This is a genomic window from Vibrio sp. K4 (assembly GCF_051122595.1).
Taxonomy (GTDB): domain Bacteria; phylum Pseudomonadota; class Gammaproteobacteria; order Enterobacterales; family Vibrionaceae; genus Vibrio; species Vibrio owensii.
In genome coordinates this window covers 2,651,965-3,113,337 of the sequence record NZ_CP178577.1, presented here as the reverse complement: position 1 = coordinate 3,113,337, position 461,373 = coordinate 2,651,965, and the positions used below count along the sequence as shown (strand labels likewise).

The window sequence follows — 461,373 nt, the reverse complement described above, 5'->3', positions numbered from 1 at the left end:
TCTGCATTTGTTGTCCCTTTGATTTACCTTCTTGCAAGAAACATATTGTTTGGCTTTTATGATAGAGATTCTTTAAACCTATCGATTCTCTTCGCTAGTTGGCGTCTTTCTGATTCTCTTCTGATAGGAATAGGAGCCTTGTCATCTATCTATATAATACCTGAATTAAATAGGAATCAGTCTATAAATAACTTTCTATATCGCATGTCTCTGTTTATTGCTTTAGTTTTGCTCTTAGCATTGATTCTTTTAGTGTACTTTCCTGATTTTATAGTTAGCTCACTCTTAGATAAGAAATATACAGCGAATTTTGAGATAATATTAATTGTTTTTCTATCATTCTTTCTTAGGGCAATATCTTATGTTTTGGGGTTAAAATTAGTTTATCTTAAAAAAACAAAATCTTTTGTATCTATCGAAATAGGACATGCAGTGACCTTTCTTGTATGTGTCCTTTTTTTTAGTCTTATTAATGCATCTGTATTTTTAGTGCATTATGCCTTCTTGTTCCAAGGTATTGTTTGTTTAACTCTTACTTATAAAGAATTTTACTTAAGTGGTAATGATGAAATATAGTTATATAGTTCCAACTTATAATAGAAAAGAGAAGCTAATAGATACGCTAAATAGCGTATTGACTCAAAGTCGAAATGATTATGAAATAATAGTTATAGATGATGGAAGTACCGATGAAACAGAACTTGTCGATTTTCAAGGGATGTCTGATAAAGTTAGATATTTTAAGCGTTTAAATTCTGGTGTGTCATCCGCTCGCAATCATGGGGCTAGTTTGGCTAAAGGCTCTTATTTAATCTTTCTTGACTCTGATGATCTAGTTTCGGGGGAACAATTAAAAGTTTTCGATAGTCTTATTAAAGAAAATGAAAGCAATGACATATTTTTTACAAGTTACTCTTTTTGGGAAAGTAATTCAGGACATCTTGTTAAAAGGGAAGAGTTGAAAGATGGAAAGTATAATGATTTTTTAGTAGATTGTACGCGGTCAATTCAACCGTTTTTTCCAGGTTGCTTGTGTCTTTCAAAAATGCTGTTTGAACAAAGTAATAAATTTAAAGAAGGCTGTAATTTTGGTGAGGACCAAGCGTTATGGGTAGAGCTATTGTCTTCTCATGAGGCGGTATCGAACAATACTTCAACCCTTTGGTATCGAGTTGATTCTGTTGGTTCATTATCAAAAGCGAAAATTAAAAAACTACCCCCAGATATATATGTGGCAATAGCAAGGAGTAAAGACCTTGAGGATAATAGAAAAGTCAATAAGTATATTAAGCACCGGCTTAAATCTTTCACTAAAATTGCAATAAAGGATGTAAATGTCCGATTGTTGGGTGAGGTTTTTATTTCTTACTTAAAATATCTTAAGGTCTAATTATGAAAATACTTTTTGTTTGTAATGAATATCCACCATATCCAGCTGGTGGTATCGGTGTATTTACAAAAGAACTTGCAGAATCTTTATCTGGACAATGTGAAGTCTATGTGGTCGGGTTATATAATGTTGATGAAATAACAAAAGAGTCAATTAATGGCGTAAATATAGTTCGTATCCCTGGAAGAAAAAGTGGCCTTTTCAATAAGTTACTTGACCGTATCAAACTATATCGAAATGTAACTCAGATCATAGATGAAAGAAAAGTTGATATTGTTGAGTGTCAAGACTTTAATGGTTTTTTTGCATTTTTCCCTAAAATAAAAACAAAGCTCATAGTTAGACTTCATGGGTCAGTGTCATACTTTTATAAAGAGTTAAAGCAATCTGGCTTTAAAAGTATGTTGTGGAGATTAATTGAAAAAAACCACTTACTTAAAGCTGATCATATTGTCTCTGTTAGCGATTATACTGCCTATACAACGAATGAACTATTCCGCTTAAAATCTCAAAAATTTTCTACAATATATAATGGTGTTAAAGTAGATAACTTATATCGCAAGGTTGACTCACTTGAAGTTAAAAAATATATATTTGCTGGTTCAATAATTAAAAAGAAAGGCATTTGTGAGCTTATTGATGCATGGATAATCTTTTCAAAAGGAAAAGATAACGTAACTTTAGATGTTTATGGTAAAGATATTGAAGGTTTATCCGATGTTTTAATTAAAAAACTTGAATCAGTAGGAGTTAATAATTGTACATTCCACTCTCCGTTAACAAAAGAAAAATTAGTGCATCAGATTTGTAATAGTTCATTTTTTATTTCTCCTACGAAAGCTGAGGCATTTTCTTTAGCTCCGTTGGAAGCAATGGCTTGCTCAACTTTAGTTTTATACTCAAATCAAACTAGTGCTAAAGAGCTTATTAAACATTCTGAAAATGGTATACTTATTCCAAGCAGTAATGTTGAGGATATCATTGAATCGCTTGAAATCTCTTATAGTTTAGATGTTGATACTTATAATGAAATGACTTTGAATGCGTATAATGATATTGTAGGTAAGTTCAATGTCGAAGATAAGTGTATCGAAAATATAGATTTCTATCAATCAATAGTTGATGTTAAGTAGTTGGAATAGCATTCTTGGTAGAGCAGTTTATACTTGGAATTATCTTTATTAAGTTATTTTTTTGAAATGTATTTAGTAAAATAGTGACATATTTTATTTTTGATTTTACATATATTTAAGAGGTTGGCTTTGATAAGTAAGCTTATATATTATATTGGGGTTGCGATACGAAATCCTTCGTTTAAAAAAGTGAATAAAGAGCTTGATGCTTCATATTACTTTGACAAAAAACACCTTGAAGAAATTCAAAATGAAAGGCTTAATATAATCTTGAGGTTTGCATACCAGAACTCACCCTATTATAAAAAACTGCTGGACTCTTATTCTTATTCACCGAATCATACATATGATAAGAAGTTTTTAGCAGAGCTGCCTATTTTAAGTAAAGATACACTGATAAAGCACAATAACGATATTCACACAATACATAATTACAAGTTCAAAAAGTTGTTTTTTTCTGAAACTTCTGGGTCTACGGGGCAAGCGTTAACATTTTATAAAGATGAATTATGGGATTCTTATAATCGTGCTTCTATTTCAAGGGGAATGAAACTTTTTGGAGTTAATGTTTGGGATCGAAATGGATACTTTTGGGGATTTAATCATAACGGTCTGTCTCTTTTTAAGGTTAGATTCTTTGATTACCTTATGAATAGGTTTCGTGTATTTTCCTACTCGGAAAAACCCTTAGAGAAGTTTCTGAATAAATGTAATAAGGCTGAATACTTATCAGGTTATAGCTCTATGATTTATGAAGTGGCTAAGCTTGCAAATAAAAAGAATATTCAGTTTTCTAATATTAAATTTATCAAAGGTACCTCCGAGAAAATTTATGATTTTTATCAAGATGAAGTTGAGAAGGCTTTCGGAAGAAAAATTGTTAGTGAGTACGGTTCTGCTGAGTCTGGAATTATAGCGTTTGAATGTCCTTATGGAAATATGCACATAAACGAAGAGTGTTGTATTTTAGAGGAAGTTGATGGTCGAGCTGTCGTTACTAATCTTGTAGCTAAATCTTTTCCGACAATAAGGTATGATTTAGGTGATTATGTTTCACTTAAAGATGTGGAGTGTGCTTGTGGTAGAAAAAGCAAGATTGTTTCTGAGATAACGGGACGAGTTGGTAAGAATATTATCGGTATTAGTCAGAGTTACCCTTCTCTCACACTATATTATGTATTTAAGAATATGGCTGTAAATCATAAAGTAAATATAGCTTATCGTTGTGAGCAACACTTAAAAGGTCAACTTGTTGTTTATTACGAAAATGTATTAACGCGTGAAGAAATGAATTTGTTGAAATCGGAGTTCTTAAAGTACTTTAATGATGACTTACATATTGAATATAATTACGTCAAGAACATACGACCTTCGAATAGAAAATTAAAAGATTTTGAAAGCTATTTGTGAATTAATTTCTTGTTGTGTTTGATAAATATAACCTAATGAGTTATGTAGCAATGGAACAGTTTAGTAACTTAGTCTCAATAATTATGCCAACATACAACTCAGAACGTACTGTTGTTGAGAGCATACAGAGTGTATTAGCCCAAACATATAAAAATTGGGAACTGATAATAGTAGATGATCGATCATCGGATAAGACTTGGGAAGTTGTTACAGGCTTTGCAGGACAATACGATAATATCCATGTTTATCAGAATGAAAAAAATCAAGGGGCAGGCGTAAGTCGTAATGTTGCGATAGAAAAAGCAAAAGGCCGCTTTATTGCCTTTTTGGATTCGGATGACCTCTGGACAGAAGACAAACTGTCAGAGCAAATCGCGTTCATGCTCGAAAATGACTATCCGCTGACCTACACGCACTATAGTCGTTTTAATAGTGACGAAGAATTGAATGTCGTCACTGCGCCTGAGTACACGACCTATAAGAAGTTGATGTACAGTAATGTCATTGGCTGCCTGACGGCGGTTTATGATACTAAGGTATTAGGTAAGCGTTATATGCCCTTGATTCGAAAGCGTCAGGATATGGGGCTATGGCTGGAAATCTTAAAAGATACTCCGAAAGCTTACTGTTTACCTAAGACATTAGCGAAGTACCGTATGGATACTGGCATGACGTCAAATAAATTCAGTGTGTTGTCATATCAGTGGCGCTTCTACAGAGACGTTGTGGGGCTGAACATACCGAGAAGCATGTTTACCTTTTCAGTCTATGCCGTAAAAGGCACGATGAAACATCGCTCGAAAAGAAAGTCATAGTAACCTATATAACGAGTAGGTTGCCGATAACCATAAAGATGACAAATAAAAAAGAGCCATCACTCAGTGATGGCTCTTTTTTTGTCTTTGTATTCTTGGCTAAAGGCTTTATTAGCTGGGCTCTAGCGGCCCATACCGAACAGAACTGTTTTCACGGTAAGAAGTAATATCTTCACTTCCATTTTCCAGTTCTGATGCTTGATGTAGTAAATATCGTATTTATGCTTCCACACCGCATCTTCAACAGAGGCTCCGTATGGATATTTTACTTGAGCTAAGCCCGTCACACCTGGTTTAACTGCGTGACGAAAGCGATAGTAAGGAATCTCTTTTTCCAGCTCTGCGATAAACACTTCACGTTCTGGTCGAGGGCCTACCATAGACATCTCGTTTCTCCAGACATTGATAAGCTGTGGCAGTTCATCAATACGAGTCTTACGGATAAACTTACCTATGCGGGTAACACGAGCATCGTTCTTGGTCGCCCATTTCGCACCGTCTTTCTCGGCATCGTTTCGCATTGAGCGGAATTTAATAACATCGAACTCTTCATTGTATTGGCCAGTTCGGCGCTGTTTAAAGAAAACCGGGCCTGGTGACTCTAACTTAATAAGAAGAGCAGTAATCAAACCTACTGGTATAGCAACCCATGCCAACATAAAGACGAAAAGAAGGTCGATAGCGCGTTTTTGCCAGCTGTTCTTGCGGTTAGATAGAATCGAGAACGCCTTTTGATGTAGGAAATAGCCGCTATGCAGTAGTTCTGTCTCTGTGTAACCAAGGCGACGGTCAAAGTAGCTAACCAATGGCTCTACCCAAGCGCCAAGCTCTGTCGCAGCAACGAGATAAGCTTGCTGTTCGCTGTCTAGGTGTGAGCTTCTAAAATGGCAAAGTGTCTTATTCTTAAAGTCACGAATTGCATAGTTATTGATCTGAGCATTGATCTCTGGGTGTCTTTCTAACACTAAAGAGATCTTCTCTTCATCTGAAGCCGGACAGTAAATGTAAAGGCAAGCATCTTGTGTGCCTGCGGCTAACTCGTCCAACGTTGATGCAATGCTAATTGAATTATTCTTAGATAATTCAGTGGCTTCTCGTTCTTGAAGCGTGTTACTGATACTGTCTGTCATAGAATGGGATATTTTAATGTTCGACTAGCCAATTACTAACAAGTCGAGGATTATAATTTATTTCGTACTGAAATTATATCCCCATATTCACAACATGCTCGTAACTTCGTTAAATTTTTTGAATAATATAAGAACTTAAAGTTAGAACTATACAGAAAATTTGTGGTTAATCTGATAGAAATAGCGTGCCATATGCTGCATTTATAAAATGCTTTTCAAAGGTGTGTAACAACATCAAGAGCAGAAAGGGCGACTAAAAATGGACATGATGACCTAGTGCAATTAGATGGGTATTTAACCCCTGTTTAGCTTTATCTTCCCCGTGAATAAGATGTATCTGTTTTGGTGCTACTGGTATTCCTTCTACAAAATTCAATAGATCCCCTTGGTCTGCATGCGCAGAGTAACCAGACATCGTATGTACCTGAGCTTGCACAGTAATTCTCTCATCATCAATCACCACTTCTTTAGCTCCGCTCTGTATATCCCGACCTAACGTGCCGTCTGCTTGATAGCCTGCAAACAACACATCATTACCTTTATCCGGTAACAAAGCTTTGAGGTAATTAACCACTCGGCCACCTTCACACATCCCAGACGCCGCGACTACAATAGCAGGCTCCGCCGTACTAGCTAGGCGATTTACCAAGCGCAAATGTTCCGCGTGACCTTCAATAGTAATACACTGTTCAAATGCCAAAGGATGACGATGGTTATCCAAGCGCTGTTTTGCTTCTTTTCCCCAAAGCTTCTTAAATCGACGATAAGTCTTAGTGACCTTCTTTGCTAAAGGAGAGTCGAGAATAATCGGAAGTGAATCTTGTAAATCGTGCTGATGAATAAGCTGTTCAATATCAAACAGCAGTTCTTGCGTTCTACCTACACTGAATGCTGGAATTATTATGACGCCACTGTCCTCAAGCGCATGGTTGATTATAGAGAGTAACCTTTGGCTTCGGCTTTCAACGCTTTCATGCTTTTTATTACCGTAAGTGGATTCGATAAAAAGATAATCTGCACGAGTAGGGGAGATTGGATCAGGAAGAAGCGGCGTATTACTTGGCCCCAAGTCACCAGAAAACACCACCACCTCATTATTAGGAAGTTTAAACTCGACATAAGCAGAACCAAGAATGTGCCCCGCAGGCTGAAAGCGAAGATAAGCAAGTTCCTTAAGCGGTAGCCATGTCTTGTAATCACAGGGTACTAACCGCTTTTTAATCACATTAAGAACTTGTTCTCTTTGTATTTTGTTTAGCCCTAATTGAAGCTTCAACCCATCTTCCAGCATAAGCGGCACAAGCTCTGCCGTTGCATGAGTGCAGTAGATTTTGCCTTTATAACCCGCCGCCAATAACCAAGGTAAACGGCCAATGTGATCGATATGAGCGTGAGTAAGCACCAAGGCCTTTATTCTGTATACGGAAAACTCGATCTCTAATGGCCGATTTCGCCCGCTGGTTAATGCATCCTTTCCTTGAAAAAGCCCACAATCAATCAAAACGCTGCCTTTAGGTAGCCTGAGTTCATGGCATGAGCCTGTGACAGTGTCTTTTCCTCCGTGGTGAATGACTTCCAATGTCTACTCCCTAAATATGCGGCTTTGGCTGGTTTTAATATATGCAAAAGTTATGAAACTAGATTGGCCAAATTGAGTGTGTTTACAGGTCTGAAATTTGCGCCTCATAACGTAAGAGATCTTATCGATTTGTTAAACAGAAAAGAGTGAGATTGATACGATGGAGTTAGAGGTGTGTCATAAAATTGACATATAGAGCTTACAATATAATGAAATAAAACTCATATTTATGCACTTGTGTGCGCTTTGATGTTTTGGCTCAATCTCACGTAATTGATTGTCTTTAGATATAATACGTTGGTTGATTTATAAGATTGATAGTTATTTATCTAGGCTTTGTGGAAATTTGATTGTCATTGTCAAAAAAAAGCCAATTTAGAGTAAAATTGCGGCTTTTCGTTGCAACTGGTTTGCTATACAATTTAGCGCGTTGGTTTTTAGAACAAAACCATAGACATTTTGGATGGAATGATTGCCTTTAGGAGCCAGACCTAAGGGCGGTAGCGTACAAAAATCGTCATTAAATGGGTAAACTTCGTGGTCACCATACTTCTATCTTTATTTCAGCAATAGCTGATGTGACATCACATACATGTGATGTGGATTGGTCACACCCAAAATTTAGCTGCTTACAAACCATCTTATGCGGGAAGGCTTAAATGTCGCGGCTTGTTAAGTACTCTCTAACCTGTGATGCAATACAGCCCAGTAGGGAAAGCGGTCGGATGCATTATAGATTAACTTCAAATTAGTGAATAACACAGTTGGCTAACATGAATAGTGCATATCTATTTGTCTTTATCTTATCTTTTGTTTTGCTCTTTATTTTACGTAAAGTCGCAAAGCGTGTCGGTTTAGTGGATAAACCTAATGCGCGCAAGCTCCATCAGGGCGTAGTGCCATTGGTTGGGGGGATTTCAATTTACCTTACCTTACTCGTAGGGTTTATCTTCTTTATCCCGATGAACGATAACTTGGCACTTTACCTTGTGTGCTCAGCGATACTCATCGTATTAGGAGCGTTGGACGATTATTACGACGTCAGCTTCAAAATTCGTCTAGCCATTCAAGCCGGTATTTCTCTTGCGATGATCCACATAGGTGGCCACAGTTTGCATGATCTTGGCTATTTAATGGGGAGTGAGACTATCGCCCTTAGTGAATTCGCCGGTACCGTGATTACCGTTATTGCAGTGATTGGTGCGATTAACGCCTTTAATATGGTTGATGGTATCGACGGATTACTCGGTGGGCTTGCCTCAGTAACCTTTACCGCGCTTGGAATTGTATTCGCGTACAGTGGTAACGAATACCTAGCCACCATTTGTTTGCTCATTGTAACGGCGATGGCGCCATACATCCTTCTTAATCTAGGCTTTCCGCTTGGTCGCCGATTCAAAATCTTTATGGGTGATGCCGGCAGTATGTTTATCGGCTTCTCTGTGGTGTGGATGCTTATTCGTGGAACGCAAGAGCCAGAAACCATAGCCTTCAAACCAGTGACAGCACTTTGGTTGATCGCAGTTCCTTTAATGGATATGGCCACCATCATGATCCGCCGTATTCGCAAAGGGCAATCACCATTCCAACCAGACAGAGAACACTTACATCATATTTGTCAGCGTTTGGGGCTTTCTCCTGTTGTTACGCTGATCTTCATATGCTCGATGGCTTCGATTTGTGCTGCTATCGGTTTATGGGCTGATCTTTTTGGTGTTAGCGAATCGATTATGTTTGTAGCATTCCTGGTTTTGTTTGTGTGTTATTTTTCGGCAATCAGCCATATTTGGCGTATTTCGTCTTGGTTCAATAAGCTATTCCGTACTTTAGCATTGCAGTCTGCGCCTAAATAAGCTTAGAAACCTATTGAGGTAGGTTGGGGCAAAATGGCAAAAACAATTAATTGCAATGAGACAGGTGGATTAGGCTGTCTCAAAATGGAAAATAAGCGTCTCAGGCCGACGTGAATATCTGAGATGAAGTATTAAAAGTTCAGCAGCTTTTGGGCTGCTGTAAATATATGCAAAAAAAAAAGGCTTAATCAAGTGAAGATTTTAGTTACTGGTGGGGCAGGGTTTATCGGCTCTGCAGTTGTCCGTCATATTATTGAAAACACCACTGACAGTGTAGTAAATGTCGATTGTTTAACCTATGCAGGTAATCTTGAGTCTCTTATCCGAGTAGATTCCAATCCTCGTTATACTTTCGAGCAAGTAAACATTTGTGATCGCGCAGAACTTGATCGTGTATTTAAAATCCATCAGCCAGATGCGGTCATGCATCTAGCAGCTGAATCTCATGTTGATCGTTCAATTACAGGCCCATCCGCATTTATTGAAACCAATGTCATCGGTACTTACACATTATTAGAGGCGGCACGCGAATACTGGAATACGCTTGGTGAAAGTGAGAAAAAAACCTTTCGTTTTCATCATATCTCAACCGATGAAGTATATGGTGACCTTCCACATCCAGATGAAGTTCCTGAAGGTGCTGAGCTTCCGATGTTTTTGGAAACAACGGCGTATGCACCATCAAGTCCATATTCCGCATCAAAAGCATCCAGTGACCATTTAGTTCGTGCATGGCTAAGAACTTATGGCCTACCAACCATCGTGACCAACTGCTCAAACAACTACGGTCCATATCACTTCCCCGAAAAACTCATTCCACTTGTTATTCTAAATGCCCTCGAAGGTATAGATTTGCCTATTTACGGCAAAGGCGATCAAATTCGTGATTGGTTGTTTGTCGAAGATCATGCTCGTGCGCTTTATAAAGTTGTGACTGAAGGTAAGGTTGGTGAGACTTACAATATCGGCGGTCACAACGAGAAGAAAAACATCGAAGTGGTGAATACGATTTGTGAAATTTTGGATGCCTTAGTGCCAAAAGACACAAAGTACGCTGATCAAATAATCTATGTTCAAGACCGTCCAGGTCATGACCGCCGTTATGCGATTGATTCAAGCAAAATGCAGAAAGAACTCGGTTGGACACCAGAAGAGACTTTCGAAACCGGTCTTAAAAAAACGGTGTTGTGGTATCTAGAAAATTCGGAGTGGTGCCAAAACGTGCAAGATGGCAGTTATCAGCGTGAGCGCTTAGGCGTCATGACAGAAGAGGTGAAATAATGAAAGGGATTGTACTAGCGGGCGGCTCAGGGACACGCCTTTACCCCATCACTCGCGGAGTGTCTAAACAGCTACTACCTGTTTATGATAAGCCAATGATTTATTATCCACTTTCCGTGCTTATGCTAGCAGGGATTCGTGAAATCCTCATTATTACAACAGCTGAGGATCAAGACAGCTTTCAACGTTTGTTAGGGGATGGCACTGATTTTGGTATTGAGTTGGAATATGCAATTCAGCCGAGTCCGGATGGTTTAGCTCAAGCATTTATTATCGGTGAAGAATTTATCGGTGATGATAGTGTCTGCTTGGTATTAGGTGATAACATTTTTTATGGTCAAGGATTTACACCTATTTTACAAAATGCAGCAAATAGGAAGTTGGGGGCGACGGTTTTCGGTTATCAAGTAAAAGACCCTGAGCGCTTCGGCGTCGTGGAGTTTGATGACAATATGAAAGCAATATCAATTGAAGAAAAACCATTTTCGCCAAAGTCAAACTATGCGGTAACAGGTCTGTATTTCTATGACAATCAAGCTGTCGAAATGGCAAAACAAGTAAAACCATCAAATCGTGGTGAGTTAGAAATTACCACGCTTAATGAGATGTATCTTAATGATGGATTACTAAATGTTGAGTTGTTAGGACGAGGTTTCGCTTGGTTAGATACGGGGACACATGCAAGTTTGCATGAAGCATCCTCGTTTGTAGAAACTATTGAAAATGTACAGGGTTTGAAAGTGGCGTGTTTAGAAGAGATTGCATGGCGTCAAGGATGGTTAAGCCGAGAGCAGATCCGTGTTGCGGGTGAAGAACTATCGAAGAATGATTACGGTCGCTATCTTCTTGAATTATTGGATGAATAAGTGTCGAATTTACAACTCATAAACCTTAACGTAATCGGCGATGAACGTGGCTCGCTCATAACTCTAGAACAAAACAAGAATATTCCGTTTGATATTAAACGTGTTTATTATATTTTTGGCACAAAAAATGGTGCCGCTCGGGGGTTTCATGCTCACTACGATTTAGAACAAGTTGCTATTTGTATGAAAGGTAGCGTCACATTCCTAATCGATGATGGACTAGTCCGAGAGCAAGTTACGCTGTCTTCTCCTGATGTAGGTTTACATATTAAAGGGCTGAAATGGCGGGAGATGCATGATTTTTCGGATGATTGTATCTTAATGGTATTAGCAAGCGACTTATATAAAGAGAGTGATTATATTCGCAGCTATGATGAATTTTTGAGAGAAATAAAATGAGTATACATCCTACAGCAATTGTTTCAGATAAAGCGGTTCTAGGAAAAAATGTTCATGTAGGTGCTTTCACTACTATCCATGACAATGTAGTCATCGGTGATAACACTATTATCGAGACCTATTGTGAGTTGGGTTTATCTAACCATCTTTCTGAAGGTAAGAATCTTGTCATTGGAAATGATTCTCACATTCGCTCGCGAAGCACCTTCTATGAGGGATCTACATTTGGAGAAAAGCTTGTTACGGGTCATAACGTGACCGTGCGAGAAAAAGCAGTTGTAGGCAAGAACTTTCAGCTAGGTACACTTAGTGATATCCAAGGACATTGTACAATTGGAGATTATGTTCGTACGCACAGTAATGTGCATATCGGTCAGTATAGCCAAGTAGGTAGCTTTGTTTGGATCTTTCCATATGTGGTTTTAACTAATGATCCTCACCCACCAAGTAGTGTGATGCAAGGTGTTACAGTAGAGGATTTTGCTGTTATTGCGACCATGTCAGTGATACTACCAGGAGCAAGAATTTCAGAAGGAGTTTTTGTTGGTGCACATTCATGTATTGGTGGGCGAACTCAGAAGGATATGCTCTACTCTGGGTCTCCAGCAAAGAAAATTGGTCCAGCTTCGAAAATTAAATTGAAAGATGGCTCAAGGCAACCAGCCTATCCTTGGCGTAAGCACTTTCATAGAGGTTATCCGGAAGACATTATCGCGCTGTGGAATGAGGAGCAAGTCAAAGATGTATGATATTGATGATTTGCAAGTTGGAATGAGTGCCTCATATTCTCAAACAATATCTGAAGCGGATATAAAACAGTTCGCTGGTTTTTCAGGGGACCGCAATCCAGTACATTTAGATGAGGAATATGCTCAAGCTTCTCGTTTCAAACAACGAATTGCCCATGGAATGATTAGCTCTAGTTTTTTTTCGGCAATATTTGGCACGAAGTTGCCCGGAGAAGGCTGTGTTTATGTGTCACAGTCATTGAAGTTTAGAAAACCTGTTTATATTGATGACACTGTTACGGCTAAAGTGGTTATCAAAAGAATTGAAAAAGATAAAAGAAGAGTCTTTTTTGACACTTATTGCAAAGTCGGACGCCAGAAAGTTATTACTGGTGAAGCTGAAATTTATATTCCAGAGAAAGAAAAATGATTCCATTTCTTGACCTTAAGTCAATTAACCAAACTTATCAAGACGAACTAATCAACGCATGTGCCCGTGTAATTGATTCTGGTTGGTATATTATGGGCAAGGAACTTTCTGCATTTGAACAGGAGTTTGCTCATTACTGTGGTACGAAATACAGCATTGGTGTAGCAAACGGACTTGATGCACTCACTCTAACATTGCGTGCATGGAAAGAAATGGGGAAACTGCGAGATGGTGATGAGGTCATTGTACAAGCCAATACTTATATTGCTTCTATTCTAGCAATAACGGAAAATAACCTTACTCCAGTTCTAGTTGAGCCCGATATCAATACCTTTAACCTCTCTCCTGAAGGTATCAAAAGTGCAATAACACACAAGACCAAAGTGATTCTTCCTGTACACCTATATGGATTGATCTCACCAATGGTCGAGATTATGCAAATAGCCAAAGAACATAACTTATTAGTTCTAGAGGACTGTGCTCAGTCTCATGGTGCAATACTCGATGGTAAGAAGTGTGGAGATTGGGGGGATGCTGGAGGATTTAGTTTTTATCCAGGGAAAAATTTAGGAGCATTGGGTGATGCTGGGGCTATCACAACTAATGATACTGAGTTATTTAATGTCATCAGTGCATTGCGCAATTATGGTTCTCATGAAAAATATAAGCATCTGTACAAGGGTGTTAATTCAAGGTTAGATGAAATTCAAGCAGCAATGCTCCGCATTAAGCTAAAGTATTTAGATAGTGAGGTTGAAAAAAGAAGAACTATTGCAGCATATTATAATTCTAATATTAACAATAATCTTATAACTATAAAGAAATACAAATCTGAGTCCGAGCATGCATACCATCTATTTGTAGTTGAGACACAAGATAGAGATAGATTGCAAGAATACCTATTATCAAATGGAATCCAAACTTTAATTCACTACCCCACAGCACCTCATCAACAAGAAGCATACTCGGAAATGAATAAACGTAGTTACCCGATATCAGAACGTATACACGCAACAATTTTAAGTCTTCCTATTAGTTCTGCTATGAGCTCGAGTGATGTAGAAAAAGTTGTTAATGCATTAAATGAGTTTGTATGAATTTAGCTAAAACTTCTTTTTTGAGTTTTATTTCTTCGGCTATAAAAATTATCTCCGGTTTGGTTATCAATAAAGCTATATCAGTACTTATTGGTCCTACTGGGCTAGCTACGATCGCTCAATTTCAAAATTTCATACAGTTGTCAATGACCTTTGCAAAGGGAGGGATTAATAGTGGTGTAACAAAGCTGCTTGCTCAGTTTAATGATGACAACCCAAAATGTGAGAAGGTCGTTAGTACTGCTTTGTTAATAACCTTACTCTGCTCAATTATTACCGGGATTTTTATTGTGCTATTTCGTCAGGAAATTGCATCAAACATATTTAATTCCGATGACAAGGAATACTTATTTATACTTTTGGGCTGTACAATCACATTGTTTTCTACTAATCAGCTTATTTTGTCAATAATAAACGGATATAGGAAAATAAAGCTATTTATCGGGGTGGATATTACACAAAGTATTTATGGCCTGATATTTACGACATTGCTGATTTATTTTTTCGCTATCGATGGTGCATTGATAGCTTTAGCAACTAATCAATCTGTCGTTTTGGTTATTGTTATAGTTTATATAAAGAAGAATAGAGTCTTTTCTAATTTATCAATCTCACGCAGATTTGATAGAAAAATTGGCAAAGTATTACTTTCTTTTTCAATCATGTCGATTACTACATTGGTTTGTGCACCTTTATCACAAATGGCTATTAGGGATATCATTGTATCTAAATCTGGTTGGATAGATGCGGGTTACTGGCAAGGTGTTTGGTTGTTATCTAATACTTACTTGACTGTTGTGACTACAGCGTTGACTACGTATTTACTTCCACAAATATCTTCTTTGAAAGATAAAGTAGATATTAAGCTTGAAATATTTAGTTGCTTAAAACTGATTATTCCATTTGTGTCGTTGTTATCATTGGTGGTTTTCTTTTTAAGAGATTTTATAGTAATTGTATTATATTCAAGGGAGTTTCTTCCTATGTCTGAACTTTTTGCATTTCAAATGATTGGGAATGTGATTAAAATGACAGCATGGATATTTTCTTTTGTAATAATATCAAAGGCAATGACAAAGAAACACGTTATATCAGAAGTTGTTGCAACAACAGTTTTTATATTTTCTACATATGTTCTAGTGGATATTTACGGTGTTGTAGGAGCTACGTATTCGTACGTAATAACATATATCGTATATCTTGTCCTTGTATTCTTTTTTGTTAAAAATGAAATTTTCAGTGTTTAAAAGATATGTTTACATTTACTTCGATAAGCTATAATCATAGCGACTATATAATACAGCACTTAGAAAGTATAAAATTTCAGATCGAGTCTTATGGAGCTGGGATGAAATTTGACTATGTATTATGTGATGATAATTCTAAGGATGATACAGTAGAGCTAGCCAATCGTTGGCTTTCTAATAACCAAGGTTTGTTTAGAAAAGTTACTGTTGTTAAAAATAATAAAAATGAAGGCACGGTAAGAAATTATCTAAAAGCTATATCTTTATTGGAAACATCTGAGGGAAAAATTTTAGCTAGTGACGATCTATATGGAACAAGAAATATTTTTGATGTGTACCGAAGCGATAAGATAGTCCTTAACTTCTCATACCCATTTTTTTTAGATGATAAAGAGGTTAAGACATTTTCTGTAAATTCAAAGTACTTCGATAAAGCAAAATTGTTTATGTTAATAAACAATAGTTATTTTTTAAAATTATTTATATCAAATAATGGTTCCTTGAGTGGGCCCGCTACTTATTATCCTACAGTATATTTGCAGGATGAAGGACTTCCCAAAAGCATGTCCAAATATAAGCTTGTTGAAGATAGGCCTCTATGGAAGCACCTGTTTGTTAAGAGAAAGTTGGCAGGTCAAGTTGTTTATAATTACAATCCTTTGATCTATTATCGTACCTCTGTTGGTGTGACATCCTCAGAAAGTCCAGTGCATGACCTATTTAAGAGAGATTGTGATCTTTTGGCTAAAGAGAGTGGTTTAATCGGTAAGCTTCCGAAGTTAATTAACCCATTCAATTATGTTATCAAAGCGCTAATTTTTTACTCAAAGATACTAAGTGTAACTCAAGAAAAATTACATGTTGGTAGATATTACTCTTTAAGTCGCACAATTGAATCTGAAAGATCTATTGCGATTAAACATATTGAAATGCTCAACTCAAAGGCTTTATTTTTTAAGTGTCAAAAATAAACGGCATGATAATGTTCATCAATATTATATACATTTTTGCATTCTACCTTTTTATCATGTCACCATATTTTATTTTTGGTGGCGTCAGCATTCATGGAGGAATGTTAGGGTTGTTTGTATTATCTTTAGTTTTAATTTTTAAACAAGGTAAAATTTCAGTACCCAGACCAATAGTTAATTACTCATTTGTGTTGTTATTGATTTCATCTTACATTGCCTTCATGTCTGTTTTTATTAACGGAAAATTGGCAAGTGCCTCGGTTAGTTATTTCATAAACATTGTCTTTTATATTTTCTTAGGGGCTTTTTTTTACTGCGCAAACTCGAATAAGTATGATTTAGAGTCACAGATAAACACTATTATTAATTTTCTGATAATTAGTGTTGTTTTCAATGGCATTGTCATATTGTTAGAGTTTCAATTCCCTTCTTTTAGATCAGCTGTAGAGTCAATTTTACAATCAAATAATTCCAACATTGATTATTTGGAGAGAAGCAATCGATTTCGTGGATTAGCATCGGGGGGCGCAGCAAACTTGTCGTTGTTATATGGTTTTACATTGGTAGCGTTATACTACCAATTTCTTCTTAATAAGATTAGAATTTACACTTTCATATTTTCTTTTTCGGTTGCGTTTTTTTCTTGCTTGTTAATTGGCAGAACTGGTTTAGTTGTTGCTGGTGCTGGAATATTTGTGATAAGTATCGTTTCTTTCTTTGATAGACACTTGAGTTCTTATAAATCCATCGTATTTATAGCTCTTATGTTCTTTATTTTACCTGTATTACCTATTTTTCTTTCTCAGTTCATGACAAATTATATGCTTGATTATGCACTAATGTTTTTCTATCGTGGCTTAGATGGAATAAAAAATGAAGGAACAGTAGATGTATTGTCAGCTATGACTACATATCCTAATTCTTTTATAGATGCACTTTTTGGGGTAGGAACAGACTCTGGTGGATTTTTTACTCATACAAGAAGCGATAGCGGATATTTGAAGATGTTTACTACAATGGGGTATCCTCTTGCAATAATGTTGTATATATCCATTGGTTTAATATTTATTAGACATGCCCAAGGGATAATAAAATACAGGTGGCTTTTATTGACTTTTGTTGGCGCTTGGTTTTTTTCTGAGATTAAAGAACCATTTGTTTTCAAAGGTTATACGGCCAGACTACTTTGGTTCTTATTGGCGATGTTAATAGTGGATAGATATTTTAAAGCGAAATTGATTAGGAAGTAATATGAACATTATTTTAAAAAAAATCTTGAATTCACTACCCTTTCCTATATTTGTGAAAGTCAAATCAATATTTAAACTTGGATATTTGGTAAATATAAAGTCCCCTAAAACATTTAACGAAAAAGTAAATAGCCGGAAGTATTTTTGGGCCGAAGAAGCATTCTCTTTATGTTCTGATAAATTATTGGTTAAAGATTATGTAGCCTCAAAGATTGGACAAGAGTACATAATAAAAACTCTATTTAAATGCGAGTATATAACAAAGGAGGATATAGAGTTTTTATTGTCTGAACATAAACAGATTGTCCTTAAAGCGAACCATAACTCGGGGCAAGTGTTTATATTGAAGGATACTCCATCGGGAGAAAAGTTAGATTTTATTGTAAGCTCTTTGAATTCACAAATGTCTGAAGATTATGGGAAAATAAAGCACGAGCCTTGGTATAGTAATATTAAGCCCATGATACTGGCAGAAGAGGTTCTTATTGATAAATCATACAATGATATATTGGATTTCAAATTTCATGTTTTTACAGACTTAAAAACTGGTAGTCAAGAAGTGGTGTTACAAGTAGATTTTGATAGGCATAATAATCATACACGCACTATTTATGATGAAAATTTTAACATTTTGCCATTTTCTTGGGCAAAAGCTACCGTTCGACTTGACCTGCCAAAACCGAATAATTTCCATGTAATGGTGGATATTGCAAAAAAACTTGGAAAAGATTTTTCTTATGTCCGAGTGGATTTATATAATGTAAATGAAGAAATTTATTTTGGTGAGATGACATTTGCTCATGGCTCTGGATTTGAACGATTTTCACCTGTGTTTTACGACACTTGGCTAGGGAAGAAGTGGGTATCGTAGTTTAGATGATATTATGAAAAAACATATATTGATAAATAGCTTATCAGGTGGTGGTGCTGAAAGGGTAGTTTCTTCGATTGTGAATAGCCAACCAGAGAAATTTACATTGGTCTCTATTTGGAATATAAATGAATATGATCTTAACTCGGAAGTTCAGTATACTGCTTTATTAAATAAAAAGAGATTTCTTTTGTTGGATTTGATTTTAGCTTTTTTTAAATTACTTTTTTTTGTTAAAGCTGAGAATGTCAAATATATAAATAGCCATTTATTTTGGGCTAATTATTTGAATGTTGTAGTTTCTTTTTTTACTAAACATAAAACTTACTGTACACATTGTGTAGCATTTGAAAGTAAGTTTAAAAAAGGAACTTTTAGTTATTTTTTCCATTATTTACTATGCTGCAAGTTATTAACTAGGGCTTATGGTCATACATTCAAATGTAATGATCTTATGGTGTCTTATCGAAAGATATTCAAGTTTAGACATTGTTCGGTGATCTATAACCCTGTGGTAAAAAAAATAGATGATGATAGTAATAGAATTCAGTTTCCATTTATAGAGAACTGTAAATATATTTTATGTGTAGGTAGATTTCATGAAACTAAAAATCAAAAGGAAATAATAAAAGCTTTAAAACTATTACCTGAAAACATACATGTAATTTTTCTTGGCGATGGACCAAAATTAGAAGAATGTAAGAATCTTTCTATAAGATTAAATGTAAGTAATAGAGTTCACTTTCTAGGGCATTGCAATAACCCTAGTTATTTCTATCAGCGCGTTTCATATTTAATTTCCGGATCTTTATCCGAAGGATTTCCAAATGTAATGATAGAGGCAATTTTTCACAAGTGTTTTCCAATTACATATGACTGTGAAACTGGTCCGAGAGAAGTTTCCTCTGTTTTATATACAGCTCCTCACGTCAGTTATGATAAATATGATGTTTATCCGCTGGGGGTTGTATTTAAGTCATCTGATTATTTGACGATATCCGAGGCTATCAGCTTTACGCTAGAAGCGAACTTAGAGGTTAATGAGGTTAGTTCTAAATTTGTTTTAGATGCTCTTAACTTGGGGAAAATTACAAATTCTTATTTTTCTTTATATTAGATTTGCTTTTAATCTGATGATATATACGTGCTGTTTATTATGGTGATTTTCTTGTGTTTTGCTATATTTAGCAAGCCAATTATCACCATAAATAAATGGTTCTTTTTATTAATATGATTATGTTTGATTTGATTTTTAATAATCATGAGAAGTTCAATTGGGTAAAAAATGGCTACCATTGTAATTACATCTAATACTAGTTGGTATCTTTATAACTTTCGCAAGAACACTATATTAGCTTTGATTGATTCTGGATATAGAGTTATTGCACTTGCTCCGCAAGATGACTATTCAAAGAAAATAGCTATGCTTGGAGCAGAGCATTACAATATAAATATCGATCAAGGCGGTTCAAATCCTGTAAAAGACATACTAACCTTATTGAGTTTTTTTCATATTTATATGAAGATCAGGCCTGAGGTAGTGTTAAATTTCACTCCAAAGAACAACATATATAGTACCTTGGCATCAAATCTATTAGGTTCTAAGTCCGTTAACAATATTGCCGGTTTAGGCATGGTGTTTATTAATGATAACTTGACCGCTAAACTAGTTCGATTTCTTTATAAATTTAGTCAACCCAAAGCCCATTTGATTTTTTTCCAAAATGAAGATGATAGATCACTATTTGTGAATCATAATCTTGTTCCATTGGATATTACAGACCGACTGCCAGGGTCTGGTGTGGATTTAACTCGCTTTGCGGTGTCTCCTAGTCAAGACGATGGAATTGTACGATTTTTGTTAATCGCACGAATGCTCTATGACAAGGGCATAGGCCATTATATAGAAGCGGCCCGTGAGTTAAAAGCCAAGTATGGTTGTATGGTTGAGTTTCGGCTATTGGGTTTTCTTGATGTGAATAACCCTTCTGCTGTATCCAAGCAAGATATGCAATCTTGGGTGGATGAAGGGATAGTCAACTATTTAGGGACATCTGATTCTGTTGAACAAGAAATTGCTCAGGTTGATTGTATGGTATTACCGTCTTTCTATCGAGAGGGTGTTCCTAAATCCCTGCTAGAAGCATGTGCGATGGGAAAGCCTATTGTGACTACAGACAATGTAGGTTGTAGAGAGACGGTAGATGAAGGCATAAATGGCTATTTATGTGAGCCTCGTAGTACTGCAAGTCTTGTTGAAAAACTTGACTTGATGATTACTAAATCTCATGAGCAGCGTTTACAAATGGGTTTGAAGAGTCGCGCTAAAGTTGAAAATGAGTTTGATGAAAATATTGTCATCAAGAAATATCTCGAAGCAGTGAAATCTGCATTGAATTAATTATTAGTAATAATCATATCTCGGAGTATAAGGCGTCGGTATTAAACAACAAGTTGGTTAAAATGATGCCGATACCGACTATGTAGGCATTATAAAATGCGATGCTATTGGTTGAGCGTCATAAAGTTGCAGTGGTTGATATTATCCAAGAAAAAGTTCAATTACGTAACGAAAAATCATCTCCAATCGTCGATGTGGAAATAGAAAAATCTCTGGCGAATAAACCATTGAACTTTGCCGTAACCCTCGATAAAGAGTTTACTGATACTGAGTTCGTTATTATCTCAACCCTGACAGATTACGATTTAGAGAACAATAGCTTCACACATCTTCTGTCGAGTCGGTAATTAAAGACGTAATATCGAATAACCCTCATGCGCTCACGGTGATTAAGTCCACCACTTCTGTGGGTTACACTACACGTATAAAAGCGGTCCTTGGTTGCGAAAACATCATATTTTCCCCCTGAGTCGTAAAGCCTATTGTAGTAAGCGCGCCTTCTGAGCGCGCTCAAGTGTTTGCTAATCTACTTTAGAATGGGCAGTGAGAATGACGTTGAAATTTTGTACACTGACTCAACTAAAGAGGAAGCGATATAACTTTTCTCAAACAGCTACTTGGCATTACGCGCCGCTTACTTCAATGAACTATACACCTATGCAGAATAACACGGCTAAGATACGCGCCAAATTATAGAGTGCGTCTGCCTTGACTCGTGCATTAGTTCACATATTACAACAACCCTTTATTTGGTTATGGTGGTACTGCTTATCAAAAGACACCAAACAATTGCGCGCCAGCTATTCAGATGTGCAGAATAACATTATTAGTGCGATTGTGGATTCGAACCCCACGCGTAAAGATTTTATCGTGGACCCGATTATCAAACGCAATCTAACGCGTATCGGAATTTACCGTTTAGTGACGAAATCGGGTTCAGATAATCTCCGCACTTCGAGTATCCAAGACATCGAAGTTGTGGTGTTTGAGCTTTAGCTGAAACAAAAAGAGCTCTTCCCTTCATTAGTATTAACGGATTTAGATAAGTTTAAGTCAAGCTGTAGCATTATTGTTTCAAATCGCATGGCACAAGACTTAGCGGATGTAAGAGACAAAGTGTACACGAACCGATCTATTCGGTTCAGATTAAGGGTAAAAGAATTACGTATTCGGTAACATGCTCAGCGGGTTTTATTGGGAATGAAGTGATAGAACAGCTAATGGTCAGTAGTTGGAATTGACAATCTTAACGACGGCTAACACGTTAACCTTAAGTTTGCTCGTCTCGAGCGAATCAAGCACGAAAACTTTACACCGGTAGAGCTTGATATTGCGGATAGACACGCAGTTGCAAGTTTGTTCGAAACCGAACAATTTGACCATGTCATCCACTTAGCGGCCCAAATTGGCGCTCGCTACTCAATACATAATCCACATGCTTATGCAGATTCAAACTTAGTGGGTCACTTAAACATTCTTGAAGGGGGGCGTCATAACAAAGTGAAACACTTGGTCTATGCCTCTTCGAACTCGGCTTGTGGATTAAATGCTCAGTCATTTTCACGCTTAGGGGAGACTTTAATAAACTGCATGCGCGAGTGCAGTTTAGCTTCTTTCTTCCTAAATTGGTCGGACTCTACTTGTCCCCGTTTACTAAGTAGACAAATATGTCCCTTCAGAAGCTATTTGTGTGAAAATTTCTATATAAAGGTTGGCGCTAGCTTTGGTCGGAGTACACATAACTTAGAGTGAAACTTGATGCAACCGTGAGGTTAATTGAACATAATATTTGATATGGGGCGGGCTTAGGTGCCGTGTGACCTATTTTAAACTTCAGCAGTGGCCATTAACAATGATAAAAAAAATTATAACGGTAGGGGGAATAGCATGTTCATTGTCTCTCTCTGCATTCGCAACCCAGATAACCCTGCCAGTAAAGAGCTTGCCTTCTAATCAGAGTTTTTCTGGTCTTAGCTACACTCCAAATGCGCAGGTAATGGAGTTTGGTGATTTCTCGTTTACTTATTCTCACGGCCTCCCTTGGAGAGATCAAATTCAAAACTTGGACTCCCTTAAAGTGTCATTTGGTTTAATTGAAGGCTTGGAGGCACACGGTAGAGTTGTAACTTATGACTATAATTCAAATTGTTTTGAGACGGGATGTGGAGGTATACGTGACCTTTCGATGTCATTTAAATATCAAATCCCAAACTTTTGGAATTACGAGCGCTTCAATATTGCCCTCGGAGTACAAGATTTAGGGGGGGCGGGTAACAAGTTAAATGCTAACTATATCGTTGCTGATTATAGCTTTTTAGACTTCCCTATCCGAGTCTCCGGAGGTTATAGTCAGTCTGACTGGTTGGCTGGAACTATGGATGGCACTTTTGCTGGGATCGAATATCAACCTTTCGAATTTTTCCAGTTTGTAGGTGAATATGATGCTGTAGATTTTAACTCTGCAGTGAAGTTTTTTACTCCAGATAACCAATTACCTTTTAATATAAAAGCGGCTCTTAGTTACCAATTCTATTCTGGTCACGAAAAGGAAGAGATAGATGTTTGGAGTGCTTCTTTATCGATTCCACTAGTTACTGATTATACCCGCTCTCGTGAGTATGCTCGTAGCAATGTATCACTGACGGAAAAGCTCTCTCTAGAGCAAAGCAAAGCGGATAATGCGTCAATATCTGCCTTGGTACGTGCGTTGCGTAACGAAGGCTTTGTAAATATTCAAGTTGGCACCTTAAATCAATCTGTTGTCGTGGCACTAGAGAACCGCCGCTACAATCACAATCAGATGGATGGTTTGGGAGTGGCGATGGGGATCATTTCAAGTCATTTTGGCATAAACTCCGCGCAAGAAATGGACTCAAGTTCTGACCGCGTTGAATTGGTGTTATTGGCAAACCAAAAACCGCTGGTGAGTGTGCAAACGGATGCGACTTGCTACCAGAGTTTTGTGAACAGTTCTGCGGTATGTGATGACATTCAATTCAGTACCAAAAATTTATCCGACAAGCTTGAGTTGGTGGAGTGGAAAACAGAGCGAGTAAACAGTGGAACGTTAGATTCACAATTGGTGCTATCGCCAATGGTGCGTCATGGCTTTGCGACAGAGTATGGTGTTTACGATTATTCTTTTGCTATGTCGAGCAACCTATATACCTTCTTGTGGTCTGGTGCAGCTGTGGACATTCGCCATATCCTGCCTTTAGCGGAAAGCGATGATTTTGAAGAGGGTGGTTATTTTGAAGATAGTGCCTATAAAAATGAAATTGACCGCGCGATGGTGCATCAATTCTTCCGCTTGCCGTATGTAGATGTTGCTAACCAAGTGTCGTTAGGTCTGGTGAAAACTGATTATGTCGGTGCTCGTAGTGAATCTGCTTGGTTCTCTCCATCAGGTGCTCATGCTCTTGGTCTTGAGGTGAGCTATTTCCAGCACATGGATGAGAAAGATAAAAACGGCTATGTGAACCCGGATCGTCAAACTTTCCTAACTCGTTATACCTTCAGTATGCCTGAGTGGGATTGGCAGTTTAATGCGACCGCGGGGGAGTTTTGGAAAGGGGATCTCGGCGCGAAGTTCACTACCTCACATTGGTTTGAGGATGTTGAAGTCTCTGCCAGTTACCAAATGACAAAGTTTAATGATACCGATGAAGAGCAGTTCGTTACTGTTGCGGTAAAACTACCTCTGACGCCTTGGCGTGATATGTCTCCTGGTTTACTTCAGGTTCGTGGTAACGAGGCTTATAACTTTAACGTTACTACGCGAGTTGGTAACGATGCAAACTATCTAAGCACAGGACAAGGTGATGAACTGGTGATGGATAACAGCATGTTACGTCGTTACTTTAACCGTGGCCGTTATGGTAGCGATTACTTCGAAGAAAACAAAATTCGTATGCGTAATGCTTACCTTCGTTATTTGACTACTCAGCTAGATTAGCAAAACGTATTTTAAATTAAAGTAAGATCGAAGAGTACCTTCTACCTTGAGTGAGAAGAATTTGGTATTCTCTCGTCAGTTTGAAAGTTAGGACATAAAAATGAAAATTGCTGTTGCAGGTACAGGCTACGTAGGCCTATCCAATGCTATGTTGTTAGCTCAAAACCATGAAGTGGTTGCAGTAGACATCATCGAAGAAAAAGTGGCAATGTTAAACAATAAGCAATCACCAATTGTGGATGCTGAAATTGAACATTTTCTTGCGACGAAAACATTAAACTTTGTTGCTACGTTAGATAAAGAACAAGCATACCAAGGTGCGGAATATGTGGTGATTGCAACACCTACGGATTACGACCCGCAAACCAACTACTTTAATACTTCTTCAGTTGAGGCGGTGATTAAAGATGTGATGGCGATTAACCCGGAAGCGGTAATGGTAATCAAGTCTACCGTGCCAGTGGGTTATACCGCACGTATTAAAGAAGAGTTGGGTTGTGAGAATGTTATGTTCTCTCCAGAGTTCCTGCGTGAAGGTAAAGCGCTTTACGATAACCTTCACCCATCTCGTATTATCGTCGGTGAGCGTAGCGAACGTGCAGAAATGTTTGCAGGCTTATTAGTAGAGGGTGCAGTAAAAGAAGAGATTCAAGTACTCTTTACTGACTCGACAGAAGCTGAAGCAGTTAAGCTGTTCTCGAACACTTATCTTGCAATGCGCGTAGCGTATTTTAACGAGTTAGACTCTTATGCCGAAGCGCACGGTTTAGATGCTCGTCAGATCATTGAGGGCGTAGGTCTAGACCCGCGTATTGGCAACCACTACAACAACCCGTCCTTTGGTTACGGCGGTTACTGTCTTCCAAAAGATACCAAGCAGTTGCTTGCGAACTATCAGGAAGTACCAAACAACATCATTGGTGCCATTGTGGATGCAAACCGCACTCGTAAAGACTTCATCGCAGACTCTATTATAAAGCGTCAGCCAAAAGTCGTTGGTGTGTACCGTCTTATAATGAAAGCTGGCTCAGATAATTTCCGAGCATCTTCTATTCAAGGCATTATGAAGCGCATCAAAGCGAAAGGTATTGAGGTCGTGGTATACGAACCGGTACTTCAAGAAGAAGAGTTTTTCCATTCACGTGTAATCAAAGATCTCGCTGAATTTAAGAAAGAAGCGGATGTGATAGTCTCTAACCGTATGGTAGAAGAACTCGCTGATGTTGCAGATAAAGTATACACTCGAGATCTTTTTGGTAGTGATTGATAAGTTTTTAATCCTGAGGGCCAGTCGTCATTGACTGGCTTTTTCTTTCATTAGGACTTTCGAATATGAAATATTTAGTGACTGGCGCTGCAGGTTTCATTGGCAGCGCGACGGCAGAAAAACTTAATGCAGCAGGGCATGAGGTCGTCGGGATCGACAACCTAAATGACTACTACGATGTAAACTTGAAACATGCTCGATTAGAACGCATTGAAAACCCACTGTTTAAGTTTGTTAATGTAGACATTGCTGATCGTGCAGCAATGGAGCAGCTGTTCGCAGCGGAGAAATTCGATCGAGTTATTCACCTAGCTGCCCAAGCTGGTGTTCGCTACTCATTAGAGAACCCACATGCTTATGCAGATTCAAACTTAGTTGGACACTTAAACATCCTTGAGGGTTGTCGCCAAAATAAGGTAGGCCATTTGGTTTATGCCTCTTCGAGCTCCGTTTATGGTTTGAACGCCAAGGTGCCATTTGCGACTTCTGACAGTGTTGATCATCCAGTATCGCTATATGCAGCGACTAAAAAGTCTAACGAGTTGATGGCTCATAGCTACTCTCACTTATACGATATTCCAACGACAGGTCTTCGTTTCTTTACTGTCTATGGCTCTTGGGGCCGACCTGATATGGCACCATTTATTTTCACGAAGAAGATTCTTGATGGTGACACTATTGATATCAACAATAATGGCGATATGTGGCGTGATTTCACCCACGTCGACGACATTGTTGAAGGTGTAGTTCGTATTGCCGACGTACTTCCAGTTCGCAATGATGACTGGACGGTTGAGGGGGGGACTCCGGCAAACAGTTCTGCGCCTTACGCGGTTTACAACATTGGTCACGGCTCTCCAATCAATCTTATGGACTTTGTTAAAGCGATTGAAGATGAGCTTGGCATCGAAGCGAAGAAAAACTTCCGTGAGATGCAACCAGGTGATGTTTATCAAACCTACGCAGAAACAGAAGATCTTTTTGCTGCAACAGGTTACAAGCCACAGGTAACGGTCAAAGAGGGCGTTGCTGAGTTCGTGTCTTGGTATAAAGATTTCTACAACAAATAAATACCAAACGAGGCGAAAGCCTCGTTTTTTATGATAGCTAGGTTAATGCTCAAATGATTAAAAAATGTCTATTTCCTGCAGCAGGTTATGGTACCCGCTTCCTACCTGCAACTAAGTCCATGCCGAAAGAAATGATGCCAGTGGTGAACAAGCCATTGATCGAATATGGTGTTGAAGAAGCCATTGAAGCAGGCATGGATGGGATGTGTATTGTCACAGGCCGTGGCAAACACTCCCTGATGGATCACTTCGACAAAAACTACGAACTAGAACATCAAATTTCAGGCACAAGCAAAGAAGCACTGTTAGATGACATTCGCTCTTTGATTGATTCAGCGAGTTACACATACATCCGTCAACGTGAGATGAAAGGCTTAGGCCACGCTATTCTAACGGGGCGTGAGTTGGTTGGGGATGAGCCATTTGCTGTTGTTCTAGCAGACGATCTCTGTGTGAATGAAGAGCAGGGTGTCTTGGCGCAGATGGTTGAACTGTACAAGCAGTTCCGTTGTTCTATTGTAGCCGTTCAAGAAGTTCCAGAAACTGAAACTCATAAATACGGCGTGATTGCTGGTGAGATGATCAAAGACGACATCTTCCGTATTGATTATATGGTAGAAAAACCAGAGCCGGGCACGGCACCAAGTAACCTTGCGATTATTGGTCGCTACATTTTGACTCCAGACATTTTTGAACTGATCGAAAACACTGAACCAGGCAAAGGTGGCGAAATTCAAATTACTGATGCGTTAATGAAACAAGCACAGTCCGGGTGCGTGCTAGCGTACAAATTTAAAGGTCATCGTTTTGATTGCGGTAGCGTAGAAGGTTACATCGAGGCGACTAACTACTGCTACGAGAACCTATACAAGAAGGCCTCTAGTGCAGAGTTGGCAAAAGAGCCAACGGTGAAAGTGGCAGAGCCTGCTTAAGATCAGTTGGGTTTTGCTATCGTTACAAGTAGATTCCTGATGTCGCCTAGGCTCCTCGGAATGACGGGATGCTTGTGAGTATGTTTGTCGTTTGACGAGTTTAAGTTTGGCGTGAGTGGAAAGCAGGTTACAGATGTCGTTTGGGCTCCTCGGAATAGCGGGATGCTTGTGGGTATGCCTGCTGTTTGATGGTTTTAAGTTTGGCGTGAGTGATGGGCAGATTCCTGATGTCGCTTAGGCTCCTCGGAATGACAAAACTCATTAGATCGTAAAAACAAAAAGGGATGCGTGATGCATCCCTTTGTTATTTCTGCTTAATAAAAGCGAAATTAAGCTTTAGCTGCTGCCGCTGCTTTAGCGATAGCTACGAAGCTCTTAGCGTCTAGAGAAGCGCCGCCAACTAGAGCACCGTCGATGTCTGGTTGTGAGAAGTAAGCTTCTGCGTTTTCTGGTTTAACAGAACCGCCGTATTGGATGATTACTTGTGCTGCAACTGCTTCGTCTTTCGCTGCGATTAGTGCGCGGATAGAAGCGTGGATGCGTTGTGCATCTTCAGCTGTTGCTGCTTTACCAGTACCGATAGCCCAGATTGGTTCGTAAGCGATGATAGCGCCGTTTAGAGCTTCAACACCGTAAGTGTCGATAACTGCGTTGATTTGACGTGCACATACTGCTTCAGTTTCACCAGCTTCGTTTTGAGCTTCAGATTCACCGATACAGAAAACAGGAGTTAGACCGTTTTCTTTTAGGAAGTTGAATTTCTTCGCGATGAACTCGTCAGATTCGTTGTGGTATTCACGACGCTCTGAGTGACCGATGATGATGTGAGAAGCACCGAAGTCTTTCAGCATTTCTGGAGACATGTCGCCAGTGAAAGCACCGCTGTTGTTTAGGTCAGTGTTTTGTGCACCTAGGATAACTTTGTTACCGCCTTCAGCGATTACGCGCTCAGCTAGATCGATGTAAAGAGCTGGTGGAGCTACTGCTACGTCTACACCTTCAACGCCTTCAAGCTCAGCGTTAATACCTGTTAGTAGCTCAGTTACCATTGCTTTGCTACCGTTTAGTTTCCAGTTACCCATCACTACAGGACGACGCATAGGAATATCTCCCTTATCTTTAATGTAAATAGTCTATTAATGTAAAAAATCTACGTAGGAATATAACAGAATAATGTGAACAGATCATGATTGGCGTCATGTCTTATTCGGCTTTCTTCATCTGGTCGGTGCTGCATTTGTTCTGTTATTTTTGTCAAAAGCAATCGATTGGTGATCGCGTAGACAGAATGATAGTCCATTCCTCGGAAATTGCCGCTTAGATTGGTATTACTACGGGTTAAAAGTTAGCCGTAATAAGAAAGGAATCAAAATGCCAAACTTAGTTTTAGAATATTCCAACTCGGTTGATGAGCGCGTGAATGTTCAAGGCCTATTAGAAGACTTACACAAAGTGACTTTAGACAGTGGTTTGTTTGAGCTGGCGTCAGTTAAGTCTCGTGCACTTCGTTGCCACAACTGGTTGGTCGGGGAAGAGGGCGATAGTGTGGATTTTATTCATATCAACTTTGATTTACTAACGGGAAGAAGCCCAAAACAGAAGCGGGAATTATCAAGAGCCCTAATGGTAGTACTGCAAGAACAAGCGAGCCATGTTCGCAGTTTGACGGTGAATGTTCGAGATATGGATATTGATTGCTTCCAGAAGGTGGTAAATTAGACACACTAGATTTACTAAGTGCGGCCAAGGAGTTGTCGCACTTTCAATATGTTGAGTGTTTCGATGTCGATTAAAGAATTACTGTTTTCTTTCCAAGGTCGTATAGGCCGTAAAACTTACTGGATGTGGAATATCATCTACTACATCATGATCTTGGGCTTCGGTGCGGGCATCAGTAAGTTGTTCCCTTCGTTTTCTTATATTCTTCTGCCTATCTTCCTGCTAATTCTTCTTATCCCAGACTTGGCGATCACCACTAAGCGCTGGCATGACCGTAATAAGTCGATTTACTGGTTGGCGTTAAACATCCCGTTGATCATTGGCCGAGTTGCAACGCCAATGACGAACCCAGCAGCACAAGACCCATCGACACCGCAAATGATGATTGCTTCTATTTCTCTGATATGTGGCCTGTGGATTTTGGTGGAGTGTGGTTTCTTGAAAGGTACGGCAGGTCAAAACAACTACGGCCCTGAGCCGAAGTAAGTAGAGCCCTCTGAGTTTTAAATAAGGTTCTAGGATTCTAGAGCCTTATTCCTATCCCTTAGTAAAAATCATCTCTATCTTTAAACGCTCTCAGCTCAACCACATCGGCTTTTTGAGTTGGTGCAGACTCCCCTTGTAATGCTTCTCTAAATTTCACCACCTGTTTCTGTAGCTCATTCATCAGTACGACATTGGTGTGGTTTGGGTTTTTGCAGTTGTGGATGACCCTATCTATGTGGCTTTGTTGCGCCCATAACCTTGGCTGCATTTGCTCTGAGGCACCTTCGATCATCTCTTTTGCCATATCATGACGAAACTGTTCAAAGGCTTCGGGGTCGCGTTCCGCCATTTTTACCATTTCATCGAATGAGGGCAAAGCTTGTGGTTTGTGGGGGCTTGGCATGGCTATCTCCAAATCCATTGGATGTTGCTCCTAACTAATAAAAGCTTAATCCATTCAGAAACGGAGATAGAAAGAATTACAACATCGTCTCATTAATAAGAGCGTATGTTCATAGTGAAGTGAAAGAGAGTCGAGATATTAGGCTTGAATGCGGTACACGCAGCGGCGTTGACCACTGATGATATGCTCAGCTCGCTCTATTTTTGTGTCACTGCCGAGAAGTGACTGGAAGACGTTGAGCTCAGATTGGCACAAGCTTGGGCAGCGAGTTGCGGCTTTGCAAATAGGGCAGTGGTTTTCGATGAGAATAAACCCATGCTCATATTTCTCTAATTCTGCCATGTAGCCTTCTTGCTCACGCAGAGTAACCAGTGTCTTTAGTTTGCTCTCTAGAGAGTCACACTGCTCAAGATGCTGTTGGTAGTTTTGTAAGGTGAGTTTCTCGCGCTCGGACGTGACTTTCTCTAATCCATCTTTACCGAAGATATGCTCTACGGCCTCAATAAATTGAATGGTCAGTTCACCGTGGCGATCGGCAAATTGCTCATGACCTTTTTGTGTCAGAGACCAATGGCGAGTTGGGCGACCAACTTTGACTTTTACATCATGAATCGACAGGACGCCGTCATCTTCCAAACCTTGCAGATGCTGGCGCGCACCCATGGTTGTCATACCCAGTTCAGAAGAGAGTTGTTTCGCGGTGACAGAGCCATCACGCTTAACGATTTGCAAAATCCTATCTACGGTCTTCATATACCCACCATTTATACGTCAGTACATATTATGCGCGATAGGGTTAGTAAAGAAAAGTGTTGACTTAGTTTGTGTGTGGATTTGTTGAATCCCAAACAAAAAGGGTTGGCACTTAGCCAACCCTTGGGAATCAATCTACGTCGAGGTTAAAGAATAATATCGCGCACTTCTGGATCTTTACGCTCTAGGTAGTGCGTAGACTTGATGCGGCGGATAGTACGACAACGACCGCGAATCAATAGGGTTTCTGTTGTCGCGATATTGCCTTGGCGAGAGATGCCTTCTAGCAGGTCACCTTTAGTAATCCCCGTTGCAGAGAAGACTACGTTGTCGCTGCGCGCCATGTCTTCCATCTTCAATACAACATTCGCTTTTACACCCATCTCTTCACAGCGTTGTAGCTCAGCTGAGCCATGGATGCGGTTTTCTTCCGTATCGCCTTTTACTTCGTGACGAGGAAGAAGACGACCATGCATGTCACCGTCTAGCGCACGAATCACTGCTGCAGATACTACGCCTTCTGGTGCGCCGCCTATGCAGTACATCATGTCTACTTCGCTATCTGGCATACAAGTTAGGATGGAAGCAGCTACGTCACCGTCTGGCACTGCGAATACGCGAACGCCCATGGCTTGCATCTCTGCGATCACTTTATCGTGACGAGGCTTCGCAAGCGTAATGACGACTAGCGTATCAAGAGGCTTGTTCAGCGCTTTTGCTACGTTTTCTAGGTTTTCTTTTAGTGGCTTACCTAGATCGATAACGCCTTTTGCACCTGGGCCAACAACCAGTTTTTCCATGTACATGTCTGGCGCTTTAAGGAAGCTGCCTTTTTCACCCGCTGCCAATACTGCTAGGGCGTTAGATTGACCCATTGCGGTCATGCGTGTGCCTTCGATTGGGTCTACCGCGATATCGACTTCATCGCCACCAATACCCACTTGCTCACCGATGTACAGCATTGGCGCATCATCGATTTCACCTTCACCAATAACGATTTCACCACTGATGTCTGTTTTGTTCAGCAGGGTGCGCATCACTTCAACTGCAGCGCCGTCCGCTGCGTTTTTGTCGCCACGGCCAAGCCATTTGTAACCAGCCAAAGCGGCACCTTCAGTAACACGGGAAAATGCCATTGCTAAATCGCGTTTCATGATGTCTCCAAGTAACAAGAGGGAAGAATAATTTGCGCGGCGATTTTATCACATCGTCAGTTAAACGTTTGCCTTTTTGCTGAGCTTTTACTTTAACTAAGTTGAATTTGATCAATACTTGGGTGAGTTTATGGGGTAGCGATGGGAAAATACATTGCTCAAAAATGCTTCGAGGATAAGAAAAGTCAGCGTTTAGTGAGATTGCGCTGATTTTTTAACCGAATGATGCAAAATATCGAATATAGTAAGTGTTTCTCATCGCTACGCTGAGTAGAATGAACCTCATAGGTAAGGTGCAAGCGAACGCTCGCGCATCGTCCCACGGAATAACAATAGGTAGGCCAAGATGTCTTTTGAAGTACTAGAACAACTAGAAGCGAAAATTCAAACTGCAGTTGACACAATCACTCTTCTTCAGATGGAAGTTGAAGAGCTGAAAGAAGACAAAGTGAAATTAGAAGCTGAAGCTAACGAAATGCGTTCTCAACGTGAAGAGCTTGAGCAAAAATCTCAGCAAGCTCAACAAGAGCATGCTCAGTGGCAAGAGCGCATCCGTGCACTACTTGGCAAGATGGACGAAGTGGAATAATCCACTTAAGTATCCAGAATCAAAAACACCCGCTTCGGCGGGTGTTTGCGTATTTGGCGATGTTTTTTTAGCGCTGGAGTTAGTCGCTACTCATGGAGTAAGGTTAGTTTAAACCTTCCTCACCGTCGTCGTCTTCTTCATCGAGCTCTAAGTCGACATTCAATGGCTCAGGAGAGAGAATGATGCCAGTGCTGTCTGCATAGATGTAATCTTCGGGTAGGAAGCTAACACCGCCGAAGTTAACCGGGACGTCGATTTCACCGATACCTTGGTTTGCTGCCCCTACAGGGATAGACGCGAGTGCTTGAATTCCAAGGTTCATGTCTTCTAGTTCGTCCACTTCACGGACGCACCCGTAAACCACAATCCCTTCCCATTCGTTTTCTTCTGCAAGCGTTGCGATTTCTGCATCGATTAAGGCTCTGCGTAGGGAACCGCCACCATCAATCAACAATACTCGTCCGATACCATCTTGTTCTAACGTTTCGCGGATCAGTGCGTTGTCTTCAAAGCACTTAACTGTCGTCACTTGCCCGGCAAACGACGCTCGGCCGCCAAAGTTACTGAACATTGGTTCAACTACATCTACCTGATCAAGATAGATATCACAGAGTGCTGAGGTATTGTATTCCATAGCGTACCTTTCTAAACAGAAACTGTTGTCTTTGAGTATATCTAGGCATTAAGTCAATGCAATGACAATCCTTTTTTAACTCATCAGAGTTTGAGCTACCACAATTGTTGCAAATAAAACGTTAGTCACCAGTGAGCATTTCACAACAACAGGCATCATAGGTGCGATTTGTGCTGGCTTCTCGGTATCCCAAACCGCTTTACCGTGATGAGCCACAACGTAAATGCTGATCAAGAAGGGCAGGCTGATCCACACTGGCTTGTCTTGAATAAGCAGGTAAGCCGCGAAAGCCAATAGGGCACCACCGAGTAAAATGAAGTGGTATTGCTTTGCTTTACGTTGGCCAAGTCGAACGGCCATGGTGCGCTTACCGCATTCGCTGTCGTTCTCGATGTCACGCATGTTGTTGATGTTCAGCACTGCCACGGCTAATAAACCACAGCCCAATGCAGGTAAGAACAATGTCGCATCCACATGACCGGTATGCAGGAAGTAGGTACCAGACACGCCAAGTAAACCAAAGAAGATGAAAACGGACAGGTCGCCTAAGCCGACGTAGCCGTATGGTTTGCTACCCATGGTGTAAGCAATTGCCGCGATAATGGCCAGAATGCCTAGGCCGATAAAGGTAATGATGCTTTCAAAAGAACTCAGTGCGTAAAACACCAGGGTTAAGCCAGCAATTGCCGTCAGAATGATGTTGAAGATGATCGCGACTTTCATTTGCTGTGCTGTGACCGCGCCAGACTGCATTGCGCGCTGAGGACCTAAGCGGTTGTCGTTGTCTGTGCCTTGCACTGCATCGCCGTAGTCGTTCGCAAGGTTCGACAAAATTTGCAGTAGGGTTGCCGTGACAAACGCCATAATAGCAATCGTCAGCGAGAAGTGTCCCGCAGAGTAGGCGAGTACGCTACCGGTCAAAATAGACACCAGTGCAAGGGGTAATGTTTTTGGGCGAGCGGCTTCAAGCCAGATCTGCAATGATTGTTTCATGGATATTTCGTGCTAGTAACCAATGTGCCCAGTATAAGCACAAAGCGCTCAATACGCTATTGACCTGAAGCAAGTCAATTAAGAGTCAAAGGGTTACGGAGAAGGAACACAGTTTCCATATTTGAGGCAATAAAAATGCGCTTTTTGGGGAAGGGTATGGCGCACGTTGTTAGTAGATCCTTAGTCTCGCTTGAGCTCGCTAGGATGACGAACTCTTTTGGTTTAGAGCTTGCTAAAGTAACTGTCATTCTGAACAGCGAGGAACGAGGTGATTCAGAATCTACTGTCCGTTTGTACTTTAGGTTGAAGTGAAAGACGAAGAGTTGGAGTGCGTTGCTACTCGATCCATAGTCTCGCTTGAGCTCGTTAGGATGACGAACTCTTTTGGTTTAGAACCTCTTAAAGTCACCGTTATTCTGAACGAAAAAGCCCAGAAGCATAGTTCTGGGCTTTTGGTATCTATACGTTATTAAAGAATAAAGCGGCTTAGATCTTCATCTTCAATCGTATCGCCTAGGCGGTCTTTCACGTAAGCTGCGTTGATGACGAACTTCTCACCGGCTTTTTCAGTCGCGTCGTAAGAAATCTCATCCATCAGACGCTCCATCACAGTGTGTAGACGACGCGCACCGATGTTCTCAGTGGTTTCGTTTACTGTCCATGCCGCTTCCGCGATTTGCGTGATGCCGTCTTCCGTGAACTCAACATCTACGCTCTCTGTTTTCATCAGTGCAATGTACTGTTCTGTCAGAGATGCTTTTGGCTCGGTTAGGATGCGTTTGAAATCGTTGCTGCTTAGCGCTTCAAGTTCTACGCGGATTGGTAGACGACCTTGTAGTTCTGGGATCAGATCAGAAGGTTTCGCTACTTGGAATGCGCCAGATGCCACAAACAAGATGTGGTCTGTTTTTACCATGCCGTGCTTCGTTGATACCGTGCTACCTTCGATTAGCGGCAGTAGGTCACGCTGAACACCTTCACGAGAAACATCAGGACCAGAGCTTTCACCGCGCTTACAAATCTTGTCGATTTCGTCGATGAATACGATGCCGTTGTTCTCTACGTTGAAGATTGCAGACTCTTTCAGCTCTTCTTGGTTAACCAGTTTCGCCGCTTCTTCTTCTGCCAACGCTTTCATTGCGTCTTTGATTTTCAGCTTACGTTTCTTCTTGGTGTCACCGGCTAGGTTTTGGAACATGCCTTGTAGCTGGTTGGTCATTTCTTCCATACCAGGAGGCGCCATGATCTCTACACCCATTTGCGGTGCAGCTACGTCGATGTCGATTTCTTTGTCATCTAGCTGACCTTCACGTAGTTTCTTGCGGAAGATTTGACGAGTGTTCGATGTGTCTTCTTTTTGCTCAGATTGGCCCCAAGCATCGCGAGCTGGTGGCAGTAGGGCATCAAGAATACGCTCTTCAGCTTGTTCTTCGGCGCGGAATTTTACTTTTTCCATCGCTTGTTGGTGAGTCATCTTCACTGCAACATCGGTAAGGTCGCGGATGATGGTTTCCACTTCTTTACCTACATAACCCACTTCCGTGAATTTAGTTGCTTCTACTTTAATGAATGGTGCATTTGCCAGTTTAGCAAGACGACGAGCGATTTCAGTTTTACCAACACCAGTAGGACCAATCATTAGAATGTTCTTTGGTGTTACTTCAACACGCAAGCTTTCTTCAAGCTGCATGCGGCGCCAGCGGTTACGTAATGCAATCGCAACCGAACGTTTTGCTTTGTCTTGACCAATAATGTGGCGGTTCAGTTCATGAACGATTTCGCGAGGAGTCATTTCAGACATATTCTTTCCTTACTTCGTTACGGTTGCTTTTAAGCCGTTGGCTTAGGAAGCTCTACTGTAGATTCTAGTTCTTCTACAGTGTGGTGATGGTTGGTGAATACACAGATGTCGCCAGCAATGTTCAGTGCTTTTTCCGAAATTTCACGCGCGTCTAGGTCTGTGTTTTCCAATAGGGCTGTTGCTGCAGCTTGTGCGTACGCGCCGCCAGAGCCAATCGCGATCAGGTCGTTTTCTGGCTGCACCACATCACCGTTACCCGTGATGATCAAAGAAGCGGTTTCGTCTGCTACTGCTAGTAAGGCTTCGAGTTTGCGAAGTGCGCGGTCGCTACGCCAATCTTTTGCTAGCTCCACCGCTGCCTTTGTTAAATGGCCTTGGTGCATTTGCAGCTTGCTTTCGAAGCGCTCGAATAAGGTGAAGGCATCTGCTGTACCGCCAGCGAAGCCTGCAAGGACTTGGTTGTTGTATAGGCGGCGAACTTTGCGCGCGTTGCCTTTCATTACGGTATTGCCTAGCGACACTTGGCCATCACCCGCGATGACGACTTTATTGTTTCGACGTACAGATACAATGGTAGTCACAGTCGACCTCTTAATTATTTCTCTTTGGATTTAATTAAGTATATGGGGCAAATGAATTGTGGATTCAAGGGGAAGTTGTTTTTCGATGATAGACAGAGTGTTTTGTCTTTCTGAACAAGAATGAGAGCGATGGCGTTGGGGGAGATAAGGTGTGCTGGTGACGTGTTATCTGTGTCACTCCCTACAGTGAAGCTAAACGAGTAGGGGATCTCGCTTTTCTGCCCTTTAGCTAAAAGAAAAGACCAATCGATCGCTCGGTTGGTCTCCGTATTTCATCGAACTGTGAGAATTATAGATTCTCTTTCCAAATAGCACATGGCTCGATCTTCGCGCGTTGCAGTTTGTGACGATCTTTTTCTGCATCTCGTTTGAACTTGTATGGACCAAGAACAACGCGATACCAAGAGCTGCCTTCTTTCTTAATGACTCGGCTCGTCATGCCTTGGAAGGCAATTGCTAGCTTACGCTCTTCGGCTTGGCTTTGCTTTTTGTAAGCGCCACACTGCATCACGTAAGGTACTTTGGATACTTGAATTTCTTTCGCAACGACTTCCACTTCACGCTGCGGTAAAGACTCCACGTACTCCCACTTTTCTTCTGGTGGAGGTGGGATGTCTTTCTTCGTTTTTGGTTTGCTGGTGGTGTTCGTTACGGGCTTTTCAACCACAACAGTTTGCTCAGGTTCTGGATCTGAGCTTAACAAATACAGTCCATAGCCAAAGCCGCCCACGAGCAAGATTGCCAGTAGACCACTACGCCAAGGTTTTTTTCTTGAAGGTTGTTTTTTTGTAGACTTTTTCGGAGCGCCGCGTCCGCGTCTTACATAATCTCTATTTGCCACGGTTACTTCAGGTCATCAAGGATTCTGGCAAATATGTTAATCCAGAACGCAATGAGAAAACACCCTATTCGAACATTCTTGTTAGCTACGTACAGGAAAGTAGGCATAAAAAAGCGATGCCGGAAGCATCGCTTTGATGTTTATTTGCGGATTAACGCAATGGCGGTGGCGCTGCGCTGCCACGAACAACCAACTTAGTCTCTAGTAAACGAGAGCCGGAATGAACGTCATGGCCTTTCAATAGTTCAAGCATCATTAACATTGCTTGACGGCCGATTTCATAACGAGGTTGGGAGATAGTCGTTAACGGTGGATCACAGTATTGTGCGAACTGAATGTCATCAAAGCCCACGATCGATAAATCTTGAGGAATACGTAAGCCTAGACGTTTCGCTTCTTGAATCGCACCAATTGCCATGGTGTCACAGTGGCAGAAGAGTGCGGTTGGCGGTTCCGGTAACTCAAGAAGTTTACGGACTGCTTGCACGCCACCTTCAAAAGAGAAGTCAGCGATTACGCTGTATTGCTCTTCTTTATTAATGCCTGCGCGACGAAGTGCTTGCTGGTAACCCTGTTGGCGGAACTGACAAAGTACCGCAGTGTCTGGACCAGAAATTTGAGCAATACGCTTATGGCCAAGTTGAGTCAGGTAATTTACAGCCTCGAACGCAGAAGTAAGGTTATCGATGTGCACCGTTGGCAGTTCAAGCTCTGGTGCGAACTCACACGCCATCACCATAGGTGGTAGGTTTTTCTGTTCCGGCTTGCTGACATCAAAAGGCAGATCGGTTCCGAGAAGCAGCATGCCATCAGCTTGTTTGGTGAAGACTAAGTTTACAAATGAGCTTTCACGCTTTTTCTGCTGACCGCTATCACCAAGTAAAACAAGATAACCGTGTTCCATTGCTGCGTCTTCAATGCCGCGAATAATCTCAGAGAAGTACGGGTCGCAAATGTCTGGGACGATAGTGACAATGGTCTTTGATTCATTTCTGCGTAAGTTACGAGCTAATGAATTCGGTGAATAACCAGCTTCTAGTACGGCATCTTCCACTCTCTTTCTTGTCGATGAAGAGACTTTTTCTGGATTCATCAATGCTCGCGATACCGTAGCAGTAGATACCCCTGCAAGCTGGGCAACATCCTTCATTGTCGCCATAGTTTTTACCCTCTTAAAATAATTGCCAAGATGACGTTCATCATTTTCCTAATTGAAGTCTATGTGGCTGATCCACTTTAGACTTTACTAATTTGAATAGTCTATTCATTTCTAAAGGGAAAGTTACGGTCTGTTTAACAAAAATTGCAATCCTAATGAGAACTCCATCACATTAAAAGGTAATTCATTACATAGTTAAACGTTTGCTAGCTGAGATCCTGTGGTTCTATGTCTAAATTCCAGCGGACTTTCTTGGCATTTGGCAACAACTCAATAGCAGGTTTGGCACTGGTTAATAACTTTTGCATCAATGAGCGATGTTGAGTTTGCAGTAAAAGCTGCCAACGATACTTACCGGCACGTTTAGCCAAAGGTGATGGTGTTGGGCCTAACACCATGCAAGAGTCATCGAATAGCGGATGTGATTCCAGAGTAAAACGAACCTGACGTAAAAAGTCTTCAACTACTTCGCTTTGGTTGGCTTCTGCCTTAAACAGCGTTAAGAAACTATAGGGTGGAAGCTGAGCCAGTTTGCGCTCTTCCAACGCTGTCATAGCAAAGTGACGATAGTCTTTCTGAAGCAGGGCTTGCAGTAAGCTGTGTTCAGGATGGTGAGTTTGAAGAATCACTTCACCGGGTTTGCTTGCGCGGCCTGCACGGCCCGCAACTTGAATAAATAGCTGAGCGAGCCTTTCGGAGGCGCGGAAGTCGCTACTATATAGAGAGCCATCGACATCCAATAGTGCAACAAGGGTGACATTAGGGAAGTGGTGGCCTTTCGCCAGCATCTGGGTCCCTATCAGAATTTGGTATTCACCTTTACGAATGGACTCGAGCGCATCTTCCAAGCTGCCTTTACGGCGAGTGCTGTCTCTATCAATACGAATTGCTTTGTATTCAGGGAACAGATCTGCCAATTGCAGTTCAAGCTGTTCAGTACCTACGCCAACCGTCACTAGCTGAGTAGAACCGCAGCCCTGACATTGATGAATTACCGGTTGTTGTGAGCCACAGTGATGGCAGCGAATCTCATTGCTGTATTGATGGAACGTATAATAAGCATCGCAACGTTTACATTCCGCAATCCAACCACATTCATGGCACATTAAGGCCGGGGAAAAGCCGCGACGGTTTAGGAACAACATTACTTGGTTGCCAGCTTTAAGGTGTTTACGCATTTCAGCAATTAAAGGTGCGGACAAGCCACTGTCTAAATAAAGCCCTTTAACATCGAGTACTTTGTTGGTGGTAGGTACCGCAGAGCCAGCACGCTGAGTCAATGTTAAGTGGTGGTATTTGCCCGATAGCGCATTATGCAGCGTTTCTAAAGCAGGGGTCGCTGAGCCAAGAACAATAGGCACTTGCTCTTTGTGCGCACGCATGACCGCGACATCACGAGCATGGTAACGCAGGCTATCTTGTTGTTTATAAGACGAGTCATGTTCTTCATCAACAATGATAATGCCAAGATCAGCAAAAGGCGTCAGTAGGGCAGAGCGCGTACCAATAATGATGCCGGCGGCTTTGTCTCGCGCAGAAAGCCAAGCGTTGAGTCGCTCGGTATCATTTAACCCAGAGTGAATGACATCCACAGGCACATTGAAGCGACGCTTGAAGCGGTTAATGGTTTGGGGCGTCAGGCCTATCTCAGGGACGAGCACCAAAGCTTGCTTACCTTGTTCAAGTACTGGCTTAATGAGGTTAAGGTAAACTTCGGTTTTACCGGAACCTGTAACGCCCTCTAATAAATAGCAGGCAAAGCCGGTTTGGCTGTTTACACTAGCAATCGCCAGAGCTTGTTCGTGGTTGAGCTTTGGTTTTTCAACATCAAACTCAACTTGTTGGCCCCATTTAGTGATCGTCGGCTTTTTCTCTATGCGTTCAACCCAGCCTTTCTCTTCCAAAGACTTAAGTACCGCAGAGCCTATCTCCTGATCAATAAACTCTTGGTGTGGGACGGCACCGTTGACCAACATCTGCAAAGCGCGTTGTTGTTTGACCGCCCGCCCAAGTCCCTGCATTAACTTGTCTTTGCCCGATGCGGTGATTTGCCACTCTTGTAATGTGGCGAAATCCGCGGGCTTACCCTTTCGCAGAGCGGCTGGCATAGCATTGTGCAAAGTGTCCCCAAGAGGGTACTGATAAAATTGGCTACACCACATTAATAAAGAATAAAGTTTCTCTGGCCAAACAGGTTGGGCATCCAAGACGGCTTTAATTGGTTTTAGTTGTTCTTTAGGAAAGTCTGAATGATTAACCATCGCTGTGACAACGCCAACCAAGGTTTGTCGGCCGAAAGGAACAGAAACACGCCCTCCAATCACCGGAAACAGGTGCCCAGGAATGACATAGTCAAACTGCTTGTCTAGAGGGACCGGTAGTGCCACTCGGGCGATGGATGGACGCATAGAATCTTTACTATATAAAAGAGGGAAGAGAGGTATAGTCTATTAAAACGCAGTGAAAAATTCGAGCGCTGCGCATTTTTGGGGAAGTGATTACTCTCAGTACTAAAGTACTGGTGAAAAAAGTGGCGAAAAAGTTGCCAAATGTGTTGATCCCAGCTTAGCGATTCATTAGTATACTGCGCCTTGAGATATGGCTTCGGCAAATGGTCGATGCGGTATCGCATTTTATTATTAATTACGTGTGGTGTGCGGCTTAGATTCGTATAGCGACACGGCCTACAATTGAGGTTATCCCATGAAAGCTGGTATCCACCCAGAATACAAAGCAGTAACTGCTACTTGTTCTTGCGGCAACTCTTTCGAGTTCAACTCTACTCTAGGTAAAGATTCTATCCACCTAGACGTATGTGACAAGTGTCACCCATTCTACACTGGTAAGCAACGTATCGTTGATACAGGCGGCCGTGTTGATCGCTTCAACAAGCGTTTCGGTGCACTATCAAGCGGTAAGAAATAATAGCAGACGCTATTACGATTACAGTTTAAAAAAGGACGCTTCGGCGTCCTTTTTGTTTATGGCTCAATGAAGAATTTGAATGGTTAATTTTTGTTCGATTATTTTTCATCCAGGTATTGCATCCTAAAGTGTGATCTGTATAATGCAGCGCACTGGTTAAGCCAGTTGTGAACCAATGAGCAGTGAGGAGCGAGTAAATCTTCGGATTTGCGAGGTAATGTAGACTCAGCTTATGTTCGCGGTTAATACAATTAGCTATCTTTTCTTCGGAAAAACTATCCCCAGAGGTGACTCTGGCATATAGGGATAGTTAATCGAAAATTAACTGACAATGTGTCCTAATCTTGGACGCTACGGTTTCACATAAATCAATCGGCATTCTCTCGTCTTGACGAGTCTGAGTGGCGATATTGTTTGTGTAATTTTTAATATTGGAGCTCTGTCTCATGCAGAACCAACGTATCCGTATCCGCCTAAAAGCTTTCGATTACAAACTAATCGATGCTTCTACAGCGGAAATCGTTGAAACAGCTAAGCGCACTGGCGCACAGGTTCGTGGTCCAATCCCACTACCTACTCGTAAAGAGCGTTTCACAGTTCTTATCTCTCCACACGTTAACAAGAAAGCACGTGACCAGTACGAAATTCGTACTCACAAGCGTCTAATCGACATCGTTGAGCCAACAGACAAAACTGTTGATGCTCTAATGCGTCTAGACCTTGCTGCGGGCGTTGACGTTCAAATTAGCCTAGGTTAAGGGAGATTAGAAGAATGATTGGTCTAATCGGTCGTAAAGTGGGCATGACCCGCGTATTTACTGAAGACGGCGTTTCTATCCCAGTAACAGTTGTTGAAGTTGAAGCAAACCGTGTATCTCAAGTTAAAACTCTTGAGACAGATGGCTACGCTGCAATCCAGGTAACTGCTGGTTCTAAGAAAGCTAACCGCGTAAACAAAGCTGAAGCAGGTCACTTTGCTAAAGCTGGCGTTGAAGCTGGTCGTGGTCTTTGGGAATTCCGTTTGGAAAACGGTGAAGAGTTTGCAGTTGGCGCTGAGCTAACAGTTGAACTATTCAACGAAACTAAGAAAGTAGACGTTACTGGTACATCTAAAGGTAAAGGTTTCCAAGGCGCTGTTAAGCGTTGGAACTTCCGTACTCAAGATATGACTCACGGTAACTCATTGTCTCACCGTGCACCGGGTTCAATTGGCCAATGTCAAACTCCAGGTCGCGTATTTAAAGGCAAGAAAATGGCAGGTCACATGGGTGCTGAGCGTGTAACGACTCAAAACCTAGAGATCGTACGTGTTGACGCTGAGCGCAATCTGCTTCTTATCAAAGGTGCAGTACCAGGCTCAACAGGTGGCAACGTGATCGTTAAACCAGCTGTTAAAGCATAACGTCTCAGGAGTAAGTAATGGAACTAATGGTTAAAGGTGCTGATGCACTAACTGTTTCCGAAACTACTTTCGGACGTGAGTTTAACGAAGCTCTTGTACACCAAGTAGTTGTTGCATTTGCAGCAGGTGCTCGTCAAGGTACTCGTGCTCAAAAAACACGTTCAGAAGTTTCTGGCGGTGGCGCTAAGCCATGGCGTCAAAAAGGTACTGGCCGTGCGCGTGCTGGTACAATCCGTAGCCCAATCTGGCGTACAGGTGGTGTTACTTTTGCTGCGAAACCACAAGATCACAGCCAAAAAGTAAACAAAAAAATGTACCGCGGTGCTATGAAGAGCATTCTTTCTGAGCTAGTTCGTCAAGAGCGTCTAATCGTTGTTGATAACTTCTCAGTTGAAGCGCCAAAGACTAAAGAGCTAGTTGCTAAGCTTAAAGAGCTTGAGCTAACTGACGCTCTAATCGTGACTAGCGAAGTAGATGAGAATCTATTCCTAGCTGCTCGTAACCTATACAAAGTTGACGCACGTGACGTTGCTGGTATCGATCCAGTTTCACTAATCGCGTTCGACAAAGTTGTAATGACTGCAGAAGCAGTTAAGCAAGTTGAGGAGATGCTAGCATGATCACTGAAGAGCGTATCCTAAAAGTTCTACGTGCTCCGCACATCTCTGAAAAAGCAACTATGGCAGCTGAGAAAGCGAACACTATCGTTTTCAAAGTAGCTAAAGATGCAACTAAAAAAGAGATCAAAGCAGCTGTAGAAAAGCTTTTTGAAGTTGAAGTTAAGTCTGTAAATACTCTTATCACTAAGGGTAAGACCAAACGTCAAGGTCTACGCCAAGGTCGCCGCAGCGACGTTAAGAAAGCGTACGTTACTTTGAAAGAAGGTCAAGATCTTGACTTCGTTGGCGGCGCGGAATAACAGGAGTAGTTAAGAATGGCTATTGTTAAATGTAAGCCGACTTCCCCTGGTCGTCGTCACGTTGTTAAAGTTGTTAACGCTGACCTACACAAGGGCAAGCCATACGCACCTCTTCTAGAGAAAAACTCTAAGAACGGTGGTCGTAATAACAACGGTCGTATCACAGTACGTCACATCGGCGGTGGTCACAAGCACCACTACCGTGTAGTTGACTTCAAACGTACTAAAGATGGCATTCCAGCGAAAGTTGAGCGTCTAGAATACGATCCAAACCGTAGCGCAAACATTGCTCTAGTTCTTTACAAAGACGGTGAGCGTCGCTACATCCTAGCACCTAAAGGTGTTAACGCGGGTGATGTTATCCAATCTGGTGTTGATGCACCGATTAAAGCGGGTAACACTCTACCAATGCGTAACATCCCAGTAGGTTCAACTGTACACAACGTTGAACTAAAACCTGGTAAAGGTGGTCAGCTAGCTCGTTCGGCTGGTGCTTACGCTCAAATCGTTGCTCGCGACGGTGCGTACGTAACTATCCGTCTACGTTCTGGCGAAATGCGCAAAGTTCTTTCTGAAGGCCGTGCAACAATCGGTGAAGTTGGTAACTCTGAGCACATGCTACGTGAACTTGGTAAAGCTGGTGCTTCACGCTGGCGCGGCGTACGTCCAACCGTACGTGGTGTAGTAATGAACCCGGTTGACCACCCACACGGTGGTGGTGAAGGTCGTACTTCTGGTGGCCGTCACCCAGTATCTCCTTGGGGTATGCCTACTAAAGGCTTCAAGACTCGTAAGAACAAACGCACTGACAAGTACATCGTACGTCGTCGTAACAAGTAATCTATATAAAGAGGAATCGCCATGCCACGTTCTCTCAAGAAAGGTCCTTTTATTGACCTACACTTGCTGAAGAAGGTAGAGAAAGCGGTGGAAAGCGGAGACAAAAAGCCTATTAAGACTTGGTCCCGTCGTTCAATGATCATCCCTACGATGATCGGTTTGACCATCGCTGTCCATAATGGTCGTCAGCACGTACCAGTTTTCGTTACCGAAGAAATGATCGGTCACAAACTAGGTGAATTCGCACCAACACGTACTTACCGCGGTCACGCTGCGGATAAGAAAGCTAAGAAGCGTTAAGGAGTAAATAATGGAAGCTATTGCTAAACATAACTTTGCTCGCATTTCGCCTCAGAAAGCTCGCTTAGTTGCGGATCTAATTCGTGGTAAATCTGTTGACCAAGCTCTAGAAATTCTAACGTTCAGCAACAAAAAAGCTGCTGCTCTAGTTAAGAAAGTTCTAGAGTCTGCTATCGCTAACGCGGAGCACAACGAAGGTGCAGATATTGACGATCTGAATGTCGCAAAAATCTTTGTAGATGAAGGCCCAACCATGAAGCGTATTATGCCTCGTGCTAAAGGTCGTGCGGATCGTATCTTGAAGCGTTCAAGCCACATCACTGTTGTTGTAGCAGATCGCTAGAGACTAGGAGAGTAAGCAATGGGTCAAAAAGTACATCCTAATGGTATTCGTCTTGGCATCGTTAAGCCTTGGAATGCTACATGGTTTGCTAACACCAAAGATTTCGCTGACAACCTAGACGGCGACTTCAAGGTACGTCAGTTCCTAACTAAGGAACTACAAAAAGCATCTCTTTCACGTATCGTTATCGAGCGTCCTGCTAAGAGCATCCGTGTGACTATTCACACTGCTCGTCCAGGCGTTGTAATCGGTAAGAAAGGTGAAGACGTTGAGAAACTACGTGCAGCTGTAGCTAAAATTGCAGGTGTACCAGCTCAAATTAACATCGCTGAAGTACGCAAGCCTGAGCTTGATGCACAGCTTGTTGGTGACAGCATCGCGTCTCAACTAGAGCGTCGTGTTATGTTCCGTCGTGCTATGAAGCGCGCGGTACAAAACGCAATGCGTCTAGGTGCTAAAGGCATCAAAGTGGAAGTAAGCGGTCGTCTAGGCGGCGCTGAAATCGCACGTTCTGAGTGGTACCGTGAAGGTCGTGTACCTCTACACACTCTACGTGCAGACATTGATTACGCAACTTCTTCGGCTCACACTCAATACGGTGTGATCGGCATTAAAACTTGGATCTTCAAAGGTGAGATCCTAGGTGGTATGCCAGCAGCTAACGCTGTAGAGCCTAAAGGCGACAAGCCTAAGAAGCAGCGTAAAGGCCGTAAGTAAGGAGTCGACAGATGCTACAACCTAAACGTACTAAGTTCCGTAAGGTTCAGACAGGTCGTAACCGTGGTCTAGCTAAAGGTACTGATGTAAGCTTCGGCGAATTCGGTCTTAAAGCTGTTGGCCGTGGTCGTCTAACTGCTCGTCAAATTGAAGCGGCACGTCGTGCAATGACACGTCACGTTAAGCGTCAAGGTAAAATCTGGATCCGTGTGTTCCCAGACAAACCAATCACAGAAAAACCACTTGAAGTTCGTCAAGGTAAGGGTAAAGGTAACGTTGAGTACTGGGTAGCCCAAATCCAACCTGGTAAGGTTATGTACGAAATGGGTGGTGTACCTGAAGAATTGGCTCGTGAAGCGTTCCGCCTAGCGGCTCGTAAACTGCCATTCAAAACTACATTTGTAACTAAGCAGGTGATGTGATGAAAGCACAAGATCTACGCGAGAAAAGCGTTGAAGAGCTTAACGCTGAGCTATTGAATTTGCTACGCGAACAGTTCAACTTGCGCATGCAAGCTGCAACTGGTCAGCTACAGCAAACTCATACTCTGAAAGCTGTACGCCGTGATATCGCACGTGTGAAAACTGTTTTGACTGAGAAGGCAGGCGCATAATGAGCGAAGTAAAACGTACTCAACAAGGTCGTGTTGTTAGCGACAAGATGGACAAGTCTATCGTAGTTGCTATCGAGCGCATGGTTAAACACCCAATTTACGGTAAATTCGTAAAGCGCACGACTAAAGTACACGCACATGACGAGAACAACGAGTGTGGCCTAGGCGACACAGTTGAAATCGCTGAGTGTCGTCCACTGTCTAAGACTAAGTCTTGGACACTGGTAAAAGTCCTAGAAAAAGCGAAGATCTAATCTTCTTTATTCTATGATTAAAAACGGCTCCAAAAATAATTTTTGGAGCCGTTTATTTTTTGACTACCCAATCTGAAAAAAGGGTGGTACAATTCGCGTCCCTTTTAAAGAGGCAGCCCGACCCGAGAGGGTCTAGTTTTTTTATTATTTAGCGGAGCACTAACATGATCCAAATGCAAAGTATGCTGGACGCAGCTGATAACTCAGGCGCACGCAGCGTAATGTGTATTAAGGTTCTGGGTGGCTCTCACCGCCGTTATGCACATATCGGTGACGTTATCAAAGTTACTGTTAAGGAAGCAATTCCTCGCGGTAAAGTTAAAAAAGGTGACGTTCTGAAGGCGGTGGTAGTGCGCACCCGTAAAGGCGTACGTCGTCCTGACGGTTCTGTCATTCGCTTCGACCGAAATGCTTGTGTATTGTTGAACGACAACACTGAGCAACCAATCGGTACACGTATCTTTGGTCCTGTGACACGCGAACTTCGTGGCGATAAGTTCATGAAGATCGTTTCACTGGCTCCAGAAGTTCTGTAAGGAGCACGTAGAAATGGCAGCTAAAATCCGTCGTAATGACGAAGTAATCGTTCTTGCTGGTAAAGACAAAGGCAAGAAAGGTAAAGTAACTAAGGTCCTAGCAACTGGTAAAGTTATCGTTGAAGGTATCAACCTTGTTAAGAAACACCAGAAACCTGTTCCTGCACTAGGTATCCAAGGCGGTATCGTAGAGCAAGAAGCAGCTATCGATGTTTCTAACGTGGCGATCTTTAACGCAGCTACTGGTAAAGCTGACCGTATCGGTTTCCGTTTTGAAGATGGTAAGAAAGTTCGTTTCTTTAAGTCTAACAACGAAATCGTTTCTAACTAATAGAAGTAATTTGGAGTTCTACTATGGCGAAACTGCATGATTACTACAAGTCGTCTGTAGTCGCTGAACTGACCAAACAGTTTAGCTACACAAGCGTCATGCAAGTCCCTAGAATCGAGAAAATCACCCTAAACATGGGTGTTGGTGAAGCAATCAACGATAAGAAACTGCTAGAAAACGCAGCTGCTGATATGGCAACGATCTCTGGTCAAAAGCCACTTATCACTAAAGCTCGTAAATCTGTTGCAGGTTTCAAAATCCGTGAAGGCTACCCTATCGGTTGTAAAGTAACCTTGCGTGGCGAACGTATGTGGGATTTTCTTGAGCGTTTGATTAACATCGCTCTTCCACGAGTACGTGACTTCCGTGGTGTTAGCGCTAAGTCTTTTGACGGTCGCGGTAACTACAGCATGGGCGTTCGCGAGCAAATCATCTTCCCGGAAATCGACTTTGATAAAGTTGATCGAGTACGCGGTCTAGACATCACTATTACGACGTCTGCTGGTACTGATGAGGAAGGCCGTGCTCTGCTGGCTGCCTTTAACTTCCCATTCCGTAAGTAAGGTGAAGGGTTACTGTTATGGCTAAAAATTCAATGAAAGCACGTGAAGCAAAGCGTGCGAAGCTAGTAGCTAAGTTCGCTGAAAAGCGTGCAGCGCTAAAAGCTATCATCAGCGATGTAAACGCATCTGAAGAAGATCGTTGGAATGCGGTTCTTACACTGCAATCTCTTCCACGTGATTCAAGTGCATCACGTCAGCGCAACCGTTGTAACCAAACTGGTCGTCCACACGGTTACCTACGTAAGTTCGGTCTAAGCCGTATTAAGGTTCGTGAAGCTTGCATGAAAGGCGAGATTCCGGGTCTTCGTAAGGCTAGCTGGTAATTGCCACTTAATCATTTGGAGTAAATCATATGAGCATGCAAGATCCGATTTCGGATATGCTGACCCGTGTTCGTAACGGTCAGGCAGCAAACAAAGTTGCTGTTAAAATGCCTTCTTCAAAGCTTAAAGTTGCAATTGCTGCACTACTAAAAGCTGAAGGTTACATCGTTGACTTCGCTGTTGAAGGCGAAGCAAAACCTGAGCTAGAAGTTACACTTAAGTACTTCCAAGCTAAACCAGTAATCGAGCAACTTAAACGTGTTTCTCGTCCAGGTCTACGCGTTTACAAGAAGAAAGATGATCTTCCTTCTGTAATGGGTGGTCTTGGTATTGCTATCGTTTCTACTTCCAAGGGTCTTATGTCAGACCGCGCTGCACGTAAAGCAGGTCTTGGTGGTGAAATCATCTGCTACGTAGCTTAATAGGAGTAGAATATGTCTCGTGTTGCTAAAGCACCTGTCGCTATTCCAGCTGGCGTAGAGGTGAAACTAAACGGCCAAGAAATCACTGTAAAAGGTGCTAAGGGCGAACTATCACGCGTTCTTAACAGCGCTGTGGTTATCGCTCAGGAAGAAAACAACCTAACCTTCGGTCCTAAAGAAGGTGCTGCTAACGCATGGGCACAAGCTGGTACAGCTCGCGCTCTAGTTAACAACATGGTTGTTGGTGTTACTGAAGGCTTTACTAAGAAGCTAACTCTTAAAGGTGTTGGTTACCGTGCTGCTATCAAAGGCAACGCTGTAGGTCTAACACTAGGCTTCTCTCACCCAGTTGAGCACGAGTTGCCAGCGGGTATTAAAGCTGAATGTCCAAGCCAAACTGAAATCATCATCACTGGTTGTGATAAGCAACTAGTTGGTCAAGTTGCGGCTGACATTCGTTCTTACCGTCAACCTGAGCCTTACAAAGGTAAAGGTGTTCGTTACGCAGATGAAAATGTGCGTACTAAAGAAGCTAAGAAGAAGTAAGGTAACACTATGGATAAGAAAGCATCTCGCATCCGTCGTGCTACACGCGCACGTCGTAAGATTGCAGAACTGGGTGCGACTCGCCTAGTTGTACACCGTACTCCTCGTCACGTGTACGCACAGGTTATCGCGGCTAATGGCTCTGAGGTTATCGCAGCAGCTTCTACTGTAGAAAAAGCGATCCGTGAGCAAGTGAAATACACTGGTAACGTTGATGCAGCTAAAGCAGTAGGTAAAGCTGTTGCTGAGCGCGCTCTTGAAAAAGGCGTAACTGCAGTTGCATTTGATCGTTCTGGTTTCCAATACCACGGTCGAGTAGCGGCGCTAGCAGAATCTGCTCGCGAAGCTGGTCTGAAATTCTAAGGTAGGGTTGGAAGATGGCTAAAGAACAACAAGTTCAAGCGAATGATTTGCAAGAAAAGCTAATCGCAGTTAACCGTGTTTCTAAAACGGTTAAAGGCGGTCGAATCATGAGCTTCACTGCACTAACAGTAGTTGGTGACGGTAACGGTCGTGTAGGTTTCGGTTACGGCAAAGCTCGTGAAGTACCTGCAGCGATTCAAAAAGCAATGGAAAAAGCGCGTCGTAACATGACTACTATCGCGCTAAACGAAGGCACTCTTCACCACCCAGTGAAAGGTCGCCATTCGGGCTCTAAAGTTTACATGCAGCCTGCTGCAGAAGGTACTGGTGTTATCGCAGGTGGTGCGATGCGTGCAGTACTAGAAGTTGCTGGCGTACACAACGTACTATCTAAAGCATACGGTTCTACGAACCCTATCAACATCGTTCGTGCAACGATCGATGCACTAGGTAGCATGAAGTCGCCAGAAATGGTTGCTGCTAAACGTGGTCTAACTGTTGAAGCTATTTCGGAGTAAGAACACCATGGCAACTATTAAAGTAACTCAAACTAAAAGCTCAATTGGCCGCCTACCAAAGCACAAAGCTACTTTGCGTGGTCTAGGTCTTCGTAAAATCAACCACACAGTAGAACTTGAAGATACTCCGTGCGTACGCGGTATGATCAACAAGGTTTACTACATGGTTAAAGTTGAGGAGTAATCAGAAATGCGTTTGAATACTCTTGCACCGGCTGCTGGCTCTAAGCATGCTCCTAAGCGTGTAGGTCGTGGTATCGGTTCTGGCCTAGGTAAAACTGGTGGCCGTGGTCACAAAGGTCAAAAATCACGTTCTGGCGGTAAAGTTCGTCCAGGTTTCGAAGGCGGTCAGATGCCTCTGAAACAACGTCTACCAAAATTCGGTTTCACTTCTCGTAAGAGCCTAGTGTCTGCTGAAGTTCGTCTAGGTGAACTAGCGAAAGTTTCTGGTGACGTGGTTGATCTAAACAGCCTTAAAGCTGCTAACATCATCACTAAGAACATCGAATTCGTAAAAGTTGTTCTATCTGGTGAAATCGATAAAGCAGTGACTGTTAAAGGTCTACGTGTGACTAAAGGCGCTAAAGCTGCAATCGAAGCTGCAGGCGGTAAAATCGAGGAATAATCTCGAGGAACGAGGTACAGATGGCTAAGAAACCAGGACAAGATTTTCGTAGTGCTCAGAGCGGCTTAAGTGAACTAAAGTCGCGCTTGTTATTCGTAATTGGTGCACTTTTAGTATTCCGAGCCGGCTCATTTGTGCCGATTCCTGGTATTGACGCTGCTGTACTTGCCGATTTGTTCGAACAGCAAAAAGGTACCATCGTTGAAATGTTTAACATGTTCTCCGGTGGTGCTCTTGAGCGTGCATCTATATTAGCATTGGGCATCATGCCGTATATTTCGGCATCTATTGTTGTCCAATTGCTAACTGTAGTTCATCCAGCGTTAGCGGAACTCAAGAAAGAGGGTGAAGCAGGCCGTCGTAAGATCAGCCAATATACACGCTACGGCACGCTTGTACTTGCAACATTCCAAGCTATTGGTATTGCAACTGGCTTACCAAACATGGTCGACAATCTGGTTGTAATGAACCAAACCATGTTTACGCTAATTGCTACCGTAAGTTTAGTAACCGGTACCATGTTCCTAATGTGGTTAGGTGAACAAATTACAGAGCGAGGAATCGGTAATGGTATTTCCATTCTGATTTTTGCAGGTATTGTTGCTGGATTGCCTTCTGCAATCGGTCAAACAATCGAGCAAGCGCGTCAAGGTGAATTGCATGTACTTCTTCTACTGTTAATCGCGGTATTAGCTTTCGCAGTAATTTACTTCGTTGTTTTCATGGAACGTGGTCAACGCCGAATCGTCGTTAACTACGCTAAGCGTCAACAAGGTCGTAAAGTATTTGCTGCACAAAGCTCGCATCTGCCACTTAAAATTAATATGGCAGGTGTTATTCCAGCGATTTTTGCATCAAGTATTATCCTGTTCCCAGGAACACTGGCTCAGTGGTTTGGTCAGAACGGTGAGAGCAGCGCGTTCGGTTGGTTAACTGACGTGTCTTTGGCTCTTAGCCCAGGTCAGCCTCTGTATGTAATGCTTTATGCAGCAGCGATTATCTTCTTCTGTTTCTTTTACACGGCGTTGGTTTTCAACCCGCGTGAAACAGCGGATAACTTGAAGAAGTCCGGTGCATTCGTACCCGGTATCCGCCCAGGTGAGCAGACAGCGAAGTACATCGATAAAGTAATGACACGTTTAACCCTAGCGGGCGCACTGTACATTACCTTTATCTGTCTGATTCCCGAGTTCATGATGGTCGCGTGGAACGTACGTTTCTACTTCGGCGGTACATCACTACTTATCGTAGTTGTTGTTATCATGGACTTTATGGCACAGGTACAGACTCATCTGATGTCTCAACAGTATGATTCTGTGTTGAAGAAAGCGAATCTGAAAGGCTACGGTCGTTAATACGGCGGTAGACTCAGTTTCAATTACGGAGTTTAGCAATGAAAGTTCGTGCTTCCGTTAAAAAAATCTGCCGTAACTGTAAAGTAATCAAGCGTAACGGTGTCGTTCGCGTGATTTGCAGTGAGCCAAAGCACAAACAGCGCCAAGGCTAATTAGCAGAAATTTTTACTTGAAAACGAAGGTTAGGTCGAGTATATTCCTCGGCCTACCTTTTGCGTGCAAAAGAAGTAGTACTCCGCAGCGTATCCATAACGGGCTTTGCTGCGGCTAATTCTTTTATAGAAACACTTAGGAGTGAATAATGGCCCGTATAGCAGGCATTAACATTCCTGATCAAAAACATGCTGTGATTGCACTTACGTCAATCTACGGCATCGGTAAAACTCGCTCTCAAGCTATCCTAGCTGAAGTGGGTATTGCTGAAGATGTTAAGATCAGTGAACTAACTGAAGAGCAGATCGATCAACTGCGTGATGGTGTAGCTAAGTACACTGTAGAAGGTGATCTACGTCGTGAAGTATCTATGAACATCAAGCGTCTTATGGACCTTGGCTGTTACCGTGGTCTTCGTCATCGTCGCAGTCTACCACTACGTGGACAGCGTACTAAAACCAATGCTCGCACCCGTAAGGGTCCGCGTAAGCCGATCAAGAAATAATCGGGAAGGTAGAGTACAATGGCTAAACAACCAACTCGCGCTCGTAAGCGCGTACGCAAGCAAGTTGCAGATGGCGTTGCGCACATCCATGCTTCTTTCAATAACACAATCGTAACCATTACTGACCGTCAAGGTAATGCTCTAGCTTGGGCTACTGCAGGTGGTTCTGGTTTCCGTGGTTCTCGTAAGTCTACTCCGTTCGCTGCACAGGTTGCTGCTGAGCGTTGTGCTGAAATGGCTAAAGAATACGGTCTAAAGAACTTGGAAGTTATGGTTAAGGGTCCAGGTCCAGGTCGTGAATCTACTGTTCGCGCACTGAACGCTGCTGGTTTCCGCATCACAAACATCGTTGATGCTACACCAATCCCTCATAACGGTTGTCGTCCACCTAAGAAACGTCGCGTATAACGTTTTTTAGATTACTGGAGAAAGATCATGGCAAGATATTTGGGTCCTAAGCTGAAGCTTAGCCGTCGTGAAGGCACTGACTTATTCCTTAAGTCTGGTGTTCGCGCGATCGATACCAAGTGTAAAATTGATAACGCACCAGGTGTACACGGCGCTCGTCGCGGTCGTCTATCTGAGTATGGCGTTCAGCTTCGTGAGAAGCAAAAAGTTCGTCGTATGTACGGCGTTCTAGAAAAACAATTCCGTAACTACTACAAAGAAGCTGCACGTCTTAAAGGCAACACAGGTGAGAACCTGCTTCAGCTTCTTGAAGGTCGTCTTGATAACGTAGTTTACCGCATGGGCTTTGGCGCAACTCGCGCAGAAGCACGTCAGCTAGTTAGCCACAAAGCTATCCTAGTTAACGGTAAAGTTGTAAACGTTCCTTCTTTCAAAGTAGCGGCTAATGACGTTGTTTCTATCCGCGAGAAAGCTAAACAGCAAGCTCGTATCAAAGCAGCTCTAGAAGTTGCTGAACAACGTGAAAAACCAACTTGGATTGAAGTAGATGGTGGCAAGATGGAAGGTACATTCAAGCGTATGCCTGAGCGTTCTGATCTATCAGCTGACATCAACGAACAATTGATCGTCGAGCTTTACTCTAAGTAAGGTTTAAACTAAAGAGAGGACACAATGCAGGGTTCTGTAACAGAATTTCTTAAGCCACGTCTAGTTGACATCGAACAAATCAGCTCGACTCACGCAAAAGTAACTCTTGAGCCATTAGAGCGTGGCTTTGGTCATACTCTGGGTAATGCACTTCGCCGCATCCTTCTATCTTCTATGCCAGGTTGTGCTGTAACAGAAGTAGAAATTGAAGGCGTACTTCATGAGTACAGCACGAAAGAAGGCGTTCAAGAAGATATTCTTGAAATTCTTCTAAACCTTAAAGGTTTGGCTGTGCGCGTTGCCGAAGGCAAAGATGAAGTGTTCATTACTTTGAACAAATCAGGCTCGGGCCCTGTGGTTGCAGGTGACATCACCCATGATGGTGATGTAGAGATCGCTAACCCTGAACACGTAATTTGTCACCTAACGGATGACAACGCTGAGATCGCAATGCGTATCAAAGTTGAACGTGGTCGTGGTTATGTTCCAGCTTCTGCGCGTATCCATAACGAAGAAGACGAGCGTCCAATCGGTCGCCTACTAGTAGATGCTACTTACAGCCCTGTAGACAAAATTGCCTACGCTGTAGAAGCAGCTCGTGTAGAACAGCGCACTGATCTAGACAAGCTTGTTATCGATATGGAAACGAACGGTACTCTAGAACCTGAGGAAGCAATCCGTCGTGCAGCTACTATCCTAGCTGAACAATTGGATGCGTTCGTAGATCTTCGTGATGTACGTGTACCTGAGGAGAAGGAAGAGAAGCCAGAATTCGATCCGATCCTACTGCGTCCTGTAGACGATCTTGAACTAACAGTTCGCTCTGCTAACTGTCTGAAAGCAGAAGCGATTCACTACATCGGTGATCTAGTACAACGTACTGAGGTTGAGCTACTTAAAACGCCTAACCTTGGTAAAAAATCTCTTACTGAGATTAAAGACGTACTTGCGTCACGTGGTCTGTCTCTGGGCATGCGCCTAGAAAACTGGCCACCTGCATCAATCGCTGAAGATTAATCGATACTAGTTAGAAGGATTAGGTCATGCGCCATCGTAAGAGTGGTCGTCAACTCAACCGCAACAGCTCACATCGTAAAGCGATGTTCAGCAACATGGCTAGCTCTCTAGTACGTCATGAAGTTATCAAGACTACTTTGCCAAAAGCAAAAGAGCTACGTCGCGTAGTTGAGCCTTTGATTACACTAGCTAAGACTGACAGTGTTGCTAACCGTCGTCTAGCATTTGCACGTACTCGTGATAACGAAGTAGTTGCAAAACTGTTTAACGAACTAGGTCCACGTTTTGCTGCTCGTCAGGGCGGTTACACTCGTATCCTAAAAGCTGGCTTCCGTGCTGGTGATAAAGCTCCAATGGCTTACATTGAGCTTGTAGATCGCCCAGCTGCTGAAGAAGCTGCTGAGTAATCTCAGTTCGTAAGAACAAAAAAAGCCGAGCATTAGCTCGGCTTTTTTGTACCTGTCGTATTTGAAAGGGAAAACACATTCAGTTTTCCGTCTCCCCTCTCCAAGCTAATCTTCGATAATCGAATATTGAGTCTTAATTTATGTTTAGGCGAAACGTCTAGCTGCCTGAACCCCACAATCCGCTTAACGAATTCAGCAAGCCTTCACTTGCGCCTTGGTCACCTAGATAGCCAAGTATCACTGGCGCAAACTGACTGATCATCGATGGGTCTAGTCCTAATTTATCAAAAGTACTTTGTACCGCACTTAAACTTTCAATATTACCTAATAAGCTTTGTGCGCCATCTAGACTCGACATGCCTGGAATTAGGGATTTCAGTTCGCTGCTGTTTTGGTCTGACAATTGACTTTGTGCAAGTGCTAACAAGGCACCCGTACCACCTGCAGCTTGCTCGGTTGACACGGGCAATTGGCTAGTGAGTAAATCGGTGAGCGGAGATGATTCCGCATTCATGCCTTGGCTGACCATGTCCATTAAACCTTCTTGGCTTTCCTTATCGGTTACTGCATCAAGAAAAGCGTGGGCTGTACCAATGCTCATTGAAAGCAGCGTTAAGGTGAGGAGTGTTTTACGCATAATACCTCCGTGTGGCTTGCGATTATTATTGTTTATTCACTACTTAAGATAACAGAGACATTAAGGTTGTTGAGCTTAAGTCTGTTTATTTTAGACAAAAAAAGCGGCGCTAGTGAGCGCCGCTTCGAATTTGTATTGAGGAGAGTCTCAATTACAGGATGTCTAGTAGTTCTACTTCGAATACTAGAGCAGCAAATGGAGGGATAGCAGCGCCTGCGCCACGCTCACCGTATGCTAGATCTTGTGGGATGTATAGTTTCCACTTAGAACCAACAGGCATTAGTTGAAGAGCTTCAACCCAACCTTTGATTACGCCAGTTACTGGGAACTCAGCAGGTTGACCGCGAGATACAGAGCTGTCGAATACAGTGCCGTCAGTTAGCTCACCGTGGTAGTGAACACGTACTTGAGATGCAGCAGTTGGGATTTCACCAGTACCTTCAGTGATGATTTCGTACTGAAGACCAGACTCAAGAACGTTTACTTCTGGACGTAGAGCGTTGTCTTTTAGGAACGCTTCGCCGTCAGCCGCTGCAGCTTTAGCTGCTTCTTGACGAACTGCTTCTGCACGAGTGTGTAGCTCTTGCAGTGCGTTGTTGATTTCGTCGATTTCGATAGAAGGCATGTCACCAGTTAGTGCAGTTGCAATACCAGCAGCGATAGCGTCAACGCTAAGACCTTCTAGACCAGAACCAGCAAGTTGCTGACCCATTTGCAGACCAATACCGTAGCTTGCTTTTTGTTCTGCAGTTTCAAATTTAATTTCAGACATGAATGTCGCTCTTATTAGGAGTGATAAAGGCACAGGATATCAGGTTCGAGGCTAGGTTTAAATGATTGCGCTCGAATGTCTCTGTGAGGAGTAGAGGGTGTGACTTATCTCTTACTCCAAGTGAAATTTCTGCTAATTTACGCCAAATTACATTTTACTTTGGTGAAAAACATATACTCTCCGCGCTGGTATTTTTATACTGACATCAGAAGTATTAAGGGACTCATCAGAATGAATCGTCGCAGAAAGAAAAAGCAGCAAGTCGACCATGTCGAATTGATGAAACAAAAGTTCGCTGCTATCGATTGGAAGCAGCCATTCAATAAAGAGAAGTGGCAGGAAAGATTACAGCCTGTGACTCAGTTTTGGCATCGTCTTCCAAAACTACATCAACGTGCACTGATGGTATTGGTGCCAGTGGTGTTGGTGCTTTTGATCATCCCAGTACCAAAAGATACAGAAGTACTGCTTGAAGACACCCAAGTAGAGAATCAACGTGTTGCGATTCAGTTGAACGCGCAAAGCTTAAGTGAGCAGCGCTCTGCACAAAACTCAGAGCCTAAGTCTGAGCAGTGGAAAGAATACACGGTGAAGAACGGCGATACGCTAGCCCAAGTATTCCGCAGTAACCAATTGCCGATGGCGGATTTAAACGCCTTAGTCAAAATTGAAGGCAGCGACAAGCCTTTGAGTCGAATTAAGCAAGGTCAATTGGTTCGCTTTAAGCTTGCTGACGATGGTAAATTAGATATGCTTCAGTTAGAGAAAAGTGGCGAGTCGGTGATGTTCTTCCGTCTATCTGATGGCACATTTGGTCGCAACAAATAACGTTAGATAACCATTATTCTTAAGGCGCGATGATTCGCGCCTTTTTTATGGCTGTTGATCTGTTAACGTCTAATTTGTTTTCTAGCGAGTGTTCTTCTTTTATTCCATGGTAAGAGCGGTAATACGATCATTATTATCCCTACAGCTGTCAGCCAATCTGGAATTTCATTAAACCACCATACCCCAAAGAGCGTGACAAACACTAAGCCTGAGTATTCAGCCAATGCAATCTCTCCCGCCGGCGCTTTTTGATAAGCCAATACTGCTAAACCGTTATAACCTAAGATGCAAACCGCGCTCGCGACAACCAATGCCAGTTCTTGCCACGTTATAGGTTGCCAGTAAAACCCAGCCAGTACTGCAGAGATTGGTAACGAGAACAGCGTAGTCCACCAAAGTGTGGTGACGACCGATTGTTCGCTCGGTAGTTTTCTTACCAATATATTAAACATCGCCAGTGTGCTCGCCGTACCGAGTGCAAACAGTGCTGCCCAATGAAAGTGATCCGGCCGTAATACCACTAAGACACCAAGGAACCCGAAGCAAGTGAGCAAGATTTTACTTAGTGGAGGATGCTCGTTAAGAAACAATATCGATATTGGCAGCATTAGAATAGGGGCGGCGTAAAAAACCGCGTTGGCAGTTGCCAGAGGGAGGTGAGTCACCGCAACCATCATACAACCACTGCCAATCAATATTAGGTGCGCACGTAAAATCGTTATAGGCGCTTGCTTTAGGCTACGTTTATTTGGTTGTTGTTTGAAGTAAAAAGGTAAGATGAGCAGCAGTGAAGCCAACTGGCGCACAAACATATATTGAAACGGGCTAATGCCGCCTTCAATCAGTTTGACGGCGACATCGGAGAGTGATGCCGCCAAATTTCCGATCACCAGTAAGAATAGTGCCAGGTGGTGAGGCGACATTTAGCTTACTCGGCGCATATCGACATGAGGGATGCCATCTTCAAGGTAGCTTTCAGAAATGACTTCAAAGCCATGGCTCGCATAGAAAGCCATCAGGTGTTCTTGTGCTCCGATATCGATCGTTTGGCCTGTCCAAAACTGTTGGCAATGTTGTAAAGCTTGCTCAAGCAGTTCATGCCCAAGACCACCACCGCGAGCGCTTTGTTTGGTTACCACACGACCGATGCTCACATTGTCGTAAGTGGTTCCAGCAGGCAATAATCGTGCGCAGGCAATCAGCTCATCGCCCTGATAGCCCAATAGGTGATACACGCCTTCTAACGTATCTTTGCCGTCCAGTTCTGGATAAGGACAGGTTTGCTCCACCACAAAGACATCAACGCGCAGGCGCAGCATCTCGTAGAGTTGTGTCGTTGTCAGTTGAGAGAAAGGTAGGGCAGTCCAGTTGATCATTTCCAATATCCATTAATAAGCGAATGCAGCTGACTTTACGTCGTTTTCTGCTATTACTCATTAACAATGGTTAATTTTCACTGGTCTTCGTGACAAATCTGGCGATAATGTGCCCTCTTTTTCATCCCACCTGAGGATATTTCCCTGTGAGCAAACAAACTTTTGACCAAGTAGGGCTTACCCCAGCGCTACTAGAGACGCTTGAATCATTGAACTACACCCATATGACGCCAATTCAAGCGTTGAGCTTACCTGCGATTTTGAATCAGCGTGATGTGATTGGTCAGGGTAAAACCGGCTCAGGTAAAACAGCAGCGTTTGGTCTTGGCGTACTATCCAACCTGAACGTAAAGCGCTTTCGCGTGCAATCTTTGGTGCTTTGCCCGACGCGTGAACTGGCTGATCAGGTGGCAAAAGAAATTCGTACTTTGGGCCGTAGTATTCACAACATCAAAGTGCTTACGCTCTGTGGTGGCATGCCAATGGGACCGCAAATCGGTTCACTAGAACATGGCGCTCATATTCTGGTAGGTACGCCAGGTCGTATCCTTGATCACCTAGAGAAAGGTCGCATTAACCTAGAAGAGCTAAACACACTAGTTCTGGATGAAGCAGACCGTATGCTAGATATGGGCTTCCAAGATGCACTGGATGCGATCATTGAAGCCGCGCCAAAGCAGCGTCAAACTTTGCTATTCAGTGCAACGTTCCCTGAAAAGATCGAACAGATCGCTCAACGTATTATGCAATCGCCAGAGATGATCAAAGTAGAATCCACTCACGATACGTCGAGCATTGCGCAGTACTTTTACAACGTAGAAGGTTCAGAAGCGCGCGATGAAGCTCTGGCAAACCTACTACTGACTCACCAGCCAGAGTCGGCAGTGGTGTTCTGTAATACCAAGAAAGAAGTACAGAATGTAGCAGATGAACTGCATCACAAAGGGTTCAGTGTTATCGATCTTCATGGTGATCTAGAGCAACGCGAACGTGACCAAGCCTTGGTTCAGTTTGCTAACAAGAGTGTGTCTATCCTTGTTGCAACAGATGTGGCGGCACGCGGTTTGGACGTTGACAACCTAGATGCGGTATTTAACTTCGAATTGTCTCGTGACCCAGAGGTCCACGTTCACCGTATTGGTCGTACCGGTCGTGCTGGCAGCAAAGGCTTAGCATTCAGCTTCTTTGGTGAAAAAGACGGCCTGCGTGTGGCTCGTATCGAAGAGTATCTAGACATGGACGTGGTTCCAGCAATACTGCCAGCGAAATCAACTCAGCAGCCATATCAAGCTAAGATGGTGACGATTAACATCGATGGCGGTAAGAAGCAGAAAGTACGTGCAGGCGACATTCTAGGTTGCTTAACGGGTAAAAACGGCATCACAGGTGCGCAAGTGGGCAAGATTCACCTGTTCCCAATGCGTGCTTATGTTGCGGTAGAAAAGTCAGTGGCGAAGAAAGCGCTACAAACTATCAGTAACGGTAAGATGAAAGGTCGTCAATTCCGTGCCCGTTTATTGAAGTAATATCAGCAATACAGCAAAAAACGGCTAACGATTTAGCCGTTTTTTTGTTTTTGTACACCGCTATAGCTTTAAGCCTTCCATAACAGCTGTAGGTAGCTGCTGTTTGAAGTCGTCGATCAGTGCGACTTTATCTTCTGATAGTTCGAGCAGTTCGCCACGAAGGTGGAACATGCAGGCGCTAAATTTCTCATTAAAGTTTGGCAGCATTGAGGTCACGCCTGACGAAGCCGCTTGAAGTGCAACGAGCGTCGGCTCAATAACTTGGCTCTGGTAGGTCTCATCTACCATGATAACTGCCGGAGAGTAGCCTTGGATTTCTTCCATTACGGGTTCTACGTGTGTCGTTATGAGTGTTGCTGCTTTATTGTTTGCGGCATCACCGGCGGCGGCTTTCAGTTTTCCAAACATAATCTTTTCCCTTAACTCATGATGAAACACTCGCCCGCAATGTGAGGCGAGTGATATGAAATTTGGCTATGCAGGGTGTGGTATATCCTTATGCATATCCAGATGGGATTTGAGATTTTTGCTTATACTTCAAACAAATAGCGTTAGTTAATAATAAGAGTGTGACTACTGAAAGTGATTGTTTTTTGTCAACATTATTTTAGTTTTACTTTTCGTGATGTTGCCTCAAACGGTTTTTTATTCGACTTAAACTGATCGCGGTAATCCCTAAGTAAGCGGCAATCTGGCTATCGGTAATACGCTGTTCTAAGTCTGGATAATGCTGACAAAACAGTTGGTAACGCTCTTCTGGTGAGTAGAGCAACATAAAGCGTTCTTTGTTTTCTTTATGCATTAATTGCGCTTCGAGCAGCTTTAAGTAGATAGGATGCTTTTCTTCACGCCATTGGTGTAGCACTTCAATCGGCAAGCAAAACAGATGACAAGGTGTCAGCGTTTCTAATAAGTACGGCAAGGGCTGATTCTTGATAAGCCCTTCAAAGCCAATCACCCAATCCTTTTCCCAGTAGAACTCTTTACTGAATTCCTTCCCTTTGTCGGTCAGATAACTGGCATGGCATAAACCCTCTAACACAAAGTAGATGTGCGAACTGGATTCACCTTGATGATTGAGAATATGGCGCGTTGGCAACTCTAGCTGTTGCCCATGTTCAATAAGCTGGTTCGCTTCATCTTCGAGGAAGCCATGATTGATTAAGTCAGAAAAAAGATCGCTGTGCATGTGATAACTCAGAAACGGTTTTTCTCATTCTAACGGTTTTTACTGACAACAAAAAAGCGGCTCATGAGAGCCGCTTAGAATCACTGCCAAACTCACCTTATTTATTCAGGTCGATTTGGTAAATCGCGAAACCAACTTCGTCGGTTGCGACACGTTTCATCGGGTATTGCCCTTTCTCTTTGATGAACTGCGCAGCTTTATCACTTGGTGAGGTTTCAAAACGAACATCAAGTTTGTTATCCGATTTGATTGGTGCGAATGACCAGTTGTTATCCGCGCTTGGTGTCACTTCGCCTTGCTCTTTACTGATGCGAGAGATGTAAGCGGCAACTACTGAGCGGTTCTCATCTGGAGAATCAAACGCGATGAAGTCCGGACCAGTGCCTGGGAAGGTTGCGCTGTAAGCACGGTAGTTGTTAGTTGCGATGATGAAGTCTTGTTTTGGATCAACTGGCTTACCGTTGTAAGTCAGGTTCACGATACGCTGTGAATCTGGGTTGATCACTTTACAATCCGCATCGTACTTCGGTGGTTGAGTAACATCGATTTGGTAGTTCACACCATCAATCACGTCGAAGTTGTAAGTACGGAAGCTATCCCAGTTGATCAAAGACTGAGGTTGGGTGCTGTTAACATCAATATGATTGAACTGACCTGCACTACACTCTAGCCATTCATGAACTTCTTTGCCTTTAACCTTCATCGCTACAAGCGTATTCGGGTAGAGGTAAAGGTCTGCGGCATTACGGAAAGTCAGCTGACCTGACTCGACTTCGGTGAAACCATTTGGATCGTCTTTACGTCCGCCCACTTTAAATGGTGCAGCTGCGCTTAATACTGGAATGCCTTCAAGGTCTGGGTCGCCTTGGATAAAGCGTTCCACGTAATCTTTCTGCGCTAGGTTTACGATTTGAATCGTTGGATCATCTTGTACAAGCGCTAGGAAGCTGTACATCACATCATTTGCTTGACCAATTGGCTGGTTGACGAATTCACGTGTGCCTTTATGGTCATCAACAAGTGCATCTACGATGCCTTTATCGGCTTCTGCCAAAGATTTCTTGTTAGCTTTATCGAAGATAGGGCGCGCTTCAGATTGACCTTCAACCACTTGCCACTTGCCATCTTTTTCTTTCAGCATCAAGTCCATTACGCCAACGTGGCTACCCCAACGACCTGGCATTACTGCGGTTACGCCATTGATTGTGCCTTTTGCGTTGTCGACGCCTTGTAGCTTGGCAAAGTCCTTACCTGGGAACACGGCGTGAGAGTGACCAAATGCAATCGCATCAATGCCTTCAACTTCTGTGAGGTAGTAAACCGAGTTTTCGGCGCCTAGCTTGTATGGGTCAGTCGAAATACCAGAGTGTGGAATCGCCACAATCACGTCTGCGCCTTCTTTTTTCATCTGAGGAACCAGCTTTTTCGCTGTCTCAGTGATGTCTTCAGCGAAGACTTTACCTTCTAGATTCTTCTTATCCCATACCATGATTTGTGGCGGGACGAAGCCGATGTAACCCACTTTGATTTCGTGGCTTTGACCATCAGTGTCTTTGAACGTGTGCGTTTTAATTAGATAAGGTTTGAAGTAGTGCTCGCCTGTCTTTTTGTCGAAAACGTTAGCACTAACATAAGGGAAGTTCGCACCGTCGATAGAGTTTTTCAGGAACTCAAGGCCGTAGTTGAATTCGTGGTTACCAATGTTACCCACATCGTAATCCAACTGGTTCATCGCTTTGTATACCGGGTGGATTTCTTCAGCGTTAATCCCTTTCGCTGCCATGTAATCGCCCATCGGGCTGCCTTGAATCAAGTCGCCATTGTCGACCAAAACACTGTTCACTGCTTCTTCACGAGCTTGCTTAACCAGTGTCGCCGCGCGGCTAAGACCGATTTGCTGAGAAGGCTGATCTTTGTAGTAGTCGTAATCCATCACATTGGTGTGAATGTCGGTGGTTTCGATAATACGTAGCTTGATGGTGTCCGCCATCGCTGGGCCAGCAAGCGTCAACATACCGCTTAAAACTGCGACGGATACGGGATTAACTGCCATTTTCATGAGGTGCTCCAATTAAATGGGATAGAGGGGTCGTACAGCGTAATGTAACAAATATTAGTGCAAGCTCAGGCTAAGATGCAGAAAACTGTGAACATTAGGCAATTAAATGCGGAGGAAAGTGTCAAATTGATGCCTTTTTCACCATTTTGAATGAGACCTAACAAAAGCTTCTTAGCAGTTTTTTGAATAAAAAATGAAATTTTAGAATTTCCGGTAATATAAACCCACCGCCATAATGCCATCCATAACGATATCAATGGATGATGAGCAAGCACATGGCAGTTAACGATTCAGTAACGAATTTCCCAATCAACAAGCCTCGGCTGGTTTCGGATAACCAAGCTGCCGATCTTCCGCATTTCAGCAAGCACTCTCTTCAACCGGGTGAAGTTGCCCTTGTTGGTGCTGGTCCGGGTGACCCTGAGCTATTAACGCTGAAAGCACTCAACTGCCTACAACAAGCTGACGTCGTGCTTTACGACTACCTAGTGTCTGACGAGATCATGGCGTTAATCCCAAGCGAAACCATTTTGGTGTGCGTGGGTAAACGTGCCGGGCACCACAGTGTACCGCAAGAGAAGACCAACCAATTGCTGGTGGACTTTGCTAAGCAAGGTTACAAAGTGGTGCGCATTAAAGGTGGCGATCCATTTGTGTTTGGCCGCGGTGGTGAAGAGCTGGAAGTTTTGGCTGATGCTGGTGTGCGTTTCCAAGTGGTTCCGGGCATTACTGCTGCTGCGGGGGCGACCGCTTATGCAGGTATCCCGCTGACGCATCGAGATTACGCCCAGTCAGCACTGTTTGTTACGGGTCATCTGAAAGAAGAAAGTGACGACATGGACTGGTCGACGCTCGCGCGTGGGAATCAGACTTTAGTGATCTACATGGGACTGATGAAATCACACTATATTCAGAATCAGCTCATCAAACATGGTAGGGCAGCCTCAACCCCTATCGCCATCATCGAGCGCGGTACGCAAATCCAGCAAAAAGTTTTCACCGGAGAACTTTCTCAACTATCTGAATTATCTAAAGAAGCTCAAGCTCCGTCTTTGATTGTTGTCGGCGAAGTTGTGCGTCTGTCTCAAAAGTTGGACTGGTTTTTGTCTAGTACTGAATTCAACAAAAGTGCTATTGCCAGCTCCATATAATTTCAGACCAAAGATTAGGGACGTAATGAGCCTTCAAGCTTAAAAAGGAAAGACAAAACATGGACCAACAACGTTTAACTCACCTTAAACAACTCGAAGCGGAGAGTATTCATATCATCCGCGAAGTTGCTGCTGAGTTCGATAACCCAGTCATGATGTATTCGATTGGTAAAGATTCATCAGTCATGTTGCATCTTGCGCGCAAAGCCTTCTACCCAGGCAAAATTCCATTCCCACTACTGCACGTAGACACGGATTGGAAATTCCGCGAGATGATCGAGTTTCGTGATCGTACCGCTGAGAAATACGGCTTTGAGCTTTTGGTTCATAAGAACCCAGAAGGTCTAGCAATGGGTTGTAGCCCATTTGTGCACGGCTCTTCAAAGCATACTGACATCATGAAGACTCAAGGTTTGAAGCAGGCTCTGAACAAGTACGGTTTTGATGCGGCATTCGGTGGTGCGCGTCGTGATGAAGAGAAGTCACGTGCAAAAGAGCGCGTTTACTCATTCCGCGATAAGAACCATACCTGGGATCCGAAAAACCAACGTCCGGAGCTTTGGAAAACATACAACGGTCAAGTAAACAAAGGGGAGAGCATTCGTGTGTTCCCACTTTCAAACTGGACTGAGCTGGATATCTGGCAATACATCTACCTAGAAAACATCGAGATCGTGCCTCTGTACCTTGCAGACAAGCGACCTGTTGTTGAGCGTGATGGCATGCTGATCATGGTCGATGACGACCGCATGAAGCTAGAACCAGGTGAAGTGATTGAAGAGAAGAGTGTGCGTTTCCGTACTTTGGGTTGTTACCCACTGACTGGCGCGATTGAGTCTGAAGCCAACACGCTAACAGGCATCATCGAAGAAATGCTGGTGGCAACCTCAAGTGAGCGCCAAGGTCGTGCGATCGACCACGATCAGTCAGGATCGATGGAGCTAAAGAAACGTCAAGGTTACTTCTAAAGGATCTAAGGAAAGATAATGAACAGTGCAGTTGAAGCTCAATTAGCCGAGCTTGGTATTGAAGGCTATTTAAAACAACACCAGTACAAGTCGTTACTTAGATTCCTGACTTGTGGTTCGGTAGATGACGGTAAAAGTACCCTAATCGGTCGCTTGCTCCATGACTCAAAACAAATTTATGAAGATCAGCTAGCAGCAGTTCACTCGGATAGCCAACGCGTGGGCACCACGGGTGAAAAGCCAGATTTGGCATTGCTGGTAGATGGTCTGCAAGCAGAACGCGAGCAAGGCATCACCATTGATGTGGCTTACCGTTACTTCTCGACGCAGAAACGTAAGTTCATCATTGCTGACACGCCAGGACATGAGCAGTACACACGTAACATGGCAACAGGTGCATCGACCTGTGATTTGGCTGTGATTCTGGTTGATGCACGTAAAGGTGTACTAGACCAAACGCGTCGTCACTCATTCATTTCTAACCTACTAGGTTTGAAACACTTCGTTGTTGCTATCAACAAAATGGACTTGGTGGATTACTCACAAGAACGTTTTGAAGAGATTCGCGATGAGTACCTGCAGTTCTCAGAAAACCTAGCGGGTGAGACGGATATCCAAATCATTCCGTTGTCAGCGCTAGAAGGCGACAACGTGGTAGAGAAAGGACAGAACCTAAGCTGGTTTGAAGGTCCGTCTCTGCTTGAGCTACTTGAGACAGTGGATGTTGACCACGAGAAAGGCGAAGGTGACTTTCGTTTCCCTGTTCAGTATGTAAACCGTCCTAACCTCGACTTCCGCGGCTTTGCTGGCACGATTTCATCGGGTTCGGTGAAAGTAGGCGATGCGATTAAGGCGCTGCCATCAGGCAAAACCTCAACTGTTGCACGTATCGTGACTTTTGATGGCGATGTACAGGAAGCACAAGCAGGTCTGGCTGTGACGTTGACGCTGAATGACGAAATCGACATTAGTCGTGGTGATTTGCTGGTGCTAGAAAATGCGCAAGTGGAATCAACTAACCACTTGTTGGCTGACGTAGTGTGGATGACAGAGCAACCGCTGCAACCTGGTCGTGATTACGACATTAAGATTGCTGGTAAGAAGACGGTTGGTCATGTTGAAGCGATTCGTCACCAATACGACATCAATAACCTTTCGACTCACGGTGCAGCTGAATTGCCGCTCAATGGCATTGGTTTGTGTGAGTGGTCGCTGAACGAATCTGTCGCGCTGGATAACTATCAAGACTGTGCAGATACCGGCGGCTTCATCATCATCGATCGTCTAACCAATGTAACGGTTGGTGCGGGCATGGTGAAAGAAAGCCTAGCGGCTGTTGAGCGTGGTCTTGCGGATGTTTCAGCGTTCGAGCTTGAACTCAATGCTTTGGTTCGTAAGCACTTCCCGCATTGGGAAGCTAAAGACCTGAGCCAGTTATTGAAGAAGTAATTGGCTCACCTAGCCTGACGGGATTGCGAAACCCGTCAGGTTGATTTCCCCCGAATCCAGAATGCTCCGGAAGCCCAAGAAACCAAGCATTCTGGCGTTCTTTTTCGCTTGCTTTGCTTTTTTGTCTGGTTACTCGTTTGTCACTCCGTGCAGCTAAGTTTGCACGAGTCGTTGTTGTGCCCGTATTGGGTTTATTGGTAAGGATTGGCTATGTGGGAACAAGGATTTGTATTAGCGATTTTGCTTGGCATTATCACTTGTTTACTCGTAACCAAAATTAAACCAAGTTACGTATTTGCAGGAGCTGCTTTCATCGCCTTTATGGCGGGGATGATTGAGCTCAATACCATTGCGGCAAACTTTACTAATTCTTCACTTCTGACCCTAGTGCTGCTGATCCTCGCATCGAGCGCATTAGAAAAAACCTTATTGATCAGCTGGGTCAGTCGCAGTATTTCTGAAGGTCACCTTGGTAGTGTGGTTGCCAAGTTGGGCTTTTCTACCGCTTTACTTTCCTCTTTCACTAATAACACGGCGGTTGTGGTGTCATTGATTGGTGCGATTAAACGCAACCAACAACATGCGCCTTCTAAGCTTTTGATTCCGCTTTCTTATGCCGCGATTTTTGGTGGCACGCTGACTCTGATTGGAACCTCGACCAACTTAATTATCAACAGCTTTGTTGAAGATGCCGGCCTACCAAGCTTGAGCTTCTTTACTCCAACTATGATTGGCTTAGCGGTGTTGGTGGGCGGTGTGCTTATCCTCATCCCGCTGAGCTATCTATTACCCAATTACGATGACCAAAACCAAGAGGACTTACCTTACTTCTTAGAGTCTCGTGTTGAGCCCGGTTCACCTTTGGTCGGTCGTACCATTACCGAAAATAACCTACGTGCCCTGAGAAAATTGTTCCTTGCTGAAGTGATTCGCGATGGTGTGACGGTTTCTTCTGTTGGTCCTGATTTTGTTCTGAATGCCAAAGACCGATTGCTGTTTTGTGGTGATGTGGAAAGCGTGGCGACATTACAAGAGATTCCCGGGTTAACGCTGTTTGGTCATCAACATCTCAATGGTCAGAATTTTATTGAAGTGGTAGTCAGTTCATCGGCGACCTTCTGTCATAAAACCCTTAAAGAAAGCCGTTTCCGTGACCGGTTTGATGCGGTAGTCGTAGCGATTCGTCGTGGTCATGAACGCCTTGAAGGTGGCTTAGGCAATATCACTTTAGCGGCGGGTGATACATTGGTCTTGGTTCCCGGCAAACGATTTGAGGCAGAGCGACGTGCGCACCGAAAAGAGTTTGTTTTAGTCAACGATCTGGATTCCAGCGCGCGCTTGGATTCGAATAAATCCGCTTTAGTTCTGTTTGGTTTTGCGGCAGTGATTGGCTGTGCGTTGTTGGAGCTTGTCCCTATCATCAAAGGTTTGGCGGCTTATTTGATAGCACTGCTAGCCTTTGGCGTGATTCAACTGTCTGAGCTTCGTCGTCGTTTCCCAATTGATATTGTGGTGATTGTCGGCTCAGCGTTATCTATTGCACAGTTGATGATCTCATCCGGTTTATCGGTGCGAATGGGCGATATGTTTATTGAAGCCTTTAATGGGTGGGGTGTGTTTGGTGCGTTGGTTGCCACTTACATCATGACTCTGGTGTTAACCGAGCTTGTTACTAACAACGCTGCGGCAGCGCTGTCTTTCCCTATTGGCTATAGCATGGCGGTAGGTTATGGCGTTGACCCAATGCCTTTCATTATGGCGGTGCTGTTTGGCGCCAGTGCCAGTTTTATTTCTCCTTACGGATACCAAACAAACTTATTGGTATACAGCGTAGGGAATTACAAATTGACCGATTATGTGCGAATTGGCGTGCCGATTTCTATCGTGTATTCAGTGCTAGTACTGACGCTGATTCCGGTCTTCTTTCCGTTTTAATCTGTAAATTTACAAGGATACGTTATGACTGCCGAAACTCCGGTAAAAGATGAAAACATCGTTTGGCATCAGCACTCGGTTGATAAACAGTTTCGTGCTGGATTAAAAAAACAGAAACCAGCAGTACTTTGGTTTACTGGGCTGTCTGGCGCAGGCAAATCAACGGTGGCTGGTGCATTGGAAAATCGCTTAGCAGAACTGGGTTACCACACTTATTTGCTCGATGGCGACAATGTGCGTCATGGCTTGTGCAGCGACTTAGGCTTTTCAGAGCAAGACCGTCGCGAGAACATTCGTCGCATTGGTGAACTGGCGAAGCTGATGGCAGACGCGGGTTTGATTGTTCTGTCGGCATTTATTTCTCCTCATCGCGCAGAGCGTCAATTGGTGCGTGATCTACTGCCTGAGGGGGAGTTTATTGAAGTGTTCGTCAATGCATCTTTAGAAGTGTGTGAAAACCGTGACCCGAAAGGCTTGTACAAGAAAGCACGCGCAGGAGAAATCCCGAATTTCACCGGTATTGACTCTGAATACCAAGCTCCAGCAAACCCAGAAATTGATTTGCCAGCGGGCGAAAAGAGTGTCGAAGAGCTGGTGGAGTTGTGTTTAATCGACCTTAAACAACGTGGTGTGATCCGATAAAAAAGCATTTGGATCATGGGTGGCCAAAAAGTCACTGAGCAGTTAAAAGAGCTTTTGGATCATAGGTGACCAAAAGCTCTTTTTTATGTACTAAACGGTGTGGTTTACTGTGGTTTTTGCTTCACTATGAACGCTAAATCTTTGATTTAGAAGCGCTAGCATCTGGTCATAGTATTGATTGTTAGGCTTGTTACCAAGCAGCTTACACAACTCATTACCTGTCGGAGTAAAGCGGTAGTAAAGCAGACGCACACCTTTTGTATTCACCTGTAAGGACAAATTCTTACCTTGGTAGCTGAGCATCAGAGGCGTTTCAATACCAATTTCGCCAGACTCTAATTCAGTACTGTGTAGCAGCCCCAATTCAATCAACACTAACAAACTTGAATAAGGAAGCTGGAAGCTACCCATGTTGAGATTGCTGGTGGTATCGCGTTTGCCAAAACTGAATATCCCCCCATGCGCTTTGTAGCCAATCAACAGTTTTCTACTTGAATCACCACCAAAACTGCACGCTAACGTCGCGGCACGTTGCAGAGTTTGGGCTTCTCTCGGCGACATGTCTTTCAACACTTTAAGCGCTTTCATCGAAGTTGAACCGGGGTTGGTGACTTCGCGCTTCATAACTTGCGCCCAGAGTTTTTGCATCGAGCTGTTGTGGATGTCCTGAGCCATATCGAAAAAGCGATACAGCCAGTCTTGGTCAGGTTCACCTGCGGTCTCATCTCGACATGAACTGTGCGCCAGTTTGAGGATCTGCTCTAAGTTCTTCTGTCTTTGTTCTTGGCGGCGTTGTTCTCTTAATTGAGCTCGCTCAAGTGCGGTTTTGGCTGGAGGATCACTTTGCAACAATGCGTCTAGCCCGTAGATTTGGGCAATGCTTTGAACACGGCTTGCACTGTCTTTAATGTAGCCAGACTTCTTTTCATGGTGAGTATGTTTTTGTTGTGTGGGTTCGTGTTCGATAACAACAGGTTGCTTTGTTGGTTCTGCCATTTCATTTCCTACCAAGACTGGCGATTAGCGCTTGCTTAAATTTACACCTTTCCTGTTTTCTCGACCAGAGAGGCATGTCTTGAAATTGACAGAATAAAGGCTATTCAAAATGATAATGAGTTGTTAAAATTGTTATCGTTATTTTTGGAGGGGTGATGAAATATTCAGACGTAAGCAAACTGAGAAAGCACCTGTCGATAGCGCTACTTTTGGTTTTATATGTTGGTGTATTAGCGTATTTGTCGCGCTACATTGTTTAACTAACAGAAAGAAAAAAGGCGCCGAATCGACGCCTTAGTGTATTTACTTAATCAGCTATACGAGCTCATTGAGCTACAAACTACATGTCATCGTAGGCTTCAATTGCTGAGCCATCAATCACGTAGGCCGTTTCTGCCAGTTCATGTTCTATGGTCTCGGTCTTTAATGTCCCCACGACATAAATGACATCCCACAACTCTTGTACTGGCGCTCCTTTCGGAAACTTCACGTAGATGATCTGGTTTGGTGGCGGCGGTGGAACGTGGATACAAGCGCCAAAATATGGCACCAGCAAAAATTCCGTCACTGTATTCGCGTCACCCTCTAATGGGATCACGAAGCCAGGGATTTTTACCTTGCTGCCGTTCAGTTCTGGACGAACATTACCAATCTTTGACTGTAATGCCGCGCCACCGGTGTGGTCAGTCGCAGGCATGCCTACGCTGTCGAACATCTTGCGCTCATTCTCAGGGACTAGATCAATCCAGTCGAGTTTCAACGGTTCATCACTTGCCAATACTGGTGCAGTGAACGAAATCAGTAGCAAGCAGCTAGCGAGTATCTTTTTCCACATCTTTACTAAATCCTAATTGTCATTCCATCACTGAGCGATTGTCGGTAAGCACGGAATGCAGGGATGAAGCCAATCACAATGCCTGCGCACTGCACAAAGCCAAGCAACATCCATTCATACGGCGACAGTGCCGTTAATGTTAGGTGTATACCATAACTTTGTTGGATTATCGGTTGCAAGAGGGCAAGCATAGAATACAAACCCGCGACCCCAACAATGATACCTGCAAATGTCAGTAAGCTTGCTTCGCTGATCAGCAAAGAGAACACGTGTTTTGGTCTTGCCCCCATTGCTCGTAGGATGGCCATTTCTCGGCGACGTTCTTGTAAGCTAGTGAGTAGACTGCTCAGCATCCCCAATAAACCTGCGACCACGACAAACCCTGATACCGCCATTAGCGCTTGCTCAGCAATAGACATCATTCCCCACAATTCGTGTAGGGCGACACCCGGCATGATGGCGCTAAGCGGCTCTTGCGGATAGGTGTTAATTTGTCGCTGTAAGGCGAAGGTTTGAATGCGCGATTTCAAGCCGATCAACATCGCAGTAATTTGCTTAGGCTGGAAGTCTCTTGCCTTGAGCTCTTCTGCGCTCGGTGTTGGACCAAGACGAGCGCCACTTTCCCAACCGACATGTATCGCTTCAATTGCTTCCAATGAGACGTGGACGGTTTTGTCAACGGGTGTGCCTGTTGGTGCAAGAATACCGACGACTTTAAACGGCAAATTGTCATGGCGGCTAAAGCCAACATCGCTGATGCCATGGGCAATGATGATCTCACTACCGATTTTATAGCCCAGCTTTTTGGCGACATCAGAACCTAGAATCGTTTCGAATAAACCGTTGAATTCTCGACCTTCAGAGAAAGTTAGTGGTTGCTTACTTCCGTACTTGTAATGTTCGAAATAGCTGTGATTGGTCCCCATGACTCGGAAGCCTTTATGGGAATCACCCAATGAAATAGGAATCGCCCAGTCAACGGCTCGGTGATTGGCAAATTCTTCATAGCTTTTCCAGTCAATGTTGTTGGTTGCGTTGCCGATTCTGAACACCGAGTACAACAGCAGGTTTACCTGCCCTGAACGCCCGCCGACAATTAAATCAGTACCAGAAATGGTGTTGGCAAAACTGTCTTTGGCTTGAGTGCGAATTCGCTCTACGCCTAACAGAAGGACAACAGAAATCGCGACGGTCATGATGGTAAGAATCGCCGTCGCTTTGCGGTTCATCAGGCTTTTCCAAGCGAGCTTTACTACGGCACTCATGATGCGGCTCCTAGGGTTTGCGCTTGATTGATTTCAGGCAAGTTGAGTGTTCTGTGGAAGAGAGATTCCAGAGTTGGATCATGGCTAACAAAAACCAATGTAGCGTTGGCAAGATTGGCTTGTTCCATCAATAACTCAATAAACGCTTTGCGGTTGTCATGATCCAAGGCTGAAGTTGGCTCGTCAGCAATCACCAGTTCAGGTTGGCCGATCAGTGCGCGGGCAGCTGCAACGCGTTGTTGCTGGCCAATACTCAGCTCAGAGGCTGGCTTATTGTGCAGTGCTTTCGGAAGATGCAAACGTTCTAGCAGTGATGTTGCTTGCTCTTCAAGTGTTGTTGTCGAAGCGCTTGGTGCAACGCGATCTCGGCGAATTTTGCTGAATTGGCATGGGATTAGGACGTTTTCGATCACATTCAAGTAAGGCAACAAATTGAATTGTTGGAAGATATAGCCAATGTGATCGGCACGAAATTTGTCTCTTTGACTTGCTCTTAAGCTTGCAAGATCGGTATCAAGTACAGACAGAGAACCCGATGTAAGAGTATTGATTCCAGTTAGTAGGGCAAGCAGAGTCGATTTACCACAGCCGCTAGGGCCTTTGATAAAGACATGCTCACCTTGAGCGATGTGTAAGTGTGGAATATTAATGGTCGCGTTTTCAGAGCCGGGCCAGACAAACTGGGCGTTAGCAAGCTCAACAACGTTTGACGTGGTTTCAGTCATAATAAATTACCAAAGCAATGGCGTGTGAGTAAGTACTCACACGTCATGTGAGTTATTTAATTGCGATCTTTGTGTTGCCTTTGTTCAACGTTGTCGCTGACTGAGTAGTGTCAGTGAATAGATTTGCGCTGATTGATTCTGTCGCTGGGAACTGCTTGAACCAAGTTGTATCAATGCTGTTTAGGTCTGCGACTGAATCACAGTGGTAACGGTACTCAACAGTAAACTCACCGTGGCCGCCGTGTTCATGATCGTGGCCTTCATGATCGTGGTGCTCATGGCCTTCATGGCCTTCATGGCCTTCATGGTTATCATGTGCATGCTCATCATGACCTTTGTGCTCGTGATCATGGTCGTGGTCATGTTTGTCATGATCGTGACCTTCGTGGTCATGCTTATCGTGGTCGTGGCCTTCATGATCATGGTGGTCATGACCCTCGTGAGAATCTTGGCCTAGTGTGTGAGATACATGAACATCGTCAATCACACATTTTGCTTGTTGGTTGATAGCAAATAGCTTGTCTGTATCTTTTAGCGCAGCAATCGCTTGTTTAAGTGCTTGCTCTTGCTCTGCATTTTCTGGTGCGTGTTCAAAGCCCACTACGTCAGCGCCTGGAGAAGTGATTTCAATCAATAGGTCTTTACCGTCTTGAGCAATATTGAATTCTACGTGACCGTGAACGTGCGCTTCGTGTTGACGGTATTCTTCTGCGTTAGCAGTTGCTGCTAGTGATAGGCCGATAACAAGAGCTAGAGCGTGTTTAGATGGCATTTTCTTTTTCCTAATTTGCTTAATTATTTTGCTGTGGTTGCTGAATTAAATCATGAGGTTAGCAACCCGTTTTGTTTCTAGTATGGGGACTTCTTAAGTTTAAGCAAATATCGGCGGCGCACGTGCTGTGTAGCGCACATCACTGACATTTAAGTGCTTTTCGATAACGTCAGAATGCGTTGAACGTTGATACGTTGGAGCGAGAATTTCTGGTAGAGCCTTAACCAGACCATGATGAGCTCCTGCAAACATTTGGCAGTGATGGTGGCTGTGATGTTCTGGAATTAGGTCAAGTTCATGGGCAATGGTAGCGAAATTCCATACGATCAGTAACGCAACACTGAGCAAGACAACAGTGCGACGCCAATGATGTGTGGTTGCTAGCCAGCGATAGTGCATCTTAAAGCCCGAAATGATACTTGGTGTTATAATATAACATCCATTTTCGCTAAAAGTTCACTCTTTTGTTAGTGCCGAGCAAATTATCTTTGGTGAAAGAAGTGCTTATGAGAAGAGTAATCTGGGAGAGATAAGGAAGTGGCTCCCTGCCAAGTGTGGCAAGGAGCGGAAAACAGCTAGATGTTTTGTTTGATAAGTCCAAGTACTTGCGTGATTTCATCAGGAGTTAGCGCGCCTTCTTTGATAAACAACACTTTACCTTGTTTATCTTGCACAATGATTGCAGAGCTTTCTTCTTTTAGGGCCCAAGAGCTTGCCACTACACCGTTTTCATCCAGAACCATAGAAGACCAAGGAAATTCTTGTTTGCTGTCTTGTGCTGAAGATTTCACAAACGAGCCTGTTCCCCAAACTGCATCATCTTGATTGATGATGGTTGTGGTTTGGTAAGCGTCTGCTGGGAATTTTGCGTCAGTAAGTGCGACCATCAATGGTGCATTCATTTCTTTTGAGCTGCTGCGTCCTGCAATAGCCTGAATAACTCGGACCTTACCTAGCATCTGTTGAGTTGCCCAAGGTTGGTAAGCCACACCTTCACCTTGCAGTACGATTTCACCGTAAGCATCAACTTTTGCTGCGGGTACACTCTCTCCTAGAGACAGGTTGTGAGCAAGCGCTAGACCCGGAGTAAGAGCAAGGAAAAGAGGGAGGAGAGTCTTAGTTTTCATATTGTTATGTTCCATATGGGTTGTGAGACTTCCCAAGTATATACTTACAGTGCATAAAAATGTAGAACCGTTTATAACAATTCTTTAACGTATGATGTCTAATATTGTTGCGTTAACGTTGAAATTTGATAGAATGAACCACGTCGCAAATTGCGCATAAAAGGTTGCCAAGGAAAGAGCAATCAGTGTTTTCTCAAAAGGATGTTGAGGTTGGTTATGCTACGTGAGTTTGCTGTTTACCGTCCACGTCAGGTGGCGCGTTTCGTAAAGACTTTATTCAAAGGTCAGTTTTCAATTGCAGGTGTGGGTGAGTTCCGTTTTGATAATGGAAAAGTACTATTACCTGACGTAAAAAATCCCAAACAACTCTCTGTATTTAGAGAAGTAAACCAAGCGATATTATCGCTCCCGGTATAATGACAAGATTTGTAAAAGAGCGACTTTCGTCGCTCTTTTTCGTTTCGGATTAACCTTGAAGGCTCGGTGGGAAGCAAACGCCTGTGCCGCCCAATCCACAATAACCGTTTGGATTTTTTGCTAGATATTGCTGATGGTAGGTTTCTGCAAAGTAATAAGGGCCTGCTGCTTGGATCTCCGTCGTGATTGCCGCTCGCTGATCTTCTTGCAATGCTTGTTGATATTGGATTTTTGACTTTTCTGCCGCATCTTGCTGTTCTGGCGAGTAGGTATAAATTGCAGAACGGTACTGAGTTCCTAAATCGTTACCTTGGCGCATCCCTTGCGTAGGGTCGTGTCTTTCCCAAAATGTTGCCAGTAATTGCTCCAGAGAAATAATGCGCTCGTCGAATACGACGCGAACCACTTCGGTATGGCCAGTTTTGCCTGTACAAACTTCATCGTAAGTGGGATTTTGCGTGTAGCCACCTGCGTAGCCGACGGATGTTGATACGACGCCTTCAAGTTGCCAAAACAGGCGTTCAGCGCCCCAAAAGCAGCCCATTCCGAATAAAATTTGTTGTTGGTGAGATTGTGGCTGAGCCGTTAAACTCGATTGATTTACAAAATGAGTGTCATCGATTTGCATTGATGCCTCTCGACCAGGCAGTGCATCTTCTATACTGATCATTGTCTGTTTGTTGAGCATGGTATTTGTCCTTCAATACGTGTCTTAATTTTGCGAATTATTTTATTCAGTCTGAATATGATGTTGTGATGACATAGACCGTAGTAAACCTATTAATATTACAGACTTAGCCTTTAATTGGCGTTATTATTGTTTACGTTTATTTAACCTCGTCCAGCTAAAAAGCATGATAAGAAAAGCTACCCCGATAATTGCTAGCCTCCTTGCCTTTTCTCATAGCGCTTACGCCGATGTTTCCTTGACGATCAAGGGCATCGATGGCGCGCTAGAAGATAATGTGAACGCTTATTTGTCTTCAATTCCTGAAGACGACTACTCTACGTCTTTGCGCTTTCAGGCGCGATTGGAACAAAGTATCACTGAAGCGTTGAATGCGCTCGGCTATTATCATGCGAAAATTTCATACACTATTACGAAAGATAATGATGAACTGATCGTCAACGTCAAACCTGGCGAGCCGGTCAGAATAAAAAAGATGGACGTGGTGATTTCCGGTGAAGCCGAGAAAGATGAGGAGTTCACGAATCTCATCAACAAATCACGATTGAAAGAAGGTCGTATCCTCAATCAAGGGGAATACGACGCTCTGAAATCAGGAATTCGCAACTTAGCGCTGCAACGCGGTTACTTCAATGGCGACTTTAAGCTGAGCCGTCTAGAAATTGTACCAGAGCTAAACGAAGCGAATGTCCGTCTGCACTATGACAGTGGTATTCGCTATCACTTTGGTACGGTTGAAATTCTGGGCAGTCAGATCTGGGAAGATCGCGTAGACTCTCTGCGTCCCTTTAAAACTGGTGAGCCTTACTTGGTTTCCGAAGTGGGTGAATACAACCAAAACCTATCGAACACCGATTGGTTCTCTTCGGTTTTTGTCGAGCCGGATCTGAGTAAGTTGGATGACGGTCGTGACTTGCCAATCAAAGTCTCTCTTGCTCCTGCAGCGAAAAACCAATTGGAGACGGGTATTGGTTACTCTACCGATACCGGTGTGCGCGGTACGCTGAAATGGAAAAAACCATGGGTAAGCGCTCGTGGCCACAGTTTTGATACCGCCCTTTCTCTATCGAAACCTGAACAAACCATTACCGCGGGCTACAAAATCCCACTCGATGATGTATTGCATGAGTATTACCAACTTCAGTTCGGTTTGAAGCACCTTGATAACCGCGATACGGAGAGTTTGGAATCGAATCTTGCGGTAGAACGTCACTGGATAACTGATGGTGGTTGGCACAAGACTCTGTACGTTCGTCACTTGTACGAAAACTTCTCGCAAGGTTTGCAAGAAGATGGTGTGCAATTTGTTCTACCGGGTGCGTCGTTCTCTCGTACACGAACTCGTGGCGGCAACATGCCAATGTGGGGTGATAAGCAGAGTGTGACCGTTGAATACGGCGACCCTGCACTGTTGTCTGAAACGCGCGTTCTTCGTCTTCTTGGACGTACGTCTTGGATTCGTGGGATTGGTCAGAACCATCGTGGTTTATTCCGCCTAGAGGGTGGCGCCAACATCACTGATGAATTTGAAAAACTCTCGCCATCTTTGCGTTTCTTCGCTGGTGGTGACAACAACATTCGTGGTTACGGCTACGAATCGATCTCGCCAACAGACTCTAGTGGCGCATTGACCGGTGCAAAGTACATGGTGACAAGTACGCTTGAGTACCAATATCGCGTAACTGGTAACTGGTGGGGCGCAGTCTTCTACGATATCGGTGACGCATTTAATGAAACCCCAGTCTGGAAATCAGGCGCGGGTGTGGGCATTCGCTGGGCATCTCCTGTTGGCCCGGTCAGCTTTGACTTTGCTTGGGGTCTAGACTCTGAGCCAGATCCTGAATTCCGCATCCACTTCTCATTGGGGCCTGAGCTATGATGAAAACTACCTTGAAGTGGACGAAATGGTTCTCAATCGGTCTGCTGAGTCTAATTCTTTTGCTGGCGATCTTCGTCGGCACCATTCTATTTACGCATCCAGGTTTAAAGCTGGCGCTTTGGGGCGCAGAGAAAGCTTTACCACAACTTAAAGTTGAGCAAATTCAAGGTTCATTGTTCCCTCGATTTGCTTTACGCAACGTCAGCTTTGTTGACGAGTCGCTGAATATTGATGCAAAGGTTGAGAGCTTAACACTCGCGATCAACTTCCGTTGTTTCTTTGATCCGAAAGTGTGTGTGGATGAGCTGGCTCTGCAAGGTGTGAACTTCCAAATGCCGGAACTGCCTCCTGCAAGTGAAGAGCCGGAAGAAGAAACCCCGCCGCTGCGTTCCATCAGCACTCCAGTGCCGATCTTCGTTAATAAAGTCAGCTTTAACGACATCAACCTAAACATCTTAGGAAACAAAATTGATTGGCAAGATTTCTCAACGGCGTTGTCGATGCAGGGTGACCGTTTAGTCATTGCACCAACGGCATTGAAAGCCATCAATGTAGCTCTTGCACCAAGTGAAGAGGCGACAGAAGAGCAATCTACACAAGCACCAGAGGCCAAAGCTGCAGACGAGAAAGGCGAGTCACAAACCAATGTGGCTCAACAGTCAGCAAATACGGCATCTGCAGCGACAGAAAAAACGCAACCATCAGAACAAGCGGGGCAGGCCTCAACTCAAGAGGTTGCGGCAAAACAACAAGATAAGACACAGCCCCAAGCGACGGCAGAAGCTGAGCCTGAAGGTATTGTTTTACCAGAGGTATGGATTCCACTGACCATCGACGCGCAGCGTCTTGATATTCATGACTTTAAATTGTCTGGTGACACGCCGGTTATCGTTCATCACTTAGGACTCGAAGCAACGGCGGGCGGTGATAAAGTCGATGTTAAAACGCTTGAGCTTGATATGCTGGAAGTGGAAGGCCAGTTAAGTACGCAAGTGACTTTATCGGCTGATTACCCAATTCAAGCACAGATTGATGCCTTGGTTAAACAAGCGGACGTGAAAGGCCAGAAGTTATCGTTATCTGCGTCTGGTTCTGTGGGAGATTTGTCATTACAAGCAACGCTTTCTGATCTTGTTAAAGCCAAGATTGAAGGTCAAGTTCAACCGCTTAAACCTGAGTTGCCATTTGATATCAAACTGAAAGATGTCGAAGCGCAATGGCCATTAAGTGGAAAAAGTGACTATCAAGTCTCAGTGCCGAGTTTAGAGACGAAAGGCTCACTAGATGGTTACACCGTTGCGCTAGAAACGAAGGCATCGGGTAAAGATATCCCTGCAGTCGACGTAGCGTTGAACGGCAAAGGTACGCTTGAGCAAATTGATTTAGACAGCATTGTAGTCAAAACGTTAGGTGGTGAGTTAGCGGGTAAGGTAATGGCGAACTGGGCGGCGCCAATCAACTGGCAAGCTGATCTGAACCTGAAGAACATTCAACCAGGTTTACAGTGGCCAGAAGCCGAAGGTGATATCAGTGGTAGTCTATCGACTTCAGGCTCACTAACCGATCAAGGTGGCTGGCAAGTGAGTCTGCCTAAACTGGACATCGACGGTATTCTACGTGGCTACCCATTGAATATTGAAGGCCAATTAGATGCCGCGGACAAGACTGGTAAAGGCGAAGACATTCAACTGAACACTCAAGGTTTAGCCTTGTCGCATGGTCCTAACTCATTGCGAGCGAAAGGTAAGATCGACAAGCAAATCTTAATGGACGTTGAGGTTAACTTCCCTGATTTCGCGAAAAGCGTGCCGGATCTTGGCGGTAATATGAATGGTAATATCACACTTCGCGGTAGCCTGAAACAGCCAGATATCAACTTAGATCTCGCGCTTAACCAAGTGAATTGGCAACAACAAGCGAAGGTCGAGACGATTACCTTGAAGGGTGATGTGACACCTCTGCCTGCGCCGAAAGCCGATGTGAGTTTGATTGCGAAAAACATCACTTACGATGACATCAAAATCGACAGTGCCGATCTTGAAGTGACGGGCGATGAGAAGTTGCACCAACTGACGCTGGATGTGGTATCAGACATCGTTTCCAGCAGCTTAGAAATTGAAGGTACGTTTAAGCAGAAACCGGAAATGATCTGGGATGGTGCATTGCGCCGACTCACGCTAAGCACACCACAAGGCCCTTGGGCACTTCAGAAGTCGACAGCAGTGAAAGTGAACATCGACAAGCAAGTAGCTGATGTACAAGCGCACTGTTGGTTACAGTCTAAGTCGAGTGTGTGTTTGAGTGAGGACATCAGCGTTGGTAAGAGCGGCGAAGCGAAGTTAGCCATCACCAACTTTGATTTTGACCAAATCAAACAATTCTTACCGCCAGAAACCAAACTGCAAGGTTCGGTGAATGCGAACGCGTTTGCGAAATGGGCACCAGACATGAAACCGGAAGTCACGGTGAATGTGGATATGCCAAAAGGTCAGGTTGAGCAAACGCTAGAGCAACCAATCAAGGTCGGTTGGGAAAGCGTGAGCCTCAAAGCAAAATTGGCTCAGGATAAGTTAGATGCTGAGTGGCTACTTGACGTCACAGACAACGGTGATTTATCCGGTAAGGTATCGTTGAATGACGTTTCTTCAGAAAAGCCAACTATCGACGGTAAAGTGTCACTATCGACGTTCCATCTCGATTTCTTAGCCCCGCTGATTGGTGAATACAGCTTGTTCAAAGCGAACATGAATACGGATCTGGCTCTGTCGGGTGATGTGATGCATCCGAAGGTCAACGGCCAATTCTTGATTGACCAAATGAAGCTGCAAGGTGAAGTGACGCCAATCGATATCAACTCTGGCCAAGTCGCGATTAACTTTAAAGGTCACCAAGCGGATTTAGACGCTGGCATTATTACGCCAGATGGCAAGTTGGAAATTAACGGTGATGCAGATTGGCGCGATCTAGAAAACTGGCACACCAAAGCCCGTGTGTTTGCTAAAGAGCTGAAAGTCGATATGCCGCCAATGGTGCGAATCAAGGTCGAGCCAGATATGACAATTGATGTCACACCGAAACTTGCCAAGGTAGAAGGTAATATCAATTTACCGTGGGGACGTATCTTGGTGGATGAATTGCCGCCAAGCGCAGTTGGTGTCTCGAGCGATACGGTTATCTTGAACAAAGACATGCAGCCGGTCGATGGTGAGCCAGCGCTGCCGTTTAATGTCGAAACCGACATCAACATTAAGATTGGCGATGACTTCCAGTTATCGGCATTTGGCCTAAAAGGCGACTTGCAAGGTAACCTGAACGTGACGCAAAAAGACAAAGGTCCATTCATTGTCGGTGAAGTGAATATCGTCGACGGTTCTTACCGTTCATTCGGCCAAGACTTGGTGATTGAAGAAGGTAAGATCATGATGAATGGTCCGGCGGATCAGCCTTACGTATCGATTAAAGCGATTCGTAACCCAGACAACACGCAAGATGATGTGACGGCTGGTGTTCGAGTGACTGGCCCTGCGAGTGATCCAACAGTAGAAATCTTCTCGGATCCTGCAATGCCACAAGCAAACGCGCTGTCTTACCTATTGCGTGGTCAAGATATCGATGCGGAGTCGGGCGGTAACGCGATGACTACAACCTTGATCGGTCTCAGCTTGGCGAAGAGCGGTAAAGTAGTGGGTGAAATCGGTGAAGCCTTTGGTGTACAAGACCTGCAATTGGATACGGCAGGTTCGGGTGATGATTCTCAGGTGACGGTGAGTGGTTACATTCTGCCTGGTCTTCAAGTGAAATACGGCGTGGGTATCTTTACCTCTTTAGGCGAGTTCACCGTTCGTTATCGTTTGATGAAAGATTTGTACTTAGAAGCGGTATCCGGTGTCGATAGTGCGGTTGATCTGCTTTACCAATTTGAATTCAACTAAGCTTAGCTTTTAAACATAACTAAGGAGTGGTTATGCAGCATTTGGTTTTTGTGTATGGCACTTTGCGCAAAGGAGAGCACAACCATCACTTTTTGAGTACTGCCGAATTTCTTGGGCATCATCAAACCGATGCCCAGTTCGCGCTTTATGACTTGGGGCCTTACCCCGCTTTGTCGACGGGGCAGCAAGTCATCCAAGGCGAAGTGTACTTGATTGATAATGACACCTTGGTTGAGCTAGATAAGCTGGAAGATGTGCCGGTCGAGTATCGAAGAGAAACCATCGCGACGCCATTTGGCCAAGCTTGGATCTACTTATATCAAGACACAGAACAACTTACGGAAGAGATAGCATCTGGCGATTGGTGCCAACGGGTGTGAACTATACTTAGACCAGTAACGTATGCATTGACGATATATACAACAAAGACTTGGGAGGTCTGCGATGAAATATCTTTCACCAATCATACTGCTGCTACTGGTCGGTTGTTCAAATACCGCGCCACCTAGTGGCAACGACAGCATGGAATGGAAGCAATATGGTATGCAGCGTGCAGAAGCAGGCGATACCAAACTGTCTATGCAAGAGTTCAGTAAAGACGATGAGCTATACATGGCTTACAGTAATGGTTACGAAAGTGGTCGAGCTAATTACTGCGCTCAAGACGCTTTTACACTCGGTGAAAGTAGGCGTTACTACCGTGGTATCTGTGATGACCTAGACGACCGATTCCGTCGTGAATACGAGTTGGGTCGCACAGCGAAGGGCAGTAAACGTTACTAGCAAGCAATCAGTAAGATGTAAGGAGTGATTATGAGATTATTCGTGGTCGGCGCTATGTTACTTTTCCTCAATGCTTGTGCTCAGACAACGTTACCAACCTCTGTGAGCGTGACAGATTGGCAGGCTTTCGGTAAGCAATCAGCGTTGGACGGAGCGATTGAATTATCGGAAGAGCGCATCGCCAAGCTAGACGACACTAATCGTGCTACTCCTGAACTCATCACGGCATACAAAACTGGCTATCAAGAAGGTAAACAAGAATACTGCGAGCAAAGTGCTTACATTCTTGGCGTACAGGGCGCGCCTTACTTTGGTATCTGCGATGACGTTGATCCATTTTTTCAAAACGATTATGAATCAGGAAGGCTATCGACGGCTGGTGGTTACTAATGATATATCGTGAAAACAAAAAAGAGCTGCCTGTGTGCAGCTCTTTCTCTTTTTAACGTTCGCGGTTATTTGCTTTGCGCACGCTCGTAAGATTCTAGGATTTCTGCTTTTGCGGCAGCAACATCTGCCCAACCATCCACTTTCACCCATTTACCTGCTTCAAGCTCTTTGTAACGCTCAAAAAACTGTGTGATTTGGGCTTTGAGTAGTTCTGGAATATCGTCCACATCTTGAATGCCTTCGTACTCTTTTGAGATTTTTGAGTGCGGGACAGCGAAGACTTTCGCATCTTCACCCGATTCATCCGTCATCTTCAATACGCCAACTGGACGGCAACGAATAACAGAACCTGGCATCAATGGGTAAGGAGTAGGAACCAGTACGTCAACTGGGTCACCATCTAGAGAAAGGGTGTCGTTCACGTAGCCGTAGTTACATGGGTAGAACATTGGTGCAGACATGAAACGGTCGACAAATACAGCACCAGTGTCTTTATCTACTTCGTATTTGATTGGATCCGCGTTAGCAGGGATTTCAATAACGACATAGATATCGTCAGGCAGTGATTTACCTGCTGGTACGTTGTTTAAGCTCATTTGAATATTCCTTTTCATTGAGGATTAAGCGTTTAGAGGCTTAATCTGGCTAACATTTACGCAGTTCACTTTAACGACAAAAACGCGGCAGGTAAACACCTGCCGCGTTGGACAAAGGTCTGAAATTAGTCTTCTTCGCGATTCAGCTCAAGAAACTCTTCGACTTTGTTGACCATGTTCTTTGAACCCACAAAGAAAGGCACACGCTGGTGCAGTTCGGTCGGTTTCAAATCCATAATGCGGTTTACACCGTCAGACGCCAGACCGCCAGCTTGCTCAATCAAGAATGCCATTGGGTTGCACTCGTACAACAAGCGCAGCTTGCCTTGAGGGTGGCTTTGCGTACTTGGGTATAAGTAGATGCCGCCTTTAAGCAGGTTACGATGGAAGTCCGCAACCAGTGAGCCGATGTAGCGAGAAGTGTATGGACGACCATCTTCAGGCACATTCTCCTGACAGTACTTGATGTACTTCTTCACGCCTTGCGGGAAGCGGATGTAGTTACCTTCGTTGATCGAGTAGATCTTGCCGTCTTCTGGGATCATCATGTTTTCATGAGAAAGACAGAAGCTGCCAATCGATGGGTCGTAAGTGAAGCCGTTTACGCCATTACCAGTGGTGTAAACCAACATAGTAGATGAGCCGTAAATCACGTAGCCCGCCGCCACTTGTTTGTGACCAGGCTGTAGGAAGTCTTCTTCTGTTGGCGGGGTACCAATAGGAGAAACTCGACGGTAAATAGAGAAAATCGTACCGACTGATACGTTCACATCGATGTTTGATGAGCCATCGAGTGGGTCCATTAGTACAACGTACTTTGCGTTTTGGTTGAGTTCTTTGTTGAACGCAACCGCTTCATCTTCTTCTTCACTTGCAACGCCACACACTTGGTCACGTGCTTCAAGTGCTGCTTTGAACTTGTCGTTCGCGTATACATCAAGCTTTTGCTGATCTTCGCCTTGCACGTTTTCCGTACCTACAGCACCGGTGATATCACCAAGACCTGCCGCGTTGATTTCGCGGTTAACAATTTTGGCAGCTAAACGAATGGAAGCTAAGAGAGATGAAAGATCACCGCTAGCGTGGGGGAAATCCGCTTGTTTCTCAACAATGAATTCGCCTAGGGTGCGCAGTCCTGACATGGTTTATCCTTACATTTTTCATTTCGTTGGGGGTGTCGCGCAATGGGTCATCTCTTTATGGATGTTAAACGATTGCGCTAGATGTAAGTTTATGACGCGGATCTTATTAATGGTAATGAAGTAACCGACTGAGATCTCAATTTATTTGTCTTATTGCATAAGAAGTCTGTCACTTGGTTAATGCTTGGTCAGTCAGTACTAAGCCCTGTCAGATTTGTGAAAGAGACTGCACGAACAGGGCGAAAGGCACTCGCTTTTCTGGTGGTTATCACGATAATGAAAGGATTAAAGAAAGCATTACAAGGTTAAGTTTATGCACATTCATATCTTGGGTATCTGCGGCACGTTTATGGGCGGTGCGGCAATTTTAGCGCGTCAGCTAGGTCATAAAGTGACGGGTTCGGATGCCAACGTTTATCCACCAATGAGCACCCTGTTGGAGTCTCAAGGTATTGAAATTATTGAAGGCTTTGACCCTTCTCAACTTGACCCTCAACCTGATCTTGTGGTGATTGGTAACGCAATGAGCCGTGGTAACCCATGTGTTGAGCATGTGTTGAATACCAATATGCGTTACACCTCTGGCCCACAGTGGTTACAAGAGTTCTTATTGCACGATCGCTGGGTTCTGGCGGTATCGGGTACCCATGGCAAAACCACCACTTCAAGCATGCTAGCTTGGATCTTGGAAGACTGTGGCTACCAGCCTGGTTTCCTTGTCGGTGGTGTATTGGGTAACTTTGGTGTGTCGGCACGCTTGGGTGAAAGTATGTTTTTCGTCGTTGAAGCGGACGAATACGACAGTGCTTTTTTCGATAAACGATCTAAGTTTGTTCACTACCATCCACGCACATTGATCATGAATAACCTTGAATTTGATCATGCAGATATCTTCGACGATCTTGAGGCGATTAAGCGTCAATTCCATCACTTAGTGCGCACTGTTCCGGGGAACGGTTTGATCTTGGCACCGAAGCAAGATCAGTCGTTGCAAGACGTGATCGAGCGCGGTTGTTGGACAGAAAAGCAGTTCTCTGGTGCCAATGGTGATTGGCAAGCACACAAACTGGTTATCGATGGTTCTAAATTTGAAGTGTCGTTGCAAGGCGAGAAAGTGGGCATCGTAGATTGGGATCTTGTTGGTGACCACAACGTAGATAACGCTTTGATGGCCATTGCAGCTGCACGTCATGTTGGTGTGGCTCCAGAGTTAGCCTGTCAGGCTCTCGGTCGTTTTATCAATACCAAACGCCGCTTAGAGCTGAAAGGTGAAGAGCAGGGCGTGACGGTTTACGACGATTTTGCTCATCATCCGACGGCGATTGAACTGACATTGGGCGGTTTACGTAACAAAGTTGGCGAAAAACGTATTCTTGCCGTTTTGGAGCCACGCTCTGCGACGATGAAGCGCGGTGTTCATAAGAATACTTTGGCGGCTTCTCTGCACAGTGCTGATGAGGTGTTCCTCTTCCAACCAGACAACATTGATTGGTCGGTACAAGAGATTGCTGACCAGTGTAAACAACCTGCTTTTGTGGATGCAGAGATGGACAGCTTTGTCGCAAAAATTGTAGAACAAGCACAGCCGGGTGACCAAATCCTCGTAATGAGTAATGGTGGCTTTGGTGGTATCCACGGCAAGCTTCTAGAACAACTGAAACAAAAAGCTTAATGACATCTATGCAGCAAAAAGTAACCCCTAAAAAAGCCATCACATTAGCATTAACGGGCGCCTCTGGTGCCCCGTATGGGCTCCGTCTTCTTGAATGCTTGGTTGCCGCAGACTATCACGTGTATGTGCTGATCTCTTCGGCTGCGCGAGTGGTAATGGCGACTGAACATGACCTGAAATTGCCAAGTGGCCCTGAAGCGGCGCAAAAGGCGCTGGTTGAACACCTTAATTGCAATCCAGATAACATCACTGTTTGTGGTAAAGACGATTGGTTCTCGCCAGTGGCGTCAGGCTCTGCGGCACCAAAACAAATGGTGGTGTGTCCATGTTCCGCGGGCAGTGTCGCGGCCATTGCACACGGCATGTCGGATAACTTGATTGAGCGTGCTGCTGATGTGGTAATGAAAGAGCGCGGACAGTTGCTGCTTGTGGTGCGTGAAACGCCTTTCTCAACACTGCATCTTGAAAACATGCACAAGCTCTCGCAAATGGGCGTCACCATAATGCCTGCGGCTCCCGGCTTCTATCATCAGCCAAAGAGCATTGAAGACTTGGTTGACTTTATGGTGGCAAGAATCCTCGATCACCTTGGTATTGAGCAAGGCTTAGTGCCACGTTGGGGTTATGACCAACGTTGATTGTGTAATCAATAAAAGACCTTTACAATCCATCCAACTCATCGGGGAGCAAACCCATCAGGTATTGACCTTATCAATACCAAGGGGCGCTGAGACCTAATTGTTTAACATTGTTGAGCAGACAGGGACCCGTATTACCTGAACCAGATAATGCTGGCGTAGGAATTGAGTCTGGATATTGGAAGTCCTAAATACCGCCTCAACCCTGTGCCGCTCAACTCATGTTAATAATGCAAATGGAGAGCGAGCAGTGAAAACCACTCTTAGTCTGATTGCCCTTGCAACCATCACTTCTACTTCAGCGTTTGCCGCTGAAAACACCCTAACTGTCTACACTTACGACTCTTTCGCTGCCGATTGGGGACCTGGTCCTAAAGTTGAAAAAGCGTTCGAAGCCAAATGCGGTTGCGACGTTAATTTCGTTGCTCTGGATGACGGTGTTTCAATCCTTAACCGCCTTCGCTTGGAAGGAAGCAACAGCAAAGCGGATATCGTGTTAGGTTTGGATAATAACCTGATGGCGGAAGCGAAAAAGACTGGGCTTCTGGCTGAGCACAACGTTGATACATCGAAGACGACCTTGCCTAATGGTTGGGATGATAAGACCTTCGTACCGTACGATTACGGCTACTTTTCGTTTGTGTACAACAAGGAGAAGTTGGCGAATCCTCCAAAAAGCATGAAAGAGCTGGTGGAAGAGCGTGACGATCTGAAAGTGATTTACCAAGACCCTCGCACTTCAACGCCAGGACAAGGTTTGATGTTGTGGATGAAGTCTATCTACGGTGATGATGCGACTCAAGCGTGGAAGCAACTGGCGACTAAAACGGTTACGGTTACAAAAGGTTGGTCAGAAGCTTACTCGATGTTTTTGAACGGTGAGTCCGATCTCGTGCTGTCTTACACGACTTCTCCCGCGTACCATTTGATTGCAGAAGATGACGTGAAATACGCAAGCGCAGATTTTGCTGAAGGGCACTACATGCAAGTGGAAGTAGCGGCTAAGGTGAAAGGCTCAAAGAATGCTGAGCTAGCAGATGAGTTCATGAACTTTATTTTGAGTGATGATTTCCAATCTGCGATGCCAACTGGTAACTGGATGTACCCAGTGACTGACGTTGAGTTGCCAAAAGGTTTTGAAACTCTGAGCGTACCAAGCAAACCACTGAGCTTTAGTGCAGACGAAGTAGCGAAAATGCGCAAGACTTGGATTCGCGAGTGGCAAAGCGCATTGACGTTCTAATATAGGTTCTACTTTTGAATTCTGTTCCGAAAATAGGGTTAGGGGTCGCGATGATTATCGCGACCTTTGTTGTTTCTGCCCTAGGTGCTTTGATTGTTCAAGCGCCTTCACTTGATGTGTCTATGGTGTGGGGAGACCCATACTATCAACACGTCACCAAGTTCAGCTTCTACCAAGCTTTCCTTTCGACACTATTGAGTGTTGGCTTTGCTATTCCTGTTGCTCATGCACTTTCTCGACGTGAGTTCTTTGGGAAGTCTCTATTACTCAAGTTGTTTGCGTCTACCTTAGTTCTGCCTGTGCTGGTCGGTGTGTTTGGCTTATTGGCGATTTACGGTAACAGCGGCTTATTAGCGCAATGGCTGAAAAGTATCGATGCTGAGCTGCCGTTTTCCATCTATGGCCTGAACGGTATTTTACTTGCGCATGTATTCTTCAATATGCCTTATGCAGCGCGACTCCTTTTGCAGGCACTAGAATCGATCCCAGCAGAGCAACATAAACTGTGCGCACACCTTGGAATGAGCCATTGGGACAAGTTTCGTTGGGTGGAATGGCCACGCCTAAGGCAGCAATTGCCACACGTAAGCGGCTTGGTGTTTATGCTTTGCTTTACCAGTTTTGCCACCGTGATGGCGTTAGGCGGCGGACCGAAATCGACCACCATTGAACTCGCCATTTATCAGGCGATTAAGTTCGATTTTGATCTGCAGGCTGGGGCGCTTTTGTCACTGTGGCAAATGCTACTATGTGGCTTGTTAGCAATTGGCGTACAGAAGTTGACGAAACCAGTCTCAGTAAGCGCTGGCAGCACATCGGTACACCGATATTTAACGAAGGATCATGGGTGGTCAAAAGCTTGGGATAGCTTTTGGATCATGGGTGCCTTTTTACTAGTCATACCGCCGCTTGTGATGGTGGTGTTTAGTGGTATCAATCAGCAAGTTTGGTCGGTACTGACCGATGAACGTTTTTGGTCAGCACTGCTTAATTCACTCAAAGTTGCGGTACTGGCGAGCTCTCTTACCGTTGCAGCAGGCGTATCGATTTTGCTGACCAGTCGACGTTGGCGATTGCAGTATAAAAATACTCGCGCCGATCAAATTGAGCTTATCGGAACCATCATTTTAGTGACACCAGGTTTGGTGATTAGCACCGGACTGTTTTTACTGCTGCGTTCGTTTACTGATGTATTCAGCTTAGCGTTTTTTGTCGTGATTTTGGTTAATGGCTTGATGGCATTGCCTTACGTCATCAAGACTTTATCTCAACCTATGTTGCACATTGAGCAGCAATATCAGTACGTGTGTGCCAGCTTAGGCATGCGTGGTTGGCAACGATTTAAAGTCGTGGAGTGGCAAGCACTGCGTAAGCCGTTTGCCCATGCTTTTGCCATCAGCTTTATGTTTGCTATTGGTGACTTAAGTGCGATCGCTTTGTTTGGCGGGCAAGAATTTAGAACCTTACCGCTCTACCTATTCCAGCTGCTCGGCAGTTATCAAATGGATGCAGCAGCGGTTGTGTCGGTTACCTTGCTGTTACTCAGCGTCGGCTGTTTTGCTTTGATTGAGAAAGTGTTGAAAACGAAGGAGAGAGCGTAATGTTAGTGTTGGATGATGTGCAGTACACCTATCAACGTGAACTGTTTCGCTTTGATTTAGAGATTAAGCGCGGACAAATCGTGTCGCTGATGGGACCGAGCGGTGCAGGTAAATCAACCTTGCTCGCTTTGGTCGCTGGATTCATTAATCCTGACCTAGGCGATATTTTGGTTGATGGCACATCTATCGTGAGTAAAGAGCCGTATCAGCGCCCGTTTTCAATGCTGTTCCAAGAACACAATCTGTTTGCTCACCTGTCAGTAAGAGACAACATTGGTTTAGGGCTGCATCCGGGGTTAAAGCTTACGGCAGACCAAAAGCTTCTTGTCGAGCAAGCAGCCAAGCAAGTCGGCGTTGCTGAGTATTTAGATCGCTTACCTGAACACCTTTCTGGCGGTCAGCGCCAGCGTGTGGCACTCGCACGTTGCTTTGTTCAGCCGCATCCGATGTGGTTACTCGATGAACCTTTCTCTGCTCTTGATCCCGTGCTGCGCGAAGAAATGCTTGCATTGGTGAAACAGCTTGCTACTGATCGTGGTATTACCGTGTTAATGGTGACGCACCACTTGAGTGATGCAAGAGCGATTGCGAGTCATTTTGCTTTTGTCGCTGGTGGTCAGGTCGAAGCGTCAGGTGACATTGATGAATTAGCGGTATCGCACTCTAGCGATGTTTTAACAGCGTTTGTGCGAGCGGCAGGGTAGAGCGCCGTTTATCTTTGATGAATTAGGCGTTAGAAAAACAAAAGGTTGATGCGAGCATCAACCTTTTTTTATTTTGGGAGTTTGAATGAGTACGTTAGCCTTGTGGCTTCACTACCATCACATTGATTGGTGAGTTCTCTACCACTTTGCTCGCTACAGAGCCCAACATCACTTTGTTGATCTTTGAGCGTTTGTGGCTTGGCATGATGATAAGATCGGCACCTAAGCGCTCTGCGTAATCAAGGATGGTTGCATACGCTTTGCCTTCTGCAACGTGTACTTTGTAAATCACTTCATCATCGATGTGCTGGTCAGCAAACGTTTTTAGTTGTTGCTTCACGTCTTGCTTCATCTTCGCTGCCGCATCTTTCGGGAAGTAAGTTGCGACCATCGACATATGGATGCCAGGCAGTACAGTCAGTAAGTGAACTTCCGCGTTGGCTTGTTTTGCTTGCCAAACAGCCAGCTCAACAGCTCTGTCAGAGAAGCCTTGGTCATTTAGATCAACCGGAACAAGAATTTGTTTATACATTCAGTGTCTCTCATCATGGCCCCTTTGTCCTCGGGGCCTAATCGGTTATGCGCTCAACTGTTCCCTACGAGCACGACGTTTTTGGTTCATGGCAAGTACCAGCAAGATCATTAAGCAAGGCACAAATACCCATTCTTTCATTGGGCGCTCTGCGTCTTGAACAATCCATTTGATCTCCCAGTCGAAGTCGACGCCAGACGATTCTGCCGGACTACCAAACTCGACCATGTCTACGATCATTTTGCCGTCGTTCTCGGTTAGCATTAGGCCCATAGAAGAGATGCGCTCTTCTGCAGTTTTTGCTTTATCTTCGAACGGAAGACGTACCGTTTTCTCTACGTAGTCACCTTCTAGGTTTTCACCTGCGACTCGTAGCTCAATGGATTCTCCTACATTTAGCCCTTCCGTGATTTGAGCTATCTCAACCCCAGGGGAAAGAACTTTTGCAGGGTAGATCATGTCCCACCAGAATCCTGGACGGAAGAAAGAGAATGTCAGTACAAGCAACAAGATGGTTTCCCACCACTTGTTACGTGTAAACCACCAACCTTGCGTAGCGGCTGAGAAAATCAACATCGCAATGATTGAGGAAATCACGGTGAGAGCAAGGTGCCACCAACTGTCGATACCCATCAACAATAACTGGGTGTTGAAGACGAACATGAATGGCAGAATTGCAGTTCGGATATCGTAGGTAAAGCCTTGAATACCTGTTCGAATTGGGTCGGACTTAGCAATAGCTGCCGCCGCAAAGGCTGCCAAACCTACTGGAGGGGTATCATCAGCTAGAATACCGAAATAGAACACGAACAAGTGCACCGCGATCAGTGGGATGATCAAGCCATGAGCTGCACCCAGAGTTACGATAACTGGAGCCATCAGAGTTGATACCACGATGTAGTTTGCCGTCGTTGGCAGACCCATACCAAGGATCAAGCTGATCACTGCAGTAAACAACAACATTAGGATGATGCTGCCGCCAGAGATGAACTCGACGAAGTCTGTCATCACCAGACCAATACCGGTTAGTGTTACTACACCAACAACCGTACCGGCTGCAGCCGTTGCCACACCGATGCCGATCATGTTTCGTGCACCAGATACCAAGCTCTCTGCTAGGTCGACAAAGCCATCTTTCGTTTGCTGAGCCAAGTTACCTTGTTTGGATAGCAAAGCAATCAATGGGCGTTGGGTCAGCAAGATAAAGATCATGAACACGGTTGCCCAGAATGCTGATAGACCCGGAGAGAAGCGTTCAACGGTTAAACACCAAACCAGCACAACGATTGGTAGCAGGTAGTGCAGGCCAGATTTAATCGTTGGACCTGGATCTGGAACCTCTGTGAGTTCTGCATCAATTTCAATTGCGCCGTCTTTGGCGTGGTTGGCTGAAATTTTCACCAGACCGATGTAAGCAATCAGTAGTGCTACGGTTACGATAGGTGTTGCTGCATCGCCGAAGACGTCTTTCGTCCAACCCACACCGTAGTAAACCAAAGCACTAATCACGCACAAGCCGAGGATGGTGCCAGTGAATGACAATAGGCTTTGTAACATGGTTGGGTTATGGCGACGAGGAAGGCCAGTCATACCGGCTTTACACGCTTCAAGGTGAACGATGTAAATCAGAGCGATGTATGAGATAAGCGCAGGAAGCAGGGCAGCTTTAATGACCTCTACGTACGAGATACCAACGTATTCCACCATTAGGAAGGCCGCGGCACCCATAATAGGTGGTGTAAGCTGGCCATTAGTTGAAGCTGCAACTTCTACCGCACCGGCTTTTGTGCCAGGGAAACCAACTCGCTTCATCAACGGAATGGTGAAGGTACCCGTGGTTACTACGTTGGCAATCGATGAGCCAGAAACCAAACCTGATAGACCAGACGCAACAACTGCCGCTTTTGCAGGGCCACCCTTCATATGACCAAGTAATGAGAAAGCCACTTTGATGAAGTAAGCGCCAGCGCCGGCACGTTCAAGCATCGCACCGAAGAGTACGAACAAGAATACGAAAGACGTTGATACGCCAAGTGCAACACCAAATACACCCTCAGTCGTTAACCACAGATGCGACATAGCTTTGTTTAAGCTAGCGCCTTTATGGGCAATGACGTCTGGCATGTATGGGCCAGCAAAGGTGTAAGTTAAAAATACCGCTGCGACCACCATGAGCGGTGGACCTAATGCACGGCGGGTTGCCTCAAGTAGCAATACCATACCAGTAACCGAAACGACGATATCTACCGTCGTCGGGGCTCCGGAACGTCCTGCTAACTCGGTATAGAAAATATAAATGTAAGCCGCAGCAAAGCTACCCGCGAGTGCTAATACCCAGTCGATGAGTGGGATATGATCACGCGGAGAGTTCTTCATTGCTGGGTAAGCAGTGAAAGCGAGAAAAGTGGCAAAAGTTAGATGAATTGCTCGCGCTTCAGTGTCGTTGAGTACGCCAAAATTAAAAATAAATGGTAGCGGAGAGGCATACCATAATTGAAATAGCGACCAGCACAGCGGAACGAACCATAAGATTCGACCTTGCATGCCCATTGGGCTACGCGCACCTGTATCTGCCTGAGCCACCATCTCTTGCACATCTTGTGACGGAGTGTTGTTCGTCGCCATGTACTTTTTCCTTATTATTGATGGTCCTGTCTGTATTGTGTATCGAGAACCGCGCTTCGCTATAACAGTGTAGTGAATAGAGCGAAGTTTGCTTTCGAGTGAATCGCTACAATCCTTCAACCCATTGACTCATAGGTATGGAAAAGTGCGTTTTCTTTTTCTTAGGTGTGTGAGCGCGACTTCCGAGAGAAATCGGCAAAATTGAACAAAGTATGCTGGTTGAAGGTGCTCGACCAGCATACTCAATCAGACAGAAAACCATCCTTTTCTGTCTGAGCTTGAAGTTAGTAGTTGCTTACTTAAGCAGGCCTACTTCTTTGTAGTATTTCTCTGCACCTGGGTGAAGAGGGATTGAAAGGCCAGCTTTCACCATGTCTTCTTTCTTCAGGTTTGCAAATGCAGGGTGTAGACGCTTGAAGGTATCGAAGTTTTCGAATACCGCTTTTGCAACGTTGTAAGCTACGTCATCTGAAACGTCAGAAGTCGTTACCATTGTTGCCGCAACACCAAAGCTGTTTACGTCTTTGTCTGTACCACGGTACATCCCAGCAGGCACTGTGCTGAACGCGTAGTAAGGGTTATCAGCAACGATCTTCTCGATTTCTGGACCAGTTGCTGGAACTAGCTTCGCATCACAAGAGGTTGTTGCTTCTTTGATTGAACCGTTCGGGTGACCAACCATGTAGATAAACGCGTCGATCTTGTTATCACACAGTGCTTGAGAACGTTCTGAACCTTTTAGTTCTGATGCAAGTTTGAAGCTGTCGTTAGTCCAGCCCATAGCATCCATCACTACGCCCATTGTCGCGCGGTCACCAGAACCAGGGTTACCGATGTTTACACGCTTACCTTTAAGGTCTTGAACGTTTTCGATGCCAGAATCTGCACGTGCGATGATGTTAAAAGGTTCGGTATGAAGAGAGAACATTGCACGTAGTTTTTTGTACGGGCCTTGTTCAGCAAACTTACTCGTACCGTTGTAGCCATGGTACTGCCAATCCGATTGCACGATACCAAAGTCTAGCTCGCCAGCACGGATTGTGTTGACGTTGTAAATTGAACCACCAGTCGATTCTACTGAACAACGGATGTTGTGATCTTTACGACCTTTGTTCACCAATTTACAAATAGCACCACCAGTAGGGTAGTAAACACCTGTAACAGAGCCAGTACCGATAGTAATAAACTCTTGAGCGTTAACTGCGCCTGCGCCCATAACTGCTGCAGCGATAGCGCCTACTTTAAGAAGTTTGTTAAATGCCATGAATTTCCCTTCCTTATATTCATTATTAACCCGGAAATAACCAAAAATTACTTCAGGAGTTTCCTATTTGGAAACGGCATCTTTTCCAATCCAATCGTTTGAAAAAGCGAGCGAATCATAACAAAAAATTGGCAGAAAATTATCCGATTGTTAAAAACTATAGCGAATAAGTCTAAAGTGTGCGTTGGTATGTGGGGATAAATTCGTAGACTAATTCTTTTTAGAACAATTACTTATCTTGCATGTTGGCGAGGGTATTAAAAAAACCAATAGCGTGATGTAAATCACAAATAGGATGGGTAAAAAATAAGCTAAAAAATCAAAAAATTTACATTTTTCATGGGCTACAAAACTCAACTAATTTCATAGCCCACAAACAGTTACTTAGCCTGTGTACTCGAAAAGCTCACACACAGATTTGAACAATTGTTCTGTAGAAACTGGCATTGTCGGGGTAATGAAGATGGTGTCATCACCAGCAACCACACCTAAGATGCCTTCTGATTTGCCTAATGAGTCCAGTAGGCGAGCAATCAATTGAGCGGCACCCGGGCCGGTGTGGATAACGACAAGAGCTGCGTTATGGTCGATATCTAACACCAGTTCACGCAAAGAGCTGCTAACTGTTGGTACGCCTAACTCTGCAGGTAGGCAGTAAACCATTTCCATTTTTGCATTACGTGTACGTACGGCACCAAACTTAGTCAACATGCGAGAAACTTTGGATTGGTTGATACTTTCAAAACCTTGTTGTTTTAGTGCATCAACGATCTCACCCTGTGAGCCAAAGCTCTCTTCTTTTAATAAGGCTTTAAAAGCGCGAACTAAGTTATCTTGTTTTTCTGAATTGCGCATAGTCGTTATGATTCTCTTATCAAGGGTCAGCAATTTTGCATATTCTCGCATAGATATTCATGCAGTGCCAAAAAGTCACGACATTATGTTAATTCCATCACTGTAAACCCTAAACAGGATAGGGTTCTTTAAGTATGAAATTGTTGACCTATTTATTGCACTGAATTTCTTGTCATTTCAACAGAATAAACGAATAATCAAGCCTTTGTTTGTAGCACGGTAACAGCGAGTTGCGCGAGGTCGCAAAGCTGGCGTTAATTGATTGTAATCAAGTTGTGATTCCGATAGCTTTATTTCAGCTGGTTACAAAATACCCTACGAATACGTTTATAAGAGAAATACTCTCAAGGAGAACTACATGAAAGTAGCCGTTATTGGTGCCGCTGGCGGCATCGGTCAAGCTCTGGCCCTTCTACTTAAGAACCGTCTTCCTGCAGGTTCAGATTTAGCCCTATACGATATTGCTCCAGTAACTCCTGGTGTGGCTGCAGATCTTAGCCACATCCCAACTCCGGTTTCTATTAAAGGTTATGCTGGCGAAGATCCAACACCTGCACTTGAAGGTGCGGATGTTGTTCTAATTTCAGCTGGTGTAGCTCGTAAACCTGGTATGGATCGCGCGGATCTGTTCAACGTAAACGCTGGCATTGTTAAGTCGCTAGCGGAAAAGATCGCAGTTGTATGTCCAACAGCATGTGTTGGTATCATCACTAACCCAGTGAATACAACAGTGCCAATCGCTGCTGAAGTATTGAAAAAAGCAGGCGTTTACGACAAGCGCAAGCTTTTTGGTGTAACAACGCTAGATGTTATCCGTTCGGAAACCTTCGTTGCGGAACTAAAAGACAAAGATCCAGGTGACGTTCGTGTTCCTGTTATCGGTGGTCACTCTGGTGTGACTATTCTTCCTCTTCTATCTCAAGTAGAAGGTGTTGAGTTCACAGCTGAAGAAGTTGAAGCGCTAACGAAACGTATCCAGAATGCGGGTACAGAAGTAGTAGAAGCGAAAGCGGGTGGCGGTAGTGCAACTCTATCTATGGGCCAAGCTGCATGTCGCTTCGGCTTAGCGCTAGTACGTGCTCTTCAAGGTGAAGAAGGCGTAGTAGAGTGTGCTTATGTAGACGGTGGCAGCGAACATGCACCATACTTCGCACAACCTGTGAAGCTAGGCAAAGACGGCGTAGAAGAAGTTCTAAGCTACGGTGCGCTAAGCGACTACGAGAAGTCAGCATTAGATGGCATGCTAGAAACACTAAATGGCGATATCAACATTGGTGTTGAATTTGCGAAATAAGCGTCTTTTTATACTCGTTATATAAAGAAGAGAATTTAAATGAAAAGCCGATCTGATGATCGGCTTTTTTGATCCTTTCACCTTATCTCGCGTAACAGAGTCTAGATTGGGTAACTTTGTGAAGGAGAGGGTGATGGAAGCAAATCGAATCCGTAAAGGTATGGTCGTTGAGTGTCAGCAAGGTGTCGGTACGATTTTAGTCATCGACCAAGAGGCAGAGACAGTGCTGCTTGCTAAGCAAGGTTCAGAAGAGCAGCTTGCAGTTAGCTTCGATGAAATAGAAGACAATCCACAGCTTCACGACAGTTGTGACCGTTATTACTAACGAAAAATCGCTTGAGCGCCAAACATAATGAAAAGGAAGAGTACTACTCTTCCTTTTTTCATCAGGGTCTTCTTTTACTAGCTTAGCTGGTACGCTTAACCGCCATGTGGGCTAGAGTAACCAGCGCTTGCTTGTAGTCAGATTCTGGAAGGATTGCGAGTTCTGCAATCGCTTTATCTGCTTCATCCATTGCTTTTTGCGTGGTGTATTCCAGCGAGCCAGCTTCCTGCATTACTGCTAGAATGTCTTCTAGTCGATCCATGCCATTGGCCTTCTCAATCGCTTCACGAATCATCTGCGCATTCTCTGGCGTGGTATTGCGCATTGCATGAAGTAGAGGAAGCGTTGGTTTGCCTTCAGCCAAATCATCACCAACATTCTTACCCATATCCTCACCGTCAGACGTGTAATCCATCACGTCGTCGATCAGTTGGAATGCTGTGCCCAAATATTTACCGTAGTTCTGGAATGCCACTTCTACTTCTTCCGGCGCATCGTTAAGAATCGCACCAATCTGTGTAGCGGATTCAAACAAACGTGCGGTCTTAGAGTAGATGACCTGCATGTAGCTTTCTTCTGTTGTGTCAGGATCATTGCAGTTCATTAACTGCTGAACCTCACCCTCCGCGATCACATTAACTGCGTCGCTCATCAGTTTAAGGATCTTCATTGATCCTAGCTCAGTCATCATTTGGAATGAGCGAGTATAAATAAAGTCCCCAACTAACACGCTAGCGGCATTACCAAACGCAGCGTTTGCCGTCGCTTTACCACGGCGCATGTCTGATTCATCAACTACATCATCGTGCAACAGAGTTGCCGTATGGATGAACTCGATAAACGCCGCCGCCATAGTATGGCCGTTACCTTGGTAACCAAGAGCACGTGCTGACAATATCGCCAGAAGTGGTCTTAAGCGTTTGCCTCCACCACTCACGATATAGAAACCGAGTTGGTTGATTAAAGAGACATCAGAATTTAGTTGGGCTTGAATTGTTTCATTCACTTTTGCCATGTCATCGGCAGTAAGCGCTTGGATAGTTTTAAAATCCATCGTATATCCGGCTGAAGTTAGACCCTGCAAGGCTTATTCGATTTATATAATTGTCGAATAATACACTAAAAAACGTTGATTAATACATTACTAAAGGGCATGATTGCCGCACTTTTCTTTGGCGATTAGCTTTTCGCCAATTTTTTCAAAATATGGCTTGTCATAGGGGCATCTCTTCTGTAGAATCTGCGCCCTATTGATGATTAGTTTAGCGCACACCCTCATGAAAAGGCTGTGCGGAAAAAGCGGAGTAAAATATGTACGCTGTTTTCCAATCTGGTGGTAAACAACACCGTGTAAGCGAAGGTCAAACTCTTCGTTTAGAGAAATTAGACGTTGAAACGGGCGCAACTGTTGAATTTGATAAAGTTCTTCTTGTTGCTAACGGCGAAGAAATCCAAGTTGGCGCTCCTCTTGTAGAGGGCGGCAAAGTTGTTGCTGAAGTTGTACAACACGGTCGTGGCGATAAAGTTAAAATCGTTAAGTTCCGTCGTCGTAAGCACTCTCGTAAGCAACAGGGTCACCGTCAGTGGTTCACTGAAGTGAAGATCACTGGTATCAACGCTTAATCTATTAGGAGAGTTTAACAATGGCACACAAAAAAGCTGGTGGTTCTACTCGTAACGGCCGCGATTCAGAAAGCAAACGTCTAGGTGTTAAACGTTTCGGTGGTGAATCTGTTCTTGCAGGTAACATCATCGTTCGTCAACGTGGTACTAAGTTCCACGCTGGTAACAACGTAGGTATCGGTAAAGACCACACTCTATTCGCTCTTACTGAAGGTAAGGTGAAGTTCGAGGTTAAAGGTCCTAAGAACCGTAAGTTTGTAAGCATCGAAGCTGAGTAATTTTACCTTTTAGGTTAATTACTAAAGCTTTATAGCTGAATTCAAAAGCCCTGCCGATTCGGCGGGGTTTTTTATTTGTAGCAGTCGACATATTCAAGTTTCTCGTTTTATCCCTGAGCGGTTGGAATCTGGGAGCTTAGATCTGTCATCTGCTAAAATTGTTTGATGGCAAATCAGATTTAATCCACGCACGAAGTAGTCGGAGTAAAAGATGAAGTTCGTAGATGAAGCGGTAGTAAAAGTTCAGGCTGGTGACGGCGGTAGCGGCGTTGTAAGTTTCTGGCGTGAAAAATTCATCACTAAAGGTGGCCCAGATGGTGGCGACGGTGGTGATGGTGGTGATGTATATATCCAAGCCGATGAAAACCTAAATACCCTGATCGATTACCGTTTCCAACGCTTTTACGAAGCAGAACGCGGTGAAAACGGTCGCGGCGGTAACTGTACTGGTAAACGTGGTAAAGACATCACACTTCGCGTACCAGTAGGTACTCGCGCAGTTGATATCCACACTAACGAAATCGTTGCAGAAGTAGCAGAACACGGTAAGAAAGTGATGGTCGCGAAAGGCGGCTGGCACGGTCTTGGTAACACGCGTTTTAAATCTTCAGTAAACCGCGCTCCTCGTCAGAGAACGCTAGGTACTAAAGGTGAAATCCGTGAAATCCGTCTAGAGCTATTGCTATTGGCTGACGTTGGTATGCTTGGTCTACCTAACGCAGGTAAATCAACCTTTATCCGCGCAGTATCAGCAGCAAAACCAAAAGTAGCAGATTACCCATTTACAACGCTAATCCCAAGCTTGGGTGTGGTGAGTGTGGTTCCTGAGAAGAGCTTTGTGGTTGCAGACATCCCTGGTCTAATCGAAGGTGCAGCTGACGGTGCTGGTCTAGGTATTCGCTTCCTTAAGCACCTAGAGCGTTGCCGCGTACTGCTACACATGATTGATATCATGCCTATCGATCAGTCAGATCCAATTCAAAATGCCCTAACCATCATTGATGAACTGGAGCAGTACAGTGAGAAACTAGCAGGCAAACCTCGTTGGCTAGTCTTCAACAAAACGGATCTGATGCCAGAAGAAGAAGCGAATGAAAAGATCCAAGAGATCTTGGACGCGCTAGGTTGGGAAGACGAGTTCTTTAAGATCTCAGCGATCAACCGTAACGGTACAAAAGAGCTTTGCTACAAGCTAGCTGACTTTATGGAAAACCTACCTCGTGAAGAGGAAGAAGTTGCTGAAGAAGATAAAGTGAACTTCATGTGGGATGATTACCATAAAGACGCAATCGCCGGTAAAGACGTTATCACTGAAGAAGATGACGACGATTGGGATGATTGGGACGATGAAGAAGACGACGGTCATGTTGTTTACGTCCGCGACTAATCGCTAACTAATTCATTAAGCCGCAATGTTTATTGCGGCTTTTTTTGTATCTAAATCATGTTTAGACGATGTGATTTGCGGCACAATAATGAGCTTAACGGACTTAGGAAGTATTTATGACATCGGAAGTTATACCGTCTTGTGCAACGACGGCATCCAACCAAAGGGCCATTTCTCGGCTCGTTGCCCAAGCAGGGCAAATGCTATTAGCCCACGGGGCAGAAAGTACGCTTGTGAGTGACATCATGCAGCGCATCGGTATTGCCTGTGGTGTCAGCGAAGTGGCAGTGGCATTATCTGCGAATGCTTTGGTTGTCACGACAGTCAAAGACGATCATTGCATTACAACGACCAGAAGTTGCGCCGATCGCGGGATCAACATGCGAGTGATCACCCAGATCCAACGAATTTGTATCATGATGGAGCGCGGCTTACTCGATGTGAGAATGGCGCAGAAGAAACTCAATACCATTAGCCCTGAGCGCTATAACCGTTGGTTGGTGGTGTTCATGATAGGCCTTTCTTGTGCGGCCTTCAGTCATTTAGCGGGTGGAGATTTAGGTGTGTTTGTCATGACGTTTCTTGCTTCTGCTGGCGGCATGACCGTTCGACAAGAAATTGGCCACCGCCACTTTAATCCTCTTCTTAACTTCGCTGTCACGGCGTTTGTGACTACACTAATCTCTGCTCAAGCGGTGATTTTTGACATTGGTAATCTACCAACCGTTGCGATGGCATCATCGGTATTGATGCTAGTTCCCGGCTTCCCACTGATTAACTCGGTTGCCGATATGCTGAAAGGCCATATCAACATGGGCATTGCACGATTTACCATGGCGAGTTTATTAACCTTAGCGACTTGTCTCGGTATTGTTGCGGCAATGGAAGTAACGGGGATTTGGGGGTGGATGAGCTAATGAGCGTATTTGAACTCATCTTAGGGCTGTTGAACGATATGTTCTTCGCCGCTATTCCTGCCGTTGGTTTTGCGATGGTGTTTAATGTGCCGCAGAAAGCACTCAAGTACTGCGCGGTAGGTGGAGCGATTGGTCACGGCAGCCGCTACCTAATGATGCACTTTGGCTTGCCAATTGAATGGGCAACGTTTTTTGCAGCGACGCTAGTAGGTTTGATTGGTGTGCATTGGTCCCATCGTTTTCTTGCTCACCCTAAAGTTTTCACTGTGGCTGCTTTGATTCCTATGGTTCCGGGTGTATTCGCTTATAAGGCGATGATCGCCATGGTAGAGATAAACCACTTAGGTTACTCACCTGAGCTTATTGCGACGTGCATGGAAAACTTTCTTAAGGCGATGTTTATTATTGCTGGCTTAGCGGTTGGCTTGGCGGTTCCGGGGCTGTTATTCTATCGCCGCAGACCAATAGTTTAAATTGATATAAAGGGCACTGACACTGTGCCCTTTCTTCTCTATGTGGTCAGCAATCTCTCGAGCTATTTTTGCAGTTAAAGATATTAAAGGAGTTAGGTTGGGATAAATCTACTTCCTCACCACCAACAGTGACTTGCTGAGAAAGCTTATTGTTACTAACTTCGCCCGGTGGGAACCAAGTGTATTGATATCCAATTACGTTATATGTGTTGGAAATATGCATGCCTATTGGTGAATTCGATTTTGCATCAACTTCATGCCCTCGAATCCAGCTTGGTAGGTAATTTGGTGATGGATAAAGGTTATCGAATTCACTTGGGTATGCTTCTCCAGTTCCTTTTTCTGCTAGACAAAATTGAACGCCAGCTTGACGACTCGTTAAGCAAGCCTTTGGAGCTCCAGAGTCAACAACAGCCATAGATTTTACTTTTTGTAAGTTAAGTTCTAAGCCATTATTCGTGGTGATTTTCTGTAGGCGATCATTTGTGGTTGTTTGCTCAAATGAGTAAGAGGCTTCCGATAGTAGTTCCTCTTGTGCCGATACTTTTACTTTTAAACCGAAGGTAGGTCTAACCTCGATCGGTTGGTCGTAAATGAAATCAGGCAGTCTGTTAACTTTTCTATCTTTTGGAAGACAGTACATCTGATCAGTCGAAATGTTTCGTAAACAGCCAAGGTTTTTATCACTACCAACGACTTTCATTGAGGCTGGTGCTGAAACATCAATAATTTCTCCTTTCGATGATTCAGCGTTTTTCAGCTCTTCATTAAGAACAGTGCCCACCACATAGACTTTTCTTGTTTTATCTGCCAAGTTATCGACATCTGATAGGATGACTTCTGTTCCTTGCTCAGCTTGAACATAGACTGGTTGGCGATAAAACTCATCAGGCAAGCGAGATAGGGGTTCTTCCCCTTTTTGCTGACAAAACTGCTGCCCAGTAGAAACTAAAACAAGACACGCATGAGGTTTGTATTTTGGGATTGTTTCACTACTTGAATCTGTAGCATGTGCGTTATTAGCAAATAATGCACATGCTGAAAGCAATATTGCTGAAGCATATTTGTGTTCCATGTATCCATCCGATTGTTGAGGTTGCAATTAAACGCTATTACAGAATGTTTTAACCGCGAATATGATTATTATTAATCTTGGTTGAATGTTATTGGATTATTCAGGTGTAACTTATCGTTAAGGTTTTAAAACCCATTATTAATCTTAATTCGTTTTTAAATGCCTGATTGCCAAAGAAATGTACGCCACTTGGGTTACTCACCTGAACTTATTGCGACGTGCATGGAAAACTTTCTTAAGGCGATGTTTATTATTGCTGGCTTAGCGGTTGGCTTGGCGGTTCCGGGGCTGTTATTCTATCGCCGCAGACCCATAGTATAAGGATCCAATATGATCATCAGCATGATTGCCGCGATGGCAGACAACCGAATCATCGGTAAAGACAACCAGATGCCTTGGCACCTTCCTGCCGATTTTGCATGGTTTAAGCGTTGCACCATGGGCAAGCCAGTTGTTATGGGGCGTAAAACCTATGAGTCTATTGGGCGTCCATTACCTGGTCGTTTGAACATTGTCATCAGCCGTGATGCTTCACTTTCCATTGAAGGTGTTACAACGGTCACGTCAATTGAGCAAGCACTTGAGATTGCTGGTGAAGTGGAAGAAGTCATGATTATTGGTGGCGGAGCGATTTATGCAGCGTGCCTACCTATGGCTAACAAGCTGTATGTTACCCATATTGAAGCTGAAATAGATGGAGATACTCAGTTCCCAGATTGGGGAAGTGAGTTCAAAGAAACGTACTCTGAAGCGTACCAAGCGGATGAGAAAAACGCTTACAACATGCGTTTTACTGTCCTCGAAAAGTAATCGGATAGAATGAGAAAAGCACCGCAAATGCGGTGCTTTTTGTTTTCTCGTCCGGCAATCAGAGACGTTAACTGAGTGCTTCTTGAGTGAAGACTTGCTTGTCTTCCCAACGAATCATGGTGAGCGAACCACCCCAAACGCAGCCAGTATCAAGACCAATTATGCTTTCATCGATATGACCTTGTAGTGCTGCCCAGTGCCCAAATAGCACTGCTTTTTCTAGCGGTACTCGCTGTGGCAGCTTAAACCAAGGCACAAGCTCATCTTCAGACACTTCTTGCGGTGGCAGTTTACAATCCATATCTAAGCGACCATCAGTAAAGCAAAAACGCATGCGAGTAAACGCATTGATGGTGTAGCGATAGCGGTCGAGTCCTGAAAGGGATTCATCCCAGAGATCAGGCTGATTGCTGTACATATTTTCTAGCAGCCAAGGCAATTGTTTACTTCGAATGATCGCTTCCACTTCACGTGCACAGCTTCTAGCAGTATCAAGATCCCATAGTGGAGAGATGCCTGCATGACACATGACAAAGTCATCGTGTTCTGCCAACAGTGGTTGTTGTGATAGCCAAGTAAGCAGCTCTTGTTTATCCGGAGCGGAAAAAATAGGTGCAGTCTTATCCTTGTCTTTGACTTTTTTCAGTCCTTGCGATACTGCCATGAGGTGTAGGTCATGATTACCAAGTACCACTTTGGCACTGTCACCCAGAGACTTAACAAAACGTAATGTTTCTAGAGATTTAGGTCCGCGAGCGACGAGATCTCCGGCTAGCCAAAGCTGATCGTGCTGTGAAGAGAAATTAACCTGTTCTAGTAGCTGCTGAAGCTCATCAAAACAGCCCTGAATATCACCAACAATATAAGTCGCCACTGAATCTCCTGATTAATTTAAGACGTTTGGAACCGCTAAACGGAATGGATCAATCTCGGTGATAAATTGCTGTCCTTTTTCATCCAACAACATGTAGTGTCCTTGCATAACGCCAACCGGTGTCTCAAGCGCAGTTCCGCTGCTGTAAGTGTATTCGTCGTTGCCCGGAATAAAAGGCTGTTGACCAACCACTCCTTCACCTTCGACCGTCATTTGTTTACCGTTTGAATCGGTGATTAACCAGCGACGGCTAATTAATTGGACAGTTTGTTGGCTGAGGTTTTTTATTGTGATGATATAAGCGAAGACGTATCGCTGCAGTTCTGGGTTGGACTGTTCTTCAATGTATTTGGTATGAACTTGGATTTTGATGCAAGGTTGAATGACGTCCATGTGCACTCCTCGAGAAACGTTGTATCCCAATAATAATAAGCCAAACCGGCAAGGGTTTGGCTTATCGTTCGAGTTCTTTATTGCTGCGGGTTGTCCGCGAGCCAGTTCGCCATGGCGACGAATTGTTGTAGCGTTAGGTTCTCTGGACGCATGCTAGGGTTGATACCCAGTTCTTCTAGTACTTCAGTACTTAGTAGCGACTTGTAGCAGTTACGTACAGTCTTACGGCGTTGGTTAAAACCTTCACGACATACACGCTCCAACAAACGTAGATCTTTTGCTGGGTGTGGCAGCTCTTCGTAAGGAACCAAGCGTACTACGGCTGAGTCTACTTTCGGTGGCGGAACAAATGCCGTTGGCGGTACTTCTAGTACTGGTACCACTTTACAGTAGTACTGTGCCATTACGGTTAGACGGCCGTATGCTTTGCTACCAGGGCCTGCCGCTAAGCGATTTACCACTTCTTTTTGAAGCATAAAGTGCATGTCTTGAATGTCTTTATGGAATTCAAATAGGTGGAACATCAATGGTGTAGAGATGTTGTATGGCAAGTTACCGAAGATACGTAGCTTGTTGTTTGGCTTCACTAACTGCGTGAAGTCAAAGCGCATTGCATCGCCTTCATGAATCGTAAGTTTGTCTGCCAATTCAGGGTGGTTACGTAGACGTTCTGCTAGGTCACGGTCCAATTCGATAACCGTGAACTTGTCGACTTCGCGACCAACAGGCTCGGTGATTGCACCTAGACCAGGGCCGATTTCAACCAGGTTTTGCCCTGGTCTTGGGTTAATTGCTGATACGATGCCATCAATAATGTATGGGTCGTTCAGGAAGTTTTGACCAAAACGTTTACGCGCTTTGTGTCCTAAATGGACATCATTTCTCATTGTTTCTTCTCTACCAATTCTATCGCATGCGTGAGCGCTGTTCGGAAGCTCCCTGTATCCGCTTGACCTGTCCCTGCCAGTTCTAATGCAGTACCGTGATCTACCGATGTTCTAATAAAAGGTAGACCAAGAGTAATGTTTACTGAACGACCAAAGCCTTTGTATTTTAAAACTGGCAATACTTGATCGTGGTACATGCCTAAAACAGCATCAGCATCGTTTAAATACTTTTCATTGAAAATGGTGTCTGCCGGTAATGGACCGATCAGATTGATTCCTTTTTCTTGTCGAATCTTTTCCAATGTCGGAGTGATGGTCTCGATCTCTTCGCGACCCAAACAGCCATCTTCTCCCGCATGTGGATTTAGCCCGCAAACATAGATGTTTGGTTGGGAGATGGCAAATTTTTCTACAAGATCTTTATGAAGAATATCGATGATTTTTTCTAATCGCTCTTCCGTGACGGCTTTAGATACGTAAGCCAAAGGAATATGCGTTGTTACTAGAGCAACTCGCAGCCCTTCGGTGGCTAGCATCATCACGACCAACGGTGTGTTGGACTTCTCGGCGAAGAATTCAGTATGCCCACTGAACGCAACACCAGAGCGATTGATCACCCCCTTATGTACAGGGCCGGTGACAATAGCATCAAATTCATCATTCATACAGCCCAAAGCGGCTCTTTCTAGTGTTTTTAACACGTAGTGGCCGTTGGCTTCATTGAGTTGACCCGCGATGACATTTTCTGCCATTTCGATATGGTCAACGATCAAGGTGCCTGCTTTTTGTGCCTTTGGTGCTTCTTCTGGATTGTAATCAGTCAGTTGAACATCAATGCCAAGCAAGTTGGCACGTTCCAACAGCATATTTTTGTCTGCGCAGACGACGATTTGGTGAGCCCAGTCTTCCTTAGACAGAGCCAGTACCAAATCCGGGCCGATACCCGCAGGTTCCCCAGCGGTCACGACGATTCTGCGAATCGAATTAGTTGCCATCATTGTCATCCACGATTTCAACGAATGCGCTTGCGCGTAGCTCTTGCATCCATGCGCCAGCTTCTTCATTAAACTTACGGTTAAATAGAATGCGGTAAGCTTTGTTCTTCATTGCTGAGTCTGTACGGTCGACTTGGCGACGGTCTAGAACTTCAACAATGTGCCAACCGTGTACCGTTTTGAAAGGCTCACTGATTGAGCCAACAGGTAGCGTTTCTACTTGGTGTTTAAATTCTGGTACGTATAAATCAGGTGTTTGGTAACCTAGCTCACCATTTTGAGCCGCTGAACCAGGATCTTGACTGTACTGTGTTGCCAGTTGAGCAAAGGTTGCTTCACCTGCTTTGATGCGACGGATGAACTCGTTTAGCTCTTTCTGTGCACCTTCATCACTCAAGATAACGGTTGGCTTGATCAGAATGTGGCGAGCATTTACCTCTGTTACCGCTACGGTCTCAAGGCCTTTCACATCTTCTACTTTTAGGATGTGGAAGCCGATGCCGCTTCGGAATGGGCCAATGATGCTGCCTTTATTTTGCATCTTGATCTGGTCTGCAAAGATGGTTGGCATTTCTTCTTTACGCATCCAACCCCAATCACCACCTTGTAGCGCTTTAGGACCTTTTGAGTAGGTGTATGCCATTTCAGAGAAGTCTGCACCGTCTTTTAGTTTCTTAACCAATGCATTGGCTTCTGCTTCGACTTCTGATTTGTCTTTATCGTCAGAGAAACGAAGTTGGATGTGGCCAATCTTGTATTGAACTGTAGCGTTAGTTTCAGTCGCCAATTGGTCGGCAAGGCTATCGACTTCAGCTGGCAAAATGTTGATACGACGACGAACTAGAGCATTACGCGCTTCAGAAGCAGCAATCTCTTTACGAATCTGCTCACGGAATTCTGGGTAGCTGAGACCTTCAGCTTGAACAGACGCAGCTAACTGCTCCACGCTTTGATTGTTGTTGCGAGCAATTTCTGCGATCGCTTGGTTCAGGCGGTTGTCATCAATACGAACACCGATACGCTCTGCCTCTTGGCCTTGCAATGTGTCGATGATCAGTTTCTCTACCACTTGGTCTTTCAGCACACTTGCCGAAGGGAGGCTCTTGCCACTTTGGCGAGCATTAGCTTGCAGCGTTTTCATCGCGGTATTGATGTCGCTTTGTAGAATTACACCATCGTTAACGATGACTGCAACCTTATCAAGCTCTACTGGCGCTGCTGTTACACCACAAGATAGTAGGGTGGTGAATAAGAGTGATTTCCAAATTTTCATTAAAAATTCCGTCAGTAATGGTGTTTAAGCGTCTTGTTATAGGTAAGACGCTTAATTCAATTAATTGTTCAAATAGAATGGACGACCGTATTTAATCGCGTTGTCCGAGCCATCAAGCTCTTTCGCGGCCGAATCTGCGCGTTGGTTGGTTGCAAAGCCTTGAATACCGAAGTTCACACTGATGTTGTTTTCGTATTCTGGTGATGCACCATCACTGCCGATTGCTCTGTCATCCCAACCCAGTAGTTGGTTCGAGTAAGTCAGACCAAAGTACCAACAATCTGATTGGTAACGAACGCTAGCAAGCCATTCCATATCAATGTTTTCATTCAGATCGTAGTAGTACTGGCCACTTGCAGACCAGTTCGGGTTGAACTCGTATGCCGCCACGATACCTGCTTGTGAAATACCTTTACGAGTGATCGTATCTAGGTTTTCGACAATGATCGTATCTTCAATGTATTCACGCGTTACATAACGGTAGTTACCTTGAATAAAGCCACCATTAAATTGGTATTCCAACGTGCTGTTTGCAAGTTGCATCGAGCTCAAGTCGATGTCGTACTGGATACCGCCGTGGTAGAACAGGTAATCGTTGTAGTTGAAGTCAGTCTCAACCGCCCACGATGAGTAGTTTGATGTTTCATCTGGCAAGCTTGGGTTATTACTGATCTTAGTCTTCTTATCAAAGTAATAGATCTGACCAAACGAGACGTTCAAGCGCTCTTTGTAGTCATCATCGAAAAAGCGAGTACTTGCACCGTAGCTTAACTGGTTTGCTGAAGCAATTTTATCGATGCCACTGTATTTGCGACTGCGGAATAGACCGTAATAGTCGGTTTGCAGCAAGGTGGTATCGTAGTTGTAAATGTTGCTCTGATCTTCATCAGGAACATACAAGTACTGTAACTGTGGTTCTAACGTCTGTGTGTAACCTTCGATCCAGCTGGTATCACGCTCTAAGTACATGCGAGCATGTGTGCGGAATTCGGGGATCACACGTGACACGTTTTCATCCAGTGTATTACGCAAGTCAGTATCAGTTAATCCCTCTAAGTCTTGCGAGTAGTATGTTGACAAGACGCGAGCTTCTGTTGTCCAAGTTGCCCAGGAGTTTGATAGCGGGATCGTAATACCTGGCTCTACGTGAACACGAGTTGCGTTTGGTTTCGCGGTGTCATCGGTATCGAAACTACTCACTTGGCTCTTCACATCGAAGTTAACGTAGTTGCCCCAAAGTGGCGTGTAGTAGTTAAGATCAAGTTGAGGCAGCAAGCGGTATGGTTGGTTATCTTCTTGCAGTAGGATTTGGAAATCACGCACTCGCAATGACGCATCCCAGAAGTCAGAGCGGTATTGAACTTCGCCTTCTTGTAGCAATTGACCATCTTCGCGGTTACCAATATCAGAGTCGAGATCTCGGAAGTAGTCGATATCACTTACTTTGGAGTAATCAAGGCTGACCACCCATTGTTTATTGATGATACCGTCGTGTTTAAACTGGTAACCCCAACGCGACTCGTCATCGTACTTTTTGTCGCTGCCCATGTATTCGCCTTTGACCTCACCGTCACCCCAACCATTGGTTAGGTAGCGGAAGTCAGTATCTAGCTTAGTACCGCGCTTTTGCATGTACAGAGGCGTAATTGTCATGTCGTATTGAGGGGCAATGTTCCAGTAGAACGGAATTTCAACTTCCAGACCGTCGCTTGAACCGTATGACATAGAAGGGAAGAGAAAACCTGTTTTACGCGTATCGCCAATTGGCATCGTCAAGTAAGGCACGTAGAACACTGGTACATCTAACACCTCAAAACGAGGGTGGTGCAGAGTTGCCGTTTCTTCGTCTTGATCAACATCGATTCCTGATGCCACTAATCGCCAAGAGTTATCGCCTTGTGGGCAAGAGGTAATGGAACCATCTTCTAGTTCATAAACAGATTGGCCCGTGCGTGCAATGTAAGCGGCGGTGCCTCGACCTTGTTGGCAGAGGAATTGGTAATCGGTGTTTTCTAGCGAGAAAGTATCTTGATTAATGTCGTTGGTGACGCGATCTGAGCGTGCTTTTACTTTGCCATCGTTGAAGGTTACGTTACCTTCAGCGACAACAACATTGTCTTGTTGGTGAAGCGTTACGCTATCCGCGGTGATTTTCTTCGGACCTTGCGTGACTTCTACGTTGCCAGAGTACTGAGCTTTGTCACCATTGATGGCTTGTAAGCGGTCTGCTTGTACTACGACTTCGGAGTTAAGCGCGTCCTCCTCACCACTTGTTTCGACCAAACATTGATCTGTGGTGGGCATTTCCTGCACACTATCATTGATATTCGCTTCAGCTTGAGTGGTGGGTACAAACAAGGCGGTGCTGATAGAGGCCGCTAAACATGTGCGGGAGAAATGTTGCATTGAATTGAACTTTCCTGTGTCACTACTACTCGATGGCTATAGGGCTTGTTGTACCCTCGCTTTATAGCCAAATGAATCAACTATAGTTTGCAATTATCCCAGAGCATGGATTCGCTGTGGCATAATGCCGATATAAAATAGCTGCAAAGATAAGCAGGCGAAATAGCCTGATCATAAAAAAACTAATTCCATTATCATAAAGGAAATCGTTGCGTCCGGCACTATAAGACCGCCGTCGTCGATAAAAATTCATTGATAGAGAACACATAATGCATATTTTTGGCAAAATTTTGGGTGCCTTTTTTGGCTTGTTACTCGGTGGTCCATTCGGTTTGTTGTTTGGCCTATTTATCGGTCACCAATTCGATAAAGCACGTCGTTTAAGCCAAGCGGGGTTTTCTACCGGAGGCTTTGGTAAAGGTCCAAGCCAAGCCCAGCGCCAAGAAGAATTTTTTAAGGCTGCATTCGCAGTTATGGGACATGTGGCAAAAGCCAAAGGTCAAGTGACTAAAGAAGAGATTCAACTTGCGTCTGCGATGATGGATCGCATGAGTTTACATGGCGAGCAACGTCGTGCAGCACAAGAAGCGTTCCGTGATGGTAAAGAGAGTGACTTCCCACTTGAAGATGTATTGGTTCGTGTGAAAATCTCTTCAGCAGGGCGTTTTGACTTGTTGCAGTTCTTCTTGGAACTACAAATCTCAGCGGCGTTTGCTGATGGCTCAATCCACCCAAGTGAACGCAGTGTATTGCACAAAATTGCCCGTGGTTTAGGGTTCTCTTCGGAGCAATTAGAACGTCGCCTGAACATGCAAGAAGCCGCGTTTCGTTTTCAAAGCCAAGGTGGTTTCCATGGTCAGCAACAAGGGCAATATCAATCTTCAGGTGCAGGTTGGCAGCAAGCTTCACAAGCGGATCAACTGGCGGATGCCTACAAAATCCTTGATGTCTCTTCAGAGGCGGACGGCAAAACGGTCAAACGTGCTTACCGTAAATTAATGAATGAACATCACCCAGATAAATTGATGGCAAAAGGTTTGCCACCAGAGATGATGAACGTTGCGAAAGAGAAATCTCAAGAGATTCAAAACGCTTACGATCTGATTAAGAAAGTCAAAGGCTTTAAGTAGTCGGACGTTTTCTATCAAGTATTGGGTTTAAAAAGGGCACTGAGTGCCCTTTTTTCATATCTTAGTCTTGGAGTTGCCGGTGTCTTTAGCTTTTGACCTATCATGATCCTAACGCTAATTGACCTCAAATCCCCCAGTTTAGTTGGCCTGATTCAAGTCCCAATCGTATTCGTATTTCACTTTGCCAGAGAAATTTTTGTATTGCGGTGCGTATTTTGCGATGTGGTTGAAGATTTGTTTTTCTCCACCAAAGTCCGTTGCAAACCAATCATAAATAGAAGACAGCTGTGCCGTGTTACCTTGAATAGATACGCCTTTGCTGCTGTTGATAAATGTTCTAGCGGCACTATCCAGTAGAGCTTGCGTGTTGTCAGCGGTGAATGCTTGAGACTGCAGATTAGGGCACCCTAGGCTGGCACAGTTAACCGCGTAATGCGTTCTGGGGTCATTCCAAATTGGACGTAAAATGCGGTGTTCAATATCGTTTAAAGTCAGATCTTTCCCGTTGATCACGACCACATCATCCCCCCAAGGGCCAAAGCTGAATAGCCCACCAAGTTTGGTAATCGATTCGACAGGATAGTTATCTAGGATTAAGTCTACAGTGATGGCGTTGTAAAGGTTTACCCAGTAGGCGTATTGCTCTGCTTGGTTGTATTCTAGAGGGTCGAGTTTTGCCAAACGTTGGATGTATTGTTTCAGCTTAGTTTTATCGGCTGAGGTGACTTGGCTGTAACGAAACAAGGTATTCTCGCTTTGTTCAACTAAATAAGCATCGAGCAGTTGCTGCCAATCTTGATGAGAGATTTGACTTTGATTGGCTTGATTCGATTGTTTCCAGTACGGCCATAAGTCGGATTTAGGTGCGGCAAATGTCGAGAAAGAAACGAGCGCACACAAGAGTAATAACAGACGCTTCATAGAGATACCTTTGGGTTAAAACCTTATTGATAGTGTAGACCTGCATAGGGCGAAGTTTCTTTCTTGAGGCAATGAAAATAAAAGAAAAAAGGCTGACATAAGCCAACCTTTTTTTGTTTAAATTACGATTTTAATTAGCTTAAGAAGCTTGGGATATTCGCCTCGTACTCAGCAATCTTATCTTCGTGTTGAAGGGTAAGACCGATATTGTCCAAACCGTTTAGCAGGCAGTGACGACGGAATGAGTCGATTTCAAAGCTGTACTCTTTGCCGTTGGCGCGAACCACATTCGCTTCTAGGTCTACTTCCACTTCTGCGCCTTCGTTAGCCTCAACAAACTGGAAGATTTCATCCACTTCTTGCTCCGTCAAACGAACTGGCACCATTTGGTTGTTGATCGAGTTACCGTAAAAAATATCGGCAAAGCTTGGTGCGATCATCGCCTTGATGCCGTAATCCGCTAGTGCCCACGGTGCGTGCTCACGAGAAGAACCACAACCGAAGTTTTCACGCGCTAGCAAAATCGAAGCGCCTTTGTAGCGAGGAGCGTTCATCACGAACTCTGGGTTCGGTTGTTCGCCAGCATCGTCTAGGAAGCGCCAGTCATGGAATAGGTGCTTACCGAAACCTAGGCGAGAGACCTTTTGTAGGAACTGCTTAGGAATGATGGCATCAGTATCTACGTTCGCTGCATCTAGAGGAACAACTAAGCCTGTGTGTTGTTTGAAACCTGACATTTGTTCTCTCCTTAACCTAATCCAACTCACGAATATCAACAAAGTGACCAGCAATTGCTGCTGCCGCTGCCATAGCAGGGCTAACCAAGTGGGTACGACCATCACGACCTTGGCGACCTTCAAAGTTACGGTTTGAAGTAGACGCACAACGTTCATGTGGACCCAAACGGTCGTTGTTCATTGCTAGACACATTGAACAACCTGGTAGGCGCCACTCAAAACCCGCTTCTTTAAAGATAACGTCCAAGCCTTCTGCTTCTGCTTGCGCTTTTACTTGCTCAGAGCCAGGAACGATTAGCGCTTGAACGTGAGACGCGACTTTGCGACCTTTCGCTACTTCAGCTGCTGCGCGCATGTCTTCGATACGTGAGTTAGTACAAGAACCAACGAAGACTTTATCGACGTTGTAATCAGAAAGTGCTTTGCCTGCTTCTAGGCCCATGTAAGCCAACGCTTTTTCAGCAGAAGCTTTTTCTACTGGATCGGCAAAGCTTTCTGGTGCTGGGATCGGTTGGTCTACCGCGATAACTTGGCCTGGGTTAGTACCCCAAGTGACTTGTGGTTTAATGTCTGCTGCGTTTAGCGTCACAACCGCATCAAACTGAGCATCATCGTCAGTTTTTAATGTCTTCCAGTATTCTACTGCTGCATCAAAATCGGCACCTTGAGGTGAGAATTTACGGCCTTTGATGTATTCGAATGTGGTTTCATCTGGTGCAATCAAACCGGCTTTCGCACCTAGCTCAATTGCCATGTTACATACGGTCATACGGCCTTCCATTGAAAGGTCGGTGATCGCCTCACCACAAAATTCAACCACGTAGCCTGTACCGCCAGCTGCTGTAGTTTCACCGATAATCGCTAGCACGATATCTTTAGCGGTGATACCCGGAGCCACTTTGCCTTTCACTTCGATCTTCATCGTTTTAGCGCGCGCTTGTTTTAGCGTTTGAGTCGCTAATACGTGCTCAACTTCAGATGTACCAATACCAAAAGCGAGAGAGCCAAACGCACCGTGTGTAGCCGTGTGCGAGTCACCACAAACAATGGTCATGCCTGGTAGGGTAATACCAAGCTCTGGGCCCATAACGTGCACAATACCTTGATATTTGTGGTTAATGTCGTAAAGCGTAACGCCAAACTCTTCACAGTTTTTCGATAGCGTTTCCATTTGGATACGAGCCATCTCACCGGATGCGTTGATGTCTTTGGTGGTTGTCGAAACGTTGTGGTCCATGGTGGCAAAAGTTTTGCTGACCTGACGCACTTTGCGACCTTTTTCACGCAAGCCGTCAAATGCTTGCGGAGATGTCACCTCATGTACCAAGTGACGGTCGATGTACAAGATTGGGTTTTCCCCTTCTGCTGCGACGGCAACGTGTGCGTCGTAGACTTTTTCGTATAGTGTTTTGCCCATTGTTTGCTATCTCGTGTATAGCTCCCGACAACGGCTTATCAGGAGCAAATAATTATTATCAATTAGTGCGGTATTAAGAGTTTAAGATGTACTCAGCGATCTTATCGCCCATCTCAGACGTCGAAAGTGCTGGGTTGTCACCAGCAAGGTCGCCTGTTAGCTCACCCGCTGATAGTGCTTTTGAAACTGCCGTTTCGATGTCTTGTGCCGCCGTTTCTTCACCTAGGCTGTAACGCAACATTAGTGCAGCAGATAAGATTTGTGCCACTGGGTTAGCGATGTTTTTACCTGCGATATCTGGTGCACTGCCGCCTGCAGGCTCGTACAGACCGAATTTGCTTTCGTTTAGGCTTGCTGAAGGCAGCATACCCATGGAGCCAGTGATCATTGCGCACTCATCAGAAATGATGTCGCCGAAGATGTTTGAACATAGCATTACGTCGAACTGAGCTGGGTCTTTGATAAGCTGCATAGTCGCGTTATCAATGTACATGTGTGATAGCTCGACGTCTGGGTAGTCTTTTGCGATTTCTTCGACCACTTCACGCCATAAGATAGAACTTTGTAGAACGTTCGCTTTGTCGATAGAGCACACTTTCTTGCGACGTAAACGAGCAGACTCAAAAGCGATTTTTGCAATACGTTCGATTTCGTAACGGTGGTACACCTCAGTGTCGAACGCTTTCTCTGTTGGACCTTCACCTTCACGACCTTTTGGTTGGCCGAAGTAGATGCCGCCCGTCAGTTCGCGGACTACAACGATGTCAAAACCGCGACCTGAAATGTCTGCACGTAGTGGTGAGAAAGCTTCAAGACCTGAGTGGATTTGCGCTGGACGTAGGTTACAGAATAATTGGAAGTGTTTACGTAGCGGCAGTAGGGCACCGCGCTCAGGTTGGTCGTTTGGTGGTAAGTGCTCCCACTTAGGGCCGCCAACTGAGCCGAATAGGACTGCATCAGACTCTTCACACGCTTTTACGGTGCTTTCTGGAAGTGGGCAACCGTGATTATCAATCGCAATGCCGCCCACATCATGCTCGTCACGCTCAAACGCAATGCCGTGTTTCTTCTCGATTGCATCTAGCACCTTGTGTGCTTGCGCCATTACTTCTGGGCCGATGCCGTCGCCTGGTAAAACGGCGATTTTGTATGATTTGTCTGTCATGGTAATCCTTTAAGTTTTCTAAATTTTTGAGCTTGTCTAAAACGAATTTGGTTGGAGCCTGAGTTGTGAGGCTCAAGCTCCATGAATTAATGATTAAACCGTCGCAATTCTCTTTTGCTTCATCTCTTCAATCTTATCGGCACGATGAATGCTGTTGATAACGTGTAATAGCGCTTGGCCAGATGCTTCTACGATATCGGTAGAAACGCCGGTACCGTGGTACTTACGGCCCTTGTAGTTAGCGATGATGTCTGCTTGACCAAGACCGTCTTCACCTTCGCCTTTTGCGGTTAGGTCAAACTTGTCTAGAACGATTTCGTAACCTGTCACGCGGTAGATACATTGGTATAGCGCATCAACAGGGCCATTACCGACGGCAGCTTCACACATTTCTTCATCGCCACATTGCATTTTGACGCTGGTGGTCGCCATTACGCTGCCAGATTGCACGCTTAGGTAATTCAACTTGTAGAAGTCGTCTTCTTCACGCAAGTTCGAGAAGTGCATTAGTGCTTCTAGATCGTAGTCGAACACCTGACCTTTGCGGTCAGCAAGCTTCAAGAAGTCTTCGTACAACGCATCTAGGTTGTACTCTTCTTCTTTGTAGCCCATCGCGTCCATGTGACTCTTAACCGCAGCGCGGCCACTGCGACTGGTTAGGTTCAATGCTTGGTTCTTAAGGCCAATCGACTCAGGCGTCATGATCTCGTAAGTGTTCTTGTTCTTTAACATGCCATCTTGGTGAATGCCTGAAGAGTGGCTGAACGCGTTAGCACCAACGATAGCTTTGTTGCTCTGGATTGGCATGTTACAAAGTTGGCTGACCAACTTGCTGGTACGGTGGATTTCGTCGTGTTTTAGACCGGTATGCACACCCATGAACTCTTGGCGGGTTTTTAGGATCATCGCGATTTCTTCTAGAGAGCAGTTACCCGCACGCTCACCGATACCGTTGATGGTGCCTTCTACTTGTCGAGCGCCTGCTTGAACCGCTGCGATAGAGTTCGCAACAGACATGCCCAAGTCATCGTGACAGTGAACAGAAATGATCGCTTTGTCGATGTTTGGTACACGGTTGAATAGGGTTTCAATGATGCCACCAAACTCGCTTGGTACGGTGTAGCCAACGGTGTCTGGAATGTTGATGGTGCTTGCGCCAGCATCGATGGCCGCTTCAACCATACGACATAGGTTGTCGATTGGCGTGCGACCTGCGTCTTCACAAGAAAACTCAACGTCGTCCGTGTAATTACGTGCGTGTCTTACGGCTTTCACGCCCATTTCTACAACATCGTCGTAGCTACGGCGCAGTTTGTCTTGAACGTGGACAGTAGAGGTAGAAATGAAGGTGTGGATTCGGAATGCATCTGCGACTTTTAGCGCTTCAGCGGCAGCATCGATATCTTTCGCAACGGCACGCGAAAGGGCACAAACTCGGCTGTTTTTAATGTGTTTTGCAATAGTTTGTACGGACTCGAAATCGCCAGGAGAAGAAACAGGAAAACCCGCTTCGATAACATCAACGCCTAGCCTTTCCAGCGCATAGGCAATTTGCAGTTTTTCTTTAACCGTCAAGCTTGCTGACAACGCTTGTTCGCCATCACGCAATGTGGTGTCGAATATAATGACCTGATCGTTCATGTTTGCTTCCTTCATGATTTCTGCACTTTTCGTGCAATTTAATCGTTTACTTCCGGTATATAGATATAAAAAAACCCGCATTTGCATGCGGGTTTCTTAGAAATTGGTGTGGTTATTTTTCTTCCACAGCCTACCCGCGCGAATTGGTCACGATCAGGAGGAGGCTAAGCAGGATAGAAAAACGTGCTGACATAGTTGTTAAGCATTCCACAAAATTAAGTTAACAAATTAGTACCGCACTCAATGGAACACGTCAACCCTAAAGTCGATTTTTTATTCATATCGGATGAGTGGATTTCTGTTCATGGCTTTTAGGGGGACTCAAGCGCTGGCGGTTATTCGCAGCGTGAATCGTTTTTAGTTTGCTCAGAGGATGCGATTTCTCAGTCTCATAATAGCTTTTAAATGCAGGTGTTTATTGCGCTTTGATACTAAATGTAACCGTTTGTTTTGCTGCATTTTAGTTACGTAACATTTCTTGATTGTTTTCGATCGATCTCTTGTTATTAGTTGGGTGAATGCCTTACGGCTGGCAGTGAGATATTTAAAATGGAGGGCAAATTAATCAAGGATGGTGAGTTATGTTTTATAAATCCCGAGTTGCATTGGCGATCAGTAGTACTTTGGTTCTTTCTGCCTGTGGCGGTGACGATTCCAATCAGCCAGCGGTTACCGACAATGTGTTAACCGTTAAGGTGATAGATGGCTACATTCAAAATGCAAAAGTATGGTTAGAAAGAAAAGACAGCGTTAACTACATTTTGGAAGACGGAGAGGTAAGTGGTACCACTGATAAAACAGGTGCGGTGTCTCTGGATCTCACTCAAATTGATGACATTAATAACTATCAGCTCATTACCTATGCTGAAGCGGGTGTGGCGATCGATTTAGATCATGGAAAACCCCTTGCTCACGATCTACTTATGACCGCCTATCAAGGTAAGGTTGTGACGCCATTAACGACGTTGATTGAAGCCAAAGTGCGCACTAAGGCTGGCGAAACGGATGCTTACCAACAAGCGGTGAGTGAAGTAGCGAAAGCACTTGGGGTGAGTGAAAGCGTGGTAGTTGCTGACTATATTGCATCTCAAACAGAAGAGGCGAAGAAAGTACAAAAAAGTGCGGTTTCTTTAGTTGCTTCTGGCGCTATGCCTGCATCCGTTCAAGAGCTTGAACAAGCCCAAAATATTATCGCAGATTCTGAGCAAGTGAACCTTTTGGTCGAGAATGCTAGTGATGATCATATCGTCATTAAAGATCCTGAAACGAATGAGCTGACGCTGGTTTCCACTCAGGACAGCGATGGCGATCTTATTATTGATGCGCTTGATGCCTTCCCTAATGATGATACTGAATGGTACGACACCGACGGTGATAAAGTTGGGGATAATCAAGACGTTTTCCCTCTCGACCCAAGTGAGAGCAAAGATACGGATAAAGACGCTGTTGGCGATAATGCTGATGCTTTCCCTAACGATCCATCAGAAACGACAGACAGTGATAAAGATGGTGTCGGTGATAACAGCGATGCCTTCCCAAATGATGCCTCAGAGTCTAAAGACAGTGACACGGATGGTATTGGTGACAATAACGATGCGTTTCCAAATGATCCATTAGAGTCTAAAGACAGCGATAAAGATGGCGTTGGTGACAATAGTGATGCTTTCCCAACTGATGCATCAGAATCTAAAGACAGCGATAAAGACGGTGTCGGCAATAATAGTGATGCTTTCCCAACTGATGCATCAGAATCTAAAGACAGCGATAAAGATGGTGTTGGTGACAATAGCGATGTTTTCCCATCTGATGCGACAGAATCTAAAGACAGCGATAAAGATGGCGTGGGCGACAACAGCGATGCTTTCCCAAATGATGCATCAGAATCTAAAGACAGCGATAAGGACGGTGTTGGTGACAACAATGATGCCTTCCCAAGTGATGCCTCAGAATCGAAAGACAGTGACAAAGATGGTGTAGGCGACAATGCTGATGCTTTGCCAAACGACCCGACGGAAACACTCGATACCGATGGGGATGGAATAGGTAACAATGCTGACACAGATGATGATGGTGATGGTTACTTAGATGCTGAAGATAACCAACCACTTGAAGCCCTCAACATACCGAATACGTTAGCGCAATGTGTTGCTTCTTTACCTGAGAATCAGTTCTCTACAGTAGGGGTTGATGAAAGGCGAGACAGTAAGCTTTATTCCATTACGCGAGAGATGAACAATGGCGACACCCAACAGTTTTCTCAAACCGAAATCTTACTTGGCCAGCAATCAGGGTTACCTAATGGATTACTGTCGGATCGAACTTTCCATGTTACCCAAGTGACTCCTGATTTTGGTGGTGCTGTCAGCGAATGGGACCCGATTGCAGAATTAGAGTATACCGACGCGGTAAGCGGTATGTATTACGGCTTCCATGATACCTACTACCGCTGGTGGGGTTTTGTCCCTACGATTCAGCAAGAGCACGACGTGGTACTCAATACTCCACTAGTTGTTGATTACACTCGCATCCATAAATGGAACACCGATGCTGAGTCTCCAACCTTTAATCAAGATGCCACCACTTTGTTCTACAAAGGAAAAGATATTTTAAATGTGGATGGCACTCTAGTTGAAGTGTGTATTTCAGGACATGAGGGCAACTATGCCTTTGCAGACAACAATGGCAGCAGCGAGCCTGCGCCAGTATATATTTCAGAGACAACGACAAACTACACCGCTGGCCAAAATCTGGTGGTGAAAAGTGAACGTTCATACATGGAGTATGCAGACGAGGCAAAAGTGACGCCTGTCTGGGGATGGAGTAACTACGTCAAGCAATTGGAAGGCTTTACCATCAATAATCAAGCTTATGGTAAAGACCCGATACTCTCTAGAGTCCCAGAAGGTGAGTTCGCGACTTTCGATCAATGTTTGGCATCTCTAGAAGAGGGTGAATATGCCGCAGAGGTTGGCGATATCAACATCTACCGAATGCAGCGCTCTCGCTTCAATGAGTTTGATGAGTATGTTGAACAAGAGGCGAATTACGAGTGGCACCTGTTAGTGAATGAAAACTATCAATGGAATGACATGAATGTTCGTCTGGAGCAACTGTTTGCTACGTTACTCGATAGTTCTGCCTGGTTTAAAGAGCACTACCATAGTGGTCAAAACGGAGATTGGTTGGGCGTTGAAGGGTATGAGCCGAATAGTGACGTTGATATTAAATGGGGTTCTCGAACGACTAAGCAATTAGCGTGGAGTGAAAATGCTTATTATCGAATTCCTAATGTCACGTACAGTCAATTCTCCATCCATGATCCTTCCACTCAGTATGGCAGCGATAACGATGACGACAAGCTAGTAGATTGGCGCACTGGTAACGTGATGTACAGCCAAACCTACGCAGGCAAGAAAACGATTAATTACGATGTGGACGGCCAGCAATATCAAGCCGAAGTATGCCAACAGTTTAGCTACAGCACATCAGAGTATTTTGATGAATCAGGCACAAAGCTAGACGATATGACCGAGTGGCAACGACAGACCGATAGCTACGATAGCAAGGGTATCGTACAGCGAGAGCGAAGCAATAACACCTGGTCAACAGAAGTGTGGAATCGAACATCCACCAACCATTAATAAGTCTGAATGCGGTTACTTCGGTAGCCGCTTTTTTATAGAACGAGCTGTTTCTTAGGTGAACAAGAAAGCGGAGCACGGTTGAGATGACTTTTTATACCGCACGCTTTGCGAGGTATCACACAAAGGGGTCAATTGGTTGGCATAATTCCATCAGAGCGTTTTATAGTAGAGCGGATGCATTTATAGAGTTTCAAAGTAAATAGGTCAGGGATTAATGGATTTAGCAAAACAATTTGGACGTTCTGCGCTGGCAATCGCTGTGGTTTCTTTATCTGGGTGCGAACTGTTGCAGTTTGGTTCTCAGCCCCATACGGTTTCTTCTGTGATGATGGATGATCATGCTGAAAGCGTTATGGTGATCAATCAACAGATGGATCAGTACCTGAGTGAAGATGGACGAGCATCATTTCTGAATCAGATGCTGGTGGCGTTGGAGTCTGACAACCGTAACAAGTTCAAAGGCAAAGACCCCGATACATATTCTTGGTGGAAGATCCGAGTTCAGCCTAACCAATGGAAAGAGGCGGAAGTCAGTCGCCCAATCGTCGACGGAGTGGACACTTCCAAAACACTAGAGTTTATGGATGTGTCATACCGCTCTAAAGCCAACCTGAATTTACGCTCAAAGCCAAGCTTAGACGGAGAAAAGCTTGGGGAGCTAAATAAGGATGAAGAGTTTAATGCGATTGCAAAAGTTGAGGGTGAGCCTTGGCTGTTAGTCGAGCAAAAGGGCATGGTTCGAGGTTATGTTCATAAGGACTATGCGCGCACTAACCAGGTCAATCACGATATTCTTTCTATCAAGCCAAACCCTTTATTGTGTGGTGATGAACCTGCGCCAGTAGAGCCGGCCGAAAGTGAGCTGTTCGGTAACTACACTTGCCGTGATTTGAGTTATGAGCTGACGAAAGACGGTCATATAACTGCGGGTTCACTCAGAGCATGCCGTAAAAAAAGAAAAGTTTGGTATATCGATGTTCCGATGGCGAGCTCGAACCAATCTTAAGTATTCGCCCCTCTCAATGATCAAGCTCGGTCGATCATGTATTTGTCACCGAGCTTTTTAGTACCATCTAATCATTGGTTATTTCTCTCTTTCTCCTAAGCCATCACGTGTCATTAATTGTCCAAATTCTCGTCATGTAGCTGTCACTTTCTACGCCTACTTTTCATACAAGGGCGTTGTCAAAGTATAGGGAAGTCACATGCGAGCTTTAGAGACAATTTCACAGCCAATGGCAAGCATCGCTAAATTTGATTTGGCGTTTTCTAGTGTGTGCTTACAGCACCGCTTTAACCAACAAGTCGCAAATATCAGTAAAGGCGTTTCCCACAGTGGGGATGGGCACCTTTACTTGGTGCTAGGTTTACTGGCTTGGTTCCTTGATAAGCAGCATGGGCAATGGTTTTTACTCGCAGGGCTTACCGCGTTTGCGTTTGAACTGCCGATTTATTGGATGCTTAAGAACAGCTTTAAGCGTCGTCGTCCTGAGGAATTGAGTGCACTTCTACCTGCATTTATCACGCCGTCTGATCGCTATAGCTTACCCTCTGGTCACACTGCTGCCGGTTTTGTTATGGCGACCATCATCAATCACTTTTATCCAGAGCTTGGAACTTTCGCCTTTGTATGGGCGAGCTTAATTGGCACGTCACGAATTTTGCTCGGCGTGCATTTCTTTACGGACATCATTATTGGCGCCTTGTTGGGCAGCCTTTGTGGTTCTTTAGCAATTGCTATAGTAGGAGGCTAGTGGATGAAAATCCTTTACGGTGTTCAAGGAACGGGGAATGGTCACATCGCTCGGGCAAGAGCCATGAGTGAAGCATTCAAAGAGCACGATGTGCAGGTCGATTTTCTTTTTTCAGGACGTGAGCCAGAAAAGTACTTCTCTATGGAAGCATTTGGGGATTATCAAACGCGTCGCGGATTCACTTTTGTGACGGAAAAAGGATCGGTGAACTACACCAAAACCGCTTTGAACAATAATCTCATTCAGTTTTTCAAAGAAGTGAAGCAGCTTGATCTTTCTTCTTATGATTTAGTCATCAATGACTTTGAACCCGTTTCGGCTTGGGCGGCTCGTAAGCAAAACAAACCTTGTATTGGTATCAGTCATCAAAATGCTTTTCGCTACCCAGTACCTCTTAAAGGGGCGAGTTGGTTTGATAAATCGGTGATTGAACATTTTGCTCCTTCGCGACATCACCTAGGCTTGCATTGGTACCACTTTGATCAGCCCATCCTTCCTCCTATTGTTCATACACTTGACCATGCCTCAGGCAGTGAAGACTTTGTATTGGTGTATCTGCCGTTTGAGTCAATTGAAGACATCAGTGATTTGCTGTTTCATTTTAATCAACAGTCTTTCGTCTGTTACCACCCAAACGTGATTGAGTGTGAGCGTATCGAAAACATTGAATTGCGTCCGTTGTGTCACACCAATTTCCAATATCATTTGCAGCGTTGTAGTGGCGTGATTGCCAACGGTGGGTTTGAACTCCCTTCAGAGGCCCTGTCGCTTGGTAAGAAATTACTGCTTAAACCACTGGCGGGACAATTTGAGCAACAGAGTAATGTCGCTACGTTAGAAGATCTTGGTTTGGCGACTTCTATGGATAATCTGGATATTTCGATCGTACGTCAGTGGTTGAAGGAGCAACATGCCGAAAGCGTAAAGTATCCCGATGTAGCCAAAGCCATCGCAAGTTGGGTATTACAGGGTGCATGGGACGCGCCGGAGAAGCTTTCTGAACAACTTTGGGAACAAGTGGATTTTCCAAGTTATGTAGCCAATATTTAACTCTCACCTCATATTTCTCTTGCAGTCATTCATGACCTGATTGGCTGCATTTTTATGCCCTCAAAATCATTTCTATTCACTGCGATTTTGCTGCCTCTTTAACTGATTTGTGTGTTTTGTGAACGGAAATATTGATGCTGGTTTTTGAAGTGAAATGGAAACAATAATTTCCGCAAATGGATTGTATAACCCCTGTAGATTGTCATTAACGTGCTAAATAGGTTGTCAGAAATCTCTGATTTAGTTGTTTTATACTTTTTTATGTTTTTCTTAACGTTATGATAAATATGGATTAAATACCTAATTGGCTAAAATTTAATGATTAAATATCAATCTAGTTGCGAAACCTTGATTGATTAGTTGATAGTACAGTTCAAGCCGGAAACATCCGGACGATAAATATAATACAAATTCGGTTTTCTATTCCTTCAAAAATGATTTGAATCCAGCCACGGTCGTTTGTGCGCAAAGGGATTCTATTCGTTAAGAATTCATTGAACCAAGTTGACGATTACATAAGAGGCGCACTCCATGTTAGATAAAAAAGACGCGATGAGCGCAATTGCTAGCTACCGTATGGAAAGCACATTGCGTGGTGTAGATTTAAACCTATTGACTGTATTTGATGCTGTGATGCAAGAGCAAAATATCACTCGTGCAGCACACAACCTAGGCATGTCTCAACCAGCGGTAAGTAACGCGGTTGCTCGCCTAAAAGTAATGTTTAATGATGAGCTATTCATGCGTCAGGGTCGTGGTATTCAGCCAACTCAACGCGCTCGTCAACTGTTTGGCCCAATCCGCCAAGCACTACAGCTTATTCGCAACGAACTACCAAGCTCAGTATTCCAACCTGAGTCTTCAACTCGTCTATTTAAGCTAGCGATTTGTAGCCCATGTGACATGCGTTTTGCACCTCGCATCATGGCGAACGTCAATGAGCAAGCGCCAAGCGTACAGCTTCACCTAGATGCGGAATTTGATCGTCTTCTTTCTGAGCGCATGCGCTACCAAGAAATCGACTTCGTAATCGACTACGCTCGTTTCGATGACCAAGGTTTCTCAAGCACTGAAATCTTCAAAGATGAGCTAGTGGTTATTGCATCTAAGACACACCCTCGCATCCAAGGTGGTGTATCTGCAGAGCAACTGATCAACGAGAAACACGCGAAACTATCACGTGTACATGGTCAACGTAGCTTCTCTGAGCAAGCTTACCGTGAGCTTGATTGCCAAGCGGCATACGAAGGTTCAAGCCTAAGCAACTTACTATACGTAGTAAGCCAGTCTGAGCTTGTGACTATCGCACCACGTTGGATGGCTGAAAACGCAGTAAACAGCGATCAGCTACAAATCCTAGATTTCCCATTTGAAAACAAAGAAATCAGCGGCTACCTAAGCTGGCACGAATCAAGTGAGAAAGACAAAGGCCACATCTGGCTACGTGATCAACTAATGATCACTTGTGGTGAAGTTGTAGCGCTTAAATAAGCCTAACTTTTAGCCTGACTAACTGGTCAGACTGGATTTGTAATCATCAATTTTTACAATTCCTTGGCCCCGAGAGATTGCCGTCTCTCGGGGTCTTTTTATATCCGCTAAATAACAGCTGAAACAGCGACTTAAGTTGATTAAACCTTCATCAGTTAAACATGAGCTATGCTCTCATTAGTGATAGTGCTCTCTTAATAATGATAAGTTTGATAATGGTCAGTTGCGTTTTTAAGCGTCGAGGTTACACTTGTGCGCTCAAATAGCTTACGCCTGTAAGCCAAAAGGTAATGTAAAGAATGGCCAAGTTAGATTTTCATATCGTTAAACGTATTCGTGAACAAATTGCGAAGGGTGGTACCCGTGTTGCGCTTAAGCATAAAGTAGGCGACGCATGGCAAGGTATTACTTGGGAGCAATTTGGTCAGCAAGTGGATGCTTTGTCGCTTGCACTTTTGGCTCAAGGATTGGGCGTTCAAGATAAGATCGGTATTTTCTCAAACAACATGCCGCAGTGGACTATCGCTGACTTTGCAGCGTTGCAGTTACGTGGCGTAACCGTTCCGATCTACCCAACCAATACAGCAGCGCAGTCTGCTTACATCATCGATAATGCAGACGTAAAAGTGCTGTTTGTCGGTGAGCAACCTCAATTTGACGCAGCCGTTAGCATCTTTGACGAATGCCAGCAGCTAGAACTGATCGTTGCGATGTCGGATGACATTGAACTCGGCGAACACGCGTTTGCAATGACGTGGGATGATTTCATTGCCAAAGGTGATGATAGTCAGCAGCTCGAGTTAACTTCTCGTTTAGATCAAGCGCAAGAAGAAGACCTTCTCACGTTGATTTATACCTCTGGTACAACAGGGCAGCCAAAAGGCGTTATGTTGGATTACGCTAACATTTCGGCTCAGCTTGAAGGCCACGATGAGCGTTTAAGTTTGACTGAAGATGACGTGTCTTTGTGTTTCCTTCCGTTATCACATGTATTTGAGCGTGCTTGGACGTTCTACGTGCTCTACAAAGGCGCAACGAACTGCTACCTACAAGACACCATGCAAGTGCGTGATGCTCTGAGTGAAGTTCGCCCTACAGTAATGAGTGCGGTACCTCGCTTCTACGAGAAAATCTTCTCAGCGATTCATGAGAAAGTATCACGAGCACCTGTTCACCGTAAGATTATGTTCACTTGGGCCGTTAACATGGGCGCCAAGATGGCGGCTTGTCACCAAGAAGGCCGTAAACCTTCATTGATGCTGCGTAAGTCATACGCTCTGGCGGATAAACTGGTTCTGAGCAAGCTACGTGCATTGCTGGGTGGCCGCATTAACTTCATGCCATGTGGTGGCGCGAAGTTGGATGAGACCATTGGTCGTTTCTTCCATGCGATTGGCATCAACGTGAAGCTTGGTTACGGTATGACAGAAACCACGGCTACGGTCTCTTGTTGGGATGACCAGTGTTTTGATCCAAGCTCTATCGGCATGGCGATGCCAGGTGCACAAGTTAAGATCGGCGAAAACAACGAGATCTTGGTGCGTGGCCCAATGGTGATGCGTGGCTACTACAAAATGCCAGAAGAAACCGAGAAGACATTCGATGAACACGGCTTCTTGAAGACGGGTGATGCTGGTTACATTGATGAAAATGGCAACCTGTTCATTACTGACCGTATTAAAGAGCTGATGAAGACCTCAAACGGTAAGTACATTGCTCCTCAAGTTGTCGAAGGTGCGATCGGTAAGGACCACTTCATCGAGCAAATTGCGGTTATTGCCGATACACGTAAGTTTGTATCAGCGCTTATTGTTCCGTGTTATGACTCGCTAGAAGAGTACGCGAAAGAGCTGAACATCAAGTATCACGATCGTGTGGAATTGATCAAACACCACCAAATCGTTGAGATGCTTGAAAAGCGCGTTAATGACCTGCAAAAAGAACTGGCTAAGTTTGAACAAGTTAAGAAATTCAAACTGTTACCAAAAGCGTTCTCGATGGATGATGGTGAGTTGACCCCAACGCAAAAACTTCGTCGTAAAGTCATTAATGACAAATACCAAGATGAAATCGAAGAAATGTACAACGAAAAGTCAGATAAAAAGTAACTTAAGCTGACTTAGATTTCAGATTGATGAAATTATCCCCAGTTGCCTAATATTGTGCTGCTGGGGATTTTTTATGACTGTCTTTCACACTTCTTTCCCCTCGATAAAGAGAAATAATCACTCGAAGTAACTATTTTGAGTGAAATTATTCACTTTATTTTCTTCTTCTTTCTTTTATTGATTCCAAATTGAACGCGCTTGATAGCGTCAAACCCTACCTTTGTTCTGATTTACAGCATCTTGTTTAAAATTTGATTCAACTCTCATTAGACCCGTTGATAATAAAACGTTACATTTGTTGTGTTACCTTGCGTTTTGTTATGACAGACGCAAGACATAGCTGAAAAAGTGGAAGTATTTCTATTAGGCTACGAATAAGACCTAGACTATGTAAAACCAGACCAAACCGTTGGCCTTACGGTGAGGAAAACTGGAAAGGAGAGCAATTATGACAGCAATGTTGTCAGGCGCAGAGATGGTTGTGCAATCTCTGATCGAAGAGAGCGTAGAACAAATCTTTGGTTACCCAGGCGGTTCCGTTTTAGATATCTACGATGCACTGCACGCCAAAACAGATCAAATCAAACACGTATTAGTAAGACACGAGCAAGCTGCTACGCATATGGCAGATGGTTATGCTCGAGCAACGGGTAAGCCGGGTGTAGTACTAGTATGTTCGGGTCCAGGTGCAACCAACACCATCACGGGTATTGCTACGGCGTACATGGACTCAATCCCAATGATCGTTATCTCTGGTAACGTACCAAACAATCTCATCGGTAATGATGCATTCCAAGAGTGTGACATCGTGGGTGTATCTCGCCCAGTGGTGAAACACAGCTTCTTAGTTAAGAAAGCGGAAGACATTCCAGAGACGATCAAAAAAGCGTTTTATATCTCGACGACTGGCCGACCAGGTCCAGTTGTGATTGATTTGCCAAAGGATATCCTTAATCCGCAAATCAAGCTCCCTTACGAGTATCCGGAAAGCATCTCAATGCGTTCCTACAAGCCAACGACGTCTGGCCACAAAGGTCAAATCAAGAAAGCACTTAAAGCCTTGCTTGAGGCGAAGAAGCCTGTTTTGTACATCGGTGGCGGTGCCGTTATTTCTGGTGCCCACGAGCATATTCAAGCATTGTCAGACGAATTGAATCTACCCGTTGTGAGTACTTTGATGGGCTTGGGGGCATTCCCGGGCACACACAAAAACTCTCTAGGTATGCTCGGGATGCACGGCACATACGAAGCCAATATGGCGATGCATGAAGCTGACCTTATCTTCGGTATTGGTGTTCGTTTTGATGACCGTACAACCAACAACCTTGAGAAGTACTGTCCTAACGCGAAAGTAATGCACATCGACATCGATCCATCTTCAATCTCTAAAAACGTGAAAGTGGATCTGCCTATTGTAGGCTCAGCCGATAAAGTGCTAGCGACCATGGTTGGCTTGCTGAACGAGCAGGGCAGCAACAATGACCAAGAAGCAATTGGTCAATGGTGGGACGACATTCAAGTTTGGCGTGAACGTTACTGTCTTGCATACGAAACGTCGCCTGAACGTATCAAACCTCAACAGGTTATTGAAACACTGCATAAACTGACCAACGGTGATGCTTATGTGGCGTCGGATGTAGGCCAGCACCAAATGTTCGCTGCGCTTTACTACCCATTTAGTAAGCCACGCCGTTGGATTAACTCTGGTGGTCTAGGCACGATGGGCTTTGGTCTGCCTGCTGGTATGGGCGTGAAGTTCGCGATGCCAGAAGAAGAAGTGGTGGTGGTAACTGGTGACGGCAGTATTCAGATGAACATCCAAGAACTGTCGACAGCAATGCAATACGACATTCCAGTGAAGATCATCAACTTGAACAACCGATTCTTAGGCATGGTAAAACAGTGGCAAGACATTATTTACCAAGGCCGTCACTCTAACTCATACATGAGTTCTGTTCCTGATTTTGCAGCGATTGCAGAAGCTTATGGTCACGTCGGTATTCGTATTGAAACGCCAGATCAGCTTGAAGCGGGTCTACAAAAAGCGTTAGACATGAAAGATCGTCTGGTGTTTGTTGACATCAACGTAGACGAAACCGAACACGTATACCCAATGCAGATCAAAGGCGAGGGTATGGACAAGATGTGGCTAAGCAAAACGGAGCGTACTTAATATGAGACACATTATTTCTTTGTTAATGGAAAACCAACCTGGTGCGCTGTCTCGAGTTGTTGGTCTGTTTTCTCAGCGTGGTTACAACATCGAGTCTCTGAACGTTTCACCAACCGATGATGAGACGCTATCGCGCTTAAACATCACGACGAACTCGGATGAAATGCAGCTGGAGCAGATCCAAAAGCAACTGCATAAACTGATTGATGTACTGAAAGTGCAAGAAGTGACAGAGTTTGATCACATCGAACGTGAGTTGATGATGGTGAAGGTTAAAGCGAGCGGTTTTGCGCGTGCAGAAGTAAAACGCACAGCGGATATCTTCCGTGGCCAGATTGTTGATGTCACGGCTGCTCAATATACGGTTCAACTTGCAGGTACGAGTGAAAAGCTGGATGCATTTATTCAAGCAATCTCTGAAGTCACCGAAGTGGTCGAAGTCGCTCGAAGTGGTGTGGTCGGTGTGGCACGTGGAGAGCGTTGTCTCAAACCGTAATTACACTGAATGCATTTAAGAAAAGCCATCGTTCATCGATGGCTTTTTGTTTAGAAAATAACAATTAATGATATAATTGCTGCTTTCGTAAACAAATTGGGTAGTAGAACGCGTGAAAGTAAGGAAGTTGGTCAGCGCTTTGCTGGCAACCACGCTATTTTTTAGCGCGCTCATCTCTATCTACTACTACCAGAAATACCAGACTCTGTTAGCGGCTAATGTAGAAAATACGGCGAAAGAAGCCCTTCATCAACTGGCTTACTCAGAGCGTGAATACAACAACGTTCAAGACCAAATATCTTCCATCAGTGACCTGCTCGGTCATAGCCAAAGCCTATATGATTACTTGCGCCACCCAAACCCAAAGAATCTCGCCATTTTAGAAGAGGTGTGGAGTTCTGTTGCGGTTAACCAGAAATGGTATCGACAGATTCGCTTCCTTAACGTCAATGGGCAAGAGAATGTCAGAATCAACTATGACTTCAAAACTGGCACCGCAGCTGCCGCTCGCACTCTGCAAGACAAATCCGATCGCGAGTATTTCCAATATGCTCAGAATTTAAAAAATGACCAAATAGGTTCTTGGGGAATTGAACTCGAGCAAGAGAACGGCAATCTCGTTTATCCGTACAGCCCTTCTGTTCGCATTATGATGCCAGTGGCTATGGATGATATTCGTGAAGGCTATTTGATCCTCAATATCGACGTAAAATACCTTTCTTCTCGTTTGAATTATTCCCCAGTCAGAGATTTCAACATCGAGCTGATTAACCAATCGGGTTATTACGCAGCAAGTTCTCACAGCGATAAGCTTTACGGCGATATTATCCCTGATCGCGCTCGCTTTAACTTTGGTTTGCTCCATCCTGATATCTGGCAAAACATAGGCTCACAGAAGATGGGCTATAAGTATGATGGTAAACACCTGATTGCTTTCAACACGATTGAATTTGTGCCGGGTGAGCCTCTTCACTTACTCATTGACCTCTCTCAAGAACAATTGTTGGAGCGAGCTGACCGAGATATTGATGACTTAGTCCAAGAAGCCTTCTTTGTGCTGAGTTTAATGTTGGTGTTTGCTCTGCCTATCACTTCGTTGGCACTGCATTATCGTCGTCATAGCATTGAATCCAAACTTGCTCGTGCTGCGTTGGATGGCATGACGGCGGTGATGATTTCGGATACGTCACATCGAATCATGATGGTGAACCAAGAGTTTGAAAACATGATGGGCTATACCTCTTCGCGATTGCGTGGTTGGAATGCACATAACCTAATCTTCATTCCTGAAGACATCGAAGAGATTCTGGCGATTTGGAATAAGCTTGGTATCGAGCAAGTATGGGAAGGGGAAGTGCGTTGTCGCACTAAGCTCAATCACGTGTTCACGGCTATCATGCGCATTCAGGCCATCATGGCGAAGTCTGGCAAAGTTAGCTACTACATTACTTCGCTGGTGGATATTTCTGAGCGTAAAGAGCTAGAAGAGAAACTGCGAAACTTGAGTGAGAAAGACGGCTTAACCAGCTTATGGAATCGTCGTAAGTTTGAAGAGCAGCTCGCGCAATATGCCAACATGGTTGAACGTTATCCGGATACGCCAACGACTTGCCTTGCACTGTTTGATATCGACCATTTCAAACGTATCAATGACGAAATGGGCCATGATGAAGGTGATAAAGTGATCTGTAGCGTGGCAGATACGTTGTCGAATGGGGTAAGAAATACCGATTTTGTTGCTCGTGTCGGCGGAGAAGAGTTTGCCGTGATCATGCCACACACGACGACGCAAGAAGCGGAAGTAGTATTGAATCGACTTCGAGTTGCCGTAGAGTTAAACAGTGAAAAAGCAGTGACAGTGAGTGTGGGTTATAGCGATCTCACCGCAGACCGAACACGCAGCTATAAGTGTGCGGATATCGCCCTGTACGAATCAAAGAGTGCAGGGCGTAACCGAGTGTCGATTTGTCACAGTTTTGATGACATTGCTTAGAGGCTATTGCGATAAACAGATAGGCAGAAGCTTTTCTACAAAACAAAAAATCGGGATAACCCCGATTTTTTTATTCGCTGCTGAACCGAATTAAGCGGTTTCTAGCTCTAACGCTGTTTCGATGCGTTGCATTGAGCTCAACAAGTGCTTATCAAGTAAGTCCATTGCTTCTTCGCTGTTCTTCGCAAGAACAAGCTTCATGATCATCTCGTGCTCATCAATGTTGAACAGTGCGTCTTGTTCTGAGTTTAACGTTTGCATTGCAAAGTAACGGTAACGCTTGATCTGGTTAATCAGGTCACTAAAGAACTCAAACATGTTCTTTGAATCCGCGCCTTCAAGCAGAGAAACATGGAACTGGTGATGACGCTCTTCCCACTCTTGCCAGCAGAAAGTTTCATCAAAGTTCAGACGAGATAGCTTGTGATAAGAAGTCAGTACATCCAACTCCCAGCTTTCATCACCCGCCAAGATTGCTTTCTTAAGCAATACAGAAGAAACCACACGAAGACTTTCGTATAGATCGTTCAATTCTTTTTTGCACACAGGTGCAACCCAACAGCCTTTTTGTGGCTCAAGCTTTACATACTTGCTCCAAGACAGTTGCACAAGGGCTTCGCGGATAGGTGATGCACCAACGTTGTATTTCTCTTTCAGGTCAGCAACCACAAGCTTTTGGCCTGGTTTTAGAGCACCTGTCAGGATGTCCTGGCAGATCATTTTTGCAACTTTATCGGTTAGGGTAGGACTAGACACAAGCAACCTCATGAAATTTTATTATCGTGACGACAACTAAACAGTACGTAGTTCGGTTGTGGTTGATAATACAGCGTACTGATTATGAGGGCAAGATAAAATATATAAAAAAAGAGGGCCAAAGCCCTCTTTTTTATTGAACTGATGATTGAATACGTCAGTCTTATAGAACGTGTACAGAAGCCGTGTTCGTTGTACCTGAAGCTACTAGAGCACCAGAAACCATAACAACGATGTCGCCTTTGTTACCTAGACCAGATTCTAGAGCAAGTTCTTTACCTGCTACGTAGAACGCGTCAGTGCTGTCGATTGACTCAACAACTACTGGAGTAACACCTTTAGTTAGAACTAGCTGAGCAGCAGTCTTAGTGTTAGTTGTTAGTGCTAGGATGTTTGCAGTTGGGAAGTACTTACGTACTGAACGTGCAGACTTACCACCTTCAGTTGCAACAACGATAAGTGGAGCAGCTAGTTTCTCCGCTGTGTCTACTGCGCCTTTACATACTGCTTCAGTGATGCGTAGACGTGGGCTGTCTAGACGAGAACCTAGCTCAGCTTTTAGAGCTGAATCAGTACGGTTCGCGATTTGAGCCATGATAGTTACCGCTTCAACTGGGTACTTACCTTTAGCAGTTTCACCAGAAAGCATTACTGCGTCAGTACCGTCCATTACAGCGTTAGCAACGTCGCCTGCTTCCGCACGAGTAGGACGTGGGTTGTTGATCATAGAATCAAGCATTTGAGTTGCAGTGATAACCATCTTACGTGCACGGTTACACTTCTCGATCATCATTTTCTGAGCGAAGATTACTTCTTCAGCTGGGATTTCAACACCTAGGTCACCACGAGCAACCATGATGCCGTCAGAAAGCTCTAGGATCTCGTCGAAGTTATCAACACCTTCTTGGTTTTCGATCTTAGAGATGATGTGGATGTTCTCGCCGCCGTTTGCAGCAAGTACTTCACGGATTTCTTGAACGTCAGAAGCTTTACGGATGAAAGAAGCAGCTACGAAGTCAACGCCTTGCTCACAACCGAATTTAAGGTCGTTCTTATCTTTTTCAGATAGTGCAGGTAGGTTTACAGAAACGCCAGGAAGGTTAACACCTTTGTTTTCGCCTAGAGCACCGTTGTTAAGAACTTTACACTTAACTTCAGTTTCAGAAGTTGCAAGCACTTCCATTTCGATTAGACCGTCGTCTACTAGGATAGTGTTACCAACATTTAGGTCGTTAGCAAAACCAGCGTAAGTTACTGCAACTTTGTCTTTGTTACCTACAACTGAGATGTCAGTTGTGAAAGTGAATTCTTGACCAGCTACTAGATCAACGTCGTTGCCGTCTTCTAGTTTGATAGTGCGGATTTCTGGACCTTTAGTGTCTAGAAGGATTGCAAGTTGTTTGCCTGTAGCTTCCATTACTTGGCGGAAGTTCGCGATACGAGTGCCGTGCTCTGCGTAGTCACCGTGAGAGAAGTTAAGACGCATAACGTTCATGCCAGCGTTTACTAGTTCAGTTAGCTTCTCTACAGATTCAGTTTTAGGGCCAATCGTACATACGATTTTGGTCTTTTTCATGGAAGATACTCTCCGGTAAGTATAGTTACAATTTGAAAGTCGGTTGTTTACTCTGAAGTTAGGGCGCTTTGATGACATTTAGTGCCTGCCACCCACCGATTTTCCGCCACATTATTGGAACTTCAGATTCTGAAAGTCTTTCACCAAGTTTAGTCATTTTATGACTAAAAGATCGGCGATTATGGTTACCTTTTTGTGACTAATCCCACTTTATATGCAGAAAGTTGCAAAAAAATAACCGTCAATTCTGTAATTTTTTTTCTTTTCGGTGGCGAATTCTACCACCGAATGAATCCAATATCACTGTTTAAGAATTGTCTTAGGACAAGGTTTTATCGAGAAATATTAATTTTTTGGATCGAAATAAATGGACTTAAAAGTTTCGTTTTGACTATAATAAATTTCAAACCGAAACTTAAAACCTAAATTTAAATGTCGAAACGAAACACTCAACTAAGAAGACACGCCATTTCTAACCTAGTAAATGAGCTTGGGGAAGTTAGCGTAGATGAGCTAGCGCAGAAATTTGAAACCTCAGAGGTCACGATTAGAAAGGATTTAGCTTCTTTAGAGAAAAACGGACAACTTTTGCGCCGTTACGGTGGTGCAATTGCGATTCCAACGGAAGTTATCCATGAAGAAATGAGTCCAAATGTTTCGAGTCGAAAGTTAAGTCTGGCAAAAGCAGCGGCATCACTGATCCGAGAACATAACCGAATTGTGATCGACAGTGGCAGTACAACGGCTGCGCTGATTCAGCAATTAAACGACAAACGAGGCTTGGTTGTTATGACCAACTCGTTGCATGTCGCCAATGCACTTAACGAATTAGAGAGCGAACCAACCCTGTTAATGACAGGCGGAACTTGGGATACGCACTCTGAATCCTTCCAAGGTAAAGTAGCCGAATCTGTATTAAGAGCTTACGACTTTGACCAGTTGTTTATTGGTGCTGATGGCATCGATTTAGAACGCGGTACCACCACGTTTAACGAATTAGTTGGCTTAAGCAAGGTCATGGCAGAAGTGTCTCGTGAAGTCATCGTCATGATTGAGTCAGAGAAAGTAGGACGCAAGATCCCGAACTTAGAACTCGCTTGGGACCAAATTAATGTGTTGGTTACTGATGCAGAGTTACAGCCAGAACACAAAATACAGATTGAACAACATGGCGTTAAAGTCATTTGCGCCTAATCTAATAATGTAAACAGTTTCATATTTCACTTCCCTCTGGATAAAGGCCTTTGCTTGCTGCCTCTATTTGAAATCATGGTCAGGGAAGAACAAAACTACAAACGGAGATAAACACATGTGTGGAATCGTAGGTGCAGTAGCACAACGAGATGTTGCAGAAATTTTAGTTGAAGGCCTACGTCGCTTGGAATACCGCGGTTACGACTCTGCGGGCGTTGCGATTGTTGATGGTGAGACAAACCTAACGCGTATTCGTCGTTTAGGTAAGGTACAAGAGCTGGCAGACGCAGTAGACGAAGCAAAGGTGATCGGTGGTACTGGTATTGCGCACACTCGTTGGGCAACACACGGTGAACCTTCAGAAGTGAACGCACACCCACACATGTCTGGTGACATCGCAGTGGTACACAATGGCATCATTGAAAACCACGAAGAGCTACGTGAACTGCTTCAATCTCGTGGTTACGTATTTGAATCTCAAACGGATACTGAAGTTATCGCTCACATGGTTGAGTGGGAACTTCGCACTTCAGAAACGCTACTAGAAGCGGTACAGAAGACAGCAAAACAACTGGATGGCGCATACGGCACGGTAGCGCTGGATCGTAAAGATCCTTCACGCATCGTCGTAGCACGCTCAGGCAGCCCAATCGTCATTGGTTTTGGTGTGGGTGAAAACTTCCTTGCTTCTGACCAACTTGCGCTTCTTAACGTGACACGTCGTTTCATGTACCTAGAAGAAGGTGACGTGGCAGAAATCACTCGTCGTGATGTGACTGTATTTGATGCAACAGGTGAGCGCGTAGAACGTGAAATCACAGAATCAAACGCGGAACACGACGCAGGCGATAAAGGCCAATACCGTCACTTCATGCAGAAAGAAATTTACGAGCAACCAACTGCGTTGATCAACACAATGGAAGGTCGTATCACGGCTGATTCTGTTGTTACTGAGGCAATTGGTGTAAACGCGGCAGAAATCCTAAGCAAAGTGGAACACGTACAGATCGTTGCATGTGGTACGTCTTACAATGCAGGTATGACAGCACGTTACTGGTTCGAAGACATTGCTGGCGTAAGCTGTGACGTAGAAATCGCTTCTGAATTCCGTTACCGCAAGTTTGTGACGCGTCCAAACAGCCTATTGATCACGCTTTCTCAGTCTGGTGAAACAGCAGATACGCTAGCAGCACTTCGCCTAGCAAAAGAGAAAGGTTACATGGCGGCAATGACCATCTGTAACGTAGCGGGTTCTTCTTTGGTTCGTGAATCTGATTTCGCATTTATGACCCGTGCAGGTGTGGAAATCGGCGTGGCATCAACTAAAGCGTTCACGACTCAGCTTTCTGCGCTACTGATGCTGGTAACTGCTCTTGGTAAGCAACAAAACCGCATCAGCAAAGAGAAAGAAAAAGAGATCGTAGAAGCGCTTCACGCTTTACCAAAACAAATCAATGCAGCGCTGTCTTTCGAAAAAGAAATCGAAGCACTAGCACCAGACTTTGCTGATAAGCACCACACACTATTCCTAGGTCGTGGCGAGTTCTACCCAATCGCGATGGAAGCATCTCTAAAACTAAAAGAGATCTCTTACATTCACGCAGAAGCGTATGCAGCTGGTGAGTTGAAACATGGTCCTCTGGCGTTGATCGATGCAGATATGCCAGTTGTGGTTGTTGCACCAAGCAACGATCTTCTAGAGAAACTGAAATCAAACGTTGAAGAAGTACGTGCTCGTGGTGGTCTGCTTTACGTATTCGCAGATGCTGATGCAGGCTTCGAAGGCGATGAGACCATGAAGATCATCACTATGCCACATGTTAGTGAAATTACGGCGGCGATCTACTACACCATCCCAATGCAGCTACTGTCTTACTACGTAGCGTTGATCAAAGGTACGGACGTAGACCAACCTCGTAACCTAGCGAAAGCAGTAACGGTAGAGTAAGCAGCGCAAGGTGTGATTAAGATTACACTTGTTTATGTTGCGCTATGTAAGTAGCGAGAACCTAAAGCGAAGTCACATGACTTCGCTTTTTTTATGTCTGTAGACATGGTTATGATGCGCAATACGTTGACATTCAATTGTTTACTTTCTGACACGCCGAGCGGTGAGCATCACTATCGTAAGCCCAACGGATGTGGTTTCCATTGAACTGAAAAGGTCACTATGAAAATCAAACTCTTGGCTTTATGTATCGCGTCCTCGCTTTACCATCCATCAGTGATGGCAGAGGAAGAAACACAAACAGAAGAGCGCAAAAGCCAAACAGTGTTCATCGATGAAAGCGATGACTGGTTACAACTCAAATCTGGTGAAGTGATCAAAGGGGAACTCACTGGCACGATCAAGGAAGAAACCAACTCGTTCGATCAAGAAGTTGAATTCGATAGTGATGATCTTGGCGATCAAGAGATTGAACTGGAAGACATTGCGGTGCTAGAGACAGCAAGTTTCTTTACCATCCGAACTTCCAGCGGCGATATCTACGATGGCTATTTGTCGATCCGTGAAGACAAGTTATATCTCAGCAATAATGGTGAAGAGATCGCATTCCCCGTGACAGAGGTTGTGTCGATCTATCGTGGTTCAGAGACAGACTCAGACCACTGGACGACTGAGATCTTTTTGGGATTAGATATCAGCAAAGGCAACACTGATGAGTTCTCACTCCTTGGTGAAGTAGAAGCGGAAAGGAATACCGTTGGCTCGCGCACCAAGTTAAAAGCCAAACACGAAAACTCCAAGACCAATGATGAGACCACAGCGAACAACAGTTCGTTTGATGGCTCCTACGACATTTACCTAAGTAACCGACTCTTCTTTAGGCCACTTAAACTCTCGCTGCTCAGAGATGAGTTTCAAAACATTGATTATCAAGTTAATGCCTCGATGCAGATGGGTTACTTCATCATTGCTAATTCACAGACAGAATGGGATGTCTCCATCGGTCCCGGTTACCAGTACACCGATTTTAAAACGGTAGAAGAAGGGGAGTCTGGCGATGCGACCAGTAACACCTTAACCTTCGAATCTAACTTTGAGTATGAACTGACCGATGACATCGATTTCAGTCATACCTATAACCTCAACTGGGCGAGCAACGATGCTGGTGGTACTCGGCATACCAACGAGCTCGGTTTTGATATCGACCTTGTTGATGATCTTGATCTGAGCATTAAAGCGATTTGGGATCATGTTTCGGATACCAAAGCCGATGCGGAAGGTGTGGTGCCAGAGAAAGACGACTATAAGTTCCATTTTGGTCTGACTTACGAGCTGTAGTTTGGGTGGTTATTGGTAATCAATCGCTATTTTGGTTTATGACAAAAATGTCATCTTCGAGATAGGTTGGTGTCAGGTGTGTTGTTGAATAATGAAGCCATTGAAAACAAACACACTCAAAGGTCATCAACATGAAAGTACTGAAAACCGCTCTCCTTGTAACAACAATGGCAATCACTAGCGCATCAGCATTCGCTCAACCGACTTTCACTGGTGGAAAATACATTAGCCGTGAAGAAATGAAGACCATTTCTGTTGAGCCAACGGCAACCTCGGATGCGGCTTATCAACAAGCGTTAGCTGAACTAAACTCTTTAAAAGACATGTCGTCTCATGAGCTTAATAAAGAGTTGAACATCGTGACTTTCGATGTCGCAAGAAACAGCACGCACCTGCAGGACGGTGGTTTTGTTACGGTACAAGAGCGCATGAACGAGCAGGGACAGTTGGAATATCTGGGTACTGTGAACGTGAAAGTGAACTACGCACAGCGCGACAGTAATCGATAAAAACATTGAATGAAAAGAGTATGATGCAATTTGTGTCGTACTCTTTTTGCGATCGTCTATGCTGAGCACATCCCGTTGAGATAGAGGGCTGAAATTGAAACTACTGATTGTAGAAGATGAAGTAAAAGCAGGGGAATACCTGCAAAAAGGGTTGGTGGAATCGGGCTACGTTGTTGATTGGGTTCGCGACGGTGTCGATGGTTTGTATCACGCCACCAGTGAACCTTATGATCTTATTCTTCTCGATATCATGCTGCCCAAACTCGACGGTTGGCAAGTGCTCAACACGCTGCGCAGTAGTGACATTCACACCCCAGTTATTATGCTTACTGCCAAAGAACAGATAGAAGATCGCGTGCGTGGCTTTGAGTTAGGAGCCAACGACTACGTGGTAAAACCTTATGCGTTTGCTGAGCTGCTGGCACGCATCCAGAATGTTTTTCGTCATCATACTTCTTCTCGTGTACAGACCTCCTCTCAGACGCTGCAAATTGCCGATCTAGAGCTCGACATGATGAAGCGAGTGGCAACGCGAGGCGGGCAAAGTATTACGCTAACGGCAAAGGAGTACGCGCTGCTTGAGCTGCTGATGCGCAAAGAAGGTCAGGTGTTATCACGGACCACCATTGCGTCATTGGTGTGGGACATGAACTTTGATAGCGATACGAACGTGATTGATGTCGCCATCAAACGGCTGCGCAATAAAGTCGACAAGCCATTTGAAACGCCTCTGATTCATACCATTAGAGGGATGGGGTATAAGCTGGAAGCACCAGATGTTTAAACGCCCAGCCAACCTATCCATGCAAAACAAACTCGTGCTGATGTTTGTCGGCACGACGCTGGTGGTGTACCTCGCTTTAGCCTTTATCCTCTATTACACCATCGAGCGCCATTTCTTTACTCAAGACTATAACGAAATGGTCAGCAAATATAATGCGATAGAGAAGACCATGATGGTTTCTCCTGAGTCGGCTTATCTGCTTATCGACAACAGCTCCGCTTACATGTGGGCGTTTGAGGAGGGAGAGCAGACCTACAAAAACTCAACGCTTTCTATTCCTAACAAACTGTCTCTCACGCTGAGTTCGCCGCAGATTTTGAATCAAAACAACGCAATTGAGTGGCATGAAGATTCTTTGGATATTCGAGCCTTCGCCTTTAAAGCCAAAGATGTCACTGTGGTGATAGGCACCAGCATTAACCACCATATACTGTTCCTCAATAAACTGGGGTGGATTCTATTCTGGTCGTTGGGCTTTGCGTTTTTAGCTTCTGCTCTGTATAGCCGAACCATTGTAAATCGAGGTTTGAGGCCGATTCTTACCTTAAACAAACACATCCAACATATTACCCCTGAACAATTAGATATTCGTATTGACCCTGAGACGTTGCCGATCGAGCTAAGAGAGTTAGCGATAAAGCACAATGCGATGTTGGATCGATTACAAACCGGCTTTCATCGTTTGAGTGAGTTCTCCTCCGACATTGCTCATGAGCTTAAAACGCCGCTGACTAACATCACCACTCAAAACCAAGTAATCCTTGGTGCTGCCCGCAGTTCTGAGGAGTATCAAGAAGCGATTGCTTCTACTTTGGAAGAGCTTGAACGGATAACCAAAACCATCAATGACTTACTGTATATCGCCAAAGCAGAAAACAAACTGATCCATCGGCACAACGAGCGCTTCGCAGCTCATGAACAAGTGGCTCATTTGATCGAGTACTTCGAAATACTGGCGGAAGATTCAGCGCTGGCCATTACCACTTCAGGCCAGGCGATGCTGTATATGGACCGAAACATGTTTGAGCGCGCTATCAGTAACTTATTGTCCAACGCGATTCGCCATGCGTATGACGAGACGACGATTTCGGTTGATATTGAGCAGGTTGGTGAACTTGTGAAGATAACCGTCAGCAACGTTGGTGAGGTGATTCCCAAGCAAAACCTGCCGTATTTGTTTGACCGCTTTTATCGGGTCGACAAGTCTCGCCAGCACTCGGGTAGTGTGGGAGCTGGGCTGGGTTTGTCAATCACTCAATCGATAGTTCACGCCTACGATGGAAGCATCAGCGTCACTTCAGAAGATGGCCAAACCCAGTTTTGTTTGATACTGCCAGCGGCTAAAGCTGACTCAGCAGTGGAATCACTTCCTCAAGAGACGCTTTAATGATGACTTTGTCTTCGAGCTCTGGCAGAGGTGGAAGTAAATCCGGAATCATTACAGCTTGGCATTTCGCAGCGAGTGCAGCTTTGATGCCGTTGTTCGAATCTTCCAAGACTAAGCATTGCTTGGCGTCCACACCTAAGTGGCGATAAGCCATCTGATAGCAATCAGGGTTTGGTTTGCCACGTTCTACATCTTCGGCGGTAATCACTAAATCGAACTGCGTAAGGTACTCGCTGCCTGCGAAATTATGTTTCACCTCTGGAAGGTGAGAAGAGGTGACAATCGCGGTTAATAAGCCATGTTGTTTGATGGCATAAAACAGTGCGTCGAATCCGGGTTTGAGAGCAATGCCTTGATTTCTTAGATTATGGAAGTGTTCATCTCGCACGGCTTTATAGCGAGGCATATCGATGGTGTCTTGAAAATGCTCAGAGAGTATTCTTTCACATTCAGGGTCTTGGACACCGATGAACTGTTGGTAGAAATCATCGGTGATGGTTAAGCCTTGCTCGGTCGCGGCGTATTGCCAACTTTGCTTGTAGATGGATTCGGTATCGAAAATCAGTCCATCCATATCAAAAAGTACAGCTTTTAACATTGGGTAGGGCTCCTACGTTTTTGGGTGTAGAGCGGCTGACATTGTTATTTTGTTATACCTAAGCAACCTCGAATCCTTTTGAAGGTAGCTTGGGTATAAAATGTGGCGTTAGAATGGGCTCTCTTTGCCGAGTTCATTGCAGATCTCGACAATCGCAAGCGAGAGCCCTGACTTAATGATTTGTTGTTGACGTTGCAGTTGTAGCTGATAAAACTCAAGGTCGATGTCGTCATCTGGTTCGTTGACTTCCAGTTGCACCATGCCCATCTTCTTCACCAAATGCAGCTTTTTGATTGGATCTAGAATATTAGGGTCCGTGAACTCGTAGTCAGAAGCGTCGCTATTGAGATGGTTTTTGAGCTTAATGATGTCTTCGATGTCGTGGTAAATATCATCGGGAAGCACACCCAAGCCAAACAATAACTTCAAACGAACAGACAGATCGCCCAGCGGTCCCGAGTCTTGTAACAGCGGACCGACAACCGATTGAACAGCGAAGTTATCTTTACGAAAAATTCGTTGCACTAACCCGTCGATCGAATCGTTAAAAACGTCGACTGCTGCAATGAAAAAGCCTCGTACCGATGGTGCGCTGTTTAATCGCTCAATGATCTCGGTTTCGTTGATGTTATCTGCCATATACTGAATACATTTCTAATTATTAGCTATCCCAACTCTTCAATGGAGATGGATATAGAAGGGGAGCCAAGCTCCCCTAGGTAAATCAAAGTTGGTTGTAAAGTGTCTCGATTTGAGTCACTTCAGCACTGTTTTCTGCAAGACCTGTGTATGTCGCTAGCGTCTTCTTCACACCCACTTCTTTTAATGAGTTTTGTAGCTCTACGGCTTGTGGGTCAGTGTCGTTAGTGTACTTCAACGCAGCGGCAATGCCTTTCAAAAGTGTTTTATTTTCAGTGCCATACTCAATTGTACCGAGTAAAGGCTTCACTAATCTATCGTTTGCACCTAATTTACGAATTGGTTGACGACCTACGCGATCAACCTCATCCACTAAGTATGGGTTGGCAAAGCGTCCTAGAATCTTCTCGATGTAAGCATTGTGCATGTCACGGTCGAAACCGTAACGTTTGATCAGCACTTCACCACTCTCTTGCATCGCCTGTTTTACTTCAGCATGAATACTTGGGTCTTCAATCGCTTCACGAATGGTGCGATGGCCTTTCAAGCAACCTAGGTAAGCGGTAATGCAGTGACCTGTATTGAGAGTGAACAGCTTGCGTTCTACAAATGCCATTAGGTTGTTGGTTCTTTCCATGCCTGCGATGTCAGGGATTTCGCCCTTGAATTGCTGCTCATCCACAATCCATTCGCTAAAGCTTTCTACCGTCACTTCTAGTGGGTCATCGTTCGCCGCTTCTGCTGGTGGTACGATGCGGTCTACCGCTGAATCGACAAAGCCAACCAACTCGTCTGCTTTTGCGTGCAATGATTCATCTAAGTGTTTGTACACCTCACCTTTTAGGTGTGTGGTGCCACGAACCATGTTTTCACACGCGATGATGTTCAATGGTTTATCGTTACCTGCTGCAAAGCGCTTAGCAATGCCGGTAGCGATGGTTTTTGCAATGATGTCCAGTACGTTAGGGCCCACTGCTGTTGTTACCAAGTCGGTTTTTACAATGCGGTCGATGACATCTTCACTAGCTGAGTTAACCGCGGTGACGTGAGTTACTGTGTCGATTTGGCACTCAGTACCGACCACTTTTACTTTGTATTCTTGCTTGTGACTCAGTTGGTCGACGAGTGGTGCATCAACATCTGCGAATGTCACCTCGACTTCTGCGTCTGCTAATAGTTTACCGATGAAGCCACGACCAATGTTACCTGCGCCAAAATGAACTGCGTTTTTCATAATTCTTACCTACCAATGTCTGAAATGTTGACTAAACGAATTTAGGGTGAGGCCAACCGCATAGGGGGTGACAGCTGACCTCGGTTTGCTCAGGAGCAAATTAAAGGGAGTGATTAAGCCGCTTGCTGGCCGCCAAGGATGTTCAGAATCTCTTCTACATCGTTGGTGCTAGTTAGCTTCTCAATTGTCTCCGGCTCATCGAGCGCGTTTGTAATGGTGGTAATCACCTGGATGTGCTCATCGTTCTTAGCGGCAATGCCGATAACCAGTTTCGCTACATCATCGTCGTCTTCAGTAAATTGGATACCCGATGGGTATTGGCAGATTACAATGCCGGTTTTCTTCACGCGGTCTTTCGCTTCTACCGTACCGTGAGGTACTGCGATAGATTCGCCTAGGTAAGTTGGAACCAACGCTTCACGCTCAAACATCGCGTCTACGTATTCTGGTTCTGCGTAGCCAAGTTCAACCAATTTGTTGCCTGCAAAGCGAATGGCTTCTTCTTTGTTGGCTGCTTTCAAACCTAGGTGAATGTTCTCACGCTGGATTTGGAATACCGATGGTTGTTGTGGCTCAAAGCTGTCGTCGTTTGCCGCCATGACTGACACTTTTACCATCTGGTCGTCATTGGCTGCGGATTGGTTTTGTGCTGCTAGTAGTTTGGTGACTAGCTGGTTGTACATTTCGCTATCAAGGAAGTTAGTCAATGAAATGTGGTGTGCGTTTGGAGCATGCTTACGTGCACGATCCGTTAAGTCTTTATGAGTAATCACGATATCTGCACTCTCTGGTAAGCTATTAATGGCAAGGTTGGTTACGTGGATGTTCAGACCTGCGTCTTGAACCTTTTTGCGTAGCATGCTCGCGCCCATTGCACTCGATCCCATGCCCGCATCACAAGCGACAATGATGCTTTGTACTGTCGCTAGGTCTACGTCACCTTTGCTTTGGCTGTTTACCACCGCATCGTTTTTAGATGCAGATTTCATGTCTTTCATTTGTGATGTTGCTTTCTCTAGTGCTGCTTCATCACCGTCTTCTTCTGTTGACGTTTGTGTCTTCATTAGTAGTGCTGCTACCGCGAATGACACACCTGTTGCTGCTGCGATAGACGCTAGAACACCAACGATTGAGCCTTTCTGAGTCATCAACAAGATTGCAAAGATTGAACCTGGTGATGCTGGAGAAACGATACCTGCGTTAAAGATAGTTAGAACGAATACGCCAGTCATACCACCTGCGATAGCCGCAAGGATTAGGCGAGGGTTCATTAGGATGTATGGGAAGTAAATCTCGTGGATACCGCCGAAGAAGTGGATGATTGATGCACCACCTGCAGTTTGACGAGCCGTACCTTTACCAAACACCATGTAAGCTAGCAGGATACCTAGACCAGGACCTGGGTTTGCTTCGATTAGGAAGAAGATCGATTGACCTGTCTCAGACGCTTGTTGGATACCTAGCGGAGAGAAGATACCGTGGTTGATCGCGTTGTTTAGGAACAGGATCTTCGCAGGTTCAACGAAGATTGAAGTTAGTGGTAGTAGGTGAGCAGAAACTAGGAAGTTAACGCCTGCCGCCAAGCCACCAGAAAGAATTTTTACGAATGGACCGATAAAGATGAAAGCAAGGATCGCACATAGCATGCCGATGATGCCCGCAGAGAAGTTGTTAACCAACATCTCGAAGCCACTTTTTACTTTACCATCGATGTAGTTATCGAATTTCTTGATAGCCCAACCGCCCATTGGGCCGACCATCATTGCACCCATAAACATTGGGATGTCTGTGCCGACAATCACACCCATTGTTGTGATTGCACCGACTACCGCACCACGATCGCCACCAACTAATTTACCACCGGTGTAACCGATAAGTAGTGGCAGCAAGTAAGTAATCATTGGGCCAACCATAGAGGCTAACGTTTCGTTTGGTAGCCATCCAGTTGGGATAAATAGAGCAGTGATAAAGCCCCACGCGATAAACGCGCCGATGTTTGGCATTACCATGTTTGACAGAAAACGACCAAAATTTTGTATCTTGATCTTGGCATCTGGTGATATCATAACAATTCCCCGTTCGATGTTCTGATGAATCTTGTTGTAGTAAACGGTTCGCCAAAACCGTTTGTTTGATTGCTTAGTACCCAATCAATTTACCACACATTTTCCAATTGGAACTGACAACGGGTTTTTCGTGATCTACGCCCGCATTTCTTAGGCTGAGAAACGGTTTTTAAGTGACCAAGTTCAACTTATTAACTTGTAACTTAATAACAAAAAGCCACTTTCAAATCTGTCAATAAAAATCTTAGTGATCAATTCGATCTTCTGACAAATTTAAAATCAAAATACTTTGTGATTTTGATCACTTTTGATTTCTTTTGAAATTCAAATTAAATACCAGTGATGATCAATGTCACATTTTGTGTTGGTTTGGTCTGGGTATAAAGTGTGATCTGAGTCGTTTTGGGTGTTTTGTGAAAGTTTGCGACGGGATTGTGTGACCAATGTCATTGCGACTCTTCGATAGAATGTATTTATAAGAGTCTTTTCGGCGTGCTTCACGAAGTGCTCTTATCTAATTGATAGAAAAGTAAAAGAGAGTCGCTACACTGCTTTTATTGACTCACAACTCCCTTCTTACTCACTGCCCTTACTTATGGTTGCTATTAGCATGGTAGGTGAGGTATTCATGAGTTTGCTCGCGTCCCATATACCTTGCCAACGTCTTTTCTTGAACATCGCGCAAATCCACCGTAATCAACCCATCTAGAGCGTTATTGAATGCAGGATCGACATTAAAGCACACCAGTTTGCCATTGAGGCTTAAGTACTGACGCAGTAAAACGGGCACACCTTTCCCTTCATCGATTCTGGCAATTACGCGTGATAGTAACTGTAAATCTCCCAGAGCAGTAAGCATGCTGGTGTTCCAGTCACGGTGGTGCTCAGGAAGTGGGTTAGACGGTGTGACGTACTCTGCGCAGTTGCTATCGTAGTGGTGCAGTGTCATTGATTGAGCCAGCAGTTGGCGTGCAGTATCGCTATAGTCGTTGCTAATGCTTACCGGACCAAATAGGTGAGTGTAATCTGGGTTTTTATGCACGAAGGTTGCGATGCCTTTCCACAGCAGCAGTAGCGCGCTCATACTCTTTTGGTATTGCTGCGCAATCACTGAGCGCCCCATTTCGATGGATTTACCCATTTGGTCGATAAAGCGTTGGTCATAGTTAAACAACGTTCGTGAATACAGACCTGCTACGCCGCGCTTTTCAATCAGTTGATCAACCAGACCTAAACGATACGCGCCCACCAAGCATTGGTTTTCTCTGTCCCACACAAACAGATGCAGGTAATCATGATCGAAATGGTCAATGTCTATTGCTAGTCCCGTCCCTTCGCCAACCTGTCGAAAATTGAGCTCACGCAGGCGACCAATTTCATGCAGTAGGGAAGGGATATTCTGCGACTCCGTGCAGTAGACATCGAAGTCACCACTTGTTAGCAGCTTGGACTCTTTTGGTAAGCTGTTCAGCTCTTCAAGCAATTCGCCTACGGGTAACCCTGCCGCTATTGGAGAGAGTTGTTCTGATGAGGCAGAGGGTTTTACCGATTGGGTTCCACGATTGAGTAAGTAAGTGTTGAGCCGTAAATAGTTCACCACTTGATCATCGCTAAGTGTGTGTAGCTCTTTGAATTTGATCGCTTGGCCAAAAGATAAATCGATAGTTTGTGCTTGTTTGTTCAGTAGCTCCCGCCCGAGCATTAGGGTACGCAAAAGTGGATGGATTTTCCCTGCCATATAGAAGCGTTTCGAGTTCTGACCACTGATGAACACTGGAACTGTTGTTGCTTTGTTTTTTCGGATTAGGCTGCTTACGCTTCGACTCCACGCTTTGTCTTCCAAGCGTTGCTGTTTGGCATCGACTAACTGGGAAACCTCGCCGGCAGGAAAGACAAGCAATAAGCCGCCACTTGCGAGGTGTTTATTGGCCGCTCTCAGGGCTTTCATATTCGATTTGACGGCGTCTTTGCCTTCAAATACATCGACACCAATAAAGAGCTGATCTAACTCGGGCACGGTTTTAAGGTATTGATTAGCTAGGATTTGGATATCGCCTCTGACCATCAACAGTAATTCAGCCAAGATCACGCCTTCCACACAACCAAGCGGGTGGTTCGCCACAATGACGGTAGCACCTTGTTTAGGAACTGAGTCGAGTGAACCATGAACAATGCGATAGTCGATACCTAAGATATCCAGCGTGAAGCGAAGAAAAGTTTTGGTATCGGCATTAACAGGGCGTTGGGCGTAGAACTTATCAAGTTGGTTTAAACCAGTTGCCCATTCAGCAACGTTTTCACCAATGCCAAACGGCGTTTTACGTGGGAGACGAAAAGGGGTCGAACTATCCATATTTACCTCAGCGTACAAGTTGCTGATTGGATAGTAGAAATTACATATGACAGTAAAGAGGCAAAAGCATGAGCCTTTGGTGACAAACCAATGAAGCTTTATTGACCAAAGGCATTGAGGCGAGAGTTACCAATGGTTGCGTTAGGTTTTATCCCCAGCGAACATTAAGAAACTCAACGAGTTCAGTGTTTCCCCCAGGCTTTCGAGAGAGCTCAATACCTGCTTGGTTGGCTCGTTGTCTAACAGAATACGCCCATCAAAGCCCTTGCCTTCGCAATGCTCCTCAGTACAAGCAATCGCTGACTCGTCTAGAGCTGCGTTTTCGACAACTTGTTCTTTACTCATCTCTTCAGAGGAAATCTCGTCAGCACTCAAACAAGAGGCAGAGACGAGTAGGCCACTGAGCAACACCATCAACTTTGTTTTTAACATAGTAATGAAACTTGAAAATAAAACACTGTTCGATTTTATGCTATTGCGCTTATCATTTCGAGCGATATGACAAAAACTTAGCTTTCAGTCGCTATTTTCCTGCGGTATCTGGGCTATGTTATCTAGATAACAAATTGATTGGTTTAACGAAATTAGGAGGATGAATGGAGCGGATTTCCAATAAGTCGTCACTGTGGCTAGGGCTGTGCTTAATCATCGGGTTAGGAGTGTTGGGCTTTTTCATTCAACAGACCGCGGTAAAATACAAAGCCTATGAACGCGTCGTGACGGTAAAGGGCTTATCTGAGCGAGAGTACCCAGCAGATACGGTGATTTGGCCAATTCAGTTTACGGTTGCGAGTAATGATATGCCGACGATGTTTGATGAGATTGATCAGCAAACTAAGCTGGTGCTCGATTTTCTGGCTGCTAAAGGGTTGGATGAATCAAACTTTTCTCTTTCCTCTCCCGCAGTAACAGACCGCAAAGCGCAGCAGTACGGCAATGAGCAGGACATTGAGTATCGTTACTTAGCCAATCGAACGGTGACGGTTTATAGCCAGAATATTGATGTCGTCAGAACGGCGATCAATGAAATTGGTGAGCTAGGTAAACAGGGCGTTTTACTTAACCAAGACCCTTATGCAAATCGTGTTGAGTACAGCTTTACCAAGCTCAATGACATCAAGCCAGATATGATTGAGGAAGCGACCAAGAATGCTCGTGAAGTGGCAGAGAAGTTCGCCAAAGATTCGCAAAGCTCGCTTGGTAAAATCAAGCGTGCGACGCAAGGTCAGTTCTCTATTTACGATCGTGATAGCAACACGCCTTATATTAAGAAAGTACGCGTTGTTTCAACCGTTCAATATTACTTGTCGGATTAACTCTATTTCTTGCTAACCCTGAACAACAGTAGAAGCCAGTCATTTGATTGGCTTTTTTAATGTTCAATTAATTGCATTTTAATTGCCGCTCTTTTTCTGATTTGTGCAAGTGATCTTTTATAAAACTAAGTTCTTATTTGTTTGGCGATGAAGTTGATAAAAGTCAATTCAGAGAAGGAGTTAGAGGCGTAATTTTGACCGCACTGATTAGCTAGAAGGAATTACTAGAATGGCATTTAAACATTACCTCAGAGAGTTACTAGGTTTGACCATCGTGGTCTCTGTGGTGTTCGGGGTTTTGAGTATCTTATTGGATTTCTGCGCCCTTGCTGCACTGTGCGAGCATCAAGAAAATATCGCGCATATCTTCTTCCACGAATCGTTTTACTTCGTCGCGTTTCTGATCCCGCCTTATTTCTTGTGGAAAGTCATTAATCGCCCTGACTTAGTCGCAGCGACAGAGGATTACCAAGTCAGCAAGCTTGAGTTGGAGCGCCCTTAGCTCTAAACTACTTCTAAAGTTAGTGTTGAGTCGTATTGGATGGAATCTCTGTCTTCCAGATACAACAAAGGCCCGTAGATTTCTCTACGAGCCTTCTGAATTTGGTGGCCCCTCCCAGACTTGAACTGGGGACCAATCGATTATGAGTCGACTGCTCTAACCACTGAGCTAAGGGGCCTTAATAGGTCAACGATTATAGGGGAAGCGTTGCAAGGTGTCTAGCCACTAGGTAGGGCAATTGCGCTTAGTTTTTATTCACTTAGCTTCACGGATAATAAAAAAGGTGACCGTTGGTCACCTTTTTTGATTTTAATCGCTTCGATTACTCGTCTAGGAAGCTGCGCAGTGTTTCTGAGCGGCTTGGGTGACGCAGTTTACGTAGTGCTTTCGCTTCGATCTGACGGATACGTTCACGAGTAACGTCGAACTGCTTACCAACTTCTTCTAGAGTGTGGTCAGTGTTCATGTCGATACCAAAGCGCATACGAAGAACTTTTGCTTCACGTGGTGTTAGACCTGCAAGTACGTCTTTTGTTGCCATTTTTAGGCTTGTCGCAGTTGCAGAATCTAGCGGTAGTTCTAGCGTAGTATCTTCGATGAAATCACCTAGATGCGAATCTTCGTCGTCACCGATTGGTGTCTCCATAGAGATTGGCTCTTTAGCGATTTTCAGTACTTTACGAATCTTGTCTTCTGGCATCTGCATGCGCTCTGCCAGTTCTTCCGGTAGCGGCTCACGACCCATCTCTTGCAGCATTTGGCGAGAGATACGGTTTAGCTTGTTGATCGTTTCGATCATGTGTACCGGAATACGAATCGTACGTGCTTGGTCCGCGATTGAACGGGTGATTGCCTGACGGATCCACCACGTTGCGTAAGTCGAGAACTTGTAACCACGACGGTATTCGAACTTATCTACCGCTTTCATCAGACCAATGTTACCTTCTTGGATTAGATCCAAGAACTGTAGACCACGGTTGGTGTATTTCTTCGCGATAGAAATTACTAGACGTAAGTTCGCTTCAACCATCTCTTTCTTCGCACGGCGAGCTTTTGCTTCACCGATAGACATGCGACGGCTGATGTCTTTAATGTTTTGAACGTTTAGAGAAGTCTCTTCTTCAATCATTTTTAGTTTAGTGATTGAACGACGGATTTCTTCTTCGCTACGTTTGATTTTTTCAGCGTATGGCTTGTCAGATGATAGGATTTCATCCAACCATGCTTCGCTAGATTCGTTGCCTGTGAACAGTGCAATGAACGATTTCTTCGGCATTTTGCCGTATTCAACAGCAGCCTTCATGATCAAACGTTCTTGAGTACGAACGCGATCCATCGCTGTGCGCAGTTCATTCACTAGGTGATCAAACTGTTTTGGCGTTAGACGGAATTCTTTGAATACGTCTAGCATCAACTCGTTAGCTACTGTTGCTTTCGGGCTCTCGTAACCGTGCTCGTTGATTGCAAGCTGAAGGTTTTGGTATGTGCTGCGTAGCTGGTTGAATTTCTCAAGCGCTAGCTCTGGGTCGATACCAACATCTTCTTCAGATTCATCTGAATCGTCATCGCTTTCTTCGTCTTCATCAACGTCTTCTTCGTCTTCTTCTTCTAGCTGAGATTCAGTCAGTTCAGAACCGATGTGCGTTGCTGTTGGTGCAGCTGTGTCGTCTGCATCAGGGTCAACAAATCCAGAGATTAGGTCTGTTAGACGAAGTTCTTCTGCTTGAACTTTGTCAAATTGCTCAAGAATGTATGGGATAGTGCCAGGGTATTCAGCAACAGACGATTGAACTTGGTTAATACCTTCTTCAATACGTTTTGCGATGTCGATTTCGCCTTCGCGAGTCAGCAGCTCTACAGTACCCATTTCACGCATGTACATACGTACTGGGTCTGTTGTACGACCAATTTCACTTTCTACGCTAGAAAGTGCTGCTGCTGCAGCTTCTGCTGCATCTTCATCGGTAATGTTTGTGTCATCGTTCAGTGCTAGATCATCGGCATCAGGGGCAGTTTCTACTACCTTGATACCCATATCGTTGATCATCTGAATGATGTCTTCTACCTGTTCTGAATCTACGATTTCAGCAGGCAGGTGGTCATTTACTTCGGCGTAGGTCAGATAGCCTTGTTCCTTGCCTTTGATAACAAGTAACTTTAGCTGTGACTGCGGATTTTGATCCATAGACGGTATCCAACTTCGTAATCTGGTGAAGGAATTAGTATGCGAAATGCAAACCACTTACTATAGCAAATTTAATTGTTGCTGACTAATTAATCAGGGTTACGCTTTTAAATCTAGCATTAAAGCTAGCAGCTCCCTTTTCTCTTCGGCTGATAAACCGACACTTCTTGCTTTGGCCTGCAGGTTTTCAATTTGCTTTTCTACGCACTGGGCAATAATTTTATCCAGTGAGTCTAAAAATATTTCTTCTAGGTTGTCTTCTACGAGGGGAATATCCCAGCTCGCTAGACGAGACAGAAGGGTCTCATTTTGGCTATTTCGCCAATGCTCTAATAATTGGCCTGTGTTGATATGGGGATGTGCCTGACATTTATCAAGTACATCAACAAATAAACTTAGTCCTGGTATTGATAAATCTCTTACCGAAGACAAATCAGGTACCATTTGAGCATAGCTCGGATTTTGAATAAGTAGAGCGATTACCTCGCGCATAGGAGTTCGTTTGATCTCTTTGTGCGGCTGAGGTCGAGTTTCGCTCGTCTTCTTACGCGGCTGGCGTAAGCGGTTATCAAAGCCCGTGCGTTCATCAAGCAGCTTTTCGAGTAACTCCTGAAAGTAGGGATCAGGTATCTTGTCGATTAAGGCACTCGCGTAGGCACGCAGTGCGGATTTACCTTCATTGTTGCCCAAGTTGATTTGGTGCAATTCAATCAGGTTATCGAAAAGATAGCTCGAAAGCGGTGTCGCTTGTTCAATTTGTTGTTCGAAGGCTTGCTTGCCGTATTTGCGAACGTAGCTGTCCGGGTCTTCACCATCAGGTAAGAACAAGAACTTCAATGTGTTACCTGTTTTTAGGTATTGAAGTGCGTTCTCTAACGCGCGCCATGCGGCTTCTTTACCTGCTCGGTCACCGTCATAACAACACACAACGGTGTTGGTTTGTCGGAACAGCATTTGAATGTGGTCACCGGTCGTTGACGTGCCCAATGACGCGACAGAGTAATCTACGCCATATTGCGCCAAAGCCACCACATCCATGTAACCTTCAACCACTAAAATTCGTGGTGGTTCACGATATGCCTGTAAAACTTCATAAAGGCCATAAAGCTCTTTACCTTTATGGAAGATAGGCGTTTCTGGTGAGTTTAGGTATTTCGGAGTACCGTCGCCAAGGACGCGACCACCAAATCCAATCACTCGGCCACGACGATCACGAATTGGAAACATGATACGACCACGAAAGCGGTCATAACGGTTACCTTTGTCGTTCTCGATCAACATGCCACCAGTTACCAGCATGTCTTGGTTGTCTTTGTTCTGGCCGAAGTTCTTACGGACTAAATCCCATTCATCAGCTACATAGCCGATGCCAAACTTCTGTACGATTTCGCCAGATAGACCGCGATCTTTCAGGTACTCAATCGCCACTTTGCTTGCTGGCTGCTTGAGTTGGTTACGATAAAACTGAGCAATGCTGCCCATCAAATCGTAAAGACTGCGTTTTTCACTGCTGCTTGCTTGAGGGCCAGATTTAAACTGACCACCGCCACCACTGCGCTGTTCGCGTGGTACGTCCAAACCAAGATAAGACGCCAGTTCTTCAATCGCTTCTACAAACTCTAAACGTTCGAACTCCATAATGAAGTCGATGGCATTGCCGTGCGCGCCACAACCAAAGCAGTGATAAAACTGTTTCTCTTGGCTGACACTGAAAGAAGGGGTCTTTTCATTATGGAAAGGGCAGCAAGCACCGTAGTTTTTGCCTTTTTTCTTAAGTTTTACGCGCGCGTCGATGATATCGACAATATCGAGTCGAGCTAGGAGGTCATCAATAAAACTGCGAGGGATGTGTCCAGCCATAAAACCTAACAAAAAAAGAAAATCATGATTGGTGTGAATGGGTTACAGAGAAAAGCATGTGTACGGCTTTTTGTTATTCCATTCTGCCAGATACAAACAAGCCGTGCGTTCCAAAGGATAGCACGGCTTGCTGCAATTGGGTGGGGTATTAAGCCAATTTAGCGCGAACTAGACCGCTTACTTTACCCATATCTGCACGCCCTTGAATTTGCGGTTTCAGAACGCCCATTACTTTGCCCATGTCTTGCATGCCAGCTGCACCAGATTCCGCAATTGCATTCTCGATAAGAATAGCAACTTCTTCGTCTATCAGTGGTTGAGGCATAAAGTCCTCAAGAACCGTAATTTCAGCTTGTTCCGCATCAGCTAGATCTTGACGACCCGCTGCTTCAAATTGCGTTACAGAGTCGCGACGTTGTTTAACCATCTTAGTCAATACAGCAAGAATGTCGTCGTCGCCCAGAGTGATCTGTTCGTCAACTTCACGTTGCTTAATTGCTGATAGAGCTAAACGAATAGTACCAAGGCGCAATTTGTCCTTGGCTTTCATCGCTAATTTTTGCTCTTCTTTGAGTTTATCAATCAGAGCCATAACTAAATTCCTTTCCGGAGCTCAGTTATTAGTACAGGCGAACGCGACGAGCGTTTTCGCGAGCAAGCTTCTTAGCGTGACGCTTTTGAGCTGCTGCTTTAGCGCGTTTGCGAACTGTAGTTGGTTTTTCGTAGTGCTCACGACGACGCACTTCAGAAAGGATACCTGCTTTTTCGCAAGAGCGCTTGAAACGACGTAGAGCAACGTCGAACGGTTCGTTTTCACGTACTTTAACTACTGGCATATGCCTTTCACCTCAGGGGTTATTCGTTAACGCTGGATTTCAGTAAACCAAATCACAATTGTTTGGTCTATTACCAGCTTGATCAAAAATGGTGCGGAATTTTAATCCGATCACATAAGCTTTGTAAAGCCTTTTATCGCTTATTGTCTGTACAAAATTTGTTTGAAGCACCAAGGCAAGGTAATATGACGCCCAAATTTCCTCTATATAGAAAGCCCACTGAGAAAACCATGCGCATTATCGGTATTGAAACCTCATGTGACGAGACTGGCATCGCGATTTACGACGATGAAAAAGGTCTGCTATCACACCAGCTTTACAGCCAAGTAAAACTTCACGCGGATTACGGTGGCGTGGTGCCTGAGTTGGCTTCACGTGACCACGTTAAGAAAACCATTCCTCTCATTAAAGAGGCGCTAAAGGAAGCAAACCTAACCCCGAAAGACATCGATGGTGTGGCGTACACGGCAGGCCCTGGTCTTGTTGGTGCTTTGCTTGTTGGTGCAACGATTGGTCGCAGCATTGCTTACGCTTGGGGCGTACCTGCGGTTCCTGTTCACCATATGGAAGGTCACCTTCTTGCGCCTATGTTAGAAGATAACCCACCACCGTTCCCGTTTGTGGCGGTATTGGTATCAGGTGGCCACTCAATGATGGTGGAAGTGAAAGGCATCGGCGAGTACAAAATCCTAGGTGAATCGATTGATGACGCAGCGGGTGAAGCGTTCGATAAAACCGCCAAGCTAATGGGCTTGGATTACCCAGGTGGTCCACTGCTGTCTAAACTGGCAGAAAAAGGCACACCGGGTCGCTTTAAATTCCCACGTCCAATGACCAACGTGCCAGGTTTGGACATGAGCTTCTCTGGTCTAAAGACTTTTACTGCTAATACTATTGCGGCAAACGGTGATGACGAGCAAACACGCGCGGACATCGCTTTAGCATTCGAAGAGGCCGTGTGTGCAACACTCGCAATCAAATGTAAGCGTGCACTAGAGCAAACAGGCATGAAGCGCATCGTTATTGCTGGCGGCGTAAGTGCTAACCGTCGTCTGCGTGCTGAGCTTGAGAAATTGGCGAAGAAAGTCGGTGGTGAGGTTTACTACCCACGCACGGAATTCTGTACCGACAACGGTGCGATGATCGCCTACGCTGGTATGCAACGCCTGAAGAATGGCGAAGTGTCAGACATGGCCGTGGAAGCACGACCACGTTGGCCAATTGACCAACTGACGCCAATCGCGTAAGCAAACTTCTGCTGAAGGTTTGAAATAGATTCACGGCAATAAAGGTCTCTGCTCATCAGAGGCCTTTATTTTTAGCTAACGAATTGAAAGGCTTCGTGTAATTAATGTGAAAGTCTGACTGATGCGAGCAGTTCTATATTGTTTTGGTGATAGGATGATGCGCAAGAATAAGAAATGGATATAACAATGAATAAGTTTGAAATTGAAGGCCAAGAACTTGCTTACTTAGACAAGGGCGAAGGTCCTGTGCTTCTGCTTGGTCACAGCTACCTTTGGGATTGCCAAATGTGGGCTCCACAAATTGAAGTGTTGAGCCAATCGTACCGTTGTATTGTGCCAGACCTTTGGGGGCATGGTGAGTCAGATGCTGCGCCAGCTTCAACCCGTTCTTTGGTGGACTACGCTCAGCACATGCTGGCATTGATGGATCATTTGGAGATCGAACAGTTTTCTATTGTTGGTTTGTCTGTCGGCGGCATGTGGGGTGCAGAGCTGACTTCTCAAGCGCCGCAGCGTGTGAAGTCATTGGTGTTGATGGATACCTTCATTGGGCTTGAGCCTGAAGTGACGCACAAGAAGTACTTTGCGATGTTAGATACGATTAGCCAAGTACAAGCCGTGCCAGCGCCAATTATTGAGGCCGTCACTCCGCTGTTTTTTGCCAATAATGCCGAGCAAGTTAGCCCTGAGTTAGTAGCTTCATTCAAACAAAGTCTGGAAGCTCTGCAAGGTGAGCGTGCCGTTGAAGTCGCTCGTATTGGACGCATGGTGTTTGGTCGTCGTGATGTGATTGAAGATTCTGAGATGTTCGCACTGCCAACGTTGATTGCGGTTGGTCGTGAGGATAAGCCACGTCCAGTGTTTGAATCTTACTTAATGAATGATTGCATTACGGGCAGTGAGTTAGTGGAGATTCCTGAAGCGGGACATATCAGCTCTCTAGAACAGCCAGAGTTCGTTAACCAAATGCTGTTGAACTTCCTCAATAAAGTACATGCATAAAATCTTGTACAGTATGATTCAAATACAAAAAACTCGGCATTAAGCCGAGTTTTTTTCTATCAGTTTCTTCTCGCCAATCTTGGGTTCTTCACCGGACAGTAAGCGGCGGATGTTTTGATGGTGCTTAAAGACGATTAAACAACACAACATGGCCACAGGCAGAGTGTATTGGGGTTTGAACATCCAAGTATAAAAAGGAGTAACTAGAACCGTCACCAAGGCAGCCAAGGAAGAGTAGCGGAATAAAGCCGCAACAGAGAGCCAAGTGAGCATCACCAGCCCAGTTAAATCCAAACCAATTGGCGCAATTGCGCCCAGTGCCGTTGCAACGCCTTTGCCACCTTTAAAGTGAAAGAAGATCGGATACATATGGCCAAGACAGGCCGCGATGGCGATAACACCAAGGATGATTGGGTCGATACCAAGGAAGTAGCCACCCCAAACTGGAATGGTGCCTTTGAGCATATCGCAAAGCAATACGGCAATCGCTGCCCCTTTACCACCAATACGTAATACGTTGGTGGCGCCTGGGTTATTCGAGCCAACTTTGCGTGGATCTGGCAGTCTCAGCAAACGACAAATTAGAACCGCACTGGAGATCGAACCCAGCAAATAGGCGGCCATTGTCATTATTAGTGCCAGTGCGTCCATAGAAGTCCTTGATGGATTGGAATTTAATGCTCAGTTCCTGAGTAATTGCTATCATACCGCGATTCGGCTGCGAGCAAAAATACTCTCTGCGATAGAGCTTGCATTATGGGATTTCTTGTATATAAAGAGTCTTCGCAGTTTATACCCAAGCGACTTTTTGCCACCAATTGACGTGGTTAAAGGCCGCAGCAGGTTGCTTGGGTATAGAATAGTACGATCAAAATGCCCAAATCGGGTATCCGACCTCTGTAATAGAAGGACATAAGATGGCTCTGGATAAAGTTTTTATTGAACAGTTAGAAGTGATCACCACCATCGGCGTTTACGATTGGGAACAGCAAATCAAGCAGAAGCTAGTTCTAGACATCGAAATGGCGCACGACAACAAGCCGGCGGGCAAGAGTGATGATGTTCAAGATGCGTTGGATTACTCACAAGTGAGCGAAGCGGTGTTGAATCACATCGAAAATGGTCGCTTCTTGTTGGTCGAACGCGTGGCAGAAGAAGTCGCAGAGCTTATCATGCAACGTTTCTCTGTTCCTTGGGTGAAGATCCGTTTAGCGAAACCTGGTGCTGTTCCTCAAGCACGCGCTGTTGGCGTTGTGATTGAGCGAGGTCAGGCATGATCAAAACGTATATCGGTGTAGGGACCAATATTGACCGAGAACATCACGCACTTGTGGCTTATCAAGAGCTGCAAAAGCTTGGATGTGATCTGAGTGTTTCGCCGATATACGAATGCGAGCCAATCGGCTTTAGCAGCCAAAACTTCTACAACTTCGTGATTAGTTTTTCCACGGAGTTATCACTCGAAGAGTTGAGTCACCGCTTACGCGAGATTGAATTTCAGTGGGGGCGTGAAGAAAACGCGCAGAAGTATCAGGATCGAACTTTAGATCTCGATATAGTCTTGTTTGGTGAGTGCATTTCGCAGCAAAAACCTGAGCTACCTCGCAGTGATATCTACAAATATCCTTTTGTAACAAAGCCCCTGTATGATCTCGAACCTCAATTGGTGATCCCCGGCGATGGAAGAACAATCGCAGATATTTGGCAGGTGATGCAGCCTGTCGATTCACTCAAACCAGTTTCTTTTTCACTTTAATCTGAGTTGTTTACATGAGTTACTTTGAAGCCTTTATTTTGGCTCTGATTCAGGGTCTGACAGAGTTTTTACCAATTTCCAGCTCTGCGCACTTGATCCTGCCTTCTGCCATTCTTGGTTGGGAAGACCAAGGTTTGGCCTTTGATGTTGCCGTTCACGTTGGTACGTTGATGGCGGTGGTGATCTACTTCCGTCAAGAAGTGATCACGCTTTTCCAAGCACTGTTTGCTTCGATCTTTAAAGGTGATCGCAGCAAAGAAGCCAAACTGGCATGGATGATCGTCATTGCAACGATCCCTGCCTGTGTGTTTGGCTTGTTGATGAAAGACATCATCGAGGTTTACCTACGTAGTGCCTACGTGATTGCAACCACAACTATCATTTTCGGCTTACTGCTTTGGTGGGTAGATAAAAATGCAGAGCTAGTGGCAGATGAGTACCAAACTGGCTGGAAGAAGGCTCTGTTTATCGGTATTGCTCAAGCACTCGCGATGATTCCTGGTACTTCACGCTCTGGTGCGACAATCACGGCGGCACTTTACCTTGGTTTCACTCGTGAAGCGGCGGCACGTTTCTCATTCCTAATGTCTATCCCAATCATTACTTTGGCGGGTGGTTACCTAGGTATGAAGTTGGTGACAAGCGGTGAACCAGTACACGTTGGCTTCCTATTAACGGGCATTGTGACTTCGTTTATCAGTGCGTACATCTGTATTCACTTCTTCTTGAAGATGATTTCACGCATGGGCATGACACCATTCGTTATCTACCGTCTGATTCTAGGTTTTGGCTTGTTTGCTTTCTTGCTGACTGCTTAAACTCAATCCGAATGAAAACGCCCGCTTTCTACAGCGGGCGTTTTTGTTTGTCTGTTATGTACTTATCGGTTTATTTTCCTAGCGTAACTCTGACTGCTTCAATGCGACGCTTCTCTTGTTCATCACGAATTGCAGGGCCTTTGAAGCCGTCTTTAATGATCGCTTGTACATCGACAGATGCCGCTGCTTGGTAAGCTCGCATAAACAACTCTGCTTGCGGGTAAGGTTGGTCTTCTAGCCCCTTTCGACCCGCATGATCGGCTTGACAACAGATTAAAATATCTTGTAAACGTTCTGATTTACGCCACACATCAAACTTGTTTAGGATTTTGATGATAGTTTGAGGCTTAAGTTCAACTGCCCGATGGATGTTAGAGTGCTGCTCGCACACCATTAATGCTAAGTCACGAAACTCATTAGGTACCCGTACACGGTCGCACAGTTTTTTAATCAGTTTTAATCCTGTATGGCAGTGCATTTTGTGGCTTGGCCATTCGCTTTTTGGCGTGACGCCTTTCCCTAAATCATGTACTTGCGCAGCAAATCGAACCGGAAGTGAATCACTCAGCTTCGCTGCCTGCTGTGCCACCATTAAGGTATGAGTGCCCGTGTCGATTTCCGGATGCCATTTTTCTGGTTGAGGTACGCCAAACAGCGCATCAATTTCTGGCAAGACAACGGCTAATGCACCGCAATCTCTTAAAACGGATAAAAACACGTCTGGACGAGAGGTAGAAAGCGACTTATGCCATTCCTGCCAAACACGTTCTGGCGTTAGTGTGCTTAACTCGCCGGATTCGGCCATGTCGCGCATCAGCAGCATGGTTTCCTCTGCGACACTAAAACCCAAGTGCGCTAACTTAGCCGCGAAGCGAGCAACACGTAAAACACGCAGAGGGTCTTCAACAAAAGCCTGCGAAACATGACGAAGTACTTTTGCATCGATGTCTTTTTGGCCGCCGTATGGGTCATACAAATTGCCATCTTCATCCATCGCCATGGCGTTGATTGTGAGATCGCGGCGAATTAGATCTTCTTCAAGCGTGATGCTTTGATCAAAGAAACATTCAAAGCCAGTGTAACCCGCTCCAGATTTTCTTTCGGTTCGTGCAAGGGCGTGCTCTTCTTTAGTCTTGGGGTGAAGAAATACAGGAAAGTCTTTCCCGACAGCAGTGTAGCCTTGGTTTTGCATCATTTCTGGTGTCGAGCCGACGACCACCCAATCTTTGTCATAACTGTCGATTCCGAGCAAATGATCTCGAACTGCACCACCAACTAAATAAACTTGCACGGATTACCTCTTAATTTATGGATATGACGTTGGACATTGTAGCAAGCAATGGTACTTTTCTTCACATCTAAAAGAACTTAGCGCTTTGTTTAAGTCTAATAAGGAATATCCCGATTTGATTGCGGGTGGGTTTTAGCTGGAGATCCTAATGTATAAGGACTTTTTCGGGTTTGTTGAACTGCCATTTTCGATTGTTCCAAACTCGCGTTATCTGTATCTGAGCCAACGTCATAAAGAGGCGATTACGCACCTTCAGGCGGGGTTAGGCGATGGTGGTGGTTTTGCCATGCTGACGGGCGAGGTAGGGACAGGTAAAACCACGGTCGCAAAAGCCATGTTGGCGAACCTAGACGAGAACACCAAAGCGGGGTTGATCCTCAATCCAACGTTCTCAAGTCGAGATTTGCTCGAAGCAGTTTGTGATGAATTCAAAGTCACCTATCCGCAAGATGCGACGCTAAAGCAGCTTAACCAAGTGATTCATGAGTACCTACTGAGTAATCACAAGTCAGGTTGGACAACCTTATTGGTTATCGATGAGGCTCAGCACTTGGCAGCCGATGTGCTTGAGCAATTACGCCTGTTGACCAACTTAGAAACGGATACGCGTAAACTGCTAAAAGTGCTTTTGGTGGGGCAACCTGAATTACAGCGCTTGCTGCAAACTACGCAACTGCGTCAGCTTGCTCAGCGCATTACTGGCCGTTATCACTTGCTGCCATTGGATGAGAAAGAAACCGCAGATTATATCACGTTCCGCCTGCATACCGCTGGTGGTGATAAGCAGCTGTTTGACCGCAGTTCTACCAAATTGATTGCTAAATACAGTCACGGTATTCCACGCCTGATTAACCTGATTTGCGATAAATCCCTGAACATGAGCTATTACAAAGGCAATGTGGTCGTGGATAAGCAAACTGTTCATCAAGCGTGTGAAGAGGTAATGCAGTTCCAAGCGGAGATTTATCAGCAAGATAAACCTATTCGCCGCAGTTTTGAATGGCCGACATGGGGCTCGGCTGCCATCGGTGTTTGCGCTGCTGTCGGTATTGGTTGGGCTGTGATGCAGCAAATGCCTTTAAAGTCGACGGTAAGCACTGCGCCTGTTCAAGTCGTTCAAGCGACAGTCCCTCAAATTGTTGCGCCTGTGGTTAATGAGCAATTGACCAATGAGCAGCGCAACATGTTGCTAGAACAAAAACAATCGAATCTAGCGGTGAATGAACTGTATAAGCTTTGGGGTTATCGTGCTTCGGTACGTGATAATTTATGTTTATCAGAGCCTCAATCCACCATGCGATGCGAGCGTAAAATGGCGACATGGCCGTTGTTGGTGCAGCAAAATCGTCCGGTTATCTTAGAGCTCAACTATCAAGGCCAAGTCGGTTATGTTGTTTTGTATGCCATTGGTGATGACAAGGTCGAAGTGCTCAACGGTAGCCAGCGCCTTCGTTTGCCGGTTTCTTGGCTTAAACCATTGTGGCAAGGCAACATCATTGAGTTGTGGCAAGCGCCGCTCAAAGATACGTTGCGCTTAGATATGGAAGGGCCAGCGATTGATGTTCTTGACCAACTTTTGGCACAGGCAGTGAATGAGCAACCGTTAGGTTCTGATATCTATGACGGCGCATTAAAAGAGCGTGTTGAGTTGTTCCAACGTTGGCAAGGCATTGGTGTTGATGGTATCGCAGGACAACGTACATTGGAGCGATTACAGCAGAGTGTACAAATGGATGCACCGCAGCTAAAGCAAATTGATGAGGAGGACGCATAATGTCAGTCATGAAGCATGTTGGACTCTTTCTATTGCCAGTGAGCATTACGGCGGTTGGCGCGGCGTGGTATTTGGATCTCTTTGCCCAAGATGCCCCAGAGCCTATTGTGGTTGAAAAAGCGCAGCCGATCGTTGAGCCAGTCAAACAAGTGATTAAGCCTAAGTTCGAAAGTTTGAGTTACCCCGAGGAGCCACAACTGGCGCAGTTGCAACGAGATTGGCCGACTGCCGAACTCTCACAAGAGTTTGGGACGTTCGTTGATCAAGGGTATGCCAATAATGATTCGGTTCCTGGTGAGCAGGACTTGTTAGAAGTGCCTCAGAAAACCGCGCCGACTAGTCCGAAAATGCAAAGCCATGATGATCTCGGCTTGTCACTTGATGATCTTGATTTGTCTTCTTTATCTCCAGACTTAGCATTGAAAGTAGAGAACGCGTTAGCAAATAATGATCAACCATCAGCGGATAATGCATCATCGGCTGATGATCTTGAGCGTGACGCTCGGCAATGGCATGGACGATTACCGGCTATGAACTTGCAAACGCATATGTACTCGAGTGACGTGAATCGTCGTTGGGTGAAGATCAACAACGTTGAGTACCATCAAGGCGATGTGGTTGATGGGCAGATCACGTTGAAAGAGATCCAACCACAAGCGGTGATCGTCGAGTTCCAAGGTGAGAAAATTCGTATCCCAGCTCTCTATGAATGGAAAGGCTAAGCTTCAAACTAAAGCCGTTTCCTCTTCCAAATCACATTTAGCCAGTGAGCTTTTGCCGCTGGCTTTTTTACCTCTGTAGAGCGGTTCGTTTATCCATTTTAGTGATGCCAACTCAGGGTTCAAAGAAACAAAATATACCTTATGCCTGTCGTTTAAATGACTCCAATACGGCGTACTTATTAATAGGTGTTCCCCAGTCAGCGCTGTGTAAAAAAACGCCATATTGACGAACTTCGCAATAAGCATTGAGTCAACGTTAGACATCTTATAAATACAGGAGTCTATCCAGAACGTATGCGTATTCTTACTTTTTCTTTGAGCTTGATTGCCGCGGTGAGCCATGCCGCAAAGCCTGAACCTTTCCCAATTACGCCAGATAATACTGGTGAACATTTTATGGTGAGTGCAACCAATCCTTATGTCAGTAGTACTGGCTATTCCGTATTGAAGCAAGGCGGCAACGCGGTAGATGCCATGGTTGCGATGCAAATGGTGATGTCCGTTGTAGAACCAGACATGACGGGCATCGGTGGTGGTACGTTCGCTCTGTTCTACCAGCACGATAAACAAAAGTTTCTCGCCTTGGATGGACGAGATGAAGCACCGTCTAGCGCAAACCCAGAGATGTTTGTGGAAAACGGAGAAGTGCTTAGCCGTAATGAGATACTTGGCCCTCGCTCTATTGCCGTGCCGGGAACGCTGCGCTTGCTTTACACCACTCACGAGCAATACGGAAAGCTGCCATGGTCAGAGCTCATCAAGCCTGCTATTGAACTGGCGAGCGAAGGATACGCGATGAACAGCTACACCTATGACATTGTCGTACGAGAGCAAAGCCGACTTGAGCAAGACCCAGAAGTCAAAGCCTTGTATTGGCAAGGAGATGAAATCAAGCCGACGGGCACCTTGATGAAGAACCCGAAGATGGCTGAGACGTTGAGAAACATTGCTCAACAAGGTGATAGCTATTTGTATGGCGGTGAGTTTGGTAAGCACATCGTAGATACGGTCAATAGCCGCATTGATGATCAACATGAAAAGTTGTCACTAGACGATTTCAAAAACTATCAAGTAAAGCAGCGTGAGGTTATTGAGAGCGATTACCGAGGGAATAAAATCGTTTCGTTTGGTTACCCTGCATCCGGTGGTCTGATGGTCTCTCAAAGCCTTGAGTTACTTGAGCCTTACGAACTCTCACAAATGGCGAAGACGGATGTTGAACCTTGGCGCTTAATGACTGAGGCGATGCGTATCGCTAAAGCTGACCGTATCGCGTATGCCGGCGACCCAGATTTTGTCGAAGCGCCAACGGGTGAATTGCTGTCCAGAGAGTACTTAGATGAGCGTCGTGGACTTATTCCAAGTGAAGGGGTAGCAAAAGAGAATCCAAAAGCAGGGCACGTCACCGCAACACAATACGCGCAGTACCAAGGTTTTGAGAGTAAAGATACCGGACACATCTCTATCGTAGATAGGGAAGGGAATGCTATTGCCATGACTAGCACAGTAGGCACTGGTATGGGCTCTGGCGTGATGGTTGATGGCGTTATTTTGAATGCGCAGATGGCCAACTTCTCACCTCAGCCAACGGTCAACGGTAAACCAACTCAGAACTCGATTGAAGCGGGTAAACGTCCACGTTCCGCGATTACTCCGCTGATGGTGATGGACGGTGATGATAACTTGCGTTTGGTGGTCGGTTCTCCGGGTAGTTCACAAATCCCGGGTTATGTGTTGAAAACCGTGGTTGGGGTGCTGGATTGGAACTTATCAGCGCAAGAGGCCATCGATTTGCCGAACATCCAGTACGGCACCAAAATAGACCGCACTAAGCCTTATGACCCGACGGGCTTGCTGGTAGAGAAGAAAACGTTCGCAGAAATGCTGGTGCCGGAGTTTATGGAACTTGGCTACCCAGTACACGTGATTCCAGTTGTGAGCGGCTTGAACGCCATTGAGCTCAAAGATGGCAAGATTTATGGGGCAACGGACAGACGCCGAGCATCCAGTTCAATGGGTGAGTAACAAGAATCCTACTTAACAAGCCAACAAAAAAGCCAGTCGAGTACGACTGGCTTTTCTTTATCGATTCAATTCGGAGCTATTATGCCCAACCTGCTGGCGATTTCTTTCTGCGAGGAATCAGGTGTGGCAGTACCAAACCAAATAGCAGACCAAGACCTGCAACACCACCACCGTAAGTGAAGTACTTAAGTAGCATGTCGTCTTTTTGCGTGTCTAGCTTAGCGCGAAGTTCGCGGTTTTCTGTTTCAACAGAAGTAAGCTGGTCGCTGATTTCAGAGTATTTCTTCTCTAGATCAGAAATCTGTTGGTTGCGTGTTTCTAGTGATGTCACTAGACCCGCTTTTTCTGTGTCTGAGTTTTGGCGTGCGTTTGCAAGTTGAGATTTAACTTCTTTCAGCTCTTTCTCAATGCGAGGCATACGAATAGCCATGCTCTCTTGGTTCGTAACAAACTTGCTTTGCACCCAGCCTGTACGGCCACGAGCGTCACGGATTTGTGTGTAACCCGTGTCTTTGTTTGTTTGAAGAAGTTGTACTTTAGAGCCTGCGTTAACACTGCCCATAATGCGGTAAGTGTTGTTTGGACCAGAGTGCATAAAAGTGAATAGGTCATCAGAAATATAACGGTCTGCCGCTAGTGCCGCTGGCGCTGCTAGCAAAGTAAACAAAACCGTGATGATTAGTTTTTTCACAGTAAATCCCTTAACGATTTTCTTGGATACAGCTTTGGCACCGAATTATTGGAGCCGGAAATAGACGAATATTATGCAGTTTCAAACTTCGGTGCAACAAAGAAGGGAGGCAAAGCCTCCCTTTCTGTGCGTTTGAGTCAATAATGACAAAGCGCTTACATTGTATTGACGGTGTTTACTCTTACGAGAACATCGCTTGGATGCCGTAGAAGAATACTACTGCCAATAGTGCGCCTGCTGGTAGCGTAACGATCCAAGATGCAACGATGTTACGAACCACGCCTAGGTTAAGTGCTGCGATACCGCGAGCGAAACCTACACCTAGAACCGCACCTACTAGAGTTTGAGTAGTAGAGATAGGTAGACCAGTACCTGATGCTAGAACTACTGTACATGCTGTTGCTAGCTGAGCTGCAAAGCCACGGCTTGGTGTTAGTTCAGTAATACCAGTACCAACGGTAGCCATAACTTTATGACCTAGCGTTGCTAGACCAACTACGATACCAAAACCACCTAGAGGAAGAATCCACCATGCGATTGTGCTTTTCGCTGTAACTTCACCCATGTGTTCAACCGTTGAAACAACGGCAGACAGTGGACCGATCGCGTTAGCTACGTCGTTTGAACCGTGTGCGAATGCCATTGCACACGCTGTGATAACCATTAGTACGCTGAAGATGCCTTCTACGCCAGCAAAGCTGCGGTCTTCTTCGCGGTTCGCGAATTTCTTCTGAATGTAGAAGTAACCACCTGCCATTACTGCAGCAGAGACGATTGCTGCCCACATCCACGCTTCACCATTACTTAGGTGAAGGCCAACGTGTTTCAGACCTTTCTTAATCGTTACAAGCGCAATCACCATAGTCGTGATGAACATGTACACTGGAACGAAACGTTTCGCGTTGAATAGTGGGTTCTCAGTATCAAAGATCAGACGCTGTGCGCTGACAAAGATAACGTAAGCAAAGAAGCCTGAGATAACCGGAGTAATAATCCAGCTACCGACAATCCCTTGAACACTGCTCCAGTCAACTGCTTCTGTACCTACAGACACACACGCAAAACCGATGATTGCACCGATGATTGAGTGAGTCGTTGATACAGGCCAGCCCATGTAAGAAGCAAGTAGAAGCCAAGTACCAGCCGCAAGAAGCGCTGACATCATGCCGTAGACAAGAATGTCAGGTTGGCTAGCAAATAGAGATGTTTCGATAACACCTTTACGGATAGTGTCGGTTACTTCACCGCCTGCAAGATATGCACCCGCAAATTCAAAGATCATTGCAATAATGATCGCTTGTTTAACGGTAAGCGCTTTTGAGCCAACAGATGTACCCATAGCATTAGCAACGTCGTTCGCGCCAATACCAATCGCCATCATGAAACCAAAAATCGCTGCAACAATAATCAGGACAGTGCCGTAGTTCGCAAGGATATCCATCGTAATACCTAGTTGTTTTATAACAAGCGGAGCAAAATTTTGCGCGCGTCAGTCCATAAGACGGTGAAAATAGTCATCGTCCATCTGACACGCGTTAGTAATGCTCTTCGTTATGTCGTTAACTTATGTTTTAAGATCGAGATAGCATGACTTCCAAACGAGCACCTACGCGCTGCGCTTGGTCGGCAATACCACCTACCCATTCAAGAATCTTGTACAAGAACATGACATCGATAGGATTCATGTCAGCTTCAATCGCCATCAGTTGTTGGCGAAGTTCAATCTGCATTGCATCGGTATCATCTTCAATAACGTCCAACTGATGAATCATTTCAGCAACGAGCGTTACTTCACGGCCTTTGAAGCCGGTCTCTAGAAGTTCATCAAGTTCGTTGATCACTTTTTGCGCCTGATCAGCCGCATCAAGACAACGTTGAACGTATGCGAGGAAGTTTGGTTGGAGAGCCTCAGGAATGACAAGTTGTCGACCATATACACGGCCAGCAATGTCTTTTGCCAGGTTAGCAAGTTTGTCTTGTTGAGTTAGAAGCTCAAGCATGTCAGTACGATCGACTGGCATAAACAAACCGCGAGGCAGTTTTAGACGGATTTCACGTTTCAGCACGTCCGCTTCTTTCTCTAGGTGAGAAATCTGAGCACGGATTTCAGCTGCTTTTTCCCAGTCACCCTTTGAAGAAACTTCAAAGAACTTAACCAGGTGTGAACAACATTCGTTGACACACACAACGTGGCGCTGCAAAGGCTTAATTGGGGACTTTGCAAATAACCCCATAATTGTATTTACTGGCATGGTCATTCAACCTAATAACTATAACCTTAAAAAAACATACACCATTTCTTGGCGAAATGTTGAACGATGGCTATAAAGGCGCGCATGTTAACGCATTAAATCGCTCATTAAAACTGTTTTAGATCATCATTCGGGTGATATTTCTTTCTTGCCGTGTGAGAAATTAGGCAATATCCTGTTTCTATCTGCTTTGAAAGGTATAGCTATGGAAACCGAGATAGAACTGAAGTTTTTTGTTTCTCCTGAATTTTCAGAAACTTTAAGAGCTAAAATTTCCGAAACAAAAGTACTTCAGCACAGTAGTCGTGACTTAGGTAACACCTACTTTGATACCGCTGATAAATGGTTAAGAAAGCACGACATTGGTTTAAGAATTCGTCGTTTTGATGATGTTTTTGTCCAGACTGTAAAAACAGCAGGACGCGTTGTTGCTGGCCTTCATCAAAGACCAGAATACAATGCCGAGCACACCAGTAATGAGCCGGACCTCACGCTTCATCCTTCTGATATCTGGCCAGCAGGTAAAGATATCGCGACACTGCAAGCGGAGCTGACGCCTCTATTCTCTACCAACTTCACTCGTGAACAGTGGCTGATTGGTATGCCTGATGGCAGCCAAATCGAAGTCGCGTTTGACCAAGGTGCCGTGATTGCCCAAGGTGAAGACGGAGAAGAAAAGCAAGACCCTATTTGTGAAGTGGAACTTGAACTCAAATCTGGTCAAACAGATGCACTGTTTACCCTTGCTCGTAGCCTATGTGAAGCGGGTGGTATGCGTCTAGGCAACTTAAGCAAAGCGGCCAAAGGCTACCGTTTGGCAAGTGGCTATACGGGTGATGAAGTGAAGCCGCTGGCATTGGTCGACAGCAGCAAAAACGACACCGTGGAATACTGCCTAATTAACTCATTAGAGCATGCGTTAGCACATTGGCATTACCATGAGCAAATCTACGCAGAGCGTGATTGTGTCGAATCACTAAGAGAAATCGTCAACGCCATTCGCTTTATCCGCCAAACGTTCACTATCTTTGGCAGCATGGTACCGCGCCGAGCAAGTGCGATTCTGCGCCAAGAAATGAAATGGTTGGAAGAAGAACTTGAGTGGCTCGATGAGCACGCGCATTTAGAAGAGCTACTGGACGATAAAGGCAACGTACTGCGCAAACTGGACGCACGTAAGTTCCTAGTTTCTGAGTTAACTCAACAACTGGGCGAGCTACCAAGCCGTGAAGAAGTGTTAGAACTGCTAAGTTCTGCTCGTTACACCGGTTTGCTATTGGATTTGAGCCGTTGGATCTTAACGCGTGGCTGGCAGCCATTCCTTGATGACAAAGCGCGCGAAAAGATGTCGAGTAACATCCAACCGTTCTCAGTGAAGCAACTGGATCGCACTTGGGCTGAGTTGATGGAAGCTTTTCCTGCTGAGCGTGATTTGTCAGCACAAGAATATGTCGATCAACGTTACCGTCTGCTGCGTAATCTCTACACTGGTATTGGCTTCGCGAGTTTGTACGATGCAGAAGAGCGCACCAGCTTCCGTCTACCATGGGCGGACTTGGTACATGGTATTGACGACCTGCTCATGCTCAATCATTTGCTGCCATTAGTTGGCATGCTAGAAGGGGAAGAGCAAGAACAGTTAGAGCGTTGGCTACATCGCCAAGAGCGCTCCATCTTGCACGCGATGGATCAGACTCGCGCTATCAGCGTGGAAGTCGAGCCCTACTGGCAAGAATAAGATGACTACAAAAAATAGGACCTTGAAGGTCCTATTTTTTTGTCTGTTGTCTCTGTTTATTGAGTTCGTCTTCGATGGATTGGAGTCTATCTAGTATCTGTTCCTGCCTATCCAATACTTGTTCCAACAGCTTCTCTTTATTCTTCGAACGGTTATCTTGCTGACGAGTGGGAGCGGTCAGAAACGAGGTGATTAAACCTGAAATCATACCGAAGATACCAACACCGCAAATGATGATCAGCACAGCAAGCAGCTTGCCACCTGTCGTCACTGGATAATGGTCACCGTAGCCAACAGTCGAAATAGTAACAAAGGCCCACCACAATGCGTCTGTTCCTGTCTGAATGTTGGCATCAGGGTTTTGCCCTTCAATAAACAGCATCGCACTAGAACCTAAAGTAATCAGTACCACCATTAACAACAGAATGGACGCTAATGTGGTTTCACGACGGTTTTGCTTGAGCTGGAAAAGAATGAATTTGGAAGAGCGCAGTACCAGAATGACGCGCAAAATATGGAACAAGCGGGCGAAGCGCAAAGGCTCAATCATTGGGATGCTCGCCACAAAATCGATCCAGTGATGCTTGAGAAACAACTTGCGATCTGTGGCTCGGATCAAATCTATAGTGAGCTGCAGTATAAAAATACTACAGATTATAAAATCCAGACCGATAAAGACTTGACGGGTTTCGTGATCAAGCGGGAAAAACAACAGGCCAGAGATCACAAATAGCGCCATGAAGGACAAGATTAGTGATAGCAACCCCATCGGTTTAGTGCTGTCTTTGATATCATAGTTTTTCATACGAAGCTCGAAATAAATCGCGCAACCAGAACCAAGCGCGAGCATAACTATAAGTAAGATAAAGACTATATAAGACTCGGTGGAGAACTGACAATGGAAAAGCTGGCATTTAAGCCGTGGGAAAGGGTGATATCCGACATCAAGCTCGTTCCGAAAATGGTCATGTTGATGGTATTCAGTACCATCCTGATTGTGGCAAAACAATTATGGGACGCGAGCACGTTCTACAACTCATTATTGGCGGCAACACAGAACGAGCAAGTTGCCCAACAACATTACGAAGCCTACCTAACGCAAGTGGCGTGGCAAACCGCGATACTCATTGCTGTGTTTGTAGTTCTATTGCTTGCCGCTGCTCGTGTCATGCTGCGTCAAACACAATACTTGAATGATGCGATCAAGTTGATGGCAAGCAAAAATTTGTCTGTGCCATTTGGTATGGATTGTAAAGATGAATATGGTGATGTCGCGCGTGAGCTAGAAAAAACGCGTCGTCAGCTGCATGATGTGATTCAAATGCAGATCAATGCTTCTGATGAGCTCTCTACGTTGACGGAAGTGATGACGCTCAGCATGTCAGAAACCAAAGAATCAGCACAAGAAGAGTTCAACGAGATCGATCAGCTAGCTACCGCAATGAGCGAGATGTCATCTACGGTTCAAACGGTAGCAGAGCACGCTCAAACAGCATCATCTCTTACCGAACAAGCATCCACTCAAGCTGTGACTGGTCAGCAGTTCTTACAGAAAACCGTGTCTAAGATGAGCGAACTGTCTTCTGATATCGCTTCTTCAGCAAGCGCGGTAAACCAAGTAGAAGAGCGTGTTGATGCCATCGGCAGCGTAGTTGGCACCATCCAAGGTATTTCAGAACAAACCAACTTGCTTGCGCTGAATGCGGCAATTGAAGCGGCACGTGCGGGTGAAGCGGGCCGTGGCTTTGCAGTAGTAGCCGATGAAGTTCGTAACCTTGCTCAACGCACGCAGCAAGCAACAGTAGAAATTCAAGAGATGATCACTCAGCTTCAAGCGAGCGCAACCTCAGCGGTAGAGTTGATGGAGAAGAGTGTGGTTGAGGCGGCAGAAGGTGTCGAGCTGGTTTCAAATGCTGGCACAGAGCTTGACGGCATTGTTGGCCAAGTCACGCAAATTAACGACATGAACTTCCAGATTGCAACGGCATCAGGTCAGCAAAGCAGCGTCGCAGAAGAAATGAGCCAGAACTTAACCAATGTTCGTGAGCTTGTGGAAGCATCGGTCGTGGTGGTCAGCGAGTTGCTAGAGACCTCTGAGATGATGCAAAACAATGCAGAAGAGCTCGACAAGAAGATTAAATCTTTCGAAGTCTAGTTTCAGCAAGCTTTGATAAAACGCCCACAAACCTTTTGTGGGCGTTTTTATTTGTGCCAACTCTGGTATAAAAGAATGTATACCTCTCAAACCACAGTGCTTTTCACACAAGGAAGAAAAATGCAGCTGCCTTCGTCACTGATTTCTGTCGCGGATTCTGCGGTTCAAAACGCCGAGCAAGCGGGATACTTTCAACAATGGCCAACCGAGATTGCTGAGCAATTTCGTTTTGTGTCTGGGTTAAGTAAGTTCATAACCGAAGCGATTCATCGTGATGAGACACTCGCACAAAACTTGCCAAGCATGCTGTCAGAAGGCAGTCGACAACAAGCTTATCGTACACGTCTCGCCGATCTCTTAGCTGAATGCCAAGATGAAATGGCAGGCCACCGTGTGCTGCGTCAGTTCCGTAACCGCGAAATGGTCTACATTGCGTGGAAAGACTTTACCCACACTTGGACATTAGAAGAGTCGCTCAGTCATTTGTCTCAATTGGCCGAAGCGATGATCTTCGAAACCTATCAATGGCAATACAAGATTTGCTGTAATGAGTGGGGCACGCCGACCAATGCCGAGGGTGAAGCACAACCTATGCTGATCATCGGGATGGGTAAGCTTGGCGGTGGTGAGCTTAACTTCTCTTCTGACATCGACTTGATTTTCACGTACCCAGAAAACGGTGAGACGCAAGGTGCACGCCGCAGTATTGCTAACGCGCAATTCTTTACCCGTTTGGGTCAACGCATCATTAAAGCACTCGACCAACAAACCTTTGATGGCTTCTGTTACCGCGTGGACATGCGTTTACGCCCGTTTGGTGAAAGTGGTCCGTTGGTGATGAGCTATGCCGCGCTCGAAGATTACTACCAAGAACAGGGAAGGGATTGGGAACGTTACGCGATGATCAAAGCGCGCGTGATGGGCAGTGAAATGTATCCGCAATATCAAGAGTTGCGCCAGATGCTGCGTCCGTTTGTTTTCCGCCGTTATATAGACTTCAGTGCGATTCAATCTCTGCGCCGGATGAAATCCATGATCAGCAGTGAAGTGCGCCGTCGTGGTTTGAGCAATAACATCAAATTGGGCGCGGGCGGCATTCGTGAGATTGAGTTTATCGCTCAAGTGTTCCAGTTAATCCGTGGTGGTCGTGAACCTTCTTTACGTGGTCGTGGTTTGCTCGAAACCTTGAATGCCATCGGTGAGCTAGGTCAGCTAACTCAACCAGAAGTCGATAACCTTGAAGCGGCTTATAAGTACCTGCGCCAGTTAGAAAACCTGCTACAAGCGATGGCGGACAAGCAAACGCAAACCTTACCAGATTGCGAAGAAGAGCAGCTAAAACTTGCTACCGCGATGCGCTTTGATAGTTGGGATGCGCTCATTGCTCAAACCCAGCAGCACATGGCAAATGTGCACAAAGTGTTTGAAAGCTTGATTGGTGATGATGAAGAGGACGAAGCGGAAGCTGTCGCTCGTCATTTCCATGAGTTGTGGGACATGGCGACCAAGCAAGATGTGCTTGAACACGTTCTACAAGAGGACATCAAAGCCGAGAATCCAGAAAACTTGGCGAAAACCATTATGCAGTTCAAAGCGGACTTGGCGAAGAAGACGCTTGGACCACGTGGGCGAGAAGTGCTGACCAAGCTAATGCCTAAAGTGTTTGATGCGGTGTTTGCTCATCCGGATGCTCAGTTTGGCTTGCCGCGAGTTTTGCACTTACTACATAACATCTGTACGCGAACAACGTACCTTGAACTGTTGGATGAGCATCCGGCGGCTTTAATACAATTGGTTCGTCTGTGTACCGCTAGCCCAATGATTTCTGAGCAGCTATCGCGTTATCCAATTCTGCTTGATGAGTTGATCGACCCTCAGCATTTGTACAACCCAATTCCACTTGATAGTTACCGAACAGAGTTACGTGATTTCCTTGCCCGCATCCCAGAGGATGATATGGAGCAACAGATGGAAGCGCTGCGCCAGTTCAAGCAGATCTGCATCTTGCGTATTGCCGCCGCGGACATTGCTGGTGTACTTCCTGTGATGAAAGTGAGTGACCACTTAACCTACTTGGCAGAAGCAATTGTGGAAGCGGTAGTGAACCAAGCTTGGTTACAAGTGTCGGAAAAATATGGCGAACCAACGCATGTGAAAGATCGTGAAGGTAAAGGTTTCGCCGTGATTGGTTACGGCAAAGTTGGCGGTTGGGAGTTGGGTTATAACTCAGACCTCGATATCGTGTTCATGCACGATTGCCCAGTGAACGTCTACACCGATGGTAAGAAAGAAATCGATGGTCGCCAGTTCTACCTTCGTTTAGCACAGCGCATCATCCATATTTTCTCGACCCGCACTGCATCAGGCATTCTGTACGAAGTGGATACTCGCTTACGTCCATCTGGTGCTTCGGGGTTATTGGTTAGCCCAACCGATGCTTTTGATGACTATCAACACAAAGATGCATGGACATGGGAGCATCAAGCCCTTGTTCGTGCGCGTATGATTTATGGTGATGAGCCTTTGGCTATCGCCTTCCACAACACCCGTCATGATGTGTTGTGTAAACAGCGAGACCAAGACGCGCTGAAGAAAGATGTGGTCGATATGCGTGAGAAAATGCGTGACCACTTGGGCGGGAAAAAATCCGGTCGTTTTATGCTGAAGCAAGACAACGGCGGTATTACCGATATTGAATTTCTCGCTCAATACCTTGTGCTCAACTACAGTCACAGTAAGCCGAAGCTGATTCGCTGGTGCGATAACGTGCGTATTTTTGAAACCCTGATTGCACAAGGTGTCATGGAAGAAGATCAAGCGATGCAATTGACGCGCGCATACACATCAATGCGCGATGAGATTCATCGTCGAAACTTGCTCAACTTGGATGCCGATGTGGCAGAAGAGAAATTTGTTGCAGAGCGAGAGTGGGTGAAGCAAGCATGGAATCAATGGTTTGCCTAAGCAGAAGTAGTGCACAAGGTTCAGCCTAGAAAAAGGCTGTGTTAAACTCACCACGATTTAATTTTTGGAGACCAATAATGAAACCAATTCTACCTGATTACAACAGCGCTGGTGTGCTAATCATCGGTGATGTCATGCTAGATCGTTACTGGTATGGCCCGACTGGACGTATCTCTCCTGAAGCGCCAGTACCTGTTGTGAAAGTAGAAAACAATGAAGAGCGTCCGGGTGGTGCTGCGAACGTGGCAATGAACATTGCTTCACTTGGCGGTCATGCTCACATTGTTGGTCTAACGGGTATGGATGAGCCAGCGAAAGTACTAACGGAAACGCTGAACTCGCTAAAAGTGAAATGCGACTTCGTGGCGCTGCCAGAATATCCGACCATCACTAAACTACGCGTGATGAGCCGTGGTCAGCAATTGATTCGTCTGGACTTCGAAGATAAGTTCGAGAACACAGACGCAGAACCCGTGCTGTCTCGCATGGAAACTGCACTACCAAGTGTGAAAGCGGTGATCATGTCTGACTACGCGAAAGGTTCTCTAGAGCACGTTCAGGCATACATCCAAAAAGCGCGCGCAGCAAATATCCCTGTCTTCATTGACCCGAAAGGTGCGGATTTTGAGCGCTACCGCGGCGCAACACTGCTTACTCCAAACATGAAAGAGTTTGAAGACGTAGTGGGCAAAGTGAAATCTGACCAAGAGCTAGTCGAGAAAGCGCTGGCTTTGGTTGAAGAGTTCGAATTTGAAGCGTTATTGGTAACACGCAGCGAAAACGGTATGACCTTGATTCGCCGTGGCCAAGAGCCGTTCCATTTGCCTACCCAAGCGAAAGAAGTCTACGACGTGACTGGTGCTGGAGACACGGTTATCTCTGTTCTTGCGGCATCTGTTGCTGCGGGCAAATCGTTTGAAGAAGCGTGTGCACTGGCAAACGCAGCCGCAGGTGTTGTAGTTGGTAAACTGGGTACATCAACGCTGTCTGAGATTGAGTTGGCAGAAGCGATTCACGGTAGCCAAGATACAGACTACGGTGTGATTTCAGAACAAGCACTGATTGAAGCAGTGAAGAAAGCACGTGCGAAAGGCGAGAAGGTTGTAATGACCAATGGTTGTTTCGACATTCTGCACGCAGGCCATGTGTCTTACTTAAACCACGCTGCTGAGCTAGGCGACCGCCTTATCGTTGCGGTAAATACCGATGAATCAGTGAAGCGCCTAAAAGGCCCTGGTCGTCCAGTAAACCCAACCGATCGTCGTATGGCGGTATTGGCAGGTCTTGGTGCGGTTGATTGGGTAGTTCCATTTAGCGAAGACACGCCTCAGCGTTTGATCTCTGAAGTGTTGCCAAGCTTGCTAGTAAAAGGTGGTGACTACAAACCAGAAGAGATCGCTGGTGGTAAAGAAGTGATTGCCGCAGGTGGTGAAGTTCGCGTACTGAACTTTGAAGACGGTTGTTCAACCAGCGAAATCATCAACGCTATCAAAGGTGGTAAAGGCTAATTCCTTCCTCACCAAGCTGATTACGACAAACTAATTATTAAAGGCCGCTTTCGAGCGGCCTTTGTTGTTTTTGGACGAGTGAATCTAACCACAAACGCATTCCAGTCCTTCCCCTTCGAAAGGGGGAGTTAGAGGGGGTTAATGCTCGGTCTAATTGAAAACCAGTGTAGTCAATTAGATCGAGAAGCAACCCCTCCCTAACCCTCCCCTTAGAAAGGGGAGGGGAGCTTAAGCGCACTTGGCTTGGTTACTTACCCCAACAAAAAAACGCCAGCTGAAAAATCAGCTGGCGTCTTGCGTGTTACTTAGCTATCGATGTTTATTTTACTGGCTTAAGGCCTGCATCAACATCTAGGATATCTTGCTCACTCAGTGTACCTACAGCTTGACGTAGCTGAAGGCCAGCAAGAATGTAGTTGTAACGAGCGTCTGATAAGTTCTTGTTCGCATCGTATAGACGACGAGTTGCGTCTAGTACGTCAACGATAGTACGAGTACCTACATCGAAACCAGCTTCTGTTGCTTCAAGTGCAGACTGTGCTGACACTACAGATTGCTCGTACGCTTTTAGTGCGCCGATAGAAGCGTTGATGTTGTTGTTCTGTGCACGCACTTCTTTCACAACACTACGGTATTCTGCTTCTAGATCTTCACTTGCAGATACGTAACCGAATTCCGCTTGTTTCACTTCAGACGTAGTACGACCACCAGTGTATAGAGGCACTGCTAGGTTCACACCAACATTGAAACCATCAGTTGTGTTATCCGCTGTGCTCTCTGCTGTGTCAGAGTAGTTGTAACCACCGTCAAGAGATAGCGTTGGTAGGTGACCAGAGCTTGCTAGCGAGATGTTGTCGCGAGCGATGTCTTGTGCGATACGCGCAGACAGTAGGCTCAGGTTAGTTGTTTTCGCTTCTTCAATCAGAGCTTCTGCAGGTTCAGAAGAGCGGCTTGCAGAGAAACGAGCAGTGTCTAGAACGTTCAGATTCTTGTGCTCTTGACCTGTGATTTCACGTAGTGATTCGTAGCTGTTGATCAGATCGTTTTCTGCCAATACTTCATCGGCTAGTACTGCATCGTACTGTGCTTGTGCATCGTGTACGTCAGTGATTGCCGATAGACCTACTTCAAAACGTTGCTTAGTTTGTTCTAGCTGACGGCCAACGGCTGCTTTTTCTGCACGAACGAACACAAGGTTGTCTTGTGCACGCAGTACTTCAAAGTAAGCTTGAGAAACACGAAGGATCAAACCTTGTTGTGTTGCTGCGTACGTTGCGTCTGCACGACGAGCTGTTTTCTCAGCCGTATCTAAAGTGATCCATGATGCACGGTTGTACAACTCTTGCGAGAAGCCAACACCTGCAGACAGAACGTTTTGGTCATTGCTTTGTTTTGAACGTAATTTGCTATCAAAATCAGTATCACCACGAGCGATGTCGTAACCCGCTGTTAGGTTGATTTGTGGTAGTAGGGCACTGCGGCTAGAGTTGATTGCTTCAAAAGCTTGATCACGCTGCGCTGCTACACTGAGCAATTGAGGATCGTTTTGTTTTGCTAAGTCATAGATTTCAGCAAGAGAGTCTGCCCATGCAGATGTGCTCATACTGCCTAGCGCTGCACTGATAAATAGTGGAAGCAGTTTTTTCATTTTCCATTCCCGCGGTATATAGATTGGTTAATTCTCAGTAGTTTAACTCAATTTGGACGATATTTACTCGAAACTTTGCACTTTTTTACACGTAATTATCCACTTGTGCAATAAATAATTGGGAAACGCTTAAAATAATTTATAACTATTGTACAAAAAGTTGAGCCAAGTCCTTTGAGCAAGCGAATAACAATGAGTAAACTACAAGATTCACTCAGAGAGGTGTTGAATGCAACAGTGTGACAAGCAACAAAATGATTTTACTCCCCAAGATGTGGAAATAATCTCAAAAGAAACCGTGTTTAAAGGCTTCTTTAAAATGGTGAAATACCGTTTTAAGCATAGATTATTCGCAGGCGGATGGAGTGGGATTGTCGAACGAGAAATGTTCGAACGTGGTCATGCTGCTGCCATGCTCCCGTATGATCCTGTGACTGATCAGGTAGTGATCATTGAACAGATCCGCGTTGGCGCATTAGAACATTCGCATCCTTGGCAGCTAGAAATTGTCGCTGGCATGATTGATCGTGATGAATCATCAGAAGAAGTGATTCGTCGAGAAGCGGAAGAAGAAGCGGGTATCCAAGTCGGACGTGTGGCTTCGGTTACCTCTTATTATCCTTCTTCTGGTGGCTGTTCTGAAAAGCTTGATGTGTTCATCGGTGAAGTCGATGCCACTAAAGCGCATGGCATTCATGGTTTAGACTATGAAAATGAAGATATTCGAGTTCATGTGATCAGCCGTGAAACTGCGTATCAATGGGTGAAGGATGGAAAATTCGAAAATGGTGCCTCAATCATTGCACTTCAATGGTTACAATTGAATCACCAAGAATTGACATCGCAATGGGGACAAACCTCAAAGGTGGAGAAATAATGATGGCGCAAGTAGCTGAAAAACAGCGATACCATGTTGACTTAGCGGGTCTGATGAGAACTTATGAGACCAACTACGCCAAGCTGAACGCTTTGCTGCCTGTCTCTGCCGAAGTTGGTGATGTACGTTGCTATCAAGCGGCGAACATGGTTTACCAACTGACCGTGAATGAAATCACAAAATACACCACAGTTGTTGAGATATGTCAGAGTGATGAAACACCAGTGTTTCCTTTACCTACGATGTCTGTCAGGCTTTATCACGATGCGAGAGTCGCCGAAGTATGCTCAAGCGGAGAGTTTTCTCGCATCAAAGCTAAATATGATTATCCCAACGACCAGTTGATGCAGAAAGATGAAAAGCATCAGCTCAATACGTTCCTTGGTGAATGGCTGACGTTCTGTTTACGAAGTGGCATTAGTAGAACGCCACTTGCCTTCAATTGATTGTCACGTCGCTAAGGGAAAATAACAAAAAACAATATAGTGGACGAATCAGGTTTTCATTTTGCAATCATCTAGTGACAGCATAAAGCTATTACAAATCACGGATACTCATCTGTTTGAAGCAGATGAGGGCAGTTTGCTGAGCGTAAGAACCGCCGACAGCTTTGCTGCTGTGATACAAGAGGTTCTTCATCGTCAGGTGCAGTTTGAATACATTTTGGCAACTGGCGATATTTCACAGGACCACAGTGCAGAGTCTTATCAGCGTTTTGCTGAAGGCATCGCGCCGCTGAAAAAAGATTGTTTCTGGCTTCCGGGTAACCACGACTACAAGCCAAACATGGGCAGTGTACTGCCATCTCCTCAAATTCAAGCCGTTGAGCATCTAATGCTTGGCGAGCATTGGCAGTTGATTCTATTGGATTCACAAGTGGTAGGCGTACCTCACGGACGCTTAAGTGATCAGCAATTGTCTCTGTTGGAAGAAAAGTTAGCGGAAAACCCGCAAAGACACACCTTGGTGCTTTTACACCACCACCCGCTTTTAGTTGGTAGTGCGTGGCTTGACCAACACACGCTCAAAGATGCGGAAGCATTCTGGCAAGTCGTGGACCGTTTTGAGAACGTAAAAGGCATTTTATGTGGTCATGTGCACCAAGACATGAATGTTCTTTATAATGGCATCCGTGTGATGGCAACGCCGTCAACTTGTGTGCAGTTCAAACCGAATTCCGATGACTTCGCCTTAGATACCGAGTCTCCAGGTTGGCGAGAACTTGAGTTGCACAGTAATGGCGACATTACGACTGAGGTCAACCGTTTACCAGATGGCCAATTCCAGCCAGACTTTACCTCAAACGGATACTAATCATTATCACGCCCGAACCTTATGTTCGGGCTTACTTTTTTAACTTGAGGTGATCATGAGTAAACCTTCTTTGTTGCTTTATATCCATGGCTTTAACAGTTCGCCGCTTTCGATGAAGGCGAATTTAATGAAAGCGTTCTGTGAGCAGCAACGACCGGACATCAAGGTTATCGTGCCTCAATTGCCGTGTTTCCCTCAACTGGCTGCTCAATGCCTATTGGATATCGTTGAGCAATACAAAGACGACTACAACATTGGTTTAGTGGGGAGTTCTTTGGGGGGCTACATGTCGACTTGGCTTAATGCAAAGTTTGGCTTTCCTGCTGTAGTTGTTAACCCAGCAGTGAAGCCTTATGAATTGCTGGTGGATTACCTCGGTGAACAAACTAACCCATATACGCACGAAACCTATACACTTGAGGCTTGTCATATTGACGAGCTAAAAGCACTTGATGTACAAAGCATCGCGTCGCCTGAGAGCTTCTGGCTTTTACAGCAAACGGAAGACGAGGTTTTAGACTACCGCCAAGCCGTAGAAAAGTTCGCAAACGCGAAACAAACGGTAGAAGAAGGCGGTGATCACAGTTTTGTAGGCTTTGAGCGTTATCCTGCTCAAATCATTGAATTCCTAAAACTGTAATACTAACGAGACGATTGGAATAGGCTCATAGTTTTCATTGCTATATCCAACCGTTTCTTGACATAGTTGGCAGGCTTTCCGACTATGTTTTGCCAAAAAGATCTTAAGGGTATGAAGCCCTGACTACTTTGTTATGCGTGACCTTATCTTTGATAAGCATACAGACGAGGTAGCTTTTTCGTTTCTCGAGTATGGCTCGCACAATTGCGAGGCTCGGGTTACAAGTAAACTTTGAGAACAATTCCGTATTATGACTGAACAATATAATGCTGGTGCCATTGAAGTACTGAATGGCTTAGAGCCAGTACGTCGCCGACCAGGGATGTATACGGATACAGCGCGCCCAAACCACTTGGGCCAAGAAGTTATCGATAACAGTGTCGATGAAGCGCTAGCCGGACATGCCTCAAAAGTACAAGTCATCCTACATGCTGACCAATCACTAGAAGTGATCGATGATGGTCGAGGCATGCCTGTTGATATCCACCCAGAAGAAAAGGTATCAGGTGTTGAACTGATCCTATGTAAGCTTCACGCAGGTGGTAAATTCTCTAATAAGAACTACCAATTCTCTGGTGGTCTGCACGGTGTAGGTATCTCCGTTGTAAACGCGCTGTCTAAGCGTGTTGAAGTGACCGTCCGTCGTGATGGTCAAGTGTATGAGATTGCTTTTGAACACGGTGATAAAGTTTCTGACCTAACGGTTGTAGGCACATGTGGTCGTCGTAACCGTGGTACCAGTGTGCACTTCTGGCCAGATGCTAAGTACTTTGATTCTGCAAACTTCTCAGTAACTCGTCTGGTGAATAACCTACGTGCGAAAGCAGTACTTTGTCCTGGCCTAGAAATTACTTTCACAGATAAAGTAAACAACAAAGACTACAAGTGGTTCTACGAAGATGGTTTGAAAGACTATCTAGCGGAAGGTGTGAAAGGTTATACCGTTCTGCCAGAAGAACCATTTACTGGTGAATTCTCAGCGGAAACCGAAGCGGCTAGCTGGGCGGTGATCTGGCAGCCAGAAGGCGGTGAGATGATCACGGAAAGTTACGTGAACCTTATCCCAACCGCACAAGGCGGTACTCACGTTAATGGCCTGCGCCAAGGCTTGCTCGATGCAATGCGTGAGTTCTGTGAATTCCGCAACTTGCTGCCTCGTGGCGTGAAGCTAACTGGTGATGACGTTTTTGACCGTTGTTCATACGTGCTATCGGTTAAGATTCAAGATCCTCAGTTTGCGGGTCAGACCAAAGAGCGCCTCTCTTCTCGTCAAACCGCTGCGTTTGTATCAGGCGTGGTGAAAGATTCATTCAGCCTTTGGTTGAACGAAAAACCACAACTTGCAGAGCAACTTGCCGAAGTTTGTATCGCGAACGCCCATCGCCGTATGCGTGCGAGCAAAAAGGTTGTGCGTAAGAAGGTTGCCTCGGGCCCAGCACTGCCAGGTAAATTGACAGACTGTTCTGTGCAAGACCTTAACCGCACCGAAATCTTCTTCGTGGAGGGTGACTCGGCGGGCGGTTCAGCTAAACAAGCACGTGATCGTGAGTTCCAAGCGGTCATGCCACTGCGCGGTAAGATCTTGAATACGTGGGAAGTCTCTGCAGACCAAGTGCTTGCGTCTCAAGAAGTGCACGATATCTCAGTTGCTCTGGGTATTGACCCAGACAGCGACAACCTAGACAGCCTTCGTTACGGTAAGATCTGTATCCTTGCCGATGCGGACTCGGATGGTCTGCACATCGCAACGCTATTGTGTGCACTGTTCACTCGTCACTTCCGTGCGCTGGTTGAAGCTGGTCATATCTACGTGGCGATGCCGCCTCTGTACCGTATCGACTGTGGTAAAGAAGTATTCTATGCCCTAGACGATGACGAAAAAGATGGCGTATTAGAGCGCTTGTCGAAGAAGAAAGCCAAAATCAACGTGCAACGATTCAAAGGTCTGGGTGAGATGAACCCACTTCAGTTGCGCGAAACAACCATGGATCCAAATACGCGTCGTCTGGTTCAGCTAACCATCGATGACTCGGCGGCGACCATGGAAATGATGGACATGCTGCTTGGTAAGAAACGAGCGGATGACCGTCGTTCTTGGCTACAAAGCAACGGCGATATGGCAGAGGTTTAACGGATGTCTACAGAAATTACTTATGATGGCGTTGAACAGTTGCCAATGCGCAAGTTCACTGAAGACGCTTATCTGAACTACTCGATGTACGTAATCATGGACCGCGCATTGCCATACATTGGCGATGGTTTGAAGCCGGTTCAACGACGCATCATTTACGCAATGTCGGAGCTTGGTCTTTCGGCATCAGCGAAATACAAAAAATCAGCACGTACCGTTGGTGACGTACTAGGTAAATACCACCCGCATGGTGACTCTGCGTGTTACGAAGCGATGGTACTCATGGCTCAGCCATTCTCTTACCGTTACCCATTGGTAGATGGTCAAGGTAACTGGGGTGCGCCAGATGATCCGAAATCATTCGCGGCAATGCGTTATACCGAAGCGAAACTGTCTAAGTTTGCCGAAGTACTGTTAGGCGAACTGGGTCAAGGTACAGTTGAATGGCAACCTAACTTTGATGGCACGATGAAAGAGCCACAAATGTTGCCAGCACGTCTGCCTCACATCCTGTTAAACGGTGTTACTGGTATCGCGGTTGGTATGGCGACGGACATTCCACCTCACAACGTTCGTGAAGTGGCGGATGCGACCATCCACTTAATCGACAACCCGAAAGCAGAACTGCCAGATGTGATGCAGTTTGTGAAAGGTCCAGATTACCCAACAGAAGCTGAAATTACTTCACCACAAGCGGATATCGAGAAGATTTACCGTAACGGTCGCGGTAGCATCAAGATGCGTGCGGTATGGCACAAAGAAGGTTCTGACATCGTCATTACTTCTCTGCCACACCAAGTATCGGGTGCGAAGTTACTAGAACAAATTGCGAACCAAATGCGCGCGAAGAAACTACCAATGGTAGACGACCTTCGTGACGAATCGGATCACGAAAACCCAACACGTATCGTAGTGGTGCCTAAGTCAAACCGCGTTGACTGTGACTTGTTGATGAATCACTTGTTCGCTTCAACCGACCTTGAGCGCAGCTACCGTGTTAACTTGAACATGATTGGTTTGGATAACCGTCCTCAAGTTAAAGGTCTGGTCCAAATTCTGTCTGAGTGGATTGAATTCCGTCGTACGACTGTCCGTCGTCGTCTGCAACACCGCCTAGACAAAGTAATGGCTCGTCTACACATCTTGGAAGGTTTGTTAGTTGCTTACCTAAACCTAGATGAAGTGATTGAGATCATTCGTACTGAAGACGATCCAAAAGCTGTGCTGATGGAGCGTTTTGGTATTACCGATATCCAAGCGGATGCAATACTAGATACTAAACTTCGTCACCTAGCAAAACTAGAAGAGATGAAGATTCGTGGTGAACAAGACGAGCTAGAAAATGAACGTGAGAAGCTAGAGCAGCTATTGGGTTCTGAGCGTCGTCTAAACACACTACTAAAGAAAGAAATCAAAGCAGACGCAGAGAAATACGGTGATGACCGTCGTTCCCCATTGGTTGAGCGTGCAGAAGCAAAAGCGCTAACAGAACGCGACCTAGTACCAAGTGAGCCAATCACAGTGGTACTTTCAGAGAAAGGCTGGATTCGCCATGCGAAAGGTCACGATGTAGACGCAGAAGGCTTAAGCTATAAATCTGGTGATAACTACCTAGCGCATGCGCGCGGTAAGAGTAACCAGCAAGCGGTGTTCTTCGGTAGCGACGGTCGAAGCTACTCATTAGAGTCGCACTCATTGCCATCGGCTCGAAGCCAAGGTGAACCGATTACAGGTCGCTTGAATATCACAGCGGGTAGCAGCATTCGCCAAGTGATCATGGGTGAAGATGAGCAACTATGGCTGGTTGGCTCTGACGCGGGTTACGGCTTTGTATGTAAAGGCTCTGAGCTATTGTCTAAGAACCGAAGCGGTAAAGCCTTGGTGACGCTACCGGCCAACTCTGAGGTGATGACACCGAAGACGATTGCTGATTTGGATTCGGATGAAATTCTAGCGATTACCAACCAAGGCCGCATGCTGTTGTTCCCAATTAAAGACCTGCCGCAATTGGCGAAAGGTAAAGGTAACAAGATCATCAACATTCCTGCAGCGAAAGCGAAAGAGCGTGAAGAGGTTCTGTCTCACTTGATGGCTCTACCACAAGGCGCTTCTCTAACGCTTTATGCGGGCAAGCGTAAGCTAGGTTTGAAACCGGCAGACTTAGATAACTTCCGTGGTGAACGTGGACGCCGAGGTAGCTTATTACCACGCGGTTTACAGCGCGTAACGCGAATTGAAATCGAGATGGGCGGAAGCTCAGAAGTTTCAGAAGAACCAAGCGACAGCGAATAACGCACAAACAAAAATCCCAGCCAATGGCTGGGATTTTTTTATGCTTCTTGTTTGTCTTCGGCGATGGTGACTTTTAGATTCATTTCTTTACCCTTGCGGATAATGCCAACATCGACGGAGGTGCCCGGACGTAGGTCAGTGACGATGTCCATCACGCTCTGGCGTCCTTGAACTTTAGTGCCGTTAATACTGATGATGATGTCTTGTTTCTCAAAACCAGCCGCACTTGCGGGACCATTTGGATCGATACCAAGAACCACAATACCGCCAATGTGCTCGTTACCTAACAAGCGAGCAGTTACCGCATTAATATCTTGCCCATCAATACCGATATAACCACGGATCACGCGGCCATCAGCGATGATCTTCTGCATGATTTTGTTTGCTAGCGGTGCTGGAATTGCAAATGAGATACCGTAGGTCTCAAGGTCTGTCGCCTGTTGGAATGACGCGGTATTGATACCGACCAGTTCACCTTGAGTATTCACCAATGCGCCACCGGAGTTGCCTTCATTGATAGCGGCATCGGTTTGGATAAAGGCTTGGCGACCATCACTGATGGACGAGCGGCCTGTCGCAGAGATAATGCCGAAGGTAGTCGTCTGGCCTAAGTTGTATGGGTTACCAATGGCAAGCACCACATCTCCTACTTGAGGTTTGTAGTCAGCATTTAGTGGGATAACAGGCAGGTTAGAGCCTTCAACACGTAAGATCGCAATGTCTGTACGCTTGTCTGTACCTACCAATTGAGCAGCAGCAACACGGCCATCTTGCAAGGCTACGACGATTTGGTCAGCTTGAGCGACAACGTGATAGTTGGTAATGATGTAACCTTTTTCGCTCACGATAACCCCAGAACCTAGTCCTTGAGTCGATAGCTTGCTGCGATCATTTTCCACATATTTGCGGCTGTAGATATTCACCACCGCAGGTGCTGCCTTTCTTACCGCTTGGTTAAAAGACACTTCTAGCGATGCGATATTGCTCGGTTGCGGGTCAACAAGGGCGGTTGGGATAACATTGCTGCGCAAAGATGGAACGGCGAGTAATACGATAACGGCAGTTGCTAAGCCTAAAAAGACAGAACGTAACAAAAAGCTAAGCATAACCTCTCCATGATTGAGCGCCCAATTGGCATAGAAAACTGAAGGATAGCATTACATTGAAAAATAACAAAAGGGCAAGACGCGATCGTCTTGCCCTTTTAAAAAACCATGACATAAGAAGGAAAGTATTCGAGCGCTATCACTGATAAATATGTTGCTAGCGCTCGTTTGCTTTCAGCTATGTGATTGTTGAATGATGTCAATTAACGGATAACTAAGTAAACCGTCCGATCACCACGTTGAACGTTTATCGCGAGCACACCTTTGTGTTTTTCAACAATCGCGCGCAGTTCTGCTAAATTCTTCACACGCTTACGGTTAACACCAATAATGATATCGTCTTGCTCAAGTTGGTATTGTGCCGCTGGAGAGTTTTCAGCCACACTGGTCACCTTAACACCTTGGATTTTATCGCTTGGTGTGGTGTTGCTGAGTTCTGCACCTTTAAGGCCTTCGTGAAGCGTTTCCGCTTTCGCTTTCACATTGGTCGATTCACCTAACGTCACATCGAAGGATTTTTTCTTACCATCACGAATCACACCCAATGTGATCTCTTTGCCCGCACCGAGCGTTGCGACTTTTGCGCGTAACTCGGAGAAGGTATCAATCGACTTACCGTTTACGGAAGTAATCACATCACCAGCTTTCAGGCCTGCTTTATCTGCAGCGCTATCAGGCACTACTTGACTAACAAACGCACCTTTACTCGATTCATAACCTAATGCTTCTGCCAGTTCTGAAGTGACTTCACCACCTTGTACGCCTAGCATGCCGCGTTTCACTTCGCCAAACTCTAGAATTTGGTCTGTTAAGTTTTTCATCATGTTAGATGGAATCGCAAAACCGATACCAACATTACCGCCATTCGGACCAAGAATCGCTGTATTGATACCGATTAGTTCACCATTGAGGTTAACTAAAGCACCGCCTGAGTTACCGCTGTTGATGGCCGCATCTGTTTGGATGAAGTTCTCGAAGTTCTCCACATTCAAGCCGCTTCGACCCAGTGCCGAGACGATACCCGAAGTGACGGTTTGACCAAGGCCAAACGGGTTACCAATCGCAACCGTGAAATCACCAACGCGTAGCTTGTCTGAATCAGCGACTTTAATCTGAGTCAGATCTTTTGCTTTCTCCAGTTTGAGTAGAGCAATGTCTGACATTTCATCTCCACCGACGAGTTCTGCATCGTACTCTCTACCATCGTACAAGCGGACACGGATGTCATCAGCGCCTTTAATTACATGGTAGTTTGTGACGATTTGCCCTTTGTCCGCGTTAATAATAACGCCAGAGCCTAAGCCTCGGAATGGACGTTCGCGAGTTTGCTCTGTTGGAAACTCAGGCCCAAAGAAGAACTGAAACTGCTCTGGGATACGGCTGGTTTGAACTTGTTTACCTTCAACCGCAATACTCACAACCGCAGGGGTCACTTTTTCGAGCATCGGGGCAAGGCTAGGTAACTGCTCCCCATCCACACTTAACGGCAGTGCCGCAGTCGCAGTAATTGGGGTGATGATTGAACCCAAGCTTAAAGATAGAACGGTTAGCGCAAGCAATGGTTTTTTCATCCAATAACTCCTCTTGAAACAGGTCTGTCAAAAAGAAATATCCGAACCGTTAGTTCTATACGGTTATTTAGTTATATAGGGATTAATTCGGATAATCAAAAGGTGGCGACAGCACACAGGTTGTTAGAGATGAGTTGCTTAAGAAAAGTTCAAAAAGGGTCAATACAAATTGATAAGAAATGTGTATGTATTGACCCAGTTAGGTAGGAAAGGGGAGATTAAGACGCTTTAGCAGTGACAGCTTCTGGTGCGTCGATGATTTCTTTTTCCTGATCCTTTAAAAGACCTGTTGCGCCGTTGGCGTAGTCTTTTGGTTGTTCGTTGACGTTAGATTGGTCTTCTTCAATCTGTTCAGTCGACATGGCTGTCTTCTTATCAAACGGATTGTCTTGCTCAGGCAAGTTAGGCAGAAGTTCTGAAGACGTCTTCGCCATGTGTTGGTACAGCTTGGTGTAGTCTTTACCTAAGGTATCCAACATTTCTGCAGTTTGTGCAAAGTGATCGACGAGCTCTTGACGTTGTTGCTCTAGCTCAAACTTGGCTGCTTCCAGCTCTTTTTGCACAGACTTTTGTTTTTTGTATTCGGGGGTGGTTAGTCTACTAATGACTACGCCTACGATTGTACCGACCAGCAAACCCACAATGGCATAAATCCAAGGCATAACTGCTCCTTATAGTTGTTTTAACAAGTCTTTTACTACTTAGTTACACGCGGTGCTAGTCCATGTTACTATGGCTTGAACAGCCGATAAAGAAAAATAGCGGTAAGTCTTCGGGGACTGATATCCATATCTCTCTATTCTAAAAGCTGACCCCGAGGTGACAATTTTTTCTGTACCTCTGATACGACTCAATGCCATGACACCATTACAACGATACCAACAAGACATAGCAGAGCATGGATTCCAGCGTGACGAAGCACAACATAATGCTGTCGTTGCTTTAGACAACCTTTACCATGCGATTGCAGAATTCCAGTCTGCGCCTATTCCTCAGCTTAGCACTTGGCAGAAATTACTGGGTAAAAAGCCTGAAATGCCAGAACCACCAAAAGGCCTGTACTTTTGGGGAGGAGTAGGGCGGGGCAAAACTTACCTCATGGATGCGTTTTTTGACGCCTTGCCGACAGAAAGAAAGATGCGCGTGCATTTTCACCGTTTTATGTATCGTGTGCATGATGAGCTCAAGCGTTTAGGTGAAGTGGAAAACCCGTTGTCAAAAGTGGCCGATTTATTCAAGAAAGAAGTGGATGTGGTCTGTTTTGATGAATTCTTCGTTTCCGATATCACAGATGCGATGATCTTAGCGACCTTGTTGCAAGAGATGTTTAAGCGACAAATGATTTTGGTCGCGACGTCGAACATTGAGCCTGAAAACTTGTATCGTAATGGCTTACAACGGGCTCGTTTCTTACCCGCGATAGACATGATCATTCAGCGCTGTGACGTGCTTAATGTCGACAGTGGCGTGGATTACCGCCTAAGAACGCTGCAACAAGCCGAAATCTATCATTATCCGTTGGATGAGCAGGCGTCTATCAATCTTAATACGTATTACCAACAGCTGATTGGTGAAAGAAAAGTTGCGGCGCACAGCATTGAAATCAATCATCGAGAAGTGGCGGTAATAGAAGCCAGTGATGGCGTGCTACATGCTTCTTTTGAACAACTGTGTCAAACCGCACGCAGTCAAAACGATTACATTGAATTATCGCGCATCTACCATACTGTCTTGCTGGCGGACGTGAAGCAAATGGGTAGCAAGATAGATGATGCAGCGAGACGCTTTATTGCATTGGTCGATGAATTCTACGAACGTAACGTTAAGTTGATTATTTCTGCTGAAGTTGCAATGGAGTTCCTTTACACACAAGGACAGTTAGAGTTCGAATTTAAACGTTGCTTGTCTCGACTGACAGAAATGCAGAGTCACGAATACCTTGCTAGAGAGCATCTGGCGTAAAAAACAGCAACTCATCTTAAAAAAGTGAAGAAAAAATTAGTGATTTGGCGCAAAAAAAGGTGATTTTTTCTTCGCTCTTCTCTATAATCCTGCGACCCACCGTTACTGCAGACCTGAATATCGAAGTTATTTCGGCATAGAAGGTCGAGAGTACCAACGACTCGAAGGGGTGATGACTGGGCTCTTAGACAGTGTGGGAACACAATACTGTGTTCCTTTAAAGTTTAAAATTTAATTAACGGGTTATTATTAGCATGAAAACTTTCGTTGCTAAACCAGAAACTGTAAAACGCGACTGGTATGTTGTAGACGCAGAGGGTAAAACTCTTGGCCGTCTAGCAAGTGAAATTGCATCTCGCCTACGTGGCAAACATAAAGCTGAATACACTCCTCACGTTGACACTGGTGATTACATCATCGTTATCAACGCTGAGAAAGTTGCTGTAACTGGCAACAAAGCTAAAGGCAAAGTGTACTACCGTCACTCTGAATTCCCAGGTGGTCTAAAATCTATCACTTTTGAAAAGTTGATCGATCGTAAACCTGAGATGGTTCTTGAGCTAGCAGTTAAAGGCATGCTTCCACGTGGTCCTCTAGGCCGTGCTATGTACCGTAAGCTTAAAGTTTACGCGGGCGCTGAGCACAACCATGTTGCTCAACAACCACAAGTACTAGACATCTAATTGGGGATTTCGAAAATGGCAGAGAATCAATACTACGGCACTGGCCGTCGCAAAAGCTCAGCTGCGCGTGTTTTCATCAAACCAGGCAGCGGCAACATCGTAATCAACAAGCGTAGCCTTGATGAGTACTTCGGTCGTCCAACTTCTCGCATGGTTGTTAAACAACCTCTTGAGCTAGTTGAACTAACTGAGAAGCTAGACCTATACGTTACTGTTAAAGGTGGCGGTATTTCTGGTCAAGCTGGTGCTATCCGTCACGGTATCACTCGCGCTCTTATGGAGTACGATGAGTCTCTACGTCCTACTCTACGTGCAGCTGGTTACGTTACTCGTGACGCTCGTTGCGTTGAACGTAAGAAAGTTGGTCTACGTAAAGCACGTCGTCGTCCACAGTTCTCTAAGCGTTAATTTCCTCTTATCGGAAATTTATGCTGTTCCAGAGTTACTTTGGAAACTGTGCATCAAAGCTCGGCTATATGCCGAGCTTTTTGTTTTTCTAAAGCCTGAAAAAGTCCGTTTTTCCTTTCGCATTTGTTTTCACATTCTTGCTTAATATCCTCGCAACATTTGATCGTTTTATCTGCAAGTTTTTTGGTTTTCTTCGTGCTACAAAGCTGAGATAACAAAAGTGGAGGACTCCTTCACATTCTTGAAAGATCTTTCTATCTAATTGGCTGAAAACAGCCGAAATACAAGGCTTTTTATCTCGTTTCTAGCCATTCTTCGTTTCGCTTTCTTGTTACAAATCACATCTATTTTTTATAATTTTGCCGCTTTTGTGACGGCGTGAGCGATTTGCCTCACAATTGTTACAAAAAGGTAGCTTTATCTTGTCAAAAAGTAGGGTTTTCTTTATCATTTCCCCCCAATAAATAGAACTAAATTCATTATTTGTTAGCCATGCTCTTATAAGCGGAATAATAACGATCCAAAGGGAGCAAATGGGAGAATGTTTGGATGAGCAACGCGCCTTTAAATAACGGTCGCAGGCGTTTTCTAACCGCTACAACGGCAGTTGTTGGTGGATTAGGGGCAGCTGCCGTCGCCGTGCCTTTTATCAAATCATGGAATCCGAGCGCCAAAGCAAAAGCTGCGGGTGCGCCGGTGGAAGTGGATATCAGTAAAATCGAAGCCGGTCAGATGGTTCGTGTTGAGTGGCAAGGTAAGCCTGTATGGGTTGTACGTCGTACTCAAGAAGTGGTGGATAACCTAAAGAACATCGACGGACAGCTTCGTGACCCACAATCAGAAATGGAACAACAGCCAGTTTATGCTCAGAATGCGCATCGTTCGATCAAGCCTGAGTATTTCGTGGCAGTTGGCTTCTGTACTCACTTAGGTTGTTCACCGACCTATCTACCTGACACGTTCTCAGAGCAAGTCCAAGGCGTTAAGTCTGGCTTCTTCTGTCCATGTCATGGTTCTAAATTCGATATGGCTGGTCGAGTGTTCCAAGGTGTTCCTGCACCTCTGAACCTTGTGGTTCCTAAGCACATGTATTTGAGTGATACGAAGCTCATGATCGGTGTTGATGAGGGAGACGCATAATGCAAGCACTACTAGACTGGGTTGAAAAACGAATTCCCGCGATGAATGCTTATAAAAAGCATTTGTCTGAATACCCAATGCCTAAGAACTTCAACTTTTGGTACCTTTTCGGTTCTCTGGCAATGTTGGTACTGGTTAACCAAATCCTTACGGGTATCTGGTTAACAATGAACTACGTTCCATCTGGTGATGGTGCGTTTGCTTCTATCGAATACATCATGCGTGACGTTGATTACGGCTGGTTGTTGCGTTACATGCACTCAACTGGCGCATCAGCGTTTTTCGTTGTTGTTTACCTGCACATGTTCCGTGGTCTGATTTACGGTTCATACCAAAAGCCTCGTGAGCTACTTTGGATCTTCGGTATGTTGATCTTCTTGGTTCTAATGGCAGAAGCTTTCATGGGTTACCTATTACCATGGGGTCAGATGTCATATTGGGGTGCTCAGGTAATCATTTCTCTGTTTGGTGCGATTCCTGTTATCGGTGACGACTTAACACTTTGGATCCGTGGTGACTACATCATCTCTGGTGCAACGCTGAACCGTTTCTTCGCACTACACGTTATTGCCCTACCTATCGTTCTACTTCTTCTTGTTGTGTTGCACGTATTGGCACTGCACGAAGTTGGCTCTAACAACCCGGATGGTATCGAGACTAAGTTACCAAAAGGTTCAATGGGCGACGATTACGAAACGCAATTCAAGTTCCACGATTACTACACGAAGAAATACGACATCATCGATTCGATTCCTTTCCACCCGTACGGTACGGTTAAGGACTTGGTTGGTGTCGCTGGTTTCTTGTTCTTCTTCTGTTACGTACTGTTCTTCAACCCAGAGATGGGTGGATACTTCCTTGAGCCGCCTAACTTTGAAGCTGCAAACCCACTGAAGACACCTGAGCACATCGCTCCTGTATGGTACTTCACGCCGTTCTACGCAATCTTGCGTGCGGTTCCAGACAAACTATTGGGTGTAATCCTAATGGGTGCGTCAATTGCAGTACTGTTTGTTCTACCTTGGTTGGACCGTTGTAAAGTTCGTTCATACCGTTACCGTAGCAAACTGCACCTGTTGAATATTGTTCAGTTCACTATCGCCTTTATCGCTCTGGGTATTTTGGGTGCACTGCCGGCAACGCCGCTGTACACAATTCTGTCTCAGATCTTTAGCTTGTGTTACTTCATGTTCTTTGTACTGCTGTTCTTCTACAGCAAAAATGAAGCAACCAAACCATTACCAGAGAGGGTGACATTCAAATGAAGAAGTGGATTGTAATTCTATTTGCTATGTTGCCATCTCTCGCGATGGCAGCGGGTGCCAACGTACCGCTAGACAAGGCGAACGTGGACCTATCGGATAAAGCTTCGCTACAAAACGGCGCGAAGCTGTTCATGAACTACTGTTTTGCTTGTCACTCAACGCAATACCAGCGTTACGAGCGAGTAGCGACAGACTTGGATATTCCTGCTGACCTAATGAAGGAAAACCTGATTTTTGATCCTGAAGCGAAAATCGGTGACCTAATGGTAAATGCGATGCCTGCGAAGCAAGCGGGTGATTGGTTTGGTGCGCCGCCACCGGATCTAACACTTGTTGCTCGAGTTCGTGGTGCAGACTGGCTATACACTTACCTGCGCTCTTTTTATGTTGACCCATCTCGTCCATTTGGCGTAAACAACATTGTTTTCCCAAGCGTTGGTATGCCGCACGTTCTTGAAGAACTTCAAGGCATCCCGACACCAGTTTACGGCACAAAAGTTGTGGACGGTGAAGAAGTACAAGTGGTTGTTGGTACTGAAACTAACGGTACGGGTGAGCTAAGCTCTGGCGAGTATGACAAAGCAGTTGGCGACCTAGTGAACTTCCTAGTTTACTCTGGTGACCCAGTTCAGCTAGAGCGTCATGCGCTTGGTTGGTGGGTAATGGGCTTCCTAGTTCTACTAACAATTGTTGTCGTGATGCTCAAGAAAGAGTATTGGCGTGATGTGCATTAATTGTGCTATCATACCGTGCTAATTCCCAATTTTAATTGACGAATAATGGAGGCTTAGCCTCCATTATTTTTATTTGTAAGTGTGCTGGAGGGCTCCATGGCTGTAGCTGCCAATAAACGTTCTGTGATGACTCTTTTCTCAAGTGCATCAGATTTGTATAGCCATCAGGTTCGCATCGTATTAGCTGAAAAAGGCGTAAGTGTTGAAGTTGAGCTTGTTGATGAAGCTAACCTTCCTGCTGAGCTTGTGGAACTGAACCCATACAAGTCAGTACCAACTCTTGTGGACCGTGAGCTAGCTCTTTACGATTCAAAAATCATCATGGAGTACTTGGACGAGCGTTTCCCTCATCCACCTCTAATGCCTGTTTACCCAGTTGCTCGTGGTAACAGCCGTCTGATGATGTACCGTATTGAACGCAACTGGTACTCACTAGCTGAAAAGGTTGTTAAAGGTAACGCGGAAGAATCAGAAAAAGCACGTACTAAACTACGTAACGATCTTCTGACTCTTGCACCAATCTTTGCAGAATACGAATACTTCATGAGTGAAGAGTTCAGCCTAATCGATTGTTACCTAGCTCCACTATTGTGGCGTCTACCTCAACTAGGTATCGACCTTGTAGGCCCTGGTTCTAAAGAGATCAAAGTTTACATGAACCGCGTATTTGAACGTGATTCATTCCTTGCTTCTCTAACTGAAGCTGAACGTGAAATGCGTCTAGTTCGCTAAGCGATTTAGATAACACGTTATGGATATTGCAAAAATGACTGCTCGCCGTCCGTACATGCTTCGCGCATTCTACGAGTGGCTAGTAGACAATGACTTAACTCCACACTTGGTGGTTGATGCAACCATGCCAGGTGTACGTGTACCAGTTGAGTTTGTTCAAGATGGTCAAATCATCTTGAACATTGCTCCACGTGCTGTTGGTCAACTTGAGTTGGGTAATGATGCGATTACCTTCCACGCTCGTTTTAGTGGTCGTCCGCATTCGGTTATCGTGCCTGTTTACGCTGTACAAGCGATTTACGCACGTGAGAATGGTGCTGGCACCATGTTTGAACCAGAAGAAGCATACACTCATATTGAAGAGGAAGGGATTGTAGAAGAAGAGCAGTCTCCAACCTTCACCACGGTGAATGATGAACCTGAAATCGTGGACTCTGAGTCTGAAGAGGAAGAAACACCTCGCCCGAAAGGCAGACCAAGCTTACGAGTTATCAAATAAAAAAAGCAGCGTCGATACGCTGCTTTTTTCTTATCTAATTCAGCCTCTTTGATAACAGGCTTCGTCACTTATCCAAGCTCGTTTACCGGCGTCTCTTTTTCTGTCTCTGCCGGCACTGTATTTGCCGCTTCTGGCTCTTCAACTTCTAGTGGTTTTTCATCACCATATTGGAAGCCTTTGATTACTTGTTTTACGCCTGAGATATTGCGTGTGATCTCTGTTGCTCTCTCACTTTGTTCTGGCGTTACATAGCCAAATAAGAATACATCACTGTCTTCAGTGATGACTTTCACTTTCACGCCATTAAGCTCACTGTCGGTAAGCAGCGCTGATTTCACTTTAGTCGTGATCCAGCTGTCGTTACTGATTTGTGTCACGCTCAAAGGCTCTTTTTGCTTAATTTGGTTATGGATGTTCTTCACACCACTTACTTCACGAGCTTTGTTTTCAAACTCGTTGATGAGGTCTTGAGTTGGGGCTTGGCCCATTAATACGACAGTGCCGTTGTATGAGCTTGCAACGACGCGTGCTTTGCCTTTGAAAGGGGCTTTATTGCCAATTGCAGCGACTTCGAATTCGATGTTGTTGTCTTGCCAAATTTCTTTGGTCGTGCGCGTATCTGTAACGAGATTGGCAGTGGTCGCAGCCCCTGCAATAAACAAACCGGCACAGCCGCTCATGCTCAGCGCTGCACACAAAATGACAAGACTACGTATCATAATTCTAAACTCTCAATTCGGTTATTCTTCGTGAGCTGGGAAAAGTACTTGGTCGATTAGATCACACAGACAATGAAGTGTCACCATGTGCACTTCATGAATGCGCGCTGTACGATGTGATGGGATGCGGATTTCAACATCATTCTCACCAAGCAGGCCTGCCATTTCACCACCGTCTTTGCCCGTTAGGGCGATGATGGTCATATCGCGTGTTACAGCTGCTTCCATCGCTTTAAGTACGTTTTTGCTGTTACCACTGGTCGAAATGGCTAATAAAATGTCGCCAGGCTGACCAAAGGCGCGTACTTGCTTAGAGAAGATCTCTTGGTAGTGGTAATCGTTCGCTACAGCAGTCAATGTTGTGTTATCTGCTGTTAAAGCCATTGCTGGAAGGCTAGGGCGCTCAGTTTCGAATCGGTTCAAAAGGCAAGAGACAAACTGTTGCGAGTTCGATGCACTGCCACCGTTACCACAGCATAGGATTTTATTGCCATTGAGTAGGCTCGACACCATCGCTTGAGCGGCGTGAGTAATGGCATCTGGCAACGCTTCTGCTGCCGCAATTTGAATTTGAATACTTTCTGTAAAACTGTCTTTAATGCTGTCTAGCATCGTTTATCCTTCAGAGATTGCATTTTGTATCCAGTTAATGTCTCGGCCATTGTCGTGAATGGCGACCACATCAAACCGATAATCGATATTGTTTGCCGAGCGCTTTTGCTGGCTTAGCCAAATTTGGGCTGTTTTGATTAGTTTACGTATTTTTGCGCGGGTGACCATTTCTGCTGCTGAGCCAAAGCTATCATTCTTACGATATTTGACCTCAACAAAGACGATAGTTTCACCTTGTTGGAAGATTAAATCAATTTCACCGACTTTAGTCAGAAAATTTTGATCTAAAAAGCGCAAACCCTGGCGCTGCAAATACTGCTTCGCCAGGGTTTCATATTGGTTGCCGATTTGTCTCTTACTAAAGAGCCCCACGCTCAGCCCAGTCTAGCTCACGTTCTACAACACAGTTGTTGTCGATGCTAAGCACGCCCGTCTGACCGCTTACCGAGTAACCCGGCAGAAGCTTCATTTGTGGCAATTCACCAATCAGTTTGTACGCGTCCATACCTAGCGCTTCCAAGCGTTTTTCCATGTTAGATTGATCTGCCCATAGCTCATTCATCTCTGCTTCGATGGTTGGATCTGGGTTAATCAGCATTGGAATGTCACTGTAAGCCACGCCTGATAGATCTTCGTATGTTGCACCACCGCTGTTACTGCGTGAGTTTGAGAACAATTTAGGTGGTTTAGCGTCTGGGTTAATCGCCACTTCAATAAATGGCTTGATAAGCGTAAGTTCAGAGCTGCGAGCAACAATGTACACAGCGTCCACATCACGACGGCTGCGTGGTGGGCTCTCTAAAGAAATACGCATCAGAGACTGCATTTGTGCGATACGTTGTTGGCTCTCTTGTAAGCCAAATACGCTGTTAATGTTCTTCTGAAGCTGACGCTTGTCGCCAAAGTAGCTCGACGCCACTTTGTTTGAGCTGTACTTGCGCCATTCTTCATTAAACGCTTCAACCACGCGCTGACCGTAAGCGCCATTCGGTGCCAAGATCATTGGGAATTGGTAACCTTGATTGAACAAGTATTTTGCCGCTTGCGCCACTTCTTGCTCCGGAGACAGTGCTAGGTAACACATGTCTGTACCTGGTTGAACGTCTTCTGGAATGTTCAATGCTAGAGCTGGGATCTTCACGCCAGTTTCTGATCCATCCAAGGTTGCTTGTAGCTTCTCAACGTTTTCTTTTTGTAGAGGACCAACAACAAAGTCGATGTTCTCGTTGATTAGACGCTGTTTGATTTGATCCGCTGAATAAGCGTGAGTATCGATCACAGTTAGCGTCGCGCTTGGATCGCGCATATCATCGTTCATCATCGCAAAGATGAAACCATCACGAATCAGCTGTGCTTGCGGAGCAAACTTGCCTGTAAGAGGCAGCAATAGAGCCGTGTTGTTTGGCTTAACGATTTCTAGAGAAAGAATGTTTTGAATTTCAACTGGTGTGTAAACCGCTGCTGGGTGAGATGGGTTTTCACTTAGCCAACGTTCAAGCGTGTTCTTTAGTTGTGGAATGTTGCTTGAAAGGGTCTTTGAATAGATTGCTAGTTGCAACCAGCCATCAAGTACATCTTCATTCGGTGCCGTTTGCAGTGCCGTTAGTTCACTTTCTGAATAGCTGGCAAAGTTCATCCAAATACGGCTAGAGATCTCACGTTGTTCTGCTGATGAAGCATATTGACCCTGTGCAACCAACTGGCGGTTAGCTTCGAACGGTTGGTTCATGCTTTGGTAAGCATCTGCACGCAGTTCGTAGTAGTCTTTCCACTGTTCGCTTGGCAGTTTCCAGTTAGGTTGGAAGTTCAGCGTTTGCAGCAATTGTGGGTAATTGCCTTTCTTTTGCTGTATGGTCGCACGGGCTAATTGCCACTCTGCTTGTTGAACTTCGGTCAATTGCTGACGAGAAAGACGCTTGATCAGCAACTCCGCTTGATCCAATTCGTTCGCTTGAATTGCCGCTTTGGTTGCCATGATCAACCAGTCGTTTTGTAAGCTACCTTCGGTGCTATCCGCTTGAATCATGTAGTTCTGAACAGACTGTGTCGGCTCAAGTGTAATATCAACGCTATCTGGTTGGCGCGGGCCTGAAGAACAGGCGGCGAGCGTAATTGCCAGTGCAACAGGAGTAAGTAAGCGTGGTACACTGAGTCTCTTATGGTTCATCATTGCCGTGAGTTCTCTATAATTTTGTACAAAATTGTCTCTATATTAATCGTTGAAGTGATGGTAAACAAATGACAGATAAAAATAAGTTGCCGAATGAGGGGCCAACTCTCTACATCGTACCGACTCCAATCGGAAATTTAGCGGATATCACACAACGTGCTATCGAAGTTCTGTCGAATGTGGACATCATTGCCGCTGAGGATACTCGACATACGGGCAAATTACTGTCTCACTTCAATATCCAAACCAAAACTTTCGCGTTGCACGATCATAACGAGCAGCAAAAAGCGCAAGTATTGGTTGAAAAGCTATTATCAGGTCAATCTATCGCATTGGTGTCTGACGCTGGTACGCCGCTAATAAGCGATCCAGGATACCATTTGGTGACAAAATGTCGTCAAGCGGACGTTAGAGTTGTGCCTCTTCCTGGTGCGTGTGCGGTCATCACTGCGTTAAGTGCGTCGGGCTTGCCTTCTGATCGCTTTAGTTTCGAAGGCTTTCTACCACCGAAAAGCAAAGGCCGTAAAGACAAGTTCTTGGAAATTGCGTCAGTGGAACGCACTTGTATCTTCTATGAATCGCCGCATCGCATTTTAGACTCTCTACAAGATATGTTAGACGTTCTTGGTCCAGAACGAGAAGTTGTCTTGGCGCGAGAGTTAACTAAAACCTTTGAAACCATTCAAGGAATGCCACTGGGTGAGCTGATTGAGTGGGTAAAAAGCGATGATAACCAACAGCGCGGTGAGATGGTTCTGCTTATTCACGGCCACCGTGACTCCACAGAAGATACTCTGCCAGACGAAGCAACCCGCACACTGGGTATTCTGACTAAAGAGCTTCCATTGAAGAAAGCCGCGGCACTTGCTGCAGAAATCTACAGTCTAAAGAAAAATGCACTGTATAAGTGGGGCTTGGAGAATCTGGGCTAAGCATAAAGAACGCTAACGCTTCGGGAACGCTTCGCTTCGAGAGGCGGGATTCGAGAAGTGCGCTTTGGTCGTTTAGTGCAAGAGCCGTTAGTTTACAGAGCTATTTAGATAAGACTAAGAAGGGGAGTCGTTAACGCGGCTCCCTTTTTGTTTGATGAGCTCTCGCACTTTTAGAATGCTTCGCTTCGAGAGGTGCGCGTTGGTAGTTTCCTGTGTAAGGGCGGTTAGCTTTTAGATTTACATAGACATGGTTAAGAGAGTGCGTTGTTAATATGGCTGTGCATTTATTTTACAACTTTACTTTCAAAGCCTCTCTCAGAGCATAACGTTCTCGACTCTCGTCTCCTGAAGCGCAGCGTTCCTTTTTGTCGCTGCCTTTTTGACCACTTAACCAACCGTTTTCAGCATTTCTGTGATCTCACTAGACTCTGGGGGGATAACTCTATACAATCCGCCCTCGGAGCTGACTGGGTAGTCGCTGCTTTGTTGATGTCCTTCGGGAGACTGACGTCGAAGTCCCTTTGGGAGACTGACGTTGACGTCCTTCGGGAGACTGACAAAGGGGAGGAAAGTCCGGGCTTCATAGAGCAAGGTGCCAGGTAACGCCTGGGGGGCGCAAGCCTACGACAAGTGCAGCAGAGAGAAGACCGCCGATGGCCCTAGGGCACAGGTAAGGGTGAAAGGGTGCGGTAAGAGCGCACCGGACGACTAGTAATAGTTCGTAGCAGGGTAAACTCCACCTGAAGCAAGACCAAATAGGCCTCCACATTGCGTTGCTCGCGTAAGGAGGCGGGTAGGTTGCTCGAGCCAGTGAGTGATTGCTGGCCTAGACGAATGGCTACCGCCGCGCAAGCGGAACAGAACCCGGCTTATGTGTCGGCTCCACCTATTCGAGACCCATCTCTACTTCGGTAGTGATGGGTTTTTTGCATTTAATTGACGCAAACTATGTCATTACCAATAAACTTGGCGCTGAATCACGTCTAACTTTAGACTTGAGGTGGCGATGATGTGGGAAATCAGTACACTAAAGAATCGCTTCAAGATCATTCAACGAGACAGCTATGACCGAAACATTTCAACATATCTCCGTGTTATTAAATGAATCCATTGATGGCTTGGCTATCAAACCCGATGGTATCTATATCGATGGAACATTTGGCCGTGGCGGTCACAGCCGAACTATCTTGTCGAAACTCGGTGAAAACGGCCGACTGTACAGCATCGACCGTGATCCACAAGCTATCGCAGAAGCGGCTAAAATCGACGATCCTCGCTTCACCATCATCCATGGCCCATTCTCAGGCATGGCGCAGTACGCAGAAGACTATGGCCTTGTTGGTAAAGTCGATGGTGTCTTGCTAGACCTTGGTGTGTCGTCTCCGCAACTTGATGACGCTGAACGTGGTTTTAGTTTTATGAAAGACGGCCCACTAGACATGCGTATGGACCCAACATCTGGTATTCCTGTGTCTCAATGGCTAATGGAAGCAGACCTTGATGATATCACTTGGGTGATTCGTGAGTTTGGTGAAGATAAGCATGCTCGCCGTATCGCAAAAGCCATTGTCGCTTATCGCGAAGATGAAGAAAATGAGCCAATGGTTCGTACAGGTCAGCTCGCAAAACTGATCTCAGATGCGGCACCAAAGAGCTTTAAAGAGAAAAAACACCCAGCAACCCGTGCTTTTCAGGCTTTTCGCATTTACATCAACAGTGAATTAGAAGAAATTGATACAGCACTAAAAGGCGCGGCAAGCATTTTGGCTCCTGAAGGACGTTTGTCTGTGATCAGTTTCCACTCATTGGAAGATCGCATGGTGAAACGCTTCATTCGTAAAGAGAGCAAAGGCCCAGAAGTGCCACATGGCATTCCGATGACGGAAGAACAAATCCGAGCGTTGGGTAGTGCGAACATGAAGCCGATTGGTAAAGCGAATAAACCAACGAAACAAGAAATTGACATGAACCCGCGCTCTCGAAGCTCAGTGCTAAGAATTGCAGAAAAGCTTTAATTATTATGACGAAAACCACTCCTAATCTTGCTAAGTTGATTGCGACGGACTTGATTACCGTCGGTCGCTGGTCGTTGTTGTTGATGATACTGATCTTCGCAACTGCAATGGGAGTGGTGTTTGCCACTCATCATGCGCGTCAAGCGATCACTGAAAAAGATCATACATTGGTTGAGCGAGAGCGATTGGACAGCGAATGGCGCAACCTAATGTTGGAAGAAACAGCCCTCGCGGAACACAGTCGCGTTCAAGACTTGGCAAAGAAGGACCTTGAAATGAAACGACCAGATGGCGATAAAGAAGTGGTTATCACGTTAAAATGATTGGAAAAAAAGCCAAATCTAAACAAGGAAATACGCGCAAGCCTGCTGCGAAAGAAAAAAAAGTAGCTGCGGCAAAACCGCAACCCACCAAAGAACCTAAAGAAGCAGAAGTCGTTGAAGAGCCTGAGTCGTTTTTGATTCGCTGGCGCTTTCAGTTACTGCTGTTTTTTGTCTTCTGTGCCTTTGCTCTTCTCGTTGGGCGAGTGGCCTATATTCAAATTATCGAGCCTGATAACCTGATCAAGCAAGGTGACCTTCGTTCTGTCCGCGTTAAAGCCATCCCTTCGGCGCGCGGTATTATCTCTGATCGTAACGGCGAGCCTCTCGCGGTGAGTGTTCCTGTTGAGGCTGTTTGGGCTGATCCTAAGACCATCTTCAAAGAAGGCGCTTTGCAGCAAACTAAGAGCTGGTACGCACTCGCTGATGTACTTGGTTTGGATCGTCAAGGCCTGATCAACAAAATCAAGAAAAACGAAAAGCGCCGCTTTATCTATCTACAACGCCAAGTTAGCCCAGCGATGGCGAACTACATTCGTGAACTCAAACTACCTGGTGTTGGCTTGAAGTCGGAATCTCGTCGTTATTACCCAGCCGGTGAGGTTAGTGCTCACTTAGTTGGTGTAACTGGCATTGATGGCCACGGCCTAGAAGGCGTGGAACGAAGCTATGACGAGTGGTTAACGGGCGCAGCGGGCAAGAAAACCATCCGTAAAGACCGTTATGGGCGCGTGGTAGAAAACATTGCTCTTGAAGAGAAACAAGAAGGTAAACCACTGCAACTGACAATTGATCAGCGCATTCAAGCGGTGGCGTATCGTGCTATCAAGCAGGCTGTAGCCGATCACCGTGCAACATCTGGATCGGTTGTGATTCTTGATGTTAAAACGGGTGCGGTTCTCGCGATGGTGAATGCACCTTCTTACAACCCGAATAACCGCAGTGATTGGCAAAGTTACAAAATGCGTAACCGTGTGATTACTGACTCATTGGAACCTGGCTCAACCATTAAGCCTTTTGTTGTTTTGGCCGCATTAGAAAATGGGGTGGCAGACAAAGATACGATCGTTGATACGGGTAACGGTATTCTTCAACTCGGTGGTAGTCGCGTTCGTGATGCACCAAAAGTCGGCAAAGCGAGCCTAACTACCATTCTAAAGAAATCGAGTAACATCGGTGTGACCAAGCTGGCGATGCAAATGCCGGTTGAAGCTTTACTTGGATTGTACAGTTCTGTTGGTCTTGGCGAGTTGTCAGGTTTGAACTTGGTTGGTGAAGTAGTTGGTATTTTCCCGAGCCGCTCGCGTTGGTCTCCAATTGAGCGCGCAACCATCTCGTTTGGTTATGGTTTGTCAGTTACGCCAATCCAACTAGCGCATGCCTATGCGACGCTAGGTAACTTGGGCAAGTATGAGCCGATTCATATCATCGAAAGTAACGATAATGACATGGCGCGCCAAGTTGTGAGCAAAGAGAATGCTCGTCTCGTCTTAGACATGCTTGAAACGGTAACGCAAAAAGGCGGCTCTGCTCGTCGTGCTGCGGTTCCAGGTTACCGAGTCGGTGCCAAAACAGGTACTGCACGTAAGGCAAGTGCAGGTGGCTATAGTGATGAGTACATCAACTATACAGCAGGTGTTGCGCCAGTGAGTGACCCACGTTTAGCGCTTGTGGTTGTGGTTAATGAACCACAAGGTGACGACTACTACGGTGGTTCGGTAGCCTCGCCGGTTTTCTCTGAAATCATGAAAGGCGCACTGCAAATTCTGAACGTTGCCCCTGACGAAAATAAATTCCAACAGTAGGCTTATTAGCGTACTGAGAAACAAAATGAAGAAAGCTGAGCTAATGCTCGGAGAATAAATATGACTAAAGCCATCAGTATGGACACGCTGCTTTCCACTTGGGTCGATTGCCCGAGTTTGTCGTCCATTCTTGTTTCTGAATTAGAGCTCGACAGTCGACGAGTTCAATCTGGAACAACCTTTGTAGCTATCATTGGCCATGTTGTGGATGGGCGTAAATTTATCCCAACCGCGATTGAGCAAGGTGCGAATGCGGTGATTGCTCAAGCCTGTGAGCAAAAAGCGCATGGCACGATTGAGATTGTTGATGATGTTCCAGTTATTTACCTTGATGCGCTGGATAAGTGCCTATCTGAAATTGCGGGTCATCTGTATACCTACTCGACGATGGATTTGATTGGTGTCACTGGTACCAACGGCAAAACCACCATCACTCAGCTGATTGCTCAATGGATTGATTTGGTCGGTTCAAAAGCTGCGGTCATGGGTACGACAGGGAATGGATTTCTAGATAATCTACAAGAAGCTGCGAATACCACGGGCAACGCCGTTGAAATCCAAAAAACACTGTCTTCGCTCGCTGAGCAAAAAGCGCAATACACAGCACTTGAAGTGTCTTCTCATGGTTTGATTCAAGGTCGCGTTAAAGCGCTGTCTTTTGCCGCTGGCGTGTTCACGAACCTGAGCCGTGATCATCTTGATTACCATGGCACGATGGAAGAGTATGCCAATGCCAAGCTGACGTTGTTTACCGCCCATCAATGCGAGCATGCGATCATCAATGTCGATGATACGGTGGGAGCATCGTGGGCCAAACAACTGACTAACGCGCTTGCTGTATCACTCAAACCAACAACAGAATTTCCTCAAAGCGTGTATGCAAACCACATCGCTTATGCTGAATCTGGCATCACGATTGAGTTTGATGGCAAGTTTGGTGAAGGTACGTTGCATGCACCACTTATCGGTGAGTTCAATGCCGCGAACCTGATGTTGGCATTCACAACGTTACTTAGTCTAGGTTTCAGCAAGCAAGATTTGCTGGCAACAGCAGGCCAATTACAGCCCGTTCTTGGTCGTATGGAACTGTTCCAAGCTGACGACAATGCTAAAGTAGTGGTGGATTACGCTCACACGCCTGACGCGCTAGAAAAAGCGCTGCAAGCATTGCGTGTACATTGCCACGGTGAGCTTTGGGCTATTTTCGGCTGTGGTGGTGATCGTGATGCTGGTAAGCGCCCAATGATGGCGGAAATTGCCGAGCGTTTGGGTGACAAAGTGGTACTTACCGATGACAACCCTCGTAGCGAAGACCCAGCGCTGATCATTAAAGACATGTTGGCAGGTCTAACGAAACCAGCTGAGGCGATTGTGCAACATGACCGTTTTAAAGCGCTGTCTTACGCACTTGAGCATGCTTCTTCGCAAGACATTATCCTTCTGGCCGGTAAAGGTCATGAGGACTACCAAATTCTAAATTCTGGAACCATCCATTACTCTGACCGGGAGTCAGCCATGACACTATTGGGGCTTTCATCATGATCACAGTAACGCTTTCTCAAATTGCCGATATCACTGGCGGTGAACTGGTTGGCAACGACCTCTCTATTGAATCTGTTTCGACCGACACTCGAGCTATCGAACAAGGCGCTCTGTTTGTTGCTTTGGTTGGAGAGCGTTTTGATGCTCACGACTTCTGCCAACAAGCAGTAGAGTCGGGCGCAGGCGCACTATTGGTACAAAAATGCGTTAATGTGAATGTGCCTCAAGTCGTTGTCGGCGATAGTAAGGTAGCATTGGGGCAAGTGGCAGCTTGGGTTCACCAAACATGCCAAACGCCGACGGTCGCGATCACAGGTAGCTGCGGTAAAACCACCGTGAAAGAGATGGTTGCCAGTATTTTGCAGCTGAAAGGCAAAGTGCTGTTTACTGCAGGTAACTTCAACAATGACATTGGCGTGCCACTGACTTTGCTGCGCTCTCAACAAGACGATGACTACGCAGTGATTGAGCTGGGTGCGAACCATATTGGTGAAATTGAATACACGACTCAACTGGTTAAGCCTGATATCGCGATGGTAAACAACGTGGCGGCAGCGCACCTAGAAGGGTTTGGTTCTATTGATGGCGTGAAACAAGCTAAAGGTGAAATCTACCAAGGGCTAGCTGCTGGTGGCATTGCGATTGTTAACTTAGACAGTAATGGTGAAGCCAAGTGGGACCAAGTGTTAGCAGATAAGAAAGTCATTACTTTTTCACAAAATAATACTGACGCAGATTTCTACGCTTCTAACATCGTGTTGAACGCCGCAGGCGAAGCAAGCTTTGACTTACATATCGCAGCAACTTCACAAGAAATTGAACTGTCTCTGGGTATTATTGGTCAACACAACGTGGCGAATGCGATTGCTGCTTCTATCATCGCGTTGCAATTTGGCGCAACCTTGGAAGAGGTTCGAACAGGTCTGAAGCACTTAAACAAGGTCAAGGGCCGTGTTGAAGTGGAAGAGCTTAGCGATAACGTCAAATTGATTGATGATAGCTACAACGCGAGCGTTCCAGCAATGAAAGCGGCAGTAGATCTATTGTCGGCTTTTCAGGGACAGCGTTGGTTGATTTTAGGCAATATGGCGGAGTTGGGTGAGGAAAGTCTTGCACTTCATCGTCAAGTCGGGGAACATGCTGCCCCACAAAAATTTGAACATGTTCTCACGTATGGTGCAGATGCGAAGGTCATTAGCGAGCTTTGCGATGGCATCCATTTCGAGACACATCAAGAGATGATTGACTACATCAAGCAGCATCTAGACCAAGCGGGTCCTGAACACCACACAATGCTGGTGAAAGGCGCGAACGGTGCACGTATGTTTGAAGTCGCTGCTGCTTTGAAGGAGTATTATTAATGATTATTTGGCTTGCCGAGCTGCTACAGCCATACCTATCTTTTTTCCGATTGTTTGAATACCTGTCTTTTCGAGCAATCCTCAGCGTACTTACCGCTCTAGGTCTCTCTCTATGGATGGGACCTATCATGATCAAGCGTCTACAGATGCTCCAAATTGGTCAGGTTGTTCGTAACGAAGGTCCAGAATCCCACTTTAGCAAACGTGGTACCCCAACAATGGGCGGTATCATGATTTTGGCTGCTATCTCTATCACTATTCTTTTATGGACTGACCTATCGAACCCATACGTATGGGCGGTACTGACGGTGCTGCTTGGTTATGGTGCTATCGGCTTTGTCGATGACTATCGTAAGGTCGTGCGTAAGAACACTGACGGTCTGATTGCTCGTTGGAAGTATTTTTGGCAATCGTTAATTGCGTTTGTAGTGGCGTTTGCGTTGTACGCTTACGGCAAAGACACTGCCGCCACTCAACTTGTCGTGCCGTTCTTTAAAGACATCATGCCGCAACTTGGTTTGATGTACATTATCCTGACTTACTTTGTAATTGTGGGTACCAGCAACGCGGTAAACCTGACCGATGGTCTAGATGGTTTGGCAATCATGCCAACGGTTCTCGTTGCGGCTGGTTTTGCTGTGATTGCATGGGCGACGGGTAACGTTAACTTTTCTGAATACCTTCACATTCCTTACCTACCGCACGCTTCTGAGTTGGTTGTAGTATGTACGGCAATTGTTGGTGCAGGTCTTGGTTTCTTGTGGTTTAACACTTACCCAGCACAAGTGTTCATGGGCGATGTGGGCTCACTAGCACTCGGCGGTGCGCTTGGCACAATCGCAGTATTGGTTCGTCAAGAGCTAGTACTCGTGATCATGGGCGGTGTATTTGTAATGGAGACGCTATCGGTAATTCTACAGGTAGGTTCTTACAAACTGCGCGGTCAGCGTATTTTCCGCATGGCTCCGATTCACCACCACTACGAATTAAAAGGTTGGCCAGAGCCTCGCGTAATCGTGCGCTTCTGGATTATTTCTATGGTTCTTGTTCTGATTGGTCTAGCGACACTGAAAGTGCGTTAATCGCACTTTCCAAGAACAAGACAAATTGCGTGATCAAATATGGAACGTTGGCAAAACATACATAAGGTCGTCGTTGTAGGGCTCGGTATTACCGGGCTCTCTGTCGTTAAACACCTTGCAAAAAATCAGCCGCAACTGGCGGTTAAAGTCATCGATACGCGTGCGAATCCACCGGGTGCGGAGCGTTTACCTGAGCAAGTAGAGCTGCACAGCGGGAGTTGGAATACACAGTGGTTGGCAGATGCTGACCTAGTGGTGACTAACCCTGGAATTGCACTGGCAACGCCTGAGATTCAAACCATTATTGCGAAAGGTACATCCGTCGTTGGTGATATCGAACTTTTCGCGTGGGCCGTCGATAAGCCAGTTATTGCGATTACCGGATCTAATGGTAAAAGCACGGTAACAGACCTAACAGGTGTGCTAGCAAAAGCTGCCGGGTTAACGGTTGGTGTTGGTGGCAACATCGGGGTTCCTGCTCTCGATTTGCTAGAGCAAGACGCAGATTTGTATGTCCTTGAACTGTCTAGCTTCCAACTAGAAACCACATCAAGCTTGAAGCTTAAAGCCGCGGCGTTTCTAAACCTTTCGGAAGACCACATGGACCGTTATGAGGGCATGGCGGACTACCGACAAGCTAAGCTGCGCATTTTTGATAACGCAGAACTGGCAGTGGTTAACCGTGATGATCGAGAAACCTTCCCTGAGACTGAAACACCGTTGGTGACGTTTGGTAGTGATGAACAAGCATACGGCCTTGAAGTTGACGGTAACCGTACTTGGCTGCTTGATCATGGCCAGCGTGTGATTGCCAGTGATGAATTGAAGTTGGTTGGTAAGCACAACCTTGCTAACGCACTTGTGGTGCTTGCTTTGCTTAAAGCGGCGGGTGTGGATTATCACAAATCATTGAATGCACTGAAAACTTACACGGGTTTGACACATCGATGCCAAGTGGTTGCGGATAATCGTGGCGTAAAATGGGTGAATGACTCTAAAGCGACCAATATTGCGAGCACTATGGCTGCGCTCTCTGGCCTTGAATCAACGGGTAAACTTTACTTACTCGTTGGTGGTGTCGGAAAAGGTGCGGACTTCACTCCACTAAAACCGATCTTCGCAACACTGAACCTACAACTTTGCTGCTTTGGCGCGGATGGCGATGAATTTATGCCACTGCATGAATCAGCAACTCGTTTCGACACCTTGGAAGATGTGATTCAACAGATATCTTCGCAGTTAAAAACGGGCGATATGGTGATGCTGTCTCCGGCATGTGCTAGCTTTGATCAATTCGACAACTTTATGGCAAGAGGTGACGCATTCGCAGCTCTTGCTGAGAAATACGCATAATTAAAGGTCACACACTTCGTGGGTTTAGGTAACGTTAAACGCAGCATTGGCACTTGGCTTAAGCATCCTGCACCAGAGGCGCTCTTTGATCGTCAACTTGTCTGGATTGCGCTGGGTTTGATGTTAACTGGTTTGGTGATGGTGACATCAGCATCATTTCCTATCAGCTCACGTTTGACGGATCAGCCATTTCACTTCATGTTCCGTCATGCCACGTTCCTAGTTCTCGCGATTGGTGTTTCCTCCGTTATCCTCCAAGTACCTCTAGAGCAATGGTTTAAGAGAAGTCACTACCTTCTATGGATAGCCTTTGGGTTGCTCATCATCGTATTGGTGGCAGGTAAATCGGTTAACGGCGCATCCCGCTGGATACCGCTTGGCCTTTTCAACTTGCAGCCTGCCGAGGTGGCGAAGCTCTCCTTGTTTGTCTTTATGTCCGGTTATCTGGTGCGTAAGCAAGATGAAGTGCGCCAAACCTTCTTCGGCGGTTTCATGAAGCCGATTATGGTGTTTGCCTTCTTCGCTGTGTTGCTGTTAGGGCAGCCCGATTTAGGTACCGTAGTCGTAATGTTGGTGACCTTGTTCGGTATGCTCTTCATTGCCGGCGCTAAACTGACGCAGTTTTTAGCTCTGATGATTGCTGGTATCGCTGCGGTTGTTGGTTTGATTTTGGTCGAGCCATATCGTATTCGCCGTGTAACCTCATTCTTAGACCCTTGGGAAGACCCATTCGGCAGCGGTTATCAGCTCACTCAGTCACTCATGGCGTTTGGTCGTGGTGAGTGGTTTGGTCAAGGTCTTGGTAACTCAATTCAAAAACTCGAATATCTACCAGAAGCACACACTGACTTCGTATTTGCGGTGTTAGCAGAAGAGCTCGGCTTTGTGGGCGTAGTATTGGTGTTGATGCTGATCTTCAGCTTGGTACTTAAAGCCGTTTACATCGGCAAGCGCGCTTTTGATGAAGGCGAAATGTTTGGTGGTTACCTCGCATTTGGTATTGGTATTTGGTTTGCTTTTCAGACGTTGGTTAACGTCGGCGCAGCTGCCGGTATCGTTCCAACTAAAGGTCTTACTCTACCGCTGATCAGTTACGGTGGTTCGAGTCTTATTATCATGTCCGTGGCAGTATCTATCTTGCTGCGAATCGATCACGAGTGCCGCTTAAAGCGCGGTCAGAAAGAATCAGAACAACAAATCGATGAAGAAAAATAAACGTTTGATGGTGATGGCTGGTGGTACTGGCGGTCACGTGTTCCCAGGTCTTGCGGTAGCGAAACAGCTACAAGAGCAAGGTTGGGAGATTCGCTGGTTAGGCACCGCGGATAGAATGGAAGCGGATTTAGTGCCAAAACACGGCATTGAAATCGACTTTATCAAAGTAAAAGGTCTACGAGGTCAAGGCGTTAAGCGTCTTCTTGCGGCACCATTTCAAATTATCAATGCCACCATGCAGGCTCGTGCGCACATGAAACGCTGGCAGCCAGACGCAGTGCTTGGCATGGGCGGTTATGTGAGTGGCCCTGGTGGTATTGCCGCTTGGATGAGTGGCATTCCTGTTGTTCTGCATGAGCAAAATGCAGTAGCAGGTTTAACGAACCAATGGTTATCAAAAATCGCTAAGAAGGTTTTTCAGGCTTTCCCGGGCGCTTTTCCAAATGCTGAAGTGGTTGGTAACCCAGTTCGTGAAGATGTGACCCAATTAGTTGCCCCAACCGAGCGCATGCATGAACGCCAAGGTCCAATTCGCATTTTGGTGATGGGCGGCAGCCAAGGCGCACGCATTCTTAACCAAACTCTGCCAGAAGTGATGGCAAAATTGGGCGATGATTACTGTATTCGTCATCAAGCGGGCAAAGGCTTCGCTGAAGAGGTGAACGCAGCATACCAAGCTAATGATGTGGTAAATGCAGAAGTAACGGAGTTCATTGATGACGTGGCAGAAGCTTACGCATGGGCTGACCTTCTAGTTTGTCGCTCTGGAGCGTTAACCGTTTCTGAAGTATCAGTGGCAGGTGTAGGCGCTATTTTTGTTCCGTTTATGCATAAAGACCGCCAGCAGGCACTGAATGCTGACCACTTGGTGGATTGCGGCGCGGCGAAAATGATTGAACAACCAGATTTAACCGTTGAGTCACTGACTCAGCAGATCCAACAATTGGATCGACAAGCTTTACTTACAATGGCTGAGCAAGCGCGTGGCGCTGCAAAATTGAATGCTGACCGAGTTGTCGCACAAGCCATTGTCGCTTTGACCGAAAAGCGTTAACGAATTATTGAGAATAGAATTGATGACAATCCAACATACACAAGACTTAGCTCAGATTCGCGCAATGGTGCCAGAGATGCGCCGCGTGAAATCCATCCACTTCATCGGTATTGGTGGTGCGGGCATGAGCGGCATTGCAGAAGTGCTGTTGAACGAAGGCTACCAAATCACAGGCTCTGATTTATCAGAGAACCCAGTGACAGAGCGTTTGGTATCAAAAGGTGCAACCGTATTTATCGGCCATCAAGCGAGCAATGTAGAAAAAGCCAGTGTGGTTGTTGTGTCAACGGCGATCAACGAAGAAAACCCAGAAGTGATGGCGGCACGTGAGTTACGTATCCCAATCGTACGCCGTGCAGAGATGTTGGCTGAATTGATGCGATTCCGTCATGGTATTGCTGTCGCAGGTACACATGGTAAAACCACGACGACTGCTCTTGTCACTCAAATCTATTCTGAAGCAGGCCTTGATCCAACGTTTGTAAACGGTGGTTTGGTAAAGAGCGCTGGTACAAACGCGCGTCTCGGTTCTAGCCGAATTTTGATTGCTGAAGCAGACGAAAGTGATGCTTCATTCTTGCACCTTCAACCTATGGTGAGCATCGTGACAAACATCGAAGCTGACCATATGGATACGTACGGCGGTGACTTTGAAACTTTGAAGCAAACCTTCATCGATTTCCTTCACAACCTACCGTTTTATGGTCAGGCGATTGTGTGCATCGACGATCCTGTGATTCGTGAGCTGATTCCGCGTATTAGCCGCCAAGTGATTACTTACGGCTTCTCTGAGGATGCCGACGTACGTATCGAGAATTACCATCAAGAAGGCCAGCAAGGCAAATTCACCGTGGTACGCGAAGGTCGTGCGAATCTGGATATCACGCTAAACATCCCTGGTCGTCACAATGCACTCAATGCATCTGCAGCGATTGCCGTAGCGACAGAAGACGACATCAGTGATGAAGCAATCTTAAAAGCAATGGCTGGTACTCAAGGTACAGGTCGTCGTTTTGATCATTTAGGCGAGTTTGATACTGGCAACGGCAATGCAATGCTTGTTGATGACTACGGTCACCACCCAACAGAAGTGGACGTAACAATTAACGCTGCGCGCAGTGGATGGCAAGACAAGCGTTTGGTGATGATTTTCCAACCGCACCGTTATAGCCGAACTCGTGATTTATACGATGACTTTGCGAATGTACTTGAGCAGGTTGACGTTCTCATCATGTTGGACGTTTACGCGGCTGGTGAAAAGCCAATTGCAGGGGCTGATGGCCGTGCTTTATGCCGAACTATCCGCAGTCGTGGGAAGGTGGATCCAATTTTTGTTCCTGAAATAGAGCAATTGCCTTCAGTTTTAGCTAACGTTATACAAGACGGCGACCTGATTTTGACGCAAGGCGCGGGTGATGTCGGTAAAGTAGCGAAGCAACTTGCAGCACTTGAATTAAACATTAACAAGATGCTCGGCTAATAGCGACGATTGACGCAAAGCACAGAGAAAGACCTAGATCTCGATTTTGCGTCAAGAACGTTGTGATTTATCGCTATCAGTGTTTGATAGTTTACAAGAGCTCAGTATAATCCCAAGGTTAAAGTCAATACTTTTGCCGATGTTAGCTAAATCGGTGAAAAGTACAGGACAAAAGTCAGGAAACGAAGACGTTGTTGAATATTGCACTGAATGAAGAGCGACTTAACACGGATAACAATCGTGGTCGCCAAGATAAAATTTTAGGTGCGCTATTTTTCGTTGTCGTGGTGACCTTAATTAGTTCTGTTTTGTACTCAGCGATCAGTTGGATGTGGGATGACCAAAGGTTACCTCTCTCCAAAATTGTGCTTCAAGGTAAATTGGAGTACGTCACTGCAGACGATGTTCAAGCGGCGTTTAGCCAGATTGATCATATTGGCACCTTCATGTCGCAAGACATTGATGTGCTGCAGCATAGTGTAGAAGCCATTCCTTGGGTTGCGCATGCCGCAATTCGCAAGCAATGGCCGGACACGGTAAAAGTATTTTTGACAGAACATCGCCCTGTAGCCATCTGGAATGGCAACGAACTGTTAGACAATAATGGTTTGGTATTCGAAGGCGATGTCGGCCTGCTAAAGGAAGAGAAAGTTAAGTTATATGGACCCAATGAAACCGGGCCGGAAGTCTTGCAAACCTATCGCGAACTCCGACCTAAGTTCCAAACACTGGGTCTAGCTATATCGTCTCTGGTATTAAACGAGCGACGAGCTTGGCAAATCATCCTTGATAACGGTATTCGACTAGAGCTCGGTAAAGAGTCTCTGGATGAGCGTATAGAGCGTTTTTTCTCGCTTTATAACAAGCTTGGCAGTGACACTCAAAGAATCAGTTATATCGATCTTAGGTACGATACTGGAGCCGCCGTTGGGTGGTTTCCTGAACATGAGTTAGAACAAGAGAGTACGAATGACTAAGGCCGCTGATGACAACATTATTGTTGGTCTTGATATAGGCACTGCAACCGTATCAGCTCTAGTGGGTGAGATTCTACCGGATGGCCAAATAAATATTATTGGTGCGGGTAGCAGCCCTTCACGTGGCATGGATAAAGGCGGCGTGAATGATTTGGAGTCGGTTGTAAAATCAGTACAACGCGCAGTTGATCAAGCTGAGTTAATGGCGGAATGCCAAATCAGCCGAGTATTCATTTCGTTGTCTGGTAAGCATATCGCAAGCCGAATTGAAAAAGGCATGGGCACTATATCGGACGAGGAAGTTTCTCAAGAAGATATGGATCGCGCTATCCATACTGCAAAATCGATTAAAATCGGTGATGAACAGCGAATCCTTCATGTGATTCCGCAAGAGTTCACCATCGACTACCAAGAGGGCATTAAAAACCCACTTGGTTTATCAGGAGTGAGAATGGAAGTGAGTGTCCATTTGATCTCATGCCATAATGATATGGCACGCAATATTATTAAGGCAGTAGAACGCTGCGGCCTTAAAGTAGAGCAACTTGTGTTTTCTGGGCTTGCTGCAAGTAATGCGGTAATTACCGAGGACGAAAGAGAGCTTGGGGTTTGTGTGGTCGATATCGGCGCTGGTACGATGGATGTTTCTATCTGGACCGGTGGTGCGTTACGTCACACTGAAGTATTTTCTTACGCAGGAAATGCGGTAACTAGCGATATTGCCTTTGCTTTTGGTACGCCAGTGAGCGATGCTGAAGAAATAAAAGTCAAATATGGCTGTGCCTTGAGTGAACTAGTCAGTAAGGATGACACGGTTAACGTTCCAAGCGTGGGTGGCCGACCTTCACGTAGTCTGCAACGTCAGACTTTGTCAGAAGTGATTGAGCCGCGATACTCAGAGCTTATGGGACTGGTTAACCAAACTATCGACTCTGTACAAGCGAAATTGCGCGAAGAGGGCATCAAGCACCATCTCGCCGCGGGTGTAGTTCTCACCGGCGGTGCTGCGCAAATCGAAGGAGTGGTAGAATGTGCGGAACGCGTATTCCGCAACCAAGTAAGGGTCGGCAAACCGCTCGAAGTCAGCGGATTAACTGACTATGTAAAAGAGCCGTACCATTCTACGGCAGTTGGATTACTTCATTACGCAAGAGACATGCAGTCTAGCGACGATAGCGATTATAATGAACCTAAGCGCTCATCTGTTACTGGCTTTTTCGGTAAATTGCGTAATTGGATACAAAAAGAGTTTTAACCTGAGTTGCAGGATAAACGGAGACAACACATGTTTGAACCGATGATGGAAATGTCTGACGATGCAGTAATCAAGGTCGTTGGAGTTGGTGGCGGCGGTGGTAACGCTGTTGAACACATGGTGCGTGAATCCATCGAAGGTGTGGAATTCATCAGCGTCAACACTGATGCGCAAGCACTTCGTAAGACAAGCGTTGGCAATGTCATTCAGATTGGTGGTGATATCACTAAAGGTCTGGGTGCAGGTGCGAATCCACAGGTCGGCCGTGAGGCAGCTCTCGAAGACAGAGATCGAATTAAAGATTCCCTAACTGGTGCCGATATGGTGTTTATCGCAGCTGGTATGGGTGGTGGTACAGGTACTGGTGCAGCACCTGTTATTGCTGAAGTAGCTAAAGAGCTTGGCATTCTTACTGTTGCGGTAGTAACAAAACCGTTCAGCTTTGAAGGCAAAAAACGTTTGGCATTTGCTGAGCAAGGTATCGACGAGCTGTCTAAGCACGTTGACTCTTTGATCACGATTCCAAACGAGAAGCTGCTTAAAGTACTTGGTCGTGGTGTAACACTGCTAGAAGCATTTGCAAGCGCGAACGACGTTCTTAAGAACGCGGTTCAAGGTATTGCAGAGCTAATCACTCGTCCTGGCATGATCAACGTCGACTTCGCAGACGTACGTACTGTGATGTCTGAGATGGGTCATGCAATGATGGGTAGCGGCATCGCGAAAGGCGAAGATCGTGCGGAAGAAGCAGCAGAAATGGCAATTTCTAGCCCGCTTCTAGAAGATATCGATCTAGCAGGCGCTCGTGGTGTTCTTGTTAACATCACTGCTGGTTTGGACATGCGTCTGGACGAGTTTGAGACAGTGGGTAACACAGTGAAAGCATTTGCTTCTGACAATGCGACAGTGGTTATCGGTACTTCTCTAGACCCAGATATGACTGACGAAATCCGTGTAACAGTTGTTGCGACGGGTATCGGCAACGAGAAAAAACCAGACATCACACTAGTTGCGGGTGGCAAAGCGAAAGTAGCTCCAACAGCTGCTCCGCAAACTCAACCACAACAGCAAGCTGCAGCGCCACAAGCTGAAGAGAAACCGGCACAGACCTTGCAAACTACTCCAGTGCAAGAGAAGCCACAGGTAACTCCTCAGCCGACAAACACAGTTTCATCTCCTGCTTCTTCTGCGAGCCAAAGCTCTGCAGCACCAAAGCAAGAGAAAGAAAGCGGTTATTTAGATATACCGGCATTTTTGCGTCGTCAGGCTGATTAATCTTTAACCCATAAATTTGACATAGCTCAAAATTATGGTAGCATTCACGGTCGACGTTACAGACGGCCGTGTTTTGTAGCATATTTTAGAGAGGCAAGCAGATGATCAGACAACGTACTCTGAAAGAAATAGTGAAAACAACTGGTGTGGGTCTCCACTCTGGTCGTAAAGTCACACTTACTCTGCGCCCAGCTGCTGCTAATACAGGTATCATTTACCGTCGTACAGATGTAAACCCACCTGTAGATTTCCCAGCTGATCCTGCGTCTGTTCGTGACACTATGCTATGTACAGCACTAGTGAACGACGAAGGCGTGCGTATTTCAACTGTTGAACACTTGAACGCGGCACTTGCTGGTATGGGCATCGACAACATTATTGTTGAAGTTGACGCACCTGAAATTCCAATCATGGATGGTAGCGCTAGCCCATTCGTATACTTGCTACAACAAGCAGGTATCGAAACGCAAAATGCACCTAAGCGTTTTATCCGTATTAAGAAACCAGTTCGTTTTGAAGATGGCGATAAGTGGGCAGAGTTTGTTCCATTTAACGGCTTCCGTATGGACTTCGAAATTGAATTCAACCACCCTGCGATCGAATCAGACGAGCAACGTCTTCTGTTTGATTTCTCATCTCAAGGTTTCGTTCGCGAGATCTCTCGTGCACGTACGTTTGGTTTCATGCGTGATATCGAATATCTACAATCTCAGAACCTAGTTCTTGGTGGTAGCTTTGATAACGCAATCGTACTGGATGATTACCGTATTCTTAATGAAGAAGGTCTACGCTTTGATAATGAGTTTGTTACTCACAAAGTATTGGACGCGATTGGTGACCTTTACATGTGTGGTCACGCAATTATTGGTGAATTCCGTGCGTTCAAATCAGGCCATGGTCTAAACAACCAACTTCTACGTGCTGTTCTTGCAGATCAAGAAGCATGGGAATGGACAACATTCGAAGAAGAAGAAGGTTCACCAGTTGCTTTTGCACAACCAAACATGGTTCTAGCGTAAAATACGCCAACGCAAACAAATTAAAAAAGCCAGGCAATGCCTGGCTTTTTAGTATCTGAAACTTTGTTATCTATTTTTCGCTATTCTTTTCTGCCATATCGGCAAGGCGTTTCAAACGTTCTTGGATCTTTGGTGGCGCCATATCCGCAATGATTAACAACGAGTTTGCCGCCGACTCAGTTAATGGTGGACGTTTAGGTTTGTTCTCTTGCTCAAACCGATTACGATATAAAGACGGATTAATCCGAACTTCCACACTCATCAATTTGGCAAAACCTTGCGTTCGCAATTTATTTAGGATCATTAGGCGATCGTAGTCGATCTTCATTTTGATCGCAGCACTCGATACATCAATCAATAAATGACCATTACGCACATTCGCTACTCGGCAATGATCTGCCGTGCCTTTTGGTAAGATCTCTTGAACGGCTTGGTTCAGCTGTAGGATCTCTCCAGCATGCTCTTGAATCTGTTTAAATTGAGATTCAGCAATAAGATCGTCTGTTGAGGTTGGGCGATGATCACGCATAGGTAAAATCTAATTTTGTTGAGATATTGGTATTCTAGAGCAGCTTTCTGCTTAGGTATAGTTTACATTATGGCCTTTATTTTCAGTTCAGTCTGACAATTTGGGTTTAGCAAGTTAGGGCGGATTGTTTTGAAAATGCTGACTTTACGTCTTGGGCCTTATGCAATACTGGCTAATCCGCCATCAGTTTGTCTAAAAACTTACGAGTGCTTCAAACAAATACGTCTATTTATGGTTGTATCGATGAAAAATCCTTACACTAAGCCACATTGATTCAAAATTTAGCCTTGAAATATGGATGTTTGAACTCAATATCTTTGATAAATGATTTATCTCAGTATTCTTAGTTCCAAACTGGCAGAGACTGAAGGCATTACGAGTAGATCGGGAACGGTCTGATTAAAGAGAGATTCACGAAAAATGATAGCTAAGCTACTGACAAAAGTAATTGGCAGTCGCAACGACCGAACACTGCGCCGCCTTAGAAAAATTGTAAAAGAGATCAATAACTACGAACCAACGTTCGAAGCACTTTCAGATGAAGAGCTAAAAGCTAAAACTGTTGAGTTCCGTGAACGCCTAGAGCAAGGCGAAACTCTTGATAAGCTACTTCCAGAAGCTTTTGCTACTGTTCGTGAAGCATCTAAGCGTGTTTACGGTATGCGTCACTTCGACGTTCAGCTTATCGGTGGTATGGTACTGAACGGTGGCCAAATCGCGGAAATGCGTACTGGTGAAGGTAAAACTCTAACTGCAACCCTTCCAGCTTACCTAAACGCACTTCCAGGTAAAGGTGTACATGTAGTAACGGTGAACGATTACCTAGCAACACGTGATGCTGAGACAAACCGTCCACTATTTGAATTCTTAGGTATGACCGTTGGCGTTAACGTGCCAAACATGCCTCCTCAAGCGAAAAAAGAAGCTTACCAAGCTGATATCCTATACGGAACAAACAACGAGTTTGGCTTTGACTACCTACGTGACAACATGGCTTTCCGCAATGAAGATCGTGTTCAACGTGAGCGCTTCTTCGCTGTAGTAGATGAGGTGGACTCAATCCTTATCGATGAAGCTCGTACCCCACTGATTATCTCTGGTCCTGCTGAAGATAGCTCAGAACTATATACTCGTATCAACCTACTTATTCCACATCTGCAAAAGCAAGATAAAGAAGACTCTGAAGAGTACCGCGGTGACGGTCACTACACAGTTGACGAGAAATCTAAGCAAGTTCACTTAACAGAAACGGGTCAAGAATTCGTTGAAGAACTAATGGTGAAAAATGGTCTGATGGAAGAGGGTGATACACTTTACTCTCCAACTAACATCAGCCTGCTGCACCACGTGAACGCAGCACTTCGTGCACACGTATTGTTCGAGCGCAACGTAGATTACATCGTCAATGATGACGGTGAAGTGGTTATCGTTGATGAACATACCGGTCGAACAATGGCTGGTCGCCGTTGGTCTGAAGGTCTTCACCAAGCGGTTGAAGCGAAAGAAGGCGTTAAGATTCAAAACGAAAACCAAACGCTGGCTTCGATTACTTTCCAGAACTACTTCCGTCTATACGAAAAACTGTCAGGCATGACAGGTACAGCGGATACAGAAGCATTCGAATTCCAATCGATTTACGGTCTAGAGACAGTGGTTATCCCAACCAACAAACCTATGATCCGTAACGATATGCCAGACGTGGTTTACCGTACTGAAGCTGAGAAATTTGCTGCAATCATCGAAGACATCAAAGAGCGCGTAGAGAAAGGTCAACCATCTCTAGTGGGTACGGTTTCTATCGAGAAATCAGAGCTTCTTTCTAATGCACTTAAGAAAGCGAAGATTAAGCACAACGTACTAAACGCTAAGTTCCACGAACGCGAAGCGGAGATCGTTGCAGAAGCTGGTACACCTGGTGCGGTAACCATCGCAACTAACATGGCTGGTCGTGGTACCGATATCGTGTTGGGTGGTAGCTGGCAAGCGAAAGTAGAAGCGCTTCAAGATCCAACCAAAGAACAGATCGATGCTATCAAAGCTGAGTGGAAACAAGTTCACGATCAAGTACTAGAAGCTGGTGGTCTACACATCATCGGTACTGAGCGTCACGAATCTCGTCGTATCGATAACCAGCTACGTGGTCGTTCTGGTCGTCAAGGTGACGCAGGTTCATCTCGTTTCTACCTATCAATGGAAGATTCACTACTGCGTATCTTTACTTCGGACCGTATGGCTAGCCTTATCCAAAGCGGTATGGAAGAAGGTGAAGCGATCGAATCTAAGATGCTGTCTCGTTCAATCGAAAAAGCACAACGTAAAGTGGAAGGTCGTAACTTCGATATCCGTAAACAGCTTCTTGAATACGATGACGTAGCGAACGATCAACGTAAAGTGGTTTACGAATTGCGTGATGAGCTAATGAGTGTTGACGACATTAGCGACATGATCGAGCAAAACCGTGAAGATGTTGTTACTGCGATCATCGACGAATACATTCCACCACAATCTCTAGAAGATATGTGGGATGTAGAAGGTCTTCAAGAGCGCTTGAAAGCAGACTTCGATCTAGATGCGCCTATCAAGCAATGGCTTGAGGAAGACGACAAGCTATACGAAGAAGCGTTACGTGAGAAGATCATCAACCTAGCAGTTGAAGTCTACAAAGCGAAAGAAGAAGTTGTCGGTGCACAAGTGCTTCGTAACTTTGAGAAGTCAGTTATGCTTCAAACGCTGGACACGCTTTGGAAAGAGCACCTAGCGGCAATGGATCACCTACGTCAAGGTATCCACCTACGTGGCTACGCGCAGAAGAACCCGAAACAAGAGTACAAGCGTGAATCGTTTGAACTGTTTGAAGGTCTACTAGAAGCGCTGAAAACAGACGTTATCACTGTTCTATCTCGTGTTCGAGTTCAACAACAAGAAGAAGTTGAGCGTATGGAAGAACAACGTCGTGCACAAGCTGAAGAAGCAGCTCGTCGTGCACAAGCTCAACACGCGGCAGCACAGAACCCACTTTCGGAAGGTGAAGAATCGGAAGAAGGCTCTAACCAACCAATGGTTCGTGAAGAGCGTAAAGTGGGTCGTAATGAGCCTTGCCCATGTGGTAGCGGCAAAAAGTACAAACAATGCCACGGTAAAATTGACTAATACAGTCTGAAAACATAAATAAAGAGTCGCTTAGGCGGCTCTTTTTGTATCGATAGATCTAGGAACGAATCTAATGAAAAGAATTCACATTGTTGCGGCGATCATCTTTAACCAAGACAAGTCGCAAATCTTCATCACCAAACGCCCAAGCGACAAACACAAGGGCGGTTTTTGGGAGTTCCCTGGCGGCAAAGTCGAGCAAGGTGAAAGTGTTGAGCAAGCGATGATTCGTGAGCTTGAAGAAGAGATTGGTATTACCGTCACTGAACAAGCTTTGTTTGAGCATTTGGAATACGACTATCCAGACAAGTCTTTGAAGTTTGATTTTATGACCGTTTCACAATTCGAGAATCAACCTTATGGTCGCGAAGGCCAAGAAGGATGCTGGGTCGATATCAATGCTCTGCCTGAGTACGCCTTTCCTGAGGCGAATGTGCCGATTCTGGAACGTGTGGTTAAAGAGTTTTCTTAACCTGCATCTAACTGTCTTGTGGTTAACACGGGATATTGTTAGTTTAAAAAGATACAGCGAAACGAGAGAAGGCGAGGTAAGCCTCGTTTATCCAGAGAAGGAGAGAAAGCGCAATGGTTCGTATTGCAATCGCAGGAGCTGCCGGCCGTATGGGTCGCAACCTAGTTAAAGCATCACATATCAATCCAGAAGCATCCGTTACTGCTGGTTCTGAACGTCCAGAATCGTCTCTAGTTGGTGTTGATGTAGGTGAACTGTGTGGTGAAGGTAAGTTTGATGTCTTTCTGACGGATGATTTAGCCAAGGAAGTCGACAACTTTGACGTTGTAATCGATTTTACTGCTCCAGTGAGCACGTTAGCGAATCTAGAGCTGTGTAAACAACATGGTAAGAGCATTGTCATCGGTACTACGGGCTTTAGTGAAGAAGAACGTGACCTGATTGATGAAGCAGCAAAGCAAATTCCTGTTGTTATGGCTCCGAACTACTCTGTAGGTGTGAACCTAGTCTTTAAGCTTCTTGAAAAAGCAGCCAAAGTGATGGGCGATTACTGTGATATAGAAATCGTAGAAGCGCATCACCGCCATAAAGTTGATGCTCCGTCTGGTACCGCGATTGGTATGGGTGAAGCCATTGCTGGCGCGATGGGTAACAAGTTGAGTGACGTTGCGGTATATGCACGTGAAGGTATCACGGGCGAACGTACGAAAGATGAGATCGGTTTTGCGACTATTCGCGCTGGTGATATCGTCGGTGAGCATACTGCAATGTTTGCTGATATCGGTGAGCGTGTCGAAATTACCCACAAAGCAACGGATCGTATGACCTTTGCTAATGGTGCTGTAAAGGCCGCAGTTTGGTTACATTCTAAACCAGCTGGCTTCTACACCATGACCGATGTCCTCGGGCTAAATGAACTTTAAATACATAATTATTCGCCGGCGCAAGCCGGCTTTTTTGTATTTGAAGGAAATTATGTAAAAAAAATGAGCATGTCATAGGGAGTTAATATCGACACTTTGCTTGTTGTTTTGGGTGTTTGGTGTGTTGTTTTTGTTGTAATGCTCAAAAGTGAGGGTTGAATTTGCCGGATGAACGTTTGCGCAAAAATCTCGCAAAATTTTGTGATCTGCAATAAGTTCAAATTTGTAAAATTCACAAAAAAGTCATGGTAAGTGACATGTAGATAGGTAAAACTTACTTTTTTAGGGCTTTTTCTGTTGAAACGCCTTTACTCGCTAGAAAGTAATAATTTATTTTTCAATGTGTGTTGACAGTTTCCAAGTCCGTCTTTAGAATACCGCCAATTTGTCAAAAATACCTGTTTATGTAAATAATCAAGGTAAAGGAAGGCAAATTTGCAGCTTAATTTATTTTTTATGCATTTTTATTCTGGAGGTTGTCTTGGGTAAATTAGCACTGTTAGTCCTAGAAGATGGGACAGTGTTCCGCGGTGTTTCCATTGGAGCAGATGGTATTTCCGTTGGTGAAGTTGTTTTTAATACCTCGATGACGGGGTACCAAGAAATTCTCACTGATCCTTCCTATTCTCAACAAATCGTTACTCTTACTTATCCTCACATTGGCAATACCGGAACCAATTCCGAAGACGAAGAATCTTCTTCAATCCACGCACAAGGCCTTGTGATTCGCGATCTCCCTCTTATCGCTTCTAACTTCCGTAATGAACAATCCCTTTCTGATTACCTCAAGTCGCAAAACATCGTCGGCATTGCAGACATCGACACGCGTAAGCTAACTCGTATCCTGCGTGAAAAAGGTGCTCAAAACGGTTGTATCGTAGCTGGTAACAATCTAGACGAAGCTTTGGCACTAGCGAAAGCAAAAGAATTCCCTGGTTTGAAAGGAATGGATCTTGCGAAAGAGGTTACAACAAAAGAAGCGTATCAATGGAAACAAGGTTCGTGGACGCTTGAGGGTGGACTTCCAGAAGCGAAAGACGACAGCGAATTGCCATATCACGTTGTTGCCTACGACTTCGGCGCAAAACGTAACATCCTGCGCATGTTGGTTGACCGAGGCTGCCGCCTAACGGTTGTTCCTGCTGAAACTTCAGCCGAAGAAGTTCTGGCTCTAAACCCAGATGGCGTTTTCCTATCAAACGGCCCTGGTGACCCAGAACCATGTACTTACGCGATTGAAGCGACAAAAGTATTCCTAGAAAAAGGCCTGCCAATCTTTGGTATCTGTCTAGGCCACCAAATCCTTGCGCTAGCATCGGGTGCACAAACAGTGAAAATGAAGTTTGGTCACCACGGCGCAAACCACCCAGTAAAAGATTTGGAGCGTAATGTTGTGATGATTACGTCGCAGAACCACGGTTTTGCAGCAGACGAAGCAACACTACCTGAAAATCTACGTGCTACTCACGTATCGCTATTTGATGGCTCTCTACAAGGTATTCACCGCACAGACAAGCCAGCATTTAGCTTCCAAGGTCACCCTGAAGCGAGCCCAGGTCCACACGACGCGGCACCGCTATTTGACCACTTTATCGAACTAATCAAAAAACACAGCGCTTAATTCGGAGTAGTAGATAATGCCAAAACGTACTGACATTCAAAGTATTCTTATTCTTGGTGCTGGTCCGATTGTTATCGGTCAGGCATGTGAGTTTGACTACTCTGGCGCACAAGCGTGTAAAGCACTGCGTGAAGAGGGTTACCGAGTTATCCTAGTAAACTCTAACCCTGCAACCATCATGACTGACCCAGACATGGCGGATGCAACTTACATCGAGCCAATCCAATGGGAAGTGGTTCGCAACATCATCGCGAAAGAAAAGCCGGATGCAGTACTACCTACAATGGGTGGTCAAACTGCATTGAACTGTGCACTAGACCTAGAGAAGTACGGTGTTCTGGAAGAGTTCGGCGTGGAGATGATTGGTGCGACTGCTGACGCAATCGACAAAGCAGAAGACCGTTCTCGTTTCGATAAGGCGATGAAGTCTATCGGCCTTGAGTGTCCACGTGCAGATACTGCAAAAACGATGGAAGAAGCTTACGCTGTTCTAGATATGGTTGGCTTCCCTTGTATCATCCGTCCATCTTTCACAATGGGTGGTACTGGCGGTGGTATCGCGTACAACAAAGAAGAGTTCGAAGAGATCTGTCGTCGCGGTCTAGACCTGTCGCCAACTAACGAGCTTCTTATCGATGAATCGCTTATCGGTTGGAAAGAGTACGAGATGGAAGTGGTTCGTGACAAAGCGGACAACTGTATCATCGTATGTGCGATTGAAAACTTTGACCCAATGGGCATCCACACGGGTGACTCAATCACGGTTGCACCAGCGCAAACACTAACAGACAAAGAATACCAGCTAATGCGTAACGCATCTCTAGCAGTACTGCGTGAGATCGGCGTTGAAACTGGTGGTTCAAACGTACAGTTTGGTATCAACCCGAAAGATGGCCGTATGGTTATCATCGAGATGAACCCACGTGTATCTCGCTCTTCTGCTCTAGCTTCAAAAGCAACAGGTTTCCCAATCGCTAAGATTGCAGCGAAACTGGCAGTTGGCTTCACGCTAGACGAACTGATGAACGATATCACTGGCGGCGCTACACCAGCATCATTCGAACCAACCATCGACTACGTAGTAACTAAGATTCCTCGCTTTAACTTCGAGAAATTTGCAGGTGCTAACGACCGTCTAACGACGCAAATGAAGTCAGTTGGTGAGGTTATGGCAATTGGTCGTAACCAACAAGAGTCACTACAAAAAGCACTTCGCGGTCTAGAAGTTGGCGCGACAGGCTTTGACGAGATGGTTGACCTAGATGCGCCAGACGCACTGACGAAAATCCGTCATGAGCTGAAAGAAGCAGGCGCAGAGCGTATTTGGTACATCGCGGATGCATTCCGTGCTGGTATGTCAGTAGATGGCGTATTCAACCTAACGCAAATCGACCGTTGGTTCCTAGTTCAAATCGAAGACATCGTGAAGCTTGAGCAAGAGCTAAAAGCAAAAGGCTTCGCTGGTCTAAACAAAGAAGAACTAAACAAGCTGAAGCGCAAAGGTTTTGCTGATGCGCGCCTATCTAAGATTCTAGGTGTAGCGGAAAGCGAAATCCGTCGTCTACGTGACCAGTACGACATCCACCCAGTGTACAAGCGCGTTGATACGTGTGCGGCAGAGTTCTCATCTGATACAGCTTACATGTACTCATCTTACGATGACGAGTGTGAGGCGAACCCAACAGACAAAGACAAGATCATGATTCTAGGCGGCGGTCCAAACCGTATCGGCCAAGGTATCGAATTTGACTACTGTTGTGTACACGCATCGCTAGCTCTACGTGAAGATGGCTACGAAACTATCATGGTTAACTGTAACCCTGAGACAGTTTCAACAGACTACGACACGTCTGACCGTCTGTACTTCGAACCAGTAACACTGGAAGACGTACTAGCCATCGCTCGCGTTGAAAAGCCAAAAGGCGTTATCGTTCAGTACGGTGGTCAAACACCACTGAAACTGGCTCGCGCACTTGAAGCGGCTGGCGTGCCAATCATCGGTACTAGCCCTGACGCAATTGACCGCGCAGAAGACCGTGAGCGTTTCCAAGTTGCTGTTGACCGCCTAGGTCTTCTACAGCCAGAAAACGCGACAGTAACGACGATGGAACAAGCGGTAGAGAAATCTCGTGAAATCGGTTACCCACTGGTTGTACGTCCTTCTTACGTACTTGGTGGTCGTGCGATGGAAATCGTATACGACGAGCAAGATCTACGTCGCTACTTCAACGAAGCGGTAAGCGTATCGAACGAATCTCCAGTTCTTCTTGATAGCTTCCTAGACGACGCAGTTGAAGTCGATATCGATGCTATCTGTGACGGTGAGCGTGTGGTTATCGGCGGTATCATGGAGCACATCGAACAAGCGGGTGTTCACTCTGGTGACTCAGCATGTTCTCTTCCTGCATACACGCTAAGCCAAGAAATCCAAGACGTAATGCGCGAGCAAGTTGAAAAGCTAGCGTTCGAGTTGGGTGTTCGTGGTCTGATGAACACGCAGTTTGCGGTTAAGAACAACCAAGTATACCTAATCGAGGTGAACCCTCGTGCAGCGCGTACAGTACCGTTCGTATCTAAAGCAACAGGTGCACCAATCGCTAAGATTGCTGCGCGTGTAATGGCGGGTCAATCGCTTGAAGCTCAAGGCTTTACGAAAGAAATCATCCCACCTTACTACTCAGTGAAAGAAGTTGTACTTCCATTCAACAAGTTCCCTGGTGTTGACCCACTGTTAGGCCCAGAAATGCGCTCTACTGGTGAGGTTATGGGTGTTGGTGCTACGTTTGCAGAAGCTTACGCGAAAGCTGAATTGGGTTGTGGCAACATTTACCCAGAAGGTGGTCGTGCACTACTGTCTGTTCGTGCAGGTGACAAAGAGCGTGTTGTGGACCTAGCGTCTAAGTTGACAAAACTTGGTTACCAGTTAGATGCAACACACGGTACAGCAGTGATTCTTGGCGAAGCGGGTATTAACCCACGTCTAGTAAACAAAGTGCACGAAGGTCGTCCTCACATTCTTGACCGTATCAAGAACAACGAGTACACCTACATCGTAAACACGGCTGCTGGTCGTCAAGCGATTGAAGACTCTAAAGTTCTGCGTCGCGGCGCACTGGCTGAGAAAGTGAACTATACGACAACGCTAAACGCTGCATTCGCAACTTGTATGGCACACACTGCAGACGCGAAGAGCACAGTAACTTCGGTTCAAGAGCTACACGCAAAAGTGAAAGCTAGCCTAGAAGCGTAATAGATAAAAATCAGTAAGCCCGAAAAATAGGGCTTATATGACAACCTCATTGCCCGCTCATTTGAGCGGGCTTTTTTTGTCTTTAAGGTTTCTTAAAATGGAGAGAATTGAAGTGCGCTAAGAAAGCTTGGTAGAGCGGACTTTTGTATAGTATCAAGCTGATAACTGAAAGCAACGTCCCTAAAGATGAAGCAATAGTACTGCCATTTGTAATAACAAAATTAGCGCTGCAAGTAACAAGAATAAATGCAATGGTGAGCAAGTTTACTTTCGCTGCAATACTCAACCCCTTGCTTATCGTCAGAATGTTTGGCACACATATTACTGCTGCAGTTATGGTACCGAAGATAATGAAATAAGTATCGAGCTCCATTTGTTGAGTGATAGAAAACCACTCATTCCAGATGCTTAGGCTTATTGCTAGACCAATGGTCAAGCATAGATATAAAGCCATAGGGAGAACCATTTTAGTCATGCGACCCTCTTTAATCTTTAATCTTTAAACTGAAATTTGGTATGTATCCGACATTACAAAGTAATTCACAATTAGATCAGTGCTCCACATGCTGAGCTCTATAAGTGTGGTAGTTATAAAATAAACTCTACTTACTTATTTATTTTGTATACTCTCTTTTCCAGTAAAATATTGTAAGTCGATTCGTCTTTGCTAAATGTATAGTTATTAGACTTAGCAAATACATCAGCTAAGATAGTTGCAGGGTATAATGATAAAAAAGTAGCTATGGAGAGTGCTAAAAAAAACTTACTTGATTTTTTGAATTGGCTCTTAGTCACAAAGTTATTTGATATAATTGAGATAACAAGTATTCTCAAGCATTCAAAAAGAATGAAGATCGCTCCAAGCATGTATACATATACTTGATCAAAAGTTGCTATTTCACTTTTAGTGGTTATATTGTCATAGAAGCCAGTTATGCCTTTTAGTGAGTATATAAATAGAGAGGTTAATGATATGAGTAAGAATATCAAGTAGAACAATGCTTGTTTTCTATCATAGTTACCATGTGTCATCATTATAGCCCTTTACTCATTTATTAATATTCTATTTCTATCGAATGTAGAGGGTAATTAATACAGATAATATTGTGGTTCTAAGTTTTATTACTTTATATAAACGTAGTTCTTATCATATAACCAGGACTGGCTTAATTTTCCTGAGTATTCATATCCATTTTCTAGTGCAATTTTCTCTAAATAGTAGCTAACAGGGTATGGTGATATTATAGATATGAAAGATATTATAAAAAATATTTTTAACATTACATCATTTGTCTTTTTGGAGAATTTTTTATTTCTAATTAACGCAACTAAAGAGTAGCAGGAGAAAAATACAAATAACATTGAACCAGAAGTTAAGGCTATGGATGAACGTGAAAAATTCACACTACTTTCTTCACTATCTATGTTCTTGATGAAATTAATTATTTCAACTGTTGATATGTTGATCATCAAGATTCCAATTATGGAGAAGATTATCGAGGATAGAAGAATGTATTTTTTATTTTCTAATTTTGTTTCGTTATTATTCATCTTTAAATACGCCTCGGTATCCAGAATTTCTCAGGTTTTTAACAATAGCTGACTTTATACTATTAATATCTTCATTGATGGTTGACTTATTTTTTATCATATCGTGAATCGCTTTTTGAAGATTGGTAGTGATCTTGTAGTGTTCATCTATCTTATTCAATGCGTAGCCTGATAGTATTCCAACAGATATAGCCAGAATTAAAGGGCCGGCCGTCATTGCTGTGCTTGCGTAAGCTAAACCAGTTGAAGCTTTTACTGCAAGGATCGATAAAGCAGCTGAAATACCTACTTTCAATATATCTGTTGAAACAGCACCAAGAAACTTAGATAAAGTATGTTTGTTTTTTGCTGAGAAAAATAGATCTAATACCCTGAATGAACTAACGAGTACAACGGTAATTAGCCCGCCTTTAAGAACTGAACTTATAGTGTCCTTAGTTCCAATTGCAATGTGGGTTACTATAGGTGGAGAGCTCAGTTTAGTAAAACCAGATAACCTAGACTTTAATACCGGACTACCTTGCATAGTTAGATGAGGCTGTCCATTTAAATAATCAATACTAATTATGGTGTTTGTGCCATGTATGTAGCTTGCTAGCTTAGCCAACAATACTAAATCATCAGCAGATGCGTAGTAGTTTGAAGAGTTTTCGAATGCCTTTTTGAGATTCTCCCAACGCGTAAGCTCTACTTTGTTTTTTAAGTATGCTTTTAGTGTAGTGTCAAAATTTTCGATTGAAAAAATATAGATTTCTTTTTTAGGTGAGTTATCTTGAGAAGTTACTGGATACATGGATTTTAAATTTTAGTTATCTGGATTAATAATTATTTTGCATCAATTAATTAATGAGGTAAGCCAGAGTTACTATTTATTGGGCGGAGTTAAAAGTCTTTATGTAATAATCTATTTTGTTATTTATTGTTTTTTAGATTAATTGATGAAAATCTGGAATAGGTTGGTGTCTTGAGTTTCCTTTTGTGCGTTTGCGTGGCAGTGCTATCGTTGTTCCATCTTGGTTACAAACATTTACAAGGGCGCACAAGTGGAAGTTACGTTCGAAATCTTAATTGCATTGTTTTTTGTCGCATCCGCTGCGGGATTTATTGATGCGATGGCTGGTGGCGGTGGTCTCTTGACTCTACCTGCTTTGTTGGCAGCGGGGCTAAGCCCGACTCAAGCATTAGCGACCAACAAACTCCAAAGCTCTTTCGGAAGCTTTTCTGCCAGTTGGTACTTTGTGCGTAACGGCATTGTTAGCCTCAAAGAGATGCGTCTAGCGATTCTATGTACCTTTATTGGTTCTGCCATTGGTGCTGAGGCCGTACAGTTTATCGATGCCGGTGTACTCACCAGCCTTATCCCTGTATTGCTTATCGCGATTTCACTCTATTTTTTGCTCTCTTCAACTAATAAAACAGCTGAAGGAGAACCAAAGCTCTCTGAAGCGATGTTTGCTTTATGTGTTGGTGGTGGCGTGGGCTTTTACGATGGCTTTTTTGGTCCAGGTACTGGCTCTATCTTTGCGCTTTGCTTTGTTGCACTTGGTCACTTCTCTTTGGTTGATGCGACCGCTCGTACTAAGATTCTCAACTTCACCTCAAATATCGCGGCTCTGCTGTTCTTTATTCTTGCCGGTTTGCCTGTGTGGGAAATCGGTCTGACCATGGCTGTAGGTGGCTTTATTGGTGCTCAACTTGGTGCCAAAGTTGTTGTCACTAAAGGTCAAAAATGGATTCGACCTTTAGTGATTACCATGTCTATGCTGATGGCGACAAAACTTCTTTGGCAACAACATCACCAATGGTTTCTATCACTGTTTTAACTCTTGGTGACTGGTACACGTTTTGTCTAACGCAGATATGAATCGGTCGAATTAAAGATGTCAGTTGTTCGAACATAAAGCAGTTATGCTCAGGGATCTTTAACGCTCTCACTATCGATAACGGTATTAATGCAGGCGCTGCCCCTCCAAGTGCAAGTTGTGCTGCTGCAGTGTAGGCATCCATTTCCATCAATGGTTTGATGCCGATTTTCTCTAATGCAGGCAGTTGGTAGCTATTGGATGGGTTAGTTAAATCATTTGTGATGACTTTTTTCGGAAGCTCATTCAGTGGCTGATCACTAACGAGGAAGAAAGGTTCATCACATAAGTGGAAAGCCATCAAGCCGTGATGTGGTGGAAGCAAACCAGCACAAAGCCCAATGGTCGCTTTACCGGATTGAACTCGCTCAACGATTCTAGGGCTGTGGTTGGTGGTTATGGTTAAGTACTGATCTTGCTTGAGGTAATCACCAATGGTTTTTCCAAGATAACCCGCAATAAGAGACTTTGAACTATCGAGGGTGATTAATGATGTGTCCTCTAGCTCTTGCTGTTCATAGATAAGGCCACGTAACTCGTTAAAAGATGGGCCAATATTGTCGATCAAAGCCATGCCATCAGGTGTGAGTTTAATGGTTCTCCCTGACGGTTCTACTAGCTTCTTTCCCAGTTTTTTCTCTAGGTTCGCGATACGTTTACTCACCGCAGATTGGCTGATGTACAGCAAACTCCCAGTGCGACTCATCGTTTTCGCTTTACTTAAAACTAATAGTGTTTCGATGCCTTCCAGTAACATGTCTATCCATGAATGTTGGGAATAATAGGCCTAATATAGCCAAGCTTGAGATGAGAAGCGACAGGTGATTTTACAAACAAAAAGAGCCGACGTTTCAGTCGGCTCTTTTGCATAAATATTGATTCGTATCGATCAACGATTGATAGCAAAGGTTGGCAGTGACAAGTGCCAGCGAATCGCACCAAGGCGAATAATCAAGGTTGAGATGACACCTGCGAGTAGGGCGACTGAATGGTCGTGTCCCATACTCAATGCGGTTGTATGGAAAATACCACCGATGATACATGCGGTCGCATAGACTTCACTTCGCAGTACCATGGGTACCTCGCGAGCCAGCACATCACGGATAATGCCGCCACCGCAGCCAGTGATGACGCCCATGATCACCGCCACCATGCCAGAAGCACTGTAGGCGAGAGCTTTCTCGACACCGATACCGACGAATACCGCTAAACCAATGGCGTCACAGACAGGTAGAACCCACCAAGGCAAGCGCTTAGGGCGACGAATGAGAATCATCGTGAGCAAACAAGTGATGAAAATGACCCAAAGATAAGTGGTGTCAGTGATCCAGAATACCGGGGTTGCGCCAAGCGCCATATCACGAATAGTGCCGCCTCCAATAGCTGTCACACTACCGAGTACGATCACACCGAAAGGATCCATCTTTAATCGGCCTGCGAGTAAAACGCCAGAAACCGCAAAGACAGCAGTACCGAATAAATCGATCATATAAAGCAGCATGGAGTCCATGTTACTTGGTACCTTTTAAACAAATTGTGGGGGAACAGAAATGGGACGGAAATTGTACGGGATTTCCAACGAAAACGTTAGCGTTTTTGCCGAACGGTTTCAAAGTGTTCACACACCTCTGTGATCGCGTTTAAGGTTCTTGGGGTTGGGCGGTTGATCCAATCTGAATTGAGTGACCAAACGTGGTTGTTCTTTAACGCAGGGATGTCGTTTTTCCATTCAGCCCACATGCCATGGCGAGAGGTAAACAGGGCTTCGGGTTGGCGAGTAATCACTTGCTCGATGCTAACTTGTGGGTAAGGGGCACTGCCTTTGGCAAAGATATTCTCACCACCACAGAAGGTGAAGACTTCACTTGGCCAGTTCTTACCCGCAACGGTGATGATCGGCTTCTCACTCAATTGATAGAAGTAACTGACTTTATCCTCGGTATTGTATTTCTCTTTTAATGCTTCTAACTGCGCGCGAAATTCTGCGGCGGCTTTTTGCCCAACTTCTGGCTTCTCACTGTACTGGCTAAGTTGCTCAATGTTCGTAGCGATGTCTTCTAACGTTCCAGTAGTTGAGTAGTAGATAGGAATGCCAAACTGCTTGAGCTTTTCAAGTTCTTTGGCTGGATTACCTGCTGGCCAAGCGATAACCAAATCGGGTTGAAGGGCAATGATGCGCTCTAACTTGATGCCTTGATAGTTTGATACTTTCTCTAAATCTTTAGCTTGCTCGGGGTAGTCACTCATCTCGCTGACCGCAATCAGCTTGTCACCAAGACCTGCAGCATAGGCGATTTCTGTTGAGTGTGGAGCCAGGCTGATGACGCGTTGAACTGGTTCATTGGCAAAAGAAGCGGTAGAGAAGATAAGAGGAAGAGCAAAGCAAAGTTTGTTCATCATAGTCCTTGATAAATGAGTCCGAGAATCAGGCTTTGGATAACGATCCAAGCAAAAATACGCCATACAATGAGGGTTTGGATTTGTGCCAAATGGATAGCAGATGGTGCTATACGACCACCAATTTTCGCTCGTTCAGCTCGTTGACCTTGGTACAGCGCTGGGCCGCCAAGTGACAATTGAAGCTTGTTACCAATCGAGCACAACAACCAAGCTGGCCCTGGAAGTGGCCAAGACTTCGCTTGTTGAAGCATGGCAGTCGAAACACTCGATAGGTTTTTACCCATGCTAATGAACACGGCAAACAAGCGTAAAGGAACAATCTCCAATGCAGCCGTTAGCTGAATAGCAGGCTTACCAAAAGGTGAATACTGGCGGCGACTTGGGGACCAAGCGCGAGCGAGCTCTGCCGTTAAGCGATACATTAATGCACCAATTCCACCACTCAATCCATACCAGAATAACACGCACACAACGTTACGTCCGTAACCCATGATGATGGTCTCTGCACCTGCTTTACCAATGCCTAGTAGGGATAAGCTCTCGGTATCTCGATTAAGGTAAGGCTTGAGTAACGCTCGGCACTGCACTTTGTTCTCATTCGACATCGCAGTAACGAGTTGTTTCGCAAGTGATTCGTTGTTTCGCCAGTCAAGAGCAATCAGCAGTAATGCCAACTCAAATAAGGGCGCTTGCCAAACTAAAGGCTTCATCGCGAGCAGTAATATCAAGCAGGGTACAAGCATAAGAAGCAGTGCGAGTCCGCCAGAGAGAATGCTTTGTGAGTAGTTGTGGTTGTTATTAACTTTATTCGCCAGTTGTTCTGCGAATTTGTGCCACAAAGTTACAGGATGAGCTGCGTGAGGAATGGGGATTAATAAGTGGAATAGTAATGCGCCCCACATGACGAGGAGCGCACCATTGGCATAGAGCTGTTGAAATATTTCTTCCATGAAATTCTGGGGACTTACTTAGTCAGTTCCAACATTTTGCATACCATTTCTGAAGAGCTTTTCGCTGCTAGCGGTAGGAACTCTTCGAAGCTCATTGGTGATTCTTTATCTGCTACGTCAGAGATAGCACGAACAACAACAAATGGTGTGTTGAATTGATGACAAGTTTGAGCGATAGCAGATGCTTCCATTTCTACAGCGATAACTGAAGGGAAGTGTTTACGGATAAACTCTTGGCGTTCTGCCGTGCAAACAAACGCGTCACCAGTACAGATCAGACCGCGAACGGCGTGAGTGTTTTCCATTTGAGCCAGTGCTTTTTCAGCAAGGTCCATTAACTTCTCATCCGCTTTGAATGCCGCTGGTTGGCCTGCCATTTGACCCATTTCGTAGCCAAACGCAGTTACGTCTGCATCGTGATGACGAACTTCTGTTGAGATTACAACGTCGCCTAGGTTTAGGCTTGAATCGAAGCCACCCGCAGAGCCAGTGTTGATAACCACATCTGGTTGGTACTCGTCTAGCAGAATAGTTGTGCCTACTGCAGCCGCTACTTTACCGATGCCAGATTGAAGCAGTACCACATCAACGTCGTTAATCTGACCAGAGAAAAACGTACAACCTGCTTTGCTTACTGTTTGGCAGTTTATCATTGCTTCTTTCAGGATGGTGACTTCTTGTTCCATCGCACCGATGATACCAACTTTCATAACACTCTCTTTCGATAAAAATTTAAGTTGGCGAGAGTATACCACTCTGCACCAATATGTGGTCGTTATTTGATTAACTCAGCATTCGCCAACAGTGAACGTAATTGTTCAGCACGCTTACGGTTCACGCCAAAGTCTGAATAGCCAACGCGAGATTCAGAACGAACAATAAGCTGGTCGCCTTCGATCTTAAGCTCTAAATCGTCCACAAAGCGCATTATTTTGGATGTGCATTCGATACGTAGGTAATTACCTTCTTTCACCGCTGTTTTCGCCCCCGGCAGTTCAAGCGCCACTTGCTCAATTGCATCGATGTTGGTGGATTCGGTTAGGGTGAATGGTGTTAGGTTGTATTCTTCACGCGTGTCTTGGGTGGAGACACAGTTTGGTTTGTCACCACAAGGGAATTGAGAACGATCAGTCATGGTTGTGACTCCTTGGCTACAAGCGGTTAAGCCGAGCAAAGTAATGGAAAGGAGAGCGGCTTTTTTCATTGGTTTTATCCCTTATCTTAGGAATTTAATTATATGTAATAAAAGAAAAAAGGATCCAATAGTAGGATCCTTTTTGAGACGTTAACAGTGATTAAACTTCAAGGTAATCGAGAATACCTTCTGCGGCTTTTCGACCTTCATCAATCGCGGTCACAACCAGATCTGAGCCTCGTACCGCATCGCCACCAGCGAAGATCTTTTTGTTGCTGGTCTGGAATTGGAACTCTTGTTTCGCAGGAGCTTTGATACGGCCCCATTGATCCAACTCGACATCAAACGGAGCTAGCCAGTCCATTTTGTGTGGCTGGAAACCAAACGCCATGATAACGACGTCTGCTGGTAGAACGTGCTCGCTGCCTTCTACTGGTTCTGGACGGCGACGACCCGCTTCATCAGGCTCACCAAGGGCAGTTTTCACCACTTTGACCCCTGAGACTTTGCCTGACGCATCCACTTCAATTCCTAAAGGCTGAAGGTTGAACATGAACTTCACGCCTTCTTCCTTAGCGTTTTTCACCTCGCGTCGAGAGCCAGGCATATTGGCTTCATCACGACGGTAAGCACATACAACGTTTGATGCGCCTTGGCGGATTGAGGTACGAACACAGTCCATTGCGGTATCACCACCACCGAGTACGACGACGCGTTGTTTTGCCATGTCGATAAAAGGTTTGTTGTGCTCCAAGCCCATGACCTTGTAAGTATTTGAAATCAAGAATGGCAGAGCATCGTAGACACCCGGCGCACCTTCATTTTCTAGTCCTGCACGCATGTACTTGTAAGTACCAACACCCAAAAAGACGGCATCGTACTCATCAAGTAGCTCTTGCATCTGCACATCTTTACCTACTTCGATGTTCATCTTGAACTCTACGCCCATCTCGGTGAAGACGCGGCGGCGGTTTTCCATCACGCCTTTTTCAAGCTTGAATGAAGGGATACCGAAGGTCAGAAGGCCTCCAATTTCAGGATAGCGGTCAAATACGACAGGTTTCACGCCATTGCGCACTAGGATATCGGCAGCCGCCAAGCCTGCTGGACCTGCTCCAATGATGGCGACCTTTTTATCGGTCCATTCCACCTTGGACATGTCAGGCTTCCAGCCCATTTCGAAGGCTTTGTCGGTAATGTATTTTTCAACGTTGCCTATAGTGACGGCGCCAAAGTCTTCATTGAGAGTACAAGAGCCCTCACATAGACGATCTTGCGGACACACTCGACCGCAAACTTCAGGCAAACTGTTAGTTTGGTGCGATAGCTCTACGGCTTCGAGGATACGACCTTCATTGGCAAGCTTTAGCCATTGTGGGATGTAGTTGTGGACTGGGCACTTCCATTCACAATATGGGTTACCACAATCTAAGCAACGATCCGCCTGCGCTGTCGCTTGTTGTTTGGTAAACGGTTCATAGATTTCAACGAATTCGATCTTACGAACTTTGATAGGCTTCTTCGCAGGATCTACGCGTTGAACATCGATAAATTGATAAACGTTCTGACTCATGATTCAAACATCCTCCATGATTACTGGGCTTGAACGCGCAGTTCTGCGGCACTGCGACTCTGGTGACCAAGTAGCGTGCGCAAGTCTGCCGCTTGTGGTTTCACCAAGTAGAACTTTGGAATCCATTCATCAAAGTTCGCCAAGATATCTTCTGCGTGGCTAGAACCGGTTTCTTCAAGATGCTCGGCAATCAATCCACGTAAGTGCTCTTGGTGGATGTAAAGATCCGACAGAGAAATTGCTTCAACCGATTCGTTGTTCACGCGACCTTGGAAGTCTTGGTTCTCATCCAATACGTAAGCAAAACCGCCAGTCATGCCAGCGCCGAAGTTCACGCCAGTCGCGCCTAGAATTGCAACAATACCACCGGTCATGTACTCACAAGCGTTATCGCCAGCGCCTTCAATGACGGCAATCGTTCCTGAGTTACGTACGCCGAAACGCTCACCGGCTTTACCTGCCGCAAACAGCTTACCGCCGGTCGCGCCGTACAGACAGGTGTTACCAATGATGGTCGCTTCATTACACTTAAATGCAGTGCCAAGGTGAGGTTTGATAACCACCTTACCGCCAGCCATGCCTTTACCTACGTAGTCGTTTGCATCGCCAGTGAGGTAAAGCTCTACGCCACCCGCGTTCCAAACGCCAAATGACTGGCCTGCAGTGCCATCCAAGTGCAGTTTGATTGGCGTTGCCGCCATGCCTTGATTGCCGTAGCGCTGAGCGATTTCACCAGATAGGCGAGCACCAACAGAGCGGTCGGTGTTTATCACGTTGTAGAAGAAGCTGGCAGATTGACGTTTTTCAACCGCTTGCAATGCGTCTTCGATGATCTTGTTGTTTAGCTCTGCTTTATCAAATGGTGTATTTGGCTGTGTCCAGTAAAGAGGGTGTCCTTCTGGAGAGACTGGTGCCTCAAGGATATTCGATAAATCTAGCTTGGTTTGTTTTGCTGTCAGACCTTCAACGGTTTCCAACAAATCCGTACGACCAATCAAGTCAGTCAGTTTTTCAACACCAAGTTCAGCAAGTAATCCACGTACTTCGTCCGCCAGACCAATGAAATAGTTCATCACCATTTCCGGTAGACCTTTGAAGTACTCTTTACGTAGTGTCTCGTCTTGAGTTGCAACCCCTGTGGCACAATTGTTGAGGTGACAAATACGTAAGAACTTACAACCCATTGCCACCATTGGCGCAGTACCAAAACCGAAGCTTTCCGCACCGAGAATCGCCGCTTTCACCACGTCTAGCCCCGTTTTTAGACCACCATCTACCTGTAGACGAATCTTATGACGTAGACCATTAGCAACCAGTGCTTGTTGGGTTTCTGCCAGTCCCAATTCCCAAGGGCTACCAGCGTATTTCACTGAGGTTAATGGGCTTGCTGCGGTACCGCCGTCGTAACCCGAGATGGTAATGAGATCAGCGTAGGCCTTCGCGACACCTGTTGCGATGGTGCCGACGCCTGGTTCAGAAACTAACTTCACTGAAACCAATGCATTTGGATTGACTTGTTTTAGGTCGAAGATCAGCTGGGCTAAGTCTTCAATCGAATAAATATCGTGGTGTGGAGGAGGGGAGATCAGAGTCACCCCCTGTACCGAATAACGCAGTTTTGCGATTTCTGCGGTAACTTTGTGTCCCGGTAACTGACCACCTTCACCCGGCTTCGCACCCTGTGCGACCTTGATTTGCAGTACGTCTGCATTGGTAAGGTAGTGAGGCGTGACACCAAATCGCCCGGAAGCAATCTGCTTGATGCGCGAGTTACGCTCTGTACCGAAGCGACGTGGATCTTCACCACCTTCACCTGAGTTAGAGTAACCACCAAGACGGTTCATCGCTGTTGCAAGTGCTTCGTGCGCTTCTGGGCTAAGTGCACCAATGGACATCGCCGCCGAGTCAAAACGCTTGAATAGCTCTGTGCTTGGCTCGATTTGCTCAAGTGGTAGTGGGGTGTCTGATTTTTTCAGCGCCATTAAGTCACGCAGCATGGCAACAGGACGTTGGTTTACCTGCTTAGCAAAGCTCTGATAATCGTTGCTTTCACCTGATTTCACCGCAGTTTGCAGTGTGCCAACCACGTCTGGGTTGTAGGCGTGATATTCACCACCGTGGACGTATTTCAATAAGCCGCCATGCTCGATGGCTTTACGTTTCGCCCAAGCTTTACGAGAAAGGTTGTACAAATCTTGTTGGAAGTCGTCGAAGTTCGCGCCTTCAATACGAGTCGTCACGCCTTTAAAGCACAAATCGACGACTTCTTGGCTCAGACCAACTGCTTCAAACAGTTGCGAGCAACGGTAAGAGGCGATGGTAGAAATCCCCATTTTCGACATGATCTTGTACAGACCCTTGTTGATGCCGTATTGGTAGTTTTGCATCACATCGCGATAGTCTTTTTCTAGCGCTTTATCATCAATCAGTTTGCCTAGCGCTTCATAAGCTAGGTATGGGTAAACTGCAGTGGCGCCAAAGCCAAGCAAGACAGCAAATTGGTGTGGGTCACGAGCTGTTGCAGTCTCAACAACAATGTTGGCATCACAACGTAAGTTGGCATCGATCAAGCGAGTTTGAACCGCACCGACCGCCATTGCTGCAGGAATTGGCAGCTTGCCTTTGACTAAAGCGCGATCTGAAAGCACGACTAGAACCGTGCCTTCACGTACGACCTGTTCTGCTTGTTCACACAGATCATCAATGGCTTGTTTGAGATCTTTCTGTTGTGGATCGTAGTTGATATCGAGAATGGTATTACGGTAGTGATCGTCACCAAGCTCAAGCAATTGCTGCATGTCTGAGTAAAGTAATACTGGCGAATCGAAGGTCACTCGGTAGGCGTGGCCATCGGTTTCACAGAAGACGTTCATCTCCTGACCGATACTGGTCGCCAGTGACATTACGTGTTTCTCACGCAATGGATCGATTGGCGGGTTGGTTACCTGAGCGAACTTCTGACGGAAGTAATCAGTCACCAAGCGCTCTTTCGACGAGAGAACGGCCATTGGGGTGTCATCACCCATAGAGCCGACCGCTTCTTGGCCCATATCGCCAAGAACACGCAGTACTTGATCGACCTCTTCATTACTCATGGCAAATTGCTTTTGATAAGTCTTAAGTAAGTCTTCATCAAAGCTGCGCTCACCCACTTGATCTTCAGGTAGCTGAGCAAAAGGAGTGAGTTTGCGAACGTTGTTTTCCATCCACTCGCGGTAAGGGTGACGAGATTTCAGATCGTTATCGATCTCGCTAGACTGCCAAAGCTTCCCTTTACGAGTATCGACAACCAGCAGTTCACCCGGACCAACACGGCCTTTCTCGGCAACTTCGTCGGGAGCGTAATCCCAAATCCCTACCTCTGATGCCAGAGTGATAAATTTGTCTTTAGTAATCACATAACGTGCAGGGCGCAAACCATTACGATCTAGGTTACAGGCAGCGTAACGGCCATCGGACAGTACGATACCTGCCGGACCATCCCATGGCTCCATGTGCTTGGAGTTGAAGTCGTAAAACGCTCGCAGATCCGGGTCCATGTCTGGATGGTTTTGCCATGCAGGTGGCACAAGCATGCGCATGGCTCGGAAGATATCCATACCGCCAGAAAGGAATAGATCCAACATATTATCTAAGCTGGAAGAATCTGAACCTGTCTCGTTCACAAACGGTGCTGCGGTTTGTAGGTCTGGCAGCAGTGGTGACGAGAACTTGTAAGCTCGCGCTCGTGCCCATTGGCGGTTCCCTTCAATGGTGTTGATCTCACCATTATGAGCAAGGTAACGGAACGGCTGAGCTAATGGCCAACGCGGTTGAGTATTGGTAGAAAAACGCTGGTGGAACAGGCAGATAGCAGATTCCATGCGTAGGTCAGCAAGATCAAGATAGAAGCGCGGTAAGTCCGCAGGCATGCACAAGCCTTTGTACACCAAAACTTGTGTCGACAAGCTACAGATGTAGAAATCAGGATCTTCGGTGATTTGTTTCTCGATGCGACGGCGTGCGATGTAGAGGCGACGCTCAATGTCACGCTCGCGCCAACCTGCCGGAGCAGAGATAAAGACTTGTTGAATGTCTGGAAGTGAATCGGCGGCGATTGGGCCGAGTACTTCTGAATTGGTTGGTACTTCACGCCACCCTGCTACCGTCAAAGTCTCTTGTGCGAGCTCTTTGTTGATGATGTCTTTGGCGAGTTGAGCTTTCACCGGGTCTTGGTTGAAGAAAATCATCCCTATGGCGTATTGCTTGCCAAGGTTGAAGCCATTTTCTTCAGCGATAAGGCGTAAATAGGAATCGGGCTTTTGTAGAAGAAGACCACAACCATCACCGGTTTTACCATCGGCGGCGATACCACCACGGTGGGTCATTCGATCAAGTGCAGAAATTGCTGTACGTACCAGCTTGTGACTTTGCTCGCCTTCCATGTGCGCGATTAAGCCAAATCCACAGTTGTCTTTCTCAAGACTTGGATCATAAAGAGCCATTGCAATTCTCCCTTTGCTTATCTGTCATCCCGACAGATATATCAACACTGCTCAAGTTGATAATGATGACTAACTATGCGTCACTTTCTAAGTTTTATGTATATCTATTCAATAAAATTCGTCAAATATATTAACAAAAATTGTGTGTTTTATTTTCACCAACTTCACAAGCTATAGCTTATTGTAAAAAAGGTCAAGTTATTAGTGAATCATCGCGTGAATATGCGATTTACCATTTAATTGGCTGAAATAGTTCAAGAAAAACAGTGAGATAGAAAAGTGATTGTTACAAAAAAGTAACATTTGATTCTGACGGGAATAAAAAAGACCAGCACAAAATGCTGGTCAAAATAAAAAGATTGGAAGGAACTGTTTTCTTTCTTGACGACCAGCCATCGATAGTACTGATGGCTGGGTTTATGCCTCGAAAAGAGGAAGTGAGCGCACTCCCTTTAAGCAGAAAGCATCAGTGAATCTGCTTTTGCTTCTAGGTTTGTGCCACCCATTAGATAATCATCGATAGCACGGGCACATTCGCGGCCTTCATTGATACAACGAACCACCAAAGATTGGCCTGTTCGCATATCACCAGCAGCAAATACACCTTCTTGGTTAGTAGCAAAACCTTGAGTTGCTACGTTACCGCGGTCATCTAGCGCGATATCCAGTTGAGCAAGTACGCCTGTTGGTTCAGGGTGTAGGAAGCCCATCGCTAGAAATGCCATATCACATGGAATCACACGTTCGCTGCCTTCTACTTCTTTGAAGCTTGGACGCTCGCCTGGTTTCGCATCTTGCCAAACGATATCAGCTAAACGAAGGCCTGTAACTTCACCTTTGTCATTGCCGATGAACTCTTTGGTTAGGATATTCCAGTGACGATCAACGCCTTCTTCATGAGACGTCGAAGTACGTAGGATCATCGGGTACTGTGGCCATGGCATATTGGCAGGACGTTTCTCTGGTGGAATCGGCATGATTTCAACCTGAGTGATGCTGGCTGCACCGTGGCGGTTTGATGTACCTACACAGTCAGAACCCGTATCACCACCACCGATAACGACAACATGTTTACCCGCGGCGTGAAGTTCTTCACCCTTAAGATCCATGTTGTTGGCACGGCGGTTGTTTTGACCTAGGAATTCCATCGCGAAGTGAACGCCTTTTAGTTCACGACCCGGAACTGGCAAATCACGAGGAACAGTTGAACCACCAGTTAGCAGAACCACATCGAATTCTTGACGCAGTTGCTGAGCATTCACATCAACACCAACATGTTGGTTAACTTTGAATTCAATACCCGCTTCTGCCATCAGGTTGATCTTACGATCAATCACGTCCATACCCAGTTTGAAATCTGGGATACCAAAACGCAGCAGACCGCCTACTTTCTCGTCACGCTCGAATACCGTCACAGTATGACCGGCGCTGTTTAGCTGCTCAGCAGCCGCAAGGCCAGCAGGACCTGAACCGATGATCGCAACGGTTTTGCCAGTGCGAGAACGTGGTGTTTTTGGTTTGGCGTACCCTTCACGATACGCTGTTTCTACGATGGTTTTCTCGATATTACAGATAGTGATTGGGTCTTGGTTGATGCCAAGTACACAAGCACTTTCACACGGAGCAGGGCAAACACGACCAGTAAACTCTGGGAAGTTATTGGTTGAGCTTAGAATGTTCCAAGCTTCTTCCCAGCTATCACGATAAACCGCATCGTTAAACTCTGGGATGATGTTACCGATAGGGCAGCCGTTATGACAAAACGGCACACCACAATCCATACAACGAGAAGCCTGAGTATTGATCTTGTCACCAAACTCCTCGTTCAGAACGAACTCTTTGTTGTTCTTGATGCGTTCAGCTGGGTCGATCTTCTGTGGTAGTTCACGACCATGCTCTAAAAATCCAGTAGGCTTACCCATTATACGGCCTCCACTTGAGTTTCGTTTCCTTGAGACTGTGCTTCAACTTTACGCTTTTGAAGAACCGCTTTGTAGTCACGCGGCATTACCTTAACCATAGAGGCTAGGCTTGCTTCAAAGTTGTCTAGGAAAGACTGAGCGACTTCACTTCCTGTGAATTGAACATGCTTAGTTAGCATGTCGAGTAATAGATCTCTGTCTTCTTGCTCGATTGGGTCTAGGTCTACTAGCTCTGGGTTCAGTTTTGACTCAAAGTCACCTGATTTATCCCATACGTAAGCCACGCCGCCACTCATACCAGCGGCAAAGTTACGACCTGTTGAACCAAGGATAATTGCTGCACCGCCAGTCATGTATTCACAACCGTGGTCACCGACGCCTTCTACTACTACTTTCGCTCCTGAGTTACGAACACAGAAACGTTCACCAGCCATACCGCGAATGAAAGACTCACCCGAAGTTGCACCGTAGAAACACACGTTACCAACCACGATGTTGTCTTCCGCGACAATGCTTGATTTCGCATCTGGATAAAGTACTAAGGTACCGCCAGATAAGCCTTTACCCCAGTAGTCGTTCGCATCGCCTTCCACTTCGAACTTCACGCCCTTAGCTAGGAATGCGCCGAATGACTGACCCGCAGAACCTTTGAACTTCACATTCATTGGCTGAGGTAGACCCGCATCTTTGTACACTTTCGAGATTTCGTTCGACAACATGGTACCTGCAGAGCGGTCCGTGTTAACGATAGGGAACTCGGCATTCACCGCTTCGCCTTTCTCGAGTGCAGGAATAGCTGCTTGAATCAGCTTACGGTCTAGTACTTCTTCTAGGTTGTGGTTCTGCTGAGCTTGGTTGAATACACCATCAGCCTCACGTGGTTGCTCAACGTGGAGAACAGGAGACAGATCTAGGTTCTTGTATTTCCAGTGAGAAACGTCTTGGCGAATCTTCAGCTTCTGACCTTGACCGACCATCTCATCAATAGTGCGGAAGCCAAGTTCAGCCATGATTTCACGTAGACCTTGTGCCATGTATTGGAAGAAGGTTACGACGTCTTCTACGCGGCCATCAAAGCGCTCGCGAAGTGTCTTGTTTTGAGTCGCGATGCCGACAGGACAGGTGTTCTTATGACACTTACGCATCATGATACAACCTTCAACCACCAAGGCTGCGGTTGCCACGCCCCATTCTTCTGCACCAAGTAGTGTTGCCACTGCAAGGTCACGAGGTGTCTTCATCTGACCATCCGCTTGAACCACGATACGGTTACGCAGACCGTTCTTCAGTAGCGTTTGGTGCGTTTCTGCCAAGCCAAGTTCCCAAGGAAGACCGGTATGACGGATTGAAGACATTGGGGATGCACCAGTACCGCCGTCAAAACCTGCGATAAGTACAACGTCCGCTTTCGCTTTCGCTACACCAGAAGCGATCGTACCTACGCCAGCTTCCGATACCAGCTTCACGTTTACACGGCCCGCGCGGTTCGCGTTCTTCAAATCGTAGATAAGCTGAGCCAAATCTTCGATTGAGTAGATATCGTGGTGTGGCGGTGGTGAGATAAGACCGACGCCCGGAGTTGAGTGACGTGTTGCACCGATCCAGTCGTCTACTTTATCGCCTGGTAGCTGACCACCTTCACCTGGTTTCGCACCTTGAGCCATTTTGATTTGCAGCTCTTCAGCGTTAGTTAGGTAGTAAGAGGTTACGCCGAAACGACCAGAAGCCACCTGCTTGATTGCAGAGCGTTCCCAATCGCCGTTCTCTTTGCGCTCGAAACGCATAGGGTCTTCACCACCTTCACCAGAGTTCGATTTCGCGCCAAGACGGTTCATCGCAACAGCTAGTGTGGAGTGTGCTTCGTAAGAAATAGAACCGAATGACATTGCACCCGTCGCGAAGCGTTTCACGATGCTTTCAATTGGCTCGACTTCGTCGATAGAGATAGAACCTGCTGGATTCTTAATAAACTCAAGTTGGCTACGCAGAGTTACCGCGTTGTCACCTTGTTTATCTACTGCTGTCGCGTACTGCTTGAACTGATCGTAGTTCTTGTTGCGTGTAGACTCTTGCAGTAGAGAAATGGTTTCTGGGTTGAATAGGTGCTTCTCACCACGCTGTTTCCATTGGTAAACACCACCAACATCCAGCATTTGAATTGGAATTTCGCGTTGTGGGTAACCGATGCGGTGACGGATCAGCACTTCTTTGGCGATATCATCAAGGGTTAGACCTTGGATACGAGAAACTGTACCTGTGAAGTATTTGTCGACCACTGATTTGTGGATGCCCAAGGCTTCGAAGATTTGCGCGCCGTGGTATGACTGTAGCGTAGAGATACCCATCTTCGAGAAGATCTTCAGAAGACCGCCATTGATCGCTTTACGATAGTTGTTGAACAGATCGCGAGGGTTCGCTTCTGGATCCAACTTCTTAGTACGTTGAAGCTCAATGATGGTTTCAATCACTAGGTATGGGTTAACTGCATTCGCACCGTAACCAAGTAGCGTTGCAAAGTGGTGCGTTTCACGCGCGTCACCGGTTTCAACCACGATGTCACACTTCGCACGTAGACCTTTACGGATCAAGTGGTGGTGCACTGCTCCAACTGCCAGCATTGCTGGGATCGCCGCGTGGTTTGAGTTCACTGCACGGTCAGTTAGTAGGATGATTGAGTAACCATCGATAACCGCGTCTTCTGCGTATTGGCAAATACGCTTTAGTGCGCGCTCAAGCTTGCCTTGATCTTCATTAGCTTGGAATACGATATCCAGCGTCTTCGCTTGCAGGTGCTCGTTATCGATCGCACGCAATTTCTCAAGCTCAGAGTTCGCTAGAACAGGCGATTCCAATTCAACTTTCTGACAGTGAAGTGGTGTTTCAGTCAGAAGGTTTTGGTCTTTACCCAAGTAAGTGTTCAGTGACATAACCATACGCTCACGGATCGGGTCGATCGGTGGGTTAGTTACCTGTGCAAACAGCTGCTTGAAGTAGTTTGAAAGGTGCTGAGACTGATGAGAGAGAACCGCAAGAGGCCAGTCAGCACCCATTGCTGATAATGGCTCTTTCGCATCATTCGCCATTGGAACGATGATTTCGTTCACTTCTTCAGTGCTCACACCGAAAGCTTGTTGACGGTGTAGCAAACGCTCTGGAGAAGGTTGGCTGAACTGGTTGCTCGCATCTGGTAGCTTCTTCAAGCTCAGCAGGTTTTCTTCTACCCACTTCTCGTAAGGCTGCGCCGTTGCGATGGTGTCTTTCACTTCTTCATCAGAGATGATGCGACCTTGCTCTAGGTCTGCAACGAAGATACGACCTGGTTGTAGACGACCGCGGAACTCTACGTTCTCTGGTTCAATATCCACAACACCAGATTCAGATGCCATCACTAGGAAGTTATCTTTGGTCACTGTGTAGCGAGAAGGGCGCAGACCGTTACGGTCTAGTGTCGCACCAACTTGAACACCATCAGTAAAACATACTGAAGCAGGACCATCCCATGGTTCCATAATGTTCGCGTGGTACTGATAGAACGCGCGACGTTTAGGATCCATGTTTTTGTTTTCTTGCCATGCTTCCGGGATCATCATCATCAATGCGTGTGGCAGGCTGCGACCAGAGAGAACTAGGAGCTCAAGTGCCATATCGAAGTTAGATGAATCCGAGCTGCCTTCCTGACAGATTGGAAGAAGCATGTCGATTTCAGCCTGAGTAAACAGGTCTGATTCTAGGATTGCTTCACGGGCTTTCATCCAGTTCAAGTTACCGCGAACTGTATTGATCTCACCGTTGTGGGCAATGTAACGGAAAGGCTGTGCAAGACGCCATTTCGGGAAGGTATTGGTAGAGAAACGAGAGTGTACAAGTGCTAGTGCAGTCACCATGGTCGGGTTTTGCAGATCAAGGAAGTACTGAGGTACTTGCTCGGTCGTTAACTGACCTTTGTACACCAATGTCTTGTAAGACATGGAGTTAATGTAGAAGTCGTCACCAATGTTCGAAACGCTTTCTAGGCAAACACGTACAGTGTAGTTACGAAGTACGTACAGTTTGCGCTCTAGCTCTTCAGGTGTGATGCCAGGGCCACCAGAGATAAACACATGCTCAAACTGAGGTTCTGTGCTTAGTGGGTCTGCACCGATCATCGAGTTATCGGTTGGCAATACACGGTAGCCGATAACTTCAAGATCTAGACGCTGTGCGTTACGTTCTAGAATGTCACGGCATTGTTCGCGTTTGTATTCGTCTTTCGGGAAAAGAACAACACCAACACCATACTTTTCAAACGAAGGCAGTTTAATGCCTAACTTAACGGCTTCTTCTAATAGGAATTCATGAGGTTTTTGTAGCAAGATACCCGCACCGTCACCGCTGCATGGGTCACAACCTTGACCACCACGGTGTTCCATGCGAGCCAGCATATCCAATGCTTGAGTCACTACTTCATGAGATTTACGGTTTTTAAGGTGAGCAACAAAACCGATACCACAAGCGTCATGCTCCAGCTCCGGAGTGTACAGACCCTGTGAATTTTGCTCTCTATCTACCATAGATACATCCTTCCAGTTCAATGTCGACGCAAGAATCCCGGACAGATCTCGACTGCCTTAGGTGCGCTCTTTGCGTCTTGTCCTTTATATTTATGATTCGCCACTGGCCGAGGTTGACCAGTCTTGATTCCTTTCCGTATCTCGCAGGAAAAATTTTGCGAGAAAAACAATCCTTGGTGATATCCCTTTATTTATTGCCACAATTTAGTGACTTATATAGGTGGGAGCGGGGTATCGCCGACAATTCCCGCAGTTGATGTTGTAATAAAAGTCACAAAAACGACGGGGTTGTGTAAGTATCCTACAATTTTGTGACTTGAGAATGCAACGAAAAGTCGCTTTTGTGACCCAATTTTTTCGTTTAAATATTCACTTTTTGTTTAACATTTGCGCAACATTGCAGGTTTTAAGTTGGTTTTATGCAGTTTTATTGATTTCACACTGCTACCTGTTTGTTTGAATTGACTAGAATTATTTGTTTTTTCTTGCAGGGATGTAATTTAGTTACATGAATCGTAGTGAGATTTATTACGGTTTACTATTGGTGAGAATCTATGCAGTTACATGAGTTGGTCAACACATTAGGCCAAGACCTTCAGCGTCGTTACGGCGAAAAAGTCCATAAGCTGACTTTACATGGTGGCTTTAGCTGCCCAAACCGAGATGGCACGATTGGCCGAGGTGGTTGTACATTCTGTAATGTGGCTTCGTTTGCTGACGAAGAAGTGCAGATCAAAAGCATCCACGATCAATTGAAAGACCGCGCGGGAGAGATCCATCGAGCGAAGAAGTATCTGGCATATTTTCAGGCGTACACCAGTACCTATGCAGAAGTACAAGTCCTCAAAAACATGTACGAGGAAGCTCTGAAGGCGGCAGACATTGTTGGCCTTTGTGTGGGCACTCGTCCAGATTGCGTTCCTGATGCAGTATTAGATTTACTGTCTGACTATGTGAATCAAGGCTATGAGATTTGGCTAGAGCTTGGTCTTCAAACTGCCAACAATGACACCCTCAAGCGTATCAACCGTGGTCATGATTTTGAGTGCTACGCCGAAATCACCAAACGCGCTCGTGCTCTGGGCATTAAAGTGTGTACCCATCTGATTGTTGGTTTGCCGAAAGAAAGTCGCGATGACAACATTGAAACGATGCGTAAAGTACTCGAAGTTGGCACTGATGGCATTAAGCTGCACGGCTTGCACATTGTCGAAGGTAGCACCATGGCAAAAGCATGGCGTGCCGGAAGGTTAGAAGCGCCAGAGTTAGAAACTTACGTCGCAACTGCCAGTGAATTGATCCGCATGACACCAAAAGAGGTGATCTACCACCGTGTTTCTTCTGCTGCGCGTCGTCCAACCTTATTATCGCCATTATGGTGTGAGAACCGCTGGTTGGCGATGACTGAAATTGGTCGTGCATTAGATAAAGATGGCGCACAAGGTAGCTTAACCGGCGATGCTTTCATCTATAGCAAACCAGAATTAAAAGCGGAATGATCGATTAAGAACTGTTATATTTCTCCCGATTTGCTTTAAAGGTCGGAAAAATGGATCAGTTACTCAATTGGCTCTGGGATGGGCAGGGCGACTACGGATTTGTGGTCCTGCTCTCTGTGGTATGCGTAATCGCCGTCACGCTGATCTATATACGCTTCCAGTCCAGCTTAAAACAGCTGGTTACTGACTCTCCTTACCCTGTGCTAGTGATCGATGCTAGTCATGGACAGTTATTGCTTTCTAATGACTCAGCCATGCAGTTGCTTGGCATTCGTTCATTAGGTTCTGGCTTTCTTTATCCTGCTTCCTTTCATACTGAAGAACTGGTAACACTGCTTGATAGCTTTTCTAGCCGACACTTCCGTCAACAATTGTTCGGCTGGCGATTGTCCGAGACAGAGAGCATCAAAGTTGAGTTGTCGGGTCGAAAGGGTTTGCTTCGCGGTCACCGAGTTTGGATTGTGTATGCTCAGCCACATCAAGTGACTCACACTGAACAACAGCAAGAGCTTGAACAACTTGGCATAGCTCGCTCTGCTATCGACTCTCTGTCTGAGCTGATCTGTTTGCAAGATCAACAAGGTAAAGTATTAACGACCAACCGCGCATTTGATCTGTTTTGGGAAGGACGCAGAGAAGAAGCGTGTACGTCAAAAGCTCGCCCACTCGCGACTCGTAAAAGTGAACGCCGTTGGACAACTGATCCCCAAGGCCGAAGTTGTTTGCTTGAAGTGAACCAAAGCTCGTTGGTTTCGCAAGCTGGTGAGATGATCGGCACGCTATCCATCAGCCATGACGTGACGGAATGGCACAAGATGCAACAAAACCTTCGTGATGAAATGGAGCGTCGCAAAGACACCGAAGTAGCGTTGGCTCAGCGTGATACGATCTTGCAGACGATTCTAGACGCGAGTCCAGATTCAATCGGTATCTTCAACGAAAACATGGTTTATCAAGCTTGTAATAAACCATTCGTTAATGCACTCGGGATTCCTGATGTGAGCGACCTTATTGGTAAGCGCCTACAAGACGTTATTCCTGAAGATATCTACATCCGCTTAGAAGCCAGTGATTTGCAAGCTTTGAAGCAAACTCAGCCTATACGCTACATCGATAAAGTGAGCAGCAGCGATGGCTACTACACATGGTTTGATGTGGTGAAGTCGCCATTCAAAGATAAAGCGTCCGGCACTAATGGTGTGCTGATCATGGCTCGTGATATCTCAGAGCGTTATCTTGCTGAGCAGAAACTCGAAGAGGCGAATCTTGAGCTAGAGAAACTGAGCTTCTCTGACAGTCTTACCAAAGTGGCCAACCGTCGTCGTTTTGATGAGCAGCTTCATACCCTTTGGTATCACCACATTCGTGAGAAGTTACCACTGACAATCATGTTATGTGATATCGATTTCTTCAAAGATTACAACGACTGTTATGGTCACCAGCAAGGTGATGAAGCCCTCGTCAAAGTGGCTGCGGTATTCCAACAAGTGGTGAGTCGCTCTTCCGATTGTGTGGCTCGATACGGCGGAGAAGAGTTTGCTTTTATCCTGCCAAATACAACCACGGAGGGGGCGCATAAAGTTGCTCAACGTATTCACGAACAAATTCACGAGCTGGCAATTGAGCATGGTTGTTCGAGTGTTTCAAATCGACTGACGGTCAGTATTGGCTTCGTTTCTTATGTCCCTCATCATGGTGATGAACCTGAAATGGGTGTCGCCATGGCCGACAGTGCTCTTTACCAAGCGAAAGCAGATGGTCGAGATCGGACCCATCTTCACCCAAGTTCTTACTAACGCTTTGTGACCGCTTGCTCTAAGTTGAGAGCAGGCGGTTTAAATCACCGTATTAAACACGCTAAACTGCAACTACATAGTATGAGGCGTTGAAGAGCCCTGAAGCATCGCTATTTCATCTGTGTGTATTTCAAACATTTAAACCGTGGAGACACCGTTTCTTTGCGGTTTTACTTTTCCAATCATCAGGGCTCGGTATCTAGCTTGTTCCATGGAGTAGTGAATGAAGCCCATGAAAAATCTCGCCCAGTATTACGTTGACCTTTTGGTTAAGCTGGGGATTGTCCGTTTTTCGATATTACTGGCGCTTGCGCTGGTCGCCTTAGCTGTCGTGGTGCAAGTGGGTATTACCCTCGCGCTCAAAGGCAATGTCGATGACATCGATATCGTTCGTTCGGTATTCTTTGGTCTTCTTATTACGCCGTGGGCGGTTTACTTCTTATCAGTGGTTGTCGATCAACTAGAAGAATCACGTCAAAGGTTGACGAAACTTGTCTCCAAACTGAAAGACATGCGTTCGCGTGACCAAGAGCTGAACTTTCAACTGCAGCAGAACATTGAAAAGCTCAACCAAGAGATTGAAGAGCGTATTAAAGCAGAAGAAGCACGCGAAGAAGCGATGCAAGACCTCGAGAATGAGGTGTTCCAACGTGAACGCACTCAGCTAGAGCTTGCCGAGCGTACCGCACTGTTACGTTCTTTTATTGATGCCTCTCCAGACTTGATTTATTACCGTAACGCTGACGGTGTTTTCTCTGGCTGTAACCGTGCAATGGAAGAGCTAACTGGTAAGAAAGAGCACCAGTTAGTCGGCTTGAGCCCGTGGGATGTCTATAGCAAAGAAGTGGCTGAACACATCGTCGATACCGACCAAAAAGTCTTTGCTGACAATCAAGCGATTACTTACGAGCAATGGCTGGAATACCCAGATGGACGTAAGCATTACTTTGAACTGCGTAAGGTGCCGTTCTACAGCAAGGATGGCCGCCACCTTGGTCTGGTTGGGTTCGGTCGTGATATCACTGAACGTAAACGCCATGAAGAGTCTCTAGAAAAAGCCAGCCGAGATAAAACCACGTTTATTTCTACAATCAGTCATGAACTTCGTACGCCATTAAATGGCATCGTTGGTCTGAGCCGTATGTTGCTTGATAGCCAGTTGACGGACGAGCAGCGCAAGCACATGCAAACCATCAACGTCAGTGCCATTACTTTGGGCAACATCTTCAACGACATCATCGACATGGACAAATTCGACCGTCGCAAATTGGAGCTGTTGCCTGCGCCGTTGAACTTTGAAGACTTCGTCGCTGAAATCGAAAGCATCTCAGCACTGATGGCAGAGCAAAAAGGCCTGCGCTTTGACCTAGAGCGTTTAAGTTCATTGCCTAAAGCGATTGAAGTCGATGCCACACGTCTGCGTCAGGTCATTTGGAACCTTGTCAGCAACGCTATGAAGTTCACCAAAGAAGGTGGTGTGGTGATGACGGTGAGCGCCGATGTTGAAGAAGATTACGCGACCATCATTATGGAAGTGGAAGACACCGGTATTGGTATTCCAGACGAAGAGCTCGATAAGATCTTTGCGATGTACTACCAAGTGAAATCAGGCAAAGACAACCTGCATGCGGTTGGTACAGGCATTGGTTTGGCGGTATCTAAGCAGTTGATCAATATGATGGATGGCGACATTACGGTAGCGAGTGAAGAAGGCTTTGGTAGTACCTTTACCGTATCGATTCATGTACCTATCGTTGAGTTAGAAGAGCCAATTATCGATGCTAAGCGCGATAAAGTGCACCTCAACATCTTTATGGTCGAAGACATCGAACTTAACGTGACTGTTGCTAAGTCCTTGCTTGAGAGCTTAGGTCATACCGTTACCGTAGCAATGACCGGTGAAGAGGCGCTAGTGAACTTTGTGCCGGATGAATATGACTTAGCACTGCTAGACATCCAATTGCCAGACATGACGGGCTTCGATGTAGCTAAGTACTACCGCGAACACTACGACAACTTACCGCCGCTGGTGGCTCTCACTGCGAATGTGATGAAAGATCGTCGCGAGTACCTAGATAACGGCATGGACGATGCCATCAGCAAGCCACTTGCAGTCCAAGCAATGCAAGCCGTGATTGATAAGTTCTTTGTTGAACGTATTGAGAGTGAGCAGGAAGTGGTTGCTGAACCTGAGGTGATCGAAGAAGTTACCCCAACGCCATCACCAGTGCTCAATACGCATTTGCTCGATTTAGATATGCTCGAATCTTACGTGGATATCGTTGGAGTGAAGCCTGTTTACGATAGCATCAAGATGTTTGAAGACATGATGCCAGATTACATTGAAGTGCTTGATTCAAATATGACGGCCAAAGACCAAGATGGCATTGTCTCTGAAGCACACAAAATCAAAGGTGCCGCAGGCTCAATAGGCCTTAAACACATTCAAAGCGTCGCACAGAAAGCGCAGTCTCCAGATATGCCCGCATGGTGGGAGAACATATCAGATTGGGTAGAAGAAATTAAAAACGAGTATCAAAACGATATACAAGTATTAAAAAGTTGGTTGGAACAGAGGAAATAACATGAAGAAATTTGCATCGGCAGCATTGGCAATTGCACTACTGGCAGGTTGTAGCTCTGCTCCTCAAGTGGATTGGCAAGAAGACAGTCAAATCACCATGAACAAGATGAATGTTGAGTTGAAAAGCAACTTATGGGTAAATCTGATGCCAACCATTGGTGAAGTTCAAGAACAGAATGTGCATGGCGCATTGTACTTGAAGGCCGATAAAGAACTTCCAGCAAACTTGACCGTTGATTCGTTGATCATTAAGCAAGGTGACTCTGAATGGGAAATCGATGGAGACTTGCTAGAGCTGCGCACGCACAGTGAGAATCAGTGGGAAGTGGCATTCGTATGGCAAATTGAAGCGGATATGGAAAAGCGCGTTGATTTAGCACTGCTGCTTGATGATGCAGGTAAGAAAGGTTGGTTGGTCGAGAAAGGCATTAAGATCGACAAAGTTTACTAACATCGCTAAACGGCAGATAGAAAAAGGGCTTGCTCATAGAGCAAGCCCTTATTGTTTATGCTGAGGCGGATTAGTCTTCTAGATCGCCACAGAAGCGGTAACCTTCACCGTGAATTGTCGCGATGATTTCAGGTGTACCTGATACAGATTCAAAGTGCTTACGAATACGACGAATCGTTACGTCTACAGTACGGTCGTGTGGCTTAAGCTCACGGCCAGTCATCTTCTTAAGAAGATCAGCACGAGTTTGAATCTTGCCTGGGTTCTCACAGAAGTGCAGTAGTGCACGGAACTCAGAGCGAGGTAGTTTGTAGCTATCACCAGCTGGGCTCACTAGAGAGCGGCTGTTGATGTCTAGAACCCAACCGTTGAATTCGTATTTTTCTACCGAGCGTTTCTCTTCTTGTACTGCGTTAGTGCTCATAGAGCGGCTTAGCAGGTTGCGAGCACGGATAGTCAATTCACGTGGGTTGAATGGTTTAGTGATGTAGTCATCAGCACCGATTTCAAGACCTAGGATCTTGTCTACTTCATTGTCACGACCAGTTAGGAACATCAGAGCGATGTTCGCCTGTTCGCGAAGTTCACGTGCTAGAAGAAGACCATTCTTGCCTGGAAGATTAATGTCCATAATTACCAAGTTGATTGAATTTTCAGACAACACTTGGTGCATCTCTTCACCGTCACTGGCTTCAAAAACAGCGTATCCCTCTGCTTCAAAAATACTCTTAAGAGTGTTACGAGTTACTTGCTCATCTTCTACGATAAGAATCTGCGGGGTTTGCATTGGCGGTACCTAAATTTGTGACAAAATTGTGCTAATAGAATAAATTCTAGGCAAAAATATAACATACAGGTAATGTGATTTTGATAATAAATCAAGTTGATCAAAAAAACACTTCTTTCAGTTATCCGCCTTCCTTGGAATTTTGCCAACTCACCAGTATCCGATGGCGACGTTTATTCTATAGGGCTTGTTTACCTTTCGATTCCCTTTATTTACGGGGCCTGAAACGTAAACACCCTAAGATATGGAGCGGATTTTATATTGTTAACAGCATGCTAACAATGCTCAAATGTTAATTCCATTCACTTTGTTGATTTACATCAATTGATGAAATGTAACTGTTATTAATCGTTTAAGAGTTATGATAGAAAAAAGTAATACGAACATAGACGCATCGTTATGGAATGCTTATTCAGAATCTTTCTTCCGTTTTCATGCCGAATGGAAGGTTACCAGCTACGCAGTGATAACTGCTTGGAACCCTTACAGTAATTTACGGTCAAAAGAAGAGAATTGCATAAGTAATCATAAGCTCGAAAAACAATTAAACCACGTTAAATACGTGCCTGTCACGGTAGGCGATCAAGCTTTTGAATGGTTTGAGGAGAGTTACGCAGCGGAGCTCACTCCAAAAGCAGCGATAGCATTGGCGAATCAGTACCAGCAAAATGCCATCTATTACGTCATTGATGACGAACTTTACCTGATTGCTTGTGCTAACCCAGAGGTGATGCACAAGCTAGGAGCGATAACACTGCGGCTCGTATAAGAAGGATATTACTCACTTGAGCAACAGCTTGAGTGGGACAATTCACGGAGGAACTATGAGAGACATAACACCAGACATTTGTGACCAGTTTGAAGACCAAGTCACCTTGTTAAATTTACCGTTGCAGAACTTCGGTCAACGTACCGCTTTCCATGGCGAAATTGTTACTGTGCGCTGCTACCACGATAATTCAAAAGTGCGCGAAGTTCTCAGCGAAGACGGCACCGGAAAAGTGTTGATAGTGGATGGCCACGGCTCTTGCCAAAAAGCGCTGCTTGGCGACCAACTAGCAATTCTAGGGATTGAAAATGGCTGGGAAGGCATCATTGTTTACGGCGCAATTCGTGATGTGGCGCAGATGTCACAAATGGATATTGGTGTTCAAGCGTTAGGGACTTGTCCGTTTAAAACGGAGAAACGCGATGTGGGTGAAGTCAATGTCACCCTTACAATGCAGAACCAGATCGTCCAGCCTAAGCATTACGTGTATGCGGATTGGAATGGGGTGTTGATCTCGAAAGAGGCGTTGGATTTCTAGAAGCGGAAGCCTAATCCAACTTCGAAGCCTTGTTGCCAATCTTGATAGTCGAGTGTGGCGTGAAGATCTAAATTTTCAGTGATTTTTACGCGGCTAGAGACTTCTGCAGCAAGGCTGCTTTCTTCTTCTCGGATGCCTTCTGTTGTTTCGCCTTTATAAGAACGAACCGTACTCTTCACCGTTACACGATCATTAAAGTGGTAGCTGATACCACTAAGAAGGCCACTTTGGTTTTGAGTGGGTGAGTTATTCACGCGAGCACCAACATAAAGATCAACGGAATCAAACAGCTCGTATGCGTAGCCGCCATCGATATTCCAAACATCAAAACTGTCGGCTTGGTAGTTTTCACTAGAGATGAAAAGTTTGTGTGGGGACGAAGATGTTTTGCCCGGAAGAGGTGGAAGATCAGTCGCTAGACAAACGCTAGGCACGGCGAACAGTAACAGAAAAATCCATTTTTTCATGTTGACCACTCCTTGTGTCTAACTTTGTTATTAGTATGTGCTAAAAGCTTCTCACTATTAAAGCACAGAATATGAAAGCTAGCTCACTTATTTTCCTTTTAATTCGATCCTAGGAACATTGATCACAGTTAAGTGTTTGTTAATTAGCATCAGTAAAGATCGACACTTTGATCTTACGCGCAGCGCTCAAGATCAGATGTAAGATGGTTAGAAGACTCGGTTTTAAGTTAGATGAGTTGGTTGTAGAAAAAGTCATCTTAAGTGTCATCTTGGTAAATCATTGTAATTACATTGAAATATCAATGACATTGCGTAGCATAAATCTCTACAAGGCCGGAAAATAAACAATTTTTTGTTGACTCTGTTTACGAAACTCGGTAAACGTAGAGTTAAGCAAACACATAATTATCGTTGAATATTTATTTATGACATCTCACAGCCAACTAGTAATGACCACAACCATTATTATTACCGACACGACCAATGTTGGGGCAGGCTGCTGAGCGAAAGAAATTCACAAAAAAGGCCTGTATCCAACAAGATACAGGCCTTTTTTTATGCTTTTTTATACAGAATTTAGACAGTTCTAAGAAGATACATCGGAGGAAGGGATGCGAGTATTAAAGTTTGGCGGTTCATCATTAGCAGATGCAGATCGCTTTTTGAGAGCGGCGGATATCATCGCCAATAATGCGCAACAAGAAGAAGTCGCAGTCGTACTTTCTGCACCAGGTAAAACGACCAATAAGCTGGTTGCGGTGATTGAAGGTGCACTCCGTAATGGTGAAGCTGAGCTGCAAATCAATGAGCTAGAAGCTTCTTTTAAAGCTCTGTTTGGTGATATTCAAGCAGTGTTGCCGAACATTGATGGCGCAGCGTTTGACAACCAAGTTAAAACGTCGCTTTCTCAACTACGCCAGTTCGTTCATGGCATCAACCTTCTTGGCATGTGCCCAAATAACGTCAATGCACGCATCATCAGCAAAGGCGAACGCGTTTCGATTCAATTGATGAAGGCAGTGCTTGAAGCGAAAGGCCAACCTGCGCATCTTATCGATCCAGTTGAATACCTCTACGCTAAAGGCGATCACCTAGAAGCCATGGTTGATGTTGAAGTTTCTACTCAGAACTTCCGCCAGAATCCTCTTCCTCAAGGTCATGTGAACATCATGCCTGGTTTTACTGCCGGTAACGAGAAAGGTGAACTAGTTACACTAGGTCGTAATGGTTCAGACTACTCAGCGGCGGTTCTTGCGGCGTGTCTGCGCGCAGATTGCTGTGAGATCTGGACAGACGTTGATGGTGTGTACAACTGTGACCCTCGCTTAGTAGAAGACGCACGCCTGCTTAAATCTCTTAGCTATCAAGAAGCGATGGAGCTTTCTTACTTCGGTGCTTCCGTTCTGCACCCGAAAACCATCGCCCCAATCGCACAATTCCATATCCCATGCCTGATCAAAAACAGCTTTAACCCACAAGGCGCGGGTACGCTGATTGGTCAAGACACAGGCGAAGATAACCTAGCCATCAAAGGCATCACGACACTAAACGATCTGACAATGGTTAACGTGTCTGGCCCGGGTATGAAGGGTATGGTTGGCATGGCAAGCCGAGTATTCGGTGCAATGTCATCGGCGGGCGTGTCTATTGTGCTTATCACTCAATCTTCTTCTGAATACAGCATCAGTTTCTGTATCGAAGCTCAAGACAAGGCAAAAGCGCAGCAAGTGTTAGCGGATGCATTTGAGTTGGAATTGAAAGATGGCCTTCTTGAACCCGTCGATTTTATTGATGACGTTTCTATCGTGACGCTAGTGGGTGATGGTATGCGTACCTCTCGTGGCGTTGCATCTCGCTTCTTCTCATCTCTTGCAGAAGTGAACGTAAACATTGTGGCAATTGCACAGGGCTCATCTGAGCGTGCTATCTCAGCTGTGATTCCTGAAGACAAAATCTCTGAAGCAATCAAAGCGTGTCACGAGAACCTATTCAACTCTAAGCACTTCCTAGATGTCTTCGTGGTTGGTATTGGCGGCGTTGGTGGTGAGCTGGTGGATCAGATCGAGCGTCAACAGGCGAAGCTTGCAGAGAAAGGCATCGTGATTCGCGTGTGTGGCTTGGCAAACAGCAAAGGTCTTCTGCTTGATAGTGAAGGTCTGCCGCTAGAGCATTGGCGTGACCGTATGTCGGCTTCAACTGAAGAATTCAGCCTAGCGCGCCTAATTTCACTGGTGCAACGTAATCACATCATTAACCCAGTATTAGTTGACTGTACTTCAAGTGAAAGCATTGCAAATCAATACGCTGACTTCTTAGCAGCAGGCTTCCACGTCGTAACGCCAAACAAAAAAGCAAACACAGCAAGCATGGCTTACTACCATCAACTTCGCGATGTAGCGCGCAGCTCTCGTCGTAAATTGATGTACGAAACAACCGTAGGCGCAGGTCTACCAGTTATCGAAAACCTACAAAACCTAATTTCAGCGGGTGATGAATTAGAGCGCTTCAGCGGCATTCTTTCTGGTTCTCTGTCATACATCTTCGGTAAGTTAGATGAAGGTATGAGCCTGAGTGAAGCGACAAACATCGCGAAACAAAATGGCTTTACGGAACCAGATCCGCGTGACGATCTATCGGGTATGGATGTGGCACGTAAGCTTCTGATCCTTGCTCGTGAAGCTGGCATGTCTCTAGAACTAGAAGACGTTGTGGTTGATCAAGCTCTGCCACCAGGCTTTGATGATTCAGGCAGCGTTGATGAGTTTATGGAACGCCTGCCAGAAGCGGATGCGTACTTTAAAGAGCTGTCGGCAAAAGCCGCAGAAGAAGGCAAAGTACTGCGCTACGTCGGTGAAATTGTCGATGGTAAATGCACGGTAAGCATTGCTGCAGTCGATGAAAACGACCCGATGTTTAAGATTAAAGACGGTGAAAACGCACTGGCATTCTACAGCCGCTACTACCAACCAATTCCACTGGTATTGCGTGGTTACGGTGCGGGTACTGAGGTTACGGCTGCTGGCGTATTCTCGGACGTGATGCGTACTTTAGGTTGGAAGCTAGGGGTATAACAACAATGAGTTCAAGTGATATGGATGTAGTGGTTTATGCTCCTGCGTCAATTGGTAATGTAAGCGTTGGTTTCGACGTTCTGGGGGCGGCGGTGTCCCCAGTTGATGGCACACTATTGGGCGACCGAGTATTGGTTAAGTCCGGAGTTGAGCCGTTCAGTCTAAAGACGGCTGGTGACTTTGTTGAGAAGCTGCCAACCGAGCCGAAAGAGAACATCGTTTACGATTGTTGGGTGGTGTTTGCTCGCGAGCTAGACAAGAAAGGCGTTGAGCTAAAACCACTTGAAATGACGCTAGAAAAGAACATGCCAATTGGCTCTGGTTTAGGCTCAAGTGCATGTTCTATCGTTGCTGCATTAGATGCATTGAACCGATTCCATGGACAGCCACTTAACGAGACAGAGTTACTGGCACTGATGGGAGAAATGGAAGGCAAGATTTCTGGTGGTATTCACTACGATAACGTCGCGCCGTGTTACCTTGGCGGTGTGCAATTGATGCTGGAAGAGTTGGGTATCATCAGTCAAGAAGTGCCTTGCTTTGATGATTGGTACTGGGTGATGGCGTACCCGGGTATCAAAGTATCCACAGCAGAAGCGCGTGAGATCCTACCATCTCAATACCGCCGACAAGATATCATTGCTCATGGTCGTCACCTTGCAGGCTTCATTCATGCGTGTCATTCTGGTCAGCCAGAACTTGCTGCAAAAATGATCAAAGACGTGATCGCAGAACCGTATCGTGAGAAACTGCTTCCGGGTTTTGCGAATGCACGTCAATACGCAGCGTCTGCGGGGGCATTGGCTACCGGTATTTCTGGCAGTGGGCCGACACTGTTCAGTATTTGCAAAGAGAAAGATGTCGCTGAGCGAGTTGCTCGCTGGCTAGAACAGAACTACGTACAAAACGAAGAAGGATTCGTCCACGTTTGTCGTCTAGATAAGCAGGGTTCGAAAGTAACAGGAAGTGAGCTATGAAGCTTTACAATATAAAAGAAAATGATGAACAAGTTTCCTTTGGCCAAGCCGTTCGCCAAGGGTTAGGTCGTAACCAAGGTCTATTTTTCCCATCGGAACTACCAAAATTTGAAGACGTTGATGCGCTACTGGCAGAAGACTTTGTCTCTCGTAGCACGAAAATCCTATCTGCACTGATTGGTGATGAGCTGGCGGAAGAGCAAGTTAACGCATTGGTTGACGCTGCATTCCAATTCCCTGCGCCAATTAATCAAGTGAAAGACGGTGTTTACGCTCTGGAACTGTTCCATGGTCCAACGCTTGCATTTAAAGACTTTGGTGGTCGCTTTATGGCGCAATCTCTTGCAGCCGTTTCGGACGGCGGCAAGATCACCATTCTGACTGCAACTTCTGGCGATACTGGCGCAGCCGTTGCGCATGCTTTCTACGGTATGGAAGACATCAACGTTGTGATTCTTTACCCGAAAGGCAAGATCAGCCCACTGCAAGAAAAGCTATTCTGTACGCTTGGTAAAAACATTCACACTGTCGCGATCGATGGTGACTTCGATGCGTGTCAGGCTCTGGTTAAGCAAGCTTTTGATGATTCGGCATTGCGTGAAGAGATCGGTCTGAACTCAGCAAACTCAATCAACATCAGCCGCTTGATGGCACAAATCTGTTACTACTTTGAAGCTGCCGCGCAAATGAGTAAGCAAGAGCGTGAAAACCTAGTCGTGTCTGTACCAAGTGGTAACTTTGGTAACCTAACTGCTGGTCTACTGGCAAAAGCACTGGGTCTGCCTATCAAACGTTTTATCGCTGCAACTAATGCTAATGACACGGTACCGCGTTACCTACAAACGGGTAAGTGGGAGCCAAAACCAACGGTTGCAACGACATCGAACGCGATGGACGTGAGCCAACCAAACAACTGGCCTCGTATTGAAGAGCTGTGCCGCGTGAAAGAGTGGGGCTTGGAGACGCTAGGTAAAGGTGCAGTATCTGATGAGCAAAGCGCACAGTCAGTAAAAGATCTATACGCCATGGGTTACCTGTGTGAACCGCACGGTGCGATTGCTTACCGCGTTCTTGAAGAACAACTGCAAGACGGTGAGACAGGTCTTTTCCTATGTACTGCTCACCCTGCGAAGTTCAAAGAAGTGGTGGATGATATTCTAGAATCAGATATCGACCTTCCTGCACCACTAGCGAAGCATGCTGCGATGGAGCTGCTATCGGAAGATCTCGACGCAGACTTTGATGCACTGAAGCAAGTACTGCGCCGCGTGCAGTAAGCTTCAAAAGCACAGTAAGTAGCAAAAACACAAATAACGAGAGGTGAATGAGCAATCATTCACCTTTTTTATTGCCGGTAAGTTTTAACTCTCTTTATGATTGAGAAACGAACTTAACTAAATGAGATGGAAAGAGAAGCATGCATTTTTTGATTTTTCTTGGCTCAGTGAGAGACAGCACGCCACCACGACCAGCCCGTTTAGGAATGCGAGTCAGTAGAGCGTGTGAAAAACTCATCGTGAGTCAGCATTCGCAACATACTGTCGAAATCATTGACCCATTGGACTATGACTTTGGCGATGTGTTCAAGCCCGAGTTTGCTTATCACCGCTCTAAAGTGCCGGAGCACCTAAGTGAGCTGGCAGACAAAATCAAACATGCCGATGGTTATGTGATGGTTAGTCCGGAATACAACCATTCGATGAGTCCTGCCTTGGCAAACATGCTTAACCATTTTGGCAGTTCGCTGTTTTCCTATAAGCCAAGTGCTATCGTGACCTACTCTGCAGGGCAATGGGGTGGCGCTCGTGCTGCAGTGTCGATGCGTACTTTCTTATCCGAGTTGGGGTGCTTGCCAGTGTCGGCAATGATCCACATTCCGAAAGCACAAGAGGTGTTTGATGAACAGGGCGTGGCTGCGGATGAGTCGGATCAGGCGCAGTGGGACAGCTATATGAATCGCACTATGCATCAATTGATTTGGTGGGCAGAAGGGGCGTCACTGCAAAGAGATAGGCTTGATCCAACCGCCTTAGCACAAGCGTTTCAGAAAGATCCTTCGCAAAGAAATGCACCTTAGAGGCGAGTTGCTTTCTACTGTCGGAAGGGTTTCGAAGGATCCAGAAACAAAAAAAGCTTGGTCATTGCTGACCAAGCTTTTTAAATTCTAGCAAGCTAGTTTACTGAGAGATTATAGAGACTCAGTAAAAGTACGAGCGATTACGTCACGTTGCTGTTCTGGAGTTAGCGAGTTGAAACGTACTGCGTAACCAGAAACACGGATAGTTAGCTGTGGGTAGTTCTCTGGGTGTGCAACTGCGTCTTCTAGAGTTTCACGCTTAAGAACGTTCACGTTTAGGTGTAATGTTGGAGAAAAAATATGACGTGTAATGTTTGGAGAAGAGAGTTATTTTTTATGACTTATTCTAAGGTAATGAGATTAGAGTCATATTAATCAAAATTAGCTGCCTTTACCCCCTTGATCTTTATACATTCGCTCTCATATCAAAGAGAGAATTCTTAAAAGGATAGGATATGCACGACTACGCTGTTTTTGGTCATAACCGTGCAACCATTGGTAGATGGTTGGGGGTAAGTTCAATTGTTTTAACGGGGGCAATTTCTAGCCTGATTAGCTATATACATCAATTGACAGGCTTTCAAGCTGTTACGAGCGTAGCTATAACAACTGGTCTTATTTACTTCGCTTTGCATTGGTTGTTCAACAAATTTGCTTGGAAAATACCACTGTTTCAAATACCTGATTTGAATGGTGTATGGAAAGTTAAAGGGACGACCTTAGATGAAGACGGAAATGCTAAATATGAATGGAACGCTGAAATTGATATAGAGCAAACTTGGGAAAAAATGGTTGTTTGCTTGAAAACCAGTCAAAGTGCAAGTGAGAGCTATACCGCTACTCTAGCAAAAGCTAATGGCACTCGTGGTGGTTGGCTGTTGAGCTATAGCTATAACAACAATCCAAATGTAGATCAGTATCATGAACTGAATTCTCATAAAGGATATTGCGAGATTTTGCTAGATAAAGAGTTAAAAATTGGATCTGCTGCATATTTCAACAGTAATGGCAGAAGAACGTTTGGTAAAATGGCGTTGAGTAAAGATTAATATGATCAATTTTGACAATAGACTTAAAAGTTTAAAGGATCGAAGACAGGGTACAAGAGAGCGTGTACTACTTGAGAATAGCCTTTCTCAATATGATTCCCGAGATTTACGCACTCAAGAGAGTTATGAAAGATTATCTGAAAGTGCTGCGATTAAATATGCGGTTGGTGCAATGGCTGCTGTTGATAGTGATTCAACTCGCATTTCAATACAAGAGGGAGAGCGAGTTGCTGATACATTGATATCGATGCTTGGTAATGCTGGCATCCGAGCGACGAAAGAAATCCAAGGTTCGGTTGCCCTAGATATACATATTCAGGGGCATTCTGATGTAGATATGCTGATCTTGAAAGAAGATATTGTTTTGGTTCAAACTCCAAAATTAGATGGTTCTTCATGTGTAGCCTCTGACCAACGACCAATGAAAGATATCATTAGAGAGTTAAGGTTAACATCTGAACAGAAATTAACCTCGCGATATTATGAGGCGACAGTTGATTGCTCGGGGAATAAGTCCATTGCTTTGAGTGGTGGAAGCCTCAAAAGAAAAGTCGATATAGTTCCTGCATGTTGGTATCACACTCATGACTATCAACGCAGTGGTTTGAAGCATGATAAAGAGGTACAAATTTATCATAAAGCTAATCATGATTTAGTTGGCAATAAGCCATTTATGCATATCAAGAAAGTGAATGATAAGGACTCTATTTACTCGGGCAACTTAAAGAAAGTTACAAGACTAATGAAGAACTTAGTTGCTGATATGCCTGATTATAAAAAAGGGAAAGCGAAGAAATTGTCAAGCTATGACCTTACAGCGCTAGCATATGACATGGACGATCAATTAAGTTGCCCATCCTATATGTCATTAGCATTAGTCGAAAGGCTTAGAGCGCACTTATCATTGCTCGTTTCATCAGAAACGCTTCGAGATCTGATTTTGGTGCCTGATGGCAGTAGAAAAGTATTCAACGAGGAAAGCAAGCTAGAAGCACTGCAAATTATATCAAATGAAGTTGACGATTTAGCCAAAGCAATTTACAAGAGCATAGCTCCGTTATCACATATGGTATATGACTCATCCGCACTGAATCATAGGCACGTTTACATATAATCGTTTTCGTCGCGGTGATGAGGTGAGGTGCGTGTATCTGCGTCATGCTTGATGATAAGCCTCCAAGGTAAATCTGCTCACAGCCATAAAAAATAGCCCGCCTTGGCGAACCATAGCGGGCTAAAAATACACGGTAGGCAGTAACAGGCGCATTCAAGCCGAATACACACCATCAGTATGCAATGTTTTTTGATTTGCTCGTTAAGCATATGCTACATCTTTTTTGACCGTCTAAAACTAACGTATCGGTAGGCATTTTACAGTGAGAGCAAACATTAGGGTTGTCTTTTCTCTTGGTTAATGTCAACTGAGACTTGAGTTCCCCTTCCATCATCTCTACATCTTTGTAATATGCTTTTAAGTAGTAATCGTGAAAAGTTAGCTTTGAAAAAGGCACAAGCTCGTTTTTCCATTCGTAGTTTAGTTCACCTGCTTCGATATATGGCTCTCGCCAATGAACATCGATCCACAACTCTCCAGATTCTAAAGTTTTTTCTTTTGCTTCTCGGCTTAACACAAAAACATTGACTCGATTTCTGTATGCAATATCCAAATCGGTGAAACGCTTACCATCGAAATCAAGTAAAATCCAAATAACGAAAGTGTTATTACGTTGATAAAAGAGTTCACGCGCAGCTATAACGCTTATAAAAGTGGTACTCATTTGCAATTCAAAAACAACTCGCTTCGTTTGCCCCATATCGTCATAAAGTGCTGATACATCGGGTATACGCCACTCTTTACACATTATCTGGTTAGGATCGTCAGATGAATCTCGAAAAGTAGCTTCCACTTCACATTGTGAAAATCTCGATAATCTATCTTTCTTGATAGCCTGATAGATGAAATCCTTTGACTCTCTATGAGCTTTACCCTCTTTTTGACCATTAAACTTCATGGCTAAAATTTGCTCTTTTTTAAGAGTCGAATCTTTCTCTTGCAGGGGGCATTCGGCATTGATGCGCTTGTGTTTATAGTGATCAATTGTCCGAGGTTGATTCGAACGCAACACTACAGGTTGATAGCAAACAGAGCACAGGTAAGTCCTCAGTCCATCTTCAATAAGGCTTCTTTTTCTGAAAAACTCACCTTGTTCAATTCCATCAAGCTGATCTGAAACCAAAATAATATCGTGAGTTTGAGGATCATAAATGTGTGTGATGAGGCGTTTCTTAAAATTTGCATTCATTACACGTTTCCATTTTTTGCAAGAATTTTAAGTTGTTGATTTTCCTTGAACATTCTAAATTTTTCTTTTTTGTAGAACTCAACACCTTTCTTTTCTTCCTCTAGTTCTTTCCGCTTTCTTTCAAGCTCTTCTTCCAATGAGGTAAGTTTGTTCTGAGCTAATCTAGCTTTGTTCTCATAGTCAACATATGACTCAGAGATTTGTACTATTTTGCTGAGTTCGTCCTCTATGTTGCCAAAAGTGCAATCGAATCTTGCCAGGATGCTTTTTAACCATTTGGCATTTTGGATTTCGTCTTGAATTGATACTTGTTGTTGCTTCAATCTGTTAATTTGGGTTGTTAGCCTGTTTTTTTCTTGTTTTTGTTGTTCTAAGTGCTGTTTGCCTAATGCATAGGAGCTGCGCAGTTCATTTAATTGGAAGTTTAAACTTGCCGTGGTGGAGCCACTCAATAGTTCACTTCGTTGCTGTTTAAGTTTGGATATCTCTGCTAAAAGATTACGCTCTTCACCTTTTAGTGACTCAATATTCCGATTTAAATCATACTTATGCTTCTGGCTTTGAAAGCGATGTAAGTTATCTTGAGCGGTGATAGTATCTCTACCAATTTGTTCTAGAGTGCTATTCGAGATGTTAATTCGTTCTTCAACCTTACTTAGCTCATCCAAGGCTATTTGTCGTTCGTTTTGAATAGAAGCAGCTTCTATGGATGCAATATTTCTTGTTAAAGGGTAAAGCGGGTTGAATGCAAGCCATTTACAGAGTTTGTGAAACTGGCTGTTTAACACGGAGTCTCTTAGATAAGAAGTGAAATCACTTGATGGTACGGTTAAACCACTGAGGTTTACTTCAATGACACTTTCAAAACGTTGTCTAAGCTCTAAAATTTGCTGCTTATCTGTTTCAGAATCTTCTAAGGCAATGGTTAGGTAAATGGTTTGGTTATCGGTTAGTGTTAGCTCGATAAGAGGGCGCGTGTTGTTATCTACTAACAAGGAGCAGTGAACTATTTCGACACCAATGCTATTCGTGCAAGAGTAATCAATAGGTAGTGCTAATCTTTTTTGCTCGGAGATCAGGTTACTTAAACGCTCGCATACTTCAGATAAGACTAAGTAATCACACTGATTATCTGAATGTTGGAATAGCTGGAAGGTTTCCTTACGACTAACAGTGTTGCCACATACACGGCAATTGGCTGATAAAATGAGGCTATGTTTAGCGTCAACTAAAGTACCGTTGTCATTGAGACAAAACCTGATTCCCATTCTTTGAGTGCTGCACAGCATTCCCTATCCCCACTGAGCTAAAAAGAAGTCAATTCAACGTAACCAATAATACTAAACTTATGATATTGAATGAATATTGAAGTGCTGATTATGCAAAGATAATCGATATCAACCGCAGTAGGTGATCACAACTCTTCTCGGTCAATAAGATGCAGGTTCCTACCAATCCTTATGAGATCTTCATAGCACCAAAGTTTTTTCGCCAATCTTAATGGATACCCCGTATCCAGCGTGTTTTCGAGAATAAGCTCTTCGGAGTGTTCTACATGGATAAATTCAATGACACCGAACTCAGTTGAATATTCACCTGGTTCACCCGTTGTAGCGACGATTAGGCGCATCGGAATTTGTGAAATTACCCCCCATCTAGAGAGAGCGTCTTCAAACGAGATATAGACCTGATGATTTTTACGCAGTTCGATAGCTAGAACCTCGATGAAGTCAGCATTAATCTGCTTTGCCTTGTAAACAAATACTTCGTTTGAGATATTCGAAAGATACGGGCTGCGTGAGAGGATTAGACTGATATCTTCAGAAAGGTAGAGTTCGCAGATTTCACTTTTGCTGTAAATGAGTCGCTTCTCACGGCGGTACTTCATTTCCAAAATCATTTTCATGTAAAGTCCTCATTCACAACGTCATCCTTAATTCATTTTGGCACAGACTTTGATGTTATACGCCTGAAAATTCTTCTATATTATGACCAAATACTAGTATTGGTCACATAACGTACTGTTTAAATTGTGCTAAATTGTAATGTATGGATAGTTTTATGACTTTGGTGTGAGAGATGTCGGTAGAAGAGTCTTTGGATTTGAGTGCAGTTGATGAGACTGAGTATGAGGTTAATCAAATCAAGCTAAAGTGCGATTTGTATCCTGAGCTAAGGGTAAGGATTAATGATAGCGGAGAGATTGAGCCTTATGCAGTTGCTCGCTCTGAGAAGAAACTAGTTGTTCTTCCTCAGTTAGTCGATGTTCATGGTAATTTAATTTATCCCCAAAACCTGTATTTAACTAGCTGCGCTAGAAGAAGCAAATCAATAGATACTTCAGTACAAGCCCTCCTGATGTTTACTCGTTGGCTACGGGCTAACAACAAATCATATCGTGATGTATTTGCCGACCCTAAGGATGGAGTGCCTTGGCAGTTCGCCAAGTTCCTAAAACGAAGTATTCGTACTGACATATATGATGACAGAACGAAGACGATTGAGCTTTCCACTGCCAAAACTTACATAAGAAAAATCATCGATTTTTATAAATGGTTAAATCGAGAAGGTATTTTTACATGGTCTGACAATAAGCGCCCATTCCATTTTTCTTACAAACGTATACCACGAACAAAATCACGAGATGATATTGATATGTTGAGTCATACGAAGAAGAACATAGAAATAATCGTGCAAAGTGCTGATGTAATGAATATTTTCCCATCATCTGCCAAATTAAATCCACATCAAAAACTGAAGCCTTTAACAGAGAATCATTTGAAAATATTGGAGTCGTATATTCAAAGTGATGGTTTTTCTTGGCGAGACAAGCTGATGTTTGAACTCTCCTACAAAGGTGGGCTTCGGGTTGAGGAAGTGGCAAGTCTCAATGAAAGCGCAATCTATCAACCTAAGTTGGGAGAGAAGGAATGCAATCTTTCATTGCTAGTCGCAAAAGGTGTTGATGTTAAAGGGGATAAGTCACGAGTCACAAAGATACCTGCATCATTAATGAGCGAGTTGTTTGACTATAAAATCTCTTGTGATCGCTTGGCGATAATTAAAAAAGTGCAAGAGTCCTTATTGGAAGATGAGGGGGAGCCACGTTTATTTTTAAGTACACGGACGCAATCAGGTCAAATCTGCACGAACACAATACAAAGCTCCTGGTCAGTTCTAAGAAAAAAAATAAGACTGAAACATGGTGACTGGTACTACAAGTATCATGATCTCCGTTCGACCTTTGCAACCGATTGGTTGCTAAATAAGGCTCGAAATAGTGGTTTACCATTTGACTTTTATTTTAGTGAATTGCAGACCTTGCTTGGTCATTCTGAGTCCACTGATACCATGATTTATATTGATTTAGCTAAAGATGCTGAGATGAGAAAAGAAGCTGCTGAACGTCGAAACTCTGAAGCTCAAGGAAACTGATAATGGCGCGAAGTAAAGTTGGGAACTTAATTGAACGTGATCTTGCCACGACACCATCGGTGAAAGGCAAGACAAAAAACATTATCCACTACGTACAACAGCATGAGAGTAAGAAAATATCGCTAAAGCCTTTGGACCATTATCATTGTAATGAAGCTAACCCGTTGGTTACTTGCCTTGATAGGCGCGTAATCACCGATAAGCTAAAAGATGTAATCCGAGATGACTTTGAGATGGATAGAATCAGCAACGGACGACAGTTGTTTTTTCTTCTACGATCTTATCTCTCTAATGCTGATCGACTTGATTTACCTCCATTTTCAGAAGAAGCGTGGAAAGCATATTTTGGTGCCAATGGCTATTTGTGGAAGTTAGTTGATTACGGTAAGCGCCTATATACGCACACTTTTATGTATGACCATAATCAACCTATAGGTATTGCAGAAAAGACCGCCGCAGGGAAAAAGCGTCTTTTGATACGAATGTTTTCGAGAATAAACCTACCTGTATTTGATTGGGATATGGGTTTAAAAGAATTCTCAGTTTCAGGAGCAGTAAAGAGACTTAAGGAGCCTTATTCATCTAACGAACAAGAAGTAGCTCTAAAGCGATTGCATGATAAATTTTTCTTGTTAGCTCCGTTGCTTATCGCCGAACGTAATCTGGCTTCAGGTGGTAGACGTTCAACCATATTTGAAAAAGCAAGTGCCCTATTGCTTGCTAATAAGAAGCAAATGGATGTTGAGCTAGGCTTTCTTGAGGAAATGGAATTTCATCAAGTATTCAATTTCACCATGACCATAGCCTACCATCTTTTCTGTCATTATACGGCTTTTAACGATTCTGTTGTTACGTCAGTAAGGCGACCAATTGAGTTTGTCACTGAAAAGCGAGAGGGGAAAGTCTCTCAATATGCTCAGATAAAAGGTTACAAGAGTCGAGCCTACAAAGAAGTGTATGCTCTTGTCATAGGGGATGCTTCCAATCTTGAAGAAGTTTCTGCTCGTGTAGATAAGCGAACAGGTGCTTCATTTTTGAATATGTTACTTGAGTTGTCGCAAGCGTATAACGCAGAGCAACATGGTTTACTGCTATTCGAAATGGCTCGTGATGGTTCTCTGAGTGGGTTAAAGACAGATCTTGAATTGGATTTTATCTCAAGAAAGTTAGAGCTGTTTGCCGATAAGCGTCTCGGATTGGCTGAACGGCTTTCAGAGAGCATTCAAAGCCTATTTTATGCTCATTATGTCGAGTCAGTAAAGACGATCATTGACGAGCAAGGTATCAGACGAGTATCCAAAGAACGAAAATACTATCGGTTTAACTCGAATCAGTTTTCTCAATTAATACCGAACCTTTCGCTCGCATTTTTTCAATGCTTTAGTCCTCAAACATTAAGATATGCGCAACTGCCTTTGTATTATTCAGATGTGGATGATAAAGGGAAAGTCACAGTGACATGCGTATCGAAGTTCGTGGATAGTGCAGGAGAAAATAATAACGGCATTATTACATTTTATGCCGATGAAAGATTTGTACCAGTGATGAAGAAACTTGAGGAATGGGCAAGTAGACGTAATCCAGTTTACAGGAAGCGAGCCAAAGGTAATCAATATACGTCAGGTAGTGAAGAACCAGAATTCAATTATGAATTAACAACACGCACACCATACCTCTTTCCTCAAGGACGCATCGGGGAAACGAGACCTTATAATGAATACCCTGTTACTGCTACGATGTTGAGAGAATTGGGGATAACACCTAGCCATTTTTTTAACACATTGAATTCTAGCCGATTTAGGTTAACTGTTGCAGATAATGAATATCGATATGGTTCAGTTGTTTCAGCGATGGCAACCCTTCAAAATTCAAAGAGGGTATTTGAAAAGCATTATGCTAATGGGCATAAAGGGCAAAATAACGAAATTATTGCTCAAGCTCTTGATGTTATAGAGCAAATTATCAAAGGCGTTGAACTAGAAGAAGCGAAAGAAAAGGTTCGAGATAACTGGAAGATCGAAGTATTAGCCTTTGATGAGTACAAGCGCAGAGGTAAGCCTACTAACCCAAATGGAACGTGCTGTGATGGTATCCCACAGTTTGAGGGTAAAGAGGATGTTTTAGCTCAATCAAAAGCTACGGATCTTGGTGTTACTAATCAATTAGATAAGACACATTGTTATCAATATGATAAGTGTCATGAATGCATGAACGCCAAGTTGGTTGATGATCCTAAGCAGGTCTACAAGTTATTGTCGTTTATCGAATCATTAATCGATGCCGCAGACCGTTACCCTGAGAATGAAGAGTTGGAAAGGCGTATCGCATCATTTGAAGAACTAGTGTCAATGAACATTTCAGAGAGCGTTTTAGAGCAAGCAGAAGAGATGCTAGAGGAAAACGGACGCTATTTCATGTTTGAATAGGTATCAGGACAGAACCATGAAAAATATCAAATTAGCAAATGGTGCAGTTATTAGCTCAGAAGAATTCCTAGAGGATATCAATGCAATTGATCATATCCAGGATGTTTTATTGCCTGCAATTGAGCTAGGTGATTGGGAACATTTGGAAAGCCTTGCGGTAGTAAATGATACTGAGCACCCAATATTGTTTTCAGATAACACTTGGGATTTGAGTCGATTAGGTCAAGGGTATCAATCGAATAGGTTGCTATTTAACCACTCCACAAAAAAATCCTTTGATGGATACATATTACCTCGAAATATCCGCAATGAAATTAAGTGCTTTGCTGCTGTTGAATTATTTACCGACTACGGCAGGTACACTTATTTATCAATAGTCGATACGGTTAGCAAGTTAACTCTTATTGCTAAACACGCTACAGATATTGGGATCAACAGCTTTTCTGAGATCGATGAAGATGTCATTTATCAGTTAAAAGATAATGGCTTGGTTATTGATGATAAAGGGAACAAAACTCTTTCTGCCATCAATAGACGGCTTTGTTGCGTAATTCGATGGAACTAAATCAAGAAACTACGATCTGAGCGGCTACGCCCATCAATCGTCGTAGCCTCATGCCTAAACCTCGTTACAAAACAACTAACTGGAAGCAGTACAATAAATCCTTAATCAACCGTGGTTCTCTGACCTTTTGGATTGATGAGGAAGCGATAGCTGAGTGGAAGCAAAACAAACAAGGCAAGCGTGGTAGACCTCGCCGATTCAGCGACTTAGCCATTACTACCGCACTGATGGTGAAACGCGTTTTCTCTATGCCCTTGAGAGCGCTGCAAGGTTTTCTAGACTCCGTATTTAAGCTGGCTAACATCCCGCTTGTTTGCCCGCACTACACCTGTATAAGCCGCCGAGCTAAGGAAGTTGAAGTTTCATTTAAAACCAAAACCAGAGGAGCAATACAACATCTGGCCATTGATGCCACTGGCCTCAAGGTTTATGGCGAAGGTGAATGGAAGGTCAAGAAGCATGGAACTGATGGGAAGCGAAGAGTCTGGCGTAAGCTGCATATCGCGGTAGATACAAGCACCCACGAAATAGTCGCAGCAGAGCTGAGCTTATCTAACGTAACTGATGCCGAAGTGCTCCCCAACTTACTCAAGCAAACACGTCGTAAAATCATTGAGATATCAGGCGATGGCGCTTATGACACAAGGAATTGCCATGATGCCATACGGATCAAGCGAGCTGTTCCGCTCATCCCGCCAAGAGAAGGAGCAGCCTTCTGGGAACAAGGGCATCCTCGTAACTTAGCGGTAGGTTGCCAGAAGCTCTACGGCTCCAACAAGAAGTGGAAAAAGCGGTATGGCTATCATAAGCGCTCTCTGTCAGAGACCGCAATGTACCGAGTAAAACAGTTGCTAGGTGGGAAATTAAGTCTAAGAAATTACAACGCTCAGGTTGGCGAGACTTACGCCATGATCAAAGCACTGAACAAACTTACAGGGCTTGGTATGCCTGAAACTCAGTATATTGTATAACAGTCGCTCAACTTTAGGAGGTTTGGTTTCTCGTCTGAATTACGCAACAAAGCCTCAATAGACTAGTGCAGTGTCAGGATTTACTACCATTTCACATGGAAATTAATCGTAAGTTGCATCCAAAGCTATTTAACTTGGCAGTTAAGAAACCTGATCAGCATTTTGCTATTCCTTTTAGAATCTACTTTGAGATGCTGAAATCTGCTATTGATAGTGTCAGTGAAGCTTATAAGTATCGAATGGAGTTAGAAAGTGCTGTTGAGACGTATCTATATCGCTCTGAAATGATAAAAAATGAGTTATGCCATAAACTAAGAATGGGCGAGTTAAGTTTATCGTCTGTTTTAACTAAAGGGTGCTCAACTGAGAATGTTGTCGAAACCTACCGAGCTAAGAATGTTGAACTGATTGATTATGGAAAAGATGAAAACTGGTTAGATGTATGGGTGAGTTGTTCCTCGACATCATTAAATGGGAGTAAAGCAGGCAAAGGTAAATATGGTCTGAATTTAAAAGTTGGAAAGAAAACTTTTTCTAGTCGCTTGGCATTTTCTGAGTATCTTCGAAATTTACAAGCCCATGCTACTTTCCTTGCTATGGCTTTGAGTGGAATGAGAATCAGTGAATTATATGAGATATCTCCTGTTTACGGTGCTCAAGATCATATAAAGATAGGTTCCAATACAATTTATGCTTTTACTACAAAACAAGAGAAGCTGACTCTTGATTCTCAAACTACTGACGATACTTATATAACCAATTTTTTGGGGTATAAAGCATTTCATGTCTTAAATGCAATTCATAGACCATACAGAAAACGGTTTCAAAATAACGCTGAAAGTAAATTTTTTGCCGCTCTAACGGAGGTTTACTTTCCTAGACCCATAGAGAAAGTTGGCTTAGGGCAAACAATTCGAGAAACGATAAGGCGTGTAAATAGAGACACATTTTTGATGTCAGTGAATGATCTCGATAGCCTTAGAGCCTCAAACCCTGAAAATACTAATCTTCCTAACGTCGGAGATTACTTTCCTTATACAAACCATCAATGTCGAAGGAGTTTTGCTTATTACTTGATTGGACTTGAATTAATGGACTTCCCGCAGCTAAAGCAGCAACTTGGGCACATATCTATCGCAATGACGCGTTGGTATGCAAGAAATGCTAATTCGCTTAAGACGATTTATTCAGAGGTTAGAGAAGAAAGGATTAATCGCTCTGCAACCGTGTTTGCGGATAGCTATCAAAAATTAGCGAACCGAGAACGATTAGCGGGAGGTTTAGGAAAAAGTTTATCAAAAGAGTTAGTTGAAAATGAAAACTATTTTAAAGAAGGTTTGAATAACCGAAAGCTATCTGTTGATTATTGGAAGAATGAAATTAAAACAGGAAAAGTACATATACACGCAATAGGTAAAGGGATGTACTGTACGAAGAGACAGTGTGCAATGAGAGCTTCGATTGATCTATCAGAATGTACTGATTGTGCTTGGGATCTTATTGATGATGCGAGTTCTGCTGAGTCAATACGAATGACGGCAATGAGAAATCTTATGATCTTAAGAGATAGTAATGATCTGAATGGAAGCTCAGCATCTAAGTTAGTTATGGATATTCGCTCCGCAGAAAAAATAATGACAGATTTGAATTTTCCATTTGAATCCTTTCATGTTCCATTGGATGTGGCAAACATGATCCCTGTACGTAATATTTGAGGTTTGAAGTATGGCTCGTAGCAAAGAGAAAACCAAGAAAGCTTTCTTAGAAGCGATTGATCGAATCAAACGTAAAGCCTACACTTGTCAAGAATTGCGTGAAAAATCAATTGTAAAACTTAATAGATCTAATGTTGAGAAAGAAGCTGGATTATCACCAGGGGCATTACGTCACCACTCTGACATTGTTGAAATTATAGAAGGTGATGAAGATGATAGGGTTAAAATATCTCGTCTTGAAAAGGAACTTGAAATATCAAAAAACAAGATAAAAAAATTAGAGGCTGATAACTCAAAACAAAAAAGAGCCGCGATGTTAGATAGTGAAGCGTTGAATGAGCAGTTGTCTGCTTACCATCAAACGATTGCTGCGTTGTTTTTTAAGATCCCTCTAGCTGAAAGAGAGGGACTAATGAGCAAATTAGATGATCGAAGTTCCAATGTTAGTGGAAGTGTTACGAATATAAACGCTTACCGTCGTGAAAAAGAATAGACGTAAAAAAGGCGCTTAATAAAGCGCCTTTTGCATCTGTATGATTGCCTAATTATAGACTTTCAGTAAATGTACGAGCGATAACGTCACGTTGCTGTTCAGCAGTTAGTGAGTTGAAGCGCACTGCGTAGCCAGAAACACGGATAGTTAGCTGAGGATAGTTCTCTGGATGAGCAACTGCATCTTCTAGCGTTTCACGTTTCAAGACGTTCACGTTCAGGTGTTGGCCGCCTTCAATCTTAGGAGCCGCTTCAATTGCAACTTCACGAGACTCGTACTCACCTAGATCGTTAATTGCGATAACTTGGTCTGCTTCGTAACCAGCAGATGCAGCAACACAACGTGCTTCGTTTGTTTCTGAATCCAATAACCAGATTGAGTTCAATAGGTCGTCGTTTGCTGATTTAGTGATTTGAATACCTTGGATCATGGTTCAATTCCTTCGTTTGGGTTGACTATTTTTTATGATTTATTCGCTTGCTTGAAGCATGTATTTCTAGAAAATTATGACTAATGAAAAATATGAGCGATTTTCTTTTTTTATGACTAACTAACTTGTTGATTAATTTTGGTTATTTGGTCATAAGTCATACTTTTTAGTAGTCTAACTATCCAATATTACAGGTGTTGACCACCTTCGATGCGAGGAGCAGTTTCGATTGCTACTTCACGGCTTTCGTATTCACCTAGGTCGCTGATTGCGATAACTTGGTCAGCTTCGTAAGTTGATGCTGCTGCAACACAACGCGCTTCGTTCTTCTCGCTATCTAGTAGCCAGATTGAGTTTAGTAGTTCGTCGTTAGCTGCTTTAGTAATTTGGATACCTTGGATCATCACTATCTCCTAGACCACTTACGTGGTGATTATTGGTGTTAATTTTCGAATTTTTGTCGAGCTAAGTATTATATAGCCAATATCCATTATTTTAATATTGATTTAAGTCAAAAAACAACCAAAAACCTTAATTTTTTGAAGGTGATTTTCTTGAGTTAAATCAATAAAACGTTTGAAAACATACTATTTACAATTTATTTGATAATATAAAAAATATTTAAAAGTTAATTTTGTTGTAAATTTACTACAAAATTAGCTCAAAACTTAACCTTGTTTACGCAACTGCCTGTATTTAGGTAGCCATACTGAAAGTCTAAAGTGATTAAATGACAAACATGAAAAACAAGTTTGGAAACAAATTTATTGGTGCTCACGTATCTGCGGCTGGAGGGGTTGACCAAGCGCCTCTTCGCGCTCGTGAAATTGGTGCGAATGCGTTTGCTCTGTTTACTAAGAACCAACGCCAATGGGTTGCAAAACCACTCGAAGAAAAAACCATTAGTGCGTTCAAAGCAAACTGCAAAATGCTTGGTTTCGGCGCCGAACACATTCTTCCCCATGACTCTTATCTGATTAACTTGGGCGCTCCAGAAGAAGAAAAGCTGAATAAATCCCGCGCGGCATTTATTGATGAGATGGAGCGCTGTAACCAATTAGGTTTAACCTTGCTCAACTTCCACCCTGGTAGTCACTTAAAGAAAGTGTCGGAACAGGAGTGTTTGGCGACGATCGCCGAGTCGATCAACCTCGCGCACAAAGCAGTGCCAAATGTGATCGCTGTGATTGAGAATACGGCAGGTCAAGGCACTAACTTAGGTTGGAAGTTTGAGCATTTGGCTGAAATCATCGATCAAGTGGAAGACAAAGAACGTGTTGGTGTGTGTCTCGATACTTGCCATACGTTTACCGCAGGTTACGATCTGCGTACTAAAGAGGATTGTGAGCATACCTTTGCTGAGTTCGATCGTATCGTAGGCATGCACTATTTAAGAGCAATGCATCTAAATGATTCAAAAGTCGAATTCGCTAGCAAGGTTGACCGTCACCACTCATTAGGCAAAGGCGAGATCGGCTGGAGCTGTTTTGAGTACATCGCTAAAGATCCACGTTTTGATGGTATCCCTCTGATTTTAGAAACAATTGACCCAGATATTTGGCAGCAAGAAATCAACACTTTACGCCAATTCCACATGGAAGAAATGGTTAATTCCTAACGGGATGGCAAAGTTGGCATCCTTCTTTCTTAGCTAAAACTATTGAGCGGTTATGCGCTTGTTTTAAACGCCTGAACTCAACGTTGTAGTTAGGCGAAGCTAGTTAGGAGGATGACAATATGTCTCGACCAGTTTCTTTTATCCCAGCGACACACTCTCGACGAGTATTACGTTTACCTACTCCAAACCGCCATATCTCAGGACAAGGACACTTTCGAACGCCGCAGCGTAATTAGCGTCATCATTATTAGTATTGGTTATTTTGGTTTTAGCTAAACCAGCAAGATCAACGCGGATTGTTTGTTCATCAGTTTTTGAGAAGCCGTCTCAAGCTGGTGGTAAGTTTTTGTTTGTTTGAGTTTCGCTCGTTAGAATAGAGGGAAACATTAGGACAGGAACTTTCCATGAATCAGTTACCCACTTGGCACGATGTGATCGGCGAAGAGAAAGAGCAGAGCTACTTTGTCGATACTTTGAATTTTGTTGAAGCAGAACGAGCGGCAGGCAAAGCCATTTATCCGCCAGCGAAAGACGTATTTAATGCGTTTCGTTTTACCGAGTTCAAAGACGTTAAAGTAGTGATTCTGGGGCAAGACCCTTACCACGGTCCTAATCAAGCGCATGGTTTGTGTTTCTCAGTGCTGCCTGGTATTAAAACGCCACCATCTTTGGTGAATATGTACAAAGAACTGGCGCAGGATATTGAGGGTTTCCAAATTCCTCAACATGGCTTTCTACAAAGCTGGGCTGAACAAGGGGTGTTGCTACTCAATACCGTGTTAACAGTAGAGCAGGGCAAAGCACACTCACATTCGAAAACCGGCTGGGAAACTTTTACTGACCGTGTTATTGAGGCCATTAACCAGCATCAAGAAGGTGTGGTGTTCCTGCTGTGGGGGTCGCATGCGCAGAAGAAAGGTCGTTTTATCGATCGCAATAAACACCATGTCTTGGCAGCGCCGCATCCATCGCCGTTATCGGCGCATCGTGGATTCTTTGGTAGTAAGCCATTCTCGCAAGCGAACCAGATTCTGCTTCAGCAAGGTAAAGAAGCCATCAATTGGCATTTACCTATGACGGTGTAAATCTCAATTTCCTTCTTATATATAGAGAAATAAATCAGTACAGCGATCGTCGGAAGACGATCGCTGTTTTTTTGAACACCGTCGAGTCAGGTATTGGGTTTCTCATATACACTTATAAAAAGTAGGTGTTAAGGAGAGACGCTATGATGATCGAAAGAATTCGACGCGAACACGGCTATATGGTCCGTCTGCTGGCGATATTGCGCCACAAATTAAATGAGATTAAACAAGAACGCGCCATCAACTATGCGTTGGTGAGTGAGATCGTGGATTACCTCTCTAACCATTCTGAAAAAATTCACCACCCTAAGGAAGATATCCTCTATCACTATTTCCTCGAACATTATGGTCAGCAGAAAACCATGGAAGACTTGGAGTTAGAACACCAAGTGCTGGCGAGCAAAACCAAAGAGTTCTCACTGTTGATAGAGATGATCTTGCAGGATGCGGTTGTCCCTCAAGAAATGTTCATAAACCAGCTAGAAGACTTTATTGTGACGCAAAAACGCCACCTTGAGTTGGAAGAGCGCCAGATTTTACCTTTGATTGAAGAGTTATTTACTTCCCAAGATTGGCAATACGTTGAAAGCTTGTGGCATGAGAATGAAGATGACCCAGTCTTTGGTAACACCATTGCTGATCGATATAAACAACTTGCCGCTCGAGTGCATCAAAACGATGTTGAGTTCGTCTAAACCAGAAAAATGGCAAAGTAAACGATTGCGTTTGTGTGGTTTATTTTGCCACTTTCTTATTTGGTGAGAATTGTTTGGAAATTACTTCGTTACAAATATGAGTGAAAACAGAGGGAAATTCTCAATAGGTAAGAATGGGTGACATGCTTATGAAACTCGCATAAAAGTCACCCAATTTTGCTGTATCTATAAAAGACAAAAGGCACCATTGAGGTGCCTTTTGCGCAAATTATAGTTTGATGTCATCCAGAGTGATGTCGTGACAGACGTCCAGTTCACGCAGCTCCTTGAGCAAGTTGCGTCTATCGTTCATTTCTTCAATTTCTCGCCACTTACGCTTCACTGGTTTCGCGCGAGATTTGCTTGTTGAGGTAGTATCCAGACCAAACAGGTCGTCGAGTTGAAAGCCTTCCATAAGCCACCTTTACCTTTTTCTATCTAAACTGTTGTAACCAGTCCTTGTGGAGCTTTTTTAGTACCACAATAGGCGTGAGGATAACCATGATATATTTCGCATTTGTGTCGGTAACATGACATTTTCGTGCAAAAATACTTACAGAATCACATTTTGCATGCGTTGAAAATGCACAAAAAATAAGCGAACGATCTCACGAAAACGATTAAATGAAGAGATTTGGTATGTTAATTCGAACGGCTTATTTTACTCAATTTTTGAATACTAAGGTTGCATAGCATCGCTTTGATGAAAATGTATCCAATGGTAACAAACCAACACAGGAAATTTTTATCAGATACCTTGTGATTACTAGCCTCATCAAAAATAAATGGTATGTCATTTCGTTAACGGTGTTGGTGCTTTTTATGTTGAGTTTTGATAAACAAGATGTTGCTGTTTGTGAGCGTTAAGTTTTCCTTTTATGTTAACTTTTGGTGACTTTATAGTGAAAAATAACAAGGTTATTTTACTGGTTGCATATTGATTTTTGCTTGTCGAGGCTGCATTATCCGCCCGTCAAAAAATACGCTGGTACGTAAAATGGATGCATGAAGCGACGTTTACGATTCTAGATTGCGCAATAAACATTATTCAAAAAGCTAAGCAGACTTTGACACTTAGCATGCAATCTGGTGGATGGCTCGGAAGCAAAGACTGGCGCAACTCACTTTGAGGTACACATGACAGACTTAATCAATTTGATGAACGACCTCCTTTGGGGCTCGATTCTTGTTTATCTTCTTGTTGGTGTAGGAATCTACTTCACCGTTCGATTGGGATTCATTCAATTCCGCCATTTCGGCCACATGTTCTCTGTTCTAAAGAACAGCCGTAAAGCAGACAAAGCTGGTATCTCTTCTTTCCAAGCGCTTTGTACTAGTCTTGCTGCACGTGTTGGTACGGGTAACATGGCGGGTGTTGCAGTTGCACTGACTGCGGGTGGCCCTGGTGCAATCTTCTGGATGTGGTTGATTGCGATGCTTGGTATGGCGACGTCGTTTGCAGAAAGCACACTGGCGCAGCTATACAAAACCAAAGATGATGATGGCAACTACCGCGGTGGTCCTGCTTACTACATGGAAAAAGGCTTGGGCATGCGCTGGATGGGCGTGTTGTTCTCAATTTTCCTAATCATCGCTTTTGGTTTGGTATTTAACGCCGTTCAAGCAAACTCTATCGCGAATGCAATGAGCAACGCATTTGGTTGGGATGACCTTTACGTAGGTATCGCAGTTGTTGCTTTGTCCGCTGTCGTTATTTTTGGTGGTATTAAGCGTATCGCGAAAGTTGCTGAGTTGGTTGTTCCTGTAATGGCTCTGGCTTACCTCGTTCTTGCGATGTTCGTAATGCTTTCTAACTTAGAGAAGCTACCAGACGTTCTAATGCTTATCTTCAAGAGCGCATTCGGCCTGCAAGAAGCAGCTGCTGGTGGTCTTGGTTATGCCATCGCACAAGCGATGATCAACGGCATCAAACGTGGTCTATTCTCGAACGAAGCGGGTATGGGTTCTGCGCCAAACGCGGCAGCATCAGCAACGCCTTACCCACCACACCCAGCATCTCAAGGTTATGTACAGATGCTAGGCGTGTTCATGGATACGATCGTTATCTGTTCGGCGACAGTTGCTATCATTCTGATGTCAGGTGAGTACGTAGGTCAAGCAACTGAAGTTACGGGTATTGAGCTCACTCAGCGTGCATTGAGCTCGCAAGTGGGTGATTGGGGCGGCATCTTTGTTGCGGTTGCGATCTTCTTCTTCGCATTCACCTCAATCATTGCTAACTACTCGTACGCTGAAACAAACCTAATCTTCCTAGAGCACAACCACAAAGCGGGTCTAGGTATCTTCCGTATCGTTGTACTAGGTATGGTTATGTTTGGTGCGCTAGCTTCTCTACCTGTGGTTTGGTCACTTGCTGACGTCTCTATGGGTCTGATGGCGATTGTGAACTTGGTGGCGATCATCTTGCTATCTGGCATCGTGATTAAACTGGCGAAAGACTACAACCGTCAGCTAAGCGAAGGTAAAGTACCAACGTTTGATCCGAATGACTTCCCTGAGCTGAAATCTCAGCTAGAGGAAGGTATATGGGATAACAACAAGAAAGATAGCTAAGTGATGTCCAATCATCGTTGAAAGCTATCAACACGATTCAAAAAGCCATGCAGACAATGCATGGCTTTTTTTGTACCCTAATGGAAAACAAAATTAGGGAAGTTAAAGTCATGCTTATCGTCGTTTCTCCAGCTAAAACGCTTGATTACGAGTCTCCACTTGCAACCGAGAAGTTTACTCAACCAGACTTGGTTAGCTATTCAAAAGAGCTGATCGAGGTATGCCGTAAATTAACACCTGCCGATGTTTCATCACTGATGAAAGTGAGCGATAAAATCGCTGATTTGAACGTTGGTCGTTTCCAAGAGTGGAGCGAAACCTTCACTACCGACAACGCGCGCCAAGCGATTCTTGCGTTTAAAGGTGATGTGTACACTGGTCTTGAAGCGGAAACTCTTTCAGATGCCGATTTCGATTACGCGCAAGATCATCTACGAATGCTATCTGGCCTTTACGGTCTGCTTAAGCCGCTTGATTTGATGCAGCCATACCGTCTTGAGATGGGCACTAAGCTAGCAAACGACAAGGGCACTAACCTTTACCAGTTCTGGGGCAATGTCATTACCGATAAGTTGAATGAAGCGATTGCTGCGCAAGGCGACAACGTACTGATCAACCTAGCATCGAACGAATACTTCAAAGCGGTGAAGCCAAAGAACTTGGATGCACAAGTGATCACGCCAATCTTTAAAGATTGTAAGAATGGTCAATACAAGGTGATCAGCTTCTACGCGAAGAAAGCGCGCGGCATGATGGCTCGCTACATCATCGAAAACCGTATCGAAAGCGTTGCTGACCTCACTAAGTTTGATGTTGCGGGTTACTACTTCGTTGAAGAAGAGTCGACACCAACTGACTTGGTGTTCAAACGAGAAGAGCAAAACTGATTGAAGTAAGTCCATCGCGAGTGGATGACTCAGCGAAATAAAGTACGCCAAAAAGCCGGATAGTTATCCGGCTTTTTTTATGCCTATTCGATCTGATCTTAATCGAAGTTATTACATAAAAAGTTTATATCTTAAAAAATAGTTGAGTAACAACGTTTAAAGTTGTATTTTAAATGCAACTTTAAACGTAAAGGAGTTCTCCTATGTCAGACTTCAAGCTCACACACAAAAAAGCCTCTAAGTTATCGGAGTACATTGCACTGCGTATTACCAAGTTGCTTAAATTCACTCTGAACATCTTTTATGGCAAGAAATACGCGAAGCGCGCTGTGATTCTCGAAACCATAGCTGCTGTGCCGGGGATGGTGGCTGGGATGTTCAATCACCTTAAAGCGCTGCGTCGAATGAAAGACGATGAAGGTTGGATCCGAGAGCTCCTCGATGAGGCCGAAAACGAGCGTATGCACCTGATGATTTTCCTCGACATTGCCAAGCCGAGTTTGGTTGAGCGTTTATTGGTGTTGTTGGGGCAAGGTGTTTTCATTGTCGTGTACAGCTTCATCTATCTGCTGTCTTCTAAAATCGCGCACCGTGTTGTGGGGTACTTCGAAGAAGAAGCGTGTAATAGCTACACTGAGTACCTAGAGAAAATTGATAGCGGGGAAGTGGAGAACGTACCAGCTCCGACTCTGGCTATCGATTACTACAAGCTGCCTGCCGATGCGATGCTAAGAGATGTGATTTTGCGGATTCGAGAAGATGAAGCGGGACACCGTGACCGTAACCATGGCTTCGCGGATGCCTATGAAGACAAAACTCTTCCAGCTCATCAGTTATAGATGAAAAACAAAAAGAGCCGCGATTGCGGCTCTTTTAGATTTGGAATCAATCAGACGTGATTACTTCTTCTTAGCGGTTTTCTTTTTCGCTACTTTCTTCTTGTCGTCTTTTTTCTTTTTCTTCTTAAACACTGGTTTCTTGTGTTTAGGACGCATCTCTTTCACGAAACGCTCTTTGATGTCTTCTTTTACGTAACGTGCAACGCGATCCATCATTGGTTGGTCGTGCGCTTCTACGATTGAGATAGCGTTACCTTTCTTACCTGCACGAGCCGTACGGCCAATACGGTGAAGGTACACGTCTGCCGTGCGTGGCATATCGTAGTTGATTACGTGTGATACGTCTGGAAGGTCGATACCACGCGCCGCTACGTCAGTCGCTAGTAGCACGTTTACAGTGCCTTCACGGAAACGAGCAATGGCGTTGTTACGGCGATCTTGAGGCATTTCACCTTGAATCCAAGAACATGGAATCTGTGCGCTTTCTAGTTGAGCACGAAGCTCTGCTAAACGCTCACGAGTCTTCAAGAACACGATAGTGCGTTCTGCTTGCTCTGTGATGATGTGTTTTAGCAGGGCAAGTTTATGCTCAGCGTCATCAGCACGGTGGTACCACTGTGCAATCTTCTTACGCTCACGCAGTGGTGATTTCGCGTCGATCTCTGCTGGTTCGTTCAGTAGGTCTGCTGTGAAACCTTCTACGCCTTTACCTTCTAGTGTTGCTGAGAACAGAAGGGTTTGTTTACGCCAGCGACATTCGTTAGACAGACGGTCAACGGTTGGCGCAAAGCCCATGTCTAGCATGCGGTCAGCTTCATCAAGGATTAGCCATTCAATCGCACGACAGTCAAAACGCTCTGCATCAATGTATTCACGTAGACGACCTGGTGTTGCGACCACGATATCTTGTGTGGTTGCTAGGATGTCTGCGTGCTCTTGGTATTGAACGCCACCAGTGATGGTGAAGATGTTTAGCTTGGTATTTTTCGCCAGAGCGCGAGCTTGATCCGCTACCTGCATCGCAAGTTCACGAGTTGGCGTTAGGATCAGAATACGTGCAGGCCCAGGTTTACGACGTGGGAAATCTTGCAGGTATTGCAGTGCTGGCAGGACGAACGCTGCCGTTTTACCAGTACCAGTTGGTGCTGACGCTAGAATGTCACGACCATCTAACGCTTGTGGAATCGCTTCTGCCTGAATTTTAGTTGGGCGTTCGTAGCCCATCTCTTCGATGGCTTCTAGTAGGTTTTGGTCTAGATCAAGTTCAGCAAAGGTTCTGATCACAATGAGTTCTCCACAAGCAAAGCTTGGTTAATGGTTCGCCACAGCAGCATAGAATATAAAAAGGTCGCACATTATAAAGTGATTGGTGACAAGGATCACATGTTATTTCACATCTTAAGATAAAACTCGCGAGTTAGCTGAGTAAAGTCGTCGCTATAACCCTCGCTTGAATGGATGATCAAATGCGTTTCCTGAGTATCACAAGCTTGTTTGGCTAATTCAAACAGTAAACGGTGTACGGGCTTTTTCTGTGATGGTTGCACGCGACAGATACGCGATAAGTACCACCCTTGTTGCTGCGCCATGGCAATAAACTGTTCGCCCTCGGTAATTGGCAGAACAAAACTGGCGCTACCATCTTGTTCAAGTAACTCATAACAACGTTTGAGTAATGCGGCGTGTTGCAAGGTATCTGTGTGTCTTGCTGTTGCTCGTTGGCTTTGCTTCGATTGCTCGCCACTGTTGAAGTAGGGCGGGTTGCAGATGAGGTGTTCAAAGCGCTGCTCCGATTCAAACTGCAATACATCGGTGTGGCGAACGCAGAGTCTGTCTGACCACGGAGATTCGGCGAAGTTTTTCTGTGCTGCCTCGACCGCCGAGATTTCAATATCAAGGGCAGTGATCTGTGCGTTGGGAAACCGCTGAGCGCACATTAATGCCAGCAACCCAGTGCCAGTGCCAATGTCCAAAATTTTACTCTGTGGTGAGCAATTTGCCCAAGCGCCGAGCATCACGCCATCGGTACTGACGGGCATGCCGCTCTCGCCACCGTGAATGGAAAATTGCTTGAACTTGAAGCCCTTAGTCTGAAATCTTTCGCTCTTCATGATTGTTTTATATTTACTCAATAATGGAGATAAATGCTCTATTGTTTCTTAATTGTATAGATTGTTATCTTGTTGGTTATTAAATTGTATTCTCAATTGATCGAGACAAAGAACTAGTCATAAAACTCAAGGTAGTGATTTCCACTGCTTTTAAGTTGGTGAACTAAATTAATATGGTGTTTTTTTCTTAAAGGTTGCCAAATGATGGTTACTTCGTCATTATGCGGCGGAAATTTATAGATTGAACCACAGGTACTCATTAACTTTGGGTATACAAAAAGTGGTCGATGCATACACAACATTCATCAATTCAGAAAAAGGGTTATCTGTGAAGCAGACGTTAAAACTAACAGATATTATCGCAGTAGGCTTTATGCTATTTGCGTTCTTTTTGGGTGCCGGCAACATCATTTTTCCACCACTAGCTGGTCAGCTAGCGGGTGATCATCTGATGCCAGCAATGTTCGGTTTCTTGCTAACAGCGGTAGGTCTACCTCTTATTACTATCGTTGCTATTGCTGTAGCGGGCGGATCTTGGGATCACTTGACTCAAGATCTTCCTAAGAAAGCAGCGGTTCTGATGGCGGCGTTGATCTTCATCATCATCGGTCCTGCATTTGCTGCGCCTCGTACTGGCCTTGTGGCTTACGAGATGGCAGTGAAACCATTCTTCCTAGATGCCTCTCAAGCGCATCTGACGTCATTCTCAATCTTGTTCTTCGCGGTAGCAATGACTTTCGCTTGGTTCCAAGGTCGTTTGATTGACTTGATTGGTAAAGTGCTAACGCCTGTGCTTTTCCTTGGCCTTATCGTTCTAGCGATTGCGGTATTCGTTGACCCGCAAGGCGAAATGATGGGAGCACACGGTGAGTACCTAACTCAGCCGCTGACCAAAGGTTTCCTTGAAGGCTACAACACCATGGATACGTTCGCATCGTTGATGTTTGGTATGCTAATGGTAGACGCACTTCGTAGCAAAGGCATCACTGAGCGTGCAGCAACGACAAAATACCTAATCTGCGCAGGTTGTATTGCAGCGGCAGGTCTTGCGTTCGTTTACATCTCATTGTTCTACCTAGGTGCGACGAGTGCAACTATCGCAGCTGGTGCAGACAACGGTGGTGCAGTACTAAGCCAGTACGTTCAAGCGCTATTTGGCCCTTACGGTCAGATCGTACTTTCAATCATCGTATTGCTTGCATGTTTGACGACGGCTATCGGCCTTATCTCTGCATGTTCAGATTTCTTCAGCTCTAAGACGAAACTGACATACAAGCAGTGGGTTATCATCAACGGTGCTGCTTGTGCACTGATTGCAAACGTAGGTCTGTCTCAGCTAATTTCACTATCAGTTCCTGTACTGTTTGCGTTGTACCCAGTTGCAGTAGCCTTGGTTGCGCTAACATTCGTACGCAGCAAGCTACCAAACCCGCGTGTAGCGTACCGCTCTGTATTGCTAGTATCACTGCTGTTTGCATTGATTGATGCAGCGAAAGTAGCAGGTCTAGACGTTTCAGCATTTAACATGCTGCCACTGTTCGAAGTGGGCATGGGTTGGGTTCTACCAACGTTTGCAGCGATTGTTTGCATGTTCTTTGTTGCTAAATCTTCTCAACCTGAGTTGACAGAAGAAGCGGCATAATTGCTGACTCGCAAGATTAAAAAAGCCCGGTGAAGCGATTCACCGGGCTTTTTGTTTGTCTGTCGTTCAGTAAGTTGATACCGACTTATAGCGTGTCGTGAAACTCAACCAACACTTGCTCACACCATTTCTCGATGCGTTCGTCACTCAGTTCGTATTGGGAATCTTCATCCAGCGCTAAGCCGACAAATTGGCTGCCATCTTCAGTCAGTGCTTTCGATGCTTCGAACTCATAACCTTCATTTGGCCAGTAACCGATAAATTGCGCGCCTGTTGCTTTTAGCTCGTCATGCAGTAGACCCATCGCATCAAGGTACCATTCGCCGTAGCCTTCTTGGTCACCCAAGCCAAACAGGGCAACCACTTTGCCTTTTAGTGGCGTAGTTGCAATGTTTTCCCAAATGGCACTCCAGTCTTCTTGGATTTCACCGAAGTCCCAAGTTGAGATACCAATCAGCAGTAAATCGTAGTCTGCCATCAGTGACAGCGGTGTCTCTTTCACGTTGTGAATGTCGACAAGGTCTTCACCAATGATATTGCGAATTTTCTCTGCTGCCATTTCTGTGTAGCAGGTTGTTGAGCCGTAAAAGAGTCCGATTTTCATTATATTCGTCGTTTTTTGTGTTGCTGTTGTGGCAGATTCTAACCATAAAACGGGGAAGATTGCAGCGAATATCCCGAGGGAGATGATTTTTTTATGGTATTGGTTGGGCACTTGCCTTACTCTCAATACTGTAAATATAAACAGATAAGGAAGCGTTCATGACGGCACAACAGCCTGTCAATCAACAAGATTTTGGTCTTGTTGAGCAATTCTTAGATGCGATGTGGATGGAGCGTGGTCTATCGGAGAACACGTTGGCTTCCTACCGAAATGATTTAATGAAACTGCTCGCGTGGATGGAGCAACACAGCTACCGACTTGATTTCATCAGTCTGTCTGGCTTGCAAGAGTACCAAAGTTACCTAGTCGATTTAGATTACAAGCAGACATCCCGCGCGCGCATGCTGTCGGCGATTCGCCGTTTGTTCCAATACATTCACCGTGAAAAAGTACGTGCAGATGATCCGAGTGCATTGCTAGTAAGCCCAAAGTTGCCACAGCGCCTACCTAAAGACATCAGTGAAGAACAAGTGGACGCACTGCTTGATGCGCCAGACCCAAACGATCCGGTCGAACTGCGTGATAAAGCCATGTTAGAGCTGCTTTATGCTACGGGTTTGCGTGTGACAGAGTTGGTCAGTCTGACAATGGAAAACGTCAGTTTACGCCAAGGGGTAGTGCGCGTGACCGGTAAAGGTGGTAAAGAACGCCTGGTTCCTATGGGAGAAAACGCGGTCGACTGGATTGAAACTTTTATCCAGCAAGGTCGGTCTGCTCTATTGGGAGAGACTACGTCGGACGTGGTATTCCCAAGCAAACGTGCAAGACAAATGACCCGCCAAACCTTTTGGCACCGTATTAAGTACTACGCTGTGATTGCGGGTATTGATACTGACCAATTGTCACCGCACGTATTGCGCCATGCTTTTGCAACGCACTTATTGAACTATGGCGCAGATCTCAGGGTCGTACAGATGCTGTTGGGGCATAGTGACTTATCGACCACGCAAATTTATACTCACGTGGCGACTGAGCGATTGAAACAGATCCACAGTCAACACCACCCAAGAGCATAATGATGGTTTGGTTCATCCATTATCTCATTGGATGAAAGGATTTTATTTTAAGGTGAATTTAATGAGCGTATTACGCCGACTAACTCTGCTGACTTTACCGTTTTTCGTTGCCGCTTGTGGTGCTGAAGAAAGTCAGGCAAAAACGGAAACTCCTGCACAACAAGTCGCGCCAGCGGCAAAACAGAACTTTGATGAAGCAGCGCTAAAAGCGAAGTTTTCTAAGTTGGGTGTGTCTATTCTTGATATCCAACCATCAGACGTTGCTGGTCTTTTAGAAATTCAAACCAATGGTGGTGTGCTGTTCGCATCAAACGATGGTAACCATTTTATTGCCGGTACACTTTACGCCATCGATGATAACGGCGGTTACAAAGACGTAATTGCTGAACGTCAAGCACCTTTGAATGCAGCAAAAATCGCGAAGTTCTCCGACAGCGTGATCGAATACAAAGCGGACAACGAGAAATACGTTGTGACGGTATTCACTGACATCACTTGTGGTTACTGTGTGCGCCTACACAGCCAAATGCAAGGTTACAATGACTTAGGCATTACGGTTCGTTACATGGCTTACCCTCGCCAAGGTGCAACAGGTCCAGTTGCTGAACAGATGGCGACAATTTGGTGTGCAGAAGATCCGAAATCAGCAATGCACAACGCAAAAGTAGATCGTACGTTTGATAATCCAGCGAAAGATCTTAAGCAGTGTAAAGAGACAATCCAAGCGCATTACAACCTAGGTCGTGAGCTTGGCATTTCTGGTACACCAGCGATCTTCCTACCAAACGGTGAGCTAGTAGGTGGTTACCTTCCACCGGCAGATCTGCGAAAACGTTTAGAGCAACAATAATCCTTTAAGGAGCAGAGCCAGTGATATTCGCTGGCTCTTTTCAAACATGATAGAAATTCAACGACGTCCCGAACCGGATCTTTCTCTTCTTCCCGATTCTATTCCCGCCATTCTTAAGCGTATTTACATCAACCGTGGTATTACGGATGTAGCACAGCTAGAGACCTCTGCGCGTGGCTTGCACTCTTACCAACAACTTGGCGGTATTGATAAAGCGGTCGAGCTCTTATTCCAAGCGATTGATGAGAAAAAACGTATTATTGTCGTAGGCGACTTTGACGCTGATGGCGCAACCAGCTCGGCTCTGTCTGTTCTCGCATTGCGTATGCTTGGCAGTAATAATGTCGATTACCTAGTGCCAAACCGTTTTGAAGATGGCTACGGCCTTAGCCCGGAAGTAGTAGATCAAGCATTAGAGCTGGGTGCTGAGATGATCATGACGGTAGACAACGGTGTATCGTCAATTGAAGGTGTCCGCTACGCCAAAGAAAACGGCATTACTGTACTGGTGACTGACCACCACTTACCGGGCCAAGTGCTACCGGATGTGGATGCCATGGTGAACCCGAACCTCGACAGTTGTGCTTTCCCATCGAAAGCGTTGGCAGGGGTTGGCGTTGCTTTCTATCTGATGATGGCGCTGTGTGTATACATGCGCAAACAGAATTGGTTCGCGCAGCAAGGCATGCAAGAGCCTAAATTGATGGAACTGATTGACCTTGTTGCACTTGGTACGGTCGCCGATGTTGTTCCACTCGATGAGAACAACCGCATTCTTGTACACCAAGGCTTGCAGCGAATTCGTGCGGGCAAAGCGCGTCCGGGGATTCAAGCGTTGATCGAAGTGGCGAAGCGCGATGCTCGTCGTTTAGTCGCATCAGATTTTGGTTTTGCTTTAGGCCCACGAATTAACGCCGCAGGTCGCCTTGATGACATGTCATTCGGTGTTGAACTGCTGATGTGTAACAACATCCATGCAGCTCGTCGTATGGCGAGTGAGCTAGACGGTTTGAACCAAACTCGCAAAGAGATTGAGGAAGGCATGAAGCAAGAAGCGATGGCTTTTTGTGAGCGTCTTCAGTTTGGTGAAAACAGTGAACTGCCTTACGGCTTAGCTTTATTCCAACGCGATTGGCACCAAGGTGTGATAGGCATTCTCGCTTCACGCATCAAAGAGAAGTTCCACCGTCCTGTTATTGCTTTTGCTGATGGTGGAGAAGGGACGATCAAAGGTTCTTGCCGTTCAATTCCTGGCTTGCATATGCGTGATGCGTTGGACTTTATCGATACGCAAAACCCAGGTTTGATCATCAAATTTGGTGGTCACGCAATGGCGGCAGGTTTAACCATCAAAGAGCAAGACTTTGAGCGTTTCAGTCGTTTGTTTGATGACGTCGTGAAGAAAGAGTTGGATGAAGCTGCGCTAAAAGGCGTGATCATGTCCGATGGTGAGCTTAAGCCTGAAGAGTTTTCAATGCACGTTGCGGAGCAATTGCGCTCTGGTGGCCCTTTTGGTCAAGCGTTCCCAGAACCCATCTTTGATGGTGAATTTAAAGTGCTGCATCAAAAGCTCGTGGGTGAGAAGCACCTTAAGCTGATGTTAGAACCGCTTTACAAAGGTCATCCAACCAATGTGATGATTGATGGGATTGCGTTTAACGTCGATTTGCGTCGTTGGCCGGATGCATCGGTCAAAACAGTACGTCTCGCGTATAAGTTGGATGTGAATGAATTTCGTGGTAATCAATCATTACAGCTAATGATCGATCACATCGAAGCCAAGTAATACCGAGAAAATCACTTCTTATAGAGTACGGTCGCCTTTAAGTGGGGCAAAAATTTCATGACCGTGCTCTCTCTAATTGCAATCTGAATTCCCAGCCGAAATTTTCCTGTATCTCCGTCACATTTTTGAGTAGAATTTCTCGGTTAAATTCTATTCTAAAATGTTGAGCCAACATGTTTGAAATCAATCCAATTAAAAACCGTCTGCAGGACGTGTCTGAGCGCACGAATGTCCTGAGGGGGTATCTTTGACTATGACGCTAAGAAAGAGCGTCTAGAAGAAGTCAACGCAGAACTTGAACAGCCGGATGTATGGAACGAGCCAGAACGTGCGCAAGCACTGGGCAAAGAGCGTGCATCACTAGAAGCGGTTGTTGAAACTATCGTTCAACTAGAACAAGGTGTAGAAGACGTTGATGGTCTTCTAGAGCTTGCGGTTGAAGAAGAAGATCAAGAAACGTTTGACGAAATCGAACCAGAACTTGCTGAGTTGGAACAGAAGCTAGAACAGCTTGAATTCCGTCGTATGTTCTCTGGCGACCACGACAGCTCTGATTGCTACATTGACTTGCAAGCAGGCTCAGGTGGTACCGAGGCACAAGACTGGACCAACATGATGCTACGTATGTACCTGCGTTGGGCTGAAGCAAAAGGCTTCAAGGCAGAGGTTATCGAAGTATCTGAAGGTGAAGTCGCTGGCCTTAAAGGCGCGACAGTTAAGATTTCTGGTGAGTACGCTTACGGTTGGCTACGTACAGAAACAGGCGTTCACCGCCTAGTACGTAAATCGCCATTCGATTCAGGCGGCCGTCGTCACACGTCATTTGCTTCTGCGTTTATCTACCCAGAGATTGATGAAAACATCGCTATCGACATTAACCCTTCTGACCTACGTATCGACGTTTACCGTGCGTCAGGTGCTGGTGGTCAGCACGTTAACACCACTGAATCTGCGGTACGTATTACGCACGTTCCAACGAACACAGTAGTGCAATGTCAGAACGACCGTTCTCAACATAAGAACAAAGATCAGGCAATGAAACAGCTTCGAGCGAAGCTATTTGAGCTTGAATTGCAAAAGCAAAACGCGGAAAAACAAGCTAATGAAGACGCTAAGTCTGACATTGGCTGGGGTAGCCAGATCCGTTCTTACGTATTGGATGACTCACGCATTAAAGACCTCCGTACGGGCGTTGAAAACCGCAATACTCAAGCGGTTCTTGATGGCGATCTGGACAAATTTATTGAAGCTAGCCTGAAATCAGGTCTATAAAGCTTTTCACCGACAAAAAACAGGATACATCGAAAATGACTGATGCTGTTCAAAACGAAACTGTACAAGAAGCCTCTGCACAAGAAGAGAACAAGCTAATTGCTGAACGCCGCGCTAAACTGGATGCAATCCGAAAGAGCTGCAAAGCGAACGGCCATCCAAACGACTTCCGTCGTGACGCACTAGCGGGCGACCTTCAGAAAGAGTTCGGTGAAAAGACGAAGGAAGAGCTAGAAGAGCTTAACCACGTAGTAGCAATCGCTGGCCGTATCATGGCTAAACGTGGTCCATTCTTGGTAATCCAAGAAACTTCTGGCCGTATCCAAGCTTACGCTGACAAAGCGGTACAAAAAGTACTGAAAGACCAATACCAAGGCCTAGATATCGGTGACATCATCGGTGTGAAAGGTGCACTTCACAAGTCTGGTAAAGGCGACCTATACGTGAACATGGAAGAGTACGAGTTGCTAACTAAAGCACTACGTCCACTTCCAGAGAAGTTCCACGGTCTAACTGACCAAGAGATGCGTTACCGTCAACGTTACGTTGACCTAATCGTTAACGAAGATTCTCGTCAAGCGTTCGTAGTACGTTCTAAAGTAATGTCTGCAATCCGTAATTTCATGATCTCTAAACAGTTCATGGAAGTTGAAACGCCAATGATGCACGTTATCCCTGGCGGTGCGAGTGCGCGTCCATTCATCACGCACCACAACGCACTAGACATGCCAATGTACCTGCGTATCGCGCCAGAGCTATACCTGAAGCGTCTAGTTGTTGGTGGTTTCGATCGCGTATTCGAAATCAACCGTAACTTCCGTAACGAAGGTCTTTCTCCACGTCACAACCCAGAATTCACAATGATGGAATTCTACATGGCGTACGCAGACTACAAAGATCTGATGGATCTAACTGAAGAACTACTAAGCTCTGTTGCTCTAGAAGTTCTAGGTTCAACGTCAATGCCTTACGGTGAAGACACGGTTGAGTTTGGTGGCACTTACACTCGTATGAGCATGTTCGAAGCTATCAAGCACTACAACCCAGACCACGCGCAAATCCAAGCGCTAACAGAAGAAGACATTCAAAACCGTGACCTAATGGTTTCTATCGCGAAATCTGTTCACGTTGAAGTAGAACCTTTCTGGACATGTGGTCAGCTTCTTGAAGAGATCTTTGGTGAAACAGCTGAACCTAAGCTAATGCAGCCAACGTTCATCACGGGCTACCCAGCAGATATCTCTCCACTGGCTCGTCGTAGCGATGACAACCCGTTCTTCACAGACCGCTTTGAATTCTTCATCGGTGGCCGTGAAGTAGCAAACGGCTTCTCAGAGCTTAACGATGCAGAAGACCAAGATGCACGCTTTAAAGCACAGGTTGAAGCGAAAGAGTCTGGTGACGACGAAGCAATGTTCTACGATGCAGACTACATCACTGCTCTAGAGCACGGCCTACCGCCAACAGCAGGTCAAGGTATCGGTATCGACCGCCTAGTTATGCTGCTGACTAACACGCACACTATCCGTGACGTGATCCTATTCCCAGCGATGCGCCCACAAGCGTAATCTCCTCGCTGAGTAATGAAAAAACCACCTGCGGGTGGTTTTTTTGTATCTTTAATTTGAACCAATTCAACTATTTGCATTTAAGTTTGGATAGGAAAGGTAAATAAGCATTCGCCAAATCTCAATCTGTTGCATAGTCTTAATATTGAGACAGACTTCGTCAGTCGTAGTCTCGATAATGTTACCCGTTCGCAAAGATGGGTTTGTGGAGCGAAATTTCTATCAACAATCAATAAGGGTTAGAGAATGGCTGGGCAGTTTAAGATGGATTCCATTCCGGGATCGCTAGTCGTAGTTGGCGGTACTTATGAACCTTGGTTATCAGTACTAGAACAAGTGGGATGGAAGTGTCACCAAGTGGGTGACTTACGTAAAGCCAACACATTGTTAGAAGATATTGGACCATGCATCGGTATAGTTGACCTCAGCCATGATGAGTTCAGCCTTAATGGTTTAGCAAACTTAGTGAGTTCTCATAAACACGTGCGCTGGTTAGCGTTCATCCGAGAATCTCAACTCGGAACTGATACCATCTGTCAGTTCATCGTGAACTTCTGTATTGACTTCTTTACTGCACCAATCCCAGATGCGCAGCTACTCAGCACCATTGGTCACCAATTGGGCATGCTGAAACTAGAGAAGAAAGTATGGCCGAGCTTCGGTAACAGCCTAGATATGGGGCTGATTGGCGAATCTATCCCAATGAAACGCCTGCGTGACCAAGTAAAGCGTATCGGTCCAACGGATGTGAGTATTCTTATCTATGGCGAAAGTGGTACGGGAAAAGAGGCTGTCGCTCGTGCAATTCACAAAGTGTCGTCACGTTCGCATAAGCCATTCTTGTCGATCAACTGTCGTGCGCTTAATGAACAACGTTTCCAAGCGGAAGTGTTTGGTATTCAAGCCGATGAGGACATGGGCCAAAGCCTGCTTGAGCAAGCGGATGGCGGTACGGTTCTTTTCAATGACATCCTAACCATTTCAAAAGAACAGCAGATGAATCTGCTACGCTTCCTGCAAGAAGGCACAATCGAAACTCGTGATGGTGCGAAGAACGTTAATGTTCGTGTTCTTGCTGCTAACTCTTCAGACGTTGAAAAAGCGCTGATTGATGGTGACTTTAACGAAGAGCTTTACCATTACATTAATGTACTGCGCATCAACGTACCGAGCTTAAAAGAAAGAGCAAGCGACATCGGCATGCTGGCACGTTTCTATCTTCAAGAGTTTTCAAAAGAGTACAACTCGCAAGCCAAGAGCTTCTCTGAAGACGCTCTGAAATCGCTGACTCGTTACTTCTGGCCAGGTAACGTACGAGAGCTGATGAACCAAGTGAAACGTGCGGTTTTGATGTCTGATAGCGTACTGATTGAAGAGCATCACTTAGATCTTCCTCAACGAAATGACTCGAAACGTAGCTTGAAGTCTATTCGTGAGAAGAGTGAGCGAGATGCGTTGCTGGTGGTATTAGAGTCGCACTCTGGTCAGGTCTCTAACGCAGCAAAAGAACTTGGTGTATCACGTGCAACCATGTATCGACTGCTGAATAAACATAATTTGATTTCAGATCAAACGGTTTAATCGATAACAAGCTTAAGAGAAAGGGAGTGCTGATGCGCTCCTTTTTTGTACTCAACGACCTGATATTTATAAAACTCGATATTTTATATATTCCTTAGTTGAATATGTTATTCAAAAAACTATATGCAACCTAATTTTAGCCTATTGGTTTGTTTTTAATCGAAAGGATAAAAATTGTTTGATAAATATCCTCTGTTGCTTACAATTTAGCCGTAACTCAAAGAGTTATACCACATCAATCACGGATTAATTTTTAGCTAGGAGGCGCAAGATGAAACATTACGTTGTTAACACTACTGCTTGCGCTGATCGTATGTCTGATGCTCGCTCAACCTTTGATGCGACCAAACCAGATTTTACTGGCTCATTAGATTAAATTAATCCGTAACCTTTCTATTTTACTAGGCTGCGGAAAAGTAGCGGCTTAGTCTCAACAGAATCTCTCTGTTTAATTACCCCACTATTTTTCCCAGTCGATTATCTATCGCTATTTGGAGAAAAATTATGCGTCACTCTATCTATCTAAAACTGGCCACGGTGCTTTTGAAAGCAGATCTGAAACGTGAAGAAAAGCAATGGCAACGTATGGTTCGTCGTAGTTCTCATGATATTCCATGGACTAACGAGCACTTACTAAAAGACATTGGCCTGGATAAAGATGGCCGTTCAACACAAGCTAGCGTACCTGACGCGGTAAAAGTTGAACGTCGAGTTCGTCACCTTCGTCGTGTGTTAACTTCGCGAATACTGACGTAATCGAAAGCCCAAGTTGAAACTCCCACACACATTCGATTCAATTTGGGCTAAGAAAAAAGGCTGACCATCATGGTCAGCCTTTTTCGTTATTACGTTTGGTATTGTTTGCCCGGCGCCCACTATGGGCAGGGGTTCGAGTAAGTCGTACCAATCGCTTGGATGTCATTAAGCAATTCTTCACTTAGATGAACATTGATGCTATCGATATTGGACTTCAGCTGTTCTAGGTTAGTCGCACCAATGATGTTAGAGCCAACAAATGGACGCTGATTCACGAAGGCAAGCGCCATTTGCGAAGGGGCTAAACCGTGGTCACGAGCTAGGTTGACGTATGCTTCTGTCGCTTTAACGCCTTGTGGTGTGAAGTAGCGAGCAAAGCGTTCCCAAATCGTGCAACGCGCACCTTCTGGTTTTGCTCCGTTGAGGTATTTACCACTTAAGCAGCCAAATGCCAGCGGTGAGTATGCGAGTAGCTGAACGCCTTCGTAATGGCTAATTTCAGATAAGCCGACTTCGAAGCTGCGGTTTAATAAGTTATATGGGTTCTGAATGGAGACGATTCTCGGTAAATCATGTTTTTCTGCCAAACGTAGCAGTGACATCACGCCCCATGGCGTTTCGTTTGAAACACCGATGTAACGCACTTTACCTGCGTTGACTAACTCTGTGAGAGCTTCAAGGGTCTCGATCAGCGTGACCTCTTCTTGCTTATCTGGGTAAGGGTAGTTGAGCTGGCCAAAGCAGTTGGTCTGACGCTGCGGCCAATGCAATTGGTATAGATCGACATAATCGGTTTGCAGGCGTTTTAAGCTATCGTCGATCGCAGTGTGAATATGGCGACGGTTAAGGCTCATGTTTTCACGAATGTATGGGACGTTGCGCGGACCAGCGACTTTCGTTGCTAAAACCACTTTCTCGCGTTTACCGCTTTTCGCTAACCAATTGCCAATGTACTGCTCGGTGAGTCCTTGTGTTTCTGCTTTCGGTGGTACGGGATACATCTCGGCAGTATCGATGAAGTTCACCCCATGATCGAGGGCAAAGTCGAGCTGTTGAAAAGCTTCTTGTTCGGTATTTTGCTCACCAAACGTCATAGTGCCAAGGCAGATCTTACTGATCTCGAGTGATGAGTGCGGTAGTTTTGTATATTGCATTTCACATCCTTGAAGAGTTACCGACTGAATAAGTCATTCCAATATAGGGGATTTTTAGTTGCTGTCGCAAATGATTTAAGTTTCGCTTTGTAGTTAACTCGAAACTTATCAATACGGTAACTAGACTTAAAGGATCTTGTGAAGGAGGTGCATTATGCAGAAGCATCAACTCGACATGTGGTTGCATGGCCACCACAAAGACTCCTATAAAACTCCGAAGGTCTTTGTGATAGGTTGTTCTGATGTCTCTGACTATCTGTTAGCAGTGGAGTACAAACACCAACTAGAGCCAATCAAAGACGGCGAAGATCCGATTCATTTTGGATCGTTAGATTTGGTGAAAGAAGAGCTGCTGAGGTTGGGGATTGATAAAGCGTATTTGAGACTGCACAACGCATACGATGAGTTCGGTAGCGAGGGTACAGCCTCTTACTGCGATATTGAATTGTCACTCGTAACGCATTGATCACTCTGATTGAGCGTTGATGTAGTGCTTCAATAGTATCTGTTCGGTGAATTGTGTCCTGAGGTAGAAACCGCGGGGCAGGGTTTTTATCGGCTTGCCATTTGAACTGTAAGCTTCCGTCAGTGCTTTTGCGTTCGCAGCTTTAGGGCGCAGATGAAGCGCTTCTCCGTGTCTGGCGGAAATTTGATCAAACTTACCTAAAACGATCAATTCCATCAATTCTTCCCAGTCGTTTTTCAGAATTAACTCTTCTTCTTGATCCGGTGACCAAATCAAAGGGCTACCGACGCGGCGTTCAGCTAACGGAATCTCACGTTCTCCTTCCACTGGAACCCAAAGTACACGAGATAGCTTGTTACGCACGTGACTGGTTTCCCATGTTAAGCCTTGCACACCAGTCAGTGGTGCAACAGAGACAAAGGTTGTTTCTAATGGTTTGCCAGAATAACTGATCGGAATGCTCTTTAGCTCGATCCCAAGCTTAGCGAAATCTTGTTGCGGTTTACTGCCAGCTGGTGCACCTAAGTGCCATTCCAGTAATTGCCCAACCCAGCCTTTATCGCGTTTCAAGTTTTCAGGAACAGTCATGCCTGCCTCTTCGGCAAGCTCTGTAAAGCTTAAGCCCGCAATGTCGTGCGCGCGTTCCATCAGTTCTGCTTCGGATTGTGGTTCTGGTTTCATAATGACAAGGTGGTGTTGGAAAACATCTAGTCTAACAAATTTGAATAAAATCCTCTGTCGAAGATTTCATCGAGCTGGATTAAGAATGATCAATCCATAACTTATCCACAGATTAGGAAGTGACCAATAGGATCTCTAGCTGGGCTGGATGAATAAACAGGGGTTTGGGACGTGATTGAGACTTGATTTTATTAAGATATCATGAAGTCTTACCTGTCCAATGTGGATAAATAACCGATTGTGCGATCTTTGACCGATCTGTATTTGATGAAAAGATCATCAGGAAAAATAAGATCAATAAATCATCAGTTTTACATTTAAATCTTTATTAATCATATTCTTATGTGTTTTGGTTTAAGTCTTTATAAATGTTGCCAATAATGGTTTTGAACAAAATTCTTTGTTGATAGCGTTTTCTTCACAAAGTTATTCACAGAAAAGGTGAATAAATGTGGGCTATGTCTCAGTCTTGTGTTGATAAAATAATATTTGTTCAAAAGATATCCAAAACTGGCCGAAAGGTAATAAATCTTGCTCATATCACATCAGTAAGTTTGCTAGTAATGGGGATATGTGGAAAAATCACGGTAATAAAAAATTATTCATAGAGGTTAGCCAGTGATAGATGGCGATGGTTACCGACTCAATGTTGGTATTGTGATATGTAATAACCATGGTCAGGTCTTCTGGGCTAAACGATACGGGCAACACTCATGGCAATTTCCACAAGGTGGGATTGACGAAGGTGAAACACCTGAACAAGCCATGTTCAGGGAGTTATATGAAGAAGTCGGTCTGACGAAAAAAGACGTTAAGATCATCGCAACAAGTCGTCATTGGTTAAGATATAAGCTACCAAAGCGATTGGTGCGTTGGGACTCCAAGCCTGTTTGTATCGGCCAAAAACAGAAATGGTTTCTGCTGCGATTGGAATGCGACGAATCCCGCATCAATATGCAGCGTGGGAAATCCCCTGAATTTGATGGTTGGCGCTGGGTAAGTTACTGGTATCCAGTTAGGCAAGTTGTTTCTTTCAAGCGAGATGTTTACCGTCGCGCAATGAAAGAGTTTGCATCTTTAGCCATGCCTTTTCGAGAGCGTAAGACGAAAGGGAAAAGAAAAAAGCAACGTAGATAGAGGATCAACATGCTCAGTCAGCTAAGGGAAATAGTTGAGAAAGTCTCCAGAGTCGATGACGTCCATCTGGCGCTCGACATATTAGTAAAAGAGACTTGCGCAGCCCTATGCACTGAATGTTGTACTATCTATCTTGCTAACGACGAAATGCAGCGCCTTGAGTTAATGGCAACTCAAGGCCTGATTTTTGAAGGCGATAGCATCCATATCAACTTCAATGAAGGCTTAGTCGGTTTGGTAAAGCGCAGTGCTGAGCCATTAAACCTTGCTGAGGCTTCTACTCACCCTGATTTTAAATTCTTCCCTCAGTTGGGTGAGCAGGTGTACCACTCCTTCCTCGGTACGCCGATCATCCATCGCAAGCAAGTATTAGGTGTGTTGGTTATCCAGCAGAAAACGCCGCGTTTGTTTAGTGAGATGGAAGAGTCTTTCCTTGTGACTTTATCTGCGCAGCTTGCTGTGTTGATTGCGCATGCCCAAAACTTAGGTCACTGGCAGCTCGCCTCTAAGCCTACTGTCATCAAGGGGCTTCCAGCTTCGACGGGTGTCGCAATCGGTGAGTTTTGGTTTGATGATACGCAGCCAAATCTAAACGACGTATTTCCAACTTCGACATTAGATAAAGAACGTGAACATGAATTGCTTGCGGTTGCCGTCGAGCGAGCGTTGGGTGATTTCCGCCGTATGCGGAAGAAATTCGATAGTGAAATTAACAAAGACGCGTTAGCGATCTTCGATCTCTTCACTCACTTGCTGAACGATCCTATGTTGCGTGGTGATCTTAAGAAGCAGATCGAGAAAGGTGATCGTGCGGACTGGGCACTGCGTCAGGTTGTCGAAACCTATTCCAACCGTTTTGCTCGAATGTCTGATGTTTACCTGCGTGAACGTGCGCAAGACATCCGTGAACTCGGGCAACGTCTGTTGTACTTCTTGCACAACAGTGAACAAGAACATGCTTCCATTGACCGTCCGGTTATCTTGGTTGCCAACGAACTCACAGCGACTTTACTCGCATCAATTCCAAAGCAACATCTGTTGGCTGTGGTGTCACTTGAAGGCGCAGCAAACTCTCACGCCGCGATTCTGTCTCGCGCGTTAGGTGTGCCTGCCATTATGGGCGCGAACATCAATACCAGCGTTGTCAATGGCAAGAAAGGGATTGTCGATGGCTACACTGGCGAGATTTATCTTGAGCCAAACAGACAGCTCCTGCGCGAGTATCGCAGCTTAGTTAGTGAAGAGTCTGAATTGTTCGCCATGGTGAACAAAGATTTGGCATTGCCAGCGATCACTCAAGATGATTGCCACATTGAAGTCATGCTCAACGCGGGCTTGAGTGCGGATAGCAATATCGCCATCAACTCTGGTGTGGATGGTGTGGGTTTGTACCGAACTGAAATCGCTTTTTTACTTCAGCATCACTTTCCATCAGAAGATGAACAGTATCATCAGTATCAAGCCATCCTCAATAGCTACGCTAATCAGCGCGTGGTTATGCGTACTTTGGATATTGGCGGCGATAAACCATTACCGTATCTGCCAATTGATGAAGACAACCCATTCTTAGGCTGGCGTGGTATTCGCTTTACGTTGGATCATCCGGACATCTTTTTGATCCAATTGCGTGCGATGCTAAGGGCGAGTGCAGAAAGTGGCAATCTGAGTATTCTGTTGCCGATGGTGTCTGGTATTAAAGAACTCGATGATGCGATTACGCTTATCAATCAAGCCTACAGTGAAGTGGTACTGTTGGATGAACGCATTCAAGCGCCAAAAGTTGGGGTAATGATCGAAGTGCCTTCAATGGTGTACTTGCTACCCGCTATTGCGCATCGTGTCGACTTCGTTTCTGTCGGTACCAACGACTTAACGCAATATTTGTTGGCCGTCGATCGGAACAATTCCCGTGTTGCGGATGTCTATGAATCCATGCATCCTGCGGTGTTGTTGGCGTTAAAACAAATTCATGATGTTTGCCACCAGTATCAAGTACCTGTGTGTATTTGTGGTGAGCTAGCAGGTGACCCATTTGGTGCGCTCTTATTGTTGGGCTTAGGCTACAACAGTTTAAGTATGAACACCTCAAACGTGGCTAAGGTGAAATATTTGATTCGCCATAGCCAGAAAAAAGAATTAGAAAAACTCGTCGAAAAAGCCATGTCATGCTCTTACGGGCAAGAAATCCATCAAATGATGCATGATTTCTTTATTCAACAAGGTTTTGCCGGCTTTATTCGTGCAGGTAAGAAGTAGGTAATTGTGACCATCTCTTTATTCATATTATTGCTCGCGCTGGGCGCTTTTGTAGGCGTGATGGCTGGGCTTCTTGGTATTGGAGGCGGGCTAATTGTTGTACCTGCATTACTTTATCTTCTTCCTCTTGCTGGTATCTCGCCAGAGATGAGCATGCACATGGCGTTAGCAACGTCATTAGCGAGCATCATCGTCACTTCGGGCTCATCGGCGCTTAATCACCTTAAGCTTGGTAACGTCGATATGTTCGTTGTCAAATGGCTGATGCCTGGCGTGGTGATTGGCGGTTTTGTTGGGGCTAATATTGCCGAGTGGATCCCTACTCATTACTTGCCGAAAGTGTTCGGGGTGATTGTGCTGTGTTTGGCAATACAGATGTTTCGCTCCATTAAAACCAAAAGTGAGAAGCCAATGCCGAGTAGTCCGGTCACTGTAATGTACGGAACGGGAATTGGTGTGGTTTCAAGTCTTGCTGGTATTGGCGGTGGTTCGCTGTCGGTGCCTTTCTTAAACAAGCATGGTATTGAAATGCGTAAAGCGGTTGGCTCCTCTTCGGTGTGCGGCTGCGTGATTGCCATCTCTGGCATGATTGGATTCATCTTACATGGCTACAAGGTAGAAGGGTTACCTGACTACAGTGTGGGTTATGTTTACCTGCCAGCTTTAGCGGCGATTGCTATGACGTCGATGCTCACGACGAAAGTCGGCGCGAAGATGGCAACCAACCTTCCAACAGCGGTCTTGAAGAAGATTTTTGCTGTGTTCTTGATGTTTGTTGCAGCGACCATGCTGCTGTAAAGTCCACCTGTTTTATTAGTAATAAGAAGAGAATGATTTATGTCTCAGGGATACTTTGAATTTCCCAATATTGATCCGGTTTTAGTCTCTATTGGTCCTGTTTCTGTTCGTTGGTACGGTTTGATGTACCTAGTCGGCTTCATGTTCGCACTATGGTTGGCAAATCGTCGTGCAGATAAGCCGGGTAGTGGTTGGACGCGTGAGCAAGTTTCTGACTTGTTGTTTGCGGGTTTCCTTGGGGTCGTGATTGGTGGCCGTGTTGGCTATGTGATTTTCTACAACTTTGATTTGTTCTTAGCTGACCCGTTATACCTATTCAAAGTTTGGACCGGTGGTATGTCGTTCCACGGCGGTCTGTTAGGTGTTATCACTGCCATGTTCTGGTACGCACATAAGAATGGTCGCACTTTCTTTGGTGTAGCAGATTTTGTAGCGCCATTGGTGCCATTTGGCCTTGGTATGGGGCGTATGGGTAACTTCATGAACAGCGAGCTTTGGGGACGCGTAACAGATGTGCCATGGGCGATCATCTTCCCGAATGGCGGTCCATTGCCTCGTCACCCATCTCAGCTTTATGAGATGTTCCTAGAGGGCATTGTGCTGTTCTTCATTCTGAACTGGTTCATCAAAAAGCCTCGTCCTTTAGGTGCGGTATCAGGGCTATTTTTAGCTGGATATGGTACATTCCGTTTCCTAGTTGAGTTTGTCCGCGAACCGGATGCACAGCTTGGTCTATTTGGTGGTTACATTTCGATGGGACAAATCCTATCGTCACCGATGATCATTCTGGGTGTTCTAATGATGGTTTGGGCGTACAAACGTGGTCTTTACCAAGACAAAGTCCAAGCAGAAACGAAGTAAGGAATTGGTGTGAAACAGTATTTAGATTTGTGTCAGCGTATCGTTGACCAAGGCACTTGGGTTGAAAACGAACGCACAGGCAAACGCTGCCTAACGGTGATCAACGCAGACTTGACCTACGATGTTGCTAACAACCAATTCCCATTAGTAACGACACGTAAGAGCTTTTGGAAAGCGGCAGTTGCTGAGCTACTTGGTTATATCCGTGGTTACGACAACGCTGAAGATTTCCGTAAGCTAGGTACGAAGACATGGGATGCGAACGCAAACCTAAATGAAGCATGGTTGAACAACCCATTCCGTAAGGGTGAAGACGACATGGGACGCGTATACGGCGTTCAAGGTCGTTCATGGGCGAAGCCAGATGGTGGTCATATCGACCAGCTACGTAAGATTGTGGATGATTTGACGCGCGGTGTTGATGACCGTGGTGAAATCCTAAACTTCTACAACCCTGGCGAATTCCACATGGGCTGTTTGCGTCCATGTATGTACAGCCACCACTTCTCACTGTTAGGTGACACGCTGTACCTAAATAGCACGCAGCGCTCTTGTGACGTTCCGCTAGGTCTGAACTTCAATATGGTTCAAGTGTATGTGTTCTTGGCAATTATGGCGCAAATCACAGGCAAGAAACCTGGTCAGGCGTACCACAAGATTGTGAATGCACACATCTACGAAGATCAGCTTGCGCCAATGCGTGATATCCAGTTGAAGCGTGAGCCACTAAAAGCCGCTACTTTCCACATCAACCCAGAAATCAAATCGCTAGAAGATTTGGAAACATGGGTAACCCTAGATGACTTCTGGGTAGAAGGTTACGAGCATCACGACCCAATTCAGTACCCGTTCTCAGTTTAACGAGTATATTGAGTTTCTAAGCCGCCTTTATGGGCGGCTTTTTTTCGTCTGAAGGGCAGAGATAGGAGGGAACGGGTTTCGCCCTGAGGAACGCTTCACTCCGAGATGTGAGAGGGAATAAAAGATCCCCAACTCGCTCGTGCCTCGCTCTTGAGGATGACGTTCAGTCACTCTCAAATCAAACGGCGTCATTCCCGAAAGCGACGAAGGAGCGTCGTCGGGAATCTCTTTTACCACAGTTTACTGCGTGATTAAGAAATGAGATCGCTTCGATCTAGGAGTCGAGAGGTGGATGTTGAAGGGTTCATGAAAGCCGTTTGGCTCCGAAAGGTGTTGACGGGACTTGTCCCTAGAAAGACAGAATAAGCTCGCTTCTCGCTTCTCGCTTCTCGCTTCTCGCTTCTCGCTTCTCGCTTCTCGCTTCTCGCTTCTCGCTTCTCGCTTCTCGCTTCTCGCTTCTCGCTTCTCGCTTCTCGCTTCTCGCTTCTCGCTTCTCGCTTCTCGCTTCTCGCTTCTCGCTTCTCGCTTCTCGCTTCTCGCTTCTCGCTTCGCCAAAACGAAAAAAGGCCCCACCGAAGTGGAGCCTAAAATAAGCGATGGTAATCTTATTATTATGCTGTCAGAGCAAGGATAGAGCCTGGTAGCACGATGAACACTGCTAGTAGGTAACCTGCTACAACTGCTTTGTTCTTAATAGCCATTTCTGAAATCACTTCTGCACATTTCACAGGAATCTCACGTAGGAACGGGATACCGAAGATGAACAGTGTCGCCAGAATGTTGAACGTTAGGTGTACTAGTGCAATCTGTAGTGCGAATACTGCGAACTCGCCAGATACCGCTGTTGCTGCTAGTAGAGCCGTGATACATGTACCGATGTTTGCACCTAGAGTGAACGGGTAGATGTCACGTACTTTTAGAACACCTGAGCCTACTAGTGGAACCATTAGACTTGTTGTCGTAGATGAAGACTGAACAAGAACAGTTACTACAGAACCCGATACGATACCGTGGATAGGACCACGACCGATTGCGTTCTTAAGGATGTCACGAGCACGACCAACCATTAGGCTCTTCATTAGCTTACCCATAACAGTGATAGCTACGAAGATAGTACCGATACCTAGAGCGATCAGTGCTACACCACCCATTGTGTCACCAAATGTAGATAGAGGCTCTTTAATCGCGCTTACTACAGGTTTAGTGATTGGCTTTATGAAGTCAAAACCACCCATGCTCATATCACCCGTTTTTAGTAGAGGTGATACCAACCAGTGAGAAATTTTCTCTAGGATGCCGAACATCATTTCCAATGGTAGGAAGATCAGTACCGCAAGTAGGTTGAAGAAATCGTGGATTGTTGCGCTAGCGAATGCACGTTTGAATTCTTCTTTACAACGTACGTGGCCAAGCGAAACAAGTGTGTTTGTTACGGTTGTACCGATGTTAGCACCCATTACCATAGGGATAGCGGTTTCTACAGGTAGACCACCTGCAACCAAACCTACAATAATAGAAGTTACGGTACTTGAAGATTGGATCAGTGCCGTAGCCACCAAACCGATCATTAGACCTGCGACTGGGTGAGACGCAAATTCAAAGAGTACTTTAGCTTGATCGCCAGTTGCCCATTTGAAGCCGCTACCAACCATAGATACTGCTAGAAGAAGCAGATACAACATGAATGCCAAGTTAGCCCAGCGTAACCAGCGAGTCGTGCTCGAGATTGGTGCTGCTGTAGAAGTAGCTTGGTTCATCATAATTTTCTCCGTGGACCTTTCAGTTCGTTTATTTGGTCTGTTGTTGAAACTGAGGGTGATGTTAGAGATGAAATATTTCAGTAATATTACAGTTCGGTTTCTATGGAGAATTTTTATTATTCTTTTTAATAGTTGTTCGTGAAGAAAAATTCACAACCAAATAAGTTATTGATTTTATTTCGTTTTGTGTGGCTTTTGTTTTGTTAACGAGTTTTAAGAGAAGATTAAAAAAGTGCGTTTGGCTTCAAGTTTTATGACAGTGTGAAACTGATATATTCGGTAAAACTCTTTTAATTCGACTTTTATGTAGGTTTTGTCGAACTTATTGTTTGTCGTTGTCACATTTGATATAAAAAGTGTCATCTTCTTTATAGGGCTTGGCTATGTCACATTTAAATTACAACCACCTTTATTACTTCTGGATGGTGTGCAAACAAGGGTCAGTAACAAAAGCAGCAGATGCATTATTTCTCACGCCGCAAACTGTTACAGGGCAAATTAAAGCACTTGAAGACCGTATGAAGGGGAAGTTGACCAAGCGAAATGGGCGAACGGTTGAGCCAACAGAGCTTGGACAGTTGGTATTTAAATATGCGGATCGTATGTTTGGTTTGAGCTACGAGATGCTTGATATCGTCAACTATAGCCAGCATTCCAACATCCTATTTGAAGTCGGTGTCGCCGATGCATTGTCAAAGCGACTCGTTAGCAAAGTATTAATGACGACAGTACCGGAAGATAACAGCATTCACTTACGCTGTTACGAGTCGACGCACGAACTACTACTAGAACGTTTGTCGCAACATAAGCTCGACATGATACTTTCCGATTGTCCGGTAGATTCGACACAAAGCCCTGGCTTGTACAGTAAAAAGCTTGGCGAAAGCAGTATGAGCTTTTTTGCTTCCTCTGAAATCGCCGATGTGAAGTTCCCTGAAATCCTTGAAAAGAAAAAACTGCTCATTCCTGCTAGCCGAACCGCAATGGGACGTAAAGTTCTTCAATGGTTTGATCGCCAAGGATTGCAACCTGATGTCCTCGGTGAGTTTGATGACGTAGCGCTAATGAAAGCTTTTGCTCGTTACCGTGATGATGTAATTTTCTTGGCACCGACGGTTTATATGTCGGAGATCGAAGATGACCGTAATTTGCAGCTGATCGGTCATGTAGACGACCTTAAAGAAGAGTATTACGTCATCTTTGCTGAGCGAATGATCCAACACCCAGCAGTAAAGAACGTTTGCGATGCAGATTTTAGCCAAATGTTTGAATGAACACGTTCCGTTGCGCAAATAAATAGATTACTATCGACAAAATTATAACTCGAAATTATAAAATCTTTGTAACACAACAAACTGGCCAGGGTTGGGGAAAGTAAGTTGTAGCTAGAGGTCCTGCAGATGAATCTACAAGAAATGGAGAAAAACTCCGCTAAAGCTGTCGTGTTGCTCAAAGCAATGGCAAATGAAAGACGCCTACAAATCCTGTGCATGCTGCATAACCAAGAGCTTTCGGTTGGAGAACTTTGCGCAAAACTTGAGTTGAGCCAGTCGGCATTGTCTCAACACTTAGCTTGGCTTCGACGCGATGAATTGGTTGCGACACGAAAAGAAGCACAAACGGTGTACTACACATTAAAGAGTGATGAAGTGAAGGCATTAATCCAAACACTTCATGGTCTTTATTGTGCAGAAGCCATGTGATGACAGGTCACATACAAGAAAAGCTGGCATTGCCAGCTTTTTTATTGTCTTGAATTCGAGCTACACGAATTTTAGATATAAAAAAACCGGCAAGAGCCGGTTTTTTCTTCACTGTAAAATCAAGTTTCTATTAAAGAGCTTTGATTTGTGCAGCGAAACGAGACTTATGACGTGCTGCTTTGTTCTTATGAACAAGGCCTTTAGTCGCCATACGGTCTAGGATAGGTGTAACTGCAGCGAATGCAGCAGTTGCAGCTTCTTTGTCGCCTGCTTCGATAGCAGCAACAGTTTTCTTCATGTAAGTACGCATCATTGAGCGACGGCTAGCATTGTGCTGACGACGTTTCTCAGCTTGGATAGCGCGCTTCTTAGCAGATTTACTATTTGCCAAGGGTCTAACTCCCAAAAACTTATTTCTATGACAATTTAAGGGCGAGGACTATCCCTCATTTGCGCCTAAATGTCAAATGATTTGTGCAAAAACCAATCGAAACCAAAACAAATTTTGGTAACAAAGGTCATCGCGGTTAAGATGGCGGGGATTCTAACAGCATTTTTAGACCATTGCTAATAATTATCCGCCTAGATCTAACAATAAACGGATATATTTTTAACGCCCATTTGTAGCTTTCAAAGGCTTAGAGGAATAGGGTTGGCTATCTTTTGGTGATATTCCGAGGTTACAGTGAGTAAACGACTGCTCAAGTCTGGCATGATCGTCAGTGCCATGACATTAATTTCGCGCGTCCTAGGTTTAGTTCGTGATGTGGTAGTAGCAAACTTGATGGGTGCAGGCGCGAGTGCCGACGTCTTCTTCTTTGCCAATAAAATCCCTAACTTTTTACGCCGTCTGTTTGCTGAAGGCGCGTTTTCTCAAGCTTTTGTGCCAGTACTAACCGAAAGTCACGCACAAGGGGATATGGATAAAACTCGTGAGTTGATTGCTCGTGCGGCCGGTACGCTAGGCGTGATTGTTTCTATTGTTACCATACTCGGGGTTTTGGGTTCCGGTGTAGTGACCGCGCTGTTTGGTTTTGGTTGGTTCCTAGACTGGATGCATGGCGGCCCGGCGGCTGAGAAGTTCGAACTTGCTAGCGTCATGCTCAAGATTACCTTTCCTTATTTATGGTTCATCACTTTTGTTGCGCTTTCTGGTGCGATCCTCAATACCTTAGGTAAGTTTGCGGTCTCTTCTTTTACGCCTGTCTTCCTCAACGTGATGATCATTTTGGCGGCGTGGTTTATTTCGCCTCAGATGTCGCAACCAGAAATTGGCCTTGCGATTGGTGTATTGTTAGGTGGCCTTGTTCAGTTTCTATTCCAGATTCCCTTCCTTATTAAAGCGGGAGTGATGGTTAAGCCTAAATGGGGCTGGCGCGATCCGGGTGTGGTGAAGATCCGTACCCTAATGATTCCTGCTCTGTTTGGTGTGTCGGTAAGCCAAATCAACTTACTGTTTGATACCTTTATTGCCAGTTTCCTACAAACCGGTTCGATCAGTTGGTTGTACTATTCCGATCGCTTATTGGAATTCCCATTAGGTCTGTTTGGTATCGCGATTGCCACGGTGATTCTTCCTGCACTATCACGTAAACACGTAGACGCACACAGTGAAGGTTTCGCACACACCATGGATTGGGGCGTACGTATGGTTACCTTACTCGGTATTCCTGCAATGCTTGGTTTGATGGTACTAGCAAAGCCAATGTTGATGGTGCTATTCATGCGCGGTGAGTTTTCTCCGCAAGACGTACATCAAGCCTCTCTCTCTTTATTAGCGTATGCATCAGGTCTGCTTAACTTCATGCTGATTAAAGTGCTTGCGCCAGGTTATTACTCGCGTCAAGACACCAAAACCCCAGTGAAGTACGGCATCATTGCAATGGTGACGAATATGGTCTTCAACGCGATCTTTGCATACTTCTACGGTTACGTTGGTCTTGCTATCGCAACGGCGCTTTCTGCTTTTGTAAACATGGCGCTGCTATACCGCGGCTTGCACATTGCCGGTGTGTACCAAATCACTAAGCGAACTGTCTTCTTTATTATACGTTTGGTGATAGCTGGTGCAGCGATGGTTGCGGCTATCTTATGGCAACTTGAAGACATGCCTGTGTGGTTGGATTGGAGCTTTGCTCACCGTAGTGGCGTGCTAGGAATGTTGATTGGACTTGGTGCTGTCGTTTACCTAGCCGTTGTGTTTTTACTCGGCGTACGTTTAAAAGACCTAAAAGCTGGGACAGAATAAGGTTGATTGGTATATAATCCGTCAGTTTCACACAGTGCAAAGTAAAAACAGAGGCATAAAGCAGTATCCAATGGAACTGATCAGAGGCATTCACAATATCAAGTCGCGCCATCATGGTTGCGTGCTGACTATTGGCAATTTCGATGGCGTACATAGAGGCCATCAACAAGTATTGCAGCAAGTGTCTGAGCAAGCGGAGAAACTTTCGTTGCCTTCGGTTGTGATGACCTTTGAACCTCAGCCTATGGAGCTGTTTGCTCGAGATAAGGCACCTGCGAGGTTAACGCGACTGCGTGATAAATTTGTTCAGCTGAGTAAGCTCGACATTGATCGCTTGCTTTGCGTTAACTTCAATCGTCATTTTGCTGACCTAACGGCGGAAGAGTTTATCCGTGACTTGTTGGTTGGTCGATTGGGTGTTAAGTTTCTTGTCATTGGTGATGATTTCTGTTTCGGCAAAGGTCGAACAGGTAATTTTGCGATGTTACAAGAAGCAGGGGAAAAGTACGGCTTTGAAGTCGTAAGTACCCAAAGCTTTTGTTTACAGCAATTACGAGTGAGTAGCACTGCGATTCGCAAAGCGCTGGCTCGTGATGATTTGCATTCCGCGCAGGAGATGCTGGGAAGAGATTACAGCATCAGCGGTCGTGTTTCACACGGAAGAAAGCTAGGTCGAACCATTGGGTTCCCAACGGCAAATATTCCGTTGAAGCGCTGTGTTTCTCCGGTTTCCGGAGTCTATGTTGTTCAAGCGCTTGGCTTAGGAGATAAGCCGATTGGTGGCGTCGCTAACATTGGTCAACGACCGACAGTTAATGGTGTTCGCCAACAGTTAGAAGTACACTTATTCGACTTTCATGCTGATTTATATGGTAAACAGCTAGAAGTGAAACTTTTGCATAAACTTAGAGACGAGCAAAAGTTTGAGTCGTTTGAAGCACTTAAACAACAAATCGTATTGGATGCTGAAGCAGCAAGGGTGTGGCTGCGTCAGCTTAAGCGTTGAGCGGTTTATTCCACCGTTCAACATAATGTCTAATTTTCGCCCAATATAACGGAATTAAGAATCGATGAGTGAGTATAAAGATACCCTGAACTTACCTGAAACAGGGTTTCCAATGCGCGGCAACCTGGCTAATCGTGAGCCAGAAATGCTTAAGCGTTGGTACAAAGAAGATCTTTACGGTGAAATCCGTAAAGCTAAAAAAGGCAAAAAGTCATTCGTACTGCACGATGGCCCTCCTTATGCGAACGGTGACATTCACATTGGTCACGCACTAAACAAGATTCTTAAAGACATTATTATTAAATCCAAAACACTTTCAGGTTTTGACGCACCTTACATCCCAGGCTGGGACTGCCACGGTCTACCAATCGAATTGATGGTAGAGAAAAAAGTTGGCAAACCAGGTCAAAAAGTGACAGCAGCTGAGTTCCGCGAGAAATGTCGTGAGTACGCTGCAGGTCAGGTTGAAGGTCAAAAAGAGAGCTTCAAGCGTCTTGGCATCATGGGGGAGTGGGACAAGCCATACCGCACTATGGATTTCGCAACTGAAGCGAACATCATCCGTGCTCTTGGTAAGATCGCAAGCAAAGGTCACCTACTGAAAGGTTTTAAACCAGTTCACTGGTGTACAGACTGTGGTTCAGCACTGGCTGAAGCTGAAGTTGAGTACAAAGATAAAGTATCGCCATCTATCGACGTTCGTTTTAAAGCGGCTGACGAAGCGGCGCTGCTATCTAAGTTTGAACTGACCGAAGGTCATGAAGGTCACGGTGACGTATCTATCGTTATCTGGACAACAACACCTTGGACACTGCCAGCAAACCGTGCAGTATGTCTACGTGATGATCTAGAGTACGTGCTTATCCAAACAGAAGGCGACAACGCTGAGCGTATCATCGTTGCTGCTGAGCTGGCGAAAGACGTAATGGACCGTGCAGGTATCGAGCACTTCCACAACCTTGGCTTTGCTAAAGGTGCGGATCTTGAGCTTTCTCAATTCCAACACCCATTCTACGATTTCACTGTACCGGCGATCCTTGGTGATCACGTTACGACTGATTCAGGTACTGGTGTTGTTCACACTGCACCTGGTCATGGTCAAGAAGACTTCGCGGTTGGTAACAAGTACAACCTAGAAGTAGCAAACCCAGTTGGTTCAAACGGCGTTTACCTACCAGATACAGAGCTATTTGCTGGTCAGCACGTATTTAAAGCGAACGATGCGGTAGTAGAAGTACTGAAAGAAAAAGGTGCACTACTACACCACCACGCTTACGAGCACAGCTACCCACACTGTTGGCGTCATAAGACTCCAATCATCTTCCGTGCTACGCCTCAATGGTTCGTTTCTATGGACCAAGCTGGCCTACGTGCTAAAGCACTAGAGTCAATCAAGAACGTAGAGTGGATGCCTGAGTGGGGTCAAAGCCGTATCGAAGGTATGATCGAAGGTCGCCCTGAGTGGTGTATCTCCCGTCAACGTACTTGGGGTGTGCCAATTGCTCTGTTTGTTCATAAAGAAACAGCAGAACTTCATCCAAACACGCTAGAGCTGATCGAGAAAGTCGCTAAGCTGGTTGAAGAAAAAGGCATCCAAGCATGGTGGGATGTCGATGCAGCTGAACTACTAGGTGCTGACGCTGACCAATACGAAAAAGTACTAGATACGCTAGACGTATGGTTCGATTCAGGTGTAACTCACTTCTCAGTTGTTGATGCTCGTGAGGAGTACAACGGCAACAGTGCAGACCTATACCTAGAAGGTTCTGACCAACACCGCGGTTGGTTCCAGTCTTCTCTAATTTCATCTATCGCGATGAAAGATGAAGCGCCTTACAAACAAGTACTGACACACGGTTTCGTGGTTGATGGTCACGGTCGTAAGATGTCGAAATCTATCGGTAACGTGGTTGCGCCAAAAGACGTAACGAACAAGCTAGGTGCTGACATTCTTCGTCTATGGGTTGCTTCAACAGACTACACTGGTGAAGTTGCGGTTTCTGATGAAATCCTAAAACGCAGCGCAGATGCGTACCGTCGTATCCGTAACACAGCGCGTTTCTTCCTTGCTAACCTAAGCGGCTTCAACCCTGAAACAGACATCGTTCCTGTTGAAGAGATGGTTGCGCTAGATCGCTGGGCGGTTGGTCGTGCACTAGCAGCACAAGAAGAGATCGTTAAAGCATACGAAGAGTACAACACACACGGCGTAACTCAGCGTCTAATGCAATTCTGTTCAATCGAAATGGGCTCTTTCTACCTAGACGTAATTAAAGACCGTCAGTACACAGCAAAACGTGGCGGCAACGCTCAACGTAGCTGTCAGACAGCACTTTACTACATCGTAGAAGCGCTAGTTCGTTGGATGGCGCCAATCATGTCGTTCACTGCAGATGAAATCTGGAACGAAATGCCAGGTCAACGCGACAAGTTCGTATTCACTGGTGAGTGGTTCGACGGCCTATTCGGTCTTGCTGAAGGTGAAGAGCTGAACAACGAATTCTGGACTGAGATCCAAGCGGTTCGTGGTGCAGTAAACAAACTTCTAGAAGATGCGCGTAAAGAGAAAACCATCGGTGGTGCACTACAAGCTGAAGTGACTCTATTTGCTGATGACGCACTAGCGGCGAAGATCAACAAACTTGAAGATGAACTGCGCTTTGTTCTACTAACATCTGCTGCGAAAGTTAAGCCTCTAGGTGAGAAGACGGATGCAGCACAAGCGACAGATATCGAAGGCTTGTTTGTTGAAGTAGCAGCAGCTGAAGGCGAGAAGTGTGACCGTTGTTGGCACCACACGCCAGACGTAGGCACAATCGAAGGTCACGAGAAGATCTGTGGTCGTTGTGTGTCTAACGTAGACGGCGAAGGTGAAGTACGTAAATTCGCGTAATTGCCTAGAACGACTGAACTTTTTTTAAAATTAACAGCCCCAGTATTTACTGGGGCTGTTTGTAGGTAAAGTAATGAGTGAAAAAGCACTGACGTTAAAGCAATCTGGAGTTCGCTGGCTGTGGTTAGCAATTCTGGTATTTATTGCAGATATTGGCATCAAATTGGTGGTGATGGACAACATGGGCTACGGATGGGCAAACCGAATTGAGGTGCTGCCATTCTTCAACCTACTTTATGTTCATAACTACGGTGCAGCATTCAGCTTCTTGAGCGATCAAGCGGGTTGGCAGCGCTGGTTGTTCACCGGTATTGCGTTTGTTGTGACAGGTCTTTTGACCTACTGGATGAGCAAGCTTCCAGCCAAAGAAAAGTGGAACAACATCGCTTACGCACTGATTATTGGTGGTGCAGTGGGCAACGTGTTTGACCGTGTTGTTCACGGCTTTGTTGTTGATTACCTAGACTTCTTCTGGGGTAACTACCACTGGCCAGCATTCAACCTTGCAGATACAACTATCTGTATTGGTGCGGCAATGATCATTCTTGATGGCTTCCGCAAAAAGGACGCTGACAAGTAATCTTTTGCGATATATCGAATAACCCTAAGCGTCGTCCGTTGATTCGAACGACGCTTTTTATTATGTTGGAGCCCAATCCGCGCATCTTCGTACAATAAAAAGCAATCACAGTACGTGATCAGATAGAGCGCAGGAAACCCAAGAACAAGGAAGCAGTAACGTGACAACAATAAATCAAGATTCAGCAGTAACGCTGCACTTCACCATCAAAATGCAAGATGGCTCTGTAGCGGACAGCACACATAATATGGGCAAGCCTGCTAAGTTCATTATGGGCGACGGCAGCTTGAGTGAGAACTTTGAGCAATGCCTACTAGGCTTACAAGTAGGCGAGCAAAAGGCAATTGAACTAAAAGCGGCGGACGCTTTTGGCATGCCGAACCCAGACCATATCCACCATATGGACCGCACTAAATTTGTTGGCGAAGCGGAAGTTGAAGTCGGCACAATCATGGCATTTAGCGGTCCTGATGGAATGGAAATCCCGGGCATCATTACTGAGATTGCTGGCGACTCAGTAACTGTGGACTTCAACCATCCACTCGCGGGACAAGACGTGACTTTCGAAGTCGAAATTTTGTCAGTAGAATAGCGAACCAAATAAAAGATAACTTCCATGAGCAATGAAATGAAAATCCTGTTAGCTAACCCACGTGGTTTCTGTGCTGGTGTTGACCGCGCGATTAGCATCGTAGAGCGTGCGCTAGAGATGTATCAGCCACCTATCTATGTTCGACATGAAGTGGTGCATAACCGTTTTGTGGTTGAAGGTCTAAAACAGCGTGGTGCTATCTTCGTTGAAGAACTGCACGAAGTGCCAGACAACAACATTGTGATTTTCTCCGCTCATGGTGTATCTCAAGCTGTTCGTCAAGAAGCGAAGTCTCGTGACCTAACGGTATTCGATGCGACCTGTCCGCTAGTTACCAAAGTTCATATGGAAGTAGCGCGTGCAAGTCGTCGCAATATGGAAGTGGTACTGATTGGTCACGCTGGTCACCCAGAAGTGGAAGGCACGATGGGGCAGTATTCAAGTGATACAGGCGGCATGTACCTTGTGGAAACGCCAGCCGATGTTGAGAAGCTAAAGGCGATTGTGAAAGATCCATCGGATCTGCACTACGTGAGCCAAACGACACTGTCTGTTGATGAAACCGCTGACGTAATTGAAGAGCTACGCCGCGTATTCCCAGACATTCAAGGTCCTCGTAAAGATGACATCTGTTACGCGACGCAAAACCGCCAAGATGCGGTGCGTGAGCTTTCTGCTGATGTTGATGTGATGGTTGTCGTGGGTTCTAAAAACTCATCGAACTCAACACGTTTAAAAGAACTGGCTGAAAAGCTAGGCACACCAGGTTACCTAACAGACTGCCCAGAAGACATTATGCCTGAGTGGTTTGAGGGTAAGGTAAAAGTTGGCGTGACGGCGGGTGCATCTGCACCAGAAGAGTTGGTGAACCAAATCTTAGATCGCATTAAAGAGTTGGTTGGCGCAGAAGCGGTTGATGAAGTGCTTGGTCGTGAGGAGAACATGTTCTTCGAAGTACCAAAAGAACTGCAAATCAAGCAAGTCGATTAAGACGAATCAAACACCAAAAAGGCGACCACAAGGTCGCCTTTTTCATTGGGAATTTCTACACGATTTCGCCAGAATTTGCGCTTAGTGACTGATACCTAACAGCTCTTTGAGCACCTTTAGGTAACGACGGCTCACCGGGATCTCAAAACCTGTTTTGGTAATGATTTCGGCCAATCCGTTTTCTAATAGCTTGATCTCGCTGATGGCTTTGATGCTAACCAGATACTGTCGATGACAACGCACCAATGGGGTTTTCTCTTCCAAGGTTTTTAGCGTGAGCTGTGTGCTGGCTGTTTGGCTGGTGGAACGTACATGCACTCCACTGATGTCACTGTAAGCACACTCAACCGTTTCGGTTGCCATGATCACAATGCGGTTGTGTCCAATGCAGGGAATCTGGTCTAGGCTCTCTGGGGCGATGGCAGACAGTTGCTGAGTGAGCGCGGATTGACTCATGACTTTATTAAGGCGTTTTACTGTTTTCGTCAAACGACATGGATCGACGGGTTTCAGTAGGTAATCAAACGCATTGTCCTCGAAAGCTTGAATCGCATATTGGTCGTAAGCGGTCACAAATACCACGTAGGGCATGGTCTCTGGATCTAACATGCCCAGTAGCTCGATGCCCGTCACCTGAGGCATTTGGATATCTAGGAAAACCACATCCGGTTTCAGCTCATTGATTTTCTTAAGCCCCATGATGGCGTTTGACGCATCGCCAATCACTTCTATGTGACCCGTTTCAGCCAATAGTTCTGCCAGCTCTTCACGAGCAAACTGTTCATCATCAATGACGAGAGCGGTTAACATCCAAAATTACCTTTATGCGTTTTAACTGTGCTTATCGCGAGTGGGGAATGATAAAACTCATTTTAGTAAATTGGTGCTGCTGATAGGTAATTTTTAGCGCTGAATCACGCCCAAATTGATTCGATAAGCGCTTATCGACAATTTCCATGCCTAAACCAGAATGATTCTCTTTTGGCGGCTGGTAGCTTCCTGCGTTGTCTTCAACCGTTATCAGTGCGCCTTGCGGGTGTGTTTGGCTGTAAATCTTTACCTTGCCACCCTCTAGCATATTGGAAATACCATGCTTGATGGCGTTCTCAACTAGCGGTTGAAGAGTAAAGCTCGGTAACTTGATATCGAGCAGTTCTGGTTCAATGTCGATCTCGACTTCCAATCGATCAGTGAAACGCGCTTTCTCAATCGAAAGGTAAGAATCCACATGTGCTAACTCTTCTTTCAGCGTCACCGTATTGATGTTCTGTTTTAAGTTACTGCGGAAGAAGTGCGACAAGTTTTGGATCAGTTCTCGTGCTTTATCAGGGTTACGACGAGTAATGGCACTGATGGTATTAAGAGCATTGAACAAAAAGTGTGGGTTCACTTGAGCGTGCAGCAGTTTGATTTCTGCCTGAGCTAATAGGGTTTGCTGCTGCTGATAATCGCCATACAAGATTTGGCTCGATAGAAGCTGAGCAATGCCTTCTGCCATTGACATGTTCGCAGTAGAGAACAGCTTGCGCTTTGGTTCGTAAAGCTTAATTGTGCCCACCACTTCTTTACCCGCGCGCAAAGGAATGATCAGCGCAGAGCCCAACTTACAATCTTTCGCTAATGAGCATTGGTAAGGGCGTTCACTGCCATCAAGGTAGATAATGTCATTCTTCTCCATTGAATCGAGTGTGCTTTGCGATGAGATCGGAGTATTTGGCCTATGGTGATCATCACCGATGCCAACGAAAGCCAGAATCTTCTCTTGGTCAGTAATGGCGACCGCGCCTACCTTCGTTTCTTCATAAATAATGCGGGCAATCTTATCGGCGTTTTCGCTGTTAAAGCCGGTGCTAAGAATACCAACTGAGCGGTCAGCGATGCTCAATGCTCGGCGGGAAAAGGTCGCCGAATACTTTTCAAAAATGGTTTTACGATCTTGCAGAATACTCATAAACAGAGCAGCACCAACGGAGTTCGCGATGATCATGGGGGCTGCAATCGCTGAAACGAGTTCATAGGCTTGGTCGAATGGTTTGGCAACGGCAAGCAACAGAATCATCTGTACGATCTCTGCTACGAAGGTCACGCTGAATACCACGCTTGGATTAAACAGCATTGCGCCTTTGTTGCGCTTAATCAGGTAAACGTGCAATAAGCCGCCAATTAAGCCTTCAGCTGTGGTCGATATAGCACAGGCTAAGTCTGTAAAACCCCCTAAGGTGTAGCGATGGATGCCGCCAGTAAAACCAACCGCAAAACCGACAACAGGCCCGCCAAATAACCCGCCCATTACCGCACCAATGGCACGAGTGTTGGCGATGGCGTCGTTAATCTGTAAGCCGAAGTAGGTGCCTAGGATACAAAAGCCAGAAAAGAGCACATAACAAATGAGCCGATGGCTGAGGCGTGATGAAATACTCAGCAGGGGCAAAATGATCGGCGTTTTACTCAGCATGTAAGCCAGCACTAAGTAAACACACATTTGTTGTAGAAGGGAGATGACCAGTTCCATAACGAACCTAACCTAAAAATGATGTTTTTATTGTAAGTGAATTAAATCTTCGAAGAGAAACAAAAAGAGCCTGCAAAGGGCAGGCTCTTGGTTTATCCAGACATCGATAATGAATCGGTTAGCAAGCGAAGGTATTCATTATGCGGTTTCTGAGGCAGCTTGTGGCTTCTCGTCATCTGCTAGTTCAGTCTCACCTTTGCCTTTAGAAATCTTGATAACGTAAGCCGTTACCGCTAGTGAGAACACAATACCTACGATGGTTGAGATTTGCATTGGCAGACCAAAACCTAGCGTGCTGTTGTTTAGAATGAAAGTCACACACACGGTTGTCATGAATACTGCTGGGATAGTCGTAATCCAATGCAGTTTATTGTGACGTAGTAGGTAAGCCGAAGCCGTCCAAAGCATCATTACTGCTGTTGTTTGGTTTGCGAAGCCGAAGTAGCGCCAGATGATACCGAAGTCTACTTGAGTAAGAATGCCACCGATAACGAACAATGGTAGAGCCATTAGAAGACGGTTACGCAGTGTTTTCTGTTCCATACCGAAGTACTCAGCAAGAATCAGACGGCTTGAGCGGAATGCTGTGTCACCTGATGTGATTGGCAGAATAACAACACCAAGGAAAGCAATCACACCACCGAATACACCCAGTAGACCAAATGAAGCGCTGTATACCACGTTACCAGGGCCACCGTTTTTCACTGCTTCTGCAAGACCATCAAGCGTGCCGAAGAAAGACAGAGCGATAGCACACCAGATTAGCGCGATAACGCCTTCACCAATCATTGCACCGTAGAATACGAAGCGACCGTTCTTCTCATTTTCCATACAACGCGCCATCAGTGGAGACTGAGTTGCGTGGAAGCCAGAGATAGCACCACATGCGATAGTGATAAATAGTGCAGGCCATAGAGGCATATCGTTCGGGTTCAAGTTAGTTAGCATGTCGCTTACTTGGAAGTCACCCATCACAGTGTGTTCGCTAGAGAAAGCTATAGCAGTCATTAGACCTACAGACATGAAGATCAGTAGCGCACCAAACAGTGGGTAGAAACGACCAATGATTTTGTCTACAGGAACAATTGTCGCGATGATGTAGTAAGCGAAAATCAGCACAACCATGGTTGTCATGCTTACGCTAAAGCTAGTTTGGTCGTTGATTAGGTTTGTGATCATGCCTGCTGGCGCTGATACGAATACCACACCAACAAGAAGCAATAGGACAATGGCAAAGATGTTCATAAAGTGTTTTGCGCCATTACCTAGGTAGCGACCCGTAATTGTTGGTACTGATGCACCACCGTTACGAACAGAAAGCATGCCTGAGAAGTAATCGTGTACCGCACCTGCGAAGATACAACCTACAACAATCCACAGCATTGCCGCAGGGCCATATAGCGCACCCATGATTGGACCGAAGATAGGGCCAACACCAGCGATGTTAAGTAGCTGAACAAGGTAAACACGTTTGGTTGACATTGGAACGTAGTCAACACCGTCCGTTTTAGTATGGGCAGGCGTTTGGCGATTCTCATTGATACCGAAAACTTTCTCAACGAAAGCGCCGTAGATGAAGTATCCGCCGATGAGGGCTGCGACACAGGTTAGAAACCACATCATAGCAATTGTCCTTGGTTTAATAGGTAGGTAATTTTTTAAGCTCAGGATGTATGGTATTCATCTCTTTTGTTAAGTGCATTCGCTCTGTGGATGAGTGGTCGAATAGAGAAGCGAGTGGTCGATATAACGGTTAAGTGGTTTTATCGTTTGCTTAGTGGTCGAGCTTAGGGCTGAGCGGTTCAATTAACCATTAAGCGGTGGCTATTAAGGGTGGGTGGCTACACTCGAGAGTTAAGTGGTGAAATCAACAGATAAGCGGCAAAGCACAGGCTTTAGTGGTAAGCTTGTTTTGAAAACAATTAGTTAAGGAAGAATGATGAAAAAGGCAACGTTAGGCTTGGCGCTGGCTTTACTAGCAGGGTGTGCGGCAACAACGGAAGAACTGGCGCAGTCCGGAGATTGGTACCAGATCGGTTATCAAGATGGTGTCGCTGGGCATACCTCGCGTACCATGAAAGAACTTCGCTCGTTAGGAAATGTAAAGCAAGGCGATTATGACCAAGGTTACCTTGAAGGGGTAACGGAATATTGTAATCCTGATTTTGCTTACCAAATGGGCCTGTCTGGTCAGTATTATGAAGGTGTATGTGAGGGAACGCCTGGGGCACAAAAATTCCGTATGGAATGGCAACGTGGCTGGAACGAATACAGCAACTAGATCTGTTTCATAATCAAGACTGTGGTTTTGCTTGTTGATCTTCTGACATTTGAATTTTATTGCTTTGCTGTACTTATGGCTTGAGATTCAATCAGAAGTGAAATGAAAACATGAAGAAGTATTTTTTGGTCGCATTAGCATTGTTGCCCTTAACGGTCGGTGCGACCAACGTGTTGAAAGAGTCGATTAAGATGAAGCGTAAATACGATCACGATAAGCATCGTCTTACCAATACCATCAACAATACCAAGCGTAATATTAAAGAAGTCACTGACGGTACTTATGTCGAGAACCAAGTGAAGCGAGAAGTAAACCAAACCACTCGCAAGTACACCAATAAAGTGGAGAACGTTAAGAACATAACGAATCCTGATCACATCAAACGTAAAGCAAATGACAAGCTTAACCAAGAGTTTGATGAATGGTTGTATGAAGACTAAATCTTGATATCTAAAACAAAAAGGAGACCACGAGGTCTCCTTATTGTTTGTCTTCTATCGATAGATTTGAGCTGGCGGACTCAAGATTTATTTCGGCTGGTGGTTTTCCACTGCTTTGCGTAAGAAACCGTCTTGGTGGTGCAGGTGAGCACGAGCCGATTCAATATCAAGATCGGTCAGGATCATTAAGATCGCCAGTTTCACCTCATAATCCGTCTGCTTAAGCACTTCGGTTGCTTGTTCTTTGCTGCAATCGGTCGCTTGCATCACAATTCGCGCTGCGCGTGCAACGAGCTTGTTGTTGGTTGCTTTCACATCAACCATCAGGTTTTGATAGCTCTTGCCCAAACGGATCATGCTTGCGGTTGTTAGCATGTTTAGCACCAGTTTCTGCGCGGTACCTGATTTTAAACGTGTTGAGCCTGTTAATGCTTCAGGGCCTACAACAGGGCTAATTGCGATGTTTGCAATATCGGCGATTGGCGAATCTGGATTACAAGATAGCGCAATCGTGGTTGCACCGAGCTCGTTGGCGTACTCCAAACCACCAATAACATAAGGTGTTCGGCCACTTGCAGCGATACCGACGACAACATCGAGATTTGTGAATTTGATGTCTTTTAGGTCTTGCTCACCTAAAACCGGCGAATCTTCCGCACCTTCTTTTGCTTTTAGAATCGCCTCTGGACCACCCGCAATCAGACCAACCACCATCTTGTCAGATACGCCAAATGTTGGCGGACATTCCGATGCATCAAGTACACCTAAACGGCCGCTGGTGCCTGCGCCCATGTAAACTAGACGACCGCCGACTTTAAATGCGTCGGTGATCTTATCCACCGCGAGTGCGATTTCGGGTAAAACCTTCTCAACCGCAAGTGGTACGAGCTTATCTTGCTGATTAAGTCGCTGAACAATGTCCAGAGAGGGCAGTAAATCGATGTCCATCGTATCTGGGTTACGACCTTCTGATACTAGATGGGCAAGAGCAGCAATAAGCGCGTCATTTGTCATAGTGGTTTAAGCCTTTTGAATACTGATTTCGATTTGTTTTTTCGCTGTGGCTAGCACAACGTATTTAGTTTTTAGGATAGAGCACACCCAGCGAAGCAAGACGGCTCGCACCGGTTACTTCAGGTAAGTTGCTTGGTAGCCCGTCAATATGTCGCTGAGCAAGCCAAGCAAACGCCATGGCTTCCATATAATCGCCATCGACACCTTTATCATCCGTTGTTGCGACTTGCCACTGCGGCAGAAGTTCCGCTAAACGTTGCATCAGTAGGGGGTTTCTCGCCCCACCTCCACACACCAACAGCTGTGGCTGCTGGCCATACGTGAATTTCTCCACTTCGTTTGCAATGGTCTTCGCCGAGTATTCACACAGCGTGCGTTGTACATCTTGTGCTGAGATATTGTGGTCAGCTAACTGATGATGCAGCCAATCGATATTGAACAGCTCTCGGCCAGTGCTCTTAGGCGACGACATCGCGAGGTAAGGTTCTGCTAAGAGTTGAGTTAGTAGTGCTGAATCGGTGTTGCCTTGTAGAGCAAATCGCGCGTCTTTGTCGAAGCCTTGTCCGGTGTGTTGTTCACACCATGCATCCATCAACATGTTGCCCGGGCCCGTATCGTAGCCGATCACAGCTTGCTCAGGATGCAGTACCGAGATATTGGCAATTCCACCGATGTTAAGCACCACAGTGGTGGAATCTTGCATGGCAAAAATACTTTTATGGAAGGCTGGGACGAGCGGTGCACCTTGGCCACCTAACGCCATGTCTTTACGACGAAAATCTGCCACGGTATCAATGCCCGTTTTGACTGCAATGATGTTGGCATCACCCAGTTGGGTGGTGAAGGGCAGATCGCCTGTTGGCTGGTGGAACACGGTTTGACCATGATTGCCAATGGCTCGGATTTGCTCAGCGGAATAGCCGGATTTATCCAGTAGCTGTAAAACCGCATCGGCAAACAAATGGCCAAGTTGATGGTCGAGCTCACCAATGGCTTTTAGATTCGTGTCTTGCCCAGTGCAAACCGACAAAAGCGTCTGCTTAATATGAGCGGGCATTGGGTAATCATCGTGTGCTAGCAAGCGAACACGGTTATCTTCAATTTCAACCAGTGCGGTATCTACACCGTCCATACTGGTTCCAGACATCACACCGATATACAGTTTGTTAAGATTCACAGCCAATTCCGTCAATTCTTCGATTCACTTATTGTAAAGCAATTCTGAAGCGAATAACCTCATCGAATACGAGATATTCAGCCGATTTTGAGGAGAAAAAATGGGACCGTTATGGGTTGATGTTGCAGGCTATGAACTGACTGCAGAAGACAGAGAAATTTTGGAGCATCCAACGGTTGGTGGTTTGATTTTATTTACGCGTAACTACCACGACAGCAAGCAGCTTCAAGCTCTTACCCAATCTATCCGCAAAGCGGCGAAACGTCCGATTTTGATTGGTGTTGACCAAGAGGGCGGGCGCGTTCAGCGTTTCCGTGAAGGCTTTTCTCTGATTCCAGCGGCAGACGAATACGCCAAACACCAAAATAGTGAAGAACTTGCTCGTCTGGGCGGTTGGTTGATGGCCGCTGAGTTGATTGCTCATGACATCGACCTAAGCTTCGCACCAGTACTAGATAAAGGCCACCAGTGTAAAGCGATTGGCAGCCGTGCCTTTGGTGAGGATCTGGACACCATTTTACGTCACAGCACCGCGTATATGCAGGGCATGAAGAGTGTCGGTATGGCAACAACAGGTAAGCACTTCCCGGGTCATGGTGGTGTGATTGCTGATTCACACTTAGAGACACCGTACGACGAGCGTAGTGATATCTTTGAGCAAGACATGGCTATCTTCAAAGCGCAAATCGATGCTGGCATCTTAGACGCGATGATGCCTGCTCACGTCATTTTCCCAAATTATGATGACCAACCTGCTAGTGGCTCTGAGTATTGGCTTAAACAAATCCTGCGCCAGCAACTTGGTTTTAAAGGTTTGATCTTCTCTGATGATTTGACCATGGAAGGCGCTGCGATCATGGGTGGTCCTGCTCAGCGTGGCGCACAAGCACTAAACGCTGGCTGCGATATGCTGCTGGTTTGCAATAAGCGCGATGCGCAAGTTGAGGTGCTTGATAATCTACCAATCACTTCTGTTCCTCGAGCAGATGCCTTGTTGAAGAAGCAAAGCTTTTCTCTAAGCGAGCTAAAACTTTCGCAAGAGTGGAAAGACGCCTCTGAAGCTATGAAGCGATTGGTTGGCTAGCCATCTCACCCCTGAATAATGGTTTGTTCAGGGTGAGACGTAAACTTTCTAAAACATCCATTTAAAGCCGAAGTGCTCTGCATTTCGGCTTTTTCTTTTGATGTAAATAATATTTTACATCAAATGTTTTTTATTATGTACGGTTGTAATTCTTTTTTAGCCTGTTATCTTGTCGATAAAGCTTAGTTGTCTCACCAAGGAATTGGTTGGGTGTAAAAAAAAATATACAGGTCAAAGTTATGCAAAGAAGTGAATTGAGCAACATCAACATCAGCGAAGAACAAGTTCTGATCACGCCAGAGGAGCTAAAAGTGAAGCTTCCTCTAAGTGAAAAAGCACGTCGTTTTATTCAAGAGTCTCGTCAAACCATCGCTGACATCATTCACAAAAAAGATCATCGCCTACTCGTTGTATGTGGACCATGTTCTATCCATGACGTAGAAGCTGCGAAGGATTACGCTAAGCGTCTAAAAGCTCTTTCAGAACAACTAAGCGACCAACTGTATATTGTAATGCGTGTTTACTTTGAGAAGCCTCGAACCACCGTTGGTTGGAAAGGCTTAATCAATGACCCACACCTAGACGGCAGCTTCGACATTGAACATGGTCTGCATGTTGGTCGTGAACTGCTGGTTGAATTGGCAGAGATGGAAATCCCGCTAGCAACAGAAGCCCTTGACCCAATCAGCCCGCAATACCTTGCGGATACCTTTAGCTGGGCAGCGATCGGTGCTCGTACGACTGAGTCACAAACACACCGTGAGATGGCAAGTGGTCTTTCTATGCCAATCGGCTTTAAGAATGGTACAGATGGTAGCTTGGCTACTGCTGTTAACGCGATGCAAGCGGCTTCTTCTAGCCACCGTTTCATGGGTATTAACCGTGAAGGTCAAGTCGCGCTTCTGACTACGCAAGGTAACCCGAATGGTCATGTGATTCTGCGTGGCGGCAAGCAAACCAACTACGATTCAGTGTCTGTTAACGAGTGTGAGCAAGAGATGGCGAAGTCTGGTCTTGACGCTTCACTGATGGTGGATTGTAGCCATGCAAACTCACGTAAAGATTACCGTCGTCAGCCATTGGTTGCCGAAGACGTGATTCATCAAATCCGTGAAGGCAATAAGTCGATTATAGGCTTGATGATTGAGAGCCATATCAATGAAGGTAACCAATCTTCTGACCTAGCTCTTGAAGAGATGAAATACGGCGTATCTATCACCGACGCATGTATCAATTGGGATTCAACTGAGGCACTATTACGTCATGCACACGAAGAGCTAGTGCCTTTCTTAGAGAATCGTCTAAAGGGCTAACAACACGGGATTTAAGGAACATCAATGGCAGTTGAACTTAACGCATTACGCGATCAGATTGATGCAGTCGACAAGCAAATGCTAGAGCTACTTGCTCAGCGTTTAGCGTTAGTAGAGAAAGTGGGTGAAGTAAAAAGCGAACACGGTTTGCCAATTTATGCCCCAGATCGTGAAGCCGCAATGCTGGCATCACGACGAGCTGAAGCTGAAAAAATGGGGATCCCTCCACAGCTGATTGAAGACATTCTTCGTCGAACTATGCGTGAGTCCTATGCCAGCGAGAAAGATTCCGGTTTTAAGTGTTTGAATCCAGAACTGCGCTCTGTGGTCATTATTGGTGGTAATGGCCAATTAGGTGGCCTGTTTGGTCGAATGTTCAAACTATCTGGCTACCAAGTTAAAGTGTTGGGCAGCAAAGACTGGGATTATGCCGATGACATCCTAAAAGATGCGGGGCTGGTAGTAGTTACAGTGCCGATTCACCTAACAGAAGGTGTGATTGAGAAGCTCGGTAACCTGCCACAAGATTGCATTCTTTGTGACCTGACTTCTATCAAGTCTAAGCCGCTGCAAGCAATGTTGAATGTGCACCAAGGTCCGGTTGTTGGTTTGCACCCAATGTTTGGCCCAGATGTACCGAGCCTAGCGAAGCAGGTGATTGTCTACTGTGACGGTCGTGGTAATGAGCAATACCAATGGCTATTGCAACAGTTTGGAATTTGGGGCGCAAGCTTGTGCCAAATCGATGCGCAAGAGCACGACCATGGCATGACTTTGATTCAGGCGCTGCGCCACTTCACTTCCTTTGCTTACGGTATGCACCTAAGCAAAGAGAATCCGAACATTGAACAACTGCTAAAGCTGAGCTCACCGATTTACCGTTTGGAGCTAGCGATGGTAGGGCGTCTGTTTGGCCAAGATCCAAACCTATACGGTGACATCATTCTTTCATCACAAGAAAACATCGACATGATTAAGCGTTTCCACCAACGCTTTGGTGAAGCTTTGTCTGTTTTAGACAGTAAAGACAAGGCTGAGTTTGTCGAAAGCTTCGAGCAAGTGAGTGACTGGTTTGGTGATTACTCGCAGCAATTCATGAACGAAAGTCAGAACTTGCTCAAACAGGCTAATGACAATATCCATCGTGGATAAGAACCGATTTTGAATGTAAAAAGAGCAGCTTATTCGCTGCTCTTTTTTATTCGTATGTTTCGTGATGATCAGTTGGTTGATGTGGCACTGTTATCTTCACTCGATACTGTGCTGATGCTGGTATCACGGTAAGGTGAGTTAGTAAGGTTGATTTGCAGGCGAACCACGTTATCAATCAATTGAACCAACGGACCCCATTTCACCTTCTTCTCTTTCTCGAACGCGTAGTTAAAGTTCTCTGGCGTCCAATCCATCAAGTATTGTGGGTTCAATGCTCGGCCTAAGAAGCGCACTTCATAGTGCAGGTGCGGGCCGGTTGAGTTACCTGAGTTACCACATTTCGCAATCACATCGCCTTTACTGACGAACTCTCCGCTCTTCACGCTGAACTTGCTCAAGTGAGCAAAGGAGCTAGAAAAGCCAAACGAGTGACGCAGCGTGAGGTAGTTACCATACCCACGGTTACCTGGACGTACCGTTTCTACCACACCGTCTGCCGGCGCAAGGATCTGTTCTCCACGCTTACACGTTAGGTCTATCCCTGTATGAACATGACGTTTGCCCGTGATTGGATTGACACGACTGCCAAAAGGAGAGGAGATACGTTGATAAGTCATTGGGCTGTCGTTTGGAATCAAACGGAACATGGTCGCACGAACTGCAGAATCGATTGCCGCAGCATCAATGCGTTCTTCCAGTGCATGTTCATCGGTGCTCAGCTCTTCATCTGCTAAACCCAACACAGACTCAACATCAAATACACGCTTGCCTAGCAATTGAATCTGGTTGTTTTTATCGGTTAAGGACTGAGAAAGAGAGTGGTTGGTATCTAACTGCTCTTCGTACAACACGGAGATTTCAGCTTTCTCGCTCTCTAGCTTTGCGATGGTTTGATTGAGTGCTTGTGTGTCATGAATCTGCTTTTGATGCAGGTACCAAGCACCACCAACAACAGCGGGTAGTGCAACGACTGACGCACAGATAGCTAGGATCGAAAGGCGACCCAAATGAAATTGCTGATTCCCGTCTTTTGTCGGGATCTGCATGATTATTTTTTTAGACATGGTTATTGTTACTAAAGTAGGCGTTCAATTTATTCTTCCCCTAAATCTGAAAGATGCTCTAACTCTCGATTCAGAAGCTCGTTATTGCCTACATTCAATTCTATAAATCGTTTTAGTTGGCTAATACTATCGATGTCTATGTTGGCGATCTTTAGCCTAATCTCGTTATCTATAATCGATATGATGTTGGCGGTTAGCTGCATCACTTGCTCTGATTGAGCAAACGAGAACGCAACATCTACCTTACGTGACGGTTCAAGTGAACTTGCATTTTCAGCTTTTAACAGCAAGCCATGTAATGAGAGATCTTGAATCGTGGCTTGTAATGCCAAGTCACCTTGTTCCAATAAAGCTGAAACTTGATAGATAATGCGTGAAAAGCGTCGTCTCTCCGTCATAGAGCTTTCTCATTAAGTCGTCAAATCAGTCGAAGACTATATCAAATAGAACAAAAACTGTTCAATTTTTGTTCTTAAAATATCGAGCTAGCACAGAGTTACGATTGCTAAAGGTCAAGCTCTTAATTGAAAAAATGCCAATTTGAGCCATTTATGCAACACATACAACAAAGGCCGCTATGATAGCGACCTTTGTACGAATTACAAGCAAAGGTGAGCGTAAGGTGATATACCGCACACTCATCTTATAACCGAAATTACTTCGATACGCGCTTGTATTTGATGCGGTGTGGTTCAGCTGCTTCAGGACCAAGGGTCTTCTTCAGCCATTCCATGTACTCGTTGTAGTTACCTTCGTAGAAGTTAACTTGGCCTTCATCGCGGTAGTCGATGATGTGCGTTGCAATACGATCTAGGAACCAACGGTCGTGCGAGATAACCATTGCACAGCCAGGGAACTCTAGTAGTGCTTCTTCTAGTGCACGTAGTGTTTCAACGTCAAGGTCGTTGGTTGGCTCATCGAGTAGCAGTACGTTACCGCCAGCTTTAAGCAGCTTAGCAAGGTGCACACGGTTACGCTCACCACCAGAAAGCTCGCCGATAACTTTCTGTTGATCAGAGCCTTTGAAGTTAAAGCGAGAACAGTAAGCACGTGCAGGGATTTCGAAGTTGTTGATCTTGATGATGTCAGCGCCTTCAGAAATCTCTTGGAATACCGTGTTCTTGTCGTTCATTGAGTCACGGAACTGCTCAACAGACGCCAGTTTCACTGTTTCACCCAGCTCAATCGTACCTGAGTCTGGTTGCTCAGTGCCGCTCAGCATCTTGAATAGAGTCGATTTACCTGCACCGTTTGCACCGATGATACCCACGATTGCACCCTTAGGCATGCTGAACGATAGGTCATCGATAAGAACACGACCGTCGAATGACTTAGTCAGGTTGTTCACTTCGATAACTTTATCACCTAGACGCTCACCTGGCGGGATGAACAGCTCGTTGGTTTCGTTACGTTTTTGGTGGTCAGTGTTTTGTAGCTCTTCAAAGCGTGCCATACGTGCTTTAGATTTCGCCTGACGACCTTTAGGATTTTGGCGAACCCATTCAAGTTCTTTCTCGATGGTCTTTTGACGAGCTTTTTCTTGCGATGCTTCTTGTTGTAGACGCGCATCTTTTTGCTCTAGCCAAGACGTGTAGTTACCTTCCCATGGAATACCTTCACCACGGTCAAGTTCTAGGATCCAACCCGCTGCGTTATCTAGGAAGTAACGGTCGTGGGTAATCGCAACTACAGTACCAGTGTAATCAACTAGGAAGCGTTCTAGCCATGCAACAGACTCAGCATCCAAGTGGTTGGTTGGTTCGTCGAGTAGCAGCATGTCTGGCTTTTCAAGAAGAAGACGACAGATAGCCACACGGCGACGCTCACCACCTGATAGGTGTTGGATTTTTTGATCCCATTCAGGAAGGCGAAGTGCATCAGCAGCACGCTCTAGCGCGTTATCTAGGTTGTGACCATCTTTCGCTTGGATTAGCGCTTCTAGTTCACCCTGTTCTTTTGCAAGTGCATCAAAATCGGCATCTGGTTCTGCATACGCAGCGTATACCGCATCCAAGCGCTTAAGTGCGCCAGCAACATCTGCAACGGCTTCTTCAACGATTTCACGAACGGTCTTTGACTCGTCCAGAACAGGTTCCTGTGGTAGGTAACCTACGTTTAGTCCCGGTTGTGGGCGTGCTTCACCATCGATATCAGTATCGATACCCGCCATGATACGTAGCAGCGTAGATTTACCTGCACCGTTCAGACCTAGAACACCGATTTTTGCACCTGGGAAGAAGCTTAGAGAGATGTCTTTAAGAATTTGACGCTTAGGTGGCACAATTTTGCTCACCCGCGACATGGTATATACGTATTCAGCCATTGCCGATCGTTCCTAAATTAACTGTCATTCAAAGGCTCTATTTTATACCAACTCCTTGAGTTTTGTTACCGGATTGCAAGAAATTAGCATCTTGTGTGATTTCTTCTTCATCGCTGACCGGAAACTCCCAACTTTAGGGTATACACTTTTCTTGTTCAGCTTTGATTCAAATACCCACTCTTCATCGGGATGGATGAATTGTCGGGAATCTATTTGCTTTGAAGGGTTCTAAAGTTTTACGAGTACAACATTTATTACATCAAGTCGCTTTACAATAAGAACTTAATACGGTGTAAATAGATGCATATGCTTTATGACTTACCGCGCCTTGTATTCACCAGTGGTAAGAAGTGAAGCGATAAACGTCTGGGGAAAATGACGCACATGAGATTCAACGTATCTGAATTGGCTAAAAGAGTATGCTACGCAGCCGCTTTATGTGCGGTAAGCGTGTCAGCAAACGCTGCGCTGAGCCTTGAAAAACAGCGCCAAGTCTATGAGCAAGCTCAGGATTTATTAGATAAGAACGACATTGATGGTTACTTATCTATCCGTTCTAAAATCGCCGACTATCCACTGACACCTTATGTGGATTACCGGGTGTTTCTGAGGCAATTATCGAGTAAGTCTCCACAACAGGTAGACGAATTTATTAATGACCACGAGGCTTTTCCATTCTCACGTCGAATTCGCGCCCCTTACTTAGATAACCTTTATCGTCAGAAAGATTGGAAAACCATTACCGAGTTCCAAAAAGTGGAGCCAAGTGGTGAGCGTTACCAGTGTATTTTTTATGTCGCTCAATTAGAGCAGGGTAAACAAGTTGCTGCCTTTAAAGGCGCAGAGCACATGTGGCTGCGCGGCAAAAGTATCGCCGACGAGTGTGACCCATTGTTCTCTGCGTGGGACAAAGCGGGTGAGCGCACCGATGAGATGATTCTTCAGCGTATGTTGCTGGCGTTTGATGCTCGTAATGGTGGCTTAATGAGTTACCTGCAGAAACTGCCAGAATCAGCCAAAGCGAAGCAGCAAGCTAAAGCAATGAAAGCGCTGTTTGATAAACCAGAAACGGTCGCTGCATTTGCTAAGAAACAACCGGCTAATGATTTCAATCGCGCTCAGAGTGAATATGCGTTAGAGAAATTGGCTCGTAAAAATACTAAGCAAGCGCAAGATGCGTATGCTGCGGTTGTGAAAGGCCAAAAGTTCTCCCCTGAGAAAGCGCAAGCTCTGGCTGACTACATTGCGATCCGTTTGATTCGTACTGAGTCGGACTCATTAGCAAATTGGCGTGATGATAAAACGAAGTCGAGTAAGAATTTACCCTTGATTGAAAGCCGCATTCGTTTGTCGATTCAAAACGGCGATTGGAAAGGCGTACAGAAGTGGATTGCGGTTTTAAATGACAAGGAACAGGCAACGCTTCGGTGGCAATACTGGCTAGGTCGTAGTGAAATCGCTTTGGGTGATGCTACTGCGGGTAAGCAACGTTTGTCGAAATTGGTCGGCCAGCGTAACTTTTACAGCGTTGCTGCGGCCAATGCGATTGGTCAGTCAATTAAGTACCCATCGAGTTCCGTTAAGTTAGACAAGAAAGCAGTTCAGCCATACCAGAAATCTTTGGCACGTATTGAAGAGCTTATCGCGACCGACAAAATTGCCGCAGCGAAGAGTGAATGGACCCATTTGCTTCGTCGTGTTAGTAAAGAAGAGAAAACGCAACTTGCCGCTTATGCCGCTTCTAAGCGTTGGCACAACCTCACTGTGATTGCGAGTATTCAGGCGGAAATGTGGGATAACATCCCATTGCGTTTCCCGGTGGCGCATCGCTGGTGGTTTAACTTCTACGCTGAGAAACACAACATCGACCCGATTACGATGATGTCACTCGCTCGACAAGAAAGTGCATTGGATTCGGAGGCGCGTTCGCCTGTTGGTGCTCGTGGCCTAATGCAAATTATGCCCGCGACGGCTAAGTACACGGCGAACAAGTACAAGCTCAAGTATCAAGGTACGCAAGACCTGTACAACGTGGGTAAGAATATCGAGATTGGTAGCCACTACTTACAAGGTTTGATGGAGGATTACGATAATAATCGTATTTTTGCGCTCGCTGCTTATAATGCAGGACCTAACCGAGTAAAAATGTGGCGAGATCGAACACAAGGAAAAGTCGACGCTTATTCCTTTATTGAAGCAATTTCATTTAAAGAGACGCGTGGTTATGTGCAGAACATTTTGATGTTTGAAACTTACTATCGCGACCTTTTAGGTGTAGATGGTTCGTTCTTGACCCCAAATGAGATCAATACCAAGTATTGAGTGAGGTAACTTGATGTCACACGAACCTGAGTACAAAGACTGGCAACAGATTGTCGAACTGATCCGTTCTAGCGTGGATAACCAGCAACACGAGATGTTGTTGACCATGTTAATGACGCCGGATGAAAGAGAATCGCTCACCGCACGCGTCAACATTCTAAATGAGTTGCTCAAAGGTGAGCTGTCGCAGCGTCAAATCAGTCAAATGCTTGGAGTGGGTATTGCTACCATCACTCGTGGTTCGAATGAGTTAAAGTCGAAATCTGATGCGGACAAAGACAAACTCAAGACATTGCTAGAGCAGGGGGCTCAATAATCTTTGAGTTGAACTCTCTGAGTTATAAGCAGCAAAAAGGGCGGAATCTCCGCCCTTTTTAATGTGTGCTATCGCTGCTATGAGATTTAAAGCTCGTAATAAGCTCCGTGCAGCTATAGATTAGCTGGGAAATGTTCTGGGTTGGTAAAAGGAATCAACGCCAGAATCAACGCTTGATGATAGACCGAACTGCGCGTCAGTTGGTTTTGAGTCAGTAGACCAATTGCGCCACCTTTCTGTTTGATGTTGTCGGTACCAAATACCTCATCCATCACATCGCCAAGCTCATTGGCATGTTCAAGTTTTTGGAGCACTTCTGGTGGTAGCATCAAGCTTGCTGAGCGAGATTCCCCACGATGCGTGTCAGACTCAATCACCATCCAAGCAAATGTGACTTTGCCTTCAATTCCGGCCTCTAAACCGACATAGAAATCCGCATTTGGCATTTTTGCTTTGGCGTTACGAACTCGGTTTAATGCGCCAAGATGTGTTTCATCATTAGACGTCGGTTGGTCTGCCACTTCACTTGGAACACTGACACCAACAAACTCAAAACTTTGCTCTGAGAAAGCGCTTTGAAAAGCACTCTCTACAGCCTTGATTTTCGCTGGGTTTAGGGACGCGATAACGACTTTTTGGGTTGCCATGATCTTTTTACCTACCATGTTCTTTTTACTTACAATAATCCCTTAGCTCAGTTTTACTTGAGTGGGTTTTACATTCTCGCTTGGGTAACAACCTAACACTTTCAAGTGCTTAGTGATCTTAGTTAGCTCATCAATCGCTTGCTGCATCTCGCTAGAACCTAGGTGAGATTCAAGGTCTACGTAGAACATCTCTTCCCATGGGTTACCCATAATTGGACGTGATTCTAGTTTGGTCATGTTGATGTCGTAACGCTGAAGTACCAAGAGTGTCTGAACCAGAGAGCCAGCTTGTTGCGACGTTGACATGATCAATGTGGTCTTCGCTGGAATCTGCGTCGATACTTCTACAGGTTTACGTGCGACAACGATAAAGCGAGTGTGGTTTTCTGTTTGGTTTGCGATGTTGCCTTGAATGGCTTGTAAGCCGTAAAGTTTACCGCTTGAAGCATTACCAATTGCCGCAACGTCATCACGGTTAAGCTCTTGTACCTTCTGCATTGCATCTGCAGTACTTGCGCAGGACTCTAGCTTCACGCCTTTCATGCGGCTTAGGAACTCGCTGCATTGCTGGTGTGGTTGTGGATGTGAGTAAAGTGTTTTTATGTTCTCAAGACGAATGTCTTTGGTCGCTACGAGGCAGTGCTCAATTGGTTGAGTCAGTTCACCAACAATATACAGTGTTGTGTGTTGCAGTAGGTCGTAAACTTCGTTGATTGAGCCAGAGCTAGTGTTTTCAATTGGAAGTACACCGTAGTCTGCATGGCCAGATTCCACAGTCTGAGTCACTTCTTTGAAATGTTCACAGTTGAGTTCAATCAGTTCTGTATTCTTACGGCTGAAGTATTCACGACTCGCAAGGTGAGAGTACGAGCCTTTTGCACCAAGGAAAGCAACGCGAGCAAGAGGCTTGCGACTTTGCTGTGGATTAACCAAGTTCTGCAAGTAGCTTTGCTGAAGAAGAACAGAATCTTCAATGATGGTATGGAAAAGTTTGGTGATGTACTGAGCGTCGAGTTCGTATTTATCACGGCCGTTGGTGATCAGTTTTACTAGAAGTTGTTGTTCACGGACTGCATCACGAACAGGTTTCGACGTTTGAACTTTGCTTTTAGCGACTTCAATACTGAGCTTGCGGCGTTCTGACAACAGGCTTAGCAGCTCGTCATCCAGCTCATTCAAACGTAAACGAATTTCTTCCAGGGAAATAGGTTGGTCAGTCATCAATTCTTTCCTTATAAAAAAAGCCCCCCGATTTGGGAGGCTTTCTGTTTGTTTTTGACTTTTCTTTCACAAACGAGTTAGCCCCTCCAACTATGGAAGGAAAAAGAAGTCAAAAAGAAACAGGTTTGTTGAATGCATAAATAGTGCTTAATTTGTGAGTGTTTAAACACAATAAGCAAGCAGGCGGGGAGCGTCAAGCAAAAAAATAGCGCCTTTCGGCGCTACTTCCTCAATCTGGACGGTTTACTCTTCTTCTTCCACTAGCTCAGGCTTATTCGCACGTCGAGCTTCAGGTTTGTGGGTCAGCTTATTCAGTTGTCGTTCTAGTTTTTGCTCCACTTCATTGATAGCTGCGTAAAGATCTTCGTGAGTTGCTGAGGCGATTAGCTGGCCTTTAGGAACTTTGATAACGGCTTCGAATTTCTTCTGTTTGTTTGGTTCCTCACTGAAAGTTGCTTGGCATCCAATGATGTCTACTTGCCATTTCTCCAGCTTTTTAAATTTGCTCTCAATATGAGCACGGATTGCAGAGGTGATTTCGATGTTTTTACCAGTGATGTTCATTGTCATAAATGTTTTTCCTCTGTTTCATCCCTCATGGGTTGAATTCAGATTACCGCTTTGAGGATAAAAGAATGTGATCTTGATCACTATTTTGAGCGGCTTTTTGGAGATGGAAAATGAATGTGATCTCACTCAAGAACTGCTGAGATTTATGTGAAAATTGCTTGTTATCGGATTTGAAATCATTAGATTGGATAGAGTACTGAGCTGAAAACTAACCCGTTTTTAGGGGAGTTATACGGCCTGTAATTCTAGTTAGTTAAAAATTAACCAGAACAAAGATGTGAATCAGATCACTCTTAAAGTGCACAGTAAGTTAGATTCAAAAACGCCGCTTAATTCGTTGAGCGGCGTTTTTGGTTTTCTATTTAGAGTTTCTCTGTTTATGGGGTTTGACTGACTCTTCTCAGCGGCGTCATAAAAACGGGATCGTCTGGAACAAGTAAAACGTTATCCAGCGTTTTCGCGAGATCAAGGCTCTCTAGCTGCTTGTAGATCACGTAGTAGCGATTCACATTGGTCACATATCTTACGGTTTCCCCCAAGCTCCTACGCGTCACCACCTCAACGTTGTTAAACCAAACATTGGGATCGTAGCCTTGTTGAGCCGCGCGCTTACGCATTCTTTCAACGTTTCCTGGCCCGGCATTGTATGCCGCGAGTGTTAAGTAGAGTTTGTTCTCTTTGCTGATTGCCTCATCACTGAAGTAGTAGCGGCGCAGGAATGCCATGTATTTCACGCCTGCATGAACATTGTTTTCCAAGTTACGAATGTTTTTTATGTTTACGTTCGGGTCACTCGCAGTGCTTGGTAAGATTTGCATGATACCAACTGCGCCACGGCTAGACGCTAAGTTGTTATCGAACCCCGACTCTTGATAAGCCACTGCAGCGATCAGCAGATAATCAAAGTCGTACTTCTCCCCATATTTAGAAAACAGAGCAGAGAGCTTTTCAAGCTGAGCAATCTTTTTCGGGTTCAATGCCTTGTTCAACCAATTGGTGTTGTCGATGTACTTACCGTAAATGACGTTACCAAGTAAGGTGCCAGATTTGGCTGTGCGAATGAATTTGTTCACCACTTTCATTAGCTCAGGGCTGTCGTGACGCATTGCCCAAGCGATCTCACCGCCTTTACGGATTGGGATTTTGGTATGAGCACGGATATCTTCCATAAAGCTCATCCACAACTTGGCTTTGTGGCTATCAAGAACGATGGCTTTGACATAGCCATTGTTGAGCATTCCCACCAATTCGTAGTCTTGTAGTGTTTCTTCTATGAAATGCACAACAACAGGTGGTAAGCCTTTCTTGTTAAGTTGTTTGTTTAATGCCTGAATACTCTCGAAGTAACTTGAACTGGCGCGTACCCATATTTCCTTGCCGCTTAGCTGATCAAGTTTGGTCATCACTGGTGTTTTCTTATTGGTGATTACCCATTCTTCAATGCCCGTGATGGCAGGATCACTAAAATCAACCAACTTCTTACGTGCGTCGGTAATGGTGAGATTCGCAACAACCAAATCTCCTAACCCTTGTTCAAGGGAGGGAAGCAGCTCATCACGAGATACAGGAATGATTTGAATATTGATCTTAGGTTTGAGTTTGCGTAAATCTCTCTCAAAATGCGCAAGCAACTCAGCGCCAATCCCTTTTGGCTCTCCTCCCTCTATGTAATAGAAACCCAAATCGGCTGATACCAACACGCGCAAGACGTTTTTCTCTTTGATGACATCGAGATCGCCAGTGTAAGGCGGCTGTCTAAGAGGAGATAGCTCGAGAGCAAAACTCGACGCGGAGAGTAGGATCAACAGTCCCGTCCATAACTTTGATAGTGTCACGTTCACATCCATGTTGATGGTGGAGGAGAACTTTAAGCATATGTGTCGCTTAAAAAATCATCAAGGAAGTGAATGTGATAAGGAGAAAGGATAAAACAAAAATTAATGCGGAATAAAACAAAACCGCCACAGTTTGGGGCTGTGGCGGCTTAAGATTAGTTAACTGGGTTGAGCTTTATCAGCTCTTCAGTCCTGGCAACTGAATCATCCAGTTTCAACTGTTTGTAAGCTTCTAGCTGAATCTCAAGTGACTTACGAGCGGCTTCTGTATCAGGAAACGCTTTTTGCAGCTCTTGCGCACGGTTGATTGCTGCAATCCATGCTTCACGACGTAAGTAGAAGTCTGCGGTTGCAAGATCGTAGTCAGCAAGACGGTTCTTCAATGCCACCATGCGTTTTTGCGAGTCTTCCGCATAAGGGCTATTCGGGTAACGATCGAGCAGCTTTTTGAAATCATCAAATGCTTTCTTTACTGGCTCTGGGTCACGGTCACTACGGTCTACGTTGAACAGGTCATGCATGAAGTTACGGTCTTGTGCCATGTGGCTCAAACCGCGCATGTATAAAACCCAGTCCATTTTTTCGTGAGTAGGGTTCAAACGCATAAAGCGAGAGATTGTTGCCAGACCTAATGCTAGGTCATCGTTTTTGTAGTACGCGTAGATAAGGTCAAGTTGTACCTGCTCAGAGTAGGCACCAAACGGGTAACGCGAATCCAAAGCTTCTAATTTTTCGATGGCAGAAAGCCAGTTACCGCTTTGCAGAGAAGTTTGCGCGTCTGCATACAGTTCAGAAGGTGGCACATCAGGAACGATTTCTTCTTTGCTTGCACAGCCAAACAGAAGGGATACCGCTAAAAGGCCTGTTAAAGTCTGATGTTTCATATCAGGAGTCTGTTCCTTGAATCTAAATATTTCTTAAGCTGCCGTTACTTTCTTTCCAGTAACAGATACAATGACGTAATAGTCTATTTTTCCACAGTCGTGAGCATTAGTCTCACAGTTTTTAAAAAAGTTCGATATGGCTCAGCAGATTGTTTTAACCAACACCGTAAAAGATAGCCAATTAGGTCAACGTTTAGACCAAGCTATCGCCGAATTATTCGCGGACTTCTCTCGCTCTCGCTTGAAAGAGTGGTTGCTTGCAGGGAAAGTACAAGTGAATGGTGAAGTTGTCACTAAACCTCGCACCAAAGTAATGGGTGGCGAGGAAATTACCTTGCAAGCCGAGCTGGAAGATGAAGAACGCTGGGAAGCACAAGATATCCCTCTCGATATCGTCTACGAAGATGAAGACATCATCGTAATCAATAAGCCTCGTGATTTTGTAGTACACCCAGGTGCGGGTACGCCAGATGGCACTGTACTAAACGCATTGTTGCATCATTACCCAGACATCGCCGAAGTACCTCGTGCAGGTATTGTGCATCGTCTAGATAAAGATACAACAGGCCTAATGGTGGTAGCGAAAACCGTACCAGCACAAACTCGTCTAGTACGCGCGCTGCAAAAACGTAACATCACTCGTGAGTATGAAGCGATTGCAATCGGTCGTATGACGGCGGGCGGTAAAGTAGATAAACCAATTGGTCGTCACTCTACTAAACGTACGCTAATGGCGGTTGCTCCAATGGGTAAACATGCTGTTACTCACTACCGTGTGGCAGAACATTTCCGTGAGCACACACGTATTCGCTTGCGTCTAGAAACGGGTCGTACACACCAAATTCGTGTACACATGTCTTACCTACAGCATCCACTATTAGGTGATACTGCTTACGGTGGTCGTGCTCGCATCCCAACTGGCGCATCACAAGAGCTAACGGAAATGATCCGTGGCTTTGACCGCCAAGCTCTGCACGCGGTAATGCTTCGTTTTGAACACCCTGTTACTGGTCAAGAGCTAGAGTTCCACGCTCCTGTACCTGACGACATGGTAGAAATGACAGAAGCGCTGCGTAAAGATACAGAAGAGTTCGGTCTACCTGACGAGTTCTAATATGAAGACAATTATTCCTAACTGGCCAGCACCAAAAAACGTAAAAGCCTTCGCCTCTACCAGAGTCGATGGCTTTTCGACGACGCCTTATCAAGGGCTAAATTTGGGGGCGCATGTTGGGGATGACTTGTCCATCGTAGAAAAGAACCGTGACTGGTTGGCGCAGCAAGCAAAGATGCCTAGTGCGCCAATCTGGTTGAACCAAACCCATTCTACAGTAGTAGCTCAAGCAAGCGCTCCTACAAAGCAAGTACTTAATGCAGATGGTGTGTTTACCTCTTCAAGTCAGGTTGTGTGCTCGGCCATGACAGCGGATTGTTTGCCTGTTCTATTAACCAATACGCAAGGTACCCAAGTGGCGGCTGTTCACGCTGGTTGGCGCGGCTTAGCAAATGGCATCGTTGAAAATGCACTAGAGTTGTTTTCTGGTGAGGTAATGGCGTGGCTTGGTCCTGCAATTGGCCCTCAAGCATTTGAAGTCGGTGAAGATGTTCTGCAAGCCTTTGTGGATTTTGATTCACAAGCTCACCAAGCCTTTACTCCTCGTGATATTGAAGGGAAGTGGCTGGCGGATATGGCTAAGCTTGCTACTCAACGTCTCAACAAACTTGGTGTCACTCAAGTATTTGACTCTGGCCTGTGTACTGTCCAAGACAAAAATGACTTTTATTCCTACCGCCGTGATGGTGTGACAGGTCGACAAGCTACTTTTATTTGGATTGAGGACTGATCACTACTACGCAAAAGTGTTGAGATGCATAGCTTCATTTTTGCAAAGCTATCTTTATTAATTCACTCCCTTGAAATTCCCTCTCTGCGTATCCATCTTTCTAACTGTCAAAAGAATTTCCTTAAGTTGAGGTTAGGAAGAAAGATATGCGTCTTGATAGATTCACAAGTAAGTTTCAAATCGCTATCTCTGATGCTCAGTCACTAGCGTTAGGGCGCGATCATCAATATATCGAACCAGTGCACCTAATGGTGGCATTGCTTGATCAGAACGGTAGCCCAATTCGTCCACTACTAACTATGTTAGATGTCGACGTAACTCATCTACGCTCTAAATTGAGCGAAATGTTAGACCGACTGCCTAAAGTCAGTGGCATCGGCGGTGATGTTCAGCTGTCTAGCTCTATGGGTACACTTTTCAATTTGTGCGACAAAGTGGCTCAAAAGCGTCAGGACTCCTACATCTCTTCCGAAGTCTTTTTGCTTGCAGCATTAGAAGACCGTGGTCTACTTGGTCAGTTATTGAAAGAGATGGGCTTGACCGAGCAAAAAGTGAGTCAAGCGATCGAAAAGATCAGAGGTGGCCAAAAGGTTAATGACCCGAATGCGGAAGAACTTCGACAAGCGTTGGAAAAGTTCACCATAGACCTTACTGAACGTGCAGAGCAGGGTAAGTTGGATCCGGTTATTGGTCGTGATGACGAAATTCGTCGTACCATCCAAGTATTGCAACGCCGTACTAAAAACAACCCTGTGATCATTGGTGAACCAGGTGTTGGTAAAACAGCAATCGTAGAAGGTTTGGCTCAGCGCATCATTAATAATGAAGTTCCAGAGGGGCTACGTGGTCGCCGAGTGCTTTCATTAGATATGGGCGCACTTGTTGCGGGCGCGAAGTACCGTGGTGAATTTGAAGAGCGCTTGAAGTCGGTATTGAATGAACTAGCCAAAGAAGAAGGCAACGTCATTCTGTTTATTGATGAGCTTCATACTATGGTTGGCGCAGGTAAAGGTGAAGGCTCTATGGATGCCGGTAACATGCTAAAACCAGCGCTGGCTCGTGGTGAACTTCATTGTGTGGGCGCTACAACACTAGATGAATATCGTCAGTATATAGAGAAAGATGCTGCACTTGAGCGTCGTTTCCAAAAAGTGCTGGTGGATGAGCCAAGTGTTGAGGATACCATTGCAATTCTGCGTGGTTTAAAAGAACGCTATGAGCTTCACCATCACGTAGAGATTACCGACCCAGCGATTGTGGCTGCCGCAAGTTTGTCGCATCGCTATGTTTCGGATCGTCAATTGCCTGATAAAGCAATCGACCTTATTGATGAAGCCGCTTCTAGTATTCGTCTACAGATCGACTCTAAGCCAGAATCGCTAGATAAACTCGAACGTAAAATCATCCAACTTAAGATCGAACAGCAAGCACTGAGTAACGAGCATGATGAAGCAAGTGAAAAACGCTTGGACGTGCTTAACGACGAGTTGAACGAAAAAGAACGTGAATATGCAGAGCTAGAAGAAGTGTGGAACGCAGAAAAAGCAGCACTATCTGGTACTCAGCATATTAAAAGTGAGTTAGAGCAAGCCCGAATGGATATGGACTTTGCACGCCGAGCTGGTGATCTAAACCGCATGTCGGAACTGCAATATGGCCGTATTCCTGAACTTGAAAAACAGCTCGATCTTGCTACTCAAGCTGAAATGCAAGAGATGACGCTGCTGCGTAACAAAGTGACGGACAATGAGATTGCAGAAGTACTCTCTAAGCAAACGGGTATCCCCGTTTCTAAAATGCTCGAAGCAGAAAAAGAAAAACTGCTCCGCATGGAAGAGGTTCTGCACAAACGCGTGATTGGTCAGGCGGAAGCGGTTGAAGTGGTATCAAATGCAATCCGTCGTAGCCGAGCTGGCTTATCGGATCCAAACAAACCGATTGGTTCCTTCTTATTCTTAGGTCCAACAGGTGTGGGTAAAACGGAATTGTGTAAGACACTCGCGAGCTTTATGTTCGATAGCGAAGACGCAATGGTACGCATTGACATGTCAGAGTTCATGGAGAAGCATTCTGTGGCAAGACTAGTTGGTGCGCCTCCGGGTTACGTTGGTTATGAAGAGGGTGGTTATCTAACAGAAGCGGTTCGCCGTAAACCTTATTCTGTCATCCTATTAGATGAAGTAGAGAAGGCGCATCCAGATGTGTTCAATATTCTGCTGCAAGTATTGGATGATGGTCGACTAACTGATGGTCAGGGCAGAACGGTTGATTTCCGTAATACTGTAGTGATCATGACATCTAACTTAGGTTCAGCTCGCATCCAAGAGAACTTTGCTACTCTGGATTACCAAGGTATTAAGAATGAAGTGATGGATGTGGTCAGCAAACACTTCCGCCCAGAGTTTTTAAACCGTGTTGATGAAAGTGTGGTCTTCCATCCTCTTGGTCAAGAGCACATTAAGTCGATTGCTTCTATTCAGCTAGCGCGTCTAGCGAAACGTCTAGAAGAAAAAGGTTATCAGTTAGAGGTGTCCGAGAAAGCACTCGATTTAATTGCTCAAGTTGGTTTCGATCCTGTCTATGGTGCGCGTCCTTTAAAACGAGCCATTCAACAAAATGTCGAAAACCCACTAGCGAAATCAATCTTAGCTGGTCAAATATTACCAGATAAGAAAGTACAGCTGGTTGTGAACAATGACCAAATTATTGCTCACCAGTAATTTCACTAATGCAGTGAAAAGTGAGACGAAGTTCAAGGTTTAGGGGGCGGTAGCCCCCTTTTTAATGCACTTTTATCGGGTTTTGATTGTTTTCTATACGAACGAACCAAAAAGATAAGTTTTTTTGAAAAATAGGGTTGTGTTCCTAAACGAACTCCCTATAATGCGCCTCCGTTGTCACGGGAAAGCAAACAAAGCGAAGCCGAGATAACAAGGTCAGTGAGTTAGAAAGTAACTCACAGAGAAATAACTTAAAAAAGTGTTTGACACGATAAGTTATCTCGCTAAAATGGCCGTCCACTTTGAAGAGAACTTCAGAGTGTGCTCTTTAAAAATAAGAACCTATCAATCTGTGTGGGCACTCGTTGATGATAATCCAATTAGAAACTTCGGTTTCAAATTAGGTTTCAATGAAACGAAGTGACCATTGAATCGAAAGATTCAGCACAGTCAATTCAAACATTACTTATGTAATGTTCAGTATTCATTGAGCCGAACAAAATCTTAAATTGAAGAGTTTGATCATGGCTCAGATTGAACGCTGGCGGCAGGCCTAACACATGCAAGTCGAGCGGAAACGAGTTATCTGAACCTTCGGGGAACGATAACGGCGTCGAGCGGCGGACGGGTGAGTAATGCCTAGGAAATTGCCCTGATGTGGGGGATAACCATTGGAAACGATGGCTAATACCGCATGATGCCTACGGGCCAAAGAGGGGGACCTTCGGGCCTCTCGCGCCAGGATATGCCTAGGTGGGATTAGCTAGTTGGTGAGGTAATGGCTCACCAAGGCGACGATCCCTAGCTGGTCTGAGAGGATGATCAGCCACACTGGAACTGAGACACGGTCCAGACTCCTACGGGAGGCAGCAGTGGGGAATATTGCACAATGGGCGCAAGCCTGATGCAGCCATGCCGCGTGTGTGAAGAAGGCCTTCGGGTTGTAAAGCACTTTCAGTCGTGAGGAAGGTGGTAGTGTTAATAGCACTATCATTTGACGTTAGCGACAGAAGAAGCACCGGCTAACTCCGTGCCAGCAGCCGCGGTAATACGGAGGGTGCGAGCGTTAATCGGAATTACTGGGCGTAAAGCGCATGCAGGTGGTTTGTTAAGTCAGATGTGAAAGCCCGGGGCTCAACCTCGGAATAGCATTTGAAACTGGCAGACTAGAGTACTGTAGAGGGGGGTAGAATTTCAGGTGTAGCGGTGAAATGCGTAGAGATCTGAAGGAATACCGGTGGCGAAGGCGGCCCCCTGGACAGATACTGACACTCAGATGCGAAAGCGTGGGGAGCAAACAGGATTAGATACCCTGGTAGTCCACGCCGTAAACGATGTCTACTTGGAGGTTGTGGCCTTGAGCCGTGGCTTTCGGAGCTAACGCGTTAAGTAGACCGCCTGGGGAGTACGGTCGCAAGATTAAAACTCAAATGAATTGACGGGGGCCCGCACAAGCGGTGGAGCATGTGGTTTAATTCGATGCAACGCGAAGAACCTTACCTACTCTTGACATCCAGAGAACTTTCCAGAGATGGATTGGTGCCTTCGGGAACTCTGAGACAGGTGCTGCATGGCTGTCGTCAGCTCGTGTTGTGAAATGTTGGGTTAAGTCCCGCAACGAGCGCAACCCTTATCCTTGTTTGCCAGCGAGTAATGTCGGGAACTCCAGGGAGACTGCCGGTGATAAACCGGAGGAAGGTGGGGACGACGTCAAGTCATCATGGCCCTTACGAGTAGGGCTACACACGTGCTACAATGGCGCATACAGAGGGCAGCAAGCTAGCGATAGTGAGCGAATCCCAAAAAGTGCGTCGTAGTCCGGATTGGAGTCTGCAACTCGACTCCATGAAGTCGGAATCGCTAGTAATCGTGGATCAGAATGCCACGGTGAATACGTTCCCGGGCCTTGTACACACCGCCCGTCACACCATGGGAGTGGGCTGCAAAAGAAGTAGGTAGTTTAACCTTCGGGAGGACGCTTACCACTTTGTGGTTCATGACTGGGGTGAAGTCGTAACAAGGTAGCGCTAGGGGAACCTGGCGCTGGATCACCTCCTTAAACGATGATTACTCACGATGAGTGTCCACACAGATTGATATGGTTTAGATTTCAGAGCAAAGATTGGTTCTGCATAAAATGCTGAAGCGATTTATGTGGGGCTATAGCTCAGCTGGGAGAGCGCTTCGCTGGCAGCGAAGAGGTCATCGGTTCGATCCCGATTAGCTCCACCACTAGCTGCATTGTTTCTGCTTTTAGCAAAACAACCTACAGTGTCCCGTTCGTCTAGAGGCCTAGGACACCGCCCTTTCACGGCGGTAACAGGGGTTCGACTCCCCTACGGGATACCATCTTTAAACATTCTCTCTTGAGAGTTTTTAAAAATGGTTACTTCATAAGAAGTGATTAGCTCTTTAACAATTTGGAAAGCTGACAAAACAATCCTTGTCTTTAAATAGATAGGAGATTGTTTGTAAAGTTCTCAATGTTTGTCTTTATGACAAACACCAAAAAACACATTCAAGTGTTCTTGGGAATATCACTTTTACAGTGATTATTCGAAATTGAGTCCGGCAAAATCGAAATGTCTCTCGCTCATTCAAATAATGAGAGACAACTTTGGTGATTTGAACATCAACTCGAAACTCCTTCGGGTTGTATGGTTAAGTGACTAAGCGTACACGGTGGATGCCTTGGCAGTCAGAGGCGATGAAGGACGTATTAACTTGCGATAAGCCCAGATTAGGTAGTAAAAACCATTTGAGTCTGGGATTTCCGAATGGGGAAACCCACTTACATAAGTAAGTATCGCTGCGTGAATACATAGCGCAGCGAGGCGAACCGGGGGAACTGAAACATCTAAGTACCCCGAGGAAAAGAAATCAACCGAGATTCCGAAAGTAGCGGCGAGCGAAATTGGACTAGCCCTTAAGCTTTTTATGCGTCAGGTGAAACTTCTGGAAAGTTGTGCGATACAGGGTGATAGCCCCGTAACCGGCAACGCATTTAAAGTGAAATCGAGTAGGGCGGGACACGTGATATCCTGTCTGAATATGGGGGGACCATCCTCCAAGGCTAAATACTACTGACTGACCGATAGTGAACCAGTACCGTGAGGGAAAGGCGAAAAGAACCCCTGTGAGGGGAGTGAAATAGAACCTGAAACCGTGTACGTACAAGCAGTAGGAGCACCTTCGTGGTGTGACTGCGTACCTTTTGTATAATGGGTCAGCGACTTATATTCAGTGGCAAGGTTAACCATCTAGGGGAGCCGTAGCGAAAGCGAGTGTTAACTGCGCGACTCAGTCGCTGGATATAGACCCGAAACCAGGTGATCTAGCCATGGGCAGGTTGAAGATTGAGTAACATCAATTGGAGGACCGAACCGACTAATGTTGAAAAATTAGCGGATGACTTGTGGCTAGGGGTGAAAGGCCAATCAAACCTGGAGATAGCTGGTTCTCCCCGAAAGCTATTTAGGTAGCGCCTCGGACGAATACTACTGGGGGTAGAGCACTGTTAAGGCTAGGGGGTCATCCCGACTTACCAACCCTTTGCAAACTCCGAATACCAGTAAGTACTATCCGGGAGACACACGGCGGGTGCTAACGTCCGTCGTGGAGAGGGAAACAACCCAGACCGCCAGCTAAGGTCCCAAATTACTACTAAGTGGGAAACGATGTGGGAAGGCTCAGACAGCCAGGATGTTGGCTTAGAAGCAGCCATCATTTAAAGAAAGCGTAATAGCTCACTGGTCGAGTCGGCCTGCGCGGAAGATGTAACGGGGCTAAGTAGTAAACCGAAGCTGCGGCAATGCACTTTAGTGCATTGGGTAGGGGAGCGTTCTGTAAGCGGTTGAAGGTGTGTGGTAACGCATGCTGGACGTATCAGAAGTGCGAATGCTGACATGAGTAACGATAAAGGGGGTGAAAAACCTCCTCGCCGGAAGACCAAGGGTTCCTGTCCAACGTTAATCGGGGCAGGGTAAGTCGACCCCTAAGGCGAGGCCGAAAGGCGTAGTCGATGGGAAACGGGTTAATATTCCCGTACTTCTTACAATTGCGATGGGGGGACGGAGAAGGCTAGGTGGGCCTGGCGACGGTTGTCCAGGTTCAAGTGCGTAGGCTGAGAAATTAGGTAAATCCGGTTTCTCTTAAGGCTGAGACACGACGTCGAGCTACTACGGTAGTGAAGTCATTGATGCCATGCTTCCAGGAAAAGCCTCTAAGCTTCAGATTGTAAGGAATCGTACCCCAAACCGACACAGGTGGTCGGGTAGAGAATACCAAGGCGCTTGAGAGAACTCGGGTGAAGGAACTAGGCAAAATGGTACCGTAACTTCGGGAGAAGGTACGCTCTTGATGGTGAAATCCCTTGCGGATGGAGCTGACGAGAGTCGCAGATACCAGGTGGCTGCAACTGTTTATTAAAAACACAGCACTGTGCAAAATCGTAAGATGACGTATACGGTGTGACGCCTGCCCGGTGCCGGAAGGTTAATTGATGGGGTTAGACTTCGGTCGAAGCTCTTGATCGAAGCCCCGGTAAACGGCGGCCGTAACTATAACGGTCCTAAGGTAGCGAAATTCCTTGTCGGGTAAGTTCCGACCTGCACGAATGGCGTAATGATGGCCACGCTGTCTCCACCCGAGACTCAGTGAAATTGAAATCGCTGTGAAGATGCAGTGTACCCGCGGCTAGACGGAAAGACCCCGTGAACCTTTACTACAGCTTGGCACTGAACATTGACCCTACATGTGTAGGATAGGTGGGAGGCTTTGAAGCAAGTACGCCAGTATTTGTGGAGCCGTCCTTGAAATACCACCCTTGTAGTGTTGATGTTCTAACGTCGACCCCTAATCGGGGTTGCGGACAGTGCCTGGTGGGTAGTTTGACTGGGGCGGTCTCCTCCCAAAGAGTAACGGAGGAGCACGAAGGTGGGCTAATCACGGTTGGACATCGTGAGGTTAGTGCAATGGCATAAGCCCGCTTGACTGCGAGAATGACAATTCGAGCAGGTGCGAAAGCAGGTCATAGTGATCCGGTGGTTCTGAATGGAAGGGCCATCGCTCAACGGATAAAAGGTACTCCGGGGATAACAGGCTGATACCGCCCAAGAGTTCATATCGACGGCGGTGTTTGGCACCTCGATGTCGGCTCATCACATCCTGGGGCTGAAGTCGGTCCCAAGGGTATGGCTGTTCGCCATTTAAAGTGGTACGCGAGCTGGGTTTAGAACGTCGTGAGACAGTTCGGTCCCTATCTGCCGTGGGCGTTGGAAGATTGAAGGGGGCTGCTCCTAGTACGAGAGGACCGGAGTGGACGAACCTCTGGTGTTCGGGTTGTGTCGCCAGACGCATTGCCCGGTAGCTAAGTTCGGAATCGATAACCGCTGAAAGCATCTAAGCGGGAAGCGAGCCCTGAGATGAGTCTTCCCTGATACTTTAAGTATCCTAAAGGGTTGTTCGAGACTAGAACGTTGATAGGCAGGGTGTGTAAGCGTTGTGAGGCGTTGAGCTAACCTGTACTAATTGCCCGTGAGGCTTAACCATACAACACCCAAGGGGTTTTGATGGACTCAATGCAAGAACATTGAATGTGTAAATAGAACTTAACATCAGTTTTCCGAATTAAAGAATTTGCTTGGCGACCATAGCGATTTGGACCCACCTGATTTCCATTCCGAACTCAGAAGTGAAACGAATTAGCGCCGATGGTAGTGTGGGGCTTCCCCATGTGAGAGTAGGACATCGCCAGGCTTTAAATTTAGACTTTAGGTCTAACCAGTGCGGAGCGGTAGTTCAGTTGGTTAGAATACCGGCCTGTCACGCCGGGGGTCGCGGGTTCGAGTCCCGTCCGCTCCGCCACTTATTCGAGAGTCGTCTCATTAAACACGAACAACAGGGGTGTAGCTCCAATTGGCAGAGCAGCGGATTCCAAATCCGCGTGTTGGGAGTTCGAATCTCTCCACCCCTGCCATATTCAAGGCTCTAGTCGAAAGACTAGAGCCTTTTTCATGTCTGCGGCCTTTTCAAATTTCTCTCTGAGAGAAGGTATTTAAAGTATTTGAAGTGCAGGCTGCTCCGTAGGCCTATAAGTCATCTCTTCTCAAGTAACCTAGCAACAGTTGTGTGCCTTAAGGTATTTAGGCTTATGCATGCCTGCAAGCTCTCAGCGTGATAAGAGAGCGAGTTCCTGTTATTATCGGCGCTGAATTCTAATAATTAGGAAGCAAGTCTATGCCACATCTTCGATTTAGAGCTGTTGAGCCTCAAACGGTTCAAGCGCTATCAAAACCTCTTACCGATGAACTGCAACCATTAATGGATTGTCCTCGTGAAGATTTCACTTTCGAATACATCTACAGTACATTTTTTAGCGAAGGTGAAGTAAGTGCTGCTTATCCTTTTGTTGAGGTGTTGTGGTTTGACCGTGGGCAAGAGACTCAGAATAAAGTGGCTAAAGCGATTACTGAGCAAGTTCGTGGTATTGTCGGTGAAGATATCGATGTTGCGGTAATTTTCTCTGCACTCTCTCCTAAAGGCTACTATGATAATGGTGACCACTATTAAGGAATGAGCGTGATGAAGCTGAGTCTTTCTTTTTGTTTAAGTTTTCTATTCTCAGCTTCTCTTTATGCTACTCCGTGGGAGCAGGTCTCTGGTCCCACAAATAACACATCCTCTTCTATCGGCAGTTATGCTAATGGCTGTTTAGATGGAGCTTCTCCTCTCCCGCTTGATGGTATTGGTTATCAGGTTTTACGCAGTAAAACGAAGCGTTACTATGGGCACCCTCACACGATTAGCTTTGTTGAAGAGTTAGCGAAAAAAGCCAATCAAGATCTCAACACAACGTTACTTATTGGGGACTTATCCCTAGCTCGCGGTGGACGTTTTTCTACTGGCCACTCTAGTCATCAAACCGGCTTGGATATTGATATTTGGCTGCGCTTGGCTGATGAACCGCTTTCTTACAATGAGCTTCAACTTCCAAAACCCATCAGTGTCGTCGATCTTAAAAAATACAAGATTCTAGAACACCGTTGGGAAGATAGGCACTTTGAACTGATTCGGAGTGCAGCGAAGAGTCAGGATGTTGCTCGTATCTTTGTTCATCCAGTGATTAAAGAGCAATTATGTAAGCAAGAAGGTGAGAAAGACCGAAACTGGTTACGTAAGGTTCGCCCTTGGTGGGGGCATCATTACCACTTCCACGTAAGATTAACTTGCCCTGAGTCGAGCTCTAATTGTGTTAACCAAGCGCCGCCACCAGCAGGAGATGGTTGTGGAGCAGAGTTAGCAAGTTGGAAGCCGAAAGCAACGCCTCCTCCTGTGACAAAAAAAACGAAGGTGACGCCTAAACCTAAGAAGAAAAAGATACTGCCAGCACAATGTCAGCCGCTTATTACGCAGAAATAGGTGGCAAGTCCTACCAACGAAATACCAAAGATGCTTTCTCTTGATCTCTATTATGAAACTGGAGAAAGATCATACTTTTGTCTACAGTGAATAATACCAGTACAAAAACTGACCTTTTGGGTTTTTGTGACATATTATAGAAATCTCATATAAACAATGAGTTGCATGGTTTTTAAATGTGGTAGCAATTCAATATTAAGAAAGATCTTTTCGTCGCGATTCTCTGATTTCTTAACAATATGTCTGTTGGTTGGTGAAGGACAAACGACAACGCAGACAAGTGTATTGAGATGGGTAAGGAGGCTTTTCCCCATCGAGAGTTAATCAAGGATAAAACCATGACTATGATTTGTGCAAAAGAGTTTGCAGAGTGGTTAAGACACAGATTTAGCAGTGATACTAAAGGAGTCTTTTTGACTCGAGAGGATGTTAATCACCTGACTGGGCGCCAACGCCTTGACCCAGGCTTTGTTAATGACGTGCATTACGAGCTGATGCAATATGGAATGGCTTTCGTTACTGATACAAGTAGGGAGAACTTTTATCTGATCCCTGTCTCGCAAGCTGAAAATTGGCGTGAGAGGCTAGAGTATCACTTCGAGAAAGAGCTGTTTTGTAATATCTATCCTATCGAAAAATCGGGTTAAAAAAAGGTTCAACTTTGTCGGCAAAGTTGAACCTCTTTCGATTACGCTAACCCTTGAATAATCACAAACTTCTCTAGCAATTGCTCTTCAGTCTCTACATGATTTGGGTCGGTAATAATGCACTTCGTAATTGGACACACTGACTGACATGTTGGTTTTTCGTAGTGACCTTTACACTCTGTACATAGAGCAGGGGCAATTTCGAAAATGCTGTCACCCATAGTAATTGCACCATTAGGGCACTCTGGGTCACACATATCACAGTTGATGCACTTATCGGTAATAAGTAGTGCCATGATTACTTACCAGTTGGGTTACGGGTATCCTGACCTGCATTTAAGTTACGCATTAACAGACCGTATTCTAGATCCATGTCTTCTGGAACTGGGATAAATACGAAGTGACCGTTACCTTTTGCGTCTTCAATTGATTCTGACTTACGGTTTTCCATCGCTTCTAGCGTGAAGATTACGTTGCCTTTTGGCGTCATTAGTTCAAGGCTGTCACCAACGATGAACTTGTTCTTCACTTCAACTTCAGCCATGTCACCACGACGTTTGCCAGTGAATTCACCAACGAACTGCTGAGCATCAGATACAGAGTAGCCGTAATCGTAGTTTTGGTAGCTGTCGTGAGTGTGACGACGTAGGAAGCCTTCTGTGTAACCACGGTGAGCTAGGCTTTCTAGCGTACCCATTAGGCTTTCATCAAATGGACGACCAGCAACTGCGTCATCAATCGCCTTACGGTAAACCTGAGCCGTACGCGCACAGTAGTAGAAAGACTTAGTACGGCCTTCAATTTTAAGAGAGTGAACACCCATCTTAGTTAGACGCTCTACGTGTTGGATTGCACGCAGGTCTTTCGAGTTCATGATGTAAGTGCCGTGCTCGTCTTCGAAAGCCGCCATTTTTTCTTCTGGACGGTGACTTTCAGAAAGCAATACCACTTCGTCAGTTGGTTTGCCGCGACCGATAGTCGTTTCAGGGCGTTCGTCAGCGACTTCGATTGCTTGAGCTTCGTTTGGATCGAATGCTTCAACAATTTGGCCAGCGTCGTTTTCTTTGCCTTCTTCTACTTTGTATTCCCAACGGCATGCGTTAGTGCAAGTGCCTTGGTTAGGGTCACGTTTGTTGATGTAACCAGACAGTAGGCAGCGACCAGAGTAAGCCATGCATAGAGCACCGTGAACGAAAACTTCTAGTTCAGTTTCAGGACAGTGCTCGCGAATTTCTTCGATTTCTTCTAGAGAAAGCTCACGAGAAACGATCACACGCTCAACACCGTTAGCAGCCCAGAACTTCACTGTTGCCCAGTTTACTGCGTTCGCCTGTACAGACAGGTGAATTGGCATTTCTGGGAACGCTTCGCGAACCATCATGATAAGACCTGGATCAGACATGATAAGTGCGTCTGGGCCCATTTCTACCACTGGCTTAAGGTCACGGATGAAAGTTTTAAGCTTAGAGTTGTGCGGTTGGATGTTACATACCACGTAAAGCTTTTTGCCTAGGGCATGCGCTTCGTTGATACCGATTTGTAGGTTTTCGTGGTTGAACTCGTTGTTACGTACGCGAAGGCTGTAGCGAGGTTGCCCTGCGTATACTGCATCTGCGCCGTAGGCGAATGCGTAACGCATGTTTTTAAGGCTACCTGCTGGAGACAGTAGCTCTGGTACGAATGCTTTCTCTGTTGTCATTGCTCAATTCTCTTAGTATCTGATCACAAGTCAGGCCAATTCCACCTCATGGAAATGGGGCGCAAATTTTACGTCAAAATGTGACCTGTGACTAGGAGAATTATGGTTTAGATAAACAAACGCCCTCAAAAAAAGTGAGGGCGTTATGATTAATCTTTGTACCAAATTAAGCGTTAGGGTTTGGTAAACCGCCCAATGCTTCGTATAGATTTGGTAGGAAAGCGCTGAATTCGCCACACATTAGAGAGAAGTCTGCGTCGAAGCGAGCAGCCTGATCTTCGCGTGGGATATCATCGTTTTGGTCTTTTAGTTCATCAGAGAACTTCAGACGTTTGATGCCAGAATCTTCTGCCATGATGAATTCGATACGATCTTGCCAGTTCAGTGCTAGCTTAGTCACCACTTTATCTGCTGCGATGTGGTTACGGATTTCATCAGTTGTAAGCTCTTGCTTCTTACAACGAATCACGCCGCCTTCTTCTAGCACAGACTTAAGCTCAGCTTCGTCCATCATTGTGATGCCTTGTGGCGTTTCACCGGTTTTCACCCATTCAGTCAGAGTCGTTTCGATCGCAACTTCAGGAATTGCTGGTACAACAGGTAGGCTACCCATTGTTTTACGCAATAGTGCTAACACGTCTTCTGCTTTTTTGTAGCTGCTTGCATCAACAAGGATGAAGCCTTCTTTTGGCATGATAAGTACGTAAGTGTGGCTGCTGCGGCTGAATGCACGTGGCAGTAGGTCCATTACGATGTCATCTTTCAGGTTGTCTTTCTCTTTCTTCTTAAGAGGACGACCTTCTTGTGCTTCCATTGCTTCTACTTTTGCGTTTAGTGAATCTTTGATCACTGAAGCAGGCAGCATTTTCTCTTCTTTCTTTGCGCAAATCAGAATGCGGTTTTCAGAAACGTGCGTCATCATGTCGCCATTTCTACCCATCGCGCTAACCCAGCCAAACTTTTGTTTATCTTGGCTGCCACAAGGGGTGAATCGGAACTCGGCTAGTTGAGTTTCCAGTTGATCGGCGTTGAAGTTAACCTCGCGGTTAACGCGGTATACCAGACAGTTTTTAAACCACATAAATCTTCTCTAGGCTTGATGACAAGGGACTAATCATAGGGAATTTTCCCGGCGTTGTCCTAATTGAATTGAAAAAGATCATGATGAATCTCAAAAGAAAGTTATATGAAAATTTGTTTTCAAAGGTCACAAAAGTGTCATAATTGGTAGTAATAATGCTTATGCATAGAGGGGCGCTTTGTCCTTTAAATTCATTAGCTCAACTAACATAAGGTTATTCAATTATGTCTAGAAGGATTCTGGTTGTTGAAGACGAAGCTCCGATTCGCGAAATGCTATGCTTCGTGCTTGAACAGAAAGGTTATCAAGCAGTAGAAGCAGAAGATTACGACTCTGCGGTAACCAAGCTGGCTGAACCCTTCCCGGATTTAGTGCTACTAGACTGGATGCTACCAGGTGGCAGTGGTATTAACTTCATCAAACACATGAAGCGCGAAGAGTTAACTCGCAACATTCCCGTTGTGATGCTGACAGCTCGTGGTGAAGAAGAAGACAAAGTGCGCGGCTTAGAAGTTGGTGCGGATGACTACATCACCAAACCATTTTCACCAAAAGAGTTGGTTGCTCGCCTTAAAGCCGTTATTCGTCGCGTAACACCGACTGCGCTTGAAGATGTGATTGATGTACAAGGTCTGAAATTGGATCCTGTTTCTCACCGCGTGACTGCAAATGATGAAGCGGTTGATATGGGACCAACTGAGTTCAAAATGCTGCACTTCTTTATGACGCACCAAGAGCGCGTTTACAGTCGTGAACAACTGCTAAACAACGTTTGGGGCACCAACGTGTATGTAGAAGACCGTACTGTTGACGTACATATTCGTCGTCTGCGTAAAGCGCTTGAGGCGGCAGGTCACGACAAACTCATCCAAACTGTTCGTGGCGCAGGATACCGTTTCTCGACGAAGGCATAACATCGCTAGCAGCTTATCAATACCATTTCTGGAGTAATGAGTGGTTGAAAGATTAACTTGGAAAAAGCTGGCCTGGGAGCTGGCTTTTTTTTACACCCCCTGGGTGATAATAGGTTGGATATTCGGTTATATGCCGTGGTTGCTTTTGGCGGCCACGGCTTTGCAGCTTGTATGGCATTTGCATAATCAGGTGCGCTTGTCGGCTTGGTTGTGGGATGAAAAGCGTCTTACGCCACCGTCAGGTAGTGGCAATTGGGAATCGTTATTCAACGGTTTATACCGATTGCAACAACGTCAGCGTCGTAAGCGCAAAGAGCTTACCAATTTGATTCGCCGTTTCCGCAATGGTGCTGAATCGCTGCCGGATGCGGTGGTGGTATTTCGTGCGGAAGGTAACATCGTATGGTGTAACAAGCTCGCGCAGCACCTTTTGGGGTTCCACTGGCCGGAAGATTCTGGGCAACCTATCTCTAACCTTATTCGTACTCCAGATTTTATTAAGTACATCAACAAGCAAGACTTCTCAGAGCCGCTAGAAATGCGCTCACCACTGAATGTCGAGCGAATGTTGGAGTTGCGTATCGTACCTTACACCGAAGGGGAACACCTGATGGTGGTACGTGATGTGAGCCAACTTAAACAGCTTGAAGGTATGCGTCGTAACTTCTTCGCTAACGTATCTCATGAGCTTCGTACACCGATGACGGTACTGCAAGGCTATCTTGAGATGACGGAAGATCCAGACATGATTGTTGGCCCGATGTGGACGAAGGCACATGGGGTGATGACAGAGCAGCTCAACCGCATGAACAGCTTGGTTAATCAGCTTCTGACGCTGTCTAAGATTGAAGCGGCACCAATGCATGAGTTGGAAGATGTGGTCAATGTCCCGAGCATGTTAGAAGTGCTAGAGAAGGAAGCGGTAAGCCTAAGTGGTGATGAGCAGCATCAGTTGAAGTTCGACGTGGATTCTAGCCTGCGTGTGCTCGGTGATGATGACCAACTACGTAGTGCGATCTCTAACTTGGTGTACAACGCAGTAAAATACACACCACCTGGTGCACACATTAACGTTCGTTGGTATCAAACTGCGCAAGGCGCTTGCCTAGAAGTAGAAGACAGCGGTGATGGTATTGAGCCACAACACTTGCATCGATTGACCGAACGTTTCTATCGCGTCGATAAAGCTCGTTCACGAGATACCGGTGGCAGTGGTCTAGGCTTAGCCATAGTGAAGCACGCGTTGAGTCACCATGACTCTCATCTCGAAATTTACAGTGAAGTTGGTGTTGGCAGTAAGTTCTCCTTCATCCTACCAAGTCGTTTGGTGGTGAAGTAATGAGTGTTGTATCCAAAGCAATCAAGAAAATCACTCTAGCCACGTTAGTGCTTTCCAGCGTGGCTATTGCGCAAGATAAACCGCTGCCGAATTATCAAAAGACGACTGGCATAGCCGGTAACTTATTGTCTGTCGGCTCTGATACGCTAGCGGGCATGACCACGCTTTGGGTGGAAGAGTTTAAATCTATCTACCCGAACATTAATGCTCAGGTACAAGCGTCTGGCTCATCGACTGCGCCACCGGCGTTAACGGAGCAAACTGCGCAATTCGGTCCAATGAGTCGCTCTATGCGTATGCGTGAGATCGAAGCATTTGAGCGGGTGCATGGTTACAAACCAACGGCGCTTCGTGTTGCGATTGATGCGATTGGTATTTTTGTGCACCAAGATAATCCAATCAAAGGGCTTAATTTCCATCAGTTGGATGCGATGTTTTCCGCGACTTTACGCTGCGGCGAAAGTGAGTTCATTACCAACTGGCGTGAGTTAGGCATCAAAGCTGAGTGGGCGAAACGTAACTTGCAGCTGTTTGGGCGTAACTCGGTATCGGGTACGTACGGTTATTTTAAAAGTAATGCCTTGTGTGGCGGCGATTTTAAAACTCGTGTGAACGAGCAACCGGGATCTGCCTCAGTGGTACAGTCTGTGGCCTCAACGATCAGTGGTGTAGGCTACTCAGGTGTGGGTTATCGCGTGGCGGGTGTTCGCTTAGTCCCAATTGCGAAAACAGGCACAGACTACGTTAGCCCTGTGCGTGAAAATATCATCTCAGGTAAGTACCCACTATCGCGTTACCTCTATGTATACGTGAATAAACATCCGGATTATCCGCTAAGCCCAATTGAAGCTGAGTTCATTCGCTTTATGTTCTCTGCCCAAGGGCAAGCGCTGGTTGCGAAAGACGGTTATGTTCCCATTACTGCCGATTTCGCTGCAGAGGAATTAAAAAAGGTCGGTTTATAAGCCGACCTTTTTCTTTATCTCATTGAGTTCGTAGTTAGAAGCTCAATGCCCATCCTGCGCTTTCCCAGCGTTGCTGCTCTTCCTGCAAATCGGCATCGAGCAACTTGTTGTTCTCCAACCAATCTTCTTCTACGCAGGTAAGTACCCACTTATCTTCTTCTATCGATAGTGTCAGCTCGGGCAGTGGATCATCATTACGTTGACCGTTGACTACAATGGCTAGGCGCAGAATCTTAATTAAGTTGATGATGTCACTCTCTTTGTAGAGATTGAACTCTGGGAACTCATTCAGCTTAAGGGATTTACGTTGGAAGCGAGCTAAGGTCGCCAATACCAATTGCTGCTCGCGGTTAAAGCCGGGTAAGTTGGAATGCAGCAGAATGTAGAACGAGTGACGATGGAAACCGCGCAGACTGATGCTCAAGCCGACTTCATGCAGCAAAGCCGCCCATTCCAGTAAATCAAACAGCTCACTCTTCTTCTTGAGACCAAGTTCAGAACGAACATTGCACAGCATCTCTCTTGCATGACCTTTTACACGTGCTGCGTGTTCGATATCAACGCGATGTTGTTTTGCGAGGTTTTCTGTGGTGCGCATACGAATATCAGAACGAGCGAAGCGTTCTTCCATCTCGTAAAGCAGACCTTCACGCAATGCGCCATCCGAGAAGAACATCTGGTTGATTTTTAGTGATTGGAAGATGGCAGACAAAATGGCTACACCAGCGGCAAAGACTGGCTTGCGTTCGTCGGTCAGACCAACAAGCTCGATATCATCAATGGACTCAAACTCGCACAATGTGTCGATGAGCTTGCCCAAACGCTTATTGGTGATCAGCCCATCTTCATGACCTAAACCAATCAAGACTTCGCGAATCGCTTTAATAGTACCTGAAGAGCCGAGGGCAATATCCCAGCCTTTCTTGCGGTATTTTGCAGCAATGGACTCCATGCGTTGCTCTGCGGCGAGAATCGCTTTGCTGAAGTTTTTGCGCGACAGTTTGCCATTATTGAAGAACTGTTCGGTAAAACTCACACAGCCCATTTGTTTGCTGTTGAGAAGCTCTGGCTCAAACTCTTGACCAATGATCATCTCGGTACTACCGCCACCGATATCGACGACCAGTTTGGAGTTAGACTCCGCTTGCGTATGCGCGACGCCGAGATAGATGAGGCGAGCTTCCTCTTCGCCCGGGATGATTTCAATTGGGAAAGGCAGCACCTCTTTGGCACGTTTGATAAAGAGGTGGGCGTTGTTAGCACGCCTTAAAGTGTGGGTAGCTGCAATTCTTACGTTTGAGGCTTCAAAGCCTTGCAAGCGTTCGGCGAACATCGCGAGGCACTCAAGGCCTCGCTCCATTGCAGCATGGCTAAGGTTGAGCTCTGAATCGAGTCCGGAAGCTAAGCGCACTCGCTGTTTATGGCGGCTGACTAATTGCAGGTCACTTCCAACAACTTTCGCCACCACCATATGGAAGCTGTTCGACCCAAGGTCAATGGCTGCAATATGGCGTACATCTTGTTCAAGTATTTGAGGCATCTGCTTTTTGTTTTCTTGTTTGCTTCTCTATATTTTTAAGATAGTCGTAGATGGCAACTTGTGAGCGAACTTTTTTTCGATTACCTCGCGGCACGTAGCTGTTGCTCATCTCTTTATCTATCAAACGAGCTTTTACTGTATCGGTAAAGTGAATGTTAGTTATATCAATAATTCGCTGTTTCAAACGTGGATCACGAACCGGAGCAGCAACTTCAATACGATGATCGATATTTCGCGTCATCCAGTCCGCTGATGAGATATAAACCTGCGGGTCGCCGTCATTGTGGGTGATCACGACACGAGGGTGCTCCAGGAAGCGGTCAACAATACTGATGATGCGAATGTTCTCGCTCACGCCTTCAATCCCCGGGACGAGTGAACACATACCGCGGATGATCATATTAATTTTCACCCCAGCATTGCTTGCTCCATAAAGTTTATTGACGATGCCTTTGTCGACTAAGTTATTCACTTTGATCGTTAGTGCTGCTTTCTTGCCGGCTTTTGCGTTTGCAATCTCCCCATCAATCAAACGGTAGAGTTGTTTACGCGAATTGCGTGGTGAAACGATGAGGTGATTAAACCTGACTGGACGGTATGGGTTCTCGATATAGCCAAAGACGTTACGAACCTCATTGGTAATTTCTTGATCTGCAGTTAGCAGTGCGAAGTCGGTGTAAATGCGTGCGGTTTTCTCGTGGAAGTTACCTGTACCGATATGCGCGTAACGCACGATTTCACCTTCTTCGCGGCGGCTGATCAGGAGCAGTTTTGAGTGAATTTTCAAGCCCGGCGCACCAAAGATAACGTGCACGCCCGCATCGGTGAGAACTTTTGACCACTCGATATTGGCTTCTTCATCAAATCGGGCTTGCAGCTCCACCACCACAGTTACGCTTTTGCCATTGTGGACTGCATCGATCAGTGAGTTCATCAAGCGTGAATCTTTGGCAACGCGGTAAATGTTAATCTTGATCGCCAACACTTTAGGATCGAAGGAAGCTTGGCGAACCAGTTCAGAGATGTGATCAAAGGTGTGATAAGGGTAGTAAAGCAAAATGTCTTTGGCTTTGATTGCATCGAAACTGTTGGCGTAGCCTTCGAAGTCGGCACACTTCATCGGTGGCATGGGTTTGTTTTCTAGGTACTCACGACCAACATTTGGAAAGCCAATGAAGTCTTTAAAGTTGTGGTAACGCCCACCGGGAATCAAACTGTCATAGTTGGAGATTTGCAGTTTGCTGCACAAGAAATCGAGCATTTCTTGCGGCATTTCACGTTCATAAACAAAGCGCACAGGCATGGCAGTTAAGCGTTGGTTCACTCCTTCAGACATCTGTTCGAGCAAGCTGTATTCGATCTCTAGGCGTAAATCGTATTCGGCATCGCGGGTCATCTTCATCGCGTAGCCATTTAGCTCGTCATAATCGAAGAAGCCTTTAAACAGTTCATCCAGACAGTAACGGATGATGTTGTCGAGCAGAATGATGGTCTTGCGACGTTTGCCTTTTTGCTCCGGTACCATTACGAAGCGGGGGAGATGGTCAGTTGGGATTTCGAGTAAAGCGTATTGGGAATGATCGTCTTTGCGCAGATCGACGGTAATGTAGGCGTATTCGTCTTTAAGAAACTGCAACACATCGATGTCATCTTTAATCAATAGCGGAGTGATGTGTGGCATGACTTCTTTGCGAAAGTACTTGGTGATCCAGCGCTTTTGGGTGTCATCTAACTGGTTTTCGTTAACCAAGAAAATGCGGCGCCGCGCCATTTCTCGGATCAAATCACCGTACAGTTCATCAAATTGTTCGTTCAGCCTTAATGCTTTGGTTTGCATCTTAGTTAACAAGTGCTTAGAGTTATCGCTTCCACCTCGTTCTTGGCTGATCAAGATCCGACGTTTTACGTCTGCAAAGCGAACCTTGTAGAACTCATCTAAGTTATTGGAAAAGATCCCTAGAAAGCGAATACGTTCGATTAGAGGGACGGTTTTATCAGCGGCTTCTTGTAATACTCTCTCGTTAAAAGACAACCAACTAAGTTCTTTTTCTATATAGAGTTTTTCTGCGCTCATAACCTTACCTAGCCTAAAATGAAGTAAATCCGCACTCATCTGTGGGATAAAAAAGATGAGCCTGAACATTATGAGGTTTACGTTACAGATTTATTTCATAACACGGTCTGCATAAGAGTTGTATTCTTTTCAGTTGTTTAATGTGATCTGTAATATAATTGTCATCTTAACGACATATTCTAGTACTAAGTCAAAAAGGGTAGAGAGATCAATGGCACAAGCCGAGTTTTCATTGCAGGAAAAAGATAAAAAACGATTGATCAAAGATCGTTTGGTTCGATTTGCAGTGACATCCGGTGGTGTAGGCGTTCTTGCTGCTCTTGTGTTGATCTTCGTTTACCTTGCAATGGTGATCATTCCTCTGTTTTCTGATGCAGAGATCGAAACCAATTATGCCGCTCGTGCTACCCAAAGCGGGAAGCCACTCGCAATTTCCGTTGATGATTACTCTCAAATCGGTCTGGTGTTAACCCAATCCGGTGAAGTGCGTTTTCTTCCTCTCGATGATTCCAGTAAACCTGCGCTGTACACTCAGCAAATAGCCAACAACCCAGTGGCGTTTTCTCAGTCTGCACCGGGGTTAGGTTGGTATGGTTTGGTTGATGATCAAGGTAAAGCGCACATCTTCAAGCCGGAATTTAACGCTACGCTGCGTGAAAACACTCGCCCACCAGAAGTCGTGCCGTTTCGAACTTCAATGGACATGCAACTGACAGATGCATCTGATCCAGTTAAGACATTTGTTTTCAGTACTTCCACGCAAGCTCCAACCCTTGTTTGGCAAACACAAAGCGGCGTAATAAAAGCGCGTTGGCAAGTTCCTCAACTAATAGATGCATCACCTGTTACCCATGACTACACCTTCTCTTCAGGTTTTGATGCGCCAGACCAAATGTTGCTGACGCCAGATGGCAATAACCTTTACTTGCGCAATGGTTCAGAGCTGATTGTCTTGGTGAAAGGTGACAATAAGTTCTCAGTGCGTGAAGTGATCGATCTGACTCAGGGGGATAAAAAGCACTCTGTGAGAACGATGGATTTGTTGGCTGGGGCGTATTCTCTGCTTGTTACGCATAACGATGGTCGTGTATCGCAATGGTTTGATACGTTGCAGGGCGACCAGCGAACTTTGACTCACATTCGTGACTTTAAGTTGGCGTCTGAGCTGAAGTATTTACTTCCCGATTCACACCGCAAAGGTTTCTACAGCTTTTACACCAACGGTACGTTGCAAAGCCACTACACCACCAGTGAGAAGTTGGTGTTGTTTAAACGTGCCTACAAACAAGCGCCAGTGATGGCAGGAATGTCGAATAACGAGCGCTACTTGATCACATGGCAAAACGACGAATTGAATGTCGCGTTTGTTGATAACCCGTACCCAGAAGTCTCTCTGTCCTCCTTATGGCAAAAGGTTTGGTATGAAGGTTACCCAGAGCCCGAATTTGTGTGGCAATCTACCTCAGCCAGTGATGACTTCGAGGCGAAATTCAGCTTAGTGCCAATTGCGTTTGGTACCATCAAGGCGGCAATGTTTGCAATGTTGTTCTCGGTACCACTGGCTGTACTGGGTGCCATTTATACCGCTTACTTTATGTCACCACGTATGCGCCGTGTGGTGAAGCCATCTATCGAGTTAATGGAAGCTTTGCCTACGGTTATCATTGGTTTCCTTGCCGGACTTTGGTTCGCCCCGATTGTGGAAGACCATCTGATTACCGTTGTGGTGATGTTGTTTGTTCTGCCTCTGAGTACCATGGTGATGGGTGGTCTATGGGCGCTGATCCCACAACCGATTCGTAACCGCCTTCCAAACGGGTGGCATGCTTTGGTGTTGATGCCTTTGCTTCTGCTGCTGATCGGTTTGGGTGTGTGGATATCACCAATGCTTGAGCAAGCCTTCTTTGGTGGGGACATGCGTTTGTTCCTGACTGACCATGGCATTGGCTTTGATCAACGTAATGCTCTGGTGGTTGGTTTGGCGATGGGCTTTGCGGTTATTCCAACGATTTTCACCATTGCCGAAGATGCGATTTTCTCTGTGCCGAAACACTTATCGGATGGTTCATTAGCACTTGGCGCGACGCCATGGCAAACCCTGATTTATGTGGTTCTGCTGACAGCCAGTCCGGGGATCTTCTCGGCAATCATGATGGGGCTTGGTCGCGCTGTGGGCGAAACCATGATTGTATTAATGGCGACGGGTAATACGCCATTAATGGATTGGAACGTACTAGAGGGCTTGCGTAGCTTGTCGGCGACCATTGCGGTTGAATTGCCAGAGTCGGAAGTAGGCAGTTCGCACTATCGATTGTTGTTCCTATCGGCATTAATTTTGTTTGTCTTCACTTTTGCGGTGAACGCCTTGGCGGAATGGGTTCGTCAAAGACTAAGAGATAAATATCGTGCGTTGTAATCAGTTAACGAAAGAGCGAGTAATAGCGTGTTAAATTGGATTCGTTCTGGCGCACCTTGGATTTGGTTAACCGGGGGAGCGGTAAGCATCAGTCTGCTTTCTGTCCTCGGTTTATTGCTATTGATTGGCTGGAAGGGGCTTACTTACTTCTGGCCGGCGCCACTTTATCAATGGAATGTTGCTGCACTAACACCGGTGCAGGGCGAAGTGCTGCATGAAAACTCGATTCTGGTTGGTCAGGTATACGAGCGCAGCTTTGTGCCAAGAAGTTACCTGCCAAAAGAGGCAGCAAATAAACTCGCAGAAGACGAAGAGTTTGCGACGCGCCTAAACATCAAAATTGCCAACCGTGAATTGTATCCAGCGGACTTTATCTCTGTGTTGAGAATGCAGTTGGATGACCCAACGACGCCGGGCGAATGGGCAGTGATTGAACGTAGTAGCGGTGGCTACTTCTTCGGTAAGTTTGTTGCTTTCCAAGATGGTAAAACGCGTTACGAAAACAACATTCAAACGCTTTTGGATCAAAAGCTCGATGATGCCGAAACCTTGCATCACGAAATCGATATGCTGGTGGATGACCAAGTAAAAGACTTGGGATGGCAATTGGAGCAGCTTCGTTTAGACAAACGTAAGCATGAGCTTAACGACACCATCACTGAAGACTTTTTAGCAAACAACAGCAAGCGTAAGGCAGAAATTGAAGCTGAGTTAGCCAAGCTAGACATGCAGCTTGATGGACTGCGTTTGGGCTTCTCTGATTATGCGCTGATTGTCGAAGATATGACTGGGACTCAAGTTTCGATTCCATTAGAAGACATTTTGGACTACTGGTATCCAAACCAAATGTCACTGCCTGAAAAAGTTGCCCATTGGGGGAAACAGGTTTGGAAGTTCTTATCCGAAGACCCTCGCGAATCAAACTCTGAAGGTGGTGTTTTCCCCGCGATTTTCGGTACGGTTTTCTTGGTTATCATCATGTCGATCATCGTGATGCCATTGGGTGTGGTTGCGGCGATTTACTTGCATGAATACGCCAAGAACAATGCCCTAACTCGGGTGATCCGTATTGCGGTGATTAACCTTGCTGGTGTTCCTTCTATTGTTTACGGCGTATTTGGTTTGGGCTTTTTTGTCTACACCATTGGTGCCTCAATCGATAACCTGTTTTACGCCGAGCGATTACCCGCTCCAACCTTTGGTACGCCGGGCTTGTTGTGGTCTGCATTGACGCTAGCGGTCTTGACGCTACCTGTGGTGATTGTTACCACGGAAGAAGGTTTAACCCGTATTCCGAGTTCAGTTCGTCATGGTTCGTTAGCCTTGGGTGCAACGCAGTTCGAAACGCTTTGGCGTGTGGTTTTGCCTATGGCAACCCCAGCGATAATCACTGGTTTGATTCTCGCAATTGCTCGCGCTGCGGGTGAGGTAGCACCATTGATGCTGGTGGGGGTCGTGAAGTTAGCTTCTAGCTTACCGGTGGATGGGCAATTCCCTTATGTGCACTTGGACAGAAAGTTCATGCACCTAGGCTTCCACATTTACGATGTTGGATTCCAGACCTCGAATATCGAAGCTGCGCGTCCGTTGGTTTACGCGACTTCCTTCTTACTCGTAACGGTTATTGTCGGACTAAACTTAACAGCAATCAGTATTCGTAATAATCTGCGAGAGAAATACCGAACTTTAGGACAAGATTAAGCATGTTTAACTTTGATAATACATTAGGTTATGAGCCGCCATTGGATGTGCACAACCTGACGGATGAACAAACGGCTATCTCGATCGAGAACCTTAATCTTTTCTATGGTCAGGCTCAGGCGCTGCACGACATTTCCATGCGTATTCCAAAGGGGCGCGTAACCGCATTCATCGGACCGTCCGGCTGTGGTAAATCCACATTGCTGCGCTGTATCAACCGAATGAACGATTTAGTCGAAGGTTGTAAGGTGACAGGAAAAGTACGTTTGCACGGTAAGAATGTGTATAACCCAAGTGTGGATGTTGCCACGCTGCGTCGCCGAGTAGGCATGGTATTCCAGCGCCCAAACCCATTCCCTAAGTCGATTTACGAAAACGTGGTTTACGGTCTTCGTTTACAAGGTGTGAAGAACAGTCGCATGTTGGACGATGCGGTCGAGCGTTCACTGCGTTCTGCGGCATTATGGGACGAAGTAAAAGATCGTCTACATGAAAACGCATTTGGACTTTCTGGTGGCCAGCAGCAGCGTTTGGTGATTGCACGCGCCGTTGCGATTGAGCCAGAAGTACTATTATTGGATGAGCCAACGTCGGCTTTGGATCCAATCTCAACTTTAACTATTGAAGAGCTTATCAACGAGCTCAAGACTCAATATACTGTGGTTATCGTTACCCATAACATGCAACAAGCGGCGCGCGTCAGTGACCACACTGCATTCATTCATATGGGTAAACTGATTGAATATTCGGATGCGGATTCGATCTTCACCTCTCCAATGAAGAAACAAACCGAAGATTACATTACCGGTCGTTACGGTTAAGCCGCGACCTTTCAAGGATTAAAAGGAAAGCCATGCACTTTGGACGTCACATCTCAGGACAATTTAACGTAGAGCTAGAATCGATTCGTACCCATGTACTCACCATGGGAGGCTTGGTAGAACAGCAGTTGTCGTATGCTATTCAGGCCTTGCATAAGGAAGACATCGAACTGGCGCGTAAAGTTGTGCGTGATGATCACAAAGTCAACGCGATGGAAGTGTCGATTGATGACGCTTGTACTCGCATTATTGCCAAGCGTCAGCCTACAGCAAAAGACTTACGTTTGATCATGGCTATCATTAAGACCATCACAGATCTTGAGCGCATTGGTGATGTTGCAACGCGTATTGCCTACGTGGCGATTGAAAGCCCATCATCGAAAGAGCGCCAATTCCAAGTCTCGTTAGAGCCTTTATGCCGTCAAGCAATCCAAATGCTTCACCAAGTGCTCGATGCCTTTGCGCGCATGGATGTCGAAGCAGCAGCAGAAGTGCACAAGCTTGATGATAAGTTGGATGCGGAATACGAAGCGGTGATTCGTCAGCTGATGACTTACATGATGGAAGATCCGAAAAACATTCCACACATTCTGCAAGTGATGTGGTCGGCACGTGCCATTGAACGTGTAGGTGACCGTTGCCAGAACATCTGTGAATACATCATCTACTTCGTGAAAGGGAAAGATGTACGCCACCTAGGTGATCAAAGCATCGATGACGTGCTGAAATAACCTTATAACCGCAGACCAAAACCCACAGAGAAATTAATTGCCGTATCGGTAAACGTGTGGGTTTTGTCGTCTTTAAAGATATCCAAATCTGCTCCTGCCCTGACTGAGAGAATCGGATTCACCTGATACACATAAGCACCACCGATGCTCAATCCTGTAGTATCTCTTTTCTCTTCTTTGTAAGTCCCATCATAACTGGCTATACCAAGACTGGCTTGAAAGCCCATTTGTGGCTGGTGGTCAAACATGTGTTGAAAACCAACGCGATAAGCATCGATGGTTTCGTCAAAGTTTCCACTGGTGTAGGTCACTCGAGAGTAATCAAAATAGAGCGCATCAAAGCCAGCGACATCATTGGTGCCAAATTGAATACCAGCGCCACGAAACGAGCCAACTTTCACTTCTGGAGAAATAAATACACCAGAAGCTTGGGCTGAAAGCGGTGTGATAATCAGGGCGATAAGAGAAAGGGTGTGTTTCATAGTTCTACCTAAAAAGATGCCTTCCTTGGCAAATGGACTTACTGAATGAACTTGTGCTTACTTAAAGCTGATTTGGACACCAACGCCGCCAGCAACGTCAGAGGAAGAGTACTTACCCGATGATTCGTAGTGGAAGGTGCCTGATAAACTAACTTGGTCTGTTAGGCCGTAGGCACCGCCAACCGCAACCGCTTCTTTGCTACCTGAGAACCCAACACCAGCACCGATGGCCAGTTCGCCATGAGTCGCATAAGGACGAGCGTTGGTGACAGCATGTAGACTTGCGCGAATACCATCCATTTGTTCTGCTTGTTGGTTTAGGCGGTAATCGTATTCTGCTGCTAAGCCTTCTAAATGGTTAAGACGATCATCCGTTGGATTATTTTCGATAGGGTTTGATGGCAGTTGTGGCGTTGGGCGGTCTGGAACATGAGGAACGCCATTATCGACTTCTGGAAGCGTTGGATGTTCAGGTGCCGCTTCAATTGGTGGTGTTGGCGATAAATCTGGGCGTGGACGATCTGGCACACCAGGAACACCGTTATCAACTTCAGGCAAAACCGGTTGCTCTGGTACCCCTTGAATTGGGTTGGTTGGAGTGCCTGGGTTTGGGCGATCTGGAATGTGGCCTGCGAATGAGCTGAAAGAAGCAAGAAGGGCACTAGCAGCAGTAAGCTTTACAAGTTTATTTGTCATGTCTGAACTCTCAATAAGTAAACGAGGAACAGCATCCTTACTGTAAGCAATTGCTCTTTCTAAATTCCCTTTGAAGCAGGGCTATCTTATTGAGAAGTATTTTTTATGACTAAGTAGGTCTAATTATTTTGGTGATAACAATTTCTTATCAGATTAAGGCTTGTTAGCTTGTATTGTTAAACCTTGTTGGATAAGGCCAACGAGCCAACTGACGAGTGGATTATTGCGGTTTCTCACATGCATATGAGCGTGAATAGACTTCATTTGTGGTTGACCATCAATCGTGACGTCTACGGCCCTTAATCCCGGAAATTGCTCAACTGGAAGTAAATTGGAGTGAGGCAAATACATGTCGGTGTGTTTGACGACATCAAGTATTGCAGAGACCATTTCTGAGCGAAAGCCAATGCTGTGTTTAACGCCCATTTCGGTAAGAAGCTCAGACGCGTAACTGAACTTGTCGTTCCACCCAGGGGAAATCAAAGAAGCAATTGGGTATCCGCCAAGATCATGCGGTTCAACATGAGGCTTGGTGATCGGGTGATCTTCTCGGACAAAAATACGCCCTTTTAAATCCAGTAGCTTCGGCGTGTAGATCTCTTTATTGGTTAGAAGTAACTCGTAATTTACTCCCATCAGTGTTTCACCTTTCAAGATCTCATCAACCGTGCTATTCGACCAACCAACTAATTCAAGTTGAGCGTTAGGGGCTAACGCTCTCATTTGTTCGAAGAGGAAACCGGGCAAGCAAGTCATTGTGATTGGTGCCAGTGCAATTCGAATTTTGTTGTCCACTTCGGCAGGATCAAACTGATGAGAGCGGTTAACTGCGGCAGCTAAACCATCGAGGTGCGGCGTAATATCGTTGGCGAGAGATTCGGCGAACGGTGTCGGTTCAAGACCTGTTTTTACTTTCACAAACAGCTCGTCATCGAAGTGATTACGTAGCTTTTGTAGCGCTTGACTGATGGCGGGCTGAGAGACGAACAAGCGCTGAGAGGCTTTGCGCATGTTTTTCTCTTGCATCAAAATCATAAAGGTCTTGAGCAGATTCAGGTCAAGGGTGTGAAACAGGTCTTTCGCCATGGTACATCTCTAATATTTATCGGGTACGAAGGTTTGATCATCGATAGGTGCACGAACATACCCGTCTTTATTCAGTTCTGGCAGTTCAATCATCGGATGTTCGAGCTCTTCGTATTCTACTTGGCTGAGCAAGTGGCTGATACAATTCAAACGTGCTTTCTTTTTATCATCAGAAGGCACTACCCACCAAGGACAGTGTTTGGTGTCTGTGTAAGCAAACATTTTGTCTTTTGCCTCTGAATATTCTGCCCAGCGATTGCGCGATTCCAAATCCATTGGGCTGAACTTCCAGCGTTTAATCGGGGTGTTGATGCGTTCTAGAAAACGCTTTTCTTGCTCTTCATCGGAGACCGAAAACCAGTACTTAATTAAGATGATGCCAGAGCGTTGCAGCATGCGTTCAAACTCCGGGCAAGAGCGGAGAAACTCTTCATATTGGTCTGGGGTACAAAAGCCCATGACTTTCTCTACGCCGGCACGGTTGTACCAACTGCGATCAAACAGCACTATTTCCCCAGCAGCAGGCAGGTGTGCCACATAGCGCTGGAAGTACCATTGTGTTTTTTCTTTCTCTGTTGGGGCGGGAAGGGCTGCGATACGGCAGACACGAGGGTTGAGTTTTTCAGTGATGCGTTTGATGGTGCCACCTTTGCCGGCGGCGTCACGTCCTTCAAACAGTACCACGACTTTAAGCCCTTTGTGTTTGACCCACTCTTGGAGCTTAACCAACTCAATTTGCAGCTGTTCTAGTGCTTCTTCGTATTCCTTTTTCTTTAGTTTCGCCATGTTTCCTCCCGTCCTTAGTTATCAATATGTTAGCACTCAATAACTAAAGACGGGATTTGAAAGCGCTTAATTGAGAGCTGTTACCATGTTCGCGATAGCATCGGTGTTGGTGACAGGAATCGAAAAGTCATCCACATCGGCAGCGCCCATTTTGCTTTGCTCGGCAATAAAGGTCATGTGACTAGGGCGAGTTGTCTTGCCCGATAAATGCACTTCGGTGACTTTGGCTTGTTCAACGATCTGACCAACATTGTCTGCATTCACACCGGCGCCCGCCATGATCGCAATACGTCCTTGTGCTTGTTCAACTAAGGCTTTAAGCACATCGATACCTTGCGGTGCAGAAGGTGCTAGGCCGGAAGTCAAAATACGCTCACAGCCTAAACTGATCACTTCTTCTAACGCTTTTTCAGCGTCGCGACACTGGTCAAAGGCTCGATGGAAGGTCACGCCTAAGCCAAGCGCTTGAGCAAATTCACACAGTGCCGTTGCGTACGGCATATGAACGTCGCCGTCTTGAGTGAGCACGCCGAGCACGACACCATTCAAGCCAGCTTGTTTAGCGGCTTCAATATCCCAACGCATCATTTCGATTTCTTCCTCACTGTAGAAGAAGTCACCTTGGCGAGGGCGAATCATCGCGTAAACCGGAATAGTAGAGTGTTTAGCGGCTTGCTGCATAAAGCCATAGCTTGGGGTTAAGCCACCCAAAGCAAGTGAAGAGCAGAGTTCGATGCGGGTTGCACCACCGGCAATCGCGTTGTGGAGAGATTCAATGTTATCAATACAGACTTCAAGTTGAGTGTTCACGAGGTTGTCCTGAATTATTGTAATTACAGCAAATACTAGCAGGACGAAAGGGGAGAATCTGTACTGAGACCGAGGGAAATAGAGGTAAACTTTTTGCGCGATGCTTGCCTCTTTTGCTTTTCCAAAGCGCAGATAAAAAGAAAGCCCAGAGCGAACTCTGGGCTTTTTTATGACTTTACTTAGACTGATTGGCGTTTGCGGTTTTTCCGCTATAGCTTTTTGCTTTATATATACATCCAACCAACACACCCATTGAGCTTGGGTGGCAGTGTCTATTATTTGCTTAGGTCGTCTGCGTGCTCAGATAGGAACGCTGCAACACCTTTTGGAGATGCGTCCATACCTGCTTTACCTTCTTCCCATTGTGCAGGACATACTTCGCCGTGCTTCTGGTGGAAGTTTAGTGCATCAACCATGCGTAGCATTTCGTCGATGTTACGACCTAGTGGTAGATCGTTAACTACTTGGTGACGTACAAGACCGTCTTCGTCGATTAGGAAAGAACCACGGAAAGCAACGCCTGCTTCTGGGTGCTCTACATCGTACGCTTTACAGATTTCGTGCTTAACGTCAGCAACTAGAGGGTATTTAACTTGACCGATACCGCCATCTTCGATAGCAGTGTTACGCCATGCGTTGTGAGAGAACTGAGAATCGATAGAAACACCGATTACTTCAACACCTTTAGCTTGGAAATCAGCTAGACGGTTGTCGAATGCGATTAGCTCAGATGGGCAAACGAAAGTGAAATCTAGTGGGTAGAAGAATACTACTGCTTTCTTACCTTTAGTGAATTCTGCAAAGTTGAAGTTTTCAACGATTTCGCCGTTACCTAGAACAGCTGCTGCAGTAAAGTCAGGGGCTTGACGACCTACTAGTACCATTTTTTTGCTCCTAAAAATTTTGGTTTGCTCCAAACCTACATTCAGTTATTTAGGTTTGGTCCGTGTTTGTGCGAGACAAACTATAGTACAGATTGTAGTATTGAAAAAAGCGAAATAAATAGATTGAGTTCATCGAAAAAAGCGATAACACCGAAACTATTATCTCGATCACTGGAACAGCAATAGATACAAATAGAATTATGAATAAATGGCCTAGCTTGAAGCAGTTACACTATTTGGTCACTCTGCACGAAACTCGACATTTTAGTGATGCTGCTGAGCGTTGTTTTGTCAGTCAATCTACCTTAAGTAAAGGCATCCAAAACCTTGAAGAGTTGATTGGTTGCCCGCTTTATGAAAAGAAAGATAAAAAAAGCCCATTAGTTTTCACCCAAGCTGGTGAGATGGTGGTGCAACATGGTCGAGAACTTCTCGCTAAAGGGCAAGATCTTGTTGAGCTGGGGCGTTTATGCCAAGGCGATGATATGGAAGGGCAGCTTAAAGTAGGCTGTATTCCGACCATTGCTCCTTTCTTATTGTGCGACCTTGTTCAAGAGGTGAACTACCGCTTCCCTCAATTAAACCTTCTATTAAGAGAAGATACGACGACCAACTTGCTGCAAGCACTTCGCCACGGTGAGTTGGACGTGTTGATTCTGGCTCTGCCAGTAGAAATAGAGGGAATGGAAAGTCGAGTGGTGGGGCAAGACCCATTCCGCATGGTTATCAGCGCCAATCAAGCGGATTCCGTACCTGTGCCGATCCGTTATGCAGACTTGCCAGATGAATCCGTCTTCTTATTAGAGAAAGAGCACTGTCTTACAGAGCACGCGGTTTCAGCATGTAAGCTAACGGACAAAGAGAAGATCAACCCATTCACCGCAACCAGTCTTCATACCTTAGTGCAAATGGTGGCGAATGGTCTGGGCACCACGTTTATCCCGCAAATGGCGATTGATCATGGTTTGCTACACAACCAGAACTTGGTGGTAATCGACCCTCCTGGTCAGCAAGCGTATCGCGATATTGGTTTGGTTTGGCGTCCGAGCTCGTCACGATCAAACACTTTCAATCAATTGGCAGAAGTCGTCTCTGAACTGCTTTAGCTATTAGTATTAGCCTGCTACTCCCGATCTAATATCAAAAAGCGCACTAGAAATAGTGCGCTTTTTAGCATTTTATTCTGCGCGTGAACTTTGACTTGTAAAATTTTACAGATGAACTTTCATGAAGCTTTCATAAAATAGTGAAATTTCACAATGTTAATTTTACACAACTGCCTGTGTAACGCGTTTAAGTCGCGTTTAATTTCCTCTTCCTAGCCCTTGTGAATACAAGGATTTTTCTCCTGCCTCACTATTCATACGCTTGTTTGAATTCAAAAATAACCTGTAAATTTGATGTAATTTAATTACGTAATAACTTACAAATTAAACTCAAAAATCAAACACTTGTTTGATACCGAATAAAACTTTGAATTTAACGTTTTGTTTACTTAAGGGGTTTCGCTTAAACCTTTGTTGGGTTAGCTTAATTAAAGGCTTGTAAGACTTATGTCTAGATTGAAAAAGCAATTCAGGTTGCGCAATGTATAGACACAACGAAGCGAAGTGAACACCAAATCGAAGGATGTAATTTGTTGTTCATAACTTACAAATGTAGCTTTAGGCTGACTGCCCAAGATGAATAAAGCACGTTAAGGATGAATGATTATGCTTGCTCAGACAGAACAAAAAACACAACAACTAAAGCAAACCCAAGGCATGCTTGAGGTGAATGGAGTCGTTGCTCCTGAACATCAAGCAATTTTCCCTGTTGAAGCCCAAACCTTTTTAACTCTACTGTGTGAAAAATTTGCCGGACGTGTTGAACAGTTGCTGGAAGCACGAGAAGAGAAGCAAGCACGCATCGACGCTGGTGAACTGCCAGACTTTCTACCAGAGACACAAGACATTCGTGAAGGAAGCTGGAAGATCCTTGGAATCCCGCAAGATCTGCAAGATCGCCGAGTGGAGATTACAGGACCGACTGATCGCAAGATGGTGATTAACGCACTGAATGCGAATGTAAAAGTGTTCATGGCAGACTTCGAAGATTCGATGTCCCCTGCATGGAGTAAAGTTCTGGATGGTCAAATCAACCTGCGCGACGCTGTTAATGGCACTATCAGCTACACCAACCCTGGCAATGGCAAACACTATCAGCTGGCAGAAGACCCAGCGGTGTTGATCTGCCGTGTTCGCGGACTGCATCTAAAAGAAAAACACGTAACGTGGCACGGTCAGATCATTCCAGGTGCGCTATTCGATTTCGCTCTGTACTTCTACAACAACTACAAAGCGCTACTGAAAAAGGGAAGCGGTCCTTACTTCTACATTCCAAAACTGCAATCGCATCATGAAGCGAAGTGGTGGAGCGAAGTGTTCCATTTCACCGAAGAGTATTTTGGTTTGGATACAGGCACCATCAAAGCGACTGTACTGATTGAAACCTTACCAGCCGTATTCGAAATGGATGAGATTCTGTTCTCACTGAAAGAGCACATCGTTGGTTTGAACTGTGGTCGCTGGGATTACATCTTTAGCTACATCAAAACACTGAAAAACCACCCAGATCGCGTACTTCCGGATCGCCAAGTGGTGACCATGGACAAGCCATTCCTCAACGCTTACTCAAGATTGTTGGTGCGAACTTGTCATAAACGTGGCGCATTTGCGATGGGCGGTATGGCAGCCTTTATTCCGGCTAAAGACCCACAAGAAAACCAAAAAGTGCTGGATAAGATCCACAACGATAAATCGCTAGAAGCTAACAACGGTCATGACGGCACTTGGGTTGCACACCCAGGTTTGGCAGACACCGCAATGGAAGTATTCAGTGCCACACTGGGGCAGCGCACCAACCAATTGGACGTGAGCCGCTCAGAAGACGCACCAATCACCGCCGCAGAGCTGCTTGAACCGTGTGAGGGTGAGCGCTCAGAAGAAGGTATGCGCCACAACATCCGCGTTGCGCTGCAATACATCGAAGCTTGGATTTCTGGCAACGGTTGTGTGCCGATTTACGGACTGATGGAAGACGCAGCAACGGCAGAAATCTCCCGTGCTTCTATCTGGCAATGGATTCAACACGGCAAGTCGCTCGACAACGGATTGAAGGTCACTAAAGAGCTGTTCGAACTCTATCTGAAAGAAGAGATTGAAGTCGTGAAGCAAGAAATTGGCGAGCAGCGTTACCAAGCAGGTCGATTTGAAGAAGCGGCAGACTTGATGGCAAGGCTCACCACAAGCGATGAACTGACCAACTTTTTAACCATTCCAGGTTACGACTACCTGGATTAACCCAAAGATTTAGAACACTCAATTTATTTAACTAATACATGTTTATTTAACCAATACGTGAAGGATTCGAGGCAGATAAGGATGTACTGCCTGAGAACGGAAAACTCAACGCACATGCACAAGTGCACATTATAAGAGGGATAGACCAATGACTAACTTAACTCGCCGCCAACAAATTGAAGCTCTGGAAAAAGATTGGGCAACCAACCCACGCTGGAAAAACGTAAAGCGTACTTACACAGCAGAAGAAGTGGTAGAACTGCGTGGTTCTATGGTGCCTGCGAACACAATCGCACAACGTGGTGCTGACAAACTTTGGTCACTGGTCAACGGTAGTTCAAAGAAAGGCTACGTAAACTGTCTTGGTGCACTGACGGGTGGTCAAGCTGTACAGCAAGCAAAAGCTGGTATTGAAGCGATTTACCTATCAGGTTGGCAGGTAGCGGCGGACAACAACACCGCTTCGACGATGTATCCAGACCAATCTCTGTACCCAGTAGATTCTGTACCATCGGTAGTAAAACGTATCAACAATTCATTCCGTCGTGCAGACCAAATTCAGTGGTCAGCAGGTAAGTCGCCAGAAGACGAAGGCGGTATTGATTACTTCCTACCAATCGTAGCGGATGCGGAAGCAGGCTTTGGTGGTGTATTGAACGCTTACGAGCTAATGAAATCGATGATCGACGCAGGTGCGGCAGGTGTTCATTTTGAAGACCAACTGGCATCCGTGAAGAAGTGTGGTCACATGGGCGGTAAAGTACTGGTTCCAACTCAAGAAGCAGTGCAAAAACTGGTCGCGGCTCGCCTAGCAGCGGACGTTGCTGGTACGACAACACTAGTAATCGCACGTACCGATGCAAACGCAGCAGACCTACTAACATCTGACTGTGACCCATACGATAAAGACTTCATCGAAGGTGAGCGTACTCAAGAAGGTTTCTACCGTGTACGTGCAGGTATCGACCAAGCTATCTCTCGTGGTCTAGCTTACGCGCCATATGCGGATCTAATCTGGTGTGAGACAGCAACGCCATGTCTAGAAGAAGCACGCAAGTTTGCAGAAGCGATTCATGCAGAGTACCCAGACCAACTGTTGGCATACAACTGTTCGCCTTCATTCAACTGGGAGAAGAACCTAGACGCAGAAACCATTGCTAAGTTCCAACAAGAGCTGGCTAACATGGGCTACAAATACCAGTTCATCACGCTAGCAGGTATTCACAACATGTGGTTCAACATGTTCGAACTGGCACATGCTTACGCACAAGGCGAAGGCATGCGTCATTACGTTGAGAAAGTTCAGCGTCCGGAGTTTGAAGCGGCAGAAAAAGGCTACACGTTCGTAGCGCACCAACAAGAGGTTGGTACGGGTTACTTCGATAGAATGACCAATACAATCCAAGGTGGTAACTCATCAGTGACAGCACTGACAGGTTCTACTGAAGAAGACCAATTCTAATCAGCATAGAGTCCACAATTACTACGTTAGTAATGACATCTTTGAGCGGCGATTGAGCCGCTCTTTTTTTTTGCCTGTAATCTGGGCAACTAACGTTTCGTTGCTTATTACTCTGCTTCGATTTCTTCTGGTTCTGTTTCTTCTTGCAGTTCTAACAAGTTAATCGCAATGGTTACAAAGTCTGTATCGGTGATGATGCCCACCAAGTGACCTTTATTGACCACAGGTAAACAACCAACTTTGTGCTTTTGCATATAGATTGCGCTTTCCTTTAAACCTGCTCTTGGTTCAGCGGTCATGATGTTGGTGTGCATCATTTGGTAAAGCGGTGTGTCGAGGGTAAAAGATTGTTCAGCCTCATCTGGGTGCAAGCAGGATTCTTGTGCAGCAAGAATATCGCGTTGAGTCACCAAGCCTTTTAGGTGTTTATTGGCATCAACAACCGGAATATGTCGAATATCAAGCGCTTCCATCATGCTTTTTGCGTCACGTAATGTGTGCTCACGCAGCAAGGTATGAGGGTTGCGAGTCATCATGTCTTCAACCTTGATCATAGAGACCTCCAGCGGCATTGTCCTTCTCTTAAATATAGAGAATATTTTGCTGTATATCTGGGAGCTAACTCGTTTTTCACTAATAAAATAAAACGATTAGATGGAGATCAATCAGAGGTGAAAATGAACTGGTGTTTTCCATAAATCCAGCTACTCATTTAGGACGAATCTAGGATGTAAGCGCTATCATAAATAACCAAAGCTAAGGCGTTAAAACCTTAGCTTTGGTTACTCTTAACGTTGCTTGAAATGCACACAGATAAGACCATAAGCTTTCGCGTCCACACATCGGCCGATATAGCTTTTATCAGGAAGGTTGACCGCACATAAACGAGGGACCTGCTTTAAGTCACACGCTTGTTGCATTGCGGTGATTTTCTGGTGGTTAGAGTTTGCGAGTGTACCGGAAGAAAACACGAGTACGGCAGCACTTAACGCCATAGTTAACATCTTCATACTTACCTCAATCAATGTTCAAAGAGCAAATGCTCACCTTCACTATAGTTCAAAGAAATTATTACTGATTAGTTTGTTAATTATTGCTATTTGCTGTTGAAAAACTCAATGCGAGTCAGTTTGCATTTTTCACTGATAAGGGATGTGGTCAGAATGTAATCTAATGAGTTGAATCGCACATTTTTACTTGCTTGATTTTCCAAGATAAGCCTCTGGAAGAAGATACACTCAGGCTTACCAGATTGAAGATTACAACCTAAATGGAACGAACGACGTGTAACAAGCTCATTGCTTTGGCAGTGGCGGCATTCAGTGTGCAATCCGCTCAAGCGATTGTGTTAGGAGATGAGCAAACCGACCCGGTTGATCGTGTGACTTTACGCGCAAGTAACATGGCAGAGTTTCCGCTGTGTGGCGGCACCATGCTAACAGAACAGTGGGTATTAACTGCGGCACACTGTGTGGTGATGGGGCAAGGAACCGACGAAGCGAGCTACTATGTTACCCCGCCGGGAGAACTGTCGGTGAATGCCAATGTGTATGAACTCAATTCAGCAGGGCTGGATAACTTTTATCTTGTGTCTCACGTTGTGGTTCACCCTGACTACACCCGAATTTCAAAAGCTGAGATTGACAGCAACGGCAATGTGAAACCTATCCAAACGGGTTTAGATTCAGACATCGCGTTATTGTATCTCACACGTCCAGTAGCAAATGCACGCTTTGCCGACTTAGCGAATAAAACTGATATGGAGAATATCGAAGCGCGTCTGGCAGCGGATTGGAACGATAGCGACCTGACCAATCAACGTGTCGAAAACGTGCAAGTATTTGGGTGGGGAACCACTCAGCCGGATGCATCTGAACCTTCCAATACGCTCAAAACTACCATCAGTACATTTTTACCTATCGATAAATGTTATGAGCGTTTAGAAATTGGCAGCAGTTTTCCGGGGATCATTGATTCCAGAGAGAACCAAACCAAAATCTGTACACTACCAACGAAAAACCGAGTGTTAGAACCGGATAGCCACACTCAGTATGGCAACTCCGCGTGTAAAGGTGATAGTGGTGGTCCGCTGGTGGATGTGGCGACGGGCAAACAGATTGGAATTGTTAGTGGTGCGCCTCTTATTCTGCCTACGTGTGGCTCTTTGACGATCCCAAGCTTCTACACCAAAGTGAGCCAATATTACGATTGGGTGCAGTCTTACATCACCGCCGGTGGCCCTCCGAGCAGTTACATCATTGAGCCTAATTTCATCAAAGAAGCGAATAGTGGAAGTGGTGGTGGGGAAGAGGAGTGCCACGATGGCATTGCGACCAACAATTGTGATTTCAGAGGTTCTGAGGACGACGGTGGTAGCCTAGGCGCTTGGCTATTCGGCTTATTGGTTCCACTGGTGTGGGCGCGCCGACGCAAAAGTTAAACGACTGATAAACATTTTAAAAAGCAGCGAACTTCGTTGCTTTTTTTATGCGCGTCTGTTTTGCCTCTTTCACGTTTTATTACACTCTTGGTGAAAGCTTTTACAGTCAATCTAGGGGGATTTGCTTGCTATTGCAGCATGTAAACATATACTAGTCTGCTGCGAAAAACTCGTCGCAATTTTATCGTCGTCTTTGACGTGATTTGACCAATAGATAAGACAAGTAACATGCAAGTATCAGATTTCCATTTCGACCTTCCAGATGAACTCATCGCTCGCTACCCTCAACCAGAGCGTACAGCTAGCCGACTGCTGCAAATGGACGGCAATACTGGTGAACTTATTGATGGCACGTTTACCGATGTGCTGGAGCAAGTTCAAGCCGGTGACCTAGTGGTTTTCAACAATACTCGCGTTATTCCTGCGCGTTTATTTGGTCGTAAAGAATCAGGCGGTAAGCTAGAAGTGTTAGTGGAGCGCATGCTCGACGAGAAAAGCATTCTGGCGCACGTTCGTTGTTCTAAATCGCCAAAACCAGGCACAACGATCTTGGTTGGTGAGAACGATGAATACTCAGCGCAAATGGTCGCTCGTCATGACGCACTGTTTGAACTGAAATTTAACTCTGATAAGACGGTACTCGAGATTCTGGAAGAAATTGGTCACATGCCACTTCCTCCATACATCGACCGCCCAGATGAAGACGCAGATAAAGAGCGTTACCAAACGGTTTATAACCAAAAGCCAGGTGCGGTTGCAGCACCAACGGCGGGTCTTCACTTTGATGATGTTCTACTTGAGAAAATCAAAGCGAAAGGCGCGAAGTTTGCGTACGTCACTCTGCACGTAGGTGCGGGTACGTTCCAGCCAGTTAAAGTGGATGACATCAACGATCACCACATGCACGCAGAATACGTTGAAGTACCACAAGACGTAGTAGATGCGATTAACGCAACTAAGGCGCGCGGTGGCCGTATCGTCGCTGTTGGTACAACGTCTGTTCGCTCACTAGAAAGTGCAGCACAAGACGCGCTAAAGAAAGGCACAGAACTGGTTCCATTCTTTGGCGATACTGAAATTTTTATCTACCCTGGTTACGAGTACCAGCTGGTGGATTGCTTGATCACCAACTTCCACTTACCTGAATCAACCCTGATCATGTTGGTAAGTGCGTTTGCAGGTTACGAGAACACCATGAATGCTTACAAGCACGCGGTGGAAAACAAATACCGCTTCTTCTCGTACGGTGATTCAATGTTTATCAAAAAGAAGACCGCATAATGTTTTAACCCCTCTCTAGCCCTCCCCTCAAAAAGGGGGGAGGCTAGGAGGGGGAGAAAACTAACGATTTACGAGTGCTAGCAGTAAGCTAGGAAATAAAGCGGAATCTCCGCTTTGTCTCTCGCACGGAAAAGCGACCGCTCCTTAAAATAGGGTTTACCACCCTGGATACATAGTCAGACTGTTTCTCTGACACCCGGAGGCATCGTGAAATTAAAATTCGATCTTAAGAAGAAAAACGGCAATGCGCGTCGTGGTCAACTGACCTTCGAACGTGGCACTGTTCAAACTCCTGCGTTCATGCCAGTAGGTACTTACGGTACTGTTAAAGGTATGACACCAGAAGAAGTGAAAGGTACTGGCGCAGAAATCTTGCTAGGTAACACTTTCCACCTATGGCTACGTCCTGGTCAAGAAGTGATGAAAATGCACGGTGACCTGCACGATTTCATGAACTGGCACGGTCCTATTCTTACCGATTCAGGCGGTTTCCAAGTATTCAGCCTAGGCAAAATGCGTAAGATCACTGAGAAAGGTGTTCACTTCCGTAGCCCTGTAAACGGCGATAAGATTTTCATGGACGCTGAAAAGTCGATGGAAATCCAAAAAGACCTAGGTTCTGACATCGTAATGATCTTCGACGAGTGTACGCCATACCCAGCGACACACAACGAAGCGAAAAAATCGATGGAAATGTCACTACGTTGGGCACAACGCTCACGTGATCACTTCGATAAGCTAGAAAACCCGAACAACCTATTTGGTATCGTTCAAGGTGGTGTTTACGAAGATCTACGTGATGTGTCTATCAAAGGTCTGACAGAAATCGGCTTTGATGGCTACGCAGTTGGTGGCCTTGCAGTAGGTGAACCGAAAGAAGACATGCACCGTATTCTTGAGCACACATGTCCACAGCTTCCAGAAGACAAGCCTCGTTACCTAATGGGCGTAGGCAAACCGGAAGACTTGGTTGAAGGTGTTCGTCGTGGTATCGACATGTTTGACTGTGTAATGCCAACGCGTAACGCGCGTAATGGTCACCTGTTTGTGACTGGTGGTGTGATCAAGATCCGTAATGCGAAACATAAAACGGATACAACTCCGCTAGATCCGCATTGTGACTGTTACACTTGTCAGCACTACAGCAAATCGTACCTTCACCACCTAGAGCGTTGTAACGAAATCCTAGGTGCTCGTCTGAACACTATCCACAACCTGCGCTACTACCAGCGTCTGATGGAAAGCATTCGTAAGGCGATTGATGAAGATCGTTTCGATGAGTTCGTTACTGAGTTCTATGAGCGTCGTGGTCGTGAAGTACCACCACTAGCAAAAGAGCAGTAATTGACAGATTAAAAGAATTAAAGCCTTTGGCATGTTGCCAGAGGCTTTTGCTAATAAAGTAGGCTAACGTACGTTATTTTTGAGAAGGTGATCTCTATTACTCACTCTCAAACTTGAATCTAAATTACGAAAGCCCAACTTGTTGGATTATCAATAAAATATAATGAGGATGTTTTAATGTTTATTTCTCAAGCTCACGCAGCAGCAGAAGGCGCTCCAGCAGGCGGCGGTTTTGAAATGCTAATCATGCTAGGCATGTTCGCGGTGATCTTCTACTTCATGATCTACCGTCCACAATCTAAGCGTGTTAAAGAACACAAGAACCTAATGTCTTCTATGGGCAAAGGTGATGAAGTTCTAACAAGCGGTGGTCTAGTAGGTAAAATCACTAAGATTGCTGAAGACAACGATTTCATTTCAATTGAGCTAAACGCAAACAATGAAGTTGTAATCAAGAAAGACTTCGTAACTGCAGTGCTACCAAAAGGTACGCTGAAGTCTCTATAAAACAGCTAAAGGATCCTCGCTGTGCTAAACCGTTATCCATTATGGAAGTACTTGATGGTATTTTTTGCCATCATCACCGCTGCGTTGTACGCACTTCCAAATATCTACGGTGAAGATCCGGCTATTCAAGTTACAGGGGCGCGTGGCGCCTCTGTAGATATGTCAACGCTGGATGCTGTCACCAAAGCTCTTGATAAAGAGCAACTCTCTCATAAATCCATTGCTCTCGAGAATGGATCAATCCTTGTTCGTTTCAATGACACTGACACTCAAATCAGTGCCCGCGATATCATCAGCGAAGCGCTTGGCCAAGATAAAATTGTTGCACTAAACCTTGCTCCTGCTACGCCAGATTGGCTAGAAGCAATCGGTGCGTCGCCACTTAAACTAGGTCTTGACCTACGTGGTGGTGTTCACTTCCTAATGGAAGTCGACATGGACGCGGCGATGGAGAAGTTGGTTGGTCAACAAGAAGAAGCTTTCCGTAGCGAACTTCGTGAAGCTAAGATCCGTTACCGTGCAATCCGTCCTTCTGGTACAGAAGGTGTCGAAGTATTGCTACGTAATGAGGAGCAACTAGCGGAAGCGAAAGCAACGCTAGAAAAGAATCACCCAGACATGAACTTTGTCGACTCTGATTCTAATGGTCGTTACGCGTTGATTGCCACCTTTACCGAGCAACGTTTACAAGAGATACGTAACTACGCAGTTGAACAAAACATCACGATTCTTCGTAACCGTGTTAACGAACTGGGTGTTGCTGAACCATTGGTTCAACGTCAAGGTGCTAGCCGCATCGTAGTTGAACTACCTGGTGTTCAAGACACAGCTCGTGCGAAGGAAATTCTAGGTGCTACGGCAACACTAGAGTTCCGCGAAGTTGACGATAAAGCTGACCTATCAGCGGCGGCAAATGGTCGCGCGCCAGCAGGTAGCGAAATCAAGATGGACCGTGATGGTCGCCCTGTTGTGCTTAAGAAGCGCGTTATTCTTGGTGGTCAAAGCATCACGGATGCAAGCTCAAGTGTTGATGAATACGGTCGTCCACAAGTAAACATCTCGCTAGACAGCGAAGGTGGTAACAAAATGTCTGCGTTCTCTAAGAAGAACATCGGTAAGCTGATGGCTACCGTATTTGCAGAATACAAAGACAGTGGTCGTCGTACGCCTGAAGGCAAAGTTATCCTTGATAAGCATGAAGAAGTCATCAACCAAGCAACGATTCAATCGGCTCTTGGGCGTAACTTCCGTATCACAGGTATCGACTCTGCAGCAGAAGCGCACAACCTAGCACTTCTACTACGTGCTGGTGCACTGATCGCACCTATCTCTATCGTTGAAGAACGTACCATTGGTCCATCAATGGGTCAGCAAAACATCGATATGGGTATCCAAGCATGTATCTGGGGTATGGTTGCCGTAATGCTGTTTACGCTGCTTTACTACCGTGGCTTCGGTCTGATTGCTAACATCGCGTTGATGGCCAACTTGGTGCTTATCATTGGTGTTATGTCGATGATTCCAGGTGCTACTATGACGCTGCCAGGTATTGCCGGTATTGTATTAACCGTCGGTATGGCGGTCGATGCGAACGTGCTGATATTTGAGCGTATCCGTGAAGAACTTCGAGATGGACGCAGTCCACAACAAGCGATTCACCAAGGTTACGCTAACGCATTCAGTACCATTGCCGATGCGAACATCACAACACTTATCACTGCAATCATTCTATTTGCAGTGGGTACAGGTGCGGTGAAAGGTTTCGCGGTAACACTATCTATCGGTATCTTAACTTCAATGTTCACCGCTATTGTGGGTACACGTTGTATCGTGAACCTGATTTACGGTGGCAAACGCGTTGATAAATTGTCGATCTAAGGCTGGGAATTAATATGTTTCAAATTCTAAAAGCAGAAAACACGATCGGCTTTATGCGTTGGTCGAAAGTCGCGTTCGTATTCTCTATCGTTATGATCGCTGCTTCTATCTTCACGCTATCAACCAAATGGTTGAACTGGGGCCTAGACTTTACTGGTGGTACGCTTATCGAGGTAGGTTTTGAACAACCAGCAAACCTTGAAGAGATTCGTGCAGCACTAGATTCAAAAGGCTTCGGCGATGCGACAGTACAAAACTTTGGTAGTGCTCGCGATGTAATGGTTCGTCTTCGTCCTCGTGACGATATGTCTGGTGAAACACTAGGTAACCAAATCATTGGTGCTATCAAAGAAGGTACGGGCGAAAGCGTAGAAATGCGTCGTATTGAATTCGTAGGTCCAAACGTTGGTGATGAGCTAACAGAAGCGGGCGGTCTAGCGATTCTTGTATCGCTGATCTGTATCCTGATCTACGTATCGATGCGATTCGAATGGCGTCTAGCGGCTGGTGCGGTAATGGCACTGGCACACGATATTATTATCACGCTGGGTGTCTTCTCACTTATGCAAATCGAAGTGGACCTAACCATCGTAGCGGCGCTACTCACGGTTGTTGGTTACTCGCTCAACGATACCATCGTTGTATTCGACCGGATTCGTGAAAACTTCCGTAAGATGCGTAAGGGCGAACCTTCAGACATCATGGATGCGTCAATCACTCAAACATTGAGCCGTACATTGATTACGTCGGGTACAACCTTGTTCGTAGTAATTGCACTGTTCATGCAGGGTGGTGCGATGATTCACGGCTTCGCAACCGCACTTCTACTTGGTATCACGGTAGGTACTTACTCTTCTATCTACGTAGCATCAGCACTAGCGCTGAAACTGGGTATCCAGAAAGAGCACTTGATGCCACCTCAAGTAGAAAAAGAAGGTGCAGAGTTCGACGAGATGCCATAAGGCAGATTGAGGACCGAAAACAAAAACCGCTGAGCAGTCAGCGGTTTTTTTTATACCTGAAGAAACTTGCTTAAGTGACGTTTGAACTGGTTAGTGAATTTCAGATATAAAAAAGCCCCGCTCAATGAGCGGGGCTATTCAAAAGTCATCAGCGTGACGGGCTTAGTATGACTTTAGAATCTTACTTAAGGATCGCGCTGTTGCCGTTTTCGCGAACGTGCTTAAGAAGAGATTTCACGCCACGAGCGCTAGAAGCAACAATGTTACCAGACTTCATGTAGTCAGTACCGCCTGCGAAGTCAGTTAGGATTGCGCCAGCTTCACGAGCGATAAGCTCGCCTGCAGCCATTTGCCAAGGTTTTAGACCTAGCTCGAAGTAACCATCTACACGACCAGCAGCCACGTAACATAGGTCAAGAGCAGAACAACCGCTACGACGGAAATCGGCACACTCAGTGAATAGAGAACCTACGATCTTGATGTAAGACTCAGAGTGTTGCTTCTGTTTGAATGGGAAACCAGTCGCTAAAACAGTACCATGTAGGTCTTTAAGTTGAGTAACACGGATACGAGCGTTGTTTAGTTGAGCGCCAGCACCACGTTGTGCAGTGAATAGCTCGTTTTGCATTGGATCGTATACACAAGCTACTTCAGTTTTACCTTTGAAGCGAACCGCGATAGACACTGCGAAAGTTGGGTAACCTTTTACAAAGTTATTAGTGCCATCCATTGGGTCGATGATCCATTGTACGTCTTTATCTTTACCTTCGATAAGACCAGCTTCTTCAGAAACGATACAGTGCTCTGGGTAAGAGTGCTTGATAGTATCGATGATGATAGCTTCTGCTTCTTTGTCTACGTTAGTAACAAAGTCATTAGTGCCTTTTAGCGTAGATTCAATTTTATCTGTGTTTTCTAATGATTTAGCAATATGATTGCCTGCTTTTCGCGCAGCGCGAATAGCAATGTTTAGCATTGGATGCATACGAATTTCCCAACGGATGTTAAAGAACAATTTAAAGCGGCGGCGAGTATACCAGAGTCAAGGGAAAAGGGAAGTGGTTATTTTTTGTTCGCAAGAAGCGCTCGCCGTGATATCTCTCTCGCTAGAGAAGAAAACAATTGATGAGAATACGAATAGAAACCTGCTTCACCCTAGGGTGTGTAAAAAAATTATGGTAACATCCTTCGGTTTTAATTTAGGTAGCAAATACAGATGTTGGATCAAGTAAAAATCGTACTCGTCGGAACTTCTCATTCAGGCAACATTGGCTCCGCTGCGCGAGCAATGAAAGTTATGGGTTTAAGCCAACTTGTATTAGTTGATCCGCAATGTGAAGTTGATGAGCAAACACTTGCTCTTGCAGCTGGAGCTGGTGACATTGCACAAAATGCAGCCGTCGTAAGTACGCTTGATGAAGCCATTGAAGATTGTGGTCTTGTAGTCGGTTCAAGTGCTCGCTCACGCACACTTGAGTGGCCAATGCTTGAGCCTCGTGAATGTGGTGAAAAGTTCGCTATTGAAGGCCAAAAGCACCCTGTAGCGCTGGTATTTGGCCGCGAAAGAACGGGCCTAACTAACGATGAATTGCAGAAGTGCCACTACCATGTTTGTATCCCTGCTAACCCTGAATACAGCTCGCTAAACTTAGCGATGGCGGTTCAAACCTTGAGTTATGAAGTGCGCGTTGCACATCTCAACTTGGAGCAAAGCCAATACACACCAAGTGAGCCTGAAGAATATCCACGTCATAAAGAGCTAGAAATGTTCTTTGAACACCTTGAAAAGGTGATGGTGGAGACCCAGTTTATTAACAAAGAACAGCCAGGTCAGGTGATGAACAAGCTACGCCGCTTGTACTCACGAGCAAGACCAGAGGCTCAAGAGTTGAACATTTTACGCGGTGTTTTGACTGCGATTGAAAAGAAGCTCTGAACAAATAATAACCACTTTAGGTGTAAGGATGAATACCTGACTAAATTAGTCAAATAAATACTTGACCAAAATGGTCAGGTATGGGAATATCCTTGTCATTACAAACCATGTGGATACGGTGTGGAATGAAACTTACATCTAAAGGAAGATATGCGGTGACAGCCATGCTGGACGTGGCACTGCACTCGCAACAAAACCCAGTCCCTCTAGCTGATATTTCAGAGCGTCAGGGTATCTCGCTCTCTTACTTAGAGCAGCTCTTTTCAAAACTGCGTAAAGCAGGTCTCGTAGCCAGCGTTCGTGGTCCAGGTGGTGGTTACCGCCTAGGTGCAGAGGCGCATAGTATTGCGATCGGTACAGTGATCGCAGCGGTTGATGAGTCAGTTGATGCCACTAAATGCCAAGGTAAAGGAGATTGCCAAGGCGGTACACGTTGCCTAACTCACACCCTATGGCGTGACCTAAGCTCTCGTATTAGTGATTTCTTGAATAACATTACGCTCGGTGAGCTAATGACAGACAACGAAGTCTTACAAATTTCTGATCGTCAGGACATTGATCTGGCGGTAACTCATGGGTTATCAAACAAAAATACAACCGCCGCGCCCATCGGTGTAAACGTCCGCTCTTAGCGGTCTGCATTTTACATTGGAGTAGAGAATGAAACTGCCGATTTATCTTGATTATTCCGCTACATGTCCAGTAGATCCACGTGTTGCTGAAAAAATGGTTCAGTACATGACAATGGATGGCACATTTGGCAACCCAGCTTCGCGTTCGCACCGTTACGGCTGGCAGGCAGAAGAAGCTGTAGATACTGCTCGTGAGCAAATTGCTGACCTTCTAAATGCAGATCCACGCGAAATCGTATTTACATCAGGTGCGACCGAGTCAGACAACCTTGCGATTAAAGGTGCTGCTCATTTTTACTCTAAGAAGGGTAAACACGTAATCACTTGTAAAACAGAGCACAAAGCCGTTCTTGACCCATGTCGTCAACTAGAGCGCGAAGGCTTTGAAGTGACTTACCTAGAGCCAGAATCAAACGGTCTGATTGACCTAAACAAACTTCAAGCAGCAATGCGTGAAGACACTGTTTTGGTTTCAATCATGCACGTTAACAACGAGATTGGTGTGATCCAAGACATCACCGCAATCGGCGAACTATGTCGCGAACGTAAGATTGTATTCCATGTGGATGCTGCACAGTCTGCAGGCAAACTGCCAATCGACGTTCAAGAAATGAAAGTTGACCTTATTTCACTGTCTGCGCACAAAGCTTACGGCCCTAAAGGTATCGGTGCACTTTACGTTCGTCGTAAACCTCGTATCCGTCTTGAAGCGCAAATGCACGGTGGCGGTCATGAGCGTGGCTTCCGCTCTGGTACACTTCCAACTCACCAAATCGTGGGCATGGGTGAAGCGTTCCGCGTGGCAAAAGAAGACATGCAAAAAGATTACGATCACGCACTAGCACTTCGTAACCGTCTTCTAGATGGCGTTAAAGATCTTGAAGCAGTAACGGTAAACGGTGACCTAGAACAGCGTGTTCCACACAACCTAAACGTGAGCTTTGCATTCGTAGAAGGCGAATCTCTACTGATGTCACTAAAAGACCTAGCAGTATCTTCTGGTAGTGCTTGTACATCAGCGAGCCTAGAGCCATCTTACGTTCTTCGTGCACTTGGTCTAGACGACGAATTAGCACACAGCTCAGTACGTTTCTCATTTGGTCGTTTCACGACTGAAGCAGAAATTGATTACGCAATTGAACAAATCCGCGTTGCAGTGACTAAGCTACGCGACATGTCTCCTCTATGGGATATGTACAAGGAAGGGGTTGATCTGAGCACTGTTGAATGGGCTCACCATTAATCTCACGGACTGAATAGAGGATTCGAGGTAATTTATCATGGCATACAGCGAAAAAGTAATTGATCACTACGAGAACCCACGTAACGTTGGTTCGTTCGATAAAGAAGATCCATCAGTAGGCAGCGGCATGGTTGGCGCGCCAGCTTGTGGTGACGTAATGAAGCTTCAAATCAAAGTGACGCCAGAAGGCATCATTGAAGACGCGAAATTCAAAACATACGGTTGTGGTAGTGCAATCGCTTCAAGCTCACTAGTGACTGAGTGGGTAAAAGGCAAGTCTATTGACGAAGCGGCATCTATCAAAAACTCTGAGATTGCAGAAGAGCTAGAGCTTCCACCAGTGAAAGTACACTGCTCAATCCTAGCGGAAGACGCAATCAAAGCAGCGGTTGCTGACTACAAGAAAAAACACCAGGAATAATTATTCCGTATATAATGGGAGCCCTTAAACGCTCCCATTCCAAAACGTAATTTAGACAGACTAAGGTGCAGTATGGCCATCACAATGACAGAATCAGCGGCGAGTCGCGTAAAAGCATTCCTAGATAACCGAGGCAAAGGTATCGGTTTGCGTCTTGGAGTGAAGACGACAGGCTGTTCCGGCATGGCTTACGTTCTTGAGTTTGTGGATGATCTAAACGAAGAAGATGAAGTTTTTGAACTGTCTGAAGTGAAAATCATCATTGATAAGAAAAGCTTGGTATACCTAGACGGTACTGAGTTGGATTACGTTAAGGAAGGGTTGAATGAAGGTTTTGAATTCAACAACCCTAACGCAAAAAGTGAATGTGGTTGTGGTGAAAGCTTCAACGTCTAATTGACTGTCCTTCTGGGCAAACGAGTCCAGAAGGCTTTACTAGGACCCGATCTTAATGAATCACTTTGAATTATTTGGGCTACCAAGTCAGTTTCAGCTGGATGGTAGCCTTCTTTCTTCTCAGTTCCGAGAACTACAAAAACGCTTCCACCCAGATAACTTTGCTACTGCCTCAGAGCGTGACCGTTTGATGGCTGTTCAAAAAGCAGCGCAAATCAACGATGCATATCAAGTGCTTAAGCATCCTATCTCTCGCGCTGAATATATTCTCGCAGAAAACGGCACAGAAATTCGTGGTGAGCAACAAACCATGCAAGACCCAATGTTCCTAATGGAGCAAATGGAACTGCGTGAAGAACTGGAAGACATTGCTGGCAGCTCTGATCCTGAATCAGCGCTTTTTGACTTCGACTCTAAGGTCAGCAAAATGTACAAACAGCATTTGGCGAGTGTAGAGCAAGAACTTGACCAAGGTCTTTGGGCTGAAGCCGCTGACCGAGTTCGTAAACTTAAATTCATTGCCAAGCTAAAAAACGAAATTGAACTGGTTGAAGACAAGCTCCTCGGCTAGTTAGCGCGACAAGGACCCATCATGGCACTACTTCAAATCGCAGAACCGGGCCAAAGCTCGGCACCTCATGAGCATAAGCTAGCAGCGGGTATCGACTTAGGTACCACCAACTCTTTGGTTGCTTCTGTACGCAGTGGCGACGCGACCACGTTGAAAGACGAGCAAGGCCGTAGCATTTTGCCGTCAGTAGTGAACTACACGCAAGATTCTGCGTCAGTAGGTTACGATGCCAAAGCAAAAGCAGAGCTAGAACCAGCAAACACCATCATCTCGGTAAAACGTCTGATCGGCCGTTCATTGAAAGACATTCAAGCTCGCTACCCATCTTTGCCTTACCAATTTAAAGAAAGCGACAACGGTCTGCCAATTCTGCAAACCGCTCAAGGTGACAAAAACCCGATTGAAGTGTCTGCCGACATTCTTAAAGCGTTAGGTAAACGTGCTGAAGATACGCTAGGTGGTGAGTTAGCTGGCGTGGTTATTACTGTTCCTGCTTACTTTGATGACGCTCAACGCGCTGGTACAAAAGATGCAGCGAAATTGGCAGGTCTTCATGTGCTGCGTCTGCTTAACGAACCGACAGCTGCAGCGATCGCTTACGGGCTAGACTCTGGTCAAGAGGGCGTGATTGCGGTTTACGATCTAGGTGGCGGTACATTCGATATCTCTATCCTACGTTTATCAAAAGGCGTATTTGAAGTATTAGCAACCGGTGGCGACTCTGCACTAGGCGGTGATGATTTTGACCACCTACTAGCGGATTACCTGATGGAGCAAGCGGGACTAGAAGCGCCGCTTTCTGCTGAGAAAAACCGCGCATTATTGAACATTGCAACGGCGACTAAGATTGCTTTCTCTGAGCAAGACAGCGTTGATGTGGATGTATTTGGCTGGAAAGGTTCAGTGACTCGCGAGCAGTTCGAAGATTTGATTCGTCCGCTAGTGAAGAAAACTCTAATGTCTTGCCGCCGTGCGCTGAAAGATGCGGATGTAGATGCGGAAGATGTACTTGAAGCGGTCATGGTTGGCGGTTCAACACGCACATTGCTTGTACGTGAAATGGTAGGCGAATTCTTCGGCCGTACACCACTGACAAGCATTAACCCAGATGAAGTTGTTGCAATCGGTGCGGGTATTCAAGCAGATATCCTAGCGGGTAACAAACCTGACTCGGAAATGCTGCTTCTTGACGTAATTCCACTGTCTCTTGGCATCGAAACCATGGGCGGCTTGGTTGAGAAGATTATTCCTCGTAACACCACGATCCCAGTGGCTCGTGCACAAGAATTTACGACGTTCAAAGATGGTCAAACAGCGATGAGTGTACACACCGTACAAGGTGAGCGTGAAATGGTTGAAGACTGTCGTTCACTGGCTCGCTTCTCATTAAAAGGCATTCCTCCTATGGCTGCGGGTGCTGCGCACATTCGTGTGACGTACCAAGTGGATGCCGATGGTCTATTGTCTGTTACAGCAATGGAAAAAAGCACTGGTGTTCAATCTGAGATTCAAGTGAAGCCATCTTACGGCCTAAGTGATGATGAAGTAGCAAATATGCTGCGTGATTCGATGACTTACGCGAAAGAAGACATGCAAGCTCGCGCTTTAGCTGAGCAGCGTGTAGAAGCGGATCGTGTAATTGAAGGTTTGATCGCAGCAATGCAAGCGGATGGCGATGAACTGCTGTCTGAGCAAGAAAAGCAAGATTTAATCAAAGTAATTGAAGCGCTGATTGAACTGCGTAATGGCGAAGATGCCGATGCCATCGAGCAGGGCATTAAAGATACCGACAAAGCAAGCCAAGATTTTGCGTCGCGCCGTATGGATAAATCAATTCGAGCTGCACTGTCAGGTCAGTCAGTTAATGATATATAAGAGATAAGTAGTTATGCCTAAGATTATTGTATTACCGCACGAAGATTTGTGCCCAGAAGGTGCAGTGTTGGAAGCAAACACTGGTGACACTGTTCTAGATGTTGCACTAAAAAACGGTATCGGTATTGAACATGCATGTGAAAAGTCATGTGCATGTACAACTTGCCACGTGATCATTCGTGAAGGTTTTGACTCGTTAGAAGAGAGTGAAGAGCTAGAAGATGACATGCTTGATAAAGCATGGGGTCTAGAGCCTGAGTCTCGACTTGGTTGTCAGGCTAAAGTTGCAGACGAAGATTTGGTTGTAGAGATTCCAAAATACACACTAAACCACGCGTCAGAAGATCATTAATACTATCTCCCCAATATAGGGGCGAAGCATAAGGAAGATGAGCAATGAAATGGACAGATTCTCGCGACATCGCGATTGAGCTTTGTGACAAGTTTCCAGATGTCGATCCTAAAACCGTGCGTTTTACCGATCTTCACCAATGGATCATGGAATTAGATGAGTTTGACGATGAGCCAAACCGTTCTAATGAAAAGATTCTTGAGGCGGTCATCCTGTGTTGGATGGACGAAGCGGATTAATGCTCGATTCGGCGGTAAACGCAGCAGAGTTAACAATTCTCACTAAAAAAAGCGGACCTTAAGGTCCGTTTTTTTATCAAGTTGACATTTTTACCCTACATAATGCTAACATCCGTTAGTTATCAAAAAAGAAGAGGCGTAGGCAACGCCGTTATAAGACAAGGAGAAACCATGTCTACACAGATGTCTGTATTTCTAAGCCAAGAACCAGCGGCACCACATTGGGGCGACAAAGCACTGCTTTCTTTCGCTGAGAATGGCACAACCATTCACCTAGGTGAAGGTCACGATCTTGGTGCGATTCAACGTGCAGCGCGTCAACTCGATGGCCAAGGAATTCGTTCAATTTTACTTGCTGGTGATAACTGGGATTTGGAGAGCGTTTGGGCATTCCACCAAGGTTACCGCAACCCGAAAAAACACGGCACGCTAGAGTGGGTTGAGCTTTCTGAGCAAGACCAAGCAGAGCTGCACGCTCGTATCACCTCTACGGACTTTACTCGCGATATCATCAACAAAACAGCTGAAGAAGTGGCGCCACGTCAATTGGCAACCATGGCGGCTGAATTCATCAAATCAATCGCACCACAAGGCACAGTAACGGCTCGTATCGTTAAAGATAAAGATCTGCTTTCAGAAGGTTGGGAAGGCATTTACGCAGTAGGTCGTGGCTCTGAGCGCACGTCAGCGATGCTGCAACTTGATTACAACCCAACAGGTGATGAAAACGCGCCAGTATTTGCGTGTCTTGTTGGTAAAGGCATTACCTTTGATTCAGGCGGTTACAGCCTTAAGCCATCAAACTTCATGACAGCAATGAAAGCGGACATGGGCGGTTCAGGTACGATTACTGGCGGCCTTGGTCTAGCTATTCTTCGCGGTCTTAATAAGCGCGTGAAGCTGATCCTTTGTTGTGCGGAGAACATGGTTTCTGGTCGTGCACTTAAACTTGGCGACATCATCACTTACAAAAACGGTAAGACCGTTGAGATCATGAACACCGACGCAGAAGGTCGTTTGGTTCTTGCTGATGGTCTTATTTACGCAAGTGAGCAAAACCCTGAGCTTATCATTGACTGTGCAACCCTAACGGGCGCAGCGAAGAATGCACTAGGTAACGACTACCATGCACTAATGAGCTTTGATGATGAGCTTTCACATCAAGCGCTAACGGCGGCGAATCAAGAGAAAGAAGGTCTATGGCCACTGCCTCTAGCTGATTTCCACCGTGGTATGCTGCCATCAAACTTTGCTGACCTATCTAACATCAGCTCTGGTGATTACTCGCCAGGCGCAAGTACAGCTGCGGCATTCTTATCTTACTTCGTTGAAGACTACAAGAAAGGTTGGTTGCACTTCGATTGCGCAGGTACGTACCGTAAGTCAGCGTCTGATAAGTGGGCGGCAGGTGCGACAGGCATGGGTGTTCGCACACTTGCTCGTTTCCTGAACGAACAAGCCGCAAAATAAGACTTTTACCAGTGCAGACACCCTGTCTGTACTGGTATAACTAAGAGAGACGCAAGTCACTCATATAAAACTATTATTACAAGTACAAAAAGGAAACCTTATGGCTCTAGAAAGAACGTTTTCAATTGTTAAGCCTGACGCTGTAGAACGCAATCTGATTGGTGAAATTTACCACCGCATTGAGAAAGCAGGTCTACGTATCGTTGCTGCAAAAATGGTTCATCTGACAGAAGAACAGGCGAGCGGTTTTTACGCAGAACATGAAGGCAAACCTTTTTTCCCTGCACTAAAAGAGTTCATGACATCTGGTCCTATCATGGTTCAGGTTCTTGAAGGTGAAGATGCCATCGCTCGTTACCGTGAGCTAATGGGCAAAACAAACCCAGAAGAAGCGGCATGCGGTACAATCCGTGCGGATTACGCACTGAGCATGCGTCATAACTCTGTTCATGGTTCAGACAGCCCAGAATCAGCAGCTCGTGAAATCGAGTTCTTTTTCCCAGAGTCAGAGATTTGCCCTCGCTAATCTTGTATTAATTTGATTTTTAAGCCTCGGGCTTTTTATTATCTGCTTGCCAGTGGGAAAGGGCGATAAATTGTTGGCTAAAATTTAATCATTAAGATTTTAATGCCTTAGCAAACTCAAGGTTTTAGACCCCTTGTTGTGACTGCATAAAGGCTGTACAATTCGCGCCCTTATTCTTGTTTCAGTCATTGAGAGGCAACATGACCACTGAAAAAATCAATCTACTCGACTTTGATCGCAAAGGCATGCGTCAATTTTTCGCGGAAGAGCTAGGCGAAAAAGCGTTCCGTGCGGATCAGGTTATGAAGTGGATCTACCATTTCGGTGTTGATGACTTCGACAATATGACGAACATCAACAAGAAGCTACGTGAAAAACTGCAACACAAGTGTGAAATCAAAGCACCGACGGTAGCAGAAGCGCAACACTCTTCAGACGGCACGATTAAGTGGGCGATGAAAGTGGGCGATCAAGACGTAGAAACGGTATACATCCCTGAAGATGATCGCGCGACATTGTGTGTGTCTTCTCAGGTAGGTTGTGCATTGGAATGTAAGTTCTGCTCAACTGCTCAACAAGGCTTCAACCGTAACCTAAAAGTATCTGAAATCATCGGTCAGGTATGGCGTGCTGCACGTGAAATCGGTTTGCAAAAAGAAACCGGTCGTCGTCCAATCACTAACGTCGTGATGATGGGTATGGGTGAGCCACTTCTTAACATGAAGAACCTTATTCCTGCGCTTGAAATCATGCTTGATGATCTTGGTTTCGGTCTTTCTAAGCGTCGCGTTACTGTATCAACTTCAGGTGTGGTTTCTGGTCTTGATCAGATGACAGGTAAGATTGATGTCGCATTAGCGATCTCTCTACATGCGCCAAACGATAAGCTACGTAGCGAAATCATGCCAATCAACGACCGTTGGGATATCCAAGATTTCCTAGCATCTGTACGCCGCTACATTGCGTCTTCAAATGCGAACCGCGGTAAAGTAACGGTTGAGTACGTTCTGCTTGATCATGTGAACGATGACATGGACCACGCACGTGAACTTGCGGAGCTAATGAAAGAAACGCCATGTAAGATCAACCTGATTCCGTTTAACCCGTACCCAGGTTCTCCTTACAAGAAACCAAGCAACTCACGTATTGATCGTTTCCAAAAAACATTGATGCAATATGACCACACCGTAACGGTTCGTAAAACACGTGGTGATGATATTGATGCAGCTTGTGGTCAGTTAGTCGGTGATGTTATTGACCGAACCAAACGTACAGCTGCGTTAAAAGCGGCACGTGGTGCAGAAACCATTGACGTGAAAGCGGTGTAATTCACAGCGAATAGAAAAAATAGCCAGAGCCTTATGCTCTGGCTATTTTGTTTGTCACGTGCGAATTGTAATCCGATGGTTACAGACTTATTGGCGCTAATTTCGTTTTGTTGTGTCAATTTTTGGACAAAAGCTTGAGCTATCTGTTAATTTGAGAGCAAAGAGTTTTTGTCTTCGTTAAACATTCGCTTATCATGGGAAGTGAAATATAACTACGACACTGACAATTCTCAGTATTTTTTCCAATACGCTTTGCTGAACCATTGCAAAACGAGCATTCTTACTTTGTACACTGAGAATTTCTAAAAGATTATTTTGGTTAACACGTTTAGGCTAGCTATCTTTAAGTTAGGCTTGATTAGAACAAAAACGAAAATAAATAACCGTGTTAGCCACCAAACAGATTAAATACCGCCATTATGACAGAACACGAAAAAACCAATGAAGTGCCGCTTTCGATGGAAGCAGGCACGTTGCTAAAAAACAAACGCGAATCTCTAGGCATGACTCAGAAGCACGTTGCTGATCGTCTTAGACTTCGCGTTTCTGTTATTGAAGATATTGAAAACAATCGATTTGAGGAACAACAAGTCACCACGTTCACTCGTGGCTATTTGCGTTCATATGCAAAACTCGTTGGTCTCGATGAAAAGATTGTTTTGGCAGCTTTAGAGCAAACATCGGAAGTGCATGTTAAGCCACAAGAAACAGAGATGCAGAGCTTCTCTCGTAAAACTAAACACGAGAAACATAACAGCCGCATTATGCTGCTAACTTGGGCGATTGCGATCGTTATCACTGGTATTTCTGGTGCGTGGTGGTGGCAAAACCAACAAGAGAACAGTCTTGCTCAGTTAAGTGCAGAGACCGCAGAAACAGAACAAGTTGCTGATGACGCAGACATCGATCAGATGAGCGCAGACGAACTTATCGCAAGCACGCCTGCAGAGATTGCACCTGTATCGGCTGCGTCAGCTGTGGTTTCTCAAGCGGATACGGCAATGAGCGCTGCAGGTGATGTAACTGAGCCTGTTGCTGCCGCGACAGAAGAAGTGACTGAGGAAGCGGCTCAAGAACCGGTAGCGGTGATTGAGGATGCACAAGAAACAGAAGAGCCTGCGGCTCCAGTTGTACCAGAAGGTATGACGCTGCTAACGATGAAGTTCAAAGCAGACTGTTGGATTCAAGTAAAAGATGCAAACGGCAAAACTTTGGTTAGCGGTACTCGTAAACCGGGTCAAGACGTAGAACTTGCCGGAAAAGCACCTTTTAAAGTGATATTAGGCGCACCTGAAGGCGTAACAATGACATTTGCAAGTGAACCTGTCGACCTTTCTGGGTATACTTCAGGCAAAGTAGCTAGATTCACTTTACCGTTATAAATATTATGCAACACGAATCTCCAATTATTCGTCGTAAATCGACGCGTATTTATGTGGGTGATGTGCCAATTGGTGATGGTGCACCAATTGCTGTACAGTCAATGACAAACACTCGCACGACTGATGTGGAAGCCACAGTCGCACAAATCCGAGCATTAGAAAAAGTGGGTGCAGACATTGTACGTGTTTCTGTCCCTACCATGGATGCTGCGGAAGCCTTTAAGCTCATCAAACAGCAAGTGTCTGTTCCCCTAGTGGCGGACATTCACTTTGACTACCGTATTGCCTTGAAAGTGGCAGAGTACGGTGTCGACTGTTTGCGCATTAACCCAGGCAATATCGGTAACGAAGAGCGCATTCGCTCGGTTGTTGATTGTGCCCGTGACAAAAACATCCCAATCCGTATTGGTGTTAACGGCGGTTCTTTGGAAAAAGATCTGCAGATGAAATACGGTGAGCCAACGCCAGAGGCATTGGTAGAGTCGGCGATGCGTCATGTGGATCATCTAGATCGCCTTAACTTTGACCAGTTCAAAGTCAGTGTGAAAGCGTCGGATGTGTTCCTAGCGGTGGATTCATACCGTCTATTGGCAAAACAGATTGACCAGCCACTACACCTAGGTATCACCGAAGCTGGTGGTGCAAGAGCGGGTGCTGTGAAATCATCGGTTGGTCTTGGTATGCTTTTGGCTGAAGGTATCGGTGATACGCTGCGTATCTCGTTGGCGGCAGATCCGGTAGAAGAGATCAAAGTTGGCTTTGATATTCTTAAGTCTCTGCGTATTCGCTCACGTGGTATCAACTTTATTGCTTGTCCAAGCTGTTCACGTCAGGAGTTCGACGTGATTAACACAGTAAACGCACTGGAAGAGCGCCTAGAAGACATCATCACACCTATGGATGTGTCTATCATCGGCTGTGTTGTAAACGGCCCTGGTGAAGCTGAGGTTTCACACCTAGGTCTAGCAGGCAGCAATAAGAAGAGCGCATTCTACGAAGACGGCAAACGTCAGAAAGAGCGTTTCGACAACGATGACCTAGTGAACCAGCTAGAAGCGAAAATCCGTGCGAAAGCGTCTGTATTAGACCAAGCTAACCGCATCGATATCAAACAAGAAGATTAATCTCATAGCTTGAGCACGCTAAGTGTGCTCGGGTTACTAAGCGACGGTAATAATTGTGGCAAAGAAAATCCAAGCAATCCGAGGCATGAACGACTGCCTTCCAACTCAGTCTCCGCTGTGGCAGAAACTTGAAAACGCAGTAAAAAGTACTGTAAGCGCATACGGCTACAACGAAGTGCGCATGCCAATCGTTGAAGAAACAAACCTATTCAGCCGCGCGGTTGGTGAAGAGACAGATGTCGTTTCAAAAGAAATGTACACCTTTGATGATCGTAACGGAGACAGCCTAACACTTCGTCCTGAAGGTACGGCGGGCTGTGTACGTGCATGTATCCAAAACAGCCTGATTAACCGTGACGAACAACGTCTATGGTACATGGGCCCTATGTTCCGCCATGAGCGTCCGCAGAAAGGTCGTTACCGTCAATTCCACCAGTGTGGTGTTGAGGTGTTCGGTCTAAATGGTCCAGATGTTGATGCTGAGCTTATCATGATGACAGCACGTCTATGGCGTGAGCTTGGTATCAATGAACATGTTCGTCTTGAGCTTAACTCTATCGGTTCTCAAGAAGATCGCGCAGACTACCGCACGGCACTGGTTGCATTCCTTGAGCAACATATCGATGTGCTAGACGAAGATTGTAAGCGTCGCATGCACACGAACCCACTGCGAGTTCTGGATACGAAGACCCCTGACGTTCAGGCTATTTTAGGTGATGCACCTCGTCTTTCTGAGTACTTAGGTGAAGAATCTAAAGCACACTTCGCAGGTCTATGTGAACTTTTAGACGCTGCAGGTATCGAATACACAGTTAACGAGCGTCTAGTTCGTGGTCTGGATTACTACAACCGCACGGTATTTGAGTGGATCACTGAGAGCCTAGGTGCTCAAGGCACAGTATGTGGCGGTGGTCGTTACGACGGTCTTGTAGAACAATTGGGTGGTAGTGCAACACCAGCAGTTGGCTTTGCTATGGGTCTAGAGCGTCTTGTTCTGATGCTAGAAACACTAGAGCTAACAGACGTTCGTCGCAGTGTAGATGTTTACGTTGTGACAGCAGGCGAAGGCACAATGATGGTTGGTATGAAGCTAGCAGAACAGCTTCGTGAAGCTATTCCAGGCGTTCGTGTTATGAGTCACTTCGGTGGCGGTAACTTCAAGAAACAGTTTAAGCGCGCAGATAAAGTTGGTGCTGTAGTAGCATTGGTTCTGGGCGAAAATGAAGTTGCAGAAAACACCGTAGTACTAAAAGACTTGGTGGGTGGTGAGCAAGAGACTTACAACCAAGCGGAAGTTGCTGAGAAGATCGCAGCACTGATTTAAGTCTTTTAATAAGCTAAAGATTAAATCCTAATTCGTAATACCAAGGCTCCCAAGATAGGAGCCTTTCGACGAAATAGGGACAATGGCAGCCTTGCTGCCATTTACATGTTTTAAGAGGACAGGAAGTGGAACTTTACGATACTGAAGAACAACAAGTTGAAGCCATTAAAGACTGGTGGAAGGAAAACGGTAAAGCCGTCATCATCGGTGCGGTTGTTGGTTTAGGTGGTCTATTTGGCTGGCGTTACTACCAGGATTCTGTGATTCAGGCGAGTGAAGCAGCTTCTCAAAGCTACACAACAGTAATGAACGCTCTTCAAACCAAAGGTGCAGACGCACAAGCGGACATTCAAGCGTTCATCGATTCAAACGAAGTTAAAGAGTACTCAGTACTTGCAGCACTTCAGCTAGCAAAAGTACAAGTGGATGCGAAAGATCTTTCAGCAGCACTTGAGCAACTGAAGTGGGCTCAAAGCAACACCAAAGATGCCGCGCTATCTCCACTTATTAGCTACCGTATTGCGCGCATTGAAGCTGAAATGGGCAACTTTGACGCAGCAAACGCAGAACTAGATAAAGTGACAGATGCAGCATGGACTGGTCGTATTGCTGAGCAGCGTGGTGATATCGCTCTTCGTCAAGGTGACAAAGAAGCAGCATACGCGGCGTACACTGAAGCTCAGCAAGCTGCAGATGCTAGCCCAACGCTACAAATGAAATTGGACGACCTGGCGAAATAAGGACCGCATTGGATGAAAAGAGTCTTTAAGAAAGCCTTATTAGGGGCATTGACGGTGGGAATTCTAGCTGGTTGTGCTAGCGAAGAAGATACTATCGTTATGGCTCCACTACCTCAGGTAGACAGTGAGTTTACGCCAAGTGCGAAATGGACAGCATCGATTGGTGATGGTGTAGGTCATTACTTCTCAAAACTGTCGCCTGTTGTAGCAAATGATACCTTGTTCGTTGCAAGCCGTGATGGTCTAGTGAAAGCGCTGGATCCAGAAGATGGCAAGCAAAAGTGGCAAACCGATCTAGAAGAAGATGTGATTGCACGTCTTTCTGGTGGTATTACTGCTGCTTACGGTAACCTGTACATCGGCTCTGAAAATGGCGAAGTGATTGCACTTGACCAAGAAACAGGTGAAATCAACTGGCGTATTGAAGTCGGTGGTGAAGTGCTGGCGAGACCAGTCGCTGACTCAGGCATGATCATCGTGAACACCAGTCGCGGTATGTTGATTGCACTGGATGAAGCATCAGGTGAACAGCGCTGGGCATTGAGCACAGAAGTTCCAAACCTAACGTTGCGCGGTGATAGCACTCCGACAGCGATTGGTGGTGGTGTTTTCTGGGGTACGGCAAATGGCCGACTAGCGGCGGCGATTGTTGAACGTGGTCAATTGATTTGGCAACAACCGGTAGGTACACCAAAAGGTGCGACCGAAATTGATCGCCTTGTCGACGTAGACTCTTCACCGATTGTACTGGGCGGCACTCTTTTCACCGTGGGTTATAACGGTCAGCTTATCGCTATCGATTTGCGCAGCGCAAACCCAATCTGGAAGCGTAACTACTCATCTGCGAACGATATCGCGACAGATGGCAGCCGTATCTTCGTGATCACCGAGAAAGATCATGTCGTGGCTGTCGATGCTCGTAGCGGTACAGAGTTGTGGGAAAACAGCAAGCTGGAATACCGCCAGCTTACAGCGCCAGTTATCGTCGATAACTACCTAGTGGTAGGTGATACATTGGGTTACCTACACTGGATCGATCGCTCAACGGGCGAATTCGTTGCACAACAATATGTCGATGACAGCGGCTTTGCTGTTGGTCCGACGTTGTTGTCTGATGGTTACGTGATTACTACTCGCAATGGCGATGTAAAGAAACTAACCATTAACGAATAATATCGTGATATAATTCACATTCGGCTCCTGGCTGGTAACAGTTAGGAGCCGTTTTGTTGTTTGAAATTATTATTTATTAACCGTTATTCCTGACGTGGTTATAGGTAAAAAGCTGGTTTGATTTGGCATCAAGCAAGTCGTTACCTATAACTACAGAAGAAAGATTATTGTAGAGGTTGTTATGGTACCTGTTGTTGCTCTAGTAGGGCGTCCGAACGTAGGTAAATCTACACTATTTAACCGATTGACACGCACACGTGACGCGTTGGTTGCGGACTTCCCTGGCCTAACGCGAGACCGTAAATATGGCCAAGCTCGTCTTGGTGAAGAACACGAATTTATCGTTATTGATACCGGTGGTATTGATGGCACAGAAGAAGGCGTAGAAACAAAAATGGCACAGCAATCGTTAGCAGCGATTGATGAAGCTGATGTTGTGCTATTCCTTGTTGATGGCCGTGCTGGATTAACGCCATCGGATGAAGCGATTGCAGCGCACCTGCGCAAAATCGAAAAGCCAGCAATGCTGGTGGTAAACAAGATTGATGGTATTGATGCTGACGCCGCTTGTGCCGATTTCTGGCAACTTGGTGTTGACGACATGTACCAGATCGCAGCAGCACACGGTCGTGGTGTAACTGCGCTACTTGAGCGCGCTCTAGCGCCATTCTTTGATGATCTACTGGCAAGTGAATCTGAAGAAGGTGAGATTGAAGATCTGACTGAATTCGAAGATGAAGAGCTAGCGGTTGAAGATTATACCGAAGAAGACGCAGAAGCCGAGTTCAAGCGTTTGCAAGACCAGCCAATCAAACTGGCTATTATCGGTCGTCCAAACGTTGGTAAATCAACACTGACTAACCGTATCCTTGGTGAAGAACGCGTTGTGGTATACGACATGCCAGGAACAACACGTGACTCAATCTATATCCCAATGGAGCGTGATGGTCGTGAGTATGTTCTCATCGATACTGCGGGTGTTCGTCGTCGTGGTCGTATCAATGAAACAGTAGAGAAATTCTCTGTTGTTAAAACGCTGAAAGCCGTAGAAGACGCAAACGTGGTTCTATTGGTTATCGACGCACGTGAAAACATTTCTGACCAAGATTTAAGCCTACTTGGCTTCGCATTGAACGCTGGTCGCTCAATCGTACTAGCGGTAAACAAGTGGGATGGTCTGGATAACGATGTAAAAGAGAACGTGAAGAAAGAACTCGACCGCCGTTTAGGTTTCGTTGATTTTGCACGTATTCACTTTATCTCTGCGCTTCACGGTACAGGCGTTGGTCACTTGTTCGAATCGATTCAAGAAGCGTACAAGTCGGCAACGACACGTGTAGGTACATCTGTTCTTACTCGTATCATGAAGATGGCTACAGACGATCACCAACCGCCTATGGTTCGTGGCCGTCGTATTAAGCTTAAATACGCACACGCGGGTGGTTACAACCCACCAATCGTGGTTGTTCACGGTAACATGGTTCGTGATCTACCTGATTCGTACAAACGTTACTTGATGAACTACTTCCGTAAGTCTCTGGAAATCATGGGTACACCAATCCGTATTAACTTCCAGAACAGCGATAACCCGTACGAAAACCGTGGTGGCAAGCTGACTCTTTCTCAAGAGCGTAAGCGCAAACGTATGATGTCTGCAGTGAAGAACCGCAACAAGTAATCGCCTAAGATTTTATGAATACCCAAGTTTTGACTTGGGTATTTTTTTATTCAAAGCTTTCATAAGAAGTAATCAACACATGACAATCACAGCAACCAAGACGCGTTTCTGTCATCAAACTTGGCAGTTAGAGGCGCACGTACAATTTGTTCAATCTACATCAGAAGCTACCCACGTTGTTACTGATGTCACGCCTTTTCATCCCGTTAGCCATATTTGGCCTGATCACCCAGCAGATAAAGGCACACTGACGGTGAATGGTAAGAGCTTTGATGTGATTGATTGCCAAGTGGGTGCTGTAGAGCTAGCAAGCGGAGAGTTATATGTTGGCCAAGCTATTCCGGTAAAACGTGATACGGAAGGGTGGGCGTTTGTAGTCGTGCATGTCTTGCCATTCACCGATACGTTTGGTGCTGGTGATATTGCGTTGCTGGACGTGGATAAAGAATACCAACTCTCTCTAAGTCGTGGTCATAGCGCAGGGCATATTGCATACCTTGCACTCAATAAGGTGCTGGCGCAGAACTATTGGCGTAAAGATGCTGACCGTAAAGACCCGCATGGTAACTACGATTTCAATAGCTATGCGCAAGAAACCAGTTTTGTTACCCCAGATAAATGTTTGGATACCTACCGTTTAGGCAAAACACTCCGCAAAAGAGGGTTAAACAGTGCAGATATGCTGTCTGACCTAAAAAGCATCGAACAACAGGTGAATGTTCTGTTGGGGGATTGGCTAAAAAGAGACGTTGCGATCACTGTCGATTGCCATGGGGAGCACCTTACGGATTCACGTTATTGGCAATGTGATTTAGGCGAAGGTGAAATCGCTGTCATCCCTTGTGGGGGAACGCATGCGAGCCATTTGAGTGACTTCGGTTCTATCCATGTCACACTAGTGGAAATAGACCCACAGACAATTGAAATGCACACCGATGTAAGACGCTAAATTTGGATTCTGATCTTTTTATTAAATCCTGTTTGTGTGGTTTTTTGTTCGAAAGTGTAGTTTTTAGTTCTGATTAAAATTGAGAGACAGAATATGTAACTTATGCTTTCGGTATGTGGTTATATAAATATTCTTTTAAGGGGTGATCGCTGATCAAAAGGGAAATATCCGAAGATCAGCATTCGATCTTTTATAGTGTCGCGTGCGCATAATGTGAGTTAGTTACCTGTGTCATATTAATAGATTTATTATATTTCAGGCTAATTAACATAATAACGATATGAATACGCCACAATGGACAAAGATAGACTGTTAGATGCTCACCGAGCAGTCAATCGTCTTTTAGGTAAGCTTGCTCTGGGAATGGAACGCGACAGCCTCAACCATGAGGTTATCAAGTTAAGTGAACACCTATTTGGGAAGAGGCAAGCTTCCATTTTACGATTGCACCCCGATACCAACACACTGCATTTGGAGTTTGCCCCACACTTACCTGATTTCTATAATCAAGCGATTGAAGGCGTCCCGATTGGACCTGATATCGGCTCATGTGGCGCTGCTGCATTCTTAAAGCAAACCGTGGTCGTTAGTGATATTGATCATCACGCTAACTGGGCCGCTTTTCTTGAACTGACTCAACAAGCCCAACTCCGAGCATGCTGGTCTGTGCCTATTATTGCTTCGGATGGTCACGTGCTTGGGACATTTGCAATTTACAGCAATACACCTTCTGAACCTCATCCTTATGAACTCGAAGTGCTCGAAATGCTAGCCGCTTTATATGCGGTAGCCTTAGAGAAGTATCGCCTAGAAGAACAACTTCATTTTCATGCGAGTCGAGATCCACTGACGCACTGCTTCAACCGCCGTGCGCTTTTGACCGAAGTCGATCGTAAGATCAACCACAAATGTGCACGAAGTGCTGTAGTGGGGTGCTTTTTCGTTGATATCGATGAGTTTAAGTACATCAATGATCGCTTTGGGCATGAGACCGGAGACCAAGTTTTGGTACTGGTGGCTGAGCATTTAAAGCAAGCGTTCCGTTCATGTTCAGTGATAGGGCGTTATGGTGGCGATGAGTTTGTGGGTTTCAGCTGCTTTCATGATTTGGATACATACCAAAACTTTACAACCCGTCTAGTTCAAGAGCTTAACCAAGTATGCCAGTTAGAGGAATACAAAGTAAAAGCCAGTATCGGTGCCGCTTGGAGTACCATGAGTGAGCGTGCAGTATTGCAAGAGCTTATTCAAAAAGCGGATGTGGCGATGTATCAAAACAAGCGTGCTAAACGCGCGTGATTAAGATCAAAGCACAAGATTGCCGTATGATTAGACTGTGAGTCAGTAAATAGAAGTTTTTAGGGGTAACCATGCAACCAAATATTTGCCCAACATGCGATATTGAGCTGGAGTGGACAGGTCAATACCACTGCAATCAATGTGAGTCGGATTATAAGAAAGTGGGATTTTGTCCAGATTGCGATGCTGAACTAGAAAAGCTACAAGCTTGTGGTGCGGCGAACTATTTCTGCAACAGTTGTAATGAACTCAAATCGAAATCACGAGTTCGATTTGAGTTTCAAAAAATCAGTTAACGGTAGAGCGAAGCTCACCATCAGATAAGCGGGTGACTAAAACGTCGCCCGTTTTTACATCTTTCGCTTGGGTAACAACCTGGCCTTGCTCAGTTTGAGTGATCGAGTAGCCACGTTTTAGTGTTGCCAGTGGGCTTACCGTATCTAGCTTCTCTGCCGCGATTGCTAGTTGATGGCGCATGGTCAGTAACTTACGGTCCATCGCATCCAGCAATTTTTGCTCGACTCGATCAAGCTTCGACTTCTGTTCAGCCAAGCGTTTTACTGGTGAGTTCAGTTGTAGGCGATGATGCTTACGCTCAACAGCTTGTTGGCGAGTTGTGATGAATCGTTGCATTGCGCGTTGTAGGCGCATCTCCAACTCATCAAGTTGTTGCGTCTGGCGCTGCAGTTGATAGCTTGGATGCTGGCGCTCTAAGCGGTGCATCAGTTGAGCCGATTGCTGTTTTTGTTGCGCTAGGTAGTAACGCATTGCACTGGCTAGCTTATGTTGGCGAGTCACCAAAGCTTGATCTTTGTGGCTGTTATCGCGGCTTACCAATTCAGCCGCCGCTGATGGAGTCGGCGCTCGCATGTCCGCTACAAAGTCAGCAATTGTCACATCAACCTCATGACCAACTGCACTGATGATAGGAATTTGGCTTGCAGCAATAGTGCGAGCAAGGATTTCGTTGTTAAAGCACCAAAGGTCTTCTAACGAACCGCCACCACGACCAACAATCAATACATCACATTCGTCACGACTGTTTGCACGGCCGATTGCCTGCGCAATTTGAATGGCCGCTTCTTCACCTTGCACCATGGTTGGGTAAACCACCACGGGTAGGGAAGGATCACGACGTTTCAATACGTCTAAGATGTCGTACAGTGCAGCACCGGTTTTTGAGGTGATCACACCAACGCGTTTTGGGTGTTCAGGTAAAGGCTGCTTATTGGTTTGAGCAAACAAACCTTCTGCTGCCAGTTTCATCTTAAGTGCTTCAAACTCTTGTTGCAGACGACCATCACCTTCTGGCTGCATGCTTTCAATGATCAATTGATAGTCACCACGAGGCTCATACAGAGACAGACGTGCTTTAACTAATACTTGATTGCCGTTAGCAGGTTTGAAAGTGACGCGACGATTGTTACCACGGAACATGGCACATTTAACTTGAGCGCGAGAATCTTTAAGAGTGAGGTACCAGTGACCAGAGACGGGAGCTGAGAAGTTGGATATCTCTCCGACAAGCCAGACGATCCCCATTTCGTTTTCGAGCAGCAGACGCACTTCGGCATTGAGACGAGAAACAGTGAAGATGTTTTGATTGGTCTGGGAGAGCACAGCTAATTCCGTAGACGTGAGTATGGAAATTAGCGGCAATATAATACATATCAAGGGGGTAATTGCAAGAAAAAAATTAAAAAATTTGTGGTCAAGCGATTGCGTTAACCGTATAATCCCTCCGCAATATCTAATCCAAATGTAGCCAACAACCTAAAACTGGTTACCCTCATTATGCGAAACGATGAGATTGGATTGTCTTTTTACTCCTCTAATTGTGAGATATTGCAAATGCTAAGAATTGCCAAAGAAGCGCTGACATTCGATGACGTACTACTCGTGCCAGCTCACTCCACCGTTCTCCCAAACACAGCTGATCTTCGCACTCAGTTGACTAAGAACATCACCCTAAACATCCCAATGATTTCAGCGTCTATGGACACTGTTACTGAAGCTCGTCTAGCTATCGCGCTAGCGCAAGAGGGTGGCATTGGCTTTATCCACAAAAACATGTCTATTGAGCAGCAAGCTGCTGAAGTTCGTAAAGTTAAGAAGTTTGAAGCTGGTGTCGTTTCTGATCCAGTAACTGTTAGCCCTGAAGCGACTATCGCTGACGTGGTTGCACTGACTGAAAAACACGGCTTCGCTGGTTTCCCTGTCATCACAGAGAACAACGAGCTTGTAGGCATTATCACTGGTCGTGATGTGCGCTTTGTTACTGACCTTTCTAAGAAAGTGTCTTCAGTAATGACAGCAAAAGAAAACCTTGCAGCAGTAAAAGAAGGTGCAACACGTGAAGAAGTGCAAGAGAAGATGCACGAAGCACGCGTTGAGAAGGTATTGGTTGTGAACGATGAGTTCCAACTAACCGGTATGATCACTGCGAAAGACTTCCATAAAGCAGAACGTAAACCAAACGCATGTAAAGATGAGCGCGGTCGTCTACGTGTTGGCGCAGCCGTTGGTGCTGGCGCTGGTAACGAAGAGCGTGTTGCTGCTCTAGTTGAAGCAGGCGTTGACGTACTACTTATCGACTCTTCACACGGTCACTCTGAAGGTGTACTAAACCGCATCCGTGAAACTCGCGCTGCTTACCCAGATCTAGACATCATAGGCGGTAACGTTGCGACAGGTGCTGGTGCTAAAGCCCTTATCGAAGCGGGTGTTAGCGCAGTGAAAGTGGGTATCGGCCCTGGTTCAATCTGTACAACTCGTATCGTAACGGGTGTTGGTGTTCCTCAAGTAACAGCAATCGCAGACGCAGCAGAAGTGGCGAACTCATTCGGCATTCCAGTTATCGCTGACGGCGGTATCCGTTTCTCTGGTGACATCTGTAAAGCAATCGTGGCTGGCGCATCTTGTGTGATGGTTGGCTCAATGTTTGCAGGTACAGAAGAAGCACCGGGTGAAGTGATTCTTTACAACGGTCGTTCTTACAAGTCTTACCGTGGCATGGGCTCTCTTGGTGCGATGTCTCAAGGTTCATCTGACCGTTACTTCCAGTCTGACAATGCAGCAGACAAGCTAGTACCAGAAGGTATCGAAGGTCGTATCGCATACAAAGGTCGTCTAAAAGAAATCGTACACCAACAAATGGGCGGTCTACGTTCAAGCATGGGTCTTACTGGCTCTGCAACGATTGAAGATATGCGTACTAAAGCTGAATTTGTTCGTATCTCAGGTGCGGGCATGGCTGAATCACACGTACACGACGTTCAAATCACTAAGGAAGCGCCAAACTACCGTCGCGGTTAATTTTTACTGTTGTAAAAATAAAACCTATACACTCGACGTAAACGTTTGCTTTTTTCCTTGAAGCATTAATAAGAGGCGAGTACACTCGCCTCCGTTTTAATAACCTAGCTTATAAGACTGCTCAAAATGACTAAAAATATTCATGACCAACGTATTCTGATCTTGGACTTCGGTTCTCAGTACACTCAGCTAGTAGCGCGCCGTGTACGTGAAATCGGTGTTTACTGTGAACTGTGGAGCTGGGATGTTGAAGAAGCGGATATTCGTGAATTCAATCCAGACGGTATCATCCTATCTGGTGGTCCAGAAAGCGTAACGGAAGATAACTCTCCACGCGCCCCTCAATACGTATTTGACTCTGGTGTGCCAGTACTAGGTGTATGTTACGGCATGCAAACTATGGCTGAGCAGCTAGGTGGTAAAGTAGCGGGTTCTACAGAACGTGAATTCGGCTATGCACAAGTTAAAGTTTCTGGTGAATCTGCACTGTTTAAAGATCTTGAGCTAACTCAAGACGTGTGGATGAGCCACGGTGACAAAGTAGTAGAAATTCCTGCTGACTTCGTGAAAGTTGGCGAGACAGACACATGTCCGTACGCTGCGATGGCGAACGAAGAGAAGAAATACTACGGCGTTCAGTTCCACCCAGAAGTAACGCACACGAAAGGCGGCCTACAAATGCTAGAGAACTTCGTTCTTGGCGTATGTGGCTGTGAGCGTCTATGGACTTCTGAATCTATCATCGAAGACGCGGTTGCTCGTATTAAAGAGCAAGTGGGTGACGACGAAGTTATCCTAGGTCTATCTGGTGGTGTTGATTCATCGGTAGTAGCGATGCTAGTTCACCGTGCAATCGGCGACAAGCTAACGTGTGTATTCGTAGATAACGGTCTCCTTCGTCTAAACGAAGGTCAACAAGTAATGGATATGTTCGGCGACCAATTTGGTTTGAACATCATCAAAGTTGACGCTGAAGATCGCTTCCTAAAAGCACTTGAAGGCAAGTCGGATCCAGAAGAGAAGCGTAAGACAATCGGTCACGTATTCGTAGACGTATTTGATGAAGAGTCTAAGAAGCTGAAAAACGCGAAATGGCTAGCTCAAGGTACGATTTACCCAGACGTTATCGAGTCTGCTGCATCTAAGACTGGTAAAGCGCACGTGATCAAATCACACCACAACGTGGGCGGTCTTCCAGATGACATGGAAATGGGTCTTGTTGAGCCACTACGTGAGCTGTTCAAAGATGAAGTTCGTAAGATCGGTCTAGAGCTTGGTCTTCCGTACAACATGCTTTACCGCCACCCATTCCCGGGTCCTGGTCTAGGTGTTCGTGTTCTTGGTGAAATCAAGAAAGAGTACTGTGACTTGCTACGTCGTGCAGACGCTATCTTCATTGAAGAACTACACGCGGCAGACCTATACAACAAAGTATCTCAAGCGTTCACGGTATTCCTACCAGTTCGTTCTGTAGGTGTAATGGGCGATGGTCGTAAGTACGATTGGGTTGTCTCTCTACGTGCGGTAGAAACTATCGACTTTATGACTGCGCATTGGGCACACCTACCATACGACTTCCTAGGTAAGGTTTCTAACCGTATCATCAACGAAGTTGACGGTATTTCTCGCGTGGTTTACGACATTTCTGGTAAGCCGCCAGCGACAATCGAATGGGAATAATTTCCTGTTAGATATACCAAATTGAAAACCAGCCTTCGGGCTGGTTTTTTTATGCCTGAAAAGTGTGAACGCAGGTCTCAACTTTTTTATTAGAAAATATATACATGCGAGATTGTTGAATGTATATTCATTTTTAGTGTTTAAATATTAAAGTTGGTATTGCTATGGAACAGGCAGAAGTTACCTCCCTCATCCCCATCATTATTACGTTAGTCCTCGCATTAACTACAAGAAACGTTGTTGTCGGTCTTTTTGCCGGCGTTGTTAGCGGTGTGGCTATGTTAGAAGGCACATTCGTTGACAAAGGTCCGCTCGATTCGTTTAGCGCACTGATGAAAAGTTACCTGTTGCCGCAACTGACTGACAGTTACAACGCGGGCGTCATCCTTCTTTTGGTTTTCATTGGTGGCTTTGTAGCCTTAATGGAGAAATCTGGCGGTGGCGTAGCGTTCGCTAAAAAGGTCACTCAATGGGTTGCTAGTAAATGCCAAGCGCAGCTTTCTGCTTGGTTTGGCGGCGTTGTTATTTTCTTTTCGGACCTTGGTACACCGTTAATTGTTGGCCCTGTCTTTCGTCCTCTTTTTGATAAACTGAAAGTCTCTCGCCAGAAACTAGCCTTTATCATCGATTCAACTTCATCCCCAGTGGCGATCCTCATCCCTTTCATCGGTTGGGGCGTTTACATCATGAGCCTGATTCAAAAAGAGTTTGCTGCACTGGATGTGGGTATCAGTGATTGGGATGCCTTTATTGGTGCGATTCCTTACCAGTTTTATGCCTTTTTAGCGATCGCGATTGTGCCGATTGTCTCTTTCTTCAAACTGGATTTTGGACCAATGGCGAAAGCTGAGCAGCTTGCAGAGCAGGGTTCTGACTTTGGGAAAGTGCAAGATTCATTGAATGTGTTTGAGCATAAAAATGCAAAAACAAGTTTTGTTTGGGCACCGCTTCTCGTCATGCTTGTAGTGCTTTGTTCAATATTGGTTCCTCATGGTTTTCCATTTCAGAAAGTAGCAGGCTCAACTTTCCGTGCTGCACTGTCGTCGGCGTATTTCTTTGCTGCAATTACTTTGATCAGCCTGATGGCGTTTTATGGCGTGAGAAAGCTCTCTGATGGCATTCAGGTTTACCTAAAAGGGATGTCAAACATGATGTCCGTTGCGGTGATTCTAGTTCTCGCTTGGTCACTGAGTTCTGTCGGTAAAGAGCTTGGCGCTGCGGCCTACATTGCAGAGCAGGCACAAGCTGGCTTCCCTTACTGGTTATTGCCTGCCGTGGCTTTTCTATTGGCTGGGATTATCTCTTTTGCTACAGGGTCGTCATGGGGCACTTTTGCCATAATGATGCCATTGGTCATTCCAACTGCAGTCGCGATTGATGCGCCATTGCTGGTGTGTATCGGTGCGGTGCTATCTGGCGGCTTATTTGGTGATCACTGTTCGCCAATTTCTGAAACCACCATCTTGTCCTCTACAGGGGCGGGTTGTGAGCAGTATGAGCACTTTAGAACCCAGTTGCCTTATGCGGTGCTTAATGGTGCTATCGCCCTGACAAGCTTTCTCGTCGCCGGAGTAATGGCTTCTCCTGTAATTGTGCTGGTGGCAATAGTCGCGCAGTTTGTCATTTATTTGGTGCTCTCTAAGCAGCAATCTTCACCGACGTTAGAGCAAGCAACAGCAGAGCAATAGCAATAAATGAGAGCGGGGGATTATCCCCCGTTTTCTTTTGAGTCGAGGTAACAGTTTTTGTGATACCCGCTGTGTAACAGTATTTATTTATGAAATTTGCGTCGCAGAATTAATTCACTTCACTCGGCGTTTTTTCTACATGATCCACTATGTGTCTAGTTATTCCTTGTATATTGTATTGTTAAATACGGAGATTAGACATGTTTGCACTCAAACATCTGCCTCTCGCATTGGGTTGTGTACTCGCTGCACAAGCTCATGCCAGCATGAATATCCAACCTGATCCACAAAACCCAAATGGTTACGTGATTGCTCGTGGCGACATCCAAGCTATGGAGCAAATTAAAACCTCTGACCCTATGTATGCTATTTGGTCACAAGCGCTAGAGACTCGTCCAAATACGGTCGTTGAAGCGATTGTTCCAGGAGCAGCAAGCAATCCGGAAAACGTTAAGCGAGTTGAACGTGTCTTCCCTGAGAGCGAATGGAACTTCCTTACTCAGATGGCAGCACCAGAGTATACGTACACACGTTTCTTGCGTGCGATCGGTAAGTTCCCGGCATTCTGTGGTGAGTACACAGACGGGCGTGATTCAGACGCGATTTGTAAGAAATCTATCGTAACAGCATTTGCGCACTTTGCTCAGGAAACCGGTGGTCACATTGCGGTTGATAACGTATCGGACAACCCGCTTGCACTGGAAGAGTGGCAACAAGCCTTGGTTCATGTGCGTGAAATGGGATGGTCTGAAGGTCAAGAAGGTTACACCACAGGTTGTGGTCAGAACGATTGGCAAAATAAGCGTTGGCCTTGTGAACCTGGTCAGGGGTATTTCGGTCGTGGTGCAAAACAGCTTTCTTACCACTTTAACTACGGCGCGTTTTCTGAAGTGATGTTCGATGGCGATGCATCGGTATTGCTGAAAAATCCGGGCCTAGTCGCTGACTCATGGTTGAACTTAGCTTCTGCGATTTGGTTCTTCTTAACGCCTCAAGCGCCAAAACCAGCAATGTTGCACGTGATTGATCGTACTTGGGTGCCATCGCAACGTGAAATTGATGCAGGCATTGGTTACGGCTTTGGTACCACGATCAACGTAATCAACGGCGGTATTGAATGTGGTGAGCAAAACAAAGACAAAGGTCAGCCAGTTAACCGCATTCGTTACTGGGAAGGTCTAGCGGCGCACTATCAGATTCCTATTGAAGCTGATGAAACTAATACCTGTTGGCAACAAACGCCTTACGGTAGCTTAAACCTTAACGGTGCCACTGATGTGCTTTACACCAACTGGGATGGTAACTGGAAGTACTACTCAGATCGCCCGGGTGGTCACTCATTTGAGTGTGAGTTGGTTGGTTTCCAAACCGCGTATTCGGCACTGGTTGGCGGTGATTACGAGAAATGTGTTACCAACTTCTACCAATCTCATGCAGGTTGGCCTGAAGTTCGCGTTGTCGATAAATTAGACCCAGTCGATCCGGTTGACCCTCCTGTAGGCGGTGTAGCTGCATGGGAGGCAGGCAAGGTTTATAACACGGGCGACCAAGTCTCTTACAAGGGGGCTGTATATGAAGCGAAGTGGTGGTCACAAGGTAATGAGCCTACTAAAGGTGACCCTTGGAAATTGGTCTCAGGTACGCCAACAGAGCCACCAGCGACTGAACCGCCAACGACGGAGCCTCCTGTAACAGAACCACCTGTCACCGAGCCGCCAGTGACAGAGCCTCCGGTTACTGAACCACCAGTATCGGGTGACTTTATTGCATGGGAACCAGGTGTGACTCAAGTGGCTAATGGCGACAAAGTGACTTATCAAGGCAAATGCTTTATCGCGAAAAATGGACCGGGTGTATGGGAATCACCGACACAGAGCAATTGGTTCTGGGATGAGATCTCTTGCCAGTAATTGAACAATAAATAGTCTAACTATCTATAAAGACTCTGCTTTTTAGCAGGGTCTTTTTTTATTCGTTTGGTTGCTTATTTGTGCAATCTAAGTTTTCAATAACGTCTTTTCTCTTTTGTTTTTGAGTCCATTAAAATTCGCGCGCAATTTTTATCAACATTTTTGAAAAGGTAATGTACATGTCTACAAAACTGGCTAACCCAGCGCCACTAGGTCTAATGGGTTTTGGTATGACTACCATCCTGCTAAACATCCACAACGCAGGTTTCTTCCCAATGGATTCTATGATTCTGGCTATGGGCATCTTTTACGGTGGTCTAAGCCAAGTACTTGTTGGCATGATGTGCTTCAAGCGTGGTGACACGTTCGGTACGACTGCATTTACTTCTTACGGTCTATTCTGGCTAACACTAGTTGGTCTAATCGTAATGCCTTACATGGGTCTTCCAGCAAGCCCTGCACACTTCATGGGTTGGTACCTACTACTATGGGGTATCTTCACTGGCTTCATGTTCATTGGTTCTCTATGCTACCCAGTAGCGAAGCAAGTAGTATTCGGTTCTCTTACTATTCTGTTCTTCCTACTAGCGGCACGTGACTTCACTGGTAGCGAGCTGATCGGTACTATCGCAGGCTTCGAAGGTATCTTCTGTGGCGCGAGCGCAATCTACTTTGCAATGGCTCAAGTACTAAACAACGAATACGGCCGTACCGTACTTCCTGTTGGTGAAAAGCAAAAGCCACAAGTTGCAACGCAAGAAATCGCTGCTTAATCGCTTCGAATTGAATGCAAAAGAAAAGGGTTAGCCACTGGCTAACCCTTTTTTAATGTCCGTTGTTCGGACCACTGCTTTTTCTTATATACCTGCCAACCTATTGGGGGAGGATGCTAAGTGAAGCATTAGGTAGATGGTTGCTCTACTGTTTCTGTTGTATCGCTGTCTGCGGTTGGTGCTTTACCTGTTTTGCGCTTGTACTTCTCTTCCCAGTAAGTCGCGCCTTTAATACCAAGCGCTACTGGGTTGAACGTAAACTCAGTCACACCACGTTTCTGTTGCTCTTCGTAGTCAGCCAGTGCTTTTAGTGCAGGCTTCGACATGAAGAAGATGAGCAGAATGCCGACAATGTTCAGCCATGCCATTAGGCCTACGCCCACATCACCCATTGCCCACGCAAGATTCGCTGTCTTAACCGTACCGTAGAATACCGCTGAGATAAGAATGACCTTCAAGATAAACATCAGACCGTTTACTTTCACAGTGCGACGGATGTACGCAATGTTGGTTTCTGCGATGTAGTAGTACGCCAGAATTGTTGTGAAGGCGAAGAAGAATAGCGCAATTGCGATGAATGGCTTACCAACGCCTGGTAGGGCACTCTCAATCGCCATTTGCGTAAACACAGGGCCATTCGCACCGATATCCGCAGGAAGGTTCTGTACTAGGAACGCGCCTTCTACTGCACCGTGAACGTTGTACGCGCCAGTGATAAGAATCATAAACGCCGTTGCTGAACACACTAGCAGTGTATCGATGTAGATTGAGAATGACTGAACAAGACCTTGCTGTGCTGGGTGATCAACGCTTGCCGCTGCTGCTGCGTGAGGACCAGTACCTTGACCTGCTTCGTTAGAGTAAACACCACGTTTTACACCCCAACCAATCGCAGCACCAATTCCTGCCATCGGCGTGAATGCATCACCAATGATCATGCCAACGATGCGTGGAATCTCACCGATGTTAAGTAGGATGATAACGAAAGCGGTGATGATGTAAGCCAACGCCATGAATGGAACCACAATTTGAGTGAAGTTCGCGATGCGCTTTACGCCACCAAAAATGATGAAGGCAAGAATGACACAGACAACCGTACCAGTGAAAATTTTAGCGAAACTGAAGGTACCAATAGCGGTTTCAATCATGTCACCTGAGCCAAATGCTGCTTCTACTGCGTTACCAATACTGTTCGATTGAACGCCAGGAAGTAGAACACCACATGCAAAGATGGTTGCGATAGCAAAGATCCATGCGTACCACTTCTGACCCATTGCTTTTTCGATGTAGTAAGCTGGACCGCCGCGGAATTCGCCTTCGTCTTCTTCTTTATAAATCTGTGCGAGTGTTGATTCTGCGTATGCCGTTGCTGCACCAAAGAAGGCGACAACCCACATCCAGAATACTGCACCAGGGCCACCGAAGCCGATAGCGGCAGCAACACCCGCAATGTTACCTGTACCTACACGGCCAGATAGTGAAACGGCCAAAGCCTGAAATGATGAAATCCCCTTGGTTGAACTCTTACCATTAAGTAGCAAGCGCCACATTTCAAAGAAGTGACGAATCTGCACAAAGCGCGTCATGATCGAGTAGAACAAACCAGCGCCAAGACATAGATAGATCAGTGCCGGACTCCAGATAATTCCATTCAGAAAATCAACTAATGACTGCATGAGTATTTTCCCTGTTTGTTATGGTTGTGGTTGTTTTTCGTACAACACATTACCCTTTTTTGTAATGCAATTGTTAACCTTTTTAACTAAAAATCCCTTGTAGCGTGATGGTGGGCACAGAATGGTTAAATATTGTTAAAAATTGGTTCTTGTTATGTATCTGTGTGGTTTTTATTGGAAATAACAATAAATTGATTGAATATGCAGCACATTGTCATGAAAATGTGCTGCGAGAGATGAAAGTCATATCTTCTGAATGCTATTCAACTTGTGGAGTAATGCACTGTTTGAAATGGTTTGCAGGTGTTTAGGCGTAACGACTCAGGTTCAATTCTGAGTGATTTGTCACTTTGGGAACGGCGTTCATGATGACGTCTGTCAGTATCTGAGCTGAGCCACAAGCCATAGTCCAGCCGAGCGTGCCATGCCCTGTGTTCGTAAACAAATTCTCGTAAGGTGTTGTCCCAATAATGGGCGTACCATCGGGTGTCATAGGGCGAAATCCACTCCAAAACTCGGCTTGAGTAAAATCGGCGCTTTGCGGAAACAGATCTCGAATCACCATTTCAATCGTATTTTTGCGTTTTTGCGGCAACGAAGGATCAAAGCCAGCAAGCTCTGCGGTTCCTGCTACACGAATGCGGTCATCAAAACGCGTCATTGCGACCTTATAGGTTTCATCCATGACGGTAGAACGTGGCGCAAATTGCTCACACTCAATTGGCACCGTCAGTGAATATCCTTTGACGGGATAAACAGGAATGTCTATCTCAAGCTGTTTGAGTAACGCTGTAGAATAGCTGCCAGAGGCAAGGACAAACTGGTCTGCTTTATGCAAACCACGGTCCGTTTGGACACCCATGATCTTTTTGCCTACAGTAACCCAATTGCTCACCTCCGTATTGAATTCAAACCTTACGCCACGGGCTTTTGCTAGCTCTGTTAACTGTTGGCAGAACTGAAAACAATCACCCGTTTCGTCATCAGGTAGATATAACCCACCGACCAATTTTTCTTTTACTAATGCCAATCCTGGCTCTTGCTTGATGCACTGTTCGATATCCATTAACTGAAAACGTGTACCGCTTTGCTCTAACAACTCAAGGTCTTTCTCTATGGCATCGAGCTGCTGTTGAGAGCGAAATACTTGCAAGGTGCCTAACTGACGCCCTTGGTATTCAATCGCATGGTCACGGCGCAACTGCTCCAGACACGCACGGCTATGATTGGCGATAGACAGCATTCGGGCTTTGTTGATTTGATAGCGGGACAAAGTGCAGTTTGACACCATTTGCGTTGCCCAGCGGATAAGCTCCGGGCTGAGAGATGGTTTTATTTTGAGTGGTGCATGCTCTTCAGTGAGCCACTTTATGGCTTTGAGTGGAATCCCCGGCGCAGCCCATGGTGAAGAGTAACCATAAGAGATTTGTCCGGCGTTAGCGAAGCTGGTTTCCATCGCACTGCTTGGTTGGCGATCGATCACTGTCACCTGATAGCCTGCCTGAGATAAATACCAAGCCGAGGTTAAGCCGATAACACCACTGCCTATTACGATGACTTCCATTGATGCGCTCCACACATTTTCGATGTTGCGCAGTTTCTCTTCTTTACCTTTTGTTAACAATCGATATAAATTACATTCAGCGTTTAGAAAAACTATAGGCTTAAGGATGAAAAGTAGTGTCGTTAGCGGATTGTGGTTATTCAGCCAAGTGGCGGAACACAGCAGCTTTACCAGTGCAGCAAAGGCATTGCACCTAACGACGGGGGCGATCAGCCAGCAAATCATTCAGTTAGAAGAACAGCTTGGTTTTACTTTGTTTGAACGCCACTCGCGTGGAATTCGACTGACGCCTAAAGGATTGCAGTTATCTCAATCCTCACAATTTCACTTCTCCGAACTAGGAAAGACACTTAAAGAGCTGCAAATTGAAAAGCCCCACAATGAAATTCGCCTCAAACTGACGCCTTCTTTTGCATTTAAATGGTTAGTTCCACGCCTCGAAAGCTTTCATCTTGAAAACCCCGATCTCCAAGTGCAGATTTTTGCCGAGGGAGCACTAGTGAATAGTGAGCTAAAGGACTATGACGTTGCGATAGACTACGGTTCTCATCCCTATCGAGATAAAAGCGCTGAGCGGATTCTCAATGAGCAACTTCTACCGGTGATGAGCCCAAAATATCTTGAGGATCATAGGTGGCTAAAAACTCTTAAAGCGTCACCAGAACAATGGCGAGACGCGACATTACTGCATGATGCTATGCCATGGGATAAGGCTCCGCGTGACTATGAATGGCTGTACTGGGCATCAAGCATGGGGTTTGATTTCAAAACAGAGGTAGGGCACTTCTTTAATCGTACGGATATGGCAATGTCTGCCGCCGAAGCTGGAGTGGGGATAGCAATGGCACGTATGGCGCTGGTGGAAGATGAACTCAAAAGCGGTCGCTTAGTCTCGCCATTTGAACCTGTGGATGCTAACGCAGGATACTACCTGATTATAAATACCAAAAGTGAGCCTACAGCACGATTTAGACGTTGGCTTTTGCAGCAAGTCCAATCATCAATGTAGAGAGATAATTGGCACAAGTGTTTAAGAAATAATAAAAATAAATTTCTTAATTACATGATACTTCGAATTGCTTCCCACAAATAGCCTTCCGTTTATTAACTCCTCTCACTCTGTCTTCTTTTTCCATATCATCCAAAAATTAATCAATGGATGAGAAAGACTATGGCTAAAAGAATCTCTCTTATGTTGGCCCTAGCTCTATTTTCGGTAGGAGCAAGTGCAATGTTTTGGCCGTTTAAAAAATACGATGTGGAAATGTCTCCGGATGTGCGTGGTGTTATCAAGCTTGATGGCGTGCCACAGGCGGGATTGACGGTTCATCGAGACTTATTCTATGAAGGTTACAAAGATGGAAAAAAAATATCTGATGAAGCAATAACAGACTCAAGTGGGGAGTTTTATTTCCCCGAGTTTCTAGTCCGTTCTAAGGCACCTAGAGATGTTTTCGGGCAGAGCTTCATCATAGCTCAAGAAATATATACCTACTCCGAAGGCAAGGAAGTTTATCTTTGGAACGCCACTAAGTATGCCAAGCCTATCCCTCTGGCATCTCAATTATTGTTATCACTTAACTGCGAGTTAAGACAAGAAGAGCTTAATTATGAACTGAGAGATCCTCAAAGTGGGGAGCGATTATATTTGCCTTTAACCTCTGTTTGTCGCTGGGAAGGATTAGAGGGATATACAAATGAGCAATTAATCGAAAAAACAGATAATTTAACGCCAGAGGATTAAGATGAGTACATTATCTCCTGTTATTGCATCAGATATTGCAAGTGCTGCGTATCAGGCAAGGTTGAAAAGAAAGAGTATTTCTCTACAAAATAGCACCAAGGTTCATTTTAAGTTTGATGTTAATAACGTTATATCTGGAACGTCAGGAGGCTTTTTCTATCGCCCTTCCTCTGGTTTTCTAATAGCGGGGTTGGGCGTGAGTGAGGTCTATAAAAGAGACATCGTCTTTTCTTTTAGAGGAACTAAAACTCTCGCCGACATCTTGACCAATGTGACTGCAAATGCAAAAGGCACACAATCAGGAGAACTAGTGCACAGTGGATTCCAAGGAACTTTGAATTCCATGATCCCTGAGATTAAGTCATTTCTAAAAAGAAGCCAGTCATGTGAAGTTTTAAATATCCATTGTGTAGGGCATAGTCTTGGTGGCGCTCTAGCTACTTTGGCGGCGAACTGGCTGAAATCATCTTCAGAAATTAGCGCAAAAGTTCACCTTTATACATTTGGTGCCCCTAGAGTGGGCGGAAAAAACTTTTCTATGAATGCAACTCAGCGTGTCGATAGTATTTTTCGATGTGTGAATGGGGGAGATCCTGTACCGAAAGTTCCGGTATGGCCTTTCTATCATGCTCCATACAATGGGATTGAGTATCTAGCTTGTAGGCAGCAAGGCTTGATTCCTTCAGCTCATGATCTCGCTCGTTATGCTAAATTAACGGACTTCCAGAGCTGGGAAAAAATCTATTCTCAAAAGGTTGCGAATGCTTTGGAGAGAGTCGTATTGAACTATAGAAATCGACTTGAAGTGAAAACTAATGATTTTTGGGCAGACAGAATATCAGCTGCAATATTAACATTGCTAATAGATGGAGGTCTTGCTTCATTTGTCTTTGGTGCACAAGCTCTAGGTGCTGGCATTGCAACTATCTACGATGCTATAGCTCGTTCAATGGTAAAAATCTCAGAGCTTTCTAGTGAATTTGCAGATCGTGTAAAAGGCTTACTTGGCCATATGTTGGTGTTTGCGGGCAAAGGTGCACAGATCGCTATTAAGTTTACTTATTCCTTTATCCGTTGGGTATTCGAACTGGTTTTAAGTAAATTAAATAAAGCAGTGAAAGCTGCACTAAAAACTAGCTTTTAGTCTTCAATTAAATCGCCTCATTCGAGGCGATTTTGTTTTGTGTTATTCATATCTGAATAAGTTCTTTCTAAAACCAATCCTCTCCCTGTGAGTTGAGCTACTTTTCTTTGCTGAAAAAATCGGCAATATAAAAGAATAACCATTCACTCAATAGTTCAGGGAAGATGCATGAAAGACGAAACACTCTCGATCCATTTTGGCTACGAAACTGACCCAACCACCAAATCTGTCGCGACACCGATTTACCAGACGGTCGCGTATGAGTTTGATAATGCTCAGCATGGTGCCGATCTCTTTAACCTCGAAGTTCCAGGCAATATTTACACCCGCATTATGAACCCAACCAATGACGTGTTGGAAAAGCGTATGGCAGCACTAGAAGGCGGTATTGCTGGTTTGGTTGTTAGTGCAGGCAGTGCGGCAATTAACTATGCCATTCTCACGCTCGCGCAAGCCGGCGATAACATCGTTTCTACTCCTCAGCTATACGGCGGCACTTACACTTTATTTGCGCATATGTTGCCGAACCAAGGTATTGAGGTACGTTTTGCCAAGGATGACAAACCTGAAAGTCTCGCGGAGCTTATCGATGAGAATACCAAAGCGGTTTACTGTGAAAGCATTGGTAATCCGGCTGGCAATATCATCGACCTTGAACGTGTTGCTGAGTTGGCTCATGCGCAGGGCGTGCCTGTGATTGTCGACAATACAGTCGCAACTCCTGTGCTATGTAAACCAATCGAATTTGGTGCAGATATCGTGGTGCATTCGCTGACTAAGTATGTGGGTGGTCACGGTACGACATTAGGTGGCATCATCATTGATTCGGGCAAGTTTCCTTGGGCACAGCACAAAGATCGTTTCCCAGTATTTAATCAGCCTGAACCTTCTTACCACGGTGTGGTTTACACCGAGGCATTTGGAGAGGCAGCGTTTATTGGCCGTGCTCGCACCGTTCCTTTGCGTAATACTGGTTCTGCTTTGTCACCGATGAATGCGTTTATGTTGATGCAGGGGCTGGAAACGCTGTCGCTGCGTATGGAGAGACACACTGAAAACGCACTCAAAGTTGCGGAATACTTAAGCCAGCACGATAAAGTGAGTTGGGTAAGTTACGCAGGTTTGCCAGATTCTGAGTTCTATCCATTGGCAGAGAAGTACATGCAAGGTAAGCCGTCGGCGATTTTGTCGTTTGGATTAAAAGATGGTTACGAGGCAGGTGTACGTTTTTACGATGCACTTAAGATCTTCAAGCGACTGGTGAACATTGGTGATGCGAAGTCGCTTGCTTGTCATCCTGCATCAACTACACACCGACAGTTGAGTGAGGCGGAGCAAAAGCAAGCGGGCGTTTCTCCAGAGATGATTCGTTTGTCTGTCGGCATTGAACATATCGATGATATTCTGGCTGATTTAGAACAAGCTCTGAACGCGTAATTATACTTTCTAACAGAGCTTTGGGTTACCCATAGGCCAGCCTTACTAAAAGCTGGCCTTATTTCTATAACGTACTTATTTATAATGATTTTTGAGTATTTGGGTTACGGTATTCCAAATGCTCATGATGGTGTACTTTTCTTACCTTGCGTATAAGTCTCATCTTACTGACTATGCTTAGAAAATAGTCACTAGGAAGGGACGCTCATGTCTAACGTGTTTCACCGTCATTGCCACGCCAAATTGCCCACTATCGCCAGGGGGGAAGGGGTTTACCTGTTCGATAATCAAGGCCACCAATACCTCGATGCTTGCGGCGGCGCTGCCGTTTCAAACCTTGGGCATAGCCACCAAGTTGTTAAACAAGCCATGCTCGACCAGATCGAAAAAGTGCCTTTTGCTCACACGGGCTTTTTTACTAGCGAAGCTAGTGAGCAGTTGGCTGAGTTGATTTGCCAGCAAATGCCATCACAATTCAATCACGTCTACTTAGTCAGTGGAGGCTCTGAAGCGGTTGAATCGGCACTAAAGATGGCAAGGCAGTACTTTGTGGAATGTGGTAAGCCAGAGAAAAAGCAGTTTATTGCCCGCCAACAAAGCTACCACGGTAATACACTTGGTGCGTTGGCTGTTGGCGGTAATGAATGGCGGAGAGAACCTTTCAAACCCATCTTGCACCCAAGCCATCATATTGCGCCGTGTTATGCCTATCGTTATCAAAGAGAAGATGAGTCAGAACTCGATTATTCACTGAGAGCTGCCAATGATCTTGAGGCTAAAATTTTAGAACTGGGCGCGGATAACGTCATGGCGTTTGTTGCAGAGCCAATTGTTGGTGCAACAGCGGGCGCAGTGCCTGCCACTCAAGGTTACTTCAAACGAATACGAGAGATTTGCGATCGCTATGATGTGCTGCTGCTCATGGATGAGGTGATGTGTGGCGTTGGGCGCAGCGGTAGCTTTTTTGCTTTTGAACAAGAGCAAGCCGTCCCAGACTTAGTCTGTATGGCGAAAGGGTTAGGGGCGGGTTATCAACCTATCGGTGCCGTTGTTGCCAATGACAAAGTCTATCAAGCAATCGCGTCTGGTAGTGGATTCTTTCAACATGGGCATACTTTTATGGCGCATCCCGTCGCATGCGCAGCCGCCGTTGCAACCATTCAAACCATCGGTGACCAAAAGCTCCTGCAAGCCGTCAATCAACAAGGGGCGATGTTAAAAAGAGAGCTCGAATCGGCGCTTTCAAACTTCCCATATATTGGGGATATTCGTGGTAAAGGGCTGTTTCTTGGCATTGAGCTTGTAGCAGACAAAGTAAGTAAAATCCCGCTGCCTAATTCAACTTTGGCAGACAAAAAGATCAAGCAACAAGCGATGAAAAATGGACTGATGTGCTACCCAATGGGCGGCACGATTGATGGTGTAAATGGGCATCATATCCTTCTTGCACCGCCTTTTATCATCGAACGAAGCCACATTGACGAGCTAGTGGAAAAGCTCACTCGTACACTTAGAGAGGTGTCGCAGAAATGGCAGTGAACTCCCAAACTAAAAGATCTCGAATCGCGATTATTGTTGCGCCCAATGGGGCGAGAAAAACTAAGCAAGACCATGATCAATTGCCGATGACTATTGAAGAAATGGTTGCCGAGGCGAAAGCATGTCAAACAGCAGGGGCTACCATGATCCATTTGCACGCGAGGGATACGCAAGGCAGGCATTCTCTAGAGGTTGATGACAATTTAGAAATCTACCACGCGGTGAAAGCTGCGGTGGGGGATTCGATGATTGTTCAGCTCACGACTGAGGCTGTTGGGATGTATTCGCCACAACAGCAAATGGCGCTGATCAAAGCGGTTAAACCAGAAGCTGCTTCCTTTGCTTTGCGTGAACTGATTCCTGATGAGCAGAGTGAAGAGCAAGGTTTTGTCTTTTTTGATTGGGTCGCTGCTCAGGGCATTCTCAGTCAAATCATTTTGTATGATCAGGCAGACATCGATCGCTATTTCTCCCTACGAGAGCGAGGCGTTTTACCCAAGCACAACCAACACGCGTTAGTGGTTCTTGGCCGTTATCATGAGTCTCAACAATCTTCGCCATGGGATTTACGGACACTGCATTTAGAGCGATTTATCGAAGAGAACGTTAGATGTGCCGTGTGCGCGTTTGGCGTGAGAGAGCAAGATTGTTTAACCCATGCAATGCTTCTGGGATTGGATGTTCGGGTAGGCTTTGAGAACAACCACTTAAGTGCAGATGGTCAACCAGCGAATTGTAATGCGGAGCAAGTTCAACGACTAAAAGAGGTCAGTAAATTGCTCGAGTTGCCCCTGCATGATGCAGAAAGTTTTCGAGAGTCCATTTAGTCACGCATACAAAAAAGGCTCCAATCGGAGCCTTCTTCAAATTTAATCTTAGCTTTCAGTCTGAGGTACAGGCTGACGTGCTGGATGCTTGATAAACACCGCCACGATTGCTGCAATTGCCAGAGCAAAACAGTAGTAAGAGTTCGCGACAACTTCTAGTGGAGAAAGGTTAAATACCGAGCCCAATAGTAGAACCTGCGCACCGTATGGCAATACACCTTGGATAACACACGAGAAGATATCCAACAAACTTGCAGAGCGACGCGGTGAAACGTTGTTCTCTTCTGCCAGCTGACGAGCCACGCTACCTGATACGATGATGGCAACCGTGTTGTTGGCGGTACAGGTATTTACCATTGATACCAGACCAGCAATACCTAGTTCGCTTGCACGACCATTTGCTTCTTTCGAGTGGCTAGAACCAAACGTGCGGATGATGCCGCTCACTAGGTTAGTTAGGAACGCGAGACCACCTTGGCGACGCATAAGCTCACTTAAGCCACCAATCAGCATGGACAGCAAGAAGATCTCTTGCATGTTGCCAAAGCCTGAGTAGATGTCTTGTGCGAAGTTGGTTAGACCGTAATCATCGATAGAAGACAAGCTCACGCCACCCGCTAAAACGATACCAATAGTAAGTACGACAAACACATTCATGCCTGATACAGCAAGGATAAGAATCGTCACATAAGGTAGCACTTTCAACCATTCAATAGGGCCTGTTTCTGGTACTTGAGTCGCTGTGCTGTTGAAGGCAAAGATCACAAGCGCCACTAGTGCTGCTGGCAGTGCGATACGGATGTTCTCTTTGAACTTGTCCTTCATCTCACAGCCTTGAGAGCGTGTTGCCGCAATCGTTGTGTCTGAGATGATCGAAAGGTTATCACCAAACATTGCGCCGCTAAGTACCACACCAGCAGTCAATGGAAGGCTCATACCTGCTGATTGAGCAATGCCCAGAGCAACAGGCGCAACTGCAGCGATGGTGCCCATTGAGGTGCCCATTGCCGTCGCGATAAACGCAGAAATCAGGAAGATACCCGGCAAGATCATGCTAGTTGGAATCGCAGAGAGACCAAGGTTAACTGTCGCATCTACGCCGCCAGACGCTTTTGCTACCGCAGCAAAGGCACCAGCAAGCAGGTAGATCATACACATCGCGATGATGTCTTGATGACCAACGCCACGCATAAAGTGTTCGATAGAACGATTGAGTTTGTCTTTGCTCAAGATGAGCGCAAGGATCACCGCAGGTAATACCGCGATAGGCGCTGGCAATTGGTAGAACGCGAAATCAACGCCTTGCAAAGATAAGTAAGTGCCCACGCCAATAAACAGCGCAAGGAATAGCACTAAAGGTAAAAGTGCGACCGCTGATGGTGCGATTGCTTTATTAGAATTTTTAGAACCAGACATGTGAACGACAACATAATCAATAAGTAAGGCGAGCAGACTAATCTGACACCAAAGACTTGTCAACGTCTAGACGTCTAAATGGCTGGTTATTTTTAATCTAAAAGACCAATAAAAAAGGCTCACATAACATATCTTATTGATACCGTGAGCCTTTGTGGAATTATATTGGTTTAGAGCATTTACGCTTTTTTTCGTTTGAGAAGCGCGAAGATCATCAGCGAGAACAGCAGTGCTGCACTAGACCAAACCACGTAGCGATGATCGGTATAGAACTGGCTAAGGACGCTTAAATGCTCAAACGCGAAGTTGGTGAGCAAACTGAACACGGCAACCCAAATCGTGGTTGCAAGGGCGTTACCTAATAAGAACTCTTTGCGCGGCATCTTAGCAATACCGCAAGCAAGCGGCATGAACTGCTTCATCCCTTCCACGAATCGGCTAACAACCAAACAAGCAGGACCATACTTCTGAATTGTACTTTGTAGCTTCTGCATTTTGGGACCAGAAATATAGCCTTTCTTGTCTAACCAACCTTCAAAGTAATAGCCAATCAGGTAGCCGCACGTGTTGCCAAAAAAGCAACTCAACCAAGAGACTATCATCACTAGGCTAAGGTTCATGACATGCTCAGATGAGATGATAGACGCCGCAATCATCAGCGATTGCCCCGGCATCGGAATACCAATGCCTTCAAGAAAGATGCTGACGATAAGGGCGAGATAGCCATATTGCTCAAGCAGTGGCTTCATCGCCATCAATAGTTCATTTATGTGTTCCAAACGCTTTCCTCTAACAAAAGTGGAACGAAGCTGGAGTGATACTCCTGTTAGTTAGCTTGGTCAATCGACGTTGTTCTCAGTCAGTAAAATCTGACACGCCGTTGATAATAGTGATGCGTATTTAGTCTTTTAGGTTACGCCTTACTAAGTCGTGCATTTGCTTAATCGTCATCAATGCTAACCAGATGATCTCTTCGACAGATCGTTGACCAGCCGTTGAGGAGGGATGATCGGCATCGGTTTTATTGCTCAGTGCTGGCAGCTCATGCACGCGATTGTCACGAATCGTACTGATCAACGCATCCATCGCATCATGAATCAGGCGTTCGACTTGCGGTGAGCCTTGATAATGGGTGCCCGTTCTCACTAGAGGGATCAGCAAGCAGAGGTAGTGACTCAACAAGCGATAATGGCTCAACATATCTTCGTAATAATGCGGATCGGCGCGAGTGTGCCTTGGCTCTTGCTGCATCTCGTTGTAAATCAGCTCAAGGTCGCTTTCAGCAGTGAGCATAGCGGCACGTTGCTTAGTGAGCGCCATATGATCACGTTGCTCTGTGTCAACTTGTAACTGCTCATAGCAATACACAAATAAGCTTTTTGAACTATCGAGTGCTTTTAATGCTTGGGTATGAATCTCCTTACCTCGCCACTGCGGCCATAATAAGCCATAACCGAGTAGGACTATTGCGCCACCGACGACATTGTCGATCAAGCGCGGAGCGGCAAAGTCGAGCCCCTGGTGTGCCATGGTCTGATAAACCAAAATCAACAGTGCGGTAATACAACCAATCGCCAGCGAGTAATGACGCATAATATTGAGCATCGCGACGGGTAATAGGACAGCTATTAACACAAACAGGATGGTCGTTGGGACGCCAAGATGAATCAAGGAGGTGGCGAACAGTACCCCAAGCGCCGTACCTAAACAGCGTTGCCAGGTTTTACTTCGGGTTGCCAAGAAGCTCGGCTGAATCACCATCAACATGGAAATTAATACCCAATCCGGGCGAATCAATTCAAAGTATTCGGCAATCCCAGCTCCAAGAGCAAACATCAAACCAACGCGAGTCACGTGGCGCCAAATCGGGTTGCCTCGACTTGGTAAACGGAAAGACAGTTCGAATGGTTGCACCTCAAAGGAGCGTTGATAAGCGGGTTCATTGAACTCAATACGACGAGAAATATGCTTGACCGCGTATGCCCAGTAGCGAAAGCGAGGTTGGTCTTCTAGCTTCACCGCCTCAATCAAATCATGAGCTTCCTGTTCTAGTGAGCTCAAGTGTTCCATCTCTTCATGCGTGTTATGCAAAAGCTGCTTGGCTTTGTGTCTTAATCTTTGCTGACAGTGTTGGCTCCAAACCAAGAGCAGATCTCGTTTCGGTTTACTGGATTGAAATTGCTTGAGCAGATCAGGGTTGCTGGTATGGCTGCTCAAGATGACTTCAAATGTATCGAGCGCCAAAAACAAAGACTGGCGTAGAGAGTTGGCGTCCTCATGTTTCGAGCGAAAAGATTCTGATTGCAGCGCTTGTTGGAATAGTTCAATCAACTGATATTTGATGCGTCGTTTCGGGGCATCGTTTTCGCTTCCAAGTAAAAAAGCTTGGCGATATTGAATGTAGTCCGCTAGCGTCTCGTAAATCGCAGAAAGACAAACACGCAGCGCGTAATGCTTCCATAAGGCAAACCAAAGCCAACTGAACAGCGCAAAAGTGAGTGGCCCCAATACCAGCATAGGATAGAGACCAAGTACCGCGCTGGAATTATGTAGCGACAAGCTCACGACTGCGATCAGCAAGCTCGACATGCCAAGACGTCCCCAAAACGGACCATTCACTGCTGTACTGGCCAATACTGCTCCCATAACGCCGTAAGTCAGCCACAGCGGTAAGCCCATATTCAGCAGAGCATAACTGATGACGAGCGTAATGCTCCACGTAAAAGCAGTAATCGCAAAGCGTGTCCAGCGTCTAGGACCGGCAGTGTCTAAACCGCTGATCAATGCTGCAGGCATGGTCATTAAAGCTGTCATGGCGACATTGATTTGGTTGAATAGCACACCCAATCCCATGAACAGGACAATCGCGCTGGTGGCACGCAAACCAAGGTTGACAGAAGGGGAGTACCAGATTTTACGCAGAAAGGCAGGAGATAACGTCATAAACCCTCATTACAGTTGGCAACCCCTTCAGTGTAACGCGAATATCTTTAGATGTGCTGGCTTCAACCACAGATTGAAAAATTGAAGCGGAGTCGTTACTTAATCGACGCATCTCCAAGCTGAGTAAATAGCCAATCATTGAACAGCGATACTTTTCGCGCTGCGAGACGGTAGTTCGGTACAAACACGTAATAGCCATAATGGCTAAGCATACTCAGTTGTTGGATGTGGTAGACCTCATCTCTCGACATCGCCTGTTGCACCATAAAATCAGGCAGAAGAGCAAGCCCTTTGCCAAGCTTGACCGCTTCATAAGAAAGATAGAAATGCTCATGACCGACGGGGTGATAATGAATCGCGCTTTGCAGAGATTGTTCTAGTTTGAACTGCTCCCACAACTGCGGGCGTGTCGTTTGAGGAATAAATGCGAAATCCGCAATGGACTGTTTGTCGTTACATGTTGAAGAGCTTGTTGAGCCCGTTAGCAGTAGCGTTTCTTGACGCAACAATCGACCATGTTCGTAGTGACTAGAAAGAGGAAGGCAACGGATGGTGATGTCGCTGTCTACGTCTAACTGATTTATTGGACCATCACTGGTGCGAACTTTAACGCGGATATCAGGATGGATTTGATGGAATGCATCAATGTTTGGCACCAACCACAAACTGGCGAAAGAAGGCGTAACATCCACCACCAGTAACTCTTGCTCTGTGTCGGTTTGAATTAGGCTCGCTGTGGCATGTTGGATGATTTCCAACGCTTCAGTCACCTTGGGTAAGTAACGTTTTCCTTCTTCTGTGAGCTCAATACCATTGATACCACGCTGAATCAAAGGTAGCCCAACCAGTTGCTCTAACGTCGCAATCTGTTTGCTCACGGCACCTTGAGTTACGCACAAACTCTCTGCCGCTTTAGAAAAACTCAGCTGGTTAGCAACCGCAACAAAGGTTCGCAGTGCACGAATAGAAGGGTATTCACTGCCTTTTAGCATGATCTCATGTCCATTGATGAATGCTTAACCACAGACTAAGAGATTTTGGCTAGGAATCAAAGCGATGAGTTGAGGGGAGATACAAATTGCAGATACAAAAAGGGCCAACCCTTTCGAGTTGGCCCTTTCCAAACGTTTGGTGGGCTGGCGTAAGTTGATCTTGTTATTTAATGGTATGAATTTAATGGATTTGTTTGGATTTGATTTTTCGATTGGTTACCAAGATGGTTACTAAAAATCGTGATATCAATATCAAGCTGCAAAAAAAGGAGTTATCTTGATGTCGAGAACACAAGAAATGTCACATTTACTCACCCTAGTCCCTTGTGATTAAAAGAGGTATTTTATCGTTTCTTGAGGTTCTTTAGAGCAAGTTCATTCTTGTGCAATATTGAAGGTGTGTAACTTGAAGAAATGGAAATGCTAGCTCTAGCTTAGTTTATGCTCGGTTCTGTTTTACTATCAACCTGAATCGTCAGGTTGATAGTTTTATGATATTGAGACTGTTAGTCTGAGATTGCAGTTTCAACCCACTACTGGATTGTTAGATTGAAGCATGAAAGCTATGTTTGCAATAACAGGTTTTTTAATTAAAGCTGACAACCCTATTTATTAGTAATTAAATTAAGTTCTATATTTTTTCTATTAGTTATTTACGAATTGCTCGGTTACCAGTTTAAATTATTTTATTTTTAGATAATGAATTGTTTGACTTTTTAAACAACCTTTCATGCTCTTGGTCGATGATTTTTTGTAACGTAGTGCTGATATTGCTATAGCTATGATTGACTATTTGGTCTAGCTTATTCTTTGTCTCAGGTAGCATAGTCGTCGAAAAAGAAACCTTTCCATTATGTCGGTTTTTCTTGCTGCTCCACTTCTTGCTTATTTTAGAAATAATTGCTTGTTGTTCAAGATTAGAATTCAGGAGATCTAAAATTGCTTGAGATAACGCAGTTGAGTCATTAACTGTGCAATGTTCAAAGATTCCTATTTCTTTCTCAATATCATCTGTTTTGATTAATTCACCATAAAAGAATTGACTCTTTTTAAATAGCTCGTCTTTGTTTTTGTATTTTGTTATGAATTGTTCAAATTTTTTGTTTGCAAAAACCAGTTTCCATTTATCGTGTAATTGTCTTAGATAATCATCTATTACATCAAATAGCAAACATTTATAGTTTATGAAGTTAATGACTTGTTCTAACTTATTCTCCAAATGGTTACTCTTATTGTTGAAATAATTGTTCACATCCTCACTAATTATTATGTTTGACAATTGATTAATTTTACCCTCATTTTTCCTAAAGAATGCAAGACTATTCAGAGTCATTTTTAGGTACTCCGCTTCGCGGTTAAAATTTAATTGTATATATCCCCAAAGCCAGTTAATTACTCTTGATGACTTTTCGAGGTTGTTAAGCTTAATATCAAATAAATCATAGATTTTATTTTCTGTATTGTTTTTGGTTAAAAATAAATTTATTTCACTGATAGTTATTTGTTTACCATCGGGTGAATGTTTATTGTATTGATTAATTTTATTCTTAAACACATTTGGATTATCAGTTAGTGAATTTAGAAATCTACCTATTCCTCTACTCGATTTAGTTTTTTTATAAAGGAAGTGTCCAGCGTTAATAAAATCGATGTTTTGTTTTATTTCTATCTCTTGTTTTATCCCTTTAACTGCCATGAGTCTTAACCTTGTTGTTAGTGTTATGTTGCAAAATGTGCTGGTTATACTGTGGGTATTTGCGAAAGATAGTGCAAGTATTTGCGAGGTTTTTGCTTGGAACCTGTGATGCCTATTCACAGATTTTAATGCTTCTTGTAACCAGTTTACTAAGGTTTTAAAGGAGTATGTTATCACTTTCTATGACTCTAACTTCCGAGTTGAAAAGCGGCGTCAATCCTTTTTATGTACTACCTTCACCGAAAGAAACACTGTCGGTAATGTTTAATATATATCATTACCTATATCTACCTATCACTACTCATCTATACCAATATCCATATCTCTAAGATAGCAACTCATTGAGTATCTACTAAAAAATAACAGAGAACTCTCCTCTATGAACAAAAGGAGAACTCACATGACAAATCGTAAAAACAAACTACTTACACAAAAAGAATTCAAAGGAATAAACCTAACGTCTAGAGAAAAGGAATTATTAGAGGATAGAGTAAACAAGATTTATGAAGTACTAGTTCAAGCTACAAACAGCTTTCCTAGAATGTTTGCTTTTAGAGTGGATCTTAGATTTCCTCATGGTTATAAGTTTGGTGAGACATTCCCTTATATGAAGAAATTCTTTGGTTCTTTAGAAAGCCAAATAACAGAAGAATTAAAAAGAAGAAAACGGAGGTTTAGCTCTGTTAGTGAGGAGAGGCTTCGATATATATGGTGTAAAGAAATCGATAAATCAGATAACCCACACTATCATCTGGTTATTTTCCTCAATAAAGATAATTTCCAAAGTTTAGGCGATTTTAAACGTGTGATTAGAGATGAGCGCAAATGTAAGCACTTATACCAAATGTTATTATGTGCTTGGTCGAGAGTATTAGGTATTGAACTTGAAGAGGCTCATAGAGCGGTACACATACCAGAAAATGCAACTTATATAGTTCAGACTTTTGATGGAGAAGTGGTAGCGGGAAATGAAGAATTCACAAAATTGTTTAATCGTTCTATTTATTTAGCTAAAGCACGTACTCAGGCAATAGGATTGTCTAGGAGTTTTGGCCGAAGTAGTAAATAATTTATCGTATATTATGACGAGTGTGCATACAGCAGTGGATAATGATGTGTTGGGTGTGAAAAAAGAAAGGAGCCTAAGCCCCTTTCTTTTTATCTATCAGTTATTCTTATAGATAGTTACACATGCTTTCCATGGGAAATTAGCAGGTGCAGGTTTTACTGTGTTAACCGTAACGCAGTCTTCGAATGACTGACTTTCGAAGTCTACATCTGTTAGGCGATACCAAATATTAACGCCAGTATCAGTGTATTTAATATCTGCGATTTCACCGTGCTGGAATTCACCTGTCACTTCGAACGTCATCGGGCGACCTTGATAATCCACAGCACCAGCGCCAGCTGGACGTAGTCCTCCGATTTCATCAGAGCCGATATTAACACCGCCAGTGTATGCAAACACAGGTAGGTCTTTGTTAGGCAGTACGCCATCACCATCAACATCGATAAAGTAATCGATGTGCGGAATATCAAACTCAAGAGTGTTATCAGCGAAATACTGTTGAGTGTTTTCATAAGCGTCAGTTTTGTAGAGTGCAAGGTTATAGGTATTCAGAGCTTGTTTCATTTCTTCAAACTGAGCTGACTCAGGCTCTAACAACACCTGACCAATTTCATCAATTTGTTCCTCTAACGTGAGTCCGTTATCGGTAGCCATTTTTAAAGTACTGGTAGAGATAACCAGTAGCAGCGTACTGGTATCGCCAGAATTAGATAGGTTGGTGTTGTAGAAGTTAATATGACCTGACCATTGTTCAGGGGCATAGCTGTAAAGTTTCAGTAAGTCAGAAGTCGCTTTGTCTACCGCTTCGTTAAACTCAGTGCCAGCTTGTACTTGTGCCATGACAGATTGCTTCATCGCGGCCGTTGCAACGTTGAAGTTTACTTGTGTGGTTGCATTCATATCGACGAATGCACTCATACTCATCTGTTCGTCAGCATAGTTTGTTAGTTCGTTAAAGTAATAGCCGTGGGCAACGAGCTCAGTATACGGAGTGCTAAATCGCTCTTTCACGCTGTAGTTACCTTCATAATCTTCGATTTGAGTCGTGTAGCTGCGACCAGTTGGCTGGAGGTTTTGATTAAGCTCTTTGATAGTAACAACAGAGCCCGGCTGTAGAGGACCTTTCTGTACAGCACCACCAAATTGATACTGCTGACTAGAACCACTGTTATGTCCACCTGATGAGCCTCCACACCCTGTTAAGGCTAAAGGTACAGTAAGTGCAGTGACAAGTAAGGTTTTAGATAGGTTCATTCTATTTCTCCATAATGAGTGTAAGAGGGTGATATCGTGTTGAATTCAACGTGAGTGTCAGTCACATCAAATAGTTGCTGAACGTCCAAAGACAGTAGCGTTGCGTCGGTTTGGAGATCGAAGCGAAAGCTCGACATCGTGGCTTCATGGATGTTGCTTAGGGCGAGAGTGTTTAGTTTGCTATGCGTGTGTGTACGCCAAACGAGATAAGCGTTTCCGTGATGAAGTACAAGACCGACTGGTTGAACGTTAGTTAGATGTAGATGGTGGTCACCGTCGTTTATCTTTAATGAGATAAGACGTTGCTGAAGCGTCGCTAAACAAACAATTTGGAATACACCAACGTTAATGTATAGCGGCTCACCGCTCATCGCAGAGTCAGTAACATGCACTTTGGATGACCAATGACTTTGAATGTCTTTTATGTTTTCAGGTGCAATACCTGAGAGAAAGTTATCCAGTAAAGAAGTAAGGCTGTTAGGCAGTTGATGCTTGGTTGACTCGATTAGCCAGTAAAGCAACACCGCTTCATGAGCCGTGGTACTCAATGCAAGCGTTTCGGCTTTTTGGTAACCAAAAGGTTTATCGCGATCATCTATCATGACATCTGGAAACATGGCACAAATAGCGGACAGATTGCGTTGGATAGTGCGTAAGGAGCGCTCTAAACCAAGCGGTGAAAGCTGAGCTTGGATTTGTTTCGCGGTGATTTTCTTATTGTATGGAATAAGGTTGTAAATCGCCAAGATAAGCTCAAGGTGGTACTGAGTTTGGTTAGGTTGCGTCATGGTAAGCTCAACGAGGTTCGTTCTGTTGGGCATGACGATATCAAAAAGGTGCGACAAAGCTTGTCGTATCAATATCTTAGGTGAAATTGCTGCGACGAGAACTATCGCACTTGCGTCATGATGTGTCGTAATGAAGGGGAAGAAGGTCACTTTCCAACGATAGATAAATGGATCTCATCAAAAACTACTTTTGAAAGGTGACGAGCGAACGTTTTCATCCATATCTGCAAAAGATCTAGAACCTCTGGATGATTGAGATTAGCTGAGCCAGTATCCGGTTGGTAACACCAACCATTTGCTAAATGGAAATAAAGCTCAGGCTCTACTGAGTGCGCGCCTTCAAATGGGTAAGAAAAGCTAGCAAAGAAGACAACCTGCCAAGGCTCTGAACTTGAAGCGCGTTTGAACTGCACTTCAACAGGATGTATCCCTTGACCATTCCGATAGTAGTTCAGTTGACGACAATTCAAGACCAGTCGCTTTGCCTCATCGGATAAGTTGTAACGCGTGAACAACGCTTCTAGTTGCTGATGAAGTTGAGGTACTAACGACACGTCCCCATAAGTTGAATTGATCATAACCATCCCTTCTCTGCAAAAGAGACACTGTTTTCTCCAACCACAATGTGATCCAGAACTTTGACATCCACCAGCGCTAAAGTATCGACAAGCTTACGTGTAATGCGTTTGTCTGCTTGAGATGGTGATGGGTCACCGGATGGATGGTTGTGCGCCAGAATGACGGCGGCTGCGTTGACCTCCAAGACGGTTTTGACAACCTCACGTGGGTAAATACTGGCTGAGTCAATGGTTCCTTTAAAGAGCGGCTTGAACTCAATGAGGCGGTGCTGACTATCGAGCAGTAGTAGCGCGAATACTTCATGCTCTGAGCTGGCTAATTTAAATCGAACGTACTCCTTTGTTGCATTCGGATCACAAAGGGCATCACCGCGAACATAACGGTTAGCGAGGATTTCGGCGGCATGCTCTAGGATTTCATTTTCTTGGTATTTCTGTTGTTTTTGGTAGTGAAGGTTATCGGTCGACATAGGTCCTCCAAGAGTGAAACGATAGGAACTTCACTAAGAGGACATATATCTGAAAGTAATTGATTTGATGGGAGAGAAAGAGCTCTGAACGTTTTTTCTAACACACCGCGTTATCCCATGGGTAAAAGAAATAGGAGTCAATCCCATGAGATTTTTAAAGCTGAAAGAAGTAATGGAAAAGACCGCACTGAGCCGTTCGGCCATCTACAGAAAAATGAGCGAAGATGCTTTCCCTAAATCAGTCAATTTAGGTGATCGCGCGGTAGCGTGGGTAGAAAGTGAAGTTGATGACTGGATGGAGAGTATTCTATCGACACGTTGAGGTGAGGAGCGTAGCTGCTTTGATTTGAGTTATTTATGAATATATATCATCTAGATGTGCAGGCTTCTCTTACAAAAAAGAGAAGTTCAATATCATGTTATTTCATAGAAGGGGTTGCCGATGGCAACCCCTTTTTAATGCTCAATGATAAAGGAGTTTTTATGTCTTGGTATCAAACAGTTGGTAAAGCGGTCGCTGGTACAGCAAGCGTTGCAGGTGTGATCACCGCAGCCCCAGTATTTGGTGCAATTGGAACCATCACCGCTGGCGGTATTGTTGTGTCTGCTTTTGTTGGCACATCTGCAGCGTTAATCGATAAAGCGGTGCAATCGACACGTACACCACATCCCATGGTGACATCGAACGAATACTCTGACGACCAATAGGAGGACTCATTATGTCCAAACAATCTTCAATCCGAACTCAAATAGGTTTCCTTACTCATCGTATTTCAGGCAAAGCGTTTCCAGTATCGGAGCGGTTAGCGATATGCCTTGTCAGGGCACTCGCATCTCATATCTCGCTTAAGGGAGAAGTTGCAGAGTCATTACTCTCTGGTCATCGCGTGGTATTTAATTTTCGTGACAAAAGCTACAGTGCTGAAGGAGGCGGTTTTCGCCCTGTTGAAATTTGTTTGCTTCGAAACGCTGATGGCGATTGGCAATACCAATACGTGACCGAGTTTGCTTATATTGGCAATTATTATCCGGAGTTAGAAAAAGCACTGGATTTTGATTTCCACAGCTGCGGAGCGTATTCGTGCGGTATTCCTATGCGAAACCAACAAGAGGCAAATGAACTTTACCAATTGTGGGAGCATAACTTTTTGGCGTATTTGGAAATGGACGCTTACGACGATATCAGCATAACGTCAGCTTAAGTGCTGGCTCTTTTCTATCGATTTAACCGTGACACAACGTCACGGTTTTTTTATGCCCGGACATCAAGGGATCTTTATTTTGAACACATCTATAGAAGCGTCGAGAACGCAAAAGAAAATCAAACCGATATCGGTCAAGGTGCATTGGTCAGAATCACGTGAGTTTGATGAAGACACCCACTATGACTTTATGGACTTTGAGCGCAAAGCCTTAGAGGTCGCCAAGACCAATCCACGAGGTGGTTACGATAAAACAAAAGTCACGGTGCTTTTTGATAATGAAGACCGTTACGAATGCCGCTTAGATTTAGGCTGTGGTGGTAATGATGCTGGATTTGCGTCGCACTGCCTTAATATGCTGGCTTACTATCTACGCCACCAACACGACGTAGATAAACCGTGGTTGCACGATCAGCACCACCTATCACTCATTGACGCTATCCAAAGCTATGAGTTCGATACGGCGTTTGTAGAAAATGCCAAAAAAGAAATTGAACAGGCAGAAATGAATGCTAAAGCCGAAGATGAAGGCAAAGCGCAAGCAGAGCAACGAGAATGGGAGCGACAAAACAGGGAGCATCAAGAGAAGGAGAACGCATTCCAAGCATCACTGACCATTCCATCGTGGGCAAAGGCGGTCATTGTTGCTACCTACACGGATTACGATGCAGAAAATAGTGACCCGCACTCGGGCTACCACGCAACCAAGACGGTTAGAACCTTGATACTGGCGTGGTCCAGACATGCCCGTAATTTGTTTCCCGAACTTCGTAAGGCGTGTTTGAATCATCCGTCCACGGCTTTTCTTAATCATCCAGAGCAAAGTAATGAACACCGTGAAACGCACTGGTCGGGCGATGGCTACTACCTAACGGACATTAAGTACCTTCGCTATGGTTGGTCAGTTCGAAAGCATGTATTTTATAACGAAGCGCAAAAAGCGAAGTATGTGCCATTGGGTGAGTTAGTTATACCTGATTAGTCAGCGATTGAGGTGAAGCGCTTTATGCTTCACCTCAAGTCGTATTATTTTTTGTCGAAATATAGCTATCATATCCACGTTTTACCCCGTCTATTGCTTGAATTGATTGCCCTTGAAATTCGAAAAGCCTCTCCCCATATGGTGGGTATCACTTACAGACTAAAAAACATCCATGCAAATCAAACGAGATTTTGATTATTACTACAACCTACATCATGTGGTGACCCACTCTTTGCTTCACCTGCTTTGTAAAGTCTCTGCGACTGAGCGCCATGTTCCAGTGACGACTCGAAATGATATTCTCATTAAGTTCTTAAAGCCTAAGCTAACGGATAAATCGCTTGCCAATGTCAAGAAGGACATCAAACTGATGCTTAGTGTGGCGAGAAGAAAAGGAGGTAACTTAGAAATGAAATTGCATGAACTTAACTCTCAAGCGAATAAAACGAAGCTTGTTGGGGCAGAAAAACTCTACAACTTGCTGGTTTATCTCTACGATGCTGAAGGGATTGAATCTCGTTTATTCGATGAGGGGATGGAAGCGGAGGCGGGCATCCTATATATGCTTGATGAGCAAATAGAATACGGCTTTGATGACAGTCATAAACAAGTTACACCTCTCTCTATGCTTATCCAGCTAGAAAGGGCTCCAGAGCTCATTGATGTGATTAATCAACATGGTTTTTTTGTCGCAGAGATGAAAGAGTGGAATTTAGATACACACCAAGCGCATATCTTGGTACATCCAGTTAAGTAAATCGCAGAAATGCCTTTTGATGAAAAGCATAGAGCTCAGCAGTTTTTAATAAAAGCGCAAGCTAAATACGGTGACCTGTACGATTACTCTCAGGTTGAGTATGTAAACAAAACCACTCACGTCAAGATTGGTTGTTCAAAGCATGGTGTATTCTACTCTTCGCCGAAAAATTTTCTCGCTACAGTGAAGAAAATAGGGTGCCCCTATTGTAGCCGTGAAAAACGGTTTCAATATGAAATGAAGGACAATACACCAGCAAAAGAAACAAAAGGGTGTGAAACGGATCATTTTAATGTGCGTGGAGGTACAAAGAAGTATCCACATTTATTACTCAAAGTGTTTGATTGATAAAAGCTATTTATAACAAGCTTTGCGATTGACTTCACATGCCCAACTTTAAATGTACTCTCTGATGGTGGCAAGATATTGACTTGGTATGCTATATCATCGGTTAGGTCAGTAATGCCCAAGTATAATGAATCACAGATAAAGCTCCGTATTGAACGAGTCCTACAACGATATCCAACTTCAACATCACAAGACGTACGACAGCGTTTAATGCTTACAGTAAAACCGAGCTATCTATACTCTTATTTTGTCCCATTTTACGAGAGCGGGCGAATTGATGACCGTGCAGATATTCAACGAGCAATAAGAGCTATGATGAAAGAACATTTAGGGTTTAGTGTGATAGCGCAAAAGTTGGCTAGTGGACGTTATAATTTTTTGCAAGTGGAGCAAGCTTTGAGGCTTCTTCAAGCGGAATTTGACCATGTGGTGCAAACTAAGCGTTGTAAAGTAGCTCGCTTCGGTTCAGAGCGACCAATAGATGAACATCATCAATCTCAAGTGGTTATGTATTTACAAAAGAAAGGGCACCGATTAACGGATATCTGGAGTGTGCTGAGAGATGAGCGTTTTGAATTTTGAACTGGAGCGTACAGCGGGAATCGAACCCGCATCATCAGCTTGGAAGGCTGAGGTAATAGCCATTATACGATGTACGCGATGCTGATGTATCTTCCTTGAAGAATAATGTGGTGTCTAGTGCTTTTTACATTCGATGCCTTTTTGTCGCTTCAGATGTCTCGCTACAAAGATTTAATGTGAATAACTTCTCATAATGAGAGCAAGCGAAAATTAAGTCACCGTTCTTATCACTAATAAATCCTTCCTTTATTGAGTGCCGACAATCAATATAAGTCTGTGTTTAGATTAATAGCCTCTTTGAAGGGGCGTTTATCCTGTCAGTTCGTCACGATGCCCTTGCTGCATTACCTTGATACAGTTCGACTATTTAACGTGTGGCGGTGAACCTTTTCCGCTTACTTCCTCGTTGTCATAAGAGCCGAATGGTATGGTTAATGATGTAAATTTCACCTTTGATGTTTCCGGGTTCTCTGGTGTATTTAAAGTCGAAAGCTTTCGAATAACAGAGACAGTCTCTTCCCCCTTTGAAATGAACCTGACGGTGTTGTCCGATGATGATGCCATTACATTTGATATGTTAAGCCGAAAAATGGGCGTCCTAAGCTTGTTTGGTCAAGGTATGGGGACTGCTCGTCAGTTTAATGGCAGTATCTCTGAGCTTCGCTATTTAGGTTCTGGTCGCCGCTTCTCGCGCTATCATATTACCTTGGTTCCACACCTTTGGTTTCTCACTCAGCGCCAAGACTGTCGAATCTTCCAGATGCAAGCGGCTCCCGACATCATTCGTCAGGTCTTTGATGATGCAGGTATGAGCGATTACCGCTTTGAACTATCAGCGCAATACGAAGCGAAAGAGTACGTTCTTCAATACCGTGAGAACGACCAGCATTTTGTACAGCGACTAATGGCAGAGCACGGCCTTTGGTATTATTTCGAGCATAACGAGGCTGGACATACCATGGTCATCGTCGATAGCAACGATGCGATACCTGAGCTCATCAGTTCACCTACTAATGCTTCTTACCTAGGACCTGTGATTTATCATGCCCAAGGTGGTGGCACGCCAGATCGAGAACACATCTTCGACCTCGAACAAACGCATCGTACTCGCACTGGCATCGTCAGCTATGGCGATTACAACTATCTCACGCCGAAAATCCCACAAGGAAAAAGCGCCGATGAAGGCCCGAACTTTGATTTGCAGCGCTACGACTATCTTGGCCGTTATACATCACCGGATTTAGGGCAGCAGCGTGTAACGGAGTGGATGTCCGAATACACGGTGGACAGCCATCAGATTGAAGCTGCGAGCGATATCATGCGTCTCACCGCAGGCTACAGCTTCGATATCAGCCAGCACCCTCGTTCCAACATCAACCGTGATTACCTCATGTTAACGGTGATGCACACGGGTTTTAACCCCCGTGTACACGAAGAAGAATCGAGCGATGAGCCTACGACTTATCACAATCAGTTTGTCTGCTTACCAAGGGACGTAACATTCCGTGCACCTAAAATGGCGTCACCTGTCGTTGATGGTCCTCAAACTGCGGTTGTGGTTGGTCCTGCGGGTGAAGAAATCTACACCGATGAATATGGTCGCATCAAAGTTCAGTTCCATTGGGACCGCTACGCACAAAGCGATGAACATAGTTCATGTTGGTTACGTGTTAGTCAATCAATGGCAGCACCCAACTGGGGAGCAGTCTATCTACCTCGTATTGGGCATGAAGTGATTGTGACCTTCCTAGAGGGTGACCCAGACCGTCCACTAGTGACGGGCGCGGTGTACAACGGTTTACACACGCCGCCATACCCATTACCAGAAAACAAAACGCGCACCGTGTTCAGAACCCAAAGCCATAAGGCTGAAGGTTACAACGAAATGTACTTTGAGGATGAGAGTGACCAAGAAGAGGTTCACTTCCGTGCTCAAAAAGACATGAAGACCAAAGTGCTCAATAACCGTTACCGAGATATCGGTAATGATGAAGAGTTAAACGTCGGCAACAACCAAGAAAACAACATCTTAGGCGACCGTAAAGAAGTCATTGATGGGCATAAAACCTCCATTACCAAGCAAACCTTTATGGAGCAAGTTGAGGAAGATGTTCACGTTACTTACAACGCGAATGAATCCGAGAAAGTCGCCAACAACCGAGATTTATACATCGATGAAAATCGTCAGACCTTGATTGGTAAAGACGATTCATTGGACGTAGGTCAAGACCAAAATACGGTTATTAAAGCATCGCGCTCCATCGATGTGGGCGCAGACGACACACACAATGTCGGTAATCACCTCAGTGTTGAAGTCAACGGCAATACCTCTATCCGCTCTGATGGTGAAACAGCGGTGGTCTCTGCGGATGAAATCAAGGTGCAAGTCGGAGCATCCAGCTTAGTGCTAAAGAGCAGCGGTAATATTCATTTAAACGGCACTTCAATCACGATTGATGGTGCAAGTAACGTTACCGCTACGGGAGGCAAGGTAGACATCAATCCGGGCGGCGCGGCAAACGGCAACAGCAGCGTTTCCACAAGAAGGCCAAAGAAACCATCGTTGGCGATGAAAGCGATGCCTGTGATGTCACCAGCGGCGTATGCAGGATTAGTTGAAGATGGCACGTTACTGCAAGAGATTTGTGATTGTGGGAGTGGAAGAACATGCCAACTGCACAGCTAAACCCTGAATGGGACATTCAACTTAACGAGCCGCTATTTCCATCCGCTGATGAAAAGCTTTATGTGCTGCTTGAACCTACGCTGTGGTCGGACTGGGAGGAAATCCTATCGGAAGGCGAAAGTGTTCCACTTTTTGCTCACACTCGATTCGCAGCCTTGGGTAATGGGCCGGTATTGGCGGAGGTTGTCAGTAAACAAACACTCGAAAGCGTTAAAAGCCACCTAGAAATGACGCCTTCAGGCTCTCTTCTCTTTACCCCTAGCTCTGTGGATATGGCTAGTGTGGCCGAGTCCTTACGCCGACGCCTTGTTGTGCAGCATGGTAAGACACAAGCGATGATGCGTTTTTATGAACCTCGCAAACTGGTCTCTCTCATCGGGTCAATGACAACCCATCAAAGGCAGCAGTTCTTTCCATCGTTGACTCGTATTCAATGGTTTGACCGCGATTGGCTGGACGCCTCATGGCACATGCTAGAGCAGAGCACGCCATCCATTTGGGATTTAACGTCGTCGCAAACTCAACTCATGAACTTAATCTCAGCCCATTGGCAAGGAGTAAACGCCTAATGAGCCAAACTTACACCATCAAATCCGGTGACACACTGCTACAAATTGCGATTGAGCAAGAGGTGGACTTCACCACATTGCTTGAACTGAATCCTCAATATCAAGCAAACCCTGATTTTATTCGTATCGGTGAGGCGCTTACCTTGCCGGATGAATCGGCGATTGAACCTGTTGAGCCTACCTACCCGGTAGAGCCTGTATCAGCGATGCGTCCGTGCTCTAACGACGGCACATTGTTTGCGCCTCCGCTGTGTAAGAAGGGAGAGAGTGTTTATGATGTGGTCTTTATTACAGGCGATGGTCCGCTGGAATATTATTTATTAGACGAGAAAGCCAGCAACCAGCTAGAGCATGAAGCAAAGGAAACCGACCGTTTAGTCGAAAGCTATAAGACGTTATTAAGCTCTGCCCCTAGCGATAAAGAGGCGACCCGAGAAGCACTTGAGCAACATACCTTGAAGAGAACTGCGTGGTTTGAAGATGCCATGCACGCGGGTATTTTCGGTGATAACAGCCGCCCGTTAAGCCCTGCTTCACAACGTGCCGCCGCCATGAGAGCGGCGCAGCCCAAGCCAAACCCGAACCTCGATTTAACTCAAGACAGACTCACTTCACTGCAACAGCGAAAAGCTTTTGTAGAGCAATACCGCTACCGTTGGCTTGAAGAAACCTCGATGGAAACACTGAGAAAAGAAACCCTTCGTCAGTTAGACCGTAAAATTGATGCATTCAAAAAGCTAGAAACGAAAGCAAAACCCAAAGAAGAAAGCCCAACCAAACTTGGCATTGAGGCGAACAATTTCACCAATGATAAAACTCAGCTTGTGACACAAAAGGCCAAGCGTCATGTCGTTGAAGCCTACTCCATCAACCAAGGTCGTTACGTGTACCTTCGTCACGCCTTTTTTGAACGAGAAAAGCCACGTTGGAGCCAGTCTTACCATCACAGTAATGCCCACGCGGCGCTCAAGCGAGGGGACTTAAATCGTCTGAGTCAGGAGATTGCGAAAGACATCAAAGAGAGCACCAAAGAGTTTAAGGTCGAAGCGAAGTTTGCCGAATGGAAAGCAGACGGCGGTAAATTCCACGAATGGAAGTCCACTCAGAAATACTTAACGGAAAGTGGTGAAACACGATTTGCGATTAGCCCAGAAGCGCAGTTGCTTCGCTGGGGTGCTCAGGCCAGTGTTGCGACCGTGTTTGAACCCACGAACGGGCGAGTCGACATCGGTATTGGCGCAGAGGCCAGTGTATCGCTCGCAGAAGCCAAAGTCGAAGCCAATCTTTACCTTCCGTACGAGAAAGGTTGGCACATCCGACTCACTTACCTCGATGCAAATAAAAAAACAGCGACTCATTCATTTGGTCGCTTCCGTTTTGTCGGCAAAGTGGCAATTGGCTGCTTTACTGGTGCAATGGCGGAAGGCAGAGCAAGCGTTGCTGCGGGTGGGCGTCAACAAAGCAGAGATGTCAATGAATATGGAGAGAGCGTTGGCGTAATGTATTCACCGAAAGTGAACCTTGCCCAAGGGGCTAAAGGTGACGTCGGTTTTAAGGTGCAAGGGTTTGCGGGAATGCAGGCTAATGGTCAGTTAGTGGGTGGCGTTGAGTGGCTACCACCTAAAAATGCCTCTTCTTCAACAGATGAAGAAGGTACTCAAAAGGAAAGCAAAGAAGCAGAGTTTCAAGTATTAGCTGAAGTCAAACCAGAAGGTAATATTGCGTTTGGCGCTGGCGTCAACGCTGAGTTTCAACTGGCTCTAGAGGACGGTAAATTTTATGTCAAATGCTCAGGTCAGATTGTTTGTGGTTTTGGTGCTGGCGGCGGTTTTGGCGCGATGCTCGACACGACCCAACTCTGGGAACTGACCAAAATTATTTTACAAGGGTTGCAATACGTTGATTATCGGTTTTTGAATAATATTGACCGCAGAGCATATGAATACTTGGTTAACTCAACACTGGTTGCATTTGCTAGAGACTTGATTGCCGATCCGGCTCAAGTGTTTGAGAGGGTTCTATTAGAGGGTGAAGCAGAAGTAAATAACTTAAGGGCTTCATTCAATAATTATAAAGATCGCCAAGAAAAAGCTATTGCTCTAGCCACTCGTATTCTTGACGAATCGACATTGTCAGGTGTGCCATTCGAGCAACTGTTACCCGAGACTATTGGGATTATGCTCGATGTATTGGTTGAAGAGTTTTTGTTTAGTTTTAATGAGCAACAAGAGAGTGCAATACATAAATTGCTTTGCAAAAGCACTTACAGTTGGCATAAGTTTGAAGAGATTTTGCAACGCATGAACCCAGATGGGCGTGCTATTGCTGGTGAGAAAGCGATGTTTGATAACCTTGCGCGCATTAATGCAATTTTGGACAACACCCAGCAGCATGACTTTAACTTGTGGGTGACGCAGTTAGCAGAGAAAAATAAACTGGATGCTACCAGCAAGCCTTACACACCGTTAAGTGGTGAGGCACTTGCACGCAAGAAAGCCCAAATTACCGCACCTAGCGATGAATATCTGCCGTATCGATAAACCTAGCGAGAGGAAGTAGGTCGTTGTGACCTATTTCCTCTTTTTCGCACCATTACTTAGCTGGTGTGGTTTGCTGAAGCGCGCAACGAAAGCTTACAGATACATAGTATTTTTTTTCGACTGGGGCATGGGGAATACGTGAAAAGACCATAGTGGTTCCCGCCGCATCACGGCGCACTTTTTCTATACCCGACTCGGGACCTTGCGGGTTATGTTCTGGTGAGACAAGATAATAATCTTTGGCATACCAATCATTAACCCACTCACTGACTTGGTTCGACATACCAGCCACTCCTAATGGGTTAGGCGGGTACGCGTCCACATCTTTGATACTTACAGCTGCATTCACCTCTTCATCCGTGTATTTAATATAACGATTAGATACAGGGTCAAAGTAATGGTCACCTTGGAGCTGTGCATAACCATTGTTGGTTGCAAAATATACCTTTTCCCCACGACTTCTGGCGGCATATTCCCATTGTGCTTCCGTTGGTAGATCGAATGGTAATGCACTGACATCACCTAACCATTGGCAGTAGTCTTTAGCTTCTTGCCATGTTTTAGTTGGTGCTGCGTTGTTCTTAAGATCAGTCGTCAGAGTGTTGTACCATTCGCTATCACGAAGCACCTCATAATTGAGAGTCTTGGGGCCAAAACTACTTGCAACAGGTAATTTTTTAAGCTGACGCATCCACTCCATATCAATAAAACGCGTTTCAAATTTTGCAATCGAGTATGAGTCCAATGTTACCTTGTGCAGGTTATAAGCACCGGTTTCTCCGGTACTCGGGGAGCTAAAACACTGCACATCTGGTGACCAATCCATTCGACTTGGTGTGCCGCTTGGAATTTCGCATGGCGCACCAAAGTCCCCCATCTCGAAGCTACCACCTTCAACAAACACAAGTTCTTCAATCGCTCGTACTACGGTTTTTGCTGCTCTCAATTTTTGCTCTTGAGTTGCCTCTGGATAAAGCTTATTGATGTTCGACACAATCGTATCGATTTGCTTTTGAGATACGGTCTTGCTAGACACTGGGATTGCTGAACTCTCGCCATTGCACGCAACCAATAAGGGAAGCACACAAGCCATACCTAACCATCTGTTTTTCATTTGGTATTCCTTTTACTTTATGGGCATATTTTACGCAAAAATAAAAGGCGAAAACAGTTTCAAAGACACTGTATGACTAGTTATAACGACTTCGTTCCTGTTTTAGGGGGGGACATTGTCTTAGAAGCTACTTTGTGGTCAAGCACTGAATACTCCAAAGACAAGGAGTATTCAGTGCCATCAAATAGCAACCTTAAACTGAACCAGATTATGATGGCTAGGGGAATAAGTCATAGCTTGCCCTCTAAGTAACATAGGTAAAGAGATTCACAGCGATGACATATATTTGAAGTACAAGATTGGATGATAGCTAGGAGGGAGGGGCGCGATGAGTGAATAAGTGCTTTATCGTGTGTTTATTGATAAGTTTAGAGTGAATAGCCATCGTTAAATACTTTTGCTATGTGCTAGCTGCGCGAGAGTTTACAAACGAATATTAGAGTATGACTTTAATTTCGTCATAGCTCCCCTCTCGGACATGCTTAATAAAGCTTTTCTCCCATATTCGATATAAGTCCTCCACTTTGGATGATTGGATACGCTGCCAACCCGCTTCAATAGTGAAATAGAGTTGGTGACTAAAGTCGAAATCAATATGACGTTTTATCTCTGGATACAGATTCCCTACATAAGCGAAATCAGTGATGTAAATGATCGTTACATTTACCTTATTGGTTATGTTTAGACCAACTTCAACTGGATGGGAACCGCCGTTTTCTACGCTATAGCTTTTATCACGAAAGCTGAGAGTCAAGCGCTTGCTGGTGGCTTCCCAACCATCTGAAGCAAGTAACGTTTGACAGTGTTCGCTTAATAGTTGTTGAAACTGCTTGGATACTGGTAATGAAACGGAAGTGAAGTTTAGTGTTGTCATGTGAGCTTCCTAAGAAAGAAATTCATCGTCAAAGTTATTGAAGGAGGGGATATTCTGTTTTGGATTGGTAACATCGGGAGTTAACAGGCGAGGAATTAGAATGTTTACTTTGGAGAGTGTCTTGTGCATAAAAACTCCTAAAAATTAATTGGTTAAGGTATGCACGAAGGTAATATATATCTAAGTTTATTTTGTTTAGATGGGCTAGTCATAAGCGTTGTTTGTGCTAGAGATTGGTGAAGCTACAAGTGTGGCTTTCTCATTGAGAAACCTTGGGAATCATTAAATTCATTGATGATCAAATAAACGATAGAAAAGGAAGAGCAGAGTGTGGCGTGCTTTATGGATTTTACGGTTAGTTTGTTCGTTAACCAGAGAGTGCTATTAGTCATTCCATTCGATTCATAGTTCGATGTGGTTAGGGTACAATGCCCATCAGTCGAGACCAGTCATTATGACGTATTTATTGATTTACGTATTTGGTAGCAAAAAATGATAACGAAAGAAGCTCAAATTGAACAAGCGCTCATAGATAAGTTGGGCGATCTAAAGTATTCGTACCGGAAAGATATCCGAACAGAGCGAGCTCTCAAGCAGAACTTTCGTGAAAAGTTTGAGGCGTTAAACTTCGTCAGTCTTACTGACAATGAATTTGAGCGCTTGTACCAAGACATCATTACAGCTGATGTTTTTGAAGCTGCTCAAACGCTGCGTGAACGTGGTTACTTTCAGCGTGAAGATGGCACACCATTACATTACACCTTAGTGAACATTAAAGATTGGTGTAAAAATGAGTTTGAAGTCATTAACCAATTGCGCATGAATACGGATGAAAGCAATCACCGTTACGATGTGATTTTATTGATTAATGGCGTTCCTACGGTTCAGATTGAGCTTAAGGCTTACGACATTGTGACGCGTCGAGCTATGGAGCAAATTGTTGATTACAAAAGCGATATTGGTAATGGCTACACCAATACGCTGATGTGCTTCATTCAAATGTTTATTGTCAGTAATGAGCACCATACTTATTACTTTGCTAACAACCGTAATGAGCATTTTAGCTTCAATGCTGATGAGCGTTTTTTACCTGTTTATCAACTAGCTAATGAAAATAACCGTAAAATTTCGCACTTACATGACTTTGCCGATGCCTTCTTAGCGAAGTGTACTCTCGGCCAAATGATTAGCCGTTATATGGTACTAGTTCAATCGGAACAAAAGCTATTGGTGATGCGTCCGTATCAAATTTATGCGGTGGAAGCTATTGTTGACTGTATCCATGAAGGGCGAGGAAATGGCTATATTTGGCATACAACAGGATCAGGCAAGACCCTAACGTCTTTTAAAGCATCAACGCTGCTTAAAGATAATCCTGACATTGAAAAATGCTTGTTCGTCGTAGATAGAAAAGACTTGGATCGCCAAACCCGAGAAGAATTTAATAAGTTTCAAGACGGCTGTGTGGAAGAGAACACCAATACAGAAACGTTAGTTCGTCGTATGTTGTCAGAAGACTATGCTGATAAAGTCATCGTTACAACGATCCAGAAACTCGGCTTAGCGCTAGATGAAAATAGCAAACGCAACCAGAGTAAACTGAAAGAGGGTAAGAAAACCTTCAAAGAGCGATTAGAGCCATTACGAGATAAGCGTATTGTTTTTATCTTTGATGAATGTCACCGTTCTCAGTTTGGTGAAAACCATAAAGCGATTAAAGAGTTTTTCCCTGAAGCACAATTGTTTGGCTTTACTGGTACTCCTATATTCGAAAAAAACTCAACGTATACTCAAATCGATGGCAATGTGGGTTCCTTTAAAACCACAGAGAGTATCTTTGAACAAGAGCTACACCACTATACGATTACCCATGCAATTGAAGACAAGAACGTTCTAAGCTTCCATATTGATTTTTTTGGCAAACATTCTGCGAGCAAACAATTAGCAGATGCTAGCAATGATGAAGCTGAAACCACGGTGACAAGAGTTACACCTCCACCACGGGCTGTCGTTCAAGAGATATTAGAGAAGCATGATGCTGTGACGAATCACCGCCGATTCAATGCCATTTTAGCAACAGCTTCTATCAATCATGCGATTGAATACTTCGAAGAGTTTAAGAGCCAGCAAGAGCTTAAAGCGTCAGAATCTGAAGACTATATTCCTTTAAATATTGCCTGTGTATTTTCGCCACCAGCGCAGCTTAGTGATAAGGATAAAGAAGATTCTTCAGATTTAAATACACTCGCTCGAAATGTGAAAGATATCCAGCAATTGCAGGAAGATCTCCCACAAGAAAAAGCCGATAACGAAGTTGAGCCTGAGCGTAAAAAGCAAGCACTAATCGATATTATTAATAGCTACAACCACCAGTATTCAACGAATCATACTATTAATGAGTTTGACCTTTATTACCAAGACGTTCAGCAGCGGATTAAAGATCAGCAATACGACAATGCTGATTATCCACATAAAAACAAGATAGATATTGTTATCGTCGTTGATATGCTATTGACAGGTTTTGACTCCAAATACCTGAACACTTTATACGTGGATAAGAACCTAAAACACCATGGTCTTATACAAGCATTTTCACGTACTAACCGTGTATTGAATGATAGTAAGCCTTGGGGGAATATTTTAGATTTCCGAGGTCAAGAAAAGGAAGTCAATGAAGCAATTAAACTCTTCTCTGGTAAAAAAGAAGAAGGTGCTGAACAGATTTGGCTGGTAGATCCTGCGCCTGTTGTTGTTGAAAAATATAAAGACGCAGTTGATAAGCTAGAAGCTTTCATGCAAAAGCAAGGCTTAGCATGCGAGCCTTCAGAGGTGACGAACCTTAAAGGTGACGCGCAAAGAGCTTCTTTTATTAATCACTTCAAAGAAGTACAAAAATTTAAGAACCAACTAGAGCAATACACAGAACTGGATGACGAACAGAAAGCTCAGGTTGCAGCGACATTACCGATTGATACCTTACGTGGCTTTAAAGGAGCGTATTTAGAAACAGCCAAAGACTTGAAACGCAAGCTAGACACGAATAAAGGGGCAGGAGAGTTGCCTGAAGAGGTCGAACAGCTAGAGTTTGAGTTTGTGTTGTTTGCATCTGCTTTAATCGATTATGACTACATCATGGGATTAATTGCTAAATCGACTCAGGGAGCAAGTAAGCAAAGCATGACTCGTCAGCAACTCATTGATTTAATTTGTTCGCAATCGAATTTGATGTCTGAACGTGATGAGTTAATTGCTTATATACATAGTTTACCTTCTGGTGAAGCATTGAATGTGTCACAAATTCACGCTGGCTACCAAGCATTTAAAATGAAAAAGGCTACCAGCGAATTAAATGATATGGCTATAAAGCACGGTTTAACGATAGAGAGTTTGCAGGCATTTGTTGATGGAATTATGGGGCGAATGATTTTCGATGGCGAGAAGCTGGGGGATCTGTTGGAGCCACTAGATCTTAGCTGGAAAGAGCGTACGAAGAAAGAGTTAGCATTGATGGAAGATTTGGTTCCTTATCTACATAAACTAGCCCAAGGGCGTGAAATTTCGGGGTTAGCTGCATATGAGTAAGGTTGAAAGTAAAACTTTTGTTCCAGAGCTGAGGTTTCCCGAATTTCTGAATGGGGGCAGCTGGGAAAATAAATTACTGGGTGAATGCCTTTTAGGTAAGCCTGAATATGGTATTAACGCTCCAGCTGTTCCTTATTCTCATGAATTACCAACTTATCTAAGGATAACTGACATCCTAGAAAATGGGCAAATTTCACAAGATAACAAGGTTAGTGTTGAACGAGATGTGATTGCGAAGAACTACCTTGATGTTGGCGATATAGTATTAGCTAGAACAGGAGCTAGTGTAGGTAAATCTTACAAGTATAGAGAAAAAGATGGAAAGCTCGTATTTGCTGGTTTCTTAATTCGAATTAAACCTGATGAAAGAAAATTAAATTCAGAGTTATTGTTTCAATATCTATTTACAGATCAATATTGGAAGTGGGTTAGTGTAAATTCTGCACGTAGTGGGCAACCTGGTATTAATGGGAATGAATATTCTTTGTTGTCTATACCTGTACCAACACAAATAGAGGAACAACAAAAAGTAGCTGATTGTCTTTCTTCATTGGATGATCATAATGCTATATCGGTGGCTAGCCATCTTGCTCAATTGTTAAAAGCAGCTAACGGTTCAATTAAAACTGTAATTTCATCTCATCATGCGCTATTTTTTAATGTGATGTGGAATGAATTGAATGAAAAAGGGAAATTACAACCATACTTTCTAAAACACGACAAAGATAATAAACAATATTCTTTAAAATATACTAGAGACACGCCATTTTTCCATCATGTAGCATTGTTAGAACAACTTCACCAAGCTTCTGAATCTGGAAGTTTGTTTACCTATCATTTTACAATATTACGAAGTATATTGGAAAAGACGGCTACATTTCATGGGTTTAATAATTTTTCTGCTTGTATTAAAAAACAAGCTAACGACCCTGAAGGAATATTGCATGCTAGATTGGTTAATATTTTAAGTCATGGGAATTACTCTCTATTTGAGCCAGTGGAAATGACAGAAGAAAATAAAGGCCATTTCAGGAATATTTTAAGCGATTTTATGGAAAATTATCGGTTTAACCCAGATCTGTTTCCTGATTTAGTAGAGCAAAAAACAGTAACAGAGCAATAAGTAGAGATATATTGAGATGACTCAAGAGCAATTAAACAAATTAGGTAAAACTCTGTGGGATATCGCGGACACTTTGCGTGGTGCAATGAATGCCGATGATTTCCGTGACTACATGCTGTCTTTTCTATTTTTACGTTACTTATCTGATAACTTTGAAGCCGCAGCTAAGAAAGAGTTAGGAAAAGACTACCTTGATTTACCTAAAGATGTACTTAGGGATCTAAAAATGTCTAACCCGTTGGAAGTGTGGTATGACGAAAACCCTGATGACATCTCGTTTTTTGAAACTCAAATGCGCCGTAAATTGCATTACATCATTAAGCCTGAGCATTTATGGTCAAGTATCGCTGAAATGGCGAGGGTTCAAGATGATGAGTTGCTCAAAACGTTAGAGGAAGGGTTTAATTACATTGAGAATGAAAGTTTCAATAGTAGTTTTCAAGGCTTGTTCTCTGAGATCAACTTAAACTCAGAAAAATTAGGGAAAAAACCATCAGATCGTAATGCAAAGCTATGTGCTATTATCCAAAAGGTATCTGAAGGTATTGCTCAATTCTCTACTGATACTGATATTTTAGGGGATGCTTACGAATACTTGATTGGTGAGTTTGCTGCCAATGGTGGTAAAAAGGCTGGCGAGTTTTATACTCCGCAACCAATATCAACTATCCTTTCGGAAATTGTCACATTAGACAGCCAAGAACCCAAGATGGGGAAAAAGAAGAACTTAAATCGAGTATTAGACTTTGCATGTGGCTCCGGTTCTTTGCTATTAAATGTGCGTAAGCATATCACCTCTGCTGGTGGTAGCATCGGTAAGATTTACGGACAAGAAAAAAATATCACCACTTATAACTTAGCTCGCATGAACATGTTGCTCCATGGAGTAAAAGATACTGAATTTGATATCTTTCATGGTGATACGCTGATTAATGATTGGGATATTCTCAATGAAAAGAATCCAGCCAAAAAGATGAAATTCGACGCTGTAGTTGCAAATCCACCATTTAGTTATCGATGGGAGTCAGATAAAGCTGAATTTAAAGAAGATTTTCGTTTCAAGAATCACGGCATCGCCCCTAAATCAGCGGCTGATTTTGCTTTTCTACTGCATGGTTTCCACTTTTTAAGTGACGAAGGTACTATGGCTATTATCTTGCCTCATGGTGTCTTGTTTAGAGGTGGGGCTGAGCAACGCATACGCAGTAAGCTATTAAAAGATGGGCACATTGATACTGTTATCGGTTTACCTTCTAATCTGTTCTTTTCAACAGGTATCCCTGTTTGCATTTTAGTGCTCAAAAAATGTAAGAAGTATGATGATGTTTTGTTTATCAACGCTAGTGATGAAGAGAACTTCGAAAAAGGTAAACGCCAGAATAAGCTTCGCCCAGAAGACATTCAAAAGATAGTCGATACGTATAGATTTAGAGATCAAGAGGAACGCTATTCTCGTCGAGTCTCAATGGAAGAGATCGAGAAGAATGATTTCAATTTAAATATCTCGCGATACGTAAGTACGGCTAAAGCTGAACCTAAAGTGAATTTAGAAGCGGAGCACCAGAAGTTAGTGAACATTGAGAAAGACATCAATGAGGCTTTAGACAAACATAACAGCTTCCTCAAAGAACTAGGTTTGCCTCCATTGCCTAGGTAGCAATAATTTTCAACCTATTACGGGCTGCATACACAATAAAGTGATGCAGCCTTTGTTTTTTCTGTCGTTAGTTAAATTTAAACAACCTTCAATTGCCTCATACCAGTTACTGAGAGACTGCCTTTGGCAGCCTCTCCTATATGCCCGCTCCACCAGCACATCATTGGTTTTCTGCGTTCTAGGTAGTCTGTACGGTTGTATGCACTGCGGACCTGATTATCATCGATGTGAGCTAAAGCAGCCTCAATCAAATCGGCTTCAAATCCTTGTTCATTGAGGGTTGTACTTGCTAGTGAGCGTAGCCCATGACTAACTAGCCTTCCTGCAAATCCCATGCGTTTTAGGGCCATATTCGCTGTTTGGCTATTACATGGTTTCTTAGGGTCTCGATCAGAAGGGAAAATAAACTCTCTATGCCCACTAATTGGTTTCATTACGTCAAGTAACTCTATAGCTTGTTCTGTGAGTGGGATACGGTGCTCTCTGCGTTTCTTCATTCGTTCTGCTGGTATGGTCCAAACTTTTTCATCAATATCAATTTCACACCATTTAGCACCAGAAGCTTCAGCAGGACGAGTCATAGTGTGCAATTGCCATTCCAATAAACAACGAGTAGTTCGTTTGATACTGGCATTTGCAATAGCTCCCATAAGCTCTGGTAACTCTGCTGGTTTTAACGCTGCCATATTTTCTTTTTTGGGCTTCTTAAAAGCGGCTTTGATGCCAGTTAATGGATTAGCTTGAACCAGCCCACAGTTGGTGGCGAAGTTCATCACTTCATTGAGACGCTGAGATAGACGTTTGACTGTCTCTAAACTACCTTTAGCCTCGATAGGCTTTAACAGCTCAATGACTAGTGGAGCGGTGATATCCTTAACAGGTGTTTCAGCTAAGTAAGGGAAAATATGAAGCTCTAGAGATCGCCAGATATCGGTAGCGTAGTCTGGAGTAACCGAATCTTTTTTAATTTCAAACCATTCCTTTGCTACGTTTGCAAAGGTGTGCTCGTGAACCTCTTTATACTCTTGCTGCTTTCTCTTTTGCTCTTCTTGAGGGTCTATACCTTGTGCAATTAGCTCTTTTGCAAGTAAAGCATTTTTTCTTGCCTGTGCGAGATTAATCTCTGGATGTCGACCTAAGTTGAAATTAGCTCGTTTTCCATTTGTTGGACGGTAATAATTGAGCTGCCACTGCTTAGAACCACTTGGGAGTACACGGAGTTGCAGTCCTTGTCCGTCAGAAAGACGATATTCTTTTTCTTTGGGTTTTGCGTTTTTAACTTCTGTTGCTGTTAAAGGTTTCGTGATTCTAGGCATCGTAGTAACCATTAGTTAGTGTCCATAATCTATGGTTACTACAGCGGTTACTAAAAGTCAAAGATGTTGTGGGATGCTATGAGATGTTAATAGACGCTAAGTTGTTGATTTTTTGTTGTTGAAGACATAAAAAAAGACGTCATGGGACGTCTTAGTTTATTGAGTTGGTGGAGCTGGCGGGAGTTGAACCCGCGTCCGAAAACCTTTCATCATTGGTACTACATGCTTAGTCGATCTTTAAATTCACCATCCACCTGCGAACCGACACGCTAGTAAATGACTATCCTGAATTAAAATTCGCCGTTCATCTCTCAGGCGGGAGAATCCGGGCTAGCGCGTTTGGGTTTGATCCCTCGTTGGTCCCCGTCTTACGTGCGGAAGCTAGGGCGAGAGAGCTCTGAGCAGGTTATTAAGCTGCTAGTGCGTAGTTTTCGTCGTTTGCGACTATTTTTTTGCGGTTTGTTAACGAGGCCTACCGCACCTCGGCATGCACCTCAGACTTCTGAATTCCCGTCGAATCCTAAATCAGCCCCAGAGGTAATATCGGCATAGTAACAGAAAAGCCTAGGCTGTCCAGTACTATGCGTCTAAGTGGTCAAGTTTAACGCAGTGAACTCTTCATTACGCGTGCTTTTTCACGAGCCCAATCTTTTTCTTTAAGATCGGTACGTTTGTCGTGAAGCTTTTTACCTTTCGCTACACCGATCTTGATCTTCACCCAAGAGCGAGACCAGTAAAGTGACAACGCGGCTAGCGTCATACCTTCACGGTTGATGCGACCAAGAAGATTGTCGAGTTCACGACGACTCATTAGTAGTTTGCGCACACGTGTAGGGTTTGCGACAACGTGAGTTGATGCTTGATTAAGAGGAGTGATGGTCATTCCGCTGACAAAAGCCTCTCCGTCACGCATGAAAACGTAGCTTTCAGCGATATTGGCTTTACCTTGGCGAAGTGCTTTCACTTCCCAGCCTTGTAGCTCCAAGCCTGCTTCAATTTCATCGTCAATGAAGTATTCGTGGCGAGCTTTTTTATTAAGCGCGATAGTGTTGCTACCCGCTTTTTGTTTTGATTTTTTCTTTACCATAATGGCCTCATTATACGGGTTGGGTATACGTTAGGAAATCCTTTTATTTGCGCTATCGTCGAATAAAAGTAAAATTGGCACAAGTCTTAAACTTGTACGCGTATCGATAGGAGTGTGTATGAAGCAAATCAGCCGTTCTGCTTTGGTGTCTTTTAGTGCAGAGCAGATGTTCGATCTGGTCAATGATGTTTCGAAGTATCCTGAGTTTCTACCTGGTTGTTCAGGTTCACGAATCATTGAGTCTTCGGGCGAAGGTATGGTGGCTTCTGTCGACGTGGCGAAAGCAGGTATCAGCAAGACGTTTACAACTTCTAATGAACTTATTCCTGGCCAAGCGATCATGATGAATCTGGTGGATGGTCCTTTTAAGACCCTTCGTGGTGGATGGATCTTTACCGCACTTGATGAGCAGGCTTGTAAAGTTGAGCTGAAACTTGAGTTTGAATTCTCAAGCAAAATGATTGAGATGGCTTTTGGCAAAATCTTTAATGAGCTAACCAGCAACATGGTAAACGCTTTTACTAAACGTGCGAAACAGGTGTACGAGTGCTATGAGTATTGAGTCGGATATGATTCATGTTGAGGTGGTGTATGCACTTCCTCAGGAGCAGCGTGTGTTCAATTTGGTTGTGAATAACCAAGCAACGGTTGAAGAGATTATTCGTCAGTCAGGTGTACTTGAATTGTACCCAGAGATTGATTTGAAGAAGAATAAAGTCGGCGTTTACAGCCGCAACGTTCGACTAGATGCGACGGTTCGAGACAAGGACCGAATCGAAATCTACCGTCCACTACTGGCGGATCCAAAAGAGATTCGTCGTAAACGAGCTGAACAAGCAAAAGTGGCAGGGAATGCAGATCCTGTGACGGGCGGTAAGCCAAACACCTTGAGAAAATCAGCGGAATAACGCTCGTAGATATAAAACAAAACCTCCCAACTGGGAGGTTTTGTCGTTTCTGGCGTTTATCTTGGCGAATCTATCGAACTCGGGGTTTCTGTTCTGGTGTAGATAATTCCTTCCGCTAGGTCGTTGGCGTAGCTTAGAGGTTGGTAAATGATGCTATCTGGGTGTTTTAACCCGGCAATATCTTCCATTTTAATAAACGCATTTTCGACGCCATTTTGCGCCAAGAGTTTCTCCACACTTCCCATCTCACGAGTTGAAAAATGAGGAATTGCCCGTAGCTCTGGATCGGATTCCATTGGCGTGATGTATCCATCTTCGAAGGTATGAATCAAGCTGTATACTTCATTCGGGTCTACTTGTTGGCGCAGATGCCAGAACGCACCGGTGCTGTCATGCCATGCACCAACGTAGTTGCTTATGTGGACGTTGTGGCCCCAAGCGAGAATGCTTTTACCTGGTAACCACTCTTTTTGTAGCCATCGTAAGTTGTCGGCTTGCATGACTTCATCAGGGTTGTAGGTATCAAACCAACGACTTTGCACATGCGCTTGCATGCTTTTGACTATCTGCAACCAGAAGGTGGCGTATTCACGAAAATCTTGCCTTTGCTCCAATGGAGGTAGGAGTTGTTCGGCTTTCATTTGAGACATCACAGAGTTAAGAGACGCAAGTTGATTGATAAATGCTTGCTTCGCGCTGTGGTCTGGCTCGGCAAAATACCAAGGGCACATCATTGCCTCGCCGTTGGTGATAAAGCTTGCCCAATCTAGGTTAATCAG

413 protein-coding genes, 6 tRNA genes, 3 rRNA genes, 2 other RNA genes, 4 pseudogenes and 2 other annotated features (2 of these 430 cut by a window edge) are annotated in these 461,373 nt (G+C 45.0%); of the genes and pseudogenes, 278 read left to right on the top strand and 150 right to left on the bottom strand.

The window, feature by feature from the left end:
• The 5 genes from ACLIIY_RS14015 to ACLIIY_RS13995 form a co-directional block, all read left to right on the top strand.
• Positions 1-576, top strand: the 3' portion of a protein-coding gene (locus ACLIIY_RS14015; protein ID WP_434527772.1) for a hypothetical protein. The gene continues 366 nt to the left of window position 1, outside the view; the window shows 576 of its 942 coding nt (coding positions 367-942); the start codon falls outside the window, past its left edge; the stop codon is at positions 574-576.
• Positions 566-1,390 carry a glycosyltransferase family 2 protein gene (locus tag ACLIIY_RS14010; protein WP_434527771.1) on the top strand — a complete coding sequence of 275 codons (825 nt, stop codon included), beginning with the start codon at positions 566-568 and terminating at the stop codon, positions 1,388-1,390. Before ACLIIY_RS14015 ends, ACLIIY_RS14010 begins: the two co-directional genes overlap by 11 nt.
• Before the next feature lie 2 nt (positions 1,391-1,392).
• Positions 1,393-2,523 (top strand): glycosyltransferase family 4 protein, encoded by a 1,131-nt coding sequence (locus tag ACLIIY_RS14005; RefSeq protein ID WP_434527770.1) that lies wholly within the window; start codon positions 1,393-1,395, stop codon positions 2,521-2,523.
• Between the two features lie 129 nt (positions 2,524-2,652).
• The gene (locus tag ACLIIY_RS14000; RefSeq protein ID WP_434527769.1) at positions 2,653-3,933 is read left to right on the top strand and encodes a phenylacetate--CoA ligase family protein; all 1,281 of its coding nucleotides are present in this window, start codon (positions 2,653-2,655) and stop codon (positions 3,931-3,933) included.
• Positions 3,934-3,983: 50 nt separating this feature from the next.
• Positions 3,984-4,748 (top strand): glycosyltransferase family 2 protein, encoded by a 765-nt coding sequence (locus tag ACLIIY_RS13995; protein WP_434527768.1) that lies wholly within the window; start codon positions 3,984-3,986, stop codon positions 4,746-4,748.
• 122 nt (positions 4,749-4,870) lie between these two features.
• Here ACLIIY_RS13995 and ACLIIY_RS13990 read toward each other — a convergent pair whose 3' ends face one another.
• Both ACLIIY_RS13990 and ACLIIY_RS13985 read right to left on the bottom strand, forming a co-directional pair.
• A complete protein-coding gene (locus ACLIIY_RS13990) occupies positions 4,871-5,878 on the bottom strand; it encodes a sugar transferase (protein ID WP_045379347.1) in 1,008 nt (335 codons plus the stop codon).
• A gap of 253 nt (positions 5,879-6,131) precedes the next feature.
• Positions 6,132-7,457, bottom strand: a complete 1,326-nt coding sequence (locus ACLIIY_RS13985) for an MBL fold metallo-hydrolase (protein ID WP_434527767.1) — start codon at positions 7,455-7,457, stop codon at positions 6,132-6,134.
• Between the two features lie 773 nt (positions 7,458-8,230).
• Here ACLIIY_RS13985 and wecA point away from each other — a divergent pair.
• From wecA to galU, 19 genes and pseudogenes are all read left to right on the top strand, one after another.
• On the top strand, positions 8,231-9,310 hold the full coding sequence (gene wecA, locus ACLIIY_RS13980) for a UDP-N-acetylglucosamine--undecaprenyl-phosphate N-acetylglucosaminephosphotransferase (RefSeq protein WP_434527766.1): 1,080 nt from the start codon (positions 8,231-8,233) through the stop codon (positions 9,308-9,310).
• Between the two features lie 192 nt (positions 9,311-9,502).
• Positions 9,503-10,591, top strand: a complete 1,089-nt coding sequence (rfbB, locus tag ACLIIY_RS13975; RefSeq protein ID WP_434527765.1) for a dTDP-glucose 4,6-dehydratase — start codon at positions 9,503-9,505, stop codon at positions 10,589-10,591.
• Complete coding sequence (gene rfbA, locus ACLIIY_RS13970; protein WP_434527764.1) at positions 10,591-11,457, top strand: glucose-1-phosphate thymidylyltransferase RfbA; 867 nt, start codon at positions 10,591-10,593, stop codon at positions 11,455-11,457. The genes rfbB and rfbA overlap by 1 nt, the downstream gene beginning before the upstream one ends.
• Positions 11,458-11,856, top strand: coding sequence for a sugar 3,4-ketoisomerase (locus tag ACLIIY_RS13965; RefSeq protein ID WP_434527763.1), 399 nt, complete (start codon positions 11,458-11,460; stop codon positions 11,854-11,856).
• The gene (locus tag ACLIIY_RS13960) at positions 11,853-12,605 is read left to right on the top strand and encodes an N-acetyltransferase (protein WP_434527762.1); all 753 of its coding nucleotides are present in this window, start codon (positions 11,853-11,855) and stop codon (positions 12,603-12,605) included. Before ACLIIY_RS13965 ends, ACLIIY_RS13960 begins: the two co-directional genes overlap by 4 nt.
• A complete protein-coding gene (locus ACLIIY_RS13955; protein WP_434527761.1) occupies positions 12,598-13,014 on the top strand; it encodes a MaoC family dehydratase in 417 nt (138 codons plus the stop codon). The genes ACLIIY_RS13960 and ACLIIY_RS13955 overlap by 8 nt, the downstream gene beginning before the upstream one ends.
• Positions 13,011-14,111: a DegT/DnrJ/EryC1/StrS family aminotransferase gene (locus tag ACLIIY_RS13950; RefSeq protein ID WP_434527760.1), complete on the top strand. Its 1,101-nt coding sequence runs from the start codon at positions 13,011-13,013 to the stop codon at positions 14,109-14,111. The genes ACLIIY_RS13955 and ACLIIY_RS13950 overlap by 4 nt, the downstream gene beginning before the upstream one ends.
• Entirely contained in the window at positions 14,108-15,358 is a 1,251-nt protein-coding gene (locus tag ACLIIY_RS13945) for an O-antigen translocase (RefSeq protein ID WP_434527759.1), read from the top strand. The genes ACLIIY_RS13950 and ACLIIY_RS13945 overlap by 4 nt, the downstream gene beginning before the upstream one ends.
• A gap of 5 nt (positions 15,359-15,363) precedes the next feature.
• A complete protein-coding gene (locus ACLIIY_RS13940; protein WP_434527758.1) occupies positions 15,364-16,329 on the top strand; it encodes a glycosyltransferase in 966 nt (321 codons plus the stop codon).
• An 11-nt stretch (positions 16,330-16,340) separates the two neighbouring features.
• The gene (locus ACLIIY_RS13935; RefSeq protein WP_434527757.1) at positions 16,341-17,579 is read left to right on the top strand and encodes a hypothetical protein; all 1,239 of its coding nucleotides are present in this window, start codon (positions 16,341-16,343) and stop codon (positions 17,577-17,579) included.
• Position 17,580: 1 nt separating this feature from the next.
• On the top strand, positions 17,581-18,450 hold the full coding sequence (locus ACLIIY_RS13930; protein ID WP_434527756.1) for an ATP-grasp fold amidoligase family protein: 870 nt from the start codon (positions 17,581-17,583) through the stop codon (positions 18,448-18,450).
• Positions 18,451-18,463: 13 nt separating this feature from the next.
• The gene (locus tag ACLIIY_RS13925) at positions 18,464-19,567 is read left to right on the top strand and encodes a glycosyltransferase (RefSeq protein ID WP_434527755.1); all 1,104 of its coding nucleotides are present in this window, start codon (positions 18,464-18,466) and stop codon (positions 19,565-19,567) included.
• Between the two features lie 168 nt (positions 19,568-19,735).
• Positions 19,736-20,851 (top strand): glycosyltransferase family 4 protein, encoded by a 1,116-nt coding sequence (locus tag ACLIIY_RS13920; protein ID WP_434527754.1) that lies wholly within the window; start codon positions 19,736-19,738, stop codon positions 20,849-20,851.
• An 88-nt stretch (positions 20,852-20,939) separates the two neighbouring features.
• Positions 20,940-22,001 (top strand): annotated as a pseudogene (locus ACLIIY_RS13915) (UDP-glucose 6-dehydrogenase).
• A 10-nt stretch (positions 22,002-22,011) separates the two neighbouring features.
• A pseudogene (locus ACLIIY_RS13910) lies at positions 22,012-22,408 on the top strand (NAD-dependent epimerase/dehydratase family protein); the annotation flags it as partial.
• 295 nt (positions 22,409-22,703) lie between these two features.
• A complete protein-coding gene (locus ACLIIY_RS13905) occupies positions 22,704-24,806 on the top strand; it encodes a YjbH domain-containing protein (RefSeq protein WP_434528554.1) in 2,103 nt (700 codons plus the stop codon).
• 100 nt (positions 24,807-24,906) lie between these two features.
• A complete protein-coding gene (locus ACLIIY_RS13900) occupies positions 24,907-26,073 on the top strand; it encodes a nucleotide sugar dehydrogenase (protein ID WP_434527753.1) in 1,167 nt (388 codons plus the stop codon).
• A 65-nt stretch (positions 26,074-26,138) separates the two neighbouring features.
• A complete protein-coding gene (locus ACLIIY_RS13895) occupies positions 26,139-27,143 on the top strand; it encodes an NAD-dependent epimerase (protein ID WP_434527752.1) in 1,005 nt (334 codons plus the stop codon).
• 53 nt (positions 27,144-27,196) lie between these two features.
• Positions 27,197-28,075, top strand: a complete 879-nt coding sequence (gene galU / locus ACLIIY_RS13890; RefSeq protein WP_434527751.1) for a UTP--glucose-1-phosphate uridylyltransferase GalU — start codon at positions 27,197-27,199, stop codon at positions 28,073-28,075.
• A gap of 329 nt (positions 28,076-28,404) precedes the next feature.
• Here the strand turns inward: galU and tpiA are convergent, their stop codons facing one another.
• Positions 28,405-29,175, bottom strand: a complete 771-nt coding sequence (gene tpiA, locus ACLIIY_RS13885; RefSeq protein ID WP_005428123.1) for a triose-phosphate isomerase — start codon at positions 29,173-29,175, stop codon at positions 28,405-28,407.
• 271 nt (positions 29,176-29,446) lie between these two features.
• On the opposite strand from tpiA, the gene ACLIIY_RS13880 reads away from it, so the two are divergent.
• Positions 29,447-29,794: a 5-carboxymethyl-2-hydroxymuconate Delta-isomerase gene (locus ACLIIY_RS13880; RefSeq protein ID WP_408737963.1), complete on the top strand. Its 348-nt coding sequence runs from the start codon at positions 29,447-29,449 to the stop codon at positions 29,792-29,794.
• A 63-nt stretch (positions 29,795-29,857) separates the two neighbouring features.
• A complete protein-coding gene (locus tag ACLIIY_RS13875; RefSeq protein ID WP_408737962.1) occupies positions 29,858-30,280 on the top strand; it encodes a DUF805 domain-containing protein in 423 nt (140 codons plus the stop codon).
• 58 nt (positions 30,281-30,338) lie between these two features.
• On the opposite strand, the gene ACLIIY_RS13870 is transcribed toward ACLIIY_RS13875, so the two are convergent.
• The 3 genes from ACLIIY_RS13870 to glpX all read right to left on the bottom strand — a co-directional run bounded on the left by ACLIIY_RS13870 (position 30,339) and on the right by glpX (position 32,590).
• On the bottom strand, positions 30,339-30,701 hold the full coding sequence (locus tag ACLIIY_RS13870; RefSeq protein WP_434527750.1) for a DUF3135 domain-containing protein: 363 nt from the start codon (positions 30,699-30,701) through the stop codon (positions 30,339-30,341).
• Between the two features lie 120 nt (positions 30,702-30,821).
• Positions 30,822-31,436 carry a helix-turn-helix transcriptional regulator gene (locus tag ACLIIY_RS13865; RefSeq protein WP_434527749.1) on the bottom strand — a complete coding sequence of 205 codons (615 nt, stop codon included), beginning with the start codon at positions 31,434-31,436 and terminating at the stop codon, positions 30,822-30,824.
• A 146-nt stretch (positions 31,437-31,582) separates the two neighbouring features.
• A complete protein-coding gene (glpX, locus tag ACLIIY_RS13860) occupies positions 31,583-32,590 on the bottom strand; it encodes a class II fructose-bisphosphatase (RefSeq protein WP_434527748.1) in 1,008 nt (335 codons plus the stop codon).
• A 346-nt stretch (positions 32,591-32,936) separates the two neighbouring features.
• Here glpX and zapB point away from each other — a divergent pair, with 346 nt between their 5' ends.
• Positions 32,937-33,179, top strand: coding sequence for a cell division protein ZapB (gene zapB / locus ACLIIY_RS13855; RefSeq protein WP_005435037.1), 243 nt, complete (start codon positions 32,937-32,939; stop codon positions 33,177-33,179).
• 103 nt (positions 33,180-33,282) lie between these two features.
• Here the strand turns inward: zapB and rraA are convergent, their stop codons facing one another.
• The 7 genes and pseudogenes from rraA to priA form a co-directional block, all read right to left on the bottom strand.
• On the bottom strand, positions 33,283-33,813 hold the full coding sequence (gene rraA / locus ACLIIY_RS13850) for a ribonuclease E activity regulator RraA (protein ID WP_078607907.1): 531 nt from the start codon (positions 33,811-33,813) through the stop codon (positions 33,283-33,285).
• A 75-nt stretch (positions 33,814-33,888) separates the two neighbouring features.
• Entirely contained in the window at positions 33,889-34,806 is a 918-nt protein-coding gene (locus tag ACLIIY_RS13845; RefSeq protein WP_005435047.1) for a 1,4-dihydroxy-2-naphthoate polyprenyltransferase, read from the bottom strand.
• 469 nt (positions 34,807-35,275) lie between these two features.
• Positions 35,276-36,607 (bottom strand): HslU--HslV peptidase ATPase subunit, encoded by a 1,332-nt coding sequence (hslU, locus tag ACLIIY_RS13840; RefSeq protein WP_020196516.1) that lies wholly within the window; start codon positions 36,605-36,607, stop codon positions 35,276-35,278.
• A 29-nt stretch (positions 36,608-36,636) separates the two neighbouring features.
• The gene (gene hslV / locus ACLIIY_RS13835) at positions 36,637-37,188 is read right to left on the bottom strand and encodes an ATP-dependent protease subunit HslV (protein ID WP_434527747.1); all 552 of its coding nucleotides are present in this window, start codon (positions 37,186-37,188) and stop codon (positions 36,637-36,639) included.
• Positions 37,189-37,477: 289 nt separating this feature from the next.
• A complete protein-coding gene (locus ACLIIY_RS13830; protein WP_054823062.1) occupies positions 37,478-38,029 on the bottom strand; it encodes an SPOR domain-containing protein in 552 nt (183 codons plus the stop codon).
• A gap of 151 nt (positions 38,030-38,180) precedes the next feature.
• Positions 38,181-39,191 (bottom strand): annotated as a pseudogene (gene cytR / locus ACLIIY_RS13825) (DNA-binding transcriptional regulator CytR); the annotation flags it as partial.
• Positions 39,192-39,394: 203 nt separating this feature from the next.
• Positions 39,395-41,596, bottom strand: a complete 2,202-nt coding sequence (priA, locus tag ACLIIY_RS13820) for a primosomal protein N' (protein WP_434527746.1) — start codon at positions 41,594-41,596, stop codon at positions 39,395-39,397.
• 295 nt (positions 41,597-41,891) lie between these two features.
• Here priA and rpmE point away from each other — a divergent pair, with 295 nt between their 5' ends.
• The 29 genes from rpmE to rplQ all read left to right on the top strand — a co-directional run bounded on the left by rpmE (position 41,892) and on the right by rplQ (position 56,221).
• Positions 41,892-42,113: a 50S ribosomal protein L31 gene (gene rpmE / locus ACLIIY_RS13815; protein ID WP_005435070.1), complete on the top strand. Its 222-nt coding sequence runs from the start codon at positions 41,892-41,894 to the stop codon at positions 42,111-42,113.
• 446 nt (positions 42,114-42,559) lie between these two features.
• Positions 42,560-42,871, top strand: a complete 312-nt coding sequence (rpsJ, locus tag ACLIIY_RS13810) for a 30S ribosomal protein S10 (protein ID WP_004410492.1) — start codon at positions 42,560-42,562, stop codon at positions 42,869-42,871.
• 14 nt (positions 42,872-42,885) lie between these two features.
• The gene (gene rplC / locus ACLIIY_RS13805; RefSeq protein WP_005435072.1) at positions 42,886-43,515 is read left to right on the top strand and encodes a 50S ribosomal protein L3; all 630 of its coding nucleotides are present in this window, start codon (positions 42,886-42,888) and stop codon (positions 43,513-43,515) included.
• Positions 43,516-43,532: 17 nt separating this feature from the next.
• The gene (gene rplD / locus ACLIIY_RS13800; protein ID WP_005435074.1) at positions 43,533-44,135 is read left to right on the top strand and encodes a 50S ribosomal protein L4; all 603 of its coding nucleotides are present in this window, start codon (positions 43,533-43,535) and stop codon (positions 44,133-44,135) included.
• Positions 44,132-44,434, top strand: coding sequence for a 50S ribosomal protein L23 (gene rplW, locus ACLIIY_RS13795; protein WP_004398471.1), 303 nt, complete (start codon positions 44,132-44,134; stop codon positions 44,432-44,434). The genes rplD and rplW overlap by 4 nt, the downstream gene beginning before the upstream one ends.
• 15 nt (positions 44,435-44,449) lie before the next feature.
• Complete coding sequence (gene rplB / locus ACLIIY_RS13790; RefSeq protein WP_005435076.1) at positions 44,450-45,274, top strand: 50S ribosomal protein L2; 825 nt, start codon at positions 44,450-44,452, stop codon at positions 45,272-45,274.
• Positions 45,275-45,295: 21 nt separating this feature from the next.
• Positions 45,296-45,574, top strand: coding sequence for a 30S ribosomal protein S19 (rpsS, locus tag ACLIIY_RS13785; protein WP_005435078.1), 279 nt, complete (start codon positions 45,296-45,298; stop codon positions 45,572-45,574).
• Positions 45,575-45,584: 10 nt separating this feature from the next.
• Entirely contained in the window at positions 45,585-45,917 is a 333-nt protein-coding gene (rplV, locus tag ACLIIY_RS13780) for a 50S ribosomal protein L22 (RefSeq protein WP_005383164.1), read from the top strand.
• 18 nt (positions 45,918-45,935) lie between these two features.
• Positions 45,936-46,634 carry a 30S ribosomal protein S3 gene (gene rpsC, locus ACLIIY_RS13775; RefSeq protein WP_005435080.1) on the top strand — a complete coding sequence of 233 codons (699 nt, stop codon included), beginning with the start codon at positions 45,936-45,938 and terminating at the stop codon, positions 46,632-46,634.
• Positions 46,635-46,645: 11 nt separating this feature from the next.
• Entirely contained in the window at positions 46,646-47,056 is a 411-nt protein-coding gene (gene rplP, locus ACLIIY_RS13770; protein ID WP_005379577.1) for a 50S ribosomal protein L16, read from the top strand.
• Positions 47,056-47,247 (top strand): 50S ribosomal protein L29, encoded by a 192-nt coding sequence (rpmC, locus tag ACLIIY_RS13765; RefSeq protein ID WP_004410456.1) that lies wholly within the window; start codon positions 47,056-47,058, stop codon positions 47,245-47,247. The genes rplP and rpmC overlap by 1 nt, the downstream gene beginning before the upstream one ends.
• Positions 47,247-47,501 (top strand): 30S ribosomal protein S17, encoded by a 255-nt coding sequence (rpsQ, locus tag ACLIIY_RS13760; protein WP_005435082.1) that lies wholly within the window; start codon positions 47,247-47,249, stop codon positions 47,499-47,501. Before rpmC ends, rpsQ begins: the two co-directional genes overlap by 1 nt.
• A gap of 164 nt (positions 47,502-47,665) precedes the next feature.
• Complete coding sequence (gene rplN, locus ACLIIY_RS13755; RefSeq protein WP_004410450.1) at positions 47,666-48,037, top strand: 50S ribosomal protein L14; 372 nt, start codon at positions 47,666-47,668, stop codon at positions 48,035-48,037.
• Positions 48,038-48,050: 13 nt separating this feature from the next.
• Positions 48,051-48,368, top strand: a complete 318-nt coding sequence (gene rplX, locus ACLIIY_RS13750; RefSeq protein WP_005435084.1) for a 50S ribosomal protein L24 — start codon at positions 48,051-48,053, stop codon at positions 48,366-48,368.
• A 23-nt stretch (positions 48,369-48,391) separates the two neighbouring features.
• Positions 48,392-48,931, top strand: a complete 540-nt coding sequence (gene rplE, locus ACLIIY_RS13745; RefSeq protein WP_004745887.1) for a 50S ribosomal protein L5 — start codon at positions 48,392-48,394, stop codon at positions 48,929-48,931.
• A gap of 17 nt (positions 48,932-48,948) precedes the next feature.
• Positions 48,949-49,254: a 30S ribosomal protein S14 gene (gene rpsN / locus ACLIIY_RS13740; RefSeq protein ID WP_004410442.1), complete on the top strand. Its 306-nt coding sequence runs from the start codon at positions 48,949-48,951 to the stop codon at positions 49,252-49,254.
• A gap of 29 nt (positions 49,255-49,283) precedes the next feature.
• Entirely contained in the window at positions 49,284-49,676 is a 393-nt protein-coding gene (gene rpsH / locus ACLIIY_RS13735; protein ID WP_009707834.1) for a 30S ribosomal protein S8, read from the top strand.
• Between the two features lie 12 nt (positions 49,677-49,688).
• Positions 49,689-50,222 carry a 50S ribosomal protein L6 gene (gene rplF, locus ACLIIY_RS13730; protein WP_005435087.1) on the top strand — a complete coding sequence of 178 codons (534 nt, stop codon included), beginning with the start codon at positions 49,689-49,691 and terminating at the stop codon, positions 50,220-50,222.
• Between the two features lie 9 nt (positions 50,223-50,231).
• Positions 50,232-50,585, top strand: coding sequence for a 50S ribosomal protein L18 (rplR, locus tag ACLIIY_RS13725; protein WP_005435088.1), 354 nt, complete (start codon positions 50,232-50,234; stop codon positions 50,583-50,585).
• Positions 50,586-50,599: 14 nt separating this feature from the next.
• Positions 50,600-51,103 (top strand): 30S ribosomal protein S5, encoded by a 504-nt coding sequence (gene rpsE, locus ACLIIY_RS13720; protein ID WP_005435090.1) that lies wholly within the window; start codon positions 50,600-50,602, stop codon positions 51,101-51,103.
• Positions 51,104-51,110: 7 nt separating this feature from the next.
• A complete protein-coding gene (rpmD, locus tag ACLIIY_RS13715; RefSeq protein WP_000201159.1) occupies positions 51,111-51,287 on the top strand; it encodes a 50S ribosomal protein L30 in 177 nt (58 codons plus the stop codon).
• Between the two features lie 6 nt (positions 51,288-51,293).
• Positions 51,294-51,728: a 50S ribosomal protein L15 gene (gene rplO, locus ACLIIY_RS13710; protein WP_005435092.1), complete on the top strand. Its 435-nt coding sequence runs from the start codon at positions 51,294-51,296 to the stop codon at positions 51,726-51,728.
• Positions 51,729-51,748: 20 nt separating this feature from the next.
• Positions 51,749-53,083, top strand: coding sequence for a preprotein translocase subunit SecY (gene secY, locus ACLIIY_RS13705; protein ID WP_005435093.1), 1,335 nt, complete (start codon positions 51,749-51,751; stop codon positions 53,081-53,083).
• Positions 53,084-53,121: 38 nt separating this feature from the next.
• Positions 53,122-53,235 carry a 50S ribosomal protein L36 gene (rpmJ, locus tag ACLIIY_RS13700; protein WP_000868186.1) on the top strand — a complete coding sequence of 38 codons (114 nt, stop codon included), beginning with the start codon at positions 53,122-53,124 and terminating at the stop codon, positions 53,233-53,235.
• Positions 53,236-53,384: 149 nt separating this feature from the next.
• Entirely contained in the window at positions 53,385-53,741 is a 357-nt protein-coding gene (rpsM, locus tag ACLIIY_RS13695) for a 30S ribosomal protein S13 (protein ID WP_005435100.1), read from the top strand.
• 18 nt (positions 53,742-53,759) lie between these two features.
• Complete coding sequence (rpsK, locus tag ACLIIY_RS13690) at positions 53,760-54,149, top strand: 30S ribosomal protein S11 (protein WP_001118870.1); 390 nt, start codon at positions 53,760-53,762, stop codon at positions 54,147-54,149.
• Between the two features lie 27 nt (positions 54,150-54,176).
• Positions 54,177-54,797, top strand: coding sequence for a 30S ribosomal protein S4 (rpsD, locus tag ACLIIY_RS13685; RefSeq protein WP_005383146.1), 621 nt, complete (start codon positions 54,177-54,179; stop codon positions 54,795-54,797).
• A 24-nt stretch (positions 54,798-54,821) separates the two neighbouring features.
• The gene (locus ACLIIY_RS13680; RefSeq protein WP_005383143.1) at positions 54,822-55,814 is read left to right on the top strand and encodes a DNA-directed RNA polymerase subunit alpha; all 993 of its coding nucleotides are present in this window, start codon (positions 54,822-54,824) and stop codon (positions 55,812-55,814) included.
• A gap of 26 nt (positions 55,815-55,840) precedes the next feature.
• The gene (gene rplQ / locus ACLIIY_RS13675; RefSeq protein ID WP_005383141.1) at positions 55,841-56,221 is read left to right on the top strand and encodes a 50S ribosomal protein L17; all 381 of its coding nucleotides are present in this window, start codon (positions 55,841-55,843) and stop codon (positions 56,219-56,221) included.
• Between the two features lie 157 nt (positions 56,222-56,378).
• On the opposite strand, the gene ACLIIY_RS13670 is transcribed toward rplQ, so the two are convergent.
• The gene (locus ACLIIY_RS13670) at positions 56,379-56,858 is read right to left on the bottom strand and encodes a DUF2780 domain-containing protein (protein ID WP_009707833.1); all 480 of its coding nucleotides are present in this window, start codon (positions 56,856-56,858) and stop codon (positions 56,379-56,381) included.
• Between the two features lie 151 nt (positions 56,859-57,009).
• A complete protein-coding gene (locus tag ACLIIY_RS13665; protein WP_005437303.1) occupies positions 57,010-57,630 on the bottom strand; it encodes an FKBP-type peptidyl-prolyl cis-trans isomerase in 621 nt (206 codons plus the stop codon).
• Positions 57,631-57,861: 231 nt separating this feature from the next.
• Between ACLIIY_RS13665 and ACLIIY_RS13660 the strand changes: the two genes are divergently transcribed.
• Positions 57,862-58,458 carry a LysM-like peptidoglycan-binding domain-containing protein gene (locus ACLIIY_RS13660; RefSeq protein WP_033005517.1) on the top strand — a complete coding sequence of 199 codons (597 nt, stop codon included), beginning with the start codon at positions 57,862-57,864 and terminating at the stop codon, positions 58,456-58,458.
• 62 nt (positions 58,459-58,520) lie between these two features.
• On the opposite strand, the gene ACLIIY_RS13655 is transcribed toward ACLIIY_RS13660, so the two are convergent.
• Positions 58,521-59,381, bottom strand: a complete 861-nt coding sequence (locus ACLIIY_RS13655; protein ID WP_434527745.1) for a DMT family transporter — start codon at positions 59,379-59,381, stop codon at positions 58,521-58,523.
• Positions 59,382-59,834: a GNAT family N-acetyltransferase gene (locus ACLIIY_RS13650; RefSeq protein WP_045415387.1), complete on the bottom strand. Its 453-nt coding sequence runs from the start codon at positions 59,832-59,834 to the stop codon at positions 59,382-59,384.
• 146 nt (positions 59,835-59,980) lie between these two features.
• Here ACLIIY_RS13650 and dbpA point away from each other — a divergent pair, with 146 nt between their 5' ends.
• On the top strand, positions 59,981-61,360 hold the full coding sequence (gene dbpA, locus ACLIIY_RS13645; protein ID WP_054823059.1) for an ATP-dependent RNA helicase DbpA: 1,380 nt from the start codon (positions 59,981-59,983) through the stop codon (positions 61,358-61,360).
• Positions 61,361-61,420: 60 nt separating this feature from the next.
• Here the strand turns inward: dbpA and ACLIIY_RS13640 are convergent, their stop codons facing one another.
• From ACLIIY_RS13640 to cpdB, 3 genes are all read right to left on the bottom strand, one after another.
• Positions 61,421-61,768, bottom strand: a complete 348-nt coding sequence (locus ACLIIY_RS13640) for a hypothetical protein (RefSeq protein ID WP_434527744.1) — start codon at positions 61,766-61,768, stop codon at positions 61,421-61,423.
• Between the two features lie 205 nt (positions 61,769-61,973).
• Positions 61,974-62,549, bottom strand: coding sequence for a Crp/Fnr family transcriptional regulator (locus ACLIIY_RS13635; RefSeq protein WP_434527743.1), 576 nt, complete (start codon positions 62,547-62,549; stop codon positions 61,974-61,976).
• A gap of 97 nt (positions 62,550-62,646) precedes the next feature.
• A complete protein-coding gene (cpdB, locus tag ACLIIY_RS13630; protein WP_434527742.1) occupies positions 62,647-64,608 on the bottom strand; it encodes a 2',3'-cyclic-nucleotide 2'-phosphodiesterase in 1,962 nt (653 codons plus the stop codon).
• A gap of 275 nt (positions 64,609-64,883) precedes the next feature.
• On the opposite strand from cpdB, the gene cobA reads away from it, so the two are divergent.
• The 5 genes from cobA to cysC all read left to right on the top strand — a co-directional run bounded on the left by cobA (position 64,884) and on the right by cysC (position 70,753).
• A complete protein-coding gene (cobA, locus tag ACLIIY_RS13625; RefSeq protein WP_434527741.1) occupies positions 64,884-65,759 on the top strand; it encodes a uroporphyrinogen-III C-methyltransferase in 876 nt (291 codons plus the stop codon).
• Between the two features lie 59 nt (positions 65,760-65,818).
• Positions 65,819-66,727, top strand: a complete 909-nt coding sequence (gene cysD / locus ACLIIY_RS13620; RefSeq protein ID WP_005430587.1) for a sulfate adenylyltransferase subunit CysD — start codon at positions 65,819-65,821, stop codon at positions 66,725-66,727.
• Between the two features lie 18 nt (positions 66,728-66,745).
• A complete protein-coding gene (cysN, locus tag ACLIIY_RS13615) occupies positions 66,746-68,176 on the top strand; it encodes a sulfate adenylyltransferase subunit CysN (protein ID WP_005528550.1) in 1,431 nt (476 codons plus the stop codon).
• A 210-nt stretch (positions 68,177-68,386) separates the two neighbouring features.
• Positions 68,387-70,111, top strand: a complete 1,725-nt coding sequence (locus ACLIIY_RS13610; RefSeq protein ID WP_434527740.1) for an SLC13 family permease — start codon at positions 68,387-68,389, stop codon at positions 70,109-70,111.
• A 24-nt stretch (positions 70,112-70,135) separates the two neighbouring features.
• Positions 70,136-70,753, top strand: a complete 618-nt coding sequence (gene cysC / locus ACLIIY_RS13605) for an adenylyl-sulfate kinase (protein WP_061007821.1) — start codon at positions 70,136-70,138, stop codon at positions 70,751-70,753.
• Positions 70,754-70,843: 90 nt separating this feature from the next.
• On the opposite strand, the gene ACLIIY_RS13600 is transcribed toward cysC, so the two are convergent.
• From ACLIIY_RS13600 to ACLIIY_RS13570, 7 genes are all read right to left on the bottom strand, one after another.
• Positions 70,844-71,749 (bottom strand): TIGR03899 family protein, encoded by a 906-nt coding sequence (locus tag ACLIIY_RS13600; protein ID WP_020196530.1) that lies wholly within the window; start codon positions 71,747-71,749, stop codon positions 70,844-70,846.
• Between the two features lie 340 nt (positions 71,750-72,089).
• Positions 72,090-72,584 carry a DUF3299 domain-containing protein gene (locus tag ACLIIY_RS13595; RefSeq protein ID WP_009707821.1) on the bottom strand — a complete coding sequence of 165 codons (495 nt, stop codon included), beginning with the start codon at positions 72,582-72,584 and terminating at the stop codon, positions 72,090-72,092.
• Positions 72,585-72,589: 5 nt separating this feature from the next.
• Positions 72,590-73,849 (bottom strand): ABC transporter permease, encoded by a 1,260-nt coding sequence (locus ACLIIY_RS13590; RefSeq protein WP_434527739.1) that lies wholly within the window; start codon positions 73,847-73,849, stop codon positions 72,590-72,592.
• A complete protein-coding gene (locus ACLIIY_RS13585; RefSeq protein WP_434527738.1) occupies positions 73,846-74,574 on the bottom strand; it encodes an ABC transporter ATP-binding protein in 729 nt (242 codons plus the stop codon). Before ACLIIY_RS13585 ends, ACLIIY_RS13590 begins: the two co-directional genes overlap by 4 nt.
• Positions 74,575-74,626: 52 nt before the next feature.
• Complete coding sequence (gene zrgA / locus ACLIIY_RS13580) at positions 74,627-75,346, bottom strand: zinc uptake protein ZrgA (RefSeq protein ID WP_434527737.1); 720 nt, start codon at positions 75,344-75,346, stop codon at positions 74,627-74,629.
• A 99-nt stretch (positions 75,347-75,445) separates the two neighbouring features.
• Positions 75,446-75,745 (bottom strand): DUF2607 family protein, encoded by a 300-nt coding sequence (locus ACLIIY_RS13575; RefSeq protein WP_005437348.1) that lies wholly within the window; start codon positions 75,743-75,745, stop codon positions 75,446-75,448.
• Positions 75,746-75,921: 176 nt separating this feature from the next.
• Positions 75,922-76,473, bottom strand: coding sequence for a YtfJ family protein (locus ACLIIY_RS13570; protein WP_009707817.1), 552 nt, complete (start codon positions 76,471-76,473; stop codon positions 75,922-75,924).
• Positions 76,474-76,689: 216 nt separating this feature from the next.
• Between ACLIIY_RS13570 and ACLIIY_RS13565 the strand changes: the two genes are divergently transcribed.
• Positions 76,690-76,890 carry a DUF1107 domain-containing protein gene (locus ACLIIY_RS13565; protein WP_009707816.1) on the top strand — a complete coding sequence of 67 codons (201 nt, stop codon included), beginning with the start codon at positions 76,690-76,692 and terminating at the stop codon, positions 76,888-76,890.
• Positions 76,891-76,939: 49 nt separating this feature from the next.
• On the opposite strand, the gene msrA is transcribed toward ACLIIY_RS13565, so the two are convergent.
• Positions 76,940-77,578 carry a peptide-methionine (S)-S-oxide reductase MsrA gene (gene msrA / locus ACLIIY_RS13560; protein WP_020196535.1) on the bottom strand — a complete coding sequence of 213 codons (639 nt, stop codon included), beginning with the start codon at positions 77,576-77,578 and terminating at the stop codon, positions 76,940-76,942.
• A 166-nt stretch (positions 77,579-77,744) separates the two neighbouring features.
• Here msrA and tamA point away from each other — a divergent pair, with 166 nt between their 5' ends.
• The 5 genes from tamA to ACLIIY_RS13535 all read left to right on the top strand — a co-directional run bounded on the left by tamA (position 77,745) and on the right by ACLIIY_RS13535 (position 84,562).
• On the top strand, positions 77,745-79,457 hold the full coding sequence (gene tamA / locus ACLIIY_RS13555; protein ID WP_434527736.1) for an autotransporter assembly complex protein TamA: 1,713 nt from the start codon (positions 77,745-77,747) through the stop codon (positions 79,455-79,457).
• Positions 79,454-83,389 carry an autotransporter assembly complex protein TamB gene (gene tamB / locus ACLIIY_RS13550; RefSeq protein WP_434527735.1) on the top strand — a complete coding sequence of 1,312 codons (3,936 nt, stop codon included), beginning with the start codon at positions 79,454-79,456 and terminating at the stop codon, positions 83,387-83,389. Before tamA ends, tamB begins: the two co-directional genes overlap by 4 nt.
• A gap of 32 nt (positions 83,390-83,421) precedes the next feature.
• Complete coding sequence (locus ACLIIY_RS13545) at positions 83,422-83,769, top strand: gamma-glutamylcyclotransferase family protein (protein WP_005437357.1); 348 nt, start codon at positions 83,422-83,424, stop codon at positions 83,767-83,769.
• A 64-nt stretch (positions 83,770-83,833) separates the two neighbouring features.
• Entirely contained in the window at positions 83,834-84,172 is a 339-nt protein-coding gene (locus ACLIIY_RS13540; protein WP_434527734.1) for a DUF2799 domain-containing protein, read from the top strand.
• 30 nt (positions 84,173-84,202) lie between these two features.
• Entirely contained in the window at positions 84,203-84,562 is a 360-nt protein-coding gene (locus tag ACLIIY_RS13535; protein ID WP_009707810.1) for a DUF2799 domain-containing protein, read from the top strand.
• 65 nt (positions 84,563-84,627) lie between these two features.
• Here ACLIIY_RS13535 and ppa read toward each other — a convergent pair whose 3' ends face one another.
• Complete coding sequence (ppa, locus tag ACLIIY_RS13530; RefSeq protein ID WP_005437361.1) at positions 84,628-85,158, bottom strand: inorganic diphosphatase; 531 nt, start codon at positions 85,156-85,158, stop codon at positions 84,628-84,630.
• 125 nt (positions 85,159-85,283) lie between these two features.
• Complete coding sequence (fbp, locus tag ACLIIY_RS13525; RefSeq protein WP_005430527.1) at positions 85,284-86,300, bottom strand: class 1 fructose-bisphosphatase; 1,017 nt, start codon at positions 86,298-86,300, stop codon at positions 85,284-85,286.
• A gap of 313 nt (positions 86,301-86,613) precedes the next feature.
• Between fbp and mpl the strand changes: the two genes are divergently transcribed.
• The 5 genes from mpl to thiQ all read left to right on the top strand — a co-directional run bounded on the left by mpl (position 86,614) and on the right by thiQ (position 92,158).
• On the top strand, positions 86,614-87,972 hold the full coding sequence (gene mpl, locus ACLIIY_RS13520) for a UDP-N-acetylmuramate:L-alanyl-gamma-D-glutamyl-meso-diaminopimelate ligase (RefSeq protein WP_434527733.1): 1,359 nt from the start codon (positions 86,614-86,616) through the stop codon (positions 87,970-87,972).
• Positions 87,972-88,610 carry a flavin prenyltransferase UbiX gene (locus tag ACLIIY_RS13515; RefSeq protein ID WP_005450501.1) on the top strand — a complete coding sequence of 213 codons (639 nt, stop codon included), beginning with the start codon at positions 87,972-87,974 and terminating at the stop codon, positions 88,608-88,610. The genes mpl and ACLIIY_RS13515 overlap by 1 nt, the downstream gene beginning before the upstream one ends.
• A 250-nt stretch (positions 88,611-88,860) precedes the next feature.
• On the top strand, positions 88,861-89,853 hold the full coding sequence (gene thiB, locus ACLIIY_RS13510) for a thiamine ABC transporter substrate binding subunit (RefSeq protein ID WP_434527732.1): 993 nt from the start codon (positions 88,861-88,863) through the stop codon (positions 89,851-89,853).
• Positions 89,854-89,867: 14 nt separating this feature from the next.
• Complete coding sequence (gene thiP, locus ACLIIY_RS13505; protein WP_434527731.1) at positions 89,868-91,454, top strand: thiamine/thiamine pyrophosphate ABC transporter permease ThiP; 1,587 nt, start codon at positions 89,868-89,870, stop codon at positions 91,452-91,454.
• Positions 91,454-92,158, top strand: coding sequence for a thiamine ABC transporter ATP-binding protein (thiQ, locus tag ACLIIY_RS13500; protein ID WP_180825851.1), 705 nt, complete (start codon positions 91,454-91,456; stop codon positions 92,156-92,158). The genes thiP and thiQ overlap by 1 nt, the downstream gene beginning before the upstream one ends.
• Before the next feature lie 94 nt (positions 92,159-92,252).
• Here the strand turns inward: thiQ and ACLIIY_RS13495 are convergent, their stop codons facing one another.
• From ACLIIY_RS13495 to argR, 4 genes are all read right to left on the bottom strand, one after another.
• A complete protein-coding gene (locus ACLIIY_RS13495) occupies positions 92,253-92,690 on the bottom strand; it encodes a universal stress protein (protein ID WP_005437370.1) in 438 nt (145 codons plus the stop codon).
• Positions 92,691-92,735: 45 nt separating this feature from the next.
• A complete protein-coding gene (locus ACLIIY_RS13490; RefSeq protein WP_180825850.1) occupies positions 92,736-95,315 on the bottom strand; it encodes a TRAP transporter permease in 2,580 nt (859 codons plus the stop codon).
• 295 nt (positions 95,316-95,610) lie between these two features.
• Positions 95,611-96,579 (bottom strand): TAXI family TRAP transporter solute-binding subunit, encoded by a 969-nt coding sequence (locus ACLIIY_RS13485; protein WP_005437372.1) that lies wholly within the window; start codon positions 96,577-96,579, stop codon positions 95,611-95,613.
• A 384-nt stretch (positions 96,580-96,963) separates the two neighbouring features.
• Positions 96,964-97,434, bottom strand: a complete 471-nt coding sequence (gene argR / locus ACLIIY_RS13480) for a transcriptional regulator ArgR (RefSeq protein ID WP_005430583.1) — start codon at positions 97,432-97,434, stop codon at positions 96,964-96,966.
• 358 nt (positions 97,435-97,792) lie between these two features.
• Between argR and mdh the strand changes: the two genes are divergently transcribed.
• Together mdh and ACLIIY_RS13470 are read left to right on the top strand one after the other, a co-directional pair.
• Positions 97,793-98,728, top strand: coding sequence for a malate dehydrogenase (gene mdh, locus ACLIIY_RS13475; RefSeq protein ID WP_020196545.1), 936 nt, complete (start codon positions 97,793-97,795; stop codon positions 98,726-98,728).
• Between the two features lie 133 nt (positions 98,729-98,861).
• Positions 98,862-99,053, top strand: a complete 192-nt coding sequence (locus tag ACLIIY_RS13470; protein WP_020196546.1) for a hypothetical protein — start codon at positions 98,862-98,864, stop codon at positions 99,051-99,053.
• Between the two features lie 82 nt (positions 99,054-99,135).
• Here ACLIIY_RS13470 and ispB read toward each other — a convergent pair whose 3' ends face one another.
• On the bottom strand, positions 99,136-100,107 hold the full coding sequence (gene ispB / locus ACLIIY_RS13465; RefSeq protein WP_045482144.1) for an octaprenyl diphosphate synthase: 972 nt from the start codon (positions 100,105-100,107) through the stop codon (positions 99,136-99,138).
• A gap of 257 nt (positions 100,108-100,364) precedes the next feature.
• On the opposite strand from ispB, the gene rplU reads away from it, so the two are divergent.
• The 5 genes from rplU to ACLIIY_RS13440 all read left to right on the top strand — a co-directional run bounded on the left by rplU (position 100,365) and on the right by ACLIIY_RS13440 (position 103,731).
• Entirely contained in the window at positions 100,365-100,676 is a 312-nt protein-coding gene (rplU, locus tag ACLIIY_RS13460; RefSeq protein WP_005437376.1) for a 50S ribosomal protein L21, read from the top strand.
• Positions 100,677-100,696: 20 nt separating this feature from the next.
• Positions 100,697-100,954, top strand: a complete 258-nt coding sequence (gene rpmA, locus ACLIIY_RS13455) for a 50S ribosomal protein L27 (protein WP_005383095.1) — start codon at positions 100,697-100,699, stop codon at positions 100,952-100,954.
• 211 nt (positions 100,955-101,165) lie between these two features.
• Positions 101,166-102,341 carry an Obg family GTPase CgtA gene (gene cgtA / locus ACLIIY_RS13450; protein ID WP_005437377.1) on the top strand — a complete coding sequence of 392 codons (1,176 nt, stop codon included), beginning with the start codon at positions 101,166-101,168 and terminating at the stop codon, positions 102,339-102,341.
• Between the two features lie 116 nt (positions 102,342-102,457).
• The gene (locus ACLIIY_RS13445) at positions 102,458-103,258 is read left to right on the top strand and encodes a threonine/serine exporter family protein (protein WP_005437378.1); all 801 of its coding nucleotides are present in this window, start codon (positions 102,458-102,460) and stop codon (positions 103,256-103,258) included.
• Complete coding sequence (locus ACLIIY_RS13440) at positions 103,258-103,731, top strand: threonine/serine exporter family protein (protein WP_005437379.1); 474 nt, start codon at positions 103,258-103,260, stop codon at positions 103,729-103,731. Before ACLIIY_RS13445 ends, ACLIIY_RS13440 begins: the two co-directional genes overlap by 1 nt.
• A gap of 46 nt (positions 103,732-103,777) precedes the next feature.
• On the opposite strand, the gene ACLIIY_RS13435 is transcribed toward ACLIIY_RS13440, so the two are convergent.
• Positions 103,778-104,806, bottom strand: coding sequence for a hypothetical protein (locus tag ACLIIY_RS13435; protein ID WP_434527730.1), 1,029 nt, complete (start codon positions 104,804-104,806; stop codon positions 103,778-103,780).
• A 330-nt stretch (positions 104,807-105,136) separates the two neighbouring features.
• Between ACLIIY_RS13435 and folA the strand changes: the two genes are divergently transcribed.
• Complete coding sequence (gene folA, locus ACLIIY_RS13430) at positions 105,137-105,616, top strand: type 3 dihydrofolate reductase (RefSeq protein ID WP_334422689.1); 480 nt, start codon at positions 105,137-105,139, stop codon at positions 105,614-105,616.
• A gap of 67 nt (positions 105,617-105,683) precedes the next feature.
• On the opposite strand, the gene apaH is transcribed toward folA, so the two are convergent.
• The 6 genes from apaH to lptD all read right to left on the bottom strand — a co-directional run bounded on the left by apaH (position 105,684) and on the right by lptD (position 112,444).
• Positions 105,684-106,490, bottom strand: coding sequence for a bis(5'-nucleosyl)-tetraphosphatase (symmetrical) ApaH (apaH, locus tag ACLIIY_RS13425; protein ID WP_434527729.1), 807 nt, complete (start codon positions 106,488-106,490; stop codon positions 105,684-105,686).
• A 12-nt stretch (positions 106,491-106,502) separates the two neighbouring features.
• Positions 106,503-106,883: a Co2+/Mg2+ efflux protein ApaG gene (apaG, locus tag ACLIIY_RS13420; protein WP_045416471.1), complete on the bottom strand. Its 381-nt coding sequence runs from the start codon at positions 106,881-106,883 to the stop codon at positions 106,503-106,505.
• 77 nt (positions 106,884-106,960) lie between these two features.
• Positions 106,961-107,770, bottom strand: coding sequence for a 16S rRNA (adenine(1518)-N(6)/adenine(1519)-N(6))-dimethyltransferase RsmA (gene rsmA / locus ACLIIY_RS13415; RefSeq protein ID WP_009707797.1), 810 nt, complete (start codon positions 107,768-107,770; stop codon positions 106,961-106,963).
• Positions 107,767-108,765: a 4-hydroxythreonine-4-phosphate dehydrogenase PdxA gene (pdxA, locus tag ACLIIY_RS13410; RefSeq protein ID WP_039841404.1), complete on the bottom strand. Its 999-nt coding sequence runs from the start codon at positions 108,763-108,765 to the stop codon at positions 107,767-107,769. Before pdxA ends, rsmA begins: the two co-directional genes overlap by 4 nt.
• Complete coding sequence (gene surA / locus ACLIIY_RS13405; RefSeq protein ID WP_005437385.1) at positions 108,755-110,038, bottom strand: peptidylprolyl isomerase SurA; 1,284 nt, start codon at positions 110,036-110,038, stop codon at positions 108,755-108,757. The genes pdxA and surA overlap by 11 nt, the downstream gene beginning before the upstream one ends.
• A 60-nt stretch (positions 110,039-110,098) precedes the next feature.
• On the bottom strand, positions 110,099-112,444 hold the full coding sequence (lptD, locus tag ACLIIY_RS13400) for an LPS assembly protein LptD (RefSeq protein WP_270050236.1): 2,346 nt from the start codon (positions 112,442-112,444) through the stop codon (positions 110,099-110,101).
• Between the two features lie 269 nt (positions 112,445-112,713).
• On the opposite strand from lptD, the gene djlA reads away from it, so the two are divergent.
• Positions 112,714-113,574 (top strand): co-chaperone DjlA, encoded by an 861-nt coding sequence (gene djlA, locus ACLIIY_RS13395; protein WP_409378744.1) that lies wholly within the window; start codon positions 112,714-112,716, stop codon positions 113,572-113,574.
• Between the two features lie 138 nt (positions 113,575-113,712).
• Here djlA and ACLIIY_RS13390 read toward each other — a convergent pair whose 3' ends face one another.
• The 5 genes from ACLIIY_RS13390 to leuA all read right to left on the bottom strand — a co-directional run bounded on the left by ACLIIY_RS13390 (position 113,713) and on the right by leuA (position 119,455).
• Positions 113,713-114,495, bottom strand: coding sequence for a DUF547 domain-containing protein (locus ACLIIY_RS13390; RefSeq protein WP_434527728.1), 783 nt, complete (start codon positions 114,493-114,495; stop codon positions 113,713-113,715).
• Positions 114,496-114,629: 134 nt separating this feature from the next.
• Positions 114,630-115,232, bottom strand: a complete 603-nt coding sequence (gene leuD / locus ACLIIY_RS13385) for a 3-isopropylmalate dehydratase small subunit (RefSeq protein ID WP_409378742.1) — start codon at positions 115,230-115,232, stop codon at positions 114,630-114,632.
• A gap of 16 nt (positions 115,233-115,248) precedes the next feature.
• Positions 115,249-116,649: a 3-isopropylmalate dehydratase large subunit gene (leuC, locus tag ACLIIY_RS13380; RefSeq protein WP_038893917.1), complete on the bottom strand. Its 1,401-nt coding sequence runs from the start codon at positions 116,647-116,649 to the stop codon at positions 115,249-115,251.
• A gap of 73 nt (positions 116,650-116,722) precedes the next feature.
• Positions 116,723-117,814 carry a 3-isopropylmalate dehydrogenase gene (leuB, locus tag ACLIIY_RS13375; protein ID WP_005430431.1) on the bottom strand — a complete coding sequence of 364 codons (1,092 nt, stop codon included), beginning with the start codon at positions 117,812-117,814 and terminating at the stop codon, positions 116,723-116,725.
• A 93-nt stretch (positions 117,815-117,907) separates the two neighbouring features.
• Positions 117,908-119,455: a 2-isopropylmalate synthase gene (gene leuA / locus ACLIIY_RS13370; RefSeq protein ID WP_005437391.1), complete on the bottom strand. Its 1,548-nt coding sequence runs from the start codon at positions 119,453-119,455 to the stop codon at positions 117,908-117,910.
• Between the two features lie 581 nt (positions 119,456-120,036).
• On the opposite strand from leuA, the gene ACLIIY_RS13365 reads away from it, so the two are divergent.
• The 9 genes from ACLIIY_RS13365 (at position 120,037) to ACLIIY_RS13325 (ending at position 134,164) form a co-directional block, all read left to right on the top strand.
• The gene (locus ACLIIY_RS13365) at positions 120,037-123,096 is read left to right on the top strand and encodes a thrombospondin type 3 repeat-containing protein (protein ID WP_434527727.1); all 3,060 of its coding nucleotides are present in this window, start codon (positions 120,037-120,039) and stop codon (positions 123,094-123,096) included.
• Positions 123,097-123,313: 217 nt separating this feature from the next.
• Positions 123,314-124,105: an SH3 domain-containing protein gene (locus tag ACLIIY_RS13360; RefSeq protein ID WP_434527726.1), complete on the top strand. Its 792-nt coding sequence runs from the start codon at positions 123,314-123,316 to the stop codon at positions 124,103-124,105.
• A gap of 199 nt (positions 124,106-124,304) precedes the next feature.
• Positions 124,305-124,853 (top strand): phosphatase PAP2 family protein, encoded by a 549-nt coding sequence (locus ACLIIY_RS13355; protein ID WP_009707787.1) that lies wholly within the window; start codon positions 124,305-124,307, stop codon positions 124,851-124,853.
• Between the two features lie 3 nt (positions 124,854-124,856).
• On the top strand, positions 124,857-125,903 hold the full coding sequence (locus ACLIIY_RS13350; protein ID WP_039841410.1) for an MJ1255/VC2487 family glycosyltransferase: 1,047 nt from the start codon (positions 124,857-124,859) through the stop codon (positions 125,901-125,903).
• Positions 125,904-126,434: 531 nt separating this feature from the next.
• On the top strand, positions 126,435-127,394 hold the full coding sequence (gene calR, locus ACLIIY_RS13345; protein ID WP_005437396.1) for a LysR family transcriptional regulator CalR: 960 nt from the start codon (positions 126,435-126,437) through the stop codon (positions 127,392-127,394).
• A gap of 299 nt (positions 127,395-127,693) precedes the next feature.
• A complete protein-coding gene (locus ACLIIY_RS13340; protein WP_039984618.1) occupies positions 127,694-129,502 on the top strand; it encodes an AMP-dependent synthetase/ligase in 1,809 nt (602 codons plus the stop codon).
• A 448-nt stretch (positions 129,503-129,950) separates the two neighbouring features.
• Positions 129,951-131,675 (top strand): acetolactate synthase 3 large subunit, encoded by a 1,725-nt coding sequence (locus tag ACLIIY_RS13335; protein WP_434527725.1) that lies wholly within the window; start codon positions 129,951-129,953, stop codon positions 131,673-131,675.
• Between the two features lies 1 nt (position 131,676).
• Positions 131,677-132,171: an acetolactate synthase small subunit gene (gene ilvN, locus ACLIIY_RS13330; RefSeq protein ID WP_009707783.1), complete on the top strand. Its 495-nt coding sequence runs from the start codon at positions 131,677-131,679 to the stop codon at positions 132,169-132,171.
• A 112-nt stretch (positions 132,172-132,283) separates the two neighbouring features.
• Positions 132,284-134,164: a sensor domain-containing diguanylate cyclase gene (locus tag ACLIIY_RS13325; RefSeq protein ID WP_434527724.1), complete on the top strand. Its 1,881-nt coding sequence runs from the start codon at positions 132,284-132,286 to the stop codon at positions 134,162-134,164.
• Between the two features lie 90 nt (positions 134,165-134,254).
• Here ACLIIY_RS13325 and ACLIIY_RS13320 read toward each other — a convergent pair whose 3' ends face one another.
• Together ACLIIY_RS13320 and pykF are read right to left on the bottom strand one after the other, a co-directional pair.
• Positions 134,255-134,932 carry a GntR family transcriptional regulator gene (locus ACLIIY_RS13320; RefSeq protein ID WP_027726531.1) on the bottom strand — a complete coding sequence of 226 codons (678 nt, stop codon included), beginning with the start codon at positions 134,930-134,932 and terminating at the stop codon, positions 134,255-134,257.
• 151 nt (positions 134,933-135,083) lie between these two features.
• Positions 135,084-136,496 (bottom strand): pyruvate kinase PykF, encoded by a 1,413-nt coding sequence (gene pykF / locus ACLIIY_RS13315; RefSeq protein WP_020193970.1) that lies wholly within the window; start codon positions 136,494-136,496, stop codon positions 135,084-135,086.
• Between the two features lie 432 nt (positions 136,497-136,928).
• Between pykF and ACLIIY_RS13310 the strand changes: the two genes are divergently transcribed.
• The 6 genes from ACLIIY_RS13310 (at position 136,929) to ACLIIY_RS13285 (ending at position 143,656) form a co-directional block, all read left to right on the top strand.
• The gene (locus ACLIIY_RS13310; RefSeq protein ID WP_005437403.1) at positions 136,929-137,690 is read left to right on the top strand and encodes a DeoR/GlpR family DNA-binding transcription regulator; all 762 of its coding nucleotides are present in this window, start codon (positions 136,929-136,931) and stop codon (positions 137,688-137,690) included.
• Positions 137,691-137,805: 115 nt separating this feature from the next.
• Positions 137,806-139,638 (top strand): glutamine--fructose-6-phosphate transaminase (isomerizing), encoded by a 1,833-nt coding sequence (gene glmS, locus ACLIIY_RS13305; protein ID WP_005437406.1) that lies wholly within the window; start codon positions 137,806-137,808, stop codon positions 139,636-139,638.
• Between the two features lie 222 nt (positions 139,639-139,860).
• Positions 139,861-140,976 carry a DUF481 domain-containing protein gene (locus ACLIIY_RS13300; RefSeq protein WP_078607872.1) on the top strand — a complete coding sequence of 372 codons (1,116 nt, stop codon included), beginning with the start codon at positions 139,861-139,863 and terminating at the stop codon, positions 140,974-140,976.
• 131 nt (positions 140,977-141,107) lie between these two features.
• Positions 141,108-141,485: a DUF3316 domain-containing protein gene (locus ACLIIY_RS13295; protein ID WP_009707777.1), complete on the top strand. Its 378-nt coding sequence runs from the start codon at positions 141,108-141,110 to the stop codon at positions 141,483-141,485.
• 94 nt (positions 141,486-141,579) lie between these two features.
• On the top strand, positions 141,580-142,269 hold the full coding sequence (locus ACLIIY_RS13290; RefSeq protein WP_005437415.1) for a heavy metal response regulator transcription factor: 690 nt from the start codon (positions 141,580-141,582) through the stop codon (positions 142,267-142,269).
• Positions 142,262-143,656 (top strand): heavy metal sensor histidine kinase, encoded by a 1,395-nt coding sequence (locus ACLIIY_RS13285; RefSeq protein ID WP_434527723.1) that lies wholly within the window; start codon positions 142,262-142,264, stop codon positions 143,654-143,656. The genes ACLIIY_RS13290 and ACLIIY_RS13285 overlap by 8 nt, the downstream gene beginning before the upstream one ends.
• Here ACLIIY_RS13285 and ACLIIY_RS13280 read toward each other — a convergent pair.
• From ACLIIY_RS13280 to ACLIIY_RS13255, 6 genes are all read right to left on the bottom strand, one after another.
• Positions 143,610-144,254: an HAD family hydrolase gene (locus ACLIIY_RS13280; protein WP_434527722.1), complete on the bottom strand. Its 645-nt coding sequence runs from the start codon at positions 144,252-144,254 to the stop codon at positions 143,610-143,612. The two genes, ACLIIY_RS13285 and ACLIIY_RS13280, sit on opposite strands and share 47 nt — an antisense overlap.
• A 108-nt stretch (positions 144,255-144,362) precedes the next feature.
• Positions 144,363-144,893, bottom strand: coding sequence for an MltR family transcriptional regulator (locus tag ACLIIY_RS13275; RefSeq protein WP_005437418.1), 531 nt, complete (start codon positions 144,891-144,893; stop codon positions 144,363-144,365).
• Positions 144,894-144,978: 85 nt separating this feature from the next.
• Positions 144,979-146,127, bottom strand: a complete 1,149-nt coding sequence (locus ACLIIY_RS13270) for a mannitol-1-phosphate 5-dehydrogenase (protein WP_042599767.1) — start codon at positions 146,125-146,127, stop codon at positions 144,979-144,981.
• A gap of 113 nt (positions 146,128-146,240) precedes the next feature.
• Positions 146,241-148,193: a PTS mannitol transporter subunit IICBA gene (locus ACLIIY_RS13265; RefSeq protein ID WP_331404620.1), complete on the bottom strand. Its 1,953-nt coding sequence runs from the start codon at positions 148,191-148,193 to the stop codon at positions 146,241-146,243.
• A gap of 589 nt (positions 148,194-148,782) precedes the next feature.
• The gene (locus tag ACLIIY_RS13260) at positions 148,783-150,546 is read right to left on the bottom strand and encodes a lysophospholipid acyltransferase family protein (RefSeq protein ID WP_434527721.1); all 1,764 of its coding nucleotides are present in this window, start codon (positions 150,544-150,546) and stop codon (positions 148,783-148,785) included.
• Between the two features lie 141 nt (positions 150,547-150,687).
• Complete coding sequence (locus ACLIIY_RS13255; protein ID WP_434527720.1) at positions 150,688-150,978, bottom strand: hypothetical protein; 291 nt, start codon at positions 150,976-150,978, stop codon at positions 150,688-150,690.
• A gap of 164 nt (positions 150,979-151,142) precedes the next feature.
• Here ACLIIY_RS13255 and ACLIIY_RS13250 point away from each other — a divergent pair, with 164 nt between their 5' ends.
• Together ACLIIY_RS13250 and ACLIIY_RS13245 are read left to right on the top strand one after the other, a co-directional pair.
• Positions 151,143-151,862, top strand: coding sequence for an SIMPL domain-containing protein (locus tag ACLIIY_RS13250; RefSeq protein WP_434527719.1), 720 nt, complete (start codon positions 151,143-151,145; stop codon positions 151,860-151,862).
• A 229-nt stretch (positions 151,863-152,091) separates the two neighbouring features.
• Entirely contained in the window at positions 152,092-152,364 is a 273-nt protein-coding gene (locus ACLIIY_RS13245) for a hypothetical protein (protein WP_005436028.1), read from the top strand.
• Positions 152,365-152,466: 102 nt separating this feature from the next.
• Here the strand turns inward: ACLIIY_RS13245 and ACLIIY_RS13240 are convergent.
• From ACLIIY_RS13240 to rpsU, 5 genes are all read right to left on the bottom strand, one after another.
• Positions 152,467-152,542: transfer RNA gene (locus ACLIIY_RS13240), tRNA-Ile, on the bottom strand.
• 144 nt (positions 152,543-152,686) lie between these two features.
• Complete coding sequence (gene rpoD / locus ACLIIY_RS13235; protein ID WP_122068245.1) at positions 152,687-154,549, bottom strand: RNA polymerase sigma factor RpoD; 1,863 nt, start codon at positions 154,547-154,549, stop codon at positions 152,687-152,689.
• A 99-nt stretch (positions 154,550-154,648) separates the two neighbouring features.
• Positions 154,649-156,409 (bottom strand): DNA primase, encoded by a 1,761-nt coding sequence (gene dnaG / locus ACLIIY_RS13230; RefSeq protein ID WP_005436030.1) that lies wholly within the window; start codon positions 156,407-156,409, stop codon positions 154,649-154,651.
• A gap of 148 nt (positions 156,410-156,557) precedes the next feature.
• Complete coding sequence (locus tag ACLIIY_RS13225; protein WP_434527718.1) at positions 156,558-157,001, bottom strand: GatB/YqeY domain-containing protein; 444 nt, start codon at positions 156,999-157,001, stop codon at positions 156,558-156,560.
• A 28-nt stretch (positions 157,002-157,029) separates the two neighbouring features.
• On the bottom strand, positions 157,030-157,245 hold the full coding sequence (gene rpsU, locus ACLIIY_RS13220) for a 30S ribosomal protein S21 (protein WP_001145625.1): 216 nt from the start codon (positions 157,243-157,245) through the stop codon (positions 157,030-157,032).
• Positions 157,246-157,475: 230 nt separating this feature from the next.
• Here rpsU and tsaD point away from each other — a divergent pair, with 230 nt between their 5' ends.
• Complete coding sequence (gene tsaD, locus ACLIIY_RS13215; protein ID WP_009707767.1) at positions 157,476-158,492, top strand: tRNA (adenosine(37)-N6)-threonylcarbamoyltransferase complex transferase subunit TsaD; 1,017 nt, start codon at positions 157,476-157,478, stop codon at positions 158,490-158,492.
• 186 nt (positions 158,493-158,678) lie between these two features.
• A complete protein-coding gene (locus tag ACLIIY_RS13210) occupies positions 158,679-159,494 on the top strand; it encodes an alpha/beta fold hydrolase (RefSeq protein ID WP_434527717.1) in 816 nt (271 codons plus the stop codon).
• 39 nt (positions 159,495-159,533) lie between these two features.
• On the opposite strand, the gene plsY is transcribed toward ACLIIY_RS13210, so the two are convergent.
• Positions 159,534-160,145, bottom strand: coding sequence for a glycerol-3-phosphate 1-O-acyltransferase PlsY (plsY, locus tag ACLIIY_RS13205; protein WP_009707765.1), 612 nt, complete (start codon positions 160,143-160,145; stop codon positions 159,534-159,536).
• A 266-nt stretch (positions 160,146-160,411) separates the two neighbouring features.
• Between plsY and folB the strand changes: the two genes are divergently transcribed.
• Genes folB through ACLIIY_RS13190 form a run of 3 tightly spaced genes read left to right on the top strand, consistent with a single transcriptional unit; the run spans position 160,412 to position 162,068 of the window.
• Entirely contained in the window at positions 160,412-160,771 is a 360-nt protein-coding gene (gene folB, locus ACLIIY_RS13200) for a bifunctional dihydroneopterin aldolase/7,8-dihydroneopterin epimerase (protein ID WP_005436044.1), read from the top strand.
• The gene (gene folK, locus ACLIIY_RS13195) at positions 160,768-161,250 is read left to right on the top strand and encodes a 2-amino-4-hydroxy-6-hydroxymethyldihydropteridine diphosphokinase (protein ID WP_039841437.1); all 483 of its coding nucleotides are present in this window, start codon (positions 160,768-160,770) and stop codon (positions 161,248-161,250) included. Before folB ends, folK begins: the two co-directional genes overlap by 4 nt.
• Positions 161,251-161,264: 14 nt before the next feature.
• Complete coding sequence (locus tag ACLIIY_RS13190; RefSeq protein ID WP_005436046.1) at positions 161,265-162,068, top strand: undecaprenyl-diphosphate phosphatase; 804 nt, start codon at positions 161,265-161,267, stop codon at positions 162,066-162,068.
• A gap of 70 nt (positions 162,069-162,138) precedes the next feature.
• Here the strand turns inward: ACLIIY_RS13190 and ACLIIY_RS13185 are convergent, their stop codons facing one another.
• Positions 162,139-163,359, bottom strand: coding sequence for a multifunctional CCA addition/repair protein (locus tag ACLIIY_RS13185; RefSeq protein ID WP_434527716.1), 1,221 nt, complete (start codon positions 163,357-163,359; stop codon positions 162,139-162,141).
• Between the two features lie 148 nt (positions 163,360-163,507).
• On the opposite strand from ACLIIY_RS13185, the gene ACLIIY_RS13180 reads away from it, so the two are divergent.
• The 3 genes from ACLIIY_RS13180 (at position 163,508) to ggt (ending at position 167,880) form a co-directional block, all read left to right on the top strand.
• On the top strand, positions 163,508-165,133 hold the full coding sequence (locus tag ACLIIY_RS13180; RefSeq protein ID WP_434527715.1) for an AAA family ATPase: 1,626 nt from the start codon (positions 163,508-163,510) through the stop codon (positions 165,131-165,133).
• Positions 165,133-165,855 carry a general secretion pathway protein GspB gene (locus ACLIIY_RS13175; RefSeq protein ID WP_434527714.1) on the top strand — a complete coding sequence of 241 codons (723 nt, stop codon included), beginning with the start codon at positions 165,133-165,135 and terminating at the stop codon, positions 165,853-165,855. The genes ACLIIY_RS13180 and ACLIIY_RS13175 overlap by 1 nt, the downstream gene beginning before the upstream one ends.
• Before the next feature lie 294 nt (positions 165,856-166,149).
• Entirely contained in the window at positions 166,150-167,880 is a 1,731-nt protein-coding gene (gene ggt, locus ACLIIY_RS13170; RefSeq protein WP_434527713.1) for a gamma-glutamyltransferase, read from the top strand.
• A gap of 79 nt (positions 167,881-167,959) precedes the next feature.
• On the opposite strand, the gene ACLIIY_RS13165 is transcribed toward ggt, so the two are convergent.
• The 3 genes from ACLIIY_RS13165 to ACLIIY_RS13155 form a co-directional block, all read right to left on the bottom strand.
• On the bottom strand, positions 167,960-168,571 hold the full coding sequence (locus tag ACLIIY_RS13165) for a TIGR04211 family SH3 domain-containing protein (protein WP_045416399.1): 612 nt from the start codon (positions 168,569-168,571) through the stop codon (positions 167,960-167,962).
• A 181-nt stretch (positions 168,572-168,752) separates the two neighbouring features.
• Positions 168,753-170,012 (bottom strand): inorganic phosphate transporter, encoded by a 1,260-nt coding sequence (locus ACLIIY_RS13160; protein ID WP_005431976.1) that lies wholly within the window; start codon positions 170,010-170,012, stop codon positions 168,753-168,755.
• Positions 170,013-170,142: 130 nt separating this feature from the next.
• Positions 170,143-170,823, bottom strand: coding sequence for a TIGR00153 family protein (locus ACLIIY_RS13155; RefSeq protein ID WP_005431974.1), 681 nt, complete (start codon positions 170,821-170,823; stop codon positions 170,143-170,145).
• A gap of 205 nt (positions 170,824-171,028) precedes the next feature.
• Here ACLIIY_RS13155 and ACLIIY_RS13150 point away from each other — a divergent pair, with 205 nt between their 5' ends.
• Positions 171,029-172,561, top strand: a complete 1,533-nt coding sequence (locus ACLIIY_RS13150) for an inorganic triphosphatase (protein ID WP_039842411.1) — start codon at positions 171,029-171,031, stop codon at positions 172,559-172,561.
• A 31-nt stretch (positions 172,562-172,592) separates the two neighbouring features.
• On the opposite strand, the gene ACLIIY_RS13145 is transcribed toward ACLIIY_RS13150, so the two are convergent.
• Complete coding sequence (locus tag ACLIIY_RS13145; protein ID WP_434527712.1) at positions 172,593-173,411, bottom strand: potassium channel family protein; 819 nt, start codon at positions 173,409-173,411, stop codon at positions 172,593-172,595.
• A gap of 48 nt (positions 173,412-173,459) precedes the next feature.
• On the opposite strand from ACLIIY_RS13145, the gene ACLIIY_RS13140 reads away from it, so the two are divergent.
• The 3 genes from ACLIIY_RS13140 to hldE all read left to right on the top strand — a co-directional run bounded on the left by ACLIIY_RS13140 (position 173,460) and on the right by hldE (position 179,188).
• A complete protein-coding gene (locus tag ACLIIY_RS13140; RefSeq protein WP_009707755.1) occupies positions 173,460-174,716 on the top strand; it encodes a methyl-accepting chemotaxis protein in 1,257 nt (418 codons plus the stop codon).
• Between the two features lie 120 nt (positions 174,717-174,836).
• Entirely contained in the window at positions 174,837-177,680 is a 2,844-nt protein-coding gene (glnE, locus tag ACLIIY_RS13135) for a bifunctional [glutamate--ammonia ligase]-adenylyl-L-tyrosine phosphorylase/[glutamate--ammonia-ligase] adenylyltransferase (RefSeq protein ID WP_434527711.1), read from the top strand.
• Positions 177,681-177,757: 77 nt separating this feature from the next.
• Positions 177,758-179,188 carry a bifunctional D-glycero-beta-D-manno-heptose-7-phosphate kinase/D-glycero-beta-D-manno-heptose 1-phosphate adenylyltransferase HldE gene (gene hldE / locus ACLIIY_RS13130; protein WP_005528761.1) on the top strand — a complete coding sequence of 477 codons (1,431 nt, stop codon included), beginning with the start codon at positions 177,758-177,760 and terminating at the stop codon, positions 179,186-179,188.
• A gap of 319 nt (positions 179,189-179,507) precedes the next feature.
• On the opposite strand, the gene tolC is transcribed toward hldE, so the two are convergent.
• Positions 179,508-180,836 carry an outer membrane channel protein TolC gene (gene tolC / locus ACLIIY_RS13125; protein WP_054823010.1) on the bottom strand — a complete coding sequence of 443 codons (1,329 nt, stop codon included), beginning with the start codon at positions 180,834-180,836 and terminating at the stop codon, positions 179,508-179,510.
• A gap of 229 nt (positions 180,837-181,065) precedes the next feature.
• Between tolC and nudF the strand changes: the two genes are divergently transcribed.
• From nudF to parC, 6 genes are all read left to right on the top strand, one after another.
• A complete protein-coding gene (nudF, locus tag ACLIIY_RS13120) occupies positions 181,066-181,713 on the top strand; it encodes an ADP-ribose diphosphatase (protein ID WP_005436080.1) in 648 nt (215 codons plus the stop codon).
• A 2-nt stretch (positions 181,714-181,715) separates the two neighbouring features.
• Complete coding sequence (locus ACLIIY_RS13115; RefSeq protein ID WP_009707750.1) at positions 181,716-182,159, top strand: DUF1249 family protein; 444 nt, start codon at positions 181,716-181,718, stop codon at positions 182,157-182,159.
• A 61-nt stretch (positions 182,160-182,220) separates the two neighbouring features.
• Positions 182,221-183,027, top strand: coding sequence for a 3',5'-cyclic-AMP phosphodiesterase (cpdA, locus tag ACLIIY_RS13110; RefSeq protein WP_039842404.1), 807 nt, complete (start codon positions 182,221-182,223; stop codon positions 183,025-183,027).
• Between the two features lie 55 nt (positions 183,028-183,082).
• On the top strand, positions 183,083-183,667 hold the full coding sequence (gene yqiA, locus ACLIIY_RS13105) for an esterase YqiA (protein ID WP_033005255.1): 585 nt from the start codon (positions 183,083-183,085) through the stop codon (positions 183,665-183,667).
• A 250-nt stretch (positions 183,668-183,917) separates the two neighbouring features.
• Positions 183,918-185,798: a DNA topoisomerase IV subunit B gene (parE, locus tag ACLIIY_RS13100; protein WP_434527710.1), complete on the top strand. Its 1,881-nt coding sequence runs from the start codon at positions 183,918-183,920 to the stop codon at positions 185,796-185,798.
• Between the two features lie 3 nt (positions 185,799-185,801).
• Entirely contained in the window at positions 185,802-188,090 is a 2,289-nt protein-coding gene (gene parC, locus ACLIIY_RS13095) for a DNA topoisomerase IV subunit A (protein WP_434527709.1), read from the top strand.
• Positions 188,091-188,128: 38 nt separating this feature from the next.
• Here the strand turns inward: parC and degS are convergent, their stop codons facing one another.
• The 3 genes from degS to zapG all read right to left on the bottom strand — a co-directional run bounded on the left by degS (position 188,129) and on the right by zapG (position 191,429).
• Positions 188,129-189,196 (bottom strand): outer membrane-stress sensor serine endopeptidase DegS, encoded by a 1,068-nt coding sequence (gene degS, locus ACLIIY_RS13090; RefSeq protein ID WP_005436089.1) that lies wholly within the window; start codon positions 189,194-189,196, stop codon positions 188,129-188,131.
• Positions 189,197-189,399: 203 nt separating this feature from the next.
• Entirely contained in the window at positions 189,400-190,767 is a 1,368-nt protein-coding gene (locus ACLIIY_RS13085) for a Do family serine endopeptidase (protein ID WP_009707746.1), read from the bottom strand.
• A gap of 218 nt (positions 190,768-190,985) precedes the next feature.
• Positions 190,986-191,429: a Z-ring associated protein ZapG gene (gene zapG, locus ACLIIY_RS13080; protein WP_005436091.1), complete on the bottom strand. Its 444-nt coding sequence runs from the start codon at positions 191,427-191,429 to the stop codon at positions 190,986-190,988.
• Positions 191,430-191,625: 196 nt separating this feature from the next.
• Here zapG and zapE point away from each other — a divergent pair, with 196 nt between their 5' ends.
• From zapE to sspB, 8 genes are all read left to right on the top strand, one after another.
• Entirely contained in the window at positions 191,626-192,729 is a 1,104-nt protein-coding gene (gene zapE / locus ACLIIY_RS13075) for a cell division protein ZapE (protein ID WP_434527708.1), read from the top strand.
• 254 nt (positions 192,730-192,983) lie between these two features.
• On the top strand, positions 192,984-193,412 hold the full coding sequence (gene rplM / locus ACLIIY_RS13070) for a 50S ribosomal protein L13 (protein WP_005436093.1): 429 nt from the start codon (positions 192,984-192,986) through the stop codon (positions 193,410-193,412).
• 15 nt (positions 193,413-193,427) lie between these two features.
• Complete coding sequence (gene rpsI, locus ACLIIY_RS13065) at positions 193,428-193,820, top strand: 30S ribosomal protein S9 (RefSeq protein WP_005436094.1); 393 nt, start codon at positions 193,428-193,430, stop codon at positions 193,818-193,820.
• A 549-nt stretch (positions 193,821-194,369) separates the two neighbouring features.
• Positions 194,370-194,960, top strand: a complete 591-nt coding sequence (gene petA, locus ACLIIY_RS13060) for a ubiquinol-cytochrome c reductase iron-sulfur subunit (RefSeq protein WP_005436095.1) — start codon at positions 194,370-194,372, stop codon at positions 194,958-194,960.
• On the top strand, positions 194,960-196,225 hold the full coding sequence (locus ACLIIY_RS13055; protein ID WP_005436097.1) for a cytochrome b: 1,266 nt from the start codon (positions 194,960-194,962) through the stop codon (positions 196,223-196,225). Before petA ends, ACLIIY_RS13055 begins: the two co-directional genes overlap by 1 nt.
• Positions 196,222-196,959 (top strand): cytochrome c1, encoded by a 738-nt coding sequence (locus ACLIIY_RS13050; protein WP_005436103.1) that lies wholly within the window; start codon positions 196,222-196,224, stop codon positions 196,957-196,959. Before ACLIIY_RS13055 ends, ACLIIY_RS13050 begins: the two co-directional genes overlap by 4 nt.
• Before the next feature lie 96 nt (positions 196,960-197,055).
• Positions 197,056-197,691, top strand: a complete 636-nt coding sequence (gene sspA / locus ACLIIY_RS13045; RefSeq protein WP_005436105.1) for a stringent starvation protein SspA — start codon at positions 197,056-197,058, stop codon at positions 197,689-197,691.
• Between the two features lie 19 nt (positions 197,692-197,710).
• On the top strand, positions 197,711-198,190 hold the full coding sequence (sspB, locus tag ACLIIY_RS13040) for a ClpXP protease specificity-enhancing factor (protein WP_005436108.1): 480 nt from the start codon (positions 197,711-197,713) through the stop codon (positions 198,188-198,190).
• A gap of 68 nt (positions 198,191-198,258) precedes the next feature.
• On the opposite strand, the gene ACLIIY_RS13035 is transcribed toward sspB, so the two are convergent.
• The 4 genes from ACLIIY_RS13035 to ACLIIY_RS13020 are packed head-to-tail and all read right to left on the bottom strand — an operon-like array spanning position 198,259 to position 201,691.
• Positions 198,259-198,909, bottom strand: a complete 651-nt coding sequence (locus tag ACLIIY_RS13035) for a BON domain-containing protein (RefSeq protein ID WP_331419154.1) — start codon at positions 198,907-198,909, stop codon at positions 198,259-198,261.
• 21 nt (positions 198,910-198,930) lie between these two features.
• Entirely contained in the window at positions 198,931-199,521 is a 591-nt protein-coding gene (locus ACLIIY_RS13030; RefSeq protein WP_005436112.1) for a phosphoheptose isomerase, read from the bottom strand.
• 3 nt (positions 199,522-199,524) lie between these two features.
• Positions 199,525-199,893: a YraN family protein gene (locus ACLIIY_RS13025; protein ID WP_434527707.1), complete on the bottom strand. Its 369-nt coding sequence runs from the start codon at positions 199,891-199,893 to the stop codon at positions 199,525-199,527.
• On the bottom strand, positions 199,880-201,691 hold the full coding sequence (locus ACLIIY_RS13020) for a penicillin-binding protein activator (RefSeq protein ID WP_045416378.1): 1,812 nt from the start codon (positions 201,689-201,691) through the stop codon (positions 199,880-199,882). The genes ACLIIY_RS13025 and ACLIIY_RS13020 overlap by 14 nt, the downstream gene beginning before the upstream one ends.
• A gap of 68 nt (positions 201,692-201,759) precedes the next feature.
• On the opposite strand from ACLIIY_RS13020, the gene rsmI reads away from it, so the two are divergent.
• From rsmI to lpxC, 16 genes are all read left to right on the top strand, one after another.
• The gene (rsmI, locus tag ACLIIY_RS13015) at positions 201,760-202,623 is read left to right on the top strand and encodes a 16S rRNA (cytidine(1402)-2'-O)-methyltransferase (RefSeq protein WP_434527706.1); all 864 of its coding nucleotides are present in this window, start codon (positions 201,760-201,762) and stop codon (positions 202,621-202,623) included.
• Positions 202,624-203,082: 459 nt separating this feature from the next.
• Positions 203,083-203,511, top strand: an RNA gene (rnpB, locus tag ACLIIY_RS13010) — RNase P RNA component class A.
• Between the two features lie 176 nt (positions 203,512-203,687).
• Complete coding sequence (gene rsmH, locus ACLIIY_RS13005) at positions 203,688-204,638, top strand: 16S rRNA (cytosine(1402)-N(4))-methyltransferase RsmH (protein ID WP_005436119.1); 951 nt, start codon at positions 203,688-203,690, stop codon at positions 204,636-204,638.
• A gap of 5 nt (positions 204,639-204,643) precedes the next feature.
• Entirely contained in the window at positions 204,644-204,961 is a 318-nt protein-coding gene (gene ftsL, locus ACLIIY_RS13000) for a cell division protein FtsL (protein WP_005428577.1), read from the top strand.
• Positions 204,958-206,763: a peptidoglycan glycosyltransferase FtsI gene (locus tag ACLIIY_RS12995; RefSeq protein WP_020194004.1), complete on the top strand. Its 1,806-nt coding sequence runs from the start codon at positions 204,958-204,960 to the stop codon at positions 206,761-206,763. The genes ftsL and ACLIIY_RS12995 overlap by 4 nt, the downstream gene beginning before the upstream one ends.
• A 60-nt stretch (positions 206,764-206,823) precedes the next feature.
• Positions 206,824-208,305 (top strand): UDP-N-acetylmuramoyl-L-alanyl-D-glutamate--2,6-diaminopimelate ligase, encoded by a 1,482-nt coding sequence (murE, locus tag ACLIIY_RS12990; protein WP_434527705.1) that lies wholly within the window; start codon positions 206,824-206,826, stop codon positions 208,303-208,305.
• Positions 208,302-209,666, top strand: a complete 1,365-nt coding sequence (locus ACLIIY_RS12985) for a UDP-N-acetylmuramoyl-tripeptide--D-alanyl-D-alanine ligase (RefSeq protein WP_434527704.1) — start codon at positions 208,302-208,304, stop codon at positions 209,664-209,666. The genes murE and ACLIIY_RS12985 overlap by 4 nt, the downstream gene beginning before the upstream one ends.
• Positions 209,666-210,748, top strand: a complete 1,083-nt coding sequence (mraY, locus tag ACLIIY_RS12980) for a phospho-N-acetylmuramoyl-pentapeptide-transferase (RefSeq protein WP_005428568.1) — start codon at positions 209,666-209,668, stop codon at positions 210,746-210,748. Before ACLIIY_RS12985 ends, mraY begins: the two co-directional genes overlap by 1 nt.
• A 39-nt stretch (positions 210,749-210,787) precedes the next feature.
• Complete coding sequence (gene murD / locus ACLIIY_RS12975) at positions 210,788-212,101, top strand: UDP-N-acetylmuramoyl-L-alanine--D-glutamate ligase (RefSeq protein WP_434527703.1); 1,314 nt, start codon at positions 210,788-210,790, stop codon at positions 212,099-212,101.
• 18 nt (positions 212,102-212,119) lie between these two features.
• Positions 212,120-213,316 (top strand): cell division protein FtsW, encoded by a 1,197-nt coding sequence (gene ftsW, locus ACLIIY_RS12970; protein WP_434527702.1) that lies wholly within the window; start codon positions 212,120-212,122, stop codon positions 213,314-213,316.
• Positions 213,303-214,370, top strand: coding sequence for an undecaprenyldiphospho-muramoylpentapeptide beta-N-acetylglucosaminyltransferase (gene murG / locus ACLIIY_RS12965; protein ID WP_434527701.1), 1,068 nt, complete (start codon positions 213,303-213,305; stop codon positions 214,368-214,370). Before ftsW ends, murG begins: the two co-directional genes overlap by 14 nt.
• 22 nt (positions 214,371-214,392) lie before the next feature.
• On the top strand, positions 214,393-215,850 hold the full coding sequence (gene murC / locus ACLIIY_RS12960) for a UDP-N-acetylmuramate--L-alanine ligase (protein WP_038893967.1): 1,458 nt from the start codon (positions 214,393-214,395) through the stop codon (positions 215,848-215,850).
• 191 nt (positions 215,851-216,041) lie between these two features.
• Positions 216,042-216,827, top strand: coding sequence for a cell division protein FtsQ/DivIB (locus ACLIIY_RS12955; RefSeq protein WP_005436132.1), 786 nt, complete (start codon positions 216,042-216,044; stop codon positions 216,825-216,827).
• Positions 216,820-218,082: a cell division protein FtsA gene (gene ftsA, locus ACLIIY_RS12950; RefSeq protein ID WP_005436133.1), complete on the top strand. Its 1,263-nt coding sequence runs from the start codon at positions 216,820-216,822 to the stop codon at positions 218,080-218,082. The genes ACLIIY_RS12955 and ftsA overlap by 8 nt, the downstream gene beginning before the upstream one ends.
• Positions 218,083-218,112: 30 nt before the next feature.
• Positions 218,113-219,357, top strand: a complete 1,245-nt coding sequence (ftsZ, locus tag ACLIIY_RS12945; protein WP_005436149.1) for a cell division protein FtsZ — start codon at positions 218,113-218,115, stop codon at positions 219,355-219,357.
• Between the two features lie 101 nt (positions 219,358-219,458).
• Positions 219,459-220,376, top strand: a complete 918-nt coding sequence (gene lpxC / locus ACLIIY_RS12940; protein WP_005436150.1) for a UDP-3-O-acyl-N-acetylglucosamine deacetylase — start codon at positions 219,459-219,461, stop codon at positions 220,374-220,376.
• A 70-nt stretch (positions 220,377-220,446) separates the two neighbouring features.
• Here the strand turns inward: lpxC and ACLIIY_RS12935 are convergent, their stop codons facing one another.
• A complete protein-coding gene (locus tag ACLIIY_RS12935) occupies positions 220,447-220,905 on the bottom strand; it encodes a DUF721 domain-containing protein (protein ID WP_005436153.1) in 459 nt (152 codons plus the stop codon).
• Positions 220,906-221,325: 420 nt separating this feature from the next.
• Between ACLIIY_RS12935 and secA the strand changes: the two genes are divergently transcribed.
• The 5 genes from secA (at position 221,326) to carB (ending at position 230,321) form a co-directional block, all read left to right on the top strand.
• Positions 221,326-224,055: a preprotein translocase subunit SecA gene (secA, locus tag ACLIIY_RS12930; protein ID WP_020194009.1), complete on the top strand. Its 2,730-nt coding sequence runs from the start codon at positions 221,326-221,328 to the stop codon at positions 224,053-224,055.
• Positions 224,056-224,128: 73 nt separating this feature from the next.
• Positions 224,129-224,527 (top strand): 8-oxo-dGTP diphosphatase MutT, encoded by a 399-nt coding sequence (gene mutT / locus ACLIIY_RS12925; RefSeq protein ID WP_434527700.1) that lies wholly within the window; start codon positions 224,129-224,131, stop codon positions 224,525-224,527.
• A gap of 113 nt (positions 224,528-224,640) precedes the next feature.
• On the top strand, positions 224,641-225,450 hold the full coding sequence (gene dapB, locus ACLIIY_RS12920; protein WP_005425407.1) for a 4-hydroxy-tetrahydrodipicolinate reductase: 810 nt from the start codon (positions 224,641-224,643) through the stop codon (positions 225,448-225,450).
• A gap of 481 nt (positions 225,451-225,931) precedes the next feature.
• On the top strand, positions 225,932-227,071 hold the full coding sequence (carA, locus tag ACLIIY_RS12915) for a glutamine-hydrolyzing carbamoyl-phosphate synthase small subunit (RefSeq protein ID WP_010445883.1): 1,140 nt from the start codon (positions 225,932-225,934) through the stop codon (positions 227,069-227,071).
• A gap of 16 nt (positions 227,072-227,087) precedes the next feature.
• Positions 227,088-230,321 (top strand): carbamoyl-phosphate synthase large subunit, encoded by a 3,234-nt coding sequence (carB, locus tag ACLIIY_RS12910; protein WP_038893971.1) that lies wholly within the window; start codon positions 227,088-227,090, stop codon positions 230,319-230,321.
• An 82-nt stretch (positions 230,322-230,403) separates the two neighbouring features.
• On the opposite strand, the gene ACLIIY_RS12905 is transcribed toward carB, so the two are convergent.
• From ACLIIY_RS12905 to ACLIIY_RS12895, 3 genes are all read right to left on the bottom strand, one after another.
• A complete protein-coding gene (locus tag ACLIIY_RS12905; protein WP_162998964.1) occupies positions 230,404-230,796 on the bottom strand; it encodes a hypothetical protein in 393 nt (130 codons plus the stop codon).
• Positions 230,797-231,443: 647 nt separating this feature from the next.
• Positions 231,444-231,872, bottom strand: a complete 429-nt coding sequence (locus ACLIIY_RS12900; RefSeq protein WP_408696124.1) for a DUF1240 domain-containing protein — start codon at positions 231,870-231,872, stop codon at positions 231,444-231,446.
• Complete coding sequence (locus tag ACLIIY_RS12895; protein WP_171370818.1) at positions 231,865-232,665, bottom strand: hypothetical protein; 801 nt, start codon at positions 232,663-232,665, stop codon at positions 231,865-231,867. The genes ACLIIY_RS12900 and ACLIIY_RS12895 overlap by 8 nt, the downstream gene beginning before the upstream one ends.
• Before the next feature lie 250 nt (positions 232,666-232,915).
• On the opposite strand from ACLIIY_RS12895, the gene ACLIIY_RS12890 reads away from it, so the two are divergent.
• Positions 232,916-233,695: a TSUP family transporter gene (locus ACLIIY_RS12890; protein ID WP_005436167.1), complete on the top strand. Its 780-nt coding sequence runs from the start codon at positions 232,916-232,918 to the stop codon at positions 233,693-233,695.
• On the opposite strand, the gene ACLIIY_RS12885 is transcribed toward ACLIIY_RS12890, so the two are convergent.
• The 10 genes from ACLIIY_RS12885 to gltB (ACLIIY_RS12840) all read right to left on the bottom strand — a co-directional run bounded on the left by ACLIIY_RS12885 (position 233,631) and on the right by gltB (ACLIIY_RS12840) (position 250,748).
• Positions 233,631-234,491, bottom strand: coding sequence for a LysR family transcriptional regulator (locus ACLIIY_RS12885; RefSeq protein WP_434527699.1), 861 nt, complete (start codon positions 234,489-234,491; stop codon positions 233,631-233,633). The genes ACLIIY_RS12890 and ACLIIY_RS12885 overlap by 65 nt on opposite strands.
• Positions 234,492-234,623: 132 nt before the next feature.
• Positions 234,624-235,244: a TRIC cation channel family protein gene (locus tag ACLIIY_RS12880; protein ID WP_434527698.1), complete on the bottom strand. Its 621-nt coding sequence runs from the start codon at positions 235,242-235,244 to the stop codon at positions 234,624-234,626.
• A gap of 77 nt (positions 235,245-235,321) precedes the next feature.
• Positions 235,322-236,131, bottom strand: a complete 810-nt coding sequence (gene btuF / locus ACLIIY_RS12875) for a vitamin B12 ABC transporter substrate-binding protein BtuF (protein WP_434527697.1) — start codon at positions 236,129-236,131, stop codon at positions 235,322-235,324.
• Complete coding sequence (locus ACLIIY_RS12870) at positions 236,131-237,084, bottom strand: cobalamin biosynthesis family protein (protein WP_434527696.1); 954 nt, start codon at positions 237,082-237,084, stop codon at positions 236,131-236,133. The genes btuF and ACLIIY_RS12870 overlap by 1 nt, the downstream gene beginning before the upstream one ends.
• A 14-nt stretch (positions 237,085-237,098) precedes the next feature.
• Positions 237,099-237,794 (bottom strand): 5'-methylthioadenosine/S-adenosylhomocysteine nucleosidase, encoded by a 696-nt coding sequence (gene mtnN, locus ACLIIY_RS12865; RefSeq protein ID WP_434527695.1) that lies wholly within the window; start codon positions 237,792-237,794, stop codon positions 237,099-237,101.
• A gap of 65 nt (positions 237,795-237,859) precedes the next feature.
• Positions 237,860-238,288 (bottom strand): DUF1499 domain-containing protein, encoded by a 429-nt coding sequence (locus ACLIIY_RS12860; RefSeq protein ID WP_434527694.1) that lies wholly within the window; start codon positions 238,286-238,288, stop codon positions 237,860-237,862.
• A 91-nt stretch (positions 238,289-238,379) separates the two neighbouring features.
• On the bottom strand, positions 238,380-239,792 hold the full coding sequence (locus ACLIIY_RS12855) for an FAD-dependent oxidoreductase (RefSeq protein ID WP_434527693.1): 1,413 nt from the start codon (positions 239,790-239,792) through the stop codon (positions 238,380-238,382).
• Positions 239,793-239,812: 20 nt separating this feature from the next.
• Positions 239,813-244,276 (bottom strand): glutamate synthase large subunit, encoded by a 4,464-nt coding sequence (gene gltB, locus ACLIIY_RS12850; protein WP_434527692.1) that lies wholly within the window; start codon positions 244,274-244,276, stop codon positions 239,813-239,815.
• Positions 244,277-244,728: 452 nt separating this feature from the next.
• Positions 244,729-246,198 (bottom strand): glutamate synthase subunit beta, encoded by a 1,470-nt coding sequence (locus ACLIIY_RS12845; protein WP_005425389.1) that lies wholly within the window; start codon positions 246,196-246,198, stop codon positions 244,729-244,731.
• Positions 246,198-250,748 carry a glutamate synthase large subunit gene (gltB, locus tag ACLIIY_RS12840; RefSeq protein WP_045416349.1) on the bottom strand — a complete coding sequence of 1,517 codons (4,551 nt, stop codon included), beginning with the start codon at positions 250,746-250,748 and terminating at the stop codon, positions 246,198-246,200. Before gltB (ACLIIY_RS12840) ends, ACLIIY_RS12845 begins: the two co-directional genes overlap by 1 nt.
• Before the next feature lie 554 nt (positions 250,749-251,302).
• Here gltB (ACLIIY_RS12840) and ACLIIY_RS12835 point away from each other — a divergent pair.
• The 4 genes from ACLIIY_RS12835 (at position 251,303) to ACLIIY_RS12820 (ending at position 257,078) form a co-directional block, all read left to right on the top strand.
• Positions 251,303-252,247: a TIGR01212 family radical SAM protein gene (locus ACLIIY_RS12835; RefSeq protein ID WP_020194022.1), complete on the top strand. Its 945-nt coding sequence runs from the start codon at positions 251,303-251,305 to the stop codon at positions 252,245-252,247.
• 50 nt (positions 252,248-252,297) lie between these two features.
• A complete protein-coding gene (locus ACLIIY_RS12830) occupies positions 252,298-254,043 on the top strand; it encodes a sensor domain-containing diguanylate cyclase (protein ID WP_434527691.1) in 1,746 nt (581 codons plus the stop codon).
• A 223-nt stretch (positions 254,044-254,266) separates the two neighbouring features.
• Positions 254,267-256,627 (top strand): aerobic respiration two-component sensor histidine kinase ArcB, encoded by a 2,361-nt coding sequence (arcB, locus tag ACLIIY_RS12825; RefSeq protein WP_285377601.1) that lies wholly within the window; start codon positions 254,267-254,269, stop codon positions 256,625-256,627.
• Between the two features lies 1 nt (position 256,628).
• The gene (locus tag ACLIIY_RS12820; RefSeq protein WP_005436193.1) at positions 256,629-257,078 is read left to right on the top strand and encodes a hypothetical protein; all 450 of its coding nucleotides are present in this window, start codon (positions 256,629-256,631) and stop codon (positions 257,076-257,078) included.
• Between the two features lie 70 nt (positions 257,079-257,148).
• Here ACLIIY_RS12820 and arcA read toward each other — a convergent pair whose 3' ends face one another.
• Positions 257,149-257,865, bottom strand: a complete 717-nt coding sequence (arcA, locus tag ACLIIY_RS12815) for a two-component system response regulator ArcA (protein ID WP_005436194.1) — start codon at positions 257,863-257,865, stop codon at positions 257,149-257,151.
• A 361-nt stretch (positions 257,866-258,226) separates the two neighbouring features.
• On the opposite strand from arcA, the gene ACLIIY_RS12810 reads away from it, so the two are divergent.
• The gene (locus ACLIIY_RS12810; protein WP_033005269.1) at positions 258,227-258,634 is read left to right on the top strand and encodes a DUF3293 domain-containing protein; all 408 of its coding nucleotides are present in this window, start codon (positions 258,227-258,229) and stop codon (positions 258,632-258,634) included.
• A 55-nt stretch (positions 258,635-258,689) separates the two neighbouring features.
• Positions 258,690-259,172, top strand: a complete 483-nt coding sequence (locus ACLIIY_RS12805; RefSeq protein WP_005436195.1) for a putative 4-hydroxy-4-methyl-2-oxoglutarate aldolase — start codon at positions 258,690-258,692, stop codon at positions 259,170-259,172.
• Here the strand turns inward: ACLIIY_RS12805 and ACLIIY_RS12800 are convergent.
• A complete protein-coding gene (locus tag ACLIIY_RS12800) occupies positions 259,169-259,639 on the bottom strand; it encodes a hypothetical protein (protein WP_009707713.1) in 471 nt (156 codons plus the stop codon). The two genes, ACLIIY_RS12805 and ACLIIY_RS12800, sit on opposite strands and share 4 nt — an antisense overlap.
• 438 nt (positions 259,640-260,077) lie before the next feature.
• Positions 260,078-260,197 (top strand) — a sequence feature (Thr leader region).
• Between the two features lie 53 nt (positions 260,198-260,250).
• On the opposite strand from ACLIIY_RS12800, the gene thrA reads away from it, so the two are divergent.
• The 4 genes from thrA to ACLIIY_RS12780 all read left to right on the top strand — a co-directional run bounded on the left by thrA (position 260,251) and on the right by ACLIIY_RS12780 (position 265,764).
• Positions 260,251-262,710: a bifunctional aspartate kinase/homoserine dehydrogenase I gene (gene thrA, locus ACLIIY_RS12795; RefSeq protein ID WP_005434938.1), complete on the top strand. Its 2,460-nt coding sequence runs from the start codon at positions 260,251-260,253 to the stop codon at positions 262,708-262,710.
• 20 nt (positions 262,711-262,730) lie between these two features.
• Positions 262,731-263,687, top strand: a complete 957-nt coding sequence (gene thrB, locus ACLIIY_RS12790) for a homoserine kinase (protein ID WP_122068203.1) — start codon at positions 262,731-262,733, stop codon at positions 263,685-263,687.
• Positions 263,684-264,964 (top strand): threonine synthase, encoded by a 1,281-nt coding sequence (gene thrC, locus ACLIIY_RS12785; RefSeq protein ID WP_434527690.1) that lies wholly within the window; start codon positions 263,684-263,686, stop codon positions 264,962-264,964. Before thrB ends, thrC begins: the two co-directional genes overlap by 4 nt.
• Positions 264,965-265,104: 140 nt before the next feature.
• On the top strand, positions 265,105-265,764 hold the full coding sequence (locus tag ACLIIY_RS12780) for an NADPH-dependent FMN reductase (RefSeq protein WP_434527689.1): 660 nt from the start codon (positions 265,105-265,107) through the stop codon (positions 265,762-265,764).
• A 111-nt stretch (positions 265,765-265,875) separates the two neighbouring features.
• Here the strand turns inward: ACLIIY_RS12780 and ACLIIY_RS12775 are convergent, their stop codons facing one another.
• Positions 265,876-266,076, bottom strand: a complete 201-nt coding sequence (locus ACLIIY_RS12775) for an autonomous glycyl radical cofactor GrcA (RefSeq protein ID WP_434528553.1) — start codon at positions 266,074-266,076, stop codon at positions 265,876-265,878.
• A gap of 143 nt (positions 266,077-266,219) precedes the next feature.
• Here ACLIIY_RS12775 and ACLIIY_RS12770 point away from each other — a divergent pair, with 143 nt between their 5' ends.
• Positions 266,220-266,813 carry a Cap15 family CBASS effector gene (locus ACLIIY_RS12770; protein WP_045400666.1) on the top strand — a complete coding sequence of 198 codons (594 nt, stop codon included), beginning with the start codon at positions 266,220-266,222 and terminating at the stop codon, positions 266,811-266,813.
• A gap of 1 nt (position 266,814) precedes the next feature.
• Positions 266,815-267,927 carry a hypothetical protein gene (locus ACLIIY_RS12765; protein WP_434527688.1) on the top strand — a complete coding sequence of 371 codons (1,113 nt, stop codon included), beginning with the start codon at positions 266,815-266,817 and terminating at the stop codon, positions 267,925-267,927.
• Between the two features lie 172 nt (positions 267,928-268,099).
• Here ACLIIY_RS12765 and ACLIIY_RS12760 read toward each other — a convergent pair whose 3' ends face one another.
• The 3 genes from ACLIIY_RS12760 to ACLIIY_RS12750 all read right to left on the bottom strand — a co-directional run bounded on the left by ACLIIY_RS12760 (position 268,100) and on the right by ACLIIY_RS12750 (position 271,022).
• Positions 268,100-269,116: a DUF6035 family protein gene (locus tag ACLIIY_RS12760; RefSeq protein WP_434527687.1), complete on the bottom strand. Its 1,017-nt coding sequence runs from the start codon at positions 269,114-269,116 to the stop codon at positions 268,100-268,102.
• Positions 269,116-270,405 (bottom strand): hypothetical protein, encoded by a 1,290-nt coding sequence (locus tag ACLIIY_RS12755; protein ID WP_434527686.1) that lies wholly within the window; start codon positions 270,403-270,405, stop codon positions 269,116-269,118. Before ACLIIY_RS12755 ends, ACLIIY_RS12760 begins: the two co-directional genes overlap by 1 nt.
• 125 nt (positions 270,406-270,530) lie before the next feature.
• Positions 270,531-271,022: a hypothetical protein gene (locus ACLIIY_RS12750; RefSeq protein WP_434527685.1), complete on the bottom strand. Its 492-nt coding sequence runs from the start codon at positions 271,020-271,022 to the stop codon at positions 270,531-270,533.
• 173 nt (positions 271,023-271,195) lie between these two features.
• Between ACLIIY_RS12750 and ACLIIY_RS12745 the strand changes: the two genes are divergently transcribed.
• The 6 genes from ACLIIY_RS12745 to ACLIIY_RS12720 all read left to right on the top strand — a co-directional run bounded on the left by ACLIIY_RS12745 (position 271,196) and on the right by ACLIIY_RS12720 (position 278,721).
• The gene (locus ACLIIY_RS12745; RefSeq protein ID WP_434527684.1) at positions 271,196-272,551 is read left to right on the top strand and encodes a tyrosine-type recombinase/integrase; all 1,356 of its coding nucleotides are present in this window, start codon (positions 271,196-271,198) and stop codon (positions 272,549-272,551) included.
• A gap of 2 nt (positions 272,552-272,553) precedes the next feature.
• Positions 272,554-274,977, top strand: coding sequence for a hypothetical protein (locus ACLIIY_RS12740; RefSeq protein WP_434527683.1), 2,424 nt, complete (start codon positions 272,554-272,556; stop codon positions 274,975-274,977).
• 16 nt (positions 274,978-274,993) lie between these two features.
• Complete coding sequence (locus ACLIIY_RS12735) at positions 274,994-275,542, top strand: hypothetical protein (RefSeq protein WP_434527682.1); 549 nt, start codon at positions 274,994-274,996, stop codon at positions 275,540-275,542.
• A 50-nt stretch (positions 275,543-275,592) separates the two neighbouring features.
• Positions 275,593-276,513 (top strand): IS5-like element ISVa2 family transposase, encoded by a 921-nt coding sequence (locus ACLIIY_RS12730; RefSeq protein WP_010446562.1) that lies wholly within the window; start codon positions 275,593-275,595, stop codon positions 276,511-276,513.
• A gap of 95 nt (positions 276,514-276,608) precedes the next feature.
• Positions 276,609-278,228, top strand: a complete 1,620-nt coding sequence (locus tag ACLIIY_RS12725) for an integrase (protein WP_434527681.1) — start codon at positions 276,609-276,611, stop codon at positions 278,226-278,228.
• Positions 278,229-278,238: 10 nt separating this feature from the next.
• A complete protein-coding gene (locus tag ACLIIY_RS12720; RefSeq protein ID WP_318418506.1) occupies positions 278,239-278,721 on the top strand; it encodes a hypothetical protein in 483 nt (160 codons plus the stop codon).
• 52 nt (positions 278,722-278,773) lie between these two features.
• Here ACLIIY_RS12720 and grcA read toward each other — a convergent pair whose 3' ends face one another.
• Complete coding sequence (gene grcA, locus ACLIIY_RS12715; RefSeq protein ID WP_044176678.1) at positions 278,774-279,151, bottom strand: autonomous glycyl radical cofactor GrcA; 378 nt, start codon at positions 279,149-279,151, stop codon at positions 278,774-278,776.
• 191 nt (positions 279,152-279,342) lie between these two features.
• Positions 279,343-279,555: pseudogene (locus ACLIIY_RS12710) on the bottom strand (autonomous glycyl radical cofactor GrcA); the annotation flags it as partial.
• A gap of 326 nt (positions 279,556-279,881) precedes the next feature.
• Between ACLIIY_RS12710 and nfo the strand changes: the two are divergent.
• The 3 genes from nfo (at position 279,882) to ACLIIY_RS12695 (ending at position 282,549) form a co-directional block, all read left to right on the top strand.
• On the top strand, positions 279,882-280,769 hold the full coding sequence (gene nfo / locus ACLIIY_RS12705) for a deoxyribonuclease IV (protein WP_039842361.1): 888 nt from the start codon (positions 279,882-279,884) through the stop codon (positions 280,767-280,769).
• A gap of 404 nt (positions 280,770-281,173) precedes the next feature.
• Complete coding sequence (gene ung / locus ACLIIY_RS12700; protein ID WP_009707708.1) at positions 281,174-281,854, top strand: uracil-DNA glycosylase; 681 nt, start codon at positions 281,174-281,176, stop codon at positions 281,852-281,854.
• Between the two features lie 143 nt (positions 281,855-281,997).
• Positions 281,998-282,549 (top strand): hemerythrin domain-containing protein, encoded by a 552-nt coding sequence (locus ACLIIY_RS12695; protein ID WP_009707707.1) that lies wholly within the window; start codon positions 281,998-282,000, stop codon positions 282,547-282,549.
• A gap of 229 nt (positions 282,550-282,778) precedes the next feature.
• On the opposite strand, the gene ACLIIY_RS12690 is transcribed toward ACLIIY_RS12695, so the two are convergent.
• Positions 282,779-282,964, bottom strand: coding sequence for a DUF3545 family protein (locus ACLIIY_RS12690; protein WP_009707706.1), 186 nt, complete (start codon positions 282,962-282,964; stop codon positions 282,779-282,781).
• A 722-nt stretch (positions 282,965-283,686) separates the two neighbouring features.
• Between ACLIIY_RS12690 and ACLIIY_RS12685 the strand changes: the two genes are divergently transcribed.
• The 3 genes from ACLIIY_RS12685 (at position 283,687) to ACLIIY_RS12675 (ending at position 286,849) form a co-directional block, all read left to right on the top strand.
• Positions 283,687-285,123: an alanine/glycine:cation symporter family protein gene (locus tag ACLIIY_RS12685; protein WP_009707705.1), complete on the top strand. Its 1,437-nt coding sequence runs from the start codon at positions 283,687-283,689 to the stop codon at positions 285,121-285,123.
• Between the two features lie 110 nt (positions 285,124-285,233).
• The gene (gene yaaA / locus ACLIIY_RS12680) at positions 285,234-286,010 is read left to right on the top strand and encodes a peroxide stress protein YaaA (protein ID WP_009707704.1); all 777 of its coding nucleotides are present in this window, start codon (positions 285,234-285,236) and stop codon (positions 286,008-286,010) included.
• A 203-nt stretch (positions 286,011-286,213) separates the two neighbouring features.
• Positions 286,214-286,849, top strand: a complete 636-nt coding sequence (locus ACLIIY_RS12675) for an alternative oxidase (RefSeq protein WP_005434918.1) — start codon at positions 286,214-286,216, stop codon at positions 286,847-286,849.
• A 60-nt stretch (positions 286,850-286,909) separates the two neighbouring features.
• On the opposite strand, the gene srmB is transcribed toward ACLIIY_RS12675, so the two are convergent.
• Together srmB and ACLIIY_RS12665 are read right to left on the bottom strand one after the other, a co-directional pair.
• On the bottom strand, positions 286,910-288,133 hold the full coding sequence (gene srmB, locus ACLIIY_RS12670) for an ATP-dependent RNA helicase SrmB (protein ID WP_005434916.1): 1,224 nt from the start codon (positions 288,131-288,133) through the stop codon (positions 286,910-286,912).
• A 107-nt stretch (positions 288,134-288,240) separates the two neighbouring features.
• Positions 288,241-288,960 carry a tRNA1(Val) (adenine(37)-N6)-methyltransferase gene (locus tag ACLIIY_RS12665; RefSeq protein ID WP_434527680.1) on the bottom strand — a complete coding sequence of 240 codons (720 nt, stop codon included), beginning with the start codon at positions 288,958-288,960 and terminating at the stop codon, positions 288,241-288,243.
• A 328-nt stretch (positions 288,961-289,288) separates the two neighbouring features.
• Between ACLIIY_RS12665 and brnQ the strand changes: the two genes are divergently transcribed.
• On the top strand, positions 289,289-290,602 hold the full coding sequence (brnQ, locus tag ACLIIY_RS12660; protein ID WP_009707702.1) for a branched-chain amino acid transport system II carrier protein: 1,314 nt from the start codon (positions 289,289-289,291) through the stop codon (positions 290,600-290,602).
• 85 nt (positions 290,603-290,687) lie between these two features.
• Here brnQ and fldB read toward each other — a convergent pair whose 3' ends face one another.
• Complete coding sequence (fldB, locus tag ACLIIY_RS12655) at positions 290,688-291,206, bottom strand: flavodoxin FldB (protein ID WP_033004989.1); 519 nt, start codon at positions 291,204-291,206, stop codon at positions 290,688-290,690.
• A gap of 158 nt (positions 291,207-291,364) precedes the next feature.
• On the opposite strand from fldB, the gene xerD reads away from it, so the two are divergent.
• From xerD to ACLIIY_RS12620, 7 genes are all read left to right on the top strand, one after another.
• Positions 291,365-292,282 (top strand): site-specific tyrosine recombinase XerD, encoded by a 918-nt coding sequence (gene xerD / locus ACLIIY_RS12650; RefSeq protein WP_005434910.1) that lies wholly within the window; start codon positions 291,365-291,367, stop codon positions 292,280-292,282.
• A 61-nt stretch (positions 292,283-292,343) separates the two neighbouring features.
• Positions 292,344-293,132, top strand: coding sequence for a bifunctional protein-disulfide isomerase/oxidoreductase DsbC (gene dsbC / locus ACLIIY_RS12645; protein WP_434527679.1), 789 nt, complete (start codon positions 292,344-292,346; stop codon positions 293,130-293,132).
• A 46-nt stretch (positions 293,133-293,178) separates the two neighbouring features.
• The gene (gene recJ / locus ACLIIY_RS12640; protein WP_132698645.1) at positions 293,179-294,918 is read left to right on the top strand and encodes a single-stranded-DNA-specific exonuclease RecJ; all 1,740 of its coding nucleotides are present in this window, start codon (positions 293,179-293,181) and stop codon (positions 294,916-294,918) included.
• Between the two features lie 173 nt (positions 294,919-295,091).
• Positions 295,092-296,190, top strand: a protein-coding gene (prfB, locus tag ACLIIY_RS12635) for a peptide chain release factor 2 (RefSeq protein WP_096030938.1) whose coding sequence is annotated in 2 segments (ribosomal slippage) — positions 295,092-295,166 and positions 295,168-296,190 — 1,098 coding nt in all. Because the reading frame shifts where the segments join, the coding sequence is not laid out codon by codon here.
• Between the two features lie 35 nt (positions 296,191-296,225).
• The gene (lysS, locus tag ACLIIY_RS12630) at positions 296,226-297,758 is read left to right on the top strand and encodes a lysine--tRNA ligase (protein WP_005434906.1); all 1,533 of its coding nucleotides are present in this window, start codon (positions 296,226-296,228) and stop codon (positions 297,756-297,758) included.
• Between the two features lie 246 nt (positions 297,759-298,004).
• Positions 298,005-299,339 carry a cyclic-di-GMP-binding transcriptional regulator VpsR gene (vpsR, locus tag ACLIIY_RS12625; protein ID WP_005434905.1) on the top strand — a complete coding sequence of 445 codons (1,335 nt, stop codon included), beginning with the start codon at positions 298,005-298,007 and terminating at the stop codon, positions 299,337-299,339.
• 504 nt (positions 299,340-299,843) lie between these two features.
• Positions 299,844-300,095: a hypothetical protein gene (locus ACLIIY_RS12620; protein WP_005434903.1), complete on the top strand. Its 252-nt coding sequence runs from the start codon at positions 299,844-299,846 to the stop codon at positions 300,093-300,095.
• 119 nt (positions 300,096-300,214) lie between these two features.
• Here the strand turns inward: ACLIIY_RS12620 and ACLIIY_RS12615 are convergent, their stop codons facing one another.
• Entirely contained in the window at positions 300,215-301,249 is a 1,035-nt protein-coding gene (locus ACLIIY_RS12615; protein ID WP_334543768.1) for an NADP(H)-dependent aldo-keto reductase, read from the bottom strand.
• Between the two features lie 154 nt (positions 301,250-301,403).
• Here ACLIIY_RS12615 and ACLIIY_RS12610 point away from each other — a divergent pair, with 154 nt between their 5' ends.
• The gene (locus ACLIIY_RS12610; protein WP_005434899.1) at positions 301,404-301,715 is read left to right on the top strand and encodes a DUF6482 family protein; all 312 of its coding nucleotides are present in this window, start codon (positions 301,404-301,406) and stop codon (positions 301,713-301,715) included.
• Here ACLIIY_RS12610 and mutH read toward each other — a convergent pair whose 3' ends face one another.
• Positions 301,716-302,396 (bottom strand): DNA mismatch repair endonuclease MutH, encoded by a 681-nt coding sequence (gene mutH / locus ACLIIY_RS12605; protein ID WP_020196724.1) that lies wholly within the window; start codon positions 302,394-302,396, stop codon positions 301,716-301,718.
• Positions 302,397-303,014: 618 nt separating this feature from the next.
• Between mutH and rppH the strand changes: the two genes are divergently transcribed.
• Genes rppH through ACLIIY_RS12580 form a run of 5 tightly spaced genes read left to right on the top strand, consistent with a single transcriptional unit; the run spans position 303,015 to position 308,309 of the window.
• Positions 303,015-303,533, top strand: a complete 519-nt coding sequence (rppH, locus tag ACLIIY_RS12600; RefSeq protein WP_005434895.1) for an RNA pyrophosphohydrolase — start codon at positions 303,015-303,017, stop codon at positions 303,531-303,533.
• A gap of 9 nt (positions 303,534-303,542) precedes the next feature.
• Positions 303,543-305,789, top strand: a complete 2,247-nt coding sequence (gene ptsP / locus ACLIIY_RS12595) for a phosphoenolpyruvate--protein phosphotransferase (protein ID WP_027726738.1) — start codon at positions 303,543-303,545, stop codon at positions 305,787-305,789.
• Between the two features lie 6 nt (positions 305,790-305,795).
• Complete coding sequence (locus ACLIIY_RS12590) at positions 305,796-306,587, top strand: sulfite exporter TauE/SafE family protein (RefSeq protein WP_005434891.1); 792 nt, start codon at positions 305,796-305,798, stop codon at positions 306,585-306,587.
• 39 nt (positions 306,588-306,626) lie between these two features.
• Positions 306,627-307,448, top strand: coding sequence for a prolipoprotein diacylglyceryl transferase (gene lgt / locus ACLIIY_RS12585; RefSeq protein ID WP_005434890.1), 822 nt, complete (start codon positions 306,627-306,629; stop codon positions 307,446-307,448).
• A gap of 9 nt (positions 307,449-307,457) precedes the next feature.
• Positions 307,458-308,309 (top strand): thymidylate synthase, encoded by an 852-nt coding sequence (locus ACLIIY_RS12580; protein WP_005434888.1) that lies wholly within the window; start codon positions 307,458-307,460, stop codon positions 308,307-308,309.
• A gap of 611 nt (positions 308,310-308,920) precedes the next feature.
• On the opposite strand, the gene ACLIIY_RS12575 is transcribed toward ACLIIY_RS12580, so the two are convergent.
• A complete protein-coding gene (locus tag ACLIIY_RS12575) occupies positions 308,921-310,066 on the bottom strand; it encodes a Na/Pi symporter (RefSeq protein ID WP_027726695.1) in 1,146 nt (381 codons plus the stop codon).
• A gap of 386 nt (positions 310,067-310,452) precedes the next feature.
• On the opposite strand from ACLIIY_RS12575, the gene nhaR reads away from it, so the two are divergent.
• Together nhaR and ACLIIY_RS12565 are read left to right on the top strand one after the other, a co-directional pair.
• Entirely contained in the window at positions 310,453-311,343 is an 891-nt protein-coding gene (gene nhaR, locus ACLIIY_RS12570) for a transcriptional activator NhaR (RefSeq protein ID WP_009707695.1), read from the top strand.
• A 126-nt stretch (positions 311,344-311,469) separates the two neighbouring features.
• The gene (locus tag ACLIIY_RS12565) at positions 311,470-311,772 is read left to right on the top strand and encodes an ArsR/SmtB family transcription factor (protein ID WP_005440568.1); all 303 of its coding nucleotides are present in this window, start codon (positions 311,470-311,472) and stop codon (positions 311,770-311,772) included.
• A 130-nt stretch (positions 311,773-311,902) separates the two neighbouring features.
• Here ACLIIY_RS12565 and rpsT read toward each other — a convergent pair whose 3' ends face one another.
• Complete coding sequence (gene rpsT / locus ACLIIY_RS12560) at positions 311,903-312,163, bottom strand: 30S ribosomal protein S20 (RefSeq protein ID WP_005440571.1); 261 nt, start codon at positions 312,161-312,163, stop codon at positions 311,903-311,905.
• 294 nt (positions 312,164-312,457) lie between these two features.
• Here rpsT and murJ point away from each other — a divergent pair, with 294 nt between their 5' ends.
• The 6 genes from murJ to ispH all read left to right on the top strand — a co-directional run bounded on the left by murJ (position 312,458) and on the right by ispH (position 320,081).
• On the top strand, positions 312,458-314,020 hold the full coding sequence (gene murJ / locus ACLIIY_RS12555; RefSeq protein ID WP_434527678.1) for a murein biosynthesis integral membrane protein MurJ: 1,563 nt from the start codon (positions 312,458-312,460) through the stop codon (positions 314,018-314,020).
• A gap of 70 nt (positions 314,021-314,090) precedes the next feature.
• Positions 314,091-315,026 (top strand): bifunctional riboflavin kinase/FAD synthetase, encoded by a 936-nt coding sequence (gene ribF, locus ACLIIY_RS12550; protein WP_033006234.1) that lies wholly within the window; start codon positions 314,091-314,093, stop codon positions 315,024-315,026.
• 64 nt (positions 315,027-315,090) lie between these two features.
• Complete coding sequence (gene ileS, locus ACLIIY_RS12545; protein WP_009707692.1) at positions 315,091-317,919, top strand: isoleucine--tRNA ligase; 2,829 nt, start codon at positions 315,091-315,093, stop codon at positions 317,917-317,919.
• Between the two features lie 73 nt (positions 317,920-317,992).
• Entirely contained in the window at positions 317,993-318,499 is a 507-nt protein-coding gene (gene lspA, locus ACLIIY_RS12540; RefSeq protein ID WP_005440576.1) for a signal peptidase II, read from the top strand.
• Positions 318,500-318,659: 160 nt separating this feature from the next.
• Positions 318,660-319,091, top strand: a complete 432-nt coding sequence (gene fkpB / locus ACLIIY_RS12535; protein ID WP_009707691.1) for an FKBP-type peptidyl-prolyl cis-trans isomerase — start codon at positions 318,660-318,662, stop codon at positions 319,089-319,091.
• Between the two features lie 24 nt (positions 319,092-319,115).
• Entirely contained in the window at positions 319,116-320,081 is a 966-nt protein-coding gene (gene ispH / locus ACLIIY_RS12530) for a 4-hydroxy-3-methylbut-2-enyl diphosphate reductase (protein WP_005440578.1), read from the top strand.
• 81 nt (positions 320,082-320,162) lie between these two features.
• On the opposite strand, the gene btsR is transcribed toward ispH, so the two are convergent.
• From btsR to ACLIIY_RS12515, 3 genes are all read right to left on the bottom strand, one after another.
• A complete protein-coding gene (gene btsR, locus ACLIIY_RS12525; protein WP_005440579.1) occupies positions 320,163-320,891 on the bottom strand; it encodes a two-component system response regulator BtsR in 729 nt (242 codons plus the stop codon).
• Between the two features lie 31 nt (positions 320,892-320,922).
• Positions 320,923-322,593 (bottom strand): sensor histidine kinase, encoded by a 1,671-nt coding sequence (locus ACLIIY_RS12520; protein WP_005440583.1) that lies wholly within the window; start codon positions 322,591-322,593, stop codon positions 320,923-320,925.
• A gap of 138 nt (positions 322,594-322,731) precedes the next feature.
• A complete protein-coding gene (locus ACLIIY_RS12515) occupies positions 322,732-324,216 on the bottom strand; it encodes a carbon starvation CstA family protein (protein WP_039842345.1) in 1,485 nt (494 codons plus the stop codon).
• Between the two features lie 316 nt (positions 324,217-324,532).
• Between ACLIIY_RS12515 and ACLIIY_RS12510 the strand changes: the two genes are divergently transcribed.
• Both ACLIIY_RS12510 and ACLIIY_RS12505 read left to right on the top strand, forming a co-directional pair.
• Positions 324,533-324,874, top strand: a complete 342-nt coding sequence (locus ACLIIY_RS12510; RefSeq protein ID WP_009707688.1) for a DUF2799 domain-containing protein — start codon at positions 324,533-324,535, stop codon at positions 324,872-324,874.
• A 110-nt stretch (positions 324,875-324,984) separates the two neighbouring features.
• Entirely contained in the window at positions 324,985-325,314 is a 330-nt protein-coding gene (locus tag ACLIIY_RS12505; RefSeq protein ID WP_434527677.1) for a hypothetical protein, read from the top strand.
• Between the two features lie 87 nt (positions 325,315-325,401).
• On the opposite strand, the gene murQ is transcribed toward ACLIIY_RS12505, so the two are convergent.
• Together murQ and ACLIIY_RS12495 are read right to left on the bottom strand one after the other, a co-directional pair.
• Positions 325,402-326,328: an N-acetylmuramic acid 6-phosphate etherase gene (gene murQ, locus ACLIIY_RS12500; protein ID WP_199435939.1), complete on the bottom strand. Its 927-nt coding sequence runs from the start codon at positions 326,326-326,328 to the stop codon at positions 325,402-325,404.
• A gap of 64 nt (positions 326,329-326,392) precedes the next feature.
• Positions 326,393-327,505: an anhydro-N-acetylmuramic acid kinase gene (locus tag ACLIIY_RS12495; protein WP_061007737.1), complete on the bottom strand. Its 1,113-nt coding sequence runs from the start codon at positions 327,503-327,505 to the stop codon at positions 326,393-326,395.
• 100 nt (positions 327,506-327,605) lie between these two features.
• On the opposite strand from ACLIIY_RS12495, the gene nagZ reads away from it, so the two are divergent.
• The 3 genes from nagZ to tyrA all read left to right on the top strand — a co-directional run bounded on the left by nagZ (position 327,606) and on the right by tyrA (position 331,054).
• Positions 327,606-328,589: a beta-N-acetylhexosaminidase gene (nagZ, locus tag ACLIIY_RS12490; RefSeq protein WP_038895438.1), complete on the top strand. Its 984-nt coding sequence runs from the start codon at positions 327,606-327,608 to the stop codon at positions 328,587-328,589.
• Between the two features lie 239 nt (positions 328,590-328,828).
• On the top strand, positions 328,829-329,902 hold the full coding sequence (locus tag ACLIIY_RS12485) for a 3-deoxy-7-phosphoheptulonate synthase (RefSeq protein ID WP_005425327.1): 1,074 nt from the start codon (positions 328,829-328,831) through the stop codon (positions 329,900-329,902).
• A gap of 24 nt (positions 329,903-329,926) precedes the next feature.
• Positions 329,927-331,054, top strand: coding sequence for a bifunctional chorismate mutase/prephenate dehydrogenase (tyrA, locus tag ACLIIY_RS12480; RefSeq protein WP_334543774.1), 1,128 nt, complete (start codon positions 329,927-329,929; stop codon positions 331,052-331,054).
• Positions 331,055-331,122: 68 nt separating this feature from the next.
• On the opposite strand, the gene ACLIIY_RS12475 is transcribed toward tyrA, so the two are convergent.
• From ACLIIY_RS12475 to ettA, 3 genes are all read right to left on the bottom strand, one after another.
• Positions 331,123-332,118, bottom strand: a complete 996-nt coding sequence (locus tag ACLIIY_RS12475) for a M23 family metallopeptidase (RefSeq protein WP_009707683.1) — start codon at positions 332,116-332,118, stop codon at positions 331,123-331,125.
• A gap of 29 nt (positions 332,119-332,147) precedes the next feature.
• Positions 332,148-332,516 carry a PilZ domain-containing protein gene (locus ACLIIY_RS12470; protein WP_020197984.1) on the bottom strand — a complete coding sequence of 123 codons (369 nt, stop codon included), beginning with the start codon at positions 332,514-332,516 and terminating at the stop codon, positions 332,148-332,150.
• Positions 332,517-332,773: 257 nt separating this feature from the next.
• Positions 332,774-334,441: an energy-dependent translational throttle protein EttA gene (gene ettA, locus ACLIIY_RS12465; protein WP_005425335.1), complete on the bottom strand. Its 1,668-nt coding sequence runs from the start codon at positions 334,439-334,441 to the stop codon at positions 332,774-332,776.
• A 375-nt stretch (positions 334,442-334,816) separates the two neighbouring features.
• Between ettA and ACLIIY_RS12460 the strand changes: the two genes are divergently transcribed.
• Positions 334,817-336,763, top strand: coding sequence for a transglycosylase SLT domain-containing protein (locus tag ACLIIY_RS12460; protein WP_334441989.1), 1,947 nt, complete (start codon positions 334,817-334,819; stop codon positions 336,761-336,763).
• Between the two features lie 13 nt (positions 336,764-336,776).
• Positions 336,777-337,079: a trp operon repressor gene (trpR, locus tag ACLIIY_RS12455; protein WP_005440603.1), complete on the top strand. Its 303-nt coding sequence runs from the start codon at positions 336,777-336,779 to the stop codon at positions 337,077-337,079.
• Between the two features lie 113 nt (positions 337,080-337,192).
• Here the strand turns inward: trpR and yjjX are convergent, their stop codons facing one another.
• The 5 genes from yjjX to ACLIIY_RS12430 form a co-directional block, all read right to left on the bottom strand.
• Entirely contained in the window at positions 337,193-337,726 is a 534-nt protein-coding gene (yjjX, locus tag ACLIIY_RS12450) for an inosine/xanthosine triphosphatase (protein ID WP_434527676.1), read from the bottom strand.
• Positions 337,727-337,768: 42 nt separating this feature from the next.
• Positions 337,769-338,947, bottom strand: a complete 1,179-nt coding sequence (gene pheA, locus ACLIIY_RS12445) for a prephenate dehydratase (RefSeq protein ID WP_009707679.1) — start codon at positions 338,945-338,947, stop codon at positions 337,769-337,771.
• Between the two features lie 13 nt (positions 338,948-338,960).
• Positions 338,961-339,082: a sequence feature (Phe leader region), on the bottom strand.
• A gap of 108 nt (positions 339,083-339,190) precedes the next feature.
• Positions 339,191-339,517: a ribosome hibernation-promoting factor, HPF/YfiA family gene (hpf, locus tag ACLIIY_RS12440; protein WP_005447957.1), complete on the bottom strand. Its 327-nt coding sequence runs from the start codon at positions 339,515-339,517 to the stop codon at positions 339,191-339,193.
• 377 nt (positions 339,518-339,894) lie between these two features.
• Positions 339,895-341,364: a transglycosylase SLT domain-containing protein gene (locus tag ACLIIY_RS12435; RefSeq protein WP_434527675.1), complete on the bottom strand. Its 1,470-nt coding sequence runs from the start codon at positions 341,362-341,364 to the stop codon at positions 339,895-339,897.
• Positions 341,365-341,507: 143 nt separating this feature from the next.
• A complete protein-coding gene (locus tag ACLIIY_RS12430; protein ID WP_009707676.1) occupies positions 341,508-342,236 on the bottom strand; it encodes an outer membrane protein assembly factor BamD in 729 nt (242 codons plus the stop codon).
• Positions 342,237-342,372: 136 nt separating this feature from the next.
• Here ACLIIY_RS12430 and rluD point away from each other — a divergent pair, with 136 nt between their 5' ends.
• From rluD to ACLIIY_RS12365, 13 genes are all read left to right on the top strand, one after another.
• The gene (gene rluD, locus ACLIIY_RS12425) at positions 342,373-343,350 is read left to right on the top strand and encodes a 23S rRNA pseudouridine(1911/1915/1917) synthase RluD (RefSeq protein WP_434527674.1); all 978 of its coding nucleotides are present in this window, start codon (positions 342,373-342,375) and stop codon (positions 343,348-343,350) included.
• Position 343,351: 1 nt separating this feature from the next.
• Complete coding sequence (gene pgeF, locus ACLIIY_RS12420; RefSeq protein WP_434527673.1) at positions 343,352-344,080, top strand: peptidoglycan editing factor PgeF; 729 nt, start codon at positions 343,352-343,354, stop codon at positions 344,078-344,080.
• A gap of 146 nt (positions 344,081-344,226) precedes the next feature.
• Positions 344,227-346,800, top strand: a complete 2,574-nt coding sequence (gene clpB, locus ACLIIY_RS12415) for an ATP-dependent chaperone ClpB (protein ID WP_434527672.1) — start codon at positions 344,227-344,229, stop codon at positions 346,798-346,800.
• Positions 346,801-347,306: 506 nt separating this feature from the next.
• Positions 347,307-348,859: ribosomal RNA gene (locus ACLIIY_RS12410) — 16S ribosomal RNA — on the top strand.
• Between the two features lie 97 nt (positions 348,860-348,956).
• Positions 348,957-349,032, top strand: a tRNA-Ala gene (locus ACLIIY_RS12405).
• A gap of 41 nt (positions 349,033-349,073) precedes the next feature.
• Positions 349,074-349,149, top strand: a tRNA-Glu gene (locus tag ACLIIY_RS12400).
• A gap of 310 nt (positions 349,150-349,459) precedes the next feature.
• Positions 349,460-352,350: ribosomal RNA gene (locus ACLIIY_RS12395) — 23S ribosomal RNA — on the top strand.
• A gap of 90 nt (positions 352,351-352,440) precedes the next feature.
• Positions 352,441-352,557, top strand: a 5S ribosomal RNA gene (rrf, locus tag ACLIIY_RS12390).
• Together the 16S, 23S and 5S rRNA genes with 4 tRNA genes alongside form the textbook arrangement of a ribosomal RNA operon.
• Before the next feature lie 31 nt (positions 352,558-352,588).
• Positions 352,589-352,665: transfer RNA gene (locus ACLIIY_RS12385), tRNA-Asp, on the top strand.
• A 35-nt stretch (positions 352,666-352,700) separates the two neighbouring features.
• Positions 352,701-352,777: transfer RNA gene (locus ACLIIY_RS12380), tRNA-Trp, on the top strand.
• A gap of 260 nt (positions 352,778-353,037) precedes the next feature.
• A complete protein-coding gene (locus tag ACLIIY_RS12375; protein ID WP_009705549.1) occupies positions 353,038-353,370 on the top strand; it encodes a DUF1904 domain-containing protein in 333 nt (110 codons plus the stop codon).
• A gap of 12 nt (positions 353,371-353,382) precedes the next feature.
• Positions 353,383-354,219, top strand: a complete 837-nt coding sequence (gene mepA, locus ACLIIY_RS12370; protein ID WP_434528552.1) for a penicillin-insensitive murein endopeptidase — start codon at positions 353,383-353,385, stop codon at positions 354,217-354,219.
• A gap of 338 nt (positions 354,220-354,557) precedes the next feature.
• Positions 354,558-354,866 carry a hypothetical protein gene (locus ACLIIY_RS12365; RefSeq protein WP_009705551.1) on the top strand — a complete coding sequence of 103 codons (309 nt, stop codon included), beginning with the start codon at positions 354,558-354,560 and terminating at the stop codon, positions 354,864-354,866.
• Between the two features lie 41 nt (positions 354,867-354,907).
• On the opposite strand, the gene ACLIIY_RS12360 is transcribed toward ACLIIY_RS12365, so the two are convergent.
• The 3 genes from ACLIIY_RS12360 to rdgC all read right to left on the bottom strand — a co-directional run bounded on the left by ACLIIY_RS12360 (position 354,908) and on the right by rdgC (position 357,646).
• Positions 354,908-355,162 carry a YfhL family 4Fe-4S dicluster ferredoxin gene (locus ACLIIY_RS12360; RefSeq protein ID WP_104047864.1) on the bottom strand — a complete coding sequence of 85 codons (255 nt, stop codon included), beginning with the start codon at positions 355,160-355,162 and terminating at the stop codon, positions 354,908-354,910.
• 2 nt (positions 355,163-355,164) lie between these two features.
• Positions 355,165-356,565, bottom strand: a complete 1,401-nt coding sequence (gene yegQ / locus ACLIIY_RS12355) for a tRNA 5-hydroxyuridine modification protein YegQ (RefSeq protein ID WP_005440369.1) — start codon at positions 356,563-356,565, stop codon at positions 355,165-355,167.
• A gap of 166 nt (positions 356,566-356,731) precedes the next feature.
• Entirely contained in the window at positions 356,732-357,646 is a 915-nt protein-coding gene (gene rdgC / locus ACLIIY_RS12350) for a recombination-associated protein RdgC (protein WP_038896022.1), read from the bottom strand.
• Between the two features lie 224 nt (positions 357,647-357,870).
• Between rdgC and phoB the strand changes: the two genes are divergently transcribed.
• Genes phoB through ACLIIY_RS12335 form a run of 3 tightly spaced genes read left to right on the top strand, consistent with a single transcriptional unit; the run spans position 357,871 to position 360,864 of the window.
• Positions 357,871-358,560 carry a phosphate regulon transcriptional regulator PhoB gene (gene phoB / locus ACLIIY_RS12345; RefSeq protein WP_005424836.1) on the top strand — a complete coding sequence of 230 codons (690 nt, stop codon included), beginning with the start codon at positions 357,871-357,873 and terminating at the stop codon, positions 358,558-358,560.
• Between the two features lie 40 nt (positions 358,561-358,600).
• Positions 358,601-359,899: a phosphate regulon sensor histidine kinase PhoR gene (phoR, locus tag ACLIIY_RS12340; RefSeq protein ID WP_045488538.1), complete on the top strand. Its 1,299-nt coding sequence runs from the start codon at positions 358,601-358,603 to the stop codon at positions 359,897-359,899.
• Positions 359,899-360,864 (top strand): PstS family phosphate ABC transporter substrate-binding protein, encoded by a 966-nt coding sequence (locus ACLIIY_RS12335; protein ID WP_005440360.1) that lies wholly within the window; start codon positions 359,899-359,901, stop codon positions 360,862-360,864. Before phoR ends, ACLIIY_RS12335 begins: the two co-directional genes overlap by 1 nt.
• A 34-nt stretch (positions 360,865-360,898) precedes the next feature.
• On the opposite strand, the gene ppx is transcribed toward ACLIIY_RS12335, so the two are convergent.
• The gene (ppx, locus tag ACLIIY_RS12330) at positions 360,899-362,404 is read right to left on the bottom strand and encodes an exopolyphosphatase (protein ID WP_434527671.1); all 1,506 of its coding nucleotides are present in this window, start codon (positions 362,402-362,404) and stop codon (positions 360,899-360,901) included.
• Positions 362,388-364,478: a polyphosphate kinase 1 gene (gene ppk1 / locus ACLIIY_RS12325; RefSeq protein ID WP_005445285.1), complete on the bottom strand. Its 2,091-nt coding sequence runs from the start codon at positions 364,476-364,478 to the stop codon at positions 362,388-362,390. The genes ppx and ppk1 overlap by 17 nt, the downstream gene beginning before the upstream one ends.
• A 211-nt stretch (positions 364,479-364,689) precedes the next feature.
• Here ppk1 and ACLIIY_RS12320 point away from each other — a divergent pair, with 211 nt between their 5' ends.
• The 4 genes from ACLIIY_RS12320 to phoU are packed head-to-tail and all read left to right on the top strand — an operon-like array spanning position 364,690 to position 370,147.
• Positions 364,690-366,894: an ABC transporter permease subunit gene (locus ACLIIY_RS12320; protein WP_434527670.1), complete on the top strand. Its 2,205-nt coding sequence runs from the start codon at positions 364,690-364,692 to the stop codon at positions 366,892-366,894.
• Positions 366,895-366,921: 27 nt separating this feature from the next.
• Complete coding sequence (gene pstA / locus ACLIIY_RS12315) at positions 366,922-368,595, top strand: phosphate ABC transporter permease PstA (protein ID WP_354391405.1); 1,674 nt, start codon at positions 366,922-366,924, stop codon at positions 368,593-368,595.
• A 2-nt stretch (positions 368,596-368,597) separates the two neighbouring features.
• Positions 368,598-369,416 carry a phosphate ABC transporter ATP-binding protein PstB gene (gene pstB / locus ACLIIY_RS12310; protein ID WP_005424834.1) on the top strand — a complete coding sequence of 273 codons (819 nt, stop codon included), beginning with the start codon at positions 368,598-368,600 and terminating at the stop codon, positions 369,414-369,416.
• Positions 369,417-369,448: 32 nt separating this feature from the next.
• Positions 369,449-370,147 (top strand): phosphate signaling complex protein PhoU, encoded by a 699-nt coding sequence (gene phoU / locus ACLIIY_RS12305; RefSeq protein ID WP_005440349.1) that lies wholly within the window; start codon positions 369,449-369,451, stop codon positions 370,145-370,147.
• Positions 370,148-370,149: 2 nt separating this feature from the next.
• On the opposite strand, the gene ACLIIY_RS12300 is transcribed toward phoU, so the two are convergent.
• The 6 genes from ACLIIY_RS12300 to ACLIIY_RS12275 form a co-directional block, all read right to left on the bottom strand.
• The gene (locus tag ACLIIY_RS12300; RefSeq protein WP_434527669.1) at positions 370,150-370,629 is read right to left on the bottom strand and encodes a hypothetical protein; all 480 of its coding nucleotides are present in this window, start codon (positions 370,627-370,629) and stop codon (positions 370,150-370,152) included.
• 57 nt (positions 370,630-370,686) lie between these two features.
• Positions 370,687-371,325, bottom strand: coding sequence for a YadA C-terminal domain-containing protein (locus ACLIIY_RS12295; protein ID WP_020194975.1), 639 nt, complete (start codon positions 371,323-371,325; stop codon positions 370,687-370,689).
• 153 nt (positions 371,326-371,478) lie between these two features.
• Positions 371,479-372,411, bottom strand: coding sequence for a LysR family transcriptional regulator (locus ACLIIY_RS12290; RefSeq protein WP_434527668.1), 933 nt, complete (start codon positions 372,409-372,411; stop codon positions 371,479-371,481).
• Positions 372,412-372,420: 9 nt separating this feature from the next.
• Entirely contained in the window at positions 372,421-373,197 is a 777-nt protein-coding gene (gene ppk2, locus ACLIIY_RS12285; RefSeq protein ID WP_434527667.1) for a polyphosphate kinase 2, read from the bottom strand.
• Between the two features lie 66 nt (positions 373,198-373,263).
• Positions 373,264-374,007: a copper homeostasis protein CutC gene (locus ACLIIY_RS12280; RefSeq protein WP_434527666.1), complete on the bottom strand. Its 744-nt coding sequence runs from the start codon at positions 374,005-374,007 to the stop codon at positions 373,264-373,266.
• Between the two features lie 275 nt (positions 374,008-374,282).
• Positions 374,283-374,891 (bottom strand): peroxiredoxin C, encoded by a 609-nt coding sequence (locus tag ACLIIY_RS12275; protein ID WP_005424820.1) that lies wholly within the window; start codon positions 374,889-374,891, stop codon positions 374,283-374,285.
• Positions 374,892-375,091: 200 nt separating this feature from the next.
• On the opposite strand from ACLIIY_RS12275, the gene ACLIIY_RS12270 reads away from it, so the two are divergent.
• The 3 genes from ACLIIY_RS12270 to aceA all read left to right on the top strand — a co-directional run bounded on the left by ACLIIY_RS12270 (position 375,092) and on the right by aceA (position 379,694).
• On the top strand, positions 375,092-375,997 hold the full coding sequence (locus tag ACLIIY_RS12270; protein ID WP_005440336.1) for a hydrogen peroxide-inducible genes activator: 906 nt from the start codon (positions 375,092-375,094) through the stop codon (positions 375,995-375,997).
• Between the two features lie 606 nt (positions 375,998-376,603).
• Positions 376,604-378,232, top strand: coding sequence for a malate synthase A (gene aceB / locus ACLIIY_RS12265; RefSeq protein WP_050907734.1), 1,629 nt, complete (start codon positions 376,604-376,606; stop codon positions 378,230-378,232).
• 148 nt (positions 378,233-378,380) lie between these two features.
• The gene (gene aceA / locus ACLIIY_RS12260) at positions 378,381-379,694 is read left to right on the top strand and encodes an isocitrate lyase (RefSeq protein ID WP_005440333.1); all 1,314 of its coding nucleotides are present in this window, start codon (positions 378,381-378,383) and stop codon (positions 379,692-379,694) included.
• A 107-nt stretch (positions 379,695-379,801) separates the two neighbouring features.
• Here the strand turns inward: aceA and ACLIIY_RS12255 are convergent, their stop codons facing one another.
• Together ACLIIY_RS12255 and ACLIIY_RS12250 are read right to left on the bottom strand one after the other, a co-directional pair.
• Positions 379,802-380,248, bottom strand: a complete 447-nt coding sequence (locus ACLIIY_RS12255; protein ID WP_009705566.1) for a CBS domain-containing protein — start codon at positions 380,246-380,248, stop codon at positions 379,802-379,804.
• Between the two features lie 234 nt (positions 380,249-380,482).
• Complete coding sequence (locus ACLIIY_RS12250; RefSeq protein WP_032802582.1) at positions 380,483-380,704, bottom strand: hypothetical protein; 222 nt, start codon at positions 380,702-380,704, stop codon at positions 380,483-380,485.
• Between the two features lie 260 nt (positions 380,705-380,964).
• Here ACLIIY_RS12250 and ACLIIY_RS12245 point away from each other — a divergent pair, with 260 nt between their 5' ends.
• From ACLIIY_RS12245 to secF, 6 genes are all read left to right on the top strand, one after another.
• Positions 380,965-382,134: a trypsin-like serine protease gene (locus tag ACLIIY_RS12245; RefSeq protein WP_434527665.1), complete on the top strand. Its 1,170-nt coding sequence runs from the start codon at positions 380,965-380,967 to the stop codon at positions 382,132-382,134.
• 228 nt (positions 382,135-382,362) lie between these two features.
• Positions 382,363-383,415: a tRNA preQ1(34) S-adenosylmethionine ribosyltransferase-isomerase QueA gene (gene queA, locus ACLIIY_RS12240; protein ID WP_434527664.1), complete on the top strand. Its 1,053-nt coding sequence runs from the start codon at positions 382,363-382,365 to the stop codon at positions 383,413-383,415.
• Positions 383,416-383,622: 207 nt separating this feature from the next.
• Positions 383,623-384,759: a tRNA guanosine(34) transglycosylase Tgt gene (gene tgt, locus ACLIIY_RS12235; RefSeq protein WP_009705571.1), complete on the top strand. Its 1,137-nt coding sequence runs from the start codon at positions 383,623-383,625 to the stop codon at positions 384,757-384,759.
• A gap of 177 nt (positions 384,760-384,936) precedes the next feature.
• A complete protein-coding gene (gene yajC / locus ACLIIY_RS12230) occupies positions 384,937-385,266 on the top strand; it encodes a preprotein translocase subunit YajC (RefSeq protein WP_005424903.1) in 330 nt (109 codons plus the stop codon).
• Between the two features lie 21 nt (positions 385,267-385,287).
• Positions 385,288-387,144 (top strand): protein translocase subunit SecD, encoded by a 1,857-nt coding sequence (gene secD, locus ACLIIY_RS12225; protein ID WP_080637354.1) that lies wholly within the window; start codon positions 385,288-385,290, stop codon positions 387,142-387,144.
• Between the two features lie 14 nt (positions 387,145-387,158).
• Positions 387,159-388,106, top strand: a complete 948-nt coding sequence (gene secF / locus ACLIIY_RS12220; RefSeq protein ID WP_005440322.1) for a protein translocase subunit SecF — start codon at positions 387,159-387,161, stop codon at positions 388,104-388,106.
• A gap of 181 nt (positions 388,107-388,287) precedes the next feature.
• Here the strand turns inward: secF and suhB are convergent, their stop codons facing one another.
• A complete protein-coding gene (gene suhB / locus ACLIIY_RS12215) occupies positions 388,288-389,091 on the bottom strand; it encodes an inositol-1-monophosphatase (RefSeq protein WP_005440321.1) in 804 nt (267 codons plus the stop codon).
• 231 nt (positions 389,092-389,322) lie between these two features.
• Here suhB and trmJ point away from each other — a divergent pair, with 231 nt between their 5' ends.
• From trmJ to ACLIIY_RS12110, 21 genes are all read left to right on the top strand, one after another.
• Complete coding sequence (gene trmJ / locus ACLIIY_RS12210) at positions 389,323-390,042, top strand: tRNA (cytosine(32)/uridine(32)-2'-O)-methyltransferase TrmJ (RefSeq protein WP_061010843.1); 720 nt, start codon at positions 389,323-389,325, stop codon at positions 390,040-390,042.
• Positions 390,043-390,167: 125 nt separating this feature from the next.
• Positions 390,168-390,674 carry a Fe-S cluster assembly transcriptional regulator IscR gene (gene iscR, locus ACLIIY_RS12205; RefSeq protein ID WP_027726597.1) on the top strand — a complete coding sequence of 169 codons (507 nt, stop codon included), beginning with the start codon at positions 390,168-390,170 and terminating at the stop codon, positions 390,672-390,674.
• 28 nt (positions 390,675-390,702) lie between these two features.
• Positions 390,703-391,917, top strand: coding sequence for an IscS subfamily cysteine desulfurase (locus tag ACLIIY_RS12200; protein ID WP_009705575.1), 1,215 nt, complete (start codon positions 390,703-390,705; stop codon positions 391,915-391,917).
• Positions 391,918-391,954: 37 nt separating this feature from the next.
• Entirely contained in the window at positions 391,955-392,338 is a 384-nt protein-coding gene (iscU, locus tag ACLIIY_RS12195) for a Fe-S cluster assembly scaffold IscU (RefSeq protein WP_005424883.1), read from the top strand.
• 72 nt (positions 392,339-392,410) lie between these two features.
• Positions 392,411-392,734, top strand: a complete 324-nt coding sequence (gene iscA / locus ACLIIY_RS12190) for an iron-sulfur cluster assembly protein IscA (protein ID WP_005440317.1) — start codon at positions 392,411-392,413, stop codon at positions 392,732-392,734.
• Between the two features lie 55 nt (positions 392,735-392,789).
• Positions 392,790-393,305, top strand: coding sequence for a co-chaperone HscB (gene hscB / locus ACLIIY_RS12185; RefSeq protein WP_009705577.1), 516 nt, complete (start codon positions 392,790-392,792; stop codon positions 393,303-393,305).
• 21 nt (positions 393,306-393,326) lie between these two features.
• The gene (hscA, locus tag ACLIIY_RS12180; RefSeq protein WP_005440313.1) at positions 393,327-395,180 is read left to right on the top strand and encodes a Fe-S protein assembly chaperone HscA; all 1,854 of its coding nucleotides are present in this window, start codon (positions 393,327-393,329) and stop codon (positions 395,178-395,180) included.
• A 13-nt stretch (positions 395,181-395,193) separates the two neighbouring features.
• A complete protein-coding gene (gene fdx / locus ACLIIY_RS12175) occupies positions 395,194-395,532 on the top strand; it encodes an ISC system 2Fe-2S type ferredoxin (protein ID WP_005424889.1) in 339 nt (112 codons plus the stop codon).
• 44 nt (positions 395,533-395,576) lie between these two features.
• Positions 395,577-395,771: a Fe-S cluster assembly protein IscX gene (iscX, locus tag ACLIIY_RS12170; protein WP_009705578.1), complete on the top strand. Its 195-nt coding sequence runs from the start codon at positions 395,577-395,579 to the stop codon at positions 395,769-395,771.
• A 171-nt stretch (positions 395,772-395,942) separates the two neighbouring features.
• Positions 395,943-397,241, top strand: coding sequence for an aminopeptidase PepB (gene pepB, locus ACLIIY_RS12165; RefSeq protein ID WP_009705579.1), 1,299 nt, complete (start codon positions 395,943-395,945; stop codon positions 397,239-397,241).
• Between the two features lie 100 nt (positions 397,242-397,341).
• The gene (ndk, locus tag ACLIIY_RS12160) at positions 397,342-397,767 is read left to right on the top strand and encodes a nucleoside-diphosphate kinase (protein WP_005532589.1); all 426 of its coding nucleotides are present in this window, start codon (positions 397,342-397,344) and stop codon (positions 397,765-397,767) included.
• 200 nt (positions 397,768-397,967) lie between these two features.
• Entirely contained in the window at positions 397,968-399,095 is a 1,128-nt protein-coding gene (locus tag ACLIIY_RS12155; protein WP_005440310.1) for a bifunctional tRNA (adenosine(37)-C2)-methyltransferase TrmG/ribosomal RNA large subunit methyltransferase RlmN, read from the top strand.
• A 419-nt stretch (positions 399,096-399,514) separates the two neighbouring features.
• Complete coding sequence (rodZ, locus tag ACLIIY_RS12150) at positions 399,515-400,477, top strand: cytoskeleton protein RodZ (protein ID WP_434527663.1); 963 nt, start codon at positions 399,515-399,517, stop codon at positions 400,475-400,477.
• Positions 400,478-400,482: 5 nt separating this feature from the next.
• Positions 400,483-401,601: a flavodoxin-dependent (E)-4-hydroxy-3-methylbut-2-enyl-diphosphate synthase gene (gene ispG, locus ACLIIY_RS12145; protein WP_005424674.1), complete on the top strand. Its 1,119-nt coding sequence runs from the start codon at positions 400,483-400,485 to the stop codon at positions 401,599-401,601.
• Positions 401,602-401,656: 55 nt separating this feature from the next.
• Positions 401,657-402,925 carry a histidine--tRNA ligase gene (gene hisS, locus ACLIIY_RS12140; protein ID WP_434527662.1) on the top strand — a complete coding sequence of 423 codons (1,269 nt, stop codon included), beginning with the start codon at positions 401,657-401,659 and terminating at the stop codon, positions 402,923-402,925.
• A gap of 125 nt (positions 402,926-403,050) precedes the next feature.
• Positions 403,051-403,665 carry a YfgM family protein gene (locus tag ACLIIY_RS12135; protein ID WP_005440307.1) on the top strand — a complete coding sequence of 205 codons (615 nt, stop codon included), beginning with the start codon at positions 403,051-403,053 and terminating at the stop codon, positions 403,663-403,665.
• Between the two features lie 12 nt (positions 403,666-403,677).
• Positions 403,678-404,838, top strand: a complete 1,161-nt coding sequence (bamB, locus tag ACLIIY_RS12130) for an outer membrane protein assembly factor BamB (protein ID WP_009705582.1) — start codon at positions 403,678-403,680, stop codon at positions 404,836-404,838.
• A gap of 181 nt (positions 404,839-405,019) precedes the next feature.
• Positions 405,020-406,516, top strand: a complete 1,497-nt coding sequence (gene der / locus ACLIIY_RS12125) for a ribosome biogenesis GTPase Der (RefSeq protein ID WP_005440296.1) — start codon at positions 405,020-405,022, stop codon at positions 406,514-406,516.
• A 79-nt stretch (positions 406,517-406,595) separates the two neighbouring features.
• Complete coding sequence (locus ACLIIY_RS12120; RefSeq protein ID WP_434527661.1) at positions 406,596-407,465, top strand: alanyl-tRNA editing protein; 870 nt, start codon at positions 406,596-406,598, stop codon at positions 407,463-407,465.
• Positions 407,466-407,759: 294 nt separating this feature from the next.
• A complete protein-coding gene (locus tag ACLIIY_RS12115) occupies positions 407,760-408,764 on the top strand; it encodes a GGDEF domain-containing protein (RefSeq protein WP_039841889.1) in 1,005 nt (334 codons plus the stop codon).
• 71 nt (positions 408,765-408,835) lie between these two features.
• Positions 408,836-409,060: a zinc ribbon domain-containing protein gene (locus tag ACLIIY_RS12110; RefSeq protein WP_005424754.1), complete on the top strand. Its 225-nt coding sequence runs from the start codon at positions 408,836-408,838 to the stop codon at positions 409,058-409,060.
• On the opposite strand, the gene xseA is transcribed toward ACLIIY_RS12110, so the two are convergent.
• On the bottom strand, positions 409,053-410,384 hold the full coding sequence (gene xseA, locus ACLIIY_RS12105; protein ID WP_045397159.1) for an exodeoxyribonuclease VII large subunit: 1,332 nt from the start codon (positions 410,382-410,384) through the stop codon (positions 409,053-409,055). The genes ACLIIY_RS12110 and xseA overlap by 8 nt on opposite strands.
• Before the next feature lie 231 nt (positions 410,385-410,615).
• On the opposite strand from xseA, the gene guaB reads away from it, so the two are divergent.
• From guaB to ACLIIY_RS12080, 5 genes are all read left to right on the top strand, one after another.
• Positions 410,616-412,079, top strand: coding sequence for an IMP dehydrogenase (guaB, locus tag ACLIIY_RS12100; protein ID WP_005447694.1), 1,464 nt, complete (start codon positions 410,616-410,618; stop codon positions 412,077-412,079).
• Positions 412,080-412,205: 126 nt separating this feature from the next.
• On the top strand, positions 412,206-413,759 hold the full coding sequence (guaA, locus tag ACLIIY_RS12095; RefSeq protein ID WP_005424749.1) for a glutamine-hydrolyzing GMP synthase: 1,554 nt from the start codon (positions 412,206-412,208) through the stop codon (positions 413,757-413,759).
• Positions 413,760-413,923: 164 nt separating this feature from the next.
• Positions 413,924-415,447: a Na+/H+ antiporter NhaC family protein gene (locus ACLIIY_RS12090; protein ID WP_434527660.1), complete on the top strand. Its 1,524-nt coding sequence runs from the start codon at positions 413,924-413,926 to the stop codon at positions 415,445-415,447.
• Between the two features lie 200 nt (positions 415,448-415,647).
• Positions 415,648-417,357, top strand: coding sequence for a glycoside hydrolase family 19 protein (locus tag ACLIIY_RS12085; RefSeq protein WP_434527659.1), 1,710 nt, complete (start codon positions 415,648-415,650; stop codon positions 417,355-417,357).
• 179 nt (positions 417,358-417,536) lie between these two features.
• On the top strand, positions 417,537-418,130 hold the full coding sequence (locus ACLIIY_RS12080) for an acetate uptake transporter (RefSeq protein WP_009705589.1): 594 nt from the start codon (positions 417,537-417,539) through the stop codon (positions 418,128-418,130).
• Between the two features lie 128 nt (positions 418,131-418,258).
• Here ACLIIY_RS12080 and ACLIIY_RS12075 read toward each other — a convergent pair whose 3' ends face one another.
• Both ACLIIY_RS12075 and ACLIIY_RS12070 read right to left on the bottom strand, forming a co-directional pair.
• The gene (locus ACLIIY_RS12075; protein WP_434527658.1) at positions 418,259-419,806 is read right to left on the bottom strand and encodes an alanine/glycine:cation symporter family protein; all 1,548 of its coding nucleotides are present in this window, start codon (positions 419,804-419,806) and stop codon (positions 418,259-418,261) included.
• Positions 419,807-420,113: 307 nt separating this feature from the next.
• Entirely contained in the window at positions 420,114-421,370 is a 1,257-nt protein-coding gene (locus ACLIIY_RS12070) for a D-amino acid dehydrogenase (RefSeq protein WP_434527657.1), read from the bottom strand.
• A 106-nt stretch (positions 421,371-421,476) separates the two neighbouring features.
• On the opposite strand from ACLIIY_RS12070, the gene ACLIIY_RS12065 reads away from it, so the two are divergent.
• From ACLIIY_RS12065 to ACLIIY_RS12040, 6 genes are all read left to right on the top strand, one after another.
• On the top strand, positions 421,477-422,379 hold the full coding sequence (locus ACLIIY_RS12065) for a LysR substrate-binding domain-containing protein (protein ID WP_434527656.1): 903 nt from the start codon (positions 421,477-421,479) through the stop codon (positions 422,377-422,379).
• A 162-nt stretch (positions 422,380-422,541) separates the two neighbouring features.
• Complete coding sequence (locus tag ACLIIY_RS12060; protein ID WP_434527655.1) at positions 422,542-423,114, top strand: DUF6795 domain-containing protein; 573 nt, start codon at positions 422,542-422,544, stop codon at positions 423,112-423,114.
• A 1-nt stretch (position 423,115) separates the two neighbouring features.
• Positions 423,116-424,258 carry a lipase family protein gene (locus tag ACLIIY_RS12055; RefSeq protein ID WP_434527654.1) on the top strand — a complete coding sequence of 381 codons (1,143 nt, stop codon included), beginning with the start codon at positions 423,116-423,118 and terminating at the stop codon, positions 424,256-424,258.
• A 168-nt stretch (positions 424,259-424,426) separates the two neighbouring features.
• Positions 424,427-425,695 (top strand): O-acetylhomoserine aminocarboxypropyltransferase/cysteine synthase family protein, encoded by a 1,269-nt coding sequence (locus tag ACLIIY_RS12050; protein ID WP_005440265.1) that lies wholly within the window; start codon positions 424,427-424,429, stop codon positions 425,693-425,695.
• 207 nt (positions 425,696-425,902) lie between these two features.
• Positions 425,903-427,234, top strand: coding sequence for an aspartate aminotransferase family protein (locus ACLIIY_RS12045; RefSeq protein ID WP_434527653.1), 1,332 nt, complete (start codon positions 425,903-425,905; stop codon positions 427,232-427,234).
• The gene (locus ACLIIY_RS12040; RefSeq protein WP_434527652.1) at positions 427,225-428,061 is read left to right on the top strand and encodes a 3-keto-5-aminohexanoate cleavage protein; all 837 of its coding nucleotides are present in this window, start codon (positions 427,225-427,227) and stop codon (positions 428,059-428,061) included. Before ACLIIY_RS12045 ends, ACLIIY_RS12040 begins: the two co-directional genes overlap by 10 nt.
• Positions 428,062-428,109: 48 nt before the next feature.
• Here ACLIIY_RS12040 and ACLIIY_RS12035 read toward each other — a convergent pair whose 3' ends face one another.
• The 5 genes from ACLIIY_RS12035 to ACLIIY_RS12015 all read right to left on the bottom strand — a co-directional run bounded on the left by ACLIIY_RS12035 (position 428,110) and on the right by ACLIIY_RS12015 (position 435,108).
• A complete protein-coding gene (locus ACLIIY_RS12035; protein WP_005447666.1) occupies positions 428,110-429,477 on the bottom strand; it encodes a Na+/H+ antiporter NhaC family protein in 1,368 nt (455 codons plus the stop codon).
• Positions 429,478-429,656: 179 nt separating this feature from the next.
• On the bottom strand, positions 429,657-430,232 hold the full coding sequence (locus ACLIIY_RS12030; RefSeq protein WP_005440257.1) for a DedA family protein: 576 nt from the start codon (positions 430,230-430,232) through the stop codon (positions 429,657-429,659).
• 145 nt (positions 430,233-430,377) lie between these two features.
• Positions 430,378-432,420, bottom strand: a complete 2,043-nt coding sequence (locus ACLIIY_RS12025; protein WP_434527651.1) for an FUSC family protein — start codon at positions 432,418-432,420, stop codon at positions 430,378-430,380.
• A gap of 95 nt (positions 432,421-432,515) precedes the next feature.
• The gene (locus ACLIIY_RS12020) at positions 432,516-433,412 is read right to left on the bottom strand and encodes a LysR family transcriptional regulator (protein WP_434527650.1); all 897 of its coding nucleotides are present in this window, start codon (positions 433,410-433,412) and stop codon (positions 432,516-432,518) included.
• A 676-nt stretch (positions 433,413-434,088) separates the two neighbouring features.
• Positions 434,089-435,108: a hypothetical protein gene (locus ACLIIY_RS12015; protein WP_156216619.1), complete on the bottom strand. Its 1,020-nt coding sequence runs from the start codon at positions 435,106-435,108 to the stop codon at positions 434,089-434,091.
• Between the two features lie 400 nt (positions 435,109-435,508).
• On the opposite strand from ACLIIY_RS12015, the gene ACLIIY_RS12010 reads away from it, so the two are divergent.
• Positions 435,509-436,177 (top strand): inovirus Gp2 family protein, encoded by a 669-nt coding sequence (locus ACLIIY_RS12010; RefSeq protein WP_196952893.1) that lies wholly within the window; start codon positions 435,509-435,511, stop codon positions 436,175-436,177.
• Positions 436,178-436,273: 96 nt separating this feature from the next.
• On the opposite strand, the gene ACLIIY_RS12005 is transcribed toward ACLIIY_RS12010, so the two are convergent.
• The 4 genes from ACLIIY_RS12005 to radC all read right to left on the bottom strand — a co-directional run bounded on the left by ACLIIY_RS12005 (position 436,274) and on the right by radC (position 439,267).
• A complete protein-coding gene (locus tag ACLIIY_RS12005) occupies positions 436,274-437,431 on the bottom strand; it encodes a hypothetical protein (RefSeq protein ID WP_156216615.1) in 1,158 nt (385 codons plus the stop codon).
• Positions 437,428-438,252 carry a helix-turn-helix transcriptional regulator gene (locus tag ACLIIY_RS12000; RefSeq protein ID WP_156216613.1) on the bottom strand — a complete coding sequence of 275 codons (825 nt, stop codon included), beginning with the start codon at positions 438,250-438,252 and terminating at the stop codon, positions 437,428-437,430. Before ACLIIY_RS12000 ends, ACLIIY_RS12005 begins: the two co-directional genes overlap by 4 nt.
• A 113-nt stretch (positions 438,253-438,365) precedes the next feature.
• Positions 438,366-438,797 carry a DUF2787 domain-containing protein gene (locus ACLIIY_RS11995; protein ID WP_039548379.1) on the bottom strand — a complete coding sequence of 144 codons (432 nt, stop codon included), beginning with the start codon at positions 438,795-438,797 and terminating at the stop codon, positions 438,366-438,368.
• Positions 438,794-439,267, bottom strand: a complete 474-nt coding sequence (gene radC, locus ACLIIY_RS11990) for a RadC family protein (protein ID WP_156216611.1) — start codon at positions 439,265-439,267, stop codon at positions 438,794-438,796. Before radC ends, ACLIIY_RS11995 begins: the two co-directional genes overlap by 4 nt.
• 145 nt (positions 439,268-439,412) lie before the next feature.
• On the opposite strand from radC, the gene ACLIIY_RS11985 reads away from it, so the two are divergent.
• The 7 genes from ACLIIY_RS11985 to ACLIIY_RS11955 all read left to right on the top strand — a co-directional run bounded on the left by ACLIIY_RS11985 (position 439,413) and on the right by ACLIIY_RS11955 (position 443,138).
• On the top strand, positions 439,413-439,589 hold the full coding sequence (locus tag ACLIIY_RS11985) for an AlpA family transcriptional regulator (protein WP_039540865.1): 177 nt from the start codon (positions 439,413-439,415) through the stop codon (positions 439,587-439,589).
• 161 nt (positions 439,590-439,750) lie between these two features.
• A complete protein-coding gene (locus tag ACLIIY_RS11980; RefSeq protein WP_039540862.1) occupies positions 439,751-439,975 on the top strand; it encodes a hypothetical protein in 225 nt (74 codons plus the stop codon).
• Between the two features lie 11 nt (positions 439,976-439,986).
• Positions 439,987-440,469 carry a DUF2787 domain-containing protein gene (locus ACLIIY_RS11975; protein WP_156216610.1) on the top strand — a complete coding sequence of 161 codons (483 nt, stop codon included), beginning with the start codon at positions 439,987-439,989 and terminating at the stop codon, positions 440,467-440,469.
• 79 nt (positions 440,470-440,548) lie between these two features.
• Positions 440,549-441,451, top strand: a complete 903-nt coding sequence (locus tag ACLIIY_RS11970; RefSeq protein ID WP_224067055.1) for an LPD25 domain-containing protein — start codon at positions 440,549-440,551, stop codon at positions 441,449-441,451.
• A gap of 172 nt (positions 441,452-441,623) precedes the next feature.
• Positions 441,624-442,208 (top strand): DUF2913 family protein, encoded by a 585-nt coding sequence (locus ACLIIY_RS11965; RefSeq protein WP_156216608.1) that lies wholly within the window; start codon positions 441,624-441,626, stop codon positions 442,206-442,208.
• 9 nt (positions 442,209-442,217) lie between these two features.
• Positions 442,218-442,556, top strand: a complete 339-nt coding sequence (locus ACLIIY_RS11960; protein ID WP_156216606.1) for a hypothetical protein — start codon at positions 442,218-442,220, stop codon at positions 442,554-442,556.
• Positions 442,557-442,766: 210 nt separating this feature from the next.
• A complete protein-coding gene (locus ACLIIY_RS11955) occupies positions 442,767-443,138 on the top strand; it encodes a RecX family transcriptional regulator (protein ID WP_224067057.1) in 372 nt (123 codons plus the stop codon).
• Positions 443,139-443,140: 2 nt separating this feature from the next.
• On the opposite strand, the gene ACLIIY_RS11950 is transcribed toward ACLIIY_RS11955, so the two are convergent.
• Positions 443,141-443,215 (bottom strand) — tRNA-Gly (locus ACLIIY_RS11950).
• Positions 443,216-443,565: 350 nt separating this feature from the next.
• On the opposite strand from ACLIIY_RS11950, the gene tssI reads away from it, so the two are divergent.
• From tssI to ACLIIY_RS11935, 3 genes are read left to right on the top strand one after another with little or no spacing between them, the layout of a single operon-like run.
• The gene (gene tssI / locus ACLIIY_RS11945) at positions 443,566-445,824 is read left to right on the top strand and encodes a type VI secretion system tip protein VgrG (RefSeq protein ID WP_156216597.1); all 2,259 of its coding nucleotides are present in this window, start codon (positions 443,566-443,568) and stop codon (positions 445,822-445,824) included.
• Positions 445,806-446,393: a DUF4123 domain-containing protein gene (locus tag ACLIIY_RS11940; protein ID WP_156216596.1), complete on the top strand. Its 588-nt coding sequence runs from the start codon at positions 445,806-445,808 to the stop codon at positions 446,391-446,393. Before tssI ends, ACLIIY_RS11940 begins: the two co-directional genes overlap by 19 nt.
• Entirely contained in the window at positions 446,393-448,933 is a 2,541-nt protein-coding gene (locus ACLIIY_RS11935) for a LysM peptidoglycan-binding domain-containing protein (protein ID WP_156216594.1), read from the top strand. Before ACLIIY_RS11940 ends, ACLIIY_RS11935 begins: the two co-directional genes overlap by 1 nt.
• A 52-nt stretch (positions 448,934-448,985) precedes the next feature.
• Here ACLIIY_RS11935 and ACLIIY_RS11930 read toward each other — a convergent pair whose 3' ends face one another.
• Positions 448,986-450,047 (bottom strand): formylglycine-generating enzyme family protein, encoded by a 1,062-nt coding sequence (locus ACLIIY_RS11930; protein WP_156216592.1) that lies wholly within the window; start codon positions 450,045-450,047, stop codon positions 448,986-448,988.
• 436 nt (positions 450,048-450,483) lie between these two features.
• Positions 450,484-450,921 carry a DUF2787 family protein gene (locus ACLIIY_RS11925; protein ID WP_140252924.1) on the bottom strand — a complete coding sequence of 146 codons (438 nt, stop codon included), beginning with the start codon at positions 450,919-450,921 and terminating at the stop codon, positions 450,484-450,486.
• A gap of 492 nt (positions 450,922-451,413) precedes the next feature.
• Here ACLIIY_RS11925 and ACLIIY_RS11920 point away from each other — a divergent pair, with 492 nt between their 5' ends.
• From ACLIIY_RS11920 to ACLIIY_RS11910, 3 genes are read left to right on the top strand one after another with little or no spacing between them, the layout of a single operon-like run.
• On the top strand, positions 451,414-454,503 hold the full coding sequence (locus tag ACLIIY_RS11920; protein ID WP_258517528.1) for a type I restriction endonuclease subunit R: 3,090 nt from the start codon (positions 451,414-451,416) through the stop codon (positions 454,501-454,503).
• The gene (locus ACLIIY_RS11915) at positions 454,496-455,626 is read left to right on the top strand and encodes a restriction endonuclease subunit S (protein WP_434527649.1); all 1,131 of its coding nucleotides are present in this window, start codon (positions 454,496-454,498) and stop codon (positions 455,624-455,626) included. Before ACLIIY_RS11920 ends, ACLIIY_RS11915 begins: the two co-directional genes overlap by 8 nt.
• Positions 455,627-455,642: 16 nt before the next feature.
• Positions 455,643-457,283, top strand: a complete 1,641-nt coding sequence (locus ACLIIY_RS11910) for a type I restriction-modification system subunit M (RefSeq protein WP_156216589.1) — start codon at positions 455,643-455,645, stop codon at positions 457,281-457,283.
• Positions 457,284-457,360: 77 nt separating this feature from the next.
• Here the strand turns inward: ACLIIY_RS11910 and ACLIIY_RS11905 are convergent, their stop codons facing one another.
• The 3 genes from ACLIIY_RS11905 to smpB all read right to left on the bottom strand — a co-directional run bounded on the left by ACLIIY_RS11905 (position 457,361) and on the right by smpB (position 459,686).
• Entirely contained in the window at positions 457,361-458,599 is a 1,239-nt protein-coding gene (locus ACLIIY_RS11905) for an integrase domain-containing protein (protein ID WP_140291916.1), read from the bottom strand.
• A gap of 165 nt (positions 458,600-458,764) precedes the next feature.
• Positions 458,765-459,132, bottom strand: a transfer-messenger RNA (tmRNA) gene (gene ssrA / locus ACLIIY_RS11900).
• A gap of 68 nt (positions 459,133-459,200) precedes the next feature.
• On the bottom strand, positions 459,201-459,686 hold the full coding sequence (smpB, locus tag ACLIIY_RS11895; protein WP_005440253.1) for an SsrA-binding protein SmpB: 486 nt from the start codon (positions 459,684-459,686) through the stop codon (positions 459,201-459,203).
• A gap of 118 nt (positions 459,687-459,804) precedes the next feature.
• Here smpB and ACLIIY_RS11890 point away from each other — a divergent pair, with 118 nt between their 5' ends.
• Both ACLIIY_RS11890 and ACLIIY_RS11885 read left to right on the top strand, forming a co-directional pair.
• Positions 459,805-460,248, top strand: coding sequence for an SRPBCC family protein (locus tag ACLIIY_RS11890; protein ID WP_005424743.1), 444 nt, complete (start codon positions 459,805-459,807; stop codon positions 460,246-460,248).
• Positions 460,238-460,594, top strand: a complete 357-nt coding sequence (locus ACLIIY_RS11885) for an RnfH family protein (RefSeq protein WP_038895981.1) — start codon at positions 460,238-460,240, stop codon at positions 460,592-460,594. Before ACLIIY_RS11890 ends, ACLIIY_RS11885 begins: the two co-directional genes overlap by 11 nt.
• A 56-nt stretch (positions 460,595-460,650) precedes the next feature.
• Here the strand turns inward: ACLIIY_RS11885 and ACLIIY_RS11880 are convergent, their stop codons facing one another.
• Positions 460,651-461,373, bottom strand: partial view of an erythromycin esterase family protein gene (locus ACLIIY_RS11880; protein ID WP_009705602.1) — the 3' portion only. The gene runs 543 nt beyond the window's last position; 723 of the gene's 1,266 nt are visible here — the last part of the coding sequence; its start codon lies off the right edge, out of view; the stop codon is at positions 460,651-460,653.

Bases quoted from the DNA above. Each gene is read 5' to 3' on its own strand.
- vpsR (WP_005434905.1), top strand. From the start codon at position 298,005: ATGGCTGGGCAGTTTAAGATGGATTCCATTCCGGGATCGCTAGTCGTA.
- smpB (WP_005440253.1), bottom strand. From the start codon at position 459,686: ATGGTAAAGAAAAAATCAAAACAAAAAGCGGGTAGCAACACTATCGCG.
- ACLIIY_RS12360 (WP_104047864.1), bottom strand. From the start codon at position 355,162: ATGGCACTACTTATTACCGATAAGTGCATCAACTGTGATATGTGTGAC.
- fbp (WP_005430527.1), bottom strand. From the start codon at position 86,300: ATGTCAGGACTGCGCACCCTAGGCGAATTCATTGTTGAGAAACAAGCG.
- ggt (WP_434527713.1), top strand. From the start codon at position 166,150: ATGCGTATTCTTACTTTTTCTTTGAGCTTGATTGCCGCGGTGAGCCAT.
- rluD (WP_434527674.1), top strand. From the start codon at position 342,373: ATGGCTCAGCAGATTGTTTTAACCAACACCGTAAAAGATAGCCAATTA.
- ACLIIY_RS11985 (WP_039540865.1), top strand. From the start codon at position 439,413: ATGAGATTTTTAAAGCTGAAAGAAGTAATGGAAAAGACCGCACTGAGC.
- ACLIIY_RS13285 (WP_434527723.1), top strand. From the start codon at position 142,262: ATGTTTAAACGCCCAGCCAACCTATCCATGCAAAACAAACTCGTGCTG.
- ACLIIY_RS12870 (WP_434527696.1), bottom strand. From the start codon at position 237,084: ATGGAAGAAATATTTCAACAGCTCTATGCCAATGGTGCGCTCCTCGTC.
- guaB (WP_005447694.1), top strand. From the start codon at position 410,616: ATGCTAAGAATTGCCAAAGAAGCGCTGACATTCGATGACGTACTACTC.
- rpsS (WP_005435078.1), top strand. From the start codon at position 45,296: ATGCCACGTTCTCTCAAGAAAGGTCCTTTTATTGACCTACACTTGCTG.
- ACLIIY_RS12020 (WP_434527650.1), bottom strand. From the start codon at position 433,412: ATGCTAAAAGGCAGTGAATACCCTTCTATTCGTGCACTGCGAACCTTT.
- ACLIIY_RS12835 (WP_020194022.1), top strand. From the start codon at position 251,303: ATGCAGTTACATGAGTTGGTCAACACATTAGGCCAAGACCTTCAGCGT.
- mdh (WP_020196545.1), top strand. From the start codon at position 97,793: ATGAAAGTAGCCGTTATTGGTGCCGCTGGCGGCATCGGTCAAGCTCTG.
- cysD (WP_005430587.1), top strand. From the start codon at position 65,819: ATGGACCAACAACGTTTAACTCACCTTAAACAACTCGAAGCGGAGAGT.
- ACLIIY_RS12470 (WP_020197984.1), bottom strand. From the start codon at position 332,516: ATGACGGAGAGACGACGCTTTTCACGCATTATCTATCAAGTTTCAGCT.
- ACLIIY_RS13435 (WP_434527730.1), bottom strand. From the start codon at position 104,806: ATGGAACACAAATATGCTTCAGCAATATTGCTTTCAGCATGTGCATTA.
- ACLIIY_RS13390 (WP_434527728.1), bottom strand. From the start codon at position 114,495: ATGAAGCGTCTGTTATTACTCTTGTGTGCGCTCGTTTCTTTCTCGACA.
- ACLIIY_RS12985 (WP_434527704.1), top strand. From the start codon at position 208,302: ATGATCACAGTAACGCTTTCTCAAATTGCCGATATCACTGGCGGTGAA.
- phoB (WP_005424836.1), top strand. From the start codon at position 357,871: ATGTCTAGAAGGATTCTGGTTGTTGAAGACGAAGCTCCGATTCGCGAA.
- zrgA (WP_434527737.1), bottom strand. From the start codon at position 75,346: ATGCCATCTAAACACGCTCTAGCTCTTGTTATCGGCCTATCACTAGCA.
- mtnN (WP_434527695.1), bottom strand. From the start codon at position 237,794: ATGAAAGTTGGTATCATCGGTGCGATGGAACAAGAAGTCACCATCCTG.
- rpsE (WP_005435090.1), top strand. From the start codon at position 50,600: ATGGCTAAAGAACAACAAGTTCAAGCGAATGATTTGCAAGAAAAGCTA.
- rpmE (WP_005435070.1), top strand. From the start codon at position 41,892: ATGAAAGCTGGTATCCACCCAGAATACAAAGCAGTAACTGCTACTTGT.
- ACLIIY_RS13055 (WP_005436097.1), top strand. From the start codon at position 194,960: ATGCAAGCACTACTAGACTGGGTTGAAAAACGAATTCCCGCGATGAAT.
- ACLIIY_RS14010 (WP_434527771.1), top strand. From the start codon at position 566: ATGAAATATAGTTATATAGTTCCAACTTATAATAGAAAAGAGAAGCTA.
- ACLIIY_RS13490 (WP_180825850.1), bottom strand. From the start codon at position 95,315: ATGGCGACGAACAACACTCCGTCACAAGATGTGCAAGAGATGGTGGCT.
- ACLIIY_RS11905 (WP_140291916.1), bottom strand. From the start codon at position 458,599: ATGCCTAGAATCACGAAACCTTTAACAGCAACAGAAGTTAAAAACGCA.
- ACLIIY_RS12510 (WP_009707688.1), top strand. From the start codon at position 324,533: ATGAAAAAGGCAACGTTAGGCTTGGCGCTGGCTTTACTAGCAGGGTGT.
- ACLIIY_RS12675 (WP_005434918.1), top strand. From the start codon at position 286,214: ATGTCAGACTTCAAGCTCACACACAAAAAAGCCTCTAAGTTATCGGAG.
- ACLIIY_RS12075 (WP_434527658.1), bottom strand. From the start codon at position 419,806: ATGCAGTCATTAGTTGATTTTCTGAATGGAATTATCTGGAGTCCGGCA.
- ACLIIY_RS11910 (WP_156216589.1), top strand. From the start codon at position 455,643: ATGACTCAAGAGCAATTAAACAAATTAGGTAAAACTCTGTGGGATATC.
- rpsJ (WP_004410492.1), top strand. From the start codon at position 42,560: ATGCAGAACCAACGTATCCGTATCCGCCTAAAAGCTTTCGATTACAAA.
- ACLIIY_RS11995 (WP_039548379.1), bottom strand. From the start codon at position 438,797: ATGATCAATTCAACTTATGGGGACGTGTCGTTAGTACCTCAACTTCAT.
- rsmH (WP_005436119.1), top strand. From the start codon at position 203,688: ATGACCGAAACATTTCAACATATCTCCGTGTTATTAAATGAATCCATT.
- ACLIIY_RS12665 (WP_434527680.1), bottom strand. From the start codon at position 288,960: ATGAAGAGCGAAAGATTTCAGACTAAGGGCTTCAAGTTCAAGCAATTT.
- ACLIIY_RS12015 (WP_156216619.1), bottom strand. From the start codon at position 435,108: ATGGCAGTTAAAGGGATAAAACAAGAGATAGAAATAAAACAAAACATC.
- rplE (WP_004745887.1), top strand. From the start codon at position 48,392: ATGGCGAAACTGCATGATTACTACAAGTCGTCTGTAGTCGCTGAACTG.
- galU (WP_434527751.1), top strand. From the start codon at position 27,197: ATGATTAAAAAATGTCTATTTCCTGCAGCAGGTTATGGTACCCGCTTC.
- ACLIIY_RS13515 (WP_005450501.1), top strand. From the start codon at position 87,972: ATGACATCTATGCAGCAAAAAGTAACCCCTAAAAAAGCCATCACATTA.
- murD (WP_434527703.1), top strand. From the start codon at position 210,788: ATGGAACGTTGGCAAAACATACATAAGGTCGTCGTTGTAGGGCTCGGT.
- ACLIIY_RS14005 (WP_434527770.1), top strand. From the start codon at position 1,393: ATGAAAATACTTTTTGTTTGTAATGAATATCCACCATATCCAGCTGGT.
- ispG (WP_005424674.1), top strand. From the start codon at position 400,483: ATGCAACACGAATCTCCAATTATTCGTCGTAAATCGACGCGTATTTAT.
- tpiA (WP_005428123.1), bottom strand. From the start codon at position 29,175: ATGCGTCGTCCTGTAGTGATGGGTAACTGGAAACTAAACGGTAGCAAA.
- ACLIIY_RS13050 (WP_005436103.1), top strand. From the start codon at position 196,222: ATGAAGAAGTGGATTGTAATTCTATTTGCTATGTTGCCATCTCTCGCG.
- rsmI (WP_434527706.1), top strand. From the start codon at position 201,760: ATGACAGATAAAAATAAGTTGCCGAATGAGGGGCCAACTCTCTACATC.
- pgeF (WP_434527673.1), top strand. From the start codon at position 343,352: ATGAAGACAATTATTCCTAACTGGCCAGCACCAAAAAACGTAAAAGCC.
- yqiA (WP_033005255.1), top strand. From the start codon at position 183,083: ATGAGTAAACCTTCTTTGTTGCTTTATATCCATGGCTTTAACAGTTCG.
- ACLIIY_RS13940 (WP_434527758.1), top strand. From the start codon at position 15,364: ATGTTTACATTTACTTCGATAAGCTATAATCATAGCGACTATATAATA.
- hscB (WP_009705577.1), top strand. From the start codon at position 392,790: ATGAATCACTTTGAATTATTTGGGCTACCAAGTCAGTTTCAGCTGGAT.
- ppk2 (WP_434527667.1), bottom strand. From the start codon at position 373,197: ATGGCGAAACTAAAGAAAAAGGAATACGAAGAAGCACTAGAACAGCTG.
- gltB (WP_045416349.1), bottom strand. From the start codon at position 250,748: ATGGTAGATAGAGAGCAAAATTCACAGGGTCTGTACACTCCGGAGCTG.
- pepB (WP_009705579.1), top strand. From the start codon at position 395,943: ATGTCTACACAGATGTCTGTATTTCTAAGCCAAGAACCAGCGGCACCA.
- rplW (WP_004398471.1), top strand. From the start codon at position 44,132: ATGATCACTGAAGAGCGTATCCTAAAAGTTCTACGTGCTCCGCACATC.
- iscU (WP_005424883.1), top strand. From the start codon at position 391,955: ATGGCATACAGCGAAAAAGTAATTGATCACTACGAGAACCCACGTAAC.
- ACLIIY_RS13920 (WP_434527754.1), top strand. From the start codon at position 19,736: ATGGCTACCATTGTAATTACATCTAATACTAGTTGGTATCTTTATAAC.
- ACLIIY_RS13995 (WP_434527768.1), top strand. From the start codon at position 3,984: ATGGAACAGTTTAGTAACTTAGTCTCAATAATTATGCCAACATACAAC.
- priA (WP_434527746.1), bottom strand. From the start codon at position 41,596: ATGCGTCCATCCATCGCCCGAGTGGCACTACCGGTCCCTCTAGACAAG.
- rplR (WP_005435088.1), top strand. From the start codon at position 50,232: ATGGATAAGAAAGCATCTCGCATCCGTCGTGCTACACGCGCACGTCGT.
- yegQ (WP_005440369.1), bottom strand. From the start codon at position 356,565: ATGACAACAGAGAAAGCATTCGTACCAGAGCTACTGTCTCCAGCAGGT.
- iscA (WP_005440317.1), top strand. From the start codon at position 392,411: ATGGCCATCACAATGACAGAATCAGCGGCGAGTCGCGTAAAAGCATTC.
- ACLIIY_RS12060 (WP_434527655.1), top strand. From the start codon at position 422,542: ATGGCTAAAAGAATCTCTCTTATGTTGGCCCTAGCTCTATTTTCGGTA.
- ACLIIY_RS12035 (WP_005447666.1), bottom strand. From the start codon at position 429,477: ATGTCTGGTTCTAAAAATTCTAATAAAGCAATCGCACCATCAGCGGTC.
- mutT (WP_434527700.1), top strand. From the start codon at position 224,129: ATGAAAAGAATTCACATTGTTGCGGCGATCATCTTTAACCAAGACAAG.
- ftsL (WP_005428577.1), top strand. From the start codon at position 204,644: ATGACGAAAACCACTCCTAATCTTGCTAAGTTGATTGCGACGGACTTG.
- rplF (WP_005435087.1), top strand. From the start codon at position 49,689: ATGTCTCGTGTTGCTAAAGCACCTGTCGCTATTCCAGCTGGCGTAGAG.
- ACLIIY_RS12900 (WP_408696124.1), bottom strand. From the start codon at position 231,872: ATGAATAATAACGAAACAAAATTAGAAAATAAAAAATACATTCTTCTA.
- rplD (WP_005435074.1), top strand. From the start codon at position 43,533: ATGGAACTAATGGTTAAAGGTGCTGATGCACTAACTGTTTCCGAAACT.
- rpmC (WP_004410456.1), top strand. From the start codon at position 47,056: ATGAAAGCACAAGATCTACGCGAGAAAAGCGTTGAAGAGCTTAACGCT.
- ACLIIY_RS11975 (WP_156216610.1), top strand. From the start codon at position 439,987: ATGTCCAAACAATCTTCAATCCGAACTCAAATAGGTTTCCTTACTCAT.
- ACLIIY_RS12110 (WP_005424754.1), top strand. From the start codon at position 408,836: ATGCAACCAAATATTTGCCCAACATGCGATATTGAGCTGGAGTGGACA.
- ACLIIY_RS12895 (WP_171370818.1), bottom strand. From the start codon at position 232,665: ATGTATCCAGTAACTTCTCAAGATAACTCACCTAAAAAAGAAATCTAT.
- ACLIIY_RS12430 (WP_009707676.1), bottom strand. From the start codon at position 342,236: ATGAAACATCAGACTTTAACAGGCCTTTTAGCGGTATCCCTTCTGTTT.
- ACLIIY_RS13265 (WP_331404620.1), bottom strand. From the start codon at position 148,193: ATGATATCACCAGATGCCAAGATCAAGATACAAAATTTTGGTCGTTTT.
- ACLIIY_RS13310 (WP_005437403.1), top strand. From the start codon at position 136,929: ATGTCGAAACGAAACACTCAACTAAGAAGACACGCCATTTCTAACCTA.
- queA (WP_434527664.1), top strand. From the start codon at position 382,363: ATGCAAGTATCAGATTTCCATTTCGACCTTCCAGATGAACTCATCGCT.
- rplP (WP_005379577.1), top strand. From the start codon at position 46,646: ATGCTACAACCTAAACGTACTAAGTTCCGTAAGGTTCAGACAGGTCGT.
- ACLIIY_RS12845 (WP_005425389.1), bottom strand. From the start codon at position 246,198: ATGGGTAAGCCTACTGGATTTTTAGAGCATGGTCGTGAACTACCACAG.
- ACLIIY_RS13900 (WP_434527753.1), top strand. From the start codon at position 24,907: ATGAAAATTGCTGTTGCAGGTACAGGCTACGTAGGCCTATCCAATGCT.
- murG (WP_434527701.1), top strand. From the start codon at position 213,303: ATGAAGAAAAATAAACGTTTGATGGTGATGGCTGGTGGTACTGGCGGT.
- ACLIIY_RS12880 (WP_434527698.1), bottom strand. From the start codon at position 235,244: ATGGACTCCATGCTGCTTTATATGATCGATTTATTCGGTACTGCTGTC.
- ACLIIY_RS12505 (WP_434527677.1), top strand. From the start codon at position 324,985: ATGAAGAAGTATTTTTTGGTCGCATTAGCATTGTTGCCCTTAACGGTC.
- ACLIIY_RS13925 (WP_434527755.1), top strand. From the start codon at position 18,464: ATGAAAAAACATATATTGATAAATAGCTTATCAGGTGGTGGTGCTGAA.
- ACLIIY_RS12615 (WP_334543768.1), bottom strand. From the start codon at position 301,249: ATGCAATATACAAAACTACCGCACTCATCACTCGAGATCAGTAAGATC.
- ACLIIY_RS13875 (WP_408737962.1), top strand. From the start codon at position 29,858: ATGTCGATTAAAGAATTACTGTTTTCTTTCCAAGGTCGTATAGGCCGT.
- ACLIIY_RS12335 (WP_005440360.1), top strand. From the start codon at position 359,899: ATGAGTGTTGTATCCAAAGCAATCAAGAAAATCACTCTAGCCACGTTA.
- ACLIIY_RS13155 (WP_005431974.1), bottom strand. From the start codon at position 170,823: ATGCCAGTAAATACAATTATGGGGTTATTTGCAAAGTCCCCAATTAAG.
- mepA (WP_434528552.1), top strand. From the start codon at position 353,383: ATGAAGCTGAGTCTTTCTTTTTGTTTAAGTTTTCTATTCTCAGCTTCT.
- ACLIIY_RS12115 (WP_039841889.1), top strand. From the start codon at position 407,760: ATGGACAAAGATAGACTGTTAGATGCTCACCGAGCAGTCAATCGTCTT.
- ACLIIY_RS12905 (WP_162998964.1), bottom strand. From the start codon at position 230,796: ATGACTAAAATGGTTCTCCCTATGGCTTTATATCTATGCTTGACCATT.
- ACLIIY_RS11965 (WP_156216608.1), top strand. From the start codon at position 441,624: ATGCAAATCAAACGAGATTTTGATTATTACTACAACCTACATCATGTG.
- ACLIIY_RS13300 (WP_078607872.1), top strand. From the start codon at position 139,861: ATGAAAATCAAACTCTTGGCTTTATGTATCGCGTCCTCGCTTTACCAT.
- ppx (WP_434527671.1), bottom strand. From the start codon at position 362,404: ATGCCTCAAATACTTGAACAAGATGTACGCCATATTGCAGCCATTGAC.
- mutH (WP_020196724.1), bottom strand. From the start codon at position 302,396: ATGAAACCAGAACCACAATCCGAAGCAGAACTGATGGAACGCGCGCAC.
- nagZ (WP_038895438.1), top strand. From the start codon at position 327,606: ATGGGACCGTTATGGGTTGATGTTGCAGGCTATGAACTGACTGCAGAA.
- hscA (WP_005440313.1), top strand. From the start codon at position 393,327: ATGGCACTACTTCAAATCGCAGAACCGGGCCAAAGCTCGGCACCTCAT.
- tolC (WP_054823010.1), bottom strand. From the start codon at position 180,836: ATGAAAAAACTGCTTCCACTATTTATCAGTGCAGCGCTAGGCAGTATG.
- bamB (WP_009705582.1), top strand. From the start codon at position 403,678: ATGAAAAGAGTCTTTAAGAAAGCCTTATTAGGGGCATTGACGGTGGGA.
- cysC (WP_061007821.1), top strand. From the start codon at position 70,136: ATGACTGCCGAAACTCCGGTAAAAGATGAAAACATCGTTTGGCATCAG.
- ACLIIY_RS12485 (WP_005425327.1), top strand. From the start codon at position 328,829: ATGCAAAGAAGTGAATTGAGCAACATCAACATCAGCGAAGAACAAGTT.
- ACLIIY_RS13575 (WP_005437348.1), bottom strand. From the start codon at position 75,745: ATGCACTATCGCTGGCTAGCAACCACACATCATTGGCGTCGCACTGTT.
- ACLIIY_RS12690 (WP_009707706.1), bottom strand. From the start codon at position 282,964: ATGGAAGGCTTTCAACTCGACGACCTGTTTGGTCTGGATACTACCTCA.
- rplM (WP_005436093.1), top strand. From the start codon at position 192,984: ATGAAAACTTTCGTTGCTAAACCAGAAACTGTAAAACGCGACTGGTAT.
- ilvN (WP_009707783.1), top strand. From the start codon at position 131,677: ATGAGACACATTATTTCTTTGTTAATGGAAAACCAACCTGGTGCGCTG.
- dnaG (WP_005436030.1), bottom strand. From the start codon at position 156,409: ATGGCTGGACACATCCCTCGCAGTTTTATTGATGACCTCCTAGCTCGA.
- ACLIIY_RS13960 (WP_434527762.1), top strand. From the start codon at position 11,853: ATGAGTATACATCCTACAGCAATTGTTTCAGATAAAGCGGTTCTAGGA.
- rpsU (WP_001145625.1), bottom strand. From the start codon at position 157,245: ATGCCAGTAGTTAAAGTACGTGAAAACGAACCGTTCGACGTTGCTCTA.
- mpl (WP_434527733.1), top strand. From the start codon at position 86,614: ATGCACATTCATATCTTGGGTATCTGCGGCACGTTTATGGGCGGTGCG.
- ACLIIY_RS11920 (WP_258517528.1), top strand. From the start codon at position 451,414: ATGATAACGAAAGAAGCTCAAATTGAACAAGCGCTCATAGATAAGTTG.
- ACLIIY_RS12065 (WP_434527656.1), top strand. From the start codon at position 421,477: ATGAAAAGTAGTGTCGTTAGCGGATTGTGGTTATTCAGCCAAGTGGCG.
- rpmJ (WP_000868186.1), top strand. From the start codon at position 53,122: ATGAAAGTTCGTGCTTCCGTTAAAAAAATCTGCCGTAACTGTAAAGTA.
- ACLIIY_RS13640 (WP_434527744.1), bottom strand. From the start codon at position 61,768: ATGTTTGGAAAACTGAAAGCCGCCGCCGGTGATGCCGCAAACAATAAA.
- ACLIIY_RS12320 (WP_434527670.1), top strand. From the start codon at position 364,690: ATGGCACAAGCCGAGTTTTCATTGCAGGAAAAAGATAAAAAACGATTG.
- ACLIIY_RS13545 (WP_005437357.1), top strand. From the start codon at position 83,422: ATGCAGCATTTGGTTTTTGTGTATGGCACTTTGCGCAAAGGAGAGCAC.
- ACLIIY_RS12300 (WP_434527669.1), bottom strand. From the start codon at position 370,629: ATGAAACACACCCTTTCTCTTATCGCCCTGATTATCACACCGCTTTCA.
- btsR (WP_005440579.1), bottom strand. From the start codon at position 320,891: ATGTTAACCGCTCTCGTCATTGATGATGAACAGTTTGCTCGTGAAGAG.
- ACLIIY_RS13990 (WP_045379347.1), bottom strand. From the start codon at position 5,878: ATGACAGACAGTATCAGTAACACGCTTCAAGAACGAGAAGCCACTGAA.
- ettA (WP_005425335.1), bottom strand. From the start codon at position 334,441: ATGGCTGAATACGTATATACCATGTCGCGGGTGAGCAAAATTGTGCCA.
- pdxA (WP_039841404.1), bottom strand. From the start codon at position 108,765: ATGGCAACTAATTCGATTCGCAGAATCGTCGTGACCGCTGGGGAACCT.
- ACLIIY_RS12080 (WP_009705589.1), top strand. From the start codon at position 417,537: ATGTCTACAAAACTGGCTAACCCAGCGCCACTAGGTCTAATGGGTTTT.
- rraA (WP_078607907.1), bottom strand. From the start codon at position 33,813: ATGGAATACAATACCTCAGCACTCTGTGATATCTATCTTGATCAGGTA.
- ACLIIY_RS12025 (WP_434527651.1), bottom strand. From the start codon at position 432,420: ATGACGTTATCTCCTGCCTTTCTGCGTAAAATCTGGTACTCCCCTTCT.
- xerD (WP_005434910.1), top strand. From the start codon at position 291,365: ATGACGGCACAACAGCCTGTCAATCAACAAGATTTTGGTCTTGTTGAG.
- parC (WP_434527709.1), top strand. From the start codon at position 185,802: ATGTCTACAGAAATTACTTATGATGGCGTTGAACAGTTGCCAATGCGC.
- lpxC (WP_005436150.1), top strand. From the start codon at position 219,459: ATGATCAGACAACGTACTCTGAAAGAAATAGTGAAAACAACTGGTGTG.
- ACLIIY_RS12290 (WP_434527668.1), bottom strand. From the start codon at position 372,411: ATGGCGAAAGACCTGTTTCACACCCTTGACCTGAATCTGCTCAAGACC.
- ACLIIY_RS13035 (WP_331419154.1), bottom strand. From the start codon at position 198,909: ATGATACGTAGTCTTGTCATTTTGTGTGCAGCGCTGAGCATGAGCGGC.
- ACLIIY_RS12250 (WP_032802582.1), bottom strand. From the start codon at position 380,704: ATGAAGATGTTAACTATGGCGTTAAGTGCTGCCGTACTCGTGTTTTCT.
- ACLIIY_RS12045 (WP_434527653.1), top strand. From the start codon at position 425,903: ATGTCTAACGTGTTTCACCGTCATTGCCACGCCAAATTGCCCACTATC.
- btuF (WP_434527697.1), bottom strand. From the start codon at position 236,131: ATGAACAAACTTTGCTTTGCTCTTCCTCTTATCTTCTCTACCGCTTCT.
- ACLIIY_RS13445 (WP_005437378.1), top strand. From the start codon at position 102,458: ATGACATCGGAAGTTATACCGTCTTGTGCAACGACGGCATCCAACCAA.
- murQ (WP_199435939.1), bottom strand. From the start codon at position 326,328: ATGACAAATGACGCGCTTATTGCTGCTCTTGCCCATCTAGTATCAGAA.
- ndk (WP_005532589.1), top strand. From the start codon at position 397,342: ATGGCTCTAGAAAGAACGTTTTCAATTGTTAAGCCTGACGCTGTAGAA.
- petA (WP_005436095.1), top strand. From the start codon at position 194,370: ATGAGCAACGCGCCTTTAAATAACGGTCGCAGGCGTTTTCTAACCGCT.
- ACLIIY_RS12375 (WP_009705549.1), top strand. From the start codon at position 353,038: ATGCCACATCTTCGATTTAGAGCTGTTGAGCCTCAAACGGTTCAAGCG.
- carB (WP_038893971.1), top strand. From the start codon at position 227,088: ATGCCAAAACGTACTGACATTCAAAGTATTCTTATTCTTGGTGCTGGT.
- lptD (WP_270050236.1), bottom strand. From the start codon at position 112,444: ATGCAACATTTCTCCCGCACATGTTTAGCGGCCTCTATCAGCACCGCC.
- lspA (WP_005440576.1), top strand. From the start codon at position 317,993: ATGAGTGAAAAAGCACTGACGTTAAAGCAATCTGGAGTTCGCTGGCTG.
- ACLIIY_RS13950 (WP_434527760.1), top strand. From the start codon at position 13,011: ATGATTCCATTTCTTGACCTTAAGTCAATTAACCAAACTTATCAAGAC.
- ACLIIY_RS13535 (WP_009707810.1), top strand. From the start codon at position 84,203: ATGAGATTATTCGTGGTCGGCGCTATGTTACTTTTCCTCAATGCTTGT.
- ACLIIY_RS12745 (WP_434527684.1), top strand. From the start codon at position 271,196: ATGTCGGTAGAAGAGTCTTTGGATTTGAGTGCAGTTGATGAGACTGAG.
- ACLIIY_RS12120 (WP_434527661.1), top strand. From the start codon at position 406,596: ATGACAATCACAGCAACCAAGACGCGTTTCTGTCATCAAACTTGGCAG.
- ACLIIY_RS13865 (WP_434527749.1), bottom strand. From the start codon at position 31,436: ATGAAGACCGTAGATAGGATTTTGCAAATCGTTAAGCGTGATGGCTCT.
- aceA (WP_005440333.1), top strand. From the start codon at position 378,381: ATGACTAACTTAACTCGCCGCCAACAAATTGAAGCTCTGGAAAAAGAT.
- ACLIIY_RS13570 (WP_009707817.1), bottom strand. From the start codon at position 76,473: ATGAAAACTAAGACTCTCCTCCCTCTTTTCCTTGCTCTTACTCCGGGT.
- surA (WP_005437385.1), bottom strand. From the start codon at position 110,038: ATGAAAATTTGGAAATCACTCTTATTCACCACCCTACTATCTTGTGGT.
- murC (WP_038893967.1), top strand. From the start codon at position 214,393: ATGACAATCCAACATACACAAGACTTAGCTCAGATTCGCGCAATGGTG.
- rsmA (WP_009707797.1), bottom strand. From the start codon at position 107,770: ATGAGAAATGATGTCCATTTAGGACACAAAGCGCGTAAACGTTTTGGT.
- rplC (WP_005435072.1), top strand. From the start codon at position 42,886: ATGATTGGTCTAATCGGTCGTAAAGTGGGCATGACCCGCGTATTTACT.
- ACLIIY_RS13270 (WP_042599767.1), bottom strand. From the start codon at position 146,127: ATGAAAAACGCAGTTCATTTTGGCGCAGGTAACATTGGTCGTGGCTTC.
- ACLIIY_RS12740 (WP_434527683.1), top strand. From the start codon at position 272,554: ATGGCGCGAAGTAAAGTTGGGAACTTAATTGAACGTGATCTTGCCACG.
- zapE (WP_434527708.1), top strand. From the start codon at position 191,626: ATGACACCATTACAACGATACCAACAAGACATAGCAGAGCATGGATTC.
- ACLIIY_RS12810 (WP_033005269.1), top strand. From the start codon at position 258,227: ATGATAGAAAAAAGTAATACGAACATAGACGCATCGTTATGGAATGCT.
- ACLIIY_RS13895 (WP_434527752.1), top strand. From the start codon at position 26,139: ATGAAATATTTAGTGACTGGCGCTGCAGGTTTCATTGGCAGCGCGACG.
- secA (WP_020194009.1), top strand. From the start codon at position 221,326: ATGATAGCTAAGCTACTGACAAAAGTAATTGGCAGTCGCAACGACCGA.
- cpdB (WP_434527742.1), bottom strand. From the start codon at position 64,608: ATGAAAATGGCAGTTAATCCCGTATCCGTCGCAGTTTTAAGCGGTATG.
- sspB (WP_005436108.1), top strand. From the start codon at position 197,711: ATGGATATTGCAAAAATGACTGCTCGCCGTCCGTACATGCTTCGCGCA.
- ACLIIY_RS12800 (WP_009707713.1), bottom strand. From the start codon at position 259,639: ATGAAAAAATGGATTTTTCTGTTACTGTTCGCCGTGCCTAGCGTTTGT.
- rpoD (WP_122068245.1), bottom strand. From the start codon at position 154,549: ATGGATCAAAATCCGCAGTCACAGCTAAAGTTACTTGTTATCAAAGGC.
- rpsI (WP_005436094.1), top strand. From the start codon at position 193,428: ATGGCAGAGAATCAATACTACGGCACTGGCCGTCGCAAAAGCTCAGCT.
- calR (WP_005437396.1), top strand. From the start codon at position 126,435: ATGTTAGATAAAAAAGACGCGATGAGCGCAATTGCTAGCTACCGTATG.
- ACLIIY_RS13540 (WP_434527734.1), top strand. From the start codon at position 83,834: ATGAAATATCTTTCACCAATCATACTGCTGCTACTGGTCGGTTGTTCA.
- rplB (WP_005435076.1), top strand. From the start codon at position 44,450: ATGGCTATTGTTAAATGTAAGCCGACTTCCCCTGGTCGTCGTCACGTT.
- tssI (WP_156216597.1), top strand. From the start codon at position 443,566: ATGGTTAATGATGTAAATTTCACCTTTGATGTTTCCGGGTTCTCTGGT.
- ACLIIY_RS12610 (WP_005434899.1), top strand. From the start codon at position 301,404: ATGCAGAAGCATCAACTCGACATGTGGTTGCATGGCCACCACAAAGAC.
- ACLIIY_RS13595 (WP_009707821.1), bottom strand. From the start codon at position 72,584: ATGTGGAAAAAGATACTCGCTAGCTGCTTGCTACTGATTTCGTTCACT.
- pstB (WP_005424834.1), top strand. From the start codon at position 368,598: ATGTTTAACTTTGATAATACATTAGGTTATGAGCCGCCATTGGATGTG.
- ACLIIY_RS13145 (WP_434527712.1), bottom strand. From the start codon at position 173,411: ATGCTCGCGCTTGGTTCTGGTTGCGCGATTTATTTCGAGCTTCGTATG.
- ACLIIY_RS13680 (WP_005383143.1), top strand. From the start codon at position 54,822: ATGCAGGGTTCTGTAACAGAATTTCTTAAGCCACGTCTAGTTGACATC.
- zapB (WP_005435037.1), top strand. From the start codon at position 32,937: ATGTCTTTTGAAGTACTAGAACAACTAGAAGCGAAAATTCAAACTGCA.
- ACLIIY_RS13210 (WP_434527717.1), top strand. From the start codon at position 158,679: ATGAATAAGTTTGAAATTGAAGGCCAAGAACTTGCTTACTTAGACAAG.
- ispB (WP_045482144.1), bottom strand. From the start codon at position 100,107: ATGGATTTTAAAACTATCCAAGCGCTTACTGCCGATGACATGGCAAAA.
- rpmD (WP_000201159.1), top strand. From the start codon at position 51,111: ATGGCAACTATTAAAGTAACTCAAACTAAAAGCTCAATTGGCCGCCTA.
- fdx (WP_005424889.1), top strand. From the start codon at position 395,194: ATGCCTAAGATTATTGTATTACCGCACGAAGATTTGTGCCCAGAAGGT.
- folB (WP_005436044.1), top strand. From the start codon at position 160,412: ATGGCTCTGGATAAAGTTTTTATTGAACAGTTAGAAGTGATCACCACC.
- ACLIIY_RS11890 (WP_005424743.1), top strand. From the start codon at position 459,805: ATGAAGCAAATCAGCCGTTCTGCTTTGGTGTCTTTTAGTGCAGAGCAG.
- arcB (WP_285377601.1), top strand. From the start codon at position 254,267: ATGAAGCCCATGAAAAATCTCGCCCAGTATTACGTTGACCTTTTGGTT.
- iscR (WP_027726597.1), top strand. From the start codon at position 390,168: ATGAAACTTACATCTAAAGGAAGATATGCGGTGACAGCCATGCTGGAC.
- ACLIIY_RS13365 (WP_434527727.1), top strand. From the start codon at position 120,037: ATGTTTTATAAATCCCGAGTTGCATTGGCGATCAGTAGTACTTTGGTT.
- ACLIIY_RS13845 (WP_005435047.1), bottom strand. From the start codon at position 34,806: ATGAAACAATCATTGCAGATCTGGCTTGAAGCCGCTCGCCCAAAAACA.
- ACLIIY_RS12070 (WP_434527657.1), bottom strand. From the start codon at position 421,370: ATGGAAGTCATCGTAATAGGCAGTGGTGTTATCGGCTTAACCTCGGCT.
- pykF (WP_020193970.1), bottom strand. From the start codon at position 136,496: ATGAAAAAGACCAAAATCGTATGTACGATTGGCCCTAAAACTGAATCT.
- cgtA (WP_005437377.1), top strand. From the start codon at position 101,166: ATGAAGTTCGTAGATGAAGCGGTAGTAAAAGTTCAGGCTGGTGACGGC.
- ung (WP_009707708.1), top strand. From the start codon at position 281,174: ATGAATCAGTTACCCACTTGGCACGATGTGATCGGCGAAGAGAAAGAG.
- ACLIIY_RS12005 (WP_156216615.1), bottom strand. From the start codon at position 437,431: ATGAACCTATCTAAAACCTTACTTGTCACTGCACTTACTGTACCTTTA.
- rfbA (WP_434527764.1), top strand. From the start codon at position 10,591: ATGAAAGGGATTGTACTAGCGGGCGGCTCAGGGACACGCCTTTACCCC.
- glmS (WP_005437406.1), top strand. From the start codon at position 137,806: ATGTGTGGAATCGTAGGTGCAGTAGCACAACGAGATGTTGCAGAAATT.
- glpX (WP_434527748.1), bottom strand. From the start codon at position 32,590: ATGAAACGCGATTTAGCAATGGCATTTTCCCGTGTTACTGAAGGTGCC.
- der (WP_005440296.1), top strand. From the start codon at position 405,020: ATGGTACCTGTTGTTGCTCTAGTAGGGCGTCCGAACGTAGGTAAATCT.
- ACLIIY_RS12010 (WP_196952893.1), top strand. From the start codon at position 435,509: ATGACAAATCGTAAAAACAAACTACTTACACAAAAAGAATTCAAAGGA.
- ACLIIY_RS12725 (WP_434527681.1), top strand. From the start codon at position 276,609: ATGGAAATTAATCGTAAGTTGCATCCAAAGCTATTTAACTTGGCAGTT.
- ACLIIY_RS13190 (WP_005436046.1), top strand. From the start codon at position 161,265: ATGAGTTACTTTGAAGCCTTTATTTTGGCTCTGATTCAGGGTCTGACA.
- ACLIIY_RS11940 (WP_156216596.1), top strand. From the start codon at position 445,806: ATGCCAACTGCACAGCTAAACCCTGAATGGGACATTCAACTTAACGAG.
- ACLIIY_RS13245 (WP_005436028.1), top strand. From the start codon at position 152,092: ATGGCATTTAAACATTACCTCAGAGAGTTACTAGGTTTGACCATCGTG.
- ACLIIY_RS12995 (WP_020194004.1), top strand. From the start codon at position 204,958: ATGATTGGAAAAAAAGCCAAATCTAAACAAGGAAATACGCGCAAGCCT.
- ACLIIY_RS11885 (WP_038895981.1), top strand. From the start codon at position 460,238: ATGAGTATTGAGTCGGATATGATTCATGTTGAGGTGGTGTATGCACTT.
- ACLIIY_RS12855 (WP_434527693.1), bottom strand. From the start codon at position 239,792: ATGAGTCAGAACGTTTATCAATTTATCGATGTTCAACGCGTAGATCCT.
- leuB (WP_005430431.1), bottom strand. From the start codon at position 117,814: ATGACAGACAAATCATACAAAATCGCCGTTTTACCAGGCGACGGCATC.
- pheA (WP_009707679.1), bottom strand. From the start codon at position 338,947: ATGACTGACCAACCTATTTCCCTGGAAGAAATTCGTTTACGTTTGAAT.
- ACLIIY_RS13180 (WP_434527715.1), top strand. From the start codon at position 163,508: ATGTATAAGGACTTTTTCGGGTTTGTTGAACTGCCATTTTCGATTGTT.
- ACLIIY_RS12935 (WP_005436153.1), bottom strand. From the start codon at position 220,905: ATGCGTGATCATCGCCCAACCTCAACAGACGATCTTATTGCTGAATCT.
- guaA (WP_005424749.1), top strand. From the start codon at position 412,206: ATGACTAAAAATATTCATGACCAACGTATTCTGATCTTGGACTTCGGT.
- ACLIIY_RS12830 (WP_434527691.1), top strand. From the start codon at position 252,298: ATGGATCAGTTACTCAATTGGCTCTGGGATGGGCAGGGCGACTACGGA.
- ACLIIY_RS12750 (WP_434527685.1), bottom strand. From the start codon at position 271,022: ATGAAAATGATTTTGGAAATGAAGTACCGCCGTGAGAAGCGACTCATT.
- ppk1 (WP_005445285.1), bottom strand. From the start codon at position 364,478: ATGAGCGCAGAAAAACTCTATATAGAAAAAGAACTTAGTTGGTTGTCT.
- tsaD (WP_009707767.1), top strand. From the start codon at position 157,476: ATGCGCATTATCGGTATTGAAACCTCATGTGACGAGACTGGCATCGCG.
- mraY (WP_005428568.1), top strand. From the start codon at position 209,666: ATGATTATTTGGCTTGCCGAGCTGCTACAGCCATACCTATCTTTTTTC.
- ACLIIY_RS12515 (WP_039842345.1), bottom strand. From the start codon at position 324,216: ATGATGTGGTTTCTAACCTGTGTCGCAGCCCTCATCGGCGGATACTTC.
- thrA (WP_005434938.1), top strand. From the start codon at position 260,251: ATGCGAGTATTAAAGTTTGGCGGTTCATCATTAGCAGATGCAGATCGC.
- ppa (WP_005437361.1), bottom strand. From the start codon at position 85,158: ATGAGCTTAAACAACGTACCAGCAGGTAAATCACTGCCTGACGATATC.
- ACLIIY_RS11925 (WP_140252924.1), bottom strand. From the start codon at position 450,921: ATGACAACACTAAACTTCACTTCCGTTTCATTACCAGTATCCAAGCAG.
- hldE (WP_005528761.1), top strand. From the start codon at position 177,758: ATGAAACCAATTCTACCTGATTACAACAGCGCTGGTGTGCTAATCATC.
- ftsZ (WP_005436149.1), top strand. From the start codon at position 218,113: ATGTTTGAACCGATGATGGAAATGTCTGACGATGCAGTAATCAAGGTC.
- rplU (WP_005437376.1), top strand. From the start codon at position 100,365: ATGTACGCTGTTTTCCAATCTGGTGGTAAACAACACCGTGTAAGCGAA.
- ACLIIY_RS12245 (WP_434527665.1), top strand. From the start codon at position 380,965: ATGGAACGAACGACGTGTAACAAGCTCATTGCTTTGGCAGTGGCGGCA.
- ACLIIY_RS13565 (WP_009707816.1), top strand. From the start codon at position 76,690: ATGCTACGTGAGTTTGCTGTTTACCGTCCACGTCAGGTGGCGCGTTTC.
- djlA (WP_409378744.1), top strand. From the start codon at position 112,714: ATGCATATTTTTGGCAAAATTTTGGGTGCCTTTTTTGGCTTGTTACTC.
- argR (WP_005430583.1), bottom strand. From the start codon at position 97,434: ATGCGCAATTCAGAAAAACAAGATAACTTAGTTCGCGCTTTTAAAGCC.
- lgt (WP_005434890.1), top strand. From the start codon at position 306,627: ATGTCTCAGGGATACTTTGAATTTCCCAATATTGATCCGGTTTTAGTC.
- tamB (WP_434527735.1), top strand. From the start codon at position 79,454: ATGATGAAAACTACCTTGAAGTGGACGAAATGGTTCTCAATCGGTCTG.
- fldB (WP_033004989.1), bottom strand. From the start codon at position 291,206: ATGAAAATCGGACTCTTTTACGGCTCAACAACCTGCTACACAGAAATG.
- hpf (WP_005447957.1), bottom strand. From the start codon at position 339,517: ATGACAATGAACATCACTGGTAAAAACATCGAAATCACCTCTGCAATC.
- ACLIIY_RS12435 (WP_434527675.1), bottom strand. From the start codon at position 341,364: ATGGATGTGAACGTGACACTATCAAAGTTATGGACGGGACTGTTGATC.
- zapG (WP_005436091.1), bottom strand. From the start codon at position 191,429: ATGCCTTGGATTTATGCCATTGTGGGTTTGCTGGTCGGTACAATCGTA.
- leuC (WP_038893917.1), bottom strand. From the start codon at position 116,649: ATGGGCAAAACACTATACGAAAAAGTCTACGACGCACACGTTGCCGTC.
- ACLIIY_RS12620 (WP_005434903.1), top strand. From the start codon at position 299,844: ATGCGTCACTCTATCTATCTAAAACTGGCCACGGTGCTTTTGAAAGCA.
- ACLIIY_RS12040 (WP_434527652.1), top strand. From the start codon at position 427,225: ATGGCAGTGAACTCCCAAACTAAAAGATCTCGAATCGCGATTATTGTT.
- ACLIIY_RS12885 (WP_434527699.1), bottom strand. From the start codon at position 234,491: ATGTTACTGGAAGGCATCGAAACACTATTAGTTTTAAGTAAAGCGAAA.
- ispH (WP_005440578.1), top strand. From the start codon at position 319,116: ATGAGCAATGAAATGAAAATCCTGTTAGCTAACCCACGTGGTTTCTGT.
- leuA (WP_005437391.1), bottom strand. From the start codon at position 119,455: ATGAACGATCAGGTCATTATATTCGACACCACATTGCGTGATGGCGAA.
- lysS (WP_005434906.1), top strand. From the start codon at position 296,226: ATGACTGATGCTGTTCAAAACGAAACTGTACAAGAAGCCTCTGCACAA.
- wecA (WP_434527766.1), top strand. From the start codon at position 8,231: ATGAATAGTGCATATCTATTTGTCTTTATCTTATCTTTTGTTTTGCTC.
- msrA (WP_020196535.1), bottom strand. From the start codon at position 77,578: ATGCTCAACAAACAGACAATGATCAGTATAGAAGATGCACTGCCTGGT.
- ACLIIY_RS11915 (WP_434527649.1), top strand. From the start codon at position 454,496: ATGAGTAAGGTTGAAAGTAAAACTTTTGTTCCAGAGCTGAGGTTTCCC.
- ACLIIY_RS13150 (WP_039842411.1), top strand. From the start codon at position 171,029: ATGGAAACCGAGATAGAACTGAAGTTTTTTGTTTCTCCTGAATTTTCA.
- ACLIIY_RS12575 (WP_027726695.1), bottom strand. From the start codon at position 310,066: ATGAACCAAGCTACTTCTACAGCAGCACCAATCTCGAGCACGACTCGC.
- ACLIIY_RS12255 (WP_009705566.1), bottom strand. From the start codon at position 380,248: ATGATCAAGGTTGAAGACATGATGACTCGCAACCCTCATACCTTGCTG.
- ACLIIY_RS13585 (WP_434527738.1), bottom strand. From the start codon at position 74,574: ATGACTGAAACCACGTCAAACGTTGTTGAGCTTGCTAACGCCCAGTTT.
- rdgC (WP_038896022.1), bottom strand. From the start codon at position 357,646: ATGTGGTTTAAAAACTGTCTGGTATACCGCGTTAACCGCGAGGTTAAC.
- rplX (WP_005435084.1), top strand. From the start codon at position 48,051: ATGGCAGCTAAAATCCGTCGTAATGACGAAGTAATCGTTCTTGCTGGT.
- ACLIIY_RS11980 (WP_039540862.1), top strand. From the start codon at position 439,751: ATGTCTTGGTATCAAACAGTTGGTAAAGCGGTCGCTGGTACAGCAAGC.
- tyrA (WP_334543774.1), top strand. From the start codon at position 329,927: ATGGCAGTTGAACTTAACGCATTACGCGATCAGATTGATGCAGTCGAC.
- ACLIIY_RS12200 (WP_009705575.1), top strand. From the start codon at position 390,703: ATGAAACTGCCGATTTATCTTGATTATTCCGCTACATGTCCAGTAGAT.
- nfo (WP_039842361.1), top strand. From the start codon at position 279,882: ATGACAAACATGAAAAACAAGTTTGGAAACAAATTTATTGGTGCTCAC.
- ACLIIY_RS13225 (WP_434527718.1), bottom strand. From the start codon at position 157,001: ATGGCTCTGATTGATAAACTCAAAGAAGAGCAAAAATTAGCGATGAAA.
- clpB (WP_434527672.1), top strand. From the start codon at position 344,227: ATGCGTCTTGATAGATTCACAAGTAAGTTTCAAATCGCTATCTCTGAT.
- thrB (WP_122068203.1), top strand. From the start codon at position 262,731: ATGGATGTAGTGGTTTATGCTCCTGCGTCAATTGGTAATGTAAGCGTT.
- ACLIIY_RS13635 (WP_434527743.1), bottom strand. From the start codon at position 62,549: ATGCACAGCGATCTTTTTTCTGACTTAATCAATCATGGCTTCCTCGAA.
- ACLIIY_RS13020 (WP_045416378.1), bottom strand. From the start codon at position 201,691: ATGATGAACCATAAGAGACTCAGTGTACCACGCTTACTTACTCCTGTT.
- ACLIIY_RS13945 (WP_434527759.1), top strand. From the start codon at position 14,108: ATGAATTTAGCTAAAACTTCTTTTTTGAGTTTTATTTCTTCGGCTATA.
- sspA (WP_005436105.1), top strand. From the start codon at position 197,056: ATGGCTGTAGCTGCCAATAAACGTTCTGTGATGACTCTTTTCTCAAGT.
- ACLIIY_RS13930 (WP_434527756.1), top strand. From the start codon at position 17,581: ATGAACATTATTTTAAAAAAAATCTTGAATTCACTACCCTTTCCTATA.
- ACLIIY_RS13350 (WP_039841410.1), top strand. From the start codon at position 124,857: ATGAAAATCCTTTACGGTGTTCAAGGAACGGGGAATGGTCACATCGCT.
- ACLIIY_RS12730 (WP_010446562.1), top strand. From the start codon at position 275,593: ATGCCTAAACCTCGTTACAAAACAACTAACTGGAAGCAGTACAATAAA.
- ACLIIY_RS13470 (WP_020196546.1), top strand. From the start codon at position 98,862: ATGGAAGCAAATCGAATCCGTAAAGGTATGGTCGTTGAGTGTCAGCAA.
- cysN (WP_005528550.1), top strand. From the start codon at position 66,746: ATGAACAGTGCAGTTGAAGCTCAATTAGCCGAGCTTGGTATTGAAGGC.
- ACLIIY_RS13670 (WP_009707833.1), bottom strand. From the start codon at position 56,858: ATGCGTAAAACACTCCTCACCTTAACGCTGCTTTCAATGAGCATTGGT.
- ACLIIY_RS12030 (WP_005440257.1), bottom strand. From the start codon at position 430,232: ATGGCGATGAAGCCACTGCTTGAGCAATATGGCTATCTCGCCCTTATC.
- ACLIIY_RS13495 (WP_005437370.1), bottom strand. From the start codon at position 92,690: ATGTATAAACAAATTCTTGTTCCGGTTGATCTAAATGACCAAGGCTTC.
- leuD (WP_409378742.1), bottom strand. From the start codon at position 115,232: ATGTCAGGTTTCAAACAACACACAGGCTTAGTTGTTCCTCTAGATGCA.
- cobA (WP_434527741.1), top strand. From the start codon at position 64,884: ATGGCAGTTAACGATTCAGTAACGAATTTCCCAATCAACAAGCCTCGG.
- rplQ (WP_005383141.1), top strand. From the start codon at position 55,841: ATGCGCCATCGTAAGAGTGGTCGTCAACTCAACCGCAACAGCTCACAT.
- ACLIIY_RS12085 (WP_434527659.1), top strand. From the start codon at position 415,648: ATGTTTGCACTCAAACATCTGCCTCTCGCATTGGGTTGTGTACTCGCT.
- ACLIIY_RS13660 (WP_033005517.1), top strand. From the start codon at position 57,862: ATGAATCGTCGCAGAAAGAAAAAGCAGCAAGTCGACCATGTCGAATTG.
- ACLIIY_RS12765 (WP_434527688.1), top strand. From the start codon at position 266,815: ATGATCAATTTTGACAATAGACTTAAAAGTTTAAAGGATCGAAGACAG.
- glnE (WP_434527711.1), top strand. From the start codon at position 174,837: ATGCAGCTGCCTTCGTCACTGATTTCTGTCGCGGATTCTGCGGTTCAA.
- ACLIIY_RS12755 (WP_434527686.1), bottom strand. From the start codon at position 270,405: ATGCTGTGCAGCACTCAAAGAATGGGAATCAGGTTTTGTCTCAATGAC.
- ACLIIY_RS12055 (WP_434527654.1), top strand. From the start codon at position 423,116: ATGAGTACATTATCTCCTGTTATTGCATCAGATATTGCAAGTGCTGCG.
- rplV (WP_005383164.1), top strand. From the start codon at position 45,585: ATGGAAGCTATTGCTAAACATAACTTTGCTCGCATTTCGCCTCAGAAA.
- arcA (WP_005436194.1), bottom strand. From the start codon at position 257,865: ATGCAAACCCCGCAGATTCTTATCGTAGAAGATGAGCAAGTAACTCGT.
- ACLIIY_RS12860 (WP_434527694.1), bottom strand. From the start codon at position 238,288: ATGAAAAAAGCCGCTCTCCTTTCCATTACTTTGCTCGGCTTAACCGCT.
- rpmA (WP_005383095.1), top strand. From the start codon at position 100,697: ATGGCACACAAAAAAGCTGGTGGTTCTACTCGTAACGGCCGCGATTCA.
- hslU (WP_020196516.1), bottom strand. From the start codon at position 36,607: ATGTCTGAAATGACTCCTCGCGAAATCGTTCATGAACTGAACCGCCAC.
- iscX (WP_009705578.1), top strand. From the start codon at position 395,577: ATGAAATGGACAGATTCTCGCGACATCGCGATTGAGCTTTGTGACAAG.
- ACLIIY_RS12475 (WP_009707683.1), bottom strand. From the start codon at position 332,118: ATGTCTAAAAAAATAATCATGCAGATCCCGACAAAAGACGGGAATCAG.
- recJ (WP_132698645.1), top strand. From the start codon at position 293,179: ATGATAGAAATTCAACGACGTCCCGAACCGGATCTTTCTCTTCTTCCC.
- ACLIIY_RS11930 (WP_156216592.1), bottom strand. From the start codon at position 450,047: ATGAAAAACAGATGGTTAGGTATGGCTTGTGTGCTTCCCTTATTGGTT.
- rodZ (WP_434527663.1), top strand. From the start codon at position 399,515: ATGACAGAACACGAAAAAACCAATGAAGTGCCGCTTTCGATGGAAGCA.
- ACLIIY_RS12270 (WP_005440336.1), top strand. From the start codon at position 375,092: ATGAATAAATGGCCTAGCTTGAAGCAGTTACACTATTTGGTCACTCTG.
- ileS (WP_009707692.1), top strand. From the start codon at position 315,091: ATGAGTGAGTATAAAGATACCCTGAACTTACCTGAAACAGGGTTTCCA.
- ACLIIY_RS13655 (WP_434527745.1), bottom strand. From the start codon at position 59,381: ATGTCGCCTCACCACCTGGCACTATTCTTACTGGTGATCGGAAATTTG.
- ACLIIY_RS12365 (WP_009705551.1), top strand. From the start codon at position 354,558: ATGACTATGATTTGTGCAAAAGAGTTTGCAGAGTGGTTAAGACACAGA.
- rpsH (WP_009707834.1), top strand. From the start codon at position 49,284: ATGAGCATGCAAGATCCGATTTCGGATATGCTGACCCGTGTTCGTAAC.
- rpsD (WP_005383146.1), top strand. From the start codon at position 54,177: ATGGCAAGATATTTGGGTCCTAAGCTGAAGCTTAGCCGTCGTGAAGGC.
- murE (WP_434527705.1), top strand. From the start codon at position 206,824: ATGACTAAAGCCATCAGTATGGACACGCTGCTTTCCACTTGGGTCGAT.
- thrC (WP_434527690.1), top strand. From the start codon at position 263,684: ATGAAGCTTTACAATATAAAAGAAAATGATGAACAAGTTTCCTTTGGC.
- parE (WP_434527710.1), top strand. From the start codon at position 183,918: ATGACTGAACAATATAATGCTGGTGCCATTGAAGTACTGAATGGCTTA.
- ACLIIY_RS13870 (WP_434527750.1), bottom strand. From the start codon at position 30,701: ATGGATTTGGAGATAGCCATGCCAAGCCCCCACAAACCACAAGCTTTG.
- ptsP (WP_027726738.1), top strand. From the start codon at position 303,543: ATGCTCAGTCAGCTAAGGGAAATAGTTGAGAAAGTCTCCAGAGTCGAT.
- trpR (WP_005440603.1), top strand. From the start codon at position 336,777: ATGTCACACGAACCTGAGTACAAAGACTGGCAACAGATTGTCGAACTG.
- ACLIIY_RS12295 (WP_020194975.1), bottom strand. From the start codon at position 371,325: ATGACAAATAAACTTGTAAAGCTTACTGCTGCTAGTGCCCTTCTTGCT.
- yjjX (WP_434527676.1), bottom strand. From the start codon at position 337,726: ATGGCAACCCAAAAAGTCGTTATCGCGTCCCTAAACCCAGCGAAAATC.
- ACLIIY_RS13880 (WP_408737963.1), top strand. From the start codon at position 29,447: ATGCCAAACTTAGTTTTAGAATATTCCAACTCGGTTGATGAGCGCGTG.
- rplO (WP_005435092.1), top strand. From the start codon at position 51,294: ATGCGTTTGAATACTCTTGCACCGGCTGCTGGCTCTAAGCATGCTCCT.
- yaaA (WP_009707704.1), top strand. From the start codon at position 285,234: ATGCTTATCGTCGTTTCTCCAGCTAAAACGCTTGATTACGAGTCTCCA.
- ACLIIY_RS13030 (WP_005436112.1), bottom strand. From the start codon at position 199,521: ATGCTAGACAGCATTAAAGACAGTTTTACAGAAAGTATTCAAATTCAA.
- apaG (WP_045416471.1), bottom strand. From the start codon at position 106,883: ATGGACGTCATTCAACCTTGCATCAAAATCCAAGTTCATACCAAATAC.
- ACLIIY_RS13140 (WP_009707755.1), top strand. From the start codon at position 173,460: ATGGAAAAGCTGGCATTTAAGCCGTGGGAAAGGGTGATATCCGACATC.
- degS (WP_005436089.1), bottom strand. From the start codon at position 189,196: ATGCTTAGCTTTTTGTTACGTTCTGTCTTTTTAGGCTTAGCAACTGCC.
- phoU (WP_005440349.1), top strand. From the start codon at position 369,449: ATGCACTTTGGACGTCACATCTCAGGACAATTTAACGTAGAGCTAGAA.
- rpsK (WP_001118870.1), top strand. From the start codon at position 53,760: ATGGCTAAACAACCAACTCGCGCTCGTAAGCGCGTACGCAAGCAAGTT.
- secY (WP_005435093.1), top strand. From the start codon at position 51,749: ATGGCTAAGAAACCAGGACAAGATTTTCGTAGTGCTCAGAGCGGCTTA.
- ACLIIY_RS13085 (WP_009707746.1), bottom strand. From the start codon at position 190,767: ATGAAAAAACCATTGCTTGCGCTAACCGTTCTATCTTTAAGCTTGGGT.
- ACLIIY_RS13260 (WP_434527721.1), bottom strand. From the start codon at position 150,546: ATGGATAGTTCGACCCCTTTTCGTCTCCCACGTAAAACGCCGTTTGGC.
- ACLIIY_RS13355 (WP_009707787.1), top strand. From the start codon at position 124,305: ATGCGAGCTTTAGAGACAATTTCACAGCCAATGGCAAGCATCGCTAAA.
- ACLIIY_RS12460 (WP_334441989.1), top strand. From the start codon at position 334,817: ATGACGCACATGAGATTCAACGTATCTGAATTGGCTAAAAGAGTATGC.
- ACLIIY_RS12695 (WP_009707707.1), top strand. From the start codon at position 281,998: ATGATGATCGAAAGAATTCGACGCGAACACGGCTATATGGTCCGTCTG.
- ACLIIY_RS11955 (WP_224067057.1), top strand. From the start codon at position 442,767: ATGCTTACAGTAAAACCGAGCTATCTATACTCTTATTTTGTCCCATTT.
- ACLIIY_RS12770 (WP_045400666.1), top strand. From the start codon at position 266,220: ATGCACGACTACGCTGTTTTTGGTCATAACCGTGCAACCATTGGTAGA.
- ACLIIY_RS13255 (WP_434527720.1), bottom strand. From the start codon at position 150,978: ATGTTAAAAACAAAGTTGATGGTGTTGCTCAGTGGCCTACTCGTCTCT.
- ACLIIY_RS12565 (WP_005440568.1), top strand. From the start codon at position 311,470: ATGAATCTACAAGAAATGGAGAAAAACTCCGCTAAAGCTGTCGTGTTG.
- dsbC (WP_434527679.1), top strand. From the start codon at position 292,344: ATGAGCGTATTACGCCGACTAACTCTGCTGACTTTACCGTTTTTCGTT.
- tamA (WP_434527736.1), top strand. From the start codon at position 77,745: ATGATAAGAAAAGCTACCCCGATAATTGCTAGCCTCCTTGCCTTTTCT.
- ftsA (WP_005436133.1), top strand. From the start codon at position 216,820: ATGACTAAGGCCGCTGATGACAACATTATTGTTGGTCTTGATATAGGC.
- ACLIIY_RS13610 (WP_434527740.1), top strand. From the start codon at position 68,387: ATGTGGGAACAAGGATTTGTATTAGCGATTTTGCTTGGCATTATCACT.
- ACLIIY_RS13115 (WP_009707750.1), top strand. From the start codon at position 181,716: ATGGCGCAAGTAGCTGAAAAACAGCGATACCATGTTGACTTAGCGGGT.
- rpsN (WP_004410442.1), top strand. From the start codon at position 48,949: ATGGCTAAAAATTCAATGAAAGCACGTGAAGCAAAGCGTGCGAAGCTA.
- gltB (WP_434527692.1), bottom strand. From the start codon at position 244,276: ATGGCTCTTTATGATCCAAGTCTTGAGAAAGACAACTGTGGATTTGGC.
- ACLIIY_RS13340 (WP_039984618.1), top strand. From the start codon at position 127,694: ATGGCCAAGTTAGATTTTCATATCGTTAAACGTATTCGTGAACAAATT.
- rplN (WP_004410450.1), top strand. From the start codon at position 47,666: ATGATCCAAATGCAAAGTATGCTGGACGCAGCTGATAACTCAGGCGCA.
- ACLIIY_RS11935 (WP_156216594.1), top strand. From the start codon at position 446,393: ATGAGCCAAACTTACACCATCAAATCCGGTGACACACTGCTACAAATT.
- ACLIIY_RS12520 (WP_005440583.1), bottom strand. From the start codon at position 322,593: ATGGAACTGGTCATCTCCCTTCTACAACAAATGTGTGTTTACTTAGTG.
- secF (WP_005440322.1), top strand. From the start codon at position 387,159: ATGTTTCAAATTCTAAAAGCAGAAAACACGATCGGCTTTATGCGTTGG.
- ACLIIY_RS12000 (WP_156216613.1), bottom strand. From the start codon at position 438,252: ATGCCCAACAGAACGAACCTCGTTGAGCTTACCATGACGCAACCTAAC.
- ACLIIY_RS13650 (WP_045415387.1), bottom strand. From the start codon at position 59,834: ATGATCAACTGGACTGCCCTACCTTTCTCTCAACTGACAACGACACAA.
- thiQ (WP_180825851.1), top strand. From the start codon at position 91,454: ATGTTAGTGTTGGATGATGTGCAGTACACCTATCAACGTGAACTGTTT.
- ACLIIY_RS12735 (WP_434527682.1), top strand. From the start codon at position 274,994: ATGAAAAATATCAAATTAGCAAATGGTGCAGTTATTAGCTCAGAAGAA.
- ACLIIY_RS13250 (WP_434527719.1), top strand. From the start codon at position 151,143: ATGGAGCGGATTTCCAATAAGTCGTCACTGTGGCTAGGGCTGTGCTTA.
- ACLIIY_RS13935 (WP_434527757.1), top strand. From the start codon at position 16,341: ATGTTCATCAATATTATATACATTTTTGCATTCTACCTTTTTATCATG.
- grcA (WP_044176678.1), bottom strand. From the start codon at position 279,151: ATGATCCAAGGTATTCAAATCACTAAATCAGCAAACGACGACCTATTG.
- ACLIIY_RS13275 (WP_005437418.1), bottom strand. From the start codon at position 144,893: ATGGCAGATAACATCAACGAAACCGAGATCATTGAGCGATTAAACAGC.
- folK (WP_039841437.1), top strand. From the start codon at position 160,768: ATGATCAAAACGTATATCGGTGTAGGGACCAATATTGACCGAGAACAT.
- ACLIIY_RS12720 (WP_318418506.1), top strand. From the start codon at position 278,239: ATGGCTCGTAGCAAAGAGAAAACCAAGAAAGCTTTCTTAGAAGCGATT.
- nudF (WP_005436080.1), top strand. From the start codon at position 181,066: ATGCAACAGTGTGACAAGCAACAAAATGATTTTACTCCCCAAGATGTG.
- ACLIIY_RS12820 (WP_005436193.1), top strand. From the start codon at position 256,629: ATGAAGAAATTTGCATCGGCAGCATTGGCAATTGCACTACTGGCAGGT.
- suhB (WP_005440321.1), bottom strand. From the start codon at position 389,091: ATGCATCCAATGCTAAACATTGCTATTCGCGCTGCGCGAAAAGCAGGC.
- ACLIIY_RS12760 (WP_434527687.1), bottom strand. From the start codon at position 269,116: ATGAATGCAAATTTTAAGAAACGCCTCATCACACACATTTATGATCCT.
- ACLIIY_RS13955 (WP_434527761.1), top strand. From the start codon at position 12,598: ATGTATGATATTGATGATTTGCAAGTTGGAATGAGTGCCTCATATTCT.
- ACLIIY_RS13440 (WP_005437379.1), top strand. From the start codon at position 103,258: ATGAGCGTATTTGAACTCATCTTAGGGCTGTTGAACGATATGTTCTTC.
- ACLIIY_RS13600 (WP_020196530.1), bottom strand. From the start codon at position 71,749: ATGGCAGAACCAACAAAGCAACCTGTTGTTATCGAACACGAACCCACA.
- ACLIIY_RS13485 (WP_005437372.1), bottom strand. From the start codon at position 96,579: ATGGCATTTAACAAACTTCTTAAAGTAGGCGCTATCGCTGCAGCAGTT.
- ACLIIY_RS13590 (WP_434527739.1), bottom strand. From the start codon at position 73,849: ATGAGTGCCGTAGTAAAGCTCGCTTGGAAAAGCCTGATGAACCGCAAA.
- ACLIIY_RS12805 (WP_005436195.1), top strand. From the start codon at position 258,690: ATGAGAGACATAACACCAGACATTTGTGACCAGTTTGAAGACCAAGTC.
- ACLIIY_RS12155 (WP_005440310.1), top strand. From the start codon at position 397,968: ATGACCACTGAAAAAATCAATCTACTCGACTTTGATCGCAAAGGCATG.
- ACLIIY_RS11960 (WP_156216606.1), top strand. From the start codon at position 442,218: ATGCCTTTTGATGAAAAGCATAGAGCTCAGCAGTTTTTAATAAAAGCG.
- aceB (WP_050907734.1), top strand. From the start codon at position 376,604: ATGCTTGCTCAGACAGAACAAAAAACACAACAACTAAAGCAAACCCAA.
- rpsQ (WP_005435082.1), top strand. From the start codon at position 47,247: ATGAGCGAAGTAAAACGTACTCAACAAGGTCGTGTTGTTAGCGACAAG.
- ACLIIY_RS12780 (WP_434527689.1), top strand. From the start codon at position 265,105: ATGCATTTTTTGATTTTTCTTGGCTCAGTGAGAGACAGCACGCCACCA.
- dapB (WP_005425407.1), top strand. From the start codon at position 224,641: ATGGTTCGTATTGCAATCGCAGGAGCTGCCGGCCGTATGGGTCGCAAC.
- rpsM (WP_005435100.1), top strand. From the start codon at position 53,385: ATGGCCCGTATAGCAGGCATTAACATTCCTGATCAAAAACATGCTGTG.
- rpsC (WP_005435080.1), top strand. From the start codon at position 45,936: ATGGGTCAAAAAGTACATCCTAATGGTATTCGTCTTGGCATCGTTAAG.
- ACLIIY_RS13905 (WP_434528554.1), top strand. From the start codon at position 22,704: ATGATAAAAAAAATTATAACGGTAGGGGGAATAGCATGTTCATTGTCT.
- plsY (WP_009707765.1), bottom strand. From the start codon at position 160,145: ATGGACGCACTGGCACTAATAATGACAATGGCCGCCTATTTGCTGGGT.
- folA (WP_334422689.1), top strand. From the start codon at position 105,137: ATGATCATCAGCATGATTGCCGCGATGGCAGACAACCGAATCATCGGT.
- trmJ (WP_061010843.1), top strand. From the start codon at position 389,323: ATGTTGGATCAAGTAAAAATCGTACTCGTCGGAACTTCTCATTCAGGC.
- ACLIIY_RS13665 (WP_005437303.1), bottom strand. From the start codon at position 57,630: ATGTCTGAAATTAAATTTGAAACTGCAGAACAAAAAGCAAGCTACGGT.
- radC (WP_156216611.1), bottom strand. From the start codon at position 439,267: ATGTCGACCGATAACCTTCACTACCAAAAACAACAGAAATACCAAGAA.
- ACLIIY_RS13160 (WP_005431976.1), bottom strand. From the start codon at position 170,012: ATGGATATCCTTGCGAACTACGGCACTGTCCTGATTATTGTTGCAGCG.
- ribF (WP_033006234.1), top strand. From the start codon at position 314,091: ATGGAACTGATCAGAGGCATTCACAATATCAAGTCGCGCCATCATGGT.
- ACLIIY_RS13175 (WP_434527714.1), top strand. From the start codon at position 165,133: ATGTCAGTCATGAAGCATGTTGGACTCTTTCTATTGCCAGTGAGCATT.
- ACLIIY_RS12685 (WP_009707705.1), top strand. From the start codon at position 283,687: ATGACAGACTTAATCAATTTGATGAACGACCTCCTTTGGGGCTCGATT.
- ACLIIY_RS13360 (WP_434527726.1), top strand. From the start codon at position 123,314: ATGGATTTAGCAAAACAATTTGGACGTTCTGCGCTGGCAATCGCTGTG.
- ACLIIY_RS12275 (WP_005424820.1), bottom strand. From the start codon at position 374,891: ATGGTACTAGTAGGTCGTCAAGCCCCTGACTTTACTGCAGCAGCTGTT.
- ACLIIY_RS13335 (WP_434527725.1), top strand. From the start codon at position 129,951: ATGACAGCAATGTTGTCAGGCGCAGAGATGGTTGTGCAATCTCTGATC.
- ACLIIY_RS13320 (WP_027726531.1), bottom strand. From the start codon at position 134,932: ATGAGGTTGCTTGTGTCTAGTCCTACCCTAACCGATAAAGTTGCAAAA.
- ACLIIY_RS13280 (WP_434527722.1), bottom strand. From the start codon at position 144,254: ATGTTAAAAGCTGTACTTTTTGATATGGATGGACTGATTTTCGATACC.
- yajC (WP_005424903.1), top strand. From the start codon at position 384,937: ATGTTTATTTCTCAAGCTCACGCAGCAGCAGAAGGCGCTCCAGCAGGC.
- nhaR (WP_009707695.1), top strand. From the start codon at position 310,453: ATGTCACATTTAAATTACAACCACCTTTATTACTTCTGGATGGTGTGC.
- ACLIIY_RS12050 (WP_005440265.1), top strand. From the start codon at position 424,427: ATGAAAGACGAAACACTCTCGATCCATTTTGGCTACGAAACTGACCCA.
- ACLIIY_RS13295 (WP_009707777.1), top strand. From the start codon at position 141,108: ATGAAAGTACTGAAAACCGCTCTCCTTGTAACAACAATGGCAATCACT.
- ACLIIY_RS12090 (WP_434527660.1), top strand. From the start codon at position 413,924: ATGGAACAGGCAGAAGTTACCTCCCTCATCCCCATCATTATTACGTTA.